The organism is Pseudomonas sp. S5F11 (assembly GCF_019641515.1).
Classification (GTDB): domain Bacteria; phylum Pseudomonadota; class Gammaproteobacteria; order Pseudomonadales; family Pseudomonadaceae; genus Aquipseudomonas; species Aquipseudomonas rhodesiae.
In genome coordinates this window covers 3,889,124-4,350,496 of sequence record NZ_JAIFJZ010000001.1, presented here as the reverse complement: position 1 = coordinate 4,350,496, position 461,373 = coordinate 3,889,124, and the positions used below count along the sequence as shown (strand labels likewise).

Sequence of the window (461,373 nt, the reverse complement as noted above, 5' to 3'; positions counted from 1 at the left end):
GATTTCCGACAGCGACGGCGCCAGGCTGACCACCCGCTCGGCCGCCAGGGCCTGGGCACTCAGCGCCAACACCAGCAGCGCCAGCCAGCGGCGCATCATCCCAACTGACGCGGGATGCGGTAGAGGTAAAACAGCACCATCGTCGACAGCGCCAATAGAAACAACGGCACCGCCTCCAGGCCGACGAACACCGCCAGCGCACCGATCCACGCGGGCAGCGCGGCCACCAGCAGCGCCGTACGGCGACGGGCCGCCAAGGTGATCCAGGCGCCGGGTTCTTCGGCGGTGTCGAGGGCTTTGGAGGTGGCGATCAACGCGTGTTTATAGCCGTTGAAGTAGCGCAGGCTGAGGAACATCGAGGCCACACCCGCGATAAAAAACGGCATGGCCAACACCGGTAGCAAGGATTCAGCCTGGCCAAACACCAGGTTGATCACAAACAAGGGCAACAGCGCCAGGGCCAGATACTGCCACCAGTTGACGGACAGCCGACGCTTGACCTGGCCCCGAGTCACGCGCGGTCTACCTCACCCTGATGCTCGTTGCCCATCATGTGGTCGAGCTTGCTGGCCTTGGTCGCCAGGTAGAGCTTGTTGTGCGGGTTTTGCCCCGTGTGCAGCGGCACGCGCTCGGCCACGGTGATGCCCATGTCGGTCAAGGCCTTGACCTTGCGCGGATTGTTGGTCATCAGGCGCAGGGATTTGACCCCCAGGTGCTCAAGCATCGGCAGGCAGATCGCGTAGTCACGCTGATCGGCCGCGAAACCCAGACGTTCGTTGGCTTCCACAGTATCGGCGCCGCCATCCTGCAATTCGTAGGCGCGGATTTTGTTCAGCAGGCCAATGCCGCGGCCTTCCTGACGCAAATACAGCAACACGCCACGACCTTCCCGGGCGATGGCCTGCAGCGCGGCTTCGAGCTGCGAGCCGCAGTCGCAGCGCTGGCTGAACAACGCATCGCCGGTCAGGCACTCAGAGTGCAGACGGCCAAGCACGGGTTCGCCATCGGCGATGTCGCCCAGGCTGAGCACAACGTGCTCGCGCCCGGTGGCTTCTTCAAGAAAGCCGCTCATGGTGAACGTGGCAAAAGGGGTAGGCAGCTTGGAAGCGGCGACGAAAACGACGGGCACCGTGTGCTCCTGATTTCAGATTTCACAGAGGCGGCATTGTAACAGCAGGTTCTGACAGACGCTTAAGCTGAATGATCGCTGATAAAGATCAATCGGTTCGATTGGCCTTCAACTCGGTTCTATGCAGGTCAGAATGGATAGGGCTGTTTCCAATGCTGGAAAATCGGTTTGAGTTCGCCGCTTTTCACCAGCACATCCATACGCCGATCAAACACGTTCCGCAGGCCCCGCCCCTGCTCGGTATCGGCAAAACCCACGTAAAGCGGTAGTTGGGTCAGATGGGTCAACTGAAAGATCGACGGGTCTTGCGCCTGATTGAGGACTTCCTGTGCCTCGGTAAAGGCATCGATGTAGAAGTCAGCTCGTCCGTGCTGCAGCATCGGCAAAATACCGTCGCGCCGACGTATCTGGTTGAAACGTCGTACGTTCGGCAAGTAGGCCTCGTATTTGTAGCCATGCACCCAGGCCAGGCGATACTCCCCCAGCGTGGCCAGGCTCGGCGCCTTGGACGTGGCCAGGCCGAGGGCGTAAATGGGATCGGAATCGTAGTGCCAGCGGGGATACAGCACATCCTCGACTTCGTCACGGTACGAACCGACCCAGCCGTCCACCTCGCCGCGCTGGGCCAAGCCAACCGCTCGGGTGTAGGGCTCGGTGCGGGTTTGAACAGTGAATCCCGCCGGCTCGAATACCTTGCGCATCACGTCCCAGGCCAGGCCGCTGCCGTCGGCATTGGTGTAGCCGTCCCACGCCTCACTGGCCAGCGTAACCTTGGCAGGTGACACGGGAGTCTCCTGCGCCTGCAACAGCGTCGCGGCGGAGCACAGCAGTGTCAGCAACCAGCGGCGTGCACCCATGGGGGCGACCTCCTACAGAGCCTTGCATCAGGGATTACGCTATTGAGGGTAGCCTAGGCCACCGCTTCAGGGTGCATCGCGAAAATGTTGGTAGCCACGCACGGCGGGTGTGATGTCCTGGCCATTGGCGTCAAGCAGTGTCACGCCCTGGCCTGCCTCGACCCGGCCGATCACATGAATCGGCCAGCCGTCGCCCAGCAACGGCGCCAGCTGCGCGGGCGGCAGGGTAAAGGCCAGCACATAGTCGTCGCCACCGCTCAGGGCGGCCACCCGCGCCTGCTCGTCACCAACGAATGCCAAAAGAGCTTTGGACAATGGCAGCGCCTGCCGCTCAATGACCAGGCTGACAGCCGAGGCTTTGGCGATATGCCCACAATCGGCCAATAGCCCATCGGAAATATCCATCGCCGCTGTGGCCTTGCCGCGCAGCGCCAATCCCAGTGCCAGTTGCGGTTGCGGCGACCAGTAATGGGCCAATAACGGCTCGGCGACGGCCGCCTCGGCGCTGCGCTGGCCTAGCACCAGCGGCAAGGCGCCGGCGGCGTTGCCCAGTTCGCCGCCCACGCATAGCCAATCACCTGGCTGCGCGCCGCTACGGGTCAGGGCCTGCCCCGCCGGGACACGGCCGAACACGGTCATGGTCAGGCTCAGCGGCCCGCGCGTGGTATCGCCCCCCACCAAGCCCACGCCGCAGCGTTGCGCCATGGCGTTCAAACCCTGGGCATAGCGTTGCAGCCAATCGGCGTCGACGCTCGGCGTAGTGAGTGCAAGGGTAAATGCGAGGGGGTGGGCGCCCATGGCGGCCAGATCACTCACCGCCACGGCCAACGAGCGCTGGCCGAGCAGGAACGGATCGCAGGGGTCGGCAAAATGCACGCCGGCCACCAGGGTATCGGTGGAGATTGCCAGTTGCTCCCCTGGGGGCAGCGCCAGCAAGGCGCAGTCGTCGCCGATCCCCAGGGCAATACCTTCACCGCCCTGCGCACAAGGCGCGGCGGCGAAGTATTTGCGGATCAGCTCAAACTCACCCATCGAGAACTCAAGCGCGGATCAGCGCTTGTGTTCCTTCACTTCGGCTTCGCGCAGGCGCGGAGCCAGCTTATCGAGCACGCCGTTGACGAACTTGTGGCCGTCGGTCGAACCGTAGACTTTCGCCAGCTCGATGCCTTCGTTGATCACCACGCGGTACGGTACGTCGACGCGCTTGAGCAGTTCCCAGGTGGACAGGCGCATTACGCACAGTTCTACCGGGTCCAGTTCCTCGATGGTCAGGTCCAGGCAAGGTGCCAGGGCCGTGTCGATCTCGGTCAAGCTGGCGTGAACGCCGTGCAGGATGTCGTGGAAATAGCTTTGATCGGCGAAGGTAAAGTCGTTATCGACGCGAAACTGCGCTTCGATTTCGTTCAGCGAAGCACCTGCCAGATGACGCTGATACAGCGCCTGGGTCGCAAGTTGACGCGCCTTGCGACGCTTCTCGCTCTTGGACGGCTTGCCGGCATCCGCAGGGCGTGGGTCCTGAGGGTTGAACTGATCGCTCTCGTCGGAAATCACTTGGCCTCCAACTGCGACAGCAGGCTGACCATTTCCAGGGCGGACAGGGCAGCTTCGGCACCTTTGTTACCGGCCTTGGTGCCGGAACGCTCGATGGCTTGTTCGATGGAATCCACGGTCAGCACGCCGAACGCAACCGGCACGCCGAACTCCATGGACACCTGGGCCAGGCCCTTGGTGCATTCGCCGGCCACGTATTCGAAGTGCGGCGTGCCGCCCCGAATGACCGCGCCCAGGGCGATGATTGCAGCGTATTCGGCCTGTTGGGCCACTTTTTGCGCAACCAGCGGAATTTCGAAGGCGCCAGGGGCGCGGATGATCGTGATATCGCTCTCGCTCACACCGTGGCGAACCAGGGCGTCCACGGCACCGCTTACCAGGCTTTCAACCACGAAGCTGTTGAAGCGGCCAACCACCAGGGCATAGCGGCCTTTGGGGGCGATGAAGGTACCTTCGATGGTCTTCAGGGTCATTCGACAAATCTCTTAAAGAGCCGGGACGCGAAAAGTGCGTCCCTCAGTGATGATTTAACCGCGAACAAGGGGCAGAAATCGCCGGCCTTTATTCGGAGGGCACGTATTCTACAACTTCCAGATCGAAACCGGATATCGCATTAAATTTCATCGGTGCGCTCATCAGGCGCATTTTGCGCACACCGAGGTCACGCAGGATCTGCGAACCGGCACCGACAATGCTGTAGGTGGTCGGGGTTTTCACCTGGGTCTGCTCGGCGGTTTCACGGATATGCGCGAGCAAAACGTCGCCATCCACCGGGTTGCCCAACAACAGCACCACGCCGCTGCCAGCCTCGGAAACCGCGGCCATGGCGGCGCGCAGGCTCCAGCGGCCGGGTTGCTTGACCATCAGCAGGTCGCGCAGCGGGTCCATGTTATGCACGCGGACCAGCGTCGGTTCATCGGCGCAAATATTGCCCAGTGTCAGGGCCATGTGCACGTCGCCTTCCACCGAATCACGGTAGGTCACCAGGTTGAATTGGCCCAGTTCGCTGTCCAGTGGCTGCTCGGCAATCCGCTGAACGGTACGTTCGTGGATCATCCGATAGTGAATCAGGTCGGCGATGGTGCCGATCTTGATGCCGTGTTCGGCGGCAAACGCTTCGAGTTCGGCGCGACGGGCCATGGTGCCGTCATCGTTCATCACTTCACAGATCACGCCGCTGGGTTCGAAACCGGCCATGCGCGCCAGGTCGCAGGCGGCTTCGGTGTGGCCGGCACGGGCCAGGGTACCGCCGGGTTGGGCCATCAACGGGAAGATATGGCCGGGGCTGACGATGTCTTCAGCCTTGGCGTCCTTGGCGGCGGCGGCCTGCACGGTGCGCGCGCGGTCGGCGGCGGAGATGCCGGTGGTGACGCCGGTGGTGGCTTCAATCGATACGGTGAACTTGGTGCCGAAACCTGAGCCGTTACGCGGCGCCATCAACGGCAGCTTGAGCAGTTCGCAGCGCTCGCGGCTCATGGGCATACAGATCAGGCCGCGGGCGTGCTTGGCCATGAAGTTGATGTGCTCGGCCTTGCAGGCTTCGGCGGCCATGATGATGTCGCCTTCGTTCTCGCGGTCTTCGTCATCCATCAGGATGACCATCTTGCCTTGGCGGATGTCTTCAACCAGTTCTTCGATGCTATTGAGCGCCACGTGGCACCCCCTTGGTCAGGATTTCAGGTAGCCATTAGCGGCCAGAAAACTTTCGGTGATGTTCCCGGCAGTCGGCTCTGCGGCCTTATCGCCCAGCAACAGGCGCTCCAGGTAACGGGCAAGCAAGTCCACTTCCAGATTCACCCGGCGACCCGGCTGGTACGAGGCCATGATGGTTTCGCTCAGGGTGTGCGGGATGATGGTCAATTCGAATTCGGCGCCGTTGACGGCGTTCACGGTCAGGCTGGTGCCGTCGACGGTGATCGAGCCTTTGTGGGCGATGTACTTGGCCAAGTCTTTTGGCGCGCGGATGCGGAATTCCACCGCCCGCGCGTTTTCGCTGCGCGACACCACTTCGCCGACGCCGTCGACGTGGCCGCTGACCAGGTGACCGCCCAGGCGGGTGGTCGGGGTCAGGGCTTTTTCCAGGTTGACCGGGCTGCCGGCCTTGAGATCGTTCATCGCCGTGCAGTCCAGGGTTTCGCGGCTGACGTCGGCGGCAAAGCCATTGCCCGGCAGTTCGATGACTGTCAGGCACACGCCGTTGACGGCGATGCTGTCGCCCAGTTTGACGTCGCCCAGGTCGAGCTTGCCGGTTTCAACCAGCAGGCGAACGTCGCCGCCCTTGGGGGTCATGGCGCGAATGCTGCCGATGGATTCGATAATGCCGGTGAACATGGCCTTCTCCTGGAAAACGGGGCCGCGCGGTGCGCAGGCCGAAAATTATACGCTGGCTGATGGCACAGGGATGGCGGTGACTCGCCAGTCGTCGCCTACAGCGCGCATGTCAGTGATCTTGAGTTGGGGAGCGTCGGCCAGTTTCTCAAGCGGCCAGTCCAGCAAAGGGCGGGCGGCGGAGCCGAGGAACTTGCCGGCGACGAATATCACGTACTCGTCCACCAGGCCCTGCTGCGCAAACGCGCCGGCCAGACTTGGCCCTGCCTCAACCAGCACTTCGTTGACGCCCCTCGCAGCAAGCGCCACCAGCGCCGAACGCAGGTCGACCTGGCCGTCGACGCCCGGTACTACCAGGCATTCAGGGCCACGGGGAAACTGGTTTTCCGGGGTCACGCAGGTGATGACCAGTGCCGGGCCGGCCTTGAAGAACGGCGCATTGAGCGGCACCCGCAGGCGGCCGTCGATCAACACGCGCAACGGCGGGCGCGACATGGCCAAGGCGGTTGTGGCTTCATCGAGGCCCAGTTCGGCGGCACGCACGGTCAGCCGCGCGCCGTCGGCCAGCACCGTGTCGGCACCGGTCAAGACCACACTGGCCTCGGCACGCAGGCGCTGCACTGCGGCACGGGCGGCGGGGCCGGTGATCCACTGGCTTTCGCCGCTGGCCATCGCGGTGCGACCGTCCAGGCTCATCGCCAACTTGACCCGCACAAAAGGCAGACCGTGTTCCATACGTTTGAGAAAGCCCGGGTTCAGCGCTCGCGCCTGGCTTTCCAGCACGCCGCTGCGCACTTCGATCCCGGCCTGGGCCAGACGCTGCATGCCGCGCCCGGCGACTTCCGGATTGGGGTCCTGCATCCCGGCCACCACCCTTGCCACGCCAGCACTCACCAGCGCGTCGGCGCACGGCGGCGTGCGGCCATGGTGGCTGCAAGGTTCGAGGGTCACGTATACCGTGGCGCCGCGCGCTTTATCGCCGGCGGCGCGCAGGGCATTGGGCTCTGCGTGGGGCTCGCCGGTGCGCTCATGCCAGCCTTCGCCGACAATCTGCCCATCGCGCACGATCACGCAGCCGACCCGTGGGTTGGGATGGGTGGTGTACACGCCCTTGCGCGCAAGCTCCAGGGCACGGGCCATGTAGTGGGCGTCGAGCACGGCCTGTTCGGCGGAAGGCGGGTTCATTGTTTGGCCGGCTCGCGGGCCAGGCGATCAATCTCTTCGCGGAACTCGTTGAGGTCCTGGAAGCGTCGGTACACCGAGGCGAAACGGATATAGGCGACTTCGTCGAGCTTTTGCAGCTCGCTCATCACCAGCTCGCCCACGACCAGGCTCTTAACCTCGCGCTCGCCGGTGGCACGCAACTTGTGCTTGATATGCGCCAGGGCCGCTTCCAGCCGCTCGACGCTCACCGGGCGTTTTTCCAGGGCACGCTGCATACCGGCGCGCAGTTTTTCTTCGTCGAAGGGTTGGCGGCTGCCGTCGGACTTGATCAGCCGTGGCAACACCAGTTCGGCGGTTTCGAAGGTGGTGAAACGTTCACCGCAGCCAGAGGCCAGGCATTCGCGCCGGCGACGTACTTGATCGCCCTCGGCGACCAGTCGCGAGTCGATGACCTTGGTGTCGTTGGCACCGCAGAAGGGACAGTGCATGGTGGCAGGCAACAAAAAATGGGAGGGCCATGGTAGCGCATCCCCGTGGCAAGACAAGCCATAGCCTTTACGGTATATAGGCTGACAATTATGTTTCTTCTCTTTTAAGCCACGGATTTTGTCCCTTCTGGAGCCGTACATGCAGTTACGACCTGTTGTTTTACTCGCGTTGTTCAGTGTTCTGGTCGCCTGCAGCAGCGAAGCCCCCAAGCCGAGCGCGCCCCAACCGACGCCCGCGCAGGAGAAAAAAGTCCCAGGGGTCGAAGACCTCGGCCCGCTGCCGGCCTACCAACGTGAAATCAACGGCAGCCTGACCAACGTGCCCGCCGGCGCCGAGGTCGAGATGGCATTGCTGGTGATCGACGATCGCTCGCGCCCGCAACAATTACTGGCCAGCAGTGTGCTGACCGGCAACGGCAAACCCCTGGCCTTCCGCCTGCGATTCAACCCTGAAGCGTTCCCGGCCGGCGCGCGGGTTGAGTTGCGCGGTCGCGCCAGCCAATCCGGCCAGTTGATCCTGCACCTGCCCGCCGTGCGCATTACCCAGGCGATCACCCAGACCACCGGCCCCCTGCAACTCGTCAAAGCACCATGACGCCACCGCTGCACCTGCAGCGCGCCCTGAGTGCGCTGATCGGCGATGCGCATCTGGTGCCCTGCGCGCTGCCGGGCGCCGACTTGTCGTTATGGCTGCTGGACGCGGACAACATGGACCGCGCCTTCAGCCAGGAAGAAACCCGGCGCATCCTGCATGAACCGCCCTACTGGAGTTTTTGCTGGGCCAGCGGCCTGGCGTTGGCCCGCTATCTGGCGGCGCACCCTGATTGGGTTGCGGGCAAGCGCGTGCTGGACTTCGGCGCTGGCTCCGGGGTGGCTGGCATCGCCGCCGTCAAAGCTGGCGCCCTGGAAGTGGTGGCCTGCGACCTTGACCCGCTGGCACTCGCGTCTTGTCGGGCGAATGCCGAACTCAACGGCGTCGAACTGGCTTATTCCGCCGATTTTTTCGCCGAAGCCGACCGCTTCGACCTGATCCTGGTGGCCGACGTGCTCTACGACCGCGCCAACCTGCCACTGCTGGATCACTTCCTCAGCCGTGGACGCGAAGCGTTGGTGGCCGATTCGCGCGTGCGGGACTTCCAACACCCCGCCTATCGACGCTTGGAAATACTGGATGCCCTGACCCTGCCGGACCTGGCCGAGCCTTGGGAGTTTCGCAAGGTGAGCCTGTACCATTCGAAGCGTTAAACCCGCACGTTACAGATTTTCAGTAATAGATTGGTTAAGACAGCAAAAGCGGGTGCATGGAAAATGCCCTCCTTCGCAAGCTGCCTGGACCATCGATCTGCATGCTTTTCCAAACAGTTTCAATCATTGCTGAGCGCTCAACGCCCTTGCAAAAAATCGGGCGGCTACCTAACCTTTGCAGCAATACACCCGCCATGCCTCTGGTTGCCTTAGCAACCAAGCACAAATTGTGCGGGTTTTTTTTGCCCGGTATTTTTTGAGCATGAGGACATTCAGCAAACCCGCCATTGACGTTCGCGCCCAGCTTGAGCTGCTCAAGCACCGCGGGTTGAATGTTCAGGATGAGGTTCACGCAGAGTCTTTTTTGCAATCGGTCAGCTTCTTTAGGCTCAGCCCCTATATGCGACCGTTTCAGCAACCGGAGGATATCGATCATCGCTTTCGTGATGGCAGCCAGTTTCGTCAGTTAACGCGTCTCTACGACTTTGATCGACGGCTTCGCTTACTGACCATGGATGCCATCGAGAGAGTCGAAATCGCATCTCGTGCAGTCATCAGCAACCATATGGGGCCCGCCCATGGCAGTCATTGGTATATAGACCCACGAATGTTCCATCAGATGTTCGATCATCAGCGGCTGCTTACGACGCTGTCCTTCAAACAATCCACAGCCATGCGTGATTTTCAGCGCGAATGCGAGCGCATCGATAGATCCCGTGCGGACGACAGGAGAAAAGGCCTACTTAAACGCCAAAGAGCTAAAGAAAGCTACGCCCGCCACTACCCCGCCACCTACGCCCACCCACCTCTTATGCCTGGCTGGGCGATGTTGGAGGAACTGACACTGGGCGATTTATCCCATTTATATAAAGGCTTGGCGAAAGACGCGGACAAAAAGGCGATTGCCAGGCGTCTGGGAATTGCGGCTCCCCTGATGCAGTCTTGGCTGCACACCCTGACCACCATTCGAAACATATGCGCCCATCATTCACGGCTGTGGAACCGAGAATTAGGCATTCGTCCCGAACTGCCAAAGAAAGCCAACTTTTTATGGCCCAAACATCTCTTTCAGCCCGGGCCGCACACCCGCATTTTTGCAGCGCTATGCATTTTGAATCATCTGACACATCGAGTGAGCCCCGACAGCCACTGGGATCAACGCTTGCATCAACTGATTTGCGAATTTCCCGACGTTAGCCTTAATGCGATGGGCTTCCCTCTCAATTGGTATCAGGACCCTTTTTGGCATGCGCTTGAAAACTGAGCACCCTGCTGCTTCCGGTAGCTTTCGCCAGCCCTTATAGTTGCCCCCATTCCCGCTTTCTTCGAGACGCCCCATGAGTGAGCCCACCCCGTATATCTTCGACGCCACCACTGCCACCTTCGACCAGGCGGTAATCGAAAACTCATTCCACAAACCTGTACTCGTGGATTTCTGGGCCGAGTGGTGCGCGCCGTGCAAGGCGTTGATGCCGATGCTGGCGCAGATTGCCGAGAGTTATCAGGGCGAGTTGTTGTTGGCCAAGGTCGATTGCGATGCCGAGCAGGATATCGTCGCGCGCTTTGGTATCCGCAGCCTGCCGACCGTTGTGCTGTTCAAGGACGGTCAACCGGTGGACGGGTTTGCCGGGGCGCAGCCGGAATCGGCGGTGCGTGCGATGCTGGAGCCCCATGTGCAGATGCCGCCGCCGGCCGCGGCGGACCCGCTGGAGCAGGCCCAGGCGTTGTTTGCCGAAGGGCGTATCAGCGATGCCGAAGCCGTATTGGTGGCGCTGCTGGGCGAGGACAACACCAACGCCGGTGCGCTGATCCTCTACGCGCGCTGCCTGGCCGAACGCGGTGAGTTGGGCGAAGCCCAGAGCGTGCTGGATGCGGTGAAAAGCGACGATCACAAAGCCGCCCTCGCCGGCGCCAAGGCGCAAATCACCTTTCTGCGCCAGGCCGCCGACCTGCCGGACGCCGCCGAGCTGAAAAGCCGTCTGGCCCAGAACCCGCAGGATGATGAAGCGGCGTATCAACTGACGATCCAGCAATTGGCCCGCCAGCAATACGAGGCGGCGCTGGAAGGTCTACTCAAATTGCTCATCCGCAACCGCAGCTACAACGAAGGCTTGCCGCACAAGACCTTGCTGCAAGTGTTCGAACTGCTGGGCAACGATCACCCGCTGGTGACGGCGTACCGCCGCAAGCTGTTTGCCGCGCTGTACTAATCGCCGACCCAACGGTACAGCGGCGTATCCCCGCCGCTGGCCACTTTGACCTTGGCGCTGTGGCGCAGGCGCACCAGCAGACGCTTGCCCGCCGCCGCGTCGCCGGCCAGCCCTTCCAACTGATCGAGCAGTTCCAGGCCGCTGAGTTGGCCCGCATTGCGCAATAGGTCCTGGGCGCCCTGCCATAGGTCATCGTTGGGCTTCGCCGCGGCTGCCGGTGCAGCGCTGGCTGGCGCCACTGGCGCGGTCTGAAATTGCGCGCCCAGGCGGGCCCAATCGCCGTCGTCCATCTCTACCGTCAAGTCCACCGGCAGGTCGCCGATGGTTCCACGAATTCGCAACATCGTCCCTACTCCCGCAGTTTTTCCGACCGGCATGCTCCCATGTGGCTTGCACAACGCCAAGCGGGCGGTCAAACTCTTGCCACTATTGTTATAAGATCACATAACAAAACTTTCATCTCCGGGAGCTTTTCCATGCGCCGTCTGTTGCTTGCCCTGCCGTTTGCCCTGCTGCCACTGGCCGTTGCTCAGGCTCATGAGGACCATGACCACGAACACGGTAGCCTCGGCGCCCACGAACACGGCGTCGCTCGTCTCAACGCGGTGCTCGACGGCCAAGCCTTGGAGCTTGAGCTGGACAGCCCGGCGATGAACCTGGTGGGGTTCGAGCACATGGCCAGCAGCGCCGCCGATAAAGCCAAAGTCGCCGCCGCGCGCAAGCAACTGGAAAACCCTGTTGCCCTCTTCAACCTGCCCACGGCCGCCGGTTGCAAAGTCAGCTCCCAGGAACTCAACAGCCCGTTGTTCGGTGACAAGCCCGAAGCCGATCACGACGACGATGATGACGCCACCGACGGCAAAGGCGCAGCCGCCCATGAGCATCATCACGACCACAGCGAAATCCACGCTCACTATCAATTCACCTGCGCCACACCGAGCGCCCTGAGCAATCTGGACCTGACCCAAGTGTTCAAGACCTTTCCCGCCACCCAGAAAATTCAGGTACAACTGATCGGCCCGAGCGGCCAGCAAGGCGTTGATGCGACGGCCACCGCAGCCACTTTGAAGTTCTGAGTGCCCATGACCCACCCATTGATCGAACTGTCCGACCTGGGCTTTAGCTGGCCCGGTCATCCTCAGTTGCTGGATATCCCCGCCTTTCGTCTGGAGCGCGGGGAAACCCTGTTTCTCAAAGGCCCCAGCGGCAGCGGTAAAACCACGTTGCTGGGCTTACTGGGTGGCGTGCAGAAGCCCGGCCGAGGCAGCATCCGCCTGCTCGGCCAGGAACTCACCGCGCTGTCGGCGGGTGCCCGGGATCGCTTCCGTGTTGACCACACCGGCTATATCTTCCAGCAGTTCAACCTGTTGCCGTTCCTGTCGGTGCGCGAGAACGTCGAGCTGCCTTGCCACTTTTCCAAGCTGCGCGCGCAACGCGCGGTCCAGCGTCACGGCAGCGTCGACCAGGCAGCCGCTACTCTGCTCGCGCACTTGGGGTTGAAAGACAAGGATCTGCTGGAGCGCCGCGCCGACTCGCTGTCCATCGGCCAGCAACAACGGGTGGCCGCCGCCCGTGCGCTGATCGGTCAACCGGAACTGGTGATCGCCGACGAACCCACCTCGGCCCTGGACTACGACGCCCGCGAAGCCTTTATCCAACTGCTGTTCGCCGAGTGCCGCGACGCCGGTGCCAGCCTGTTGTTCGTCAGCCATGACCAGAGCCTGGCGCCGCTGTTCGACCGTCATTTGTCGCTGGCCGAACTCAATCGCGCCGCCACGCCCGCAGAGGTTTGAGATGTATCTGTTCCGTCTAGCCATGGCCAGCCTGGCGAACCGCCGCTTCACCGCGATCCTCACCGCCTTCGCCATCGCTTTGTCGGTGTGCCTGTTGTTGGCCGTGGAGCGGGTGCGCGTCGAGGCCCGCAATAGTTTTGCCAGCACCATCAGCGGCACCGACCTGATCGTCGGCGCGCGCTCGGGCTCGGTGAACCTGCTGCTGTACTCGGTGTTCCGCATTGGCAACGCCACCAACAACATCCGCTGGGACAGCTTCGAGCATTTCGCCGCCAGCCCTCAGGTGAAATGGGCGATTCCGATTTCCCTCGGCGACTCCCACCGCGGCTACCGCGTGATGGGCACCAACGCTTCTTACTTCGAGCACTACCAGTACGGCCGCAAGCAGAACCTCGAACTGGCCAGCGGCCGCGCCTTTGCCAGCGACCCGTTCGAAGTGGTGCTCGGCGCCGAAGTGGCCGATGCGCTGCACTATAAACTCGGCGACAAACTGGTGCTGGCCCACGGCGTAGCGGTGGTCAGCCTGGTGAAGCACGATGACAAGCCGTTCACCGTGGTCGGTATTCTCAAACGCACCGGCACGCCGGTGGACCGCACGCTGCATATCAGCCTCGGCGGCATGGAAGCGATCCACATCGACTGGCACAACGGCGTCCCCGCCCAAGGCAAAGGCCGGATCAGCGCGGACCAGGCGCGCAACATGGACCTTACGCCGCAGGCCATCACCGCTTTTATGCTGGGCCTGAACAACAAGATTTCCACCTTCGCCCTGCAACGGGAGATCAACGAATTTCGCGGCGAGCCGATGCTGGCGATCCTGCCGGGCGTGGCGTTGCAAGAGCTGTGGAGCATGATGGGCACCGCCGAAAAAGCGCTGTTTGTAATCTCGCTGTTCGTGGTGCTGACCGGCCTGATCGGCATGCTCACGGCGATCCTCACCAGCCTCAACGAGCGCCGCCGCGAGATGGCGATTTTGCGCTCGGTGGGTGCGCGACCGTGGCACATCGCGACGCTGCTGATCTTCGAAGCCTTCGCCCTGGCGCTGTCAGGAGTAACCGCGGGCGTTGGTTTGCTCTATGTGTGCATCGCCGCATCGCGCGGTTACTTGCAGGCCAATTACGGCCTGGACCTGCCGATGTCATGGCCGAGCGAATATGAATGGACCCTGCTCGCCGGTATCCTGGCCGCCGCGCTGTTGATGGGCAGCGTGCCCGCGTGGCGCGCCTATCGACAATCCCTGGCCGACGGCCTGTCCATTCGTTTATGAGGAAGGTTTCGATGCGCCGTGCCCTGTTTGCCCTGTTGCTCGTGCTGGCCGTGCCGACCTGGGCCGATGAGCCGCCCAGGGATCTGTCCTGGCAGGAAATGATTCCGCCGGACGCGCCGCCGGAAGTGCCCAATATGAAGCCGCTGCACGACCTGTCGAAAATGGCCGATGCCTTGTCCGTGGAAGCGGCGCCAGCGGCCAAGCAGGACTTGCCCAATGCGCCGGTGGTCAAGAGCCTAGACGGCCAGCATATTCGTCTGCCGGGTTATATCGTGCCGTTGGAAGTCAGCGAGGAAGGCCGCACCACCGAGTTTCTGCTGGTGCCGTACTTTGGCGCGTGCATCCATGTGCCGCCGCCGCCGTCGAACCAGATCGTGCATGTCAAAAGCGAAATCGGTGTGAAGCTCGATGAGCTGTACCAGCCGTACTGGATCGAGGGCGCGATGCAGGTCAAGCCGTCCACCAGTGAGCTGGCCGACGCCGGTTACCAGATGGACGCCGAGAAAATTTATATGTACGAACTACCCGAATAGCGCTTATTGCCCTTTCATTGAGCTGAGTCAAAAGACCGAACGGAACGATCTTTACCATTGGACCTACAACTTTTTTAACGTCCTTTGGAGCTCCCATGAACAAGTCTCTGCTCGGCGCGTCCCTCTTCGCGCTCGCCCTCGTCGCCCCTGCCGCCCACGCTCACGAAGCTGGTGACATTCTGGTTCGCGCCGGTGCAATCACCGTGAACCCGAAAGCCGACAGCGGCAGCGTCAAGGTTGACCAGGGCCCTCTGGCCGGCGCCAACCTCGGCGGCAAGGCGACCATGAGCAGCGACACTCAACTGGGCTTGAACTTCGCCTACATGGTCACCGACCACGTCGGTATCGAACTGCTGGCTGCTACCCCGTTCGAGCACGATGTGAAGATCAAGAACACCGCCCTCGGCGCCGCCAACGGCAAGCTCGGTACCCTTAAGCACCTGCCGCCGACCCTGAGCGTCGTGTACTACCCGCTGGATAAAAAATCCGCGTTCCAACCGTACGTCGGTGCCGGTATCAACTACACCTGGATCTACGACGAACACGTCGGCAGCCGTGCCGAGAGCGCAGGCTTCAGCAACTTCAAAGCAGAAAACTCCTGGGGCTGGGCCGCGCAGATCGGTGCGGATTACATGATCAACGACAAGTGGATGATCAACGCCCAGGCGCGCTACATCGACATCAGCACCAAAGCCACCGTGGACAACAACGCTGTGGCCGCCGGCACTCGCGCCAAGGTCAATGTGGACGTGGACCCAATGGTCTACATGGTGGGTATCGGCTACAAGTTCTAAGCCTGCTCTAACCAGCGCTGCATAACCCATGTGGAAGGGGGCTTGCCCCCGATAGCAAAGTGTCAGTCAACAGGTTCATTGACTGGCCCAGCGCTATCGGGGGCAAGCCCCCTCTCACATTCAGCTGCGGCGGTAGAAACGGTCCAGCAAGGCCGGCAACGCCGCCCGCCATGCCCGTGGCTTGATGCCGAAGGTGTGCAGGATTTTCTTGCAGGCGAGCACGCCGTGCTGCGGTTCTTCGTTGGCGTCCGGCCGGGCGGCGTGGGCCTGGGCGGTGGGTGATTCGATGGCCAGCGGATGATAGCCGCGGGCTTCGGTGAGGATCGCCTGGCCCAGCGCCAACGGCGTGGTCGCCTCCTGGCCGGCATAGTGATAGGTGCCCCACAGCGGCGCGGCGCAATCGAGTTGCTTGAGCACCGAAATGATCACCCGTGCGGCGTCGTCCACCGGCGTCGGGTTGCCGCGCCGGTCATCGGCCATCAACAATGGCTCCGCTCGTTCGGCCCGTTCCAGAAAACGCCCGAGGGTGCCGTCGACGCTGTCATCCAGCAACCAGCCAAACCGCAGCAACACATGTTGCGGGCACGCCGCACGCACACTCTGTTCGATACGCCACAACGCCTGGCCACGTAGGCCCAGAGGCACCGGCTCATCTTTTTCGCTGTAGGCGGTGGCGCGGGAGCCATCGAACACACGGTAGCTGGACGGTTGCAGCAAGGTGATCGAATGGTGCTGGCACAGTTCGGCCAGGCGTTCGATGGCGAACTCCTGGGCGGCCAGGCGCGTTTCGCTGACCGCTTCGGCCTGGAACCAGTCGAAATAGTAGGCGAGGTTGATCAACGCATCGGGACGGGTGTCGTCGAGCAGTTGGGTGAGGCTCGCGGCATCCCAGCCGTCTTGGGGCGGTTTGGGGGCGAGGAAACCGATATCTTCCTCCGCACCGAGGCGAATCAGCGCCTGCCCGAGGGCATTCCCGCCGCCCAGTAACATAAGGCGCATTCGCATAGATTGAGCAGGCCCGGTCTGTTTGGAACGATGGTGGTTGTCGACAAGGCTGTGGGCCGTGCCGTGGATAGTTGCCAGAATCGTTGCATTTTGCGGGTTTGTAGCGCAACCGTCACGGATAAAGTACGGGTTTGCAACTTGTTGGAACTGCCAGTATCAATCACTCCATGAACGTATCTGATTCAACCGACACGGTCCTGAACGGTTTCCACCCCGCCGTCAGCGCTTGGTTCCGCAGCAGCTTCCCCTCGGTGACCGCTGCCCAGGCCCAGGCGTGGCCGCTGATCGGCCAGCGCCGCTCGACGTTGATCGCCGCGCCCACCGGTTCGGGCAAGACCCTGACGGCGTTTCTGGCGGTGCTCGATGACTTGGTCCACCAGGGGCTGGCCAACGGCGGCGAACTGCCGGATGAAACCCTGGTGGTGTATGTGTCGCCCCTCAAGGCGCTGTCCAACGACATCCAGATCAACCTGCAAACCCCGCTGGCGGGCATCACCCACCATTTGCAGCAACAGGGCTTGCCACCGCTGGCGATCCGCACCGCCGTGCGCACCGGCGACACGCCGCAAAAAGACCGCGCGCAGATGCGCAAACGCCCGCCGCATATCCTGGTGACCACCCCGGAATCACTCTACGTGCTGCTGGGCTCGGACTCCGGCCGGCAGATGCTCGCCACCACGCGCACGGTGATCGTCGATGAAATCCACGCCATCGCCGCCGGCAAGCGCGGCAGCCACCTGGCCTTGAGCCTGGAGCGTCTGCAAGGCTTGTGCGGCGAACCGCTGATGCGCATCGGCTTGTCGGCCACGCAAAAGCCCATCGAAGCGGTGTCACGCTTTTTGGTGGGCACGGGCCGGCCCTGCGCCATTGTCGACATCGGCCACGCGCGCCCTCGCGACCTGGACATCGAAGTGCCGCCGGTGCCGTTGTCAGCGGTGATGGCCAACGATGTCTGGGAGCTGGTCTACAACCGCCTCGCCGATCTAGCGCGCGAGCACCGCACCACGCTGATCTTCGTCAACACCCGGCGTCTGGCCGAGCGCCTGGCCCGGCATCTGAGCGAGCGCCTGGGCAAAACCGCAGTGGCCGCCCACCACGGCAGCCTGGCCAAGGAGATGCGCCTGGACGCCGAGCAACGCCTCAAGGCGGGCGAGCTGCAGGTGCTGATCGCCACCGCCTCCCTGGAGCTGGGAATCGATATCGGCGACGTCGACCTGGTGTGCCAGATCGGCTCGCCCGGGTCCATCAACGGGTTTCTGCAACGGGTCGGGCGCTCCGGCCACCATGTGGGCGGCACACCCAAGGGCCGTCTGTTCGCCCTCACCCGAGATGATTTGATTGAGTGCGCCGCCCTGCTCGACTGCGTGCGCCGAGGTGAGCTGGACACGCTGCACATCCCCGTCGCACCGCTGGATGTGCTGGCGCAACAGATCATCGCCGAGGTCAGCGCCCAGGAGTGGTCGGAACACGCCCTGCTGGCGCTGATCCACCGCGCCGCGCCTTATGCCGAGCTGGATGAGCGTCACTACCAGGCGCTGCTGCACATGCTCGCCGACGGCTATAACGGGCGCCAGGGCATCCGCAGCGCCTACCTGCACCGCGATGCAGTGACCCACACCCTGCGCGGCCGACGTGGCGCACGGCTGACCGCTGTGACCAGCGGCGGCACGATCCCGGATAACGCCGACTACAGCGTCTTGCTCGAACCCCAGGGCTTGAACATTGGCAGCGTCAACGAGGATTTCGCGGTGGAAAGCATCGCCGGGGATATCTTCCAACTGGGCAATACCTCCTACCGAATTCTGCGGGTCGACGCCGGCAAGGTGCGGGTGGAAGACGCCCACGGCCAACCGCCGACCATTCCGTTCTGGCTGGGCGAAGCGCCAGGGCGCAGCCATGAGTTGTCGGCCGCTGTGGCGCGTTTGCAGGGGCATTTGGATAGCCTGCTCGGCGCCACTCCCGGCGACTTGAGCACGGCCTCGACCTGGCTCACCCAGACCTTGGGCCTGAACCGCGCCAGCGCCGAGCAGATCCTCGACTACCTGGCCCGCGCGCGCCAGGCCCTGAGCGCGCTGCCGTCCCAGGACACGCTGATCATGGAGCGGTTTTTCGACGCCTCCGGCGGCACCCAATTGATCATCCACACGCCCTTCGGCAGCCGCATCAACCGCGCCTGGGGCTTGGCCCTGCGCAAACGCTTTTGCCGCACCTTCAACTTCGAACTGCAGGCGGCGGCCAGTGAAAATGCGATCGTGCTGTCGCTGTCCACCAGCCACAGTTTCCCGCTAGACGAAGTATGGCGTTACCTCAACAGCCAGACTGCCGAACACCTGCTGATCCAGGCCGTGCTCGACGCGCCGCTGTTCGGCGTGCGCTGGCGCTGGAACGCCGGCGTGGCCCTGGCGTTGCCGCGCTACACCGGCGGGCGCAAGGTGGCGCCGCAGATCCAGCGCATGAAAAGCGAAGACCTGATCGCCAGCGTGTTCCCCGACCAGATCGCCTGCCTGGAAAACCTCGCCGGCGAGCGTGAAGTGCCGGAACACCCGCTGGTGGAACAAACCCTCGATGATTGCCTGCACGACGCCATGGACAGCGACGGTTGGCTTGCCCTGTTGCGGCGTATGGAAAGCGGCCAAGTGCGCTTGATCAGCCGCGATCTGCCGGCGCCTTCGCCCATGGCCGCAGAAATTCTCAGTGCACGCCCCTACACCTTTCTGGATGACGCGCCGCTGGAGGAGCGACGTACCCAAGCCGTGCTGAACCGCCGCTGGAGCGATCCGCAGAGCACCGACGACCTGGGTGCTCTGGATGCAGAAGCCATCGCTGGCGTACGCGAAGAAGCCTGGCCGGCGCCTCAAGGCGTGGATGAGATGCACGAAGCGCTGATGAGCCTGGGCGGCATCGCCCCCAGCGAAATCACGCCAACCTGGGCCACGTGGCTGCAAGCGCTGGCCAAAACCGGGCGCGCCCATTGTTTACCCAACGGTCTGTGGGTGGCGGTGGAGCGCCTGAATATCTGGCAGGCGATCATTCCCCACCACTTGGCGCTGCTGCCCGGTTTCGATGAGCCCTGGATTCCTGAGGACGCCCTCGCGGAAATACTGCGCGCACGGCTCAGTGGGTTCGGCCCGCAGACCCTGGCCGAGATCGCCGCGCCCCTGGCCTTGCCGGCCACCGACATCGCTCAGGCCCTGGCTCGGCTGGAACAGGAAGGCTACGTGCTGCGCGGCCACTTCAGCCCCGGGGCCGACGGCGAACAATGGTGCGAACGGCACCTGCTGGCGCGCATCCATCGCTACACCGTCAAGCGTCTGCGCCGGGAAATCGAACCGGTGGCGCTGCAAGACTTCATGCGGTTTCTGTTCGATTGGCAGCACTTGTCCGATGAAACCCGTGGCCAAGGCAGCGCCATGCTGGCGCAGATCGTCGGGCAATTCGAAGGCTATGCCGCCGCCGCGTCAGCGTGGGACAGCGATCTACTCAGCGTTCGACTCAAGGATTACTCGCCGACTTGGCTCGATGAGCTATGCCGCAGCGGCAAATGGGTCTGGATGCGCCTGACCGACAAACACAGCGCCAGCGCCCAACGCAGCACGCCGGTGGTGGTACTGCCGCGCAGCCAGGTGGGCATGTGGAGCGGCCTGACCGATGCGGCCGACAGCAGCACGCTGTCGCCCAAGGCGCAGAAAGTCCACGGAGTGTTGCGTGAACACGGCGCGCTGTTTTTCGACGAGCTCGTCCACGAAGCCCATCTATTGCGCAGCGAGCTGGAAACCGCGCTGCTGGAGCTGGTCGGTGCCGGTTTGGTGAATGCCGACAGTTTTGCCGGCCTGCGCGCACTGACCACCCCCGCCAGCAAACGCCAGGCGCGCAGCAGCCGACGCGGACGCGGGGCGTTTATCGGCGGCATGGACGATGCGGGGCGCTGGGCGCTGATCCGTCGCCCTCCGAGCGCCGCCGGCCCGCACTCGGCCGAAACCCTGGAGCATGTGGCAATGACCCTGCTGCGTCGCTACGGCGTGGTGTTCTGGCGCTTGCTGGAACGCGAGGCCGATTGGCTGCCAAGCTGGCGCGAACTGCTGCGCACCTTCCACCGCCTGGAGGCCCGAGGGGAGATTCGCGGCGGACGATTTGTCAGCGGTCTGGCAGGTGAACAATTTGCCTTGCCGGAAGCCATCCCATTACTGCGCGAAGTGCGGCGTCGGCCCCATGACGGGCGCCTGGTGGCCGTGTGCGGTGCGGACCCGTTGAACCTGGTGGGGACGTTATTGCCGGGCAATAAAGTGCCGGCGGTGAGTGGCAATCGCATCGTGTATCGCGACGGGCTGCCGGCAGCGGTGAGGGTCGGCAGCAAGCAGCAATTGCTGGTGGAGGAAGATCAGCTGGCGGTGCAGGAGAAGTTGATCAGGCTGTGAGTGTTAGGGCCCTATCGGGGGCAAGCCCCCTCCCACAGTGGCGGCCAAAATGTGGGAGGGGGCTTGCCCCCGATGAGGCCCTAACAAACACCATCAAACAACCGGCGCCTCAGCATCCGGCGCATCCAGTTGCACCCTACGATTGGGCAGCAACACCTGCTGTGGATAAGTCTGCGCAAAGTGCACCTCATCACAGTTATCCACAAGCTTTTTCAAGCGCTGGTTGAACGCGCGGCTTACCGCATACTGCCCGCCCGAGACGGTGCGAAATTGCGCGGTCAGCACCACGCCGTTGAGGTCCATTTTGTCGACGCCAAACACTTCCAGCGGGCCTTGCAGGTTGTATTTGAGGAATACGTCGTCGCGGATCGACTGCCCCGCCTCGCGGATCAGCTCCACGGCCTTGTCCACATCGGTGTCGTAGGTGAACTGCACCGAGAAAAACGCATAGGCGAATTGCCGCGATTGGTTGGTCACCGCCTTGATCTGCCCGAACGGCACCGAATGCACAAAGCCCTTGCCGTCGCGCAGGCGCAGGGTGCGGATGGTCAGGCCCTCGACGGTGCCGGCATGGCCGGAGTCGAGCACCACCCAATCGCCGATCGACAGCGTGTCTTCGATGATGATGAACAGGCCGGTGATCACATCCTGCACCAACTGCTGGGAACCAAAACCAATCGCCAGACCGACCACACCGGCACCCGCCAGCAGCGGCGCGACGTTGATGCCAAGGTTGGCCATAGTGGTGATCGCGCAGATCACCACCAGAATGATCTTCACCGCATTGCGCAGCAGCGGCAGGATGGTTTTGACCCGTGTGCTGGGTTGGCGGCTGGAGCGTTTGTTTACCGGCGGCTTGAGCGCTTCCTGGATCGCCGTGTCGAGCACCACCCAAAACAGCCATGTCACCAGCAGGATCAGGCCGATGCTGCTTAGGGAGTCACTGATCGCCCGGCCCACCGAATTGCGTTGGGCGAATTCAAACAGCGACACGCCCCAGATGCGCCCAAGAATCTCGATAAAGGCAATCGCCATAACGATACGCAGGACCGCATGCAGCAGGCTGAGGAAACGTTCCTTGTAGGCGCTGCTGCGCTGGATTGCCACCTGGCTGCGGGACTTGAACAGGTGTTGCAGCACCGTGCTGAGAAACACCGTGCCGATCAACAAAATGGTGGTGAACAGCGCGCAACGCAGGGCTTTCTGGTTATCGTCGCCGGCACCGATCAGGTTGATCGCCGAGACCAACACCATCAACAGGATTGGCCAGTACCACAATCCGGAAAACACCCGCAGCGACTGCTGCAACGCCGGATGCTTGAGGCGCTGGGCCAGCGGCCGATTCCGGATCAGATGCGCCACCGGCCGGCGCAGGCGCACCACCAGCACGCCAAAAATCACCGCCGCGAACAGGCCGGTGAACACCGCGATACTGCTGGTGATATTGCCGCCGAACTGCCGTGCGATCTGTGGGCTGGTCAGTGCATCGCTGAGCGCGGCGAGAAAACCGATCAGGAACAGCGGCTTTGGGCAGTACTCGCGAATGATCTGCACCGCGCGCCGCTTATGCCCGAGGTTGAACATGACGATCACGCACAGCAGTACCGAGGTAGAGAAGATGCCGCTGCTGGTCGCGTAGGCAAAACACAGCGCCAGCGCGCGACCAATAGACGGGGAAAGAAAATGGCTGACGTAGAGGGTCAGCGGCAGACAGATCAGCGCCGGAATCGTATAGGGCACGACATAACTGAGCACACCCAACAGGCGCTCCCGCCGCTCGAAGAAAGAACGCTGGCCAAGACGCCGCACGATCAGCCGACCGAGTAAGGTCAACAGGGTAAAGGCGCCGATCCACACACCGGACAGCAGCAGAAAGTCCCCGGCGACGCTCCACGGCGAACGTTGCGCGGTCTGGTTGACCAGGCGCCCGACTTCATCGGCAGCGCGGTCCGCGCGCAAGCGCCAGGCATCGATAAGGTTCTGATTGAGATCGAGCTTGTCCTGCACCTCATCGAGGCTGGAGCTGATCGCGCCGAGAAGGCCGCCCTCCACCAGCAATTCCGGCTTGGCCGGGGCTTCGGTTTCAGGCGCGGTAGCCGCGGCGTGCAATGCGCCGCTGCCACACAACAGCAGCGCACCAAGCAGTAATGCAGTCTTTGAATTCAGCAAAACACCGGGCTCCTTCGCGTAGGTCTGTAAGGAACTGACGGGTTTGCTTCCTGATCGTTCCCGAGAATGTGCCGTCTGTAGGAATCGCGAAACTTTCCGCCAAATCCGGCAGTCATCCAACAACGCAGGCAAACCGGCCTGGCATTGACAGGAGCAACCATGGCGGCGATTCACATCGGCATATCCGGCTGGCGCTATACGCCCTGGCGCGGGGACTTCTACCCCGAAGGGCTGCCCCAGAAACGCGAATTGCAATTTGCGTCACGCGCCGTCAACAGCATCGAGATCAACGGCTCGTTCTATGCGCTGCAAACGCCCAAGCGCTATGCCGAGTGGTACGCCGATACGCCTGAAGGTTTTATGTTCAGCGTCAAGGCCCCGCGCTATATCACCCACATCCTGCGCTTGCGGGATGTGCATAAGCCAATGGCGAATTTTTTTGCCTCCGGGGTGCTGGAGCTGAAAGAAAAACTCGGCCCGGTGCTCTGGCAGTTTCCACCCAGTTTCAAGTTCGATGCGCCGCTGTTCGAGGCGTTTCTAAAGGAGCTGCCCACCGACACCCAGCAAGCCGCCACCCTCGCCCGCCAGCATGAGGCGCGCCTGAACGGCAAGGCGAGCATGCAGGCCCACGGCAAGCGTGCGCTGCGCCATGCGGTGGAGATCCGGCATAAAAGCTTTGTCACCCCCGAGTTTGTAAAGCTGCTGGCACAGCACAACGTAGCGCTGGTGGTGGCCGACACCGCCGGCAAGTGGCCGTATGCCGAGGACGTGACTGCCGACTTTGTGTACCTGCGCCTGCACGGCGACAAGCAGTTGTACGCCAGCGGTTATACCGATGCAGCACTCAAACGCTGGGGCGAGCGCATCGACTGCTGGCGCCACGGCAAACAGCCTGCCGATGCTCACCTGATCGACCCGCACCACACGCCACCGGCACGTAAGCAACGCGACGTGTTCTGTTTTTTCGACAATGACATCAAGGTGCGCGCGCCTTTCGATGCCCGCCAGTTGCTACAGCGTTTCGCGCTGGACAAGCACTTGGCCAGCGCACCCGGACAACTGCCGGAACCGGGAGTGTTGCCATGACCCACCCTGAATTGATCCCCATCACCCCCACGGCGCCGATCACGCGCTTTACCGTGCTGACGGTGAATATCCACAAGGGCTTCACCGCACTCAACCGCCGCTTCATCCTGCCCGAGCTGCGCGAAGCGGTGCGCAGCATCGGCGCCGACATGGTGTTTTTGCAGGAGATCCACGGTACCCACGAGCAACACCCGCAGCGCTACAGCAACTGGCCGAACATGCCGCAGTACGAGTTCCTCGCCGACAGCATCTGGCCGCAGTTCGCCTATGGGCGTAACGCGGTCTACCCCCACGGCGACCACGGCAATGCGCTGCTGTCGAAATTCCAGATCGTGCGCTACGACAACCTCGACATCTCCCAGAGCGGCCACGAAAACCGTGGCCTGCTGCATTGCGTGCTGCGCTTGCCGGGCACGGGTCAGGAGGTGCACGCGATCTGCATCCACCTGGGCCTGCGTGAGGTGCATCGTCAGCAGCAATTGCGCCTGCTGGAGCAACGCATCGCGGAAATTCCGGCGGATGCACCGTTGCTGGTGGCGGGGGATTTCAACGATTGGCGGCAAAAAGCCGACTTGAGCCGCAGCGGTCTGACCGAAGTGTTCGTCGGCGCCCACGGCAAACCGGCGCGGACCTTCCCGGCGCGCCTGCCGTTGTTGGCGCTGGACCGCATCTACGTGCGCAACCTCACCGCCCATAACCCCCGGGTGCTGACTACACGGCCCTGGTCCCATCTGTCAGACCATGTGCCGTTGTCGGTGGAGATCGAACTATGAACATTGCGGTAGAACACATTTCCACCGATCAGCCGCCGGACGAAGCCAAGGCCCGCGACCTCGATTACGGCTGGCAGAGCGGCAATCAAATCGAGCTGCTGGAGAATGGCGAAACGTACTTCCCCAGGGTGTTCGAGGCCATGCGCCAAGCCCAGCGCGAGATCCTGCTGGAGACCTTCATTCTGTTCGAAGACAAGGTGGGCAATGAGCTGCAGAGTATTTTGATCGAGGCGGCGCAACGGGGCGTCAAGGTGGTCGCCAGCCTCGACGGTTTTGGCAGCGGCGAGTTGAGCCCGGCGTTCCTCGGTGCGTTGGCGGATGCGGGCGTGGCGGTGCAGATGTTCGACCCGGCGTCCAAGACGTTGGGCATTCGCACCAACTGGTTTCGCCGTCTGCACCGCAAGATCGTGGTGGTGGACGCTACCGTGGGGTTTATCGGCGGGATCAATTTTTCCGCCGACCACCTCGGCGATTTCGGCCCGGAAGCCAAACAGGATTACGCGGTGCAAATCACCGGCCCGGCGGTTGCCGACCTGCATCATTTCGCATTAGCGCAAAGCGGCCGCCAAGTGCGCACCCGACGTGGCTGGCGGCGGCGCCAGCAACGGCCCTCGGTATGGCCGGCCGAGCAAGGTGACGGTCAGGTGCGCCTGATTTACCGCGACAACCTGCAACACCGAGACGACATCGAAGAGGCGTATATCCATGCGTTGAGCAAGGCGCAAAAACGCGCGGTGATCGCCAACGCTTATTTCTTCCCCGGTTACCGGCTGCTGCGTGAGATCCGCAACGCCGCGCGGCGCGGGGTGCATGTGCAATTGATCATGCAGGGCCAACCCGATGTACTGCTGGCCAAGCTGGCGGCGCGCATGCTCTACGACTACTTGCTCAAGGACGGCGTGGTGATCCACGAATACTGCCAGCGCCCGCTGCACGGCAAAGTGGCGCTGGTGGATGACGAATGGAGCACCGTCGGTTCGAGCAACTTGGACCCGCTGAGTCTGGCGCTCAACCTGGAAGCCAACGTGCTGATCCGTGATCGTGCGTTCAACCAGCAGTTGTACGAACGCTTGGAGGCACTGGCGAACAACCACTGCAAGACCATGCCGGAGAACCGCAAGCCACGCCTGTGGCTGTGGCGGCTAACCGTGGGTTTCCTGGTGTTCCATGTGATGCGCCATTTCCCCGTGCTGACGGGTTGGCTGCCGGCCCATAAACCGCGTTTGAAACCTTTCGAGAGCCAGGCCCATGACCACTGAAACCGGCGGTTCACGCTTCAAGCGCTGGAAAAAACCGCTGACCATCGCGTTCTTCCTGCTGCTGATCGTGCTGTTCACGATGCTCGCGCGCCGCATCGACTGGAGCGAAGTGGTGCAGACCCTGGGCGACTTCAAGCTACGCACCCTGCTGATCGCCAGCGCATTGACCCTATGCAGTTTCATCGTCTACGCCTGCTTCGACCTGATCGGCCGCACCTACATCCGCCAGCCGTTGCGCTGGAAACAGATTTTGCCGGTGGGCATTATCAGCTACGCGTTCAACCTCAACCTCAGTGCGTGGGTGGGCGGTATCGCCATGCGCTATAGGCTGTATTCGCGGCTGGGGGTGAGCACCAGCAATATCGCCAAGATCCTTGGTCTGAGCCTGGCCACTAACTGGTTCGGTTACATGGCCCTGGCCGGCGTGGTGTTCAGTAGCGGTCTGGTGACTCTGCCGCCGGGCTGGAAGTTGAGCAGCGGCGCCTTGCAGGGTGTGGGGGTGTTGCTGGTATTGGCGAGCCTGGGCTACCTGGCGGCCTGCCGGTTCTCGAAGAAGCGCGCGTGGTCGATCCGCGGTATCGAAATCAACCTGCCGTCGCTGCGCATGGCGTGCCTGCAATTGGCATTGGGTGCACTGAACTGGTCGTTGATGGCGGCGGTGATTTTCACCCTGTTGCCGGGCAAGCTGGACTACCCGCTGGTGCTCGGCGTGCTGCTGATCAGCGCGATTGCCGGGGTGGTTACGCATATCCCGGCCGGGCTCGGGGTGCTGGAGGCGGTGTTTATCGCGCTGCTGCAACACGAGGCATCGCGCGGCAGCCTGCTGGCCGGGCTGATTGCGTACCGGGCGATCTATTTTATCTGCCCGTTGCTGATTGCCTTGGTCATGTACTTGGGCGTTGAAGCCAAGGCCAAGGCGCTGCGGGTGAAGAAAACACCCGCATAGGCTTAGCGCGACTGGATGATGCTTAAGCGCTCGCCCACCACCATCTCGGTGATCCAGTCCACCAGGATCGAGGTATAAGCCTGCTGGGACACCGGATCGCTGAGGGAATGGTCGGCACCGTCGATGATGCGGTGGGTCAGCGAGTGAGTATGCCGGCATGCCGCGCGGTAACTCATGATGGTGGCGTGGGGCACGTGGTCGTCGGTTTCCGATTCGACGATCAATACATCCCCGGTAAACACCGAACACGCGTGCAGGGCACGATTGGTCTCAGCCTGCACCAGGGTGCTGCGGTAATCCATCAAATCAGCCTTATCCAGGTCGCGCTTGGGCTTGAGCCACTCCTGATCGCGGTACAGCGCCGGTACCCGCAACGCCAGCCAACGCACCGGGCGTAACGAGGTGAGGATTGCCGCCAAGTAACCGCCGTAGCTGGTGCCCACCACCGCCACCGCCGAGGTGTCGATGGCCGGGTGCGCGATCAGCCGGTCGTAGGCGGCCAGCAGGTCGCGCAGGTTGTCTTCGCGCGTCACCCGCGACAGCGGAATACCGGTGCCGGCGTGACCTCGCAGGTCGAAGGTCAGGCATACACAACCCAGGCCCGCAATACCTTTGGCCCGCTCCAGGTCACGCTCCTGGCTACCGCCCCAGCCGTGCACAAACAACACGCCGGGCACCTTGGATTTGGGGCTGAGGAACGTGCCGCTCATTTGTTCGTCGTCGATATCGATCGCAATGCTTTCGCTTCTAGCCGTCATAAGAATTGACCGTTACGTACTTGAGAAGAAATTCGCTGTGTTCCGCCGGGCCTCGGTACACCTCGATGGCATCCGCCGGCAGCGCTTGGTGCTCGTAAGTCTCCACCGAGGACACATAAATGGCCTTCAGGCCCGGATGGTTGATAAAGCTCTGTAGCGCAGCGACTTCCGCGCTGCTGGCACCGCCCATGCGCCAGGACTGTTCGAGTACGCCGCTGCGGCGCTGGCCCTGGTTGTCCAGGCCTTGGGCGATATCGTAATTGCGCCGCGAGGCGTAGAACCCTGGGTAACATTGGTCGGCGGCGGCGTCGAATACCCTGGCCTGCTCGACCGCCAGGCGCACGTCGTCGGGCAGCGCCAGTGCAAGCAGATCGGCATAATCGCCAGGCACCACGAGCAGGTTGGAGCCACCGTAGACCTCTTCGCCCTGCCCGTCCCGCGTCAGGTATTGCTGGCCGCAGTAACTGAGCACGTAATCGCCGATAAAGCTCTGGCCCACGCTGTGGGTGACGACGTCGTGCAGGTCCTGCTCCAGCACTACGCCGTCGTTGAACATTGCCGCTGCTTCCGGGCGCGCCAGCACGGTATCCAGTTCGTCGAGGCTACGGATCACTTGTTGACCGCGCCCTGCGCAGGCATGCACGGGTTTCAGCCGTATCGCCCCGCTGTACAGCAGGCGCGTGGCAGCCTCCCGCGCATCGCCCAGGGCAAATACGCTGAGGCCATCAAGCACCACATCGCGCACTTGCTCGCAGAACTGCGCCGACCAGCCCTCCGGTGCTTTGGCATTCGGGCCGAGCAAGCCATGGCTGATGGCTTTGGTGCAGATGAAAGCGTGATCCACATATCCGCCCCACAGATCGTCCGGACCTTGGATATTCAAAGCGCGGGCCTGTTCTTGGCCGACAATGGTTTGCGTGGGCAATAAGTAAAGATCGCGCCCCGCATGCTGCTGCGGGTCATAACTGCCAGCGAACTTGAGCCCGAGGATTTGCGCCAGCCAACGGGCCAGGGCGCGATTGGTGTCGACTTCATGCTGGGGCGCTCCATCGCGCGTGGAATGCGCCGCCACAGATTTTTTGCGTTGAATCGGGGTCATGCGTCCCCCTTGGCCATCCTGCCATGTGTGTAGAAGGACAGTTGCAGGGATCAGGCCAACCCCAAGTAGAGGGACAGCGCTGGCAAATCAGTCAGTTACGCTCAGAGCGATAGCCATTGGCCTGTTTGATTCTGCACGACCTCTTCTAGCGCCTCCGGCGTTCTGCACGATTCAAACGCCAAAACGACTACGGTAGTCGCTCGGCGCCAGGCCGGTGATCTTCTTGAAGGTGGCGCGAAAGGCACTGGGGTCTTGATAACCCACGGTCCAGGCGATGTGGTCGATGGTGCCATTGGTGAATTCCAGCATTTGCCGCGCCTTGCCAACCCGCAGGTGCTGGCAGTATTCAGTGGGCTTGAGCCCGGTGGCATGGCGAAAACGGCGAAGGAACGTGCGTTCTTCCAGTCCCGCCTGCTGCGCCATGGCTGCAACGGACACATCCACCGCGCCGCTGGCCTGCAACCAATGCTGGACCTTGAGAATCGCCCCATCGCCATGGCTGAGGATCGGCGCAAAGTTGCTGCCGCACTGGCTGGCGCTGTCGCTGTGCTCGATCACCAGGAAACGCGCGGTGTCGGCGGCGATACTCGGCCCCATCAGGCGGTCGACCAGGCGCAAGCCCAATTCGGACCAGGCCATCAGCCCGGCGGTGGTGATGAGGTCGCCGTCGTCCACAATCGGCTTATCCGCCTCCAACCGCACCGACGGGTACAGCGCGGCAAACGACTCGGCGGATGACCAATGGGTGGTGGCGCTGCGCCCGTCCAGCAGGCCGCTGCGCGCCAGCATGATCGAACCGATGCACACGCCACCGAGCACCGTACCGTCGGCATGCCTTTTACGCAGCCACGCCAGCAGAGACGGCGGCGCCTGGTCGTCAGTGAAGCCACAAATCGAGGGCGGCACCAACACAGCTATCAGCGGCAGTTCCGGGCCGGGCTGGCTGTCGAATACCCGCACAGGTTCACCCTCGGCCTGCACTTGCCAATGGCTGATGCGCAGCAACGGTAGCTGGGTGGACGCATGCTCGGCAGCAATGCGATTGGCCACGCCGAACAGATCGGTCAAACCATGCACCGCGGCCAATTGCGCGCCCTGGTAGATCAGCACACCCAGCTCAACGGTGGAGCGTTCCACGGCCATTGTCAGTTTTCCCCCTGTTATTGTCGGTGCTGCCAATCCTCGGGCGCGGCGCCAGCTAAGATACTGGGCCCATCAACCCATCACGAGGCAACCTCCATGGCCAAGCAGGCGCTCATCCTAATCGATATCCAGAACGACTACTTCCCCCAGGGCAAGTGGCCGCTCGACGGCGTGCAAGCCGCTGCCGACAAGGCGGCGCAGGTGCTGCAAGCCTTTCGCCAGGCCGGCGATGCGGTGATTCATGTGCGTCATGAGTTTACGTCCGAGGATGCACCGTTCTTCACTCCCGGCTCCGAAGGCGCACACCTGCACAGCCAGGTGCTCAATCAAGGCGATGAGCCAGTGGTGCTCAAGCATTTCGTGAACGCGTTTCGCGAAACCAACCTGCGCGCGTTGCTCGAACAACGCAGCATCACCGAACTGGTAGTGGTTGGCAGCATGAGCCATATGTGCATCGACGGCGTGGTGCGGGCTGCGGCAGACATGGGCTACACCGTCACCGTGATCCATGACGCGTGCGCCACCCGCGATCTGGAGTTCAACGGCCAAGTGATTCCCGCAGCGCAGGTGCATGGCGCCTATATGGCGTCACTGGCATTCGGTTATGCGGGTGTGGTGTCGGCGGATGAGTTTCTGACAGCGCAAACGGCGACGGCCTGACCGCCACCGTTAAGGGACGCTTTAGCGCGTGGCGATGATGAACAGGCGCGGGAACGGCAACAGCACGGTGCCGTCAGCCAGAGCCGGATAACCTTGGGTGATCCGCGCCTGGTATTCCTGTAGGAAAGCGACTCTTTCTTCGTCGGTCAACGGCGCAAGAAAAGGTCGCAGCCCTGTGCCCTTGAACCACTCCACCACGGCCCCATGATCGGCCAACGGATGTTGGTAGGTGGTGCGCCATACGTCGACCGTGCTGCAGTGCTTGCTCAGCAGTTCGTAGTAGTAGCCAGGCGCATGCCGCTCGTTGTGTTTGAAGCCACCAATCTTCGCCGCCCACGGGCCATCGGCAGCGACTTCGCGGGCGAGCCGGTGCGCAGGTTCATCAAGGTTGTCCGGCGTCTGCACGGCCAAGGTGCCGCCGGGCGTCAGTTGCTGGATCAGGTGCGGGTACAACGTAGCGTGGTCGGGCAGCCATTGCAGCGAGGCGTTGGCCAGAATCACATCGAAAGACTGGGACGGCTGCCACGCGCCAATATCCGCCAGTTCGAAATTCAAGGCAGGCAAACGCTTACGGGCGTCGATCAACATATCGCCGGAGCTGTCGATACCAGTGATGTGCGCCTGCGGGAAACGCGCCGCCAATACTTCAGTGGAGTTGCCCGGGCCGCACCCCAGGTCAACGGCCGTGCGCACCTCGACGGTGGGGATGGCGGCAACCAGATCACGCACCGGGCGGGTACGTTGCTGTTCGAACATCGTGTATTGCTTGGCTGACCAGGTCATCGCGGCTTTCCTTCGTTTGAGAGGATGGCCACAGCCTAAATCGTGTTAGCTATGAGAACAAACCTAGGATTATTGGCCCTCCCTGCGTGGTAAGGGGGTTGGTACATCAGAAACCCAACGGGGGTTTTCCATCGTGTCGCCCGAGAAACCGATCTAAACTCAGTTCTGCCCCGTGCAGAATCGGCATCAGGGAGGCATTAGTAAAAACTGCCAGCGCAGTGTCCACGGACGATTTTTCTGGCCATCACCGCCAAATTAATCCGCATATCCATGGAGCTATGCCATGTCCTATCTAAAAACTCGCGAAGGCAATGATCTTTATTACAAAGACTGGGGCAGCGGTCAGCCCGTTGTGTTCTGTCATGGGTGGCCACTGAACAGCGACAGTTGGGAATCGCAGATGCTGCATTTCGCTAACAATGGTTTTCGCGCCATTGCACATGACCGCCGGGGGCATGGTCGTTCAAGCCAGCCCTGGGATGGCAATGACATGGACCATTACGCCGATGATTTGGCGGAGCTGATAGAACATCTGGATCTGAAAGAGGTAATTCTTTTCGGGTTTTCTACAGGCGGCGGCGAAGTCGCACGCTACATCGCTCGCCACGGCGTTGCGCGCGTAGCGAAGGCGGGTTTGATTTGCGCGGTCACGCCATTGATGCTTAAAACCGCCAGCAACCCACAAGGAACACCAATCGAAGTTTTCGACGGATTACGTGCCGACTCCATCGCCAATCGCTCGCAGCTTTATCTTGATCTGGCCAGCGGCCCATTTTTTGGATTCAACCGGGCGGGCGTCACACCCTCTCAAGGTTTAATTAATTCATTCTGGGCGCAGGGTGTGATGGGGGGGCATAAAAATACTTTTGATAGCATCAAAGCATTTTCGGAAACCGACTTCCGAGAGGACTTGAAACACTTCAGCATACCCACACTCATCATCCACGGCAGTGACGATCAAATAGTGCCGATACAGGCCTCTGCGTTGCAGACTAACTTCTTGATCCCGCACTCCGAGTTGCTGATCTACTCACGCGCGCCTCATGGTTTGACGGACACTCATAAGCAGCGGGTCAACACAGACATGCTGGCATTCGCCCTGCGTTAGGCGCAGTCCATACAAAAAAACCGCGCGGCTTTGTCAGCGGCGCGGTTTTTTTCAGCTTGCAGTGTTTGCCTTCAAGACGTCCTAGAACGGAATGTCATCATCAAAGCTGTCGAAATCCGCCGCCGGCTGAGGTGCCGCCTGCTGTGGCGCTGGACGCGACTCACGCTGTGGCTGCTGGCTTGGCTGTGGGCGCGACTGCTGTGGACGCGGTGCCGAGTTGGACATGCCGCCCTGGCCCTGTTGGTCGCCCTGTGGACGGCCGCCCAGCAGTTGCATGGTGCCTTGCATGTCGACCACGATTTCAGTGGTGTAACGCTTGATGCCGTCTTTTTCCCACTCGCGGGTCTGCAATTTGCCTTCGATGTAGACCTGCGAACCTTTGCGCAGGTATTCGCCGGCGATTTCCGCGACCTTGCCGAACATCGACACGCGGTGCCATTCGGTCTTCTCGACCTTCTGGCCGGTCTGCTTGTCGGTCCACTGTTCGCTGGTCGCCAGACTCAGGTTGGTCACGGCATTACCGTTAGGCAAGTAGCGAACTTCGGGATCCTGGCCGCATGTACCGACCAATATGACTTTGTTAACCCCACGGGCCATAACGTTCTCCTAAGCTGGGCGCGCTGTCGGCACTGGGTTGACCAGTTGCTCGAGCGTCGCGCGATCCAATAATTCGGTGTCCAATTTGATGTAGATCGCGGCTTCTTCCGCAACCACTACTGCGTCCGTTACTCCAACGACGGCCTTGAGGCGCTCGACCAAGCCAGCCTCGCGCATCGCTTCAGGCGATAACGGCAGGCGCAGGCTCGTCACATACGGAGGTTCGCGCATGGTAACAGCAAAGGCCAGCCAGAGGGCAGCCAGACCTGCGCACCCAAGGAACACAACCGACAAACCGCCATGCTGGAACATCCAGCCACCCATGATGCCGCCCAATGCGGAGCCCAGGAACTGGCTGGTGGAATACACCCCCATCGCCGTGCCCTTGCCGCCGGCCGGTGAAACTTTACTGATCAGCGAAGGCAGCGAAGCCTCCAACAGGTTGAACGCGGTGAAGAACACCACCGTGCCGATTACCAGCGCCCTCAGGCTATCGCCGAACTGCCAGAAGAATAGTTCAGTGAGCATCAATGTCGCGACGGCGCCCAGCAAAACACGTTTCATTTTGCGTCGCTTCTCGCCATAGATGATGAACGGGATCATGGCGAAGAATGAAATCAGCAACGCGGTCAGGTACACCCACCAGTGCTGCTCCTTGGGCAGACCGGCTTTTTGTACCAGGGCCAGGGGCAAGGCGACGAAGCTGCACATCAGCATGGCGTGTAATACGAAGATACCTAAATCCAGGCGCAGTAAGTCCGGGTGCTTGAGCGTCGGCAACAGCGCCTTGCGCGCAACGCCCGACTCGCGATGCTGCAGCGTGCCGGTGGAGCGCGGCACCATGAACGCCACGATCACGATACCGAACAATGCCATACCACCAGTGGCCAGAAACAAACCATGCAGACCAAAAGCGCGCGTCAGCAGCGGACCCACCACCATGGCCACGGCAAACGACAGGCCGATGGTCATGCCGATCATGGCCATGGCCTTGGTTCGATGCTGTTCGCGGGTCAGGTCCGATAGCAACGCCATCACCGCCGCGGAAATCGCCCCGGCGCCCTGTAGGATGCGGCCAGCGATCACGCCCCATATCGAATCGGATTGCGCTGCGAGTACGCTGCCAAGGGCAAATACGACCAGCCCGAGATAAATCACCGGACGACGACCAATGCGGTCGGAAATAATCCCGAACGGAATCTGAAAAATCGCCTGGGTCAGGCCGTAGGCACCAATGGCCAGACCAATCAAAGCGGGGGTCGCGCCTGCGAGATCCATCCCGTAAGTCGCCAGTACCGGCAACACCATGAACATGCCAAGCATACGGAAGGCGAACACCAGGGCCAGACCGCTTGCCGCGCGGGTCTCGCCGCTACTCATGCGTTCGCTGTGGGGATCGTGCATGGAAAAACCTCGTGTGAACCGGCGGCGATTCTACCAGTCCCATCGATTGAGAGGGTATATGCGGCGGTTTGCCGCGCAGCTTTCATGTAAGGCTGCAAGCGGCCTTTTGACAGTGTATATTCATCCAGTCTTTAGCCGTATACTCCGGCATTATTTACGCCCGCCGTGCGAGGCCATCTTGGACAAGATCCTGATTCGTGGGGCTAGAACCCACAACCTGAAGAACATCGACCTGACCCTGCCACGGGACAAACTGATCGTGATCACCGGCCTGTCCGGGTCCGGCAAATCGTCTCTGGCCTTCGATACGCTGTATGCCGAAGGTCAGCGTCGTTATGTGGAGTCGCTGTCGGCCTACGCCCGCCAGTTCCTGTCGATGATGGAAAAGCCCGACGTCGATACCATCGAAGGCCTGTCGCCAGCCATTTCCATCGAGCAGAAGTCGACTTCCCATAACCCCCGTTCCACCGTGGGCACCATTACCGAAATCTATGACTATCTGCGCCTGCTGTATGCGCGGGTAGGTATCCCCCGCTGCCCGGACCACGACATTCCTCTGGAAGCCCAGACCGTCAGCCAGATGGTCGACCTGGTGTTGGCGCAGCCCGAAGGGGCTAAGCTGATGCTGCTGGCGCCGGTGATCCGCGAGCGCAAGGGCGAACATCTGTCCGTATTCGAAGAGCTGCGCGCCCAGGGTTTCGTGCGAGCTCGCATCAACGGCAAGCTCTATGAACTCGATGAAGCACCGAAGCTCGACAAGCAGAAGAAGCATTCTATCGATGTTGTAGTCGATCGCTTCAAAGTGCGGGCGGACCTGCAGCAACGCCTGGCTGAATCGTTTGAAACAGCGCTGAAACTGGCGGACGGTATTGCCCTGGTCGCACCAATGGATGACGAACCGGGCGAAGAAATCATCTTCTCCGCACGCTTTGCCTGCCCGATTTGTGGCCACGCCATCAGCGAGCTGGAACCCAAGCTGTTCTCTTTCAACAACCCGGCCGGCGCCTGCCCGACCTGCGATGGTCTGGGGGTCAAGCAATTCTTCGACATCAAGCGCCTGGTCAATGGTGAGTTGACCCTTGCCGAAGGCGCGATACGCGGCTGGGATAGGCGTAACGTCTATTACTTCCAGATGCTCGGTTCGCTGGCCTCCCACTATAAGTTCAGCCTGGAAGTGCCGTTCAACCAACTGCCAGCGGACCAGCAAAAGGTCATCCTAAATGGCAGCGGCTCGCAGAATGTCGACTTCAAGTACTTGAACGACCGAGGCGATATCGTCAAGCGTTCTCACCCGTTTGAAGGCATCGTGCCGAATCTGGAGCGCCGCTATCGCGAGACCGAATCGGCGAGCGTGCGCGAAGAATTGGCGAAGTTCCTCAGCACCCAGCCGTGCCCGGATTGCCGGGGTACGCGCCTGCGACGCGAGGCGCGTCATGTGTGGGTTGGTGAAAAAACCCTGCCGGCGGTGACCAATCTGCCGATTGGCGATGCCTGTGAGTACTTTGGTGAGCTCAAGCTCACCGGGCGTCGCGGGGAAATTGCCGACAAGATTCTCAAAGAGATTCGTGAACGTTTGCAGTTCCTGGTCAACGTCGGCCTGGACTACCTTTCGCTCGATCGCAGCGCGGACACGCTGTCCGGCGGTGAAGCCCAACGGATTCGCCTGGCCAGTCAGATCGGCGCAGGCCTCGTGGGTGTCCTTTATATCCTCGATGAACCTTCGATTGGTTTGCACCAGCGCGACAACGACAGGTTGCTGGGCACCTTGAAACACCTGCGCGATATCGGTAACACGGTGATTGTGGTCGAGCACGATGAAGATGCGATTCGCTTGGCGGATTATGTGGTCGACATCGGGCCGGGTGCAGGTGTGCATGGCGGGCATATTGTCGCCGAGGGCACGCCGGCCGAAGTCATGGCTCACCCGGATTCGCTGACCGGTAAGTACCTCTCGGGTCGAGTGAAGATCGAAGTCCCGGCCAAACGCACACCGCGCAACAAGAAGATGGCCCTGCACCTCAAGGGCGCGCGTGGCAATAACTTGCGCAATGTAGACCTGGAGATTCCACTGGGCCTGCTTACCTGCGTGACGGGTGTTTCCGGGTCAGGCAAGTCGACGCTGATCAACAACACGCTATTCCCTTTGAGTGCCACCGCCTTGAACGGCGCGACCACTCTGGAAGCGGCGGCACACGACAGCATCAAAGGCCTGGAACATCTGGATAAAGTGGTCGATATCGACCAGAGCCCTATTGGTCGCACGCCGCGCTCTAACCCTGCGACTTACACCGGGCTGTTTACCCCGATTCGCGAACTGTTCGCTGGGGTTCCGGAGTCGCGCTCCCGCGGCTACGGGCCGGGCCGGTTCTCGTTCAACGTCAAGGGTGGCCACTGCGAAGCCTGCCAGGGCGATGGCTTGATCAAGGTAGAAATGCACTTCCTGCCGGACATCTACGTGCCCTGCGATGTATGCAAGAGCAAGCGCTATAACCGCGAGACCCTGGAGATCAAATACAAGGGCAAGAGCATCCACGAAACCCTCGAAATGACGATCGAGGAAGCGCGGGAGTTCTTCGATGCAGTTCCGGCACTGGCGCGCAAGCTGCAGACTTTGATGGATGTAGGCTTGTCGTATATCAAGCTCGGACAGTCGGCTACTACCCTGTCCGGCGGTGAGGCGCAACGGGTGAAGTTGTCTCGCGAACTATCCAAGCGCGATACCGGCAAGACTTTGTACATCCTGGACGAGCCGACCACCGGCCTGCACTTCGCCGATATCCAGCAACTGCTGGATGTGCTGCACCGACTCCGTGACCATGGCAATACCGTGGTAGTGATCGAGCATAACTTGGATGTGATCAAAACGGCCGACTGGCTGGTGGACCTCGGGCCGGAAGGTGGCTCCAAGGGTGGCCAGATCATCGCAGTGGGCACGCCGGAGCAGGTCTCCGAGATGCCCCAATCCCACACGGGTTACTACTTGAAACCTTTGCTGGCACGCGATCGGGCCTGATTTATCCGGCGCAATAAAAAGCCCCTGTCACCTTATTGGGTGACAGGGGCTTTTTCGTACCGGAAATCAGAACTGCGATTGCAGGTAGTTTTCCAGACCAATCAGCTTGATCAGACCCAGCTGTTTTTCCAACCAGTAGGTGTGATCTTCTTCAGTGTCGTTCAACTGCACACGCAGAATTTCGCGGGTGACGTAGTCGTTATGCTGTTCGCATAACTCAATGCCCTTGCAGAGCGCAGCACGAACTTTGTACTCAAGGCGAAGGTCGGCGGCGAGCATGTCAGGTACCGTCGTGCCCACATCCAGATCATCAGGGCGCATACGTGGCGTCCCCTCGAGCATCAAGATGCGTCGCATCAGCGCATCGGCGTGCTGTGCCTCTTCTTCCATTTCATGGTTGATACGCTCGTAGAGCTCGGTAAAGCCCCAGTCTTCGTACATGCGCGAATGGATGAAATATTGGTCACGAGCTGCCAGTTCGCCCGTCAGCAACGTGTTGAGGTAATCGATTACGTCGGGGTGACCTTGCATCGCCCTACATCTCCTGCTTGAAAGTCTGTAGTTTGAACCATGATGACCCGGAGGTCACGAGACCAACGGCAGAAAAGTGAAGATCTATCGCGAAAAGTGGCTAAAATAACGCAAAAACCGCCCAAATGAGGGCGGTTCTGCTTCTCGTTTAGAGTCAGTTAAGCGATACACCCAGCGCCTTTGCGATTGCTTCTCCGTAAGCTGGGTCTGCTTTGTAGAAGTGTCGCAACTGACGCTCAACAACATCACTCGAAACCCCAGACATCGCACCGGCAATGTTGTTGGTGAGCAGAGCTTTCTGCTCATCGCTCATCAGCCGGAAAAGCGCACCTGCGTGGCTGTAGTAGTCGGTGTCTTCGCGATGATCGTAGCGGTCCGCCGCACCGCTCAATGCCAACGCGGGTTCAGCATATTGAGGCGCTTGTTTCGGCGCGTCGGAATAGCTATTCGGTTCGTAGTTGGGAGCCGCCCCGCCATTACTACCGAATGCCATGGAGCCGTCACGCTGGTAGCTATTCACCGGGCTGCGTGGCGCATTCACTGGCAGCTGCTGGTGGTTGGTACCGACACGGTAGCGGTGCGCATCTGCATAAGCGAATACGCGACCTTGCAGCATACGGTCGGGAGACAACCCTACACCCGGAACCATGTTGCTTGGGCCGAACGCAGCCTGCTCTACTTCAGCGAAGTAGTTTTGCGGGTTACGGTTAAGCTCCAGCTCGCCAACTTCGATCAGCGGGAATTCCTTTTGCGACCATGTTTTGGTCACGTCGAAAGGATTTTCGTAATGAGCATTGGCCTGCGCCTCAGTCATGATCTGGATGCACACCCGCCATTTAGGGAATTCACCGCGCTCAATTGCGCTGAACAGGTCGCGCTGCGCGTAATCGGGATCTGTTCCCGCGAGGCGCGCGGCTTCTTCCGGCGCGAGGTTCTTGATGCCTTGCTTGGTCTTGTAGTGCCACTTGACCCAACGCCGCTCGCCTTGCGCGTTGATCAGGCTGTAGGTGTGGCTACCGAAGCCGTGCATATGACGGTAGCCATCAGGGATACCGCGGTCAGAGAACAAAATCGTGACCTGATGCAGCGCTTCGGGAGAATGCGACCAAAAATCCCACATCATTTGCGCGCTTTTCAGGTTGCTTTGCGGCAGGCGCTTTTGAGTGTGGATAAAGTCAGGGAATTTCAACGGATCGCGAATGAAGAATACCGGCGTGTTGTTACCCACGATGTCCCAGTTACCCTCTTCGGTATAGAACTTCAAAGCGAAACCGCGGGGATCGCGCTCAGTGTCAGCCGAACCACGCTCGCCACCGACCGTAGAAAATCGCAAAAAGGTAGGCGTCTGCTTGCCAACCGCTTCGAAAAGCTTAGCACTGGTGTATTGGGTGATGTCGCGGGTCACGGTAAACGTGCCGTATGCGCCCGAGCCTTTGGCGTGTACGCGGCGCTCAGGAATGTTTTCACGGTTGAAGTGAGCAAGCTTCTCGATCAGATGAAAATCATCAAGAAGCAGAGGACCACGCGGGCCGGCCGAACGAGAGTTCTGGTTATCCGCAACGGGAGCACCGCTCGCGGTGGTAAGGATTTTATCCTGGCTCATGTTCAATTTTCCTCAGGTCAGATGTGGCACTGCCGGCTAATCGGCTTGAAGGAAGTATTGATCATCAACATGAAACTGACAAATTCATTAAATCGTCAGCATCAATAGAAAATATCTACCAACAATTCCTATTCCCATGGTGCCAACTGCAATTTGAGGAAGCTTGTACCCATCGCGCTTTTCTTATGCGCACAAAAAACCGGGCACTAGGCCCGGTTTTTCGTTACAGACTGTCGTCTTACTCGGCGCTTACAGCTTCGCCAGCAGTAGCACGATCAACCAACTCGACGTACGCCATTGGCGCGTTGTCGCCAGCGCGGAAACCGCACTTGAGGATGCGCAGGTAGCCACCCTCACGGGTAGCGTAGCGCTTACCCAGGTCGTTGAAGAGCTTACCAACGATAGCTTTCGAACGAGTACGGTCGAAAGCCAGACGGCGGTTAGCCAGGCTGTCTGTCTTAGCCAAAGTAATCAGCGGCTCAGCAACGCGACGCAGTTCTTTAGCTTTCGGCAGTGTAGTTTTGATCAGCTCGTGCTCGAACAGCGACACCGCCATGTTTTGGAACATGGCCTTGCGGTGCGAGCTGGTACGGCTCAGGTGACGACCACTTTTACGATGACGCATGGTTCATTCCTTACCAAACTCACGTTCGGTGATTACGACGATCAGGCAGTCGCCTTGTCGTCCTTCTTAAGACTTGCAGGCGGCCAGTTGTCGAGGCGCATGCCGAGGGACAGACCGCGGGAGGCCAGAACGTCCTTGATTTCGGTCAAGGATTTCTTGCCCAGGTTCGGAGTCTTCAACAGTTCTACTTCGGTACGCTGAATCAGGTCGCCGATGTAGTAAATGTTTTCCGCCTTAAGGCAGTTAGCCGAACGTACAGTCAGTTCCAGATCGTCAACCGGGCGAAGCAGGATCGGATCGATCTCGTCTTCCTGCTCGATTACCACTGGTTCGCTGTCACCTTTGAGGTCCACAAACGCAGCCAACTGCTGTTGCAGAATGGTTGCAGCGCGGCGGATAGCCTCTTCAGGATCCAGGGTACCGTTGGTTTCCAGATCAATAACCAGCTTGTCCAGGTTAGTACGCTGTTCGACACGGGCGTTTTCCACCACGTATGCGATACGGCGAACCGGGCTGAACGAAGAGTCAAGCTGCAAGCGACCAATGCTGCGGCTTTCGTCTTCATCGCTCTGACGCGAGTCGGCCGGTTCATAACCACGACCACGAGCTACGGTGAGCTTCATGTTCAGGGCGCCGTTAGACGCCAGGTTAGCGATTACGTGATCGGGGTTAACGATCTCGACATCATGATCCAGCTGAATATCGGCAGCGGTAACCACCCCCGAACCCTTCTTCGACAAGGTCAGCGTAACTTCGTCACGGCCGTGCAGCTTGATAGCCAGACCTTTAAGGTTCAACAGGATTTCAATTACGTCTTCCTGTACACCTTCGATGGCGCTGTACTCGTGGAGCACACCGTCAATCTCGGCCTCGACTACTGCACAGCCGGGCATTGAGGACAACAGGATGCGGCGCAGCGCGTTGCCCAGGGTGTGGCCAAAACCACGCTCGAGAGGCTCGAGAGTGATCTTAGCGCGGGTTGGACTGACAACCTGCACATCAATGTGGCGGGGTGTCAGGAACTCATTTACCGAAATCTGCATGGATGCACCTATTTTCTAGCCCTTACTTGGAGTAGAGCTCGACAATCAGGCTTTCGTTGATGTCGGCGGACAGATCACTGCGAGCTGGAACGTTCTTGAAAACGCCCGACTTCTTCTCAGTGTCTACTTCTACCCATTCTACGCGGCCACGTTGGGCACACAGATCGAGAGCTTGGACAATGCGAAGTTGGTTTTTAGCTTTCTCGCGAACTGCGACCACGTCACCAGCACGAACCTGGTAAGACGGAACGTTTACGGTCTGACCGTTAACGCTGATCGACTTGTGCGATACCAGCTGACGGGATTCGGCACGAGTCGAACCAAAGCCCATACGGTATACAACGTTGTCCAGACGGCATTCGAGCAGTTGCAGCAGGTTTTCACCGGTTGCACCTTTCTTGCCAGCAGCTTCTTTGTAGTAGCCGCTGAACTGACGCTCGAGAACGCCGTAGATACGACGGACCTTCTGCTTTTCACGCAGTTGGGTGCCGTAATCGGACTGGCGACCGCGGCGTTGGCCGTGGATACCAGGTGCTGCTTCGATGTTGCACTTCGATTCGATCGCGCGCACGCCGCTCTTCAGGAAGAGATCGGTGCCTTCGCGACGAGCGAGTTTGCATTTTGGACCAATGTAACGAGCCATTCTTTACAATCTCCTGGATTACACGCGGCGCTTCTTCGGCGGACGGCACCCGTTGTGCGGGATTGGCGTCACGTCGGTGATGCTGGCGATCTTATAGCCACAGCCGTTCAAAGCACGGACAGCAGACTCACGACCTGGACCTGGACCCTTGACGTTAACGTCGAGGTTTTTCAGGCCGTATTCCAGCGCAGCTTGACCAGCACGCTCAGCAGCTACTTGAGCAGCGAACGGGGTGGACTTGCGGGAACCGCGGAAACCCGAACCACCGGAGGTAGCCCAAGAAAGCGCGTTACCTTGACGGTCGGTGATGGTCACGATGGTGTTGTTAAAAGATGCATGGATGTGGGCGATGCCATCAACCACTGTCTTTTTAACTTTTTTACGAGGACGAGCAGCAGGTTTTGCCATGATAATTTTCCTGTCGATTCGCGGGGGCGATTACTTGCGGATCGGCTTACGCGGACCTTTACGGGTACGCGCGTTAGTCTTGGTACGCTGACCGCGTACTGGAAGACCACGACGATGACGCAGACCGCGATAGCAACCGAGGTCCATCAAGCGCTTGATTTTCATGTTGATTTCGCGACGCAGGTCACCTTCAGTGGTGAACTTCGCCACTTCGCCACGCAGCTGTTCAATCTGCTCGTCGCTCAGATCCTTGATCTTAGCGGCTGGGTTTACCCCAGCAACTGCGCAAATTTTCTGCGCAGTAGTGCGACCAACACCATAGATGTAGGTCAGCGAGATAACAGTGTGCTTGTTATCTGGAATGTTAACGCCTGCAATACGGGCCATTCAGTGGGACTCCAATTGACAGCTACCTACGCCCCGGAAGCCAAGAAATAGGGCGCGAGATAATATCGCTGTAATAACAAATAATCAACCCGGCAGCGCACTAGCTGCCGGGCTTCAAGCGGATCACACTCAGCCTTGGCGCTGTTTGTGACGCGGTTCCGCGCTGCAAATTACTCGAACAACACCTTCGCGGCGAATAATCTTGCAGTTACGGCACAGCTTTTTCACCGATGCACGAACTTTCATCACCAACTCCTCGAACCTTATGGGTACTCAGCGCAACATGCCGCTGCCGTAACCCTTCAGGTTGGCTTTCTTCATCAGGGATTCGTACTGGTGCGAAACGAGGTGCGATTGTACTTGGGACATGAAGTCCATCACAACCACGACCACGATCAGCAACGAGGTCCCGCCAAGGTAGAACGGAACGTTTGCCGCAACCACCAGGAACTGGGGCAACAGGCACACGGCCGTCATATATAGAGCACCGAACAGGGTTAAACGAGTCAAAACGCCATCAATGTAGCGTGCAGACTGCTCACCTGGACGGATACCCGGAATAAAGGCACCGGACTTCTTCAGGTTTTCCGCTACGTCTTTCGGATTGAACATCAACGCCGTATAGAAGAAGCAGAAGAAAATAATCCCTGCACTAAACAGCAGAATATTCAACGGCTGACCAGGAGCGATCGACTGAGAGAGGTCCTGCAGCCAGCCCATATTTTCAGACTGACCAAACCAGGTACCCAACGAAGCCGGAAACAGCAAAATGCTGCTCGCGAAAATTGCCGGAATAACACCGGCCATATTCACTTTCAGCGGCAAGTGGCTAGTCTGCGCGGCAAAAACCTTACGGCCCTGCTGACGCTTGGCGTAGTGAACAGCAATACGACGCTGGCCACGCTCAATGAACACCACAAAACCGATAATCGCTACTGCCAGCAAACCGATGGCAACCAAGGCGAAGATATTGATATCACCCTGCCGTGCAGACTCAAAAGACTGCCCAATCGCTCTCGGAAGACCGGCGACGATACCTGCGAAAATCAACATCGAGATACCGTTACCAACACCACGCTCAGTAATCTGCTCACCCAGCCACATCATGAACATTGCACCAGCCACAAAAGTGGAAACTGCAACGAAATGGAAGCCAAAGTCACCAGTGAACGCAACACCCTGCCCGGCCAGGCCAACGGACATGCCGATAGCTTGAACCAGAGCGAGGATGACAGTGCCGTAGCGGGTGTACTGGCTAATCTTGCGACGGCCAGCTTCACCTTCCTTCTTCAACTGCTCCAGCTGCGGGCTGACGGCGGTCATCAGTTGCATGATGATCGATGCCGAAATATACGGCATGATCCCCAGCGCAAAGATGCTCATCCGCTCCAGCGCGCCGCCGGAAAACATGTTGAACAAGCTAAGAATGGTCCCCTCATTCTGTCGAAACAGGTCTGCGAGTCGGTCCGGGTTGATACCTGGAACCGGGATGTGTGCGCCTATTCGGTAGACGATAATCGCCAGGAACAGAAAACGCAGACGAGCCCAGAGTTCAGACATACCGCCTTTGCCGAGCGCAGAGAGAGCACCTTGCTTAGCCATTTATTCCTCGAACTTGCCGCCAGCTGCTTCGATAGCCGAACGCGCACCTTTGGTGGCGCCGATTCCCTTGCCGATAGTGACAGCGCGAGTCACTTCACCGGACAGCATGATTTTCACACGCTGTACGTTGACGTTGATCACGTTGGCATCTTTCAGGGTCTGCAGAGTAACGATGTCGCCTTCCACTTTAGCCAGCTCGGACAGACGCACTTCTGCGCGATCCATGGCTTTCAGGGATACGAAACCGAACTTAGGCAGGCGACGATGCAACGGCTGTTGACCGCCTTCAAAGCCTGGAGCGATGGTACCACCGGAGCGGGAGGTCTGACCTTTGTGGCCACGGCCACCAGTCTTACCCAAACCGCTACCGATACCACGGCCCGGACGATGCTTTTCGCGACGGGAACCCGGCGCTGGACTCAGATCATTGAGTTTCATCGATTAACCCTCGACACGCAGCATGTAGTAAGCCTTGTTGATCATCCCGCGATTCTCGGGAGTATCCTGGACTTCTACAGTGTGACCGATGCGACGCAGACCCAGACCCTTAACACACAGTTTGTGGTTAGGGATGCGGCCGGTCATGCTTTTGATCAGCGTTACTTTAACGGTAGCCATGATCAGAAAATCTCCTGGACGCTTTTGCCACGCTTGGCGGCAATGGATTCAGGGGACTGCATAGCTTTCAAACCTTTGAAAGTGGCGTGAACCACGTTTACCGGGTTAGTCGAGCCGTAGCACTTGGCCAGAACGTTCTGAACACCAGCAACTTCGAGGACAGCACGCATAGCGCCACCAGCGATGATACCGGTACCTTCAGAAGCAGGCTGCATGTACACCTTCGAAGCGCCATGGGCGGACTTCATTGCGTACTGCAGGGTGGTTCCGTTCAGATCAACTTGGATCATGTTGCGACGAGCAGCTTCCATTGCCTTCTGGATCGCAGCAGGCACTTCACGCGACTTGCCACGGCCGAAGCCAACACGCCCTTTACCATCACCAACCACGGTCAACGCGGTGAAAGTGAAGATACGGCCGCCTTTAACGGTTTTGGCTACGCGGTTAACTTGAACCAGCTTCTCAATGTAGCCTTCGTCGCGCTTTTGGTCGTTATTTGACATAACTTAGAACTCCAGCCCAGCTTCACGAGCAGCATCAGCCAACGCTTTAACGCGGCCGTGGTACTTGAAGCCAGAGCGGTCGAAAGCCACTTGCGAGACGCCAGCGGCCTTAGCACGCGTAGCGACCAGCTGGCCAACCTTTGTGGCCGCGTCGATGTTGCCAGTGGCACCATCACGCAGTTCTTTATCCAAAGTCGAGGCGCTTGCCAGGACTTTGTTGCCGTCGGCCGAGATGACCTGGGCGTAGATGTGCTGCGACGAGCGGAACACGCAGAGACGCACGACTTCGAGTTCGTGCATTTTCAGGCGTGCTTTGCGAGCGCGACGCAGTCGAGTAACTTTTTTGTCGGTCATTTGCTATGCCCTACTTCTTCTTGGCTTCTTTACGACGGACGACTTCGTCCGCGTAGCGCACACCTTTGCCTTTGTACGGCTCTGGTGGACGGAAGTCGCGGATCTCAGCAGCCACTTGACCTACCAGCTGCTTATCGATGCCCTTGATCAGGATATCGGTCTGGCTAGGAGTCTCAGCGGTGATGCCTTCCGGCAGTTCGTAATCCACTGGGTGCGAAAAGCCAAGGGCCAGGTTCAAAACCGTGCCTTTTGCTTGCGCTTTGTAACCAACACCGACCAGCTGGAGCTTACGCTCGAAGCCTTGGCTTACGCCTTGGACCATGTTGTTCACCAACGCACGCGTGGTACCGGCCATTGCGCGAGTCTGTTGATCGCCATTGCGAGCAGCGAAACGCAGCTCACCAGCTTCTTCAACGATCTCAACGGACGAATGGATGTTCAGTTCAAGAGTACCCTTGGCACCCTTCACCGAAAGCTGTTGGCCTGCGAATTTGACTTCGACACCGGCTGGCAGCTTAACGGGGTTCTTAGCGACGCGAGACATGCTTATCCCCCCTTAGAACACAGTGCAAAGAACTTCGCCGCCGACACCGGCAGCGCGCGCAGCACGATCCGTCATCACACCTTTGTTGGTGGAGACGATAGACACGCCCAGACCGCCACGAACTTTCGGCAGATCTTCAGCGGACTTGTACTGACGCAGGCCTGGACGGCTAACGCGCTTCACTTCCTCGATGACCGAACGGCCTTCGAAGTACTTCAGCTCGATGGACAGCAGTGGCTTGGTTTCGCTGCTGATCTGATAACCCGCAATGTAGCCTTCGTCTTTCAGGACTTTGGCAACAGCTACCTTCAACTTGGAAGATGGCATGCTTACGACGGACTTTTCAGCCATCTGGGCATTACGGATACGAGTTAGCATGTCCGCTAACGGGTCCTGCATACTCATGGGCTAGACGCTCCTAATACAAAAAAATTAGCCTTGCGGCTACATATGTCGCCGAGAATCTCCGGGCATAGAAAACACGGGCTCAGGCGAGCCGGGTATTCTAGACACACTCCGGAAATGAAACAAGCCCCAAAAGGGGCTTGTTCCAGATTCAAGGTCACCGGCGGTCAGTATCTTGCGATACCAACCGCCTGGACTCTGAAAGTACTTACCAGCTGGCTTTAACCAGACCTGGGACGTCACCACGCATTGCCGCTTCACGCAATTTGTTACGGCCGAGGCCGAACTTGCGGTAAACGCCGTGTGGACGACCGGTCAGGCGGCAGCGGTTACGCATGCGCGAAGCGCTTGCGTCACGTGGCTGCTTCTGCAGAGCTACTGTAGCTTCCCAACGCGCTTCTGGACTTGCGTTCAGATCAACGATGATTGCTTTCAGTGCTGCACGCTTCTTGGCGTACTTGGCAACCGTGAGCTGACGCTTCAGCTCGCGGTTTTTCATGCTCATCTTGGCCATGGTCCTACTCCAATCAGTTGCGGAACGGGAATTTGAAAGCACGCAACAGGGCGCGACCTTCATCATCGTTCTTGGCAGTGGTGGTCAGGGTGATGTCCAGACCGCGGAGAGCATCGATCTTGTCGTAGTCGATTTCCGGGAAAATGATCTGCTCTTTCACGCCCATGCTGTAGTTGCCACGACCATCGAAGGACTTGGCATTCAGGCCGCGGAAGTCGCGAACCCGAGGCAGGGAGATCGACAGCAGACGATCCAGGAATTCGTACATACGCTCACGGCGCAGAGTTACCTTGACGCCGATCGGCCAACCTTCACGGACTTTAAAGCCAGCGATGGATTTCCGAGCGTAGGTCACAACGACTTTTTGGCCGGTGATCTTTTCCAGGTCAGCAACAGCATGCTCGATGACTTTTTTGTCGCCGATCGCTTCGCCCAGACCCATGTTCAGGGTGATTTTGGTAACGCGCGGAACTTCCATCACGTTCCCGAGCTTAAGTTCTTCCTTAAGCTTGGGGGCGATTTCCTTCCGGTAAATCTCTTGTAGTCGTGCCATGGTCTTATCTACCTAGCAGTGTTCAAGCATCAACCGCTTTTTGGGTCGACTTGAAGACACGAATTTTCTTACCGTCTTCTACTTTGAAACCAACACGATCAGCCTTGTTGGTTTCGCCGTTGAAGATGGCGACGTTAGAAGCGTGCAGAGGCGCTTCTTTCTCGACGATACCGCCCTGTACGCCCGACATCGGGTTAGGCTTGGTATGACGCTTGACCAGGTTCAGACCACCTACAACCAGACGGTCGTCAGCGAGAACCTTCAGCACCTTACCGCGCTTACCTTTGTCTTTGCCGGCGATCACGATGATCTCGTCGTCACGACGAATCTTTTGCATGTCGGATCTCCTTACAGCACTTCTGGGGCGAGCGAGACGATCTTCATGAACTTCTCAGTACGAAGTTCACGGGTCACTGGCCCAAAGATACGGGTGCCGATCGGCTCTTGCTTGTTGTTCAGAAGAACAGCAGCGTTGCCATCAAAGCGGATAATGGAGCCATCAGCACGGCGTACGCCGTGACGAGTGCGGACTACAACAGCAGTCATCACTTGGCCTTTTTTCACCTTACCGCGAGGAATTGCTTCCTTCACGGTAACTTTGATGATGTCACCGATACCAGCGTAACGACGATGGGAGCCACCCAGCACCTTGATGCACATAACACGGCGAGCGCCGCTGTTATCGGCCACATCGAGCATGGATTGAGTCTGAATCATATAATTTCTCCGACCCCTAGTCCTTAGACTTCCACAGCGCGTTCGAGAACATCAACCAATGCCCAAGACTTGGTCTTGGCAAGCGGACGAGTTTCACGAATAGTGACTTTGTCGCCGATGTGGCACTGATTGGTTTCGTCGTGCGCGTGCAGCTTAGTCGAACGCTTAACATATTTACCGTAGATCGGGTGCTTAACGCGACGCTCGATCAGAACGGTGATGGTTTTGTCCATCTTGTCGCTGACAACACGGCCAGTCAGCGTACGGACAGTCTTTTCGGCTTCAGCCATGATCACTTACCTGCCTGCTGGTTGAGCACAGTCTTCACGCGAGCGATGTCACGCTTAACTTGCGAGAGCAGATGAGACTGCCCCAACTGGCCAGTTGCTTTCTGCATGCGCAGATTGAACTGGTCGCGCAGCAAGCCGAGCAGTTGCTCGTTCAGCTGCTGTGCGGATTTTTCACGAAGTTCATTCGCTTTCATCACATCACCGTCCGTTTAACAAAGGAGGTGGCGAGTGGCAGCTTTGCAGCAGCCAGGGCGAAAGCCTCACGCGCCAGCTCTTCAGAAACACCCTCGATTTCATACAGGACTTTGCCTGGCTGAATCTGGGCTACCCAGTACTCCACGTTACCCTTACCTTTACCCATCCGCACTTCGAGAGGCTTCTTGGAGATCGGCTTGTCCGGGAATACACGGATCCAGATCTTGCCGCCACGTTTTACGTGACGGGTCAGAGCACGACGTGCTGACTCGATCTGACGAGCGGTGAGACGACCACGAGCTACAGACTTCAGCGCGAACTCGCCGAAGCTGACTTTGCTACCGCGCTGAGCCAGACCACGGTTGTGGCCTGTCATCTGCTTGCGGAACTTCGTACGCTTAGGTTGCAACATTTGGCGTACCCCTTACTTAGCAGCTTTTTTACGAGGCGCTGGTGCTTGTGGTTTCAGTTCTTCTTGGCGACCACCAATTACTTCGCCTTTGAAGATCCAAACCTTTACACCGATCACACCGTAAGTGGTGTGAGCTTCGTAGTTGGCATAGTCGATGTCGGCACGCAGGGTGTGCAATGGCACACGACCTTCGCGATACCATTCAGTACGTGCGATTTCAGCACCGCCGAGACGACCGCTCACTTGGATTTTGATGCCTTTGGCACCAATGCGCATGGCGTTCTGTACGGCGCGTTTCATAGCGCGACGGAACATTACGCGACGCTCCAGCTGCTGAGCTACGCTCTGCGCAACCAGCATACCGTCGAGCTCCGGCTTGCGGATCTCTTCGATATTGATGTGCACAGGCACACCCATTTGCTTGGTCAGGTCCTGACGCAGTTTCTCAACATCTTCACCTTTCTTCCCGATAACGATACCTGGACGAGCGGTGTGAATGGTGATACGTGCAGTTTGCGCCGGACGATGGATATCGATACGGCTTACGGACGCGCTTTTTAGTTTGTCTTGGAGATACTCACGCACCTTCAGATCAGCGAACAAATAGTCCGCATAAGTCCGACCGTCTGCGTACCAGACGGAGGTGTGCTCCTTGACGATTCCCAGGCGAATGCCAATGGGATGTACTTTCTGACCCATCTCTTCGACTCCGTTACTTGTCAGCAACCTTGACAGTGATATGGCAAGACCGCTTGACGATGCGATCAGCACGGCCTTTGGCACGTGGCATGATGCGCTTCAGCGAACGCCCTTCGTTGACGAAAACGGTGCTGACTTTAAGGTCATCAACGTCTGCGCCTTCGTTATGCTCGGCGTTGGCTACGGCCGACTCCAGCACTTTCTTCATGATCTCGGCGGCTTTCTTACTGCTGAAAGCCAACAGGTTGAGCGCTTCGCCCACCTTCTTCCCGCGGATCTGGTCGGCGACCAAGCGGGCTTTCTGGGCGGAGATTCGAGCGCCCGACAACTTAGCGGCTACTTCCATTTCCTTACCCCTTAACGCTTGGCTTTCTTGTCTGCCACGTGCCCACGATAAGTGCGGGTACCGGCAAACTCGCCCAGTTTGTGGCCGACCATGTCTTCGTTAACGAGAACGGGGACGTGTTGACGACCGTTGTGTACTGCGATGGTCAAACCGACCATTTGTGGCAGGATCATCGAGCGACGCGACCAGGTCTTAACTGGTTTGCGATCGTTCTTTTCCGCCGCCACTTCGATCTTCTTCAGTAGGTGAAGATCAATAAAAGGACCTTTTTTCAGAGAACGTGGCACTGTCGTATCCCTCTATTTACTTGCGACGACGGACGATCATTTTGTCGGTACGCTTATTACCACGAGTCTTCGCGCCCTTAGTCGGGAAGCCCCATGGCGATACCGGATGACGACCACCAGAGGTACGACCTTCACCACCACCGTGTGGGTGGTCAACCGGGTTCATGGCAACACCACGAACGGTTGGGCGAACGCCACGCCAGCGTTTGGCACCAGCTTTACCCAGCGAACGCAGGCTGTGCTCGGAGTTCGAGACTTCGCCCAGGGTCGCACGGCATTCAGCCAGTACTTTACGCATCTCACCAGAACGCAGACGCAGGGTCACGTAGACACCTTCACGAGCGATCAGCTGTGCAGAAGCACCAGCGGAACGAGCGATTTGCGCGCCTTTACCTGGCTTCAATTCGATGCCGTGTACGGTGCTACCAACTGGAATGTTACGCAGCTGCAGAGCGTTGCCCGGCTTGATCGGTGCCAAAGCACCTGCGATCAGCTGGTCGCCAGCGCTCACGCCTTTAGGGGCGATGATGTAGCGACGCTCGCCATCTGCGTACAGCAGCAGAGCGATGTGAGCAGTACGGTTTGGATCGTATTCGATACGCTCGACAGTGGCAGCGATGCCATCTTTGTCGTTACGACGGAAGTCGACCAGACGATAATGCTGCTTATGGCCACCACCGATGTGACGAGTGGTAATACGACCATTGTTGTTACGACCACCAGACTTCGATTTCTTCTCGAGCAGCGGTGCGTGAGGAGCGCCTTTATGCAGCTCCTGGTTGACCACCTTGACCACAAAACGGCGGCCAGGGGAAGTCGGTTTGCATTTAACGATTGCCATGATGCACCCCTTCCTTACTCAGCACTGCTGCTGAAATCGAGATCTTGGCCTGGCTGAAGGGAGATAACTGCCTTCTTCCAGTCATTACGCTTGCCCAGACCGCGAGCAGTGCGCTTGCTCTTACCCAGAACGTTCAGGGTAGTAACACGCTCTACTTTCACGCTGAACAGGCTTTCGACGGCCTTCTTGATTTCCAGCTTGGTTGCGTCAGTTGCAACCTTGAAAACGAACTGGCCTTTCTTGTCAGCCAGAACCGTAGCCTTTTCGGAAACGTGCGGGCCAAGCAGAACTTTAAATACGCGTTCCTGGTTCATCCCAGCAGCTCCTCGAATTTCTTCACGGCCGACACGGTGATCAACACCTTGTCGTATGCGATCAGACTAACTGGATCGGAACCTTGCACGTCACGTACATCAACGTGTGGCAGGTTACGAGCAGCCAGGTACAGGTTCTGATCAACAGCTTCAGACACGATCAATACGTCGGTCAGGCTCATGTTGTTCAGTTTGCCCAGCAGATCTTTGGTTTTTGGACTTTCAACAGCGAAGTCCTGAACCACGACCAGGCGATCAGTACGCACGAGTTCAGCAAGGATGGAGCGCAGAGCTGCGCGATACATCTTCTTGTTGAGCTTCTGAGAATGATCCTGCGGACGAGCTGCAAAAGTAGTACCGCCGCCGCGCCAGATTGGGCTACGGATAGTACCGGCACGAGCACGGCCAGTACCTTTCTGACGCCAAGGGCGCTTACCGCCACCACGAACGTCGGAACGGGTCTTTTGCTGCTTGCTACCTTGACGGCCGCCGGCCATGTAGGCCACGACTGCTTGGTGAACCAGCGTCTCGTTGAATTCGCCGCCAAATGTCAGTTCGGAAACTTCGATCGCTTGAGCGTCATTTACATTTAATTGCATGTCAGCTTCCCCTTAACCGCGAGCCTTGGCCGCTGGACGTACAACCAGGTTGCCGCCAGTAGCGCCAGGAACAGCACCCTTGACCAACAACAGATTGCGTTCAGCGTCGACGCGCACTACTTCGAGGGACTGCACGGTCACGCGCTCAGCGCCCATATGACCGGACATTTTCTTGCCCTTGAATACACGACCAGGAGTCTGGCACTGGCCAATAGAGCCCGGGACGCGGTGGGAGACGGAGTTACCGTGAGTGTTATCTTGGCCACGGAAATTCCAACGCTTGATCGTACCCTGGAAGCCTTTACCTTTGGACTGACCGGTTACATCAACCAGTTGACCAGCAGCGAAGATTTCAGCGTTGATCAGATCGCCAGCCTGGTAGTCGCCATCTTCAAGACGGAACTCCATAACAGTACGACCAGCTGCAACGTTCGCTTTAGCGAAGTGACCTGCTTGAGCAGCAGTCACGCGCGAAGCACGACGCTCGCCTACAGTGACTTGCACTGCACGATAGCCATCGGTTTCTTCAGTTTTGAACTGGGTGACGCGATTCGGCTCGATCTCAATGACCGTGACCGGAATGGAGACACCTTCTTCGGTGAAAATACGGGTCATACCGCATTTACGACCGACTACACCAATAGTCATGTTGTAAACCTCATGAGTGTACGGGGCTTTCACCCGCTATGGCCGCCCATTTCAGAGCGTTACACGACTAAGACCCAAGTCTTAGCCGAGGCTGATCTGTACTTCCACACCGGCCGCCAGATCGAGCTTCATAAGAGCATCAACGGTTTTATCCGTTGGCTGGACGATGTCCAGTACGCGCTTATGAGTACGGATCTCGTACTGGTCACGCGCGTCTTTGTTGACGTGCGGAGAGACCAGAACGGTGAACCGCTCTTTACGGGTAGGCAGTGGAATTGGACCACGCACTTGAGCACCAGTACGTTTCGCGGTTTCCACGATTTCCTGGGTGGATTGGTCGATCAGGCGATGGTCAAAAGCCTTCAACCTGATACGGATTTGCTGATTTTGCATTGGATTTCAGACTCCGGCTGCTATTCCCACCGAGCGCAATACGCCCGTTAAAAGGAGGCGCAATTCTATAGACGGCCCCGATAGGTGTCAACCCAATAAAAAAGCCCCCGCTGAGCGGGGGCTTTTTCAAAGCATCAAAGCAAACTCTAAAAGAGCTTACTCGATGATTTTAGCTACAACGCCAGCACCAACGGTACGGCCGCCTTCACGGATAGCGAAGCGCAGACCGTCTTCCATTGCGATGGTTTTGATCAGGGTAACAGTCATCTGAATGTTATCGCCTGGCATTACCATTTCAACGCCTTCTGGCAATTCGCAGTTACCGGTCACGTCAGTAGTACGGAAGTAGAACTGTGGACGGTAGCCTTTGAAGAACGGAGTGTGACGACCGCCTTCTTCCTTGCTCAGAACGTAAACTTCTGCAGTGAACTTGGTGTGCGGCTTAACCGAACCCGGCTTAACCAGAACCTGACCACGCTCAACGTCGTCACGCTTGGTACCACGCAGCAGAACACCGCAGTTCTCGCCAGCACGACCTTCGTCGAGCAGCTTACGGAACATTTCAACACCGGTGCAGGTGGTGACGGTGGTGTCACGCAGACCAACGATTTCCAGTGGATCCTGAACGCGAACGATACCGCGCTCGATACGACCAGTCACAACGGTACCACGACCGGAGATCGAGAATACGTCTTCGATTGGCATCAGGAACGGCTTGTCGGTCAGACGAACTGGCTCTGGGATGTAGGTATCCAGAGTTTCAACCAGCTTACGAACGGCAGTGGTGCCCATTTCGTTGTCGTCTTTGCCTTCCAGAGCCATACGAGCAGAACCGATGATGATCGGAGTGTCGTCGCCTGGGAAGTCGTAAGTGCTCAGCAGATCGCGCACTTCCATCTCAACCAGTTCCAGCAGCTCAGCGTCGTCTACCAGGTCAGCCTTGTTCAGGAAAACCACGATGTACGGAACGCCTACCTGACGGGACAGCAGGATGTGCTCACGGGTTTGTGGCATCGGACCATCAGCGGCCGAGCAAACCAGGATCGCGCCGTCCATCTGGGCAGCACCGGTGATCATGTTCTTCACATAGTCAGCGTGACCTGGGCAGTCAACGTGAGCGTAGTGACGAATAGTCGAGTTGTACTCAACGTGCGCGGTGTTGATGGTAATACCACGAGCCTTTTCTTCTGGAGCGCTGTCGATCTTGTCGAATTCAACTACGGCCGAACCGAAAACTTCGGAGCAGACGCGAGTCAGAGCAGCGGTCAGAGTGGTTTTACCGTGGTCAACGTGGCCGATGGTGCCAACGTTTACGTGCGGTAGGGAACGATCAAATTTTTCTTTAGCCACGACAATTAACTCCTTGCCTAAAGGACTGAATCAGCCTTGTTTTTTGGATACAGTTTCAGCGATGTGCGCCGGAGCTGTGTTGTATTTTTTGAATTCCATAGAGTAGCTTGCGCGACCCTGAGACATGGAACGAACGTCGGTCGCATAACCGAACATCTCACCCAACGGAACCTCGGCGCGAATCACTTTGCCGGAAACCGTATCTTCCATACCCAAGATCATGCCGCGACGACGGTTAAGGTCGCCCATGACATCACCCATATAGTCTTCAGGTGTAACAACTTCTACCGCCATGATTGGCTCAAGCAACTCACCACCGCCCTTCTGGGCCAGTTGCTTGGTTGCCATGGAAGCAGCCACCTTAAACGCCATCTCGTTGGAGTCGACGTCGTGGTAAGAACCGTCAAAAACGGTTGCTTTCAGGCCGATCAGCGGATAGCCGGCAACAACACCGTTCTTCATCTGCTCCTCGATACCCTTCTGGATAGCAGGGATGTATTCCTTAGGAACAACACCACCTACTACTTCGTTCACGAATTGCAGACCTTCCTGACCTTCGTCAGCAGGTGCAAAACGGATCCAGCAGTGACCGAATTGACCACGACCGCCGGACTGCCGAACGAATTTGCCTTCGATTTCACAGTTCTTCGTGATGCGCTCACGATAGGAAACCTGAGGCTTACCGATGTTGGCTTCGACGTTGAACTCACGGCGCATCCGGTCTACCAGGATGTCCAGGTGCAGCTCGCCCATGCCGGAGATGATCGTTTGACCAGTCTCTTCATCAGTCTTGACGCGGAAAGATGGATCTTCCTGAGCAAGCTTGCCCAGAGCGATACCCATTTTTTCCTGGTCATCCTTGGTCTTAGGCTCTACCGCAACCGAGATAACCGGCTCCGGGAAGTCCATGCGAACCAGGATGATTGGCTTAGCAGCGTCGCACAAAGTTTCACCAGTGGTGACATCCTTCATGCCGATCAGGGCCGCGATGTCGCCAGCGCGAACTTCCTTGATCTCTTCACGGGCGTTTGCGTGCATCTGCACCATACGGCCCACACGCTCTTTCTTGCCTTTAACCGAGTTGATCACGCCGTCGCCGGACGCCAACACGCCCGAGTAAACGCGGACAAAGGTCAAAGTACCCACGAATGGGTCGGTAGCGATCTTGAACGCCAGAGCCGAGAACGGCTCGCTGTCGTCAGCGTGACGCTCCATCTCTTCTTCCTCGTTATCAGGGTTAGTACCCTTGATAGCAGGAATGTCAGTAGGGGCAGGCAAGAAGTCGATAACGGCGTCGAGAACCAGGGGAACACCCTTATTCTTGAAGGAAGAACCACAAACAGCCAAGACGATCTCACCAGCGATAGTACGCTGACGAAGAGCGGCCTTGATTTCCACGTTGGTGAGTTCTTCACCTTCGAGGTACTTGTTCATCAGTTCTTCGCTGGCTTCGGCAGCAGCCTCGACCATGTTGTTGCGCCACTCATCAGCCAGTTCCTGCAATTCAGCAGGGATAGGCTTACGAACAGGAACCATACCCTTGTCGGCATCGTTCCAGTAGACAGCTTCCATGTTGATCAGATCAATCTGACCCTGGAAGTTATCTTCGGAACCGATAGCCAACTGGATCGGCACCGGAGTGTGACCCAAACGCTGCTTGATCTGACCGATCACGCGCAGGAAGTTGGCACCAGCACGGTCCATCTTGTTTACGTAAACAAGACGCGGCACGCCGTATTTGTTGGCTTGACGCCATACAGTTTCCGACTGAGGCTCAACACCCGAAGTACCGCAGAACACAACGACAGCGCCGTCGAGCACACGCAGGGAACGCTCAACTTCAATGGTGAAGTCCACGTGGCCCGGGGTATCGATTACGTTGAAGCGATGCTCGTCTTTGTACTGCTTCTCAGAACCTTTCCAGAAGGCGGTAATAGCAGCAGAAGTAATGGTAATACCACGCTCCTGCTCCTGAACCATCCAGTCTGTGGTCGCGGCGCCGTCATGCACCTCGCCCATTTTGTGACTTTTGCCGGTGTAAAACAGTACGCGCTCAGTGGTGGTGGTTTTACCAGCATCCACGTGTGCGACGATACCGATGTTACGGTAGCGGCTAATCGGAGTAGTACGAGCCATAAAGCCCTCGCAAAATTAGTGAAGCTAAAATTAGAAGCGGTAGTGCGAGAAAGCTTTGTTGGCTTCAGCCATACGGTGCACGTCTTCACGCTTCTTAACAGCAGCACCTTTACCTTCAGCAGCGTCCAACAGTTCGCCGGCCAAACGCAGAGCCATAGACTTCTCGCCACGCTTACGGGCGAAGTCTACCAACCAGCGCATTGCCAGAGCGTTACGACGGGACGGACGAACTTCAACCGGAACCTGGTAAGTAGCACCGCCTACACGGCGCGACTTCACTTCGACCAGCGGAGCGATGGCGTCGAGAGCTTTCTCGAAGATTTCCAGGGGGTCGCTGTTCTTGCGTTCTTTAACCTTTTCCAGCGCGCCATAAACGATACGCTCGGCAACGGCTTTCTTGCCGCTTTCCATTACGTGGTTCATGAACTTGGCCAGAATTTGGCTTCCGTATTTTGGATCGTCAAGCACTTCGCGCTTGGCTGCTACGCGTCTTCTTGGCATGGATAAGCCCTCAAACGGTCTTCAGGTTCGCTCGGAATCGGTGCCCTTTCGGGACGCCTCCGACCTTACTCTTATCGACTCAGAAAATAAGATGATTCAGGTTTGCAAAAAGCCGCTACTACTTAGGCTTCTTGGTACCGTACTTCGAACGACCCTGGTTACGACCCTTAACGCCGGAAGTATCCAAGGAACCGCGTACGGTGTGGTAACGAACACCTGGCAAGTCTTTTACACGACCGCCGCGGATCAGTACCACGCTGTGCTCTTGAAGGTTGTGGCCTTCACCGCCGATGTACGAGGAAACCTCGAAACCGTTGGTCAGACGCACACGGCATACTTTACGCAGTGCCGAGTTAGGTTTTTTCGGCGTAGTGGTATACACACGAGTGCATACGCCACGACGTTGCGGGCAGTTCTGCAGCGCAGGCACGTCGGATTTCTCGACGATACGCTTACGCGGCTGACGTACCAGCTGGTTGATAGTTGCCATCTACTAGCTCCACTGTTGTCTTGCGACGCTATTGTCTTGCAAGAAAAGCAAAATGGCAGGAACGAATTCCCGCCAAATTTAGGGGTACAAGAGTCTAAAGAGGATCTTGCCCCCAGTCAAGGCAAGGCCCCGACCTCCCCACCCATCGAACTGAAGCAAAATTGCCTCAATCCGACGAACGGAGCTGTCAGGGCCTAGACTCATCTATCGCAGAACTCAGTTACCGCTTGAGTTCAGCGCTTCGGTCAGTGCAGCTTCCACTTCACTGGCGCTTACGCGCAACGGCTTGTCGGCATCACGACGACGCTTGCGCTCGCTGTGATAAGCCAAACCGGTACCGGCTGGGATCAAACGACCCACAACCACGTTTTCTTTCAGACCGCGCAGGTAGTCGCGCTTGCCGGTTACCGCTGCTTCGGTCAGTACGCGGGTGGTCTCCTGGAAGGAGGCCGCCGAGATAAACGACTCAGTGGACAACGAGGCCTTGGTGATACCCAGCAGTACGCGAGTGAACTTGGAAACGAACTTATCTTCGTTCGCCAGACGCTCGTTTTCCACCAGCACATGAGTCAGTTCCATCTGGTCGCCCTTGATGAAACTGGAATCGCCGGATTCAGCGATTTCAACTTTACGCAGCATCTGACGCAGGATGGTCTCGATGTGCTTATCGTTGATCTTCACGCCCTGCAGACGGTAAACGTCCTGGATCTCGTTCACGATGTACTTGGCCAGCGCACTTACACCCAGCAGACGCAAGATGTCATGTGGATCGCTTGGACCGTCGGAGATAACTTCGCCGCGGTTTACCTGCTCGCCTTCGAACACGTTCAGGTGACGCCACTTCGGAATCAGCTCCTCATATGGATCACTACCGTCGTTCGGGGTAATGACCAGACGGCGCTTGCCTTTGGTCTCTTTACCGAACGCGATGGTGCCGCTGACTTCAGCCAGAATCGACGCCTCTTTCGGACGACGAGCTTCGAACAAGTCGGCAACACGCGGCAGACCACCGGTGATGTCGCGAGTCTTCGAAGTTTCTTGCGGGATACGCGCGATAACATCACCGATCGCGATCTTAGCGCCGTCAGCCACACCGACGAGGGCGTTTGCTGGCAGGAAATACTGAGCGATTACGTCAGTGCCTGGCAGCAACAGATCCTTGCCGTTGTCATCGACCATCTTCACGGCTGGACGGATATCTTTACCGGCAGCTGGACGGTCTTTCGCGTCAAGTACTTCAATGTTGGTCATACCGGTCAATTCGTCAGTCTGACGCTTGATCGTGATGCCTTCTTCCATACCCACGTAGGTCACGGTACCTTTCATTTCGGTAACGATTGGGTGAGTGTGCGGATCCCACTTGGCCACGATTGCGCCAGCGTCGACCTTGTCACCTTCTTTAACCGAAATCACAGCACCGTACGGCAGCTTGTAACGCTCACGTTCACGACCGTAGTCATCAGCGATTGCCAGCTCGCCGGAACGGGACACCGCAACCAGGTGACCATCCACTCGCTCAACGTGCTTGAGGTTGTGCAGGCGGACAGTACCGCCATTCTTCACCTGAACACTGTCAGCCGCGGAGGTCCGGCTTGCCGCACCACCAATGTGGAACGTACGCATGGTCAACTGAGTACCCGGCTCACCGATGGACTGGGCAGCGATAACGCCGACCGCTTCACCGATGTTCACCTGGTGACCACGAGCCAAGTCACGGCCATAGCACTTGGCGCAAATGCCGTAGCGGGTTTCGCAGCTGATCGGCGACCGAACAATCACTTCGTCGATGCTGTTGAGCTCGATGAACTCAACCCACTTCTCATCTACCAGAGTGCCGGCAGGAACGATAACTTCCTCGGTACCTGGCTTGAATACGTCACGGGCAATAACACGACCCAATACGCGCTCACCCAACGGTTCTACAACGTCACCGCCTTCAATGTGCGGAGTCATCAGCAGGCCGTGCTCGGTGCCGCAATCGATCTCGGTTACAACAAGATCTTGTGCAACGTCTACCAGACGACGAGTCAGGTAACCGGAGTTAGCGGTTTTCAACGCGGTATCCGCCAGACCTTTACGAGCACCGTGAGTGGAGATGAAGTACTGAAGTACACTCAACCCTTCACGGAAGTTCGCGGTAATCGGCGTTTCGATGATGGAACCGTCCGGCTTGGCCATCAGACCACGCATACCGGCGAGCTGACGGATCTGCGCAGCAGAACCCCGTGCGCCCGAGTCGGCCATCATGTACATCGAGTTGAAGGACTCCTGGTCAACTTCGTCGCCGTGACGGTCGATGACTTTCTCTTTCGAGAGGTTGGCCATCATCGCCTTGGAAACTTCATCGTTGGCCTTGGACCAAAGGTCGATCACCTTGTTGTACTTCTCGCCCTGGGTTACCAGGCCGGACGCGTACTGGCTTTCGATCTCTTTCACTTCGTCGGTGGCTGCACCGATGATGCGGGCTTTTTCATCCGGGATAACGAAGTCGTTAACACCGATGGAAACGCCGGAAATGGTCGAATAAGCAAAACCGGTGTACATCAACTGGTCAGCGAAGATAACGGTCTCTTTCAAGCCAACCACGCGGTAGCACTGGTTGATCAGCTTGGAGATCGCCTTTTTCTTCATTGGCAGGTTGACGACATCGTACGACAGACCTTTTGGCACAACCTGATACAACAGCGCACGGCCGACAGTGGTGTCGACGATACGGGTATTGGTCACGCTGCCGCCATCACGGTCGTTGACGGTTTCGTTGATCCGCACTTTAACCTTGGCGTGCAGTGCGGCTTCGCCGGCACGGAACACACGGTCAACTTCCTGCAGGTCAGCGAACACACGACCTTCGCCTTTGGCGTTGATCGCTTCACGCGTCATGTAGTACAGACCCAATACAACGTCCTGCGACGGAACGATGATTGGCTCACCGTTGGCTGGCGACAGAATGTTGTTGGTCGACATCATCAACGCACGCGCTTCCAACTGGGCTTCCAGGGTCAGCGGTACGTGAACGGCCATTTGGTCGCCGTCGAAGTCGGCGTTGTACGCAGCACAGACCAGGGGGTGCAGCTGGATAGCCTTACCTTCGATCAGTACCGGTTCAAACGCCTGGATACCCAGACGGTGAAGGGTCGGTGCACGGTTGAGGAGAACCGGGTGTTCGCGAATCACTTCAGCGAGAACGTCCCAAACCTCTGGCAGTTCGCGCTCGACCATTTTCTTGGCCGCTTTGATGGTGGTTGCGAGACCGCGCATTTCCAGCTTGCCGAAGATGAACGGCTTGAATAGTTCAAGCGCCATTTTCTTAGGCAGACCGCACTGGTGCAGACGCAGGGTCGGGCCTACGGTAATTACCGAACGACCGGAGTAGTCAACACGCTTACCGAGCAAGTTCTGACGGAAACGACCTTGCTTACCCTTGATCATGTCAGCCAGGGATTTCAAAGGACGCTTGTTCGAACCGGTGATAGCGCGACCACGACGACCGTTGTCGAGCAATGCATCGACAGCTTCCTGCAACATACGCTTTTCGTTGCGCACGATGATGTCCGGAGCGGACAAATCGAGCAAGCGTTTCAAGCGGTTGTTACGGTTGATCACGCGACGGTACAGGTCGTTGAGGTCGGACGTTGCGAAACGACCACCATCCAACGGTACCAGCGGACGCAGGTCTGGCGGCAGAACCGGCAGAACGGTCAACACCATCCATTCTGGCAAGTTGCCTGAACCTTGGAAGGCCTCCATCAACTTCAGACGCTTGGACAGCTTCTTGATCTTGGTTTCGGAGTTGGTTTGCGGAATTTCTTCGCGCAGACGGCCAATCTCGTGCTCCAGGTCGATAGCGTGCAGCAGTTCGCGTACAGCTTCGGCACCCATGCGAGCATCGAAATCATCGCCGAACTCTTCCAGCGCTTCGAAGTACTGCTCATCGTTCAGCAACTGACCTTTTTCAAGGGTGGTCATGCCTGGATCGATAACGACATAGCTCTCGAAGTAGAGAACGCGCTCGATATCACGCAGGGTCATGTCCATCAGCAAGCCGATACGGGACGGCAGCGATTTCAGGAACCAGATGTGGGCAACCGGCGAAGCCAGTTCGATGTGCGCCATGCGCTCACGACGAACCTTGGCCAGCGCAACCTCAACGCCGCACTTCTCGCAGATCACACCGCGGTGCTTCAAGCGCTTGTACTTACCGCACAGGCACTCGTAATCTTTTACCGGGCCAAAGATCTTGGCGCAGAACAGACCGTCACGCTCTGGTTTGAACGTACGGTAGTTGATGGTTTCCGGCTTTTTAACTTCACCGAACGACCACGAACGGATCATCTCAGGCGATGCCAATCCAATACGGATGGCGTCGAACTCTTCGACTTGACCCTGGTTTTTCAGCAAATTCAGTAGGTCTTTCAAGGCCTTTCCTCCTGGCGGAGCAGAGAGCGGGCATCACTGCCACGCTCTCGATTCGCGTCACGTGTTATTCGGTTTCCAGATCGATATCGATGCCGAGGGAACGAATTTCTTTGATCAACACGTTGAAAGACTCGGGCATGCCCGGCTCCATACGGTGATCGCCGTCCACGATGTTTTTGTACATCTTGGTCCGACCGTTCACATCGTCCGACTTCACTGTGAGCATTTCTTGCAGAGTGTAAGCAGCACCGTATGCTTCCAGTGCCCAGACCTCCATCTCCCCGAAACGCTGACCACCGAACTGAGCCTTACCACCCAGCGGCTGCTGGGTAACGAGGCTGTACGATCCGGTAGAACGGGCGTGCATCTTGTCGTCTACCAAGTGGTTCAGCTTCAGCATGTACATGTAGCCAACAGTAACCGGGCGCTCGAACTTGTTACCGGTACGGCCGTCGAACAGCTGCATCTGGCCACTTTCCGGCAGGTCAGCCAGTTTCAGCATGGCCTTGATTTCGCTTTCCTTGGCACCGTCGAACACCGGGGTAGCCATTGGAACGCCGCCGCGCAGGTTCTTCGCCAGATCCAGGATTTCCTGATCGGAGAAGGTGTCCAGCTCTTCGTTGCGACCGCCGATCTCGTTGTAGATCTCGTGCAAGAACTTACGCAGGTCAGCAACCTTGCGCTGCTCTTCGATCATACGGTTGATCTTCTCGCCCAGACCTTTAGCCGCGAGGCCCAGGTGAGTTTCGAGGATCTGACCAACGTTCATACGCGAAGGTACGCCCAGCGGGTTGAGGACCACATCGACCGGGGTGCCATTGGCATCGTGCGGCATGTCTTCAACCGGCATGATCACGGAGACCACACCTTTGTTACCGTGACGACCGGCCATCTTGTCGCCCGGCTGGATGCGACGGCGGATTGCCAGGTAAACCTTGACGATTTTCAGCACACCTGGAGCCAGGTCATCGCCCTGCTGCAGTTTGCGCTTCTTATCTTCGAACTTGTCATCCAGCAGACGGCGACGATCAACGATGTAGGCCTGGGCCTTCTCGAGCTGCTCGTTCAAAGCATCTTCAGCCATACGCAGTTTGAACCACTGGCCGTGCTCAAGACCGTCGAGGACTTCATCAGTGATGTCTTGACCTTTCTTCAGACCGGCGCCGCCTTCAGCTTTGTGACCTACCAAAGCGGAGCGCAGACGTTCGAAGGTCGCGCCTTCAACGATACGGAACTCTTCGTTCAGATCCTTACGGATCTCGTCGAGTTGGGTCTTCTCAATGGACAGAGCACGAGCATCACGCTCAACGCCGTCACGGGTGAAGACCTGTACGTCGATGACAGTACCCTTGGTACCGGTAGGCACGCGCAAGGAAGTGTCTTTAACGTCGCTGGCTTTTTCACCGAAGATGGCACGCAGCAGCTTCTCTTCTGGCGTCAGTTGGGTCTCGCCTTTCGGAGTAACCTTACCAACCAGAATGTCGCCTGCACCAACTTCAGCGCCTACGTAAACGATACCGGCTTCGTCCAGCTTGTTCAGTGCAGCCTCACCCACGTTCGGGATGTCTGCAGTGATTTCCTCAGGCCCAAGCTTGGTGTCACGCGCCACACAGGTCAGTTCCTGAATGTGGATCGTGGTGAAGCGATCTTCTTGAACAACACGCTCGGACAGGCAGATGGAGTCTTCGAAGTTGAAGCCGTTCCACGCCATGAAGGCGATGCGCATGTTCTGACCCAGCGCCAGTTCACCCATATCGGTGGACGGGCCGTCGGCCATGATGTCGCTGCGCTGAACACGATCACCCTTGCTCACCAGCGGACGCTGGTTGATGCAGGTGTTCTGGTTCGAGCGGGTGTATTTGGTCAGGTTGTAGATGTCGACACCGGCTTCGCCAGTTTCAACTTCGTCATCGGCAACACGAACCACAATACGGCTAGCATCAACGGAATCGATTACACCGCCACGACGCGCCACGACGCAAACGCCGGAGTCACGCGCTACGTTGCGCTCCATGCCGGTACCTACCAGCGGCTTGTCAGCGCGCAGGGTTGGTACAGCCTGACGCTGCATGTTGGAACCCATCAATGCGCGGTTGGCGTCATCGTGCTCCAGGAACGGAATCAGGGACGCTGCAACCGAAACTACCTGCTTCGGCGAAACGTCCATCAAGGTGACGTCTTCCGGCGCCTTGACGGTGAACTCGTTCAAGTGACGAACAGCTACCAGCTCATCGATCAGGACTTTCTTGTCGTTCATCGTGGCCGAAGCCTGAGCGATCACGTGATCAGCTTCTTCGATGGCGGACAGGAACACGATCTCGTCGGTGACCAGAGCGTCTTTCACCACACGGTACGGGCTCTCGAGGAAACCATATTGGTTGGTGCGCGCATAGGCGGCCAAGGAGTTGATCAGACCGATGTTCGGACCTTCCGGCGTTTCGATCGGACAAACACGACCGTAGTGCGTCGGGTGTACGTCACGAACTTCGAAGCCAGCACGCTCACGAGTCAGACCGCCCGGGCCCAGTGCCGAAACACGGCGCTTGTGGGTGATCTCGGAGAGCGGGTTGTTCTGGTCCATGAACTGGGAAAGCTGGCTGGAGCCGAAGAACTCTTTCACCGCTGCGGCCACTGGCTTAGCGTTGATTAGGTCTTGCGGCATCAGGCCTTCGCTTTCAGCCATCGACAGACGCTCTTTGACCGCACGCTCAACACGTACAAGGCCAACGCGGAACTGGTTCTCGGCCATTTCGCCTACGCAGCGAACACGACGGTTACCCAGGTGGTCGATGTCATCGACGATGCCTTTGCCGTTACGGATGTCGACCAGAGTCTTCAGTACCGCGACGATATCTTCCTTGCACAGCACGCCCGAACCTTCGATCTCGGTACGACCGATACGACGGTTGAACTTCATCCGACCGACCGCAGACAGGTCGTAACGCTCAGGGCTGAAGAACAGGTTGTTGAACAGGGTTTCGGCAGCGTCTTTGGTTGGTGGCTCACCAGGACGCATCATGCGATAGATCTCGACCAGCGCTTCCAATTGGTTGCTGGTGGAGTCGATCTTCAGAGTGTCGGAGATGAACGGACCACAGTCGATATCGTTGGTATACAAGGTCTCGATGCGAACGACCTGAGCCTTGGCGATTTTGGCCAGGATCTCGGTGTTCAGCTCGGTGTTGCACTCGGCCAGGATTTCGCCTGTGGCTGGGTGAACGATAACCTTGGCGGTCGTGCGACCCAGGACGTAGTCCAGAGGCACTTCCAGCTCTGTAATACCGGCTTTTTCGATTTGATTGATATGGCGCGCAGTGATACGACGGCCAGCTTCAACAATAACCTTGCCTTTTTCATCCTGGATATCCAGAACGGCAATTTCACCACGCAGACGCGACGCGATCAGTTCCAGCTTGAGGGTTTCATCCTTCAGACTGAATACGTTGGTGGTGTAGAAGGCATCAAGCACTTGCTCAGTGGTGTAGCCGAGCGCACGCAGCAGTACCGAAGCCGGCAATTTACGACGACGGTCGATACGCACGAACACGCAGTCTTTAGGGTCGAATTCGAAGTCCAACCACGAACCACGGTACGGAATGATCCGCGCGGAGTACAAGAGCTTACCGGAGCTGTGCGTCTTGCCGCGGTCGTGGTCGAAGAACACGCCCGGGGAACGGTGCAGCTGGGAAACGATAACACGCTCGGTACCGTTGATAACGAAGGTACCGTTTTCAGTCATCAATGGGATTTCGCCCATGTAGACTTCTTGCTCTTTGATGTCCTTGATCGCTTTGTTCGACGATTCTTTGTCGAAAATGATCAGACGGACTTTTACCCGCAAAGGTACGGCGTACGTAACGCCACGCAACACACATTCTTTGACATCAAATGCCGGTTCGCCCAGGCGATAACCCACGTACTCCAGCGCAGCATTGCCGGAGTAGCTGATGATCGGGAAAACGGATTTGAAGGCCGCATGCAGGCCCACGTCGCGGAACTGATCTTTGGTCGCTCCCGCCTGCAAGAATTCACGATACGAATCCAGCTGGATAGCCAGAAGGTACGGGACATCCATGACGTCCGGCAACTTGCTAAAGTCCTTGCGGATACGTTTTTTCTCAGTATATGAGTAAGCCATCAGCGTTCCCCAGCTTGGTCACCTGCTTGTTTGGCCCCTCCGACGGGAGCAGCCAGAAAATCTTGCAAACCCCATGGTTTGCACCACCGCATCGGGTGGCTACAGCGCGTTAATGGCGGCGACCGAGTCGACAGCCAAGAACGGAAAAAGGCCGGTGGCAAGAGCCACCAGCCATCAGCCTTCAGCTTAACGCTTGGGCTGGAGATGCAAGGTCGATGCTTACTTCAGCTCGACTTTAGCGCCTGCTTCTTCCAGAGTTGCTTTGGCTTTGTCAGCTGCGTCTTTGGCAACAGCTTCCAGAACCATGGCAGGAGCGCCGTCAACTACAGCCTTGGCTTCTTTCAGGCCCAGACCGGTCAGTTCACGTACTGCCTTGATCACGTTAACTTTCTTCTCGCCAGCTTCGGTCAGCATGACGTTGAATTCGGTTTGCTCTTCAACAACGGCAGCAGCAGCAGCTGGGCCAGCGGAAGCAGCAGCAGCAGTAACACCGAATTTTTCTTCGAAAGCTTTGATCAGCTCAACAACTTCCATTACGGACATGCTGCCAACTGCTTCAAGGATATCGTTCTGAGAGATAGACATGAATCTAATTCCTGATATTGGGGACGGCCTACGCGACCATCGAAAAAAACAAAAAACGCGAGAAGTTGAAGAGCCTTAGGCTGCAGCAGCTTCTTTTTGGTCGCGAATTGCCGCCAGAGTACGAGCCAATTTGCTGGTAGCGCCTTGAATCACGCTCATCAGCTGGGAGATTGCTTCGTCACGGGTCGGCAGAGTTGCCAGCACGTCGATTTGGTTAGCTGCGAGGTACTTGCCCTCGAACGCAGCTGCCTTGATCTCGAACTTATCCTGACCTTTAGCAAACTCTTTGAACAAACGGGCAGCAGCGCCTGGATGTTGGGTGGAGAATGCAATCAAGGTCGGGCCGGTGAACACGTCGTTGAGAACACTGTATTCAGTGTCAGCAACAGCGCGCTTGAGCAGAGTGTTACGTACAACACGTACGTATACGCCAGCTTCACGAGCCTCTTTACGGAGTCCGGTCATAGCGCCTACTGTCACACCACGGGCATCAGCCACGACAGCGGACAGAGCAGCTTTGGCAGCCTCGTTGACTTCAGCGACGATGGCCTTCTTGTCTTCGAGATTAATTGCCACGGGTTTAACTCCTGCTTGTTACCGTTTCATCTGGCCGGAGCCGGATGTCGTTTTGGTGTCTGATTCGGTAAGGAACCGGGAGCACCATCTGCGTAGGCTTGTGGTTTAAGACTTACGTCGCCTACGGTCTTGGATAGCCCCCGCCAGGCAGGGACCCCAATTTTTTAATTGGCGCAATTGCGTGCGCCAATTTGTGTCTTATACGTCCAGCGAACCTTGGTCGATGACCAGACCTGGGCCCATAGTGGTGCTCAGGGTAACGCGCTTGACATAGATGCCTTTCGAAGAAGCTGGCTTGATACGCTTCAGATCCGCGATCAGGGCTTCAACGTTTTCCTTCAGCTTGACGGCGTCGAAACCAACCTTGCCTACGGATGTGTGAATGATGCCGTTTTTGTCGGTGCGATAACGAACCTGACCAGCTTTGGCGTTCTTAACCGCGGTAGCTACATCCGGAGTTACGGTGCCGACTTTTGGGTTAGGCATCAGGCCACGTGGACCCAGAATCTGACCCAACTGACCTACAACACGCATTGCATCAGGAGAAGCGATGACTACGTCGTAGTTCAGGTCGCCGCCTTTCATTTCGGCAGCCAGGTCGTCCATGCCAACGCGATCAGCGCCGGCGGCCAGAGCAGCTTCAGCAGCAGGACCCTGAGTGAAGACAGCTACACGTACAGTCTTGCCAGTGCCGTGTGGCAGCACAGTAGCGCTACGAACGACCTGGTCGGATTTACGTGGGTCAACGCCGAGATTCACAGCAACGTCAACGGACTCGCTGAACTTGACAGTCGACAGCTCGGTCAACAGAGCGGCGGCGTCTACAAAGTTGTAGGACTTGCCTGCTTCGATTTTGCCGGCGATAGCCTTTTGGCGCTTGGTCAGCTTAGCCATTACACACCCTCCACTTTAAGGCCCATGCTACGAGCAGAACCGGCGATGGTACGCACGGCTGCATCCATATCAGCTGCGGTCAGATCAGCGTTTTTGGTTTTCGCGATCTCTTCCAGCTGAGCACGAGTGACGGTGCCAACCTTAACAGTGTTAGGACGAGCGGAGCCGCTGGTCAGGCCAGCAGCTTTCTTCAGCAGAACCGAAGCCGGAGTCGACTTGGTTTCAAAAGTGAAGCTACGGTCGCTGTACACAGTAATGATCACTGGAGTCGGCAGACCTGGTTCAAGACCCTGAGTACGGGCGTTGAAAGCCTTGCAGAATTCCATGATGTTCACGCCGTGCTGACCCAGAGCAGGGCCGACAGGTGGACTAGGATTGGCCTGAGCGGCCTTTACTTGTAGCTTGATGTAAGCGGTAATCTTCTTGGCCATGAGGCACTCCAATTACGGGTTCAGACGCCTCGAAAGGCTCCCCGGTTACTTGCGCGTTTATCCCAGTGACGACAAAACCCCACAGCCTAAGACTGCGGGGTTGGGATTCTTGCTCAGCTAGACCTTCTCGACCTGACTGAACTCCAGCTCTACCGGGGTAGAGCGACCGAAAATGAGCACCGCCACCTGGATCCGGCTCTTTTCGTAGTTAACCTCTTCGACAGTACCGTTAAAATCAGCGAACGGACCATCAGTGACACGAACAACCTCACCCGGCTCGAACAACGTCTTTGGCTTAGGCTTGTCGCTACCATCAGCAACACGACGCAGAATCGCTTCTGCCTCTTTATCAGTAATAGGCGCAGGCTTATCAGCAGTACCGCCGATAAAACCCATGACACGAGGAGTATCCTTGACCAAATGCCAAGTACCCTCATTCATGTCCATCTGAACCAGCACATAGCCAGGGAAGAACTTGCGTTCGCTTTTACGCTTCTGACCATTCCGCATTTCAACCACTTCTTCAGTGGGAACCAGAATTTCGCCGAAGCCATCTTCCATGCCTGCAAGCTTTACGCGCTCCAGCAAAGAGCGCATAACATGCTTCTCGTAACCCGAGTAAGCATGCACAACGTACCAACGCTTAGCCACGGGACACCCTTAGCCAACAATCAAGGAAACAAGCCAACCGAGCAGGGAATCAAGACCCCACAACAGCAACGCCATAACGAGAACGACAGCCACAACAATCAGCGTGGTCTGCGTGGTTTCTTGGCGAGTCGGCCAAACGACTTTACGAATTTCGGTGCGAGCTTCCTTCACCAGGACTGCAAACGACTTACCCTTTGCAGTCTGCAAACCCACAAAGGCAGCAACAGCAGCAAGAGCGAGCAATGCAAGAACTCGATACAGGATCGGCGAAGCAGAATAGTACTGATTGCCAACAACGCCTACGACCACCAAAGCAACTACAGCGAGCCACTTGACTAGATCGAAACGAGAGCTTTGAGCTTCAGCCTTAGGAGTCATCTATGAAGATCCTGTGAAAAGAAAGCCAGACACACCACGTGAATCTGGCAGGTCAGGAGGGAATCGAACCCCCAACCTACGGTTTTGGAGACCGTCGCTCTGCCAATTGAGCTACTGACCTAAAACAAAATCAGGCCGACCATTATGCAGGCCTGAAAAAGACTTTACAACAACCAACCCTACCAAACCTGGAAACACCCGGCAAAACAGCCAAGCAAACACCAGCAAATCAGGGCAGCCGTTAAAACAAAGGCAGATATTTTCATATCTGCCTTGTTATATGGAGCTCTTGAGCGGATTTGAACCGCTGACCTCACCCTTACCAAGGGTGTGCTCTACCAACTGAGCTACAAGAGCAAAACACTTTGCACGACCTACAAACATGGAGCGGGTAGCGGGAATCGAACCCGCATCATCAGCTTGGAAGGCTGAGGTTCTACCACTAAACTATACCCGCGGAGCCTGCAGCTCACGCTAAAAATGGTGGAGGGGGAAGGATTCGAACCTTCGAAGTCGTAGACGTCAGATTTACAGTCTGATCCCTTTGGCCGCTCGGGAACCCCTCCTAAGCGAGCCGGCATTCTACATCATGCCAGCCTTCTGTCAACAACTTTCTCATTTAAAAATATGAGGTTAGCAGCGTCGACCTCCGCTTCACACCGCAAACCTTAAAAGTCTTCACTGCGAAGCGGGCGCCATTCTATTCAAACTATTGGGCAGTTGCAACGCCTTCGCACAACATTATTTTATGTTTTAACTCATTGAATTCCCTAGCAAGGTTTTCAAATGGCAGATCATCAGCCAGGCGCCGGCTTTCAGGGGCAATTCTTAGCCAGTAGCGGGAGGCATCCGCCCCCTTCAACGACTGTACCCGGACCTTTATATCTAAACTAGTGAGGCGCTGCTCCAACGCCAGTGCTTGGCGCTGATCAGCAAATCCACCGATATACAAACAGGCATCCTGCGCCTCAGGCTCCCTGGCCGGATTCCGGCGAACGGCCGCGTCAGAGGACTCGCTGAGCAATCGAATATCCTGGGCTGAGCCACGATATAGATTAAGAGGCGTAACATCCTTGGCGCGCAACGGCGCCTCTTGCTGATGCCAGATGTAATAGAAGACATTCAGAACAAGCAGAAGCAGAAAAAGCCAACGCATAGACAGGACACCTTAAGGCAAGGGACACGCCATCGCCAAACCAACGAAAACCAAGTCTGGGACAAGCCGAGCGCCAGGGACAGCGTCAGCAACTAACTCTGCATCGCCCCCCGTGAGAAACACAGTGAATTCGTCTCCCCAGTAGCTGCGAGCTAGCTCCAGCTGCGTCGACACGAATCCTCTCAACATCAATGTACAACCACGCTCCACAGCCTCCGCGGTTGTACGCCCTGGCGAGAGGCTTTCGTGAGCTCGCTCAGCAGCAATATCGTCATAACGTATCTTGCGCGTATGGGTGCGTAATTGATTCCGCATCAGCGGCATCCCGGGACAGATAAAGCCTCCTATGTGCTCGCCCCCCTTGGAAATGTAATCTGCTGTCGCCGCCGTGCCGAAGTCGAGCACAAGGCAAGCTCGAGATGCTAACTTGAATGCCCCCAGCATTGCCAACCAACGGTCGAGGCCAAGACGCTCGAACTCCTCATAACCATTTTGCACTCCAGCCATTTCTCGCGCAGACGCCGCCACCGAGACAGTAATGCCAAAGACATGCTTGAGAGAATCGATGAGCTTATCGGTCTCCTCTACGGCACGGACACTTACTAGTCGGCAACGCGTCAGAATCAAACCAGGAACCGCAGCCAGACCTTCAATTAAAGCCGCGTCCGATCCGACCACCCCCTCAGCGTAGGTTGATATACTTATAGGCTCGAGAACACGCCATTTGATGAAGCTATTCCCACAGTCCAGCTCAAGAATCATCACGCAACCTCAGGCTTAGCTCACCACCACTGTAGGTTTTTTCGACGCCAGCCACGCTCAAGCGCAAGGCCCCTTGACTATCGATACCCAGCACATGCCCGTGAATTTGGTTGACACCCGCAACGAGAGTGACCGAGCGCCCCTGCCAAAGATGATTCAGCTCCCATTCCTCCTGCAAAGCCACAAAACCAAATTCTTGGTGGGATTTAAGGTAGCGCTGTAGCTGCATCCCAAGCTGAGCAATAAAAATATTACGATTGACAGCCCCCCCTACCTCGAACTGCACGGACGTCCATTGCTGGTCGACACCTGTCACGTCTTGCATATTGACATTGATGCCAATACCCAAGACTACATGACAGATATCCGCGGGATCTCCCACCAGCTCCAGTAAAATGCCGGCAATCTTCTTTCCGTCCACCAGAACGTCGTTCGGCCACTTTAAACCAGCCCTATCCACGCCAAAATCACGCAAAGCCTGCATGACAGCCAAGCCAACCGCGAGGCTAAGCCCCTCTAACTGACGCAGTCCACCATCGATACGCAGCACTAGGCTGTAATAGATATTTTGTGCGAACGGACTCACCCATTTGCGCCCCCGCCGACCTCTCCCCGCCGATTGCCGCTCTGCGAGCACCAAAAAAGGCGCTGAATGGCCAGCCGCAATCAAGCGAAGAGCTTCAGCGTTAGTTGAGTCAATAGATTCTGATATATGGATAGGCCAGGCCAAGAGCGGTGCACGCTTAGCAATGTCTTCAGCATCAAGCAGGTACAGCGGCACCGCCAACTTATACCCTCGCCCTCGAACCTTGTGTATAGGTAGATTCAACTCCGCCTCTAGATTCTGAAGCTGTTTCCACACCGCACTTCGACTCACCCCCAGGGCCGTGCCGAGATCCTCGCCCGAATGAAATCGACCATCTTTAAGAAGCTTCAACAACGTCAACATGCAAGTATCGCCTCACAATGAGGCACGCATGATAGCCATGCGCAAGGTGATTGCATAGAAAGGGAAAAATTTAGCACTGCGATCTGCAAGGGAAATGCTCATGGCTTTTCGACCGCGTAAAACAAAACCCCAACTGCTTTCGCAATTGGGGTTTCGGAATTTAATCTTGACGATGACCTACTCTCACATGGGGAAACCCCACACTACCATCGGCGATGCATCGTTTCACTTCTGAGTTCGGGATGGGATCAGGTGGTTCCAATGCTCTATGGTCGTCAAGAAATTCGGGTACTGACTCGTGACCTTTTGGCCTCGCTTCAGCAAATTGGGTATGTGACAGCTGTCGGTGTTTTGTGAGCATCGAACTTTCGGTTCATTGCGTCTTCACACACCGCAATCTGGCCTTTCGACTCAAATTGCTTGGGTGTTATATGGTCAAGCCTCACGGGCAATTAGTATTGGTTAGCTCAACGCCTCACAGCGCTTACACACCCAACCTATCAACGTCGTAGTCTTCGACGGCCCTTCAGGGAACTCAAGGTTCCAGTGAGATCTCATCTTGAGGCTAGTTTCCCGCTTAGATGCTTTCAGCGGTTATCTATTCCGAACATAGCTACCCGGCAATGCCACTGGCGTGACAACCGGAACACCAGAGGTTCGTCCACTCCGGTCCTCTCGTACTAGGAGCAGCCCCTCTCAAATCTCAAACGTCCACGGCAGATAGGGACCGAACTGTCTCACGACGTTCTAAACCCAGCTCGCGTACCACTTTAAATGGCGAACAGCCATACCCTTGGGACCGGCTTCAGCCCCAGGATGTGATGAGCCGACATCGAGGTGCCAAACACCGCCGTCGATATGAACTCTTGGGCGGTATCAGCCTGTTATCCCCGGAGTACCTTTTATCCGTTGAGCGATGGCCCTTCCATACAGAACCACCGGATCACTAAGACCTACTTTCGTACCTGCTCGACGTGTCTGTCTCGCAGTCAAGCGCGCTTTTGCCTTTATACTCTACGACCGATTTCCGACCGGTCTGAGCGCACCTTCGTACTCCTCCGTTACTCTTTAGGAGGAGACCGCCCCAGTCAAACTACCCACCATACACTGTCCTCGATCCGGATAACGGACCTGAGTTAGAACCTCAAAGTTGCCAGGGTGGTATTTCAAGGATGGCTCCACGCAGACTGGCGTCCACGCTTCAAAGCCTCCCACCTATCCTACACAAGCAAATTCAAAGTCCAGTGCAAAGCTATAGTAAAGGTTCACGGGGTCTTTCCGTCTAGCCGCGGATACACTGCATCTTCACAGCGATTTCAATTTCACTGAGTCTCGGGTGGAGACAGCGCCGCCATCGTTACGCCATTCGTGCAGGTCGGAACTTACCCGACAAGGAATTTCGCTACCTTAGGACCGTTATAGTTACGGCCGCCGTTTACCGGGGCTTCGATCAAGAGCTTCGCGTTAGCTAACCCCATCAATTAACCTTCCGGCACCGGGCAGGCGTCACACCCTATACGTCCACTTTCGTGTTTGCAGAGTGCTGTGTTTTTAATAAACAGTCGCAGCGGCCTGGTATCTTCGACCGGCATGAGCTTACGGAGCAAGTCCTTCACCCTCACCGGCGCACCTTCTCCCGAAGTTACGGTGCCATTTTGCCTAGTTCCTTCACCCGAGTTCTCTCAAGCGCCTTGGTATTCTCTACCCAACCACCTGTGTCGGTTTGGGGTACGGTTCCTGGTTACCTGAAGCTTAGAAGCTTTTCTTGGAAGCATGGCATCAACCACTTCGTGTTCTAAAAGAACACTCGTCATCAGCTCTCGGCCTTAAGATCCCGGATTTACCTAAGATCTCAGCCTACCACCTTAAACTTGGACAACCAACGCCAAGCTGGCCTAGCCTTCTCCGTCCCTCCATCGCAATAACCAGAAGTACAGGAATATTAACCTGTTTTCCATCGACTACGCTTTTCAGCCTCGCCTTAGGGACCGACTAACCCTGCGTCGATTAACGTTGCGCAGGAAACCTTGGTCTTTCGGCGTGGGTGTTTTTCACACCCATTGTCGTTACTCATGTCAGCATTCGCACTTCTGATACCTCCAGCAAGCTTCTCAACTCACCTTCACAGGCTTACAGAACGCTCCTCTACCGCATCACTTACGTGATACCCGTAGCTTCGGTGTATGGTTTGAGCCCCGTTACATCTTCCGCGCAGGCCGACTCGACTAGTGAGCTATTACGCTTTCTTTAAAGGGTGGCTGCTTCTAAGCCAACCTCCTAGCTGTCTAAGCCTTCCCACATCGTTTCCCACTTAACCATAACTTTGGGACCTTAGCTGACGGTCTGGGTTGTTTCCCTTTTCACGACGGACGTTAGCACCCGCCGTGTGTCTCCCATGCTCGGCACTTGTAGGTATTCGGAGTTTGCATCGGTTTGGTAAGTCGGGATGACCCCCTAGCCGAAACAGTGCTCTACCCCCTACAGTGATACATGAGGCGCTACCTAAATAGCTTTCGAGGAGAACCAGCTATCTCCGAGCTTGATTAGCCTTTCACTCCGATCCACAGGTCATCCGCTAACTTTTCAACGGTAGTCGGTTCGGTCCTCCAGTTAGTGTTACCCAACCTTCAACCTGCCCATGGATAGATCGCCCGGTTTCGGGTCTATTCCCAGCGACTAGACGCCCTATTAAGACTCGCTTTCGCTACGCCTCCCCTATTCGGTTAAGCTCGCCACTGAAAATAAGTCGCTGACCCATTATACAAAAGGTACGCAGTCACAGAACAAAGTCTGCTCCCACTGCTTGTACGCATACGGTTTCAGGATCTATTTCACTCCCCTCTCCGGGGTTCTTTTCGCCTTTCCCTCACGGTACTAGTTCACTATCGGTCAGTCAGTAGTATTTAGCCTTGGAGGATGGTCCCCCCATATTCAGACAAAGTTTCTCGTGCTCCGTCCTACTCGATTTCATGACTAAGAGATTTTCGCGTACAGGGCTATCACCCACTATGGCCGCACTTTCCAGAGCGTTCCGCTAATCTCAAAGCCACTTAAGGGCTAGTCCCCGTTCGCTCGCCACTACTAAGGGAATCTCGGTTGATTTCTTTTCCTCAGGGTACTTAGATGTTTCAGTTCCCCTGGTTCGCCTCTTGCACCTATGTATTCAGTACAAGATAACCATCTTATGATGGCTGGGTTCCCCCATTCAGACATCTCCGGATCAAAGTCTGTTTGCCGACTCCCCGAAGCTTTTCGCAGGCTACCACGTCTTTCATCGCCTCTGACTGCCAAGGCATCCACCGTATGCGCTTCTTCACTTGACCATATAACCCCAAGCAATCTGGTTATACTGTGAAGACGACATTCGCCGAAAATTCGAATTTCTCAACTAAGAGAACTCACAAATTTTACCTTAGCCTGATCCGTTACCAGTGAAAGTAACGTTCAGTCTATCTTTCTATCACATACCCAAATTTTTAAAGAACGAACTAGTCAAAGACTAGAAATCAACATTCACCATCGACACGATGGAATGCTCATTTCTAAGCTTTATACAAACAGAAGCAGTAGTGGTGGAGCCAAGCGGGATCGAACCGCTGACCTCCTGCGTGCAAGGCAGGCGCTCTCCCAGCTGAGCTATGGCCCCGTATTTCTACAGGCGTTTCCCACACAAAATTGGTGGGTCTGGGCAGATTCGAACTGCCGACCTCACCCTTATCAGGGGTGCGCTCTAACCAACTGAGCTACAGACCCAATTTCGGGCTGCTTCTTTCGTCTTCTTCAATGAATCAAGCAATTCGTGTGGGAACTTATGGAGCAGCTGATGTCGTCGATTAAGGAGGTGATCCAGCCGCAGGTTCCCCTACGGCTACCTTGTTACGACTTCACCCCAGTCATGAATCACACCGTGGTAACCGTCCCCCGAAGGTTAGACTAGCTACTTCTGGTGCAACCCACTCCCATGGTGTGACGGGCGGTGTGTACAAGGCCCGGGAACGTATTCACCGCGACATTCTGATTCGCGATTACTAGCGATTCCGACTTCACGCAGTCGAGTTGCAGACTGCGATCCGGACTACGATCGGTTTTATGGGATTAGCTCCACCTCGCGGCTTGGCAACCCTCTGTACCGACCATTGTAGCACGTGTGTAGCCCAGGCCGTAAGGGCCATGATGACTTGACGTCATCCCCACCTTCCTCCGGTTTGTCACCGGCAGTCTCCTTAGAGTGCCCACCATTACGTGCTGGTAACTAAGGACAAGGGTTGCGCTCGTTACGGGACTTAACCCAACATCTCACGACACGAGCTGACGACAGCCATGCAGCACCTGTCTCAATGTTCCCGAAGGCACCAATCTATCTCTAGAAAGTTCATTGGATGTCAAGGCCTGGTAAGGTTCTTCGCGTTGCTTCGAATTAAACCACATGCTCCACCGCTTGTGCGGGCCCCCGTCAATTCATTTGAGTTTTAACCTTGCGGCCGTACTCCCCAGGCGGTCAACTTAATGCGTTAGCTGCGCCACTAAGAGCTCAAGGCTCCCAACGGCTAGTTGACATCGTTTACGGCGTGGACTACCAGGGTATCTAATCCTGTTTGCTCCCCACGCTTTCGCACCTCAGTGTCAGTATCAGTCCAGGTGGTCGCCTTCGCCACTGGTGTTCCTTCCTATATCTACGCATTTCACCGCTACACAGGAAATTCCACCACCCTCTACCATACTCTAGTCAGTCAGTTTTGAATGCAGTTCCCAGGTTGAGCCCGGGGATTTCACATCCAACTTAACAAACCACCTACGCGCGCTTTACGCCCAGTAATTCCGATTAACGCTTGCACCCTCTGTATTACCGCGGCTGCTGGCACAGAGTTAGCCGGTGCTTATTCTGTCGGTAACGTCAAAACCATCACGTATTAGGTAACGGCCCTTCCTCCCAACTTAAAGTGCTTTACAATCCGAAGACCTTCTTCACACACGCGGCATGGCTGGATCAGGCTTTCGCCCATTGTCCAATATTCCCCACTGCTGCCTCCCGTAGGAGTCTGGACCGTGTCTCAGTTCCAGTGTGACTGATCATCCTCTCAGACCAGTTACGGATCGTCGCCTTGGTGAGCCATTACCCCACCAACTAGCTAATCCGACCTAGGCTCATCTGATAGCGCAAGGCCCGAAGGTCCCCTGCTTTCTCCCGTAGGACGTATGCGGTATTAGCGTCCGTTTCCGAACGTTATCCCCCACTACCAGGCAGATTCCTAGGCATTACTCACCCGTCCGCCGCTCTCAAGAGAAGCAAGCTTCTCTCTACCGCTCGACTTGCATGTGTTAGGCCTGCCGCCAGCGTTCAATCTGAGCCATGATCAAACTCTTCAGTTCAAACATCTTTGGGTTTTTAATAAACCCTAAACTTGGCTCAGCAATCGTTGGTTACATCTTTGATTTCTCGCGGAGTAACTTGTGATGCTGATAATCTTGTTGACTATCAGTCTGACTCCACAAGCACCCACACGAATTGCTTGATTCAGTTGTTAAAGAGCGGTTGGTTAAGATCTTTCGTCTCAACCGAGGCGCGCATTCTACAGCAGCCTCATTTGCTGTCAAGTGATTATTTTCAGAAGCTTTCGAAGATTTCTTCAACAACTTCAACCACTTGCGCTTCCGATCTCTCGTTAGCGGGAGGCGAATTCTACAGCGTTACACGCTGCTGTCAACACCTCTTTTTCTCCGCTTTCGACCGAGAAGATCGAAACGTTAATAGAGCCAAACAACACCGCTCTACCAACTCCTTCTGGGCTTCGATGAACTGAAGCGATCCGCTGTCGAATCTTGCGTAACTCTTTGTTTACCAAGGAGTTTTCCGTTTCGACTGCGCCGGAAGTGGGGCGAATTATAGACAGATATAATTCGCCGTCAACACTTAATTTCAGGATTAGTCCGATTTGAGCGTAATACGCGCAAATGCCTTCTTGCCAGCCTGGCAAACATGGGTCGCACCCAGCTGATATATAAAGGAGCGATCCACAACCTCACCATCAACTCGCACACCACCCGACCCCAAAAGATCACGCGCAACCGCCGAGTTCTTCACCAAGCCTGCCTTATTAAGGACAGCCGCGATTGGCATTGCCTCAGTCGCAGCCAGCTCGACCTCCGGCAGGTCGTCAGGCAACTCGCCCTCCTTCATACGATTGCCCGCAGCACGATGAGCACTGGCAGCAGCCTCCTCACCATGAAAGCGCGCAACGATCTCTTCGGCCAGCTTGATTTTCACGTCACGAGGGTTGGCCCCTGCTTCAACCTCAGCACGCAGTGCATTAATCTCATCCATCGAGCGGAAGCTCAACAGTTCGAAGTAGCGCCACATCAACGCATCAGGAATCGACACAAGCTTTCCGTACATCACACCCGGTGCTTCCTGGATGCCCACGTAATTGCCCAAGGACTTGGACATCTTCTTAACACCATCCAATCCCTCCAATAGAGGCATGGTCAGAATGCACTGAGCCTCCTGCCCATAAGCGCGCTGCAGCTCGCGCCCCATCAGGAGATTGAACTTCTGATCCGTACCACCCAGCTCAACGTCCGCGCGCAACGCTACCGAGTCGTACCCCTGAACCAGCGGATAGAGGAACTCGTGGATCGCGATCGGCTGATTGGTGGAGTAGCGCTTGTCGAAATCATCGCGCTCCAGCATGCGTGCCACGGTGTACTGGGAGGTCAGACGGATAAAGTCTGCCGGCCCCATCTGATCCATCCAAGTGGAGTTGAAGGCCACTTCGGTCTTGGCTGGGTCGAGAATCTTGAACACTTGGGTTTTGTAGGTCTCGGCATTGTCGAGAACCTGCTCGCGCGTCAACGGAGGGCGCGTCGCGCTCTTGCCACTGGGATCACCAATCATCCCGGTAAAATCACCTATAAGGAAGATCACCTGGTGCCCCAGCTCTTGGAACTGACGTAGCTTATTAATAAGCACGGTGTGCCCTAGGTGCAGATCAGGCGCCGTCGGATCAAAGCCGGCCTTGATACGCAGGGGCTGGCCGCGCTTGAGCTTTTCAATCAGCTCAGCTTCGACCAACAGTTCTTCCGCACCACGTTTTATCAGCGCTAGCTGCTCTTCAACCGACTTCATAACAGACCCGCAAGGCTCAGATTCAAAAGGGAACCAACCATACAAGATCAGGGACTAATTACAAGTTTTGCCCTGCGAACGGACACCGTTCAGCAAGCCCAGCGTTCGCGAGCTTGCGCCACAGATGATTTGGTTATATTTTATACAGTTATTTCATCTTCATCATGTCATTCATCTTTTCCATTTCATCTTTTCAAAGTCAAAATTACTTATGACCACTGAACCGTCTAAAGCGCCGCCGCTTTACCCGAAGACCCACCTGCTCGCCGCAAGTGGTATCGCCGCTCTTCTCAGCCTGGCACTCCTGGTATTCCCTTCCAGTGACGTGGAAGCCAAACGGACGTCTCTGAGCCTTGACTTGGAGACTCCGGCTGAACAACTGACACAAGATCAAGACGCTTCTGACGTTCAACAAGCCACAAATGCTCCCGTCGAATCACCCTTCGCTCAGATAGAAAGCTCTCCCGAGGACACTCAGCAAGCCGCTCAGAGCCAGCCCACGCCGGCTGCAACCCCTGCGAAAAACCCGCAACACCGCGAAGTGATCGTGTCTAAAGGTGACACGCTGTCTACCTTGTTCGAAAAGGTTGGCCTCCCGGCCGCATCCGTAACCGAAGTGCTTGCCAGCGATAAGCAAGCCAAGCAATTCACCCAGCTCAAACGTGGCCAGAAGCTTGAATTCGAACTGACCCCAGATGGCCAACTGAGCAACCTGCACACCAATCTCAGCGACCTGGAAAGCATTACGCTGACCAAGGGCGCCAAAGGCTATGCCTTCAATCGCATCACCACCAAGCCAGTGATGCGCTCCGCCTATGTTCACGGGGTGATCAACAGCTCGCTTTCGCAATCCGCCGCCCGCGCCGGCTTGTCACACAACATGACCATGGATATGGCCAACGTGTTTGGCTACGACATCGACTTTGCCCAGGACATCCGCCAGGGTGATGAATTCGACGTGATCTACGAGCAGAAAGTCGCCAACGGCAAAGTGGTCGGCACCGGCAACATTCTTTCCGCGCGCTTCACCAATCGCGGCAAAACCTACACCGCTGTGCGCTACACCAACAAACAAGGCAACACCAGCTACTACACCGCTGACGGCAACAGCATGCGCAAGGCCTTCATCCGTACCCCGGTAGACTTCGCGCGCATCAGCTCGCGCTTCTCCATGGGTCGTAAACATCCGATCCTGAACAAGATCCGCGCCCACAAAGGTGTCGACTATGCTGCCCCGCGCGGCACGCCGATCAAGGCTGCCGGCGATGGCAAGGTCTTGCTGGCCGGCCGTCGAGGCGGTTATGGCAACACCGTGATCATCCAGCACGGCAACACTTACCGCACGCTATATGGCCACATGCAAGGGTTCGCCAAAGGCGTGACGACTGGCGGCACCGTGAAGCAAGGCCAGGTGATCGGCTATATCGGCACCACCGGCCTATCCACTGGTCCGCACTTGCATTATGAATTCCAGGTCAACGGCGTACACGTCGACCCACTGGGCCAGAAGCTGCCGATGGCCGACCCCATCGCCAAGGCCGAGCGCGCACGCTTCATGCAACAGAGCCAACCGCTGATGGCGCGTATGGATCAGGAGCGCTCTACCTTGCTGGCATCGGCGAAGCGCTAAGCGATGCCGCGCTATATTGGAGTGATGTCCGGAACCAGCCTGGATGGCCTGGACATCGCGCTGATCGAACAAGACTCGGCGATCAAGTTGATCGCCACTCACTACATCCCCATGCCAGATACGCTGCGCACTGAATTATTGAGTCTGTGCGCCAGCGGGCCGGACGAAATTGCCCGCTCGGCCATCGCCCAACAACACTGGGTAGCGCTCGCTGCCCAAGGCATTCATGCCTTGCTGGAGCAGCAGGCGCTCAAACCGACGGACATTCGCGCGATCGGCAGCCACGGCCAGACAATTCGCCACGAGCCTTCCCGCGGCTTTACGGTCCAGATCGGCAACCCAGCACTGCTCACTGAATTGACCGGAATCACCGTCGTCAGCGACTTCCGCAGCCGCGATGTGGCAGCGGGTGGCCAAGGCGCGCCGCTGGTACCGGCCTTCCATGAGGCACTGTTTGGCGAGCGCACTGGCAATCGCGCGGTGTTGAATGTGGGCGGGTTCAGCAACCTCAGCCTGATCGAGACCGACAAGCCCGTCGCGGGCTTCGACTGCGGACCAGGCAACGTACTGCTGGATGCGTGGATTCATTGGCAACGGGGCGAACACTTTGACCGTGATGGTCAGTGGGCCGCCAGCGGGAACGTTCAGCAGCAGTTGCTCAGCACACTGCTCAGCGATCCATTCTTCTTGACCAAGGGTCCGAAAAGCACCGGCCGTGAAGTATTCAATCTGGATTGGCTGCAACAACACCTTGCCCGCCTACCGACGTTCGCTCCCCAAGATGTCCAGGCAACCTTGCTGGAATTGACGTCGCTGACCATCGTCGAGTCTCTGCGAGCAGCACAAAGCCACACTGAAACCCTACTGGTCTGTGGCGGTGGCGCCCATAACACCACACTGATGAACCGCCTGGCCGATCTACTGCCCTCCACTCACGTCAGCACAACCGCTCCATACGGCGTTGACCCGGATTGGGTAGAAGCCATGGCATTTGCGTGGCTGGCACACTGCTGCCTGGAAGATATCCCCGCTAACCGCCCAAGCGTCACCGGCGCGCGCGGGCTGAGAATACTCGGCGCGATCTATCCCGCCTGAACCCCAGACAGCAAAACGCCGCTTGGCCGATCAAAGCCAAGCGGCGTTTTTGTATGCGCTATCGATTAGATCGAGAACGAAGACCCGCAACCACAGGTGGTGGTGGCATTAGGGTTTTTGATCACAAAACGCGACCCTTCCAGACCTTCCTGATAGTCCACCTCAGCGCCAGCCAGGTACTGGAAGCTCATCGGATCGACGACCAGGCTTACACCCTCGCGCTCAACGATGGTGTCGTCATCGGCCACTTCTTCATCGAAGGTAAAACCATATTGAAACCCTGAACAACCGCCGCCCGTAACGAATACGCGCAGCTTCAAGCGATCATTACCCTCTTCATCGACCAGGCTCTTCACCTTGTGCGCAGCACCGTGGGTGAATTGCAAAGCCGTGGGGGTGAAGGATTCAACGCTCATGCTGATAATCTCCCGGCGTCGCGCCGCCATATGCGTAATGGCGGGCATTATCCGCTTCTCCTAGAAAAGCGGTCAACTATTGTTACGGTATATCAATCTGCCCGGCAGGGCTTTAAAACACAAAAGGCCCGATCAACGGGCCTTTTGCAAAGCAACAGACGTCCTTACGGCAACATGCCCGCATGGGACAAGCCCAGCTTCTCATCTAGGCCAAACAAGATGTTCATGTTCTGTACTGCCTGGCCTGACGCGCCTTTGACCAAGTTATCAATCACCGACAGCACCACGACCAAGTCACCGTACTGCGGACGATGCACGGCGATCCGACACACATTGGCACCACGTACGCTGCGGGTTTCCGGATGGCTGCCGGCTGGCATTACGTCGACGAACGGCTCATTGGCATAGCGTTTTTCAAACAGTGCCTGCAGGTCTACCGAACGATCGGTCACGGTCGCGTAGAGCGTGGAGTGGATACCACGGATCATGGGGGTCAAGTGCGGCACGAAGGTCAGCCCCACGTCCTTACCGGCGGCACGACGCAGACCCTGACGGATTTCCGGCAAGTGACGATGCCCTTTTACCGCGTAGGCCTTCATGCTTTCCGACGTTTCGGAGTACAAAGAACCCACCGCGGCGCCGCGCCCCGCGCCACTGACACCTGATTTGCAATCAGCGATCAGGCGCGACGCATCCGCTAGGCCGGCTTCGAGCAACGGCAGGAACCCCAACTGAGTTGCGGTTGGATAGCAACCCGGCACGGCGATCAGACGCGCCTGCTTGATCTGCTCACGATTGACTTCCGGCAGACCGTATACCGCCTCTTCCAACAACTGCGGTGCGCCGTGAGGCTGACCGTACCACTTGGCCCATTCGTCGGCGTCCTGCAGACGGAAGTCCGCCGACAGATCGATGACCTTGGTTCCGGCAGCCAGCAACTCGCCGGCCAGTGCATGGGCGACGCCGTGGGGGGTGGCGAAAAAAACCACATCGCAGGCGCCCAAGGTTTGGGTGTCCGGGACGCTGAACGCCAGGCCGTCGTAATGGCCGCGCAGGTTCGGGTACATATCCGCCACAGCCAGGCCCGCCTCGGATCGGGAGGTGATGACCACCACCTCAGCTTGCGGATGCTGAGCCAACAGACGCAGCAATTCGACACCGGTGTAACCCGTGCCGCCGACGATACCGACCTTGACCATAAACCTGCCCTCAACGAACCCACTGGAAAGCCGTCGATAATAGGGGCCGCATCGATCTGCGACAACCGCCAACGTGACGTATGGACGCATCTGCCACTACTATCCTCGCTACCGTGAACCTGGGAATAACTAAAAATGCTCTATCTATGGGTCAAAGCCTTCCACATCGTCAGCATCGTCTGCTGGTTTGCAGCGCTGTTCTACCTGCCACGCCTGTTCGTCTACCACGCTCAAAGCGAGGACACCATCAGCAAGGAACGCTTCAGCATCATGGAGCGCAAGCTGTACCGCGGTATCATGAATCCGGCGATGCTTGCCAGCCTTGTCTTCGGCATCTGGCTGATTGCGCTGAACCCCGGCATCTTCAGCACGGGCGGCTGGATTCACGCCAAGCTGACCCTGGTCGTGCTGCTGATCGGTTACCACCATATGTGCGGCGCTCAGGTAAAACGTTTTGCCCGTGGCGAAAACACCCGCAGCCATGTCTTTTATCGCTGGTTCAATGAAGTTCCAGTTCTGATATTGCTGGCTGTCGTAATTTTGGTGGTGGTCAAACCGTTCTAACGTCAATCAATCGGGGTACATCCAATGTCGCTGCCCGCTCTGCTCGAACAACGTCTGCGCCTACCCGTGGTGGCTGCGCCGATGTTTCTGATTTCCAACCCACAGCTGGTCCTGGCGTGTTGCCGCAACGGGATCGTCGGCAGCTTTCCGGCGCTCAACCAGCGTGAAAGCAGCGGTTTCAAAGCCTGGCTGGAAGAAATCGAAGCGGGTCTGGCGCAGTTGGATAGCCCCGCGCCCTATGCCGTCAACCTGATCGTGCATGGCAGCAACCCACGCCTTGAGGCCGACTTGGCGATCTGCGTCGCGCACAAAGTGCCGATCGTCATCACCAGCCTCGGCGCGGTCAAAGAGGTGGTGGACGCGGTGCACAGCTACGGCGGCCTGGTGTTTCATGACGTCACTACCCGGCGGCACGCCGAAAAAGCCGCCGAAGCCGGCGTGGATGGCCTGATCGCCGTGGCCGCCGGCGCCGGTGGTCATGCCGGGACCTGGAGCCCGTTCGCGCTGATCGCCGAGATCCGTCAATTCTTCGATAAAACCGTACTGCTGGCAGGCTGCCTCAACCACGGGCATGAGATTCTCGCTGCTCAAATCATGGGCGCAGACCTGGCCTATCTGGGCACCCGTTTTATCGGCACCACCGAAAGCCACGCTCCGGATGCGTATAAAGAGATGCTGCTCACATCGCGCGCCGCTGACATCGTGCACACTCCCGCTGTCTCCGGCGTGCCTGCAAGCTTTATGCGCCAGAGCCTGGAAAACGCCGGTTTCGACTTAAATGCGTTGCAAGGCAAAGGTGAAGTCAACTTTGGCTCCAAGCTCAAACCGTTGAACGACGAAGCCAAGGCCTGGAAGACTGTTTGGTCCGCCGGCCAAGGTGTCGGTGAGATTGATGATTTACCCAGCGTCGATGAACTCGTTGCCCGCCTGAATGCCGAATACCGCGAGGCGCAAACACAGGCGACACAGTTACACTGGCCACGCTGAACAACCCTGCAAGGCCCGCGAATTGGCACGGGCCTGCACTCCCCTAATGTTTGAATGACAAGGATGCCCGCATGAGCGACAACCGTTTCAAGATTGTGTTTGATGGAGCCTTGCTCCCGGGTGTCGAAAGCACCACGGCCAAGCTGAACCTGGCCGAATTGTTCAAAAGTGACGTAGAGGCCATCGAAAAACTCTTCACCGGCCGCACCGTCGCGCTCAAACGCGACCTGTCCCGGCCAGACGCCGAAACCTACCTGACCGCGCTGAAAAACGCCGGGGTCGATGCACGCATCGAAGCCGAGCAGCCGGTGGCTTTCAGTCTCGCCGAAACCCACGAAACGGATTCCGGCTCCACCGATTTCTCCAGCCCCGCCGCATCACCGTACGCGCCGCCACGGGCTGCCGTGGGTGACAACCTGCCGGAATATGCCACCCTCAAAGTGTTCACCATCAATGGGCGCATCGGTCGCCTACGGTACCTGGCATGGACGCTGGTACTTACCGTCGCAATGCTTGTGGCAGCCGGCATCCTGAGCACCGTGGGTTTTGCTGTGGCGACTGCCTCGCCGACCATCGCCATCATCCTCGGCTCGCTGCTGGGTTTCGCACTGTTCGTGGCGCTGGTCGTCGTGAGCGTGCAGATCGGCGTGCAGCGCTTGCACGACCTGGGCTGGTCCGGCTGGTTGTATTTGCTTAACCTCGTTCCGCTGGTCAACAGCATTTTCCCGTTGCTACTGCTGGTATTGCCGGGTAACACAGGCGCCAACCAGTACGGCGCGCCTCCGCCGCGCAACTCCACCGCGGTCAAAGTCCTGGCTTCGCTGTGGCTGGCCTTTATCCCTTTGATGTTGATCATCGTGGTCGGCCTTGGGATGAACGGCTATCTCGATCAACTCGAAAGCAACGTGGACAGCAGCTACGAAAGCAGCTCCATGACATACGACGAGGACGCCGACCAGAGCGGTACCGTCGAGGAAGAAGACACGCAAAGTGCTGACGAAGCGGCCGACCCTGTAGACTCTCCAGATCAGTAAAGAAACGCCCCGTGTCGGTGATGCCCCAATCACCGGCACGGGACGTTGCGATGGAGAAACGCATGACCCGTTACGCTCTGATCACCGGTGCCTCCAGTGGCATTGGCCTGGCTTTGGCCGAAGCATTGGCCCGTCGCGGTCGCAGCTTGATTCTGGTGGCCCGCCAGCGTGATCAGTTGGAAAGCATTGCAATCGAATTGACTCAACGCTTTGGCGTAGAGGTGCTGTTTCGCGCCTGTGACCTGGGCGAGCCGCTACGTTTATCCGGGTTTCTGCTGGAGCTTGAAGAAGGCGAGCGGCAGATCGATCTGCTGGTGAACTGCGCCGGCATCGGTACCAGCGGGCCGTTTCTGGCTCAGGACTGGATGACCGAGCAGGATCTGATCGAAGTCAACATCCTAGCCCTGACCCGCATGTGTCATGCCTTGGGGAATGCCATGGCGTTACAGGGCGGCGGGCAGATTCTCAACGTCGCCTCGATTGCGGCTTTTCAGCCAGGCCCGTGGATGAGCAGTTATTACGCCAGCAAGGCGTATGTGCTGCATTTTTCCGAGGGCCTGCGCGAAGAGCTGAAAAGCTGCGGCATCAAGGTCTCGGTGCTGTGCCCGGGGCCGACGCGCACCGCGTTTTTCGGCACGGCAAACATGGACGCCGCCAAGCTCGAACGCAGTGACCAGTTGATGAGCCCGGAGGAAGTGGCGCTCTACACCGTACGCGCGCTGGAAAAGAACAAAGCCATCATTATTCCCGGGCGACGCAACCGCTGGCTGGCATTCAGCCCTCGATTCAGCCCGCGCTGGCTGACCCGCAAGATCGCCGGCGCAATCAATAAGGCCTATTGCCCCCGCTGAGCGCCTGAGTACACTCAACCTGCCTTTTCATCATGGAGAAACCGCTGTGGATACTCTGTTCACCAAGATCATCAACAGAGAAATACCCGCGAAGATCATCTACGAAGATGATCAAGTCCTCGCTTTCCACGACATCGCCCCGCAGGCACCGGTGCATTTTCTGGTGATTCCGAAAAAGCCTATCCGTACGTTGAACGACCTCACCGAGGCCGATAAAGGTCTGGCCGGCCATATCCTGTTCACTGCCCAGCGCCTGGCCCTGGAGCTGGGTTGCGAAGAAGGTTTCCGCGTGGTCATGAATTGCAATGAGATGGGCGGACAAACCGTTTATCACATCCATATGCACGTCCTGGGTCAGCGCCAGATGAACTGGCCGCCGGGCTGATCGCCCGATAAGCCGGGGTCAGGTCTCAAGGCTGCGACCCCATGCCCTTGACGCAGCGCAAACGCGCCCCTCTCTCTTGCGGTAAACTGGCCGCCGAGATTCTTCCCGGAGGTCAGCATGACTACCCAACGTCACTACTCGCCGATTGACCGTCTGTTGCTGCAAGCCGATACGGCCATGCGCACGCTGCTGCCCTTCAGCGGCCAACCTTACCGCCCATCGCCCGCCCTGCTGCAGCCCGATGTGCAGATGAACGAGGCCGACACCCGTCACGTCGCCGGTTTGATGCGCATCAACCATACCGGCGAAGTGTGTGCCCAGGCGCTGTATCAGGGCCAGGCCCTGACCGCCAAGCTGCCGCAAGTGCGCGCGGCCATGGAGCATGCGGCAGAGGAAGAAATCGACCACCTGGCGTGGTGCGAACAGCGCATCCGTCAATTGGGCAGCCACCCGAGCGTGCTGAACCCGCTGTTCTACGGGTTATCGTTTGGCATTGGCGCCGTGGCGGGCCTGGTCAGCGACAAGGTCAGCCTCGGTTTCGTCGCGGCCACGGAACATCAGGTGTGCAAGCACCTGGACGAGCATCTGGAACAACTGCCCAGTGAAGACGACAAGTCCCGCGCCATTCTTGAACAGATGCGCGTCGACGAAGAACACCACGCCGAAAGCGCACTGGACGCGGGCGGCTTCCGCTTCCCGGCACCGGTACGCTTCGGCATGAGCCTGCTGGCCAAGGTCATGACCAAAAGCACGTACCGCATCTGACCCAAACGGCAGACGCAAAAAAGGGCGCTTTCAAAGCGCCCTTTTCTTTGGTCGACGGGTTATCAACCCAACTCGACGATCTCGTAATCATGGGTAATGGCCACACCGGCCGCGCCCAACATGATCGACGCCGAGCAGTATTTTTCGGCCGACAATTCGATGGCACGTTTGACCTGAGCCTCTTTCAACCCCCGGCCTTTGACCACGAAGTGCATATGGATCTTGGTGAAGACCTTCGGATCTTCGCTGGCGCGCTCGGCGTCCAGGAAGGCTTCGCAGCTTTCTACGGCCTGACGGGATTTTTTCAGGATGCTGACCACATCGAAATTGCTGCAACCACCTACACCCAGCAGGAGCATTTCCATCGGGCGTACACCCAGGTTACGGCCACCGGCTTCCGGCGGGCCATCCATGACCACCACATGGCCACTGCCCGACTCACCGAGGAACATGGCTTCGCCCGCCCATTGGATGCGTGCCTTCATCGCCCAGACTCCACTGCTTAAAAAGGGCCGCCAGCTTAGCACAGGGGCCGATCACGGCAGTGCATCCCATGAAAGTGAATCGATAACAGGGTTTGCTCGGTAAATTCCCTAATCGAGTCAGAATGTGTCTGTTAAGCTGGCGTCAAATCGATGGCTCATTGCCACACTTTATCCAGCTTGTCTCTGTGCCGATACGCTGCATACAACAACGCCAACCCCTTTGCGACGCCTTTTCGGGATACAACCATGGTTGCCCTTACTCCCATACCCAAGATCAAGAACATCGACAAGTTGCTGATGCACTGCCAACGCCGACGTTATCCGGCCAAGCACAACATCATCTGTGCCGGCGAGCGTTCCGAAACGCTGTTCTTTATCGTCAAGGGTTCCGTCACCATCCTGATCGAGGATGAAGATGGCCGGGAAATGATCATTGCCTACCTCAACACCGGGGACTTTTTCGGCGAACTGGGCCTGTTCGAACAAGCCGGCAAGGAACAGGAACGCAGCGCCTGGGTGCGCGCGAAGGTGGAATGCGACGTGGCGGAGATCAGTTACGCTAAATTCCGCGAACTGGCGCAACACGATCCCGATATTCTTTACGCCCTCAGCGGCCAGATTGCCCAACGCCTGCGCGACACCACGCGCAAGGTCGGCGACTTGGCGTTCTTCGACGTCACCGGGCGCGTGGCCCGTTGCCTGCTGGAGTTGTGCAAGCAGCCGGATGCCATGACCCACCCCGATGGCATGCAGATTAAAGTCACGCGCCAGGAAATCGGGCGCATTGTCGGTTGTTCAAGGGAAATGGTCGGTCGCGTACTCAAGGACTTGGAAGAACGCAACCTGGTGCACGTTAAAGGCAAGACGATGGTGGTGTTCGGCACTCGCTAGACAGGCATAAAGCTGGCCAGCATCTGACGGTACAGCGTATCCAATCGACTAATGGCATCCGGCGCAGGGAACGCCTCATGCAAGGCGATGTGACGGTCGGCACGAACTCGCTGCTCCAGACCACAGGCTTGGTTGAAGCGATTGACCGCCGCGATCAGTTCTTCGCGATCGTTTTCCAGTAACAACGCCCCATGCACCAACCCTACCGGGCGGCCGCCGCTCTGACGCCACCGTTGGGCGGTGCCGACCATTTTGCGGCCATTGAGGTTGACGTTGTAACGACCGTCGCAGAAGGCACCTTCGATTTCCCCGACGGAGGCGTCGCCGCCCAACTCCATCAACAGATCGCAGATCGGCTGGCACAAACGCTGGTAACCGGTCTCGATGCGATTCTGATCGCCTTCGCTACGTGGCGGTGCATAGACCAGCGCAATGTTGACCGTAGCGCTGGACTGCGGCACCGGTTCGCCGCCAGTTTCGCGCAAGAGCACCGGCCAACCGGCATCCGCAGACACGCGACTGGCGACATCGAAAGCAGGCAATCTGCTCAAGCGGCGTGGCATCACCAATGCCTGATCGCTGGGCTGCCAGAACAACAACCCAAACGGCTGCTCACCCGCGCAAACGGCGGCCAATAAGGCTTGCTCCGCGGCAAGACCTGATTCAACACGCATCGACACTGGCTGGATCAACGAGCACCTACCTATCTGAACAAACACAAACCCAAATGTGAGAGGGGGCTTGCCCCCGATAGCGGGATGTCAGTCAAGGATGCTCCCACTGAATCGCCGCCATCGGGGGCAAGCCCCCTCTCCCCACTTTGATCGCGTTTCAAATCAATCGAGAGTGGAACCGCTGACCGGTACACCGCGCTCCGGGAAGAACAAGCGCTGCAACTCCGCCCCTGGATTCTCAGCGCGCATGAACGCCTCGCCGACCAGGAACGAGTACACATTGCTGATTTCCATCAGTTCCACATCAGCGCGGTTGAGGATGCCGCTTTCGGTCACCACCAAACGGTCGCGCGGAATACGCGGCAGCAGGTCGAGGGTGGTTTCCAGGCTGACGTCAAAGGTATGCAGGTTACGGTTGTTGACCCCCACCAGCGGTGTGTCGAGGGTTTTCAACGCACGTTCCAGCTCATCGCCATCGTGCACTTCCACCAGCACATCCAGGCCGACGCTTTTGGCCACGGCAGCCAGTTCGGCCATCTTCACGTCATCCAGCGCGGAAACGATCAACAGCACACAGTCGGCGCCCAAGGCACGGGCCTCGACGATCTGGTACGGGTCGACCATGAAATCCTTGCGGATCACTGGCAACTTGCATGCGGCACGAGCCTGTTGCAGGAACAGGTCGGCGCCTTGGAAGTAGTCGATATCGGTGAGCACGGACAGGCATGTCGCCCCTCCCTTTTCGTAGCTGACGGCGATGTCGGCAGGCACGAAGTGCTCACGGATCACGCCTTTGCTCGGCGAGGCTTTTTTGATCTCGGCGATCACCGCCGGCTGCTTCTTTTTGGCCTGATCGATCAAAGCCTTGGCGAACCCGCGCGGCGCATCCGCAGCTTTCGCTTGGGTCTCCAGTTCAGCCAGGCTGACACGGGCGCGGCGCTCGGCGACTTCTTCTGCCTTGCGGGCCAGGATCTTTTCCAGAACGGTCGGCACGCTCATCCTTCATTCTCCATCTTGAATACGGCAGTGAATGCTCCCAGCTCTTCGAGCTTCTCGCGAGCCAGACCGGTGTGCAGTGCATCGTGGGCCAATTCGACACCTTCCTTAAGACTATAGGCATGGTCTGCTGCGTAAAGTGCCGCGCCAGCATTCAGAACAATCATCTCCGCAGCCTTTTGGCCGTTTTCGGTCTTACGACGCCCCAAAGCATCACGAATCAGTTCCAACGATGCCGCCGGGCTTTCCACCGCCAGGCCGTGCAGGCTCTGGCTCTTCATGCCCAAGTCTTCAGGCTCGACCCAATATTCGGTGACTTGATCATTCTTGAGCTCGGCGACAAAGGTCGGCGCCGCCAGGCTGAACTCGTCCAGGCCATCCTTGGAATGCACCACCAGCACATGCTTGCTGCCCAAGCGCTGCAGCACTTCGGCCAATGGCCGGCACAACGCTTGGCTGAACACCCCAACCACCTGATGCTTTACACCGGCCGGATTCGTAAGCGGGCCGAGCATGTTGAAGAGTGTGCGCAGGCCCAGGTCTTTACGTGGGCCGGCTGCGTGCTTCATCGCACCGTGGTGGGACTGAGCAAACATAAAGCCGATGCCGACATTGTCGATGCAGCGCGCCACTTGTACCGGGGTCAGGTTCAGGTAGATCCCGGCCGCTTCGAGCAAGTCGGCGCTGCCGCTCTTGCCGGACACCGCACGGTTGCCATGCTTGGCCACAGTGCAACCCGCCGCCGCCACGACAAAAGACGAAGCCGTCGATACGTTGAAAATATTCGCGCCGTCACCACCGGTGCCGACCACATCCACCACGCCGTCGAGGGTCTTGAGTTCGACCTTGTCCGCCAGTTCGCGCATCACTGACACGGCACCGACGATCTCGTCGATGCTCTCGCTCTTCATGCGCATGGCCATCATAAAGGCGCCGATCTGCGCGTCGGTGCATTGACCGGTCATGATCTCGCGCATCACATCGCTCATTTCAGCGGTGCTCAGGTCCAGATGGCCGACGATACGGCTCAGGGCAGTCTTGATATCCATGGAAAGTCCTTAGCGCGTGCCGCCGCTTTGCTTGAGAAAGTTAGCGAACAGCTCGTAGCCCTGCTCGGTGAGGATCGACTCGGGATGGAATTGCACCCCTTCGACATTCAGTGTTTTGTGGCGCAGCCCCATGATCTCGTCGACGGAGCCGTCTTCCAGCTGGGTCCAGGCGGTCAGTTCCAGGCACTCCGGCAAAGTCTCGCGTTTGACTACCAGTGAATGGTAGCGGGTGACCGTCACCGGCAGGTTCAGGCCCTGAAAAACCCCCACATTGTTATGAAACACCGGGCTGGTCTTGCCGTGCATTACCTGGCGCGCGCGCACCACATCACCGCCAAAGGCCTGGCCGATGGACTGGTGCCCCAGGCACACGCCCAGGATCGGCAGCTTGCCGGCGAAATACTTAATCGCTTCGAGGGAAATACCCGCCTCGGTCGGCGTGCAAGGGCCTGGCGAAACCACGATGCGTTCGGGGTTCAGCGCGGCGACTTCAGCCACGGTCAGTTCGTCGTTGCGCACCACCTTGACCTCGGCACCCAGCTCGCCCAGGTACTGCACCACGTTGTAGGTAAAGGAGTCGTAGTTATCAATCATCAGCAACATGGGGAAACCTCAGGAATTGGGGGTCTGTTCGGCCAGCGCCACAGCGCGGAACATTGCGCGGCGCTTGTTCAGGGTTTCTTCCCATTCGAGGGCCGGCACCGAGTCGGCGACGATTCCGCCACCGGCCTGTACATGCAGCTCCCCGTCCTTGATCACTGCGGTGCGGATCGCAATCGCGGTGTCCATGTTGCCGTTCCAGGCGAAATAGCCGACCGCGCCGCCGTACACGCCGCGTTTGACCGGTTCCAACTCGTCGATGATTTCCATCGCACGGATCTTCGGCGCCCCCGATAACGTACCTGCCGGCAGAATCGCCCGCAGTGCGTCCATCGCGGTCAGCCCGGCTTTCAACTCGCCGGTAACGTTGGACACGATGTGCATCACGTTGGAATAGCGCTCGATCACCATCTTCTCGGTGAGTTTGACCGAACCGATTTCCGAGACGCGCCCGGTGTCGTTGCGGCCCAGGTCGATCAGCATCAGGTGCTCGGCGATTTCCTTGTCGTCGCTCAGCAGGTCTTCTTCCAGGGCCAGATCCGCTTCTTCGGTCGCGCCGCGCGGGCGCGTGCCGGCAATCGGGCGCACGGTGATCAGGTTGTCTTCGACGCGCACCAGCACCTCCGGCGAACTGCCAACCACGTGGAAGTCACCGAAGTTGAAGAAGTACATGTACGGCGTCGGGTTGAAGCAGCGCAGCGCACGATACAGGTCAATCGGCGCCGCCTTGAAGTCGATGGACATGCGCTGCGACGGCACCACCTGCATGCAGTCACCGGCGAGGATGTATTCCTTGATGGTATCGACCGCACGCTCGTAGTCATCCTGAGTGAAACTGGAGCGGAACACCGGGTCGGCCGCCGGTGGACGGCTGAGGTCCAGGCCGCGACGCGGGGTGATCGGCTGCCGCAGCTTTTCCAGCAGGGCTTCGAGGCTGGCCAGGCCTTGCTCGAACGCGTCCGCCTGGGCCGGGTCGGCGAGGACAATGGCGTGCATCTTGCCGGCGAGGTTATCGAACACCACCACCGCGTCGGAGACCATCAGCAGAATGTCCGGCACGCCCAAAGGATCGGGGTTCGGGCACTTGCCCAGGCGTTGCTCCACATAGCGCACGCAGTCGTAGCCGAAATACCCCACCAGGCCACCGTTGAAACGCGGCAGGCCGGCGATGGTCGGCACGTTATAGCGCGCCTTGAACGCTTCGACGAAGGCCAACGGGTCTTCTACGTCGTGACTTTCGACCTCGACGCCATCGTGGGTAATGCTGATGTGATGGTCGTAAACCCGCAGCACAGTGCGGCACGGCAGGCCGATGATCGAGTAACGGCCCCATTTCTCGCCGCCCTGCACCGACTCCAACAGATAGGAGTTGGGGGCGTCGGCCAGTTTCAGGTAGATCGACAGCGGCGTATCGAAGTCGGCCAGGGTTTCGCAGGCCAGGGGGATGCGGTTATAGCCGGCAGCGGCCAAACGCAGGAATTCTTCACGGATCATGAGGTGCCTCGTGGTGTGAGGGTCTAACAGTCAGGTAGGCAAACGTGCCGCACAGGTGCGGCCAGGATCAGTCAGGCGCGCCAACGCCAGCGGGCCAGGGCCTTGATGACTTTCATCCAGAGTTTGCGAGTGACCACCACGATGGAATTTCCAGAAGGGGACGGATCGATGTCGGGCAACGTTATCTCAGCGCCCGCTCCCAAGCAACCGGGGATTAGCAGTCGCAGGTCATCGATCACCAATGTCGGCGATTCTTCGGCAATCGGCCGACCATGGTTATAGCCGTAACTGAGTGCCACACACTGCACGCCGGCCGCCTTGGCCGCCAGCACGTCATTGCGCGAATCGCCGACGAACAATGACTGGGAGGCTGGGATATTGGCCATTTTCATCACGAAAAACAGCGCCGCTGGGTCGGGTTTTTTCTGTGGCAAGGTATCGCCGCCGATGATCCAGCGGAAATAACGACCGATTTTCATCTGGTCCAACAATGGCGCAACAAAGCGCTCCGGCTTGTTGGTGATCAGGGCCATTTCCACGCCCTGTTTGCTCAACCATTTGAGGGTGTCTCGCACGCCGGGGTAGACCACCGTAAGTTCGTGGCTGCCTTCATAGGCCTCGTTGAACAATTCCAGTGCCCGCTCGGCCTCGACCTCATCGACACCTTCGGCATCGATGTGATTGGCCAGGGCGCGGCGCACGAGCATCTGCGCGCCGTTGCCGACCCATTCGCGCACAGCCTCAATGCCCACCGGCTTGCGCCCCAGTTTGAGCAGCATGTGGTCCACCGCCGCTGCCAGGTCGGGCACCGAATCGATCAACGTACCGTCCAGATCGAACATCACCAGCCGTGGCAATTTGCCGGGAAACAACTGCTCAAAGCCGCTCATGGACGCGCCAGCGCCAGTTCAGCGCGCATCTTGGCGATAACTTCCTGATAGTCCGGGGCATTGAAGATCGCCGAGCCGGCCACAAAGGTGTCAGCGCCGGCAGCGGCGATTTCGCGAATGTTATTGACGTTCACCCCACCGTCGATTTCCAGGCGGATATCACGGCCGGAGGCGTCGATCAGTGCACGGGCTTCGCGCAGCTTGTCGAGGGTGCCAGGGATGAACTTCTGCCCGCCGAAGCCTGGGTTGACGCTCATCAGCAACACCATATCGACCTTGTCCATCACGTACTTGAGCACGTCCAGCGGCGTCGCCGGGTTGAACACCAGGCCAGCCTTGCAGCCGCCTTCGCGGATCAGTTGCAAGGTGCGGTCGACGTGCAGCGAGGCTTCCGGGTGGAAGGTGATGTAAGTGGCGCCGGCTTCAACGAAGTCACCGATGATGCGATCTACCGGGCTGACCATCAGGTGCGCGTCGATAGGCGCAGTGATGCCGTACTTGCGCAGCGCCGCGCAGACCATCGGGCCGATGGTCAGGTTGGGCACATAATGGTTGTCCATAACATCGAAATGGACGAAGTCGGCGCCGGCGGCCAGTACCTTGTCCACTTCTTCGCCCAGGCGGGCGAAGTCGGCGGAGAGAATCGATGGAGCAATGACGAAGGGCTGCATGACGCACCTTTTCTGAGCTAAATCACGATGGCGCGCATTGTATACCTCATGCTTTGTCCCGCGCACCGTGACCTGGCTCAATGGCTAGTAGGCGGCCCGGTAGATTTTCTCGATGTCAGCCGCGCTGAGCTTGCGCGGGTTGTTGCGCATCAAGCGCTCAATACCTGCCGCCTCCGCAGCCATGGCAGGGATGGCATCTTCGGTTACCCCGAAACTGCGCAGCCCGGAGGGGATCTCCACATCGGCGCACAGGCGCGTCATCGCCTCGACGGCCTGATCGGCGGCAGCGTTGACACTCAAGCCGGCCACATTCACGCCCATGGCCTCGGCGATGTCGCGCATGCGTTCGACACACGCCAATTTATTCCACTGCATCACGTAGGGCAGCAGCAACGAATTACTCACGCCGTGACCGACGTTGTAGCGCCCACCCAGCGGGTACGCCAAGGCATGCACCGCGCCCACGCCGGCGTTACCAAAGGCCATGCCGGCCATCAGGCTGGCGGTGGCCATGTCGTCACGAGCCTTCAGGTCAACCGGATTGGCGTAGGCCTTGGGCAACGCATTGACGATCAGCTTGATCGCGCCAATGGCCAGGGCATCGGTGATCGGCGAGGCATTGAGCGACAAGTAGGATTCGATCGCGTGCACCAGCGCGTCCACGCCACTGGCGGCGGTGACGCTGCGCGGGCAGGTCAGGGTCATTTGCGGGCTGATCAGTGCGACATCCGGCAATAGGTAATCGCTGACGATGCCTTTTTTCAACTGGGCAGCCTTGTCGGAGAGGATCGCCACATTGGTCACCTCCGAGCCGGTGCCGGCGGTGGTGGGAATCGCGATCAGCGGCGGGCCTTTGCGCGGCACTTGGTCAACACCGAACAAATCCTCCAGCGCGCCGTGGTAACCGGCATAAGCGGCCACGCTCTTGGCAATGTCGATGGCGCTGCCACCGCCCACGCCGATCAAACCGTCGTGCCCGCCGTCGCGGTACGCCTGCATGCAGTCTTCGACAATGGCGATTTCCGGGTCGGGTTTTACGCGGTCGAAAATCTCATAGCTGCGCCCGCCCAAATGCTCCAGAGCCAGGGCCACCGTGCCGGACTGAACCAGTGCGGCATCGGTGACAATCAGTGGGTTATCCACATCCAGGCGCGTCAGCTCGGCGGCCAGTTGCTCGATGGCACCGGCGCCGGTCAGCAGTTTGTGGGCGATCTTGAATGAGGAAGTACTCATGTGCGCGGCCTCTTTTTGATGGATGGGCTGGCACAAGAGTAGCTGACTGAAACAGGTTGTCTTTCATTCAGCGGCTGAATGGTCACAGAACCTATGTGGGAGGAGGCGTGTCCCTTCCCACATAGGTTCTGCGCTGGACTTTACACCTGAGCAGTACGCAGTTTTTCACTGCGCCCGCGCAGCCATTCCAGGGTCAGCAACAGCAGCACCGAGAACGCAATCAGCAACGTCGCCGCCGCGGCAATGGTGGGGCTGAGGTTTTCGCGGATGCCGCTGAACATCTGGCGCGGCAAGGTCGCTTGCTCGGGGCCGGCGAGGAACAGCGTCACCACCACCTCATCGAACGAAGTGGCGAACGCGAACAGCGCTCCGGAAATTACCCCCGGCGCAATCAGCGGCAACGTCACCCGACGGAATGCGGTCAACGGCGACGCCCCCAGGCTGGCCGCCGCCCGCACCAGGTTATGGTTGAAGCCCTGCAAAGTGGCCGACACGGTGATGATCACGAACGGCACACCCAACACCGCATGCACCACGATCAGCGAGAAGAAGCTATTGCCCAGGCCCAGCGGCGCGAAGAACAGGTAGCTGGCCACGCCGATGATCACCACCGGCACGACCATCGGCGAAATCACCAAAGCCATCACCAGCGCCTTACCGGGGAAGTCGCCGCGGGTCAGGCCGATGGCCGCCAAGGTGCCGAAGACCATGGCCAGCACCGTGGCCGCCGGGGCGACGATGATGCTGTTTTTCAGGGCGCGCATCCACTCCGCCGAGGCGAAGAAATCTTGGTACCAGTGCAGAGAGAAGCCTTGCAGCGGGTACACCAGAAAGCTGCCGCTGTTGAACGACAGGGGGATGATCACCAGCACTGGCAGTATCAGAAACAGCAGGATCAGGCCGCAGAGAATCCGCAAGCTGTAAAACCACACCCGTTCCACCGGTGACATATAAGGGCTCAGCATCGCAAGGTCTCCTTAGCTCAGGCGCAGGCGGCTGGCGCCGACCAGCCGGTTGTAGATCAGGTACAGCAATACGGTCGCCAGCAGCAGCAAGCCGCCCAGTGCCGTGGCCATGCCCCAGTTGATGCTGGTGTTGGTGTAGAAGGCCACGAAGTAGCTGACCATCTGGTCGTTCGGGCTGCCCAGCAGCGCCGGGGTGATGTAGTAACCAATCGCCAGAATGAACACCAGCAGGCAACCGGCGCCGACGCCGGCGTAGGTCTGCGGGAAGTACACGCGCCAGAAACTGGTGAACGGGTGGCAGCCCAGGGAAATCGCCGCGCGCATGTAGGTTGGCGAGATCCCCTTCATCACGCTGTAGATCGGCAGGATCATGAACGGCAGCAGAATGTGCACCATGGAGATGTAGACCCCAGTGCGGTTGAACACCAACTCCAGGGGTTTATCGATCAGCCCCATGCTCAGCAGGGCGCTGTTGATCAGCCCGCCGGATTGCAGCAGCACGATCCACGCCGCCACCCGCACCAGGATCGAGGCCCAGAACGGCAACAGCACCAGAATCATCAACAAGTTACTTTTGCGTGCCGGCAGATTGGCCAGCAGGTACGCCAGCGGGTACGCCAGCAGTAAGCAGATGGCGGTGATCACCAGGCCCATCCAGAACGTACGGGCGAAGATATCCAGGTAGATCGCCTGATCCGGGGTGGCCGGAGCCACTTCGCCGAGGTCATCGATGCGGTGATCCACCGCCGCCAGCAGATAGAACGGCGTAAAGCTGTTGGTGTTGCGCCGGATCGCCTGCCAGTACGCCGGGTCGCCCCAGCGCTCGTCGAGGTTTTCCAACGCCTCTTTATAAGACCCGGGCACTTCGGTAAACGGCAGCGCCCGTGCGGTTTTGGTCAGCAGGCTGCGATAGCCGGCCAGTTCCATGTTCAAGCGTTTGGACAGATCGCCCAGGGTCTGATTTTTGCGCGCTTCGCCCAAATCTTCGCTGAGTGCCTGATACACCGGTTCGCCCGGCAGACCACGCCCATCCCAGGTTTTCACCGCCACCACGGTCCGCGGCAAACCGCCTACCACTTCTGGGTTACCGACGCTTTTGTAGAGCAATGCGACGATTGGCACCAGAAACACCAACAGCAGGAACAGCACCAGCGGCGCAATCAACGCTTGGGCTTTCCAGCGATTGAGCCGCTCGGCACGCGCCAGGCGCTGCTTGAGGGTGGGGCTGTTGACCTCGTTCGAGGGAACGGCGATGGCCATGGCTGACTCCGAATCTTGAAAATGAATGCAATCTTTCACACACAAGAAATCCCTTGCGGGAGGGGGCTTGCCCCCGATGGCAGAGGTTCAGTCAACACATGTATCGACTGGGTCGCCATCATCGGGGGCAAGCCCCCTCCCACAGGGTTATGCGGTGTTACTTCGCAGCCCAGGAGTTGAAGCGCTGTTCGAGCTGCTCACCGTTATCAGCCCAGAAGCTCACGTCGATCTGCACCTGATTGGCGATGTTCTCCGGGGTGGTCGGCATGTCCTTGAGGATGTCCTTGGCCAGCAGCGGTACGGCTTGGGTGTTGGCTGGGCCGTAGGCAATGTTTTCCGAGTAGGTCTTCTGCTGCTGCGGCGCAACCGAGAAGGCGATGAATTTTTTCGCCGCTTCGGCGCGGTCCTTGGCCAGGCCTTTTGGAATGGCCCAGGCGTCGAAGTCGTAGATACCGCCGTTCCACACCACTTTCAGGTTGCTTTCTTTCTGCACGGCGGCGATACGACCGTTGTAGGCCGAGCTCATCACTACGTCACCAGAGGCCAGGTACTGCGGCGGTTGCGCGCCGGCTTCCCACCACTGGATCGACGGTTTGAGTTCATCGAGCTTTTTGAACGCACGATCCTGGCCATCTTTGCCGGCCAGCACTTTGTAGACGTCTTTGGGTGCGACGCCGTCGGCCATCAATGCAAATTCCAAGGTGTACTTGGCGCCTTTGCGCAGGCCGCGCTTGCCCGGGAATTTCTTGGTGTCCCAGAAATCCGCCCAGCTGGTTGGCGCAGAGGCCAGTTTGTCAGCGTTGTAGGCCAACACCGTCGACCAAACGAAGAAGCCCACGCCGCACGGCTGGATCGCGCCCTTCACGTAGTTCGCGCTGTCGCCGAACAGTTTCGGGTCCAGTGGCTCGAACATGTCTTCGTCGCAACCGCGGGACAGTTCCGGCGACTCCACTTCCACCAGGTCCCAGGACACGCTCTTGGTGTCGACCATGGCTTTGACCTTGGCCATCTCACCGTTGTACTCACCGGCGACGATCTTGCCGTTGCCCGCGCTTTCCCACGGTGCATAGAAGGCCTTGACCTGTGCCGCCTTGTTCGCGCCGCCAAATGACACGACGGTCAGGTCCGGGCCGGCCATGGCGTGCGTTGCGCCCATCAAGCCAATTGCCAGGGCCGAATACTTCAGGGATCTCAACATTGTTGTTCTCTCCACGTGCAGGGTTGGTGAAGCCATGGGGGCGATCAATTCGCCTCTAGAAGTGGGTCGAGTGCGCGAACGTGCTCGACTTGCCAGCCAATCGGTACCACGTCGCCGACTGCCAGGGCTGGGTCCAGCTCGGCGATCGGTTGTTTCACAAAAAAATCGGTCTTGCCGCAGACTTCCAGGCGCACCCGCACGTGGTCGCCCAGGTAGATAAATTCCGCCACACGCCCCGAGAAGCGGTTGACGCAGCTTTCGCTGGAGCCATTGAGGCTGACGCGCTCCGGGCGCACCGACAACGTCACCGGGCCGCCGACCTGGCCGACGTTCACCGCCAGCGCCTCAACCTTCTCGCCCCGCGCCAGCTCCACCACGCAGCGTTCGCCGCTGCGGCTGTGCAGGCGACCGTTGAGACGGTTGTTTTCGCCAATGAAGTTAGCCACGAAGGTGTTCTTCGGCTCTTCATACAGGGTGCGCGGCGCGGCTATCTGCTGGATCTCGCCCTGGTGGAACACCGCAACGCGGTCGGACATGGTCAAGGCTTCGCCCTGGTCGTGCGTCACGTACACCACGGTCACACCGAGGCGCTGGTGTAGGTGCTTGATCTCCATCTGCATGTGTTCGCGCAGTTGTTTGTCGAGGGCGCCGAGGGGTTCGTCCATCAGCACTAGTTGCGGTTCGAACACCAGCGCTCGGGCCAAGGCCACGCGCTGTTGCTGACCGCCGGAGAGCTGCGCCGGGTAGCGCTGGGCGAAGGCGTCGAGCTGGACCATGCTCAGCACGCGTTTGACGCGCTCGCTGATGTCGGTCTTGCTCAAACCGCGCACCGACAGCGGGAACCCCAGGTTCTCGGCGACGGTCATGTGCGGGAACAACGCGTAGTTCTGGAACACCATGCCGATATCGCGCTTATGCGGCGGCACGTTGTTGATAGAGCGCCCGGCCAGCTGGATCTCACCGGCGGTCGGGGTTTCGAAGCCGGCGAGCATCATCAGGCTGGTGGTCTTGCCCGACCCTGAAGGCCCGAGCAAGGTGAGGAACTCGCCCTTGCGGATCTCCAGGTTGAGGTCTTTGACGATCAGGTTCTCGCCGTCGTAGCTCTTCTGCACGCCACGAAAGCTGACCAGCACATCATTTGAATCCACCTCGCTCATACCCGCACCTTTTATTTTGGACTGCTGTGGCACAAGCGTAGTCCAGGGGCGAGGCCCCGGAAATCGGGGGCCAGGAGAGAATCTCATCAGCCGGTTGGAAGGCTGGGGGTAGGGATCGCCCTACACCGATGGCGGGCACTGGACAGTGCGGCGGCAAGAACCCCGCTGCAAGCGACAAGAATGGGTGCGGCGCGGTTTTGCGGGGTGTCGCAAATAGATATGCCGCTACAGAAGCTTGTGTTCCATGGCGTACCGCACCAGCTCGGCCAGGGAGGTGATATTAAGCTTCTGCATCAGGCGCGCCTTGTGGGTGCTGATGGTCTTGCTGCTGAGGGCCAGTTGCTGGGCGATGTCATTGACATTGGCGCCCTGCGCCAGGCGTTCGAACACCGAGAACTCGCGCTCCGAAAGCAATGAATGCAGTGGGCGGGCATCGGTGAGGCCGACTTCGAAGACCATCCGGTCCGCCAGGTCCGGGTCGATATAGCGCCCACCGGCCGCTACCTTGCGAATCGCCGTCAGCAGCAACGCCGGATCACTGTCCTTGGTGGCGTAGCCGGCGGCGCCGACCTTCAAGGCCCGCGCGGCCATCTGCGCTTCGTCATGCATCGACAGCACCAGGATCGCCGGCGGGTTGTTCAATGCCCGAATCCGCGCAATCGCTTCCAGGCCATTGACGCCCGGCATGGAGATGTCCAGCAGCACCACCTCACAGGCGACGTGGCGCAACGTCTCCAATAACTGCTCGCCATTGCTCGCCTCTCCCACCACCTGCAGGTCTTTGGCCAGGCCGATCAATTGCTTGATGCCTTCACGGACGATGGTGTGGTCTTCGGCTACCAGTACACGGATCACAAGGCTTTCCTCTTATTGTCAGGCATCCAATGGCACCGTCACGCTCAGGGTGGTGCCCTCCCCCAACTCGCTGTGCAGGCTCAGTTGCCCGCCCATGATCAACACCCGCTCGCGCATGCCCACCAGGCCGAACGAGGTCGCACGGCCTTGTGCCTGAACGAAGCCGACGCCGTCGTCGCTGATGGTCAGGCGCAGGTCGGTGCCTTCAATCGCCAGGCTAAGTTCCACAGTATGCGCCTGGGCATGGCGCATCACATTGGTCAGCGCCTCTTGCAAGATACGAAACAGGCCGACGGCCTTCGCGTCGCTCAGGGCCGGTAGGTTATCCGGCACCTGCACCAGGCAAGGAATGTGCGTGCGCGCTTCAAAGCGCCGGGCCTGCCACTCGATGGCCGAGGCAATGCCCGCGTCGAGAATCGGCGGGCGCAGCGCAGTGGCCACGTCGCGCACCAATTGGAAAAGCTGGGCGATCAGGCGCTTCATGCTGTTCAGGCGCTCGTGCAAGCCGGGGTCCAACTGCGCGTAGGCCAGCTCGCACATGGAGGTTTCCAGCTTGAGCACGGTGAGCATCTGCCCGAGTTCATCGTGCACTTCACGGGCAATGCGGGCCTTTTCTTCTTCGCGCACGGTTTCCAGGTGGGCCGACAGCTCGCGCAATTGCGCCTCGCTTTGCAGCAAGGCGGCCAGGGTGCGGCGCAGTTCGGTGACGTCGTTGAGGTACACCACCAGGTACTCGGCATCGGCAAAGCGCACAAAACTCAAGGAAACGTTGGCCGGCAGGATGCTGCCATCGGCGCGCAAACAATCGGTGGCGAAATTCTGCGGTCCTTCTTCGCTGGCCCGTGCGCGTTTCCACAGATTGAGCCAGCGATCCATGTCCAGCGTGGGGTCGAGGTCGACCAGCGGCCGCTCGATCAAAGTGCCGGGGCCATAACCGAGCATGTTTTCGGCCGCACGGTTGGCGTAGCGCACATGACTGTCCCAGTTCACCCAGAGAATGCCAACGGTGCTTTGATCGATGGAAAACTGCGTCAACCGCAGCGCCTGGGCACCGGCCGCACGGGCGGCGCTTTCTTCGCGGGCGGCCAGCAGGTCGTGTTCCAGTTGGCGTTGGTGGCGACGCTGCCAGAACACCACCGCCAGGCTGGCGAGCAGTAGCAGGCACAGCAACAGGCTCAGGTTCTGCCACAGCCCCGGGGACTGCGTTAGCCGGGGATATTGGGGTTGCAGCCAGCGGTTGTGCAGTTGGTCCAGGTCACGGGCGGGAATGGCACGCAGCGCGCTTTCCATGATGCCGGCCAGTTCCGGCCATTCGCGGCGGGTGGCTACACGCAAGAGTTGCGGTAGGCCGATATCCCCCACCACCGCCAGCCCGGCGAATTCCGCTTCGGCGGACAGACGACTCAGTTGCGCTTCATCCACCACCGCATAGCGGGCCTGTTGGCTGACCAGCAATTGCAGGGCCTGGCGCTCCATGGGCACGCCTTGCAGATTGAGATTGGGGTATGTGCTGCTCAGGTAATCGGCCACGGCACTGGGCATGCGCACCGCAACGCGGGATTGATCATCGAGTTTTTCCAGCTCCACGGCAGCGCCGCCCTCACGGATGCCCACCACACGCTGAGGCACGCGCATATAGGGGTCGGTGAACAACCACAGGCGCAGACCGGCCGGGGTTTGCTGCAGCCCGGGAGCCATGTCTACCTCGCCCTCGCGTACGGCCTCTTCCAACTGCTCCTGAGTGGGAAAGTTGCGCCACGTCAGTTCGATATTCAGCGCCTTGGCCAGCCACTGCATCAATTCGACATTGGCCCCCGACAAACGCTGTAGGCGCCGATCGTACTGCGCGTAAGGCGCTTGCAACACTACGCCGACCCGCAGCTCCGGATGCTCGGTCAGCCATTGGCGCTGCTGCGCAGTGAGTTGCGCCTGCGGTATGCCAGGCGCGGGGGCGGCGTTTCCCATCAAGGCAACGCACAAACAGCCGATAAGCAGCAGACAGCGAAAACCCATGATCCACGTCTCACATCACTGACAAATACTGACCAACCCATTAGGCTGCTGGAATCACTTCTGGCCGGGAATTAACGATGCCCTTTCACCACCGTTCGGCACTGCCAGCATTGTGCCTGTCGCTGCTCTTTACCAGTGCCTTTTCTGTACAGGCCGCTGACGCTCCCGCGCCAGAAGCCGAAAAACCCGTAGCGCGCCAGCCCTTGCCGGAACGCAGCCAGGCTGAAGCCAGCGCCCTGGAACGCACAATCCCACAGCAGGAGCAGCAGCAATTGCAGGCTGGTAGCGATTCCTTCCTGGCCCTGTGGAAACCCGCCAACAGCGCCGAGCCCGAGGGCGTGGTGATTATCGTACCGGGCGCCGGGGAAAATGCTGACTGGCCGCAAGCAATCGGCCCTTTACGCCGCAAATTGCCGGATGCCGACTGGGGCAGCCTGAGCCTGTCGTTGCCGGATGTGAGCGTAGACACCCTGCCGCCGCGCGTTATGGAAGCGCCCAAAGCCACGGTCGACACCAGCAGCAAAGAAGCCAGCACCGCGGATAAACCCATCGAACAAGCCGCCAGCGCCGAAGCCGAGGGCACCGACCCGTCGGTGGTTCCGGGCGCCGACGAGCAGGATAAGACCGATGCCTCGCGCATTTTTGATCGCATCGACGCCGCCGTGGCCTTCGCCCAAACCCAGAGTGCGCGCAGTGTAGTGCTGCTCGGCCATGGCACCGGAGCTTGGTGGGCGGCGCGCTACTTGACCGAGAAGCAACCGTCCCAGGTGCAGAAATTCGTCATGGTCGACGCCAAGACACCCAATGGCCGTCAGCCGGACGTGCAGCAACTGGCCCCTGGCCTGAAAATGCCGACTGCCGACGTTTTCTATCAAGACAACACGCAGTCCAGCAAAAACGCCATGGCTCGCCTGCAGGCGGCCAAGCGGTTGAAGAATGACGGCTATAAACAGGTGTCGCTCAAGACCCTGCCCGGCAACAGCGCCGCCGAGCAGGAACAGCTTTATCGCAGGATCAGAGGCTGGTTGAGCCCCCAAACAACACAAAACTGAAGTGGGAGGGGGCAAGCCCCCTCCCATATTTTGATTGGAGTTCTATCTTCAACGGTGGCGACTAACGAAAATCCCGGCGTTCGCGAATCAACGCATAGGCGTTGTGCAACTCGCGGGTGCGCTCGGTGGCCTCGCGTACCTGCGCTGGGCTGGCGCCGGTGCCGGCGATTTTGTCCGGATGGTGACGGCTGAGCAGGCGACGGTAGGCACGCTTGATTGTTGACGGGTCCGCGGTGGCCGTCACCCCCAGCAACCGCAGGGCGTCCTGATACGTTGCGCTGCGATTGACCAACGGCTTGCGCTCGGGCGCGTAGTCAGCGGCCAGCGCCTTGAGCTGTTGCGGCGTCCAGCCGAGCCAGCGCCCCCACTGCTCGATCAGGTCGCGCTCGGCGTCATCCGCACGGCCGTCCGCCCAGACCATCCGCCAGCAGGCGCGCAGCACGCCTTCGGCCGCATGGGGCTGAGCCTTGAGCACGCGCAGGTATCTACGCACCCGGTCGGCCCCGGATTTGCCCCGATTGAATGCCGCAATCGCACGCCGCTGAGCTGATTCGGTCATGTCCAGGGCGCGCATTTCCTGCCGCGCCTGCTGAATATGCCCATCCACCACGCGGCCATTGCTCTTGGCCAGCCGCCCCAGCAACACAAACAGCAATTCGTCATTGCGTAACGCCGGGCGACCGCCCAGGCGCTCGCGCAACTGCGCCCAACTGTGCAGTTGCAGGCGACGATCCAGCGCCTGCCCCAGCAGTGCCCCCAACAAAGCCCCCGGAATACTGGCAATGGCATAGCCAGCCCCGGCGCCGATCAGCGTCCCTGGCCACAACATGTTACTGCCCCGCTATGAGCAGGGATTCGACTTGCGCCAGGCGCTCCAGCGTACCGACATCAATCCAGCGTCCTGCCATGTGCTCCCCCGTTACCTGACCTTTCGCCATGGCCGCGCGCAACAGCGGCGCCAACTTGAAGGCACCCGCGCTGCAACCTTCAAACAACTTGGGGTCGAGCACGGAAATGCCACTGAAGGTCAGGTTATCGGCACCGGGCGCCGCATCATGAAGCAGACCGTGATCCAGGTAAAAATCACCGCCCGAAGGGTGATGCGCCGGGTTATCGACCATCACCAGATGCGCCAGCCCCTTGAGCGGTTGCTTGAGCTGGGAGAAATCGTAGTCAGTCCAGATATCGCCATTGACCACCAGAAAAGGTTGATCCCCCAGCAATGGTAGTGCCTGGAAAATCCCGCCGCCGGTCTCCAGCGGCTCACCCTCCGGGGAGTACCGGATGCGCAGCCCGAATTGCGCACCGTCGCCCAGATAGCTTTCGATCTGCTGACCGAGCCAGGCGTGGTTGATCACGATGTCGGTGAAGCCGGCCTTGGCCAGCGCCTCCAGGTGATACTCGATCAGGCGCTTGCCACCGGCCTGCACCAGCGGCTTAGGGGTGTGCAAAGTGAGCGGACGCATCCGCTCGCCTTTGCCCGCAGCCAGGATCATGGCCTTCATACAACGGCCTCGGCCGGCTGGCGCAGGCTGACCAACAGCTCGGACAATTCACTCAACTGCGGACGCTCAGCCACTACCGCTTCTATATAAGCGAAGAAGCGCGGCACGTCGGCCAGGTAGCGAGGCTTGCCGTCGCGGTGGCAGATACGCGCAAAAATGCCGATGACCTTGAGATGGCGCTGCACGCCCATCAAGTCGCTGGCACGCAGGAATTCATCGAAGTCCGCCTGCACCGGGATGCCAAGTTTCATGGCCTGCGCCCAATAACCACGCTGCCATTCCCGCACACGGGCCTGGGGCCAACTAAGAAAGGCGTCTTTGAACAGACAAGTGATGTCGTAGGTGACCGGACCATAAACCGCATCCTGGAAATCCAGCACGCCCGGGTTCGGCTCGCTGATCATCAAGTTGCGTGGCATATAGTCGCGGTGCACCAGCACTTTGGGCTGCGCCAGGGCGCTGTCGATCAACCGATCGCTGACGCACTGCCAGAGGGCTTGTTGGTGGGTATCCAATTCGATGCCCAGGTGTCGGCGCACGTACCACTCGGGAAACAGTTCCAGCTCGCGCCGCAGCAAGGCGACGTCATAACTGGGCAGCGGCGCATCCATCGGCAATTGCTGGAAAGCCAGCAAGGCATCGATGGCCTCGGCGAATAATTGATCGGCGTTGTGCTCGTCGATCACGTCCAGGTAGGTTTTTGTGCCCAGGTCATTGAGCAAAAGAAAGCCTCGCGGCAGATCTTCTGCATAAATTTTCGGAACATTTATCCCAGACCTCGCAAGTAAATGCGCGATATCGACGAAAGGTTTGCAGTTTTCCTGGGGGGGTGGCGCATCCATGACCACGAAAGTTCGGCCACCTCCCTCCCAACGGAAATAGCGCCTGAAACTCGCGTCGCTGCTGGCCGCGGTCAATGTGGCCGGGGGTACGGCACCCCAGCCGTGAGCGTTGAAAAGGATCGGCAACTGCTCATCCAGCCAGACTTCCAGCTGTTGTAAACGTAGATCTTGCTCGGGCATTACAAGGGTCTCCGACGGCGCTAGCCGTCAAGCGGGTCATGCTTTATTATCACGCATCTTTTTCAGACCATCGAGAGGCGTGCGGCCCACACCGCGGGCAGATGGCACGCAGGAAGCCCGGACTAATAAGATGGCATTGAAATCCCCCGCGTTTCGTAGAAAATTTCCGTTGCTGGTAACCGGCAGTCTGCTGGCCATGCAACCTTTCGCCACCTCATTCGTGGTCGCCGCGGAACAGTATGACTGCTCAGTCTCTGCTTCGGGTGCCTGGGATTGCGCGCCGAAAACCGCCGCTGCCCCGCTACCACCGCGCCCGGTGCATGACGGTGCAGCCGTCAGCTCGGCCAACAGCACGGCGCAAGCCGATGCCGGTGGCAGCGCTGAGGCCGAGCCCAAGACCGCACTGGTCACCGAAGCCAAGGGCCGCGGCCTGCGCTCGCGCAGCGCCGACTATAGCCACTTGGACTGGGTGCCTCGCGAAAAGTTGACCGCGGCCCAACTGGCCGAAACCGGTCCTTACTGCGCCGGTGCGTACGTCGAACCGACACGTCCTGGCATGAACGACAAGACCAACAAGAGCGACGCGCCGACCTTCATCGGCGCCAAGGCCTCTCGTTACGAGCAGGAATCGCAAGTTGCGACCCTGGCCGGTGATGTCGTCATGCGCCAGGGCAGCATGCAGCTCGAATCCCAGGAAGCCAGCCTGTACCAGGCCGAGAACCGTGGCGAGCTGAACGGCAACGTGCGTCTGCGTGACAACGGTGCGCTGATCGTCGGCGACCACGCCCAGGTTCAGTTGGACACCGGCGCCGCCCAGATCGACAACGCCGAATACGTGATGCACAAGTCGCGCATCCGCGGCAGCGCGCTGTACGCCAAGCGTGCCGAAAACGCGATCATCCGCCTCAAGGACGGTACGTACACCACCTGCGAGCCGGACAGCAACGCCTGGCAGCTCAAAGGCAACAACATCACGTTGAACCCGGCCACCGGTTTCGGTACGGCGACCAACGCGACGTTGCGGGTCAAGAACATCCCGATCCTGTATACGCCTTATATCTATTTCCCAATCGACGATCGTCGTCAGTCCGGCTTCCTGCCGCCGAGCTTCGCCACTGGTGGCGAAACGGGCTTTGCGCTGACCACGCCGTACTACTTCAACCTGGCGCCTAACTACGACGCCACGTTGTACCCGCAATACATGACCAAACGCGGCCTGTTGATGGAAGGCGAGTTCCGCTACCTCACCAAGTCCAGCGAAGGCCAGTTCGGCGGCGCGTATCTGAACGACGACAACGACGAGCGCAGCAAACAGACCGATTACGAAAAAACCCGCTATATGCTCAATTGGCAGCATAAGGGTGGGTTGGATTCGCGGTTGTCGACTCAGGTCGATTACACCCGAATCAGCGATCCTTATTACTTCCAGGATCTGAAAAGCAACCAGATCGGTGTGGAATCCCAGGACGCACTCAACCAACAGGGTTCGGTGACCTACCGCGGCGATTCCTACCAGGCTCGGTTGAATCTTCAGGCTTACCAGCTAGCGACGATTTCCCAGATCACTCCGTATGATCGGTTGCCGCAGATCACCTTTAATGGTCAATTGCCGTATCACCCTGGCGGGTTGAACTTCAGTTATGAGACCGAAGCTGTGCGCTTTGAGCGCAGCCTTGAAAAAGGCATGTTTACCGATGAGAACGGCCTCGAGTCTGCTCGCTTGGATACATTCGTCACGGGCCTTACTCGTGCCAACGGTACCCGTTTGAACGTAGCACCAGCCGTCGACTATCCGATGAATTGGACTTACGGTTTCATTACGCCGAAGCTGAAGTATGTCTACACCAAGTACGATCTTGACCTAGACAGCACAGGCAAAAACCAGATTATTGCCGCGCAAAATGCGGCAACGGCAACTAATCCTTATGCTGGCGGCAGCTTCAAAAGCTCGCAAGACCGTGCGATTCCAGTCGCGAGTATTGATAGCGGCCTGTATTTCGACCGCAACACCAATTGGTTTGGCAAAGACTATCGTCAGACCCTTGAACCGCGTGCGTTCTACTTGTATGTCCCGAACAAGGACCAGAGCGATATTCCGGTCTTCGACACCAGCGAGTACTCGTTCAGCTACGGCTCGCTGTTCCGCGACAACCGCTTCAGCGGTGCTGACCGGATCGGTGATGAGAACAAGCTGTCTTTGGGCGTCACCAGCCGTTGGATCGAAGAAAACGGTTTCGAGCGTCAGCGCGTCAGCGTCGGCCAGGCTATCTACTTCAAAGATCGCGAGGTCCAACTGCCAGGCATCCTGGCAGCCGACCGTGCCGATGCACAATCCGACGTATCCCCTGTCGCCCTGGAATACGAATTTCGCTTCAACCGCGACTGGCGTGCCACTGCCGATTACAACTGGGACACCGAGGAACACAGCGCTCGCTCCGGCAGCGCAATGTTCCACTACCAGCCGGAAGACAACCCCAACAAGGTGGTCAACCTCGGTTATCGCTATCGTAACGACCAGGTGGTCTACAACCAGCTGACCGGCAAATGGCAGTTCGGTGGGGACTACGGCACCGAAGGTCAGCCGAACTTCGTGAAGGATTACTACAAAATCCAACAACACGACTTCTCCATGATGTGGCCGATCATTCCGCAGTGGAACCTGATCACCCGCTGGCAGTATGACTATGCCCGCAACCGCACCCTGGAAGCGTTTGGTGGTTTCGAGTACGACAACTGCTGCTGGAAACTGCGCGTCATCAACCGTTACTGGGTATCCAACGACGAATACACCCAGATCGCCCCCCTTAACGAAAAGGGTGACCACGGGCTCTTCTTCCAGATCGTCCTCAAAGGACTCGGCGGCCTGACCGGCGCCAAGGTAGAGAGCTTCCTCGACAAAGGCATTCAAGGTTATCGTGAACGTGAAGATCAAGCTTTCTGATTGTCTGCGCCCGCTCCTGCTGGGCGCGCTATTCCTTGGGACCGCATCGGCGCATGCCGCGGTCCAGCAGTTGGACAAGGTTGTGGCCATCGTCGACAACGACGTGATCATGCAGAGCCAACTGGACCAGCGGGTCAAGGAAGTTCAGCAAACCATCGCCAAGCGTGGCGGTGGCGTGCCACCTACCAGCGTCCTGGATCAACAGGTACTGGAACGCTTGATCGTCGAGAACCTGCAATTGCAGATCGGCGAACGTTCCGGCATTCGCATCTCGGATGAAGAGTTGAACCAGGCGGTAGGCACGATTGCTCAGCGCAACAACATGAGCATCGACCAGTTCCGCGCCGCCCTGGCGCGTGACGGCCTGTCCTATGAAGATGCCCGTGATCAGATCCGCCGTGAAATGATCATCAGCCGTGTACGTCAGCGCCGTGTGGCCGAGCGGGTTCAGGTGTCCGAGCAGGAAGTGAAGAACTTCCTCGCCTCGGACCTGGGCAAAATGCAGCTTTCCGAAGAACTGCACCTGGCCAATATCCTGATTCCGACACCGGACAGCGCCAACTCCGAACAGCTCAACGCAGCCGCCGCCAAAACCAAAGCGATCTACGATCGCCTCAAGGCCGGTGCCGATTTCGCGCAAATGGCCATCGCCCAGTCCGGCAGTGACAACGCCCTTGAAGGCGGTGATATGGGCTGGCGTAAAGCCGCTCAATTGCCACCGCCGTTCGACCGTGAACTGAGTTCGATGGAGGTCGGTGGCATTACCCAACCAGCACGCACGCCGGGTGGTTTCATCATCCTGAAGCTGCTGGAACGCCGTGGTGGCCAGACCTCGCTGAAAGACGAAGTACATGTTCGTCACATCCTGGTCAAACCGAGCGAAATCCGTAGCGAAGCGCAAACCAAGGAGCTGGCCGAGAAGATCTACGACCGCATCCAGAACGGTGAAGACTTCGCCACCCTGGCCAAGAGCTTCTCGGAAGACCCGGGTTCGGCCCTTAACGGCGGCGACCTGAACTGGATCGACCCGAAAGCACTGGTGCCAGAGTTCCAACAAGTCATGGCCGATACCCCGCAAGGTGTGTTGTCCAAGCCGTTCAAGACTCAATACGGCTGGCATGTGCTGGAAGTCCTTGGCCGTCGCGCCACCGACAACACCAGTCAGGCCCGCGAACAGCAAGCGCTGAACGTACTGCGCAACCGCAAGTACGATGAGGAGCTGCAAACCTGGCTGCGTCAGATCCGTGACGAGGCCTATGTGGAAATCAAGCTGCCAGGCGCCGAGCAAACAGGCACCGACCAGGCAGTTCAGTGAAACCTCAGCGTTTCGCGGTGACACCCGGCGAGCCCGCCGGCATCGGTCCAGACCTGTGCCTGCTGCTCGCCTCGCAACCTCAGCCACACCCCCTGATTGCCATTACCAGCCGCGACCTGCTCCTTGAGCGGGCCGCGCAGCTGGGTGTGGCTGTGGATTTGCTGGACGTGGCACCGGGCAACTGGCCCAACGTGCCGGCACCGGCAGATAGCTTGTATGTGTGGGACACCCCACTGCACGCCAAGGTCGTGGCCGGGCAGCTGGATACGGCCAATGCGGCGTTTGTGTTGCAAACCCTGACTCGCGCCGGGCAAGGCTGCCTCGATGGCGACTTCGCGGGCATGATTACCGCGCCGGTGCACAAGGGCGTGATCAATGAGTCCGGCATCGCGTTTTCCGGTCACACCGAGTTCCTTGCCGAGCTGACCCACACCACACAAGTCGTGATGATGCTTGCCACCCGTGGCTTGCGTGTGGCCCTGGTGACCACGCACCTGCCGCTGCGTGAAGTTGCCGACGCCATTACCTCCGAGCGTTTGGAGCGCGTGACGCGCATCTTGCATGCCGACTTGCGCCAAAAATTCGGCATCGCCCAACCGCGTATCCTGGTCTGCGGGCTTAACCCCCACGCCGGTGAAGGCGGTCACCTGGGGCATGAAGAAATCGACATCATCGAACCCACCCTGGAGCGTCTGCGCCAAGAAGGCATGGACCTGCGCGGCCCACTGCCCGCGGACACTCTGTTTACCCCCAAATATCTGGAGCATTGCGACGCAGTGCTGGCGATGTACCATGACCAAGGGCTGCCGGTGCTGAAATACAAAGGCTTCGGCGCCGCCGTAAACGTGACTCTGGGCCTGCCGATCATCCGCACCTCCGTCGACCATGGCACTGCCCTGGACTTGGCGGGCAGCGGCAAGATCGATACCGGCAGCCTGCACGTGGCCCTGGAAACCGCCTATCAGATGGCCGAGACCCGCATATGACCGAGCATTACCAACACCGGGCGCGCAAGCGCTTCGGGCAGAATTTCCTGCACGACGCAGGCGTGATCGACCGCATCCTGCGCTCCATTCACGCCAAGCCCGAAGACCGCCTGCTGGAAATCGGCCCAGGCCAGGGCGCACTGACCCAAGGCTTGCTGGCCAGTGGCGGACAGTTGGACGTGGTGGAGTTGGACAAGGACCTGATCCCGATCCTCAATCAGCAATTCGCCGGAAAGTCCAACTTCAACCTGCATCAGGGCGATGCGCTGAAGTTCGACTTCAATAGCCTCAACGCCGCGCCTAATAGCCTGCGCGTGGTCGGCAACCTGCCTTACAACATCTCCACACCGCTGATCTTCCACCTGCTGAACAACGCAGGGATCATCCGCGATATGCACTTCATGCTGCAAAAAGAAGTGGTGGAGCGCCTGGCCGCGGGCCCTGGAGGCGGCGATTGGGGTCGACTGTCGATCATGGTTCAGTACCACTGCCGCGTCGAACACCTGTTCAACGTTGGGCCGGGCGCCTTCAACCCGCCGCCGAAAGTTGATTCGGCCATCGTACGCCTGGTCCCCCATGCCGTGCTGCCACACCCGGCCAAGGATCATCGCTTACTGGAGCGCGTGGTACGCGAGGCGTTCAACCAGCGTCGCAAAACCTTGCGCAACACGCTCAAGGCGCTGCTGAGCAACGCCGAAATCGAAGCCGCTGGCGTGGACGGCAGCCTACGTCCCGAACAACTGGACCTGGCCGCGTTCGTGCGCCTGGCTGACCAGTTGGCCATCCAGCCTGCGCCAGCCGCAGACTGAAGCCTGCCGTGCATGGGCCAGACGGCATGTCTGGCCTAGTGCCCTCCTCTTGGCCTAGACTGATCCGCATCTGCTGTCTTCCGCTTTTGCTTTTAAGGCCTCTTGCATGTCCGATCCTCGCTACCAGATCGACGTCAGCGTCGTCACCCGCTTCCTCGCGGAACAATCGCAACCTGAACAAAACCGCTACGCCTTTGCCTACACCATCACGGTGAAAAACAACGGGCTGGTGCCGGCTAAACTCCTGTCTCGCCACTGGGTGATTACCGACGGTGACGGCCAGGTCGAAGAAGTCCGCGGTGCCGGCGTTGTCGGCCAGCAGCCATTGATCGACAGCGGCGCCAGCCACACTTACAGCAGCGGCACGGTGATGACCTCCAAGGTCGGAACCATGCAGGGCTCCTATCAAATGAAAGCCACCGACGGTCATTTATTCGACGCCATGATCAAACCATTCCGTCTCGCCGTGCCCGGAGCCCTGCACTGATGGCGACGTATGCGGTCGGTGACCTGCAAGGTTGCCTGGAGCCCCTCAAATGCCTGCTGGAACGGGTCGCCTTCGACCCGGCGCAGGATCGCCTGTGGCTGGTGGGTGATTTGGTCAACCGTGGCCCCGAGTCGCTGGAAACCCTGCGCTACCTGTATAACCTGCGACATTCGTTGGTTTGCGTGTTGGGCAATCACGACCTGCACCTGCTGGCAGCGGCGAATAACATCGAACGTCTGAAAAAAGGCGATACGCTGCGGGAAATTCTCGAAGCACCTGACCGCGACGAACTGCTCGACTGGCTGCGTCGGCAAAAGATCATGCATTACGACGAAGGCCGCCGCATGGCGCTGGTGCATGCCGGCATCGCGCCACAATGGACGCTGAAAAAAGCCCTCAAATGTGCGGCCGAAGTCGAACACGCTCTGGCCGACGATAGCCTGTACACCGCCTACCTCGACGGCATGTACGGCAACGAGCCGGTTAAATGGGATAACGACCTCACCGGCGTCGCTCGCTTGCGGGTCATCACCAACTACTTCACGCGCATGCGCTTCTGCACCGCCGAGGGAAAACTAGACCTCAAAAGCAAGGAAGGCGCGGACACCGCGTTGCCCGGCTATAAGCCCTGGTTTGCCCATAAAGAACGCAAAACCCGTGACACCAAGATCATCTTCGGCCACTGGGCGGCCCTGGAAGGCCAGTGCGATGAGCCCGGCGTGTTTGCCCTCGACACCGGTTGCGTGTGGGGCGGCGCCATGACCTTGATGAACATCGACACCGGCGAGCGTCATCGCTGCCAATGCCAACCCCCTCTTCCCGTTACACAGCCGGCCGCCGCCAAGCGCTAGACGCCGCTTGCCGCCCGCCCAAGGAGCCCGCCATGAGCGAATTCAAACGTATCCCTCCCGAACAAGCCCAGGCCCTGCGCGAGCAAGGCGCGGTAGTAGTCGATATCCGTGACCAGCCGACCTACGCCGCTGCGCACATTGCTGGCGCCAAGCACTTGGACAACGTCAACATCGCTGACTTTATCCGCGACGCCGACCTCGACGCACCGGTGATCGTGGCGTGCTACCACGGTAACTCCAGCCAGAGCGCAGCCGCGTATCTGGTCAATCAAGGCTTCTCCGACGTCTATAGCCTGGATGGCGGGTTTGAGCTGTGGCGTGCGACGTTTCCTGCAGACATCGCATCAGTCGATTCGCAATAATTTTTTTCACACCCCGCTACCCCGCGTGACGCTTGGGCTCGCGCCGTTTCTGACGAACGGCGCGGTCAAACTAATTACGTATCGCGCCTTGACCTCTCCGATTCCGAACTATCCTTAAGCGCAGGCCATCCGAATCAGGGGAGAGCCGGTACACCGGCGTGCGGGTCATCGGTAACGTTTCAGGGTGTTCTGGGGGGAAAACAACCATTGGCGATCGTCGATGGTTGCCAGCATCGACTGATTGATCCGGCGTCGGCTCCACGTATCGAGCGAGGTGACGACGTCATGAGTATTTTTAGCCACTTCCAACAACGCTTCGCATCCACACAGCAGGAGGAACTCACGCTTCAAGAGTATCTCGAGCTGTGCAAGCAGGACCGCAGTGCCTACGCATCCGCCGCCGAGCGCCTGCTGTTGGCCATCGGTGAGCCGGAGCTGGTAGACACCTCGAACAATTCGCGTCTGTCGCGAATATTTTCCAACAAGGTGATCCGCCGTTACCCGGCCTTTGAAGACTTCCATGGCATGGAAGAATGCATCGATCAGATCGTCTCCTACTTCCGCCACGCCGCCCAAGGCCTGGAAGAGAAGAAACAGATCCTCTACCTGCTCGGCCCCGTCGGCGGCGGCAAGTCGTCCCTGGCAGAAAAGCTAAAACAACTGATCGAGAAAGTGCCCTTCTACGCCATCAAGGGTTCGCCGGTGTTCGAATCGCCTCTTGGCTTGTTCAACGCTACGGAAGATGGCGCAATCCTCGAAGAAGACTTCGGCATACCACGGCGCTATCTCAATACCATCATGTCGCCCTGGGCCACCAAACGCCTGGCCGAGTTCGGCGGCGATATCAGCCAGTTCCGCGTGGTGAAGCTTTATCCATCAATCCTCAATCAGATCGGCGTGGCCAAGACTGAACCGGGGGACGAGAACAACCAGGATATTTCCGCGTTGGTGGGCAAGGTCGATATCCGCAAGCTGGAGGAATTCCCGCAGAACGACGCCGACGCCTACAGCTACTCAGGCGCCTTGTGCCGGGCCAACCAGGGCCTGATGGAGTTCGTGGAAATGTTCAAGGCACCGATCAAGGTGCTGCACCCACTGCTTACCGCGACCCAGGAAGGCAACTACAACAGTACCGAAGGCCTGGGCGCCATTCCATTTACAGGCATCCTGCTGGCCCACTCCAACGAATCGGAATGGCACACCTTCCGCAATAACAAGAACAACGAGGCGTTCATCGATCGGATCTACATCGTCAAGGTGCCGTACTGCCTGCGGGTCAGTGATGAGATCAAGATCTACGACAAGCTGCTGTTCAACAGCTCCTTGTCCAAGGCTCATTGCGCGCCCGACACCCTGAAGATGCTGGCCCAGTTCACCGTGCTGTCACGGCTAAAAGAGCCGGAAAACTCCAACATCTACTCAAAAATGCGGGTGTACGACGGCGAAAACCTCAAGGACACCGACCCCAAGGCCAAGTCTATTCAGGAATATCGCGACTCCGCTGGAGTAGACGAGGGCATGAATGGCCTGTCGACCCGCTTCGCGTTCAAGATCCTGTCCAAAGTGTTCAACTTCGATCCCCACGAGATTGCCGCCAACCCGGTACATCTGCTGTATGTGCTGGAACAGCAGATCGAACAGGAGCAGTTCCAGGCCGAAACCCGCGAACGTTACCTGCGATTCCTCAAGGAATACCTGGCACCGCGCTATATCGAGTTTATCGGCAAGGAAATCCAGACTGCGTACTTGGAGTCCTACAGCGAATACGGCCAGAATATCTTCGACCGCTACGTGTTGTATGCGGACTTCTGGATCCAGGATCAGGAGTACCGCGACCCCGAAACCGGCGAAATTCTCAACCGCGTAGCGCTCAACGAGGAATTGGAAAAAATCGAAAAACCGGCCGGCATCAGCAATCCGAAGGATTTCCGCAACGAAATCGTCAATTTCGTACTGCGCGCCCGTGCCAACAACAACGGCAAGAACCCTACCTGGCTCAGCTACGAGAAGCTGCGGGTGGTTATCGAGAAGAAAATGTTCTCCAACACCGAGGATCTGCTGCCGGTCATCAGTTTCAATGCCAAGGCCAGCAAGGAGGATCAGCAAAAACACAACGACTTCGTTACTCGAATGGTCGAGCGTGGCTATACCGACAAACAGGTACGCCTTCTTTCGGAATGGTACCTGCGGGTCCGGAAATCGCAGTGAGAGAAGCAGCTGTAAGCTTCTAGCGACAAGCGGCAAGGGAAAAGCGACAGAGCCCGTCAGTGGGCTCTGCCTTGCGGCTTGAAGCTCACGACTTGAAGCTCCCCGGAGGGGCCCCATGAGCTATGTGATCGACCGACGCCTCAATGGCAAGAACAAGAGCACGGTTAACCGCCAGCGTTTCCTGCGGCGTTACCGTGACCACATTAAAAAAGCGGTTGAAGAAGCCGTCAGCCGCCGTTCCATCACGGACATGGAGCACGGCGAACAAATCAGCATCCCAGGACGTGACATCGACGAACCCGTCCTGCACCACGGCAGAGGCGGCAAACAGACCGTCGTGCATCCTGGCAATAAGGAGTTCACCACGGGTGAGCATATCCAGCGTCCCCCAGGCGGTGGCGGCGGCAAGGGCCCGGGCAAAGCCGGCAACTCCGGTGAGGGCATGGATGAGTTCGTGTTCCAGATCACTCAGGAGGAGTTTCTCGAATTCATGTTCGAGGATTTGGAACTGCCTAACCTGGTAAAACGCAACCTGACCGGCACCGACACCTTCAAGACCGTACGCGCCGGCATCAGCAACGAAGGCAACCCCTCACGGATCAATATCATCCGCACCCTGCGCTCAGCTCACGCGCGGCGGATCGCCTTGTCAGGCAGTAGCCGCGCCAAGCTGAAGCAGGCCAAAGAGGAACTGGCGCGCTTGAAGCGGGATGAGCCGGACAACTTCGGTGATATCCAGGAGATAGAGGCAGAAATCGAAAAACTCAGTGCACGCATTCACCGCGTGCCGTTTCTCGATACGTTCGATTTGAAATACAACTTGCTGGTCAAACAACCCAATCCCAGCTCCAAGGCCGTGATGTTCTGCCTGATGGACGTGTCCGGCTCCATGACCCAGGCCACCAAGGACATCGCCAAACGTTTCTTTATCCTGCTGTACCTGTTTCTCAAGCGGAACTACGACAAGATCGACGTTGTGTTTATCCGCCATCACACCAGCGCGCGGGAAGTCGACGAAGAGGAGTTTTTCTACTCGCGTGAAACCGGCGGCACCATTGTTTCCAGTGCCTTGAAGCTGATGCAGGAGATCATGGCCGAGCGCTACCCGGCCAACGAATGGAATATCTACGCCGCCCAGGCCTCGGACGGCGATAACTGGAACGACGACTCGCCAATCTGCCGCGACATTCTGATCAACCAGATCATGCCGTTCGTGCAGTACTACACTTACGTCGAAATTACCCCCCGTGAGCACCAGGCCCTGTGGTTCGAATACGAGCGTATCGGCGAAGCGTTTGCCGACACGTTCGCCCAGCAGCAATTGGTCTCGGCCGGCGATATCTACCCGGTCTTCCGTGAACTCTTCCAGCGCAGGTTAGTGACATGACCGCCAAAAAAGAGACTAAGCGCCAACCCCTCTCCACCGGGTCCGAATGGACCTTTGAACTGATCCAGGCCTATGACCGGGAAATCAGCCGTATTGCGGCGGGTTATGCCCTGGACACTTACCCCAACCAGATCGAGGTGATCACCGCCGAACAAATGATGGACGCCTATGCCTCGGTCGGCATGCCCCTGGGCTACCACCATTGGTCATACGGCAAACACTTCCTCAGCACCGAAAAGTCCTACAGTCGTGGCCAGATGGGCCTGGCGTACGAAATCGTCATCAACTCCGACCCCTGCATCGCTTATCTGATGGAAGAAAACACCATCTGCATGCAGGCGCTGGTCGTGGCCCACGCCTGCTATGGGCATAACAGTTTTTTCAAGGGCAATTACCTGTTCCGCACCTGGACCGATGCCAGTTCAATCATTGATTACCTGGTGTTCGCCAAGCAGTACATCATGCAATGCGAGGAGCGCCACGGCATCGATGCGGTGGAGGATCTGCTCGACTCCTGCCATGCCCTGATGAACTACGGGGTCGACCGCTACAAACGGCCTTATCCGATTTCCGCCGAGGAAGAGCGCCTGCGCCAGAAAGAGCGCGAAGAGCATTTGCAGAAACAGATCAATGATCTATGGCGCACGATTCCAAAACGCGCCGGCAAAAATAACGATAAGGATAATGCGCGCTTCCCCGCCGAACCCCAGGAAAACATCCTGTATTTCCTCGAAAAACACGCGCCGCTGCTAGAGCCCTGGCAAAGAGAAATCGTGCGTATCGTGCGCAAGATCGCCCAGTACTTCTACCCTCAACGCCAGACCCAGGTAATGAACGAGGGCTGGGCAACCTTCTGGCACTACACGCTGATGAACGACCTTTATGATGAAGGCCTGGTTACCGACGGCTTTATGATGGAGTTCCTCACTTCCCACACCAGCGTGGTGTTCCAGCCGGGTTTCGACAGTCCCTATTACAGCGGCATCAACCCCTATGCGCTGGGCTTTGCCATGTACCGTGATATCCGGCGCATGTGCGAAAACCCCACCGAGGAGGACCGTCGTTGGTTCCCGGAAATCGCGGGCAGTGACTGGCTGTCCACGATCAAGTTCGCCATGAGCAGCTTTAAGGATGAGAGTTTTATCCTGCAGTACCTGTCACCCAAGGTGATCCGCGACCTCAAGCTGTTCAGCATTCTGGATGACGATCTCAAGGACGATCTGGTGGTACCGGCCATCCATGACGAGCCGGGCTACCGCATCATCCGCGAAACCCTGGCCGCGCAATACAACCTGGGCAATCGCGAACCCAATGTGCAGATCTACAGCATCGATGTACGCGGCGACCGTTCGCTGACGTTGCGTCATCAACAGCACGATCGCAAGCCGTTGGGCGACTCCACCGATGAAGTCCTCAAGCACCTGCATCGGCTATGGGGTTTCGACATTCATCTGGAAACCTTACAAGGCGATCAGGTCATGAAGACCCACCATGTCCCGCCGCGCAGCGATCACAATGACAACGACTATGGCCGCCTGGACATGGCCGTCGTGCATCTCTGAAGCAGCAAAGCCTCCATCGGTCAGGCACAGACGGTATCCTGTGCAGCTAATGGAGGCTTTTTCATGAAGATCTACAAAGTTGGCGGCGCAGTGCGCGACCGCTTGCTGGGCATCGACGTCACTGACATTGACCGCGTCGTTGTCGGCGCGACCACCGAAGAGATGCTGGCCAAGGGGTTCAAGCCTGTCGGCGCTGATTTTCCGGTATTTCTGGACCCGAAGAACGGCGACGAATACGCCCTCGCCCGCACCGAACGCAAGAGTGGCCGGGGTTATGGCGGCTTTGTGTTCCATGCAAGCCCAGAAGTTACGCTGGAAGAAGACCTGATTCGCCGCGACCTGACCATCAATGCCATGGCGGAGGACGATGACGGCAACCTGATCGACCCTTACAACGGCCAGCAAGACCTGAAAGCCCGCGTCCTGCGCCATGTTTCCCCGGCGTTCGCCGAAGATCCCCTGCGAGTGCTCCGCGTAGCAAGGTTCGCCGCGCGTTATGCACATTTGGGTTTCAAAGTCGCACCGCAAACCCTCGCGCTAATGCGCCAACTCAGCGAGTCCGGAGAACTGGAAGCTCTGACCCCTGAACGCAGTTGGAAGGAAATCTCCCGCGCATTAATGGAAGATCAGCCTCAGGTGTTTATTCAGGTACTGCGCGACTGCAACGCGCTGAAAACCCTGATGCCTGAAGTCGACGCCCTGTTCGGCGTACCGCAGCCCGAGGCACACCATCCTGAAATCGACACCGGCGTGCATACCCTCAGCGTGCTGGAACAGGCCGCTCTGCATCGGCAACCGTTGACCGTTCGCTGGGCCTGCTTGCTCCACGATCTGGGTAAAGGCCTGACACCTGTGGATAAGTTGCCGCAGCACATTGCCCACGAACATAGGGGGCTGAAGCTGATCAAGGCGGTCAATGAACGCTTCAAAGTGCCGCGGGACTGCCAGGAGCTGGCGCTGCTGGTCGGCCAATATCACACCCACGGCCATCGCGCCCTGGAGCTGAAAGCCTCGACACTGCTGGAGTTGTTGCAAAGTTTTGACGTGTATCGCCGGCCGCAGCGTTTCGAAGAATTCGTGGTCGCCTGCGAAATGGACGCCCGTGGTCGCAAAGGCCTTGAGCAACGCAGTTATCCACAGGCGGATTATCTGCGCGGTGCGGCGCAAGCGGCACGTAGCGTTGCGGTGGCGCCGCTGCTGGAGAAAGGTTTCAAGGGCCCTGAACTGGGTGAAGCGCTCAAGCGGGAAAGACTCAAGACACTCAAGGCTTACAAGGAACAGCGCGCTTTATAACAGCGCGCTCGGCGTCAATGGCTGGCCCCGCCATTCAAATGCAACCGGCGCCAGCACCTGATCGATGTGCGAATCGCGCCATAAGTGCGCCATCGTCTTGCCCGCTTCGGGGTGTAGGCGATCCGGTGCCATCAACGACAGCGGCCATAAAACAAAGGCGTTTTTCAGGATTTCCGCTCGCGGCAGCACCAAACCGTCAAAGTTGCCGACCAGTTCGCCGTACAACAGCACATCGATATCCAGGGGCAACCCTTTGCGATCCGGCGCATAGCGACCGTTATCCGCTTCAATCGACTTCAACCGGCGATCCAGCTCCATCAACGGCAGGTCGGTATACGCCGACACCACCAGGTTGAAGAACGGCCCGCTCTTGATACCGACCGGCTGGCTCTCGAACACTGCCGAACAGCGTACATCCACCAGAAAGCCCGCCAGCGCATCCAGCCCCGCGCGCAAGTGGCGTTCGCGCTCGATATTGCTGCCAAGGCCAAGGTAAATCTGAGTTAGCGACATCCGCGCTCGATCTCCACGCCGACACCCTTGGCGGCCGGGACGGCTCCGGGCTTGGTCAATTTGAGGTGCAGCCAGGGAATCTGGAATTCGCCCATCAAGACTTCGGCCAGACGCTCGGCAAAGGTTTCCACCAACTGGAACTGGGATTGCTCGGCGAACGCCTGGATCCGTGCGGATACGCTCGCGTAGTCCAGCGCCAGGGTCAGGTCGTCACCGGCCGCGGCCGGGCGATTGTCCCAGGCGAAGCTCAGGTCCAGACGCAGGCATTGCCGGATGCCGCGCTCCCAGTCGTAGGCCCCGATCACGGTGTCGACTTCCAGGCCTTCGATAAACACTCTGTCCAAGCACTCTTCTCCGCAGCACGACAAGGGCGCGATGCCCCGTTAGAATCAGGGCGTCCTCGCCCGGAATAGTTAGCATGTTTTGGTCACTGGCGATTCTCGCCTACCTGCTCGGCTCGCTGTCCTTCGCCATTTTGCTCAGCCGCCTGACGGGAAATCCCGATCCGCGAATGGGTGGCTCCGGCAATGCCGGCGCTACCAATATGCTGCGTCTGGCCGGCAAAAAACTTGCGGTCCTGACATTACTAGGCGATGTGTGCAAAGGCCTGTTGCCCGTGCTGATCGCCAGCCTTGCCGGCCTGACCCTGCAACAACAGGCCTGGGTGGGCGTATGTGCCGTACTCGGCCATCTGTTTCCCTTGTACTTTCGCTTTCGCGGCGGCAAAGGTGTCGCTACGGCGGCCGGCATGCTGCTGGGGATCTACCCGCCGGCGGCGCTACTGGCCGTACTGGCCTGGCTGCTGACGTTCTACCTGACCCGCACCAGCTCGCTGGCAGCGCTGATCGCCACGCCCCTGACCTTGCCGTTGCTGGCCTGGCAGGAACCGGCGGCGCTATTACCGATGAGCGTGTTGACGCTGCTGATCGTCTGGCGCCATCGCGGCAATTTACGCGACCTGTTTGCTGGGCGCGAACGGCATTTTTAAATACCGGTTCACACCCCCGTTACAAAGGCGACAACTGCTCCATCGGCCAGCGCGCCTGCACGCTGATCGCCAGGCTTTCATGCTGCCCCGCCTGCAAACGCTGGCAACCGGCATAGGCAATCATCGCGCCATTATCGGTGCAGAATTCAGGGCGGGCGTAGAACACATCGCCCTTCATATCGCCGAGCATTTTTTCCAGAGAACTGCGCAACGCCTTGTTGGCGCTGACGCCGCCGGCGATCACCAGACGTTTCATGCCCGCTTGCTTGAGGGCGCGCTTGCACTTGATGGTCAAAGTCTCCACCACGGCCTGCTGGAACGCCAGCGCGATGTCGCAACGGACTTGTTCGCTGTCGTCCCCGGCGCTGATGCTTTGCTGCCAGGTATTGAGCGCGGAGGTTTTCAAGCCGCTGAAGCTGAACATCAGGCCCGGGCGATCGCACATGGGCCGCGGGAACGTGTAGCGACCGGCGACGCCCTTTTCGGCGAGGCGGGCGATTTCCGGTCCACCGGGATAATTGAGGCCCATCATCTTGGCGGTCTTGTCGAAAGCTTCGCCGGCCGCATCATCCAAGGACTCGCCGAGGAGGGTGTATTGGCCGATGCCGTCCACCTGAACCAGCTGCGTATGACCGCCGGATACCAACAAAGCGACGAACGGGAACTGTGGCGGTGTTTTTTCCAGCATCGGGGCCAATAAATGGCCTTCCATATGGTGCACTCCGAGGGCCGGAATGCCCCAGGCGAAAGCCAATGCCTGGGCGCAAGAGGCCCCAACCAGCAGGGCTCCGACCAATCCAGGGCCGGCGGTGTAGGCAATCGCGTCAATCTCGGTCGGCACACAACCGGCCTCGGCCAACACCTGGCGAATCAGCGGCAGCATGCGCTTGACGTGATCACGACTGGCAAGTTCCGGCACCACGCCGCCATAGGCGCGATGCAAGTCGATCTGACTGAACAGTGCGTCGGCCAAAAGCCCGCGTTCACTGTCGTAAAGTGCGACACCGGTTTCGTCGCAGGAGGTTTCAAGTCCCAGTACTAGCATGGGTTTGCGCCTTGTAGAGGCTGAATTCGAAGGCGCGCATAATAGTCGCCGCTCCACTTCCCGACTAGCGGTTTTCGATCAGAGGCTTTGCATTCCGGGCAATGAGGGGTTAACATCCGCAACCCTTAAAAACCGACGACCTCAGCCGTGAATTGTTTGCGACGAGAACGTTGATCCCGGTAATGAAAGAAGGTAGCTCTGGATGCCAGCCGTCAAAGTTAAAGAGAACGAACCCTTCGACGTAGCTCTGCGTCGTTTCAAGCGCTCCTGCGAAAAAGCCGGTGTACTGGCTGAAGTTCGTAGCCGCGAATTTTACGAGAAGCCAACTTCTGAGCGTAAGCGTAAAGCAGCAGCCGCTGTTAAGCGTCACGCCAAGAAAGTTCAGCGCGAACAGCGCCGCGCCGTTCGTCTGTACTAATACACAGACGATCGTAGCAAGCTTCTGCCAAGCCCGGCCCTCAGCCGGGCTAATGGCATTTGCGGATAACGCTTGATGCTTCATCGTCGACGCCGCACATGCGACCGAGACACTGCTTCACACGTCAGGACTGGCTCTTCTGCCAGCGGTGCACGTCTCTTCTGACGAGCCTAACAAGGCTACTGACGAGCACACTTATTTTTATAAACAGGCGATCGACCGTGTCGGCTGTGCCCATCACCGAGCTTCCGAGGCCACCATTGGCCAAGACCGGATGCCTGGGCGACATTTCCAAGCCGAAGACTGATAGACACTAACGTCAGCGAATGTTCGGCAGATACACTTCCTGACAGTCCAAGCAGAGAATTGATGATCAAGCCACCTGACGTGCGCTTGAATACTTCATGGGCCCTCATTTACACGCAGTGATGACGAGAACGCCATGGCCGGGCTAATTCCCCAGAGCTTTATTGACGACCTTCTGAACCGCACCGACATCGTCGATGTTGTCAGCTCGCGCCTGCAAATGAAGAAAGCCGGCAAGAACTACACCGCCTGCTGCCCATTTCACAAAGAAAAGACCCCATCCTTCAGCGTCAGCCCCGACAAGCAGTTCTACTACTGCTTCGGCTGCGGCGCAGGCGGCAATGCCCTCGGCTTTATCATGGACCACGACAACCTGGACTTCCCCCAGGCCGTCGAGGAACTGGCCAAAGCCGCCGGCATGGAAATCCCCCGCGAAGAAAGTGGCCGCACGCACAAACCGCGACAGCCCACCGATTCGCCGCTGTACCCGCTGCTGACGGCCGCTGCCGACTTTTATCGTCAGGCGCTTAAAAGCCACCCACAGCGTAAAGCGGCCGTTGACTACCTCAAGGGGCGCGGCCTCACCGGTGAAATCGCCCGCGACTTCGGGCTTGGCTTCGCCCCACCGGGGTGGGACAACCTGTACAAACACCTGAGCAGCGACACCCTGCAGCAGAAAGCCATGATTGACGCCGGCCTACTGGTGGAAAACGCCGAGACCGGCAAGCGCTATGACCGTTTTCGCGATCGAGTGATGTTCCCGATCCGCGACAGCCGCGGACGGATCATCGCTTTCGGTGGCCGCGTACTCGGCGACGATAAACCCAAGTACCTGAACTCCCCGGAAACGCCGGTCTTCCACAAAGGCCAGGAGTTGTACGGGCTGTTCGAGGCGCGCAAAAACAACCGCAACCTTGACGAAATCATCGTGGTTGAAGGTTACATGGACGTAATCGCCCTCGCCCAACAAGGCCTGCGCAACGCCGTCGCCACCTTGGGTACCGCCACCAGCGAAGAGCACATGAAACGCCTGTTTCGCGTGGTGCCCAGCGTATTGTTCTGCTTCGATGGCGATCAGGCTGGCCGCAATGCCGCTTGGCGCGCACTCGAAGCCACGCTGTCGAGCCTGCAAGATGGCCGACGCGCGCGCTTCCTGTTCTTGCCCGAAGGCGAAGACCCGGACACCCTGGTGCGCTCCGAAGGCACCGACGCCTTCCGCGCACGCATCAATCAACATGCGCAGCCGCTGGCGGACTATTTCTTCCAGCAACTGACCGAAGAAGCTGACCCGCGCTCCCTCGAAGGCAAGGCCCACATGGCCACCCTCGCAGCGCCGCTGATCGACAAAGTGCCCGGCGCTAACCTGCGCACCTTGATGCGCCAGCGCCTTTTGGAAATCACCGGACTCAGCGGCGAAGCCGTGAGCCAACTGGTCCATAACGCACCGCAGGATACCCCGCCCGCCTACGACCCCGGCATGGACTATGACGCCATGCCTGACTATGCCGACTTCCATCCACAGCAGGAGGCATATGCCCCGCAGCAGGAATGGATACCAAAAAAACCCGGCGCCGGCGGCAAGAAGTGGGACAACAAGAAACCCTGGAACAAGAACGGTAAACGCGGTGATCGCGATGAGGCATATGCCCCGCGCACCCCGGTCGCTGTAGAAGCGCCAACGCTGATTGCCCTGCGCACACTAATTCACCACCCGCAATTGGCGGGCAAGGTTGAAAGTGCGGATCATTTTGCCAACGAGAGCAACACTTACGCCCAGGTACTGATCGCATTGATCGAGGCGATGCAGAAAAATCCTAAGCTAAACTCTATTCAGCTGATGGCTCGTTGGCATGGCACCGAACAAGGCCGACTGTTGAAAGCGCTCGCGGAAAAGGAGTGGCTAATTGACGGCGATAACCTTGAACAACAGTTTTTAGACACCATTACTAGGTTATCCGCGGGTCAGCATACGCAGACCCTCGATGAACTTATCAAGAGAGCAAGGCAGCCTGGATTATCGGCTGAAGAGCAAATTCAGATAGCAAAACAGATGCGCGACCTCTTAAAACAGAATGTTTCCGCATCAAACCCGACCTCAGCTGGCGTGTGAGGTCATAGCTCGGGTATAATCCTCGGCTTGTTTTTTGCCCGCCAAGACCTTCAGTGGATAGGGTGTTATGTCCGGAAAAGCGCAACAGCAGTCTCGTATCAAAGAGTTGATCACACTGGGTCGTGAGCAGGGTTACCTGACTTACGCGGAGGTCAACGACCACCTGCCTGAGGATATTTCAGATCCAGAGCAGGTGGAAGACATCATCCGCATGATTAACGACATGGGGATCAACGTATTCGAAACTGCGCCAGATAAGGATTCCCTTATGCTGGCCGACGCCGATACCGACGAAGCCGCCGCTGAAGAAGCTGCCGCCGCGTTGGCTGCGGTGGAGACCGATATCGGTCGCACGACGGACCCTGTGCGCATGTATATGCGTGAAATGGGTACGGTCGAGCTGCTGACACGTGAAGGCGAAATTGAAATCGCCAAACGTATCGAAGAGGGCATCCGTGAAGTGATGGGCGCAATCGCGCACTTCCCAGGCACGGTTGACCACATTCTCTCCGAGTACACCCGTGTGACCACCGAAGGTGGCCGCCTCTCCGACGTCCTGAGCGGTTACATCGACCCGGATGACGGCATTGCGCCGCCTGCCGCCGAAGTGCCACCGCCTGTCGATGCGAAAGCCGCGAAAGCCGACGACGATTCCGATGACGACGATGCTGAAGCCAGCAGCGACGATGAAGAAGAAGTCGAAAGCGGTCCGGACCCGATCATCGCTGCCCAACGCTTCGGTGCGGTTTCCGATCAAATGGAAATCACCCGCAAGGCCCTGAAAAAGCACGGTCGCGCCAACAAGCAGGCCATTGCCGAGCTGCTGGCACTGGCTGAGCTGTTCATGCCGATCAAGCTGGTACCGAAGCAATTCGAAGGCTTGGTTGAACGCGTTCGCAGCGCTCTTGAGCGCCTGCGTGCACAAGAGCGTGCAATTATGCAGCTCTGTGTTCGTGATGCACGCATGCCGCGTACAGACTTCCTGCGCCAGTTCCCGGGCAACGAAGTGGACGAAAGCTGGACCGACGCACTGGCCAAAGGCAAAGCGAAGTACGCTGAAGCCATCGGTCGCCTGCAACCGGACATCATTCGTTGCCAGCAGAAGCTGAGCGCGCTTGAGGCCGAAACCGGTCTGACGATTGCCGAGATCAAGGACATCAACCGTCGCATGTCGATCGGTGAGGCCAAGGCCCGCCGCGCGAAGAAAGAGATGGTTGAAGCCAACTTGCGTCTGGTGATCTCCATCGCCAAGAAGTACACCAACCGTGGCCTGCAATTCCTCGACCTGATCCAGGAAGGCAACATCGGCTTGATGAAGGCTGTGGACAAGTTCGAATACCGTCGCGGCTACAAGTTCTCGACTTATGCCACCTGGTGGATCCGTCAGGCGATCACTCGCTCGATCGCCGACCAGGCCCGCACCATCCGTATTCCGGTGCACATGATCGAGACCATCAACAAGCTCAACCGTATTTCCCGGCAGATGCTGCAGGAAATGGGTCGCGAACCGACCCCGGAAGAGCTGGGCGAACGCATGGAAATGCCTGAGGATAAAATCCGCAAGGTATTGAAGATCGCTAAAGAGCCGATCTCCATGGAAACCCCGATTGGTGATGACGAAGACTCCCACCTGGGTGACTTCATCGAAGACTCGACCATGCAGTCGCCAATCGATGTCGCCACCGTTGAGAGCCTTAAAGAAGCGACTCGCGATGTACTGTCCGGCCTCACTGCCCGTGAAGCCAAGGTACTGCGCATGCGTTTCGGCATCGACATGAATACCGACCACACCCTTGAGGAAGTCGGTAAGCAGTTTGACGTGACCCGCGAGCGGATCCGTCAAATCGAAGCCAAGGCGTTGCGCAAGTTGCGCCACCCGACGCGAAGCGAGCATCTACGCTCCTTCCTCGACGAGTGATACCAGAACCCCCGGCCCAGGCCGGGGGTTTTGTTTTGCCCAGATAAAAATCCCCGCTTCACCCCTCCTGAGAAATGCCCGTCTACACTCGAAACATTCCCCGTGCCATAACGAGACCGTTATGCCCAGTTTGCCGACCGTGATACTGCTGTCGCTGCTGACCTGGACCGCAACGGCTGGCGCGTTGACTCTCACTGAAGATGAGCGTGGCTGGTTGGCGGACCATCAGGAGCTGCGCTTGGGGGTGGACACTTCGTGGCCTCCCTTCGAATATCGTGACGAGAATGGCCACTACCAGGGCCTGGCTGCGGACTATGTGCGCCTGATTCAGGATCGCCTGGGCATCAAGATTAAACTGATCGAGCCGGCGAGCTGGGGCCAGGTGTTGGAGCAGGCTCGAAACAGTCAACTCGATCTCATACCGGGCGTCATGTCCACACCGGAGCGCCAGAACTTCCTGGCCTTCACTCGACCTTACATCGACTTTCCAATGGTCATCCTTGCTCACGAAGGTGGGACGCGCCCGCGCACGCTCAAGGAGCTCTATGGGTTAAAAATTGCCGTAGTGGAAAACTACGCCCCCCATGAATTACTGCGTACCCATCATCCCGATCTCAATCTGGTCGCCTTGCCCAATGTCAGCTCCACACTCCAGGCGCTGGCCACCGGAAAGGTGGACGCCGTAGTCAGCGACCTGGCCTCAAGTGTCTGGAGCCTGCGCGAACTTAAACTCGAAGGCTTATACGTCAGCGGCGAAACGCCCTACCGCTATCAACTGGCGATGGGAGTGCCACGGAACGACAAGATACTGGTGAGCATCCTCGACAAAGTACTGGCGGACCTCAGCCCTGACGAAACCAGCGCGATCCAGCAACACTGGGTGGGTAATTTCTCGGATAACCGCACTTTCTGGAACGATCTGCTGCTATACGGCCTGCCCGCACTGCTGTTGATGAGCGCCGTATTGATCATCGCGATTCGGATCAATCGCCGGCTCAGCTCGGAGATTTCCCGCCGCGTCGCGCTTGAACAAGAACTGCGCAGTAGCGAATACCACTACCGCAGCCTGGTGGAGAGTTTGTCGGCCATTGCCTGGGAAGCCAGCATCGCTGATTTTACCTACAGCTATGTGTCCCCCCACGCCGAGGAACTGCTGGGCTATCCCCGCGCGCATTGGCTGATTCCAGGGTTCTGGCGCAACATCATCCACCCCGCCGATCTGACCCGCACCGAAGCCTATTGCCACCGTGAAACCCGCGCCAAGCGCGATCACAGCGTTGACTACCGCGTAATCACTGCCGACGGCCGCTGCCTGTGGGTACGCGACATCGTTAGCCTGATCGAACACGGCCATGAGCCCGTCCTGCGCGGCTTGATGATTGATATCAGCGAAGCCAAGCGCACCGAAGAGGCGCTGCAGCTGTCCGAGCAGAAGTTCGCTTCGGTGTTCCAACAATGCCCGGACATATTAGTAATCGCCCGTTTCAGCGATGGTTGCCTGCTAGAGGTCAATAAAGCGTTTGAAGACCAGATCGGCTTAAGCGCTGCTCAAGTACTGGGTAAAACCGCCACTGAATTGAACATTTGGGGCATCGACGACGCAGGGCCCGACTTGCTGCATCGGGTGCAGACCACCAGCATTCGCAATCTGGAAATGTCCTTTCGACGCAGCAACGGCCAAGCCTTCACCGGGCTGATTTCCGCGGAGCCATTCCAGCTCGACATGGTGGAAGCCATCGTCGTGGTGGTGCGCGACATCACCCAGCTCAAGGAAACCCAGCAACAGCTGCAAACCTCCGAGGAGAAATTCGCCAAGGCCTTTCATGCCTCGCCCGATGGCTTGCTGCTCAGCCGCCAGCGCGACGGGCTGCTGATTGAGTTCAACGAAGGTTTCAGTCGCCTCACCGGTTTCACCGCCGCCACGTCCATCGATCAGACCGCCTTGGAGCTGGGCATCTGGGTCGACCTCAATGAACGCAAACACCTGTTGGAACTGATGCGCCGCGACGGGTTTGTGCGCGATTTCATCTGTCATATCCGCCGTGCCGACGGCCTGATACGTCTGTGCGAATTGTCCAGCCGCCCGCTACCCATTGGCGACGAGGACTGCATGCTCACCATTGCCCGGGACATCACTGAACGCCAGCTGATGCAAGAAAAGCTGCAGCAGGCCGCCACTGTGTTCGAGAGCACCGCTGAAGGCGTACTGATTACCGACACTCGGCAGAACATCATCGCCGTCAACCGCGCCTTCAGCGAGATCACCGGCTACAGCGAGGCCGAAGCACTTGGCCAAACACCACGCTTGCTGGCCTCCGGTCTGCATGACAGTGCCTTCTATGCGGCGATGTGGCATCAGTTGACCTCTCACGGCCATTGGCAGGGCGAGATTTCCAACCGGCGCAAGAGCAGCGAGCTGTACCCCAGTTGGTTGACCATCAGCGCCGTGCGTAACCGCGAGAATGTCGTCACTCACTTCGTGGCGGTGTTCGCCGATATCTCCAGCCTCAAACTGGCCCAGGCCCGACTCGACTACCAAGCTCATCATGACCCCCTTACCGGCCTGCCGAATCGCACGCTGTTTGAAAACCGGCTACAAGCCGCGCTCAACGGCCATCAGCAAACCGGCAAACAAGGCGCTGTGCTGTTCCTCGACCTCGACCGCTTCAAGCACATCAATGACAGTCTCGGCCACCCTGTCGGCGACCTGCTGCTTAAAGGCATCGCGCTGCGCCTCAAGGAGCAACTGCGCGACATCGACACCGTCGCGCGTCTGGGCGGCGACGAATTCATCATCCTGTTACCCGGCCTGCAACATGAAGGCGATGCCGAGCACTTGGCCAATAAACTGCTGGCATGCTTCACGCCGCCGTTTCAGGCCGGCGAGCATGAGTTCTTTATCAGCGCGAGCATCGGCACCAGCCTCTATCCCCAGGACGGCACCGACGTCGCCACTCTGGTCAAGAACGCCGATGCCGCGATGTACCGCTCCAAGGCCAAGGGGCGTAATCGTGTCGAATGCTATACCCGCGACCTCACGGTTCAAGCCAAGGAGCGCGTAGCCTTGGAACATGAGCTGCGCCGCGCCATCGAACGCAATGAGTGCAGCCTCTATTACCAACCCAAACTCTGCCTGAAGACCCACGCCCTGATCGGCGCCGAAGCCTTGATCCGCTGGCACCACCCAACCTTTGGCGACGTGCCGCCCGAACACTTCATCCCGCTCGCTGAAGAGAACGGCATGATCCTGCAAATCGGCGACTGGGTGCTGGAACAAGCCTGCCGCCAACTTCACGCCTGGCAAGGCACGTTCGATGATTTCGGCCCGCTGTCGGTCAACCTCGCCGGCGCACAGTTGCGTCATCCCAACCTGCTGCCGCGCATCGAACAACTGCTGCACGACTACCGCCTGGAGCCCGGCTGCCTGCAACTGGAGATCACCGAAAACTTCATCATGAGCCAGGCCGAAGAAGCCCTCGATGTGCTGCACGAACTCAAACGTTTGGGCGTCCAACTGGCGATCGACGACTTCGGCACTGGGTATTCCTCCCTCAGCTACCTCAAACGCTTGCCGCTGGACTTCCTTAAGATCGACCAATCCTTCGTCCGCGGCCTGCCCGATGACCCCCACGACGTTGCCATCGTGCGCGCCATCATCGCCCTGGGCCACAGCATGCAATTCACCATCATTGCCGAAGGCGTGGAAAACCCCGCACAACAAGCCTTCCTTGCCGACGAAGGCTGCGAACAGATGCAAGGCTACATCGTCAGCCTGCCTTTGCCGCCGGAGCTTTTTGCCGCCACGTTCCTTCGTATGACAGTTGAGGACTTTTCGGATAGCACAGCGAGGAAACCATCGCTATAATCCGCGACCTGTTAAGGGCCTATAGCTCAGTTGGTCAGAGCAGAGGACTCATAATCCTTTGGTCCACGGTTCAAGTCCGTGTGGGCCCACCAACTCCAAAGCCGCGCATTGCGCGGCTTTCGCGTATCTGGCGTTTGATAAATAGCAGCCAATAATCTCAAAAAGCCTGACACCGTCCACAAAACGTCCATAGCTCACTTGGCAAACAACTGCCCAATATCTTTGAACGCCTTGAATTCCAGTGCATTCCCGCACGGATCAAACAGGAACAACGTGGCCTGCTCCCCCACCTGCCCCTTGAAGCGAATATGCGGTTCCAGCACGAACTTCGTCTGCCTGGCTTGCAGGCGCTCGGCCAGGGCATGCCAGTCTTCCCACCCCAACACCACACCAAAATGCGGCACGGGCACGTTGTGGCCATCGACTGCGTTAGTGTGCGCCGCTTGCTGGGACGCGGTCTGCGGGTGTTCGTGGATCACCAGTTGATGGCCGAAGAAGTTGAAGTCGACCCAGTGTTCGCTGGAACGCCCTTCCTCCAGGCCGAAGACCTCACGGTAGAAGTACCGCGCGGCCGCCAGATCGAATACAGGAATTGCCAGGTGAAAAGGAGCGAGTGCCATCAGGTCAACCCTCTTTTGGATTTTTGAATGCCTGGGAGTTTAGCCTTGCTCCCGCCGATGAAAAGACGATAGTTTTCGCGCCGAGCTCAAATAATTTCGATGATTTAAGGGGCCGAAGCTGCGCGAGTCGCAGCCCTCGTCTCGGTCTCTCGCCATGGCACCTTTGCGGCCACCAGGCTACTTGCTGGCCGGCGCAAGCCTGTAACATGCCCGCCCATCGCCGCCTTCACTGGAGTTCTGCCCTTGTCTGTCCTGGATGAAATCGATCGCCAACTGATCGCCGCGCTGCAGATCAATGCCCGCGAAAGCGTGGCCATGCTGGCCCGCCAACTGGGCATCGCGCGCACCACGGTCACCTCGCGCCTGGCGCGCCTGGAGAAAACCCAAGTGATCACCGGTTATGGCGTGCGCCTGGGCCAGCGCGTGGTGGATGGCGGCCTGCAGGCCTATGTTGGCATCACCGTACAGCCGCGCTCCGGTAAAGAAGTACTGCGCAGGCTCAGCGCCATGGCTCAGGTGCAACAGCTGTGCGCGGTGAGCGGCGAGTTCGATTATGTGGCGTGGTTGCGCACCGATTCGCCGGAACAGTTGGACCAACTGCTGGACCAGATCGGCAGCGTCGACGGTGTGGAGAAAACCACCACGTCGATCATCCTCAGTAACAAATTGGATCGCGGCCAGCCAATTTGACTAATCATCTCGTCATATTGACTAAAATCAATCCAATCCGACGACACATTGCGTCTTATTAACGATCACAACCGTCCCTAAACTGGCTGCCATCTTTTCCTATACTCAGCGGGTCGCGTCCCGCCAAGCCGTCAGTAAGGTCAGCCATGAGCATTCCGTCCAGCACCATCAGCAAGACCAATCGCCACCCTGCCGACGGCAAAAAACCCATCACCATCTTTGGCCCGGACTTTCCGTTTGCATTCGATGACTGGATTGAACATCCGGCCGGCCTGGGCAGCATTCCCGCCGAACACCATGGCGCCGAAGTGGCGATCGTCGGCGCCGGCATCGCCGGGCTGGTTGCGGCTTACGAGCTGATGAAGCTGGGCCTCAAACCGGTGATGTATGAAGCCTCGAAAATGGGCGGCCGCTTGCGTTCCCAGGCGTTTGAAGGGGCCGAAGGCATCATTGCCGAACTCGGCGGCATGCGCTTCCCGGTGTCGTCCACCGCGTTCTATCACTATGTAGACAAACTGGGTCTGGACACCAAACCGTTCCCCAACCCACTGACACCCGCCTCCGGCAGTACCGTGATCGACCTTGAAGGTCAGACCCACTACGCACAAAAATTGTCGGATCTGCCGGCCCTGTTCCAGGAAGTGGCTGACGCCTGGGCCGATGCGCTGGAGGCCGGTTCGCAGTTCGGCGATATCCAGCAGGCCATCCGCGACCGCGACGTACCGCGCCTCAAGGCCCTGTGGAACAAGCTGGTGCCGTTGTGGGACGACCGCACGTTTTATGATTTTGTCGCCACTTCCAAAGCCTTCGCCAAACTGTCGTTTCACCACCGCGAAGTGTTCGGCCAGGTCGGTTTCGGCACCGGAGGCTGGGACTCGGACTTCCCCAACTCGATGTTGGAGATATTCCGCGTGGTGATGACCAACTGCGACGACCACCAGCACCTGGTGGTCGGCGGCGTGGCCCAGGTGCCCATGGGCATCTGGCGCCATGTGCCGGAACGTTGCGCCCACTGGCCGGCCGGCACCAGCCTCAGCACACTGCACCGTGGCGCGCCACGGGCTGGGGTCAAGCGTATCGCCCACGCCGCCAATGGCCGCTTTGCCGTCACCGACACCTACGGCGACACCCGCGAATACGCTGCCGTGCTGACCACCTGCCAGAGCTGGCTGCTGACCACCCAGATCGAGTGCGATGAAACCCTGTTCTCGCAAAAGATGTGGATGGCACTGGACCGCACTCGCTACATGCAGTCCTCGAAAACCTTCGTGATGGTCGACCGCCCGTTCTGGAAGGACAAAGATCCAGAAACCGGCCGTGACCTGATGAGCATGACCCTCACCGACCGTCTGACCCGGGGCACTTACCTGTTCGACAATGGCGACGACAAGCCTGGGGTGATCTGCCTGTCCTACTCGTGGATGAGCGATGCGCTGAAGATGCTGCCGCAGCCCATCGATAAACGGGTGAAACTGGCCCTGGACGCGTTGAGCAAGATCTACCCGAAAGTCGACATCAAGGCGCGCATCATCGGCGACCCGATCACCGTGTCCTGGGAGGCCGACCCGCATTTCCTCGGTGCCTTCAAAGGCGCGCTGCCTGGGCACTATCGTTATAACCAGCGCATGTATGCGCATTTTATGCAAAAGGACATGCCTGCCGAACAACGCGGGATCTTCATCGCCGGGGACGACGTGTCCTGGACACCCGCATGGGTGGAAGGCGCGGTGCAAACCTCACTGAATGCCGTATGGGGCATCATGAATCACTTTGGCGGTCGCACTCACCCCGAAAACCCGGGGCCAGGTGATGTGTTCGACGAGATCGGACCAATCGCCCTCGCCGATTAAGGAGCCAGGCCATGCGTGTCGCGATCTACCAATGCCCACCGCTGCCGCTGGATGTGGCCGCGAACCTTAAACGCTTGCACACCGTGGCGCGCGAGGCGTCCGGCAGCGCCGATGTGCTGGTGCTGCCGGAAATGTTTCTGACCGGCTATAACATCGGGGCCAAAGCCGCCGGGGCGCTGGCCGAAGCGCCGGACGGGGACTCGGCGCAAGCGATTGCCAAGCTGGCGAAAAACGCCGGCCTGGCCATCCTGTATGGCTACCCGGAACGGGCCAATGACGGGCAGATCTACAACGCCGTGCAACTGATCGACGCCGACGGTCAGCGCCTGTGCAATTACCGCAAGACTCATTTGTTCGGCGATCTGGACCACTCGATGTTCAGTGCCGGGGACGATGATTTCCCGCTGGTGGAACTCAACGGCTGGAGGCTCGGGATGCTGATCTGTTACGACTTGGAGTTCCCGGAAAACACCCGGCGCCTGGCCCTGGCCGGCGCCGTACTGATTCTGGTGCCCACCGCGAATATGGTGCCGTTCGATTTCGTCGCCGACGTAACCGTGCGAGCGCGGGCCTTCGAGAACCAGTGCTACGTGGCTTACGCCAACTACTGCGGGAACGAAGAGGACATTCACTATTGCGGGCAGAGCAGCCTGGCAGCACCGAATGGCGAGCGCATCGCCCTCGCAGGTCTGGATGAAGCCTTGATTGTCGGCACCCTGGATCACCAGGCAATCCTCAACGCGCGCATGGCCAATGACTATTTGCAGGACCGTCGCCCCGAGCTGTACGGCACGCTGCACAAGCCCTGATCCCGCAGGTTTGCTAGCATGAGCGCTTCCCACGCTTTGGAAGTGCCCATGCCCGCCCCGGCCTACCCTCACCCTGCCACCCTGACTCTGGCCAACGGCCTGCGTGTCACCCTGCACGCTGCACCCCATTTAAAGCGCTGCGCCGCTGTGGTGCGGGTGGCCGCCGGTAGCCATGATGCGCCCTTGGCGTGGCCGGGGTTGGCGCACTTTCTGGAACACCTGTTGTTCCTGGGGACTGAGCGCTTTCCGACAGGCGAAGGGCTGATGACCTACGTGCAGCAGCATGGCGGACAGGTCAACGCCAGCACCCGTGAACGCACCACCGAATTTTTCTTCGAACTGCCGGTGTCGAACGTTGCACAAGGGCTGGAGCGGTTGGCGGATATGCTGGCGCGCCCACGCCTGGCACTGGACGATCAGCTACGGGAGCGCGAAGTGCTGCAAGCGGAGTTCGTGGCCTGGTCCCAAGACGCCAAGGCCCAGCAGCAAGTGGCCTTGCTCGAAGGTGTGGCGAACGGTCATCCGCTGCGCGACTTCCATGCCGGCAACCGGGACAGCCTGCCGGTGGAAACCGAGGCCTTTCAGCAAGGCTTGAGGACATTTCACGCGCAGTTCTATCAGAGCGGGCAGATGACACTGAGCCTGGCCGGTCCCCAACCGCTGGATCAACTCCAAGCCCTGGCGCACCGCTTCGGCGAAATCATCGTCCCCGGTTCCGGACAACCACAGGTGGCACCACCAGCCCTGATGCAAAGCCAGCCCCAGGCTTATCGCCATGTCGCCGGACAGCATCTGCACCACGTCATCGCCTGCAACGCACCACGTGAAGCCCTGGAGTTCCTGTGTACCTGGCTCAACAACCCAGCGCCCGGCGGCCTATTGGCCGAACTGCAAGCCCAAGGCCTGGCCACCGCGTTGCACGCCAGCGTGCTCTATCACTTCGCCGGGCAGGCGCTGTTGGACATCGACGTTACGCTCAGCCAGCCAGGCGAGCCGGCAGCTCAGGTTGAAGCGTTGCTGCACGACTGGCTGGGCTTTTTCGCACACAGTGATTGGACGTCACTGCGCGAAGAGTTCGCCCGATTGACCGCGCGCCAGCGGCAGGTCCAGGGCGCATTGGCCCTGGCCCGCAACGACCGCGAAGCCCTGTCGGATCACGACATCACCGCGCTGCGCACGCTGCTGGATTCACTGCACCTGCCATGCGCTCGGCACTTATGGCAACTGCCCCCCCACAACCCCTTCCTGCGCCCGCCGGTCAAAGACCAACGCGCCGGCTTGATTCGTGGCCAGACCAGCGCCCATCGCGGCTTGCGCACCTTTGCCCAGGACCGCTCGCGGGGCCGTAGGGATGCAGCCGCGCTGACCTTCAGCCAGGCTCTACCCATAGACAGCCAGGAAGGTGCGCTGTACTTGAACTGGCGATTTGACTCGCGCGCGCCGTCCGGGCTGGAAGGTGCGCTGCATGCTTTGAGCGAAAACGCTCGCCAAGCGGGGCTTGAGTTGACCGTTGAAACGATCGGCCATGATTGGCGGGTCAGTCTGGTCGGGCTTCACGCGCTCATGCCGACGGTACTTGAAGCGTTAGCGCAAAATCTGACGCAAGCACAGGAAACACCCGACACCACGCCGCCGCTGCTCGCCATTCGTACGCTGCTTAAAGCGCTGCCCGCCTGCTGCGCAGAGACCACGGCCGCAGATGCACATGACACCGTGTCCTGGAACACCGCGCGTTGGCATGGGCTGGGAGTAGGTTTGCCGCCGGCGTGCGAGGCGCTGATAAAGACAGCGGCCGCGCGACTGCCGGGGCAACCGACGAGCATTGAACGCCACACCCGAGACCTCAAAGGCCAACGCGTATGGCATGAGGTCAACACTGACGCCAGCGAAGCAGCCCTGCTGCTGTTCTGTCCGACACCCAGCCCTTCCCTGGCGGATGAAGCCGCGTGGCGCCTGCTCGCTCATCGGGTCCAGGGGCCGTTTTACCAACGCCTGCGGGTGGAACAGCAGATCGGCTACGCCGTGTTCAGTGGTATCCGACAGATCAGCGGGCAGACCGGCCTGTTGTTTGGCGTGCAATCGCCCCATCTGTCGCTGGATGAAATTGTGCAGCAGCTGCACAGTTTCCTGGAGCAGCTGCCTGGGCTGATCGAAGACGACACCGACTTGGGCAACGCGGCCCTGGCGCAGCAGTTCGCTGTCGATATCCTCCCCACCGCACAGGCGTCGCAACTGATTTGGCACTCGCACCTGGCGGGCCATCCGTCGGATTATCTCGCGCTGCTTCAACGACATATCCGTGACTGCACGCACGCAGACCTGCAGCGCGCCGCTCAGCAGCTGAACCACGCCGCTGGTGGCTGGCACTGCGTGGCCAACGGCCCACACACAGCGAACGCTTGGCCTCTCAATAACTGATCATTGCCGCCCCTGTAACAGCCTTTTTCCACCAAGACAGCGCTAACTTGAAAAGAATTAAGTAACATTCCCACGCACGCATCTGAACATCTCCGACAGGAGGTGGACTATATGTATTACTTGGTAGTAAACGTCCCATCCCTTCGTAGGAGTAAGAATATGACCTGGTCCAAACCTGCTTACACTGATCTGCGCATCGGTTTCGAAGTCACCATGTACTTCGCCAGCCGTTAATCCGCTGGGTATTACAACGCCTCGGTTCGCCCGGGGCGTTTTTGTTTTGAGCTTTGCTTGATGGAGCGACCATGTTTGTCCAGATCCTAGGTTCCGCCGCCGGCGGCGGTTTCCCGCAGTGGAACTGCAATTGCGTGAACTGCGCAGGCTTTCGTGACGGCAGCCTGCGGGCCCAAGCGCGCACCCAGTCGTCCATCGCGATTTCCGATGACGGCGTCAATTGGGTGCTGTGCAATGCCTCGCCGGATATTCGTGCGCAACTGCAAGGCTTCGCGCCCATGCAACCGGGCCGCGCCCTGCGTGACACCGGCATCAGCGCGATCATCCTGATGGACAGCCAGATCGACCACACCACCGGCCTGCTGAGCCTGCGCGAGGGCTGCCCGCACCAAGTGTGGTGCACCGACATGGTCCACGAGGACCTGAGCAGCGGCTTCCCGTTGTTCACCATGCTGACCCATTGGAACGGCGGCCTGGCCTGGAACCGTATCGAGCTGGATGCAAGCTTCACCATCCCGGCTTGCCCCAACCTGCGTTTCACTCCGCTGCCGTTGCGCAGCGCGGCGCCGCCCTACTCGCCGCACCGATTCGACCCACACCCGGGCGACAATATCGGTCTGATCGTCGAAGACCTGCGCACCGGCGGCAAACTCTTCTATGCCCCGGGCCTGGGCAAAGTTGACGCGCCGTTGCTGGACATCATGGCCAGCAGCGATTGCCTGCTGGTGGACGGCACGATGTGGGACGATGATGAAATGCAGCGCCGTGGCGTCGGCACCCGTACCGGCCGCGAGATGGGCCACCTGGCACAGAACGGCCCCGGCGGCATGCTGGAAGTGCTTGAGCAGTTGCCACAGCAGCGCAAGGTGCTTATCCACATCAACAACACCAACCCAATCCTCGACGAAGATTCCCCCGAGCGGGCTGAGCTGGTGCGGCGCAATGTGGAAGTGGCTTACGACGGCATGAGCATTGAATTGTAGGAGCAAGCGAAATGACTGATACACCGCTGACGCGCGACGCATTCGAACAGGCCCTGCGGGCCAAGGGCGCCTTCTATCATATTCATCACCCCTACCATGTGGCGATGTACGAAGGCCGCGCCACCCGCGAGCAGATCCAGGGCTGGGTTGCCAACCGCTTCTACTACCAGGTGAACATTCCGCTGAAGGACGCCGCAATCCTGGCCAACTGCCCGGACCGTGAAATCCGTCGCGAGTGGATCCAGCGCCTGCTCGACCACGATGGCGCGCCCGGTGAAGACGGCGGCATCGAAGCCTGGCTGCGCCTGGGCCAGGCCGTAGGTCTGGACCCCGACCAACTGCGTTCCCAGGAACTGGTACTGCCCGGCGTGCGCTTTGCGGTGGACGCTTACGTCAACTTCGCCCGCCGCGCCAGCTGGCAGGAAGCGGCCAGCAGCTCGCTGACCGAACTGTTCGCGCCGCAGATCCACCAGTCGCGCCTCGACAGCTGGCCACAGCATTACCCATGGATAGACCCGGCCGGCTACGAATACTTCCGTACCCGTCTGGGCCAGGCTCGCCGCGATGTGGAACACGGTCTGGCGATTACGCTGCAGCACTACACCACCCGTGAGGGCCAGGAGCGCATGCTGGAAATTCTCCAGTTCAAACTGGACATTCTGTGGAGCATGTTGGACGCCATGAGCATGGCTTATGAACTGAACCGCCCGCCGTATCACAGCGTGACCGACCAGCGGGTGTGGCATAAAGGGATCACCCTATGAGCTTTGATCGCAGCAAGACACCCACCTGGCGTCCGGGTTATCGATTCCAATACGAGCCGGCGCAAAAGGGCCATGTGCTGCTCTATCCCGAGGGCATGATCAAGCTCAACGACAGCGCGGCGTTGATCGGGGGGTTGATCGACGGAGAGCGCGACGTCGCGGCGATCATCGCCGAGCTGGATAAACAGTTCCCCGGCGTGCCAGAGCTGGGTGACGACATCGAGCAATTCATGGAGGTCGCCCGTGCAGAGCACTGGATTACCCTTGCCTGAGAAACCGCCGATTGGTCTGCCGCTTTGGCTGTTGGCTGAGCTGACCTATCGTTGCCCGCTGCAATGTCCGTACTGCTCCAACCCCCTGGACTTCGCCGAGCAGGGCAAGGAGCTGAGCACTGAGCAATGGTTCAAGGTGTTTCGCGAAGCCCGCGAGATGGGCGCCGCGCAACTGGGATTTTCCGGGGGCGAACCGCTGGTGCGCCAAGACCTTGCGGAGCTGATCGGCGAAGCACGCAGGCTGGGGTTCTATACCAACCTGATCACCTCCGGCATCGGCCTGACCGAGCAGAAGATCAGCGACTTCAAGAAAGCCGGCCTGGATCATATCCAGATCAGCTTCCAGGCCAGCGACGAACAGGTGAACAACCTGCTGGCCGGCTCGAAAAAAGCATTTGCGCAAAAGCTGGAAATGGCCCGCGCGGTAAAAGCGCATGGCTATCCGATGGTGCTGAACTTCGTCACCCATCGGCACAACATCGACAAGATCGACCGCATTATCGAGCTGTGCATCGCCTTGGAAGCGGATTTCGTCGAACTCGCCACCTGCCAGTTCTATGGCTGGGCGCAGCTCAATCGTGTGGGTCTGTTGCCGACTCGGGAGCAACTGGTACGCGCCGAACGCATCACCAATGAATACCGCGCCAAGCTCGAAGCCGAAGGCCATCCGTGCAAATTGATCTTCGTAACGCCGGACTACTATGAGGAGCGCCCGAAAGCCTGCATGAACGGCTGGGGTAGTATCTTTCTGACGGTGACACCGGACGGCACTGCGCTGCCTTGTCACGGCGCCCGACAAATGCCGGTGCAATTTCCCAATGTGCGCGACCACAGCATGCAGCACATCTGGTACGACTCTTTCGGTTTCAATCGCTTTCGCGGCTACGACTGGATGCCCGAGCCGTGTCGTTCATGCGATGAGAAGGAAAAAGACTTCGGTGGCTGCCGCTGCCAGGCGTTCATGCTCACGGGCGATGCCAGCAATGCCGATCCGGTGTGCAGCAAGTCCGAGCATCACGGCATCATCCTCGACGCACGGGAAGAAGCCGAACACGCCACCCAGACCATCGAGCAACTGGCCTTCCGCAACGAGCGCAACTCACGGCTCATCGCGAAAGGCTGAAGCCTCAACGCTTGGCGATGATATACACCGCATGGACGATGCCTGGGATGTAACCGCACAGGGTCAGCAGAATATTCAGCCAGAACGCGCCGCCGAAACCTACCTGCAGGAACACACCCAATGGCGGCAACAGAATGGCGATGATGATACGAATGAAATCCATGGGTCAGCTCCAATCAATCGGCTCGTGCGAGCCGTGTAGCTAATCGACCTTGGGTGTTCGTGAGGGTTCAGTGGATCTGGCACGAAGCCATGCGTTAACGATCAGGCAAAAAAAACACCCCCAGCCAAAAGAATCAGGCTGGGGGCGTTGCGTATACCGCGAGACGGTTCAGGAATTGGGGTTAAACGGCAATGCCTTTGCGGCACTGCAATTGCGCGGTGCGCACGCGGGAGAAGGCGCGGGCCAGGCGCAGGAGCATTTCGTCGATGTTGCCTTTGCTCACGGTCAGCGCGGGGGTGAAGCGCAGGCAGTCGGGCTGTGGCGCGGTGAGGATCAGTCCTTCATGTAATGCCGCGTTGACCACTGCATCCGCGGAGTCTTCCGACAACGTCAGCCCCCATAGCAGGCCGTGGCCGCGCACGGCGCCATGGTTATAGCGGTAAGCCAGGCGAGCCAGGCCTTCGCTCAGATAGAGGCCGGTCTCACGCACCTGCTCAAGAAAACCGTGTTCCAGCACGCTGTTGAGAACGGCGACACCGGCCGCCGCCATCAGCGCATTGCCATGATGGGTGCCTTCCAGCTCGCCGACGTCGAAGCAGCACGCGTTGCCACGCGCCAGCAGCGCCGCCAATGGCACACCGCCGCCCAAGCCCTTGCCCAGGGTGATGATGTCGGCGCGCACGCCATAATGCTGCTCGGCCAGTAGTGTTCCGCAACGGCCGATGCCGGTTTGCACTTCGTCGAGGATCAGCAAAATCCCCAATTCCCGGCACAGCCGTTCGACGCCCTTGAGGTAGTGCTCGCTGGCGGGCACCACGCCGGCGCCCTGGATCGGCTCAAGCATGATCGCCACCGTCTGAGCGTCCACCGCCGCGTGCAATGCCGGCAAGTCGTTGAATGGCACATGACTGAAGCCTGGCAATTGCGGCTCAAAGCGGTTTTCCTGGGCGCCCGACGAGGCGGCGAGTGCCGCGAAGCTGCGGCCATGTCGAGCGTTGCTCGCACTGATAATGCGATAGGCCCCGCCGCGGTGCAGTTGGCCCCACTTACGCGCCAGTTTGATGGCCGCTTCACACGCCTCCGCGCCGCTGTTAAGCAGGTAGGCCTGGTCGCTGCCCGTGCGATGGCACAAGCGTTCGACCAAGTTGAGTTGCGCACGGTTGTGCAGGGCCATGCCGGGATTGATCAATGCCTGGGTCTGGTCGGCCAGGGCGTTGATCAACACCTGCGGGCTGTGACCAAGGCTGTTGGCAGCATTGCCCTGACTGAAATCCAGATAGGCGCGGTCGTCGCTGTCCCACAACCAAGAGCCCTGGCCGCGTACGAACACTTGCGGGGGCTTAGCGACGGTGGACATCAGCGCATCACTGGACGGTTCATCGGGCGTCGAATCCAGTACCAAGTCATCCAGGCTAGGCGCGGGCCGGCGTAAGGTAAACAGATTCACACTTCACCCCCGACAGCAAGCGGACATTGTCCACTCACGACTTGGATGTTTTTTGAGTTGCCTATGTAAACGCTATTAAAAAGAACGCTGCTCATTGCACGATCCGGCCCTGTAAGCCCTGCGAATAGGCGCTAGACTAGGCGCCTCGGCGGCCTTCGGCCATTTCGTTTTTCCAGCTTTTTCGATAAGCAAACCTTATGGATTTTAAGCAACTGCGTTATTTCGTCGCGGTGTATGAAGAAGGCCATGTGGGGCGGGCCGCAGAACGTCTCTCGATCTCCCAGCCGGCGCTGTCGCAGCAGATCCGCCATCTGGAACAGCACTTGGACGTCAGCCTATTCGAACGCAGCAGCAAACGCCTGCTGCCGACGCTGGCGGCGCACACGCTGTATAACCATGCACTGCCGCTGATTGATGGCATGCAACACGCCGTCGAAGCGTTGCGCAACTTCAAAGGCCAGGCATTGCGCACGTTGGCCATCGGCGTGCTGCAGACCGTGCATACCAGCCTGGTGCCACAGATGCTCGAACGGGTGCGCAAGGCCCAACCGCATCTGGTGGTGCAGATCTACGAATTGACCGGGCTGGAGATTGAACGGCGACTGCTCAACGGCTCGCTGGACATCGGCATCAGCTACCTGCCGCCGCGTCAGCCGGGGTTGCAAGGCGTGTTGCTGTACGAAGATGAGCTGAAGGTGGTGATCCCTGAGGATCATCCTTTGCGGGAATTCAAGAAAGTGTCGCTGAAACAGGCGGCTGAGTTGCCGATGTTGCTGCTGGGGGAAGAGTTTCAGATCCGACAAATCTGGCAAGGCCAACTTGCTAACCTCGGGCGGCGCCCGCAGGTACAGGCCGAACTCAATACCATGGTGGGGATTCTCGACAGCTTGCCGCACACCCGGTTGGCCACCGTGCTGCCGGGACGCTCCCAGGACGAACACAACAGTCAGTCACTGCTGTGGAAACCCCTGAGCGAACCACGGGTGCCCTTGAAAGTCGGCCTGGTGTGTCGCGATGTGCAGCGCCAACAGGCAACGATGGCCTTGTTGCGCACCTTGCTTGAAGACGTGATGAATGCCCCGCAGACGCCCGCCTGACTTTTTCGCGGGCAAAAGAAAACCCCGCCGAAGCGGGGCTTTGCAGACTGTTTCCCTGACATCCATTTCACTCCGCCGTCCTGGCAGAATCCTACGTGTCCGTGTTGTTGCTTTGCGCTTCCTGCGCGACGTCCATGTGAAGTAGATTATCGATGGATCCAATGTGGCGATAGAGGACGATTAGCAGCACGTCATGTAAGAGATTGCTTACACGCCCTCCAAGCCTTTAGAACTGGGCTTCATCCAGCAAAAATAGCGATTCGCTACCGGCTTTTACCGACGCACACAACGAGTGGATACGCGGCAGCAGGCGCGCAAAGTAGAAGCGTGCAGTGCCCAGTTTGCTGGCGTAGAAGTCGTCCTCGGTTTCCTTGCCCCATGCGGCCTTGGCCATGCGTGCCCACATATAGGCATAGGCCATGTAACCAAACGCATGCAAATACTCCACCGACGCCGCGCCGATTTCGTTCGGGTTGGTTTTGGCGCGATCAAGCACCCAGGCCGTCAGCTCATCCAGGTTATCCACCGCCGCGTTCAGCGGACGGATGAACTCGCCCAGCTCAGCCCCGGCTGTCGCGGTGAACTGGCGAACCTCGTCGGCGAACAAACGATAGAACGCGCCGCCGCTGCCAACGATCTTGCGCCCCATCAAGTCCAGGGCCTGGATGCCATTGGTGCCTTCGTAGATTTGGGTGATGCGCACATCGCGCACCAATTGTTCCTGGCCCCATTCGCGAATGTAGCCATGGCCGCCAAACACTTGCTGACCCAGCACGGTGGTTTCCAGGCCCAAGTCGCTGAGGAACGCCTTGGCCACCGGCGTGAGCAAGGCCACCAGGTTGTCGGCGCGCTCGCGGGCGACGGCATCGTCGCTGAACTTGGCGATATCCAATTGGGTGGCTACGTAGGTAGAGAACGCACGGCCACCTTCGTTCGACGCTTTCATGGTCAGCAGCATGCGACGCACGTCGGGATGGACGATGATCGGGTCGGCCACTTTGTCCTTGGCCTGGGCGCCGGTCGGCGCACGGCTTTGCAAGCGGTCACGCGCGTACTCGATGGCGTTCTGGTAGGAACGCTCACCGGACGCCAACCCCTGAATGCCTACGCCCAGACGCTCGTAGTTCATCATGGTGAACATCGCCGCCAGACCACGGTTAGGCTCGCCCACCAAATAACCCACGGCTTCGTCGAAGTTCATCACGCAGGTAGCGGACGCCTGGATGCCCATCTTGTGTTCGATGGAGCCGCAGCTCACTGGGTTACGCGCGCCCAGGCTGCCATCGGCATTGACCATAAACTTAGGCACCAGGAACAGCGAGATGCCCTTGGGACCGGCCGGCGCATCGGGCAACTTGGCCAACACCAGGTGGATGATGTTTTCGGTCAGGTCGTGCTCGCCGCCGGTGATAAAGATTTTGGTCCCGCTGACCTTGTATGAACCGTCCGCCTGCGGCTCGGCCTTGGTGCGGATAATCCCCAGGTCGGTACCGGCATGGGCTTCGGTGAGGCACATGGAACCGGCCCACTCGCCGGAATACATCTTCGGCAGGTAGGTGGCTTTCAAGTCTTCGTTGGCGTGGGTCGCGATCGACACGCAGGCGCCGGAGGTCAGCATTGGGTACAGGCCGAACGCCAGGCTCGACGAGTTGATCATCTCTTCAACCTGGGCCGACACCGCCTTGGGCATGCCCATGCCGCCAAACGCGGGGTCGCCACCCACGCCCACCCAGCCGCCTTCGGCGTAGGTTTTATAGGCCTGTGGGAAACCATCCGGCGTCGATACCACCGTGTCCGCCCAGCGGCAACCTTGCTCATCGCCGCCGCGGCTGAGCGGGGCGATGGATTTGGCGGTGACTTTGCCGGCTTCTTCGAGGATCGCCTCAACGGTTTCGGCATCTACGCTGTCTGCCAACGCCGGCAACTGAGCCCAGGTGTTGGCGACGTCGAACACTTCGTTGAGGACGAAGCGCATATCCCGCAGCGGCGCTTTGTAATCAGCCATGGCAAACCTCGTTAGAACGTAAAAAGTGATTCGGTAGGATCGGTTTTACAGGCCCCGAGTGTAACCGAACAACTTTTGAGACACATAGGGTCTGCTTGTGACTGACAAGTATTTTTAAGTCACCCCAACATAAATGCCTCCGCAGGCAGACTCATCAGGCACTCACTCCCCGCCTCCACCGCCGCACGATGAGTGATGGTGCGCGGCAACAGGCGTTTAAAGTAGAACTCGCAGGTGGCCAACTTGGCCTTGGCGAACTCGCCGTCGCTGTGGGACTGCGCGGCAATGGCCATGCGTAGCCACAAGTAGGCGAGGATGACGTACCCGCTGTACATCAAGTAATCCACAGCCGCCGCGCCCACTTCGTCCGGGTTCTTCATCGCGGCCATGCCCACCTTGGTGGTTAACTCGCCCCATTCCTGGTTCAACTGATTGAGCTGCGCCACATACCCCTTGAGCTGCGGGTGTTCGGCATTCGCAGCGCAGAACTTATGCACGATCTTGGTAAACCCACGTAGCAACTTACCTTGGCTGCCCAGCACCTTACGGCCCAGCAGGTCGAGGGCCTGGATGCCGTTGGTGCCTTCGTAGATCGGTGCGATCCGCGCATCCCGCGCCAATTGCTCCATGCCCCATTCGCGGATGTAGCCGTGGCCGCCGAAGATCTGCATGCCGAGGTTGGTCACCTCCAGGCCGGTATCGGTCATGAAGGCTTTGCAGATCGGTGTGAGGAAGGCCAACAGGTCTTCGGCCTCCTGGCGCTGGGCGGCGTCGTCGCCCAGGTGGGCGGTGTCCAGCAGTTGCGCGGTGAAATAGGCCAGCGCCCGATTGCCTTCGTTGAAGGCCTTCATGGTCAACAGCATGCGTCGCACGTCGGCGTGCACGATGATCGGGTCGGCAGGCTTGTCCGGGGCCTTGGGGCCGGTCAGAGAACGCATTTGCAGGCGGTCATTGGCGTACTTGATCGCGCCCTGGAAACTCGCCTCGCCATTGCACAGCCCCTGCATGCCGGTGCCCAGGCGCGCGTGGTTCATCATGGTGAACATGCAGTTGAGGCCTTTATTGGCCTCGCCGATCAGAAAGCCTTTGGCGCCGTCGAAGTTCAGCACGCACGTAGCCGAGGCCTTGATGCCCATCTTGTGTTCGATGGAGCCGCAGTGCACCGCATTACGCTCGCCGGAATCGGCGTGGAACTTGGGCACGATAAACAACGAAATACCTTTGGTACCCGCCGGTGCGTCCGGCAGTTTGGCCAGCACCAGGTGGATGATATTGGCGCTCAGATCGTGCTCGCCGGCCGAAATGAAAATCTTGCTACCGGTGACGGCGTAGCTGCCGTCCGCCTGGGGCACGGCGCGGGTCTTGATCAGGCCCAGGTCGGTGCCGCAGTGGGCTTCGGTCAGGCACATGGTGCCGGTCCATTCGCCGGCGGTGAGTTTGCTCAGGTAGGTGTCTTTCTGTTCGGCGGTGCCATGGGCGTGGATCGCCGACATGGCGCCGTGGGTCAAGCCGGGGTACATGCCCCACGACGTATTGCTGGAGCCGATCATCTCGCTGAGCACCAGGCCCAGTGATTGCGGCAAGCCTTGACCGCCGTAGGCCGGGTCGGCCGCGACGCCGTGCCAGCCACCTTCCACGTACTGGGCGAACGCTTCTTTGAAGCCCTTGGGTGTGGTCACAACGCCATTGTCGAAATGGCAGCCCTCTTCATCACCGCTACGGTTGAGCGGCGAGAGCACGTTCTCGCAGAATTTCGCACCTTCTTCGAGGATGGCACTGACCATGTCCGGGCTGGCGTCCATCGCGCCCAATGCCGCGTAGTGACCGTGGAAATCAAACACGTTGTCGATCAAAAAGCGCATGTCGCGCAGGGGAGCTTTGTACTCAGGCATGGCGATGTCTCCGGCGGCAGATCGCTCCAACCTACCGCCGGCCGGCACGCCGTTCAATCACTGTAGGGCCGCTGAATACACCGCCATTACTCAACCGGCAGCGCTCTGCATGCGTACCGCGCCACGGCGGTTCTGGCCGGCCGCGATTACGCAGTTACGTCCCGCGCCCTTGGCCGCGTACAGCGCCTGGTCGGCGGATTTGAGCACTTCTTCCGGCGTGCGTTGCTCCACCTGGCGCTCGGCCACACCGATGCTGACCGTCACTGAGACACTCGACGCCCCGCTACCCGCCCGACGTTGACGGCCCTGTTGGTCATCCTGAGGACGGTCCGCGTTGCGCAGCTTGATATCGTAGTTGGCGACGATCTCGCGGATCTCCTCCAAGTGCGGCAGGCACTCATCCAGGGTCTTGCCGGCGAATACCACGGCAAACTCTTCCCCGCCGTAACGGTACGCGCGCCCGCCGCCGTTGACCTTGGACAGCTTGCTCGCCACCAGGCGCAACACCTGATCGCCCACATCATGGCCGTGGGTGTCGTTGAAGCGCTTGAAGTGATCGACGTCGGTCATCGCCAGCACATAGTTGCGCCCCAGGCGCTGCATGCGCTCGTTGAGGGCCCGCCGCCCGGGCAGGCCGGTCAACTCGTCACGGAACGCCATTTGATAAGCCTCATGGGCCACGCCGGCGGCGATCATCAACATGACCTGGCTGCACATGATGTTCAGGGTGAACGGCAGGATGAACGTTTGCGGCAGCATCCAGAACAACCCCATCACGCCCACCAATTGCGCCGCATGCAGCGGACGCGGCTGGTACCAGTACTGCGCGGCAAGGGTGACGAAACCAATCAGAAACATCGGGTATGACAGTTGAATCAGGCTCATCCAGCTGCCATGCAGCGCCGGCCAGCGAATTTCCGCCAGCCAGTTCAGCAGCGCCTGGGGATAACTTTGCTCCAAGGCCAGCGCGACACTGCCGACGGCCAGCAGCACGGCGCAGCGTGCGACAAAGTCGCGGAACAGATGGGTTTTTTCCTGCCACAGCGCATAAATGCTGAACAGCAACGGCAACAACAGGCAGCACAGATGAAACACCACCGCTGCGTCTTCACGCACGCGGCCGTTATCGCGGTAGTAATCGGTCTGGGTATCGAGCAGGAAGTAAGCGACGTACACCGTGATCATCAGAAACAGTTCGCGCTGACGGCGGTACACCGCGCAATACGAGCCGCCGAGCAACAGCACCAGGGTCGGCAACACGTTGAACAGCGACGTGAAGAAGACGTTGAGGTCCTTGACGTACGCAGCCGAGAGCCCGGCCAGTAAAAGCAGCAACGAAGGAAGGAAATGGCTGAAACGTAAAGCGGACACGCGTGACAAGGGTAAAGCTCCGACCCGCAAAAAGTAATGGCACTTTGCCTTAGCGCAAACAGTTAAGCACACCTTGCGCGGGATGCGTCACATTGCCATCACTGTAACGGCAGCCAGGCTCAATCCCTGAGCGCTGAGCTGCGTTTTTTAACCGTCGAAAAAAAACCGCCGCAGCCTTTGGGCTGCGGCGGTTTCCAAGAAACCCGGTAAGGCTTAGTAAGCCAGGCCGAAGTTTTCTTCTTTCATGTCCATCAGGTTGCTGGCGCCCGACAGCATGGTCGCCACGTGGGTACGAGTACGCGGCAGGATGCGCTGGAAGTAGAAGCGCGCGGTCTGCAACTTGGCGGTGTAGAACGCCTCGTCGGTAGTCCCGGCGGCCAGCTTTTCAGCGGCAACCCGTGCCATATCGGCCCAGAAGTAAGCCAGGCAGGCGTAGCCGGAGTACATCAGGTAGTCCACCGACGCGGCCCCGACTTCTTCACGGTCTTTCATCGCCGCCATGCCGACCTTCATGGTCAGTTCGCCCCACTCTTTGTTCAATGCCGCCAGCGGTGCGACAAACTCGCTGACCGCTTCGTTGCCTTCGTTGGCCTGGCAGAACTTGTGCACGATCTTGGTAAAGCCCTTGAGCGCTTCGCCTTGAGTCATCAGCACTTTACGGCCCAGCAGGTCCAGGGCCTGGATGCCGGTGGTACCTTCGTACAGCATCGAAATGCGGCTGTCGCGAACGTTCTGCTCCATGCCCCACTCGGCGATGAAGCCGTGGCCGCCGTAGATCTGCACACCGTGGTTGGCGGATTCAAAACCGACTTCGGTCATGAACGCCTTGGCGATCGGGGTCATAAAGGCCAGCAGGCCATCGGCCTGTTTCTTGGCTTCGTCGTCGGTACCGTACTTGACGATGTCCACTTGCTTGGCGGTGAAGTACACCATCGCACGGTTGCCTTCGGCGAAGGCTTTCATGGTCAGCAGCATGCGACGCACGTCAGGGTGCACGATGATCGGGTCGGCGGCCTTGTCCGGCGCTTTCGGGCCAGTCAGGGAACGCATTTGCAGGCGATCGCGAGCGTATTTCAGGCCGCCCTGGAAGCCGATCTCGGCGTGGGCCAGGCCTTGCAGCGCGGTGCCCAGGCGAGCGGTGTTCATAAAGGTGAACATGCAGTTCAGGCCTTTGTTCGCCGGGCCGATCAGGAAACCGGTGGCCGCGTCGAAGTTCATCACGCAAGTGGCGTTACCGTGGATGCCCATCTTGTGTTCCAGGGAACCACAGCTCACCGCGTTGCGCTGGCCGATGGTGCCATCGGCATTCGGCAGGAACTTGGGCACGATAAACAGCGAGATGCCTTTGGTGCCGGCCGGCGCGTCCGGCAGGCGGGCCAGCACGATGTGCACGATGTTATCGGCCATGTCGTGTTCACCGGCCGAGATGAAGATCTTGGTGCCGGAGACTTTGTAGGAGCCGTCGGCCTGTGGCTCGGCCTTGGTGCGCAGCATGCCCAGGTCGGTGCCGCAGTGCGGCTCGGTCAGGCACATGGTGCCGGTCCATTCGCCCGACACCAGCTTGGTCAGGTACGCCTCTTGTTGCTCGGGCGTGCCGTGCTCGGAAATGGTGTTCATGGCGCCATGCGACAGGCCTGGGTACATGCCCCACGACCAGTTGGCTTCGCCGACCATCTCGCTGACTGCCAGGCCCAGGGATTCCGGCAAGCCTTGGCCGCCGTGCTCCACGTCGTGGGCCAGGCTTGGCCAGCCGCCTTCGACGAACTGTTTGTAGGCTTCTTTGAAACCGGTTGGGGTTTTAACGCCCGACTCACTCCAGGTGCACCCTTCAAGGTCGCCCACGCGGTTCAGCGGTGCCAGTACTTGCTCACAAAACTTGGCGCCTTCTTCAAGGATGGCGTCGACCATGTCCGGGGTAGCGTCCTGGCAAGCCGGCAGGCTCTGATAGTGCGCTTCATAGCCAAGCAGTTCGTCACGAACGAAGCGAATATCACGCAAGGGGGCCTTGTAGTCAGGCATAGCGATAAACCTCTGCTGATGTATCTGGAATGAACAACCGCGTGGATGAACTGTGGCGGTCAAACAGGTGTTTGAAACATACGTTTACGACCTGGGGATGTCAAGCACCGCTCGGATGCCGTTTGTCATGACGGGCATCAATGCCACGCACGGCAATGCCTGCGGCGCGACGCCACAGGGAGTGAGTGTAGGAAATCATTACGCAAGACGCGCGGTGAGCGAACTGGTGCGCGTCGAACTGAGGGCAGCCACGATTGTGACCGCCCCACTAGATCGGGAGGGATTAGGTATTCAGATGTCGAGCTGCTACGCAGGCCCGCTCAACAGAAAAAGTGCGGGCTAAGCGTAGGTGTCGATCAACGTACCGAGCATTTCATCCGAAGCCTTGGCGACTTTGACACCCAGCTCCACCTGAAACTTACCCTCGGCCATTTCGACCATATTGCTCGCCGAGTTGGACGGCTGGGCTCGGTCGTTGGCGCGCAGCCGGTCAACCTGTGCATCCGAAGGCTGAGTCGTTGCGGCGCTGGCGATTTTACCGGCGGCCTGGTCGACGCGGTTCTGCCCCGTCTGAATGGTGCTCAGGCCCGAATAAAACGCACTGCTTCCTGAGATTTCCATGGCGTTAACCTGCCTTTAGAGAATCGTGAGCCCCGATTGAACCAGAGATCGTGGCAAAACACCCGTCAATAACACTAATGGCACAATGCCTTGCTGATAGCCAAAATCAGTCAAGCAGGTCCAATTGCAGGTAGTCGGCTACTGCCTCAGCCGTGGGCTGCTTGAGCTTGGGCACGCGCCCCAGGCATGGCGCGGGCAAGCGTTCGGCGAGGGTGGCAAGGTTTTCTTCCAGACGAGAGGTCTTGGGGTCGATGATATTGGCCACCCATCCCGCCAGCGGCAAACCGTCCCGCGCAATGGCTTCGGCGGTCAGCAAGGCATGGCTGATACAGCCCAGGCGCACGCCGACCACCAGGATCACCGGCAGCTTGAGCGCAATGGCCAGATCCGACAGGTTGGCCTGGTCGGTCAATGGCACGCGCCAGCCGCCAGCCCCTTCGATCAAGGTGAAATCGGCCTGCCGCGCCAAAACCTGTTGCATGGGTTTGAGCAGCGATTGCACCGTCAGCGCAACGCCCGCCTCCCGCGCGGCCAGGTGCGGAGCGATGGCCGGTTCGAACGCCAGTGGGTTGACCTCGGCATAATTGAGCGGCACCGAGCACTCGGCCAATAGCGCCAACGCATCGGCATTGCGCAGGCCCTTGCTGGTCACGCTACACCCGGACGCCACCGGCTTGCCCGCCGCCGTGCTCTTGCCGGCCTGCCGGGCCGCGTGTAGCAGGCCGGCGGCGACGGTGGTCTTGCCGACATCGGTATCGGTGCCGGTAATGAAATAAGCGGCGCTCATAGAGGCTTCTCCAGTACGGCATACACCACTTGGTAAGTCGCCGGCAGGCCCTGGGCCTGACGGAACTGCTCATACGCCTGGATCAGTGCAGCAACGCGCGCGCGGCCCGTCAAGCCGCCAGGCCGACCGGGGTTCAGATTGTGCGCACCGAGCGCCTTGAGTTCATGGGTCAGGCTGCGCACGTCCGGGTAGTGCAGCACGTGAGGCTGGCGTTCCAGGCACCGCACACGCAAACCGCTGGCGTCGCACAGTTGCCGATACGCGTCGAAGGTGCGGAATCGATTGACATGCACCAGACCATCGGCGGCGCGCCAGCTCTCGCGCAGTTCCTCCAAGGTCCCCACGCACAGACTGGCGAACGCCAGCACCCCGCCCGGCTGCAACACGCGGTGGGCCTCGCTGAGCACCGCATTGAAATGGGCACACCATTGCACCGCCAGGCTGGAAAAAATCAGCCCGCAGCTTTCATTCTTCAGCGGCAGCCGTTCGGCATCTCCGGCGATGAAATGCGCCGCGCCGCCCAATGGCCGCGCGTGATTGAGCATACCTTCGGCGATATCCAACGCCACGCCGTGGCTGTCGGGCAACCGCTCACCCAACGCTCGACTGAAATAACCGGTGCCGCAGCCCATATCCAGCCAGCGCGCTGGTGCGATACCGGCCGGCAAACGCGCCAGTAATTCGCCGCCCACCGCCCGTTGCAACTCGGCAACGCTGTCGTAGCTGGCCGCCGCGCGAGAGAAAGACGCCGCTACCTGGCGTTTGTCCGGCAAAGCGCCGGGCAGCGGGGGAAGGGATAAATCAGTCATCTACGCACTCATGCAAAAAAGCCTGGATGGCCGCCGCAACACCGTGGGGGTCTTCCAGAAGAAAAGCGTGGCCGGCCTGTTCAATCAGGCCGATTTCAACATCGGGCAGCAGGGCCAGCAGTTCGCTGGCGGCTTCGGCGGGCACCAACTCGTCCAGGCCGCCAAACAGGTGCAATTGCGGCCCGCGATAGGCCAGCAACGCATCGCGGGTGTCCAATTGCGCGAGCACTTCAAGGCCGGTCATCAATACGGTGGAAGGCGTAATCGGCGCACCACTGACCAACAAGCGCGCCAGACCGCGCGGGTCGTCGGCGCCCTTGGCACACAACAGGCCGAAGCGTTTGAGGGTGACCTGGGAGTCGGCGTGGCAACCGGCGAGGAAGGCATCGAACGTTTCGGCGGGCATCGCGCTGGGCCAGTGGTCATGGGCGACAAAACAAGGGTTGCTCGCCAGCGTCAGGAGCCCGCAGCAACGCGTGCCGCGCCGGGCGGCCAGCTCAGCGGCGAGCATTCCACCGAGGGACCAACCGCCCAGCCAGGCGTTGTCCGGCAGCGTGGCGTCGAGTTCGTCGAGCCACTCATTCGGGTCGCTGGAGTCCAGCGCAGGCAGCGGTTCGATATGCACCTGCAAGTGCTCATCCAAGCCACGCAATGCAGCGGCCAACGGCTCCAGCGGTGAAACGCCTAGGCCCCAGCCAGGCAGCAAAATCAATCGATCACGCATGCTCGGGCTCCCGCAAACACGCTTCCAACGCCTCTAGCAATTGCTGCACCTGCGCCGCGGTGTGGGCGGCGGTTAGCGTCACACGCAAACGCGCGCTGCCGGCGGGCACGGTGGGCGGGCGGATCGCGGTGACCATCAGGCCGCGCTCGCGCAGCATCCGGGACAAGCGCATCGCCCTGGCGCTGTCGCCGATCAGGATCGGCTGGATCGGCGTAAAGCTGGGCATTAAGTCCAAACCTAGCTGCTCGGCCCCCGCACGGAATTGACGGATCAGCGCGTCAAGGTGCTCGCGGCGCCAGTGTTCGGTGCGCAGCAGCTCCAGGCTTTTCAGCGTGGCGCAGGCCAGCGCGGGCGGTTGGCTGGTGGTGTAGATGTACGGCCGGGCGAACTGGATCAGGCTCTCGATCAGGTCATCACTGCCCGCCACAAACGCACCGGCGGTGCCGAACGCTTTGCCCAGGGTGCCAACCAGTACCGGCACATCGTCCTGGCTCAGGCCGAAATGCTCGACTATCCCGCCGCCGTTGACGCCCAGTGGGCCGAAGCCGTGGGCGTCATCCACCATCAGCCAGGCGCCTTTGGCTTTGGCGGCGCGGGCCAGTGCGGGCAGGTCCGCGAGATCGCCGTCCATGCTGAACACGCCGTCGGTCACCACCAGGGTGTTGCCGGTGGCTTTTTCCAGGCGCGTGGCCAGGCTGGAGGCGTCGTTATGCAGGTAACGATTGAACCGCGCCCCGGACAACAGCCCCGCATCCAGCAACGACGCATGGTTGAGGCGGTCTTCAAGCACGGTATCGCCCTGCCCCACCAGCGCCGTAACCGCGCCGAGGTTGGCCATGTAGCCGGTGGTAAACAGCAGCGCCCGTGGGCGACCGGTCAGGTCGGCCAGGGCCTCTTCCAGTTCATGGTGCGGCGTGGCATGGCCGACCACCAAGTGCGAAGCGCCACCGCCTACGCCCCAGCGTGCTGCACCAGCGCGCCAGGCTTCGATCACCTGCGGGTGATTGGCCAGGCCCAGGTAATCGTTGTTACAGAACGCAAGCAAGGGTTGGCCGTCGACCACCACCTGCGGGCCCTGAGGGCTGTCGAGCAGAGGCCGGTGGCGATAAAGGTGTTGGGCACGGCGGGCAGCGAGGCGCGCGGCGAGATCGAAAGACATGCTGGCCTCGGTTTGGCAGGTTTAACTCGGTCAAAATGTGGGAGGGCGCTTGCTCCCGATGAGGGTGTGTCAGCCAGTGCATGTAATGACTGATCCACCGCTATCGGGGGCAAGCCCCCTTCCACATTTGGATCGCACTTCAATTAAACAACGGCGTTGTAGAACTGCTCGCTGCTTTTCTGCTCCACCAATGCCTGTTCGATCGCCGCCTGATGCACCTCATCGGCATGCTCTTCGCGGGCTTCCGGCTGGATGCCCAGGCGCGCGAACAGTTGCATGTCCTTGTCCGCCTGCGGGTTGGCGGTGGTCAGCAGTTTGTCGCCGTAGAAGATCGAGTTGGCGCCGGCGAAAAACGCCAGGGCCTGCATCTGCTCGTTCATGGCTTCGCGGCCGGCCGACAAGCGCACATGGGATGTAGGCATCAGGATGCGCGCCACTGCCAGCATGCGAATAAAGTCGAACGGGTCGATGTCATCGGCGTTTTCCAGCGGCGTACCGGCCACCTTCACCAGCATGTTGATCGGCACCGACTCGGGATGCTCCGGCAGGTTGGCCAGTTGGATCAGCAGGTTGGCGCGGTCGTCGAGGGACTCGCCCATGCCGAGGATGCCGCCGGAACAGATCTTCATCCCCGACTCGCGCACGTAGGCCAGGGTCTGCAGACGCTCGCTGTAGGTGCGGGTGGTGATGATCGAGCCGTAGAACTCTGGCGAGGTGTCGAGGTTGTGGTTGTAATAGTCGAGGCCCGCCTCGGCCAACGCGGCGGTCTGGTCCTGATCGAGACGACCGAGGGTCATGCAGGTCTCCAGGCCCATGGCCTTGACGCCTTTGACCATCTGCAGCACGTAGGGCATGTCTTTGGCCGACGGGTGCTTCCACGCGGCGCCCATGCAGAACCGGGTCGAGCCGATGGCCTTGGCGCGCGCGGCCTCTTCGAGGACCTTCTGCACTTCCATCAGCTTTTCTTTTTCCAGGCCGGTGTTGTAGTGGCCCGACTGCGGACAATATTTGCAATCTTCCGGGCAGGCGCCGGTTTTGATCGACAGCAGGGTCGACACTTGCACGCGGTTGGCGTCGAAATGCGCGCGGTGCACGGTCTGCGCCTGGAACAACAGGTCATTGAAGGGCTGCACGAACAGCGCTTTGACTTCGGCTAACGACCAGTCGTGACGCAAGTGGGCGGTGGTGCTGGCGCTCATGGGCGGTTCCTTGATTATGCTTTGGCAAACGCTGTGGGCAGGCAATACCCACAGGCACGACACGGATGCTCGGCATATTTAAGGAAGATTCATGTACTGTCAACTTGGATACAAACACCAGGTTTACAACTGGTTAAAAAACGAACATGGCTGTTTAATCTGCGATGAAACCACCGAATCAGCGCTTTGTGTGTGCAACGTCTGCGAAACCGAATTGCCGTGGCTGCTGGACAAGTGCGATGTCTGCGCCCTGCCCTTGCCGATGGAAGGGCTGACCTGCGGTCAATGCCAGAAAAAGCCGCCTGCGTTTAAACAGGTGATCGCGCCCTGGTCCTACAGCTTTCCGGTCGACAGCCTGATCAGCCGCTTCAAGCACCAGGCACGCTGGCCGTTGGGGCACATGCTCGCACGACTGCTCGCGCAGCATGTGCAGCACCGCTTCGACAACACTGACCTGGCGCGCCCCGACTGCCTGCTGCCGGTGCCCCTGGCCCGCAAGCGCCTGCGCGAACGGGGCTACAACCAGGCATTGATGCTTGCGCGCTGGCTCAGCCAAGACCTGGGCATCGCCCACGATGAACAGCTGTTGCTACGCCCCCATGAAACCCTTGCGCAACAGGCCCTCGACGCCAAAACCCGCCGGCGCAATCTGCGCGGCGCCTTCGCCCTTTGCGCCAATGCCCAGGTGCAGGGCCGCCATTTTGCCCTGGTGGACGACGTGCTCACCACCGGCGCGACGGCCCATAGCCTGAGCCGCCTGTTGATCAGTGCCGGCGCCCGCCAGGTCGATGTGTATTGCCTGGCCCGCACGCCCAAGCCCGGCGGCTGACTTGACGGCGCTCGGTCTTGCCCGCAACGTTCGGTCGATCCCACTCAAGCGTATTGCCATGCCTTTGCCGACGCCCCTCAGCCAGCACATCATCCGCCGCCCCCAACGCATCGCGTTGCTGGCCCATATTGCCGAACAAGGCTCGATCACCCGCGCCGCCAAAAGCGCCGGCCTGAGCTACAAGGCCGCGTGGGACGCCATCGATGAACTGAACAACCTCGCGCAAAAGCCCTTGGTTGAACGCAATGTCGGCGGCAAAGGCGGTGGCGGCGCCAAGCTGACCATGGAGGGCGAGCGGGTGTTGCGCCTATATCAGCGCCTGCAAGCGCTACAGGCCCAAGTGCTGGCCTCGGACGAAGCCGCCAGTGACTTCAACCTGCTCGGCCGCCTGATGCTGCGCACCAGCGCGCGCAACCAGTTGCATGGCCGCGTGGACGCCATTGAGGCCCAGGGGCGCAATGACCTGATCCACCTGCGTCTGGCCGGCGGTGTGACAGTGAAAGCGCAAATCACCCACGAAAGCACGCAACGGCTGGAACTGGAACCGGGCGTGGAAACCGTCGCCTTGATCAAGGCCGGCTGGCTGGAACTGCTTGCGGTCGATCAACCCGCAACACCTGGAAACAATTGCCTGAGTGGCTTGATCGACACCGTTCTCGACGCCGACGACGGCCCCAGCGAAGTGCGCATCAGCCTGCCCAATGGCCTGGTGCTCTGCGCTTTAGCGCAGACCAACGCACTTGCCGCATTGGGCGCGACGGTCGGCCAACCGATCCAGGTGCAATTCGCGCCGAGCCAGGTGTTGCTGGGGACGCCGGTGTAAGCGGCAGCTTTCTTCAAACTGCAACAATTTCGTCACGGCGGCTGCTTAAGGTGTTGGCAAAAAGCACTCAAGGAGCCCGAGATGAGCCTGTTAGAAGAGAACCAAGCCACCGACCTCGAACAGATGGTCGGCCTGACCCGCCGCCGCTTTATCGGGGCCGGCGCCCTGTGCGGCGCCGCGATGTTCCTAGGCGGCAACCTGCTCAGCCGTAGCGCCCTGGCGGTCAATGCCGCCAACGCCAGCCCACTGCTGGGGTTCGACAGCATCGCCGCCGCCACCAGCGACACCATCAGCCTGCCGCCAGGCTACAGCGCCTCGGTGCTGATCAGTTGGGGCCAGCCGCTGCACAAGAATGCACCGGCCTTCGACCCGTCCGGCAACGGCACAGCGGTGGCGCAGGAGCAGCAGTTCGGCGACCACAACGACGGCATGAGCCTGTTCCCGTTCCCCGGCGACAACAACCGCGCGCTGATGGCGATCAATAACGAATACACCAACTATCGCTATCTCTACGCCCACGGCGGCGCGCCGCAATCGGCCGAAGAGGTGCGCAAGGCCCAGGCCAGCGAAGGCGTGTCGGTGATCGAAATTCGGCGCAAGGGCGACACCTGGCAGTTCGTTCAGGACTCACGCTACAACCGCCGCATCCACGGCAACACGCCGATCCGCCTGAGCGGCCCCGCCGCCGGCCATGACTGGTTGAAGACCAGCGCCGACAAGTCCGGCAAGAAAGCCCTCGGCACCTTCCAGAACTGCGCCAACGGCATGACCCCCTGGGGTACCTACCTGACCTGTGAAGAAAACTTCACCGATTGCTTCGGTAGCAGCAACCCGCAGCAAGCCTTCGACGCCGGGCAGAAGCGCTACGGCGTGGTGGCGGCCAGCAAGGACATCAACTGGCACCTGCACGACCCGCGCTTCGACATGGCCAAGAACCCCAACGAACTCAATCGCCATGGGTGGGTGGTGGAAATCGACCCTTTCGACCCGCAATCCACCCCGGCCAAACGCACCGCCCTGGGCCGCTTCAAGCACGAGAACGCGGCGCTGGCACAAACCCGCGACGGTCGCGCTGTGGTGTACATGGGCGACGACGAGCGCGGTGAATTCATCTACAAGTTCATCAGCCGCGACAAGATCAATCACAAGAACCCCAAGGCCAACAAGGACTTGCTCGACCACGGCACGCTGTACGTGGCGATCTTCGACGCGGGCGACGGCAACGCCGATCATCCTCGCGGCAAGGGCCAGTGGGTCGAGTTGACCCACGGCAAAAACGGCATCGACGCCAGCAGCGGTTTTGCCAGCCAGGCTGAAGTGCTGATCCACGCGCGCCTGGCCGCCAGCGCGGTCAAGGCTACGCGTATGGACCGTCCGGAATGGATCGTGGTCAGCCCCACCGACGGCCAGGTCTATTGCACCCTGACCAACAACGCCAAACGCGGTGAGGACGGCCAGCCGGTGGGCGGGCCTAACCCGCGCGAGAAAAACGTCTACGGCCAGATCCTGCGCTGGAAGGCCAACGCCGACGACCACGGCGCCGACGACTTCAGTTGGGACCTGTTCGTGGTGGCCGGCAACCCAACGGTACACGCCGGCGCGCCCAAGGGCGGCTCGTCGAATATCAACCCGCAGAACATGTTCAACAGCCCCGACGGCCTGGGCTTCGACAAGGCTGGGCGTCTGTGGATTCTCACCGACGGCGACTACAGCAACAGCGGCGACTTCGCCGGCATGGGCAACAACCAGATGCTCTGTGCCGATCCAAACACTGGGGAAATCCGTCGTTTCATGGTGGGGCCGGTGGCGTGTGAAGTGACCGGCATCAGCTTCGCGCCGGACCAGAAAACCCTGTTCGTGGGCATTCAGCATCCGGGCGAAACCGGTGGCTCGACCTGGCCGGAGCACTTGCCCAACGGTAAGCCGCGTTCGTCGGTGCTGGCCATTCGGCGCGATGACGGCGGCATCGTCGGCGCCTGACACGGCCTTATCGGGGGCAAGCCCCCTCCCACATTTTGACAGGTGACTGCCTTCAAAGATGGGAGGGGCGTGCGCCCGATGACAATGGCACAGTCGCCCCCTATCTCCAGCCGCGTGCGTTACCATACCCGGCCGGACGCGGCGCCCTGCTGCGCGCAGGAGTTCGCATGGCCCACCCGTTTGAAACACTCACCCCCGATCTGGTGCTCGACGCCGTCGAAAGCATCGGTTTCCTCAGCGACGCCCGCGTGCTGGCGCTCAACAGCTACGAAAACCGCGTCTATCAAGTGGGCATCGAAGACTCCGAGCCACTGATCGCCAAGTTCTACCGGCCCCAGCGCTGGACCAACGAAGCGATTCTTGAAGAACACCGTTTCACCTTTGAATTGGCCGAGTGCGACGTGCCGGTGGTGGCGCCGCTGATCCATAACGGCGAGAGCCTGTTCGAACACGCGGGGTTCCGCTTTACCTTGTTCCCCCGTCGTGGCGGCCGTGCGCCGGAGCCGGGCAATCTGGATCAACTCTATCGGCTGGGGCAGTTGCTGGGGCGTTTGCATGCCGTGGGCTCCACGCGACCGTTCGAACACCGCGAAGCGCTGGGAGTGAAGAACTTCGGGCACGATTCGCTGACCACGCTGCTTGAGGGCAACTTCATTCCCAAGAGCCTGTTGCCGGCCTACGAGTCAGTAGCGCGCGACCTGCTCAAACGGGTGGAAGAGGTATACAAGGCCACCCCGCACAAGAACATCCGCATGCACGGCGATTGCCACCCCGGCAACATGATGTGCCGCGACGAGATGTTCCACATCGTCGACCTGGACGATTGCCGCATGGGCCCAGCGGTGCAGGACCTATGGATGATGCTCGCTGGCGATCGTCAGGAATGCCTGGGGCAACTGTCGCAATTGATGGACGGCTATCAGGAATTCCACGACTTCGACCCGCGCGAACTGGCTCTGATCGAACCCCTGCGCGCCTTGCGCCTGATGCACTACAGCGCCTGGCTGGCACGGCGCTGGGACGACCCGGCGTTCCCCCACAGTTTTCCGTGGTTCGGCACCGAGCGGTATTGGGGCGATCAGGTCCTGGCCCTGCGTGAACAACTCTCGGCCCTCAACGAAGAGCCGCTGAAACTCTTCTGAGTGCTTTTAATGTGGGAGAGGGCCTGCCCCCTCCCACACAAAGCAAACCTCATGACCAAGCCAGTCCCATTGGTTGACAAATATCCTTACAATCGCGCTTTGTTAGCTGCCTAAGCAAGGATTTCGCATGCACGCCGCCAACCCCCGCAAAGGGTACATTCTGGGCCTGAGCGCCTATGTCATCTGGGGCCTGTTCCCGCTCTACTTCAAAGCCATCGCCAGCGTGCCCGCCGCCGAGATCATCGTGCACCGGGTGCTGTGGTCGGCGCTGTTCGGGGGCTTGCTATTGATGGTGTGGAAGCACCCCGGCTGGTTCCGCGAGCTGCGCGACAACCCCAAGCGCCTGGCGATTCTGGCACTGAGCGGTTCGCTGATTGCGGCCAATTGGCTGACCTATGTGTGGTCGGTCAACAGCGGGCGCATGCTCGAAGCGAGCTTGGGTTACTACATCAACCCGCTGGTGAACGTGCTGCTGGGTATGCTGTTGCTGGGCGAACGTCTGCGCCGCTTACAGTGGGTCGCCGTGATATTGGCCGCCGTGGGCGTGGCGCAACAGGTGTGGCAGGTGGGCAGCTTGCCGTGGGTGTCGTTGGCGCTGGCGTTGACCTTCGGTTTCTACGGGCTGATCCGCAAACAGGCGCCGGTCAAAGCATTGCCGGGGCTGGTGGTGGAAACCTGGATGCTGGTACCGATTGCAGTGGCGTGGCTGCTGTTCAACCCCAGCGCACATAGCGCGCAACTGGCATTCTGGAGCACGTCCGAAGCCTGGTGGCTGGTGGCCGCAGGCCCGGTGACGCTGATCCCGCTGGTGTGTTTCAACGCCGCCGCGCGGCATTTGCCTTACACCGCATTGGGCTTTTTGCAGTACGTCGCGCCCACATTAGTGTTGCTGGAAGCGGTGCTGCTGTTCGGCGAACACTTGGCGCCGAGCACGCTGCTGGCATTCGCTTTTATCTGGGCCGGCCTGGTGGTGTACAGCGTGGATGCCTGGCTGAGCGTGCGCAAACGCTGATCAAATAACGTACAAAACTCTGCAAGCCACAGCCTGTGTGGCTTGCAGCCATTCACCCCAAGGTTATCCACAACCTGGTCCCCGCCATTTGTGCACAAGCCATTGAAACTGCTCGTTTTTTGCTCAGCTGAGCAAGAGCCACGGCGGGCGTGGCCTGGCGAGGGGTCTCTACAGGTTATCCACAGGCCCATGCAAGATTTCCATGGATAACCCTGTGGCGATTACTCCTCGTGATGCAGCTCGACCATCAGGTCGTCGGCCAAGGTTTCCAGGGAGGCTTGCAACGTCTCAAGGGGCAAGCTCGAAGGCACCTGCAACAACGCTTCGGCGTTGAATAACAGGTCTCCGCTCATCGGTGCTGGAGTTACGCCGGTACTCAGGCTTTCCAGGTTGACCCCCTGGCGGCTCAACAACGCCGTGATCTCACGCACGATCCCTGCGCGATCATTGCCCACCAACGTCATCACGATGGGTTTGGACGCCGGCGCTGGCGCGGTGCTGCCCTCGCCCACCAGCACGCGGATGCCGTGTGTGGATAAGTCCTCCAACGCCCCCACCAACGCCTGACGATTGTCTGCCGGCACACTTACCCGCAGGATCCCGGCGAACTGCCCGGCCATATGGGCCATGCGGCTGTCCAGCCAGTTGCCGCCCTGGGCGGCGATGGTCTGCGCGATACGTTCAACCAGGCCGGGTTTGTCGGCGGCGATAATTGTGAGTACAAGATGGTCCATGGCGAAGCCCTCTGGAAGTCAGCCTACAAGGTGGACCCAGGGTGCCGCGAAAACAAATCGTGTACCATTTTTATATTTATCTGGAACAATCCTGTAACTTTTTGAGAACATACCGTTCTCCGCTGTGACCGTACGACCAAAGTGGGTCGCTAAACGACGTATTTAGTCTAATTTTCACAACCGCAAGTCATCATGTAGTATGCCCAACCGAGCACTACATAATGAAAATCCGAAACAGCGCATAAGCTCCGCAGAGTGAGGCAAGCAATGACTGAACACGTTCAAGTCGGTGGCCTGCAGGTCGCCAAAGTCCTGTTCGACTTCGTGAACAACGAAGCCATTCCCGGCACCGGCATCACTGCCGATCAGTTCTGGGCCGGTGCCGATAAGGTCATCCACGACCTGGCGCCGAAGAACAAAGCCCTACTCGCCAAACGCGATGATTTCCAAGCACGGATCGATACCTGGCACCAGACCCATGCCGGCCAGGCCCACGACCCGGTGGCCTACAAAGCCTTCCTGCAAGACATCGGATACCTGCTGCCAGAAGCCGCAGACTTCCAAGCCTCGACCCAAAACGTCGATGACGAAATCGCGCGCATGGCCGGCCCACAGTTGGTGGTGCCGGTAATGAATGCCCGCTTCGCCCTCAACGCATCCAACGCCCGTTGGGGTTCGCTGTACGACGCGCTGTACGGCACCGACGCCATCAGCGAAGCCGACGGCGCCGAGAAGGGCAAAGGCTACAACAAGGTGCGCGGCGACAAGGTCATCGCCTTCGCCCGCGCCTTCCTCGACGAAGCCGCGCCGCTCAGCGCCGGCAGCCATGTCGAGTCCACCGGCTACAAGATTGTCGACGGCAAGCTGATCGTCAGCCTTAAAGGTGGCAGCAACAGCGGCCTGCGCGACGACAGCCAATTGATCGGCTTCCAGGGCGACAGCGCCCAACCGATTGCGATCCTGCTCAAGCACAACGGCCTGCACTTCGAAATTCAGATCGACGCCAGCACCCCGGTCGGCCAGACCGATGCCGCCGGTGTCAAAGACGTGCTGATGGAAGCCGCGCTGACCACCATCATGGACTGCGAAGACTCCGTCGCTGCCGTGGATGCCGACGACAAAGTGGTGATCTACCGCAACTGGCTCGGCCTGATGAAGGGCGACCTGGCCGAAGAAGTGGCCAAGGGCGGCAAGACCTTCACCCGCACCATGAACCCCGATCGCGTTTACACCGGCGTGAATGGCCAGGACGTGACCCTGCACGGTCGTTCGCTGCTGTTCGTGCGTAATGTTGGCCACTTGATGACCATCGACGCGATCCTGGATAAAGACGGCAACGAAGTACCGGAAGGTATTCTCGACGGCCTGATCACCAGCCTGGCGGCAATCCACAGCCTCAACGGCAATACAAGCCGCAAGAACAGCCGCACCGGTTCGGTGTACATCGTTAAACCGAAAATGCACGGTCCGGAAGAAGCGGCATTCACCAACGAGCTGTTCGGCCGCGTCGAAGACGTGCTGAACCTGCCGCGCAATACCCTCAAAGTCGGGATCATGGACGAGGAGCGCCGCACCACGGTCAACCTCAAAGCCTGCATCAAGGCCGCCAGTGAGCGCGTGGTGTTTATCAACACCGGTTTCCTCGACCGCACTGGCGACGAAATCCACACCTCCATGGAAGCCGGCGCGATGGTGCGCAAGGCGGCGATGAAGTCGGAAAAGTGGATTGCAGCGTATGAAAACTGGAACGTCGATATCGGCTTGAGCACCGGCCTGCAAGGTCGTGCGCAGATCGGTAAAGGCATGTGGGCGATGCCCGACCTGATGGCGGCGATGTTGGAACAGAAAATCGCTCACCCGCTGGCCGGCGCCAACACCGCGTGGGTACCTTCGCCAACGGCCGCCGCGTTGCACGCACTGCACTACCACAAGGTCGACGTGTTCGCGCGTCAGGCCGAACTGGCCAAGCGCGAACGCGCCTCGGTGGACGATATCCTGACCATTCCCCTGGCCAGCAATACCGACTGGTCCGAAGAGGAAATCCGCAACGAGCTGGACAACAACGCCCAGGGCATCCTCGGCTATGTAGTGCGCTGGATCGACCAGGGCGTCGGCTGCTCGAAGGTGCCGGACATCAACGACGTCGGCCTGATGGAAGACCGCGCGACCCTGCGCATCTCCAGCCAGCACATCGCCAACTGGCTGCGCCACGGCATCGTTAATCAAGCGCAAGTGATGGAAAGCCTCAAGCGCATGGCGCCGGTGGTGGACCGTCAAAATGCCGGGGATGCGTTGTATCGCCCGCTGGCACCGGACTTCGACAGCAACATCGCCTTCCAGGCGGCGGTGGAACTGGTGATTGAAGGGACCAAACAGCCTAACGGGTATACCGAGCCGGTGTTGCATCGCCGGCGTCGGGAATTCAAGGCTAAGAACGGCCTGTAAATAGAAAAGCCCTGATCGAGAGATCAGGGCTTTTTGTTTGAGGCTTGGGCTGACCGCAATGGCGCCATCGGAAGCAAGCGCCCTCCCAGCGTGGGCGGATGTAAGGAGGAATCAGGAAGCCATCCCCAACTCCCGCTTCACCAACCTCGCCAGTTTCACGCTATCAATCGGCTTGAGCAAAAAATCCACCACGCTCAAATGCATCGCATCAATGACATCCGGCGCTTCGGCGTCCCCGGACATGATGATGATCGGCAGCGCCGCGCGTGTGGATTCGCGCACTTGCTTGATCAGTTCCAGCCCGTTGCTGGGTTGCATGCGCAGGTCGGTAATCAACAAGCCGATGGAACTGCTGGAGTTCAATAAATCCCACGCCCGCTCACCACTGTCGGCGGTCATGCAGCGAATACCGTCCAGGCCCAGGATTTCCGCCAGCAACTCGCGCGCGTCCTTGTCGTCGTCGACAATCAACACGCGTTGTGGCGGCAGATCGGGCTCCAGCATCACGGCGCTGAGCGCCTCGCGCTCGGCATCACTCAAAATATCGTGGTCGGACATACGGTTCTCAGCGGTTCTAATCAATCTCCCAGCACTCGTCAGACATCTGCGGAAGGGCGAACAATGTGCACTTCGTCGGAAAGTTTGCCTAGTGGGCGTTCTACGGGGTTCGGACGATAAACATGTAGGGTTTTTCCCTAGCTCAGCGTCTTTTACACCGACCTAGACTTACGTCCAATGGGCACCCGCCGCGCAGGAGTCGACCATGCAGCTCGATAACGACAAAAAAACTGCGGTCACTGTTATGAGTAAAGCTGATGCCTTCGCCCAGGCGGGGAAAACTGCCGTGCTGCAAAATATCCAAGGCACGCTGCAGTTTCTACAACGCTTCCCGCCCTTCAACCAGATGGAAAACGCGCACCTGGCGTTTCTGGTGGAACAATGCCAATTACGTTTTTATGCCCCCGGTGACAGCATCCTCAAACCGTCGGGCGGGCCGGTCGAGCATTTCTACATCGTCAAACAAGGCCGCGTGATCGGCGAACGACCGGACACCACCGAGACCACCTTCGAAATCACCACCGGCGAATGCTTCCCCCTGGCCGCGCTACTGGGCGAACGCGCCACGCGCACCGAGCACAAGGCCGCCGAAGACACGTTCTGCCTGCAACTGAACAAACCGGCCTTTATCAAGTTGTTCGCCCTTTCCAGCCCGTTCCGCGACTTCGCCCTGCGCGGCGTCAGCAGCCTCTTGGATCAGGTCAACCAGCAGGTGCAGCAAAAGGCCGTGGAAACCCTCGGCACCCAATACTCCCTCAACACGCGCCTGGGTGAATTGGCCATGCGCCATCCGGTCACCTGCAGCCCGCATACGCCCTTGCGCGAAGCAGTCACGCTGATGCACGAGCAGCAAGTGGGCAGCATTGTCATCGTCGACGACAACAAGGCGCCCCTGGGGATTTTTACCCTGCGCGACTTACGCCATGTGGTGGCCGGCGGCGTCAGCGATTTCAGCCAGGCCATCGACGTGCACATGACCCAGGCACCGTTCTTTTTGACGCCGGACCACAGCGCCTTCGACGCCGCCATCGCCATGACCGAGCGGCATATCGCCCATGTGTGCCTGGTCAAGGACCAGCGCCTGTGCGGCGTGGTGTCCGAGCGCGATCTGTTTTCCCTGCAACGGGTGGACCTGGTGCACCTGGCCCGGACCATTCGCAACGCCCCGCGCATCGACAACCTGGTGGCGATTCGCGGCGAGATCGGTCAGTTGGTCGAGCGCATGCTGGCCCACGGCGCGTCGTCCACCCAGATCACCCACATCATCACCCTGCTCAACGATCACACTGTGTGCCGGGTGATCGAGCTGAGCCTCGCCGAAAAAGGTGACCCTGGCGTGCCATTCAGTTGGCTGTGCTTCGGTAGCGAAGGCCGTCGCGAGCAGACGCTGTACACCGATCAGGACAACGGCATTCTGTTCGAGGCCAAGGACGCCGCCGAGGCCGCCGCGATCCGCGGCCGTCTGCTGCCCCTGGCCCAGCACATTAACCAAAGCCTGGCACTGTGCGGTTTCAGCCTGTGCAAAGGCAATATCATGGCCGGCAACCCGGAGCTGTGCCTGTCGCGAGCCGAATGGGCGCGGCGTTTTGCGGCGTTCATCCGCGAGGCGACGCCGGAGAACCTGTTGGGTTCGAGTATTTATTTTGACTTGCGCGTGGTGTGGGGCGACGAGCAAGGCTGCGAGGTATTGCGCCAAGGCATCCTCGATCAGGTCGCGGATAACCGTCTGTTCCAACGCATGCTGGCCGAGAATGCGCTGCGCCAGCGCCCCCCGGTTGGGCGTTTCCGTGACTTTGTGCTGACCCGCAAAGGTGGCGAAAAAGCCACCCTGGATCTCAAGGTGCAGGGTCTCACGCCTTTTGTCGACGGCGCGCGCCTGCTGGCCCTGGCCAATGGCATTCACACTAACAACACCCTGGAGCGCCTGCGCCAACTGGTGGTCAAGGAGGTTATCGAACCGCTGGACGGCGCGGCGTATGAGGAGGCCTATCACTTTATCCAGCAGACCCGCATGCAGCAGCACCAACTGCAAAGTCGCGAAAACCAGCCGTATTCCAACCGCGTCGATCCCGACAGCCTTAACCACCTGGACCGGCGCATCCTGCGCGAATCCCTGCGCCAGGCCCAACGCCTGCAAAGCAGCCTGACCCTGCGGTATCAACTGTGAGCCTGTTCGCCTGGCTGCGCGCGGCCAAACCCCAGCTGGATGCAACCCAACAACGGCGCTTGGCGCAACTGCCCAAACCCGCGCCGCTGAGTGAAGACGCCTTGCGCAGTCAACGCTGGGTGGTGGTGGACCTGGAAACCAGCGGCCTGAACCTCAACCGCGACCAGGTGCTGTCCATCGGCGCGGTAGTGATCGAGGATGGCGCGGTGGACTTCTCACAGTTGTTCGAGCGCACCCTGCAACGCCCCGAAACCAAACTCAGCCCCAGTGTGCTGATCCACGGCCTGGGGCCCAGCGCCATTGCCGCCGGCAGCGATCCGGTGGAAGCCTTGTTGGACTTTATGGAGTACGTCGGCGACAGCCCACTGCTCGCGTTCCACGCGCCGTTCGATCAACACATGCTGAGCCGCGCGCTAAAGGACAGCCTGGGTTATCGCCTGACCCACCCGTTTCTGGATGTGGCCGACATCGCCCCCCTGCTGTGCCCCGAGGCGCCAATCCGTGAGGCAGGGCTGGACGATTGGGTCAAACACTTTCACCTGGAAGTCGGCGAACGCCATCACGCCAGCGCCGACGCCTTGGCCACGGCGGAGCTGATGCTGATTTTGTTCAGCCGCGCGCGCCAGCAGTCAATCGATACACCGCTCGCGCTGCACACGCGGTTGAGCCAATGGAAACGCCGGCAACAGGCGCCATCGTTTTAATCTCATCTCCCGACAGACGCCAATTGCGCCTACCCCACGCCTCTGACACAATCGCGAATAATTCTCGTTAGTTTAAACCTCTTGTTTATTCGGTGATGCCTTGTCGTCGGTCCAGAACCCACACAGTGAGCGGGTTGGTGCGTTGTATCGCGACCATCGCGGCTGGCTGCTGGCCTGGCTGCGACGCAACGTGGCGTGCCCGAGCCGGGCCGAAGACCTGAGCCAGGACACGTTCATGCGCCTGTTGGGGCGCGACACGTTGCCGGAACCGCGCGAGCCAAGGGCATTTCTGGTGGCCATCGCCAAGGGCCTGTTGTTCGACTATTTCCGGCGCGCGGCACTGGAGCAGGCTTACCTGGCCGAATTGATGCTGATCCCGGAAAGCGAACACCCCTCCCCCGAAGCCCAGCAACTGATCCTCGAAGACCTCAAAGCCATCGACCGATTGCTCGGCACGTTGTCGAGCAAGGCCCGCGCGGCGTTTCTCTACAGTCGTCTCGACGGCCTGGGCCACGCGCAGATCGCCCAACGCCTCGGCGTATCGGTGCCCCGCGTGCGCCAGTACCTGGCCCAGGGCATTCGCCAGTGCTATATCGCACTGTATGGCGAGCCGACATGAGTGCAGTCGGCGCCAACCCGGTCTCGGCCCGCGTGCTGGATGCGGCGATTGCCTGGCAGTTGTCCCTGGATTCGGGCGACGGCAGTGCGGTCGAGCGTGAAGAGTTCAGCAAATGGCTGGCCAGCGATGAGGAACACGCCCGCGCCTGGCGCCAGTTGGGCATGCTCGACCAACGTTTCAGCATCGCCTCGGGCCCGGCGCGCGCCGCGTTGTTGCAGTCGCGTCAGGCCATCCGTCAACGGGTACGCAAGCTCGGCAGCGGCCTGGCGAGCATTGCGCTTATCTGCGGCCTGGGGTTATTTGCAGGCGAACGCTATGTGCCGATCCACTATTGGCTGGCCGACCAACGCACCGCCACCGGCGAGCAGCGCACGCTGAAACTGGCGGACGGTACCCAGATCAACCTCAACACCCACAGCGCCATCGACGTGCGCTTCGATGAAAAGCGCCGGCTGATCGTGCTGCAGGACGGTGAAATCCTCGTCGAAACCGGCCATAACGATGCGCGCCCGTTCTACGTGCAGACCCGCGACGGCCGCCTGCGGGCGCTAGGTACGCGGTTTATCGTCAAGCGCGAAGACGACGCCACGCGCCTGAGCGTGCTGCAGTCCGCCGTTGCGGCGCAGCCGGAGGCGCTGCCTCAGGAACAGGTGTTCAAAGCAGGCCAGCAAGTGCTGATGCGCAGCGACGGCCTCGGCCCGTCCCTGGCCGTCACCCCCGCCACGGATGCCTGGACGCGCGGCATGCTGGTGGTGGACAACGCGCGCCTGGGCGACGTGGTCGAGGAATTGAGTCGCTACCGCCCTGGCTATCTAGGCGTGGATAAAAACGTGGCCGACTTGCGCATCACCGGCAGCTTCCCGCTGCACGACACCACGCTGGCGCTCAATGCGCTGCTGCCGACGTTGCCGGTGCAAATCACGCAGCACACGCCGTGGTGGGTGACGGTGGGTGCCAAGCGTTAGGCATCAGTGAGGCCTGGGTTGAGGCTATCGGGGGCAAGCCCCCTCCCACATTGACCTGAACAATATCCGATCAACTGTGGGAGGGGGCTTGCCCCCGATAGGCCTGCAAACACACCGAAAAATCCCCGGCAAAAAATATTTTCATCCAGCCCTATCACTTTTCGAATCTCGCTCGGCACATAGGCAATTGCGAATTACTTCCATTCAGGAGCCGCCCTATGTCCCGCACACTAGACACCCTGCTGCGCCCCAGTCTGTTGGCCGTGGCCATTGCCCTCAGCACACCGCTGATCACGCCTCAGCTGTTGGCGGCCGAACAGGCCTCCAGCGTGCGTGCCTACAATCTGCCGGCGGCGCCTCTGGCCAGCACGCTCAACCAGATCGCCAGCCAGGCCGGCCTGGCGCTGACCCTCGATCCGGCCCTGGCCGCCGGTAAAACCTCCGCTCCTGTAAACGGCCAGTTCGATGCCCAGAGCGCGCTGCGCCAAGCACTGCGCGGCACGGGGTTGCAGCTGGAACAGAGCAGCGCCGGAACCTTCACCTTGGTGGCGATTCCGGACGGCGTAGTGGCGTTGCCGGAAACCAACATCACCGGGCAAGGCAGTTATGAAAGCGCATGGGGCCCGGCCCAAGGCTACCTGGCGACACGCACCGCCGCCGGCACCAAGACCGACACCGCCCTGGTGGAAGCGCCGCGCTCGATCTCCGTCGCCACCCGCCAGCAGATGCAGGATCGCAGCGTTCATACCCTCGACGACGCGGTGAAATACATGCCCGGGATCGTGTCCGCCAGCTACGGCAGCGACACGCGCTACGACTGGATGCGCGTACGCGGCTTTGAGCCGACGCAATTTCTCGACGGCCTGCCGTTGCCGCGTGGCGTGTATGCCAACCCGAAAGCCGAGACCTGGAACCTCGATCGCCTGGCCCTGCTGCGCGGACCGGCCTCGTCGGTGTATGGCCAGACTCCACCGGGTGGCCTGCTGGACATGGTCAGCAGCCGTCCCAGCGAGCAGGCCAGCCACGCGGTGCAAGTGCAGTACGGCAGCGACAATCACCGCCAGATCAACTTCGCCAGCACTGGCAAGATCGACGACGACGGCCAGTTTCTCTATGGCCTGAGCGGCGTGGTGCGCGACTCCGGCACCCAGGTCGATCACATCGACAACAAGCGCTACAACATCGCCCCCAGCCTGACCTGGAACATCGACCCCGACACCCGGCTGACCTTGCTGTCGCAGTTCACCCGCGACGATACCGGCACCACCAGCCAGTTCCTGCCGATCCAGGGCACCAAGATCAAATCGCCGCTGGGGGAGGTGTCCCACCACAAGAACCTCGGCGATCCGGACTATGAGTTCTACGACCGCACCTACTACGCGCTGGGCTATGCCTTCGAGCATCGCCTCAACGATACCTGGCAATTCAAGCAGAACCTGCGTTACACCAAGTCCGAGCTGTCGTTCCAGCAACTGACCGTGGGCTCCTACGCCTTCTCGCCGGCCGACGCGGCGGGCAATATCAGCCGGTCCACCACCAATGTGGACGAGAACATCGGCCAGTTCGCCGTGGACAACAACTTCCAGGCCGACTTTGCCACGGGGGACATCACCCACACCCTGCTGCTGGGCCTGGATCATCAGCGTACCGACACGTCCTATCTGTCGATCTTCGGTCTGGCCTCGGGCACCAATATTTTCAACCCGAGCTACGGGGGCCCGACCGTCCGTCCTGCGCGCTCCACAGCGTTCTATGACTACAACCAGAAAACCGTGCAAACCGGGCTCTACGTCCAGGACCAGATAGCGTTGGACAACTGGCGCCTGACCTTGGGCGGCCGTGAAGACTGGGTGCACCAGGGCACCACCTACTTCAACAAGAACGACGCGACCAACACTGACCGCAGCAAGAACTTCAGCGGCAACGCGGCCTTGAGCTACGTGTTCGACTCCGGTTTCGTGCCGTACTTGTCCTACGCCGAGTCGTTCCAACCGGCGAGCAACGCCAGCGTTGACCCCGTGAAGTCGTATAAACCCACCGAAGGCAAGCAATGGGAACTGGGGGTCAAATACCAGCCGCCCGGCTCCAACACCCTGCTGAGCGCGGCGGTCTATGACCTGACCCAAAAGAACGTGCTGGTGACCAGCTTCCAGGCCGGCGGCGTTTCCGTCACCGACCAGACCGGCGAAGTGAAGGTCAAGGGCCTGGAATTGGAAGCGGTGTCTGACGTAACCGATAACCTCAAGGTGATCGCCGCCTACACCCTGGCCAAATCCGAGGTGCAAAAAGGCCAATACAAAGGCAACCGCCTGCAACTGATGCCCAACCAGCAAGCGTCTCTGTGGACCGACTACACCTGGCACACCGGCGTGCTCGATGGCTTCGGCATCGGCTTTGGCGCGCGTTACACCGGCAACACCTACGGCGACCAGGCCAACACCTGGCTGGGTAAGGCCAACGCCTACACCGTGTTCGATGGCGCGGTGCATTACGACCTCGGTCGCCTGGGCAACAGCCTCAAAGGCGCGTCGCTGAAGGTGAACGCCACCAACCTGTTCAACAAGGACTACCTGTCCACCTGCGATGGCAACTACTGCTACTTCGGCGACCAACGCAGCGTCGTCGCCAGCGCCACGTACCAATGGTGATCGGCGCAGAGGCTGCAGGCTGAAACATGAAAAGCACAACCATCCGCCGCTGGTCCTTCGTCCACACCTGGACCAGCCTGATCTGCACGGTGTTCCTGCTGCTGCTCGCCCTCACCGGCCTGCCGCTGGTGTTTCACCACGAGATCGACCATCTGCTGGGCAACGAACCCCAGCTCCAGCAGATGCCGGCCGATACGCCGCGATTGAACCTGGAACAACTGGTGAACAAGGCCCTGGCCCATCGCCCCGGAGAGGCCCTGCAATACCTGGCCTGGGATGAAGACGACCCGAACGGTGTGATCGCGATCATGGCCGCCACCGCCGGCACGGAGCCGAACGCGTCCCACACCTTCATGCTCGATGCGCGCAGCGGCGACGCGCTGGAGATGCCCTCGGCCAATGGCGGTTTCACCTTGTTTTTGCTGCGCCTGCATGTGGATATGTTCGCCGGTCTGCCGGGCAAGCTGCTGCTGGCGTTTATGGGTGTGCTGTTTGTGTTGGCGATCATTTCCGGCACGGTGCTGTACCTGCCGTTCATGCGCCGTCTGAAATTCGCCAGCGTGCGCCGGGACAAAACCACCCGCCTGCGCTGGCTCGACCTGCACAACCTGATCGGCGTGGTTACGCTGACCTGGGCCCTGGTGGTGGGCGTGACCGGCGTGATCAGCGCCTGCGCCGACCTGCTCATCGCCGCCTGGCGCCAGGACAGCCTTACGGCCCTGATCGAACCGTACAAGGATGCGCCGCCGCTGACCTTACGCGCCCCGGCCAGCGAGTTGCTGAGCATCGCCGCACGCGCCGCACCCGGTATGCAGCCGGACTTTATCGCCTTCCCCGGCACGCGGTTCTCCAGCGAGCACCACTATGCGGTGTTTATGAAGGGCAGCACGCACCTGACTTCGCACCTGCTCACCCCGGTGCTGATCGACGCCAGCACCCTGCAGGTCACGGCGATTGCCGAACGGCCGTGGTACATGGACGCCATGGGCATGTCCCAGCCGCTGCACTTTGGCGACTATGGCGGCATGCCGATGAAGATCCTGTGGGCGCTGCTGGATGGGCTGACCATCGTCGTGCTGATCAGCGGGATTTACCTGTGGATCGCCAAGCGCAGGGCGGGCAAGGCATGAGGCCGCGCCAGTCGAGTTTCTGGAAGGTGTTCGGCATTCCGTTGGGAATCGGCCTGCTCAGCGCCGCCGGGCTGTTTGCGGCGTTACTGGGGGATGGCGGGTGGGATGCGTTGAGTTGGGTGGGGTTGGGTATACCAGCGGCCATTGGTAGTTGGGGGTTGTTCAAGGGGCGTGGCTGAGGGCCTCATCGGGGGCAAGCCCCCTCCCACACTTTGAATGTGTTCACAAATCAAAAATGGGGCTTGCCCCCGATGAGCCCTCAACCTGCCCCTCGCCAGCCACCGCGCGACCCTCTAGGCTAGCCACAGTCAATCCAGAGGAATGCCCATGTCCACGCCCAGCATGACCTTGTTCCACAACCCTGCATCGCCGTTCGTACGCAAAGTCCGCGTGCTGCTGCTCGAAACCGGCCAGCAGGACCGCGTGGCCCTGCACGCCTGCATGCCGACCCCGGTCAACCCCGATGCGCAGTTGGTCGACGGCAACCCGGTGGGCAAGATCCCGGCGTTGCGTCTGGCTGACGGCTCGGTGCTGCACGACAGCCGGGTGATCCTCGATTACTTCGACCACCAGCACGTCGGCAACCCGCTGATCCCCCGCGACGGCTCGGCACGCTGGCGCCGCCTCACATTGGCCTCGATGGCCGACGGCATCATGGATGCCGCCGTGCTGGTGCGCTACGAAACCGCCCTGCGCCCGGTGGAGAAGCACTGGGATCAGTGGCTCGACGAGCAGCGCAACAAAATCCGCCGCACCCTCGCCGAGCTGGAACAGAATGCCATCGCCGAACTGGCCAGCCACTTCGACGTTGCCGCGATCAGCGTGGCCTGTGCCCTGGGTTATCTGGATTTTCGCCATCCGGATATGCAATGGCGCGTGGACAACCCACAGCTTGCCGCCTGGTACGCCGACGTCAGCCAGCGGCCTTCGATGCAGCAGACCCAGCCACCGGCCTGACCTGCACACCGACCCAATGTGGGAGCGGGCTTGCCCGCGACTGCGGTATGTCATCCAGCACATCGGTTTCTGACCCCCCGCTATCGCGGGCAAGCCCACTGCCACAGTGGGCAGTGGTGACAGCAAGGAATGTGGCGATCCTTGTGGCTAACTGCGCCCCTACTTGTCGATCTTCGCGCAAGCCGATCATTGCACCGCCTCCAGATCAAACTGCAGCGGCTCGCTCGCCTTGCGCTTGCCCACCCCGTACCAGTCCAATTTGCGCGTGAGCACCATCACCGTGCCCAGCAGGCCGAACAACAACAGCGAACCCATCAGCAGCGCGTAATCCTCCGCACTCAACAACCCGTACAACAAGCCATACAACGCCGCGAGCCCCGCTGAGAACCCCAGGCCGTGGGCGACGCTGCGCAGCACATGGCACACATAGAAACCGATCAACACCACGCACGCACTCGCCGAGATCAGATACGCCAGGGCAAACCCCAGGTGCTCGGACAGCGACAACAACAGCAGATAAAAGAACGCCAGCGCCACGCCCACCAGGGCGTATTGAATCGGGTGCACCGCCAGGCTCTTGAGCACTTCGAACAGAAAGAAACCGGCAAAGGTCAGGGCGATAAACAGCAGCGCGTATTTGATCGCGCGATCGCTTTTGAGGTACTGGTCCACCGGATCGATGAAGTTCACGCCGAAGCTGCGGTTGTTGAAGTCGTCACAGCCTTCGCGGTCCAGGCAGGTTTGCAGGGCCTGTTCGAGGTTGGTGGAGAAGAATGAGGTCTGCCAGTTGGCGGTGAAGCCTTTGTCGGTGATGTCACGCTGGGCCGGCAGGAAGTTGCCGATAAAGCTGGGGTGCGGCCAGTTGGACGCCAGCGATACCTGACTGGTCTTGCCCACCGGCACCACTTGCAGTTGTTCGGTGCCTTGCAGACGCAGGTCGAAGGCGAAGTCCACCACCGCCGGTTTTTTACTGTCCTGCTCCGGCAGCGTGACATGGACGCCCTCCCCCAGCCAATCCACTTGGGTGCCTGGCGAGAACTCCAGGCGTTGGCTGCCCAGCTCCAGCTTCAGGGCATTTTCGATGCCACGGATATCGCTGATGCCCACCGCCAGAAACGCCGGTTCGAAGCGGTAGTCCGCGAAATTTTCGTTGATGCCCAACTGCGCGGGCAGCTCGAAGCGCCCACTGATGCGGCTATCGGCATGGAACAGCCGTGCCTGGTAAATCCCCCGGGCGCGCAGCTCGGTCTGCACCTGGCCGTCGAGTTCAAAACGGTCCGGCAGGAAATACAGGCGCCCGCGTTCTTCACGGGTTTCCTCGTAGCGCTTGTTGAGTTTTTCGTTGAGTTTCCATTCACGCACGGTCTTGCGATACGGCACCACCATTACCGGGCCGGTCAGGCGCTGGGCGAAGCTGGAACTGCGGGCGATGTCCATCACGACACCGTCGCGCAGTTGCTGGCGGTCACTGATGATGCCGTTGATCATCAACAACGGAATCAGTAACAGCAGGATCAGTAGCGCAATGGCGCCAAGTTTGAAAAGCAGGCTGCGGTTCATGGGGCTCTCCCTGTTTTGATGGGCAGAGCGTGAGCCGCGCGCGTGGGGGTTTTATGTGGGTACTGTGGAGACTGTGTGGAGATGCAGCACCACCTGCACTCCACCCGGCACATTGCCGATCTGCAACGCACCGCCGTGCAGCTTCATCACTTCTTCAACGAAGTTCAAACCCAGGCCCGTGCTCTTGCGCCCACTGGCCGGACGCGGCAATGAATAGAACCGCTCACTCAAACGCGGCAAGGCATAGTCGGGAATCGGCGCGGCCTGGTTGAACAGGCTCACCTGCACATCGTTGTGCTGGCGGCTCGCACTGAAGCGCAACGTGCCACCCGGCGGGGTGAAATCCAACGCGTTATCCAGCAAGTTGCCCAGCGCCTGTCGCAACAGGAACGGCTCGCCAAACACGTTCACATCCGCCGCAATCCCTTGCTCGACGTGTAACCCAGCGCCTTCGATGCGCGCACATTGGGCATTGAGCACATCGCTCACCAGGGCCGCCAGCGGGATGCTCACCTGCTCTTCCAGGCCCTGGCGTTGTTCGACCTGCGCCAGGTTCAACAGGCGTTCGATCAACTGCTGCAAGCGTGCGCTTTCGCTGTCGATATTGCCGACAAAACGCTGCTGTTGTTCGCGAGTCATGTCGCCCTGCAACAGCTCCGCAGCGCCGCGAATGGCCGCCAGCGGGCTTTTCAGTTCGTGGGTCAGGGTGTGTACGTAATGTTCGACGTAGGCTTTGCCTTCCAGCTGTGTGCGCATGTGCTCCACAGCAGTGGAGAGTTGCTTGAGTTCGCCGCCCCGGTAGTGCGGCAGCTCGGCGCGGCGGCCCTCGCTGACGGCTTCGGCATAGGCGGTCAGACGGCGCAGGGCGGCGCTCACCCACCACGACAACAGCGCGCCGAGCAGCAACCCGAGGATGACCAGCCCGGCGCCGTACCAAAGCAGGCGCCGCTCGGTACGGTCGACATAGGGCTGCAACGAGCTGTTGGGCTTGGCCACGGTGACCACGCCGATGATCTGGCCGTTATCGCGGATCGGCGCGCCCACGTGCATCACCGACGAGGTGGCGTCCTCCGGGTTACTGCGGGTGGAACGCGCGCCGTATTCGCCGCGCAGGGTCAGGTAAACGTCGTTCCACTTCGAATAGTCCTGGCCCACCGCCACGCCGCTGGAGTCGAGCAACACGGTGCCGTTGGCGTCGGTGACGTAAATTCGATGGTTAACCTGGTTTTTCGGTAGCCCCCAGATGGTCGCGCCCGGCTGACGATTGCCGTAAGCCTTGAGCAGCGCGGGCCAGTGGCTCTGGCCGAGGGTGCCGTTTTTGACGTCATCGCGCAGGATCTCGGCCAGCAGGTTGGCGGTGTCCACCAGGGTTTCTTCGGTGGACTGGCGCACGCCGGGGCGGATTTCCTTCATCACGGTGCTGAGCACGAAATAGCCGGTCAGGCCGATAAACAGCGCGTACACCAGGAACATCCGCAGCCCCAGGCGCATCAGCTGTGGCTCGGGCTGTAGCTGTAGCCGAGGCCGCGGTGGGTCTGGATCGGTTCGGCTTGGGCGGCAATGCCGCGCAATTTGCTGCGCAGGCTTTTGATATGGCTGTCGATGTTGCGCTCGTAGCCGGCATCGGCAGGCACGCCCACGGCGTCGAGCAACTGTTCGCGGCTGAACACCCGCTCCGGTTGTTCCAACAGGCTTTGCAGCAGACGAAACTCATGGCGCGTCAGGCTCAAGGGCTGGCCGCGATAGGCGATCTGCATGCGCTCCAGATCCACCTGAAACAGCGCCGGCGCCACACCGGGGCCGACGCGTTTGAGGATCGCCTTGACCCGCGCCGCCACTTCCCTTGGGCTGAACGGCTTGACCACGTAATCGTCGGCGCCGATCTCCAGCCCCACGACCCGGTCGATCTCACCGTCGCGGGCACTGAGGAACATCACCGGCACTTCGCTGAAGCGGCGCAATTGCTTGCAGGTTTCAAAACCACTGATGTCCGGCAGGCCGATGTCGAGGATGATCAGGTCGGCCGGGGTCTTGCGCTGATGCTCCAGCGCCGCCTGGCCCAGGCTCAGCCAAGTGGTGCCGAAGCCCTCGCCTTGCAGGGCGAATATCAGCGTGTCGGCAATCGCCGCTTCGTCTTCGACAATCAGGATGTGGGGCATGGCAGTCCGTCAGCAGTCCGGTTTGTCGGCAGTGTACCGACGGGCCGGGTTCACCGCAGCGCCGAATTCACGCAGGGCCTTGGCACCGATCAGCAACGGGTAATTGAAGCTGCTGCGGTCGGTGAGGTTGACCTCGACGGTACGCTTGACGTTGCCCAGGCACATCTCCAGATCGATCACTGGGCGCTTGGCCACGCTGGCTTCATCTTTTTCGTCGTCTTCGTCGGCGCGGCTCTTGATCTTGCTGATGCGCGAGACTTTGTGTTCGAAGACCTTATCGGACGCGTCCTTGCCGCCCAGGCGGAAACGTACCCAGTCGTCGCCATCGCGGGTGAAGGTTTCGATGTCGCGGGCCGACAGCGAGGCAGTCAGCGCGCCGGTGTCCATCTTGGCCTTGAAGGTTTCGCCGATCTCCGGCAACTGGATGTATTCGTAGCGACCGTAGAGGGTCGGTTCGGCGGCCATGACCGGCAGGGCAACCAGGGCGAGGGAGGCAAGGAGCAGTTTCACGAAGTGATTCCTCGGAAAAGAAGTAGGCGGATTCTAGACCGCATAAGCGCGACTTAGTTAGATCACCCGGCGTTTTGTGATTTGGCCTCTAGACTCAAGCTGCTTATCATGGCCCGCCCACACAATTCCAAGAGTTGCTTATGCGCCGCCTGCTCACCGGCTGTTTGGTTACATTGCTGCTGTTACTCAATACGCTGGTCCTGATCGGACCGCTGATGGTGTTCGCCCTGCTCAAGCTGGTGGCGCCTGGCCGCTCTCGGGACTACATGTCCTGGGCGGTGATGTGGATCGCCGAGACCTGGGCCGAGATCGACAAACTGATCTTCGCCCTGTGCATTCCGACCCAGTGGGATATCCGCGGCGGCGATGAGCTGCGCCGTGACACGTCGTACCTGGTCATCAGCAACCATCAATCGTGGGTGGATATTCCCGCGCTGATCCAGGCCCTCAACCGTCGCACGCCGTTCTTCAAGTTCTTCCTGAAAAAAGAGCTGATCTGGGTGCCCTTCCTTGGCCTGGCCTGGTGGGCGCTGGATTACCCGTTCATGAAGCGCTACACCAAAGCCTTCCTGGCCAAACACCCGGAATTGGCGGGCCAGGATTTGAAGATCACCAAACAGGCGTGCGAGCTGTTCAAGCGCCAGCCGGTGACGGTGGTCAATTACCTGGAAGGCACGCGCTTCAGCCAGGCCAAACATGCGCAGCAGGCTTCACCGTTCAAGCGGCTGCTCAAGCCCAAGGCGGGCGGTGTGGCGTTTGTGCTGGCGGCAATGGGCGAACAGCTGGACGCGATTCTCGACGTGACCGTGGTGTACCCGTCGCAGAAGATCCCGGGGTTCTGGGACTTGATCAGCGGCGCGGTGCCGAAGGTGATCATCGATATCCAGACCCGCGAGCTGGACCCGGCGTTGTGGCAGGGGGATTACGAGAACGATCCGGCCTTTCGCCAGACCGTCCAGAGCTGGGTGAACCAGCTCTGGGAGGAAAAAGACGCGCGCATCGAGCACCTGCGCGCGCAGGGATAATCAGCTGCCGGTGCCCCAGGCTTGAGCCAGCTTGCCCAGCACCGAACTGTTGGCGCCCTGGCTGCCCAGAAATTGCAGAATCACCGGGGCAAACTGGCCGACCATGCCACTGTCCATGCCCAAGGCGCTGAAGGCGGTGTTGAGGTCGTTGGTGTTTTTTACATTGCCGAGCAGGCCGTCCAGGCCGCTGGTCTTGCTGCCGCCGGTCTGGCCAAGCATGCCGCTCAAGGCTCCAAGGCTGCCGAGGGCATTGTTGCCCGACAACTGGTCAAGCCCTGGCACGCTCTGGCCCAACTGCGAATAATCTTTGCCGCTCAACTGATTGCGCGCCAGGCCGAGCATGGCGCCGGTGCCGCCGATGGCTTGCTCCGGGGTAACGTTCAACTGCGAGGTCAGGGTGCTCAGCAGGTCGGCCGTCTGGGACGACGGTGCGGCAGCAGCGGCTTTGTTGTTACCACCCTGCATACCCGCAATGGCATTGGCCGCGTCGCCCAGGCTGAAGCCTGCGGCCAGTGCGGGCCCGGCGGCCAGCGTCATCAGGCAGGACAGGGCGAAACCGCGTGAAATCTTCATGGATACAACCTCAGGATGTAGGGGCGAAAGCAGGGTTTTGACTGGGTAACCGGTCGGTTGTTCCGAGCCAGGGAGGAACCGATCCGGCCTAAACGAGTCCATGAACTGACTACAAAATTTGTCAGGAAGAGACTTATGACTGCGATCCAACCCCAAGTGATTGAGCACAAGCCTCCATTCTGGAGCCGCCCTCGCCTGTTCCTCGGTGCCTGTGTCGTGGTGGTTGCCGGTATCGGCGGCGCGATCTACACCCAGGACAGCGTCAAATCCGCCGCCACCCTGGTGACCACCACCCAGCAGCCGGCCGCGCAGATCATGGCGCACAAAGACTACCTGGAAGTGCAACCCATCGCCGCCGCCGCCGCAGAGCCGGACAAGAGCCTGGAACTGTGGGCGATTCCCAAAGACGGCACGCCGATCTCCCTGGGCCTGTTGCCGGAGGACGGCAAAGGCATTATCGGCCTGAACCCACGCCAGCAAGCGTCCATCAGCAAACCGGTGGAGTTGATGGTGAGTTCGGAAACCAAAGGCGGCTCGGTGAGCAAACAGCCGACCGGGCCCACTGTCTATCAGGGCGCACTGGCCAACCGCTGATATCCCAATACCACAACCCAATGTGGGAAGGGGCTCGCCCCCGATGGCGTCGATTCAGTCACCTATTTACTGACTGAATCAATACCACCGGGGGCAAGCCCCCTCCCACATTTGGCCCTTCGTGTGCCTGGGTTTACGCCGCGCTGAACAACTTGTGCGGATCAATCACAAACTTCTTCGGCACGCCCGCATCGAACTCGCCGTAGCCCCGTGGTGCGTCGTCCAGGCTGATCACCTGCACGCCGACGATCTCGGCGATGTTGATGCGGTCCCACATGATCGCCTGCATCAGCTGGCGGTTGTACTTCATCACCGGGGTCTGGCCGGTGTGGAAGCTGTGGGATTTGGCCCAACCCAGGCCGAAACGGATGCTCAGGCTGCCCATTTTCGCGGCGGCGTCGACGGCACCCGGATCTTCGGTGACGTACAGTCCTGGGATACCGATCTTGCCCGCTACGCGCACTACACCCATCAACGAGTTGAGTACGGTGGCCGGGGCCTCTGCCTTGACGCCATCGTGGCCATGGCCGCGCGCTTCAAAGCCCACGCAGTCGACCGCGCAGTCCACTTCCGGCTCGCCCAGCAACGCGGCGATCTGTTCGTGCAGCGGCGTATCGGTGGACAGGTCTACTACTTCAAAACCCTGGGCCTTGGCGTGAGCCAGGCGGATGGAGTTGACGTCACCGACGATCACCACTGCCGCACCCAGCAGACGCGCCGACGCAGCAGCGGCCAGGCCGACCGGGCCGGCACCAGCGATGTACACGGTGCTGCCTGGGCCAACGCCCGCCGTCACCGCACCGTGGTAGCCCGTCGGCAGAATGTCGGAGAGGCAGGTCAGGTCGCGGATTTTCTCCATGGCCTTGTCGCGGTCCGGCAGTTTGAGCAGGTTGAAGTCGGCGTACGGCACCAGCACGTACTCGGCCTGGCCGCCGGTCCAGTCGCCCATGTCGACGTAGCCATAGGCACCACCGGCACGGGCCGGGTTGACGGTCAGGCACACGCCGGTGTGTTGCTCTTTGCAGGAACGGCAGCGTCCGCAAGCCACGTTGAAGGGGACGGAAACCAAGTCGCCGATTTTCAGGTTTTCGACGTCGCTGCCCTTCTCGATCACTTCACCGGTGATTTCGTGACCGAGCACCAGGCCGGTCTGGGCAGTGGTACGGCCGCGCACCATGTGTTGGTCGGAGCCGCAGATATTGGTGGAGACCACGCGCAGGATGACGCCGTGCTCGATCTTCCTGCCACGGGGGTCCTGCATTTTGGGATAGTCGATTTTCTGTACTTCGACCTTGCCGTTGCCGAGATACACGACACCACGATTACCAGACATGCTTTCACCTCGCTGTTGTTTTTATGGAACTGCGTTGCCGTCAAATGGGCAGCGCGTTAAGTGCTCGGGTACAGATGCTGTTGCTTGTGTTGTTTGTCAGGGCCTCATCGGGGGCAAGCCCCCTCCCACATTTTGATTTGTGCACGCATTCAACTGTGGGAGGGGGCTTGCCCCCGATAGCGGCAGTCATAGCACCACTGTCCTATTGGCATTCAAGAACACCCGCCGCTCAATGTGATACCCAACCGCCCGGGCCAATGTCAGCCCTTCGATATCGCGCCCCTTGGCAATCAAATCCTCGGGATAGTGGCTGTGATCCACCACCTCCACGCCCTGGGCGATGATCGGGCCTTCGTCCAGGTCGTTGTTGATGTAATGCGCAGTGGCGCCCACCAGTTTCACGCCCTTGTTGTACGCCTGGTGATACGGCTTGGCGCCCTTGAACCCCGGCAGCAATGAGTGGTGAATGTTGATGGCCTTGCCATCGAGCTTGCGGCACAGCTCCGGCGACAGCACTTGCATATAGCGCGCAAGAATCACCAATTCGGCACCAGTGTCTTCCACCACTTGCCACACCTGACGCTCCTGGGACGGTTTGTCGTTGGGGTCGAGGGGGAAATGGTAGTAGGGAATCTGATGCCAGTCGGCCAATGGCTTGAGATCGGGGTGGTTTGACACCACCGCCACCACGTCCATCGACAATTGGCCGATACGCTGGCGGTACAGCAGATCGTTCAGGCAGTGATCGGCCTTGGACACCATGATCACCACTTTTGGCCGGTAGTTCGGTGCCGTCAGCTCGAAGATCATGCCAAACGCCTCGCCCCGCGCAGCCAGCCCATCGCGAAAGGCTTGCTCGTCGAACCCGTCAGGCTGGCGGAATTCCACGCGAATGAAAAACCGGCCCGAGAGGCGGTCATCGAACGAATGGTGCTCGGTGACGTAGCAGCCCTGCTCGAACAGGTAGCGGGTGACCGCGTCCACCGTGCCGAGCACGCTGGGGCAGTCGGCGGTCAAAATCCATGTATCGGGTGCGCGGCTCATGGGGCATTCCTCAGGCTTGGACACTCAGGCCGAATTCCGCCGAGGCATCCTGCAACCACAACCACCAGTAATCCGAGAAGCTGCGACGGATCACCAGCTCCCAGGTGTCTTCGGCGGTATGGCGGATCACCAGTTGCGACTTGGCGAACACCGTGCCTACCGCTTTGCCCACTGGGAAATTATTGGGGTGCACGTCGTAGCTGGTGGATTTCATCAGCACATCGCGCACTTTCGGGCCGCTGAGTTCGAGGATCTGCTGGCCGCCGCTGACGTTGACCACTTGAATATGCAGGTCGCCCAGCGCGGCACGCAGGTTCTGCTCTGCGGCGAACTCCTCACCGCTCGGCACCACCAACAGCCACTCATCCGGGCCGAGCCATTGCAGGCTGGTTTCGCCTTTGACGATAACTTGCAGGGCGCCGGGCAATTCGATGCCCAGGGCCTTGTGCACACCGGCGGCGAACGCGGCATCATGACCATCGCCACGAATGGTCAGGTGGCCGAGCAGTTTCTTTTCGCGCACGGTCACACCGGCGTTCTTGCGGCCCTTACCGACCAGGCTGGCGAGGTCGGCATGGTGCAGCGACGACTCGGCCTTGGCGCCGGTAGTGGGGCGTTGTTGGTACACATTGGCTGCTGTCATAAAGCACCTGTTCTGAATTCTGTTGTGTGGCTACTGGCGTCATCGGGAGCAAGCCCCCTCCCACAGGGGAATGCATTCCAAATGTGGGAGGGGGCTTGCTCCCGATGGCCGCGACTCGGTCTATCAAATGTTCTGGCGATCCCCTTTCGGGTCGAAGAACACCGAAGACACAATCTCAGCCTCGATCACGCTGCCATCGGCCTGGGGCGAGAACACCCGTTCGCCGATGCGCTTCAAGCCGCCTTTCACCACGCCCATGGCAAACGAATAGCCCAGGGAGTTGTGCGCGTAGCTGGAGGTGACGTGACCAACCATCTTCATCGGGATCGACTGCTTCGGATCGAGCACCAGTTGCGCGCCCTCCGGCAGCCACACCTTAGGATCAATCGGCTTGAGGCCCACCAGTTGCTTGCGCTCTTCGCGCACGCAGTCTTCACGGTTCATGCCGCGCCAGCCGATCCACGAGAACGGTTTGGTACGACCGACGCACCAGCCCATGTTGAGGTCGTCCGGGGTCATCGAGCCGTCGGTATCCTGGCCGACGATGATGAAGCCCTTCTCGGCCCGCAGTACGTGCATGGTTTCGGTGCCGTACGGAGTCAGGTTGTACTTCTTGCCGGCGGCGACAATCTGTTCCAGCACGCCCATGGCGTAGTCGGCCTGCACGTTGACTTCGTACGACAGCTCACCGGTAAACGAAATGCGGAACACCCGCGCCGGCACACCGCCCACCAAACCTTCTTTCCAGGTCATGAACGGGAAACCGTCCTTGTCCAGGTCGATGTCGGTGACTTCCGCCAGCAGCTTGCGGCTGTTGGGGCCGGACAGGGTCATGGTCGCCCAATGGTCGGTGACCGAGGTGAAGTACACCTTGAGGTCCGGCCATTCGGTTTGCTGATAGATTTCCAGCCACTGCAGCACGCGGGCGGCGCCGCCGGTGGTGGTGGTCATCAGGAAGTGGTTGTCGGCCAGGCACGCGGTCACGCCGTCGTCGAAGACCATGCCGTCTTCCTTACACATCAGGCCGTAGCGCGCCTTGCCCACGTCGAGCTTGGTCCAGGCGTTGGTGTAGATGCGGTTGAGGAACTCACGGGCGTCCGGGCCCTGGATGTCGATCTTGCCGAGGGTGGACGCATCCAACAGGCCGACGCTGTCGCGCACGGCCAGGCATTCGCGTTTCACCGCGGCGTGCAGGTCTTCACCGTTGCGCGGGAAGTACCAAGGACGTTTCCACTGGCCGACGTCTTCGAACTCGGCGCCATTCTTGACGTGCCACGCGTACAGCGCGGTGTAGCGCACGGGTTCGAAAATATGCCCACAGTGCCGGCCCGCTACGGCGCCGAAGGTGACCGGCGTGTAGTTGGGACGGAACATGGTGGTGCCCATCTGCGGGATGGTCACGTTCAGCGAGCGCGCAGCGATAGCCAGGCCGTTAACGTTGCCCAACTTGCCCTGGTCGGTGCCGAAGCCCAGCGCGGTGTAGCGCTTGACGTGCTCGACCGACTCGAAGCCTTCGCGGGTGGCCAGTTCGATGGCGGCAGCGGTAACGTCGTTCTGCAGGTCGACGAATTGCTTCGGCGCCCGTGCGGTCGCTTTGTCGTGCGGCACCTGGTAGATCGCCAGGGTGGGTTCTTCCAGACGGCTCAGGGCCTTTGGCAGAGTGCCTTCAACCGGCGCGAAACCGGCTTCGCTGGCGGCGCGCACGCCCCCTTCAAAACCATCGGCCAGGGAATCGCCGAGGCCGTAGACGCCGTTGATACCACCGACGCACACACGTTTCTGCGGCGCTTCGCCGGGGACGAAACCGAGAATGTCTTCACGCCAGATCGGCTTGCCGCCCAGGTGCGAAGCCAGGTGAACCACCGGGCTGTAGCCGCCGGAGCTGGCCACCAGGTCGCAGTCCAGCCACTCGCCGGGGCTGGTGACTTTATGCGCCTTGACGTCAATCGCGGCGACACGTGCAGCGGTCACGCGCTTGGTGCCACGGGCTTCGACCACAGCGCTGCCGGTGAGGATGCGGATACCTTTGGCGCGAGCTTCTTCCACCAGTGCACCGCGTGGGTTGTGGCGCACATCGGCGACAGCCACCACGGCCAGGCCGGCGTCGAACCAGTCCAAGGCCACGCGATAGGCGTGATCGTTGTTGGTCGACAGCACCAATTTTTTACCCGGTGCCACGCCGTAACGGCGCACGTATGTGGAGACCGCACCGGCCAGCATGTTGCCCGGCACGTCGTTGTTGCCGTACACCAACGGACGCTCGCAGGCGCCGGTGGCCAACACCACGCGTTTGGCACGCACACGGTGAATGCGCTGGCGCACCACGCCGATCGGCGCACGGTCGCCGAGGTGATCGGTGAGGCGCTCGTGAATGGTCAGGAAGTTATGGTCGTGGTAGCCGTTGACCGTGGCGCGGGGCAGCAGCACCACGTCCGGCAGGCTTTTCAATTCGGCGATCACACTGGCGACCCACTCGCTGGCGGGCTTGCCGTCCAGGCTTTCGCGGGAGTCGAGCAACGAACCACCGAACTCTTCCTGCTCATCGGCGAGGATCACGCGGGCGCCGCTACGCGCAGCCGCCAGCGCCGCCGCCAGCCCGGCAGGGCCTGCGCCCACCACCAGCACGTCACAGTGACGGTTGAAGTTGTCGTAGGTGTCCGGATCGTTCTCGGTCGGCGAGCGGCCCAGGCCGGCGGCCTTGCGGATGTACTTCTCGTAGGTCATCCAGAACGATTGCGGGTACATGAAGGTTTTGTAGTAGAAACCCGGCGGCATCAGCTTGCCGCCGACCTTGCCGAGAATGCCCATCATGTCGTTGTTGACGCTCGGCCAGCCGTTGGTGCTGGTGGCGACCAAACCTTGATACAGCGCCTGTTGTGTGGCGCGTACGTTAGGAATCTGGGTGGCTTCGGTGGCGCCGATCTGCAGCACTGCGTTCGGCTCTTCGGCACCGGCGGCAAAGATGCCGCGAGGGCGCGAGTACTTGAAGCTGCGGCCAATGATATCGACGCCGTTGGCCAGCAACGCGGCGGCCAGGGTGTCGCCTTCAAAGCCCTTGTAGGTCTGGCCGTTGAAGCTGAAGGTCAGGACCTTGTTACGGTCGATCCGGCCACCGTTGGACAGGCGATTGATCTGGCTCATACCTTCTCTCCAGAAGCCTTGGCGGTGAATTGCGGCTTCTCGCCAATCTTGTAGGTTTCAAGAATTTCGTAGGTCACGGTGTCGCGGGTCGCGTTGAAATACTGGCGGCACCCGGCGGCGTGAATCCACAACTCGTGGTGCAGGCCACGGGGGTTGTCGCGGAAGAACATGTAGTCGCCCCACTGCTCGTCGGTGCAGGCGTTCGGGTCCAGCGGGCGCGGGATGTGCGCTTGGCCGGACGCGTGGAATTCCTCTTCGGAGCGCAGTTCGCCACAGTGAGGACAGAAGATATGCAACATAGGGAATTTCTCCTGTTAGTGGGCGACGGCGGCAGCGCCGTGTTCGTCGATCAACGCACCGTTGTGGAAACGGTCGATGGAAAAAGGTGCCGCCAATGGGTGCATTTCACCCTTGGCGAGGCTGGCGGCAAACACGTTGCCTGAGCCCGGCGTGGCCTTGAAGCCACCGGTGCCCCAACCGCAGTTGAAGAACATGTTCGGCACCGGGGTCTTGGAGATGATCGGGCACGCATCCGGGGTGGTGTCGACGATGCCGCCCCACTGGCGGTTCATGCGTACGCGCGACAGCACCGGGAACATCTCGACGATGGCCTGGATGGTGTGCTCGATCACCGGGTACGAACCGCGCTGGCCGTAGCCGTTGTAACCGTCGATACCGGCACCGATCACCAAGTCGCCCTTGTCGGATTGGCTGATGTAACCGTGTACGGCGTTGGACATGATCACGCTGTCGATAATTGGCTTGACCGGCTCCGACACCAGCGCTTGCAGCGGGTGGGATTCGATTGGCAGGCGGAAACCGGCGAGCGAAGCCATGTGACCGGAGTTACCGGCAGTGACCACACCAACGCGCTTGGCGCCGATAAAGCCCTTGGTGGTTTCCACACCGATGCACACGCCGTTTTCCTTGCGGAAGCCGATCACTTCGGTTTGCTGGATCAAGTCCACACCGAGGGCGTCGGCGGCGCGGGCGAAGCCCCAGGCCACGGCATCGTGACGGGCCACGCCGCCACGCCGTTGCACGGTGGCGCCGAGCACCGGGTAGCGGGTGTTTTTCGAGCAGTCCAGGTACGGAATCTCGTCGGCTACTTGCTTGGCATTCAGCAGCTCGCCATCCACGCCATTGAGGCGGTTGGCGCTGACGCGGCGCTCGGAGTCACGGATGTCCTGCAGGGTGTGGCACAGGTTGTAGACGCCACGCTGGGAGAACATCACGTTGTAGTTCAGGTCCTGGGACAGGCCTTCCCACAGTTTCATCGCGTGTTCGTACAGGTGCGCCGACTCGTCCCACAGGTAGTTGGAACGCACGATGGTGGTGTTGCGCGCGGTGTTACCGCCGCCCAGCCAGCCTTTCTCGACCACGGCCACGTTGGTGATGCCGTGTTCCTTGGCCAAGTAGTAAGCGGTCGCCAGACCATGCCCGCCGCCGCCGACGATGACCACGTCGTACACCTTTTTAGGGGTCGGCGTGCGCCACATCTTCTGCCAGTTTTCGTGATGGCTGAGTGAGTGCTTGAAGAGGCCGAAGCCCGAGTAGCGTTGCATAGTCATTACTCCAATACCGCGCTCAGCGATAAACCGGGAAATCAGCGCACAGGGCAGACACGTGCTTGGCCACGTTGGCCTCGACATCGGCGTCGCCGAGGTTGTCGAGGATGTCGCAGATCCAGCCAGCCAACTCGATGCACTGCGGCACTTTGAAACCACGCGTGGTCACCGCCGGGGTGCCAATGCGCAGGCCCGAGGTCACGAACGGCGACTGCGGGTCATTCGGCACGGCGTTCTTGTTGACGGTGATATGGGCGCGACCGAGGGCGGCATCCGCCTCTTTGCCGGTCAGGCCCTGACGGATCAGGCTGACCAGGAACAGGTGGTTATCGGTACCGCCGGACACTACATCGTAGCCGCGTTTGATAAACACGCTGGCCATGGCCTGGGCGTTATCGATCACTTGTTGCTGGTAAGCCTTGAAACCCGGCTCCAGCGCTTCCTTGAAGCACACCGCCTTGCCGGCGATCACATGCATCAGCGGGCCGCCCTGGGCGCCAGGGAACACGGCGGCGTTGAGCTTCTTCTCGATCTCTTCGTTGGCCTTGGCCAGGATCAAGCCGCCACGCGGACCGCGCAGGGTTTTGTGAGTCGTGGTGGTGACCACATCGGCGTAAGGCAGCGGGTTCGGGTACAGACCGGCGGCAACCAGGCCGGCGACGTGGGCCATATCGACGAACAGCAGCGCGCCCACCTTGTCGGCGATCTGACGGAAACGGGGGAAATCCAGAGTCTTGGAGTAGGCGGAGAAACCGGCCACCACCATCTTCGGCTTGTGCTCCACCGCCAGGCGCTCGACTTCGTCGTAGTCGATCAGGCCGGTGTCGGTGTTGATGCCGTATTGCACCGCGTTGTACAGCTTGCCCGAGGACGACACTTTAGCGCCGTGGGTCAGGTGACCGCCGTGGGCCAGGCTCATGCCGAGGATGGTGTCGCCGGCATTGATCAGCGCCAAGTACACCGCGCTGTTGGCGGACGAACCGGAGTGCGGCTGCACGTTGGCGTAATCGGCACCGAACAGTTGCTTGGCGCGCTCGATGGCCAGGGCCTCGACTTTATCCACATGCTCGCAGCCACCGTAGTAGCGCTTGCCTGGGTAGCCTTCGGCGTATTTGTTGGTGAGGCCGCTGCCTTGGGCTTCCATCACCCGCTTGCTGGTGTAGTTCTCTGACGCGATCAGCTCGATATGATCTTCCTGGCGCTGCTCCTCGGCATTCATCGCCGCCAGCAGTGCGTCGTCATATCCCTGAATCTGGTCTTGTTTGCTGAACATCGCGTCTCTCCCAGCCTTTCGTATTGTTAAGGCCCTCGCAGGGCCCTTTGATGCGATGGTAGGGCTGGCGTAGACAGGTCAAATGCCTGCGCACGCCACGCAAAGGTGCGTTTACGACATTACCGAATCAACACCAAATAAATGTGGGAGGGGTTAAGCAATGATGTGGCGCAGGAGTAACAGCAGGAGGAAGTGCATGGGATACAGGGCGTAGGCCCAGCGGCGCATTGCTGGCGGCGAGGTGCTGTGGGCATGTCGCAATAAGACCAACCCCGCCCATGGCGCAATCAGGCACGCGACCAGCCCCAACAGCGCCACCGGCGTGCCGCTATTGAGCAGGATCTGCCATTGATTGGCGGCCACGCAGACCAACCCTGGCAACACACTGAAATACCAAGGCCGGCGAAATACCAGCAACATCGCCAGGGGCAGCAATACACCAAACAATCCGAACATTAAGTGCGCTGAAAATACCGCCGCTATCGTGACCGCGATTAACGCCAATCCTCGATCAATAAACGTCTTCTGCTGCCATCCTCGGGCAACCAGCAGGCCCAGTGCGAGGGTCGGCAACACGTTCAACGTATCGGCATCCTCGATAAACAAGCGATACGGCACTTCGCTGATTACGCTGAACAGCAGCAACCAGCCCAGGTAGCGCCATTGACCCGTTACCGGGGCGTTGCGAACCCGGTGCAGGTTCGCCGCAATCGCCAGGCAAAACCACGGGAACGCCAGCCGCCCCGGCACGTACAGGCCGTCCAGGCTCAAACCGACATAACGCAGGTGATCCAGCACCATACTGAGCAGCGCCAGCCACTTGAGCAGGTCCAGAGCGCCGTCTCGGACGGGTCCGACAGGCAAGGTGTTAGCGCTGTGCATAATTCCCCAGTGACTTTGCATTTACAGTGCGTGCGCACGCCCAACAATCTTGGTTACAGTGCGCACCAATATCGACCACAGGAACGGGCCATGACCGACAAGAGCCAACAATTCGCCAGTGACAACTATTCGGGCATCTGCCCGGAAGCCTGGGCCGCCATGGAACAAGCCAACCACGGCCATCAGCGCGCCTACGGCGACGATGAATGGACCCACCGCGCCGCCGACGGTTTCCGCAACCTGTTCGAAACCGACTGCGAAGTGTTTTTCGCCTTCAACGGCACCGCGGCCAACTCCCTGGCGCTGTCGTCTCTGTGCCAGAGCTACCATAGCGTGATTTGCTCGGAAACCGCCCACGTCGAAACCGACGAATGCGGCGCGCCGGAGTTTTTCTCCAACGGCTCCAAGCTGCTCATCGCCCGCACCGAAAACGGCAAGCTGACCCCAGAGTCGATCCGCGAGATCGCCCTCAAGCGCCAGGACATCCACTACCCCAAACCCCGCGTAGTCACCCTGACCCAAGCCACCGAAGTCGGTAGCGTGTACACCCCCGAGGAAATCCGCGCCATCAGCGCCACCTGCAAAGAGCTGGGCCTGAACCTGCACATGGACGGCGCGCGCTTCTCCAACGCCTGTGCGTTCCTTGGCTGCTCGCCGGCCGACCTGACCTGGAAAGCCGGGGTGGACGTGCTGTGCTTTGGCGGCACCAAAAACGGCATGGCCGTGGGCGAGGCGATCCTGTTCTTCAACCACAAGCTGGCCGAAGACTTCGACTATCGCTGCAAACAGGCCGGCCAACTGGCCTCGAAGATGCGCTTCCTCTCCGCACCTTGGGTGGGCCTGCTGGAAAACGACGCCTGGCTCAAGCACGCCCGCCACGCCAACCACTGCGCGCAGTTGCTGAGCAGCCTGGTGGCGGATATTCCCGGCGTGGAGCTGATGTTCCCGGTGCAGGCCAACGGCGTGTTCCTGCAACTGTCGGAACCGGCCATCGCCGCGCTGACAGCCAAGGGCTGGCGCTTCTACACCTTCATCGGCAAAGGTGGGGCGCGCTTCATGTGCGCGTGGGATACAGAAGAAGAACGCGTAAGGGAACTGGCTGCGGATATCCGCGAAGTGATGAACGCCTGAGACGAGCGAATAGTGGCGCTGTGCCGAGACTGTTATTTGTTATTTCCGACAGCAACGCAGCGAGCTTTCATTGACTAGCCTCTTGGAACCCGCAAGGAAATCGCCGCTGCAGCGGCTGCCCTCGCGGGTATTACCACCCGCCGAACAATCGGCTGGAAACGGAAATCCAGAAGAGGTTTTAATCATGGAATATCAAAGCTTCGGTAACACTCTGACTAACGAAGGCACTGTCACCACCACCGTTATCGACTGGGACGAGTTCAGAAAAACCGCCCAAATCGGCGACACTATCCGCGAGCCGTCGAGGACGCTGCGGATCTATGACAAAGTCTATGAATTGACAGCTTCAGGCCAGCACTTCGTCGTACACATCTACGCTCAATAACCGTTAACCTTCGCGCATTCCCACGCACTGCGTGGGGATGCCGGGGCTGCGAGCTGGCTGGCAGGCACGTTCATTCGAGCGATCAGTACTCGATACGCACATCGCCCTTCGGCACACTGCAGCACGACAGGATGTAGCCTTCGGCTTCATCATCCTCGGTGATCCCACCGTTGTGCTCCATCTCCACTTCCCCACCCAGCTTCAGCACCTTGCACGTGCCGCAGATGCCCATGCCGCAGGCTTTGGGGATCATCAGGCCAAGCTTGGCGGCGGCGGCATGGACGGTTTCGCCCGGCGCCACGCGGATGCTCTTGCCCGAGGTAATGAACTCCACCTGGTGCAGGTCCGCCAGGTCGACTTCCGGCGCGTCGGCGGCTTGTTCGGCTTGCTCCACCGCATCGGCGCGGGCTTCGGGCGGCGTGGCGCCGAAGGATTCCTCGTGGTAGCGCGTCATGTCGAAACCGGCGGCTTCCAGCAGGCGCTTCACGGCGGTCATGTAGGGCGTTGGGCCGCAGCAGAACACTTCGCGCTCCAGGAAGTCGGGCACCATCAGTTCGAGCATCTTGTGGTTCAGGTAACCGCGGTAACCGGCCCATGGTTCGCCCAGGCCATGTTTTTCGCAGATCAGGTGCAGGCTGAAGTTATCGATCCGCGACGCCATGTGCTCCAGCTCGCGGTGGTAGATGATGTCTTTAGGCGAGCGGGCACTGTGGACAAAGGTCATGTCGACATTGGCATTGGTGTCGTAGAACCAGCGCGCCATCGACATCACTGGCGTAATCCCCACGCCGCCGCTGAGGTACAGCACTTTCGGACTGGGGAAGTCGATGGCGTTGAACAGCCCCACCGGTCCGTGCACCGCCAGCTCCTGGCCTTCATGCAAAGTGTCGTGCAGCCAGTTGGACACCTTGCCGCCAGGCACGCGCTTGATGGTCACCGAGAAGCTGTATGGCACCGATGGCGAGCTGGAAATGGTGTAGGAGCGCATGATCGGCTGCCCGTCGATTTCCAGCTCCAGAGTCACGAATTGCCCTGGTTTGAAAAAGAACAGGATCGGCTGGTCGGCCATAAAGCAAAAGGTGCGCACATCCCAGGTTTCCTGGATGACTTTGACGCAACGGACGATGTGCCGACCATTGGCCCAGGTCTGGGTGGTTACCGGATTCAGGAAATTATTGGACATGTTGTTCTCCACCGCCGAGGTCGGCCTTATGGTGGCGATTCTGCGTAACGCGAGAACCGCCCACTTACCTATCTGCGACATTCACATACTTATCGCGACCAGCCCCCATACCACGGGGCTTGCGCGTCGGGATCAGAGTGGGCCATGTCGCTCATGGATAAGGTTCGCCGCATCAGCAGCCCCACACTCGCTCCCAACAACGACGCTTTCTTTACGCCTTGCTGCACACCTGATCAGCCACTATTCGCCGGCCACACAGAATGGCCATGAGGACCTACACGATGGACGTCACCGCAACCTTAAGCTTGGGCGATCCGCTGGAACCCGCACGCAAGGCCACCGCGCAAATGCTGCAAGAGCGCGAGCGCACCTTTTCGCTGCCGCAGCCGTTCTACTGCGATGAGCGTTTGTTCGATATCGACATGCAGGAGATCTTCCAGAAAGAGTGGTTGATCGCCGGCATGACCTGCGAGATTCCGACCAAGGGCAACTACCTGACCCTGCAAGTGGGCAAGAACCCGATCATCGTGATCCGTGGCGCCGAGGGCGTGGTACATGCGTTCCACAACGTGTGCCGTCACCGTGGCTCGCGCCTGTGCACCAGCGACAAGGGCAAAGTGGCCAAACTGGTCTGCCATTATCACCAGTGGACCTACGAACTGGACGGCCGCCTGCTGTTCGCCGGCACCGAGATGGGCGCCGACTTCGACATGAATCAATACGGCCTCAAGCCGGTCAACGTGAAGACCGCCGGCGGCTATATCTTCATCAGCCTGGCCGAAAACCCGCCGGCCATCGATGACTTCCTGTCGACCCTGAACCACTACATGGAACCCTACGACATGGAGAACACCAAGGTGGCGGTGCAAACCACCTTGATGGAAAAGGCCAACTGGAAACTGGTGCTGGAGAACAACCGCGAGTGCTACCACTGCGGCGGTTCGCACCCGGAGCTGCTCAAAACCCTGCTGGAATGGGACGACGTCACCGACCCACGCGCCGACCAGGCATTCAAGGACCACGTCGCCGCCTCGGCCGCTGCCTGGGACGCCGAGAAGATCCCGTACGCCCACGCCAGCTTCGGCCTGCGTAACCGCATCGTGCGGATGCCGCTGCTCAAGGGCACCGTGTCGATGACCCTCGACGGCAAACAGGGTTGCGCCAAGCTGATGGGCCGCATCAAGAACCCGGACCTGGGCTCGATGCGCATCCTGCACCTGCCGCACTCGTGGAACCACTGCATGGGCGACCACATCATTGTGTTCACGGTGTGGCCGATCAGCGCGCAGGAAACCATGGTCACTACCAAGTGGCTGGTACACAAGGATGCGGTCGAAGGCGTGGACTATGACGTGGAGCGCATGCGCCAGGTCTGGGACGCCACCAACGACCAGGACCGTCGCCTGGCAGAAGAAAACCAGCGCGGCATCAACTCCACGGCCTATCAACCGGGCCCGTACTCCAAGACTTATGAGTTCGGCGTGGTGAATTTCGTGGACTGGTACAGCGAGCGCATGCTGAGCAACCTGGGCGCGGCACCGGCGCCTTACCTCAAAGGCGTTGCGGCACACGAATAAACGCTCCTAATCGTTGGAAATGTGGGAAGGGGCCCGGCCCCCTCCCACAATCGAACCTCGCACTGCTTACTATTTGATCAGATCTCTCCCAGCCCCCTACCCGCCTGCCTTCCAGCCTTTGCCCAACAACTTATCCACAGAGCCACCCACAGCAATTGTGGGCAACTGCGCCAATTACCCAGAAATAAGTGAAGAAAATCCGTGACTTATTCAAGTTACGGGTTTGGGTGTGCATTTGATCATTTTTCGATCAATACGCTACAAGCCAATAAAATCGTGGCTCGCAGCACTACGTGAACACCTTATCCACAGAAGCGCCAACAGACTTTGGGGGCAACTTGCACGGCACTGTGGAAAACCGCGGCAACCCTGCATAAATCCAGGCTTTAGCACTATTTCAACGCTTCAATCAGCGAATTGATCACTTTTTAATCATTTCGATCAAAGCCTTTATCTTTAAGGCTTGTAGCCGATAGCAAACATCTTATCCACAGAAGCGCCAACAGGCTTTGGGGGCAAGTACAAATACCCCACCACGCTTATCCACACGCAAAACGCTTAAAAAACCGGGGCTTAGCCTGGTTGTTTTTCATACAGCAGGCTGCAGCCCTTAATTTACCTGAGCTACAGGCACCCACGAACACCTTATCCACAGCCAGACACACAGCGATTGTGGGTAACGTCCTAGGTGGTATTCGTCTGTACAAAAAACACTCCGCATCTACACTCACCTTTGCAGTTAATTTCACCAGCCTGGGTTAGTGCGGAAGTCCTTGGCGGGATAACCGGGAGGACCAACAGTGATGTGGCAGGGTATACCCAGCCATCACTGCGCCAAAGGTTTTACGCTGATTGAATTACTACTGACGCTGGCCTTGCTGGCCACGCTGGCGACAGTGGCTTATCCGCTGACAGCATTGATGGGCAAACGCGACCGAGAACTCGACTTGCAACGTTCGTTGCGAGAGATACGCCGCGCTATTGATTCCTACAAAGAAGCCAGCGACGACGGGCGCATCGAAAAGAGCGTCACTGCCAGTGGTTACCCGCCCTCTTTGCAGACATTGGTCGATGGCGTCACCGACCAGACCAACTTGCAAGGTCAAAAACTCTATTTTCTGCGACGCATTCCTCGCGATCCTCTCTGCGAATGTCCCGAACTGGCAGCGGAAAAAACCTGGCAATTGCGCAGTTACAAGAGCAGCGCCGATAACCCACAAGAGGGAGAAGATGTATTTGACGTTTCATCCCGCAGCACTCGGGAGAGTTTGAATGGAACGTTGTACAGCCAGTGGTGAGCGCGGTTTTACCCTGATCGAATTGCTGGTGGTGATGGCCATCATCGCCACACTCATGACGCTGGTCACCCCCCAGTATTTTCGCCAGCACGCCAAGGCCCAGGAAACCGTGCTGCGCCACAACCTCTCCACCATTCGCCAGGCGCTGGATCAATACCGCGAAGACCACGGCGAGAACCCCGACTCCTTGCAAGCCCTGGTGGACCGCCGCTACCTGCGCGAAATCCCTCTGGACCCGCTGACCGGCAAGCGCGACACCTGGCAACTGCAACCCTCCGACGAACAAGGCCTGGGCGACGTACGCAGCGGCGCACCGGGCACCGCTAACGATGGGACGGCCTATGCAGACTGGTAAGCAGCGCCAGCACGGCTCGGTGTTCATGGGCATGCTGGTGACGGTGGCCGTCGTGGCCGTGATGCTGATGGAGACGGGCACGCTGTGGTCCAGCGTGTTGCAGCGCGAACGCGAACTGGAACTGCTGGCGCGCGGCAACGAAATTCGCCGGGCCATCGGCCTGTACTACAAGGCCGGCAATGCCTTTCCCAAGTCCCTCGAAGACCTGGTGCTTGACCGGCGCCAACCGACCGTCAAGCGCTACCTGCGCCGGGTCTACGCCGACCCGCTGACCGGCACCACCGAGTGGGGCGTCGTGCCAGGGCCGGGCGACACCATCATGGGCGTGTTCAGCCAAGCCAAGGGCACGCCGTTCAAGCAAGGCAACTTTGCGGTCATCAATCAAAGTTTTACAGGGCAAGGCAGTTATCAAGGGTGGGTGTTTCTGTATGGCTCTGTACAGAGTAACCCTGCAACCCGCGTCACTCCTCTGGGAGATCAGCTGACTCGATGATTTCAACGATATGAACACACTGATCGTTCCAGCAGTTCGGAACTTGTTTATCTGGATTGAAGGTGGACTAGAGCATGAATAAGTACATGAAGAGTTTTATCAAATGGACAGTGCCTGCTTTGTGTTTGGTACCGACCTTGAGTTGGGCACATGGTGCTCTGGATATCCCGGCATCACGTGCGGTGAATTGCCAGGCTACCGGAGGCTACTGGCAATCAGAGGATGGGTCCTCCATTGTGGATAAAGGTTGCCGAGAATCAGCCACGCTATTTGGTACCCCTGCCCAAAAAGTATTCGCCGCGCAACAATGGCATGAGGTTTCACACATCCCAGGGATTAATAATCCATCGATGGATCAGATTAAAGCCATTATCAAAGACGGCCAGATCTGTGCTGCAAATGACCCCAGAAAAGCCAGCCTGGATTACCCAACGCCCTACTGGACCAAGACTGACGTGACGTCCGGACAGCCGCTGACCCTCCGACTTATTGGCACCGCCCCCCACGTACCCAGCAAGTTCTATACATTTGCCAGCAAACCAGGCTTCAATTCGGCCACGGACAAATTGAAGTGGAGCGATCTGGTGCAGTTGGGCCAGGAAGAGATATTTGAAGTTGCGAAAACAAACTGGCAAACGCCGCCCAGACTACCCGGTGCATCGGGCTACTTCGAAACAGTAAGAACTATCCCGAATGGGCTTTCGGGCAATGGGTTGATTGTCGGCATCTGGGTACGGGACGATCCGAATGGAGAGTTTTTCATTTCGTGCTCGGACGTGAACTTCACAGGTGGAGGTGTGCCTGAGAAACTTCACAATATCGGCACGTTTATCAATGGCGACATGAGTACGCTCAAACCTGGCGACTCCGTGCACTATCGGATTTTTGGTAACGATGGGGCAAAAAAAGAACTGGTCGATATCATTCATAAAATCAGCGCAGCAAATCTGCCGCCTGTTCAATGGGGCAAAGAAATAGCCGACCAAGTCAATCCCTCCATCGCCAAAATCGGCGAGCTAGAGGGCTCGATCGTTACTTACAACGTGCAAAACCCTTTAAGCAACTCGACTTATGCCACTCAACAAGGTTACAGCCAGGCGATGTCGATCATTGCAGGTGAAGGCCCAGGCCCTGTTAATCCGGCGCCACCTATAGCACGGATCACAGGTCCCACTGCATTGAAGTCGGGCGAGACCTTCACATTCAGTGGCACTACGTCAACGGGGAGCAATGGCCCGTTGTTGTATCAATGGGCCGTCCCCGGGATGACGGGCGCACAGAATGGCGCGACCATCAGCGGCAAGGCCTACCAAGTCCCAGAAGTAACCACGTTTGAAGCACGATTGATCGTTCGGGACCAGCAAAACGGTAAAACCGATCCGGCGAAGCTCTCCTTTACCGTAGAACCTGCAAGCGGAGACACGGATTACCCTCAGTGGAAACCGAATGGCGGCTATAACAGCGGCTCACAAGTATCCAATTATGGAGTGAAGTACCGGTGCAAACAGGGATCGGCAGGCGCATGGTGCGGGCAGAATGAAAATGAACCCGGCAAACCCGGTTCCACTTTCTGGCAGCGCGCATGGGATGTTGTTCCTTGAGCCACTGGCATATGCACTGACTTGATAACAGCAAGTGCCAAACGTTATAGGGCGCCTTACGGCGCCTTATATCGCGCAACGCTACAATTGGAAGCAGTACTGGTTATAACGCAGTCCTACCGGCGGTGCCCGCTTCCCCAGCGGGCCGGAAGAGTTGATCACAACCGCCGAGTATCGCCATGCGCACACGCATACTTATCACCCCCTTCCAACGCGCCTTTACGCTGCTGGAACTGCTGGTCGTCCTGCTGATCATCGCCCTGCTCGCCGGCTATGTCGGACCCAAGATGTTCGACCGCCTGGAGCTGGCCAAGGTGCAAACCGCCCAAGGCCAGATGAAGTCCATCGCCGATGCGTTGAACCAGTACCGCCTGGACAACGGCAACTACCCCGACGAAGCCCTCGGACTGAATGCGCTGACTACGCGGCCCGCCAATGCGGGCAATTGGCAGGGGCCTTACTTGAAGACGTTGCCACCTGACCCCTGGGGCAACCCATATCTCTACAAAAACCCGGGCACCCCGCCCAACGACGCCGAGATCATCTCCCTGGGCCGCGACGGCAAGGCCGGCGGCGTCAACACCTACGCCGACATTGTCTACGGGCTGTAACGGCTCATGTGCACGCTGCGGATTGTTCTGACGCTGCTGTGCCTTACGGGCACCGCCCAGGCCAATTGCTGGCAACTGGCGGCCAGTCGTTATCACGTTGATCCGCTCTTGCTGTACGCCATCGCCAGGGTCGAGTCCGGCCTCAACCCCCGTGCGCGCAATATCAATGCCGACGGCAGCCAGGACATCGGCCTGATGCAGATCAACAGCCGCCACTTACCGGCATTGGCGCGGTTCGGCATCACCGAACAGCACCTGATCACTCAGCCTTGCACCAGCGTGATGGTCGGCGCGTGGATCCTGGCCGGTTTTATCCGCGAAAACGGCTACGGCTGGCAGGCCGTAGGCGCCTACAACGCCGGGCCCAAGCCGGACCGCGAGGCGCGCCGTACGCGTTACGCCCTGGCGGTGTGGCGTTACTACGGCGAGTTGCTGCAACAGCGCCGGCAACTGGCGAGGCAAACGCCATGATCGAAATAGACGCCCGCATCATCCGCGACGGTCATTTGCAGTCCCTGCACCTGCAAGCCGTTGACCTGGCCCAGGCGCGCCAGCTATTGCAGGCCGACGGCGCCCAGGTCATCTCGCTCAAAGCCCGTCGCCAACTCAAATTGCCGAGCCGGCGCTCCAAGTTCGCCCTCGGCTTGTTCATCCAGGAATTGGTGGTGCTGCTGGACGCCGGCCTGGTGCTGGTAGAAGCGGTGGAAACCCTGCGCGACAAAGCACCGCCGGGGATAAATCGGCAGGTCATGAGCGAGCTACTGGCCTCGATGTATGAGGGTAACTCGCTGTCCAGGGCAATGCAGCTCAAGCCGCAGACGTTTCCTTCATTGCTGATCGCCACCGTGGCGTCCTCCGAACACAGCGGCCAATTGGCCGTAGCCCTGCGCCGCTACCATCACTTTGAAGCGCATTTGGAAACCGTGAAAAAACGCGTCAGCGGTGCCCTGATGTACCCCCTGGTAGTGCTTAGCGTGGGTGCGTTGATCCTGTTGTTTTTGCTGTTCTTCGTGATCCCGCGTTTCGCCTCGGTGTTCGACGCCGTCGCCGACTTACCCGCCACCGCGCGCTTCATGGTGTGGTGGGGCGCGCTGGTAGACGCACGCGGCATGGAGTTGCTGATCGGCCTGGCGCTGGCGGTAGGTGCGCTGGTGCTGCTGTTTCGCAGCGCCGGGTTCAAGCGTCGCGTGGCCGAGCTGTTCTGGAAGATTCCGAGCCTGGGCGCCCAGCGCACGCTGTTCATCCTGGCGCGTTTCTACCGCACCGCGGGCATGTTGCTGATGGGCGGGATGCCGGTGGTTACGGCGGTAGAGCTCTCCGGTGCCTTGCTGCCGGTGGAACGCCAAGCGGCCCTGCGCCAGGCCATGACCGATATCCAGGCCGGTCAGCCATTGTCCACCTCCCTGGCCCGCCACCAACTGACCACCGCCGTCGCCGAACGCCTGTTGCGGGTAGGCGAGCAAAGCGGCGAATTGGCAGCGATGTGCGAGCGCATCGCGCAGTTTCACGATGAAGCCTTGGAGCGCGCCATCGAGCTGTTCAGCAAGGTCTTCGAGCCCTTGTTGATGCTGGTGGTGGGCGGGCTGATCGGCCTGATTGTGTTCATGTTGTACATGCCGATTTTTGAACTGGCAGGCTCCATCCAGGGGTGACGCAATGAACGAGAACACGCACAAGTGGCAGGCCTTGGCGAGCCAACGGGGCATCACATTGGCGGCATACCTGACCGAATTGCTGACCACCGCCCCTGACCAACTGCACACAGTCGCCGAGCCGTTGGGGCTGCTCGCCATCGGGCCTGAGCAGCTGGGCGAAGACTGGCGTTTCGACCTGTTGCCCCTGCCCCAGGCCCTGCTGCATAACGTGCTGCCCCTGGATCACCTGGGCCAACCCTGCCTGGTGCTGGGCGACCCCTTTACCCTGGCCAGCCGACACTGGTTGCAGTCTTCCAGTACCCTGCGCCAACTGCCTCTGGCCATGAGCCTGCCCGGTGCGGTCAACGCCCAGTTGACCAAAGCCGAAGCCAGCCAGCGGGTGATGCAACCCTTCGGCGAAGATGACCCTGACGCACCGATCGGCCAGGCCGCCCAGGAAATCTCCTTGAGCAGCATCGCCCGCGACGACAATCTGGTGGTGCGCCTGGTCAACTCCATGCTGTTCGATGCGCTACAAAGCCGCGCCAGTGACATCCATGTGGAAACCACTCCCGGTGGATTGGTGATCAAGTACCGCATCGACGGCGTGTTGCAGCAGATGGGCCAGGCCAGCGGCATGGACATGGCCGAGCAGGCGCTGTCGCGGATCAAGGTGTTGTCGGAGCTGGATATCGGTGAGCGACGCGTGCCCCAGGACGGGCGTTTCAAGATGAAGATCCAGGGGCGCGAAGTGGATTTTCGCGTGTCGATCATGCCCAGCATCCACGGCGAAGACGCGGTGCTGCGCATCCTCGACAAATCCCAGCGCGGCGAATCCCTGAGCCTGGAGGCCCTGGGCCTGGCCGCCGACACCATCGCCCGCATCCGCGCCCTGGCCAGCGAGCCCTACGGCATGCTGCTGGTCACCGGCCCCACCGGCAGCGGCAAATCCACAACCCTGTATGCCGCGTTGTCGGAGACCAACACCGGCGAGAAAAAAATCATCACCATCGAGGACCCGGTGGAATACGAACTGCCCGGCGTGCTGCAAATTCCGGTCAACGACAAGAAGGGCCTGACCTTTGCCCGTGGCCTGCGCTCGATCCTGCGCCACGACCCGGACACGATCCTGGTGGGCGAAATCCGCGACGGTGAAACCGCGGGCATCGCAGTGCAGGCGGCGCTGACCGGGCACTTGGTGATGTCGTCGGTACACGCCAATAGCGCATTCAGCGTACTCGAACGTTTCACCTATATGGATGTGGACCCGGCGAGTTTCGTCGAAGCCCTCAACGGCGTGGTCGCCCAACGCCTGGTGCGGCGCATCTGCGCAGATTGCGCGGTGGAGGCCGAACCCGACCCGGACATTGCCCGCCTCGCCCAGTTGCCCGAGGCCCAGTTGAAACAAGGTCACTACCGCGTGGGCAAGGGCTGCGACGCTTGCCGCCACACGGGTTATCGCGGCCGGCTGGCCCTGGCGGAGGTTCTGAGCATGAACGACACCATCAAGGAGGGTCTGCTGGCGCGCAGCTCAGCGTCCACTCTGCGGGAGCTGGCCCGTGGAGCCGGCCATGTGTTTATTCGCGACATTGCCCTGGCCCACGCCGCCCAGGGCGACACCACGCTCAAGGAGATCCACCGTGTCATTTCCCTTTATTGAGCACGTGGTCTGGCTGCATCGCGACGCTGCCGAGTGGGCCGCACGCGCGCGCTGGCGTGGCGCACCTGTCTGGCACGCGCAATGCAAAGGTACCCCGCTGGCCGCCTGCGCCGAACTGTTGGAGCAGGCGCCGCGCGGACGCGTGAAGTTCCTTGACCGGGCCACGGTGCTGCTGGGTTATCCCCATGTGCATTACCTGCTACTGCCGTGGCAACCCGAGGTGTACAGCGCCCAGGACTGGCGAGGTTTCGCCGAGGGGATGTTCAGCCAGCAGGCCAATATCGATGCCGAGCACTGGCAAGTGCAGGTCGCCGATAGCCCGTTCGGTCAACCGCGCCTGGCGGTCGCCACACCACGAGAATTACTGCTGGACCTGCGCGAACTGTTCAAGCTCAACCGCTTGCCGCTGGTGACCTGCACCCCCGTGCTGACGGCGGTCGCCCAACAGTACTGGCGGCACCTGCCTGACGATTGCGTGGTGGCCGTGCCCGAGGCCGGCAGCCTCAGTTGCCTGTATCGACACTTGGGCATCATCGATCAGGTATGCGTGATCCCCACCCAACCCGGCAGCACCTTGAGCGACAACTTGTTTACCGCCGACCTGCTGGTCGAGCGGCATGCCCCGGCCACGCTCGTGGTCAGCAACGCGCCGGCGGAGCATCGCTTGGGGCCCGTGCACCCGTGGCTGGAGGAGGCGCCATCATGAAAGCCAGGCTCGCCGGTGTCTGGCAACAGTTGCGCGCGCCCAGCGCACCGCGTGTCGATTTCCAGCGCCCCGCCCCCACCCACCGCGCCCTGGTGGCCGCGCTGTGGTTGATGACGAGCCTGTTACTGGTGAGCACTTGGCATCACTGGCAACGCATGGTGCACCAGCAGCAACAGACCGATGTGCTGGAGCAGCAATTTATCCAACTGACCCGCCGTCAGGAGCAGTTGATTCAGGCGGCCATCCGCTTGTCGCCCCAGCAAAGACAACAACTGGCGAGCTTCGCCCAGCAAAAGGCCACACCGTTTGCCTTGATGGATGGCGTGGCCCAGGCCTGGTCCAAGGAGATCGCCCTGACCCGCGTAGAGGTCAACACCCAGGCTCAAGTGCTGCACCTGGATCTGGAGGTGAAACAACTGGGCGATGCCTTTCGCTTCGTGGACCGGCTCCAGGCCCAGCCTGGGGTGCAAGTGAACCTGCAACAAAGCGCACTGAAGAGCAACGACCCGCAGCATCCAGTGCAGGTCAAACTCACCGTTGGCGCAGGGTAGCCGGCCATGGACACCCTCGTTCGCCACCTGCCGCGCCTGCGCTGGCACCTGATGCAGTGGCGCCAGCGCCTGGGCTTCTGGGGCCTGTTGGCCGTGGGCGTAATGGCGGCGGTGCTGTTGATCGAAGTCGTGCTGATTCAACCGGCCAGCAGCGCCGACAGCCAGCGACGCCAGGCGCTGCAAGCGGGTATCGACGAGCAGCCCCAGGACGTTCAAGTGACGGAACCGGCAGTGGTCGAAGCGCTGCCCACCGCACGCGACTTTGCCCCGCGCCTGGAAAAACTGCTGGGCCTGCTGAGCCAACGCGGTTTCATCATTGAGCAAACCACTCTGGCCTACTCCACGCCGGGGGAGACCGGGCTGCAACGTCTGGATGCGCAGATTCCCCTATCCGGCCCTTACTTCCTACTGCGTGAGGCCTTGACCGACATCGCCAAAGAGCCGGCGGTACGCATCGAAAACCTCACCCTGGAGCGCAAGGAAATCACCAGCGGCCTGCTCACCATCGACCTCAAAATCAGCGTGCTGGGGGTGGTGGAATGAAACTTCCGTTGTACCTGCGCATCCTGCTGGTGCTGACGTTGATCGGTTGCGGCTGGCTGTTCTGGCAAGACCAGCCCGAGCCCCTCGACAGCGCACCGGCCCCCGTCACCACCAAGCCAGCGCCGAGCGAACCGGCGGTGCCCACACCCACCGCCGAACCCGCGGAGACGATCGTCGACCTGTTTCCCATACAGACCTGGACCCCACCGCCGCCGCCCCCGCCGGTGGACAACGCACCGCGCAGGCCGCCAACGCTGCCCTTCAAGGTCAGCGCGCAATGGCGCTACGAGAACCAGGCGAAAATCGTCGTGCTCAGCGGCAACGGCGCTCAATACACCTTATGCAACCGCTGCTCGGTGCCGGGGCGCATCGTGCCCGGCAAGATGCTGGACGCCCATTACCGCTTGGACAAACTCACCGACACCGCCGTGGTGCTGACTTACATGCCGTTGAAGCATGTCAGCACCCTGCGCCTGGACAAGCACTGACCCGGGAGGGGCACGATCATGCGGCTTAGATGGATTCCCTTGGGCCTGGCGCTGTGCGCAGTGAGTGCGTGTGAAACCCAGCGGGCGATCAAGCAAAGCGATGAGTTGCGCCAACAGGGCGATATCGTGCGTTCGGTCGAGGTGCTGCAAGCCGAGGCCAAGGAAGACCCCGACGATATACAGCTGCGCACCGCGCAGTTCAGCAAGCTGGAGTTGCTGGTGGCCCAGTACAGCCGTGAAGCCAACGCCGCCATGGTGCGTGGCGATGACACCGCCGCTATCCGCGCCCTGGAGACCATCCTCAAGTACGACCCCAGCAACCTGGGCGCACGCCAGCAAATCCAGAGCATCCAGGCGATGAAACAACTGCGCCCGCAACTGGCGCGGGCCTATGAGATGAAACGCTCCAACCCGGTGGAAGCGCTTAACCTGGTGCGCCAGATCATCGCGCAAAAGCCCAACTACCGAGAGGCCCTGGACCTGCGCAACGCCTTGACCCGCGAACTGGTGAGTGCCGACCACCTCAGCGCCGACCTCTCCGAGGCCATGCGCAAACCTTTGAGCCTGGAGTTCAGTTCCCAGAGCCTGACCACGATTTTCGAGACCATCGCACGGTTATCGGGGGTCAATTTCGTCATCGACAAAGACGTCAACCCCAGCGCGTCGGCCAGCATGACCGCCAGCCGCACCACCGCCGAAGACGCGCTGAACCTGTTGCTAACCACCCAGGGCCTGGACAAGAAAATCCTCAACAACAACACCGTGCTGATTTACCCAAAGCGCCCGGACAAAGAACGTGAATACCGCGAGCTGGCGGTGCGCACCTTCTACCTCAGCCATGGCGATGCCAAGGTCGTGGCCGCTGAGATCAAGCAAGTGCTCAAGCCCAAGGAAGTGCTGGTGGACGAGCGCCTCAACGCCGTGCTGGTGCGCGATGGTCTGGACACCCTGAGTGCCGTGGAAAAACTGGTGGAGGCCATCGATATCGCGCAGTCGGAAGTGACCATCGATATCCAGGTGCTGGAAGTCAGCCTCAGCGACGAACTGAACCTGGGTATCCAGTACCCCGGCAGCATCGGCGTGTCCGTTGGCAACCTGAGCAACGTGCCGGCCGGGCTGGCGGGCATCCCGATCAGCGCCCTGCGCGGCATCAACGGCGACAATATTCTGCTGGATGCCAACAGCACCGAGGCGCGGATCAATATGCTGCAACGCAGCGGCAATACGGTGACCCTGGCCAACCCCAGGGTACGGGTGCGCAACCGTGAAGAAGCGCAGGTGAACATCGGCGATAAAATCCCGGTGGTGACCACTACCACGGCCAACCAGATCACCACCTCGTCGGTGTCTTACCAGGATGTGGGGTTGCAGATCACCGTCAAGCCGATCATCAGCCTGAGCGATGAAGTGAACCTGGAACTGAACGTGGAGATGAGCCATATCACCAAGCGCATCCCCAGCTCGGACAACGTACCGGCCACCTTTGAACTGGGCTCGCGCGCCACCAAAACCCTGCTCACCGCCCGCAACAATGAGACCCAGGTGGTTTCAGGCCTGATCCGCACTGCCGACGTCGACGAGGGTTCTGGCCTGCCCTGGTTGAGCAAAATCCCGTGGATCGGCAAAAAACTGTTCGGCACCAATGTGAATACCCAACAGAAAACCGAAATCATCCTGCTGCTGACGCCCCGGATCGAACGCAACCTGGACTTGCCGATTTCCCAGATCAGCACCTTTCACAGCGGCACCGAAGCGCGCAGTTCGACGCAGGGCATGATCCTGCGCGACACCACGGAAAAGATGATCCTCAAACCCACCGGAGGCGACCCGACGCCCGCGCTGCCGCCACCGATGCAGCAACCGGACGCCAACTGGCAGCCCTTGCCGCCGCCGTTACCGGATCTGGTGCCGAAGCCCGAGCCAGCCGCCCCTTAATCTCACAACTTGAAGAAGATCAAACTGTGGGCTGGAGCTTGCCCCCGATAGCGGTGGTTCAGTTAAAAATACTCAGGCTGACACACAGCAATCGGGGGCAAGCCCCCTCCCACATTGATCACCTTGAGCCGCTTGGGCCGGGGTTACCGGATCTGGCGCCGAATCCCGAGCCAGCCGCCCTTTAATCTCAGACCTTGAAGAAGAACAAACTGTGGGAGGGGGCTTGAACTGGCCTAATGATTTTGGACACTTCAATCGGGCGCTATGATGGCGCCCAAATCTGAGGTGTTTGGATATGCGTAAATCTTATTCGAGTGAGTTCAAGCTCAAGGCTGCCAGCATGGTGCTGGACGAAGGCCAGCCGGTTACCGAGGTGTGTGCCAGTTTGGATATAGGCCCTACCGCCTTGCGTCGTTGGGTCGATCAGGTACGCAAAGAGCGTTTGGGCTCGACGCCGGTAGGCGCCAAGGCGATTACCGCCGACCAGCGAGAAATTCAGAGGCTCAAAGCCCTGCTCAGGGAGAAAGACCTGGACATCGAAATCCTAAAAAAGGCCAGTGCTCTCCTGCTTTTGGACGCCAAAGATCATTCACGCTGATCGATGAGTTGGACGAGCAGTACGGCGTTAATCGGTGTTGCCGGGCGTTCGGCGTCAACCGCAGCAGCTTTTACGCTTGGCGTCAGCGCCAAGGTAAGGCTAACCCTCAGCGAGAGCAGCTTAAAGCCGCGCTGGTCAAGCATCACAAGGCATCGCGAGCTTCTGCGGGAGCGAGGACTTTGGCGAAGGAGCTGCAAGAGAAAGGGCATCGCATCGGCCGGTACTTGGCTCGCAGTTTGATGCGCGAAGCGGGGATCGCCAGCCGCCAGCGCCGACGCCATAAGTACAAATCGTCCGGCGTAGAAGCTTTGGTGGCACCGCACGTGCTCAAGCGTGAGTTTGATGTCACGGCGGTCAATCAGGTGTGGTGTGGCGACGTGACGTACATCAAGGTCGGCAAGCGGTGGCTGTATTTCGCTGCGATTCTGGATTTGTTCGCCCGTCGGATCGTGGGCTGGTCGTTTTCGATGATTTCCGATGCCACGCTGACCTGCGAGGCTTTGCGGATGGCGGTTGAGCTCAGAGGTCGTCCTAAAGAGGTGCTGTTTCATTCAGACCAAGGCTGTCAGTACACCAGTCATAAGTTCAGGAATGAGCTGCTGGCGCATGGCCTGCGGCAAAGCATGAGCCGTAAAGGTGAATGCTGGGATAACGCTCCGATGGAGCGTTTCTTTGGAAGTTTGAAATCAGAGTGGGTGCCCGAGACGGGTTACGCATCAGAACATGAGGCCCGAGCAGACGTGCAGCGTTATGTCTCGCGCTACAACATCACCAGGCCCCACAGTTACAACGATTACCGGTCGCCGGTCGTCAGGGAGAGACTGGCGGCATGAACCTTAAATGGTGTCCAAGAATACTTGACCAGTTCAGCTTGCCCCCGATAGCGGTGGTTCAGTTAAAAATACTCAGGCTGACACACGGCAATCGGGGGCAAGCCCCCTCCCACACTGATCACCTTGAGCCGCTTGGGCCGGGGTTACCGGACCTGGCGCCGAATCCCGAGCCCGCCGCCCCTTAATCTCAGGACTTGAAGAAAATCAAACTGTGGGAGGGGGCTTGCCCCCGATAGCGGTGATTCAGTTAAAAATACTGAGCCTGACACACGGCAATCGGGGGCAAGCCCCCTCCCACATTGATCACCTTGAGCCGCTTGGGCCGGGTTACCGGATCTGGTGCCGAAGCCCGAGCCAGCCGCCCTTTAATCTCAGACCTTGAAGAAGATCAAACTGTGGGAGGGGGCTTGCTCCCGATAGCGGTGGTTCAGTTAAAAATACTCAGGCTGACACACGGCAATCGGGGGCAAGCCCCCCTTCCACATTGGTTTTGCAGTACGGGTGGGTCAGCGTACGACGCCTTCCTCGATCAGCAACTTGAGGATGGCTTGGGCGCCTTCTTCAGCGCTGACGCCTTTGAGTACCTGCCCACCGCCGCCACTGGCCTTGGCCGTGGCCGCTTTCATGCGGTCGGCGCCGCTCTTGGCCTTGATCACCTTGAGCCGCTTGGGTCGGGGCTTGGCCGGTTGCAGGGTGGCACCCATCAACAGCGCATCGTCTTCGACCTCGACCTCATGGGCCGCCAGTTCCCCGCGCTGGCCCGGGCCATAGGCGCTCTGTCGTGGTTTGGGCGCGGCATTGTCCACCGTGGCCAGAAACGGCAGGCGCACCTTCAAGCGCCGCCGCTGGCCCCGTGGCAAAGCTTGCAGCACATGGGCCACGCCGCCGTCGATGGACTCCACCTGTGCCAGCCCCACAATCAGCGGCCAGCCCAATTGCTCGGCGAGCAAAAACGGCAGCATTCCCGAGCCTTCGCCGGTTTCCGCCTGGCTGCCGGTAAGCACCACCTGGGCTCCGGCATCACGCAGGTACTCGCTGAGTACCGGCAGTGCGTCGGCGGTGGCCGGTTGCTCCAGCACATGCAGTTGCGGCAAACCCATGCCCAGATAGCTGCGCAGGGTCGGCTCGGCGATGTTGCCGGCATGCAGCACCTGCAACTTATCCCCAGCCAGCTGCAAACCCAGCTCGACCGCGCGGGCGTCCTGCTCGGCGCGGCGCGGGCGACCGGAAGTCGGGTGGGCGCCGATGGACACCAGGCTGATTACATTCGTGCTCATGCTCATATCCTCAAGCCGCGTCGCGCTTGGCGCCGTTGCGGTAGGCCTCGACCGCATCGATCAAGGCGTGCAGTATCGCGGCGCTTTCGCCGATCACCGACAGGTCGGCCCGCTTGATCATGTCGCAACCCGGGTCGAGGTTGATCGCCACCACCTTGTCGCAGGCACCGATGCCTTGCAGGTGTTGGATCGCCCCGGAAATCCCCACGGCCACATATACCCGCGCGGTGACCCAGGTGCCGCTGGCGCCGACCTGGCGATCACGCGCCATAAAGCCATCGTCCACCGCCACCCGCGAGGCGCCTTCGGTGGCGCCCAGTGCGGCGGCTGTCTGGTGAAACAGGGCCCAGTCCTTCACGCCGTTGCCGCCGGAGAAAATAAATTCCGCTTCGGCCATGGGAATGGCCGCCGGGTCCACCGCCACCGCGCCGAGATCCTCGATACGCGGCAAGCTGCGCGCCAGGGTTGTGGATAACTCCACGGGCAACACTTCATGGCGGGTTTCGCTGACCGGGTCGGCACATTCGGCGGCGGCCAGAATCAGGCGTGGCAGCGGCCGCGCCAAATCCTCTTGGCCCGCACCGGCGCGGCCGGTGCAGGTGTTGTCTTTGATCTGCCACACCCGCGTGGCCGGGCGCTCCTTGAGGCTGGCGGCAAAACGCCGGCCCAGCTCGCCGCCACCGCTGCGGCTGTCAGGCAGCAGCCAGTGGCGTGGATTGAATTGGTTATCCACAGCCCGCAGACCTTGCACCCGTTGTTCCGGCGAATAGCCGTCGAACTCGGCGCCGTCGAGCACCAGCAGGCGATCAACGCCGGCCGTGGCAAACGCACTTTCCTTGTGTTCGCCAAACACCACCGCCAACACCGCGCCGTCGTCGCCGGCCAGCTGCCGAGCCAGGCCAAGCAGGTCGCGGTCATGGCTACTCAGGCGGCCACCGACCATGTCCGGCACCACGTTGATGTAGAACGCCGGCGCAGCGACTTGATGCAGCGGCAATTGCACTTCGGCGGCTGCGGTACGTTTACTGGCGCCACCTTGCTGGGCGCCGCTGCGGTCAATGCGTTTGATGCCGTTGGGGCCGATAAAACCGATGCCATGCACGTTCTTGCGGATGACGCCATTGGGCCCCATCCAGCTGTGCTGCACCGGCTGCATCGCCGCATGCAGCGGGTGCAGGCGGTTACGGGCGATCCATTCGGCCCGTGGGTCGCGGCGGATTATGTCGCTCATCAGTGCACCTCCGCAGGTTCACGCTTGGTCGGTGACTTGGCCGGTTGAGCCTCCTCAAGCAAGGCGTCGGCCACCAGTTCGGCGATGTCCTTGATCAATGGCCGCGGTTCGACCACCCCTTCGAGCATCGCGGTGCATTGCGGGCAGCCAACGGCCACCAACTCGGCGCCGGTTTCGCGGATGTCTTCCATGCGCATATCCGGGATCCGTTGCTTGCCGGGAATGTCAGTGATCGGCGCACCGCCACCGCCGCCGCAGCACCGTGAGCGGAAACCGGACCGCTGCATCTCCTTGACCTCGATACCCAACGCCCGCAGCACTTGGCGCGGCGCTTCGTACTCACCGTTGTAACGGCCCAGGTAGCACGGGTCGTGGTAGGTCACGCTGTCGCCTTTGTGCTGGCCCAGGTTCAGAGCTCCTTCGCCAATCAGCTCGGCCATGAAGGTGCTGTGGTGTTGCACGCGGTAGTTGCCGTTGAAGGCGCCGTACTCGTTTTTCAGCACATGGAAGCTGTGGGGGTCACAGGTGACGATGCGTTTGAAACTGTACTTGGCCAGGGTCTGGATATTGCGCGAGGCCAGCAGTTGGAAGGTCGCTTCATCGCCCAGGCGCCGCGCCACGTCGCCGCTGTCGCGTTCTTCGAGGCCCAGCACGGCGAAGTCGACCTTGGCCGCTTTCAGCACTTTGACGAATGCACGCAGGGTACGTTGGTTGCGCATGTCGAAAGCGCCGTCGCCGACCCAGAACAGCACGTCGGTGCTGCCTTTTTCGCTGAGCAATGGCAGGTTCAGGTCCGCCGCCCAGTTCAGGCGACCGCCCGGAGCGAAGCCGCCGGGGTTGTCAGTGGCGATCAAATTTTCCAGGACTTCGGCGCCTTTGTTCGGCGTCGCGCCTTTTTCCAGGGTGAGGTGGCGGCGCATGTCGACGATGGCGTCCACATGCTCGATCATCATCGGGCACTCTTCCACGCAGGCGCGGCAGGTGGTGCAGGACCATAGGGTCTCGGCGTCCACCAGGCCGTTGACGATCGGCTGATGCGGATTGCCGCCGTGCTCGCCAATGGCTTTGCCCGGATACGGGCTGCCGGCGAACTTGGCATCGGTGCCGCCCGCCAGGCCGACCACCATGTCCTGGATCAGCTTTTTCGGGTTCAGCGGCTGGCCGGCGGCGAACGCTGGGCACGCGGCCTCACACTTACCGCACTGCACGCAGGCGTCGAAACCGAGCAGTTGGTTCCAGGTGAAGTCCTTGGGCTTTTCCACGCCCAGGGGCGCGGCTTTGTCGCTCAAATCCAACGGTTTCAACCCGGTGGAACGGCCGCCGCCGAAGCGCTCGGCGCGGCGGTGCCAGGCCAGGTGCAGGGCACCGGCGAAGGCGTGTTTCATCGGGCCGCCCCAGGTCATGCCGAAGAACATCTCGCTCACGCCCCACAGCACGCCCACGCTGAGCAGCGCAGCCAGCAGCCAACCGCCGAAGTCCGCGGGCAGGATGCCCGCCACCGGCAGGGTCACCAGGAAGAAACTCACCGAGAACGCCATCAGGCTTTTCGGCAGGCGCATCCACGGGCCTTTGGACAGGCGCGACGGCGGGTTGCGCCGACGCAGGTACACGAAGGTGGCGCCGACAAACATCAGCACCGACGCTAGCAGCAAGGCGTAGCCGAGGATCCGGTTCTGCAGGCCGAAGCCGTGCACCAGGATCGCCAGCAGCGCCGACAACACAAAGCCCAGCGCCGTGGCGACGTGGGTGTTGGCGATGTATTTGTCGCGGGCGACCACATGGTGCAGATCGACCATGTAGCGCTTGGGCATGGCCAGCAGGCCGCCCAGCAGGTCGACCTTGGACGCGCGGCCACGGCGCCACATGTTTACCCGGCGCAGGGCGCCGAGGACGGCGAGGCCGAGGGCGGCAAACAAGAGAATAGGCAGCAAGGTGTTCAACATGGTGAAGCTCCCACAGACCGCACAGGTCTACTGTGAAACTGGCCCGAATGTGGGAGGGGGCTTGCTCCCGATGGCGGACTGTCAGTTGGTACAGTTGTCGCTGAACCACCGCTATCGGGGGCAAGCCCCCTCCCACATTTGACCGCGTTCACCTCATCAAAAGTCTTTGCACAAGCGCAGGGCGTCGTAGATGGCAGCGTGGGTATTACGCTGCGCCACACAGTCACCGATGCGGAACAGCAAGTAGCCCTCGCCCGGTTCGCTCAGGCACGGTTGCGGTTTGATCGCGAACAAGGCTTCCACGTCGATCTGGCCTTTGTTGCGCGAACCTTCCTTGAGCCCGTAGTAAATGGCTTCGTCCGGACGCACGCCGTTCTCCACCACCACTTGATCGACCACCCGCTCCTCTTTGGCGCCGGTGTATTCGTTCTCCAGCACCGCCACCAACTTGTCGCCCTCGCGGTAGACCTTTTCCAGCATCATGTCGCCGGTCATGATCACTTCCTTGGGGTACATGCTGCGGTAGTAAGTCGGGAACGACGTACCGCCGATGGCCACGCCAGGCTTGATGTCGTCGGTGACGATCTCCACCTGGCTGCCTTTGTCCGCGAGGAAATCCGCCACCGACATACCGGTGAATTCGCAGATGGTGTCGTACACCAGCACGTTCTTACCCGGCGCGACTTTGCCGTCGAGCACATCCCAACTGCTGACCACCAAGCCTTCGGCGGCGCCCCAGTGTTCGTTCTGCTCGATGTACGGATGACCGCCGACGGCCAGCACTACCACGTCTGGACGCAGGTCCAGGATGGTGTCGGCATCGGCGGCCACGCCCAGGCGCAGGTCGACTTTCAGGCGCGCCAACTCCAGTTGGTACCAGCGGGTGATACCGGCGATCTGATCGCGCTGCGGGGCTTTGGACGCCGTGGTGATCTGCCCGCCGATAAACTCTTTTTTCTCCAACAGGGTTACGTCGTGGCCACGTTCGGCGGCTACACGCGCCGCTTCCATCCCGGCCGGGCCGGCACCGACCACCACCACCTTGCGTTTCGACCCGGTGGATTTCTCGATGATGTGCGGCACGCCCATGTATTCACGGGAGGTCGCGGCGTTCTGGATGCACAGCACATCCAGGCCCTGGTACTGGCGGTCGATGCAGTAGTTGGCGCCGACGCACTGTTTGATCTGGTCGACCTGCCCCATCTTGATCTTGGCGATCAGGTGCGGATCGGCGATGTGCGCACGGGTCATGCCGACCATGTCCACATAGCCGCCTTCGAGGATGCGCGTGGCCTGGTTGGGGTCCTTGATGTTCTGCGCGTGCAGCACCGGCACCTTGACCACTTCCTTGATCCCGGCGGCCAAATGCAAAAACGGCTCCGGCGGGTAGCTCATGTTGGGGATCACGTTGGCCAGGGTGTTGTGGGTGTCGCAACCCGAACCCACCACGCCGATGAAATCCAGCATGCCAGTGTCGTCGTAGTACTTGGCGATCTGCTTCATGTCTTCGTGGGACAAGCCGTCCGGGTGGAACTCGTCGCCACACAGGCGCATGCCCACACAGAAGTCGTCACCCACTTCGGCGCGCACAGCTTTCAACACTTCCAGGCCGAACTTCATGCGGCCTTCAAAGCTGCCGCCCCATTCGTCGGTACGTTTGTTGACCCGAGGGCTCCAGAACTGGTCGATCATGTGCTGGTGCACGGCGGACAGTTCCACACCGTCCAGGCCACCGGCCTTGGCGCGGCGCGCGGCCTGGGCGTAGTTGCCGATCACGCGCCAGATTTCTTCCGGCTCGATGGTCTTGCACGTCGCACGGTGCACCGGCTCGCGCACACCGGACGGCGACATCAGGGTCGGCCAGTTAAAGCCGTCCCAACGCGAGCGACGGCCCATGTGGGTAATCTGGATCATGATCTTGGCGCCATGCTTGTGCATGGCGTCGGCCAGGTTCTGGAAGTGCGGGATGATGCGGTCGGTGGACAGGTTCACCGAACTCCACCATTCCTGGGGACTATCGATGGCCACCACCGAGGAGCCACCGCAGATCGCCAGGCCGATGCCGCCCTTGGCTTTCTCTTCGTAGTACTTCACATAGCGGTCGGTGGTCATACCGCCGTCGGTGGCGTACACCTCGGCGTGGGCGGTGCTGAGCACGCGGTTGCGGATGGTCAGTTTGCCGATCTGGATCGGCGCGAACATTGCTTCGAAAGCCATGGCAGGGTTCCTCGACTTACAACGGCTTGACGATGAACAGGCCGTCGTCGTGGCCTTCTTCGGAGCCGCCGTAGACTTGCTCGGCGACGGTGCGCAGGCTGCTGCCGCGCGCTTGCAGAATCTGATCCATGGCCCCGGCGAACCAGCCGGTGAACATGTAATCGACCTTGCGCCCGACCTTGCCGTACACGTAGACGAACGCCGAATGTTCCAGCTTGACGCTGGCGGTGCCCTTGTCGAGGTCGATGTCTTGGATCTTGAACAGGCCCCAGCCGCGTTGCGACAGGCGCTTCATGTAGTGCTCGAACACCGCGACGCCTTCCAGGCCATGGCATTCGGCTTCTTTTTCGCACCAATGCCAGGCGGATTTGTAGCCGGCTTTGTAGAGGATCTCGGCATAGGCTTCGGCGCCCAGCACTTCTTCGATGCCCATGTGGTTGTTGACGAAGAAATGGCGCGGCACATACAGCATCGGCAAGGCGTCGGAGGTCCAGACACCGGTTTCGCTGTCGACTTCGATAGGCAATTGCGGGGCGATCTTGGCCATGGAAACTTAACTCCAGAAAATTCGTGTTGATGCCCGTCGCGCGGAGGGCGACGGGTTAAGGATGAGGAGAGCGGCGGCTTATTCGCCCCACACGTCTTTAAGGACGTTGACCCAGTTTTCGCCCATGATCTTGCGCACCACGCGCTCGCTGTGGCCGCGCTTGAGCAGGGTCTCGGTGAGGTTGGGGAACTCGCCCACGGTGCGGATGCCCAGCGGGTTAATGATCTTGCCGAAGCTGGTCAGGCGGCGGGCGTAGCCTTTGTCGTGGGTCAGCATTTCAAAGAAATCCTGGCCATGGCCCTGGGTGAAATCGGTGCCGATGCCGATGGCGTCTTCGCCGACGATGTTCATGGTGTATTCGATGGCTTCGGCGTAGTCGTCGATGGTCGAGTCGATGCCCTTGGCCAGGAACGGCGCGAACATGGTCACGCCGACGAAACCGCCATGGTCGGCGATGAACTTCAATTCTTCATCGGACTTGTTGCGCGGGTGCTCTTTCAGGCCAGACGGCAGGCAGTGGGAGTAGCACACCGGCTTTTTCGATTCGAGGATGACTTCTTCGCTGGTCTTGGAGCCGACGTGGGACAGGTCGCACATGATGCCGACGCGGTTCATCTCGCCGACGATCTCACGGCCGAAGCCCGACAGCCCGCCATCGCGCTCGTAGCACCCGGTGCCCACCAGGTTCTGGGTGTTGTAGCACATCTGCACCACGCCCACGCCGAGCTGCTTGAAGATCTCCACGTAGCCGAGCTGGTCTTCGAACGCATGGGCGTTCTGAAAGCCAAAGATGATGCCGGTCTTGCCTTGTTCTTTGGCTTTGCGGATATCGGCGGTGGTTTTTACCGGGATCACCAGGTCGCTGTTCTCACGGATCAGGGTCTGGCTGGCCACGATGTTATTGATCGTGGCCTGGAAGCCTTCCCACACCGACACGGTGCAGTTGGCGGCAGTGAGGCCACCTTTGCGCATGTCCTCGAACAGGTCGCGGTTCCACTTGGCAATAATCAGCCCGTCGATAACGATGCTGTCGGCGTGCAATTCGGCTGGGCTCATCAGGCGTCCCCTTATTGGCGATTCATGCGCCGAATCGTCTGCCGGCGCTTTGGGGCCAGCATATGCCCAGGGGCTGAACGGACCCGGTGCAAAAACGACAGGGGAATTGCCGAAAGCGTCAATCCGCGACAAAGGCTATGCAGACGCGTCAGACGGGTGGCTGTTCTTTGTCTTACGCTTGAGCCAGAATTCGGCCATCCACTGATATGAGACGGCGCAATGAAATCGATTTTCCTGGCTTTGGCACTCATCGCAACCGGCGTCCACGCAGCCGAAGACACCGACAGCACGCCCTGCGACGGTATCGAGAACGACAAACAAACCCTGGAATGCGCCACCTATAACAAGACCACCGCCGAGCAATTGCTCAAGGACAACTACCAAAGCCTGCTCGAACGCATGGGTTCGACCTACGGCAGCAACAAGACCCAACTGGCCGACATTACCGCTCGTCTGAAGGACGCCCAGCAGAAGTGGGAAAAACTGCGGGATGCCGACTGCGCCGTGGACACTTTCCCCGCCAAGCCCGGCACCAAGGACTACGCGATTGCGCAGAACGACTGCCTGGCGCGGATGAGTGATGAACGGTCGGAGTTTTTGGAGTCGATCGAGCAGGAATAAGCGACAATCGCCGCCACTTTTTAATCTGACCAAGGCCATTCATGACCCTCTGCGGCATCGAAATCAAAGGCAGCGAAGCCATCATCGCAGTCGCTTCCCTCGACAACCAGGCGCTGACCCATGTCGCCCTGGCCACCAAAAAAATCGCTCTGGAAGATGACGACGAGGCGGCGAATGTCAAAGCCTTCGCCGCGCAGGTGAAGGCGTTTGTGCAGGACAATGCCATCACCCGCATCGCCATCAAGAAACGCAGCAAAAAAGGTGAATTCGCCGGTGGGCCGACGACGTTCAAGATCGAGGGAGTGTTTCAGTTGCTCGACGGTGTGGAGGTGACGCTGCTGTCGCCCCAGACCATCAATGCGCAGAACAAGAAACACAACTTTGAACTGCCGGCGACGCTGAACAAGTATCAGCATGAGGCGTTCAAGGCGGCGTGCTCGGCACTGCTGAAGAAATAAGCCCCGCCGAAAAATCCAATGTGGGAGGGGGCTTGCCCCCGATAGCGGTGGGTCAGCCAAAGCGGTATCAACTGACAGTCCGTCATCGGGGGCAAGCCCCCTCCCACATTGGATGTGTGCTGTTTTTAGTGGGGGGTATGGCGCTTGTACAGCAGCCAATCCCCGAACGACTTGTCCTCCAGGGCATACCCGCCCCGACCCGATTTCCACACCAGTTCCTTGTCGCGCAGGGCATCGATGCAGGCCTGGATGGTCTGGGTGCCCGGCACTACGTCACTGCCCATGTCCTCCAACGCCTTGCTGACTGCGGTGAGGGTGCTGTCGGTAAACGGCGCGAAAGGTTCGTTGTTCAGCGAGCGTTCCACCATCACCTGCAAGACGGCGCGTTGCGGGATGGTCAGGGCGTTCCAGGCGCTTTCGAATTCGGTCCACACACCTGCGCGCAGCAGTTCGGCGCGACTGTGCAGCAACTGGCCCAAGTTGCTGGCCTCACCCAACTCCAGCGCTACTTCACCGATGATCGTACGCAGCATCTCGGGTCGGCGGCCGACCAACTCGAAGGCTTCATCGATATCGGCCGGGTTGAATTGGTTGGTCGGGGCCAGGTTCGCGTTGAGGTGTGCGGTGTAGGCCTGGGTGAAGGCTTTGCCCAGCAGTGGAAACGGCGTGATGCTGGAGCCAAAAAACGGCTGGCTTTTCCCCAACACCAGATAGGCCAGCTTGTCGCGGTTGGAACCGGTAAAGACTAAATGCAGGCCGCTGCCCTCCTCGTCACGCCCTTGGTTGAGCTGATCCCGGGCGGCCTTGAGCGCGAACATGGCGTTGATCCCTGAATCGCTGGTCAAGGCATGCTGGGCTTCATCGATCACCAGCACGACGGGTTTTTCCGCCGCGTGGTGGAGCAACTCCAATGCCTGGGTCAAAGTCGCGCCCACCGGCAATTGCGGCTTGCTGAAGTCCCAGGACAGGGTCCGCAGAAAACTCAACCTTTCGATGCCAAGGTTCTTGGCCAGCTTGCGAATGCCCTTTTCGTAGGGCGCAAGCGCGGCGGCAATGGCGCTGGCGATCAACTCCGCGGGATCTTTTTCTTTGTCGGCCCACAGATCCACATACACGGTGAGCCAACCGCGCAGTTGGCACTCTGGGATCAGGTCTTCGCGCAAGAACGTACTTTTACCAGTGCGACGTGGCGCGGCGAGGAACAGGCCAGAGGTGAAATCCTGAAGGCCGGCGCCAACCAGGCCATCGGCAATGCTGCTGGCCAGCGCGGGACGGCGGAACACAAAACCGCTGAGCTTGGACATGGCTTATACCAAATTATTGAAACGGCTATAAATTATAGCCGTGAGTATAATCAACTATAATTGCCCGTCAAGCCGGCTCCCGTCGCCGATCCTCCCTGGGGCATTTGGCAAACCGCGCGCGGTAACTACGCGTGAAATACGACGGCGATTCGAACCCGCAGGCAATGCTCACTTCCAGCACGCTCAAACCGCTTTGGCGCAGGAGTTTCCGGGCTTTTTCCAGGCGCAGGCCCAGGTAGAAATTGCTCGGTGTGTCGTTCAGATGCAGGCGGAACAGGCGCTCCAACTGGCGCCGGGTGACTTTGATCGCCTCAGCCAAGGCGAGGGTGCTCAGGGGCGGTTCGGTGTGCTGTTCCATCTCGCCGATCACTTGCACCAGTTTCTGATTGTTGATGCCGTAGCGCGTGGCGATCTGCATGCGCTGGTGGTCTTTGCGTGGGCGAATGCGGCCGAGCACGAACTGTTCGGACACCTGAATCGCCAGGTCGGCGCCGTGGGCCTGGGCGATCAGGTCGAGCATCAGGTCGATGGAGGCGGTGCCACCGGCGCAGGTGATGCGGCGGCGGTCGATTTCGAACAGTTCCTGGGTCACCGCCAGGTGCGGATAGGACTCCTTGAAGGCGTCGATGGCTTCCCAGTGCAGGGTCACGCGATGGCCGTCGAGCAGACCGGCTTGGGCCAACACACAAGCGCCGGTGTCGATACCGCCCAGCGTCACGCCATCGTGATCGAGACGGCGCAGCCACTGTTCCAGTGCGGGTGTGGCGAACTGCAGAGGCTCGAAACCGGCGACCACCAGCAGGGTGGTGCCCTTTTTCAGCGGTTCCAACGCGGCGTCGGCGTTGACTGACATGCCGTTGCTCGCCAGTACCGCACCGCCGTCGGCGCTCAGTACATGCCAGCGGTACAGCTCGCCGCGAAAACGGTTGGCCACCCGTAGCGGCTCAAGGGCCGAGATAAAGCCCATCGCCGAGAAACCCGGCATCAGCAAAAAGTAGACATCCTGGGACATGGTGGCGCTCTCATCGGACGGCCAGCGTGGCACTGTGATACTCCCGTTCAGAGGTGGATTCAAGGGGTCAGGTCGCTGCAGTGCAAGAGTCGGTCGCCGCCGTGCGTTTTGTCGCCCTACAAGCTGCGTAACGTGGCGTCACGGTGCACAAAGACACCGGCAACCACAACAACGACCTGCCGAGGGCTCCACCATGAACCGACTGATCCGCCGCTGCGTGTTCGCACTCAGCGCCAGCGCCATCTTGAGCACCAGCGTTCTCGCGGCCGATGCCGCCTCTTGCAAGAACGTGCGTATGGGCGTGGTGAACTGGACCGATGTGATCGCCACCAGCGCCATGACCCAAGTGCTGCTCGATGGCCTCGGCTACACCACCAAGCAAACCAGCGCTTCCCAGCAAATCATCTTCGCCGGCATCCGCGACCAGCGCCTGGACCTGTTCCTCGGCTACTGGAACCCGTTGATGACCCAGACCATCACCCCGTTCGTTGACGCCAAGCAGGTCAAAGTCCTCGACAAGCCCAGCCTGGAAGACGCCCGTGCCACCCTCGCGGTGCCGAGCTACCTGGCCGAGAAAGGCCTGAAAACCTTTGCCGACATCGCCAAGTTCGAGAAGGAACTGGGCGGAAAGATCTACGGCATCGAACCCGGCTCCGGCGCCAACACCCAGATCAAGGCGATGATCGCCAAGAACCAGTTCGGCCTCGGCAAGTTCCAGTTGGTGGAGTCCAGCGAGGCCGGCATGCTCGCCGCCGTCGACCGCGCGGTGCGCCGCAAAGAAGCCGTGGTGTTCTTCGGCTGGGCGCCGCATCCGATGAACGTCAACATTGCCATGACCTACCTCACCGGCAGTGACGACGCCCTGGGCCCGAACGAAGGCATGGCCACGGTATGGACAGTGACGTCGCCAAACTACGCCGAACAGTGCCCCAACGTGCACAAACTGCTGACCAACCTGACCTTCACCGCTGCCGATGAGAGCCGCATGATGCAGCCGTTGCTTGACCACAAAGACGCCCTGGAATCGGCCCGGCAGTGGCTCAAGGACCACCCGCAGGACCAGGCGCGCTGGCTGGAAGGTGTGACCACCTTCGACGGCAAACCGGCAGCGGCCAACCTGCAACTCACCAGCAAATAAGCTTTTTCGAACCACCGTTTCGCGGTCATTACCGACCGCGAACGGCATCACCACGCCTGTAAGGAACCTGCCCCATGAACCACGACGTCATCATCACCTGCGCACTCACCGGTGCTGGCGACACGACCGCCAAGAGCCCACACGTGCCGGTCACCCCCAAACAGATCGCGGCCGCCGCCGTAGAAGCCGCCAAGGCCGGCGCTACCGTCGTGCACTGCCATGTGCGCGACCCCGACACCGGCAAATTCAGCCGCGACGTGGCCCTGTACCGCGAAGTGATGGAGCGCATCCGCGAGGCTGACATCGACATCATCGTCAACCTTACCGCCGGCATGGGCGGCGACCTGGAGATCGGCAGCGGCGAAAACCCGATGGAATTCGGCCCCAATACCGACCTGGTCGGGCCGCTGACGCGCCTGGCCCATGTCGAAGAGTTATTGCCGGAAATCTGCACCCTGGACTGCGGCACCCTGAACTTCGGCGATGGCGACACCATTTACGTGTCCACCCCGGCACAACTGCGTGCCGGCGCCAAACGTATCCAGGAACTGGGCGTAAAGGCCGAGCTGGAAATTTTCGACACCGGCCACCTGTGGTTCGCCAAGCAGATGATCAAAGAAGGCCTGCTTGACGACCCGCTGTTCCAACTGTGCCTGGGCATCCCTTGGGGCGCGCCGGCCGACACCACCACCATGAAGGCCATGGTCGACAACCTGCCGGCCAATGCAGTGTGGGCCGGCTTCGGCATCGGCCGCATGCAAATGCCGATGGCCGCACAGGCGGTGTTGCTGGGCGGCAACGTGCGAGTCGGTTTGGAAGACAACCTGTGGCTGGACAAAGGCGTGCTCGCCACCAATGGCCAACTGGTCGAACGCGCCGGCGAAATCCTCAGCCGCCTGGGTGCGCGGGTCATGACCCCGGCGGAGGGTCGCATCAAGATGGGCCTCACCAAGCGCGGCTGACCCACCGCCCCTGCCACACGCGATCATCAAACTCTTTAGGAATTTGCCATGCGCTTTATCACTGAAATCAAAACCTTCGCCGCCCTCGGCAGCGGCGTTATCGGCAGCGGCTGGGTGGCCCGTGCCCTGGCCCATGGGCTGGATGTGGTGGCCTGGGACCCAGCGCCCGGCGCCGAAGCTGCGTTGCGCAAACGCGTGGCCAATGCCTGGGGAGCCCTGGAAAAAAATGGCCTGGCTCCCGGCGCGTCCCAGGACCGCTTGCGCTTTGTGACCACCATCGAAGACTGCGTAAAAGACGCTGATTTTATCCAGGAAAGCGCCCCGGAACGCCTGGAGCTGAAACTGCAACTGCATAGCCAGATCAGTGCGGCGGCCAAGCCCGATGCGCTGATTGGTTCGAGCACCTCAGGGCTGTTGCCGAGTGAGTTCTACGAGAGCTCGACCCACCCGGAACGCTGCGTGGTCGGCCACCCTTTCAACCCGGTCTACCTGCTGCCGCTGGTGGAAGTGGTCGGCGGCAAGCACACCGCGCCTGAAGCGGTGCAGGCGGCGATCACAGTGTATGAATCCCTCGGCATGCGCCCCTTGCATGTGCGCAAGGAAGTCCCCGGTTTTATCGCCGACCGCTTGCTGGAAGCCTTATGGCGCGAGGCGCTGCATCTGGTGAACGACGGCGTGGCAACCACTGGCGAAATCGACGACGCAATTCGTTTTGGCGCTGGTTTGCGCTGGTCGTTCATGGGCACTTTCCTCACCTACACCCTGGCCGGCGGCGATGCTGGCATGCGCCACTTCATGGCCCAGTTCGGCCCGGCGTTGCAGTTGCCGTGGACCTACCTGCCGGCGCCGGAGCTGACGGATAAGTTGATCGACGACGTGGTCGATGGCACCAGCGCTCAACTGGGCACCCACAGCATTTCGGCGCTGGAGCGCTATCGTGATGATTGCCTGCTGGCGGTGCTCGAAGCGGTGAAAACCACCAAAGCCAAGCACGGCATGACCTTCGCCGAATAATGGAATGCAGACAATGCCCGCACTGACCACCTACACCACACAGATCCAGCCCGATTGGGTGGACTACAACGGCCACCTGCGCGACGCGTTCTACCTGCTGATCTTCAGCTACGCCACCGACGCGTTGATGGACACCCTCGGCCTGGACAGTGAAAACCGCGCAGCCAGCGGCCATTCGCTGTTCACTTTGGAGTTGCACCTGAACTACCTGCATGAAGTGAAACTCGGCGCCGAGGTACAAGTGCAGACCCAACTGATCGCCCATGACGCCAAGCGCCTGCACCTGTATCACAGCCTGCATCGGGTTGGGGATGAGCAGGCACTGGCCGGCAACGAACAGATGCTGCTGCACGTCGACCTGGCCGGGCCGCACGCGGCGCCGTTTACCCAGGCGACGCTGGAGAAAATCGCGGCGATCCGCACCGAGCAAGCCGACCTGCCGCCCCCGGCGCTGCTGGGACGCGTGATCGGTTTACCACCGAAGAAATAGCGCAAAAAAAGCCCCGATCCAGCCGTGACAGGATCGGGGCAGAGGAGGCCTTGTGAGAGCGATGCATTTCGAGGGTGACCAAACCTTCAAGCTGCTTGCTGAGGCCAGTGTGCCGATTAGTGCAGCCGGCAAGTGGCCCGAAAACGACCTGTTCATAGCCATCTAAGCCATCCGGGCCACACGCCCTTGCCGATGGCGCCGGGGGCTACCAGAATCCAGGCAGATCCCCGCTCCCCTAACCAGGATAAACGTCATGATGCACGCGGATTTGATTGACCAGGATGACCTGCTGAGCCAGTTGCGCTCGCTGGGTTTCGAAGTATCCAGCGGCGCCAGCGCCGAGCAGGCGTGTGAGTGCGCGGTACGCGGTTTGAGCGAAGCACGGGCCAAGGCGCTCAAGGGCATGGTCGAGCGGATGTACGGCGGCAGCGCGACGATTTTGCCGGCGGTGCGTCAAGCTATCGACAAGCAGTTGTTGCCGGCGTTGATGCAGTTCAAGCAGAACTCCGGGGCCTGACAGATGGCTATCGGGGGCAAGCCCCCTCCCACCTTTGACTGTGTTCACAAATCAAAATGTGGGAGGGGGCATGCCCCCGATACAGACGCCTCGGTCTAGAGCCTAACACTGGCAAACGTCGACTCACTGCGCGCCTGGCTCAATGCCGACATCGGCCCCGACAACGGTGACAACACCAGCGCCTGCGGAATCGGCATCATCGCCACCTGCTGGGTGGTGTTGGAGCCGACGCGCTCATCCCGTGGCGGGATGCCGAAGTATTCGCGGTAGCACTTGGAGAAGTGCGGCGTGGAAACGAACCCGCACACCGAGGCTACTTCGATGATCGACATCGGTGTTTGCTTAAGCAACTGCCGCGCACGGATCAGACGCAACTTGAGGTAGTAACGCGACGGCGAACAGTGCAGGTACTTCTGGAACAGCCGCTCCAGTTGACGCCGGGATACGGCGACGTAGACCGCCAGTTCGTCCAGGTCGATGGGTTCTTCCAGGTTGGCTTCCATCAGCGCGACGATTTCCTGCAGCTTCGGCTGGTTGGTGCCGAGCATGTGCTTGAGCGGAACGCGCTGGTGGTCTTGTTCGTTGCGGATGCGTTCGTACACGAACATCTCGGAGATCGCCGCCGACAGTTCACGGCCGTGATCGCGGCTGATCAGGTGCAGCATCATGTCCAACGGCGCGGTGCCGCCGGAACTGGTGAAGCGGTTGCGGTCGAGGGTAAACAGGCGCGTGCTCATGGACACGCGGGGGAAGGCTTCCTGCATCGACGCCAGGCATTCCCAGTGTACGCTGCAATCGAAACCGTCCAGCAGGCCGGCACACGCCAGCGCCCAACTGCCGGTGCACACCGCGCCGAGGCGACGGGACTGGCGCGCTTGGCTTTGCAGCCATGAAACATGTTCACGGGTAACGGTGCGCTGGATGCCCACGCCGCCGCACACGATCACGGTGTCCAGCACCGGGGCTTTGTGCATGGCCGCGTCAGGGGTGATTTGCAAGCCGTCGCTGGCCCAGACCTGATTGCCGTCGACGCTCAGTGTGGTCCAGCGGTACAGCTCACGGCCGGACAGCTGGTTGGCCATGCGCAGCGGTTCCACTGCGGACGCCAGGGAAATCAGCGTGAAATTGTCCAGCAGCAAAAAGCCGATGGATTGAGGCGCACGGTTCTGGGGTTGGGCCCCTGAGTTGAACGACGTCATCGCGGTATCTCCTCACACAAAGCGGGTGATGGCCTCAGGCGAGGCTCTTGTTATGGCGCTCTTCATCCGGACAAGGTGAGAGGCTTTGAATGGATAGAGCAATTGCCGTGCCTAAACTTGAATACCTATTCAATAAATCCTGAAAACGACCTGCTGACGCGTCTATATAGCCCTTGCGTGGAGTACGGAATATGCCCAGGAAAGGGCTTAGAAGGGGCGCCCCTCAAGGGGTGTGAGCAGTTCGGTAGCACTTGTGGGAAGGCGCTTTCAGCGCGTAGGAAAAGTCTGTCACCACACGCACGTGGGACGGGTGGTCGGAGGGGAAATCGTTCGTGAGCTACTTATCTGTTTGCGACGCGCTAAAAGGTGGCGCGTTGGGATGCTGGTGTTCACTTTATGAGCAGTTTTGTTTGAACTGCCGCTATCGGGGGCAAGCCCCCTCCCACATTTAAATTGGTGAACACAGTCAAGAGTGGGAAGGAGCCCATCCTCCCACATTCTAATTTGTGAACACGGTCAAGAGTGGGAGGGGGCTTGCCCCCGATGCAGGCGGCTGGGTCTTAACACTCGACCGCGCTTACCGCCAACCCACCCCGCGACGTTTCTTTGTACTTGTCATGCATATCTGCCCCGGTATCGCGCATGGTGCGGATCACCCGGTCCAGGGAAATAAAGTGCTGGCCGTCGCCGCGCAGGGCCATTTGCGCCGCGTTGATCGCCTTGACCGCTGCAATCGCGTTGCGCTCGATGCACGGCACCTGCACCAACCCGCCCACTGGGTCGCAGGTCAGGCCGAGGTTGTGTTCCAGGCCGATTTCGGCGGCGTTGCACAATTGCTCTGGCGTGGCGCCGAGGATTTCCGCCAGGCCGGCCGCCGCCATTGCGCAGGCAGAACCCACCTCGCCCTGACAGCCCACTTCGGCACCGGAGATGGAGGCGTTCTTCTTACACAGAATCCCCACCGCCGCCGCACCGAGCAGGTAGTCGACCACGTTGGCTTCGGTGACCTCTTCGCTGAACTTCATAAAGTAGTGCAGCACCGCCGGGATGATCCCTGCCGCACCGTTGGTGGGGGCAGTGACCATGCGCCCACCGGCGGCGTTTTCTTCATTGACGGCCAGGGCAAACAGGTTGACCCATTCCATGGCGCTCAAGGTTGAGCCGATCACATTGGGCTTATTCAATTCCTGCAGGCTACGGTGCAACTTGGCGGCGCGGCGGCGTACGTTGAGGCCGCCGGGCAAGATGCCTTCATGTTTGAGGCCCTGCTCCACGCAATCTTGCATGGCGTGCCAAAGCTTCATCAGGCCGCTGCGGATTTCTTCTTCGGAACGCCACACCTTTTCATTAGCCATCATCAACTCAGCGACGCGCAACTGGTGAGTGTTGCACAGCTGCAACAGCTCAACGGCGCTGGAAAAATCGTAAGGCAACTCAGTGCGGTCCATGTCCGCCACACCGCTTTGCGCCTGAGCTTCATCCACCACAAAACCGCCGCCTACCGAGTAGTAAGTGTCGCGGTGCAACTCACCGTCATCGCCGTACGCCACCAGTGTCATAGCGTTGGGATGGAACGGCAGGTTTTCGTCCAGCAGGCGCATGTCCCGGGCCCATACGAAGGGCACCGGCAAGCGCCCGTCGAGCAGCAGGGTGTCGGTTTCGCGCAGGGTGCTGATGCGACCGGCGATCTGCGAGGGGTCGATCGCGTCGGGCCATTCGCCCATCAAGCCCATGATGGTGGCCGTGTCGCTGCCATGGCCGATGCCGGTGGCCGACAACGAACCGTACAGCTGAACTTCAACACGCCGCACCCGTTCCAACCACTCACGTTCACGCAGTGCTTGAACGAACAACGCTGCGGCGCGCATGGGGCCGACGGTGTGCGAACTCGAAGGCCCGATGCCGATCTTGAACAGGTCGAAAACGCTGATAGCCATTGACGTGAAACTCCTCGATAAGCACGGGCCGGGCTTGAACGAGGTGCTACGCTCAGATCGCCCAGATGGCGGCATCATCAAGGTTTTATTCGCTGCCACGGCGTCTCACACCGACGTAACCATGCTCACCAGCGTCGCTTGCGCGTGATCGCCTGTTTTGGCCGTTTTTAACGGTGCAGACGGGCAAAAACAGCAGTTTTGCCCTGGGAAAAACCTGTAAACGACGTCACCAACACTGGATACGACCCTGCCTGTACTGGATACGACGCCCCCTGTAGGCGTCAGATTTTCACTGGTACATGATCAGTTCCGACTCGTTTGCAAGGCACCGTGCCAGAGCTGTCATCGCACGCTCCAACCGCAACACTGAATAAAGCGCGGCAGATGCCGTCAGAAAAAACACAGGAGTCTAGCCCCATGAAAGCTTCACCCTCGTTGTTGTTGGCCGCCATGCTGAGTCTGCCAGTCCTGGCGCACGCGGCAGAACCGGAACAGTGCAAGACCGTCAACTTCTCCGATGTCGGCTGGACCGACATCACCGTCACCACCGCGACCACCAGCGAAATCCTCAAGGCCCTGGGCTACAAGACCAAAACCACGATGATTTCGGTACCCGTGACCTACAAGTCCCTGGCCGACGGCAAGAACATGGACGTGTTCCTCGGCAACTGGATGCCGACCATGGAAAACGACATCAAGCCATACCGTGATGCCGGCACCGTGGAAACCGTGCGCGCCAACCTGGAAAACGCCAAGTACACCCTGGCGGTGCCCGAGGCGCTGTACAACAAGGGCCTGAAAGACTTCGCCGATATCGCCAAATTCAAGGAAGAGCTGGGTGGCAAGATCTACGGGATCGAACCGGGTAACGACGGCAACCGCACCATCCAGACCCTGATCGACAAAAACGCGTTCGGCCTGAAAGACGCAGGCTTCAAAGTGGTCGAGTCCAGCGAAGCCGGCATGCTGTCCCAAGTGGACCGTGCCGCCAAGCGCGACCAGGCCATCGTGTTCCTCGGCTGGGAACCGCACCCGATGAACACCCGCTTCAAGATGAAGTACCTGACCGGCGGTGACGATTCGTTCGGCCCCAACTACGGCCAAGCCACCATTTACACCAACGTGCGCAAGGGTTACACCCAGGAATGCAGCAACGTGGGCCAGTTGCTGAAAAACCTGGTGTTCACCCTGAACATGGAAAGCACGCTGATGGGCAATGTCCTGGACGACAAGATGAAGCCCGACGCCGCCGCCAAAGCCTGGCTGCAGAAAAACCCGCAAGTGCTCGACACCTGGCTCGCCGGCGTTACCACCGTCGACGGCAAACCCGGCCTTGAGGCCGTCAAAGCCTACCTCGCCAAATAACACCCGCTGACCCCGGGGCGGTGCGCTGCCCCGGGATGTTTTCCCCTTCGCATGTGGACATTCACTACCATGCTGACTGAACAGAAAATCCCACTAGGCCAGTACATCGCTGCCTTCGTCGAATGGTTGACCCAACACGGCGCCAACTACTTCGACGCAATCGCATCGACACTGGAAACGATGATCCACGGCGTGACGTTTGCGCTGACCTGGTTCAATCCGCTGGCATTGATCGGTCTGATTGCGCTGCTGGCTCACTTTATTCAACGTAAATGGGGCCTGACGGTTTTTGTCATCGCCTCCTTCCTGCTGATCCTCAACCTGGGGTACTGGCAGGAAACCATGGAAACCCTCGCGCAGGTGCTGTTCGCCACCCTGGTCTGCGTGGTCATCGGTGTGCCGCTGGGCATTGTTGCCGCGCACAAACCGTTGTTCTACACCATGATGCGGCCGGTGCTCGATCTGATGCAGACCGTACCGACCTTCGTCTACCTCATCCCTACCCTGACCCTCTTCGGGCTGGGTGTGGTGCCTGGGCTGATTTCCACGGTGGTGTTCGCGATTGCCGCGCCGATCCGTCTGACTTACCTGGGCATCCGTGATGTACCGCAAGAGTTGATGGACGCCGGCAAAGCCTTCGGCTGCTCGCGCCGTCAATTGCTCTCGCGCATTGAACTGCCACACGCCATGCCGAGCATTGCCGCCGGCATTACCCAATGCATCATGCTGTCGTTGTCGATGGTGGTGATCGCGGCCCTGGTGGGTGCCGACGGCCTCGGTAAGCCGGTGGTCAACGCACTCAACACCGCCGACATCGCCCTGGGCTTTGAAGCGGGCCTGGCGATCGTATTGCTGGCCATCATGCTCGACCGCATCTGCAAACAACCCGATGCCAAAGTAGGGGGTGATGCATGAGCATTATCCGATTCGACAAAGTCGACGTGATCTTCTCCAAAGACCCACGCGAAGCGCTCAAGCTGCTGGACCAGGGCATGAGCCGTAACGAGATTCTGAAAAAGACCGGGCAGATTGTCGGCGTTGAAAAGGCCAGCCTGGATATCGAAAAAGGCGAGATCTGCGTGCTGATGGGCCTGTCGGGCTCCGGCAAATCCAGCCTGCTGCGCTGCATCAACGGCCTCAATACCGTCAGCCGCGGGCAGCTGTTCGTGGAGCATGAAGGTCGGCAGATCGACATTGCTTCCTGCACCGACGCAGAGCTGAAAATGATGCGTACCAAACGCATCGCCATGGTGTTCCAGAAGTTCGCCCTGATGCCCTGGCTGACGGTGCGCGAGAACATCAGCTTCGGCCTGGAAATGCAGGGCCGTCCGGAAAAAGAGCGGCGCAAGCTGGTGGACGAAAAGCTCGAACTGGTGGGCCTGGCCCAGTGGCGTAACAAGAAGCCCGACGAGTTGTCCGGCGGCATGCAGCAGCGCGTCGGCCTGGCCCGCGCCCTGGCGATGGACGCCGACATCCTGCTGATGGACGAACCTTTCTCTGCCCTCGACCCGCTGATCCGCCAAGGCCTGCAGGACGAGTTGCTGGAACTGCAACGCAAACTGAGCAAGACCATCGTATTCGTCAGCCATGACCTGGACGAGGCGCTCAAACTGGGCAGCCGCATCGCGATCATGAAGGACGGCAAGATCATCCAGTACAGCGTGCCGGAAGAGATCGTGCTGAACCCGGCGGACGACTATGTGCGCACCTTCGTCGCTCACACCAACCCGCTGAACGTGCTGTGCGGCCGCAGCCTGATGCGCACCCTGGACAACTGCAAGCGCGTCAACGGTTCGGTGTGTCTGGACCCGAGCGGCGACTCGTGGCTGGACCTGGCCGAAGGCAACACTATCCAGGGCGCCCGCCAGAACGGTGCGGTGATGAACCTGCAGAACTGGGCACCGGGGCAACCGGTGGAAGGCCTGGGCCGCGTACCGACCTTGGTGGATTCGAATATCGGCATGCGTGATGCGCTGCAGATTCGTTATCAGACGGGTAACAAGCTGGTGTTGCATGACAACAACCAGGTGGTGGGGATCCTCGGTGATAGTGAGCTCTACCATGCCCTGCTGGGCAAAAACCTGGGCTAGCACACACTGCAAAACAACGGTGGGAGGGGGCTTGCCCCCGATAGCGGTGGATCAGTAACAGATGGACTGACTGACACACTGCAATCGGGGGCAAGCCCCCTCCCACATTTTTTGCCCCAGTGGGGTCAGTGACACCACCGGGCTTTCAACGCATCAGCTATAGACACGGCCAAGGAGCTGCCGATGGCTTTCAAACTGATCGAGCACATCCCGGGTGATTTGCTCCGGGGTGAAGCCCATCAGGTCGTATTCCTGAGGCCCGTTGTGCAGGTAGACCTCGGCACGGTAATAGCGCGTGCGCTCTTCTTCGGGCACATCGTTGGGCGCCGACGAGTAAGCATCCAGGCTCACTTCATAAACGAACGGATTGCCCTCTTCCATCTCGATGCGCACACCGATGCAGCGCTTGGACTTGCCCAACAGTGTCTGCACTTGCAAACCTTGTTCACGCAACGCAGTCGCCGCTTCTTCCAACGCCGGCGTGACGTGCTTGTCCATAAAGCGCTGCACCGTGGCCTGGCTCGGTTGCAAATCCAGTGCGGTCAAACGCTCGCTGAAGCCACGACGCCCGCGTTCGGCCAGTTGCGCCTGCTCCTGTTCGATCGCCACGTCCTGACGCATGGCCTTGTGCAAGCCGAACATAAAGAAAATCAACACCACCGAGAACGGCAGCCCCGCCAGCACCACCATGGTTTGCATGGCTTCGAAGTTACCGGCGAACAGCAGGCCGATGGTCACCAGGGTGATCACCGCCGACCAGAAGATCCGCAGCCAGTGCGGCGCATCTTCATCCACATTGCCGCCTTTGCACGACAGGTTGGCCATCATCACCGCGCCGGAATCCGCCGGGGTCAGGAACAGCACAAAGCCGACGAAGATCGACACACCAATCACGACTTTCGACGCTGGGTAATGCTCCAGCAATTGGTAGATCGCCATGGACGGCTGTTCCAACGCCGTCTTGCCCAACTCCACCGCGCCATGGTTCAGCACCAGGTCCAGGGCCGAGTTGCCGAAGATCGACAGCCACGCCAGGGTAAAGCCCAGCGGAATCAGCAGCACGCCCGCCACCAATTCACGCACCGTACGGCCACGGGAAATCCGCGCGATGAACATGCCTACGAATGGCGCCCAGGAAATCCACCAGGCCCAGTAGAACAGAGTCCACAGGCCCATCCAGCGTTCGGTCTTGGCACCGTCGCCTTCGTAGACGTACAGGTCGAAGGTTTTCAACACCAGGCCGTTCATGTAATCGCCGATGTTCTGCACGAAGCCGTTGAGCAGGTGCAGGGTCGGGCCGAACAACAACACAAAGATCAGCAAACCGCTAAACAGCACGATGTTGAGGTTGGACAAACGACGGATACCGTTCTCCACCCCCGACACGGCGGCGATGGTCGCCACGGTGCTCATCACGATGATCACGATCAGCAGGTTGGTGTTGCTGTGCTGCATGCCGAACAGGTTTTCCAGGCCGGACGACACCTGCATCGCGCCGATCCCCAGGTTGGTCACCAGGCCCAGCAGGGTCACGAACATGCCGAAACCGTCCACCGCATGGCCGGCCGCGCCCTTCACCCAGCGCTCGCCCACCAGCGGGTACAACGCCGAGCGCAAGGCCAGCGGCTGGTTATGCCGGTAGGCGAAGTACGCCACGGCCAGGCCGACGAGGGCGTAGATCGCCCAGCCGTGCAGGCCCCAGTGCAGAAAGGTCAGTTGCAGCGCCTGGCGCGCGGCCAGGTTGCTGCCGGCCACGCCTTCGGGCGGGTTGAAGTAATGGTCCAGCGGCTCCGAGGCGCCGAAGTACAGCAGCGAAATGCCGATCCCCGAGGAGAACAACATGCCGGCCCAGGCGCCGTAGCTGAAGTCCGGGGTGTCGTCCTTGCTGCCCAGTTTCAATTTGCCGTAGGACGAAAACGCCAGCCCCACCACAAACACCAGGTAAGCAGCGATGACTACCATGTAGTACCAGCCAAAGCTTTTGGACAGCCACGCCTGGGCGACCCCAAGCATGCGCCCGGCCTCCTGCGGGGCGGCGATCAGGACAGCGGTCAACAACAGAATCAGCGCGGTGGAGGTGTAAAACACCCAACCGTTGACCCGGACCTTTTCCGGCGGGGTCTTTATAAGAGAGGCAGAACTCATGGCGCAGATGCTCCGGGCAGTGCGAGAGAGAAACACAAGGCAACGGTTATCCCGGGACATCGATTTTTCGGCAGTCGACGGACGGGTGTTATAAAGACACCCCGAAAATCCCCGCCCCCGCGAAAGCGGCGGCAGGCCCTTGAGCGGGCCCTTCCAGGGATGTTCCAGGTGTCAGATGTCGCTGTCAGAACGGGCTGAAAACCTGCCAGCAGCGACGATTTGTCGCAGAGCTTATTCTTTGTTGATTGAACGTTCAATCAAAACAAAATAGACTGGCCTTCAAGCCGATGGACGTGATCGCCCGCCGGCAGGCCTAAGGAGACGTGCTACATGCCCAAGGTCGGTATGCAACCCATACGCCGCCAACAGTTGATCGAAGCCACGTTGACGGCCATCGATCAAGTGGGGATGGCAGACGCCAGCATTGCGCTGATCGCCCGTCTGGCCGGTGTATCGAACGGCATCATCAGTCACTACTTTCAGGACAAGAACGGCCTGATCGCCGCAACGATGCGGTACTTGATGAATGTGCTGATCGAGAACGTCTACGAGCGCAGGCTTGCGCTGAAGGATGACAGCCCACGGGCGCACATTCAGGTGATCATCGGAGGCAACTTCGACGCCAGCCAGGTCAATGGCCCGGCAATGAAAACCTGGCTGGCCTTCTGGGCCGCCAGCATGCATCACCCGTCATTGCACAGGTTGCAGCGGATCAACGATCAACGTCTGTATTCCAACCTGTGCTGCCAGTTCCGCCGAGCGCTGCCGCTGCCCGAAGCCCGCAGCGCGGCTCGCGGCCTGGCGGCGTTGATCGACGGATTGTGGTTGCGCGGCGCCCTGTCGGGAGACGCTTTCGACACGGAGCAGGCGCAACGCATCGCTTACGAATACATGGATTTCCAATTGGCCAAGCAGGTGAGTTAGAGCCCTTATAAATGCTCAACCCCTGAACGTCCGCCGCGCAGTGATGCCACACCCTCATGGCCCACTGTCGGCGGGTAACGCCAACCACTTATGCACTTGCGAGGACTTTATGGCCCGTTTCGACCTGCAAAAACTCTACATTGACGGCGGCTACAGCGACGCTGGCAGCGATGCCACTTTCGAAGCCATCAACCCGGCTAACGGTGAAGTTCTCGCCCAAGTGCAACGTGCAACGAAAGAAGACGTTGAACGTGCCGTGGTCAGCGCTGAAAAAGGCCAGAAAATCTGGGCCGCCATGACTGCCATGGAGCGTTCGCGCATCCTGCGTCGTGCCGTCGACATCCTGCGCGAGCGCAACGATGAGCTGGCCGCCCTGGAAACCCTGGACACCGGTAAAGCCTTCTCCGAAACCAAGTACGTCGACATCGTTACCGGCGCCGACGTGCTGGAATACTACGCAGGCCTGGTGCCGGCCATCGAAGGCGAGCAGATCCCGCTGCGCGACACTTCATTCGTCTACACCCGCCGCGAACCGCTGGGCGTAGTCGCCGGTATCGGTGCGTGGAACTACCCGATCCAGATCGCCCTGTGGAAATCCGCCCCGGCCCTGGCCGCCGGCAACGCGATGATCTTCAAGCCGAGCGAAGTCACCTCGCTGACCACCCTGAAACTGGCCGAAATCTACACCGAAGCCGGTGTTCCCGCCGGTGTGTTCAACGTCCTGACCGGCAGTGGCCGCGAAGTCGGCACCTGGTTGACCGAGCACCCGCGCATCGAGAAAGTCTCGTTCACCGGCGGCACCGACACCGGCAAGAAAGTCATGGCCAGCGCGTCGAGCTCCTCGCTCAAAGACGTCACCATGGAACTGGGCGGCAAGTCCCCGCTGATCATCTTCGACGACGCCGACCTGGATCGCGCCGCCGACACCGCCATGATGGCCAACTTCTACAGCTCTGGTCAGGTCTGCACCAACGGCACGCGCGTGTTCGTGCCCAAGCACCTGCAAGCGGCGTTCGAAGCCAAGATCGTCGAGCGCGTGGCGCGCATCCGCATCGGCAACCCGGAAGACGAGAACACCAACTTCGGCCCGCTGGTCAGCTTCGCCCATATGGAAAGCGTGTTGGGCTACATCGCCAAGGGCAAAGAGCAAGGCGCACGCCTGCTGTGCGGCGGCGATCGCCTGACCGATGGCGACTTCGCCAAAGGCGCATTCGTGGCACCGACCGTGTTCACCGACTGCACCGACGACATGACCATCGTGCGTGAAGAAATCTTCGGCCCAGTGATGAGCATCCTCACCTACGAGACCGAAGAAGAAGTGATCCGCCGCGCCAACGATACCGACTTCGGCCTGGCCGCGGGTCTGGTGACCAAGGACCTGAACCGCGCCCACCGCGTGATTCATCAACTGGAAGCGGGCATCTGCTGGATCAACGCCTGGGGCGAGTCCGACGCGAAGATGCCGGTGGGCGGCTACAAGCAATCGGGTGTGGGCCGTGAGAACGGCATCAGCTCGCTGAACAACTTCACCCGCATCAAATCGGTACAGGTTGAGCTGGGCGATTACGCCTCGGTGTTCTAACACCCGACCCTTGCGTTGCCTTTGAGGCCGCCATCGGAGGCAAGCCCCCTCCCACCTTTGGAATGCATTCCCCTGTGGGAGGGGGTTTGCCCCCGATGAGGCCCGACCTGCTGACCACACTTCAAAGAGGGTGCATTCAATGTCCCAAGAATACGACTACATCATTGTGGGTGCCGGCTCCGCCGGTAACACCCTGGCGACCCGCCTGACCGAAGACGAAGGCGTCACCGTCCTGCTGCTGGAAGCCGGCGGCCCCGACTATCGTCTGGATTTCCGTACCCAGATGCCAGCCGCCCTGGCGTTCCCGCTGCAAGGCCGTCGCTACAACTGGGCCTACGAGACCGATCCAGAGCCGCACATGGACGGCCGCCGCATGGAATGCGGTCGCGGCAAGGGCCTGGGTGGTTCGTCGCTGATCAACGGCATGTGCTACATCCGTGGCAACGCCATGGACTACGACAACTGGGCGAAGCTGCCGGGTCTGGAAAACTGGACCTACCTCGATTGCCTGCCGTACTTCCGCAAGGCCGAAACCCGCGACATCGGCCCCAACGACTACCACGGTGGCGACGGTCCGGTCAGCGTAACCACGCCCAAGGCCGGCAATAACCCGCTGTTCCACGCCATGGTCGAAGCCGGCGTGCAGGCCGGTTACCCGCGCACCGAAGACCTCAACGGCTATCAGCAGGAAGGTTTCGGCCCGATGGACCGCACTGTCACGCCGAACGGCCGGCGCGCCAGCACCGCGCGCGGTTACCTGGACACCGCCAAGAAGCGCTCCACGCTGACCATCGTCACCCACGCGCTGACCGACAAAGTCTTGTTCGAAGGCAAGCGCGCCGTGGGCGTGCGTTACCTGATCGGCGCCGCCGAAGAACGCGTTGAAGCCCGCGCGCGCAAAGAAGTGCTGGTGTGCAGTGGCGCAATCGCTTCGCCGCAACTGCTGCAACGCTCCGGTGTTGGCCCGGCCAAATTGCTGGAAAGCCTGGATATCCCGGTGGTCCACGACCTGCCCGGCGTCGGCGAAAACCTGCAGGACCACCTTGAGCTGTACCTGCAATACGCCTGCACTCAGCCGGTGTCGCTGTACCCGTCGCTGCTCTGGTACAACCAGCCGGCCATCGGTGCCGAGTGGCTGTTCAACGGCACCGGCATCGGCGCCAGCAACCAGTTCGAAGCGGGCGGTTTTATCCGTACCCGTGAAGAGTTCGAATGGCCGAACATCCAGTATCACTTCCTGCCGGTGGCGATTAACTACAACGGCAGCAACGGTGTGAAAGAGCACGGTTTCCAGGCGCACATGGGTTCCATGCGTTCGCCGAGCCGTGGCCGTGTGCAGCTGAAATCGAAGAACCCACGGGACTACCCGAGCATCCTCTTCAACTACATGGCCACCGAACAGGACTGGCAGGAATTCCGCGACGGCATCCGCCTGACCCGGGAAATCATGCAACAGCCGGCGCTGGACCCTTTCCGTGGCCGCGAAATCAGCCCGGGCATCGACGTGCAAACCGACGAGCAGCTCGACAAGTTCATCCGCGAACACGCCGAGACCGCGTTCCACCCGTCCTGCTCGTGCAAGATGGGCACCGACGAGATGGCGGTGGTGGACGGCGAAGGCCGCGTGCATGGCATGCAGGGTCTGCGCGTAGTCGATGCGTCGATCATGCCGATCATCACCACCGGCAACCTGAATGCGCCGACGATCATGATCGCCGAGAAAATCGCCGACAAGATCCGTGGCCGCCAGCCGCTGCCACGCAGCACCGCCGACTACTACGTAGCGGGCGACGCGCCGGTACGTGGTAAGCCGTTGCGTGAAGTGGGGCCGACTGCGCAGTAACTGATACACCGCGGTGCCTTCATCGGGGGCAAGCCCCCTCCCACATTTTGACCTTGTGTGGGAGGGGGCTTGCCCCCGATAGCGCCCGACCCGCCAATGCAAAACGCCTCCTTGATAAGCTACTCTGTTGCCTGCCCGCACCGAGCCGCCCACAAGGAAGGCCCCATGTTCGACCACCACGCCACACTCAAAAAACATTTCAGTGCCCTGCGCACCACCGCCGACTTCTTCTCCCTGCGCTACGTACGCGAGTCCGGCCAATACCTGTCGGTGCGCAAGAATGTCGCCGAACCGCCGCACCTGAACCATGACGAGGGCGTCATGCTCACCGTGCGTCTCAACGGTGTGGAGGCTTACGCCGCGACCCATGATATTTCCCTGGCCGGCATGCAAGCCGCCCTCGAACGCGCCGAACAGCAGGCGCTGCGGATCAAGCCCCATGCGCTGCTCGACCTGCGCGATCAGCAGGTGTCCAGCGACGTGGCCGACTATCTGTCGCCCGAACTCAACCAGCCCTTTCCTGCCTTGAGCGACTGCTATCAATTGCTGGGCGACGAGTCTGCCGCCGTGCCGAAAGACGAGCGCCTGGTCAGCTGGGACGTCAGCCTTGGCCTGACCCAGGTCGAGCAAATCTACCTCAACAGCGCTGGCGCCGAGTTGCGTCAGGCCCAACGTTTTGTGTTCCCCGGCGTGAGTGTCACCGCCTACGACAGCACCGACAGCCAGACCCGCACCCTGGGCGGTACCAACTTCGGCCAGCAAGGCGGCTATGAAGTGATCCGCCGCTTCGGCCTGGTAGGCGCCGCACCACGGGTGGCCGACGAAGCCCTGCAACTGTTGCTGGCGCCCAACACGCCCCAGGGTCCGCGCGACCTGCTGCTGATGCCCGACCAGATGATCCTGCAGATCCACGAATCCATCGGCCATCCGCTAGAGCTGGACCGCATCCTCGGCGATGAACGCAATTACGCCGGCACCAGTTTCGTCAAGGCCAGCGACTTCGGCCACCTGCAATACGGCTCCCGCCTGCTCAACGTAACGTTCGACCCGAACATCCCCGAACAGCTCGCCAGCTACAGCCATGACGACGATGGCAGCGCCGCCAGCAAGCAGTTCCTGATCCGCGAAGGCTTGCTGCTCAAGCCGTTGGGCGGTGCGTTGTCGCAATTTCGCGCCGGCATGGGCGGTGTGGCCAACAGCCGGGCCAGCAGTTGGAACCGCCCGCCGATCGACCGCATGGCCAACCTGAATATCGAGGCCGGCGACCAGAGCCTGGCGCAAATGATCGGCGGTATCGAAAGCGGCATCCTGATGTCGACCAACCGCTCGTGGTCTATTGATGACGCGCGCAACAAGTTCCAGTTCGGCTGCGAATGGGGCCAGTTGATCGAAAACGGCGAACTCAAAGGCGTGGTGAAGAACCCCAACTACCGCGCGATTTCCGCGCAGTTCTGGCGCAACCTCAGCGCGGTGGGCGACGCCAGTACCTTCCAGGTGCTGGGCACGCCCAACTGCGGCAAGGGCGAGCCCAACCAGGTGATCCGTGTCGGCCATGCCTCGCCGGCCTGCGTGTTCAGCAACGTCGACGTTTTCGGAGGAGATGCCTGATGAATGATTTCAAGGCATTGGTGCAGTGGCTCACCCAAGCCATCACCGACAAGGAACAGTTTCACCTGGGCTATGCCGCCGAAGCGTCGGAGTTCGTGCGTTTCAACCACGCCAAAGTGCGCCAGGCCGGGCAGGTGCAGCAGGCCAGCGTGAACCTCAAGTTGATCAGTGACGGGCGTCACGCCGACCTGAGCATCACCCTGGCCGGCGATTCGGAACTGGATCGCCAGCGTTTGGCCGAAGGCCTGCAGCAGTTGCGCGAAACCTTGCCGCTGCTGCCACCGGATCCCTACCTGTTGCTCAACCACGATGCCTGGCACAGCCACAACGAACAGGCCCAACCCTTGCCGGAACTGGCCCAGGTGTTGGCCGAAGTCAGCCAGGCCGCAGACGCGCTGGACCTGGTGGGCTTCTATGCCGCCGGCCCAATCAGCCGTGGCTTTGCCAGTTCCGACGGCGCATTCGGCTGGCACCAGGCCAATAGCTTCAATTTCGATTTCAGCCTGTTCCATGCCAATGGCGAAGCGGTCAAAGCCAGCTACGCCGGGCACACCTGGGACAGCGCCGAGTTCGCACGGCGCTTGCAGCAGGCTCGCGACCAGCTCGACTTCCTCGGCCGGCCGCTGCACACCCTGGCACCGGGTCAATACCGCGCTTACCTGGCACCGGCAGCGCTTGAAGAAATCATCGGCATCATCACCTGGGGCGGTTTTTCCGCCCAGGCCATCGCCAGCAAAGGCAGTTCGCTGCAACGTCTGTATGCCGGCGAGCAACACCTCAATAAGCAGGTGACGGTGCAGGAACGGATCAGCGGCTCCCTGAGCCAGGCGTTCTCCAGCGAAGGCTACCCGCGCAGCGATGTAACGCTGATCGACGCCGGCCAGGCGAGCGGTCAACTGGTCAATTCGCGCAGCGCCGCAGAATACGGCCTGAGCGCCAATGGCGCCAGTGGCGACGAATCCCCCAGCGCCCTGCAAATGGCGGCCGGCGACCTGGCCCAAGCCGACATCCTCAAGCAGTTGGGCACCGGGCTGTATATCAGCAACCTGTGGTACCTGAACTACTCCGACCTGCCGGCCGCGCGCCTGACCGGCATGACGCGCTTCGCCACGTTCTGGGTGGAGGACGGCGAGATCAAGGCGCCGGTCAGCACCATGCGTTTTGATGACAGTGTGTACAGCTTGCTCGGTTCGCAGCTGGAAGCACTGACCGCCGAGCGGGAGTTACTGCTGTCACCCAGTACCTACGGTCAGCGCAACACAGCCTCCAATTTGTTACCGGGGGCGCTGATAAAACGCCTGACCCTGACGTTGTAAATACTCTCCCTGTGGGAAGGAGCTTGCTCCCGATAGCGGTGTTCAACCAAGTGCTCATTGACTGACACATCGCTATCGGGGGCAAGCACCCTCGCACATTGTCTTGTGCTGGTTTCAGACAGCTCGGCTTTACCCGTTCCTACGGTCATTTCTCTTGCGCACCGTGCGCGCGGGCAGCCTGTTGTCGCCTGCAAAAAACCTCGTTATAAGGGTTAGTGGCATCCCGCCACCCTACCCGCGTGCCCGCACGCAAAGCATGACCTTGTCCGGGGAAGGACAAGCTGGAGCGTTGACATGAACCATGGAAGTTTTGTCATTGAACGGCTGTACAAGCACTACAACGTCCACGTAGAGCGACTGGGAAACGATCCACACAAGAACACCGTCCTGCTGGTCAATGGGGCGCTCTCCACCACGCGGTCTTTCGCGCGTACCAGCAAATGCCTGGCCGAACACTTCAATGTGCTGCTGTTCGACCTGCCGTTCTCCGGCTATTCACGCGAACACAACGGCGACCTTGACCTGGTCACCAAGGACGACGAGGTGCAGATCCTGCGGGCGCTGGTGGAGCGTTTCGAGGTCAACCATCTGGTGTCGGCTTCCTGGGGCGGCATTTCCACCCTGCTCACCCTGGCGCACAACCCGCCCTCCATCAAAAGCTCGGTGGTGATGGCCCTGGCACCCAACCTCAACCGAGCCATGCTCGACTACGTGGACCGCGTACGCGTGCTGATTGAGGCCGATGACAAATCCGCCGTCGGCCATTTGCTCAACGAAACCGTAGGCAAATACCTGTCGCCGCGCCTCAAGCGCAATAACCACCGGCACCTGTCGAACATGGCCACCACCGAATACCGGCAAGCGCGCTTTCATATCCACCAGGTGCTGGCATTGGGCGACGGCAATTACCTGCCGGCGCTGCGGCAAATCGAAACGCCGGTGCATTTCCTCAACGGCGCGCTGGACAAATACACCCCCGCCGCCGACGCTCAATTGTTCAAGCAATACGTGGGGCGCAGCAGTTTTGCGGTGGCGCAACACACCGGTCACCTGTTGGATCTGGAATCCCGCGAGGCCGCCCTGGCGGTGCATCGCGCGCTGTTGGATTTCCTGGTGGGCGAGCACGCGGTGTTGTCGGATTTAGACCAACCGCCAGTGGGAAAAGGCGCGATGGATGGCGCATAATCGCCGACACATAGCCGGCTAACAAAAAGGTCCCCCATGCCCGATCGCGCCCCTCTCGATGCCAAGACCGCCCGCTGGCTCCCCTGGGTGGTGGCGATTGCCTTCTTTATGCAGTCGCTCGATGGGACGATTCTCAACACCGCTCTGCCGGCCATGGCCAGGGACCTGGCGGAAAACCCGTTGCGCATGCAGGGGGTGGTGATCGCCTACATGCTTACGGTCGCCTTGCTGATCCCAGCATCGGGCTGGATCGCCGACCGTTTCGGCACCAAGAAGATCTTCTTTGGCGCAATCATGCTGTTCAGCATCGGCTCGCTGCTGTGCGCGCTGTCCAGCAGCCTGACCATGCTGGTGGGGGCTCGGGTCGTGCAGGGTCTGGGCGGAGCGCTGATGCTGCCGGTGGGACGCCTGGTGGTATTGCGCGCCTACCCGCGCTCCGAGCTGGTGCGGATCATGGGCTTCATCACCATCCCTGGCCTGCTCGGCCCGCTGCTTGGCCCGACCATGGGCGGCTGGATGGTGCAATACCTGACCTGGCACTGGATCTTTCTGATCAACCTGCCGGTGGGCATGATCGGGTGCTACGCCGTGTGGAAGTTCATCCCGGACCTGCGCGGCAGTGAACGCACGCGCTTTGACGGAATGGGCTTTGTGCTGTTCGGCGCGGCGATGGTGCTGATCACCATCGCTATGGAGGGCCTGGGCGAACTGCACCTGCCGCACCTGCGGGTGATGTTGCTGCTGTTCGGCGGGCTGGCGTGCCTGGCGGCGTACTGGCTGCGCGCCGGGCATATCGATAACCCGCTGTTTTCGCCGGTGCTGTTCAAGACCCGCACCTTTGCCGTGGGCATCCTGGGTAACCTGTTCGCCCGCCTGGGCAGCGGCGCGTTGCCGTTTCTGGTGCCGCTGCTGTTGCAGGTGGCGCTGGGGTATTCGCCGTCGGAGGCGGGCATGAGCATGCTGCCGTTGGCGGCGGCGGCGATGTTCGCCAAGTCCGTGGCGCGGCCGCTGATCGAACGCCTGGGCTACCGCGTGGTGCTGACCGGCAACACCCTGGCGCTGGGCATCATGCTGGCGAGCATGGGCCTGGTCAGCGAGCAGACGCCCTACCCGCTGCTGCTGGGCATGCTGGCGGTGCTGGGGGCGATCAACTCCCTGCAATTTACCGCGATGAACACCGTGACCTTGATCGACCTCGACGACGCCCAGGCCAGCAGCGGCAACAGCCTGCTGTCGGTGGTGGCGCAATTGTCCCTGAGCCTCGGCGTGGCCTGCGCCGGCGCATTGCTGGGCGGGTTCACCGCCGAAGCCGGCAATGACGGGGTCAATACCGTGCTCGGCGCGTTCCAGTTGACCTTCCTCACCGTGGGCGTCATGGCGATGTTGGCGGCGGCGATTTTCCTGCAACTGTCGCCAAAAGACGGCAAACGGCTGGGCAGCCGCGAGCACGACATCGAGCACTGACGGGCGGCTCGTCTAGAACTTGCGGGGAAAATCCCACGAGACTGGTACACTGCGCGACATTTTGTTTTTGCAGAGCCCGCCCCGTGACCACCATCGCCACCGCTTTTAATACCTTGCCGCTGTCCGCCGCCATGCTGGCTAACCTCGACTCGCTGGGTTACGTCGAGATGACGCAGATCCAGGCACAAAGCTTGCCGGTGATCCTCAAGGGGCTGGACCTGATTGCCCAGGCCAAGACCGGCAGCGGCAAGACCGCCGCCTTCGGCATCGGCCTGCTGAACCCGATCAACCCGCGCTACTTCGGTTGCCAGGCCCTGGTGATGTGCCCGACCCGCGAGCTGGCCGACCAGGTGGCCAAGGAAATCCGCCGCCTGGCCCGCGCCGAAGACAACATCAAGGTGCTGACCCTGTGCGGCGGTGTGTCCCTCGGCCCGCAGATCGCTTCGCTGGAACATGGCGCCCACGTGATCGTCGGCACCCCGGGCCGTATCCAGCAACACCTGCGCAAGGGTTCGCTGGTGCTGGACGGCTTGAACACGCTGATCCTCGATGAAGCCGACCGCATGCTCGACATGGGTTTCTATGACGCCATCGAAGACATCATCAGCAAGACCCCGCCACGCCGTCAGACCCTGCTGTTCTCGGCCACCTACCCGGTGAGCATCAAGCAGTTGGCCTCCAAGTTCATGCGCGCGCCACAGCAGGTGAAGGCCGAAGCGTTCCATTCCGACGAGCAGATCGAGCAGCGTTTCTATGAGATCTCCCCGGAAGAACGCATGGACGCGGTGACCAAGGTGCTGGCGCATTTCCGTCCGGCCTCGTGCGTGGCGTTCTGCTTTACCAAGCAGCAAGTGCAGGAAACCGTCGACCACCTGACGGCCAAGGGCATCTCCGCCGTCGGCCTGCACGGCGACCTGGAACAGCGCGACCGCGATCAGGTACTGGCGATGTTCGCCAACCGCAGCACCTCGGTGCTGGTGGCCACCGACGTGGCCGCCCGTGGCCTGGACATCGACTCGCTGGACATGGTGATCAACGTCGAACTGGCCCGCGACTCGGAAATCCACATCCACCGCGTCGGCCGCACCGGCCGCGCCGGTGAGACCGGCATCGCCATCAGCCTGGTGGCGCCGTCCGAGGCCCACCGTGCCCAGGCCATCGAGCAGCTGCAAAAGTCGCCGCTGAACTGGGACCAACTGGACAACCTCAAGCCGCAAAGCGGCGGTCCGTTGTTGCCGCAGATGAGCACCCTGTGCATTGCCGCTGGCCGTAAAGACAAAGTGCGCCCAGGTGACATCCTCGGTGCATTGACCGGCGAAGCCGGCATCCCCGGCGCCCAGGTTGGCAAGATCGCGATCTTCGACTTCCAGGCGTTCGTGGCCGTGGAACGGGGCATCGCTAAGCAAGCACTGCAGCGCTTGAACGACGGCAAGATCAAGGGCCGCTCGTTGCGCGTGCGCATCCTGTAACCCGATCTGCGACCTATATGAAGATCCAATGTGGGAAGGGTTTTGCCCCCTCCCACAGTTTTGATTGCATTCAGACCCGTATTTTTATGAGGACATTGCTGTGCGCTCGACCGAAGTTGTGATCATTGGCGCCGGCGCCGCAGGCTTGATGTGCGCACTGACCGCCGCTGGTCGTGGGCGCAAGGTGATGTTGATCGACCATGCAAACAAAGCCGGCAAAAAGATCCTGATGTCCGGCGGTGGCCGCTGCAACTTCACCAATATGTACACCGAGCCGGCCAACTTCCTGTCCCACAACGCGCACTTCTGCAAGTCGGCCTTGGCCCGTTACACCCAATGGGACTTCATCGGGCTGGTGGCCAAGCACGGCGTGCCGTACCACGAGAAGAAACTCGGCCAACTGTTCTGTGATAACAAATCCAGCGACATCCTCGGCATGTTGCTCGATGAGTGCATCCAGACCGGTGTAAGCCTGCACCTGGACACCTCCATCCAGGAAATCGCTAAGCTCGACAGCGGCTATCAGCTGCAAACCACCCTCGGTGAGCTGCGCTGTGAATCCCTGGTGATCGCCACCGGCGGCCTGTCGATCCCGACCCTGGGTGCCACAGGTTTTGGCTATCAGGTGGCTAAGCAGTTCGGCCATGAACTGCTGCCAACCCGCGCAGGATTGGTTCCTTTCACCATCACCGATCAGCTCAAGGCGCTGTGCACCGAGTTGTCCGGCACCTCCGTGGATTGCGTGGCCAGCTGCAACGGCCAGAGTTTTCGCGAGAATCTGCTGTTTACCCATCGCGGCCTGAGCGGGCCGGCGATCCTGCAGATTTCCTCGTACTGGGAGCCGGGCGACACGGTCGAAATCAACCTGCTGCCCGAGCACGACGCCCACACCTGGCTGCAACAGCAACAGGTCGAGCGACCGAACAGCGAGTTGAAGACCCTGCTCGGTGAGATCTTCACCAAAAAGATGGCCAACCTGCTGGCAGACACTTGGTTCGCGTCCAAGCCGATGAAGCAATACACCCATGCCGAAGTCGCCGACATCGCGCAGAAGTTGTCGAGCTGGCAGTTCGTGCCCGCCGGCACCGAGGGCTATCGCACCGCCGAAGTGACGCTGGGCGGCGTGGACACGCGGGAAGTCTCGTCCAAGACCATGGAATCACTGAAAAGCCCAGGGCTGTACTTTATTGGCGAAGTGCTGGACGTGACCGGCCACTTGGGCGGGTTTAACTTCCAATGGGCCTGGGCATCGGGCTACGCCGCCGCGCAATACGTCTGACGAAGCCCCCTCCCACGTTCCGATTTGCAGTGTGCCTGTGAAATAATTTGCGGTGAGATGTGATCACCACGCTTGCCGTGGCGTCCTTACTGCCTCAATTTAGCGGCATCGTCCCGGAAGACTCCAGCCTTCATGTCATCGACCTCGTTCAAGCAGTCCATGCGGCGCCTATGGGCGCTGGATAAATTCAGCTACAGCGTTCGGGTGTTCATCGCCCTCACCGGCAGCATGGCGCTGTGCTGGTATCAGGATGAAATGACCCTGCTGATCCCGCTGTTCCTGGGGATTATCGCCAGCGCTCTGGCCGAGACCGATGACAGCTGGCAAGGCCGCCTCAATGCCCTTGCGGTGACGCTGGTGTGTTTCAGCATCGCCGCGCTGTCGGTGGAACTGTTGTTCCCCTACCCCTGGCTGTTTGCGATTGCCCTGGCGCTGGCGAGTTTCTGCCTGACCATGCTCGGCGCCCTTGGCGAGCGCTACGGTGCGATTGCCTCGGCGACGCTGATTCTGTCGGTCTACACCATGATCGGTGTGGATCAGCGCGGAGGGGCGGTGTCGGACTTCTGGCACGAACCGCTGCTGTTGGTGGCCGGCGCTGCCTGGTATGGCGCGTTGTCAGTGTTGTGGCAGGTGCTGTTTTCCAACCAGCCGGTGCAACAGAGCCTGGCGCGTTTGTTTCGCGAGTTGGGGCGTTACCTCAAGCTCAAGTCGTCGCTGTTTGAACCGATCCGCCAACTGGATGTAGAAGCCCGTCGTCTGGAACTGGCTCAGCAGAACGGTCGCGTAGTCGCAGCGCTGAATGCGGCGAAGGAAATCATCCTGCACCGCGTGGGTAACGGTCGCCCGGGTTCGAAGGTCAGCCGCTACCTGAAGCTGTACTTTCTGGCCCAGGACATCCACGAACGCGCCAGTTCTTCGCACTATCCCTACAACGCCCTGGCCGAGGCGTTTTTCCACAGCGACGTGCTGTTCCGCTGCCAGCGCCTGTTGCGCCAGCAAGGCAAGGCCTGCCAGGCCCTCGCTGAGTCGATCCAGTTGCGCCAGCCGTTTGTCTACGACGACAGTTTTGCCGAAGCCCTCGGTGACCTGAACGCCTCCCTGGAACACCTGCGCATCCAGAGCAACCCGGCCTGGCGCGGCTTGCTGCGCTCGTTGCGCGCCCTGGCGGCCAACCTGTCGACCCTCGACCGCCTGCTCGGCGACGCCAGCAACCCCGACGCCCTGGCCGACGCCACCGACAGCAATCTGCTCGATCGCGCGCCACGTAACCTCAAGGAAATGTGGACACGGCTGCGCACGCAGCTGACGCCGACGTCATTGCTGTTCCGCCATGCGTTGCGCCTGTCGTTGGCGCTGACCATCGGCTACGGCACCTTGCATGCGATTCACGCATCCCAGGGTTACTGGATCATCCTCACGACGCTGTTCGTGTGCCAACCCAACTACGGCGCCACCCGGCGCAAACTGGGCCAACGGATCGTCGGCACCGCCATTGGCCTGACCGTGGCCTGGGCGCTGTTCGATCTGTTCCCCAGCCCGCTGGTGCAATCGATGTTCGCCATCGCTGCCGGCCTGGTGTTCTTTATCAATCGCACCACCCGCTACACCCTGGCCACGGCGGCGATCACGCTGATGGTGCTGTTCTGCTTCAACCAAGTGGGCGATGGCTACGGGCTGTTCCTGCCTCGGCTGTTCGATACGTTGATCGGCAGCCTGATCGCGGGGCTGGCGGTGTTCCTGTTTCTGCCGGACTGGCAGGGCCGGCGCCTGAACAAAGTGCTGGCCAACACCCTGACCTGCAACAGCATCTACCTGCGGCAAATCATGCAGCAGTACGCCGCCGGCAAGAGCGACGACCTGGCCTATCGCCTGGCCAGGCGCAATGCGCACAACGCCGATGCGGCGCTGTCCACCACCTTGGCCAACATGCTGATGGAGCCGGGGCACTTTCGCAAAGAAGCCGACGTGGGCTTTCGCTTCCTGGTGCTATCACACACTTTGCTCAGCTATTTGTCGGGGTTGGGCGCACACCGCGACACCGCACTGCCGGCCGACGTGCGCGAACACCTGATCAACGGCGCCGGCCATAGCCTGGCAGCCAGCATTGACGAAATCGCCACGGGGCTAGCCAACAAACAACCGATTGCGATCCAGAGCGATGCCGAAGAAGCCCTGGCCGCCGAGCTGGAGCAGATGCCGGATGAGATCGACGAGGGGCAGCGCTTGGTGCAAACGCAGCTGGCGCTGATCTGCCGACAGCTGGGGCCGTTGCGCACACTGGCGGCGCATTTGATCAAGGACACCGAAGCGGCTTAGGTCGCTATCGGGGGGCAAGCCCCCTCCACCCCTGATCGGATTAACACGGTCCACCTGTGGAAAGGGCTTGCCCCCGATAAGGCCCGCACAGGCACTACATACCATGGGCCTTCATCAACCGCGCATAACTGCCATCCACCTTCATACTGGCAATCTCCCGGTCAAAGCTCGCCACAATCTGCGCATGCTGAGGATTTTTCAGGCTGACCAGGATGTGCAGGCTGTTTTCGCTCAGCGGTTTGGGCAGAAACTCTATGGCGTTACGCACCCGGGGCGATTCGCGGGACAGGTAATAGCGCGCCACATACTCATCCTCCACCGTCAGCCGCACCCGCTGCGCCGCCAGCATGCGTACGGCCATGGCGAAGTTATGCACCGGCACTTTCTGCAGTTGGGTGTCCCCGTCGAAGGCCGCCGAATAGGCATAACCGCGCACCACGGCAATCGGGTAGTCGTGCAGTTGTTCCAGGGTTTGATAGTCGATAGGGTCGTCGCGGCGCTTGATAAAACGCACGCGGTTGAGCAGGTATTCGTTGGAGAATTCGCCCAGTTGCGTGCGGGCGTCGTCGTACCAGGCGTTGATCAGCACGTCATAGCGCCCATCGCCCACGCCCATCAACGCCCGGGCCCAGGGCACTTGTTCAAAGTCACTGGCATAACCTGCGCGCGCTAAGGCCGTGGTGACAATGTCAGTGGCCAGCCCACCATTGATCAAAGTCGCATCGGTAAACGGTGGCCAGGCATCCGCGACCAGGCGCAGACGCTGTGCAAACGCCGGCTGAGCCAGCAACAACACTCCAATTAAAGCAAAGGCACGAGAAAATCGCGGCATGCTCAAAATCCTTGGCGAGCTTAGCTCAGGCCATACCTGAGGTGTTAACAGTAGCCCAGATTACACAAAGAAACGGGGCAACAGGGCACTCAGTGATGGCTAATTGATTTCATTCACCACAATAGACCATTTAGACAGAGCTGCCCGTCGCGCTTACTATCAAGAACAGACATTTATGCGAGAACACACCATGACAGTTGATTGGGTCTGCAAACACCACAATGACCTGGGCAAAGATCAGCTCTACGCCATCCTGCGGTTACGCAACGAAGTCTTCGTAGTGGAGCAGAAATGCATCTATCAGGACGTCGACGGGCAGGACTTGATCGGCGACACCCATCAACTGATGGGCTGGCAGAGTGACGAGCTGGTGGCCTACCTTCGGCTGCTGGACCCCGATACCCAAGGCGGTGACGTGGTGGTCGGCCGAGTGATTATTGCCCCAGCGGCACGGGGCACCGGGTTGGCGCACCGGATGATGGAAGAGACTCTCAAGCAGATTGACGATATCTGGCCTGATACGCCGATATTTCTCTCAGCCCAAGCGCATTTGCAGGGCTATTACGGCCGTTATGGCTTCGTGGTAGCGGGAGAGGAATACCTGGAGGACGACATTCCTCATATCGGCATGCGGCGCGCCTGAGAAAGCCATCCAGAGCACTGCGGCCAACTGTGGGAAGGGGCTTGCCCCCGATGATGCCAGGGAATCAACCAAGAACTCAGGGATAACCCAGCACGCGCTTGATCGAGGTCAGATTGGCTTCGATCCAGCGCCGATCGATCGCGCCCCAGTCGCGAATTCGATAACACCCGGCATGGTTGCGGGCGCCGTCTTCTTGTTCGAACTCACACACGATATCCAGGTCGGCCAGCGCGGCAATGGTGTCCTGGGCCGTGCGCCGAGGCATGCCGGTCATCTCCGTCAGCGCCGGTACGTTGCTGGCCTGGCCGCTATCGATCAGGTAGGCCACATAGAGGCGGCGGTAGAAGCTGCTTTTGGTTTTGCTCACATCCATGGTCATTGGCCTTGTGCGGTCAGGGTTTGCCCAGCAGGTCGCGATACGTGAGGTATACCCGCAGGTCGAATTCCACCTGATGGTATTCCGGCATCATGTATTGGCAGAGTTTGTAGAACGCCTTGTTGTGGTCCGATTCCTTGAAGTGCGCCAGCTCATGCACCACGATCATGCGCAGAAATTCCGGCGCGGCCTCTTTGAACAAGGCGGCGATGCGGATCTCTTTCTTGGCTTTGAGGTTGCCGCCCTGCACCCTGGAAATGGTCGTGTGCAGGCCCAGGGCTCGGTGCGTCAGGTCCAAGCGGTTATCGAACAGCACTTTATCGATGGCCGGCGCGTTGCGCAGGTGTTCCTGCTTCAAGGCCAGCGCGTAGGCGTACAAGGCCTTGTCGCTCTGCACTCCATGGCGCTCGGGATAACGCTGCTCCAGATAGGCGCCCAATTGGTCCTTGGCGATCATCTGGCGCACTTGCTCCTGAAGAGTGACAGGGTAGGCCTGGAGGTATTTCAGCGTAGTCATGGCGTGCGCGGCGGGATTCGAAGGGCGTCAGTGTAACCAATTCAACTCACGCGGGTGCGGGACCAGTCGACCATTTCCTCGGCCATCAACGGCAATGCCGCCCATGCCCCTTGAACGAACGGACAGCCGTGTGCCCTGAGCCAGTGGGCCTGCTCTTGGGTTTCCACGCCCTCGGCCACCACCAGCACTTCAAAATGCGCACACAACTCAATGATGCTGCGGGCCATGGCCGCATCGCGCGCCGAGCCCGGCAGGCGCGCCACTAATTTCGGATCGAGCTTGAGGGTGTCGAACTCCAGATCGCGCAGATGGGCCAGGGAACACTGCCCGGAACCAAAGTCATCCAAGGCGATACGCACACCAATGCGACGCAACAACTTGAGTTGCTTGATGGCCTCCTCGCGGTTACTCATCAGGCAATCCTCGCCGATTTCCACCTCCAACTGACGCCCGTTCAAACCGTAGCACTCCAGCATCTGCTGCAGCTGGTTGGCCAGGTTGGGCATATTGAACTGGCTGCTGCTCAGGCTCATGCTCAGCACCAGCTCTTCATCGAAAGTGCTGTGCCAGGCATGACGCTGGGCGGCGACCTGCTGGTAAATCCACGCGCTCAATTGGCTGATCAGCCGCGCTTCCTCCAGCAACGGCAGGAACAACCCCGGCGGCACGTCACCCACACTGGGATGCTGCCAGCGCAACAACGCTTCCACGCCGCGCAGGCGCCCATCCTCCAACGACACTTGCGGCTGGTAGACGAGGGTGAACTCTTTATTTTCGATTGCCGTGCGCACGCTGTCTTCGAGCATCAAGCGTGAGCGGGCACGCCCGTTCATTTCCTGGTCGAAATAGCGATATTGCTGACGCCCTGCGCGTTTGGCTTCGTACATAGCGATATCGGCCGCCCGCAGCAGACCATTCAAATCCGCGCCGCAGTCTGGAAACGTGGCGATGCCGATACTCACGCCGAGCATCACATCCAAACCGTCAACTTGCTGACAGACAGACACCCGTTCGATCAGTTTTTCCGAAATTTTTGCCGCCTGCTCCGGAAACTCCAGCTCCACCAACGCGGTAAATTCATCGCCGCCCATGCGTCCGATGATGTCGTAGGAACGCAGGCAACCTTGCAGTTGTTCCGAGACCCAGCGCAGCACCCGATCCCCTGCATCATGGCCCAGGGAATCGTTGACCCTCTTGAATCCATCGAGGTCCAGATACAGCAGCACCAGCGACTGCTCCCCCCGCTCGCCACGCAACAGGCTGTTTTCCACGGCTTGATAGAACCCACGGCGATTGAGCAAACCGGTGAGTGGGTCGGTGACCGCTTGAAACTCCAGTTGCTGATGCAGGTGGCGCACCTCGGACATGTCCAGCACCGTCACCACCATCGCCTTCTGCTCGGACGGCAGCGGCGCGCAGGATAACGCCACAGGCACCTGCTGACCGCGACCGGTGCGCAGCAGGGCGTCATGCAGGCGCCAGGTCTGGCCCGTTTGGTAACCGGCATACATCTGCGAATCCTGCCAACTAGGCAAATGAGGCTTTTGCAGAAAACTCAGAAACGGCTGGCCCTGCAGCTCATTGTGCGTGGCGTTGAGCAAGCGCGAGATCGCCGGGTTGGCGTACTGAATCACGCCCTCCTCGCTGACCACCAGGATGCCTTCGGCAGCGTTGTCGAGCACCGAGGCATTGAAGGCGCGGGCCGACTCCAGGTCGTGGCTCAAGCGCTGCAAAGCCCGGCGATTGCGCTGGTGCTCCAACAACGCCTGGACCTTGGGTTTGAGAATATGTGGGTCGAAAGGCTTGAACAGGTAATCGATGGCGCCGCTGGCATAGCCTTCCAAGACGGAAGCAGGCGATTGCGCATTGGCACTCAGAAAAATGATCGGGGTCATGCGCGTACGTTGACTGCCGCGCATCAGGCGGGCGACTTCAAAACCGTCCATGCCCGGCATCATCACGTCCAGCAATACCAAATCGACGTCATGCTGCAGCAGCAACTCCAAGGCTTCCACGCCGGACGCAGCGGTCACCACGTGCCAATCCTCACGTTGCAGAAGGGCGCGCATGCTGATCAGGTTTTCGGGGTAGTCGTCGACCACCAGAAGAACCGAACTGCCATCGCCGTGGTGTGGAGCGCATTCCATGCTACGTCTCATCCTTAGATTGCCGCTCCGGTCACTTCTGAGATAAAACCCGGATAAACACTGAGGCTTCACTCTAGCTCTGGTTCTGAAAAATCAGAAGGGAAGTGGATGCCATCATTGCGCCAAAGTTCGGGCAGCCGACTAACGGTCAACCTCTACAGCCCCCGATTCATGGGAAACATGGCATTTTGACATTCCGTTGACGCCAATAAACTGCCATCGATTGTTTAACAATTGGACGGCCACCGCCTATAAAGAACGTTTAAGGCCCCGTGCCAGAGCTTTCACCCCCGTAAAAGGCCAATGCCATGATCGACCTCTCTACTTGGAACCTGAGCATTCCGGTCGGCTCGCCCCCCGCGACCATCGAAACCCCGAAACTGCTCAGCGGCTTCAACGACCAATATTTCCAGGCCGAAGGCAGCAATGTGCAATTCTGGACACCCGTCACCGGTACCCGCACCGAAAACGCCATCTACCCCCGCAGCGAACTGCGCGAAACCTACGCCGATGGCCGCCTGCGCAACTGGACCTACCCCGACGCCGACAACTTCCTACGCGCCACCCTCACCGTCAACCAGGTGCCTTCCACTGGCAAAATCGTGATTGGCCAAATCCACGCGTATGAGAGCCAGAAACCGCTGATCAAACTTGAGTATCAATTCAAGGAAAAAACCCAGACCGGCAACATCGTCGCCAAAGTGCGCATGCGTCCGGACGAAGAGGAGAGCCGCGTGATCACCGTGGCCTCCAACGTACCGCTGGAAAAGAGCTTCACCTACGTGATCAACCTCAACAAAGCCGGACTGCTGAGCGTCTATGCCGCCGATGGCGAATGGAACGAACGCATCGGCGCCGCCTGGGGCGCCAAGCCGCTGTACTTCAAGGCCGGCGCTTATGTGCAGGACAACAGCGGGGATAGCAAGGAAGGAGCGAAGGTGACGTTCGACAAGTTGGATATTGATCACGAGTAAAGGATTCTGTGGGAGCCGGCTTTGCTCGGCCCCCACATTTGCGAGGGGCTTTTCACCTGCTTATTGCACAGGCAATTTAATCGGAGCAGGTCCTTTTGAATTCATTACGTTAAAGGCGCATTTAGAAACACTGCTCTGGATACATTCGTTGTTCTCATTCCAATTAGAGCCCTGTGCCACGGGAGACGAACGAATCTCTGGGACATTCTCAAGTGTTCGTCACTTCCTGCGCCGACGTAATTACAAGCCACATAGTAATAAGCGTGGCTGGTCTCAATATCTGTACCTTGTTTAATGGCTGCACCTTGGAACTTAAATGCGGCTGTAATAGAACTGTCTTCAATGTTTTGCTCACCCTTCCAAACACCGCTCCGATCCGCAAACTGGCGACTGACAGCCTTGATGGTCGAGACCTCAGGGCAATTCAACTCCACTCCGTATACCTGCCCTATAAGCATAAAAGCACCGAGTATTGCACCCATTTTCAAGCACTTGAAAGTGTCATGACCGCGTACTCCTTTACTGGATTGATAGCCCAATAATGAGGACAAAACGCAATCGATGACACTGTAAACTTCGACAGTCTTATAGATAAATTCCAAATAACCACAAACCCATAGATAACCGAATAATAGATCAGCACACCGCCCCCATTAATGAGCCTGATAGGGGCTCGGTTTTTTATGCCTATTGCTTGGGATTTAAGCGCGAGTCTGGATTCTGCTAAGTGCTGCACAGCGTACCCTAAAAAATCGGCTGAATCCCTGAGGATTTATTAGCCCAGTACAAACGCGTTATAACACGTGATACACACCCCATATTACGTTCATGGCCGCTAGGGCGCCCCCCATACTGGTCAATATTAACGTAGATATCCCCTGCGTCGTACTCGGTTTCTCCGATCAAACTCCCGAAATTAAGCCACAAAGAAGAGTATTTGAATCACAACGACAATCAAATCTTTCGCACATATGCAACTAAATATTTCATAACTGTGTATTACTTAATATTTTCAAAAATCAGCGGTAGCGCGAAATGTGGGAAGTATCAATCAGAATAACCCTACAAGCTCATACAAAAATCAAACAAGGACTTAGATAAAAATAATACAGCTCAAAAAAAACACACATTGACAATCAAAATAAACCTTCATACGGTTTGAGTGCATCGCCAATCTGCGAATGCAATAACACTGAGGAACTATATATGAATCGTGTAATTATAGAACCGACGCTTAACAATCAGTCAAACGATGCGTACCAGACACCTCACTTCTCAATTAAGAGGGTGACTGTACCGCGCTATAAATATACCCCCAACGGTGGAGGTAGCGTTATCGAAGCGTCTGACGGCAGAAAGCTAGCAGTTAAATAACGATATGCCGCCTGGGCTTCGGCTCAGGCAGCCACTAAAAATGAACCTCACTCATGGGTGGTCAGGCGGCTATGTGTTCTGCGAAAAAAAAATGGCTTTCGAATGACATATTCTTTCTACTGAAAGATGGTGCGATTTATTTGTGGGACTATAGAAATCACATCCAATTTCAAATAAGCGTAAGTGAATTTGAACGGCTAGTGACTTTTTCCACAGGCGATTTCGTATCGGACACAGCCGATGACGTGTCTATAGATAGCTCAGGGGTACTGTGTGAAGTGAAGCCAACCGATGATTGGGGCTGGGACGTGCTATCAAAAATATTCCATATCGGAACGTCTCATCCAAATCCTCCAACCCCAGACAAGCCTGAAATGTACATTGAGTACGCTAAAAGCTATTTAGATTTTTGTAAGTCAATTCATAAAAATGAACCAAATATTTTTTTAATAAAAGGAGGAAAAAAGACATTACTACCCCCTCCAAATCTTTCGGCCATTAAAGAAGCAAGCCTTTGGGAGACGCTTTTAGCACGTCACACCTGCCGAGATTTTTTTGACACCCCAGTATCAATATCATCACTGGCGACCATACTGTATGGAACTTTAGCGGACAAAAAAGAGACCGATTACGACGCTCCCATTGGCGCTCAAAAATTTGGTTTCAGAAGGACATCACCTTCGGCCGGAGGCTTACAAGCTACGGAGGGTTATGTATGGGTGCAAAATGTCGAGGATCTTGACCCTGGCATTTATCATTATATATGTGAACAGCATACCCTGGAGAGGGTACGCGACCTTCCGCCTGAAGTATTATCTACTTATTTATGCGGTCAGCACTGGGCAAACAATTTAGCATTCGCAATTTTTTTCACATCTCGTTTTGACAAGCTTTGGTGGAAATACCCGCACTCTCGCGCCTATCGTCCCATGCTGCTCGACGTTGGACATTTATCACAAACTGCAAACTTATTAATCACGGCGCTTGGCCTACACCCTTGGCTGACCGGTTACTTTCATGACAAAGAAATAAATGAACTCTTAGAAGTCAACCTTCCTTCGGAGCAAGTCATTTTTTTAGTAGGAGCGGGACATGGAACAGGTAGTTCGTACACTAGAGAAGTTAGAGAACTACTTGACGGATCCTGATACTAATTAAGGGGATTGAGCATGGTCAATGTAGAAAACAATGAAACCGTAATACTTGGCCTTAAAGATGGACATAACGGGGCGGCAGCCCTAATTATTGATGACCACTTGGAGTTTTGTGTAGAAGCAGAAAAAGATAACGGCTTTCGGTTTTCAGGCGTGACACCTGACGTACTGTTGAAAGTCTCCAAAATGATCAAAAAACCCGTGGACGTAGTAGCTCAGAGCGGGTGGAGCAAAGGCAAAGGACTGAACTCAGAAAGCGACATAATTGGTGCGGGCTATTCAGGACTAAACAATATCATTCATCAAGAACGCTCGATGTTTGGTCACAACATTACTTATTTTTCATCATCCCATGAGCGTTCACACCTCTTATGCGGATACGGGCTTTCACCCTTTCCTCAAGGAAAGCCTTGCTATGCATTGCTCTGGGAGGGTTATTTCGGTGCATTCTATCGAATTGATGAAAACGTAAATATCACCAAATTGGGTAGTGCACTTAAAAACCCTGGGGACAGATTTGCTTTTTTATATGCGCTCGCAGATCCCACCTTCAATCTTGGACCAGGAAAAATTCGTTTAAGTGATGCAGGCAAGCTCATGGCACTTGCTGCTTATGGAGAAAATGGCGATCTTGATCAGGACGCCATACATATAATCGCCAACTTATTCGACAATAACATAAATTTCAGAAAACTTCACAAACTTCAATTCAGTAACAGCGCATATTATAACATGGGAATCGAGCACCCTAGATTTGCATCACTTGCACATCACTTCTCAAACGCAATCTTCAATATGTTTCGCGATTATGCACAGAAACTTATTTTTGATGACGCACCTTTATTAATAGTCGGCGGATGCGGATTAAATTGTGATTGGAATTCCAAATGGAAAGAGACGAAACTATTCTCTGATGTTTTTATTCCTCCGTGCACAAACGACAGTGGGTCTGCAATTGGAACTGCGATTGATGCATTATTGCACACCAAAGGAATTGCGAAAATAACTTGGTCACCCTATGCAGGAGAACCATCATACTCTGACATAGATAACACTGGCATCTTCGTTAGCGAGCCCTACGATACTAGACGTGTAGCACGACTGCTTCATACAGGCTGTATATTAGGTTGGGTACAGGGTAGATATGAAATAGGTCCTAGGGCTCTTGGAAATCGCTCAATATTAGCGGCGCCCTATCCTAGAGAAAATCTCGTTAGATTAAACAAAATCAAGAAACGCGAAGGGTTTCGCCCTATAGCACCGATATGTTTAGAAGAATGTATGGCTGAATACTTCTATCCCCCTGACCCCTCACCCTTCATGCTGGAATTTCGCAAAGTTATCTCAGCTAGCATACCGGCGGTGACACACGTCGATAATTCAGCGCGTCCGCAATCAGTCAATAAATTACAGAATATTCGTATGCACCAATTACTCAGCACCTATCATGCCGTATCAGGAGTCGGCGTACTTTGTAACACCTCTTTAAATTTCAACGGATGCGGCTTTATAAATAGACTAAGCGACTTGTATCGATTCGCCAGTGAAAATGAACTGGATGGCTTCGTATTTGAAGATAAGCTTTTTCTGCATCCAGACCGTCATAATGAAAACGTCAAGTAAACTTATTTGCGTGCAAGCGCTATCCAGTTTCTCACTGTGGCTCGATATTTTTTTAATCTTCACGGTTCCCGTTTATCTATGGCATGCCTCTCCTTCTTCGATAGCGTTCCTGGCTTTTTGCCTGGGTGCGCCTATGTTGTTTCTAGGTCCGATTATAGGATCGCTGATAGATCGATATGATGTAAGGAAAACACTAGTATCCGGCGCTTCACTCCGCATACTGTCTACTTTAGGGCTGGCAGTGTCTCCAGACCTTAAAAGCTTTTTGCTTTTCGTCATATTCAAAGGCATGTCAACCTTATTTTACCTTCCGTCAATAACCATTCTTGTTCGGCAATTGATACATGCTGATGAGCACAAATCTTTTTTCAGTCACGTAAGTTTATTTGATCAATCGTCAAAAATTCTTGCACCGTTACTTGCAGGCGTGTTAACGGCAGTATTGTCGCCTAAAGATTTATTCTTTTTCTCAGCTACCGCAGTTTTATTAACCTTTCCACTCCTGAGGTCTATTTGCCTATCACTCCGAACGCAAATTAAGGCAAGCTCCATCAAAGCCTTACCACTTTATCTCGATATAATAAGAGGACTATCTATATTCAACGCCTTACCTTTTCAACTACGCATAGGCTTTTTGTACTCCCTGCTTACATCGCTGGCTTTAGGTATTTATGACCCACATTTGGCGTCTTTTCTGGCCTATGAAGGTTTACATCCAGTCAATTTTTCAATAATCGTATCAGCGACGGCCGGAGGTGCAATAAGTGCCGCATTGATGATGAAATTTAAATTGAGAAACTTCGATGAAATTCTTCTTCGGTCAGGCGCATTACTTATTTTCTCTACAGCATTAACCCTGACCGCAATTTTAGTATTTTTCCAAACACCGGGGAGAGCCTACTTCTATCCAATGGTTTGGTTTTTGAATGGCTTCGGCTATGAGACACTCATAATATCTTCAAATATAATTCTTCAGCAATTATGTCCTACAGAAAATATTGGAAGAATATCCCTATCATTTAGAAGCATTCAAATACTTTGCGTGATAACGGGCCCCTCTTTAGGAACAATGCTAATAATCGCGGGTGGTCGCCCAGCACCTTTTATTGTGGCAGCAGGCATGGCATTTCTAACTGCGTCGGCGTCCGTTATGGTCTATTTATACTTGCAAAAAAAACAAGCGCACACACCTGTCAGCTAGTGCAGAATCAAAAAGTTCATTCCGTGAATCTCCTGTCTTGCGAACCCACCTAGCCAAATCTCAACAAGAAAAAGCCCGCATCGCTGCGGGCTTCTTTTTAAACGCCTGAGGCTTAGTTCACCTTAGCGTTCAACTCACCTTTCAAGTAACGCTGGTACATGGCTTCCAACGAGATCGGCTTGATCTTCGACGCATTGCCCGCAGTACCAAATGCTTCGTAACGAGCGATACACACATCACGCATCGCGGTGACGGTGGCGCCGAAGAATTTGCGCGGGTCGAATTCGCTCGGGTTGGTGGCCATCAGGCGACGCATTGCGCCGGTGGAGGCCAGGCGCAGGTCGGTGTCGATGTTGACTTTGCGCACGCCGTACTTGATGCCTTCGACGATTTCTTCAACCGGTACGCCGTAGGTTTCTTTGATGTCGCCGCCGTACTGGTTGATGATCGCCAGCCACTCCTGCGGTACCGAGGAAGAACCGTGCATCACCAGATGGGTGTTAGGGATGCGCTTGTGGATTTCCTTGATACGGTCGATGGCCAGTACGTCGCCGGTCGGCGGCTTGGTGAACTTGTAGGCGCCGTGGCTGGTGCCGATGGCGATGGCCAGAGCGTCGACCTGAGTCTTTTTCACGAAGTCAGCGGCTTCTTCCGGGTCGGTCAGCATTTGGCTGTGATCCAGCACGCCTTCGGCGCCGATGCCGTCTTCTTCACCAGCCATGCCGGTTTCCAGGGAACCCAGGCAGCCCAGCTCGCCTTCCACCGAAACACCGCAAGCGTGGGCCATGGCCACGGTTTGCTGGGTAACGCGGACGTTGTATTCGTAGTCGGTTGGGGTCTTGCCGTCTTCGCCGAGGGAGCCGTCCATCATGACCGAGCTGAAGCCCAGTTGGATGGAGCGCTGGCACACGTCAGGGCTGGTGCCGTGGTCCTGGTGCATGCACACCGGGATGTGCGGGAATTCTTCGATCGCGGCCAGGATCAGGTGACGCAGGAACGGCGCGCCGGCGTATTTGCGGGCACCGGCCGAAGCCTGGACGATCACTGGGGAGTCGGTCTTGTCAGCGGCTTCCATGATGGCGCGCATCTGCTCAAGGTTGTTGACGTTAAAGGCTGGGACGCCATAGCCGAACTCGGCTGCGTGGTCCAGCATTTGACGCATGCTGATAAGTGCCATTGTGTTGTCTCTCCCGGTCGAGGGTCGTTAATCGTGCAAGCCTGCCGTAGCGGCGGCTGCTATTCAAGTTATTGCAGGCCAGGTGTTATGGGCCTGGCCTGCTGAATCGTTATTGCAAGTGTGGGAGGGGGCTTGCCCCCGATGACAGCCTGTCAGTGATGAATTTGTTGACTGATCCACCGCTATCGGTGGCAAGCCCCCTCCCACATTTTGATTTCATCAAATTTGAAATCTTATTGGGCCTTGCAGCCACGCCCGATCAAATCGTCGGTGGCGACCCAGTAAACCAGGCCTTCCTCACCTTTGGTGTGAAACGCCAGTTGGTCGTTACTGTACAGCACGCCCGAGGCGGCAACCTCCTGTTTAAGGCGGTAGACCTGGTCGGAACCGCCGAGGCGCACATCCACCTCGCTGCGGGCCGCATTGGCAAAGCGCCAGTTGACCTGGGCCTTGCTGTCGCAGGTCCAGGTGGTCCACTTATCGGCAGGGTCTGCCTTATTGAACATGTTGATGCTGCTGCAACCGGCCAACAGAGCCAGTGCCGCCAGGGCGAAAACGCCTTTCATTGCCAATCCTCGAACGGCGGCCCAAAGGCCGCCACTGCTGTCGGTTAGTTGATCAGACCCGTCAAGGGCAACCCTGTTCCTGACCGTTGGGCGCGGAGTCGTATTTCTCCAGCCGTTCATTGCCGATGCGCTTGTTGATCACCGGCATGGTTTCGGCCTGCCAGTCAGCCTGGTAGCAGCTCTGTTTCTGCTGCGCCGCAGGCTGTTCGGGCGTCGACGCCGCAGTGGGCGCGCTGCCGCAGCCGGCCAGCAGGCCCGCCGCGAACACCAGTGCCAATGACTTGATCATAGGAATGCTCCTTTTCCGGATCACGAGCCTTAGCCCTTGGCTCGGGTTTCCAGCACTTCAACGGCCGGCAGCACTTTGCCTTCGACGAATTCGAGGAATGCGCCACCACCGGTAGAAATGTAGGAGATTTGGTCAGCCACGCCATATTTATCGATGGCCGCCAGGGTGTCGCCGCCACCGGCGATGGAGAATGCCGAGCTGTCGGCGATGGCCTTGGCCAGCACCTTGGTGCCGTTGCCGAACTGGTCGAACTCGAACACGCCGACCGGACCGTTCCACAGAATGGTCTTGGAAGCCTTCAACAACTCAGCGAAGTTAGCCGCGGTTTGCGGGCCGATATCCAGAATCATGTCATCGGCGGCTACGTCAGCGATCAGCTTGACGGTAGCTTCGGCGCTTTCGGCGAATTCCTTGGCCACGACCACATCCACCGGCAACGGCACGCTGACTTTGGCGGCGATGGCGCGGGCGGTGTCGAGCAGATCCGGCTCGTACAGGGACTTGCCCACCGGGTGGCCAGCTGCGGCCAGGAAAGTGTTGGCAATGCCGCCGCCGACGATCAACTGATTGCAGATCTGGCTGAGGCTGTTAAGTACGTCCAACTTGGTAGACACCTTGGAGCCCGCCACGATGGCGGCCATCGGCTGTGCCGGCGCGCCCAGAGCCTTGCCCAGGGCTTCCAGCTCAGCGGCCAACAGAGGGCCGGCAGCCGCAACCTTGGCGAACTTGGCCACGCCGTGGGTCGAACCTTCGGCACGGTGAGCGGTGCCGAAGGCGTCCATGACGAACACATCGCACAGCGCAGCATATTGCTGGGCCAGTTCGTCGCTGTTCTTTTTCTCGCCTTTGTTGAAGCGCACGTTTTCGAACAGCACGATATCGCCGGCCTTCACGTCAACGCCGCCCAGGTAGTCAGCCACCAGCGGCACTTCACGGCCCAGGGCCTTGCTCAGGTAATCGGCTACCGGCTTGAGGCTGTTTTCGGCGGAGAACTCACCTTCGGTCGGACGACCCAGGTGGGAGCAGACCATCACGGCCGCACCTTTTTCCAGGGCCAGCTTGATGGTCGGCAGCGAGGCCAGGATTCGCGCATCGCTGGTGACAACACCGTCCTTGACTGGGACGTTGAGGTCTTCGCGAATCAGTACGCGCTTACCTTGCAGATCGAGGTCGGTCATCTTCAACACGGTCATGGGTCGCAGTTCCTGAATTACTGTTGAGGTTGTTTAGAGGCGATGTGCAGATAATGTTCCGCAACATCCAGCATTCGGTTGGCAAAACCCCATTCGTTATCGAACCAGGCCAGGATGTTCACCAGCCTGGGGCCGGAAACGCGGGTCTGGCTGGCATCGACAATCGCCGAATGCGGGTCATGGTTGAAATCGCAACTGGCGTGGGGCAACTCGGTGTAGGCCAGTAAACCTTTGAGCGGACCGCCGGTGGCGGCGTCGCGCAGGATCCGGTTGACCTCCACGGCATCGGTGTCGCTGACGGTTTGCATGGTGATATCCAGGCAGGACACGTTCACCGTCGGCACACGTACGGCTTTGGCCTGGATTCGCCCGGCAAGTTCCGGCAGCAAGCGTTCGATGCCGCGCGCCAGGCCGGTAGACACCGGAATCACTGACTGAAACGCCGACCGCGTGCGGCGCAGGTCTTCGTGGTGGTAAGCGTCGATCACCGGCTGGTCGTTCATGGCCGAGTGGATCGTGGTGATCGACACATAATCCAGGCCGATCGCCTGATCCAGCAGGCGCAACAACGGCACGCTGCAGTTGGTGGTACAGGACGCATTGGACACCAACCGCTCATCGCCAGTCAGGCAATCCTGGTTGATGCCATAGACGATGGTGGCGTCGACATCCGCCTCGCTGGCCATCGGCTGGGAAAACAGCACACGCGGCGCGCCGGCGTCGAGAAACCGCTGGCCATCGGCGCGGGTGTTGTAGGCACCGGAGCATTCCAACACCAGGTCGACGTCCAGCGCCGCCCAGTCGATGCCCTCGGGGGTGGCACTGCGCAGGACTTTCACGCAGTTGCCATTGATATGCAGACAATCGCCGTCGACCCGCACTTCGCCGGGGAATCGGCCATGGGTGGAGTCAAAGCGTGTCAGGTATTCGATGCTGGCCATGTCGGCCAAATCGTTGATGGCAACAATCTCGAACCCGGCTGCCGCCCCTCGCTCGAACAGAGCACGCAAGACGCAACGACCAATGCGGCCGTAGCCGTTGAGTGCAACTTTGTAGGGACGCGGTTGGGGCATAGGGCTCTCGATCAATAGTTCGCTCAGTGTTGAATGTTCCGACGCCATCGCGGGCAAGCCCGCTCCCACCTTCAGATCGCGATCCAATGTAGGAGCGGGCTTGCCCGCGATAGCGCCAGTACAGACAACGCAGACTGACTTAGTCTTCCAGCAGCTCTTCAGCCTGACCCAGGATGTTTTCCAGGGTGAAGCCAAACTCTTCGAACAAGGCTGGCGCCGGCGCCGACTCACCGTAGGTGGTCATGCCGATCACGCGGCCTTCCAGGCCCACGTACTTGTACCAGTAGTCGGCGTGTGCCGCCTCGATGGCGATACGCGCACTGACCTGCAACGGCAGCACCGATTGCTTGTAGCCGGCGTCCTGGGCTTCGAACACGCTGGTGCACGGCATGGATACAACGCGCACGTTACGGCCCTGCTCAGTCAGCTTGTCGTACGCCTGAACCGCTAGGCCCACTTCGGAACCGGTGGAGATCAGGATCAGCTCCGGCTCGCCCACGCAGTCCTTGAGCACGTAACCGCCGCGGCTGATGTCGGCGATCTGCGCGTCGGTGCGCGCCTGATGCTGCAGGTTCTGACGGGAGAAGATCAGCGCTGTAGGGCCGTCCTTACGCTCGATGGCGTGCTTCCAGGCCACGGCGGATTCCACCGCGTCGGCTGGGCGCCAGCAATCCAGGTTCGGCGTGGTACGCAGGCTGGTCAGTTGTTCGACCGGCTGGTGCGTCGGGCCGTCTTCGCCCAGACCGATGGAGTCGTGGGTGTATACATGGATCACGCGCTTCTTCATCAGCGCGGCCATGCGCACGGCGTTGCGGGCGTATTCCATGAACATCAGGAAGGTTGCGCCGTAAGGCACCAGACCACCGTGCAAGGACACGCCGTTCATGATGGCGCTCATGCCGAACTCGCGCACGCCGTAGTACATGTAGTTGCCGCTGGCATCTTCGGCCGTGACACCTTTGCAGCCTTTCCACAGGGTCAGGTTGGAGCCGGCCAGGTCGGCCGAGCCGCCGAGGAACTCAGGCAGCAACGGGCCAAAGGCGTTCAGGGTGTTCTGGCTGGCTTTACGGCTGGCGATGGTCTCGCCCTTGGCAGCGACTTCGGCGATGTAGGCAGATGCCTTTTCCGAGAAGTCAGCAGGCAGATCACCGGCCAGGCGGCGGACCAGCTCGTTGGCCAGCTCCGGGAATTCGGCGGAGTAGGCAGCGAAGCGCTGGTCCCACTCGGCTTCGGTGGCCAGGCCTTTTTCCTTGGCATCCCATTCGGCGTAGATGTCAGCCGGGATTTCGAACGGGCCGTGGTTCCACTTCAGCGCTTCGCGGGTCAGGGCGATTTCCGCGTCACCCAGTGGAGCGCCGTGGCAGTCTTCCTTGCCTTGCTTGTTCGGCGAGCCGAAACCGATGGTGGTCTTGCAGCAGATCAGGGTCGGCTGCGCGCTCTTGCGGGCGGTGTCGATCGCGGTTTTGATCTCTTCCGGGTCGTGACCGTCGACGTTGCGGATCACCTGCCAGTTGTAGGCTTCGAAACGCTTCGGGGTGTCATCGGTGAACCAGCCTTCGACTTCGCCGTCGATGGAGATGCCGTTGTCATCGTAGAAGGCGATCAGCTTGCCCAGGCCCAGGGTGCCGGCCAGGGACGCGACTTCGTGGGAAATGCCTTCCATCATGCAGCCATCACCCAGGAACACATAGGTGTGGTGATCGACGATGTCGTGGCCAGGGCGGTTGAACTGCGCGCCCAGCACTTTTTCAGCCAGGGCGAAACCCACGGCGTTGGCCAGGCCTTGGCCCAGCGGCCCGGTGGTGGTCTCGACGCCTGGGGTGTAGCCGAATTCCGGGTGGCCCGGCGTGCGGCTGTGCAGCTGGCGGAAGCTCTTGAGGTCGTCGATGGTGACGTCGTAGCCGGTCAGGTGCAGCAGCGAATAGATCAGCATCGAGCCATGGCCGTTGGACAGCACGAAGCGGTCACGGTCGGCGAACGATGGGTTACTCGGGTTGTGTTTCAGGTAGTCACGCCAAAGCACTTCGGCGATATCCGCCATGCCCATCGGGGCACCGGGATGGCCGCTGTTGGCTTTTTGCACGGCATCCATGCTGAGGGCACGAATGGCGTTGGCACGCTCACGACGGCTGGGCATCGCTGTTCTCCTGCGGATATAGAAAGAAACGGAAAAAAGGACCGGCATTTTCCCTCAGCCACCGCCTGCGGGCAATGACAGATAGTCACTTGAGGCGGTTTTTCCTGTGGTTTGCGCGGCAATCGTCTGCGGAAACCTTTCACGTGTTCGTCTAAAGGTTATAGCGACTGCTTATAACCGCCACTTATCGATCAATATCAAAACTTTTTGATATTGACCTTGCGAGCGCCCTGCCCCACCACTAGACTGCTGGCCTTATGAACCTATCTGTGCCCTCCCTGCGTCCCGACGATGGTGAAGAGCTGGCCGCTTTGTGCAAAGCCGCCGGTGACCCCTTGCGCCTGAACGTTTTACGGGCCCTGACCAACGATTCTTTCGGGGTGCTGGAGCTGGCGCAGATTTTCGCCATCGGCCAATCGGGCATGAGCCATCACTTAAAGGTGCTGTCCCAGGCCGAATTGGTCGCCACCCGCCGCGAAGGCAATGCGATTTTTTACCGCCGCGCCCTGCCCCACACCGAACTGCTCGGCGGCAAACTGCACGCCGCCCTACTGGAGGAAGTGGACAACCTGAGCCTGCCGAACGATGTCCAGGCACGTATCGGTCAGGTCCACGGGCAACGTGCCGCGGCCAGTCAGGACTTTTTCGCACGGGTCGCCGAGAAGTTTCGCGCCCAGCAGGATTTGATCGCCGGTTTACCGCAGTACCGCGACAGCGTACTGGCGTTGTTGGACAAGCTGAGCTTCAGTGAAGAGGCCACGGCGCTGGAAGTCGGCCCCGGCGACGGCGGTTTTCTGCCGGAGCTGGCACGCCGCTTTCAGCAAGTCACGGCGCTGGACAACAGCCCGGCAATGCTGGAGCTGGCGCGCCAGCTCTGCGAGCGAGAAGCCTTGGGCAACGTCAACCTGCAGTTGGCCGACGCCTTGAAAGACAGCAGCCTGCGGGCCGACTGCGTGGTGCTGAACATGGTCTTGCACCATTTCGCCGCCCCCGCCGACGCCCTCAAGCAAATGGCCGGATTACTGCACCCCGGCGGCAGCCTGCTGGTGACGGATTTATGCAGCCACAACCAGAGTTGGGCCAGGGAGGCCTGCGGTGATCTCTGGTTGGGTTTTGAACAGGACGATCTGGCCCGTTGGGCCACCGCTGCGGGACTCGTTCCCGGGGAAAGCCTCTATGTAGGTTTACGTAATGGTTTCCAGATCCAGGTCCGCCACTTTCAGCGACCGGCTGGCGACACTCACCATCGGTAAATATCAGGAAAACATCGAGATGAGCGAATACTCCCTTTTCACCTCCGAGTCCGTGTCTGAAGGGCATCCGGACAAAATCGCCGACCAGATTTCTGATGCGGTGCTGGACGCCATCATCGCTGAAGACAAGTTCGCCCGCGTGGCGTGCGAGACCCTGGTGAAAACCGGTGTAGCGATCATCGCCGGCGAAGTGACCACCTCCGCCTGGGTCGACCTGGAGCAACTGGTCCGCGACGTGATCACCGACATCGGCTACAACAGCTCCGACGTCGGCTTCGACGGCGCCACCTGCGGCGTGATGAACATCATTGGCAAGCAGTCGCCCGACATCAACCAGGGTGTCGACCGCGCCAAACCGGAAGACCAGGGCGCAGGCGACCAGGGCCTGATGTTCGGCTACGCCAGCAACGAAACCGACGTGCTGATGCCGGCCCCGATCACCTTCTCCCACCAGTTGGTCAAGCGCCAGGCCGAAGCCCGTAAATCCGGCCTGCTGCCGTGGCTGCGTCCGGACGCCAAGTCCCAGGTAACCTGCCGTTACGAAGGCGGCAAAGTCGTCGGCATCGACGCGGTGGTGCTGTCGACTCAGCACAACCCGGACGTGTCCTACGCCGACCTGCGCGAAGGCGTGATGGAACTGATCGTCAAGCATGTACTGCCGGCAGAACTGCTGAGCAAGGACACCCAGTTCCACATCAATCCGACTGGCCAGTTCATCATCGGCGGCCCAGTGGGCGACTGCGGCCTGACCGGTCGCAAGATCATCGTCGACAGCTACGGCGGCATGGCCCGCCACGGCGGTGGTGCGTTCTCCGGCAAAGACCCGTCCAAGGTGGACCGTTCGGCCGCCTACGCCGGTCGTTACGTGGCCAAGAATATCGTGGCCGCCGGCCTCGCCGAACGTTGCGAAATTCAGGTTTCCTACGCTATCGGCGTGGCTCAGCCTACGTCGATCTCGCTGAACACCTTCGGCACCGGCAAGATCAGCGATGACAAGATCGTCAAACTGGTGCGTGAAGTCTTCGACCTGCGCCCCTACGCAATCACCACCATGCTCGACCTGCTGCACCCGATGTACCAGGAGACCGCAGCCTACGGCCACTTCGGTCGTACGCCTGAGCAGAAGACTGTCGGCGACGACACCTTCACCACCTTCACCTGGGAAAAAACCGACCGCGCCAACGACCTGCGTACCGCCGCCGGCCTGTAACAGTCGCGCTACTCAAACAGCCCTGCCCGGTCCACCCGGCAGGGCTTTTTATTGCCCGATGAATCGGGCGGGCGTTCACATTTTTTGGCTCCCAACCTTGCAGGCAAAATAATGGCTCTCTAGAATCCGCGCCCTCTCGGGCACCCACCCTATTTGGATATTGCCTTGCGCCAGTCCGGGATTACCCGGCGCGGCAATCGAACATTGAGGTTTTTCATGCGCATCTCCACGCTCGCCCCCGCCGCCCTTCTGCTCAGCTTGTTCGCCTTGCCGGCCCACACCGCCGATCTGAGCGCACTGAGCAGCGTCCTGGGCGCACATACAGGTGGCGGCAATGCCGGCGACTGCCAGAAGCAAGCCAACGACCTGCAGGCCAAGATCGATGCGGCCAACGCCCAGAACGACGTGTTGAAAGTGCGTGCGTTTGAAGCCGCGCTGGAACAGGTCAACAAAGGTTGCAACAAATTGGCTGAGTCCCAGGCCAAGGCCGACGCCAAGCAGCAAAACCAGGCGGCCAAAGCGGATAAGAACGACGCGGTGAAAGCGCTGGGCGGTCTGTTCAAGTAAACAGAAACACCCGGTAAAAAGCCCCGCACTGTCGGGGCTTTTTTGTGGGCAAACGGATCATTTAGGCTGGGCGCCCCTTCCGAGCAAGGATGCTCACGATGCGTTTTTTGATTGCTCTTTTACTCAGCGCGTTAACCTTCGGGGCCTTGGCCGAGAGCTGCCCCGACGAAGCCCGTCATCAGGTCGATGCCCTGGCCGAACAGGTACGCGTGTGGGACGACCGTTACCACCGCCTCGGCCAATCTCCCGTCAGCGACGAGCTCTACGATCAAGCCCGCCAACGTCTGGCTCATTGGCGCCAATGCTTTCCTTCCCCCACTGCTCCACCTGACCGGCCGCTGGCCAGTTCACGAGGCACCTTGCGCCACCCGGTCGCCCACACCGGCCTGGAAAAACTCTTGGACGAACAAGCAGTCGTGGCCTGGCTGGCGACGCGGCAGGACGTGTGGGTTCAACCCAAGGTAGATGGCGTCGCGGTGACCCTGGTTTATCGCAAAGGTCGGCTGGCGCAGGTGATCAGCCGTGGCGATGGAGTGCTTGGCCAGGACTGGTCGGCGTCTGCGCGCAAGATTCCCGGAATTGTCCAACAGTTGCCAGACCCCATCGACCTGGTGTTGCAAGGCGAACTCTATTGGCGACTGGACGCCCATGTGCAATCGCTACAGGGCGGGCTCAATGCTCGCAGCAAAGTGGCCGGGCTGATGAACCGCCGCCAGTTGAGCGACGCCGACGCCGCAGGTATTGGCCTGTTCGTCTGGGCCTGGCCCGATACCCCTTCTGGGTTCAGCGAGCGTCTGGCGACCCTGGCGCGCTGGGGCTTCACGGACAGCCAGCGCTACAGTCACCCCGTTCAAAGCCTCGACGAAGCCGCGCACTGGCGCACCTATTGGTACAACCATGCGCTGCCCTTTGCCAGTGATGGGGTCGTGTTGCACCAGGCGTCGCGCGCACCCGCCGAACGCTGGCAGGTCAGCACGCCATACTGGGCCGTAGCCTGGAAATATCCGGCCACCAAGGCGCTGGCCCTGGTGCGCCAGGTGCGGTTCAAGATCGGTCGCACCGGGCGGATCACTCCCCTCCTGGAGCTGGAACCGGTGCGGCTGGACGACCGGCAGATCAAACGGGTCAGCGCTGGCTCCTTGAAGCGCTGGCAAACCTTGGATATTCGCCCCGGCGACCAAGTGTCCATCACCCTCGCGGGCCAGATCATTCCACGGTTGGACCAGGTCATCCTGCGCAACCCCAACCGAGTCGCCTTGGCCGTCCCCGATCCAAAGGACTTTCACGCTTTGAGTTGCTGGCAACTGGACCCCGGCTGCGAAGAGCAATTGCTCGCGCGCCTGACCTGGCTCAGCGGCAACCAGGGCCTGGCGCTACCTCATATGGGCCGCGAGACCTGGAACGTATTGATCCAGGCCGGTCTAATCGCAGGCTTTCTCGATTGGTTAACCCTGGATGCGGCGCAGCTTGCTAACATTGAGGGCTTTGGTGAGCAAAGCCGCACGCGGGTGCTCGACAGCCTCCACCGCGCTCGACAACGGCCCTTTGCGCAATGGCTCAAAGCCTTGGGCGTCCCGCCTGTGGCACGCAACAACCTCAAGGGTGACTGGCACACGCTGGTCGCCCGCGACACCCAAGCCTGGATGGCCGAAGATGGCATCGGGCCGGGTCGAGCGGCGCAATTGAGCGCTTTTTTTCACGACCCGCAGGTGCGGGTCTTGGCGGAAACACTACATGCGGCCGGGATAGACGGGTTCTGAACCGGCCAGACACCGCTTTAACAGTCGGCAGAATTCACCCTGCCATTTGCGATCCAGGAGTTCCCTATGAAATGTTTAGCCCCGCTTGCCTTATCGATTGTCGCAAGCCTGATGACCACTCCGTTGCTGGCGGCCGATGATGCAGAACCCCTCACCGGCTGCGCCGCCAAGCGCCAGGCCATCAGCACCCAAATCGAGCAAGCCAAGGCCCACGGCAACAGCGAACAGCAAGCCGGCCTGGAAAAAGCCCTGAGCGAAGTCACCGCCCATTGCAACGACGCCACCCTGAAAAAAGAGCGGGAGAACAAGGTGCTCGACGCCAAGCATGAAGTCAGCCGTCGTCAGGCCGACCTCGACAAGGCCATGAAAAAGGGTGACCCAGATAAGATCAACAAGCGCAAAGACAAGCTGGCCGAGTCACGCAAAGAGTTGCAGAACGCAGTGGAAGAACTCGACCAGTAACACCGATCAATGGTCCCGGAACTGTTTATGGCAGGCACTGCAGGCATCTTCGACTTTCTGCACCGCAGGCCCGAGGTTATTGGCCTTGTAAGGCTGAACCTGGCTGGCGATCACCAATTCACCGGTGGCCGCTTCCAGGTCGCGCGCCAGTTGCTGGAACTGCGCCTGCTTTTGCCACACGTCGTCTTTGGCGCTGGTGTGATCTTCTTCACGCACGCTCGGAAAGTGCTGCCACGGCTCGTGGGCCAACGTATCGAGTTTGGCCGCGCCTTCGGCGAACTTCGCGCCGTCGAACGGAATACGCCCACGCAACATGCCGCCCAGGTCTTCGCTGGTCTTGAGCATCTGTTTGAAGATCGCCTTGCGCTGACCCAGAGGCGAATTCGGATCCACTCCGCCGCAGGCGGACAAAGTCAGGCAGGCCAGCAATACAACAGTCAGTCTTTTAAAAGTCATGATGGCTTCAAGGTCACGGAAACGGCGGCCAGTATCCTCGCCCCGTCCGCAAAGACCAATAGCCCTATTAATAATAAGGGTTGCCCAGCGCCGCTTCGGCGTGGGTGATCGCGTCAGGAATTGCTTGGATGACTATCACATTGAAACCCTGGAGCCGCCGTCTGGCGTGGCCTCTACCCCTCATCGCGCTGCTGGCCGGCTGCGACGCTGGCAAGGACACAGGCAAAGAAGTCGGCAAAGATGAAACCGTCAAACCTCACGCCGTCGCCACCTACGTGAATACTCCGTGGGAAGCCTTGCCGGTGGTGTCCGACAACGACTTAATGGCCGGTTTCGAAGCCTGGCGTAGCGCCTGCCAACGCCTCAAGGCCGACCCGGTCTGGGGCGCGACCTGCGCCGCAGCGGCTACGGTCCCGGCCGATGCGCCAGCAGTGCGCGGTTTTCTCAAGGAGCGCCTGGACGTTTTCGGCCTGCGCTCGGCGGACAACACTCCCAACGGCTTGATCACCGGCTATTACGAGCCGGTCTACCCCGGCAGCCTGACCAAGACCGCCACTGCTCACGTGCCGGTCTACGGGGTGCCGGATGATCTGATCATCGTCAATCTGGAGAGCATTTACCCCGAACTCAAAGGCAAGCGCCTGCGTGGTCGCCTGGAAGGCCGCGTGCTCAAACCGTATGACGATGCCAGTGTGATCAACGGCCAGGGCTCCAGCGCCAAGCCGATCGCCTGGCTCACCGACCCGATGGACCTGCAATTCCTGCAGATCCAGGGTTCGGGGCGCATCCAACTCAAAGGCGGGCGCCAATTGCGCGTGGGTTACGGCGACCAGAACGGCTACCCCTACCGCCCTATCGGCCGCTGGCTGGTGGAACAGGGTGAACTGAAGAAGGAAGAGGTCAGCATGGGTGCCATCAGCGCCTGGGCCAAGGCTCACCCGCAACGCATTCCGGAACTGTTGGCAAGCAACCCCAGCTATGTGTTCTTCAGCGCCCGCCCCGACAGCAACGAAGGCCCACGGGGCTCGCTGAATGTGCCGCTGACCGCCGGCTACAGCGTGGCGGTGGATCGTAAGGTGATTCCGTTGGGCAGCCTGTTGTGGCTGTCGACCACCAAGCCAGACGGTTCGCCGATTGCCCGCCCGGTCGCCGCCCAGGATACCGGTGGCGCCATCACTGGCGAAGTGCGTGCGGACCTGTTTTGGGGCACCGGCGATGCTGCGGGTGAGTTAGCGGGGAATATGAAACAGCAGGGCCAGATCTGGATGCTATGGCCCAAGGGCGCAACGTTGCCGCAAGTGCCGGACGCGCCCACCGGCACCTGACCAACGCTGAAAGCCCAATGAGGGAGGGAACACACCTCTCCCACATTGGGCAGCGGCGCCGCGCCTCAGATCGAGACGAAGAAGAAACTCGCGATCAACGCCATCCCCACCGCCCACACCAGCGAACGCAGGATCGCCCAGTCCGCCAGGTAGCAAATGATGTACAGCAGACGGCTGGTGATAAACAGCACCGCCAGCACGTTGATGGTCACCAATTCGGCCGTACCCGCCAGATGGGCGATAATCACCGCCGCCGCGAATGCCGGGGTGACCTCAAAACCGTTGAGCTGCGCGCTGTGGGCACGCTTGGCCACACCGTCCAGGCCCTCCAGAAAAGCCCGCGGGTCGTGGTTGTGGCGCAACCCGAATTTGCCCCCACTGAACTTGGCCACCCCCGTGCACAAGTACGGCAGAAAAATGGCGATCAATACACACCAGAAAGCGACTGTCATGACTTATTCCTTTTGTCGTTTTATGCAGCGATTAGAGTTCTAGCACTACATACGCAAAACCGCACGTATCCGCTATGAGCCGCGCGACACCGAAAGGTTCTACCGCACTTTCGCCCAAGACCTTGCAACCTCACACCGCCACTGCGCCCCCCCCCCATTCCCCCCAGCGTCCAAGCACCCCGGATGCTTGAACTTGTCGCCGCCTTTATTTACCTCACAACCCTGCTCACCTATATGGGCTTCCGCTTTATCGGCCTGCCGCCCACCATCGGCGTGATGCCGAACCTCAGTGAAGTGACGGGGATTTACGTCGCTACACAACACGTTTGCCTGAGGGCGCGCTGCAATTGCGCAGGTATTCAAGCAAGTGCCGCATCGCCAGTGGGCGGCGCGGCGTCGAGCTATGCATGATGACCAGATCCCGCGCATAGCGTGGCGCGTCGTCGACCGGCAAGACACACAGGCCATTGCCAGACATCCCTGCCCACTGCGGTACCAGTGATACCCCCATGCCTTGGGCAACCAACATGACGATGGTTTCCAAGGCATCCAGCTCACACAACACCTGCGGGTCAAAGGACTGTTCATCGAGGAAGCGCTGTGCAATCTGCCCACCCCACGAACGAGCGTCGTACCGAATGAATGAACGCTCGCGCAGCAATGCTTCTAACGTTTGCGTGCCCCACTCAGCCGGAGCAATCAGGATCAAAGGCTCAGCCCGCAATAAGGTCGTCGCCAAAGCCTTGGGTGGCTGAAAGGGAGGCCTGACAAGAATCGCAGCGTCCAGCTCCTGAGCCAGCAATCTCTCATAGAGACTTCTGGAGTCTCCTGGTGTGATCTTCAGTCTCAGCCCAGGTGCCGAAAGGGCCAGGCGCTCGATCACCGCCGGTAAAACGCCGGTCAATGCCGTCGAAATGGCACCGATCTTGATCTCTCCCGATAAGCCATCCTGGCTCAGATCCTCCTGCAATTCACGCGCCTGCTTAATGACTGCTTGAATTTTTGGTAACAACAATAGGCACTGGTCCGAGGGCCACGCGGCATGCGCAGTGCGCATAAGCAGCGTGCACCCCAACGTCCGCTCAAGCGCTTTGACTCGTTGGCTGATCGCCGCTGCACTACGATTTTCGCGGCGCGCGGCCGCAGCAATGGAGCCGGCTTCAATGACTGCGACCAGACTTCTCAGGAATCGAACATCCATAAGTTTTCCTTTCGCTCAGACCAAGGCGAACCCGTTTTACCCGGATACGCGGCCTGTTTAATTTGAGAGCTCCCCCACACGGAGCACCCCCCATGAACAGACCTTTCCACGCTGCATATCATGTCTATGACCTAAACCAGGCGCGGATTTTTTATCGAGATGTTTTGGGCTGTACGGAAGGCCGTAGCAGCGAGACCTGGATCGACTTCGATTTTTTCGGGAACCAACTTTCACTGCACCTGGGCACGCCGTTTCCCACCACGCGTTCCGGGCTGGTGGGTGAGCATCATGTGCTGATGCCGCATCTGGGCGTGGTGTTACCACTTGAGGAGTGGTTGACGCTTGCCGACCGTCTTACCCGCCTGGGTACATGTTTCGAGATTCCGCCAGTGACCCGATTCGCTGGCGAGCCAGGCGAGCAACGCACGATGTTTTTTCTTGACCCCAGCGGCAACCCCATCGAGGTGAAAGGGTTCAAAAACTTCGCCGGGCTGTTCGCTCAATAAATCCCTGATATCTACAACAATAAGGGCAACCCCCATGACCACCAAAAAACCAACCAGCCTTGTGACTCGCATCATGATCGGCCTGGCTGCCGGGATAATCGTCGGCATCCTTCTCAACCAGTTTCCCGAACACAAGCTGTGGTTCATTGACAATTTGCTGCAACCGGCAGGCGACTTGTTTATCAAGCTGATGAAGATGATCGTCGTGCCTCTGGTCTTCGCTTGCATGACAGTCGGCATTGCTGGCATGGGAAATCCCGCCGCGTTGGGACGCGTCGGCGTGAAGACCTTCGTTTACTTCTTCACGATCACCAGTGTTGCAATCGTCTTTGGCCTGATCGTTGGAAACGTCGTCGAGCCTGGCTCGGGGGCCGAATTTGGCAGTGCTTTGCAGACGCCAGTCACAGAGCTGGCCGCCAACGGCAAAACCCAGAACCTGGGGCAAACGCTATTGGCGATCGTACCGGATAACATCGTCTTGGCCATGTCACAGGGCAAGCTGCTCTGCGTGCTGTTTTTCGCCATCCTGTTCGGTTGCGCCTTGTCTATGCTGCCCGAGCAGCGCAAGGCCCCCTTGATCAGTGTGATGCAGGCCATCTCCGACACCATGTTCAAAGTCACCCATCTGGTCATGCATTACTCGCCAATCGGCATTTTCGGGCTGATCGCAGTCACCATCGCCAGCTTTGGCCTCAGTGCCTTGCTGCCACTGGCCAAACTGATCGGCACGACTTATATCGCAGTGCTGTTATTTGCATTGTGTGTATTGGGCGCAGTTGCACGCCTGGCGGGGATCGGCTTCTTCCACTTGGTGCGGGAGATACACAGTGAATTGTTGCTGGCCTATAGCAGCGCCGCTTCAGCGACAGTGATGCCTCAACTGATCGAGAAAATGGAGCGCTATGGTGCACCACGCCCGATTACCAGCATGGTTATCCCACTGGGCTACTCGTTCAACCTGGATGGCGCATCTCTTTTTGCTGCGTTGGGTACATTATTCATTGCCCAGGCGTATGGCATCGACCTGAGCCTGGCGGATCAGGGGATGCTGGTATTGATCATGGTGTTGACGTCAAAAGGCGCGGCGGGCGTGCCGGGTTTCATGTTTATCATCCTTACCGCGACCTTGACTGCGGCGGGTCTCCCCGTGGAAGGAGTGGCGATTATCGCTGGTGTCTATCGCCTGATGGACATGCCGGTCACGGCGCTGAATGTGCTTGGCAACGCGCTGGCGCCATTGGTGATTGCCCGGTGGGAGGGGCAACTGAGGGCACCTGACCGCACAGTTGCCGCCGAACCTGCCAGCACATCGCTGAACGCCTGAAAACTTTAGCCCTAGTGTCCCGCAAAGAGTCTGCATCAGTCTTCGCGGGACGGTATCACCTCCTTTCCTCGCCCTGACGTGCGCCGCAGCGATCAGGGGAACTCAACTTACTCTCGCTGCGAATCTGCGCATGGCTGATCAATGCAAAGATAAAGCTGCCACCGATGATATTGCCGGCCAGGGTTGGGCCGGCAAACACCAGCCAGAAGTCATGCCACGACAGTTCGCCGGCAAACACTAGGTACGAAACCTCTGCAGAGCCCACCACGATGTGCGTGAAATCCCCCAGGGCCATCAGGTAGGTGATCACAATGATGATCCACATCTTGGCGCTTTCCATCGACGGGATCATCCACACCATGGTGGCAATCATCCAGCCCGAGATGATGCCCTTGGCGAACATCTGGCCGGCGTCGTTTTCCATGACCTTTCGGCCGATCTCCAGGAAGGCCTGATCGGTCTTGGTGTCAAAAATAGGCAAGTGCAGCATCACGTAGGCCACCAGCAAGGTGCCGCACAGGTTGCCCACCAACACCACCGACCACAGCCGCAACAAGCGCCCGGCATTGGCCAAAGTCGGCTTGCTCATCACCGGCAGCACGGCGGTCAGGGTGTTTTCCGTAAACAATTGCTGGCGCGCCAGGATCACCGCGAGGAAACCTGCGCAATAGCCGAAGCTGGCGATGACCTTGAAAGCTTCACCGTCGGGCAGGCGCGAATTGAGCAATCCCATGGCCATCAACGACAGCCCCATGGTCAGGCCGGCGGCCAGCGCCGACCACCATAGGGCGGCGACGCTGCGCTCCAGTTCCTGATCGCCTTGGGTGCGGATAATTTCGTGCAGCACCGCCGCGCGGGGTGGTTGGTTCTCGTCGACATCCTGCTGCTCTTCCTGCGACAGGTTCGGAGTTTTACCGTCTTCGTGTGTGGCCATGATTTACCAAAGTCCAAGGGATGCCTGTAGCTACGACACGCCGTGACAGTGGCTGTTCAGTGGCCAGGCAACTAAACCGGTAGACGCCAGGCTTTGGCCGCTTCCACAGTGGTAGAGCGAAACGGGACACTCCAGGGTTTATTGCGCGCCTTGTAATGTTTGACGATGCCGTCGAGCACGTTATTGAACGCCTGTGGCGTCTGCGCATCTGCCAAGTCACGGGCTGCACGTCGCAGCAGCTCGATGTTGGATGCCGGCTGGCCCGGACGATAGAGCGACGGATAAATGACTTCCCGCGTAAAGTTTTCGGCTTTTACCGCCAGATCATTCCTTTTCATCTGTGCAACCGCGCTTTTCATCACCTTGGACATCGCGGTGTTATCGCCAACTGACGCTTTGCTCATCATTTGCAGGAGCTGCTGAAAATTAGGCTTGTCGGCTGCGTTGAGGCGCCGCCCCAACCATTCGACATACTCAGGGCCTCGCGCCAGCGCATCCAAGTTACGCAACGCCCTCGCGATCTTGGGTGTCACCGTCAGCTTGTCACCGGCCTGATTGGCTTCGGCAATGGCGACATTCAGCGCTTGCAGCGCTTGCGTTGCACCATTACGAAACATCAGCACATCCTTGGCGGCGGGATCCTTCTTCAGATCATGCTCAACGCTCGCCAGCATGTCATCGTCCATGGCCAATACAGCTTGGTCCAATGACTCAAATTGATAGCGCTCACGTAACTGCGCACGCCTTTCCAGGTGCGCGCCTACCGCTGCACGCGCCGACGCCTGCAGGTGCATTTTCTGATCGTCGGTCATGGTGAAATTAACCGTGCCACCCAGCAGGCCGCGAAAATCGCCCTTTTCGGACTTCAGCGGTAACACGACAGTCTGATCCGCTTGGGCCTTGAGCTTATCTTCCTGATACCCCTCGGCAGCCGCATGGGGAATTCCCAGGATCCTATCGACCACGTCACTCCAAAAACCGCCGCTCGTTGCAGGCTTCGGATTATCGGGTTCGAACTTGACAACCAACGACTCGGTCTTGCTCAGAGAGGGCTCTGAAGAAGGCGGATCAATCACCGCAGAAGACGGTGTATTGACCAGCAGCCCACCATCCTGGAATGCCGTTTGTTCAGCATGTTCCTGAAACAGATGGCCTTGCTCCTTCGGGCTTTTGAATAGGCCAGGCAGTGAGCCGGATATATGAGCCGCACGGGCAATGTCCATGTCAGGGGTGGTGCTGGCATTGAAGACCACCAACTGCGGTCGGCCATCGAACATGCCGACACCCGTAATATTGAGCTGCTTGACCGCCGGAATGTGGCGGCTCAACACCGCAAGATCATTAAAAGTCGGCCCTTCCCCTGCGCTGAGCCGGTCGGAAATCTTCATGACTTCATCTGGCCGGTTTTCCCGAGATGCCCCTGCGATCTGCGCCAACAGCGACTTACGCGCTTGATCGCCAATCAAATCCTCCAGAGGCTGCGCTTCGGTCTGCAGGCGCGGAATCAGAGTGAACAGTAATTGCGCGATGTTTCCGGCCGGCCCGGGTAAGCGCTCCGCCAACTTGCCAAGTTGAGCACTGGCCTTCTGTAACTTTGCGGTAAGAGAATTTTTGCTGCTCAGCAATTCAGGCAAGTTGAGGCTGTTCGATAGTTTTTCGAATGTCTTGGCATCCATGCCACTGGCGAGCAGCGCAGCGGAGATAGCGCCAGCCGAAGAGCCGGAGATGACTTTGACCCCGCCCATTGCCTTGTGGTCTTCAAGCGCCTGGACCATGCCCGGAAATGCAATACCCTTTGCCCCACCACCACTCAACACCAGATGTGCAGGCGGTGGCGGCGACAAGGTCACTTCCACCTGCCCATCGCTGGCGCGAGCAAGACTCATCTTGCGCTCGCCTACGTGCTTGACTAGAAATGCCTTTGCATCCTTATCGACGTTTTCAGACCGTTGAGGCTGAAAAATGGCATTAGAACTGGATACTTTCATACACGACTCTCTCTACAGGGTGAACCCTGAGTGAAGCGAGAGCCTGGGATAGGTCCATCCGGAATAATTTGGCAATGCAAATCAACCCGGGCTGAGGTTATTCAGGCGGGCTGTCTTCCTTGAACTGATCCTTCACGTACTTGATCTCGGTCCGCCCATGGGGCGCCGGCAGCCCGGCTTCGCCCAGATTGACGAATACCATTTTCTCCACGGTGAGGATGCTTTTGCGGGTGATCTTGTTGCGCACTTCGCAGGTCAGGGTAATCGAGGTGCGACCGAATTCAGTGGCGGTGATACCCAACTCAATGATGTCGCCCTGGCGCGAGGCGCTGACAAAGTTGATTTCGGAGATGTACTTGGTGACGACCCGCTGGTTGCCCAACTGGACAATCGCATAGATCGCGGCTTCTTCGTCAATCCAGCGCAGCAGGCTGCCACCGAACAGTGTGCCGTTGGGGTTGAGGTCTTCAGGTTTTACCCATTTGCGGGTGTGGAAGTTCATGGTCACTCCAAAGCGTCTTGCCGAATGATGGGCAACATCATGGCAGAGGCCGGGCCCAAGCTCTATGAACCATTGCCTATAGCGGCCATGAGCGATCTTCATGCCGGTGACGGAAAGGCTTGGGAAGTCTGGAATGCGCAGCTATAATCCCACCCGTTTCAAAACGGTCATCTTCAATTGTTACCGTTTTCCCGCCACCTGTCCGAGGGGCGCTGCAGCAGGTTCAACCTGTCAGGCTCGGATGGGGCGTTGTCCGGCCTGGTTGCCCTGGCCTGATACTAAACGCACAACGGCGCCCATTCGCACACTACGAATGGAGGCTCTTCATGAGCGCTGTCAACACGCCTGCAGATTTCACCGACTACAAAGTCGCCGATATGTCCCTCGCTGCCTGGGGCCGTCGCGAAACCTTTATCGCCGAATCCGAAATGCCTGCCCTGATGGGCCTGCGTCGCAAGTACGCCGCCGAGCAACCGCTCAAAGGCGCGAAGATCCTCGGCTGCATCCACATGACCATTCAGACCGCCGTGCTGATCGAAACCCTGGTTGCCCTGGGTGCCGAAGTGCGTTGGTCGTCCTGCAACATCTTCTCGACTCAAGACCAGGCCGCCGCCGCTATCGCTGCTGCCGGTATTCCGGTGTTCGCCTGGAAAGGCGAGACCGAAGAGGAATACGAGTGGTGCCTGGAGCAAACCATCCTCAAGGATGGCGCGCCATGGGATGCCAACATGATCCTCGACGACGGCGGCGACCTGACCGAGTTGCTGCACAAGAAATACCCGCAGATCCTCGATCGCGTCCATGGCGTGACCGAAGAAACCACCACCGGCGTACACCGCCTGCTGGACATGCTGGCCAAGGGCGAGCTGAAAATCCCGGCCATCAACGTCAACGACTCGGTGACCAAGAGCAAGAACGACAACAAGTACGGCTGCCGTCACAGCCTCAACGACGCCATCAAGCGCGGCACCGACCACCTGCTGTCGGGCAAGCAAGCCCTGGTGATCGGCTACGGTGACGTGGGCAAGGGTTCGTCCCAGTCCCTGCGTCAGGAAGGCATGATCGTTAAAGTGTCCGAAGTCGATCCGATCTGCGCCATGCAGGCCTGCATGGACGGTTTCGAAGTGGTTTCGCCATTCATCGACGGAGTCAACGACGGCAGCGAAGCCAGCATCGACAAAGCCCTGCTGGGCAAGATCGACCTGATCGTCACCACCACCGGTAACGTGAATGTCTGCGATGCCAACATGCTCAAGGCCCTGAAAAAGCGCGCCGTGGTGTGCAACATCGGTCACTTCGACAATGAGATCGACACCGCTTTCATGCGCAAGAACTGGGCATGGGAAGAAGTAAAACCTCAAGTGCACAAGGTTCACCGTACCGGCGCTGGGGATTTCGATCCACAGAATGACGATTACCTGATCCTGCTGGCCGAAGGCCGCCTGGTTAACCTGGGCAACGCCACCGGCCACCCAAGCCGCATCATGGACGGCTCCTTCGCCAACCAGGTGCTGGCGCAGATCTTCCTGTTCGAACAAAAGTACGCCGACCTGTCGCCTGCCCAGAAAGCCGAGCGCCTGACCGTGGAAGTACTGCCTAAGAAACTCGACGAAGAAGTGGCCCTGGAAATGGTTCGCGGCTTCGGCGGCGTGGTGACCAAGCTGACCAAGACCCAAGCCGATTACATCGGCGTGACTGTCGAAGGTCCGTTCAAGCCGCACGCTTATCGCTACTAAGTAACCGGCTGGTCCGTCTGTAGGACGGGCTTGCTGTGGTCGCAGAGCAATCTCCTGCGCCATAACAAGCTCGTTCTTGCAGCGTTCACCTTCGGCTTTATGAGTTTCAAAGGGTATGACCATGTCCCAAGACCGTCGCTACAGCTTCGAGTTCTTCCCGACCAAGACCGATGCTGGGCATGAAAAACTGATGGCCACTGCCGCGCAATTGGCCAGCTACCAACCCGACTTTTTCTCCTGCACCTACGGTGCCGGCGGCTCGACCCGCGACCGCACGATCAACACCGTGTTGCAGCTGGAAAGCCAGGTCAATATTCCCGCCGCACCGCACTTGTCGTGCGTGGGCGACAGCAAGGCCGACCTGCGCGGCCTGCTGACCCAGTACAAAGACGCCGGGATCAAGCGCATCGTCGCTCTGCGTGGCGATTTGCCGTCCGGTATGGGCATGGCCAGCGGTGAGCTGCGCCACGCCAATGACCTGGTGAGTTTCATCCGTGAAGAAAGCGGCGATCACTTCCATATTGAAGTAGCTGCTTACCCGGAGATGCATCCCCAGGCGCGCAATTTCGAAGACGATTTGCAGAATTTCGTGCGTAAGGCGAACTCCGGCGCGAACAGTGCGATCACCCAGTACTTCTTCAACGCTGACAGCTACTTCTACTTTGTCGAGCGTGTACGGGCTCTCGGTGTGGATATCCCAATCGTGCCGGGCATCATGCCGATCACTAACTACAGCAAATTGGCGCGTTTCTCCGACGCTTGCGGCGCAGAGATCCCACGCTGGGTTCGCAAGCAACTGGAAGCCTATGGCGACGACGTCAAGAGCATTCAGGCGTTCGGCGAGCAGGTTATCACCGAGATGTGTGAGCGTTTGTTACAAGGTGGCGCACCAGGGTTGCACTTCTATACCCTGAACCAGGCTGAACCCAGCCTTGCCATCTGGAACAACCTCAAGCTGCCACGCTGAAGTCTTTCCGGCTGAACCAAGGCCCTCGTTTCGACGAGGGCCTTTGTCGTTTTACATGTCCACGGAAACCCGCAGTCCATGAATACAGTGCCTACGACTTCCCGCCCGCAGTTGGTCTATCTGGTTTTCGGTGCGCAGACCTACCACCAGGAAGCCGTGTTCAGCATCGCCAGTGCCCTGGCGTTTCTGCAGGAAACCCCCGATGCCGTGGATATTCAGGTATTCAGCGACGACCCCGAGCCCTATCGCCTGCTGCCCGTACGCGTGCGCCCGCTGGACGAGGCCACGCGTAAACGCTGGTGCGAGCCCCACGGTTATCACTTCCGCACCAAACATGTAGCGTTGCGCCAGGTGCTTGAAGAGTCGGCGGTGGCGCTGCTGATCGACACAGACACCTTCTTCCATCGCTCCCCCCTTGAACTGTTCGAGCGCGTGCAGCCGGGCACGCTGCTGTGCAACGCTTTCTACACCCAGTACGGTGAAAACCGCGAGAGCATCCTCTATACCGCCCTGCACCAGCGTCTGCTCGACATGGGCGTGGCCGACGATCAGATGATGACGCTCAACTCCGGGGTCATGGGACTGACACAGCAGGATGTCCCGATTCTGGATCACTCCATCGCCTTGATGGATGAACTGTTCCCCCATGCCCAGGGCGCGTACACCTTGGAAGAGTTCTGCCTGTCGATCGCCGCTTACCGTACGGTCAAGGTGCGCGAGTGTCCGGACCTGATCCATCACTACTGGAGCCGCAAGCAACTGTTTCGCGCCAAGGTCAAAGCCTGGATCGCCAAGCACCAGTCGGCGCCCACCAGCGCTCAAGCCCTGGCCGATACCCGCCAGGTCTCCGCCCACCTGCCACGACCACCACGCATGCAGCGCCTGATGTACAAGATGATCACGCTGGTCCTGCCCAAGCACCAGCAACAGTTCATTCGCGAAATCCTTTACGGCTGCTACGAGCACGAGAATGAATTCGACCAGGCATGTGGCCCGGTCTGGTGGGACAAGGCACGACAGAACCAGGAAGAGCGACAGAAACACCCGATCGACGCTCACCAATTGGAACATTGGTTTGCCAATCCCGTCGTCCGCTTGATTCTCGGTGAGCGGCGTACCGCGATCTACGAACACTTGATGACGTCTCCGGCCAAATAACGCTATCCGCCGGATGCGCATGCCAGAGCTTCTCTTTAACGCAGTGGCATCGTAACCTCAGGGCATGCACGCCCTTCTGAAGCTGTTGACCGCTGCGCTTTTCACTTGCCTGAGTCTGGCCGCTTATGGCGAGAAATTGCGCATTGTCACCGAGCCGTGGGCACCTTATGTGTATGAAGACCAGGGCGCCATGTACGGGCTGGACTATGAAACCACCGTCATTGTGTTCCAGCGTCTCGGGGTCGAGGTACAGTGGCAATTCCTGCCCTGGAAACGCTGCCTGGCGATGTTGGACCAAGGCCACGCCGACGGCGCGCTGGATATTTTCCACAGCCAGGCGCGCGACGCCCAGTTGCTGTACCCCAGCGAACCGCTGTCGGACGTGGACTTCGTGCTGTTCTATGCCAACGAGCGCCCCCACCCGGCGCAGCATCTGGATGACCTGCGCGGGCTGACAGTGGGCACCTCGCCGGGTTACCTGTACGGGGCTGAATTCAGCGATTCGGCGCTGTTCAATCGCGAATCGGCGCCGAGCCACGAGGCGAACTTCGGCAAATTGCTGCTGGGGCGTATCGATCTACTGATCACTGATCGCCGGGTCGGCCAGCATCTGATCAAGACATTGGGCCTGGAGGGCAAGGTCAGCCAGGCGCCGCTGGTGGTCAGCCGCCAACCGCAGTTTCTGGCCGTACGCCGTGGCGCGGGCATGGACCTGCTGGTGCAGCGTTTTGCCGCCGAATTAAAGCGTTTCAAACAAGAGCCTGGCTATGCCGCCTTGAGCGCCCGATACGGCGGAATCCCCGGTATTGCAGCTGCAGAACGCACCGTTGAGCAGCAGGAAAGCAGCGCGCCGTGATTGCTCTGTTATACTCCGGCCTTTCCGCCAGGCTTACGCCCGGCCGCTGAGGTCTTGAAAAAGGCACCCAACCCCGCTACAGCGCAGCTTTGCAGCCCGCGCGAGCCGGTGGAGTGCTCGCCAGACGCAGCAGGACCGGACGGGATTTCGCTCCCCTAAGCGCCATTCACGCCCGGCAAGATTATCCCTTTGGGCCAAGCCCTAACTAAAACAGGATTACTCATGTCCTTTGCTTCCCTCGGTCTCTCCGAGGCTTTAGTCCGCGCCATCGAGGCAGCGGGCTATACCGAGCCTACTCCCGTGCAACAGCGGGCTATTCCCGCCGTGTTGCAAGGTCGCGACCTGATGGTCGCAGCCCAGACAGGTACTGGTAAAACCGGCGGTTTCGCCCTCCCGATCCTGGAGCGGTTGTTCCCCAACGGTCACCCGGACAAATCCCAGCGTCACGGCCCGCGCCAACCGCGCGTACTGGTCCTGACCCCTACCCGCGAACTCGCCGCCCAGGTCCATGACAGCTTCAAGCTGTATGCCCGCGACCTGAAGTTCGTCAGCGCCTGCATCTTCGGCGGCGTCGGCATGAACCCTCAGGTTCAGGCCATGTCCCGTGGTGTCGACGTGCTGGTGGCGTGCCCCGGTCGTTTGCTCGACTTGTGCGGCCAGGGCAGCGTCGATTTGTCCCACGTAGAAATCCTCGTGCTGGACGAAGCCGACCGTATGCTCGACATGGGCTTCGTCCATGACGTGAAGAAAGTCCTCGCCCGCCTGCCGGCCAAACGTCAGAACCTGCTGTTCTCGGCAACGTTCTCCCAGGACATCACCGCCCTGGCCGGCAAGCTGCTGCACAACCCGGAGCGCATCGAAGTCACGCCGCCGAACACCACGGTCGAGCGTATCGAACAACGCGTGTTCCGCCTGCCCGCCAGCCACAAACGCGCGCTGCTGGCCCACCTGATCACCGCTGGCGCCTGGGAACAGGTGCTGGTGTTCACCCGCACCAAGCATGGCGCCAACCGCCTGGCCGAGTACCTGGACAAGCACGGCCTGACCGCCGTCGCCATCCACGGCAACAAGAGCCAGAACGCGCGCACCAAAGCCCTGGCCGACTTCAAGGCCGGCACCGTGCGTATCCTGGTGGCCACCGATATCGCCGCCCGCGGCCTGGATATCGACCAATTGCCACATGTGGTCAACTTCGAGCTGCCGAACGTCGATGAGGACTACGTGCACCGTATCGGCCGTACCGGCCGCGCCGGTCGTTCGGGCGAAGCCATCTCCCTGGTGGCGCCGGACGAAGAAAAACTGCTGAAAAGCATCGAGCGCATGACCAAGCAGAAAATCGCCGACGGCGACCTGATGGGCTTCGATGCCAGCACCGTAGAAGCCGAGAAGCCTGAAGCGCGCGAGCGTCCCGATGTGCGTAACCCACGCAACCCGCGCGGTCCGAAGGGCGATGGCCCGAACGGCGGTGGCGGTGGCGGCGGTCGTCGCGACAAAGGCAAGGACAAGGGCAAGGAAAAATCCGCCAGCAACGGCCGTGGCGAACGCCCGGCCCGCGAGCAAAAGCCCCGCGAAGGCACCCCGGCCCGCGAACAGCGCCAGCCGAGCCAACCGCCACGCGCCGCGGCTGACCGCGCTCCGGACGAGTTCCTCGACGACGATGTGGATAACTTTGGTAACCGCGTTGACTACGTGCCTCAGGCCAAGCCGGCCCAGGGCCGTGGCCGTCGTCCAGGTGCTCCGGCACAGGGCGCGGGCGCAGGCGCTCCTCGCGGCGGTCAGCCACAGGGCGGCCGTCAGAATGGTCCGCGTAACAGCAGCGGCGGCACCACCGGCACCCCGCCAGCCAAGCGCAACGGCCCGCGTAACGGCGCTCCGCGTGATGGCCAGGCCCGTCGCGAAGACTCGCGTAATCGCCGCCCGGCCCGTGACGACCAGCCACGCTCCTCCGAGCCAGCCGTGCAGAACCCGCGTGGCGGCCCCGCTCCGAAGATTATCCACAAGGAGTCGAAGGTCGATCGTTTCCCGACTCCAGAGCAATTGGATCAATTGCCCGGCCGTCCTCGTGGCGAAAAACCAGCGTTGCTGACCCGCAACCGCTGAGTTTCTACGCAGCATAAAAAATGCCCCGCTCTTTCGAGACGGGGCATTTTTTTGGGCTCAACAAACTAAATATGGGAGGAGGCTCACCCCCGATAGCTGTTTATCAGTATCAACAGGCAGACCGAGCTGCCATCGGGAGCAAGCGCCCTCCCCCACTGAGCACATTCCAGACACAAAAAAACCGGATGCTGAGATCCGGTTTTTTTAACCGCGCAGAATTACTTCTGCTTCACGCCTTCCAGCGAGATATCCAGATCCAGGGTCTGAGAGGACGGGCCTGGGCCTTTGATGCCGAAGTCGTTCAGGTTCAGCGTGGTCTTGGCGTTGAAGCCGGCACGCTCGCCGCCCCATGGGTCTTTGCCTTCACCGTTGAACGTGGCCTTGAAGGTCACCGGCTTAGTCACGCCGTGCAGGGTCAGGTCGCCGGTCACGTCAGCAGTTTTGTCGCCGGTGGATTTAACGGCGGTGGACACGAACTTGGCGTCAGCGAACTTGGCAACGTCGAGGAAGTCTTTGCTGGCGATGTGCTTGTCACGCTCGGCGTGGTTGGACCACAGGCTGGCGGTTTTCACGTCGACTGCGATTTTGCTGGCTTCTGGCTTGGCCGAATCCCAGCTGAACGTGCCATCCCAATCCTTGAAGGTACCGTGGATGAAGCTGTAGCCCAGGTGGCTGATTTTCCAGTCGATGAAGGCGTGCTGGCCTTCTTTGTCGATCTTGTAGTCAGCCGCCATGACCTGGCCTGCGGACAGCAAAGCAGTACCGATTGCCAGTGCAGCGAGTGTCTTTTTCAACATGCTTTCTATTCCTTGTGAGTCGAGGTTGAACATCAGGCTTTGCGCCCCAGCATTCGCGTCAGGGTCGCATCACGATCGATAAAGTGGTGTTTCAACGCAGCCACGCCGTGCAAGCCGGCGAAAACCACCAACACCCAGGCCAGGTACAAGTGCACCAGACCCGCGTTGTCTGCCTGGTCCGGTAGACCGGAAACCACGGCAGGAATTTCAAACAGGCCAAACACCGGAATACCGACACCGTCTGCGGTGGAAATCAGGTAACCGGCGATCATCACCGCAAACAGGCCGACGTACAGGAACATATGGCCAAACGCCGCGCCGATACGGGTCAGGCGGCTGTAACTGGCCAGCGGCGGTGGCGGCGGGCTGATCAAGCGCCAGACGATCCGCACCAGCATCACCGCAAACAGCGTGATGCCGATGCTCTTGTGCAGGTCCGGTGCATCTTTGCGCCAGGCACTGTAGTAATCGAGTCCCACCATCCAAAGGCCCAGGGCGAACAGACCAAACACCACCAGGGCCACGCCCCAGTGCAAAACCATACTGACCCAGCCATATCGGGCCGGTGAGTTACGTAGCTGCATGTACTTAATCCCGTAAGAGCTGCGCCCAAGACTAGCGTGTTAACTATCGAATTAAAGCGGAAAATTTCGCTTTGAAATATCGAGAAATGCGATCTAGAGCCTAGGCACGATAAGTTAACCAAGGATTAAGGACTATTCCTGAGAAACGTGACAGTCCGTCCTGTGTTTACTGCCAATTCACACGCCATGGGTTGTGACACCGCCCTGCTTTGCATAGGCTTGCGCGATTGTTTCACCTGCGCCGGTCGCAGGACCGCTTCGAGGAGAGACACGATGGGCCTGAACAACCAGTGGATGCAACGCGATCTGGCGGTGCTGTGGCATCCCTGCACCCAGATGAAAGACCACCAGCAATTGCCGCTGATCCCCATCAAGCGTGGCGAGGGCGTGTGGCTGGAAGACTTCGAAGGCAAGCGCTACCTCGACGCCGTCAGCTCCTGGTGGGTCAACGTGTTCGGGCATGCCAACCCGCGCATCAACCAGCGCATCAAGGATCAGGTCGATCAACTGGAGCATGTGATCCTCGCCGGTTTCAGCCACCAGCCGGTGATCGAGCTGTCCGAGCGCCTGGTGGCGATGACGCCCGAGGGCCTGACCCGTTGCTTCTATGCCGATAACGGTTCGTCGTGCATCGAAGTTGCGCTGAAAATGAGCTTCCACTATTGGCTCAACCGCGGCCTGCCGAACAAAAAGCGCTTCGTGACCCTCACCAACAGCTACCACGGCGAAACCATCGCCGCTATGTCGGTGGGCGATGTGCCGCTGTTTACCGAGACCTATAAGGCGCTGCTGCTCGACACGATCAAAGTACCCAGCCCCGATTGCTACCTGCGCCCCGAGGGTATGAGCTGGGAAGAACACTCACGCACGATGTTCCTGGCCATGGAACAGACCCTGGCCGAGCACCATGCCACGATCGCTGCGGTGATCGTCGAGCCGCTGATCCAGGGCGCCGGCGGCATGCGCATGTATCACCCGGTGTACCTCAAGCTGCTGCGCGAAGCCTGCGACCGCTACGGCGTGCACCTGATCCATGACGAAATCGCCGTAGGCTTCGGCCGCACCGGCAGCATGTTCGCCTGCGAACAGGCCGGCATCCGTCCGGACTTCCTGTGCCTGTCCAAGGCCCTTACCGGCGGCTATCTGCCCTTGGCCGCCGTGGTGACCACCGAGGACGTGTACAGCGCGTTCTACGACGACTACCCGACCCTGCGCGCCTTCCTGCATTCCCACAGCTACACCGGCAACCCCCTGGCGTGCGCGGCGGCCTTGGCGACCCTGGATATTTTCGAAGAAGACAACGTCATCGAGAACAACAAGGCCCTGGCCCAGCGCATGGCCACCGCCACCGCGCACCTGGTGGACCACCCCCATGTGTCAGAAGTGCGCCAGACCGGCATGGTGCTGGCCATCGAGATGGTCCAGGACAAAGCCACCAAGACCGCCTACCCATGGCAGGAACGCCGTGGCCTGAAGGTATTCGAACACGCACTGGAGCGCGGCGCGTTGCTGCGGCCGTTGGGCAGCGTGGTGTATTTCCTGCCGCCCTATGTGATCACGCCGGAGCAAATTGACTTCCTGGCCGAAGTGGCCAGCGAAGGCATCGACATCGCCACCAACAGCAGCGTCAGCGTCGCGGTGCCACAGGACTTCCACCCAGGCTTTCGCGATCCGGGTTGATTCCCCACCTTTTTAGGCACCCTCGCCACCGTTATCTTGCTCCTGCACAGAATTTCCCAGAGAACAGAAATGAGATTGTCCCGCTTTTTCACCGACACCCCGCTGAGCCTCGGCGACGTAGAACTGCCAGAGGCCCAGGCGCATTACATCAGCCGCGTGTTGCGCATGGTCGAAGGCGACGCCGTGCAATTGTTCGACGGCTCCGGCCAGGAATTCCTCGGCAGCTTGCTGGAAGTCGGCAAGAAGCGCGTCACCGTGCAACTGAGCGAGAGCTTCGCGGGCCAGGCCGAATCCCCGCTGCACATCCACCTCGGCCAGGGCCTGTCCCGGGGCGAGCGGATGGATTGGGCGATCCAGAAAGCTACCGAGCTTGGGGTCAACGCGATCACGCCGATTTTCAGCGAACGCTGCGAAGTGCGCCTCAAGGACGAACGCGCCGACAAGCGCCTGCTGCACTGGCGCCAGGTGGCGATCAGCGCGTGCGAGCAATGCGGGCGTTCGACGGTGCCGGTGATTCACCCGCCGCTGCTGCTGGCCGATTGGTTGAAGCAAACCGCGGCGGACCTGAAGCTGGTGCTGCACCCGGTGGCTGAACCGATGATCAGCCATGCCAAGCCGTCGAGCCTGGCGTTTTTGATCGGGCCAGAAGGTGGGCTGACCGACAATGAAGTCGAAACGGCCCAAGCCGCCGGCTACCACGCCGCCCGCCTTGGGCCGCGGGTGTTGCGTACCGAAACCGCGCCCGTCGTTGCATTGGCCGTGGCCCAACAACTCTGGGGCGACTTCTAACGCCCTTACCTTGTAAACCCAATCAAAACTGTGGGAGCGGGCTTGTGTGGGAGCCGGGCTTGCCCGCGATGCAGTCACCTCGGTCTTTCAGTAACACTTGGGTGATGCTATCGCAGGCAAGCCAGCTCCCACAGTAGATTGGGTTACCACATCAGCACATCACTCCACCGGGTCGCTGACCGGCTTGGCAATGATCGCCTTCAGCTCGCTGGTCATCGGGAACTCAAGGTTCAAGCCCTTGGGCGGAATCGGCTGTTCAAACCAGCGCTGGTAAATCCCGTTGATTTCCCCGCTGCGGTACAGGTCACCGAGGGTCTCGTTGACCACCGCCAGAAACTGCGGGTCATCCTTGCGCACCATGCAGCTGTAGATTTCCCGCGACTGCTCCTCGCCCACCACCACCCAATTGTGCGGGTCCTTGGCCTTGGCGCGTTCGCCGTAGAGCAGCGCGTCGTCCATGTAGAACGCGGCCGCGCGGCCAGTCTCAAGCATCTTGAATGCCTCGCCATGGTCCTTGGCGCTGATCACAAAGATATTGGCCTTGTGCTCAGCACTGTAGCTTTTGAGGAAGCGCTCGTTGGTGGTGCCGGCGGTGGTCACCACGTTCTTGCCCTGCAGATCGGCAAACCCCTTGATGCCGCTGTCTTTGGCAGTCAGCAACTGGCCCTTCACGTAGATAAACCCGTAGGAAAACGCCACCTGTTTCTGCCGCTCGGCGGTCACCCCGGTGGAACCGCATTCCAGGTCGACGGTGCCGTTCTGCACCAGCGGGATGCGGGTCTGGGAGGTCACCAGGTTGTATTTGACGTTGAGGTTGGGCACCCCGGTTTTCTGCTGGATGCGTTCGACGATCTTGTTCGCCAGGTCCACCGAATAGCCCATGGGTTTGCCGCTATGGTCGCCCACGTACGAAAACGGTACCGAGGCGTCGCGATAACCCAAGGTAATCGACTTGGCGTTGGCGATCTTGCTCAGCGTACCGCTCAAGGCCGCTTCGTTCGCCACGGCCTGCGCGCCCCATAACAGCCCCACCGCGCAGCCGGTCAACAGGATTTTTTTCATTGTTATGCTCCGTTGGTTTTTTGGTTATTTACGTACAGCAATCACACTGATTTCCACCAGCACGCTCGGCCGTGCGAGCTGGGCTTGCAGGGTGGTCCGGGTGGGCGCCATCCCCGGTGTCAGCCACGCGGACCACACTTCGTTCATCGGCGCAAAACCGCTGTCGATGTCCTTGAGATAGATGGTCGCATTGAGCAAGTGGTCCTTGTCGCTGCCGGCCTGGGCCAACAGCGCGTCGATCCTGGCCAGGACTTCGCGGGTCTGGGTCGCCACGTCCTGGCCGTCACCCGGCACCTGGCCCGACAGAAACACCAGCTCATTGAAAGTCACAGCGCCGCTGAGGCGTTCGTTGGTGTTGATTCGTTGGAGGGTCATGGATGCGTCCTCACGCGGCGCGGGGCGACAGGCCCTGCATATCGATGGAAGGTTGGTGCTGGCCGATCAGTTCGGCGAGCAGTTGGCCGCTGCCGCAGGCCAGGGTAAACCCGAGGGCGCCGTGGCCCAGGTTGAGCCACAGGTTGCGGTAAACGCTCGCGCCGATCAGTGGCACACCGGTCGGCGTGGCCGGGCGCATGCCGGCCCATTCCAGCGCATGGCTATAGTCACCGGCTGTAGGAAAAGTCTCGACCGCCTGGCGTTTCATCAGCGCCAGGCGCTTAGGCTCAAGGCTGGCATCGAAACCGACGATATCCACCATGGCCGCCACCCGCAATTGTTCGCCGATGCGTGCGTAGACGATCTTGCGGTCGTAGTCGGTGATGCTGATGTTAGGAGCGCGGTGCTGCTCGCCAATCGGCACACTGAGGCTGTAACCCTTGAGCGGATACAACGGCAGCGACACGCCAGGCAACGCCAATTCAGCGCTGCGGTGCCCGGCGGCCAGCACCAGGTGCTCCACCGGCATGACCTCCTCGCCCAGCTCCAGCGCCTGCACCGCACCCTCGGCATGACGAATACCGGTGACCTTGCGCCCCAATATAAATGTGCAACGCCCCGATGCCTCCAGACGCGCCGCCAGACGCTGACAGAACGCATGGCAATCGGCGACTTCCTCGTTTGGCGTGTAGATACCGCCGACAAAACCGCCTGCCGCCAGCGTCGGTTCCAGGCGTGCGCAGTCCAGGGCGGATAGCACCTGTTGTTGCAGGATGTCGGTGACCTTGCTGCGCGCATGCTCAAAGGTATTCGCGTTGCGAAAGGCCACCAGCTTGCCGTTGCGCCGCCAGTCGAAGCCGTCCAGACGATCGTCGACGCGCCATTGCTGCAAGGTGTTTTGACTCAGGGACGCCAGACGCAGCAGGTGCGCGGCGTTGCGTTTATTCACCGAGCCTCGGCAGGCGCCGACAAACGCCGCCATCCAGCGCCATTGTTGGGGGTCCAGGCGCGGGCGCAGTTTCAATGGCGAATCGCCGCGCAGCAGCCAGCCAATCGCTTGCAGCGGCACACCGGCATCGGCCAGCGGCGCGACGTAGCGGTAAGACAATTGCCCACCGTTGGCAAAGCTGGTTTCGCTGCCGAGGCGCTCGCGCGCGTCGATCACCGTGACCTCATGACCGGCACGCACCAGCGCGTACGCACTGGCCAAGCCGATCACCCCACCGCCGATAACGCAAACCTGCCTGGCCATGCTCGCCCCTGCCGTTGATTGAGAGAGCCCAAGCGTAGGGGCAGGTGACACGCTACCGACAATGAATAAAGATAGGTCGCCTATAAACAAAGGTTATGGACGTGCCATGCGCTTGCGTCATATCGAAATCTTCCAGGCTATCCGCCAGACCGGCTCCGTCAGCGCCGCCGCGCAGTTGCTGAATGTGTCGCAGCCGGCGGTGACCAAGGTGCTGCAACATGCCGAAATGCAGCTGGGCTTTCCGCTGTTTCTGCGGGTGCGCGGTAAATTGCAGGCAACTCCGGAAGCCTTGGCGCTGGAGCGTGAAGTCGAGAAAGTCACCGAGAGCCTGCAAGGCGTGCGGCGCCTGGCCAAGAGCCTGCGCAGCGCACCGGGGCACAGCGTGCGCATTGGTGCGATTCCGGCATTGGCCCTGGCCCTGCTGCCGCCGGCGATTCTGGAATGGAAGCGCGACTACCCGGACATTGCCTGCGAACTGTCCAGCGACCATAGCCGCGAGCTGGTGCAAAAACTGTTGATGCGCGAGATCGACCTGGCGTTGACCCTCAACTTCTCCGGCCATCCGGGATTGACCACCCAAGTGCTGGCCAACGGAGCGCTGGTGGCGCTGGCCTCCAAGGGTTATTGGCCCGAGGAGGCGCTGAGCATGCCATTGGCCCTGACGGACCTGGCCGGCGCGCCGCTGATTGGCCTGTCCAGCGCCGACCCACTGTCGGCCAGGCTCGACAACTATCTGGAAAGCGTTACGCCGCCGCCGCGCGTGACCCTCTCGGTGCAGACCTACGCTCTGGCGCGGGCTATGGTCGAGTCCGGCGCCGGCTTAACGGTAATCGACCCCTTCACCGCCCTCGGCGCTTCCCCCGCCACCACCTGCATCCGCACGCTGACCCCACCGCTGCCGATCACCCTCTACGCCCTGACCCGCGCCGATGAACCGCCACCGCACACGCTGGCCAAGCTGCTGGAGATCTTCGGCCAGCGCGCCGACGCGATGCTGCAGCGGCTATAGCACGTAGTGCATGATCGCCACGAAATGCAGCACGCTGCCGCCGATCACGAACAAGTGCCAGATCCCATGGGAGTGCCGCAGGCGGTGCTCCAGGGCAAAAAAGATGATGCCAACGGTGTACAGCACGCCGCCCGCCGCCAGCCAGATAAACCCCGCCGTGCCCAGCGCGGCCATCAGCGGCTTGACCGCCACCAGCACAATCCAGCCCATCACCGCATAAATGACGATGGACAAAATGCGCGCCTCGGAACGCGGTTTGATCTCCTGCAAAATGCCGATCACCGCCAGCCCCCACACAATCCCGAACAGCGTCCAGCCCCATGGCCCGCGCAGGGTCACCAGGCAAAACGGCGTGTAACTGCCGGCAATCAACAGGTAGATGGAAAAGTGATCGACCTTCTGCATGATCTCTTTTCGCCGCCCCTGCACGCTGTGGTACACGGTGGACGCGCTGTACAGCACCATCAGCGTAAAACCATAGATCGCCACGCTGACGATCTTCCAGGGGCTGCCATCCAGACTGGCCACCACCAGCATCCATACGGCGCCAATACACGCCGCGACAGCACCGAGCAAATGGCTCCAGGCGTTGAATCGTTCCCCGTGGTACATGTGTCACTGACCTCCCGTAACCGTTGACGACTGGCCGCAAGCCTCCGGCCTTGGGCATCAGAGTGCAAGTGCCATGTGACGTTCCGAGGACGCCGCGCGCATTTGCGGGCACAATCGAGCCACATTCTCGTCACGCCGCAGCCTCCAGCGCGAGTCGGAGGTTATTTTGGTTGTCATGGTCGCTCCACGGGTTTGCCGTCGTGGGCTGTACCCTAGGCGTGATTCAGGAGGCTATCAATCAAGCTGGGCGGTGGATCATTACAGTTGTAGTAATGGAGCATCAACGAACGCTGAGCCGAGCCGAAAGATGATCTCAATGTAAGAGGGGGCTTGCCCCCGATGGCAGAGTGTCAGTTGATACATCACTTATGACCCACCGCTATCGGGGCACGCCCCTTCTACATTTGCTCAGTAGGTCTGTTTGGGACAAGTTCGTGCACGGCCCAAAATCTTGCAGGAGAAATCCGAAGCCCCCAGGCCTACAGCCTCATATCAATGCTCACCGCCCCCAAGCCTTCAAGCGGATAGCTGCGGTATTCATAAACCTCCCCACGAACAATGAGATGGAGAGCTCCATCCTTCTGGATCACTTGGACATCAGGCTCTTTGGTTTTTAGAAATGGATGTGCCGAGACCAATGACGTGAGTATTTCGTGATCATTATCCAGATCCTTATGCACGTAGTACCTGTAGGAAAAGCCCACCGTCGCACCACCCTGATTATCCCGCACGCCATAAAGGGAGTTGCCGTTACTCAAGGAATGCTTGAGTACGACCTCATCCAACTCCGGCGTACCGGGGCTCATCAACCAACCAACGCCCAAGTACCCGAGACACACCACCAGCAGCCCATTGAGCAAGACCTGGACCGGCCACTTAATACCCTTGAGCTCTGGCATATTCGATGCCCTCCTTGATCCAGTGCTGGTCGCTATGGTCATCGCCATAAGGCGCATCACCCCACCAGTCTCCAAACTCCGGCCGAGATGTCCCCGCCGCTTTTTGCGCAGCACCGGCTGCTCTCAATAACACGCCTTCAGGAATCCCCAACACCGTACCGGTAACCCCATAGTTAAAGTTACCGAACGCCTCGTACTCGCGACTTTTCTGTTTGTAATCCCAAGGGCCACGCCCTCTGACTTGTGAATAAAACCATGAATAGGTGAACGCCGAACCTGGCTTCAAATGCATCCTGCGGTTGTTGGCCAGGGCGATATTGTCTTGCAGCGAAACGCCTGGGGGCATTGGAGGGACAGCCATTTGCGAATCCTTGCTGATGGGGTTGAGCGTCAAAAGCTAGCACTCAAAAATCAGCCAAAACTCGGGAAAAGAACTTACAGAAGCTTCACACTACTTTTCGATCTACGTCTTACATCTGTTAGGGGCAAAGTAAGACTTTATTGGGGCCGGCGTGAGTACCGCATGGCGATGGCCGTCGATGCAAAGTACCTACGACTTGTGGCAGGCCGAGCATCGGGAGCAGCCAATGATTGAGCGGTTTGCGCGGATTGACTAAGGAAAAAGCCTACCGGACGCTCAACGCGCCATGACGTTAACCACTACATGCAAAATGAACGCAGGTCCGTAACAAGGTTTCCCCTGCTCATCCTCGATTCTCCAGACTGAAGCCACCGTGCAGGTCTCCTTGGGTGCTGCAAACTCCACACTGATATGCACCGGCTGGCCCGGCAGCGTATCGGCAATAGGGAGCTCGCTGTACAGGCTACGCAAATGAATATCCATCACAACCTCCAACTGACCCTGTGGATCGGTGCGGCGGGCAATCACATATTCCCTATCAACACGCACCAGTCGTCGCCCGCGCCAGGGTCGTGTCCCCAGGTTCTGAATCTCCCAGGTTTTCTGAAAAACTTCCCCCGGCAACACGACGGCTTGATCAGGCGTCGTGACATCGGCATTGAACACCGCAACGTCATCCGGATCATCAATACCTGCAGCCCGATTGGTGGTAGCCATTGAGTACGCATTAGCGGGCGCGCCTGTCAGGTCAGCGAAGTAGCGAAACAACAGCAAGGGAGAAACCTGCAATGCCTTCGCCAGCTTGATCAGCGTGCGTACCGACGGGTCCCTGGACGCTCCAGCCGCTAGACCGTACAGGTAGGTTCTGGAAATTCCTGCTTCCTTGGCCAGCGCAGTCAGCGGCTTGCCCAATTCGCGGCTGCGCCGTGCAACCAATGACCTGAGGGTATCTCGCGTTCTTATATTCATACGAAGTGTACGGTTCCCGTTTTTAGGTGAACGTCATTTCTTTGTCCGCCAAAAAAGACAACCTGTCCGCCGCCCCGTGTCTTGAACCATGCACACTCGCCACCTGCTGGCGCTGGCGATGTTGTGAAGGACATGGATGGAACCCTTTTAGCCGGTCATATCCAGTGTCGTAGTTTCTCGCATGCTTGCGAACCTAGTGTTTGTTGCATTCCTTTACATCTACCTTTGGATATAGCCATGAACCACATTAAAGCGTGCTGTGAATCCATTGCTCAAACAGGCTTCGGCACCCTGCAAATATCAGAAGCGATGCTGCTGGATTACAAAAAAATCGTTGATGGATACCCCGCAATATCACCAGCCACCAAAGCCTCGTTTTCCTTCGAAAAAGACACCGATGGATTTTTCCCCTTTGGCACTGAGTACTCGAGCCTTGAGGAGCAGCCAGACCTATGTGAGCGATTTTGTTACTGGCCTGCACATTCATTAAAACGAAGAGCCTTTGAATTCACACGAAGTGATTTTTTTGCCGTCGTCACAGCTTTTGAACAACAGGTCAGCGAGCTTGCCCAGGGATTGATGGACGGAATTTGCGCGGAGTTTGGAGCCACTTCGTTGAACTCTTTGCGTGCAGCGTCCTATCTGCAACTGTGTGTCTATGGAGCTAATTCCGGGTCGGGCCAGCGCCAGTTTGCTCAGGATCCTCACGAGGATGGTCATCTGTTGTCCTTTATCAAGCCTACTCGTGATGGCCTCGTTCTGGTTCGAGGCAGCTCGTTGGAGCCGGTGCGCCTCTTGGAGAACGAGGTAGCAATCTTGGCCGGATCGTTACTGACCGAGCTCTCGGATTGTGCGATTCCCGCTATGTACCACGCGGTTCTGACGCCTCGGAGACCAATGCCGCGAAGCTCTCTCATTTACTTCGTCAACCCTGATTCGGAGCAGGAACTGACAAGCTTTTTCCGCCACCAGCCGATCGACTTGAAAAACGCCGCCAACACGCGCCATACCAGCTTCGGTAATCACCCCCTTCAATTGATCTGATACCCAGGCGGCTGAGCGCTTCATGACTCCAGACTTCAACGCTTTTTATCTCGAAGGCCTGCTACTGGGCATCGGACTGTTCGCCGCTCCTGGACCGAAGGACACCCTGGTTATTCGCCAGGGTGTCAGTCGCAGCCCTGTCTGGGGGGTGGTGGCGGTATGCGTGTTCGCCGACATCATCCTCATCGCTCTTGGGGTCATGGGCTTGGGCTCGTTACTTGGCAGAGAGCCAGGTTTCGTGGCGTTTCTGCTGCTGTCGGGAGCGGCCTATCTATTGTGGTTCGGCTGGCAGCGGTTATTGGCTTGTCTGCGTAACCAATCGATGCCGGACACTCGAAGCAACCTCACCTCACAACGGGGATTGCTGCGCACAGCGGTGATACTTGGATTTGCCAATCCGTATGCTTGGCTGGATACCGTGGTGCTAATTGGCTCTATTGGCGCGGCAAAGCCCGTCAGCCAACAAGCGCTCTTTGCCAGCGGAGCAATGACCGCGTCGCTGGTGTGGTTTGTAGTTTTGGCGTTAGGGTGCCAGAGGTTGACGGGGCTATTTCGTTCGGCGAAGGTCTGGCGTTTATTGGACGCAGGCGTGGTGATTTTGATGGTGTATCTGGCGGGTATGCTGATTGCTGATTTTCATCAGCTGCAGCGTCTCTGAACCGGAAAAGGCCCTCATCACAGGACGCCTTTCATTTCTCAGAAAATGCGCAGCTCAGGCCAGGCCTGACTCGACCAGCAAGGCTTCCAGCCCCATTAAATCCGGCACCTTCGCCACATGTTCGCCCACCTGCACCGCTGCCAGCTCCAGCGGGCTGAGCGGCACGTCCACGTAGCTCAACTCGCTGTCGAGCTTGTAGGAGCGTGGGATGCCTTGGATCACCAGGGCGATGAACTTCAAGGTTGGCCACCCGCCCAGGGCATTCAGCACCACGATGCGTGAGCGTTCGCCGACGACAAGGGCTTCGCCGCAAGCAGCTTCAAAGCTGATCAGGGGGATTTGCCGCTCACGCCAGGTGACTTGCCGCAAGTACCAGGGCGGGGCGTCGCTGGCTGGTTCGCCGCGTTGGAAGTCGATCAGTTCGGCGATGGCGACGTTGGGCAGGATCAAATGCCGGTCGGCCAGGGGCAGCAGCAAGCCGGTGACTTGGCTGGCGCGGTGGTCAAGCATGGGACTTGCTCCAGTAGGCGATGCTCTCCAACAGCACCGACTCCTGGTACGGCTTGCCCAGGTAGTCGTTGACGCCGATGGCCATAGCGCGGTCGCGGTGTTTCTGGCCGGTGCGCGAGGTGATCATGATGATCGGCAGGCGCATCAGCCGTGGGTCGTTGCGCACTTGGATCGCCACTTCGAAGCCGTCCATGCGGGGCATTTCGATGTCCAGCAGCATCAGGTCCGGGGTGTGTTCTTCAAGCACGGCCAGGGCGTCGATGCCGTCCTTGGCGGTGAGCACGTTCATGCCGTTGCGTTCCAGCAGGCGGCTGGTGACTTTGCGCACCGTCACCGAATCGTCGACCACCAGCACCAGCAGCGGGCGTTTTTTCAACGGGTCGTTGAGGATCAGCGGCGCATCGCTCGCCTGGGCCGGCAACACCGGTGGCCGGGCGCGGATATGCGCCAGCAAGTCGATGATCAGCACCACGCGACCGTCCCCCAGAATGGTCGCCCCCGACACGCCTTTTACCCCGGCAAATTGCGGGCCCAGGCCCTTAACTACAATCTCGCGCGTTCCGGCCATGGCGTCCACATGCACCGCCACATGCCGCTCGTTGCACTGCACCAGCAACACCGGCACCGGCTGGTACTGGCCCAGCAGTTTCGGCCGCGCGACGGTGTGCAGCAGGTCGCCCAAGTAGAACAGCTCATAGCGCTGGCCGGCATATTCGTAGAACGGCGGGTCCTGCTGATAGTGGCCCGCCAGCTCATGGGGCAGCACACGCACCAGGCCCTCTATGGTGTTGAGCGGGATCGCGTATTGCTCGTCCGCGCACTGCACCATCAAGGCACGATTGACCGACACCGTGAACGGCAGGCGGATGCGGAAATGCACGCCCTGCCCTGGCGTCGAGTCGATCACCATCGAGCCGCCGAGCTGGCGCACTTCTTCATGCACCACGTCCATGCCCACGCCGCGCCCGGAAATCTGGGTGATTTTTTCCGCAGTGGAAAAGCCCGGTTGCAGGATGAACTGCAACACATCGCGGTCGCTGATCTCTTGCTGAGGGCCCAGCAGGCCGCGCTTGATCGCCTTGCGCCGCACCGCGTCCAGCGGCACGCCGGCGCCGTCGTCGCGCATGTCGAAAATGATATCGCCGCCTTCGTGGGTCAGGTCCAGGGTGATGCGGCCTTTCTGCGGTTTACCGGCAGCCAGGCGCACCTCCCGAGATTCCAAGCCGTGGTCGACGGCGTTGCGCAACATGTGCTCCAACGGCGCCACCATGCGCTCCAGCACGTTGCGGTCCATTTCGCCCTCGGCATTGCCGACGATGAACTCGACATCTTTGCCCAACTCACTCGCCACCTGCCGCACGATGCGTTTGAGCCGTGGCAGCATGCGTTCGAACGGCACCATACGGGTGCGCATCAGGCCTTCCTGCAACTCGGTATTGATGCGCGCCTGTTGCTGCAACAGGTTGTGCGCATCCTGGTTGCGCCGCTCCAGGGTTTCCTTGAGGTCGAGCAAGTCCGAGGCCGACTCGAACAACGCGCGGGACAGCTGTTGCAGTTGCGAGTGGCGGTCCATTTCCAGCGGGTCGAAGTCTTCATAGCCCAGGCGCTCGGCCTCGACCTGCTGGCGACTGAGAATGCGGCCCTGGGTTTCGGTGTCCAGGCGGCGCAATTGGTCGCGCATGCGCTCGATGGTGGTTTCCACCTCGTTGAGGGCGACGCCGGCATCGTTGATCTGTTGCTCGATGCGCCCGCGGAAGATCGAGGTTTCGCCGGCCAGGTTGACCAGATCATCGAGCAGATCCGCCGAGATTTTCACCGTATCGGCGGCCGGGTCCACCGCCGCCTCGGCCTTGCCCGCCGGCAATGCCACCGGTGTCGGCGACTCGTTGCTGGGGTGCACCAGGCTCTTGATGCGCTCGATCAGTTTGTCCACCGAACCCACCGGCAAGCCGTCGGCCACCGCGTCGATCATCTGCGCCAGGCGGTCGTGGCAGCCTTGCAGCAGCGCGAACAGCTCCGGGCTCGCAACCAGTTGGCCAGCGGACAACCCTTCGTAGAGAAACTCCAGTTCATGGGCCAGGTCGCCAATCGGGCCGATCTCGACCATGCGCGCGCCGCCCTTGAGGGTGTGCAGGTCGCGCAGCAGGGTTTCGACTTCCTGGCGGCTGCTCGGCTCGGCCTGCCAGCGCAGCAGCGCGGCGCCGGAGCTATCGAGGATGTCGGCAGCCTCTTCGAGGAAAATCTCCAGCAGTTCCGGGTCGGCGCTTGATGCTTCCACCGCCGGCGTCGGGGCCGTGGGGGTGCCGTTATGACGCAACGCCCGGACCTTGGCGACCAGCTCCGTACTGTCGCTCAAGGGCTTGTGCTGGTGCAGCTCTTCCAGTTGCAGCGCGAGCCGTTCATGGCTGGCCATCAATATGTGCGAGAGTTCGTTGGAATAGCTATAGCGCCGGTCGACCAGACCTTCGTAAAGGCATTCCAATTCATGGGCCAGCTCAGCCACCGGCTCTATCTCGGCCATGCGTGCGCCGCCCTTGAGGGTGTGCAGGTCACGCTGCAACGACGACAACGGCGCCATGCTCTCGGGTTCCAGCAACCAGCGCTTGAGGGACTGCCCGGCGCTGTCGAGGATATCCACCGCTTCTTCCAGGAAAATCTCGACTATCTCGTCGTCCACAGTGGTGGCGTGATCCAACTGCCGCGTCGCCGCGCCCAGTTCGGCGATGCTCGGCGCACGGTCGCCCTGGTGGGTAATCAGGCCGGTGGCGGCCGGATCGAGGGCTTCGTCCAGCAGCTCGCGCAAGGCGTGTACCCGGGCCGGTGCGGGGCTGATTTCCTGGCCGGCGGCGAGCTGGTCGAGCATGTTGATCAACGCGTCATGGGCCTGTTCGGCCTCCTGGAAAAACCGTGCGCTGACTGCCAGGCTGCTTTCTTCCACGGCGCCGTACAGGTCGAGCAAGGCTTCGCAGAGTTCGTCGATGGCATGCAGGTCGGCGTGCTGCGCGCCTTCGCCGAGGGTGGTCAACTCATCCAGCAAGGCCGTGAGTTCCTGGCGTTCGCCGGGGTGTTGCTGCCAGCGACGCAGCAGGTTTTCGGCGTCGAGCAGGATATCCATGCCCTGGGCCAGGAAGTCAGCGATCAGTTGCGGATTGCGCTTGATGCGCAGGCCGGCGGTGGGCGCATCGAGCAGCGCCTGGAGCTGGCGTTCGAGCAACTGTTGGGTGCGAGCAATCAGGTCCGCCGCGCCTTTGATCGGCGCCAGGGGGTTGCTGTCCAGCTGACGCAACCCTCGCTGGAACAGGCCCTCGGCTTCCAGCAGCAGTTCCACTTCATCCAGATCCAGCGGTAAGCGGTGAGCCTTGTACTCGCGGGTCAGGTGGTCGAGCGGCCGCGCCAGTTCGGCGATGGGCGACACACCGGCCATGTAGGCACTGCCCTTGAGGGTGTGCAGGGCGCGTTGCAGTTCATCGCTGACTTGCAGCGGCACATGCTCGGCGGCCTGCTCCAGGAAGTGGTTGAGGCTGTCGAGATGGCTCTGGGCTTCGTTGCGGAAAATCTCCAGCAGCATCGGGTCATGGGCATCAGCGGAGGCCACCGCGGCACCGCTGGCCAACCCATGGGCACGAGCGGCCAGGGCGTCGACTTCATCGCGCTGGCGTTGGGCGCCCTGGGCAAAATCGGCAATCAATTCCGGCAACAGTGCCACGGTTTCATCCAACACCTGTTGCACCTCGGGGCCCAGGGCCACGCTGCGCTCCAGTACGCGGTTGAGCAGGTTCTCCACCGCCCAGGCCAGCTCCGCCAGCACCAGGGCGCGCACCATGCGGCCGCTGCCTTTTAAGGTGTGGAACGCGCGGCGCATCTCGCCTTGGGCGGTTTTATCCGCGCTGTTCGGCAAATAGCGGTGCAGCACCTCAAGGACTTCCTCAGTCTCTTCGAGGAAGACCTCACGCAGCTCGTCGTCGATAGGCGCTTCGTCGGCGGGCGGCGGCAACAGGCTGCCGGGGCGCTGCAACGCGGGAGGGTTGAGGCGCGAGGTGGGGCTGGCCAATGCGTCGAGTTGGGATTGGTTGGGGGCCGTGTCGGTGGAGAGTGCGCCGTCCGGTGCGACCAGCGCCTGGCGCCAGGGTTTTTCCTCCGGCAGGTATCCGAGGGCCGCCAAGCCCTGGGTGGCCAGTTCCAGCACCCGTTCGCCGGCTGCATCCGGGTCTTGGAGCATGCGTTCGAGGTAGTACTCCAGGCTGCTGATCACGTCGGCGAAGTGCGCCAACTGCGTCTCGCTCGGCGGCTGTTCGTCGATCATCAACTGCGCATCCACGTAATCGCTGCAACCGCGCATCAGGCTGGCCGCCCGTGGCAGCGGGATCATGGCCAGCGCGCCGCGCACCTGGCTCAGCAGTTCCGGCAGGGATTCCAGGCGCTGGCGGTCCCAGTCGGCTTCGAGGCAATCAATCACCAGTTCTTTGGCCTGGCGCAGACACTGGCAGGATTCGCGGATCACCAACTGGTGGATCTGGGTCAGGTCGGTGGTGGGCAAGCGGCTTTCTTCGCGGCTTTCCGGCTCAACGGTTCCGGCCATACCGGCCAACGTGGCTTCGACATACAGCAACGCGCCGGCCACATCCATCAGCACCGCATCGTCCGGTTCACGATGCCCCTGGGCCAGGCTCAACACCACGGCGAGCTGGTCGATAATCACTTTGCGCGGCTGGCCGAAGCCCAACACCGCCAGGGTATCGGCGATCTGTCGCAACGGCGCCAGCAGCGCGTCAAGGTCACTGGCGTGCTGACGGTCACTGCGCACGAACAGGTCCAGACGCTCCTTGACCCGCACCAATTCCTCGCACAAGGCGCCGAGTACGGACCCCATGGCATTGCGATCGGGCCCGGCCATGCGCGCGCGCTCGGCATCCACCACAGCGCTGTCGGGCAAGGCTTCGTCCAGGCCGTAACGTTCTTTCAGGCTCTGCATGCGCGGCGTCGGCCGGGTGACCTTGGCGACATAGAACAGCAGGCTTTTGAGCAACTCATCCGGTGCCGGTTGGTTGATGCCGTTGATGCCCTGGGCCAGCAGGCGCTTGAGTTGCTTGTCGCTGGCCTTGAGCAGGCTGCGCAGCGCCGGGCTGTTGGCAATCACGCCAGTGAGCATGCCCTCCACCAGCGCCGAGGTCACTTGCCATAACGGCAACAGTGGCGCGCCCTGGCACAGCGCTTCGAGACGCGCGAACACCCGCGCCATGTCTTCCAGATTGCTTGGGCCGTGATCTTCGCGCAGCAGCCCGACCAAGGCCTGTTGCAGCAGGTGGTGCCATTGGCGCAATTGGGTCGGCAGATCGGGCCCGGCGCGCTGGGCCAGGGCGTCTTCGGGTAAAGGTGCGATCGACAGCAGTTGCGGGCTGAACAGGCTGGTTTCCGAGAGCAGGCTTTCTCCGCGCGCACTGCGCAGGTCGTTGAGCAGCGGCAGCACCACCAACGGCAGGTCGCGGCGGGCGCTATGTACGCGTTCGAGGTACAGCGGCAATTGGCCGAGAGCTTGTTGCAGCAGGCCGATGCTCTCATCGCGCTGCCCCACCTGCCCGTCGCGCAGGGCCAGGGCCAGGGCCTCGATCTCCTCGGCCAGCAGCGCCGCGCCGTAGAACTCGACCATTTGCAGCGCGCCATGCACCTGATGGATACCGGCCAGGCATTCGTCGATCACATCGCCGTCGGCGGTTTCGACATAAGCGTCCAGCGCCGAGCGGGCGTGTTGCAGGGTCTCGGCAATGTCGCCCTTGACCCATTCGAGGGCCACGTAGTCGTGCCGGTCAACCATAACTGCTCCGCTTTGAATTCATGAGTTGCTGGTGTTCTTGAAACCTGTACCTATCAACTGTCGACCTGTTTGGGCGGCGGCAGGGTGAAGCCCGACACCGACCGGCGTAACTGGCTGGCCATCTTCGCCAGGTTACCGATGCTCTCGGCAGTGGCGGTGGAGCCCGACGAGGTCTGCGTGGTGATCTGCTGGATCACATTCATGGTCAGGGAGATCTGCCCCGCCGACGAGGTTTGCTGTTGCGCCGCGTTGGAGATGCTCTGGATCAGCGCCGCCAGGGTTTTCGACACGCCTTCGATTTCCTCCAGCGCCACCCCGGCGTCCTGGGCCAACCGCGCGCCGCGCACCACTTCGGTGGTGGTCTGCTCCATGGAGATCACGGCTTCGTTGGTGTCGGCCTGGATCGCCCGCACCAGGGTCTCGATCTGCCGAGTGGCGGCCGACGAACGCTCGGCCAGGCGTTGCACTTCATCGGCCACCACCGCGAAACCACGCCCGGCATCCCCGGCCATGCTGGCCTGGATCGCCGCATTCAGGGCGAGGATGTTGGTCTGGTCGGCAATATCGTCGATCAGGCTGACGATATCGCCGATCTCCTGGGACGATTCGCCCAGGCGCTTGATGCGTTTGGCGGTGTCCTGGATCTGTTCGCGAATGTTGTCCATGCCATGGATGGTGTTGTGCACCACCTCATTGCCCTTGTTGGCGATTTCCACCGAGCGCTCGGCCACGGCCGAGGATTCGGCGGCGTTGGCCGACACCTGATCGATGGACTGGGCCATCTGATTGATCGCGGTGGACGCCTCGGCGATCTGCTGGGCCTGGTGCTCGGACGCCTGGGCCAGGTGCATGGCGGTGGCCTGGGTTTCCTGCACCGCGCCGGCCACTTGGCCGGCGGTGAGGTTGATGGTCGCCACCAGATCGCGCAACTGATCCACGGAATAGTTGATGGAATCGGCGATGGTGCCGGTAAAGTCCTCGGTGACCGACGCCGTCACGGTGAGATCGCCGTCGGCGAGGTCTTCGATTTCATCGAGCAGGCGCATGATCGCGTTCTGATTGCGCTCGTTCTTCTCGGCGGTTTCGTGCAGCTGGCGATTGGTCTCGCGCACCATCACCAGGCCGATCAGGATGATCGAGGTCAGCGCCAGCAAGCCCAGCACATAGCCGCCGATAGTGTCGAAGCTGCGCCCGCTGGCCAGGTTCTCGAAACCGGTGGCCAGGTGCGAGGCTTCATCGAGCAGGGTCTGGGACAGGTTGAAGATATTGCTCGCCGAGGCGCGCACCTGGAACAACTGCGGCGAGGTTTCGAGGATTTCATCCACCGAGCCGGACACGAACTCGAACAACTCGGCGATTTCCGCCAGCCGCGCGCGGGCATCGCGGTCTTCAACCTGGGTGATGCGCAGTCCTGGGTTGCCGTTGAGCATGCCATTGAGCACCTGGCCGAAGCGGTTGGCGTCACGGCCAAAGGCGTCGGCGGCTTGCACGGCGGTTTCGTCGCCGGCCAGCACGGTGTTGACCGCGCCCAGGATACGTTCGGCCAGCAACGATTGGCGCTGGGCCACGGCCACCTGGCTGGCGGGTGCGCCGCGCTGCAACAGGATTTCGACGACTTTTTCCGACTCCATCTGCAATTGCGGCACGGTTTCGGCCAGGGTCGCGGCCACTTGATGCAGGGACAGCACCGTCTGCTCGCTGGCCAGAATCGCGTCGGTGTTCTTCAGCAGGGCTTCCCAATCGGTCTGCACCGCGCGCATTTCGGCGCGCACGGCGCTGGGGGCGGCGGGCAGGCCGGTTTGCGGGTCGCCTTTTTTCAGGTAGCCCCAGCGCTGGGCAAAGTCGTTGCGCGCCTCGCCCAGCAGCTTGAACGCCGCGGCTTTGCCGGCGGCGGCCTCGGTGGCGTTCTTGGCGATACGTTGGGACAGCACGCGCAATTCACCGGCGTGGCCGATGTACTGTTTGTCGTAGGTGGACTGGGTATTGAGGTAGGCGAAGTTGGCGAACAACAGCATGATGAACACGATCAGCGCGATAAACAGCACGATGATCTGCGAGCGGCTACGCGAGCCGGCCTGGGGTTTGACGGTGGTCGCGGTGGTCATGGGGCAACATCCATGAAACCTGGCGTCTGGGCCAGGGCGAACGGGCTGAAGACCTGCCACGACGGGTCGCCGTCGAAATGCCCCTGAATAAACGGCGCGCCCGGCGCGGCGTTGGCCAATAAGGCGTCCTGTGCGAAATGCTGCATGCCCACCACCTCGTCCACCAGCAACCCAACAAACAGGTCATTGAATTCCACCACCAGCACCCGCCGTTGCTTGCGCGCCCTGGACAGCGCCTCGCCAAGGAACCCACCAAGGTCCATCACCGGCAATAAACGCCCGCGCAGGTTAGCCACACCTCGTACCCAGGTCTTGACCCCGGGCATTAAAGTGCAACGTGGCTCATGCAAAACTTCGGCGACTTCTCCCATTGGCGCCACGAACCAATGGGCGCCCACCCGAAAGCCGATCCCGCTCCAGCGCTGCAAGCCGGCCTCCTGGGAGGGCAGGTCGGCGGCCAGCAGGCGGCAGCGGCGGTCGATGTCCAGCAACAGCTCGAAGGCGGTTTGCGACTCGGTCATGATGGCGTGCCGTCAGCCGGCCAGCACCTTGTTCAGGGTGGCGATCAGGGTGTCTTCGTCCACCGGTTTGGTCAGGTAATCCTTGGCACCCTGGCGCGCGCCCCAGATTTTGTCGGTTTCCTGATCTTTGGTGGTGATGATGATGATTGGGATGCCGTTGGTTTCCGGCTCTTTGGACAGCTGACGGGTGGCCTGGAAGCCATTGAGGCCCGGCATCACGATGTCCATCAGCACGGCGTCGGGTTTTTCCTGGCGGGCCAGGGCCACGCCGTCCGCGCCGTTTTCGGCCTTGAGCACTTCGTGGCCGTGCTTTTCCAGCATGCCGGTGAGTTTGTACATTTCGGTCGGCGAATCGTCGACGATCAGAACACGTGCCATGGTTTTTCCCCGCTACATTGGTCGGCGCCGGCCCTTGTGAGGCGGCGTCAGTGTGCTTGTTCCACTGCGGCGAACCCAGGCACATAGGCCTTGATTGCACCCAGCAGTTCTTCCTTGCTGAAAGGCTTGGTCAAAAACTGATCGACCCCCACGATGCGTCCCTTGGCCTTATCGAACAGGCCGTCCTTGGACGACAGCATGATCACCGGGATCGCCTTGAACGCCGGGTTGTTCTTCACCAGCGCGCAGGTCTGATAGCCATCCAGGCGCGGCATCATGATGTCGACAAAGATGATGTGCGGGTGATGATCCACGATCCGCGCCAGGGCATCGAAACCGTCGATGGCCGTAATCACATCGCACCCCACGTTCTTCAACAGCGTCTCGGCGGTGCGGCGGATCGTTTTCGAATCGTCGATCACCATCACTCTCAAGGCGTTGGAATGCTGTTCCATATCTGCTCTACCATCGCCACAGCGAATCGGTTTTCGGTGTGTACTGCCTGACATTGCCCAAGATGAACGTCGCAAGCCTTGGAATTCAAGGGCTGCTGCGCCGTGGCAGCCTTTTTAGCACAGTCTCGGGGAGCAATCTATCGAGGCACTGGCCAGGTGGTTTTTCCTTGACCCACAACAGCGTCAGCGCCACTCTGACGCCACTTTTATGCGCCCCATTTGCTAGAGGAAATCCCCCATGAGCGTTCGCGTCGGCATTGTCATGGACCCTATCGCCAGCATTTCCTATAAAAAGGACAGCTCGCTGGCCATGCTCCTGGCCGCCCAGGCCCGCGGCTGGACCCTGTTCTATATGGAGCAGCGCGACCTGTACCAGGGTGAAGGCCAGGCTCGCGCACGCATGCGCCCGTTGCAGGTGTTCGCTAACCCTGAAAAGTGGTTCGAACTGCAAGACGAAATCGACAGCCCCCTGAGCGACCTGGACGTGATCCTGATGCGCAAGGACCCGCCGTTCGACATGGAATTCGTCTACTCCACGTACCTGCTGGAGCAGGCCGAACGCGACGGCGTGCTGATCGTCAACAAGCCGCAAAGCCTGCGCGACTGCAACGAAAAGCTGTTCGCTACCCTGTTCCCACAATGCACGCCGCCCACTGTGGTGAGCCGCCGCGCCGATGTGCTGCGTGAATTTGCCGCCAAGCACGGCGACGTAATCCTCAAACCCCTGGACGGCATGGGCGGCACTTCGATCTTCCGGCACCGCGCCGGTGACCCCAACCTGTCGGTGATCCTGGAAACCCTGACCGTGCTGGGTAGCCAGCAGATCATGGGCCAGGCATACCTGCCGGCGATCAAGGACGGCGACAAGCGCATCCTGATGATCGACGGCGAGCCGGTGGACTACTGCCTGGCGCGCATTCCTGCCGCCGGCGAGACCCGTGGCAACCTGGCCGCCGGTGGGCGCGGTGAGGCGCGGCCGCTGTCGGACAAGGACCGTTGGATCGCCGCACAGGTCGGCCCGACCCTGCGGGAAAAAGGTCTGCTGTTTGTCGGCCTGGACGTAATCGGCGAGCACCTCACCGAAATCAACGTGACCAGCCCGACGTGCATTCGCGAGATCGACAACGCATTTGGCACGAACATCGGCGAAATGTTGATGGCTGCCATTGAGCGCAAGCTACAAGCCAAGTGACATAGAACAGCCGGATACACACCAACATTGCGTTATCATGCGCGACCTGTGAAACGCGCGATGTTGGTTTTCTTGTTATGACACTCCCGTCCGATCTGCCCCCCGAACTCTCCCACAGTGGCGTGCGCCCGGCTGATCGGCTCGGTTTCACCCTGTTCCTGGCGGCGTTGATTCACCTGGCCGTCCTCCTCGGCGTGGGTTTCACCATGGTCGAGCCCAAGCAGATCACCAAGACCCTGGAAATCACCCTCTCCACCTTCAAAAGCGAAAAAAAACCCGAGAAAGCCGATTTTCTTGCTCAGGACAACCAGCAAGGCAGCGGCACGCTGGACAAGAAAGCCATCCCCAAGACCACTGAAGTGGCGCCTTTCCAGGACAACAAAGTCAATAAAGTCACGCCGCCGCCAGCGCCCAAGCCCGAGGTCAAACAGGCTGCGCCCAAAGCGGCCGTGACCACCGTCGCCCCCAAGCCGCAGAAAGCCCCGACCACGCGCGAAAAGACCAAGACCGAGCCGCAGCCTGAACCGGTGAAACCGGCGCCGACGTTCGACAGCTCACAGTTGTCCGACCAAATCTCCAGCCTGGAAGCCGAACTGGCCAACGAACAACAGCTGTACGCCAAGCGCCCGCGTATCTACCGCCTGAATGCCGCCTCCACCATGCGCGACAAAGGTGCCTGGTATAAGGACGAATGGCGCAAGAAGGTCGAGCGCATCGGCAACTTGAATTACCCGGAAGAGGCCCGCCGCCAGCAGATCTACGGCAATTTGCGCCTATTGGTGTCGATCAACCGCGATGGCACCCTGTATGAGGTGCAGGTGCTGGAATCCTCCGGCCAGCCGCTGCTGGACCAGGCCGCCCAACGCATCGTACGTCTGGCTGCACCGTTTGCGCCCTTTACCGGGGACTTGAACGATGTGGACCGCCTGGAAATCATCCGCACCTGGAAATTCGCCAGGGGCGATCGCCTTTCCAGCAACTGATCGCGCTCACACCCGGCTTGTCAGTTCGCCCCTGCGCCGCCACACTAGCGGGCATGAAAAATGTCAGCCCGACCTACCTCAAGCACCAATTCCTGATCGCCATGCCCCATATGGCCGACCCGAACTTTGCGCATACCTTGACCTACATCGTCGAGCACACCGCCAACGGTGCCATGGGGTTGGTCGTCAATCGCCCGCAAGAGCTGAACCTGGCCGATATCCTTGAGCAATTGCGCCCCGAAGTAGACCCGCCTGCTCGTTGCCAGGGCGTGCCGATCTACATTGGCGGCCCGGTGCAGACCGATCGCGGCTTCGTGCTACACCCCACCGGGCCGACGTTCCAGGCCACGGTGGACCTGGACGGTGTGTCGTTGTCCACTTCCCAGGACGTATTGTTCGCCATCGCCGATGGCGTGGGGCCCGAGCACAGTGTGATCACCCTCGGCTATGCCGGCTGGGAGGCAGGGCAACTGGAAGCCGAGCTGGCCAGCAACGCCTGGCTGACCTGCCCGTTTGACGCCGAGATTCTGTTCGGCACCGCCAGCGAACTGCGCCTGGACGCGGCGGCGGCCAAGCTGGGGGTCAACCTCAACTTATTGACCAGCCAGGCGGGGCACGCCTGATGGCATTGCGCTTGATCCTCGGGTTTGACTACGGCACCAAGCAGATCGGCGTGGCGGTCGGCCAGGTCATCACCGGCCAGGCCCGCGAACTGTGCACGCTCAAAGCCCAGAACGGCATCCCGGACTGGAATCAGGTCGAAGCCCTGATCAAGGAATGGAAACCCGACGCCGTGGTGGTCGGCCTGCCCTTGAACATGGACGGCACGCCCAGCGATATGTGCCTGCGTGCGGAGAAATTCGCCCGCCGCCTTAACGGCCGCTACAACATCCCCTTCTATACCCACGACGAACGCCTGACCACCTTCGAAGCCAAAGGTGAACGCAGAGACCGTGGTGGGCAGAAGGGCAGCTACCGCGACAATCCCGTGGATGCCATCGCCGCCGCCTTGCTGTTGCAGGGTTGGCTGGATGAAAACACTGCTTTATTTGAATCCTGACTGACGCGGCTTGCCGCGTCTTTTTACGTTTGAGCCCGAACCCTGCCGCCACCTCGACGCGCAAGGCCTAGAAGGAGCCACCATGAGCCTGCCCAATCCCGCCGAACTGATCAGCCAGATGGCGATACGCCTCACGGCGCACCTGGAACACCGCGGCATCCGCGAACCGCGTTTTATCGGTATCCGCACCGGTGGCGTATGGGTCGCCCAGGCGTTGCTCGAAGCGCTGGGCAGCGACGCGCCACTCGGCACGCTGGATGTGTCCTTCTACCGCGACGACTTCAGCCAGAACGGCCTGCACCCGCAAGTGCGCCCCTCCGCCCTGCCCTTTGAGATCGAAGGCCAGCACCTGGTGCTGATCGACGACGTGCTGATGAGCGGCCGCACCATTCGCGCGGCCATGAACGAATTGTTCGACTACGGCCGCCCGGCCAGCATCACCTTGGTGTGCCTGCTGGATCTGGATGCCGGCGAGCTGCCGATCAGCCCCGATGTGGTGGGCGCCACCCTGTCTTTGGCGGCCCATCAGCGGGTAAAATTGTCCGGTCCCAAGCCGCTCGAACTCGAACTGCAAGACCTCGCCCCTTAAACCGCCTTGTAAAGAGTCCCCGCGATGACGCCTCTAGATGCCAAGCGCCCGCTGCAGCTCAATGCTCAGGGCCAGTTGCAACACTTCTTGTCCCTCGATGGTTTGCCCCGCGAACTGCTCACCGAAATCCTCGACACCGCCGATTCGTTCCTCGAAGTCGGCGGCCGGGCGGTGAAGAAAGTCCCGTTGCTGCGCGGCAAAACCATCTGCAATGTGTTCTTCGAGAACTCCACGCGCACCCGCACCACCTTTGAACTGGCGGCCCAGCGGCTATCGGCCGACGTGATCACGCTGAACGTGTCTACCTCGTCGGCGAGCAAGGGCGAAACCCTGCTCGACACCCTGCGCAACCTGGAAGCCATGGCCGCCGACATGTTCGTGGTGCGCCACGGCGACTCCGGCGCCGCGCACTTCATCGCCGAACACGTCTGCCCGCAGGTGGCAATCATCAACGGCGGCGACGGCCGTCACGCCCACCCGACTCAGGGCATGCTCGACATGCTCACCATCCGTCGGCACAAGGGCAGCTTTGAAAACCTCTCGGTGGCCATCGTCGGCGACATCCTGCACTCGCGGGTGGCGCGCTCGAACATGCTGGCCCTGAAAGCTCTGGGTTGCCCGGATATCCGCGTGATCGCGCCGAAAACCCTGCTACCCATCGGTATCGAGCAGTACGGCGTGAAGGTCTACACCGACATGACCGCAGGCCTCAAGGATGTGGACGTGGTCATCATGCTGCGCCTGCAACGCGAGCGCATGGCCGGCGGCCTGCTGCCGAGCGAAGGCGAGTTCTACCGCCTGTTCGGCCTGACCACCACGCGCCTGGCCGGCGCTAAGCCGGATGCCATTGTGATGCACCCGGGGCCAATCAACCGCGGGGTGGAAATTGAGTCGGCGGTGGCCGACGGCAACCAGTCGGTGATCCTCAACCAGGTGACCTACGGCATCGCCGTGCGCATGGCGGTACTGTCCATGGCCATGAGCGGGCAAACCGCGCAACGTCAATTCGAGCAGGAGAACGCCCAGTGAAGCTCAGCATTCTCGGCGCCCGAGTCATCGATCCGGCCAGCGGCCTGGATCAAATCACCGATCTTCATGTGGAAGCCGGCAAGATCATCGCCATCGGCGCCGCCCCTGGCGGTTTCAGTGCCGGTCAGGTTATCGACGCCAAAGGCCTGGTGGCCGCACCTGGCCTGGTGGACCTGAACGTCGCCCTGCGCGAGCCGGGTTACAGCCGCAAAGGCAGCATCGCCAGCGAAACCCGCGCCGCCGCCGCCGGTGGCGTGACCAGCCTGTGCTGCCCGCCGCACACCAAGCCGATCCTGGACACTTCGGCGGTGACCGAGCTGATCCTGGACCGCGCCCGCGAAGCCGGCAATTGCAAAGTATTCCCTATCGGCGCCCTGAGCAAAGGCTTGGAAGGCGAGCAACTCGCCGAGCTGATTGCCCTGCGCGATGCCGGTTGCGTGGCGTTCGGCAACGGCCTGGAAAGTTTCCGCAGCACCCGCACCCTGTGCCGCGCTTTGGAATACGCGGCCACCTTCGACCTGACGGTGATCTTCCACTCCCAGGACCGCGACTTGGCCGAAGGCGGCCTGGCCCATGAAGGCGCCGTGGCCAGCTTCCTCGGCCTGCCGGGCATTCCCGAAACCGCCGAGACCGTGGCCCTGGCCCGTGACCTGCTGCTGGTGGAACAAAGCGGCGTGCGCGCGCATTTCAGCCAACTGACCAGCGCCCGGGGCGTGGCCCTGATCGCCCAGGCCCAGGCCCGCGGTTTGCCGGTGACGGCGGATGTGGCGTTGTATCAGTTGATCCTGACGGATGAGGCGCTGATCGACTTCTCCAGCCTGTACCACGTACAACCGCCCCTGCGCACCCTGGCCGACCGTGACGGTTTGCGCGCAGCGGTGAAGTCCGGCGTGGTCTCGGCGATATCCAGCCATCACCAACCCCACGAGCGCGATGCCAAACTGGCACCGTTCGGCGCGACCGAGCCAGGCATCAGCAGCGTCGAACTGTTGTTGCCACTGGCGATGACATTGGTGGAAGAAGGCTTGCTGGACCTGCCGACGCTGCTGGCACGCTTGAGCAGCGGGCCTGCCGAGGCATTGCGCCTGCCGGCGGGCAAGCTGGCGGTGGGGGCGGCGGCGGACCTGGTGCTGTTTGATCCGGCCCGTTCTACCGTGGTGGGCGAGCAGTGGCTGTCCAAGGGCGAAAACTGCCCGTTCATCGGCCATAGCCTGCCTGCGAGCGTGCGCTACACCTTGGTGGATGGGCGCATCAGCTACCAGGCCTAAAAGGTCGTCGCGAAAAAGGGTGGGAGGGAGCTTGGCCCCTCCCACCTTTTCAGCTTGAGAGATCAGCGTCCGTTATTGCGCTCGGCATTGCGGATGGATATCTGGGTATTCAACGTCCAGAAGTCATACAACACCCCCACCAGAAACAAACCACCGGTCAGCAGGTAGATCAAACCGGTGATCCACTTGCCCTGGTACATGCGGTGCACGCCGAATACGCCAAGAAATGCCAACAGTATCCATGCGACGTTGTATTCGATGGGCCCGGCGGTAAATCGCAGGTCAGCTTCGCGGTCCATGGCGGGAATCAGAAACAGGTCGATCAACCAACCGATACCCAGCAAGCCAAACGTGAAAAACCAGATCGTGCCGGTCACGGGCTTGCCGTAATAAAAGCGATGGGCACCGGTAAAACCGAAAATCCAGAGCAGGTAACCAATCACCTTGCTGTGGGTATCTTGCTGCGGACCAATCTGTTGATAGGTGTTCATCGCGTACCTCTTTTGCCTCGATAGATAAATTTTTTCACTTTCTTTGTGACTTTTTTACAGGCGCCCGACGTACGGCAAATGGTATCTTCGCTTCCCTGAAAGCCTTATGCCACCTGACCTGTGTAGGACAATTGCGGCGATTCGTCGCGTTTTTCCTGAATTTGACCCCAAGGTTCAGTCGACAAACGGCCTGAGAACGACACAAAAAGCTGTTATAAAGTTGCGCGCAAACCCATAAGAGCCACGCCTAATGCGACCATTTTTCAAGACATGGCTAACCATTTGCCTATTAATGCCACTGGCCGCCCACGCCACCAATCGTGAGCAACGACTTCCCAACGTCAACGGTTTCACCCCTAAAGTCCACAGCACACCGAGCACCGCCAAAGCGGCCAAGCCGACCGTCAGCCGTCCGACTCAACTGAGCAAGGCCCACGGTAAAACGACGCCAGGCCTGATGGCCGTCAACACCAAGCAGAGCAGCAACGTGCTCAGCCGCGCGGTGAATGTGCTCGGTACTCCTTATCGTTGGGGCGGCAGCAGCCCAAGTAAAGGGTTCGACTGCAGTGGTTTGGTGAAATATGCCTTTAACGATGTAAAAGCGGTGGATTTGCCACGCACCTCCAACGCCATGGCTGCCGGCCACGGTTTGAAGGTCGACCGCAAAGACCTGAAACCGGGCGATCTGCTGTTCTTCAAGTTGAAGAGCCGTCAGGTCAACCACGTTGCCATCTACCTGGGCAATGACCGTTTCATCCACGCGCCACGGCGTGGCAAGTCGGTGAGCATCGACACGCTGAAAAAGCCGTTCTGGGACAAGAACTACGTGATTGCCAAGCGGGTTCTGCCGAAAGAGCAGAACAACAACCTGCGCATCGTGCAACGCTGATCCTGAGCTGAAATGCAGTAGTAAATGTGGAAAGGGGCTTTTGGCCCCTTTCCACATTTGATTTGTGTCACTCACAAACCGTCAGATATCCCCAGGCGCCCTCGCCTTCTCCCGCGCCTCGTCCCGACTGATCACGCCCTGGGCAACAAGCGCCTTCAAACTCATATCCAGTGTCTTCATTCCCAACGCCGCGCCGGTCTGCATCGCGGAGACCATCTGCGCCACCTTGTCCTCGCGGATCAAATTACGAATGGCTGGCGTACCCAGCATGATTTCATGAGCCGCCACACGCCCGCCGCCGAGTTTTTTCACTAACACTTGCGATACCACCGCTTGCAGCGACTCCGACAGCATCGAGCGCACCATGGCCTTTTCCCCTGCGGGAAAGACATCCACCAGCCGATCCACAGTCTTCGCCGCCGACGTGGTGTGCAAGGTGCCGAACACCAGGTGCCCGGTCTCGGCGGCGGTCAATGCCAGGCGGATGGTTTCCAGGTCGCGCAGCTCCCCCACCAGGATGACATCCGGGTCTTCCCGCAAGGCCGAGCGCAACGCGACCGAAAAACTGTGGGTATCACGGTGCACCTGCCGTTGATTGATCAGGGCGGTTTTTGGCGTGTGGATAAATTCGATGGGGTCTTCCAGGGTCAGGATGTGCTGGCGACGGTGCTGGTTGAGGTGGTCGATCATCGCCGCCAGGGTGGTGGACTTGCCTGAACCGGTAGGCCCGGTCACCAGCACCAGACCGCGCGGCAACTGGGCGATACGTTGGAATACATCGCCCAGGCCCAGTCTCTCCAAACTCAGCACCTCGTTGGGAATGGTGCGAAACACGGCCCCCATGCCACGGTCCTGTTGGAACACATTGACGCGGAATCGCGCCACGCCGGGCAATTCGAACGCAAAATCCGTTTCAAGAGATGTTTCGAAATCCTTTTGCTGATAGTTGTTCAGCAAAGGGCTAAGCAGATCGGCCACTTGGGGCGCAGAGAGTGCCGGCCAGTCCATCGGCCAAACCTCTCCATCCACACGTAGCATCGGCGCCAGGCCGGCCGATAAATGCAGGTCGGAGGCGCCACGGCGCACGCTGGCCTCCAGCAATTGAGTGATATCCATAGGGCTTTCCATTTCCAGTAGAATGCCGCGGACTCCATATCCACGGGCGCAACTTGAATGTCGACGATAGCAGACAACATTGGCCTGGTTAGCCAGCGCATCCGCGCCGCGGCCGAGGCCGTGCAACGTGACCCCGACAGCGTCCACTTGCTGGCCGTGAGCAAGACCAAACCCGCTCAAGCCGTGCGCGAAGCTTACGCCGCCGGCCTGCGTGACTTTGGCGAGAATTACCTGCAAGAGGCGTTGAGCAAACAGGTCGAATTGACCGACCTGCCCTTGAGTTGGCACTTCATCGGCCCCATTCAATCGAACAAGACTCGTGCGATCGCCGAGCACTTCGCTTGGGTGCATTCCGTGGACCGTCTGAAAATTGCACAACGCCTGTCCGAACAACGCCCAGCCGAGCTGCCGCCCCTGAACATTTGTATTCAGGTCAACGTCAGCGGCGAGGCCAGCAAGTCCGGCTGTACGCCCGCCGACTTGCCGGCACTGGCCAACGCCATCAGCGCCCTACCGCGCCTGACGTTGCGTGGCCTGATGGCTATTCCGGAGCCGACCGATGATCGCGCCGCGCAAGACGCCGCGTTCGCCACGGTGCGCGACCTGCAAGCCAGCCTGAATCTGCCGCTCGACACACTTTCCATGGGCATGAGCCACGACCTTGAATCGGCCATCGCCCAAGGCGCCACCTGGGTGCGGATCGGTACTGCCCTGTTTGGTGCCCGCGACTACGGCCAGCCATGAAATGGCTGACTTCCCTCTGAGTAAGGACCTGTCATGAGTAACACGCGTATTGCCTTTATCGGCGCCGGTAACATGGCGGCCAGTCTGATCGGCGGTCTACGGGCCAAGGGGCTGGAGCCGGCGCAGATCCGCGCCAGCGATCCGGGCGCCGACACCCGGGCCCGCGTCAGCGCCGAGCACGGCATCGAAACCTTCGCCGATAACGCCGAGGCCATCCGTGGCGTCGACGTGATCGTACTGGCGGTCAAGCCGCAGGCCATGAAAGCGGTGTGCGAAAGCCTGCGCCCCCATCTGCAGCCGCATCAGCTGGTGGTGTCCATCGCCGCCGGCATCACCTGCGCCAGCATGAACGCCTGGCTTGGCGCACAGCCGATCGTACGTTGCATGCCCAACACCCCGGCGCTGGTGCGCCAGGGCGTGAGTGGGCTGTATGCCACCGCCCAAGTGAGCGCCGAACAGCGCGACCAGGCGCAGGAATTGCTGTCCGCCGTGGGCATTGCCCTGTGGCTGGAGCAGGAGCAGCAACTGGACGCAGTCACCGCCGTGTCCGGCAGCGGCCCGGCGTATTTCTTTCTACTCATCGAATCCATGACCGCCGCCGGCGTGAAACTGGGCCTGCCCAAGGACGTCGCCGAGCAACTGGCCGAGCAGACGGCCCTGGGCGCCGCGCATATGGCCGTGTCCAGCGATGTGGACGCCGCAGAGTTGCGCCGCCGCGTGACCTCGCCGGGTGGCACCACCCAGGCCGCCATCGAATCGTTCCAGGCCGGTGGCTTTGAAGCCTTGGTGGAGAAAGCCCTGGGTGCCGCGGCACACCGTTCGGCCGAGCTGGCCGAGCAACTGGGCAAATAATCGTCCCTTACGAAGGAATTAATGATGCTTGGACTCAATGACGCCCTCATCTTCATCATCCAGACCCTGGGCAGCCTGTATCTGCTGATCGTGTTGATGCGCTTTATCCTGCAACTGGTGCGGGCGAACTTCTACAACCCGCTGTGCCAGTTCGTGGTCAAGGCCACCCAGCCGCTGCTCAAGCCGCTGCGTCGGGTGATCCCGAGCCTGTTCGGGCTGGACATGTCGTCGCTGGTGCTGGCGCTGCTGCTGCAAATCCTGTTGTTCGTGGTGGTACTGACGCTGAACGGCTACCAGGCCTTTACGGTGCTGCTGTTGCCTTGGGCGCTGATCGGTATCTTCTCGCTGTTCCTGAAGATTCTGTTCTGGTCGATGATCATCAGCGTGATCCTGTCCTGGGTGGCCCCAGGCAGCCGCAGCCCAGGCGCCGAACTGGTCTACCAGATCACCGAGCCAGTGTTGGCGCCGTTCCGTCGCCTGATCCCTAACCTGGGCGGCCTGGATATTTCGCCGATCTTCGCGTTTATTGCCATTCAACTGATACAGAGTTGGGTGATTCCGCGCCTGGCGTTCTATGCATTCATGCCCAAAGAGCTGTTTGGCCTGATCTGACGCGCCGCAACGGTGGGAGGGAGCTTGCTCCCTCTCACTTTTTGTATCTGCACCATTGGATTGCATCCATGCAGGCCTTTGCTTGCCGCTGGGGTCCCCGCTCTTTAGACTTACGCCTCATTTAAACGAGAGCAGGGTCGATGCCAGCTGCCTTCCCCCCCGATTCTGTTGGACTGGTGGTGCCCCAAGTGGCGCACTTCAGCGAACCGCTGGCCCTGGCCTGCGGCCGGTCGCTGCCAGCCTATGACCTGATCTACGAAACCTACGGCCAACTGAACGCCACGGCGAGCAACGCCGTGCTGATCTGCCACGCCTTGTCCGGCCATCATCATGCGGCGGGCTTCCACAGCGTCGACGAGCGCAAGCCCGGCTGGTGGGACAGTTGCATAGGCCCCGGCAAGCCCATCGACACCAACAAGTTCTTTGTGGTCAGCCTCAACAACCTCGGCGGTTGCAACGGCTCCACCGGCCCCAGCAGCCTCAACCCGGAAACCGGCAAACCATTTGGCGCCGATTTCCCGGTGCTCACCGTGGAAGACTGGGTACACAGCCAGGCCCGCCTGGCCGACCTGCTGGGCATCAGCCAATGGGCCGCGGTGATCGGCGGCAGCCTGGGCGGCATGCAGGCGCTGCAATGGACCATCACCTACCCGGACCGCGTGCGCCATTGCCTGGCTATCGCTTCGGCGCCCAAATTGTCGGCGCAGAACATCGCCTTCAACGAAGTGGCGCGCCAAGCCATCCTCACCGACCCTGAGTTTCACGGCGGCTCGTTCCAGGAAGCCGGCGTGATTCCCAAGCGCGGCCTGATGCTGGCGCGCATGGTCGGCCACATCACTTACCTGTCCGATGACTCCATGGGCGAGAAATTCGGCCGTGGGCTCAAGAGCGAGAAGCTCAACTACGACTTTCACAGCGTCGAGTTCCAGGTGGAAAGCTACCTGCGTTATCAGGGCGAGGAGTTTTCCGGGCGCTTCGACGCCAACACCTACCTGTTGATGACCAAGGCCTTGGACTACTTCGACCCGGCCGCCCAATTTGATGACGACCTGGCGAGAACCTTCGAAGCCGCCAAGGCCAAGTTCTGCGTGATGTCGTTCACCACCGACTGGCGTTTCTCGCCGGCCCGCTCCCGTGAGCTGGTGGACGCCCTGATGGCCGCGCGCAAGGACGTCTGCTACCTGGAGATCGATGCTCCGCAAGGCCACGATGCGTTCCTGATCCCGATCCCGCGCTACCTGCAGGCCTTTAGCAACTACATGAACCGCATAACTGTGTGAGAACGCCATGAGAGCCGACCTGGAAATCATCCAAGACTGGATACCCGCCGGCAGCCGCGTGCTCGACCTGGGCTGCGGTGATGGCGAACTGCTGAGCTGGCTGCGGGACAACAAGCAAGTCACCGGTTACGGCCTGGAAAACGACCCGGACAACATCGCCGAGTGCGTGGCCAAAGGCATCAACGTGATCGAGCAGGACCTGGACAAGGGCCTGGGCAACTTTGCCAGCAACAGCTTCGACATCGTGGTGATGACCCAGGCCCTGCAAGCCGTGCATTACCCGGACCGCATCCTCGACGAAATGCTGCGCGTGGGCCGTCAGTGCATCATCACCTTCCCCAATTTCGGGCACTGGCGCTGCCGCTGGTACCTGGCCACCAAGGGCCGCATGCCAGTTTCGGATTTCCTGCCCTACACCTGGTACAACACGCCGAACATCCACTTCTGCACCTTCGAAGACTTCGAAGCCCTGTGCGGCGAGCGGGAAGCCAAGGTGATCAACCGCCTCGCCGTCGACCAACAGCACCGTCACGGCTGGGCGAGTAAACTATGGCCCAACCTGTTGGGCGAAATTGGCATCTACCGGGTCAGCAGCCCCGGTCTGGCCGACCACAAGATTGCCGTCTAATCATTTTCAAGAGGGACGCTCATGAGCCGCCTGGCTGTATTTCTATTGACCGCGTGCCTGGGCGCCAGCGCCATGGCCGCGGACGCTATCGACGCTAATCGCAAGAAAGACTTCGGTGATATCACCGTCCATTACAACACCTTCACCTCCAGCTTCCTGCAACCGGAAACCGCCCAGAACATCGGCGTGGTCCGCAGCAAAGAGAAAGGTCTGATCAACGTCACGGTGATCAAGGGCGTCACCCCGGTGGCCGCGCAAGTGACGGGCACCATCAAGGATTTGGGCGGCAAGAGCGAAATCCTCACCTTCAAGCAGATCAACGAAAAAGGTGGCATCAACTATCTCGCGCCGTACTCAGTGACCCAGCGGGAATACAAGACCTTCACCATCAACGTTGAAACCGGCGGCAAAGCGCATAGCTTCCAATTCAACCAAGAACTGTTTCCGGCCGAATGATGAACCTTAATCAACTGGTACTGGCCAGCCATAACGCCGGCAAACTCAAAGAACTGCAGGCGATGCTCGGTGAATCCGTGCAACTGCGCTCGATTGGTGAATTCAGCCAGGTGGAGCCGGAAGAAACCGGTCTGTCGTTCGTCGAGAACGCCATCCTCAAGGCCCGCAATGCGGCGCGCATCTCCGGCCTACCGGCGCTGGCGGATGACTCGGGCCTGGCCGTGGACTTCCTCGGCGGTGCCCCGGGCATCTACTCGGCGCGCTATGCCGACGGCAAGGGCGACGCGGCCAACAACGCCAAGCTGCTCGATGCCCTTAAGGACGTACCGGATGCCGAGCGCGGCGCGCAATTCGTCTGCGTTCTGGCGCTGGTACGGCACGCCGATGACCCGTTGCCGATCCTCTGCGAAGGCTTGTGGCACGGGCGCATCCTGCACGCGGCCAGTGGCGAGCATGGGTTTGGCTATGACCCGCTGTTCTGGGTGCCGGAGCGCAATGTTTCCAGCGCCGAACTGAGCCCGCCCGATAAAAACCAGATCAGCCATCGCGCCCGCGCCATGGCGTTGCTGCGCCAGCGCCTGGGCCTGAAATGACCCAGAACACCTCTGCGCAGCCGCTGATCCACGGCGGCGCGCAAACACCTCGGGCGGCCCTGCCGGTGCTGCCGCCCCTGGCGCTATACATCCATATCCCGTGGTGCGTGCGCAAGTGCCCCTATTGCGACTTCAACTCCCACACCGCCGGCCCGGCGTTGCCGGAAGAGGCATATGTGGATGCCCTGTTGGCCGATCTCAACCAGGATCTGCACGCGGTCTATGGCCGGGAATTGAGCTCGATCTTTTTCGGCGGCGGCACCCCAAGCCTGTTCAGCGCGACGGCGCTGGGCCGTCTGCTGGAGGGCGTGCAAGCGCGCATCCCGTTCGCCGACGATATCGAGATCACCCTGGAGGCCAACCCCGGCACCTTCGAGCAAGAGAAGTTCGTGGCCTACCGCAAGCTGGGGATCAACCGCTTGTCCATCGGCATTCAGAGTTTCCAGCAGGACAAACTCGAAGCCCTGGGCCGCATCCACAACGGCGACGAGGCCATCCGCGCTGCCGGCATGGCGCGGCAGGCCGGTTTCGATAACTTCAACCTGGACCTGATGCACGGCTTGCCCGATCAGTCCCTGGATGACGCCCTGAGCGACCTGCGCCAGGCCATCGCGCTCAAACCGACGCACTTGTCGTGGTACCAACTGACCCTGGAACCCAACACGGTGTTCTGGAACCAGCCGCCGGCGCTGCCGGAAGATGACACGTTGTGGGATATCCAGGAAGCCGGCCAGGCCCTGCTGGCTGAACACGGTTACGCGCAATATGAAGTGTCGGCCTATGCCCAACCGGGGCGCCCGGCGCGGCATAACCTCAACTACTGGAGCTTTGGCGACTTTATCGGCATCGGCGCCGGGGCCCACGGTAAGCTCAGCCACCCGGATGGGCGCATCGTGCGCACCTGGAAAACCCGCGCACCGAAGGACTACCTCAACCCGGCCAAAAACTTCCAGGCCGGCGCGAAGGAGCTGACCAACGAAGAACTGCCATTCGAGTTCCTGATGAACGCCCTGCGCCTCACCGATGGTGTCGACGCCAGGCTCTACGCAGAGCGCACAGGCCTGGACCTGGCCAGCCTCGACGAAGGTCGCCGCGACGCAGAACAAAGCGGCTTAATGCAGGTCGAACCGTCACGCCTGGCGGCGACCGACCGCGGGCAACTCTTTCTCAATGACCTGTTGCAGAAGTTTTTGAGCTGACGCTCTAAGGAATTCGAATGGATTTGGTACTCGACCTGCTCGCCACCGTATCCCGCTGGAGCCGCAGCAACCTGTCGGAAATCTCCCTGGCACTGGTCGGCTGCTTGCTGGTGCTGTTCGGCGCCGACATCAAAGGCTGGGTCGAAGCCCGCCTGGGCAGCATCGCCGGCGCCTTGCGCGTGCCCTTGATGGCGCTGGTCTGCATGATCGGCAGCGGCGCCGCGCTGATCTACGCCACCCCGTGGATCGTGCGCGGGTTGAGCCAGTTCAACAACTACAGCCTGGCGCCGGTGCTGGTGGTGGTGCTGGTGTTGATTGGGGTCGTCGCGGATCGCCGCTGATCTCAAATCCAACACAAAAAAATGTGGGAGGGGCTTGCCCCCTCCCACATTGAGTTGCCTTGCAAGTCAGTGGCGAGTTACGCCAACTTCTCGAACTTCAAATCCCAAACTCCATGCCCCAACCGCTCGCCACGGCGTTCGAACTTGGTAATCGGGCGTTCGGCCGGGCGTGGTACGCATTTGCCGTCTTCGGCCAGGTTGCGGTAGCCGGGGGCGACGTTCATCACTTCCTGCATGTACTCCGCGTAGGGCTCCCAGTCGGTGGCCATGTGCAGGATGCCGCCCACTTTCAGCTTGCTGCGTACCAGCTCCGCGAAGGAAGCCTGCACGATGCGGCGTTTGTGGTGACGGGCTTTGTGCCATGGATCGGGGAAGAACAGCATCAAGCGGTCGAGGCTATTGTCGGCGATGCAGCGGTTAAGCACCTCGATCGCGTCGCAGTCGTACACCCGAAGATTGGTCAGGCCCTGGGTTAGCACGCCGTTGAGCAGCGCGCCGACACCCGGACGGTGCACTTCCACGCCGATGAAATCCTGGTCCGGCGCAGCGGCGGCCATTTCCAGCAAGGAATGCCCCATGCCGAAGCCGATCTCCAGGGAACGCGGGGCCGAACGGCCGAACACCTGGTCATAGTCCACCGGCGCGTCGGCAAGCGGCAGCACGAACAGCGGCGCACCTTGCTCCAGGCCCTTTTGCTGGCCTTCGGTCATGCGACCGGCGCGCATCACAAAACTCTTGATGCGGCGGTGCTTGGACGCGTCGTCGGCTTCGGGTGTGTTCGGCGTTTCGTGTGATTCAGTCATCAATGGCTCTTACTTGATCAGACCATCCAGCGGCGAAGAGGCGCTGGCATAGAGTTTTTTCGGCATGCGCCCGGCGAGGTAGGCCAGACGGCCCGCGACGATGGCGTGGTTCATGGCTTCGGCCATCATGATCGGTTGCTGGGCATGGGCGATGGCCGAGTTCATCAGTACCGCGTCGCAGCCCAATTCCATGGCAATGGTCGCGTCGGAGGCGGTGCCAACGCCCGCATCCACCAATACCGGGATCGTGGCTTCTTCGAGGATGATCTGCAGGTTGTAGGGATTGCAGATCCCCAGGCCTGAACCGATCAGGCCGGCCAGCGGCATCACCGCGATACAGCCGATCTCGGCCAATTGGCGCGCGATGATTGGGTCATCGCTGGTGTAGACCATCACGTCGAAACCTTCCTTGACCAGGGTTTCGGCGGCCTTGAGGGTTTCGATCACGTTGGGAAACAGGGTTTTCTGGTCGGCCAGCACTTCCAGCTTGACCAGGTTATGACCGTCGAGCAGCTCACGGGCCAAGCGACAGGTGCGCACGGCTTCGACGGCGTCGTAGCAACCGGCGGTGTTCGGCAAGAAGGTGTAGCGGTCCGGCGACAGCACTTCGAGCAGGTTCGGCTCGCCCTCGATCTGGCCGAGGTTGGTGCGGCGTACGGCGAAGGTCACGATTTCGGCACCGGAGGCTTCGATGGCCAGGCGTGTTTCTTCCATGTCGCGGTACTTGCCGGTGCCGACCAGCAGACGGGACTGGTAGGTACGGCCGGCCAGGACGAAGGGCTTGTCGTTACGAACGATGCTCATGGGAAATCCTCGTAATGGGGTGAGGTTCTGCAGAATCCGGGGCGGCGCCATCGCGCCAAGGGGGCGACTAGCCGCCGCCAATGGCGTGAACCACTTCGACCTGGTCGCCGTCGCTCAACGTGGTGCCCTCGTGCTGGCTACGCGGGACGATGTCCTGGTTGAGTTCCACTGCGACGCGACGTCCGGTCAACTCCAGGCGGGTCAGCAGGGCCGCAACGGTTTCACCGTCGGGCAGTTCAAAGGATTCGCCGTTCAACTGAATGCGCATGCCACGGGCCGCCATCGTTTTAAGGGGCCCGCATTCTAGCTCGATTGGCCACCAAAGGTCAGCTCCAAGCGTCAAGCGGTCAGTTGCATGCGCCAGGCAGCCAGCCCCAGAAAGAACCAGCCAAGCAGGAAAGCCAGGCCACCGAAGGGGGTGATGATGCCGAGCTTGCTGATACCGGTCATGGTCAGCACATACAAGCTGCCGGAGAACAGCAGGATGCCGACGACAAACGATACGCCCGCCCAGGTCACCAGCCGACCGGGAATGTGAGCTGCCAGCAAAGCAACGCCGAACAGCGCCAGGGTATGCACCAGCTGGTAGGTTACGCCAGTGTGGAAGATCGCCAGATAATCGGCGCTCAGGCGGCTTTTCAGGCCATGGGCGGCGAAGGCGCCAAGGGCAACGCCCGTGAAGCCAAAAAAGGCAGCCAACATCAGAAAACTACGCAGCATGGGAACTCCAGTCAGACTCATCGGGCAGGGTCTGTATAATGGCCCGCTCAACGGGTTCGGCCAAGCCATCTCTATGCTGCGTGTCCTCTTCAGTCGCTTACTCAAAGTCGTGAAATGGTTTGCCATTGGCAGTGTGTTGCTGGTGCTGCTGTTCCGTGTCGTCCCACCGCCATTCACTGCGCTGATGGTGGAGCGCAAGATCGAGTCTTGGGTCGATGGCGAACCCATCGACTTGCAGCGCACCTGGGTGCCATGGGACGAGATCTCCGACGAACTCAAGGTAGCGGTGATGGCCGGCGAAGATCAACGTTTCCCACAGCACTGGGGCTTTGATTTCGGCGCGATCCAAGCGGCATTAGCGCACAACGAGCGCGGCGGCTCGATACGCGGCGCCAGCACATTAACCCAGCAGGTGTCGAAGAATCTGTTCCTGTGGGCCGGCCGCAGTTACCTGCGCAAAGGCCTGGAAGCGTGGTTTACCGGACTGATCGAGGTGCTGTGGCCCAAGCAACGGATTCTTGAGGTATACCTCAACAGCGTGGAATGGGACGACGGGGTGTTTGGCGTTGAAGCGGCGGCGCGCCATCACTTTGGAGTGAGTGCCAAGGGGTTATCGCGGCAGCAGGCCAGTTATCTGGCGGCAGTGTTGCCCAACCCTCGGGTGTGGAGTGCCAGTCACCCAACAGCGTACGTGGCGCGGCGCGCGGCGTGGATTCGACAACAGATGAGCCAGTTGGGCGGAGAGGGTTATCTGGTGGAACTGAACAACGCCCGCAAAGCTCCCTGGTCCGACTGACTCAACACAGAACAAATGTGGGAGGGGGCTTGCCCCCGATGGCGGTGGATCAGTCACACAGAAGTTGACTGACACTCCGCCATCGGGGGCAAGCCCCCTCCTACATTGTTAAGCGGCGATGGACAATTTCAGCTTGTTCATCGCGCTTTTTTCAAGCTGGCGAATCCGCTCAGCCGACACGTTGTACTTCTGCGCCAAGTCGTGCAGCGTGGCTTTTTCTTCCGCCAGCCAGCGCTGGTAAAGAATGTCACGGCTGCGCTCGTCCAGCACTTCCAGCGCTTCGTGAAGGTTGTGATTGGAGTTGTCGCTCCAATCCGCATCTTCCAACTGACGCGCCGGGTCGTACCGGTGGTCTTCCAAGTAATTGGCCGGCGATTGGAAAGCGCTGTCGTCGTCCGCTTCGGCGGCCGGGTCGAAAGCCATGTCATGGCCAGTCAGACGGCTTTCCATCTCGCGCACTTCACGGGGCTCCACGCCGAGGCTTTCGGCCACGCGGTGGACTTCCTCGTTGTTCAGCCACGCCAGGCGTTTTTTCTGGCTGCGCAGGTTGAAGAACAGCTTGCGCTGAGCCTTAGTGGTGGCGACTTTCACGATGCGCCAGTTGCGCAGGATGAACTCGTGAATTTCCGCCTTGATCCAATGCACGGCGAACGACACCAGGCGCACGCCCATTTCAGGGTTGAAGCGCTTGACCGCCTTCATCAAGCCGACGTTACCTTCTTGGATCAGGTCAGCCTGGGCCAGACCGTAGCCGCTATAGCTACGGGCGATATGTACGACAAAACGCAGGTGGGCGAGCACCATCTGCCGAGCCGCCCCCAAATCCTGCTCATAGTAGAGACTCTCGGCCAGTTCACGCTCCTGCTCGGGCGTCAGCAATGGAATGCTGTTGACCGTGTGCACATAGGCTTCCAGGTTCGCACCTGGGACCAAGGCATAAGCAGGTTGCAAAGAAGTGGTCATACGAAAAAACCTCCGACTCACATAACTCGTGCAGTTCAGCACTGCGAAAATTGACCGGGAACCGTAGGACAAGTTCCCTAAACCACTGATACGGTCAATACAAACGAAACCACATTAATCTGACATTAACTACTTCGGTGCCAGCTCACGTAAATGCCGTGCGACCGCAATCCACGCACCGATATACCCCAACAATACCGCGCCGAGCAAGAGTGACAGACCATCGGCAACCGGCACGCCCGCCAGGGCGAAATCGCTGCCATACAGCCCGGCAAGCCCGACCACCGCGTCGTTAAGCCAGTTCAGCCCGAACGCCAGCACACCCCAGGACAAAATCCCTGCACCGAAGCCATAAAGCGCGCCCATGTACAGAAAAGGCCGACGCACATAGCTGTCCGTGCCGCCGACCAGTTTAATCACTTCTATCTCGGTGCGACGGTTTTCAATATGAAGACGAATGGTATTACCTATCACCAAAAGTAATGCAGACACCAACAACACCGTCAAACCGAACACAAACCGGTCACCCAGCTTGAGAATCGCGGCCAGGCGCTCTACCCAGACTAGATCAAGTTGCGCTTGTTGCACCTTGGGCAGTTCTGCGAGTTTTTGTCGCAGGGCTTCAAGGGCGGTCTTGTCGACCTCGTTCGGCGTCACCAGCACCACGCCCGGCAGCGGGTTCTGCGGCAGCTCCTTGAGCGCCTCGCCCAGGCCGGACTGTTGCTGGAACTCTTCAAGCGCCTGATCACGGCTGACGTACTCGGCATCCGCCACGCCCGGCATATTCTTGATGTCATCGCGCAGCGCTTCGCCCTCCTTGGCGCTGGCGTCCAGATTCAGATACAGCGAAATCTGCGCCGCGCGCTGCCAGGAACCACCCAGACGCTCCACATTATTGAGCAACAGCGACAAACCCATCGGCAGACTCAGGGCCACGGCCATCACCAGGCAGGTGAAAAAGCTGCCGATCGGTTGCTTGCCCAAGCGACGCAGGCTGTCCAGCAGGCTGGCGCGATGGCTTTCGATCCACGCGCGTAACAGGGTGCCGAAGTCCGGCCCGTCGTCATCGTCGTGTTTTTTCTTCTTCGGTTGCGGGTCGGCGGGCTTGGGGGCCACGCGTTCGGAAACCTTGGGGCTGCGTGTTGCACTCATACGCCAGCCTCCCCGTCACCGATCAGACGACCGCGCTGCAAGGTCAGCATGCGATGGCGCATGCGCGCGATCAGCGCCAGGTCGTGACTGGCGATCAGCACGCTGGTGCCCAGTCGGTTGATATCTTCAAACACCCCCATGATCTCGGCGGCCAGGCGCGGATCGAGGTTACCGGTAGGTTCGTCCGCCAGCAGCAAGGCCGGACGGTGGACGATGGCGCGGGCGATACCGACGCGCTGTTGCTGGCCGGTGGACAGGTCGCCGGGGTAGAGGTCGGTCTTGTCCGACAGCGCTACGCGCTCCAGGGCCGAATCCACGCGCTTGATGATCTCGGCCTTGGACAACCCGAGAATCTGCAACGGCAACGCGACGTTATTGAACACCGTGCGATCGAACAGCAACTGATGATTCTGGAACACCACGCCGATCTGGCGGCGCAGGAAAGGAATCTGCGCATTGCTGATGGTGGCCAGATCCTGGCCCGCCAACAGCAGCTTGCCGGTGGTCGGGCGTTCCATGGCCAGCAGCAGGCGCAGCAGGGTGCTTTTGCCCGCGCCCGAATGGCCGGTCACAAACAAGAATTCGCCGCGACGCACTCGAAAGCTCAGCTCATGCAAGCCGACATGCCCGTTGGCATAGCGTTTACCGACCTGTTCGAATCGAATCATGAACGCTCCCGCTCGGCAAACAGTGCCTGGACAAAGGGTTCGGCTTCAAAGGTGCGCAAGTCGTCGATACCCTCACCGACACCGATATAGCGAATCGGCAACCCGAACTGTTTGGCCAGGGCGAAGATCACGCCGCCCTTGGCCGTGCCGTCGAGCTTGGTCAAGGCCAGGCCGGTCAATTGCACCGTCTGGTTGAACTGCTTGGCCTGACTGATAGCGTTCTGGCCCGTGCCGGCGTCCAGCACCAGCAGCACTTCATGGGGCGCGTCGGCATCGAGTTTGCCGATCACGCGACGCACTTTTTTCAGCTCTTCCATCAAGTTGTCTTTGGTGTGCAGGCGACCGGCGGTATCGGCAATCAGCACATCGATGTTGCGGGCCTTGGCGGCCTGCACAGCATCGAAGATTACCGACGCAGAATCGGCGCCGGTGTGCTGGGCGATGACCGGGATCTTATTGCGCTCACCCCAGACTTGCAGTTGCTCCACGGCAGCGGCGCGGAAAGTGTCGCCGGCGGCGAGCATGACCTTTTTGCCTTCCGACTGCAGCTTCTTGGCCAACTTGCCAATGGTGGTGGTTTTACCGGCGCCGTTGACGCCTACCACCAGAATCACGAACGGCTTGTTCGGCGTGATCACCAGCGGCGCTTCGACCGGTTTGAGCATCGCGGCCAGTTCGGCCTGCAGAGACTTGTAGAGCGCGTCGGCGTCGGTCAACTGTTTGCGCGCGACCTTCTGGGTCAGGCTTTGGATGATCACCGCAGTGGCTTCGACGCCGACGTCGGCGGTCAGCAGACGGGTCTCGATGTCTTCGAGCAGTTCGTCATCGATGGTCTTTCGGCCCAGGAACAGGCTAGCCATGCCTTCGCCGATACTGGCGCTGGTCTTGCTGAGGCCCTGCTTGAGGCGGGCAAAGAAACCGGTCTTGCTGGTTTCGGCGGGCGCCGGGGCAATGACCGCAGGCGCGACCTCCTGCACTGGCACCGCAGCGGGCGTCGGCTCGACGACCACAGGTTGCAGCTCGGGCTCGATCACCGGCGGAATCGGCGGCACCACATGCTCAGCCTGCACATCGTCGACCAGCGCAACAGGCTCCTCGGCCACCGGCAGTTCCGGCCACGGCTTGTGCTCTGGCTCTGGCTCTGGCGCCGCTTCGACCACCGGCTGCAATACCGGCTCGGCCAGAGGCAACACCACGGGCGCCGGTGTCTCGGCAACCGGTGCGGCTTCTATAAGAGGCTCGGGAATAGGCTCAGGTTGAACCTGGGGCTGTTCGACGACGGTTTCCCGCGGCTTTTTGCGCAGCCATCCGAACAGGCCTTTTTTCTCGCCAGCCGCAGCTGGGGTCTTCTTGTCGTCGTTGGAACCAAACATGGAGGACGGCTATCTCAAAGTAGCGACGCGCCAGGGCGCCTCGGTAAATAAAATTCGATGCAGAACAGACTGCTTTAACGCCCGCTTGTTCATGCGCAACATTTTGTAAGGCCAAATAAAGCCTCAGGAAAACGATTCAATACAGGGCTTTAGCGACACATAATCGGCGAAAAATAGAATAACTTCAGGGAAAACCACTGCTTATTCCATGTTTCCTACGGCTACATACGAGGCGTCGTAAACACCCCGAGCCTGATAGCCGTGGCCGTCGTTAAATCGGATCAGTATCCTAGCACCTCCTCGCCCGCCGACGCTAAGACCAAGCGGGCCGCCCAACAGGTTAAAAAACGAATGAATGCTCTCGCCCGCCGCGCCGCAGGCCTGCTGTTCAGCACAGTTTGTCTGCCTCTTTCAGCCTTGGCTGCCGATCCACAACCGACCCATGAATTCACCCTCGATAACGGCCTCAAGGTGGTCGTACGCGAAGACCATCGCGCGCCGGTGGTGGTTTCCCAGGTTTGGTACAAGGTCGGCTCAAGCTATGAAACCCCGGGCCAGACCGGTTTGTCCCACGCTCTGGAGCACATGATGTTCAAGGGCAGCGCCAAGGTCGGCCCGGGCGAAGCCTCGCTGATCCTGCGCGACCTCGGCGCCGAAGAAAATGCGTTTACCAGCGATGACTACACTGCCTACTACCAAGTGCTGGCCCGCGACCGTCTGGGCGTGGCCTTCGAGTTGGAAGCGGACCGCATGGCCAGCCTGCGCTTGCCGGCCGACGAATTCAGCCGCGAGATCGAGGTGATCAAGGAAGAGCGCCGCCTGCGCACCGACGACAACCCGATGTCCAAAGCCTTCGAACGCTTCAAGGCGATGGCTTTCCCGGCCAGCGGTTACCACACGCCGACCATCGGCTGGATGGCAGACCTGGAGCGCATGAAGGTCGAAGAGCTGCGTCACTGGTACCAATCCTGGTATGTGCCCAATAACGCTACCCTGGTGGTGGTCGGCGACGTGACTCCGGACGAGGTGAAGAACCTGGCCCAGCGCTACTTCGGCCCGATCCCCAAACGTGACGTGCCACCGGCCAAGATCCCCATGGAGCTGGCCGAACCCGGCGAGCGCCTACTGACAATGCGTGTGCAGACCCAACTGCCAAGCGTAATCCTCGGCTTTAACGTACCCGGCCTCGCCACTGCCGAGGACAAACGCTCGGTGCAGGCCCTGCGCCTGATCTCGGCTCTGCTGGATGGCGGCTATAGCGCGCGTATTTCCGAGCAATTGGAACGTGGCGAAGAGCTGGTATCCGCCGCCTCTACCAATTACGACGCCTATACCCGTGGCGACACCCTATTCACCCTCTCGGCCACGCCGAACCAGCAGAAGAAAAAGACCATCGCCCAAGCCGAGGCCGGCCTGTGGCGCCTGCTGGACGAATTGAAAGCCAAACCGCCGACTGCTGAAGAACTGGAACGCATCCGTGCCCAGGTCATCGCCGGCCTGGTCTATCAGCGGGACTCCATCACCAGCCAGGCCACGGCCATCGGCTCCCTGGAGACGGTGGGGCTGTCATGGAAACTCATGGACAGCGAACTCGCCGACCTGCAAAGCGTGACCCCGCAAGACATCCAGAAAGCCGCCCGCACCTACTTCACCCGCGAACGTTTGAGCGTCGCCCATGTTCTGCCCGAGGAGACCGCTCATGAGTGATCGCAAAAGCAGCCGTCTGATTCTGCCCGGCTTGATCGCCGTTACCTTGATCGCCGCGAGCGCCGTGTACTTCCTGCGGCCCAGCGAGTCGGTTGCCAGCCAGGCGCTGGATCAAGCGCAATCGGCCAACAAGCTGCAATCCCTGGCAGAACTGGACGGCAAGGCGCCGACCAACCGCAAGCTGGATGTGCAGACCTGGACCACCGCCGAAGGCGCCAAGGTACTGTTCGTCGAAGCCCATGAACTGCCTATGTTCGATATGCGCATCCTGTTCGCCGCCGGCAGCAGCCAGGACGGCGACGTGCCAGGTCTGGCGTTGATGACCAACGCCATGCTTAACGAAGGCTCGCCGGGCAAGGATGTCAGCCAGATCGCCAGTGGTTTTGAAGGCCTGGGTGCCGACTTCGGCAATGGCGCCTACCGCGACATGGCGCTGGTGTCCCTGCGCAGCCTCAGCGACAGTGCCAAGCGCGATGCCGCCCTGGCGCTATTCGACCAGGTGATCGGTCAACCGACTTTCCCGGCCGATTCCCTGGCGCGCATCAAGAACCAGATCCTCGCCGGCTTCGAGTATCAGAAGCAGAACCCCGCCAAACTGGCGAGCCTTGAGTTGTTCAAGCGTCTATATGGCAATCATCCGTATGCCCATGCCAGTGAAGGCACGCCAGAAAGCGTGCCGAACATCACCCTGGCGCAGTTGCAGGCCTTTCACGCCAAAGCTTATGCCGCCGGTAATGCGGTGATTGCGGTAGTGGGCGACTTGTCCCGCACCGAAGCCGAAGCCATGACCGCCAAGGTGTCCGCCTCGCTGCCCAAGGGCCCTGCCCTGCCGAAAATCGCCCAGCCCACCGAGCCCAAGGCCGGCCTGAGCCACATCGAGTTCCCATCTAAACAGACTCATCTGCTGCTCGCCCAACTGGGCATCGACCGCGCCGACCCGGACTACGCAGCCTTGTCCCTGGGCAACCAGATCCTCGGTGGCGGCGGTTTCGGCACACGCTTGATGAGCGAAGTACGCGAGAAGCGCGGCCTGACCTATGGCGTGTACTCCGGTTTCTCGCCGATGCAGGTGCGTGGCCCGTTCATGATCAACCTGCAGACCCGCGCCGAAATGAGCGGCGGCACCCTGCGTCTGGTGGAGCAAGTGCTGGCCGATTACCTCAAGACCGGCCCGACCCAGAAGGAGCTGGATGACGCCAAGCGCGAGCTGGCCGGCAGCTTCCCGCTCTCGACCGCGAGCAACGCCGATATCGTCGGCCAGTTGGGGGCGATGGGTTTCTACAACCTGCCGCTGAGCTATCTGGAAGATTTCATGAAACAATCCCAGGCTTTGACCGTAGAGCAGGTCAAGGCTGCGCTGAACAAACACTTGAGCGCCGACAAGATGATCATCGTGACCGCCGGCCCGACCATTGCGCAGAAGCCACTACCGCCCCCTACTGATAAACCCGCCGAGCAGCCGCTCGGGGTCCCGGAGCATTAATGGCCAGTTCATCTCGCCCGAAAAAACCTGTCCACAACGTACATAACGGTGTGGGCCAACTGCGCATCATTGGCGGTGAGTGGGGCAGCCGCAAGCTGAGCTTCCCCGACGTGGTGGGCCTGCGCCCAACGCCGGATCGCGTGCGCGAAACCTTGTTCAACTGGCTCGCGCCGTACATCGGCGGGGCCAAGGTGCTGGACCCGTTTGCCGGCAGCGGCGCGTTGTTCCTGGAAGCGTTGTCCCGTGGCGCCGCCCAGGCCCAGGCGCTGGACGCCAGCAATGTCGCGGTGTCCAGCCTCAAGGAGCATCTGGGCACCTTGCGCTGCACCAATGGTCAGGTGCAAACCGCCGACGCCCTGCGCTATCTGGAAACCCAGCCCGCCAGTGAATACGACGTGGTATTCCTCGACCCACCGTTCAACCAGAACCTGTTGCCCACGGTGTGTGCGCTGCTGGAAGAACGCCAATGGCTGGCAGCCGATGCGTGGATCTACACTGAAAGCGAAACCGCACCCTCTACCCTGGGCCTGCCTGGCGCATGGCGCCTGCATCGGGAGCAAAAATCCGGGCGGGTGTTTTACGCGTTGTGGCATCGGTTGGTCGAAAGCGGCGCTTAATGCTTTTCAGCACGCGGATTCTTGTGGCGGGCAGGCTCGCCACAGACTGAGAGTTTCATGACACCGACCTCCCACCTGTTCACCCCCGCCTTCGGCCTCGGCAACCCCCACCTGCAAACACTGTGGGGGCCGCTATTGCGCCCCACAACCCACATTGAGCGCCAACGCGAGCGTCTGTGGCTGGACGACGGCGACTTTCTCGACCTTGACTGGCACGGCCCTCACGACGCACACGTGCCGCTGGTGCTGGTGCTGCATGGGTTGACCGGCTCATCCAACTCCCCCTATGTCGCGGGCTTGCAGAAAGTCCTCGCCGGCCAGGGCTGGGCCAGCGTCGCGCTGAACTGGCGGGGCTGCTCCGGCGAGCCGAACCTGTTAGCGCGCAGCTACCACTCCGGCGCCAGCGAAGACCTCGCGGCGACCATTACACACCTGCGCGCGAAGCGACCGTTGGCGCCCTTGTACGCGGTGGGTTACTCGCTAGGTGGCAACGTGTTGCTCAAGCATTTAGGGGAAACAGGGGAAATGTCCGGCCTGCAAGGCGCAGCGGCGGTGTCGGTGCCGTTTCGCCTGGATCAGTGCGCCGATCGCATCGGGCTGGGGTTTTCGCGGGTGTATCAGAAGCACTTCATGCGCGAAATGCTCACGTATATCCGCCTCAAGCAACGCCGCTTCCTACAGGATGGCCAGGTGGAGGGATTGAAAACCCTGGAGGCCCTCGGCTCGCTGGAGAAGATGCGCACGTTTTGGGACTTCGACGGCCGGGTCACCGCGCCGCTGCACGGTTTTCTGAGTGCCGAGGATTATTACCGCCGCGCGTCGAGCCGTTACTATCTGGGCGGCATCCGCACCCCAACCCTGATTATCCAGGCCGCCGATGACCCGTTCGTGTTTGCCCATAGCTTGCCTGAGGCCAGCGAGCTATCGGATTGCACCGAGTTTGAGCTAACGACCAAGGGTGGCCATGTGGGCTTTGTCGATGGCTCACTGAAACGCCCCGGCTACTACCTGGAGCGTCGAATACCTCAATGGCTATTGGCACAACACGGCTAAACGAGTGGGCGGTCAATCGCCCGTAGCAATCGCCCGTTTCGAATCGGTGATCCACTCGCTCCACGACCCCGCATACAACTTACCCAGTGGATAACCCGCCAGGCTCAGGGCGAACAGGTTGTGGCACGCCGTCACCCCCGAACCGCAATAGGCCACCAGTTCTTCCGGCGAGCGCCCCTGCAACTGCGCAGCGAAGCGTTGCTTGAGTTGTTCCGCTGGCAGAAAGCGCCCGTCGCTGCCGAGGTTTTCATTGAATGCCGCGCACTGCGCGCCGGGAATATGCCCGGCAATTGGGTCGATGGGTTCGACTTCGCCGCGAAAACGCGCGGGGGCGCGGGCATCGATCAAGGTCATGCCCGGCTGGCCCAGGCGTTTTTGCAGGTGTTCGGCGTCCAGCAGCAGATGATTGTCCGGCTGGCCGACAAAGCTCCCCGGTTCGGTTACCGGCACGTCAAGGCTCAATGGGAACCCGGCGCTGTGCCAAGCCTTGAGACCGCCATCCAGAATGGACACGCCGTCGCGCTTGCCCAGCCAGGCCAGCAGCCACCATGCCCGCGCGGCATAAGCGCCGGGGCCGTCGTCGTACAGCACGACATCAGTGTCGGCACTGATGCCCCAGGCCCGCAGTTGCTCGGCGAAGGTGTGCGCCGCCGGTAAAGGGTGGCGGCCGGTCACGCCTCTTACCACCTGACCGCTGAGGTGGCGCTCAAGATCGGCATATTGCGCGCCCTCGATATGGCCTTCGGCATAGCTGCAACGCCCGTATTCCGGGTCTTCCAGGGCGAAACGGCAATCCAGGATTACCAAACCTCCGGCCTTGCGGCGCTCGGCCAATTGCTGGGGGCTGATCAGTTGGGCAAGCGGCATGGCGGACTCCTGTAAACAGATTCGAGAAAGGGCCTACTTCACTTCTTCCAGTGCCTGATTCAACGGCACGTAAAATTCTTTGAACAGTGCGTCCACCGCGTCTTTCGCCTGGGGCGTGACGAAGCCGGCCTCCAGCACCAGCACCTGGTACACCCCGCGCTTGATCGCTTCGGCACTCAGATGGGCAGAATTCTCATTGGTGGTGCACAAAAAACGCACCCAGGAAGTGAGGATAATCCAGGCATTCAGGGTCAGGGCTTCGGTTTGCACCGGGTCCATATTGAGAATGCCGGCATCGACAAACCCCTGGTAGATAGCGCCGCCCTGGATCAGGCAACGCTGGGAAAAACGCCGATAGCCAGTGGCCAATTCCGGGTCGCTTTCCAGCAGGTGCTCAAGGTCGCGGTGCAGGAAACGATAGCGCCACATGCCGGCCAATACGGCTTGCAGGTAGAAACGCTTATCCTCCACCTGCATCGCACGCCCTTGGGGCGGACGCAGGAAACTGTCCACCAGCGCTTCGTACTCGCGAAACAGCACGGCGATGATCGCCTGCTTGTTGGGGAAGTGGTAGTACAGGTTGCCCGGCGAAATTTCCATATGGGCGGCGATATGGTTGGTGCTGATACTGCGCTCGCCCTGCTGGTTAAAAAGCTCCAGGCTGGTTTGCACAATGCGCTCGCTGGTCTTTACTCGTGGTGCCATAGGGGATCAGCTTCTATACACGGGATGGAGCATCTTACGGGCTATCCCGGCCTGGATAAATCCATCATGTTGCTGCAATGTTATTTGACAATTTAGAGTAATGACTCTAAAAATCCACGCAGACCAATAACAACCGGTACTGCGCCATGTCTGCCAACGTTGCCTACCTGCAAGATTCTCAGGCACTGGATCAACTCCAGGGTCTGTTCGACGCACAGCAGCGTGCCTACGCTGCCAATCCCATGCCGCCGGCTGCGCAGCGTCAACAATGGCTCAAAGCCCTGCGGGATCTGCTCAGCAATGAACGCCAGGCGTTGATCGATGCGATCAGCCAGGACTTCAGCCACCGCAGTGCCGACGAAACCCTCTTCGCCGAACTGATGCCCAGCCTGCATGGCATTCACTACGCCAGCAAACACCTCAAGCGTTGGATGAAACCATCCCGACGCGCCGTAGGCATTGCCTTCCAACCGGCGTCAGCCAAAGTCATCTATCAGCCGTTGGGAGTGGTGGGCGTCATCGTGCCGTGGAACTACCCGCTGTACCTGGCCATCGGCCCGTTGGTCGGCGCGTTGGCGGCCGGTAACCGGGTCATGCTCAAGCTCAGTGAATCCACGCCTGCCACCGGGCAACTGCTCAAGACGTTGCTGGCGAGAATCTTCCCCGAAGACCTGGTGTGCGTGGTGCTCGGCGAGGCCGATATGGGGATCGCGTTTTCCCGGCTGCGCTTCGATCACTTGCTCTTCACCGGCGCCACCAGTATCGGCAAGCATGTAATGCGCGCGGCGGCGGAACACCTCACGCCGGTGACCCTGGAACTGGGCGGCAAATCGCCCGCCATCGTTTCCACGGATGTACCGCTCAAGGACGCAGCCGAACGCATCGCCTTCGGCAAAGCGCTGAACGCCGGGCAGACCTGCGTGGCGCCGGATTACGTGCTGGTGCCAGAAGACCGCGTCGAGGGGTTTGTCGAGGCTTACAGCAACGCCGTTCGCGGGTTTTATCCCACGCTGGCCGACAACCCGGACTACACCGCGATTATCAATGAGCGACAACTGGCCAGGCTCAACGCCTACGTCAAGGACGCCACAGACAAGGGCGCCACCCTGATTCCGCTGTACGACCAAGGCCAGGCGCGACGAATGCCTCACAGCCTGCTCCTTAACGTCAGCGACGACATGACCGTGATGCAGGACGAAATCTTCGGTCCGGTGCTGCCGATCGTGCCGTATCGCGGCATCGATCAGGCCTTTGCCTACATCAACCAACGGCCTCGCCCGCTGGCGCTGTATTACTTCGGCTACAACAAGGGCGAACAACAGCGCGTGCTGCACGAAACCCATTCCGGTGGCGTGTGCCTGAACGACACCCTGCTGCACGTCGCCCAGGACGATATGCCGTTCGGCGGCATCGGCCCCTCGGGCATGGGCCACTACCACGGTCACGAAGGTTTCCTGACGTTCAGCAAGGCCAAGGGGGTGCTGATCAAGCAACGTCTGAACGCGGCGAAGCTGATCTACCCGCCCTACGGCAAGGCCATACAGAAGTTGATCCAGAAGCTGTTCGTCCGCTGATTCCGCCACCTACGGGATAACAACAATGAACCCTAGCCTCACGGATTCCCCCGCGCTGTCACGGCGCGGCGTCTTGAAAATCGGCCTGTGCGCCAGTGCCTTCCTGGCCACAGCAGGGCTGGGCGCCAGCCTCAGTGGCTGCTCCAGCAGCACTCCGGCCAGCGGCTTTGCCATGCTGCGCAACAGCGATCTGCCGTTTTTGCGCGCGGTAATCCCCGTTTTACTGGAGGGCGTGGCCAGCGCCCAGGCGGTCGCCAGCGGCATCGACGGCACTCTGAAAAAACTCGACTTCAGTCTGCAGCACCTGTCGCCGGAAATGTTCAAGCTCACCCAGCAATTGTTCGACGTGCTGAGCCTGGGCCTCACTCGCGGCCCGCTCACCGGAATCTGGGGCAGTTGGGAAAACGCCAGCGCTGAACACATCCGCCACTTTCTACAGCGCTGGGAAAACAGTTACCTGAACCTGCTCCGCATGGGCCAGGGCTCGCTGCTCAAGCTGGTGATCATGGCCTGGTACTTCCAGCCGGTGTCCTGGGCCCATTGCGGCTACCCCGGGCCGCCGAAGATCTGATCCGCATCCCCCACAATAAAAACAAGAGACGACCCTGATGCCCGTACCCGATCTGTTCCGCGAAGGCCTGGCCCGTGGCTGGAAAACCCACAATGGCAGCGCCCTCGATCAAGACCTGACCCTGGAAGCCGACGTGGCGATCATCGGCAGCGGCGCTGGGGGCGGCACCACTGCTGAAATCCTCAGCGCGGCCGGTTACAAGGTGCTGCTGATCGAAGAAGGCCCGCTCAAGACCAGCAGCGACTTCAAGTTGCTTGAGGACGAGGCCTACACCAGCCTGTATCAGGAAGGCATTGGCCGCATGAGCAAGGACGGGGCGATCACCATCCTTCAGGGCCGCGCGGTGGGCGGTACGACACTGATCAACTGGACCTCAAGTTTTCGTACACCGGACGCGACCCTTTCCCACTGGGCCAGCGAATATGCGGTCAAGGGCCACAGCAGCGCCGAGATGGCGCCGTGGTTCGAAAAAATGGAGCAACGCCTGGGCATCGCCCCGTGGGCCGTCCCGCCCAACCCCAACAACGATGTGATCCGCAAGGGCTGCGAAAAACTCGGCTACAGCTGGCATGTGATCCCGCGCAACGTGCGTGGCTGCTTTAACTTGGGTTATTGCGGCATGGGCTGCCCGGTCAATGCCAAGCAATCGATGCTGGTCACCACCATCCCCTCCACCTTGGAACACGGCGGGGAGCTGCTCTACCTGGCGCGGGCCGAGCATTTCAAATACCGCGGCGACACCGTCAGCAGCCTGGAATGCATGGCGATGGACGCCCGCTGCGTAGCACCCACAGGGCGCAAAATCACGGTCAACGCCAAACACTATGTACTGGCCGGGGGCGGCATCAACAGCCCGGCGTTGCTAATGCGTTCGGACGCGCCGGACCCACATTCGCGGCTGGGCAAGCGGACCTTTCTGCACTTGGTGAATTTCTCCGCGGCGCTGTTCGACGAGGTGATCAACCCGTTCTACGGCGCGCCGCAGTCGATCTACTCCGACCATTTCCAATGGCAGGATGGCACTACCGGTAAAATGTCCTACAAACTCGAAGCGCCACCGCTGCATCCGGCGCTGGCCAGCACTCTGCTGGGCGGCTATGGCACACAGAATGCGCTGGATATGAGCCAGTTGCCCAATACCCACGCGATGCTGGCGTTGCTGCGCGACGGTTTCCACCCTGACAGCCCGGGCGGCAATGTGGAACTGCGCGGCGACGGCACGCCAGTGCTTGACTATCAGGTCTCAGACTACGCCTGGGACGGTCTACGCCGGGCCTTCCAGAGCATGGCCGAGATCCAGTTCGCGGCGGGCGCCAAGTCCGTCAAACCGCTGCATCACGATGCACGCTATGTGAAAACCCTGGCCGAAGCCCGCACGCTGATCGAGGGCCTCAACCTGGAACTGCACCGCACCTGCCTGGGCAGCGCCCACGTGATGGGCGGTTGCGCCATGGGTGAAGACCCCAAAATGGCCGTGGCCGACAGCCTTGGCCGTCATCACCAATTGCGCAATCTGTCCATCCACGATGGCTCATTATTCCCCACCAGCATCGGGGCGAACCCGCAATTGTCGGTGTATGGATTGACCGCGAAACTGGCGACTTCATTGGCCGAACGTCTGAAAACGGCGTGAAAACACCTAGGATTCACGGCATTTATCTACGTAAGTCGACTTGGCCGACCGGGAAGGCTGCGATACCATCCGGTTCCCCAACGGACTCCGCCAGGACGACGCGATGAACCGAGTGTTGTACCCAGGTACCTTCGACCCGATTACCAAAGGCCATGGCGATTTGGTCGAACGCGCCTCTCGCTTGTTCGACCATGTGATCATCGCGGTCGCTGCCAGCCCCAAGAAAAACCCGCTGTTTCCCCTGGAACAGCGCGTGGAGCTGGCGCGAGAGGTCACCAAGCATCTGCCTAACGTGGAAGTCGTCGGCTTCTCCACGTTGTTGGCGCACTTCGCCAAAGAGCAGAATGCCAATGTATTTTTGCGTGGCCTGCGGGCGGTGTCGGACTTCGAATACGAATTCCAACTGGCCAACATGAACCGCCAACTGGCGCCGGATGTCGAGAGCCTGTTCCTCACGCCGTCGGAGCGTTATTCGTTTATTTCCTCGACGTTGGTCCGAGAAATCGCGGCATTGGGCGGGGATATCACCAAGTTCGTGCATCCGGCCGTGGCCGATGCGCTGACGCTGCGCTTCAAGAAGTAAGACCGCTCAATCGGCGCCTGCTCGCACTGCGGGCGCCAATGCGGCACAATTGCGCGCATTCGTTTTCAGATGCCTTGGCTGACGGCCCTGGCAGGAGTTTCCATGTCCCTGATCATCACCGACGATTGCATCAATTGCGACGTCTGCGAACCCGAGTGTCCGAACGCTGCAATCTCTCAAGGCGAAGAGATCTACGTGATTGACCCCAACCTCTGCACCCAGTGCGTCGGCCATTACGACGAACCTCAATGCCAGCAGGTGTGCCCGGTCGATTGCATTCCGCTGGATGAAGCCCATCCGGAGACGCAAGAGCAGTTGATGGATAAGTACCGGAAGATTACCGGTAAGAATTGAGCCTATTTAGTGCCTGTTAGGGCCTTATCGGGGGCAAGCCCCCTCTCACATTTTTTGAATGTATTCACAAACTGTGGGAGTGGGCTTGCCCCCGATAGCGATACCAGCCATCACCCAGCAATCAGCTCTGGCACCTGGGGCAAAACACACTGGCCCGCTGCCCCAGCACCACATTGCGCAGCTCAGTCCCGCAGACCTTGCACGCCTCGCCGCCTCGGCCGTAGACGAACAGTTCCTGCTGGAAGTACCCCGGCTGCCCGTCGCCACCAATGAAATCCCGCAACGTCGTGCCGCCGCGCTCAATGGCCGCCGCCAGCACGCGCTTGATCTCGATCGCGAGTTTTAAATAACGCCCGCGTGAAATGCCGCCGGCCGCGCGACGCGGATCGATCCCCGCCGCAAACAACGCTTCCGTCGCATAGATATTGCCCACACCCACCACCACCGCGTTGTCCATGATGAACGGCTTGACCGCCATGGACTTGCCGCGCGACTGTTGAAACAGGCGCTCGCCGTCGAACAGGTCGGTCAACGGTTCCGGCCCCAGGCGCAGCAGCAGCTCGTGGTTGTGCGGGTCCTGGCTCCAGAGCATCGCGCCGAAACGCCGCGGGTCGGTGTAGCGCAGGGCCAGGCCGGATTCGAGTTCGATGTCCACATGCTCATGCTTGGCCGCCGGCATGCCGGTTTCCACCAGACGCAAATTACCGGACATGCCCAAGTGGCTGATCAGGGTGCCCACTTCGGCATTGATCAACAGGTACTTGGCACGCCGTTCCACCAGCACGATGCGCTGCCCGGAGAGGCGCACATCCAGGTCTTCGGGAATCGGCCAGCGCAGGCGCCGCTCGCGCACCACCACACGGCTGACGCGCTGCCCCTCCAGGTGCGGGGCGATCCCGCGTCGGGTGGTTTCGACTTCAGGTAACTCGGGCATGTACGCCTCTTGGGTAATAAATCAGTTCGCGCCCAATTCGCGGATCGACAACTTCATGCTTTCGAAGTCGTAGTCCGACAGGCCTACGTAATCGAGCACCAGGTGGCCAATGGCGTTCCACTCATGGTCCACCGACTGGTTGCCCAGCACCCGATAGGACGCGCAGATGTGCTCGGCCATTTTCAGGATCGCCAACAAGTTCTTCAGCGGCGCATTGCGCGAGGACTCATCGCTGAAAACCGCCAGGGCGTTGTGGTGGTTGGCAATCGCGTCGGTCACATGTTCCGGCAAACGCCAGGACTTGGCGGTGTAGTAACCCACCACCGCATGGTTGGTATTGAACGCGTTGTTCTCGGTATCGACCACGCGGCAGTCCGGCCCGGCGTTGGCATAGGCCTCTTCGAGCACCGCCATATAGTTGGGGAAACGTTTGAGCATCAGCGGCACGCCGCAATCGTGGAACAGCCCCAGGGCATAGGCTTCGTCCACCGCCTGAGAACCAGTGCGCTTGGCCACGGTCAGGCTGGTCATGGCCACATCCTGAGCGGTGTCCCAGAAGCGGTTGAGGGTGACGATGGTTTCATCGCTCATCTCGCCGCGGATCGACAGAGCGTTGATCAGGTTGATCACCGAACGGCTGCCCAGCAGGTTCACCGCGCGTTGGATCGAGGCGATCTTGTTGCTCAGGCCGTAATGCGCCGAGTTGACGATTTTCAGCAGCGCGCCGGACAGGCCTGGGTCCTGGGAGATCAGCCGCGCGATCACGTCCAGATCCGGATCGGGCATGTACTGCTCCATCTGCAAATCCACCATGATCTGCGGCTGCGGCGGCACGCTGATGCCTTGCAGGGCCTGTTGAATCTGTTCGGCGGTAAGCTCTTGGGACATAAGTACACACTCCGGGCTAGGCCGCGATTCTAACCCCTAAGCAAAGCTGACCGACACCTCAAAAACCCGATCAATGTGGGAGTTGGCTTGCCTGCGATAGCATCGCCGCCGTACGTCAGATACACCGCGCCGTCGGCATCGCAGGCAAGCCAGCTCCCACATGAACCGGCGCGCAAAGGGTATACTCCCGCTCTTTTTTCCGGAGCGACGTCATGTCCCTGCCAAGCCTGCGTCTCAAAGCCAACGCCGATCGTCGTTTGCGCAACGGCCACCTGTGGGTCTACAGCAACGAAATCGACGTGGCCGCCACCCCACTCCACGGCTTCCAGGCAGGCGACCAAGCCATCCTGGAAGCTGCCGGCGGCAAGACCCTGGGCATCGTGGCCATGAGCCCGAACAACCTGATCTGCGCCCGCCTGCTGTCGCGCGACATCAAGTTGCCATTGGACAAGTCGCTGCTGGTGCACCGCCTGAACGTTGCCCTGTCCCTGCGTGATCGCCTGTTCGACAAGCCGTTCTACCGCCTGGTCTACGGCGATTCCGACCTGCTGCCGGGCTTGGTGGTCGACCGTTTCGGCGACATTCTGGTGGTGCAAATCGCCTCGGCGACCATGGAAGCCCATAAAGACGACGTGATCGCCGCGCTGACCCAAGTGCTCAAGCCCAGCGGCATCCTGTTCAAGAACGACTCCGCCGCACGCGACGCCGAAGGTCTGAACCGTTACGTCGAAACCGTGTTCGGCCTGGTGCCGGAGTGGGTGGCGCTGGAAGAAAACGGCGTGAAGTTCGAAGCCCCGGTGATCCAGGGCCAGAAAACCGGTTGGTTCTACGACCACCGCATGAACCGCGCCCGTCTGGCGCCGTATGCCAAAGGCAAACGCGTACTGGACCTGTACAGCTACATCGGCGGCTGGGGCGTGCAAGCCGCGGCGTTCGGCGCCAGTGAAGTGTTCTGCGTCGACGCTTCGGCCTTCGCCCTTGACGGCGTGGAGCGCAACGCCGCGCTGAACGGCTTCGCCGAGAAAATGACCTGCATCGAAGGCGACGTTTTTGAAGCCCTCAAGGAACTCAAAGCCAGCGAAGAGCGCTTCGACGTGATCGTCGCCGACCCACCGGCCTTCATCAAACGCAAAAAAGACATGAAAAACGGCGAAGGCGCTTACCGCCGCCTGAACGAGCAAGCCATGCGCCTGCTCAGCAAGGACGGCATCCTGGTCAGCGCTTCGTGCTCCATGCACCTGCCGGAAGACGATCTGCAAAACATCCTGCTGACCAGCGCCCGCCATCTGGACCGCAATATCCAGATGCTGGAACGCGGCGGCCAGGGTCCGGATCATCCGGTGCATCCGGCGATCGTGGAGACGCGGTATATCAAGAGCATTACGTGCCGGTTGTTGCCCAATAGCTGATGCTGGCCTGACCGTTCACTTGTAAACGGCTCATGTGTGGGGGCAGCCGCCCCCACACTTTTTTGCGAAATTTCAGACAACACTAATCGCCCTATGGGGCATTGACCGGGTTCTCTCTTCAAATCGATTCTCAGCCCTCATTCAAGGACTGAGCCCCCTCGATGACCCACATGACCTCCCCCGCCCGAAAAACCGCCGCCATCGCCTTGCTGATGAACATGACGATCCTTGGCGTATTCCCCCTGGACGTGATTCTGCCCTCCTTTCCCTCAATGGCTCGCTACTTCGATACGGCCGTGGCCGATATCGCGTTATCGGTGAGTCTGTTTTCAATCGGTTTATCGTTGTCGCTGCTGCTGGTCGGACCGCTGTCCGACCGCCTGGGGCGCAAGCGTGTGTTGATAATCGGTATGGGCGTCGCCGTCATGGGCTCGGCGGGTTGTGCCATGGCGCAGGACTTTGCCTGGTTTATGGTCTTCCGAATGATCCAGGCGGTCGGGTGCGGCAGTTTCGTACTGTCCCAGGCACTGGTGCAGGATCTATTCATCGGCAAAGAACAAGAGCGATTGCGCATTGCCATGGTCACGGCCAGCGGCATCTGTATTTCCGTGTCACCGTTGTTCGGCAGTTGGTTGCAGACCTGGCTCGACTGGCGCGGCAGCTTTCAGGTGTTTGTCATCATTGGCCTGTTATTGATCCTCAAGGCTTGGCTCCTACTCGACGATCCAAGCCCGCCCTCCGATACTCGACTCTCGATTGTGAACGCCTACCGACAGGTGCTGCGTGACCGCAGTTTCGTCGGCTACTGGCTGATCTCGGCACTGGCCTTCGGTTGCCATTTCGCCTTTATCGTTGTGTCGCCCATCATCCTGATGGAGCAATTGGGCCTTACGCCTTACCGGTTTGCCCTGGTCTTGCTGCTCTATGGCGCCGCCTACGTGTTGGGTGGCATCGCTGCGGGCTGGATGAACCGATGGATGGACGGCAATACGCAGATCGTCACCGGTCAGCGACTGATCGCATCGGCGGGCGTATTAATGCTGGCGCTCTATCACTTGTGGGGCCTGACGGTCATGACAGTGATGCTGCCGATGATCCTCTGTACCGCCGGAACGACCATCACCCGCCCCATTGCAACCTCCCGCGCCATGGGCCGATTCCCGCTGGCCGCCGGGACCTGCGCGTCGGCGGGAAACGTGATTATTTTTGTCTGTGGCGGTTTGGTCAGCAGCCTGGTCAGCCAGTCGGGCGAACAGGTGATGAACGTGCTGGCGATCACCTTTCTGGTTCTGAGCGGTATCGGCATGGGCCTGAACGCCAGGGAGCAAAGGTCTGCGCACGCGGCCTAAGGGCCCACTTCACGCTTGCGCCCATTCCCTCCAGCCGCCAGCGGTGTAGAATCGGCCCTATTCATCGCCAGTCATCCCCCGGCGGGTTTATGAGCTCAAGGCCACGGCGCGCGGCGATCCCGCAGCGTTAGAGGCAACCTCCGGACACACGGCTATTTCTGAGTGTTCCAGACGTCAATAGAAGCTCACTCCCCTGTTTAGTACCTGATTAGCCGCCCGGAGTGCTCCATGCCAGATTACCGCTCGAAAACATCCACCCACGGTCGCAACATGGCCGGCGCCCGCGCATTGTGGCGCGCCACGGGGATGAAAGATGACGACTTCAAGAAGCCGATCATCGCGATTGCCAACTCCTTTACTCAGTTCGTACCCGGCCACGTCCACCTCAAGGACCTGGGCCAACTGGTCGCCCGCGAGATCGAACGCGCCGGTGGCGTGGCCAAGGAATTCAACACCATCGCCGTGGACGACGGCATCGCCATGGGCCATGACGGCATGCTGTATTCGCTGCCGAGCCGCGAGATCATCGCCGACTCCGTGGAATACATGGTCAACGCCCACTGCGCCGACGCCATCGTATGCATCTCCAACTGCGACAAGATCACCCCCGGCATGCTGATGGCCGCCCTGCGCCTGAACATCCCGGTGATCTTCGTCTCCGGCGGCCCGATGGAAGCCGGCAAGACCAAGCTCGCCTCCCACGGTCTGGACCTGGTGGACGCCATGGTCATCGCCGCCGATTCCAGCGCTTCTGACGAGAAGGTCGCGGAATACGAGCGTAGCGCCTGCCCGACCTGCGGTTCATGCTCCGGCATGTTCACCGCCAACTCGATGAACTGCCTCACCGAGGCTCTCGGCCTGGCGCTGCCGGGCAACGGCTCCACCCTGGCCACCCACAGCGACCGCGAGCAATTGTTCCTGCAAGCCGGCCGTACCATCGTCGAGCTGTGCAAGCGTTACTACGGCGAGAACGATGAGTCGGTATTGCCGCGCAATATCGCCAACTTCAAGGCCTTCGAAAACGCCATGACCCTGGACATCGCCATGGGCGGTTCCACCAACACCATCCTGCACCTGCTGGCCGCGGCCCAGGAAGCCGAGATCGATTTCGACCTGCGCGATATCGACCGCCTGTCCCGCCATGTGCCGCAACTGTGCAAAGTCGCGCCGAACATCCAGAAGTACCACATGGAAGACGTGCACCGCGCCGGCGGGATCTTCTCGATCCTCGGCTCCCTGGCCCGTGGCGGCCTGCTGCACACCGACCTGCCGACAGTGCACAGCAAGACCATGGCCGAAGGCATCGCCAAGTGGGACATCACCCAGACCGACGACGAAGCCGTGCACACCTTCTTCAAGGCCGGCCCGGCGGGCATCCCGACCCAGACCGCATTTAGCCAGTCGACCCGCTGGGACACCCTCGACGACGACCGTGAAAACGGCTGCATCCGCAGTGTCGAGCACGCCTACTCCAAGGAAGGCGGCCTGGCCGTGCTGTACGGCAACATCGCCCTCGACGGCTGCGTGGTCAAAACCGCCGGCGTGGATGAGTCCATCCATGTGTTCGAAGGCAACGCCAAGATCTTCGAAAGCCAGGACAGCGCCGTACGCGGCATCCTCGCCGACGAAGTCAAAGAAGGCGACATCGTGATCATCCGCTACGAAGGCCCCAAAGGCGGCCCGGGTATGCAAGAGATGCTCTACCCAACCTCGTACCTGAAATCCAAGGGCCTGGGCAAAGCCTGTGCGCTGTTGACCGACGGCCGTTTCTCCGGCGGCACCTCGGGCCTGTCCATCGGCCACGCTTCGCCGGAAGCTGCTGCCGGTGGCGCGATTGGCCTGGTGCAGGATGGCGACAAGGTGCTGATCGACATTCCGAACCGCTCGATCAACCTGTTGATCAGCGACGAAGAACTGGCGGCGCGCCGGGTTGAGCAGGACAAAAAAGGCTGGAAGCCGGTTGAAAAACGTCCACGTAAAGTGACCACCGCGCTGAAGGCTTATGCCCTGCTGGCCACCAGCGCCGATAAGGGTGCTGTGCGTAACAAGGCGATGCTCGACGGTCTGTAAGACCTGCGCCCATAAAAATGCCCCGCCAAGTGCGGGGCATTTTTTTTTGCCTGGCCAAATCTCAATGCCAGCGCGCCAGTTAGCACATTTGCAACTGAACTACTGCAATCGGGGGCAAGCCCCCTCCCACATTTTTGAGCAGTTACTGGATTTCATCCGGCTTGACGATCACCCAGTTCTTGTCCGCCGTCACCGGCAAGCCTTCCTTGGCCTGGGCCGCGGCGTGCTTGGCCATCATGCCGTTGAGCTGGGCCATGTATTTGTCCTTGCGGTTGACCCACAGGTGGATACCGCCCTTGGCCACGTCCACATCGTGGAACAGCATGTAGCCGTCGCTGGTCGGGGTATCGCCGCCGACGATCACCGGCTTTTTCCATTCGTCGATGTAGGTGAGGATCGCCGCGTGCTTACCGGCCATCCAGGTCGCCGGGGTCCACAGGTAGGGGGTGAGCTCCAGACCGAGGTTGGCCTTCTCGTCATACTTGCCGGCGCTGATCTGTTTGCGCGCGGTGGTCAGTTCGCCGGTCTTGCGGTCCTTGAGCAAAGTGGTCACGCCAATGACGTTCTCGGGTTTGACGTTGTAGCCGTACTTCGGATCGGCAGCGACCATGCGCACCAGCTCTTCGGAAGCGGCGGTCATCACGTAAACCTCGATGCCGTTTTCCATCAGCTTGTTGTACAGCTCGGCCTGGCCGGTGAAGACTTTCGGCGGCTGCACTTCGGACGTCTTGACCACATCGCCTTCGTAATAACTGACCGGCACGGGCTTGCCGGAGGCCATCAGTTCGTCGACCTGGACCTTGAGTTCCTTGAGGGTGAAGCCGGAGAACACTTGGGCGACCCATGGGTAGCAGACCATGTCGTCCACTTCGCACAGGCGATAGTAGTAACTGAACAGGCTTTCCTTGTGGTCGGCAGTGTCTTTGAACGGCATCAGCTTGAGCGATGGATCCAGGCTTTCGCGGGTGATGAGCCCCTTGTTTTCCATGTAGGGCAACAGCGACTCTTCGAGGTCGTAGCGGTAGCTGGTGTTGTCCATGTCGAACACCGCGAAGTTACCTTTATTGGCATTGGCGGCGATCATCTCGTTCAGTTGCTTGGCGGCCGGGGCGGGCCAGTGTTTCAACTCGGTGGCGGCGAACGCCTGGCTGGCCAGGCCAAGGCAGAATGCGGCGGATACCAATAGTGTCGGCGCGAGCTTCATAGGCGTTGTCTCCCTGAGTGAAAGACACCGACGCTAGCAAATCCCTGTGACAATTCCCGCTTCGAGCGCGACCGCACGCGTCCCGTTTCCGCCAAGGCCATGCGCGTGAGCGTCAAACACTTATTCCAAAAACGACAGTTACCATTCCATATCGGTATTAATTCATTATTTATCAAGCTGTTAGGCTCCCCGGTTCGCAATCGCAGGCTCAGGCGATTGGCGCCCTCACAATGGAGTTCAAATGAATCTGCCGCTGATTCTCAACCTACTGGTGTTCCTGGCCCTATTGCTGGGCCTGGCACAAACCCGCCGCACTCAGTGGAGCCTGGCCAAAAAGGTTCTATTGGCGCTGGTACTGGGCGTGGTGTTCGGCGTGGCGCTGCATACCATCTATGGCGCCGGCAACCCGGTGCTCAAAGCCTCCATCGGATGGTTCGATCTGGTCGGCAATGGCTACGTGCAACTGCTGCAAATGATCGTGATCCCGCTGGTATTTGCCTCGATCCTCAGCGCAGTGGCGCGCCTGCATAACGCGGCGTCCCTGGGCAAGATCAGCTTCCTGACCATCGGCACCCTGCTGTTCACCACCGCAATTGCGGCGATGATCGGTATCGGCCTGACCAACCTGTTCGGCCTCACCGCCGAGGGCCTGGTGGCCGGTACTCAGGAAATGGCGCGCCTGCAAGTGATCCAAAACGATTACGCCGGCAAAGTCGCCGACCTGAATATCCCGCAGCTGCTGCTGTCGTTCGTGCCAGCCAACCCATTCGCCGACCTGGCGCGGGCCAAGCCGACGTCGATCATCAGCGTGGTGATTTTCGCCGCGTTCCTGGGGGTGGCCGCGCTGCAACTGCTCAAGGACGATGTGGAAAAAGGCCAGAAAGTGCTCAATGCCATCGACACCCTGCAAGCCTGGGTGATGCGCCTGGTGCGCCTGGTGATGAAGCTCACGCCCTACGGTGTGTTGGCGCTGATGACCAAGGTCGTGGCCAGTTCCAACCTGCAAGACATTATCAAGCTCGGTAGCTTTGTGCTGGTGTCCTATCTGGCGCTGGGCCTGATGTTCGTGGTGCACGGCCTGCTGTTGTCGGCGGCCGGGATCAATCCGCTGCGCTTCTTGCGCAAAGTGTGGCCGGTGCTGACCTTCGCGTTCACCAGCCGCTCCAGCGCAGCGACCATTCCCTTGAGCATCGAAGCGCAGACCCGTCGACTGGGCATCCCGCAGTCCATCGCCGGTTTCGCCGCCTCGTTTGGCGCCACCATTGGCCAAAACGGCTGCGCAGGCCTCTACCCTGCCATGCTGGCCGTGATGGTGGCGCCGACCGTGGGCATCAACCCGCTGGACCCGCTGTGGATCGCGACCCTGGTGGCGATAGTGACCTTAAGTTCGGCAGGCGTTGCCGGCGTGGGCGGCGGCGCGACCTTTGCCGCGCTGATCGTGCTGCCGGCGATGGGCTTGCCGGTGTCACTGGTGGCGCTGCTGATTTCCGTGGAGCCGCTGATCGACATGGGCCGCACGGCGTTGAACGTGAACGGTTCGATGACAGCCGGTGCGATTACCAGCCAGATCATGGGACAGACGGATAAGGGGTTATTGGAGGCGGATGAGCATGCGCAGTTAGCGCAGGCCTGATAGACCGCAATCGGGGGCAAGCCCCCTCCCACATTTGGCGTGCATATCAATGAGGGAGGGGGCTTGCCCCCGATGCTTTTAGGCTTTTTCCCAGACTTCAAAGTTGTAGGCTGGCTTGTCGCCCTCAGCCGCATTCTCAGCATTCGACACCAGCGTCCACTGGCTGCGGTCAAACTCCGGAAACCACGCATCCCCTTCCGGACTCAACGCCACCCGCGTCAAATACAGGCGGTCGGCCTGCTCCAGGCCCTGCGCATACAACTGCGCGCCGCCGATCAACATCAGCTCGTCCACGCCCTGCTCCAGTGCCCATGCCTCGGCGCGCTCGACGGCGGCCTCCAGTGACGGAAAAACTTCCGCACCTTCAAGCGTCAGGCCGGTCTGACGGCTGACCACCAGGTTCAAGCGCCCCGGCAGCGGTCGGCCCAGGGAGTCCCAGGTTTTGCGCCCCATGATGATCGGCTTGCCGAGGGTGGTGGCCTTGAAATATTTGAAATCCCCCGGCAAATGCCAGGGCATGCGGTTGTCGACGCCGATCACGCGGTTTTCACCGAGGGCTGCGATCAGGCTTAGAGGGAGAGTTTTTTTCATGGCGACGAGAATACCAGAGCCGCGAGTCAGCGGTTATGCTCCAGGCTCACTTGCTCAACAGGACAGCGCGTGACTGCACTGAACTCGCTCCACACACTCTGGCTGACCGAAACCGTGCGCCTGCGTGAAGAACACGCCGGCAACCTCGAAGACTTGGAAGCCAACCGCCTGGCCCGCGCGGCCGGAGGCGACCTGCCAACGCGCATTCAACGCCGCGCCTTGCACCTGGCCGAGCGCGATGGCCTGGTGGTCGCCCTTACCCGCTGGTTACAAGGCGCGCGCCTGGCCCTGGTGCTGCTGGCGATATTCGCGGTGGTCAGCGGCGCCGGCCTGGCGTTTGCCGCGCTGGGCAACGGATCAGCGCCAGTGAACGTGTTCTGGGCCTTGGGCAGCCTGCTCGGCCTGAACCTGATTCTGCTGATCAGTTGGGCCTTGGGCCTGCTATTTGCCGGCGAACATAGCGCCAGCCTCGGGCGCCTGTGGCTGTGGCTCAGCGAAAAATTCGCGCGCGATGCCAAGGCCGCGCAGTTGGCACCGGCCCTGTTACTGCTGTTGCAACGGCAGAAACTCAATCGCTGGGCCGTAGGCGTACTGGTCAACAGCCTGTGGCTGCTGGCATTGCTCAGTGCAATGGTGATCCTGCTGACATTACTCGCCACCCGTCGCTACGGCTTCGTGTGGGAAACCACCATCCTCGGCGCCGATACTTTCGTGGCCGTGACACAAGCACTGGGCACCTTGCCTGCCCTGCTCGGCTTCAATGTGCCGACTGTAGAGATGATCCGCGCCAGCGGGGACTCCGCCCTGAATATCGAGAGCGCCCGCCAAGCCTGGGCCGCCTGGCTGGTCGGTGTGTTGCTGGTCTACGGCCTGCTGCCGCGCCTGGTCCTAGCCCTGCTGTGCCTGTGGCGCTGGAAGCGCGGGCGCGCCGCCCTGCGTCTGGACCTCAACCTGCCCGGCTATAGCCAACTGCGCGAACGCCTGATGCCGAGCAGCGAGCGCCTTGGGGTCAATGATGCTGCGCCCGAACACCTGCACGTCGTCACTGGCGGCGTCAGTGAACAGCACAGCGCCGGCGCCCTGTTGGTAGCCATCGAGTTGGACGACCAATACCCCTGGCCGCCCAAACTGCCCGCCAACGTCAGTAACGCCGGCATCCTCGACAGCCGCGAATCGCGCCACAAACTCCTCGAACAACTCAGCCGCTTCCCGCCCGCGCGCCTGGCCATCGCCTGCGACCCTCGGCGCTCGCCGGATCGCGGCAGCCTAGCGCTGATCGCCGAACTGGCCCGCAGCGCCAGCGCCACCCGCGTCTGGCTGTTGCAAGCGCCGCCCGGCCAGGCGCTGGACGCCGAGCGCCTGGGCGACTGGCACAACGCGCTGCAACAGCTCGATCTTCCCTTCGCCGACTGCGCGCCGCTGAACTGGCTGGAGACCGGTCATGACTAAGCCTCTGAAACTCGCCGTGGTCGGCCACACCAACGTCGGCAAAACCTCGCTGTTGCGCACGCTGACTCGCGACGTGGGCTTCGGCGAAGTGTCCCATCGCCCCAGCACCACGCGTCATGTGGAAGGCGCACGCTTGTCGGTGGACGGTGAAGCCTTGCTGGAGCTGTACGACACGCCCGGCCTGGAAGATGCCATCGCCTTGCTCGATTACCTGGAACGCCTGGACCGCCCCGGCGAACGCCTCGACGGCCCGGCACGCCTGGCGCGCTTCCTGGAAGGCAGCGAAGCGCGCCAACGCTTCGAACAAGAAGCCAAAGTGTTGCGCCAACTGTTGGCCTCGGACGCCGGCCTGTACGTGATCGATGCCCGCGAACCGGTGCTGGCCAAGTACCGCGACGAGCTGCAGGTGCTGGCCAGTTGCGGCAAGCCGTTGTTGCCGGTGCTCAACTTTGTCAGCAGCAGCGACCACCGCGAGCCCGATTGGCGCGAAGCCTTGGCCCGCCTGGGTTTGCATGCGCTGGTGCGCTTCGACAGCGTGGCGCCGCCCGAAGACGGCGAACGGCGTCTGTATGAAAGCCTGGCGCTCCTGCTGGAAAACGCCCGGCCGCAGTTGGAGCGGTTGATGCTCGATCAGCAAGCCCAGCGCCAGGCTCGCCAGCAAAGCGCCGCGCGGTTGATCGCCGAGCTGCTGATCGACTGCGCCGCGTGCCGGCGCAGTGTGGTCAGCGAGGACGAACACAACGCCATCGGCGAACTGCGCAAGGCCGTGCGCCAACGGGAACAAAAGTGTGTGGAAGCCTTGCTCAAACTGTTCGGGTTCCGCCCCCAGGACGCCGCCGCCAGTGATTTACCGTTGCTGGACGGGCGTTGGGGCGACGACCTGTTCAACCCGGAAACCCTCAAGCAACTCGGCGTGCGCGTCGGCGGAGGCATCGCTGCCGGTGCGGCGGCCGGCGCGGGGGTGGACCTGCTGGTCGGCGGCCTGACCCTCGGCGCCGCCGCCCTGGCCGGCGCCATCGCTGGGGGCGCGCTGCAAACCGCGCGCAGCTACGGCAATCGCTTGATGGGCAAGCTCAAGGGCCACCGCGAGTTGACCGTGGACGACAGCGTGCTGCGCCTGCTCGCCCTGCGCCAACGCCAGTTGCTCAAAGCCCTCAACCTGCGCGGCCATGCGGCGATGCACAGCATCAAAGTCGACACACCCCAGGACAAAACCTGGCGCGAAGGCAAATTACCCGACGCCCTGCATAAGGCCCGCGCCCACCCGCAATGGTCGTCCCTCAACCCTCACGCCAAACTGAGCCAGGCCGAGCGCCAGGAACAGATCGACGCCCTCGCCGAGCGCCTCGATCAGGACTGAGCCGTCAGCAACCGCCGAGCCTTGGCTTTGAGCCATGCAAGGTCGAGCAGCGGCACGTTGGCCTGCTTGGCCTGCTCATCCCAATACCGCAGACGCACACTCACCGCGCAGAGCGGGTCCTGTTCGAAGGCCCGGGCCTCGACGGCACTCATCACGCCGCCTTGATACGCCAGGGTGCGGCGGCTGGCCTCGCTCAGTTGTGCGTAGTAGTCGGGCTGGCTGAAGGTCAGGTAACGCTTGGCCTGGACGTGATATTCCACAAGCCTGGCCAAGCGTTCGCTGAAACCGGCCCGGCGCAGGTAATCCGCCCCCAGCCGCTCATGACTGACCACGCCGTAACCGCCCATGCTCTCGGCACGTTGGTCGCAGAGATGGCCGATATCGTGGAAAAACGCCGCCAATACCACTTCGTCATCGAAGCCTTCGGCCACGGCCTGTTGCGCGGCCTGGGACATATGTTCGATCTGCGACACCGCTTCGCCGATGTAGTCCGCCGTGCCGTGCTGTTCGTAAAGCCCGAACACCTCGTCAATCACCTGTTCAGGATGCATCACGCCTCACCCCACAGTGCCGCGACGTTGCGCTCGCCCAGCGCCGGCCCCACGCTCATGCCCACGCCGGTATGCATCAACGCGGCACTGACCCCCGGCGCCGCCCGTACGAAAGAAAACGGTCCCGGCCCGCGCGCGCCATAGACCCCCTGCCAGCGCTCGACCACCTGGATCCCACAGCCCAGGGTCTGCTCGGCCAGTTCGAGCATCCAGTTGTCCACCTGTTCGCCGTTGAAGGGCGACGCATCCAGGCCGTAATCATGGGAATCGCCGATGATCAGCTCGCCATAGGGCGTAGGACTGATCAACAGATGAATTCCGTGCTCGTGCAGGTGCGGCGCTTCGCGCAGGATTTGCGCCTGAACCGCCGCCGCTTCCGGTAAGTCGGCAAATGCGCCGTAATGCACGCAACTGAGACCCGTAAGCAAGGCATGCTGCAGGTTCAGATTCAGCGCCGGTCGCGCCCGCAGCATTTGCAAGCGGCAGATACTCGGATGCAGTTCGGCCAACGCTTCGGCCAATAAGGTTTGGTAGTCATGGCCGCAACAAACGATGATCTGTTCGCCGCGAAAGCTGCCGGCGGTGCTGTGCAACAGGCCCGGCTCGACATCGCGCACCAGGGTGGAAAAGTGAAATTCCACGTTCAGGTGCTCCCTCAGGTAGCGGATCAGCGCCGGGAGCGCCTCGCGTGAATACAGTTGCTGATCGTCGCGGCCATGCAAAGCGGCCCGGTGATGGCGGAACTGGCCGCCGTACAAATCGCGCATCGCCGCACCTTGCAGCAGCTCCACGTTGTACCCGTGTTCCTGCGCGCGCCCGGCGCAGAAGGCTTCCAGCAGGTGTTCTTCCGCTTCGGTGCGGGCGAACAGGTAGGCGCCGTTGCGCTTGAGTTGCAGACCCGCCACCTGAGCCCAATGCCCCCAGATAGCACGGCTTTGCCGCGCCAGATCGAGCATCGCTCCCGGTGGCTGGCCAGTGACCAAAGCCTGGCCGAAGTTGCGTACCGAGGCGCCCAAGGGCGTAGCGCTGCGTTCGAACACCTTGACCTTGAGGCCGCGTCGAGCCGCGGCGTAGGCGTGGGACAGGCCAAGGATGCCGGCGCCGACAATCAGTAGGTCGCTGTGCTGTGTCATGTAGTGATGTCCTGTTTTCAAGACCGCTATCGGGGGCAAGCCCCCTCCCACCTTTTGAATGCCTTTCAATGTGGGAGGTGGCTCGCCCCCGCTAGGACCTTCAGCCAAAACCCGAGTAATTACTGGCCCGCGACCTTCTCCGACTTACCGTCATAGCGCTTGCGCCATTCGGCCAGGATGCTGTCGCGGTTTTTCGAAGCCCAGGCAAAGTCATTCTTGATCAGGCGTTGTTCGTAGTCGGCCGGCAATTCGGTCTGCGGCTTGGCAATGCCCGGCTGGGCGAGGACTGCGAAGTTGTCTTTGTACAGCTCCATGGCTGCGGGGCTGGCTGAGAAGTCGGCGAGTTTTTTCGCCGCATCGGCATGGGCAGTGCCTTTCATCACGGCGGTGGCTTCGATGTCCCAGCCCAGGCCTTCCTTGGGCAGGATGATGTCCAGTGGCGCGCCCTGGCGTTTCAACTGCACGGCTGGGTATTCGAAGGAAATCCCGATCGGAAACTCACCGGAAGCCGCCAACTTGCACGGCTTGGAACCGGAATGAACGTACTGGCCGATGTTCTGGTGCAGGTCGTCCATGTACTGCCAGCCTTGCTTCTCGCCATAGGTCTGCAACCAGGCGCTCACATCCAGAAAGCCGGTGCCGGATGAGGCCGGGTTGGGCATCACGATCTTGCCTTTGTACTCAGGCTTGGTCAGATCTTGCCAGCTCACCGGCTTGGTCAGGCCCTGCTTCTCGGCTTCGACGGTGTTGAAGCAGATTGTCGCGGCCCACACGTCCATGCCGACCCACGCGGGCGGGTTGGCAGGGTCGCGGTAATTCTTGCCGATCTTGTCCAGGTCCTTCGGCGCGTAGTTGTCCAGCATGCCTTGCTGGTCGAGGATCGCCAGGCTCGATGCAGCCAGGCCCCACACGGCATCGGCTTGGGGGCGGTCTTTTTCGGCCAGCAGCTTGGCGGTGATGATCCCGGTGGAGTCGCGCACCCATTTGATTTCGATATCGGGGTTCGCCTGTTCGAAGGCCTTTTTATAGGTCTTCAACTGCTCGGCTTCGAGGGCCGTATACACGGTGAGATCAGTTTTGGCGAAGGCATTCAGGCTGAATGCGGTGAGTACGGCAGCGACCAGCGCCAGGGGCTTGAACATGAGGAACCTCCTTCAGGGTTGTTTATTGGCCGGGCGCGCTCTGGCGCCAGGCTTGGGAGCGACGCAGCGCGCCGCGCGATGCCCACGCCAGCAGCAACGAAACGCTGGCCGAGGTGAACAGGATCAGGGTGGACATGGCCGCCGCACCGCCCACATTGCCGGCGTCGTCCATGTTCAACACGGCGACGGCGGCAAGGATGGTGTCGGGGCTGTAGAGGAAAATCGCGGCGGACACGGTAGTCATCGCCGACACGAACAGGTAGCGCACGATATCCAGCAAGGCCGGCAGGCAGATCGGCACCGTGACTTTCAGGTAATGGCGGTACAGCGGCGCCTTGAGGGACAGCGCGGCGGCTTCGAATTCGGCATCGAGCTGACGCAGCGCGGTGGTGGCGGTCATCTGCGCGGTGGTCAAATAGTGAGCAATGGTGCACACCACCAGCAGAGTCATGGTCCCGTAGAACACATGCAGCGGGTTGCCGTTGAGGTTGAAAAAGAACACGTAGCCCAGGCCCAGCACCAACCCCGGCACCGCCATCGGTACGAAGCTGAGCATGCGCAGCGCTAGGTTGAGGTGCTTCTGGCCCTTGGTCTTTTCCATCAGATAGGCGCCGCTGAAGATCAGGACGCTGCCGATTACGGCCGTACACAGCGCCATGGTCAGGCTGTTGCGGTAGGCCAGCCAACCACCGCCGGCGGTGTCCTCGAACTGGTAATGAGCGAGGGACAGCGACAGGTTGTACGGCCAGAACTTCACCAGGGAGGAATACACCGCCATGCCGAATACCAGCAGCAACACCGCGCAAATCAGCAGCACGATGGCCAGGTAGCAACCGTCCCTCAAGCGCGACGGCGCCGGGCGGAAGACTTGGGTGCGGCCGCTCATGGCATCGCCGTGGCGACGGCGCAACCAGGCGTCCACAGCGAAGCTGAACAGCGCCGGCAACAGCAACACCATGCCGATCAACGCACCGCGACCGAACTGCTGCTGACCGACCACCGCCTTGTAGGCTTCCAGCGCCAGCACCTGATAATCGCCGCCGACCACCACAGGCACGCCGAAATCGGTGATGGTCAGCGTGAACACCAGGCAGAACGCGGCGAACACCGCCTGGCGCGTGGCCGGCCAGGTGATGCTGCGAAACGCCCGCGCCGGGCTGGCCCCCATACTTGAGGCGGCATCGAACAGGCGCGCATCGGCCAGCGAGAGCGCCGACAGCAAAATCATCAGGGCGTGTGGGAAGGTGTAGATCACTTCACCGAGCACGATGCCCCAGAAGCCGTAGATATTTTCCGCGATCAACCCGCGCAACAGGCCTTGGTTGCCGAACAGGTACACCAGCGCAATGCCCGGCAACATCGACGGCGCCATCAGCGGCAACAGCGACAGACCGCGCCAGATCGCTTTGCCGGGGATCAGCGTGCGTTGCAGCGCGTAGGCAAACAGGTAGGCCAGCGGTACGACGATGGCCGCCACGCTGAGAGAGACTTTCAGGCTATTGCCCAGCAACCAGTGGAAGTTGGCGCTGGTGAGCAGTTCCCGCGCCGCGACCAGGCCGCCACCCTGCCCGGCCTCGTTGCTGAAACCACGCCAGAAAATCGCCAGCAACGGCAGCAACACCGCGACACTCAGCAAGCTCAGCCAGAGCCATTTGCCGCCGACCACAAAAATGCGGTCGCCCCACTCGGCACGGGACACCTGACGCGTCGCAGGCAAGTTCATCACTGCGGCCATCTCAGGCAAACACCTGTAGGCTGCGCGGCGGCAAAGCCACCCAGATGTCCTGGGCGCCCAGGCGCGGCATGGCTTCGGGGGCGAGTTCGGCCAGCAGCGGATGACCGGGCAGGTGCTCCAGCTCAAAGCTCATGCGGCAGCGGTTGCCGAGAAAGGTGATCTCACGGACCTTGGCCGGGAAGAGGTTTTCTTCGTGCACGGGAGGGTTGACGCTGATCGCTTCCGGGCGGCAGAACAGCCGACCGGACTCGGCTCTACCGGCGTCATCGGCCAGGCGCATCGTCATCCCGCCGACCTGGGCATGGCTGATGCTGTTGCGGCTGAACGGCAACCAGTTGCCCTGGCCGACAAACTCCGCCACGAACGGCGTGGCCGGGTGGTCGTAGATTTCCTGCGGCGTAGCGTATTGCTCGACCTTACCGTTGTTCATCACGGCAATGCGGTCGGCCATCAACATGGCTTCGTCCTGGTTATGGGTCACCATCAAGGTGGTGATGCCCAGGCGCCGTTGCAGCTGACGCAGTTCGGTGCACAAGTGCTCGCGCACCCGGGCATCGAGGGCCGACATCGGCTCATCCAGCAGCAGCAACGACGGCGCCGGCGCGAGCGCGCGGGCCAGGGCGACCCGCTGCTGCTGGCCGCCGGAGAGTTGACCGGGGTACTTCTTTTCGCTGCCCACCAGGCCCACCAGCTCCAGCATCTGGCCGACACGCTGGCGCACTTCGTCGCGGCCGCTGCCGGTGAGGCCATAGCCGATATTCGCTTCGACGGTCAGGTTGGGAAACAGTGCGTAGGACTGAAACAGAATGCCGTAGTCCCGGGCCTGCGGCGGCAGCAGGGAAACGTCACGGCCGCCCAAGTAAAGTTCGCCATTGTCCTGGCGCTCCAAGCCGGCAATGCAGCGCAACAAGGTGGTCTTGCCGCAGCCCGACGGGCCCAGCAGGCACACCAGTTCGCCGGCGGCGACGTCCAGGGAGACGTTGTCCAGCGCGGTGAACGCACCGAAGCGCTTCTGGATACCGCGCACTTTCATGGGCGCGCCGGGTTGGGTCAGGGCTGTGTTCATGGTGGCACCTCATCAAACGGATGAAGGCCATGCTAGGCAGGCAATGCGTCGCTCTTGTGGCAGGAAGGCAAAACGCGGCGATAGTGGTATTCGCAGATTTGTGTAGGACTCTTCGAACTGAGTTGCTGGGGTATCGCCAATCGGGGGCAAGCCCCCTCCCACACTTAAAGGCATTCACAATTCAACATGTGGGAGGGGGCTTGCCCCCGATTGGCCCTCCAGGCCGCCAAAAAAAGCCTAGATTGGCGACATTTCCTGGGCCAACCCCAAAAACGCCGCTGGCAGACGCGCAGCCTTTCTTTCCTTGAGGCAGTACAGATACTCCGGAATCTGCGGCGCATGCTCAAGGGTCAGCACCTTGAGCTGCGGGTCATGGGGCACTTCCTGGCGGGCGATGATGCTGATGCCGATATTGCGCAACACCGCCTCGCGGATCGATTCACGGCTGCCGATTTCCAGCAGCGGCCCGTAGTTCACGCCAGCGCCGCGCAGCATGTCTTCGGTCAGGCGGCGTGTGGTGGAGCCAACCTCGCGCATCAACAGGGTGTGTCCGGCGAGCGCACTCAACGGCACATGATCGAGTTTGGCCAGGGGATGGTTGCGATGCACCGCCAGCACCAGCGGGTCGGTGCCGAGGACGCGGCGGATCAGCCGTGGGTCGTCGAGCAGCTGTGAGGACGCCGCCACATCGACGCGGTAGTCATCCAGCGCTTCGAGCACCTGCTGCGAGTTGCCGATTTCCACCGACACCTCCACTTGGGGTAGGCGCTCGCGAAAGGCTTTGACCAGATCCAGGATGTAGTACGGCGCCGTTGCGGCAATCCTGAGTGCGCCCTGGACCTGACCGTTGTTGCGCAGGAAAAACTCGATATCGGCTTCCTGCTGCAACAGCGTCTTGACCATCGGCAACAGCCGTGCGCCTTCGTCGCTGACGGTGAGGCGGCGCCCGCCGCGATAGAACAGCTCGACGCCGTATTGGCTTTCCAGGTTGCGGATCTGGGTAGTGACCGTGGGCTGGCTCAGGCCGAGCTTTTTCGCCGCCTGGGTAATGCTGCCCAGGCGGGCGACCATAAAAAACGCCTTCAGCTCGGCACTCAGCACACCACCCTCTCTTGTCTATTTGCGCAGCAGGCGCAGGCCATTGAACACCACCAGCAGGCTCACGCCCATGTCGGCAAACACCGCCATCCACATGGTGGCCATGCCCATGAACGTCACCGCGAGGAAGATCGCCTTGATCACCAACGCCAGGGCGATGTTCTGCTTGAGGATACTCGACGTTTGCCGCGACAACCGAATGAATGCCGGAATCTTGCGCAGATCATCGTCCATCAACGCCACGTCGGCGGTCTCAATGGCGGTGTCGGTGCCGGCAGCGGCCATGGCAAAGCCGATTTCGGCGCGGGCCAGGGCCGGGGCGTCGTTGATGCCGTCGCCGACCATGCCCACCCGACGGCCTTGGGTGTAGAGGGTTTCGATGGCGTGGAGTTTGTCGGTGGGCAGCAAATCGCCCTGGGCTTGATCGATACCTACCTGCGCCGCAATCGCCTGGGCGGTGTGGGTGTTGTCGCCGGTGAGCATCAGGGTCTTGATGCCCAATTCATGCAACTGCTGGATGGCTTCTCGGCTGCTGTCCTTGACGGTGTCGGCCACGGCGAACAGCGCCATCGGGCCGGATTTGTCCAGTAGGAGCACGACCGACTTGCCTTGTTTCTCCAGGGCGAAGAGTTTCTCTTCCAGCGCTGGCGAGCACAGGCCCAGGTCCTCCACCAGGCGGTGATTGCCCAGGTGATAGGTTTCGCCGTTGATATCGCCTCGCACGCCGCGCCCGGCCAGGGCCTCGAAGTTATCCACAGTATGGGTCGGCAGGTTTTTATCCACAGCTGCGTTGGCGATTGCCAGGGACACGGGGTGGTCGGAACGCCCCGCCAGGCTGGCGGCGAGGGCCGGCGCGCTGTCTTCGACAGTGGGGAACAGCGCCAGGTAGTCGGTTTGCACCGGTTTGCCGTGGGTGATTGTGCCGGTCTTGTCGAGGGCCAGGTAATCGAGCTTGTAACCGCCCTCCAGGTACACGCCACCCTTGATCAGGATGCCTTTGCGCGCCGCAGCGGCCAGGCCGCTGACAATGGTCACCGGCGTGGAAATCACCAGCGCACACGGGCACGCGACCACCAACAGCACCAGCGCGCGGTAGATCCAGTCGAACCAGGCGCCGGCCATGAACAGCGGTGGAATCACTGCAACGCCGAGTGCGAACAGGAACACAGCCGGGGTGTAGATCTTGGAAAAACTGTCCACGAAGCGCTGGGTCGGAGCCCGCGCGCCCTGGGCTTGTTCCACCGCGTGGATGATCCGCGCCAGGGTGGAGTTGTTGGCCACCGCCGTCACGCTGTATTCCAGGGAACCGGCCTGGTTGATGGTGCCGGCGAAGACTTTATCGCCCACCGTCTTCTCAATCGGCAGGCTTTCACCGGTAATCGGCGCCTGATCGATAGTGGATTGACCCGCGGTCACCTCACCGTCCAGGCCGATGCGCTCACCGGGCTTTACCCGCACCACAGCGCCCAGTTCGATGCTTTTAACCTCCTGTTCAACCCAACTGCCGTCCGGCTGCCGCACGGTGGCCTGTTCCGGGGTCATCTGCATCAAACCGCTGATGGCATTGCGCGCGCGGTCCAGGGACTTGGCTTCGATCAGCTCGGCCACGGTAAACAGGAACATCACCATCGCCGCTTCCGGCCATTGGCCGATAAGAATCGCGCCGGTGACCGCGATACTCATCAGCGCGTTGATGTTCAGATTGAGGTTTTTCAGGGCGATCCAGCCCTTTTTATAGGTGCCAAGGCCGCCGCTGAGGATCGACACCAGCGCCACCAAGGCAATCACCCAGGTCGGCGCGGCATTGGTGAAGTGCAGCACTTCGGCGCCCAACGCCCCAAGACCCGACACGGCCAGCGGCCACCAATGTTTCTTGGCCGGGGGAGTAGCTGCGGGCGCGCCCTCTTCGATGGGGTCGGCTTGCATGCCGATGGATTTGATCGCATCGATAATCGGCGCAGTACTCGGCAGGTCATGGGTGACGCCGAGAATGCGATTGATCAGGTTGAATTCCAGCTGTTGCACGCCAGCGAGCTTGCCCAGCTTGTTCTGGATCAGCATCTGCTCGGTGGGGCAGTCCATGGCTTCGATACGGAAGGTGCTCAGGCGCGAACCGGCGGTGGGTGCTTCGCTCAGTGTCACCACCGCAGGCGCGGGGCCACCGGAACAGCAGGAGCCGCCGTGGCCGTGATTGTGTACGGGCGTGAGTTTTTCAGTGCCATGATCGTGGGTGTGATCATGTTTATGCGGGGTGTGGTGGGAATCGCTCATGCTGTGGCGTCCGTAAGAGTGCTTGTTGCCAAGTAAAGACCCTGTAGCCACTATAGGGTCAAGCACCCATTTGGAGATTGCTGCGATGAAGATCGGCGAACTGGCCAAACTCACCGACTGCCCGGTGGAGACCATCCGTTACTACGAGAAGGAAGGCCTGCTGCCGCCCCCGGCGCGCACCGATGCCAACTACCGCGTGTACACCCAGGCGCACAGCGAACGGCTGGTGTTTATCCGCAACTGCCGCAGCCTGGACATGACCCTTGAGGAAATCCGCAGCCTGCTCAGCCTGCGCGACAGCCCTCAGGACCAGTGCGAAAGCGTCAATGCGTTGATCGACGAGCATATCCAGCATGTAAAGACGCGCATCGACGGGCTGCTGGCCTTGCAGGAGCAATTGCTGGACCTGCGCCAACGCTGTGGGGGCGGAGATCACTGCGGGATTTTGCAGCGGTTGGAGGTCAACGGCGGAGTGCTGGCGAGCGAGGCCGAGCCCTCACACGTAGGCAGGAGCCACGGGCATTGACTCAAGCGAACACTATTCAAATGTGGGTGGGGGCTTGCCCTGGATGCGGAATTGAAGTGCGCCCCAAAAGTTGGACAGTAATTGTCTAGGCTACAGCGGAACGGGCTCTGTACTCTACAGGGCTCAGTCCGCCAAGCTTCGTTTTGATTCGCTTATGGTTGTAGTAATGGATGTATTGATCCAGTCCAGCCTGCAACTGAGCCTCGTTGTCGAAGCTTTCGCGGTAGTAAAACTCTGACTTCAACGTGCCGAAGAAGCTCTCCATCGTGGCGTTGTCATAGCAGTTTCCTTTGCGTGACATGCTTTGTTCCAGCCCCGCCTGTTCTAGTCGCTCGCGATACTTCGAGTGTCGATAGTGCCAGCCTTGATCCGAGTGCAGCATGGGTTTAGCGCCCTCAGGCAGGCGCTCGAGCGCTCGCTCCAGCATGTCGCCAACCAGGGCATATTGGGGGCGTATGGCGGTCTGATAAGCCACGATTTCTCCGTTGTATAAGTCCAAGATCGGCGACAAATACAGCTTTTTACCTGCCACTTTGAACTCGGTGACATCCGTCACCCATTTCTGATTCGGCTTCTCGGCTTCGAACCGACGAGCCAAGGTATTGGGTGAGATTTCTCCCATCGGCCCTTTATATGCTCTGTATTTCTTGGGTCGCACCGTGCATTTGAGCCCCAACGCTCCCATCAATCGTCGTACCGTTTTACCGTTGATCTGTAGTCTTTCTTTACGCAGTTCCAGCGTCATACGGCGGTAGCCCAGGCGCCCTTTATGCTCTTGCTGAAGGCTCTGGATCGAGGCTTTGACTGAGACGAAACGGTCCGCAACGCCCATGACCTTGAGTTGGTAGTAGTACGTGCTTCGCGCCAGCCCTAGCAGTTTGAGCAGGTCCGCCAGCGGAAAGTCTTGTCTCAGCTCAGTGACTATTCGAGCTTTTTCTTCGCTTCGTTCTCCCGCCTGATCACCGCCTCGCCTAACTCCCCAAGCTTTTTTAGGTAGGCGTTCTCCATGCGCAAATACTGAAGTTCATCCAGCAAGGCTTTGTGCGCAAGCTCCTCTTTTGTAAGGGGGGCGGCAGATTTACGCAGTTTGGCAGGTGGCTTTGGCATAGCGGTATTCAGTCCTTTTTTCCCTGAGGCCAGGGCTTCAATACCGCCACTGTAAATACTGCTGCTGCCATCTGCCCACTTGGGTGGAGTCACCCAGGTTGAAAAGCGCCGCTGCGCGGCGCAAGGAGAGGGAGTCGCGCCACATGCGTTGCAGAACGGAAAACTTGAACAGCGCGCTGTAACGCCCACCGGCACTGCTCAGGCTGGCCTCACCGTGCAGCCGGTAAGCCTCCACCCAACGGCGAAGCAAGGTGGGGTCCATTTGAAATTGAGCGGCGATACGGCGAAAACCCCGGCCTCGTTCAAGAAAAGCAGTAATGGCGGAAAGCTTGAACTGCGTCGTGTACTTGCTCATGAAAAAGCCCCAAGAGTTGGATAGGTGTCCAACTTTTGGGGCGCACTTCAAATTTCAGCTGACCTACCGCAATCGGGGGCAAGCTGAACTGGCCTAATGATTTTGGACACTTCAATCGGGCGCTATGATGGCGCCCAAATCTGAGGTGTTTGGATATGCGTAAATCTTATTCGAGTGAGTTCAAGCTCAAGGCTGCCAGCATGGTGCTGGACGAAGGCCAGCCGGTTACCGAGGTGTGTGCCAGTTTGGATATAGGCCCTACCGCCTTGCGTCGTTGGGTCGATCAGGTACGCAAAGAGCGTTTGGGCTCGACGCCGGTAGGCGCCAAGGCGATTACCGCCGACCAGCGAGAAATTCAGAGGCTCAAAGCCCTGCTCAGGGAGAAAGACCTGGACATCGAAATCCTAAAAAAGGCCAGTGCTCTCCTGCTTTTGGACGCCAAAGATCATTCACGCTGATCGATGAGTTGGACGAGCAGTACGGCGTTAATCGGTGTTGCCGGGCGTTCGGCGTCAACCGCAGCAGCTTTTACGCTTGGCGTCAGCGCCAAGGTAAGGCTAACCCTCAGCGAGAGCAGCTTAAAGCCGCGCTGGTCAAGCATCACAAGGCATCGCGAGCTTCTGCGGGAGCGAGGACTTTGGCGAAGGAGCTGCAAGAGAAAGGGCATCGCATCGGCCGGTACTTGGCTCGCAGTTTGATGCGCGAAGCGGGGATCGCCAGCCGCCAGCGCCGACGCCATAAGTACAAATCGTCCGGCGTAGAAGCTTTGGTGGCACCGCACGTGCTCAAGCGTGAGTTTGATGTCACGGCGGTCAATCAGGTGTGGTGTGGCGACGTGACGTACATCAAGGTCGGCAAGCGGTGGCTGTATTTCGCTGCGATTCTGGATTTGTTCGCCCGTCGGATCGTGGGCTGGTCGTTTTCGATGATTTCCGATGCCACGCTGACCTGCGAGGCTTTGCGGATGGCGGTTGAGCTCAGAGGTCGTCCTAAAGAGGTGCTGTTTCATTCAGACCAAGGCTGTCAGTACACCAGTCATAAGTTCAGGAATGAGCTGCTGGCGCATGGCCTGCGGCAAAGCATGAGCCGTAAAGGTGAATGCTGGGATAACGCTCCGATGGAGCGTTTCTTTGGAAGTTTGAAATCAGAGTGGGTGCCCGAGACGGGTTACGCATCAGAACATGAGGCCCGAGCAGACGTGCAGCGTTATGTCTCGCGCTACAACATCACCAGGCCCCACAGTTACAACGATTACCGGTCGCCGGTCGTCAGGGAGAGACTGGCGGCATGAACCTTAAATGGTGTCCAAGAATACTTGACCAGTTCAAGCCCCCTCCCACATTTGACAGCGTGAGGCTCTAACCCTCTCCCACTTCGGACAGCGTCAGGTTCTAGCCCCCTCCCATATTGGACAGCGTCAGGCTCTAGATAGCGACATCGGCCTTGATGCTCGGATCGGCGTCGTAACCCACGATCTCGAAGTCTTCGAACTTGTAGTCGTAGATCGACGCAGGTTTACGCTTGATCACCAATTCCGGCAGCTTCTTAGGCGTGCGCGCCAGCTGGGTCCGGATCTGTTCCATATGGTTGCTGTAAGCGTGGGTGTCGCCGGTGGTGACGATGATCTCGTGGGGGATCAGGTCGCACTGTTGAGCCAGCATATGGGTCAGCAACGCCAGGGCGGCGGTGTTGTATGGCAGGCCGTCGAACATCAGCCTCCCCACTTACTGCACATTACGTTCTAATCCGATGCTTTCCAAGCAATTCTGTATATGTGCATTATAGCTATTGCACGATATGGTATCAAGCTTTTATTGAAAAAAATCTAGTAGGCAAAGATCAATCTATGCCATTACGACACTACTCCTTAGACCTGATACTGAGTCCCTACCGAGCGCCCCCAAAGCCCGTAAGCCCGCATATGCCAACCCCCCAACCCTAGTCGTCGAAATGGTAGCCTTGGGCACGTCATTCAAGGAGGAAACCATGCGACTCGATCAGATGCCTTACCACTCTGCGCCCACCCTGGCGGTACTACCATTCCGCCGATTCCACATCGGCTGGGTATGGCACCTGCGCGCCTTGAAACTCTTCCCCGAGTCGCAGCTAGCGTGGAAGCGATACTTTTTTGACAACGGGAACGGACATGCCAGAGGAGCGGTGTTCGCAACCTATGCCGAGGCCATGAGCGCTGCCGATGAGTTCAACCAAGGCATTCATGACCGGGTCAGACAGGCTGTGAACGACCCGCAGCTTCAAACTTCCACCATCCTGAAAGTCGAGAAAGCCCTGACAGCTGGGCGTCGAATTCGAGACGAAGAAGAGCTGATGGAGCGCGAGGCCATCAAGCGAAATGCCCAGCTACCTCCCCCGGCCATTCAAGACCTTGAACTTCCCAAAGGCATCGAGCGCCTGCGTGAGCCTTTATCAAAGCAACTCGACGTCGCTCCATACCTTCACCTCGCAGCTTTTCCAGAACTCAAAGTCTGCCTGCACCGTACTGGGGAACTGAAATGGGAATACCTTGGGGCTTTGAACACAAAGCTGTCGCAGGCATGCTTTCGTGAGTCAATTGCCAGGGGCTACGGTTATTCGGGGTTCGATCATTGGGGCCAAACCAAAGCACTGATTCGCGAACAATTGCTTCCTCGGGCAAATAAGCTGCTTCAGTTGGCCAGCGTCAGACAATTACTGGCCGAGGCGAGGAGCCGAGGACAAAGCGTACTTGTGATTGGAAGCTTCGTCTTCTGGTATGAAGAGGATGGCGTGCCTCAATGGGTGGTGAAGAGCACGGGTGGCGAATCCAGTGGCGGCGAAGGCAATACCCTATGGCACGAAGGCACCATTCTGTCGAAAAACCATGGCCGCATCGTAGTGCTTCCGTACGTTAAGGCAAACGGCGAGCACGTCCAGGGCCACACGAAGAACTCAGCACACGACGGAAAGGCGCTGCCACGCCACCCCGACCAATACGTCACCCTTCCTTTCGAGATCCTGGACGGCGATCTCATGATTGGGTTATTTGGTGAGTTGCACTACGAGTAATGCGCTGAGCAAGCACCAGGGCTTTGAACATCGCGCAAAGTCCTTGGAAAATTAAAGCCCCAAAAAAAACACGACCCCAAGTCCCTACTCTCGACCTAAGGACAGCAGATGATCACGAAGATCAAAATCCAAGGCTATCGGATCTACGGCGACTTCACGCTGCTGCCCAACAAGGATCTCAACATCCTTGTGGGTGGTAACGACGCAGGGAAGTCGACCCTGATGGAGGCGATTGGTCTTGCGCTCAACGGGCGTATCGGTGGCCGCTCCGCTCAGGAAGAGCTGAACCCATATTGGTTTAATAAACAGGTGGTCGATCAATTCCTGGAGGATTGCGTCTGGGATGAAAACCCAGCTCTTCCGGAAATCCTGATTGAGCTATTTCTGGAAAATCTGCCTGAATTGCAGTTTCTCTGTGGCGCGATCAACAGCGACAGGAAGACGAATGCCTGCCCCGGTATCTCGTTCAAGGTCATCCCCAATCCTGAGTACCACGAGGAGCTGACCCAATGGCGTATCAACCCAAGCGCACTGATACCCGTCGAGTACTACAAGATTGAATGGCGTACCTTTGGGGATGAGGTACTGACTCGGCGCCCACGGCAGCTCGCCGTTGCGACTATCGATTCCCGTACCGTCCGCTCGACCTCTGGCATCGACTACCACCTGCGCCAAATCCTCAGTGACCATTTGGAGCCGGGCGAGAAAGCCAAGATCTCCCAGCATTACCGCGAGATCAAAGAGTCCATGACCTCTGACTCATTGGGAGAAGTGAACAAACGCCTGAAGAAAATTCGAGCGCCACTGGATAACCAGGAGATGGCTTTGGCCATGGATCAAAGCGCTCAATCTTCCTGGGAGGGGTCGGTCACACCACACGTGGATCATGTGCCTTTCGCGCTGGCAGGCCAAGGGCAGCAAGCTTCGATCAAGATTTCGCTGGCCATGCAGCGTATGTCCGAGCACACCAGCATTGTGATGATTGAGGAGCCTGAGAATCATCTGTCGCATACGAGCTTGACCACGCTGCTATCTCGCATCGAGGAGGCTGCAGGCGAGCGGCAGTTGTTCATCTCGACCCACAGTGCCTATGTGCTGAATCGCCTAGGTCTGAGCTCCTTGCTCCTCCTGCATCGCGGCAAGGCATCTCACATCGAGGCACTTGATCCAGACACGGTCGGCTATTTTCAAAAGCTCCCAGGCTTCGACACGCTGCGGATGGTGTTGGCTCACAAGCTCGTCTTAGTAGAAGGCCCTTCAGACGAGATCCTGTTCGAGCGCTTCTTCAGAGACCTCTATGGTAAACACCCGATGGAGCTGGGGATTGACGTGATGAGCATGCACGGGCTGACGTTGAAGCGCTGCCTGGAACTTTGTACGGCCATTGATCGGCCCGTTGCCGTGCTTCGAGACAACGACGGAGAAGATCCAGAAATCCTTAGGGAAGCTGTCACCGAACTGCTCGAAACAGGAAAACGCGAGCTCTTCATCGGAGCGAAAGAAGCGGGCAAGACGCTGGAGCCGCAATTGATGGCGTGCAACAGCGATGAGTCTCTGCGCAAGATTCTTGAGGTCACTGATCGGGCCATTCTTGGCAAATGGATGTCGAGAGAAAAAACGGAAGCGGCACTTCTCATCGCTAACTCCAAGGAAACTGTCAACGCCCCGTCATACATGACCGCAGCAGCGAAGTTCATCCATGGCTAACAATTACCTGACCTTGGCAGTTGCGGGAGCACGTAAGACTCAAGGCCTAGTTGAGCACTGCAAGGCATTACCAGCCGATCGCAAAATCCTGCTGATCACCTTCGCACAGGCCAATCAAATCGAGTTGCGCGAGCGTGTGAGGCGGTATGTCGGAGACCGCTCCAGCTTGGAGATCTCTGGGTGGTTCAGCTTCCTGCTGCGTCATTTCGTCAAACCCTTTGTGCCATTTGCATTCCCCGGCAAGCGCTGCAGGGGCTTCAATTTCGAAGGTGATCCAGGACGATACGCCGTCGATGAGAATCGATTTTTTGACTCGTCGGACAGCGTGTACGCAAAGGAATTAGCACGCTTGGCCTACCAACTCATTGGCCAAAGCGGCGGGGCTTTGATTCAACGCCTCGAATGCCTCTACGACGAAATACTCATCGACGAGGTGCAGGATCTTTCGGGTTACGACTGGGACATTCTGGAAGCGCTTTTCGGCACGAGCATAGCTATACGGCTCGTTGGGGACGTCCGGCAGGCGGTCTTGTCCACCAACCCCCGTGGCCAAATGAAGAAGGCGTTTGCCTACTCGAAATCAATTGCATGGTTCAAAAAACAGCAGAAAGCTGGCCGGCTTGAAATCAACTTCAGCTCTGTGACTTGGAGGTGCTGCCAGACGATCGCTACTTTTTCGGACACGATCTTCGAGGCGAGCTGGGAGTTTCCGGAAACGACCTCTCAGAATCACACGATCACACCCCACGATGGTGTGTTCCTAGTGAAGAAGACTCATGTCCGTCGGTACGTTGAGACATTCCAACCCCAGTGCCTGCGCAATAGCATCAGCTCGGGCAAGGAATTCGATTTTGACTATATGAATTTCGGAGTATCCAAAGGACAGACTTTCAACCGCGTACTAATCTATCCGACTGTCCCTATCGGCAAGTTCATCAGCAAAGGGGAGTATCTCGTGCCCCTATCCGCAGCCGATTTCTATGTGGCGGTCACACGGGCCGAGCAGAGTGTTGCGATTGTCTTGGATAAACCAGGGGCGTCACAGATCCCCTATTGGCAGCCACCTGTCGATGCTTCACCGGCAGATTGATACCTGGCTGTGTTACAGCTGAACTTATCTGGGGCCGGCGTCCTATAGATTGAGGGTGGCCAAACGCGGCCTCTCGCAGGGGCGCTGCAGGACGTCCTGAGACTTGATTTATCGCGATACGGGTGGCTGAACGTAAAGCGCTGCGCTAGTTGGGAAATTGCATTTGCAGTGCACTTGACCATATGCTCATATTTGGTAGGGATGGGCTTGAGACCTAGGCTCGTAGTTTTGGATTGGACTTAGTTAGATTACCTAGAATAGAGATGGGAGGCATCACCTGCGGCGTGCCATCGATAATACACATCCACTCCAAGTATTGGGCGTCGACATCTTTCCGTCGCCATGCCCATCGTCTTCATCATGCACTGCTCTGCAGGCGCCTGAGCACCCGCCATCCCTGACAGCGGAAGCGCCAAGCTGATGATGAGCGGGAGCAAAGCCGTACGTAGTGTTTCATAGAGGTGAAGTGGAGTTGGTGCGAACTGTCCTTAAAATTGAAGGCCAAACGTCAAACCATCGACTTGATAGATCTGACTCCAGAAACATTCACAGCATTTCACTCACGAGCAGTAGACCAAGCAGGCAAGCTGATCGTAAAAGTCGTCCGACCGTCAACGGAGACACACTCAACGGTTCCGTCATGCGCATCTACCAGCGATTTTACGATTGCCAAACCCAGCCCTGCATTGTTTGTAGAGCTTCCCCTTCGCGCAGGGTCAACCCTATAAAACCGATCAAACAGCCGAGGCAGATGCTCGGCGGCGATCTCCTGACCAGGATTCTGCACTGACAAATTAACCATGCTGCCGGACGGTTCGATGTTTACAGAAATGGTGCCACCGGAAGGCGTGTACCGGATCGCATTCGATAGCAAATTGGAAACCATCCTGTCCAGCATAGTCCTTTCACCACGCACCTCACCGTATCCAATTACCTTTAGCTTCAGACCGGTGTCATCTGCCAGCAGTTGGTAATACTCCAAGAGTTTCTCCACCACCGACCGCAGTTCGACTTTTTCTTTCGCGGGTAGAACCAGACCGTTATCAGACTTCGCTAAAAAGAGCATGCCATCGATGATGCTTGAAAGTCGGTTGAGATCTTCCAGATTGGAGTAAAGATTCTCCTCATATATTTCTGGTGCACGCTTTTTCGTGAGAATCACTTCAGTATGTGTTCGCAAATTACTGATTGGCGTACGTAGCTCATGAGCGATATCGGCTGAGAAATTAGATAACCGAGAAAACGACTCTTCTAGCCGAGCAAGCATGGCATTGAACGAAGTGACGAGTAGTTCAAGTTCACGAGGCACAAAATCCATCGGGATTCGCTCTTTCAGCGATCCAGCTGACATCGAAGCGGCAACTTGCGTCACTCGTGCCACGGGTTTTAACCCGCTACGCGCAACCAGCCAACCCAAGCCGGCGCTGACCAACGCACTGATCGCCAAACCCGTCACCAACCACCAGCGTAAAGTCTCCACAAAATGCATGTGGCTTGTGATATCCATACTCAGCCAGGCCGTCAGTGGCTCTGATTCATTCACCAAATGAACTTGGGCTTTCATCCCTCGATAGAGATGGCCTCCGTCTCTCCACTCCCACATATCATCATCAGGAGCATCAGGAGGAATAGAGGGATGCTGAGCTGCGTTAGAGGTCGCAAAGATCATTTGCCCTCCTTGCATGACAATCGAGGCTGAGAGCTCCTGGTGCGCTCCCAATAACGCCTGTAACTGAAGCAATACATCCGAACGGTCAGCCGAGCCAGCTTCACCGTCCATGATTTGACGAATTGATTCGAGCTTTTCTGTCATAGCTTGCCGGTCGAGTGCCTTGAAGTGATGCCGGCTGAAACCGTCGAAGGTAAAGCCTGCTACCACGAGCACTGCGACCACAGCGCACACAAACATGAGGCTTAGTCGAAGCGTTAGAGACGGGCGCTTCATTCTGCGTCCGGGGCATCAAGCATGTAGCCCATGCCTCGCGAGGTCTGAATGAGCTTTGTATCGAAATCATCATCAATCTTAGCCCTAAGCCTGCGAATGGCGACCTCAATCACGTTGGTATCGCTGTCGAAATTCATATCCCAGACCTGGGATGCGATGAGCGACTTTGAGAGAACCTCCCCTTTGCGGCGCATCAGCAGTTCCAGCAAAGCAAACTCCTTGGCTGTCAGGTCAATGCGTTGACCGGAGCGCGAGGCCCGACGTTTGAGCAAGTCGACTTCAAGATCGCCGATTTTGATAGACGTCAGATTGGGAGCACCGGCCCCCCGACGCAGAAGGCTTCTGACCCGAGCGAGTAGCTCAGAAAACGCGAACGGCTTAACTAAATAATCATCTGCACCAAGCTCTAAGCCTCTAACGCGGTCATCGACTCCGTCCCTGGCTGTAAGGAATAACACGGGAACCAAGCTTCCAGCAGCACGAACACTTTGGATGACCTCCCATCCGTCAATCCCAGGCATCATCACGTCCAGAATCAGAAGGTCGTAGCTCTCGTTCAGCGCCTGATGCAATGCCTCCGTGCCTGTCACCACCCGGTCGACATTAAAACCCGCCTCCAAAAGTCCTTGCTGAAGATACATTCCGGTTTTGGGTTCGTCTTCTGCTACCAGGATTTTCATGGTGTAACTCCAGCTGTGCGTAACTCAAGTGTGCTACGAAAGTGACAACGATGCGCAAGCTGACGCAAATGTAATCGCTCTGACAGCTGGCAGAAAGCGCCTAGGCACCATGGCATGGAAGGGCGTAAGCAGCTAGACGGCAGCTTACGAAAATGTAATCGGCAATGATCAGTTTTTGCGCTTAACCTACCTTGGAACGGTGCGGATGCTAGGCCGTGAGTAACGGCCAAGGCATATATAGCAACCGCGCAACGAAATGTTAAAGAGGGCATCAAGATGATGAAGCGCAAGTTATTCCTCGCTGCGGGGCTGATGCTCATGGGCGTTGCACAAGCTGCGGAGCAGCTCAGTATCGATGTCCACCGTGACGCGAATTGCGGATGCTGTAAGGAGTGGGTCAAGCACTTGGAATCGAATGGATTCAAGGTGACTGACCATGAGGAAAGCGATATGAGCGCTATCAAGAAAGGGCTGGGTGTGCCGCAGGGACTAGCTTCCTGTCACACGGGAGTTATTGGTGGAAAGTTCGTAGAAGGCCATGTCCCGGCGGATGAAATAAAGAAGTTGTATAACCGTCCCGACCTTGCAGGGATTGCAGTGCCAGGCATGCCAGCAGGTTCGCCTGGTATGGACTATGGTCAGGAACATCAACCCTACCAAGTCTTGGGCCTCACCAAGGGCGGTGCGCAAGAGGTGGTCGCTGACTACCCGAAATGATCGTCACGCAGATCTGAGCGACCAGCGTCGCTCAGACCTGCGCGGTCATTACCCTTGGGCCATCTCGATTGAAGGGCTTAGCGTTCCTAGCCAAGCCACCAAGCAAACAATGACAACTGCACAGGTCGATTCGAGCAGCACGCTCTTTTTCAAAGCAGTGACTGCGACAGAATAATTACCCCCGCTCACAGAGCTTTCCAGTGAGGGGCTCAGATAGAAACGATTGAGGGTCGCGAGTCCGAGCATGCCAGCGAACAATATAATTTTCGCTAGGAGGAGAATGCCATAGGTGCTGGTCACTACCTCTGTAATAGTCGGCCCGACAATGAAAAGATAATTAGCGACTCCTGTGAGTATGATCGTACCCACAATGAACGCGCCCGCTGTTTCGAATCCTTTGAGCGACCGTGTCAAAACTCGTACGAGTTGCTCAGGATTACCTCCTCTCATGCTCAGCATCAGAGCAAAAGCTGCCAGGGCTCCGATCCAACCGCCAGCAGCCAGTAAATGGAGAATATCCGCTGAGAAATGCCAGAACCGCCTAGCACCTTCATCCATCGCCCCGTGACCAGTCCATGGGAGCGTAGCTAAGGCAATACTGCCCGCTACGGTCGCTATCCAAAGACAAGCCGATGGCAACCGAGTGCTTTGGCTTGCAGCGATTATCACCACCGCAAGCGAGACCATACGTGCCATCCAGCTGTAACCGATCTCGGTTTCAGAGAGCATCATTTCAAGGTGGGGTAACAGCTCCGCCCAGTTGGATGCACCGCTCATGTTTTTTGTCATGACCAAGAACGTGGCCACAGAAAGAAGAATGCCTATAACGGCAGCCCCACTCAGCAGCGACCCAAAATGTAACACCGTTCCCGAGACGCGCTCTTTCCCGCGAAAGCTGTACAGCCCGAACACTGCGAGCCCGAACAGGAGCATCAAATCCAGATAAAGCGCGAGGCGCAGCGCCACATTCAAAGGGTCGCTCATGCTTATTTCACTTTGAAAGTTACGGCACCGGTAATTGGATGAGTGTCGGACGATACTGCCCGCCATTCTACTTTGTAGGTGCCCGTTGTCAGGGGCGATGAAGGCGTGATTACCATGGTCTTCGGATCATTTCCGCCTGCTACGCTGGCTTTTACGCCCATAGGTGAATTCGGCATGCCTGGCATATCAGTCATGATCAGCTTGGCACCAGAGAACTGGGTAACCAGGTTTTCGGAAAAATGCAGTTCGATTTTGGAAGGGGCCGTACCGGATTCGCCTTCTGACGGAGTCGAAGACAACAGCTTCGGGTGAGCTTGAGCGACCGAGCTCAGCAAAATACCGGATGAAAGAGCGACAGCCACTACGCAGGATTTCAAGAACGACATGCAAGGCTCCTCACAGCGCATAGCTGTTGTAATGAGGTTGAGTAATTATGTTTGGTGCCATTAACTCTGGTTTAGAACCAGACCCGAACGCCTAGCACCAGGCGTGCTTCGTTATTGTCTTCGCCTTCCTCGCTGGCGTAGTCAGCCGTTTTTCCATAACTACGATTCCAGGTTACGCCCACGTAAGGAGCGAATTGTGGACGGATCTCGTACCGGAGCCGCAGACCAATCTCACTTTCTGATAACCCTGAGCCTATGCCACGCTGGGGATCGTTTTTCCCATAAAAATTGAATTCTGCAGTCGGTTGCAAAATGAGCTTATTGGTCAAAAGGATGTCGTAGTCTCCTTCCAGCCGCGCCGCAGTCTGGCCACCTTCGCCCAGATAAGCAGTAGCCTGGGCTTCGAAGTTGTAGAGCGCCAAGCCCTGGATGCCGAAAGCCGCCCACGTTTGGGGATCACCTGGTTTGAAGTCTTGACGAACCCCTCCGACGAGATCCCACCAAGGGCTGATAGCGTGCCCCCACAGAGCTTGAATCTCGGCTTCCTCTGTCTTCCCATTGGTGCGCTCGCCTTCAGAACGCAACCATAGACGATCCACATCACCGCCTATCCAGCCTTGAGCTTCCCAGTTCAGCGCGCTCCCTTCATCAGCATCCTGCCATTCCAATTTTTCGAAAATGAAATACGAGTTAAGAGCGGTGTCATGAACCTCATGGCCGCCAGGAGCTTTATAAACTGCGGCTCTCTCAGCATTAGTAATTGGGGGTATTGGAGTTCGGCTCTCAGTTCGACCCTGCTGCTTGGCGGGCTGCATCCCCTGCATCTGGCTATGATCCATACCCTGCACTTGGGAGTGATCCATACCCTTCATCTGGCTGTGATCCATACCCTGCATTTGGGAATGATCCATCCCCTTCATCTGGCTGTGATCCATGCCCTGCATTTGGGAATGATCCATGCCCTTCATCTGGCTGTGATCCATGCCCTGCATTTGGGAATGATCCATCCCCTTCATCTGACTGTGATCCATGCCCTGCATTTGGGAATGATCCACCGCCTTCATCTGGCTGTGATCCATGTTCTGCATTTGCCCGTCGTCTGCAGGCTGAGTGGTGTCAGCGGCTGCAGGCATAACAAAGCCAAGGCTCAGAGCGACCGTAGCTACAACTGTGTGAATGCGAGTGCCACAAAAATAGTTGCTCATAGTCGACCCCTTATTCCTCTACTCGCACTTCTCGGAACATACCCATTTCCATGTGGTACAGAAGATGGCAGTGATAGGCCCAGCGACCGAGTGCATCGGCGGTGACTCTGTAGCTGCGCTTCGATCCTGGCGGCATGTCGATGGTGTGTTTTCGAACAAGGAACTGACCATTTTCGTCTTCAAGATCGCTCCACATCCCATGCAAATGAATGGGGTGCGTCATCATGGTGTCATTTACGAGTACGATCCGGACTCGCTCGCCATACTTCAGTTTCACCGGCTCGGCGTCAGAAAATTTCACCCCGTTGAACGACCAAGAGAATTTCTCCATATGCCCGGTCAGGTGCAGTTCGATAGTGCGGCTTGGCTCACGGCCATCAGGATCTTCAAACGTGCTCCTGAGATCGGAATATGTCAGCACCTTGCGACCGTTCTCACGAAGGCCCATACCGGGGTCGTCAAGCTTCGGTGAGGTCGACATCGCTTGCATGTCTACGAGAGGGTTGTTGGCTTCTGTCTTGGGGTGCGACTGCATGTCGCCCATCCCACCCATGTCTCCCATAGACATTTTGCTGTGATCCATTTCGGCCATGCCTTCCATGCCGGACAGATCCTGCTTAGCGCCATGGTTCATCGATGTCATGGAGCCGCCGTCCATCGCCGACATGCCATCCATCGAACTGTCACCCATGCTGGCCATTTTGCTGTGATCCATTCCAGCCATATCGCCCATTCCGCCCATCGAGCCATGATCCATACCCGCCATGCCCATGTCCGCCATGGTGACGAGAGGACGAGGATCGAGCTCGGGTACAGGTGCGACTAAGCCTGATCGAACAGCCAAAGTACCTCGGGCATATCCTGACCGATCCATCGACTGTGCGAACAACGTGTAGGCTTCTTGGGTGGGCTCGACTATTACATCGAACGTCTCAGCTGTGGCTATTCGGAACTCATCCACACTCACGGGTTTTACATACTGGCCATCGGCGGCCACAACAGTCATCTTCAGCCCAGGAATACGAACGTCGAAGTAGCTCATCGCCGAGCCATTGATGAATCTCAACCTGAGTTTTTCGCCGGGTTTAAAAGTGCCAGTCCAGTTGGAATTCGGGGCGTGGCCGTTCATCAAATAGGTATAGGTCGCGCCACTGACGTCTGCAATGTCCGTGGGGTTCATCTTCATTTCAGCCCACATCTTGCGATCAGCAACAGTGGCTGACCAACCTTTGTCAGCCACGTCATTTATAAAGTCGCTAACCGTTCGCTTGTGGGTGTTGTAGTAGTCAGCCTGTTTCTTCAGCGTTTTCATCAACGAGGCCGGATCTTCATCCGTCCAATCGGTGAGCATCACCACGTAGTCACGGTCATACACAAACGGCTCGGGGTCTTTCGCTTCAATTACTAACGGGCCATATACACCGACCTGTTCTTGAAAGCCGGAATGACTGTGATACCAGTATGTTCCGTTCTGCTTGACCTTGAACTGATAGACGTAAGTTCCGTCGGGCTCAATCCCGTGAAAGCTAAGACCGGGTACACCATCCATATTGGCGGGAAGAATGATCCCGTGCCAGTGAATGGAAGTCATATCCTTCAGGCGGTTTTTGACGCGCAAAGTTACCGTATCACCCTCGCGCCAGCGCAGGAGGGGCCCCGGAAGCCCTCCATTGATCGTCAACGCTGTACGGCGATTGCCAGTGATGTTTACCGGCGTTTCTCCAATAAACAGGTCGAACTCTGTTCCTGACAGGACATTCGCTTCCCCAAGGCCAGGTGCAGCCCATACAGGGGTACGCCAGAGCCCTAAACCCGCAAGAATTCCGCCTGCGGTGAGTGCTTTTACGAAGGTGCGCCGAGAGGTGTTGGAGTGCATACCGATTCGTGTCCCGTCAGTCGGAGGGAGGCGCGCACTACAGCGCACACTCAAGTGGTTCAATCACATGATCGCCTACGCGACTTCATCCATCGAAAGATGCCACAGGCCAGCAAGCGAGGTAATTACATTTCCGTAAGCTAGGCGACTCAACAGTGACGGTTCGGCTTTTCAGCCACAGGTTTTTCCTGTGCAACGTTCTCCTTCGACTGTGCCTCCGAGCTCGGGGTGAGCGTGGACATCGCCGTCTCACGGGCTCGCTCCATGCGCTCAGCTGCACGGTCGCCACCGCCTTCAGCAAACGCCAACGACGATATAGCCAAACTGAATGTAAGAATCAGAACTTTGGTTGCTTTCATGGCGCATTTCCTCAACAGAATTAGCTCTCAGGTAGTCCAGAGAGATTGAGCATCGGCTCAATGAGGATGATGGGGGCTTGCACCTGTCAGCAGGCTTAGCCTGCGATTACAACTTTGACAGCGACGTTAGCCGGCACTGATCAACATAACGGGAGCGCCAAAGGTGGCTTAGATCGCCGACGGTCTACTCCAGCCGTCCACCTGCTCCACGCAATGCCTGCGCCTGCATGGGAAGCTGAATCTCCAGATCTATGCCAGAGAGTGCCGGCTTGATGAGGCAAACTGAATAGCAAAGGTTCGCCTACCTTACAAAACTGTAATTTTTTTCTCGAAACCCAGCCAATCTGCTTGGGTCGGACGGAGTGTACCTTCAAGAAAAGTACATCAACTGAATCGACCGTCGACCTCGGAGAATTGGTTATGAACAGTAGCTATGAAGATTGCATTTCAGAATGCCTGCGCTGCGCATTGGCCTGTGAAACTTGCGCGTCAGCCTGTCTGGAAGAGCAGGACGTTAAGATGATGGCGAACTGCATAAGGCTCGATAGGGATTGTGCAGATATCTGTAGGCTCGCAGCGACCCTGATGGCGCGGGGAAGCACCTTCGCAAATGAAATTTGTATGCTTTGCGCAAAGATTTGTAGAGCATGCGGTCAGGAGTGCGGCACTCATGAAGCAGAACATTGCCAGAACTGCTCCACAGAGTGTTTAGCTTGCGCACAAGCATGCGAATCAATGACTGCTTGACCTTCCCTTCGGCCAAGAGATTATCAACCTAGTCTCCAACCCCTGAATGATGGGGTGGTCACTAGGTTGAAGAAAACCGACACGGCCTTAGGGCGGCAACGCAACGGATAAATATGGACATTGCGTGCGAAAGGAAAGCAGTCGCTCAATGGAAGCCTTCCCTCAGCCCCAAGCTCTGCTCAACAGTGGCTACAGCATCTCTGTCGCTTTAGCAGACATCATTAAACTGTTTATGAAGATCCTGACACGGCTCAGCAGAGCCATGGACTGGTACAATAAGCACTTGGTGCGCAAACGCTCACCACTCCAGCCGTGGATACTGTAAGCCTCTTTTTTTGCACTGTTAACCACCATGCTTTACAGATCAAAAAGTAGGTTTACAGGTTCAGATTGACCACGACAGTTACAGCGCACCGTCGCTACTGACTGACTTTGTAGACCCCGCTAAAGCCGGAGATCTCTTGAAGAACAAAATCCGTTAAAGCCCGAGATCGGTGCTCAGATAGTCATCACGCATTGCCGGTGTGGCCGAGCCGTCCTTGATCATACGTTGCTGCAAGTGCCGCACAATGTGCCAGCGCAGGCGGCGTCTGAGCTCTTGGTAGTTACAACGATCGCAACCGCTCATCTCCGGCATTCGTTTCGACAGTGCAGCCCTCAGGGCAATCAGACCATCCTGGCCTGCTGTGCTCGCATGCAGACGGGTAAGGTCGTCGAGACCCGGCTGCCGCTTGTACTCGACTAGCGCTTGCTCAATGACTGATTGAAGATTGGAGCGATATGTGCGCCCAGCGGCTGTCCAGATGCTGGCTTCTAACGCCGACCCTAACTCCATCAACCGTCGCCCCACCAAAAATTAAACCCAGACACTACATATTGATGATATGCCCAAGATAAAAACGAAATAACCACAATATGTTGTGTTTTTTAAAAATTAGCTGTGTTGTTTGTAAACAAAGCATAAGCAGCAGCCTGCGGCTGCAAAGAGAAGCAACGACCTCCCCCTAGGCCCCCGGCCTCACCATGCTGGCCTTGAACACCGCCTCAGTCCCCAAACCGTGCCACTGAAGAGCCGTGAAAAACAGAAGTAAAAGCCGGAGGTGTCCACTGAGAAAAGGTGTCCGCGCCACTGCAGCTTTTCTTTTGTTCTCAAATATAAGAACTCCGTCTCGTTTAAAATTTTTAAAGGGGGTAAGTGTCAAAAAAGATCGCTTCGCCGACGAACGGTATCAAAAAAGGCGAAATAGCGACTTTGGCTGGCCTAGCCATGGCCATTACCTACTTGCCCGATCAAACGCGGGAGTCAAGTTTCAACGGCCACCCCGAAGCTCAGACTCGCTGTCATCCCTCCGCCGAAATGAAGCATCGAGGGCCATGTGCTCGGCGCTTCCTTTCTCGGCTCAGTCTGATGCCTAGGCGCAGCGGGTGCAGTGATGTCGGAGCCGCTCGGTGGGACATAAGTAAAAGCAAAAATGACAATCGCCGTCGCAACGATCCCAAGCGTTGCCAGGCCCCACCCGCTGACACGACTGAACAGCGTTTCGACCTCGCTGATGGGATCTCCCACCATCTTGTTGAACTCATCGACAGAAAGGTAGCGGTAGAGCTTGGGCTGCCACTCCTGACGCAGGGTCTGTTGGATCTGGATGAATTTTCGCCCCGACCATACGCTCATGAGCGTGTAGCCAAACGCGACGCCCATGACAACGGCAATCAGGTAGGGGTTGATCTGTACCGTGAGCCGGGCTGCGATCAGGCCAAGACCAACCGTGAGCGCGGTGGCGATTGCTGCTGTCGCCTGACGGGTAGCGTCGGTCGCTTTTGACGTTTCCTCCGTAACGGCTTTGCGAAGATCCCCCAATGACTTCAGGGTGTCCTTGGTGATCTCGGAAACCGCCATTTGATAAGCAATTTTTGCGCAATCAAGAGCGGCAGCGAGATTCTCCCTGAAGTAGTCGCTTGCATCCCCGTCAGCTCTTCCAGATCGAGCGATCTCTGCTGAAAGAAGGATGTGCTTTACTTCGGCCTCTCTTGAGTTATCAAAGACCCAGCCAGCCGCATCCTGGACAACCTCAAACTCAGATACCGACACCCTGCCAACGTCATCGGCCACTTGGCTGATCGTAAGATTCAGCTTCGGCGGCCCCTTGAATATAAGCAGGGTACCGGTGGTATCGATCTCGTTTGCAAAGCACCGGCTCAGATAATTAAGCGCATGCGCCGCCCAGATCATGTGGAATGAGTTGCCAGGTTCGAGGGTATGGCCCTCCGCATAGAGCCAATGTCGGACGTCTTCTGGCACTGTACGAACAGTTGCCGTTTCCTTGACTAGAAGCCTGGGCGCTTTCGTGATTGGTGACTGCGCGAGCGCTGCCGATTCGTCCCATCCGCAGTACACCCTCGCTTTAGTGCTGAATGCCGTGGTTAACCCAAGCAGATGCCACCGGGCTGCGCTGTGTCCCCTACGAAGAAAGCTTCTGAACCCTACCTCGGTGGCGATGAACAGATCGTCGGCAGCACTATGCTCGGACGGCAAATGCTTTTCGAGCGTGACGCGAAATGGCTCAAAATCCGCACCGACTTCATCGATATCGTATCTGCTGCCTTGGCTGTCGACAGTGGTAAACATCCAGCCGGCCTCAGACGCGGCATGTATCACTTCAAGCGTGGGGCCTGCTAACAAATCCGAGACGACAACACTCGTTGACCCCTCCGAAATCAGGGCCTGACGATTTCGAGCCAGCCCGTTAAGTAGGCTGGCCAGTCTTAGGTGTGACAACGCCATCCTCCGTGACCTTATCGGTGTCTACGATGATCTGTCTTTTATCCCCGCCAAGGTCAACCACCCTAACGTTAGGGCTTTCAGACTTGTCCGGAAACAGGATCGTCACACCCTCCGCTGTCATGATCTTTCGCATGTAGGGCTGTCGGAAGATTTTCCGATCAGGTTCGAAGCTGACTTCATGAAGCTTACTCGACCTCACGCGCTTACGGGTCTCGCGCTCCAGCCTGTTGGCCACTTTTTCATCGTCGGGGTGGCCAGCAGCAACCATGATTGCCTCGACAATAGCTTCCTCATCAATCCTTCTCCGAGAAGCCAGAGAGGCTTGGGCCTTCTTAACTGCGCGAGGTACATCTTGATCCGGGAGGTCAGCTTTGCAGGCTTGTAGCGCCCCTTTCAGAAGCTTGCGGGTAATTTCGCTGAGCTCGGTATCTGAGATCGCTCTGGCCACGGATAGGAAATCAGCGAAATAGTCGGCAAGATCCGCACCGTTCTTGGTGCGGTCGGTGGCCGAGATGTTCCGATCTGCGACACCACTGACCACGCGTATAAGTGCCGTCTTCTGAATGGCCTTCTTGTCGTCCACCAGCGCTGTAACAATCCTACGCAAGGCCTGCCCTGGCGAGGTATCGTTTTGCTCAAGGGCAAGCTTGTAGTCATATTTGATCAAGCTGTAGATCTTCACGTCTGGATCAGCGACCCCTAATTCAAACATGCACAGGACGCCATCCGCGCTGCCGCTGACGTGTTGCCTGTTAAAGCTCGCTGCCAGACTCTGGGCTCCATGCTCGAAGGAAACGTCCCCACTCGCCATTGACTCAATTTCCTGGCGGGTTGTAGAGACCGTCTTGAACATAAAAATGGGTGCAGCCGCCATACCCTCGATTTTGCTTATAAAAAATGCCTCCTCTTCCAAGGAGCGCTCCGGCATGGCCAGGAAATCTTTAGGGCCGACTACGTGCAAGATCATTCTCTTGATCGTCAACGACCCGGATTCTTCGTCCGTAAAAAAACTCATGCGATCTCCAAAAAAAGCCCTAGCGATTCCTGCCGGCGCTGCGAGGTACTCAGCAAAGCATTCACGCAAAATAGAAAGGTATCAGCGTCAGCCTGTTAGCAAGCTGCGTTCGGTGCCCCATCACAGGGGAGGCCCGACCATCGTATGGAGCACAGGCTGCCCTTGCACTGGCAGGAAGCCAGCATGGGTACCAGAGCATACGCCAGTTTCTTAGCGTATTGATGAGATCAGATTGTGGGCATCGCACGTCGCCATGAATGAGCCATACCGATTCATCCTGGCGGGGAACGCACTCCTAGCGGGACTGATATGCTTCTGATCTCGAAGGCTCACGTTCAAGGACTGGCGTCATGAGTAGTGTGAAAGAGCATTTGTTCGAGGCTCAACAGGAGAGGTTTCTCGACTGGGCAGGGAACCGCCTGGATCGCGAAGACCTGGAAGGTGAGTCAGAGGCTTACCAAGCGCTTGCTCAACAATACTCGGACATGATGGACGCGTACGACCAGGAAGCTGAATACAAGTGGCTTGAACGACAATCCTTCCACGAGCAGTACATCGAGTTTGGCGCGCAGCTAAGGGCGGCCATCATGCTGCTCACACATAGCGAGCACGGCCCTTATGCCCAGATGACCTGCAAGCTGGTGTACGCACACGCGGTCACCCTCTTGGAAACCATGATCAGTACGTCGGTGCGTGCTCTCGTTATCCGAGACAAGGCGTTTCTGCTCAATATCGCCAAGCACATCGAGACCCTTCACCGGGGAAAGAAATTTACCTTGCTGGAAATTGCTGAGCATCCCAAAGGTGTGGAAGGCGTCATCCTGAAATTTCTTTCCGAACTGACGTTCCACAATCCGGCTACGATCAAAAACGTGCTGTGCGTCTTGATTGGTGATCGCATGAAGGATTTGGACGTTTCGCCTATCGTTCCGATCTGCAACTTGCGGCATGACATCGTGCATCGAAATGGCAAGACGATTGATGATGAGATCATCGTCCTAGAGCCCGGAGAGGTCTTCCAGGCCATGAATACCATCGATGTTTTTGCTTCGCAGATCAGCCGTCGAATTCGCGCAACGCTGGACGAGCTGAGTGAGGACTTATAAGCATTCCGCTAAGTCGGTCATAGGTGAACAGGACAGGCGCCCATACTTCTGCCTACTCATAAGCGAGTACATCTCGTACGAAGTCGGTGAGGCTCGAAAATCCCTCTGCCTGCTCCCTGCGCAAGAGAAAGCCGCTGATACCACACTGGCGAGGGCCGTCTCTGTCGCATCGCGCCGAGTCGCCAATCATCACGACTCGTCCATGACTGCTGAAATCGTCACCGGGCCTGACCCCCAGTAGGTCACAGGTATGTCGATAGATAATCGGGGAAGGCTTCATGGCACCAACTTGGTAGCTGAAACCGTAGCCATCGAGGTTCGGAAAAATCTGTTGAATCAAGGGGCCATATGGCATGGCCAGATTGGAGCATATGGCTGTTCGCATGCCCGCAGCCCGGAGCATCGCCATGGCTTCCAAGGCATCAGGGAACGGCTCAATGCTCGCAAGCTCGGCTTTGAGCGCTTGCTCCAGAAGACCGAGCCGGTCAGACGAAACCTGGATACCAAAACGTGCAGCTGCTTCTGAAATGGACAGCTTGTGGGTCATCAGGGTCTGCATGTCGTCTGGCCTAAAACTGCGGCCTTGCCGCTTGCCTTCGCGTAGTAACTGACCATACGGATGTGTTGGCCGTGTTATCCGGGCAAGGGTGCCAAACGCATCAAAGATAACTGCCGCGATTTTCATTAGATTCCCTGGCAAGGAGGTCGGGTCTGGAGCCTACTCATCTCAGCTATACGGGGCAGGCTCATCCAACCTCCTGTCGGGCAACGTCAACACCCAAGGCCCATTCTCTGCCACGAGGACATAGCGGCTCCCACTCCATGTCACAGCAACCACGTAGCCGCCGCACGTTTCGAACTCCATTACCGCTGAAGTACGTATAAGTCGACCGGACTGGAATCTATCCTTTCTATCCAAATAGATGGTTCCCTCCAAGCAGAAACCAACAAGCTCTGGCTCAAAAAGGTAAGCGGTAATTCCTAGCTCGAAGCTAATCGTCGCAGCCTCAAGCACAGCTCTTGGTAATGGCTCGCGAGCACTCATGCTTCCTCGCTACTCAATCGCGTCACAACGACGTAATGGTCATTGCCGTTCAAGCTTTGGAGCATCTCAAACTTTCCCACCGTAGCTAACTGCCGAACAGGCGGCGTCAAGATGGTCATCCCGTCGGCAGATGCTCCCGACAGGTCGCAATACACGGAGGCAGCGAATCGATTGCCGACCTGCGCAGCGTTCATGAGATATGCATCGATGGGCACTCCCCAGTCGATTCTCTTGGCTTTCTCAACCCCATCGGGGATTTCTGAAGCGTTACCAGAGCCCACGAATGTCTCCACATTTACTGAAATTCTATGACCTTGCTGGGGTTGAAGCCGGTATCTTCGCCTGGATAACCTCTGGGGTTGCTCACGGCGCGGCAACCTCCCAGAACGGTATCTACAGCGCGATGCGTGTGACCGAAAATCCAGCCGTCTGCCTGCAGGAGCAGCGAGTGCCATGCGTTGCAGTAAGCGGCGCTCAGATGTCCTCCATGCTCATCGCCTGCGACCTCCGGAACAGGCGCATGATGGGTGACGACGATCGACCGACCATCAAATGGTCTGTGCAGCTCTGCTGTCAGCCATGCTTTGGCTTGGCGATTGCGCGCAGCAACATCATCAGGCCGCAAACGTCGAAAATTGGTATCCGCTCTGATCGCTCGGAAGTCCGTCATCGTCTCTCGCGCCACTGACATTGCGGCGCTTACATCACCGGTGCTGGAGAAATCCGTCCACGCAGTGCAACCCAGGAAGCGGGTATTCCTCCAGACGAACGTCTCGTTCTCTAACACATGCACATGACTAGCGGCGGCCTTGCGTGCCTTGTCGAGCGTTCGGTCAAAATGGCCCGTGTAGTACTCATGATTCCCCATGACATACGCAACATCACAGCTGAAGGTGTCGTTAGCCCACTCGATCCCTCGCGTTTTCTTGTTGATGTCCCCAGCGAGCACTACCAGGTCGACCTCCAACGACGGCGGCACAAATGGCTCAAACTCGGCGTGCAGGTCGGACAGGACGTAAACCTTCACAGACGCCTCCTTAGTCGGTTTAGGCGTAAATTGATAACTCACCCAGTCACGGTGAGATCCGAGCCATGCATCAACAGTGTGATCAGCTTGCAGCCAAGACAGCGACTCTGGCGTGGCATGATACCCACAACCACCCACTACACACAATATATGCTGTTTATTGGGCCATCCACCCTGTGGCTCTATCCTTGTTTTTTGGACGCTTATGCCCCTAAAAACAGAGATAGCTGCGACGCTGAGGGCTATTCGGCAGCAGCGCGAGCTCAGCTACGACAATTTGGGCGATGCGGCCTTTCGTACTACGCTCAGCTTGCTGGAAAGGGGCAAATCCGGAGTGAGCATCGCCAAGCTCACAGAGCTTGCTGAAGGCCTGAAATTTGATCCGGTTGCGTTCATAACCCTGTGCGTGGCCTTGCAACGCGGCGAGAGTTTCGAAAATACACTTGCGTCAGCTCAGGAAGAGCTTCAGCGATTTGCTGCATCAGGCGGCGTTGAATTACTCCATCAGCAAATGGATGGTGAAAATCTGGCCAAAAGATCTCCTGGTCAGCCATTGCGAATTCAAAACCTGCAGGCCGTTCAGGCTTTAAAGGCTCAAGGTAAAACCCAAGCCGAGGCTAAGCGTGAACTGGGCTTGTCTCACTCTACCGTCCAACGTTATTGGCACTCTGACCCACACGCTCATCTCCCAAGGAGATGAGCGTGTGGCGGCTTGTCGGCGCAGCTACCCTGACTGATCTTCTTCAGCGGGGGGCAAGAGCGTCTGGACGCTGAGGCAATGCAGATGTTGAAGATTCCATGCTCAACGTTGCAAAAGCACTGGCCCACCTGACCTGTGTCCCAAATGTCAGCTAGGGAATCTGAGGTTGCATGAGCATTATTCCGACTAGAATATCTCTGTGATATGTAGACGGAGGCGCGAAATGATCAAAAAAACCAGCTGCACGCAGATGATGGCTCTAGAGATCATTAGCTCTCAAATAGGTGTTTGCTCATCGTCACCAGGCAACATGTTTCATGCGCATACTGCGTGCATTAATGCTGGAAATGCGGTGAATATGCCCTTGAGCCCTGCCCTCAGAGCATCCAGAGTCAACGCGCTGTCGGATCTAAGATCCGCACGAACGACGCTGCGCCATTTGAAGAAAGCCTGGATCGAAATTTACGGTCACGCACAGCTGGAAATCGAATTGCTCCGGCTACAGGCCGCGTGGCAACGTGATAACAAGAGTGCAGCTTTGGGCCATACAAACATCGGGGGATTAAGCGAGCGGAGGCGGCGTAGCTCAAGCGGTTACCAGCGCGCCCTAATCATCGAGAGCGCCCGCATCAAGGCCATCTCAAGGAGCCTGCGCTGGAAACTGATACAAGATGGCTGGGCCGACAGCAAAATGATTGATGTCCAGATTGCGCAGGATCTCGGGCTCTAAGCCAGCAGCTGCTCCTCTCCAGTGGCCGACATAACCCTCCGCTTCTCACCATGCTCTCGGGGAGACAAGATCTAACGTCCTAGATCCACGCCCAAACAGATCTCGCCCAACTCAGGCCCTGCAACGCCCAGCTTATCAACGTACGCGTTAAGGCCTGTGCAAATTCACTCCCCGCGACCGGCTCACCGGAGTGAGCCCGCGCCTAGAATCGTCTGAATCCAGGCCAGCGCGATTTACCTGTCGAGAGCCCTCCTGGAAGCATCCAAGTAGGTGTACATGCATGCGTCACAGGCCATCAGGCTAGACCTGCAAGATAGCTTTGCACTTGCTTCACTACATCTCGGGCGGTGCGGGTGACCCCGATCAATGTGGCCGATGCGAGCCCCGTCCAATCCCCGTAACCCACCAGCCAAAGATTGGATAAATCAACACTTCGGTTTTCGTCTACGGCTACCTTGCCGTCATGACCGACGACACCTAGGTTACGCAGGTGGTCGAGCGCTGGAGAAAATCCGGTGCACCAGATGACGGCATCAACCTTCGTCTCGACTCCAGACGGCCATATCACAGCTGATGAAGTGAAATGCGTAAATGGCCGTACTGCGCTGAGGACACCTCGTCCGCGAGCTTCTAATACCGGTGGCACCATGACGATGTCGCCCAGCCCTCCCACAGGCTTCTGGGGCTCCACGCCCTCTTGCTGCGCCTTCAACCGAGCTGTGGCTCGCTCGAACAAGACACGGCCATCGACGTCATCTGGAAGAAACTTTGGTGCCTCGTTAGTCACCCAGGTGGCCTGACCCACTTTTGAAACCTCGGCGTAAATCTGGGCACCCGAGTTGCCACCACCTACGACAAGAACCGTCTTTCCCTCGAACTCACTGGGCCTCTCATATTGGGCGGAATGGATCTGCTGCCCCTTGAACACTTCTTGTCCTGGGTAGGTTGGAACAAACGGGCAGCCCCACGTGCCCGTTGCGCTGATGACTACCCTGGCATCCCAGCAGCAATCCTCAGAGAGAACGCGCAGTCCGCCCTCGATTTTCTCGATGCGGGTCACCCGCGTGGAGCGGACGATCGGAAAATCATAACGACGCTCGTACTGGGTGAGATAGTCGACGACTTCGTCACGATGAGGCGTTTCTTTCGACACAGCAGGCATCGGCCAGCCTGCAATTGAACTCCACGCGGACGGAGAGAAGAGACGGAGCGAATCCCATCCATGTCGCCATGCCCCTCCAGGTGCAGTCTCGGCATCGAGCAACACGTAGGAAAGACCTGAGCGCCTGAGGAAGTAGGCCGCTGTCAGCGCAGACTGACCACCGCCAATGACCACAACATCAAGTATTGGGTTTTGATTCACCGTCATCCCTCCAGGCCAATCCGCTTCGTATCGGTTCAAACCTTGTGGCCATTCTCATCAATGACGACTTGCCCGTCTTCTTTGACAAAACTGCCGCGCTGCGCTTGAGGGAGAATGTCGAGAACGGCCTCTGACGGACGACATAAGCGTGTGCCCAACGGCGTCACGACGATGGGCCGATTCATCAGGATGGGGTGAGCCATCATGGCATCGATTAGATATTCGTCAGTCAGGGATGCATCGCTCAGCCTCAACTCTTCGTAGGGAGTGCCCTTGATGCGCAGAAGGGCTCGCACCTCAATGCCCATATCTTTGATCAGCCCGATCAGCGTGGTGCGGTCAGGTGGGGTCTGCAGATACTCGATGACTGTCGGTTCCTCCCCGCTGTTGCGGATCAACTCTAAGGTGTTACGAGAGGTGCCACAGTTGGGGTTGTGGTAGATCGTGATCTGGCTCATGCAGGTTTCTCACACTGGTGTTAGATGGAGCGCTGGTTGACGCGCTTGGACAGCTCCTCGGCGGACTCTTTACGTTCAGAGTAGCGATCAACAAGGTAGTCCTGGCGATCGCGCAGCAGCAGCGTGAACTTCATCAGCTCTTCCATAACGTCCACCAGACGGTCGTAGTAGGAGGAAGGCTTCATCCGACCTGCCTCATCGAATTCGGTAAACGCCTTGGCCACGGAAGATTGGTTTGGGATGGCGAACATCCGCATCCACCGACCCAGTACGCGTAGCTGGTTGACGACATTGAAAGATTGCGACCCTCCGCAGACCTGCATCACCGCAAGGGTCTTTCCTTGCGTAGGGCGTACAGCGCCTATCGCCAGCGGAACCCAATCGATCTGGGCTTTGAATACCGCGCTCATAGAGCCGTGTCGTTCAGGGGAACACCACACCTGCCCCTCAGACCATTGCATCAGTTCGCGTAGCTCCGCGACCTTGGGATGCGTATCGGGAGCATCGTCCGGTAGCGGCAGACCCGAGGGGTCGAAGACTTTTGTGTCAGCGCCAAACTCCTCCAGCAGGCGTGCGGCTTCCTGAGTCACCAGCCGGCTGAATGAGCGCTCTCGCGTTGAGCCGTACAGAAGAAGAATTCGTGGCTTATGGAGCGAGGGTTTACGCGGCTCCAGTTGTTCCAGCGAAGGGATGTCGATTAGTTCGGCCTGTACGTTCGGCAATGTGTCTTGCATATAAACTCCTACAGCGGCGCGACATGGAGAGCCGCCTCGGTTGATCTTTAAAGCGAACCGATGCGGTTCAGTTCAGCTTTCAGCTGCTCAGGGCTCATCGTCTTCAGCGGCAGCTCAAGAAAGGCCGCAACCCGTTCACGAATTTTGGCGAGGGTGGTTTCAAATGCGGTGCTGATGTTGCTTTCCGATCCAGTAGCTTCGGACGGGTCGGCCAAGCCCCAATGCGCTTTCAAGGCCGGGCCGAAGAAGATGGGGCATGCTTCACCCGCAGCCCGATCACATACCGTGATAACAATATCTGGAGGCGAGCCTTCAAACTCATCCGAAGCCTTGCTGCTCAAGCCTGCAGTAGGGATCCCCGCTGCCTCAAGCGTCTGCAAGGCCCGCTGATTCACTCGACCGCTGGGAAAGCTTCCTGAGCTGACCGCTTGTATGCCTTCGGGCGCTAAGTGATTGAACAGCGCCTCGGACAGGATGCTGCGGCAACTGTTATGGGTGCAGATGAACAAGACTTTCATCAGAAGACTCCTTGATTCAAAAACTGAGGCGCAGTGCCAAGGCAGATAGGGTGGCGACGAGGATGGGCAGGGTCAGCACGATTCCGGTTTTGAAGTAGTAACCCCAGCTGATCTTGATGTTTTTCTTAGCCAGCACGTGCAACCACAACAGGGTAGCCAGGCTGCCGATTGGAGTGATTTTCGGGCCTAGGTCGCAGCCAATAACGTTGGCGTACACCATGGCTTGCTGGACGACACCATCGACTTCGGCGGCATGAATCGACAAAGCCCCGACCAGGACGGTCGGCATGTTGTTCATGATGGAAGACAAAAGCGCCGTGAGAAGGCCGGTTCCAAGCGAAGCGCTCCAGATACCATATCCCGCGAAGACGTTGAGGATCTGTGCGATGTGATCTGTTAGCCCAGCATTCTTGAGTCCGTAGACAACTAGGTACATGCCCAATGAAAAGACCACCACTTGCCACGGCGCACCTTTGAGTACCTTCCCGGTGTCGATGGCGTGACCACGGGCAGCGACTACGTAGAGGATGAGTGCACAGACTGCAGCTATGACGCTGATCGGAACACCTAGGGGTTCGATCACGAAGAAACCTACCAGCAACATCACCAGGACTAGCCAGCCCGCGATAAATGTTGGCCGGTCGCGAATTGCTTCAGAAGGTTGATGCAGTTGCGCAAGATCGTAGGTCGCAGGTAACTCTCTGCGAAAGAACCACAGCAGCATCGCCAGTGTCGCCAAGACGCTCACAACGTTCACCGGCACCATCACAGAGGCATACTCGGCGAATCCAATGTTGAAGTAATCGGCAGAGACGATGTTGACCAGATTGGAGACCACAAACGGTAAGCTCGCCGTATCGGCAATAAATCCCGCCGCCATCACGAATGCCAAAGTGGCTGCAGGAGAAAACCGGAGGGCCAACAACATAGCGATCACGATGGGCGTCAGAATCAGCGCCGCGCCGTCATTGGCAAAGAGCGCCGATACGGCGGCGCCCAGCAATATGATGAACGCGAAAAGCTTTCTGGTGCTCCCTTTCCCCCACCGAGCGACATGAAGCGCAGCCCACTCGAAAAAACCTGCCTCATCCAACAGCAAGCTGATAATGATCACCGCGATGAAGGTCGCAGTGGCATTCCAGACAATGTGCCAGACCTCTGGGATGTCCCCAAGGCTGACGACGCCAGTCAGCAGCGCCAAAACAGCGCCAAGGGTCGCGCTCCAGCCGACTCCCAAACCTCTAGGTTGCCAGATGACCAACACGATAGTTGCAATGAAAATCAGTATGGCAATCAGCATTTCAGAGACTCTGTAGGCGCAGCATCAGTTACAAATGGCCTGATTGGTAGGTCGGCCATTCATGTCGCACAGACGTTTGGCTTCGGCTTCCAACCATCGCTGGTTTGCGTCCACGACATCCTTCAGGATCGCTGTCACCCACTCGGGCAGCCCAGGATGCAAGCGGTAGTACACCCACTGGCCTTGACGACGATCCATTAGCAAACCTGCTGAGCGAAGCAGCGCCAGATGGCGAGAGATCTTGGGTTGGCTCTGGTCGAGCGCAGCAGTGAGCTCGCAAACGCACAGCTCGCCTTCACTTACGATGAGGAGCGTGATCTTGGTTCGAGTGTCATCGGCCAAACACTTGAACAACGAGGTGGGGGTCATAGGCTCTTTCATTGATCCTCCGGGAGGTGTGGTCTTGATCTGTACGAAGAGCTTGATGGATTACTTCGCAGTCCAGACGCCTCCACCACGACGTTCTTCAAAGCTGCGACCGCTGGAGGCAAGACCTGGCGGTTGAGAGCCGGCTGAACGCTGCAGCGCATGGGTCACCACGGCTCAGCGACGATTCTGCTAGCTGCGAGCGCAATGAGTTAGCTACGCAGACAGCAAGTACGTTGATTCACAATGACATTGGGGTATCGCTCATGAGTCGAACTTCAAATATACGCATTTCCGCATATTCAGTAAGGCAGATACACGAGCGACAAAGCCTGCTGCTTGATGGCCGGCCCTGCGCGCGCTCAGATACCCTGGATCAAGCTCTCGCACCGCTTTTGCCCTTGACCCTATAGCGGCTATAGGGTGTCCACTAAGGTTTTCCAAGCGAGCTAATCGTCCATGTGTGACAGACCAGCCAGACTGGCACGTGCAGTGCCAGTTGCAATGACGCCAATCCGAATGTTGCCGACGACAGGTTACGGAGCAGTACAAAGGAACTGCCCTTAAGAAGGATTGCCGACATGGCCGGGAATCTCTGCTCATATTAAAGAGCTTACACATGCTGCATGTTCCAACCGATAAATCATGAGTTAGCCTGTAACGGCTTTTAAAACAAGGCGTGGATAATATGCTCGTAGCTTTTTTAATAGTTTTACGCGAAGGTATAGAAGCAGCTCTTGTGGTAGGCATTATAGCCAGCTACCTGAAGCAAACGGGACGACAACAATGGTTGCCAGCCATCTGGGTAGGGATTTTTCTTGCGCTGGCAATGGTCTTACTAATTGGTGGTGCGCTGGAGTATGCCACAGCAGAATTTCCGCAAAAGCAAGTTGAGTTGTTTGAAGCCGTGGTGGGCATAGTGGCAGTCTGCATATTAAGCTCAATGGTGCTTTGGATGAAAAAAGTATCAAAGTCAATTGGAGGCCACTTACGATCCGCCGTCGATAACGCCCTCGACAACAAGCGTAACCATGCACTCGCATTGATTTTCATGGTGTTTCTTGCCGTAGCTCGGGAAGGGCTCGAAACCCTATTTTTTCTTCTGGCGCTGATTCAGCAAAGCGATAGCTTCAGTGCGCCTGCTGGCGCACTGCTTGGAATTGCAGCTTCATTCGTAATCGGCATTTGCCTATACCGGGGCAGCCTACGTCTCAACTTGAGTCGATTTTTCCAGGCTACGTCGCTCCTTATCATCTTCGTTTCAGCAGGCATCTTGGCCAATGCCTTGAAGGCCCTGCATGAAGCGGGCCTGTGGAACGCTGGTCAACAAATTGTGTTTGACTTGAGTGAAACGTTGCCTGCGGATGGCCCCGCTGGCGCGGTTCTGGCGGGCGTACTAGGGTATCAAGATACTCCCACGACCAGCTCACTTATCGCGTGGGCCGTTTACCTGATAGCAGCATTACTTCTTTACTTCCAGCCATATAAGGGCATTACGAAGCTTCCGCAAAACAGGCAAGCATCATGATCCCTCTCACCTGCTAGTCGTCCGCATCCAGGACAGGAGCACCTTTGCTCCTGTTCTCGCTGGACACTTTACGTCCCAGTTGACTGATAATTTTACAAGCCATTCCTTCGCTACCACTGGGGCAGCTTAATCCCAAATCAGCCAGCTGCACTTTGAGCTTTGATAGTTCCTGAATCCTATCGTCAATCGCTCTGACTTGGCTAATCACCAGCTCAGTAACCTCAACGCAGTCCTCCGAAGGTCTGTCCTTGTGCGCCAGGATGATACGTATATCGTTGAGCGACATATCAAATGCCCGACAATTCCGGATCACCGCCAAGCGCTCAGCATCAGAGTTTGAATAAATTCTGGAACCGCTTGTGGAGCGCTCAGGGACGGGCAAGAGTCCTATGCTTTCATAATATCGAATGGTAACCACTGGACAATTTACCATTTTTGCAAGTTGCCCTATTTTCATTTTTAACCTCGCAGGTCAACTAACTTAACCGCTTACGCTATGGCGACTCAAAGTCGCGGTCGTGGCCTGGATTGTTATACGCAACCCCAAAGGCATGAACCCACGCGCTCACCGCGTGGAGCAGCAAGCAGTCTGTTCAAGCCGTCCTGACCTCGACCCTATCGGGACACCACGCCAACCGCATGGCGACAGCTTATCAGCGCATGCCTCGAAGCGTTCGGCAAAACCTCTTCGCATGGACGCGAAGGAGCATCCTCGTACTGTTCATCATTGCGAAAACACGCAATATACGGGCACAACACTGTTTGGCCTTTTCCTATCCGTCACTGAGACGCTTGCTAGGACTATCGATTTTTCTGAAACCCCGCATGGCTAGCCTCCATGCGGCGTGATTCGATTCACCGCCCTAGCGCTTTGCTAGTTCGTGACGTTCATCCCCGAAGGCCTTGGGATTGCTGCCATAAGGTAATTGGCAGCAACCGAACGCAGGGGCTACTTCATTTTTTTATTGAAACGATGGTGGCTTTGCCCCCAGGTTGCGCGAAGGAGAAGGCCACCTTGTCTCCCACTTGAAGCCCCTTCATCTGATCGTCCGAAGCCGAAAATGCCATCGTCATCGGCGGCCACTGCACTTCAGGAACGGCGCCGTGTGCGATGGTCACGGAGTGCTTTTCACGGTCAATGGCCTTAATCGCTCCCTCGGCGTTTGCAACTTGAGCGGAGTTTGCAGGTGAGGCATTCGTTCCGTCCATTTTCATGCCCGCCATATCGTCGGCCCAGACAGAAAGGGATAGCGCGAGCATGGCAGCTGCGAGTGCAGATTGAGATCTTTTCATAGGGTTTCTCCATGTGGGTTTTTGCAGTGGTCAGATGTGTACTTTCGGCGCATCAGGCGATAGGCCGCAGGCAGCACGAACAGCGAGAGCAGTGGCGCGGTGACCATGCCGCCTACCATCGGGGCTGCAATACGGCTCATGACTTCGCCACCGGTGCCACCTCCCATCAGAATCGGGAGCAACCCCGCAAGGATGACTGCGACGGTCATTGCCTTGGGTCGCACGCGCTGGACGGCGCCATGCCGTATCGCTTCCCCCAACCCCATCTCCGAGCAGTCACCCGCATCCTGGCGTTCTGTCCAGGCATTCTTAAGATAGAGCAGCATAATGACGCCGAACTCGGCGGAAACCCCCGCCAGTGCGATGAAACCGACGCCCGTCGCAACCGACAGGTTGAAACCGAGGACGTATAGAAGCCAAGCTCCACCGGTGAGTGCGAACGGGAGTGTGGCCATGATCAGCAACGCCTCATCGACTCGGGAGAAGGTTAGATACAGCAGCACGAAAATGATCAGCAGTGTGGCCGGCACGACTAGTTTCAATCGAGCATTGGCCCGTTCAAGGAATTCAAACTGACCCGAGTAGCTCAGGCTCATACCGGGCTGCAACTTGACCTGCTGGCTTATGGCCTGATGCAGATCGCCCACCACTGAGGCTAGATCTCTGCCGCGCACATCGATGTACACCCACCCTGAGGGTCGTGCGTTTTCGCTTTTGAGCATTGGAGGGCCGTCGGTAATTTTGATCTTCGCCACTGTCCCCAGCGTAATCTGAGTGCCTAGCGGGGTGTAGATCGGTAGTTGTTCCAGGGCGCTGACAGAGTCTCGCCATTCGCGCGGGTAACGTACATTGATCGGGAAGCGTGCCAGCCCTTCAATCGTTTCTCCGATGTTTTCACCGCCTATCGCGCCCGCCACCACGGATTGCACATCGGTGATGTTCAGTCCGTACCGAGCAGCCGCGCTACGATCGATATCAACGTCAATGTAACGCCCGCCAGTCAAGCGTTCTGCAAGGGCGGAGCTGACGCCAGCTACCGTCTTGGCCACCCGTTCTACGGCTTGAGTGGCGGTATCGATCTCGGCCAAGTTGGAACCCGCCACCTTGATTCCAATTGGGCTCTTGATCCCGGTGGCTAGCATATCGATCCGGTTGCGGATGGGCGGTATCCAGATGTTGGTCAGCCCCGGAACTCTCACCACCTGATCCAGTTCTGCCACCAACTTCTCTTGGGTCATGCCCGCACGCCATTGCTCATGCGGCTTGAACTGGATGGTCGTTTCGAACATCTCCAGCGGCGCGGGATCCGTGGCTGTTTCGGCGCGACCGGCTTTGCCAAACACGTGCTCGACTTCGGGGATGGTTTTGATCAGTCGGTCGGTCTGTTGCAGCAGCAGAGCCGCTTTCTGAACAGACAAGCCTGGAAGTGCAGACGGCATGTAGAGCAGGTCGCCTTCGTCCAGCGGTGGCAGAAACTCGCCGCCCAGTCGGGAAAGCGGCCAAAGCGCACTGACAAACAAGAGCGCTGCGATCAGCAATGTCGTTTTGGGCCGACGCAGGACAGCGTCCAACGCAGGCTGATAAACACGGACGAGGAAGCGGTTCAGTGGATTTTGTTGCTCTTCAGGAAGCCCACCGCGAATCCAGTAGCCCATCAATACCGGGACGAGTGTGACTGATAAACCCGCCGCTGCCGCCATGGCATAGGTCTTGGTGAAGGCCAGCGGCCCGAACAGGCGGCCTTCCTGAGCTTCCAGCGTGAACACAGGAATGAACGACAGGGTGATAATCAACAGGCAGAAAAACAGGGCTGGGCCGACTTCCGTTGCTGCGTCGATCATCACCTGCCAGCGGCGCTCTCCTTGCAAAACCTCACCGGGATGGGTGACATGCCACGCTTCAACTTTCTTGTGGGCGTTTTCGATCATGACCACGGCGGCATCGACCATCGCGCCAATGGCGATGGCGATGCCGCCCAACGACATGATGTTGGCGTTGATGCCCTGATGACGCATGACAATAAAAGCGATCAGCACCCCGACAGGCAGCGAAATGATCGCCACCAGCGCCGAGCGCAAGTGCCACAGAAATATTCCGCACACCAGGGCAACGACGATAAATTCCTCGATCAACTTGTGACTGAGGTTATCTACTGCACGATCGATCAGCTTGCTGCGATCATAGGTAGTAACGATTTCTACCCCTACCGGTAAGCTGGGCTTGAGTTCCTCCAGCTTCGCCTTGACCGCTGCGATGGTTTCGCGGGCGTTCTTGCCGCTGCGCAGTACTACAACACCGCCTACGGTCTCACCTTCTCCGTCGAGTTCGGTAATGCCACGGCGCATCTCCGGGCCCAGTTGGATCGTGGCGACGTCACCCAGCGTGATCGGCACACCGCCAGCTCCCAATTTCAAAGGGATTGCGCGGAAGTCATTAAGCGTCTTCAGATAGCCGGAAGCTCTCACCATGAACTCCGTTTCCGCCATTTCCAGCACCGCCCCCCCCGTCTCCTGGTTGGCTTTGCCGATAGCGGCAGTGACCTCTGCTTGAGTGACCCGCAGGTTGACGAGCTTCAGGGGATCCAGCACTACCTGATACTGCTTGACCATGCCGCCAATAGTGGCCACTTCTGCAATATTGGGAATAGTCTTGAGTTCGAACTTGAGAAACCAGTCCTGCAAAGCCCTTAACTGCGCAAGGTCGTGCGCGCCAGTGCGATCCACCAATGCATATTGGTAAATCCAGCCGACCCCTGTCGCATCGGGCCCCAACGCCGGCTTTGCGTTCGCGGGCAAGCGGCTTTGTACCTGACTTAAATATTCCAATACCCGCGACCGAGCCCAGTACTGATCCGTGCCATCCTCGAACAACACATAGACGAAGCTGTCACCGAAAAAAGAGTAACCGCGCACTGTCTTCGCGCCGGGCACGGAAAGCATGGTGGTCGCTAAAGGGTAGGTCACCTGGTTTTCGACTATTTGCGGCGCCTGACCCGCGTAAGGGGTGCGGATGATCACTTGGACATCGGACAGATCGGGCAGCGCGTCGATGGGGGTACCCTGCAATGACCAGATGCCCCACGCGGTGACGAACATCGTCGCCAGAAGCACCAGCAGACGGTTTACAACCGACCACCTGATAAGGGCAGCAATCATGGCTGACTCCCCATCTTGTTCAGTCGCTCGACCACTAACCCATCATCGGTCTGGCTAACGGCTATCCGAACCTTGTCGCCCGCCTTCAGGCCTCTCACCAGAAGTGGGTTGGCGACCGGAAACGTCATCGTCATGCCTGGCATGCCGAGGGTGTTGAAGGGCCCATGAGCGAGCGTGACTGTGGTGTCGTCTATATCGACGATCTGCCCATCTGCCTCATATAAACGAGGCGACGCCCCAAGGGCTGAGTCATCGCGAGCCGATGCGATGATGCCCTTCAGGCTGGCCTCCGAGTCCAGCAGAAACTGGCCCGATGCGACGACCTTCTGTCCTTCTTCCAGACCTTTGACAATTGCTGTTTTGCCATCGGTCTCCTGTCCTAGCTGTACCTCCACCGGACGGTAGTGACCCGAATCCTCGGCACGCATGACTAGCGCTCGCCGTCCGGTTCGAATGACAGCCTCGCTGGGCACCCACAGTACGCTGTGCTCGCCCGTGCTGCGCAGACGTACCTGTGCCGTCAGGCCTGGTCTGAGTTGTCCGTCGGGATTGGGAAGCTCGACCCTCACTTGAATCGTGCGGCTGTCAGGGTTTGTCTCGGGCAGAATCGCGCTGACCTTACCTGCCAAGGTTTTGCCTGGAAAAGCCGGGAACTGAGCCTCGACGATTTGCCCTGTCTGGAGCCATCCGGCTTGAGATTCTGGAACGGCGACGGCCAGCCAGACGCTGCTCAAACCATTGATACGGGCCAGCGTTGCACCGGCAGTTAAGGTCATGCCCGTGCGAAGGTTCAGCTCCTCAAGGGCGCCCCCAATGGGGCTACTGATCGTCACGTAGGGCTGAACCTTATTCCTGCGCTCCACTTGAGCAATCAGGCCCGGTGGCATGCCCGTCAGCCGCAGCCGCTGCCGCGCTGCTGCGAGAAGCGTTGCGTCACCTTGGGCCTTGAGCGCCAGGAACTCTGTTTGAGCAGCTACCCAGTCCGGTACAAGAACTTCGGCCAGTGGCGCGTTGGCTGGAAGGACATCACCCGGCGCGAGCCCATATACGCGCTCGACAAACCCATTGGTACGCGCTTGAACCACCGCGACGTCCCGCTCGTTGAAGTTCACGACGCCCGTGACGACGAGCGTCACGTCCAGCGCACCCCGATTGACGGTGGCAAGTCGAAGACCAAGATTTTGCGTCACGCCAGGATCGATATTGAGGGCCGCTGGATCACCGGCGCCGCTGGCATACTGAGGAACCAGCTGCATATCCATAAAGGGCGACTTCCCCGGCTTGTCGAACTTCTGCTGCGGGTACATGGGATCGTACCAATACAGCGCCTGACGCTCCTGCGAACCACGGCTATCAGGTACAACGGTTGACGGAGAAGCATTGACGTGAGGCCGCTCTGCGAACCAGTATCCGCCCGCCGCACCTAAGCCCATGAAAACCGCCGCAATACAAATCGAACTCCACTGTCGGCTCATGGACGTGCCTCTCCATACGCGAAATACAGACGGGCACTCGTCAGAGCCCGTTGCTCCTCCACGTCCACCTGCTTGAGCCGCGCTTCAATGACTTCACGACGGGCCGTGACGACAGCGCTTAAATCGGTTTTGCCTGCTCGATAACTGGCCAGACTGAGTTCAACTTTCTGCTGGGCTAGGGGCACCAAGCTTTCCCGACCGCGTTGCACGGCGCGATTCAGCCGGGCGTCGTCGGCCAAATCGCGCTCCAGTTGCTCTACGTGCTCTCGGGCCAGGGCGTCGCGTTGTGCCTCAACTTGGCTGAGTTCGGCCTGTCTAGCAGCGATCTTCGGATTCTGCCGGGTGTCGGTGAACAGGGGCAGATCCCATGAAAACTGCACGCTGACCATGTCCCCGAATTCACGATTTCGGTGCTGATAATCCAGCTCCCAGCTCCAGTCTGGGCGTTTTTCCGAGACGGCCTCTCGCACCTTTGCCTGTGCCTCTCGGGTCATTGGAACAAAGGCTGCCAGTTCAGGATGGTGTTGGAGCTTGTGCGAGTAGCCAGACGTGTCGGTGGGCCACTCCGGCAGGCTGCCTACCGGTTCGTCATTACCTGCCGGGCCTATCCACCGTTTGAGGGCCGCCCGCGCCCGAGTCCGCTGAACATCCAGATCATCTTGTCGCTCTGCGAGCAGTGCTGCCTCCTGCATGGGCGAGACTGCTTCGGCGGGTTGTGCTCGACCACCGGCTATCTGCGCCTTAACAGTTTCGGCGAACAGTCCGTTTTCCCGGTAGAACTCCTGAAACAGCGCATTCTTGCGTTCGACCGAATAGCTGCTTATCCAGGCCAGCGCCGTCGACAGGCGAACGTTGAGACGTTCAACCTGGCGCTCGGCTGCGGCGCGCTCGATGGCCGCATCGGCCACCTCAATACGCGCTCGGCGCTTGTCGCTGTTGGGCATCTCCTGTCTGATTCCGACCATCTGCATAGTCATGAAATCATCATTGACGCTCCAGCGATCCGGGCCTCCGATTGGGTAGTTTTGCAGGCCTGCTATCAGTTTCGGATCGGGTAATTCGCCGGCGGGTATGGCTGCGCTGCTGGCGGCCCGGATGTTGGCATCTTGTGCGGCGAGCGAGGGCGCGTGCGTATCTGCCAAGCGTAACGCTTCATCAAGCGTCAGGGTGCCAGCAAAGCCGTGCGCTGCCATTACGCTTGCCATCAAACCGACCACAGCGGGCCAGCCAATGCGATAGCACTTGGCATTCATCAGTTTTATTCCTGTGATCATTCACCGCATGCGAAATATAAACGCGCACGGCCTGTCCATTTCGCGAGGGCAAAATGGGCCTTAATGTCAAAAAGGAATTAAGCGCGTGGCGGTCGCCACACACCGGATGAAGTGCCTACAGGCGCGGAGTCGCTAACAACAAACCCCATAACGGCATTGAGGGGAGACGCAGGCGGCCTGAAGGCCAGCACTTCGACGATGCTGCCATTCTTGCACTCTTGACCTGATTTACAGGGTTTGCTGTGGTCAGCAGAGCTTTTCATGTCGTTACAACAGTCCATCCCCATGTCGCCCATCATCACCGTGCCCGTGGTCTTCATAGGGCAAGGTTCTGTCGGTGCCTGAACACCCGCCATCCCGGTTAAAGGAAGCGTGAGGCTGATCAGAAAAATGAGGCACAACCGCAGATAACGTTTCATACCACTGCACTGTAGGGGATGAGCACCACAAGGACAATAAGGGCAGCCTAGCCAGCCCAGACAGATCGCTTAGATGCAATCACAGCAAGTGTGGATTAAGCCAATGTTACGCCCCAGGAAGCAAGCGTGAGCATGCTTCGCCCTCATGCAGTCGGATGGCTGCCTGCTGGTAGGCGAAAACTGATTACCACGCAAATTATCAGCAAGCAGCAAAGCACACTTAACATTGGTGCTGGGCCTAACGTATCCAGCACCAAGGCGGCCAGGATAGGGCCGCATGCCTGAGCAATCAGAATTGGGCGGGCCAGCAATCCCATTCGTGACCCGTACCCCTGAGCACCAAACAATGCCAGCGGCAGTGTTCCGCGAGCAATTGTGAGAATGCCGTTACCTGCTCCATACAGGGCAATTGCGACGAATGAGAGCCACGTTTTTCCCGCGATCAGCAAGCTAACCCCGAACAGGCAAAGGAGCACGCCCACACGTGCCGACCATGTCGGATGCAGGTGTCTGCCGATTGAAAACTCTGCGACCCGCGCTGCGACTTGGGCGGGGCCGATCACCATGCCAATTGCCAAGGCAACGGCGGTCGCAATCCCTAACTGCTTGAGAGCGTCCAGAAGATGTACTGAGACGCTCGATACGACCAGCGCTAAGACAGTCAGCATCATCCCGATGAGCAGAAACAGTCCGCTAGTCTGCCTTGGGGTACGCGTCGTGTGGTCATTTCCGGTAATCACAGGCCTAACGGGTTGCCTTACGCTACTGGGGATCATCATGGCATGAACAGGTAACCCGACAAGCAAATGGACGGCGGCAATGCAAAGGCAGGTTCCCCGCCAGCCAAGCCACTCCTCCATGGCTGCCATTGCGGGCCAGCCCAGCGTACTGGCGAATCCACCCAGGAGCGTTAAGCCTGTGATCGATGTTCGAGCCCCTTCGCCGAGAAGACGGCCCAGGGTTGAAAAGGCCGCATCGTAAAGCCCTGCCGCCATAGCGATGCCAATCAAACTCCATGCGAAATAATACGTCGGTAGGTTTTCAGCCACCCCCATCGTGGCAAGGCCTATGGCAAGAAGAAATGAGCTGAGCGCCATCGCCACTCGGCCCCCGTGTCGGTCGATGTGCCGCCCTACGGTGGGGGACGTTGCTCCCGCGAGCAACATCCCCCACGACAGACCTCCAACGACACTGGTGATCGACCAGCCCGTCTCCCTCGCAATCGGAGCGGCGAGAACTGCAGGCAGATAGTAGGTAGAGCCCCACGCAAGAATCTGATTGATACCCATTGCCCAAACGAGCTTGGTTCGGTTGACCGCAGGGTGTAACACCTCGGAAAGACTCACTGGCTGAACTCGTTCTGGTTGGCTAGCCGTACTGGCGTGACGGGGCTGGTGTCCGCCAAGATAGCTTCGTTGACGGTTCACCACTCACGCGATTATTGTTGCAGCTAACAACAAATGTGTGACGATTATGCCTAAGCGGAAAAAAGATCAGTTGTCGCAAGATGCCGAGGATCTGTATGAAGCGTTAAACCAGCTTGTCCGCGTTTACCAGTTTCGAGACCGAGACCGAATCTGTTGTTACGACGTCTCGGTCACACAATGTTACGCGGTCGAAACGCTGGTCAAGAAAGGGCCCCTGCGCCTCCACGTCTTGGCTGAAGAGATGTTTTTGGACAAGAGCACGGCGAGCCGGGTAATCGATGCGCTCGAACGCAAAGGGTACGTCTCACGCGTTGAGGATGGTGAAGACCGCCGCGCTGTGAAGCTTCAGGCCACGGGCGCTGGCAGGGAGCTTTACGAGAAAATTAGGAACGGCCTCGTCGCTGAAGAGAAAGCAATGATTGAGAACCTTTCAGCCGAAGCCAGGCAGGGAGCGCTGACCGTGCTCAGACAACTCACCCGAGCTACCGAAAAACGATGTGGCGTCTCAAGTGGGACTTGCTCAGACCCCAAGCAACCGAGTTAGAGCTGGTTTTTTTTGCCTTAAATGTTGTTACTACCAACCAACGGAGATACCTATGCGCATCCGTCCCGCCGAGCCCAGTGACGCACCTACGATAGCTGCCATCTACAACCAAGGGATTGAGGAACGAAGTTCGACGTTCGAGACGACACTTCGAAACCCAAAAGACATGCTTGAACGACTCCAGGCAAGTGATCGCTACCCTGCCCTGGTATTACTTAACGTGGACGACCAGGTTATAGGGTGGGCGAGTCTGAGCGTGTACCGCGCCCGCGCTTGCTACGACGGCATCGCTGACTTTTCAATTTACTTGAGCGGTGAGGTTCGAGGTCAGGGGCTGGGCAAGCATCTGCTTCAAGCACTGCTTAAAGAGGCTCAAGCGCGGGGTTTCTGGAAAGTCCTTTCCCGCGTATTTAGCTTCAACCGTGCCAGCCTTGCATTGTGCAAAGCATGCGGTTTCCGCCAAGTGGGGGTGTATGAGAAACATGCCTGCCTTAAAGGTCAGTGGATCGACTGCGTGATTGTCGAGCGACTTTTTCCTGAGAACCAGGCCAACGGCAATGCCCCTGTCGTTGGATCAAGCACCGAAACAGGTGGGCTAAGCACCTGTTGACCGTTCCTCCATTTCACAACTACAGCCAGACCTCGCTCTTGAACTCAGGGTCAGGTCTGCAAAGAAATGGCCACGTCTCGGCAGCTTCGTATCTCCATCTTGGTCAATTCCCGCACCCTCGACATTCGCCGAGGCTCCTTCAGCGGGTTGCTTGTGCAACGTGGCGAGCGGGCATTTCACAGCACACCGTGCAACAACCTGCGCTGGAGGCCTGTGGATTACTTCTTGAGCAAGCGCAGTCCGTTCAGCACTACTAGAACGCTCACCCCAACGTCGGCGAACACTGCCATCCACATCGTGGCCACCCCTACCAAGGTAAAGACCAAAAACACTGCTTTGATGCCAATCGCGAACACGATGTTCTGCTTAAGAATGCTCGCGGTCTGACGGGAGAGACGAATGAAGGCCGGAATCTTTCTGAGGTCATCATCCATCAGCGCCACGTCGGCGGTTTCGATGGCCGTATCGGTGCCTGCTGCAGCCATTGCAAAACCGATCTGGGACTTGGCTAGGGCAGGTGCGTCATTGATGCCGTCCCCTACCATTCCTACGACATGGCCGTCCGACTGTAGGCTTGCAATGGCCGTGAGCTTGTCAGCTGGCAACAGGCTTCCTTTCGCTTGGTCAATACCCACCGCTTGAGCGATGGCTGCTGCCGTGTGGTTGTTGTCACCCGTGAGCATGACGGTCTTGATACCAAGTTGATGCAGTTCTTCAATCGCTTTCTGGCTCGACTGCTTGACGGTATCAGCAACTGAAAATATGGCCAGCGCGCTAGATGAATCGCTCAGCACGACAACGGTCTTTCCCTGCATTTCCAGAGCAGTCACACGCGATTCCAGCGAGGCGTTGCACAGCCCAAGCTCTTCCAGCAACCGGCGGTTACCCAGGTGGTACTGCTTACCCTCAATGGTTCCCCTGATCCCTCTCCCTGGCAATGCGGAGAAGTCATCGACTTGCTTGGCCTGCGTCGCATCCTGATCGCGCGCAACCGCCAGCGAAACCGGGTGATCAGACCTGCCGCCCAAGCTTGCCGCGATCGTGCGCAATTCAGCTTCAGGTCGGTCGATCAAACTATAAAAGTCAGTCAGCACTGGCTTGCCATGAGTGACGGTGCCGGTCTTGTCCAACGCGACGTAATCCATCTTGGCACCGATTTCAAGATAGATACCGCCCTTGACCAGGATCCCTTTACGCGCCGCAGCAGCCAGTCCGCTGACAATCGACACCGGGGTCGAAATGACCAGGGCGCACGGGCAAGCCACTACCAGCAAGACCAAGGCTCGGTAAACCCAGTCGAACCAGGCCCCGCCCATGAAAATGGGTGGGATAACTGCAACCGCCAACGCGAAGAAGAATACTGACGGGGTGTAGTACTTCGCGAACTGATCGACAAAACGCTGGGTGGGAGCACGCGAGCCCTGTGCTTCTTCTACAGCATGGATGATGCGAGCCAGCGTCGTGTTATTGGCTTTTGCCGTAACACGGTACTCAAACGCCCCAGCTTCATTGATCGAACCCGCATACACCTTATCGCCCTGAATTTTCTCGACGGGCATGCTTTCACCGGTAATGGGGGCCTGGTTCACCGTGGAGTGGCCGCTCTCGATTTCGCCATCTAAGCCAATTCGTTCACCGGGACGCGTGCGAACGAGGTCGCCAATGTCCACGGTTTTCGCATCTACTTCCTCCCATTGCCCCTCGGCTCGCCTTACAGTTACGCGATCCGGCGACAGGCTCATCAAGCCCTGGATCGCATTTCGAGCACGATCCAGTGATTTGGCTTCTATCAGCTCGGCTATAGTGAAGAGGAACATCACCATAGCCGCTTCCGGCCATTGGCCAATGAGCACCGCGCCTGTGACCGCAATGGACATCAGCGCATTGATGTTCAGATTCAAATGCCGGATCGAAATCCAACCTTTTTTATAGGTGGCCGGCCCGCAGATGGCGATGGAAAGTAGGGCAATCATGGCCACCACCCATTCCGGTGCAGCAGATGTCAAATGCAACATCTCGGCACCTAATGCCGCGACACCTGCCAAACCTAGAGGCCACCACCGGGTTTTCGGGGCTGCAGGGGCCGGCTGGCTGCTGTCTTCTTCTGCAACCACAGCCGACATCCCCAGGCTGCGAATAGCGTCAAGCACCCCGTCAAGAGCATCTGGCTGATGTACAAGGCTGACCGTACGTTGAGGGATGTTGAATTCCAACCCCTCAACTCCCGCAAGCGTTTTGAGCTTGGCACGAATAAGACTTTCCTCTGCCGAGCAGTCGAGCTCAGCGACCTGTATTTTCGTAGTCCTAGGCGCGTCCAAACGCTCCGCAGTCATTCCGAGTGTAGAGATTGCCTTGGCAATTACAGTCGTATCCGCAAGGGTATGCCATACGCCGAGCGTTCTTTTCATCATGTTGAATTCGAGTTTCTCGACACCCGCCATCTTGCCTAGCTTGCCTTCGATCATGGCCTGCTCGGTTGGACAGCACATCTGACCGATATGGAAAGTATTGAACGACGCACCTGGGGAGGATCGGCTTTGGGCTGTATCACTCAGGTCGGTTACCTTAGGTGCTGCACAGCATTGTGATTCATTACTTTCAGAGGGCGCGCAGCAGCTTCCAGCGGCGCGGTCGAGGCTGGACGTAGCGCTGTGTGTCTCCTTAGGTGAATTTGCTGGTTCGCTGAGACTGTAAAGCTCGCTCGAATTGGCAGGGGGCGACTGGGTTCGCGAGTCAGAAGAGCAGCACGTCGCTGTCACGGCATCGGACGCCAAGCCACCGCCAGTCCCGCAGCAGGAAGCAACAGAGTCGCCCTGTTCACTGCCACTGGTCTCATGGTCGGGTGTCCAGGACTCGACCGCTCGTTCAGCCGTTTCAGTGACGGCAGGAGAGCCGGTTGATTCGCCACAGCACTTCTTCATCTTGTTACCCTCAGCAAGTCATGCTGTCGAGTAAACACCCTGAAGCGGCTATAGGGTCAAGCGCAAAGTGGCTTTACCTTAAAGGCTTCACTGCCCCGGATAGTCAGCCACGATGAGCTCGTCACCCTGCGTGGTCAAACCAATGACCTGATAGGCGCTTTTGCGATTGCCTGATTCCATACCCGGAGAACCCATGGGCATACCTGGCGCCGCGACGCCCTTGAGATCTGAGCGCTTGGCCAACTCGGCAATCTGCTGCACGGTCACATGACCTTCTACGAATTTGCCGTTCACTACGCCTGTGTGGCATGAGCCCAATTTATCGGGCACGCCGAGCTTGGCCTTGACTGCGCTCATGTTGTCTTCAAGGTGATCGTTCACCGTGAAGCCATTGTCACGCAGGTAGGCTATCCATTTGGAGCAGCACCCGCAGTTCGGGTCTCGGTATACGTCAATGTTCTGGACTGGAGCAGCTTGAACCAGTGACGCAGTACCGACCGCGATGAGCATGGCAATGCGAAGCCCTGCGATTTTCATACTTGGCAATTTCATGTGTGTGCTCACGTTGATATAGAAAATACAGCCTGGGCTCGTCGCACTTGGCTAACTGCAGCCTTATCGAGAAAGCAGTGCTCTACAAGCCGTGAATATGTAACACGTTGTATCCATCAATCCGGTTTGTCGCTCACGGTTTTGAGCGTTTGCGCTTAGGCTTTTCTGGGGAATATCAGCCTGAACGTCGTCGGGCCGTTAAGCTCGCTTTCTGCGGCCACAGAGCCTTCATGCAGGCTCATGATGCTTCGAACGATGGCCAGACCTAGCCCGGTTCCGCCCTGCTGCCTGGAGCGGCTGGGGTGAACACGGTAAAACCTGTCAAAAATCCTGGGCAGGTGCTCAGCGGCGATCCCTTCTCCAGTATTGCGTACTGCCAGCACCGCCTCGGTTCGGCTTTCTAAAAGCTCCAGAGCAACAGTGCTCCCAACAGGGCCATGCCTGATGGCGTTCGAGAGGAGATTGGAGATCGCTCTCTGTATCATCAGCCTCTCACCCTGGGCATGTGCGTACCCTTCAATGACTAAATACATACCCTTGTCTTCAGCAGAGTGGGAGAACAGCTCCATCACTTTCTCCGCTTCACTGCGCAGATCAATCGATTCGGTTGCTAGCGGCACAGATGGTTGACTGACACTCGCCAGGAAAAGCATTTGTGAAACCATGCGCGAGAGTCGTTCCAGCTCTTCAGTGCACGATTCCAATACCTGCTTGTATTCCGAAGGGGGGCGCTCTTTTGAAAGCGTCACCTGAGCCTTGCCCATCAGGTTGTTCATGGGGGAGCGAAGCTCATGGGCAAGGTCGTCAGAGAACTGCGCGAGCTGCTGTACGTCACCATCGAGCCGATGGAGCATGAAATTGATAGCGTGCGCCAGATCCCGAAGCTCATCAGGAAGGCCATCCACTTTCATCCGATGAGAGAGATCGCGTGCAGAGACCATCGCAGCCACTTTTCGAAACGCACGCAGAGGTCTTAGCTCTCGATGAACAAACCACCAGGCGCCGCCGCCCACCAAAAGGAGGATCAGAGGAACTGCAAACAATGACGATTTCACATAAGCCGTCAGGAGCGTGATATCGCTTTGCCTATCCAGAGAAAGAAGCACAAGCACGTGCTGCCCATTGAGCAGTCGTATCACTCTGTAGGCCATCAAGATCTCATGGCCTTCGGGGGTGGTCAGGTGAAGAAAGTCCTTAGTCCGACCATCTGTTTCAGGAACGGGCAGATCGGTTCCTTCATCGCCACCCAAGCTCAACAGCCGTTTTCTTGGCGAACTGGAATCCAGGATTGTCAGCGTGTAGTCATCATGGCCAATGATCTGATCACGAAGGTTATGCGGGTGCAGAACAACTTCGGCCACCGAGCTTGAGCCCTCTGCCAGGCTATGCTCGATTTGACTGAGCTTTTCATTGAGAGCATCCACAGCCCGCGCATCAAGCTGGCGTGAAAGGGCCGCGTATGCCAACGTGGCCATGATGAGCACCAGGAGCGCGCAGAAGGCACTCACCGTCAGCCCTAAGCGCATCGACAGTCTGGTAGGCCTCACTCCCGAGCTTCCAGTACATACCCAACACCGCGCAAAGTGTGAATCAGCTTGCGGTCGAACGGGTCATCTATCTTCGCCCGGAGTCGACGTATCGAAACCTCTACAACATTGGTGTCGCAGTCGAAATTCATGTCCCATACCAGGGAAATGATCTGTGTCCGGGACATGACTTCACCGCTATGGCGCATCAGCAGATGAAGAAGTGCAAATTCTTTGGTGGTCAGGTCGATGCGCTGCGTGCCGCGAAAGGCTCGATGCCTACCTTGGTCAAGCTCAAGATCCGCAACGCGGAGCACCTCGGGTAGACCGGACTGCTCGCTTCGACGCATCAGTGTCCGAATCCTGGCTAATAGCTCGGGAAACTCAAAGGGTTTGACGAGATAGTCGTCGGCACCCATTTCCAGACCTTTTACCTTTTCTTCCAGACGTCCACGTGCTGTCACCATAATGACTCGGGTATTACAGGTTTTTCTAAGCTCTCTCAAAACCTCCCAGCCTTCCATTACCGGCAAGTTAACGTCCAGAATTACAATATCGTAAACTTGGCTTTGGGCGAGGTGTAGTCCATCAACGCCTGTTTTGGCTAAATCAACGACATAGCCACTTTCAGATAAACCTTGATGCATATACTCGGCAGTTTTTAACTCATCCTCTACCACAAGGATTCGCATATCATTGATTCCCGCTTTCATGTTGATTACTTAGATGCGCCGTTTGTTTTGGGTATTGATACGCTGTCTAAACGAAACATTCACAACCCACCCTGCCAGACATATTTTCAACGCTGAAGTGGCTACAGGGTCAAGCCTTTATTCGTGAAAACAGCTCAGTAGCCCATGTAGCGACGTTATGTCGCAGCTGAATTCGTGTTTGGCGCCCCGACAAAAAAAAGCAACTATTAAGTTATTGCATTTCATGTCGGGCCAGTTTCGCGCAGCTAGAGATCGCAGTGTAAGACAAAATATTATTCGATGCCCCGGATAACGGAATTGTAATTTTCCAGTCATCCCTCTGATAACTCGGCTTGCATAAAGTCTTGTTATCTAATTCCGGCTATATGGCTGGAGTTGTGTATGTTCATAACATTTTGGTGACTTATGCGACTGGAGATGTGCAATCGTGCTCGCATCTAAAATCTTTTCCATTGTGCCATCTACAAGAATTGGGGCGCTGGTAGTCCTCCTGCTGCCACTTGCCATTCCTTCGATTGCGATGGCCCAGAGTTTAAGCTTGCCTCAGGCAATCGAAGCTGCGTTTGCCGAGAATCCTGATCTGGCCTCAGCTCGATGGGAAATTGGCGTTGCCGAGGGCGCCAGGCAGCAGGCCGGTCTCATACCCAATCCAGTGTTGTCTTGGGAGGCGGAAGATACGCGCCGCAGCACCAGTACTACGACCGTCATGCTGAGTCAGGCGCTGGAGCTAGGCGGGAAGCGAGGCGCCCGCATTGATGTCGCTCGTCGAGGCCAGGATGCTGCTCAAATTGAGCTTGAACGTCGTGGTAATGAATTGCGCGCCGAAGTTATTCAAGCCTTCTTTGCAGCAGTGCGCGCGCAAACCGCACTGGATCTTGCACGGCAATCTCAAGCCTTGGCCGAGCGCGGACTCCAGGTAGCGAATGGTCGTATCGAGGCTGGCAAGTCATCTCCAGTTGAGGCCACTCGTGCCCAGGTACAACTAGCAGAAACAAATCTGCAGGTGCGCCGAGCAGAGACCCTGAAGTCCAACAGTTACCGCGAGTTGGCTCGGGCAACCGGATCTTCGATTACCCAGTTTGATCGCCTTGAGTACACCGATCTCTCGCCTGGGAAATCACCCTCATCAACCAAAATGCTGGACGCCATAAATCAGTCAGCAGAGTTGCGTTTGGCACAGGCGCAGATTGAGGAACGTGATGCCCTATTGGGATCGGAAAGGGCGCAGCGCATTCCTGATCTGACCGTCAGCATCGGCAGTCAGTACAGCCGGGAAGACCGTGAGCGCGTCAACGTTGTTGGCCTGTCGATGCCTCTGCCGTTGTTTAACCGCAATCAAGGCAACGTGCTTTCCGCCTCGCGCCGCGCAGATCAAGCCCGTGATCTGCGTAACGCCGTGGAACTTCGATTGCGTACTCAAACCCAGACAGCCCTCGATCAGTGGGCCACTGCTTCGCGAGACGTCGAGTCATTCAATACGGTGATTTTGCCTTCGGCCCAAAAAGCGGTTGATACCGCCACACGTGGGTTCGAGATGGGCAAGTTCGGCTTTCTTGAAGTGCTGGATGCACAGCGCACCTTGATTGCAGCCCGTGGCCAATACCTCGAATCGCTGGCAACCGCCACTGACGCAAGGGTAGCCATCGAGCGCATCTACGGTGATCTGAACCAGTTCAGCACCAATCCATAAAAATCGTTTTCCCACGCTTATTGGCGTATCGCGATGTGCAGCAAGCACATGATCGACTGGAGTTTCCATGACTAACAAACGGAGCGTCGCCATTACCCTGGCGTTGGCAGCCTTGATCGGCCTGGGCGGCTTGGCCGTAGGTAATCAAAGCGTGTCCACTGCTGCCGAGGCTGACCCCTCTGAAGCTGATCACGGAAAAGAATCAGAGCATGACCATGCCAAGGAAGGCGCAGGTAAGGAAGAAGCGCATGCCGAGGGGGAGCAATCCCATGTGGAGGAAGAGGGGCAACTGGAGCTTACCGCTGAACAGATCAAAGCAGCGGGCATTGAGCTGGTGGCCTCAGCCCCGCGTCAGATGAGCACCTCCGTAACGTTCCCAGGAGAAATCAAGTTTGACGAAGACCGCACCACGCACGTCGTACCTCGGGTAAGCGGGATTGTGGATGAGGTCAAAGTTGAATTAGGCCAGGCGGTTAAAAAGGGTCAGGTACTGGCGGTGATCGCAAGCCAGCAAATTTCTGATCAACGCGCAGAGTTGAACTCAGCTCAGAGACGCCTGGAGCTCGCACGCCTGACATTGCAGCGCGAAAAAAAGTTGTGGGAGGACAAGATCTCCGCCGAGCAGGATTATCTGCTGGCACGCCAAGCCTTCCAGGAAGCTGACATCAGCTTGGGTAACACTCGCCAGAAGCTGAGTGCTATCGGCGCAAGCCTTGCCCCGTCTGCTGGCAACCGTTATGAGCTTATGGCGCCATTCGACTCGATCATTGTCGAGAAGCATCTGGGCATCGGTGAGGTTGTCACAGAGGCGAGCTCTGCTTTCACTCTTTCGGACTTGTCTCGGGTCTGGGCCACCTTTGGCGTCACTCCAAAAGACTTGAACAAGGTTGTAGTAGGTCGCCCAGTGACCATCAGCGCACCTGATATGAATGCTCAAGTCGAAGGACGTGTTGGCTATGTTGGTAGCCTTCTCGGCGAGCAAACCAGGGCTGCGATCGCCCGCGTCACCCTGGCCAACCCGGAAGGCTCCTGGCGTCCTGGGCTGTTTGTTTCCATAGAGGTTAAGGCTGATAAAGCCAATGCCGCCGTTAGCGTTCCCGAAGCCTCCATCCAGTCTGTTGAAGACAAGCCCTCGGTTTTTGTTCGCAACGAAGAAGGTTTCAAGTTGCAGCCAGTGAAAGTGGGTCGCCGCGACGGTGGCTTTGTAGAGATTACCGAAGGCTTGGCTGCCGGCACGCAAGTGGCTGCTGCTGGCAGCTTCATTCTCAAGTCGGAGCTGGGTAAAGGCTCTGCTGAGCATGCCCATTGACCTGCGTCGTACGAGTAAACCTCTATGTTTGAACGGTTGATTAAATTTGCGATAGAACAGCGCATCGTTGTGATGCTTGCTGTTCTACTCATGGCTGGGCTTGGCATTGCCAGCTACCAGAAACTCCCTATTGATGCTGTGCCTGACATCACCAACGTCCAGGTGCAAATCAACACCTCGGCTCCGGGCTTCTCGCCGCTGGAGACAGAGCAACGCATCACTTTCTCGATTGAAACAAGCATGGCGGGCCTTCCAGGGCTTCAGCAGACGCGCTCGCTCTCACGCTCTGGACTGTCTCAGGTGACGGTCATCTTTGAAGATGGCACCGACCTATTTTTCGCCCGTCAGTTGGTAAGTGAGCGCCTGCAAATTGCTAAGGATCAACTGCCAGAAGGCGTAGATGCGGTTATGGGGCCCATCTCCACCGGGCTCGGCGAGATCTTTCTGTGGACGGTTGAGGCCAAGGAAGGGGCGCTGAAGGACGACGGAACACCCTATACGCCAACCGACCTTCGGGTGATCCAGGACTGGATCATAAAACCCCAGCTGCGTAACGTAAAAGGCGTTGCCGAGATCAACACCATTGGCGGGTTTGCCAAGCAGTATCAAATCGCGCCAGATCCTAAAAAGCTGGCGGCGTACAAGCTGACCCTGAATGACCTGATTGCTGCACTGGAGCGAAATAATGCGAACGTCGGCGCCGGTTACATAGAGCGCGGTGGCGAGCAACTCTTGATCCGCGCACCGGGCCAGCTGGGAACGGTGCAGGACATTGCCAACATCGTTATTGCCAATGTGCAGGGCACGCCCATCAGAGTCAGCAGCGTCGCGGACGTCGGCATCGGCAAAGAGCTTCGTTCGGGAGCAGCAACTGAAAATGGGCGTGAGGTGGTGCTGGGCACTGTCTTTATGCTGATTGGTGAAAACAGTCGCACGGTCTCTCAGGCTGTCGCTGCAAAGCTCGCTGACATCAATCGCTCGCTACCACAAGGCGTCAAGGCGGTCACGGTTTACGACCGTACCAACTTGGTTGAAAAAGCGATTGCGACGGTGAAGAAGAACCTGGTTGAGGGGGCGATTCTGGTTATCGCTATCCTCTTCCTGTTCCTGGGTAACATTCGGGCCGCGCTGATCACCGCCATGGTGATTCCTTTGGCCATGCTGTTTACCTTTACCGGTATGTTCACCAACAAGGTCAGTGCCAACCTGATGAGCCTGGGGGCATTGGACTTCGGCATCATCGTTGACGGCGCAGTCGTTATCGTTGAGAACGCGATTCGTCGACTGGCCCACGCCCAGCAGAAGCATGGCCGAATGTTGACACGCTCTGAACGCTTTCACGAAGTGTTTGCTGCTGCGAAAGAGGCCCGTCGGCCTCTCATCTTTGGCCAGTTAATCATCATGGTCGTGTACCTGCCAATCTTCGCCCTGACCGGTGTCGAAGGCAAAATGTTCCATCCCATGGCGTTTACAGTGGTCATCGCGCTTCTTGGTGCCATGATCCTTTCCGTGACCTTTGTGCCTGCCGCCATCGCCATGTTTGTGACGGGCAAGGTCAAGGAAGAGGAAGGCTTCGTGATGCGCACGGCTCGCCTGCGCTATGCACCGGTCTTGAAATGGGTATTGGGTCATAGGGCAATTGCGTTCGCGCTAGCATTTGCGCTGATCGTCTTGTCTGGATTCACTGCAAGTCGCATGGGCAGTGAATTTGTCCCAAGCTTGAGTGAGGGGGACTTTGCTCTGCAGGCCCTTCGAGTCCCAGGCACCAGCCTGACTCAGTCGGTGGAGATGCAGCAGCACCTTGAGAAGGCGATCATCGAAAAAGTGCCTGAAGTTGAACGTATGTTTGCCAGGACTGGGACGGCGGAAATTGCGGCTGACCCTATGCCGCCAAACATATCCGACAGCTACGTGATGCTCAAACCCCAAAGCCAGTGGCCCGATCCGGGTAAGTCTCGTGAGGCGCTTATCGCCGAATTGCAGCAGGCCGCTGCGAGCGTGCCGGGCAGTAACTACGAGCTGTCTCAACCAATCCAACTGCGCTTCAACGAGCTGGTGTCAGGAGTTCGCAGCGACGTCGCGGTAAAGGTCTTTGGCGATGACATGGACGTGCTCAATCAGACTGCCGCCAAAATTGCTGCCACCTTGCAGAAGGTGCCGGGATCCTCTGAGGTCAAAGTCGAGCAAACCACGGGTTTGCCTGTTTTGACGATCAACATTGATCGTGACAAAGCTGCGCGTTACGGCCTTAACGTGGGAGACGTTCAGGACGCACTTGCCACGGCAGTAGGCGGTCGGCAGGCCGGTACTCTCTACGAGGGTGATCGTCGCTTCGACATGGTGGTGCGTTTGTCAGACAAGCTACGCACAGACGTTGCAGGACTTTCCAACCTGCTCATTCCGATACCGGCAACAGCCGGTAGCAGTAACCAGCAAATAGGCTTTATTGCGCTGTCCCAGGTTGCAACGCTGGATCTGGTGCTCGGGCCAAACCAGATCAGTCGTGAAAACGGCAAGCGGCTGGTGATCGTCAGCGCCAACGTACGGGGGCGTGATCTGGGTTCGTTCGTACAAGAAGCCGGTGAGAGCATCGCCAGCGGTGTAGAGATTCCTGTGGGTTACTGGACAAGTTGGGGCGGTCAGTTTGAGCAGCTGCAGTCTGCTGCCAAGCGATTGCAAATTGTGGTGCCAGTAGCGTTGCTGATGGTGCTCGCCTTATTGTTCATGATGTTCAACAATCTGAAGGACGGCCTGCTGGTATTCACGGGCATACCGTTCGCCCTGACCGGTGGCGTCATGGCGCTCTGGTTGAGAGATATCCCATTATCCATCTCTGCAGGCGTCGGGTTTATCGCATTGTCGGGAGTGGCCGTACTGAATGGTCTGGTGATGATTGCCTTCATCCGAAACCTGCGCGAGGAAGGCCGCTCACTCGGCGATGCAATCAACGAGGGTGCCCTGACACGTCTGCGTCCTGTTTTGATGACGGCGTTAGTAGCTTCTCTGGGGTTCATCCCGATGGCGCTGGCGACAGGCACTGGCGCAGAGGTGCAGCGCCCGTTGGCTACGGTTGTCATCGGCGGAATACTGTCCTCTACCGCACTGACGCTGCTTGTTCTACCGGCTTTGTATCAATGGGCCCATCGCCGGGACGAAGAGGACTAAGTCCCTGATGGGAAAAGCTCGCGGCAGCCACCTGCCGCGAGCTTATTTATGCGTGATGTTCGTGACCTTCTTGCGCATGCTCACCATCGTGGAAGCCGTCATGCTCAAGTTGAATGGTAGAGTGGCCAATCTCATGATTTTGACTGACTGAGTTTGTCACCCGACTCAAAATATCCTGTCCATTGAGCGCTGACTGAGCGATCACCACATGAACACTCATGACGTTCTTACCGCTGGTGACCGACCAGACATGCAGGTCATGGATGGCAATGACGCCATCGACTTTCAAAATCGTTTGCTCCACTTTTTCCAGGTCTACGTTGTTAGGGACTCCTTCCAAAAGCACGTTCATGCTTTCACGCAACAGAGTCCAGGTTCTTGGAAGTACCCATAACCCTATGCCGGCAGCAACGAGAGAATCTACCCATGCCCAACCGGTGAAGCGGATGACCAATGCGGCAATGATCACGCCGAGCGAGCCAAGCATATCGCTCCAAACCTCAAGATATGCACCTTTGACATTCAGGCTCTCGCCACTTGCAGATCCTAAAAGGCGCATGGAGAGAAGGTTGACCACAAGCCCCAGGACAGCGATCACCAGCATCCCGGTAGACTGAATGGGAGCTGGGGTCATCAACCTTTGATAGGCTTCATAAAGGATGTACATGGCCACCAGAAACAGCAGAATGGCGTTGAAGGTTGATGCCAGAATCTCAAATCTGGCATAGCCGAAGGTGCGGTTGCGGTCTGCAGGACGCTTGGCGATCTGGAAGGCTAGAAGCGAAATGGCCAAAGCCGCCGAATCGGTAAACATGTGTGCCGCATCGGACAGTAGAGCCAAGCTGCCAGTGATCCAGGCACCGATTACTTCAGCGATCATGAACGCGGTGGTGAGCCCCAGGGCGAGCAAAAGCTTTTTCTCATGTCCGGCGCGTACTTCGCCGTGGCTGTGGCCTGAGCTCATAATGAAATCCTTGAATGAGAGGGTGCAATGGGAGTCTGCGTTTGTGACCTAAGAAACGGAGTGTGCGTTCAGGTCATCCAAAAAAAACGCAAAAAAAAAAGCGCCCAGTGGGCGCTCAAAGTATTCACCTTAACCAAAGGAGCTGTTGAGCTACCAAAAGGCGAATTATGTTGAAGGCAATGTTTTAGCCCTCGGATTTCTTCAGCTGTTCAGTGCGAGATTTCTCATCAGCGTTAACGTACCGTGAGGTATCGGTGCCGTTTTGACTGTCGAATCGCGCTTCTTGAGCGATACGCATTTTTTGAGCAGCTTGATTTGCTCTTTCACTACCGTCCTCTGCGAATGCTGCAGAGCAAGACAGGGCAACAGCTGCAAAAGCCATCGATTTGATTAGATTCATAATGATAACCGTGTAGGAGAATGGCAGTACCTGCGGGGCGTTCATTCGTCCCTTAGGAATTAAGGTTGATAATACATTTTGCTAGCTAACAAGAAGGTGAGCAAATGATTACAATACTGTTATCAAGCTGCAGGAGAAATTCTCCGACCGGGCAGTACATTTCTAAAACGTAATTTTGACGCAACCTTCCAGTTAGTGAGGGCCTGTTAACTTGAGGCATCACTCGATTGGAGACATCTTATGCGTATCGCCAAATCATTGGTCTTTGCTCTTGCTATTCTTTCGCCCATTGCATCGTTTGCATTTGCTGAAGATGCATCAGTCACAGAAATATTGAAGGAGCATCAGGTCATTGTCGAAAAGTATGCTGATAAATCAAAAAAAGTCGTCCCACATGTCGTAGATTACAAATATGGCATGAAGCTCGACATCGCCAAAGTCATTCGCACGTCCCCTGATACTCGGGCCTGCAAAGTAATTCCGCAACTCATGACCTATGAAGACTCCAGCGGAAACCTCAATACCGTCAAGTATCAGATCATGAGCACCTGCAGAGGTAAAAATTGAAACTGACATCTGTGGATATGATACCTCCACACTCTCCCAATGAAAAAGCGGCCTCTAGGGCCGCTTTTTTATGGGGAAAGAGTCGACCCTCGGTGCCTGCCGAAATGGTGAGGATGGAGTTATTTGTGTAATGCGTTGTGGGCCCAGCCACTAGCGTCCGCACCTGGCTCAATACTCCCTGCAGAATAATTTGCAGATGAGCGTAGATGCCACATCTTTATAGGAGAAGATGGCCACGATGCCTGATGGCGAGCTCAATCAGCACAATGCGCTGACTCAACTGCTGCGTGGATCCGTTCTAGATTGATCGATCCGCCTGAACGCACCGTAGCGTTCTCTCAGCGCACACTCGACGAGCTCTGGAGGATTCGTCATCTGTTGCTGCGTAAGGTCAGCGACGTGGCGACTGGGCACTCCCAGCCTCCCCCTTGGCCCGGACAGCTTCTGAAGACAGCTCACGAGTGAGTAATTGCATGGACTTGACCATCCATTTGCATTCGACTTGACCAGTCTGCTGGACGACCCTGACCGTCGGAACTCGGCCAATAGCGACATTCCTATAACGACGGCAACCGGCCTCAAACAGCGAGGCTTCCTTGAAAAAAAGGGGGATTCGGTTATGCCGCTTCATCACCTGATTTTGATAACGATCCCAGCAATTCCCTTAGGCGTGTTTCCGAAAGAGGCTCACTGAACAGAAACCCTTGCGCCATGTCACAGCCTGCTTCACTCAGCCACTGCGCTTGAGCACGCGTCTCAACACCCTCCGCGAGCGCTGTCAGGCTAAGTCCTTTGCTTAGGGAAAGGACTGCCTGAACAATGCGGGCATTCTTGTCGTTTTGTAGAACCGTGCTGATGAAAGTGCGGTCAATTTTGAGCTTGTCAAAATTGAACTGAGCGAGTTGAGCCAAGCTGGAGTAGCCTGTTCCGAAGTCGTCCATTGCGATACGGATGCCCATGTCATGCAGCGCTTCTATGTGCTTGCTTGCCATTACAAAATCGCTCACTACAGCTGTTTCGGTCACTTCCAATTCAAGCCTATTCGGCGGGAGACCACTTCGCTGTAATACGCTTCGCACCCGGTTGACGAGACACTCATCACGAAGATCTAAAGCGCTCAGGTTAAATGCCAGCAACAGGTGCTCGGGCCAAACTGTTGCCTCCCGGCAGGCTCGTTCCAACAACAATGTGGTGAGCTCGCGCATTAGACCGGATCGCTCCGCAGCAGGGATGAAATGCAAGGGCGAAATGGAACCATGCACGGGATGATTCAGTCGGGCCAAGGCCTCGAACCCAACAATGCGCTCATCCTCCAGAGCAACAATTGGCTGATATGCCAAGCTCAGATACCCATTATCCAGAGCTTCGCGCAGCAACTGCACTACTTGGGATTGCTCTTCCAACTGCACATCCCGACTCGGATCAAAAAACCGAACAGTATTCTTGCCGTCATGCTTACCCTGGTACAGCGCAAGATCAGCCCGTCGGAGCAAGCTACTAAGGTCTATCCCGTCTTTTGGAAACTGCGCAACACCATAGGTGCCCGCTGTGCAGAGACGTACGGAGTCAAACACCATCGGGCTTGAAATCAAAGAGGCGAGCTGATCCAGGAAAAGACATGCGGATTCAGCTGTTTTTGTAGACCGAAGGATGAGTGCAAACTCATCCCCACCCAAGCGGCAGGCGAAATCACCGTCTGGCAAGCTCGTACTGATACGGTTTGCCAATTCCCGCAACAGCCGATCGCCATAGCTATGGCCATAGACATCGTTTACGGATTTAAAGCCATCTAGGTCAAACAGCACGAGAAAGAAAGGATCATTAGGACAGAGTCGGCGTGAATGGAACTCCAATTCCAGCCCTCTGCGGTTGGGCAACCTCGTCAAGGTGTCATGGATGGCCATATCGACGGCAGCTTTTTCAGCAAGACGTCGATTGAGAATCTCCTTGCGAAGCTCGTAGACCCTCCGGATACCAAAGGCAAAGCCACACCAGCCCATGACGACGAGGCCTAAAAAGAACTCGTCTGCCTGCCAGCTCTCGTGCTGGATATTGAAGCGGGCAAGTTTTTCATATAGGTCGAGGTGTATTCCAGCCCAGAGCACACAAACACCCAAACAGGCGACGGCGAGGAAGTCTAACCACGCTTGGTGTAGGCTCAAGAAGCGACGTAGTACGCGGTCGGCCATAGGAATGCCATCATTGGAGGGTTTGGATCCTTAGCTATCGACGCATTCACCATTTCCTTGAGTCCATCGATGACTCAGGCCGGATTCCCTCTAGTCAATGCTAATCATGCTCCCCCTTGGCCAAGTACTGTCATGGGCAATGGCCGCTTGGGGTCGACTCCAGCCGGTCGAGGGCATGCAATGCGCCGGTTAAGTCTCGTGCAAAGGCCTAGTCACATCGAATGCAAATGATTGGTCAGTTGCAATGCAGACGGGTGGTCAAGTGGAATGCAATTCTCCACACGAGCCTGCGAGGTCTCCTAAAAACTCCAAAAAAAAGGCGCCCTTTGAGCGCCTAAAACCACCTTAATCGGAGCGGGAGCTTCCAAAGGTGACTGTTGCTTTGGAGGTATGCCGTGATGCCCAATGCGAGCCAAGCAGCAGTGACTTCTGATGTGACCATCAGCAGATACTACGCGGCTACAAGACGCTGAGCGGGTACTCCACAATCAGCCTGACCTCGTCCAGATCAGACTCGAACGTAGTGGCTCGGGTGGTGGCCTGGCGAAGGCGCAGAGACAGATCCTTCATGCTTCCGGTCTGAACGACATATTTGGCTTCGATGTCTCGCTCCCAGCGCTTTTGATCCTTCAGCGGGTTGCCATCGGAATCGCGGCGCATGTAGGTGCTGTTTGCGTTGGAGTAGTCGCCATCCGTACCTTTGCCATAGCGGGTCATGAATGCTAGGCCCGGTACGCCGAAATTAGTCATGTCCAGGCTATAAGTAGCCATCCATGAGCGTTCCTTTGGGGAGTTGAAGTCGCTGTATTGGATGGAGTTGGCCAGGTAGATTGAGTCTGACTGTCTCAGGTAGTCAAAGTCATCATCACCTTGGTTACGTTGATGCGAAAGAGACACCGTGTGCGAGCCATATTTAAGGCCGATTTTCGCACTCCAGATATCATTGTCAAACTTCCCGAGAAGCCGTTTACCTTCATCGGTAGCGTTGTAGTAGTTCAGGCTGCCCGTAAGTGCCATCTGGTCAGAGAGGGGAAGAACGTAAGACGCTGAGGCGTATTTTTGATCCCATGCGTCTTTCAGTCGACTCCCGTATAAGCCCAAGGTCAAACGATCGGTAGCCTCGTAGTCGCCGCCGAAATATCCCACCCAAGGCGAATTCACCGGCCCGGCATAAAATGTGGCGAAGTTGTCGCGCATCGAGGAGGACTGAGGTTGGCTCATTGCGTGCAGGCGGCCACCTTGCATCGTCAAGCCGCTGATGCTTTTGTTGGTGGCTGTTACCCCCCTGAAGCTTTCTGGAAGTACCCGAGAGTCACCAAATGAAACCACAGGCGTCGATGGGAATACATCACCTATATTCACGACGGTGTCGAAAGCCCGAGCCTTTACGGAGCCACCCACCTTCGTCCATTCATCTTTTGCCTGCCCATCGTTATCGACAGGCAGAACGTTGAATGAGCTCTGCAGGCCATTGCGGCCACCACCGGTATCAAGCTTCAACCCAACCATCGCAAACGCGTCGACACCTACGCCAAAGGTGCCTTGGGTAAAGCCTGATTCGAACTTGCCAATAAACCCTTGCGCGGTACCTTCGGAGTAGCCATTCCCGTTTGCGTTAGATTGACCCTTGCGACTGTCCCGGTTCATATAGAAGGTACGGCTGAAGACATTCAGCGTGCTGCCCTCGATAAACCCTTCTTTTTGCTCTTCGGCGAAACCAGAAATCGGGGTCATCCCGGCAATGGTAGAAAATACTGCCAGGGAAATCTTATTAAGGTGAGTCATGTGCGCTCCGTTCGAATCGGCAGATTGCTTTTAGACATGTTTGGCCTGGCTTTATTTTTATAACCCTAGAGCTGCCAGTGAGTGATGATCTTGACAACTTGAATATAACGGCGAGGTGACTGGGAAATTACAAATCTGAAATGTGGTATCCGTAGTTGCAACTCTTGAAAAGAGCTACAACGACAGGCTGGTGCGTTTCGTACCTCAGCCAGGACTCGGACGTCGCGCTCTAGTGGGTGTCTCTGTGAAAGAAAAAAGCCTAGACGCAGATCTTTGCTCCGCTGCCTATCCGGCCTGTGCATTGGCAGGTGGATGTAGTAAATGACTAACTTAGTGGACGCTCGCGATACCGGCAGATATTTTATCAGCCAGAATCCCGCCCCTTTTCCACACCCCAAATTCCAGAGTGTGGCCAGCCCGGCGCATTAATTGCTAGCGTCGTGCTGAGGCGCATCCTTTACATGAACTTCAACCCTGGGTGGTTGCACCAAGTCGCAGCGAAACGCCGCCCAGCATTGCTCAAGGTGCACGACCAGGTTTTAGGCTGGTGCGTGGAGCTTCCATCAAACGGGGGCGTATGAGAACAGGCCGGTCTTGACGGCTGGATCGGCTAAGTCATTGTGGAACGACTTTTGGCTGAGAACCAAGCCGCATTGCCCGATCGTTTTGACCAAGACTGAGTTGGTTGCTGAGTGCCTGTGGAGGATCTGAGACACGCGATCCCAGTCATTCAGGTAATGGCCAAGGAATGCTGTGCAGGTTGAGCATGCTCTTCACAGGCCTGTCACCTGCACAACCTGCATTCATCGGTGGATAGCCGAGGTGAGCACCTCGACTTCACAGCCGAGACGACTCAGATTGAGACTGGAGCTGAGATATGGGGATGCGGGTCGTAGCCCTCGATCTCGAAATCCTCAAACTTGTAGTCGTAAATACTGGCTGGCTTACGCTTTAGCACCAGTTTTGGTAGAGGACGCGGCTCACGAGTTAACTGCAACTTAACTTGATCAATGTGATTTAAGTAAATATGCGCATCACCCATAGTAACGACAATTTCTCCAACACCCATATCACACTGCTGAGCGAGCATATGAGTTAGAAAACTCGCCCCGGCCAAGTTGTACGGATTCCCAAGCAGCAGATCACTCGACCGGATATAGAGGTGTGTCGACAATTTATTGTTGGCCACATAAAACTGGTAGAGCAGATGGCACGGCGGCAATGCCATCTTTCCGTTGCGCGCATTTTCTTGAGGGCTGACAGACTCATCTGGCAGGTACTCAACATTCCATCCATGGAACAGAATGCGGCGGCTGTTGGGGTTCGTTTTGAGTGTGTTAACAACGTAATCGATCTGGTTGATGGTTTTACCATCCTTAGTCGGCCACGCAGTCCACTGCTTGCCATAAACCGGCCCAAGATCGCCATCCTCGGTTGCCCATTCATCCCAGATTTTGACACCATTCTCCTTGAGCCATTTGGTGTTGGTATCACCATTCAAGAACCAGATCATCTCATTGATAATGCTCTTGAAATGCAGCTTCTTCGTGGTCAGCAGCGGAAAGCCATCTTCCAGGTTATGGCGGAATTGACGACCGAACACGCTAATCGTGCCTGTCCCTGTGCGATCACCCTTTTCAACACCATTGCTGAGCACGTCAGCTAACAAGTCTTGATATGCTTTCAATTCGCTTTCTCCGCGTTTTCGGCCTCAAGGACAGCTATGATGTCCCTAAGCCGCTCAATTTCGGTTTCGAGAGATCCAATTTTGGACAGGTGATCCTGGCAATCCTGATTGGCCAGGTCTCGTGCATCACGAACCTTCACCAACCGAGTATTTAAGACACCAGCTGTTTCTTGAGAATCCCTATACATGTTGAACCAGTATACTACTTCTAGGCGACTTTTTTCTAGGCGATCCTCTAAGATACTGACTGGATCCTGGCGCTTAACCTTTTTACGCGCGAGTGCTACTTTCTTTAGAGCGCGCTGCTCTTTGATTAGCGCAAGTTTATCCAGAGGAAACTGACGCAAGTATATAGTATTACGATGGACTCCAGAAATTCTACTCAACTCAGAAACAGTCGCTTTGATTGAGCCATCTCTGGAAATAAGGGCCAGAGCTTCCGTCAGAGCAGCAGTGATCCTGTCGTAGTCTGCAGCATTGCGTACATCAAATGGCTGACTGCTCATACTTCAAGCTCCGTTGCCTCGCCAAGCCATTCCAATACCCCTTTGGCCTCATTGATGACTTCGTTGATCTGATCCAAGCGATCTTGATAGAACGGATCAGTGAGCAACGCACGATTTTGGGTGTAAATCTCTCTCCACTTTGGAGCATGAGCTTTAGTAATCACTGAGTTGGCACATCGGTTAGGATTGCAACGAAGCCCACCGATACAAGGCAAACTATCATCAAATTCCTCAATGCGACCTCCGTAGCACATGCCCATGCCTATGTTCACTACTGCGATGCCTTGTGCCACAAGAGCGTCAATGATTTCATCGTACGTATAGCCCGCTTCTTCATACATCTTAAAGATGGCTTTATTCTTAGCTTTATGCGCAGCAGCGTTGGCCCCAGCATACGTGCCATCCGGGTCGTAATGCAGACGCACAACTTCCCGCTCAGCCATGTACCGATATCGGTTGCTTTTGCCAGCTTGGCGACCTCCCATCTCAATCATGTCGCCCATGTGTCCATAAACTAAGGTAACAGCGCTATATCCACGATTATAATAGCCGCCGACGATATCACCAAAGTGCTTTAGCTGATGACTGATGAAAGGCAGCCCAACCTCAGCTCGGTAGAGCTGATAAGCCAGTGTGTGTCGCAACATATACGGATAAAACCCAAGCACCCTGAACTCATCCGCAGGAAGAACATATTCAAAAAATGACATAAGGTGATACTTCATGCCTACACTACTGACCTCTAACGGCTTGGCGCCTGGGGCTACTGTATCTGTAGGAGCAAACAAAAAAGGCGTCTGCTTATATTTAGCCAGAATGCTAGCTGCAGCGATTGCATCTCGGACAATTGGGATCGCCACCCAAGTGTCATCAAACAACTTCCCGTAGGCGTTTCGATGTTTTACAACATGGCTATTGAGTAGCCAGTACTTGCCATTTTCAGACAGCGCATTTTCAAAGGTGATTTGAGACAGCTCGGAGGGCCTCATCCCGGTGTACTGAGCCACAATGTAGCAGCAGCTGTAGTAGACTTGGTCAAGATATTTACGAAACGCCTTGTTGATCAGGCCTCCCGCGATAAGTTTCACTTTCGAAACGGAGACCGTCGACGCACCTTCCTTTGGGCGAGGCGACATCAACTCATCCGGCATCTCGCCCATGACCGACAAGATAGTCCCCTCGGGATAACCGGCCTGCTTGAGACGCATAAACGTGTACATGTCGAGCAAACGGGGGGTAACGTCATGCTCCTCTGCGCGATAGAACTCCCTGGCGTTCCGACGTCGGAGGCTATCAACGTCTGCTACTGACTCACCGAGTGTTGCCAAGAAATCCACGATCAACATGGAGGCAGACAGCGAAGAATGTTCGAAGATTTTGTTCGACAGTACCTCGCTCACCACCTTGTCTTCCGTTACAGATGCCTTTTCTGCAGCGATCTTCGCCCACTGAAGCTTTTCCAGGTCGACGTGTGGCAGGAAACCACCGAATACATTCTCAGCTAAATACGGGGAGCGGATCACGTTGAAGAACACTTTCAGGGCAGAGTTAAAGGCGAAATCGTATTTCTTAGCCGCTTCACGATAGGAGAGGGTGTCAAACCCCCGTACGCCGGCCTCGCTGCGCTGGACGTAGTCTCGTCCAAACTCTGCTTGATCGCAGCGAGACATTTGATCCAAAAACCTCATACCCGCTGAGAAATTCATGATGATCGAGGTGACATTTTTGCTCTTCGATTTCCGGCCACCATAAACATGGGCCGGGGCCATGTAATAAAGATAGAAGGCGACCTTCATCTCAAGCAGTACCAACGGGCTTACAGCAGTATACTTAGACCAATCAATTCGTAGCGACGCCCCTCTCATGCTACGGACAGAGTTGGGGTAATCGCCATTGAAATCCCAGACCATATCCTTAATTAACGAACGGACTCCGGTCTCAGGGTTCGGCCTCGCGACCGGCAGCACCAACAACGCCTCATAGTATGCGACAGCATCCATTCCATTTGTGGCCGCTAACGTCTCGTCAGCAGCTCGCTGCCTCACAATCACTCCTGTCGAGTCAGGCTGAGGCGTAAGCCAAGAACGCAATGAACTAAACTTTGACAGCAAATCAAAATGCGCTTCGTTCATTGGAATGTCCCCTCAACCATCACACTCGTTTCGATGTATTCCGACAGCTGCTCTGCCTCTGCCAACTCTTCAGGCGTAAAATCTGAGAACTTTGGATCAAGGATCTCTTCAAGCAATGCCAAGTTCTCCAAGATCACTGTGCCGTAGGGAGTGTCCAGGACTCGCGATGACTCAATGGCATGGAGATAATCTCGACGCATCGCGAAAAGATCGGGCAGATTTGCTTTCGTGATTAGCCGGTTATCGCAAGCTAGGCACTTGTTATAAAGCGAACAAGGTCTGCCGGGGATATAGCTTTTAAGCTTCTTGATGAAGTCAGGAGGATTGAGAATGTTGCGACACCCACCCAAAGGAGTTTTGAAGATAATGACTTCCGACGAAGTTTCACGCGGCGCGGCCATTGGCTCGCTATGCATGGTTCGCTTGTGGATATCCCGCATGGCCTCATCAAGCACCTTACGCGCCATGCGGTTGAGATCGAGCCTGTCCAGATATACCACAGTGGTACGCATGCTTTTATGACCAAGTAGCACTTGAATCTCGCGCAGACTGACACCCCTTTCGATTAACTCACTCACAAAGCTTGGCCGAAGCCGTGAGGCGGTTAGTTGGAGGGGCTCTCCCTTATCGGTGAGCAAGCCGTGACTTTTCGTAAAATGGTTGAACATCTTATTCAGAATGGTAGTGCCAGATCCGTCCAGCGCTTTGATCTGCCCCCGAGCCCTCGTTGATCCATCTCTGTAGATGAATAGGCGGGTCGCCACCTCAGGGCTGGCTTCAGCACGCAACTGGACTGTGAGCGCCATCACGTCCTCAAAGATTTTCCGGACTTCTCGCCCCTGAGAGGACGTAAGCCAGGAGATTTCCGCTTGAAAGATGTCGAGCGGATACTCTTTTGCGCCAGTAGAACGCTCCTTCCAGTATCTGAGGCACGGTCGGTTAGAAAGACGATGGCGCTCTTCGAAGTCTTCACAGTCCAAACCAAGCAGCGAATCGGCGTTAAGGCCTGTCACCTGTGCCAATCGGGCAACATAAGGCGCCAACGTGTTTGCGTTAAGCGTATAGAGCACTCCCCAGCTTTGGTAAACGTCGTAAATCGACTGATCTGAGTTATTGATAATGCGAACAAAGGCGACCTGGTAAGGGTCATCGCTGTCCTTTGAACTGAAACCGATAGGTTTGCAATCCAGCTTGTTCTCAAAGATCCACCACGCGTTCTCCAGCGTGCCATAACCCCGCTTCACGTGCCCCAAGGCATCGAGAGGATCTTCCCCTCGACCACGCCGCTCATAAGGCTGGGCCAAGGTGTTTGTACGATCAATCGCAAGGCCCAGCGTATCGCTGATGCGCTTCCTCTCGTTCGGGGTGTAAGGGCGGTACCGATCAGTTTCAGAAGCTTTTTCGAACTCCGAAACGGGAATGTATGAAGTGATTCCCAGCCCCTCCGTGTGCTTTGCGGTCTCCATGACATTTCTCACACCGCTCAAAATCGTATTGCACGTGAGCGTTGCCAGCTTCCCCTCGATCAGCTGGGTTTCGAGGTATTTTTTGAACCTGGCCAGCGAGTAAACACCGACCATCTCGGTGAGCGGTTCGTGGCCCTCAAACCCCGACTCCAGGAGGCTGTCACGGTGATGTGAATATGCAAGTCGATAGTTGGTGATCCCGGATTCGTGATGCGATCCCAAAGAGGCAGCCGAAAAAAGGTGCAGCAGGGGTGAGAATGGCTGACCGTCCGCAGGCGCCAAGTCTGTAACACTCTCGACGGGCATTTTGCGGTAGAGCTGCATGCGCTTCAGCGTGGATAGTTCCTCAGCCTCTGCACCTGCCTCATCCGCAAGACGCCTTTCGCTATCGCGCTCAGCGACAGTTTTGTACTCGCTCGCGAGAACGCCGATGGACAAAAGATCAGTTGTGATCTCGTCCATAGTGATCGCGATCAAGGGAAGCTTCCAGTTGCCCTTGAGATTGGCGAACTCTTCAATTTGATCAAGGTAACCCTTCCACTTGATCCTATTCGCAAATGTCGGGATAGCGAGCTTTTGCCGCTGATCCATGCCCTCGTACCAGCGCAGCAACCGCCTGCGCCAATCACACTCAAACGAGCTGTAGCCAGGGAAGACAATCAACTCCTCGGCCATGGCGTCAATGAGACCTTCCAGAAGGTGAAGCTGCCGGGTAACGGCGGTTTGAGATACCCCGACCTGCTGAGCAACAAAATCAATCAACACCCGTGGTTCGCCCGCACGTGAAACTAGCGGAATCTGGAGAAGGAGATCACGACTTGCACTGACGTCAGCTACCCAATCCTTGATCAGCTCAGCGATCGCAGCCGAATTCTTCCTCCGACCAGGGAAGCTTTCTGGGACATCGGCGCCTTGAAGCTTCAAGACCTGAGCAGAAATTTCCTCCCAGGTAGACTGAAACAGCGCGGAGTCACGCCCGCGATACATACCAGGGCCAGCGGTCTCAACCGCACCTGCATACGCGATTTTTCCGTTGGTAAAAGGCAGATTCTGCTTAACGTCATCTGAGAGCGACTCAAACCAATTCAGTAATCGCCGACGCAGCTCGTTGTCTTTGATGGGATACGCCTCAATAACGATGTTTTCGGCAACCATGGCCCTATACACGGAGGCGATCGACGGATCCTGAGTTGTTACGAACAAGGGATCTACCCCTAAAACCTCGAAGAGGTACTTTTTGGAAATACGCCCGTGGCAGCGCGGTTCTAGAACCACGCCCAAGAGCGCTTGGCGGTCACTCACCACTGATGCTGCCCAGTTACGAAGCCTGGCGCTCACTGCCTGTAACGCAGCATCCTTTGCGCTGAGCTCGGGAAAGGCCAGACTGGTATTTGCGGTACTTTCGAAGATGTTCAGTTGTTCACTCATGAATTCGTCATCCACAGCGGCACTACAGCCCTGTAACGGGCGCTGCCAAATGTTCGGGAGGAAGATGCGATCCTGAGCTCAGCGGTCATCAAGCAAGGAGGCGGAATAGTCCCGTCCAAGCTTTCATGATCGTGAGAGCTACATGTGACGCATCAACTCAGTCACTTCCGATCGGACGGTCGTATTCGAAGCCAGGTCTTTACGATCAACGCTTCCATTTCCTGCGCCCGAGTCACCGTTATCGCGTTGTCATCGAGTAATTTTCGATAGAGATCCATCGCGATTTGGTTGTACTTCTCGGTCGTAGATAAATGAGCGTGACCCAGGCTCTTACTGGCGATGGTTAGGCGCTCAAGGTAATCCGTGCCCAGGTCTGGGCTGGAAAGGATTGCGTAAGCGTTACCGTGCCTAAGCTTGTGAGGAGAGACGGGACGGGTGATGCGGTTGGTGGCTACAGCGCGCTCGCTGAGCCGGTCAAGCAGACTGCTGATAGCTCTGGCACTGAAGGCATCGCCGTGGGTATTGAAAAACGCAGGCGTGTCTTCAGGCTTGCGGTATTTGCGGGAGTGGGTGCGATATACCAACGAATCGTGGTAACGCTTGACCCTCTCCAGCGTGGCGCGACTGACGATGCTGTACCGCGCCTTACGTTGGTTGCCCCGCCCCTTACTACCGCTGATCCAGATGGGGCAGTAGTCGACATGCAGCGGAAGCTCTTCATCCTGAGAAAGGAACTTGGCCTTGCTGAATTTCAGGGCATCAAGAACGTTCTTCAGGCTAACAAATTCGACCTCGGAACGTCGCAGCCCCACATCGAAGATGAACTGCATAAGGCAACGCTCCCTTTCGTAGGGAGTGGACTCAATGAGTGCCATCAGCTCTTCGGTGCTGCAGCCCTGAATTAGTTTCGATTTAGGCGAAGGAGTAAACATCCCTCGGTCGTATGGGTTGCTCTTGCGCAATGGAGCTCGCCCATCCACTGAAGCACAGAGATAGTTAGCCATGAATGACATGAGGGTGGCATCACGGTTCCGGGCTGTAGTGCTTTCCAGGTCACTCTCTTCAATAAGAGATCGGAAGTACTCACGGTAGATATGCGTGCCCGCGTCGATAAACGCTTCATCAAGGTGGCAGGTTTTCAGCTCAGGGCGGGACTGTAGAAAGGAATAGATATAGCCAAGGTTATGGCCATAGGTCTTTACGGATTTAATGGAGAGACTATCCGTAGACGCTTGCTCGGATAGGAAACAGGAGACATGAGGTAAGAGACGCTCATCATCATCGAAGACGCCACCGCCGGTCACATGAACCACTCCCTCTGTGGTCGGACTCACCTCGTTAAGCAGTGACTCACCAAGATCCAGCACTTCAGCCCTAGCAGCTACTACCTTCATTTCTATCCCCCTCCGAGCCCTTCACACACCCTATACGGAATGTGCAGATTTGCCTAGTCACTTTAAAAGCGCCTGGAAAGGATTTGGCTCTACGCAATCAGTTGGTAATGTGCAGCTTCAGTGAGGGGGGATAAAAGGAACACGTCGGAGCTGCGGATATACAACTGCATCGACAGGTGACCGTCATGCACGAACGCCTGATACAGCAGATGGCACGGCGGCAGGGCTTGTTTGCCGTTGCGCGCGTTTTCCTGGGGGCTCTTGGTTTCGTCGGGCAGGTACTCGACGTTCCAGCCGTGGAACAGGATGCGACGGCTGTTGGGGTTGGTCTTAAGGGTGTGAACCATATAGTCGATCTGATTGATCGTGCCGCCGTCCTTGGTCGGCCAGGCGGTCCATTGCTCGCCGTAGACCGGGCCCAGGTCGCCGTCTTCGGTGGCCCATTCGTCCCAGATGCGCACGCCGTTTTCATTGAGCCATTTGATGTTGGTGTTGCCGCTCAACATCCAGATCAACTCGTTGGCGATGCTTTTGAAGTGCAGCTTCTTGGTGGTCAGCAGCGGGAAGCCGTCGGCCAGGTTATGCCGATACTGGCGAGCGAACACGGCCTTGGTGCCGGTGCCGGTGCGGTCGCCCTTGGTCAGGCCATTGGTCACGACGTCGTGCAGCAGTTCGAGATATTGCTTCATGTGGATACCCGTTTCGTTGAAGCCTGGGCCCAGCGCGGCTGGGCCCAGGCGTTCGAATTTAAAGCGCGGTGTTCTTCAGCGGCTGCGGGCGATTGTACGCCCACCACAGCAGGCCCAGGCCGACCAGGATCATCGGCAGGCTGAGGATCTGGCCCATGGTCAGCCAGCCCCACGCCAGGTAACCCAGCTGCGCATCCGGCACCCGTACGAATTCGACGATAAACCGGAAGATCCCGTAGAACAGCGCGAACATGCCGGACACGGCCATGGTCGGGCGCGGTTTGCGCGAGAAGATATACAGAATCAGGAACAGTGCCACGCCTTCCAAGGCGAACTGGTACAGCTGCGACGGATGGCGCGGTAACTGGGCCGGGTCGCTGAACGGCGGGAATACCATGGCCCACGGCACGTCGGTCGGCTTGCCCCACAACTCGGCGTTGATAAAGTTACCGATGCGCCCGGCGCCCAGGCCGATCGGCACCAGCGGCGCGACAAAGTCCATCAATTGGAAGAACGATTTGCCGTTGCGCCGACCGAACCACCAGGCCGCGATCATCACGCCGATAAAGCCGCCGTGGAACGCCATGCCGCCCTTCCACACTTCGAAAATCAGCATCGGGTTGGCGATATACGCCGACAAATCGTAAAACAGCACATACCCCAGGCGTCCGCCGACGATCACCCCCATCGACAACCAGAACACCATGTCGGAGAGTTTCTCCTTGGTCCAGGTTGGGTCGAAACGGTTCAGGCGCCGAGACGCCAGCAACCACGCGCCGCCGATGCCGATCAGGTACATCAACCCGTACCAGTGGATTTTCAGCGGACCGATGGCCAGGGCCACCGGGTCGATCTGCGGGTAAGGCAGCATTGCGACTCCTCGTTAAATCATTCGTTATGGCGTCCGGACCATGCCCGGGCGCGATTAAGCCTTCGTTACAGCAAAAAATTCAAACCGACGCACAATAGCAATCCGGCAAACAGCCGCTTGAGCAGGCGGGGCGACAGCCGGTGCGCCAGGCGTGCACCGAAGCGCGCGAACACCATGCTGGTCAGGGCAATGCCCAGCAGGGCCGGCAAATACACGAACCCCAGACTATGAGCGGGCAACAGCGGATCATGCCAGCCAAGAATCATGAAACTTAATGCACTGGCCAGCGCAATCGGCAGGCCGCAGGCCGACGACGTCGCCACTGCCTGCTGCAGCGGCACGCTGCGCCAGGTCAGGAATGGCACGGTCAGCGAGCCGCCGCCAATCCCGAAAATCGCCGAGGCCCAGCCGATCACAGTGCCGGCCAGGGTCAGACCGACCTTGCCCGGCACCGTTCGACTGGCCTTCGGCTTGACGTCCAGGCCCAGTTGCAGCGCCACCAGCAGGGCAAATACGCCGATGATCTTCTGCAAGTGCGGCCCGGAAATCGCTTCGGCGGTCAGCGCGCCAAAACCGGCGCCGATCAAGATGCCGACGGTCATCCACACAAAGATCGGCCAGCGCACCGCGCCACGCCGATGGTGCTCGCGCACGGCATTGACCGAGGTAAAGATGATAGTCGCCAGGGACGTTCCCACCGCCAAGTGCGTCAGTACCTGCGGGTCGAAGCCCTGCAAGGTGAAGCTGAACACCAGCACCGGCACGATGATGATCCCGCCGCCCACACCGAATAGCCCGGCGAGCACGCCCGCACAGGCGCCAAGCACCAGATACAGCAGAAATTCCATGGGAGCCCCCGAAACAAGTCCGGCATGTTAACGGATGGAAGGCATGCGACCCAACTGGAGACGATGGAACGCTTCTGCTTGAGTGAGTAGAGTGGCAAAAAACACAAAAGGGATCGCCTGATGTGCTTGATCGTTTTCGCCTGGCGGCCGGGTCATGCCCAGCCGCTGATCGTCGCGGCCAACCGCGATGAGTTCTATGCCCGCCCTACGCTGCCGCTGGCCCAGTGGCCGGATGCGCCTCACGTGTATGCCGGCCGCGATCAGGAAGCCGGCGGCACCTGGCTGGGGGTGAGTGCCGATGGGCGGTTTGCGGCACTGACCAATATCCGCGATCCGCACCAGCCGCCGGCGCGTAAGTCCCGCGGCGAGCTGGTGGCGCGGTTTCTCAGTGGTTCGCTGCCGATTGACGAGTATTTAGCCGAAGTAAATGGCCGATCCATCGAATATGCCGGCTTCAACCTGCTGGTGGGGACGCGGGAAGAGATGTGGCATTACAACGCCAATCACACCGAGCCTGCCCGGTTGGAGGCGGGAGTGTATGGGTTGTCCAATGCCGGGTTGGATACGCCGTGGCCGAAGCTGCTCAAGGCCAAGGCAGCGTTAAGCCAGGCGCTGGATAATCCGCACCCGCATGTTTTGCTGGAGCTGTTGAGTGACCCGCAGACCGCACCGTTCGCCGAGTTGCCGGATACCGGCGTGGGGCTGGCGACTGAAAGCCTGTTGTCGAGCGTGTTTATCGCCAGCCCTACTTATGGGACCCGAGCCAGCACAGCATTGATCGTGAATGCCGACGGCACACGGTGGATGGTGGAGCGTAGTTTCGGGCCCGAGGGCGGGCGGCTGGGCGAAGTGGAGATCAACCTCTAGCCACACCACAACGCCGATGTGGGAGGGAGCAAGCCCCTCTCACAATTCTGATCGGTGTCAGCGTTATAGGGTTTTCGCCGAAGCCGGATTGATCATCCGCGTCAGCCCCAGGTTTTTCAGGGCCAATTGCAGCGAGCTGTGGATAACTTGCGGGTTGTCGATGGTCATCACCTCCGCCAGCAGATCCTTGGCCATGCTCAGGTTGACCTGGCGCAGCAGCCACTTCACTTTCGGCAGGTTGGTGGCGTTCATCGACAAGCTGTCAAAACCCATCGCCATCAACAGCACTGCCGCTGCCGGGTCGCCGGCCATTTCGCCGCAGATACTCACTGGTTTGCCTTCGGCATGGGCGTCGCGAACCACATGCTGCAAGGCTTGCAGCACGGCCGGGTGCAGGTAGTCGTACAGGTCGGCAACCCGAGGGTTGTTGCGGTCCACGGCCAGCAAGTACTGAGTCAGATCGTTGGAGCCTACCGACAGGAAGTCCACCTGCCGCGCCAGCTCCTTGGCCTGGTACACCGCTGCCGGGATTTCGATCATCACGCCAATCGGCGGCATCGGTACGTCGGCGCCTTCGTCGCGCACTTCACCCCAGGCCCGGTGGATCAGGTGCAACGCTTCTTCCAGCTCGTGGGTGCCGGAGATCATCGGCAACAGAATGCGCAGGTTGTTCAGGCCCTCGCTGGCCTTGAGCATGGCGCGGGTTTGCACCAGGAAAATCTCGGGATGGTCGAGGGTCACGCGAATACCGCGCCAGCCGAGGAACGGGTTGTCTTCCTTGATCGGGAAGTACGACAGCGACTTGTCGCCGCCGATATCCAGACTGCGCATGGTCACCGGCAACGGGTGGAACGCCGCCAACTGCTCACGATAGATCGCCAGCTGTTCCTTCTCGCTCGGGAAACGCTGGTTGATCATGAACGGCACTTCGGTGCGGTACAGCCCCACGCCTTCGGCGCCTCGCTGTTGCGCGCGGGCCACGTCGGCCAGCAAGCCCGTGTTGACCAGCAGCGGCACGCGGTGGCCGTCGAGGGTCACACACGGCAACTCGCGCAGGGAATCGAGGCCCAGCGCCAATTGCTTCTCTTCTTCCACCACCTCGGCATATTGCTTGCGCAGCACTTCGCTGGGGTTGGTAAAGACTTCGCCGCGATGGCCGTCGACGATCATGTCGATGCCGTCGACTTTGGAATACGGCAGGTCCACCAGGCCCATCACCGTCGGAATACCCATGGCCCGGGCCAGGATCGCGACGTGGGAGTTACCCGAACCGAGTACCGACACCAGGCCCACCAGTTTGCCTTCCGGTACTTCGCCAAGCATGGTGGCGGTCAGTTCTTCACTGATCAGGATGGTGTTGTCGGGGTAGACCAGGTTGGTGCTGCGATCTTCCTGCAAGTAGGCCAGCAGACGGCGACCGAGGTCACGCACATCCGAGGCGCGCTCGCGCAGGTAGGCATCGTCCATCATTTCAAAACGGTTGACGTGATCGCTGACCACCTGACGCAACGCGCCCTGGGCCCACTGGCCGGTCTTGATCACGGTCTTGACTTCGTTCCCGAGGGACGCGTCGTCAAGCATCATCTGGTACACCTCGAACAGCGCCCGCTCTTCGGGGCGCAATTGGGTGGCCAGTTTGTTCGAGAGGTTGCGCATGTCGGCGCGCACGCCTTCGAGGGCGGTCTTGAACAGTTTGATTTCGGCGTCGATGTCGGTGATGGTTTTGTCCGGCACCACATCGAGGTCGGCCGGCGGCAGCATGACCACCGCCGTACCCACAGCAGCACCTGGCGAACCCGGCACGCCGACGAACTTGGCTTCCTGAATACCCTTGCCCTGACGGCCCAGGCCACGGATGGAACCGGTGGCCTCGGCGTGGGCGATAACCCCGGCCAATTGCGCGCTCATGGTCACGAGGAAGGCTTCTTCACCTTCGTCGAACTGGCGGCGTTCTTTCTGTTGAATGACCAGCACGCCGACAACGCGGCGGTGGTGAATGATGGGTGCGCCGAGAAATGAGGCGTAGCGCTCTTCGCCGGTTTCGGCAAAGTAGCGATAACGCGGGTGATCGGCCGCATGTTCAAGGTTCAGGGGTTCTTCACGCGTCCCCACCAAGCCAACCAGACCTTCATTGGGCGCCATGCTGACCTTGCCGATGGAGCGCTTGTTCAAGCCCTCGGTGGCCATCAGCACAAAACGGTTGGTCTCGGGGTCCAGCAGGTAAACCGAGCAGACCTGGCTGCCCATGGCTTCCTTGACGCGCAACACAATAATCCCCAACGCCGCCTTGAGATCCTTGGCGGAGTTAACTTCCTGGACGATCTTGCGCAGCGTATTGAGCATGGCTCGGGGTCGAACTCCGTCGTCAGTCGCGCGCTAAAAGGCGCGGGGCAAGCTCTTTGAGAGCGCGACGATAAACTTCGCGCTTGAATGTCACCACCTGGCCCAGCGGGTACCAATAACTGACCCAACGCCAGCCATCGAACTCCGGTTTACCGGTCAAATCCATCCGCACCCGCTGCTCATTGGAGATCAGGCGCAGGAGAAACCATTTCTGCTTCTGGCCGATGCACAGCGGTTGGCTGTGGGTACGCACCAGGCGTTGCGGCAAACGATAGCGCAACCAGCCACGGGTACAGGCCAGAATTTGCACATCTTCGCGCTCAAGGCCGACTTCTTCGTTCAACTCACGGTACAAGGCGTCTTCAGGGGTTTCGTCGGGGTTGATTCCGCCCTGAGGAAACTGCCAGGCATCTTGGTTGATTCGGCGAGCCCATAGCACCTGTCCGGCATCATTCGTAAGAATAATCCCGACATTTGGACGGAAACCATCGGGGTCGATCACGGCAACAACCTCGCAAACGCATGTCGCCGCATTGTTCCACAAAGCTTGCGCAAGCGGCAACGAGGCTTCTTAGCTTATGTGCACTCTTGTGAAAAGACCGTATTCTGGACGCCTTTTTACAGACATTTCAGCGAGTAACTGCAATGCGCCTGGCTTTATTCGACTTGGACAACACCCTTCTCGGCGGTGACAGCGACCACGCCTGGGGCGATTACCTGTGTGAACGCGGGATTCTCGACCCGGTGGCCTACAAGGCTCGCAACGACGAGTTCTACCAGGATTACCTGGCCGGCCAACTGGACAACGCCGCTTACCTGAACTTCTGCCTGGAAATCCTCGGCCGCACCGAGATGGCCCAGCTGGACGCCTGGCATAACGACTACATGCGCGACTGCATAGAACCGATCATGCTGCCACGCGCCTCCGAACTGCTGGCCAAGCACCGCGACGCCGGCGACAAGTTAGTGATCATCACCGCCACCAACCGTTTCGTCACGGCGCCGATTGCCGCACGCCTGGGCGTGGACACCCTGATCGCCACTGAATGCGAGATGGAAAACGGCCGCTATACCGGACGCAGCACGGATGTGCCGTGTTTCCGTGAAGGCAAGGTGACGCGCTTGAATCGTTGGCTGGAAGAGACCGGGCATAGCCTGGAAGACAGTTACTTCTATAGCGACTCGATGAACGACTTGCCGCTGTTGGAGCAGGTGGCGAACCCGGTGGCGGTCGACCCGGACCCGAATTTGCGCGCCGAAGCCGAGAAGCGGGGTTGGCCGGTGATTACCCTGCGTAGCTGATAGCGCTATCGGGGCAAGCCCCCTCCCACAAGGACTCGGTTAAATGTGGGAGGGGGCTTGCCCCCGATACAGGCGACACGATCCAACGGGTTAAACCGGCTTGGCCCCCATCAACCCGGCAATCGCCACAAACCCCACCAGGCTGACCACCGCTAGCACCAAAGTGAAATTCAGGCTACCGCCCTCGCCCTTGCGCAACCGGTTGAGCCGCGCCACCAGCCAGAACCAGGCCAGCGCCGCCACGGTGTAGAGCAGGCTGGAGCCCAGAATCCAGGTCTGCCCCAACGGCCAGCCCACCAGGTGCACCAGCCACCAGCCGGTAAATGGCATGCTGAGCAGGCAAACCCCCATCAGCAACCATACGAACGCCCAAGGGCGCTGCACGACCACCGCCGGACCGGCGCTGCGTTTGCGCCAGGCCAACAGCGCCAGGCCCAGGCCGCAGAGCAACAACACCGCAGTGGCCGCAATGTGGATAACTTTGAGGGTGATCAGGGTTTGCATGTGTCGTATTCCTTAAAGGCCGCCCCAATCAGCGTAGTCGCTCAACCGAGGAACAGTTTGTAGGCCGGGTTATCGCTTTCGTCCCAGTACGGGTAACCGATTTCCGCCAGGGCCGCCGGTACCAGGTGACGTTCGTTCGCCGGCACTTGCAGGCCGGCCACCACACGGCCATCCGCCGCGCCGTGGTTGCGATAGTGAAACATTGAGATGTTCCAGCGCCCGCCCAATTTGTTAAGAAAGTTGAACAAGGCCCCCGGCCGCTCCGGAAACTCGAAGCGCAACACCACTTCATCGCTCACCTTGGCCGCATGCCCACCGACCATATGGCGGATGTGCAACTTGGCCAATTCGTTCTCGGTCAGGTCCAGCACCGGAAAACCCTGCTGGGTGAGGCTGGCGATCAAGGCGCTGCGCGGGTCGCTTTCCGGATGCGTCTGCACACCGACGAAAATGTGCGCTTCGCTGCCGGTGTGATAGCGGTAGTTGAACTCGGTAATCTGGCGTTTGCCCACGGCCTCGCAGAACGCCTTGAAGCTGCCAGGCTTCTCGGGAATGGTCACGGCGATGATCGCTTCGCGGCCTTCACCCAGCTCGGCGCGCTCGGCCACATGGCGCAGGCGGTCGAAGTTGACGTTAGCGCCGGAATCGATAGCCACCAGGGTTTGCCCGCTGACGCCTCGGGTTTCCACGTATTTCTTGATACCCGCCACGCCCAGCGCGCCCGCCGGCTCGGTGATGGAACGGGTGTCGTCGTAGATGTCCTTGATCGCCGCACAGATTTCGTCGGTGCTGACGGTGATCACTTCATCCACGTAGTCCTTGCAGATATCGAACGTGTGCTGACCGATCTGCGCCACCGCCACGCCATCGGCAAACAGGCCCACGGTCGGCAGCACCACTCGCTCGCCCGCTGCCATCGCGGCTTGCAGGCAGTTGGAGTCATCCGGCTCGACGCCGATGATCTTGATTTCCGGGCGCAGGTATTTCACGTATGCCGCAATACCCGCGATCAGGCCACCGCCGCCCACCGGTACGAAGATCGCGTCCAGCGGCCCTGGGTGCTGGCGCAGAATCTCCATCGCCACGGTGCCCTGCCCGGCAATGGTGTGCGGATCGTCGTAGGGGTGAATGTAGACGTAGCCTTTTTCATCGACCAGCTTGAGCGAATAGGCCAGGGCTTCCGGGAACGAATCGCCGTGCAGCACCACTTTGCCGCCACGGGAGCGCACGCCTTCGACCTTGATCTCGGGGGTGGTCTTGGGCATCACGATAGTGGCCTTGACCCCCAGCACCTTGGCCGCAAGGGCCAGACCCTGGGCGTGGTTGCCCGCCGAGGCGGTGACCACACCGCGCGCACGTTCTTCGGCGCTCAGTTGGGTCAGCTTGTTGTAGGCGCCGCGAATCTTGAACGAGAACACCGGCTGCAAGTCTTCCCGCTTGAGCCAGACCTTGTTGCCCAAGCGCTCGGAGAGCTGGCGGGCGGTCTGCAACGGGGTTTCTACGGCAACGTCGTAGACGCGCGAGGTGAGGATCTTTTTGACGTACTGTTCAAGCATCGGAAAGCATCACTGGGCGGGTTGGGCAGGGCCAAGGAGTCTAACCCGGCTTTTAGCCGTACGACCACACGAATCCCGAGGTTTTGTTGGGGTATACTCGCCGCCCTCGATAACTCCCCGCCCGTTCCGGAGCCCGCATGACCCAGGATCAACTCAAACAGGCAGTGGCCCAGGCCGCCGTCGATTTAATCCTTCCCAAACTCGACGACAAGAGCATCGTCGGCGTCGGCACCGGCTCCACCGCCAACTGCTTTATCGATGCGCTGGCCCAGCACAAGGGCGCGTTCGACGGCGCCGTGGCCAGCTCCGAAGCCACCGCCGCGCGCCTCAAAGGCCACGGCATTCCGGTGTATGAGCTCAACACCGTGAGCGACCTGGAGTTCTATGTCGACGGCGCCGATGAAAGCGACGAACACCTGCACCTGATCAAAGGCGGCGGCGCAGCCCTGACCCGCGAGAAGATCGTCGCGGCCGTGGCCAAGACCTTCATCTGCATCGCCGATGCCAGCAAACTGGTGCCGGTGCTCGGTACATTCCCACTGCCGGTGGAAGTCATCCCCATGGCCCGCAGCCACGTAGCCCGGGAATTGGTGAAGCTGGGCGGCGACCCGGTGTACCGCGAAGGCGTGTTGACCGACAACGGCAACATCATCCTCGATGTGTTCAACATGCAGATCACCAACCCGGTCGAGCTGGAAACCCGGATCAACGCCATCGTCGGCGTGGTCACCAATGGCTTGTTCGCCGCGCGGCCGGCGGATGTGTTGCTGCTGGGCACGCCTGAAGGCGTGAAAACCCTCAAGGCTTAAGCACAGGTTGACTGTGGGACGGAGCCAGCCTCCTCCCACAGCCCCTGCCCATGTAACAAAAACGCTACCTTTCGCAGCACCCCTCTCCAAAATCGTGCGCCAAATCACGACATTCAATGCCGTCGCTGGTATCAAATCCGTTACAACTTACAACCACGCGACCCCGCCGTTTAACAATGCGCCAATTCACAATCGCCCAGGGAATGAGGCGCACATTGTGCAAAGGGTCTCGGCTCAACCACTCCGTCACTTCAAGGAAGACCCTGTGATAAAGCCCCTCGCCTTCGCGATCGGCGCGACCTGCGCCCTGGTATCCCTGCAAGCCTCAGCCTACGAATACGGCGAGCACGCCAACACCACCCTGGAAAAGCTGATCAACGATTACCCCGGCCGGTATCGTGACACGGCCAATTTCGCCGGCGCGGCCGACTGGATGCAAAGCCAGATGGGCACGGCCTACACCATCAGCCGTCAGGACTTCACCTGGAACAGCGGCAGCCGCGCCTCGCAGAACGTAGTGGCCTACGCCGCCGGCACTCGGCCGCAGTACGTGGTAATTGGCGCGCATTTCGACACTTACTTTGGCCGCCCTACCCTGCAAGGCCTGGATGACAACGGTTCCGGCGCCAGTGTGCTGACCGAAGTGGCGAAGAACCTGGGCGGTCTGCAGCTGGAAAACGGGCTGCAGGTTGTCGGTTTCGGCGCGGAAGAAGAAGGCTTGCGCGGCTCCCGGGCGTTCGTTGACTCACTAAGCGCCAGCCAGCGCGCGAATATGCTGGCGATGATCAACCTCGACAGTCTGATCACCGGCGACATGATGTACGCCCACGCCGGCCAGAACAGCACCGCCAACCCCGCACTGGCGGCATTGCGCGAGCACACCTTCCAGATCGCCAAGGAATTGAATATTCCTTTGTTCACCAACCCCGGACTCGACCCGCAATACCCCACAGGCACCGGTTGCTGCAGCGACGGCGAAGCATTCGAAGCGCTGAACATACCAATCCTCTATATAGAGGCCACTAACTGGGAACTGGGCGACCTGGACGGCTATACCCAGACCAATAACCCGAAAATCCCCGGCGGCTCGACCTGGCACGACCCCGCTGAAGACAACAAAGCGGTACTCACTGATGCCTTCGGCCAGGCGCGCATTGACCAGCGTCTGCGCGACTATTCGCGCCTGCTCAGCCGCTTGGTGCTGGAGCTGACCAACGCTGACCTGCTGGCCTCGACCGCTTCCGGCGGCGCCGTCGCGCGCAATATGCAGGACAACCTGCAGCGCCAGCACCAGGCGATGGTGCGCCTGCACGATCGCCGCTGGCTGACCTTGCAATCGGCCAGCCGCGAGGTCGGCAGCTTTGACGGCGAGATTGGCGTGGACGGCGAATACAACCCCGACAGTGGCTTCGACACGGCGCCCAACCCAGAGGCCCGGCGCGTGGGCCTGCACGCCCTGGGCGATTACCAACTCAGCGCGAGCCTGAACATCGGCGCCAGCCTCAGTTACCTCAACGGCCGCGACAAACTGGAGCACCGCGGCAAACTCGACAGCGACACCTGGCAAGCTGCCGCCTATGCGCTGCTTAACGATGGCGGGCCGAGCTGGCTGGCCGGCGACCTGAGCATCGGCCACAGCCGCTTCGATAGCCGGCGCAACCTGCTGATCCAGGCCAATGGTGGGCCGATCCTGCTCAATCAACAGCTGACCGGCAGCACTGACGCATTGACGCTCGGCGCGCGGGTGCTGGGCGGCTACGACTTTGACCTCGGCGCAATCAAGAGCGGCCCGTTCGCCGGCCTGGACTACAGCCACTCACGCATCGATAAATTCCACGAGAAACAAAACCTGCGCACCGCCCTTGAATACGAGGAACAATCCTTCGACTCCCTGGAAGCCAGCCTTGGTTGGCGAGTACGCGGTACCGTCGCACTGCCTCATGGCCTAAGCCTGATGCCCTACGGCGACATTGCCTGGGTTGAGGAATTGGCCGACGGTCGCCTGGACGATCTGCAATTGACCGCCCGCGCCGATGGCCAGGCGCGTACCGCGCGGCTCGGCGCTGTGGATAAGCATTTTGGTCGCGCCCAACTGGGCAGCCAGTTGGCGATTACCCCACAGCTGGGGGTGTATGCCGAGGTCAATAGCCGCCTGGGCCATAGCGAAGGCAGCCAGACCGGCTATTCACTGGGTGTGCAATGGATGTTCTGATCAGGGCTTTTTGAACACGTAGAACAGGTTCGGCTCGCTGACCAGGTACAGCGCGCCATCGTCATCCATGGCAATGCCTTCGGCCTGGGGCACGCGTTTTTTCAAACCATGGCGTCCGTTGAGCAGAGACAGACTGCTCAACGGACGACCGTCGATGTCCAACTCCAGCACCAGAAACGACTCATCCGACAACGCCAGTAAATGGCCGCTGCGCTCGTCGTATTGCAGGCTCGACAGGTCGCGCACAAACAACCCGGCGTCACGCTTGGGGTTGTTGATCACATGCACCGAGTAGGTTTTTTCCGGTTTGAAATGAGGAAAGCCGTGCACCTCGTAGATCAGCATCGGATCGCGCTCCTTGGCGACGAACAGACGTTTGCCTACCGAGTCATAGGCCAGGCCCTCAAAGCCCTTGTTGCCGCCGACATGCACGCCCAAGGTCATTTGTTCGGCGTCCGCAGCGTCGAGGAACTCGGTGTCATCGTCCACATGTACTTTGATCAGCCGTTGCTGGCGCTCATCGCTGATGACGTAAATGTTCTCGCTGATGAACTCCACGGCCTCGGCATCGCCAAACCCGATCAGGGGAATACGCCGCAGGATCTTGCCCTCCAGGGACAGCTCGATCAGCTCGGCGTTTTTATTGGTCACGGTAAACAGGCTTTTGCGGATCGGATCATAGGTGAGGGCCGACACGTCATCATCCAACCCCTCAATCACCTGCGCCTCCAGCACCACGCGGTAATCCGCCAGGCCAATGGATTGCTCATTGGTGGGCTGGCGCCACGCCTGCCAGTTGAACCAGGCGCGCTCAAAGAGACGGAAGTACTGCGCAACAGCGACGGCGCTGATCACGATGACCAGCGCAATCATCAAAAGAATAGGTTTAGGGCGGGCAAGTCGACGCATTGGGCGAGCTCAAAGTCAAAAAGTGGCGAATAAATATCACGCCGGTCTGAATTTAAACTTAAACGCGCCCCACTGTCTGACGAATGCCGTTGAAAGAGAAATATCCGACGTATTTCGCCAGCTATTTCTGCTTTTCGAAACGATAGAACAGGTTCGGCTCGCTCACCACGTACAGGTTGCCGTCCTCGTCCATGGTCACCCCTTCGGCTCGCGGAATCGTGTCCTTGAGGCCGTTGAAGCCACCGAGCAAGGTCATGAAGCTCACCTGCTCGCCCTTTTCATCCAGCTCCAGCAATAAGTGAGAATCGGCCGATAACGCCAGCATGTGGCCCGTGCGCGAATCGATGGCCAGAGCCGAGAGATTGCGCATGTCCAACTCTTTGCTAGCCAGCTTTTGTTTATCGCCAGTCAGGGTCTGGCTGCCGTCGCTTTTCCAGGTGAACAATGCCGGTGGACGCTCTTCACCGAGCACCAGTTGCTGAGTGCGTTTGTCCCAGGTTACGGCCTCAAACGCTTTGTTCTGGTCTATGGAGGGGCCCAGGTCGTAACTGGTAAAGTCGGCTTTGTTCAACTGCTGGGTCGTGGCATCGACCTTGACGATGGTCAGCGTGTGTTGACGTTCATCGACCACCGCCATCAGGCCGTTTTCCAGCATCGTGACGCCCTCCGGGTTGCTCCAGCCGTTGAGCAGCATCTTGCGCAGCACGTCGCCTTGCAGGTTCAGCTCCACAAGAAAGGCGTTTTTGCCCATGACAGAAAACAGGGTTTTGGTCAGTGGGTTATAGGTGAGGTCCGACGCTTCGTCTTTTTCCATGCCCGGCAGCACCTTGGCATCGATCACCGCCTGATAGTCCGGCAGCCAGACACTTTCCTTGCGCTCGGCAGGGCTTTCAAATCGCTCCAGCACCCACAGCACACCGCGATCGTCCCAATGCATCGCCCACGCCACGCCATACACCACCGCCCCAACCAGAAACAGCCAGGAATACCAGCGCAGGGCGAAGCGGGAGCGGGGCTTGGATGTTGCAGAGGGCAGAGGCACGGCCATTGAGCGCTTTTCCGAGGAGTGAGTAGGGAATTAGCACAGGATCAATGGGCTCGCGTGCTGGGGTCTGAAGATTATCCGGATCGCGTGTGAAAAAAATGCAAACGTCGCTTAGTGAGACATGCTCAGACCGAACGCAGGAGGGGGTAAGCCCCCCTCCTAGCGCTCTTAGCGGACGACGCTTTCGAAGCGACTTACGCCCGGCAATTCCAGCACCAGTTCATCGCCTGCATTCAACGGGCCTACGCCGGCCGGGGTGCCGGTGAGGATCACATCCCCCGCCTGCAGCGAGAAGCAGCCGGCCATGTACTGGATCATCGGAACGATAGGGTTGAGCATCTGCGCGCTGTTACCGTCCTGGCGCAGTTCGCCATTGATGGTCAGGCGAATGCCGATGTCGGTCAGGTCCGGGAAGGTGCTGCCGACCACGAAGGGCGCAATCACCGCCGCGCCGTCGAACGACTTGGCGATTTCCCACGGCAGGCCCTTGGCTTTCAGTTTGGCCTGCTTGTCGCGCAGGGTCAGATCCAACGCCGGGGCGAAGCCGGAAATGGCATCCAGCACTTCTTCACGGCTAGGCTTGGCCGACAATGGTTTGCCGATCAACACCGCGATTTCCGCCTCGTAGTGCACCGAACCACGTTCTGCGGGAATAGCGAAACCGCCTTCCAACGGCACCACGCAACTGCCCGGCTTGATGAACAGCAAAGGTTCGGTCGGCACCGGGTTATCCAGTTCCTTGGCATGTTCGGCGTAATTGCGCCCAATACACACCACTTTCCCCACAGGAAAGTGGATATTGGTGCCGTCGACATACTTGTGCTGGTAGCTCATGAAACGACTCCTTCAGGGGCGGTTTAAACAGCGAAGATCTTGCCGGGGTTCATGATCCCGTTCGGGTCGAACACCGCTTTGACGGCTTTCATGTATTCGATTTCAACTGGCGAACGGCTGTAGGTCAGGTAGTCGCGTTTGGTCATACCCACGCCGTGCTCGGCGGAGATCGAACCGTTGTATTTCTCGACGGTTTCAAAGACCCACTTGTTGACGGTGGCGCACTTGGCGAAGAACTCATCCTTGCTCAGATTTTCCGGCTTGAGGATGTTCAGGTGCAGGTTGCCGTCACCAATGTGACCGAACCAGACGATCTCGAAGTCCGGGTAGTGTTCACCGACGATCGCGTCGATTTCCTTCAAGAACGCCGGCACTTTGCTGACGGTCACCGAAATATCGTTCTTGTAAGGCGTCCAGTGGGAAATGGTCTCGGAGATGTACTCGCGCAGTTTCCACAGGTTGTGCAATTGGGTTTCGCTTTGGCTCATCACGCCGTCCAGCACCCAGCCCTGCTCGACGCAGTGCTCGAAGGTTTCCAGGGCATGGTTGGCGACTTCTTCGGTGGTGGCTTCGAATTCCAGCAGCGCGTAGAACGGGCACTCGGTTTCGAACGGCGCCGGCACGTCGCCACGGCCGAGGACTTTGGCCAGGGCCTTGTCGGAGAAGAATTCGAAAGCAGTCAGGTCCAACTTGCCCTGGAAGGCATGCAGCACCGGCATGATCGAGTCGAAATCGGTGGTGCCCAGCACCATGGCGGTGAGGTTCTTCGGTGCACGGTCCAGGCGCATGGTGGCTTCGACCACAAAGCCCAGGGTGCCTTCGGCGCCGATAAACAGCTGGCGCATGTCATAGCCGGTGGCGTTCTTGATCAGGTCGCGGTTCAGCTCCAGCACGTCGCCCTTGCCGGTGACGACTTTGATGCCGGCCACCCAGTTACGGGTCATACCATAGCGAATGACCTTGATCCCGCCGGCATTGGTGCCGATATTGCCGCCAATCTGACTGGAACCGGAGGATGCAAAGTCCACGGGGTAGTACAGGCCGTTTTCTTCGGCGACGTTCTGCAACTGCTTGGTGACCACGCCCGGCTGGCACACGGCGGTGCGGTCGGTGAGGTTTACGTCGAGGATCTGGTTCATATAGTCGAAAGACACCACCACTTCGCCATTAGCCGCAACGGCTGCGGCCGACAGCCCCGTACGCCCGCCGGACGGCACCAGCGCCACCTTGCGCTCATTGGCCCAACGCACAACCGCCTGCACCTGCTCGATGGTCTTGGGAAACACGATGGCGGTCGGCGCGGGGGCGAAGTGCTTGGTCCAATCCTTGCCGTAAGCCTCCAGGGAGTCGGCGTCGGTCAGCACTTTGCCGGGCTCAACCAGGGTCTTTAGCTCATCAATCAGGGCAGGATGGGTCATCGACAGAACTCTCGAACAATTCATGGTCATCCTGAGAACGCTTCACGTCGCAGGATAGGTGTTTAGCGGGGCGCATATGCTAGCATACCGCCCCCGCAGGACAGAGCCCAAGGGCGTTTCTGCGGTGACGGCTTTCCTGCCGTCCGGGTCAGCTTAAGTGATCCGACTCCCTGCCATTTTTCTCCGGGATACAGGTTTACGCAGATGAGCAAGACTTCTCTCGATAAGAGCAAGATCAAGTTCCTTCTTCTGGAAGGCGTCCACCCATCGGCTGTCGACGTTCTGAAAGCCGCCGGGTACACCAGCATTGAGTACATCACCAGCTCTCTGCCGGAAGCCCAGCTCAAGGAAAAGATCGCCGACGCGCACTTTATCGGCATTCGCTCACGCACTCAGTTGACCGAAGAGATCTTCGATCACGCCAAGAAACTCGTGGCGGTCGGCTGTTTCTGCATCGGCACCAACCAGGTCGACCTCAACGCCGCACGCGAGCGCGGTATTGCGGTGTTCAACGCACCGTACTCCAACACCCGTTCCGTGGCGGAGCTGGTGTTGGCCGAGGCGATCCTGTTGCTGCGCGGCATCCCGGAGAAGAACGCTTCCTGCCACCGTGGCGGCTGGATCAAAAGCGCGGCCAATTCCTTCGAAATCCGCGGCAAAAAGCTGGGCATCGTCGGTTACGGTTCGATCGGCACGCAGTTGTCGGTGCTGGCTGAAGGCCTGGGCATGCAGGTGTTCTTCTATGACACCCTGACCAAGCTGCCGCTGGGCAACGCCACTCAAGTGTCAAGCCTGACCGAGTTGCTGGGCATGTCCGACATCGTGACCTTGCACGTTCCGGAAACCGCTGAAACCCAGTGGATGATCGGCGAGAAGGAAATCCGCGCCATCAAGAAAGGCGGCATCCTGATCAACGCCGCGCGCGGCACCGTGGTCGAGCTGGACGCCCTGGCCGACGCGATCAAGGACAAGCACCTGATCGGCGCCGCCATCGACGTATTCCCGGTAGAACCTCGCTCCAACGACGACATCTTCGAAAGCCCGCTGCGTGGCCTGGACAACGTGATCCTCACCCCGCACATCGGCGGTTCCACCGCTGAAGCCCAGGCCAACATCGGCCTGGAAGTGGCCGAGAAGCTGGTCAAGTACAGCGACAACGGTACGTCGGTCTCGTCCGTCAACTTCCCGGAAGTGGCCCTGCCGGCTCACCCTGGCAAGCACCGCCTGTTGCACATCCACCAGAACATTCCGGGTGTGATGAGCGAGATCAACAAGGTTTTCGCGGAAAACGGCATCAACATCTCCGGTCAGTTCCTGCAGACCAACGAGAAAGTCGGCTACGTGGTAATCGATGTCGACGCCGAGTACTCGGACCTGGCGCAAGAGAAGCTGCAGCACATCAACGGCACTATCCGTAGCCGCGTGTTGTTCTAAGGCTTTAACCGCTGCACAAAAAATGGGAGACCCGCAGGGGTCTCCCATTTTTTTGTCCGTAGAACGCTTACTTAACGTTAACGGTGATGACTTTCGAGGCGACCGTTGGCTCGAACTGGCGATGCACGTTGTCGCCCGCCACCAGTTGCAAGGTGTGCTTGCCTGGGGTCAGGGTGAGTTCGGTTTCGGTTTGCGCCTTGCCGAAGTGGATCGAGGTGGCGGTGGCCGGGATCGCCTCGTCGGCTTTAAGCGCCGTCACGTCCTGATCGACCAGCAGGTGATGGTGGCCGGCGTTAGGCACTTGCTTATCGATAGGTTCCAGGTCCAGGTGCTTGACGCCGAATTTGACCTTGAAGGTTTTGTCGACGGTCGCGCCATCCTTCGGCGAGACGATAAACACTTCGGCACCTTCAGGCGCCGGCGTACGTGGAAGGTCGGCGGCGCTGGCCAACATCGAGGCACCCAGCAACAGGCTGGCAATCGTTGCACGGGACAAAAGGGCTTTCATTCGCTTCTCCAGTTTTTCTGTGAAATCTGTAGGTTTATGACAACTTCGCGGCAAATTGCTGTCCAAGGCACTCAACACCATAGCAAAGCGATGCTGAACGGCGCCTCGCACATTCGAATTCTCTAGGAGTGACCATGCGCTTTTCGCCTGGCCTGTTACTGCTGCTTCCTCTTCTGAGCCCTTTGGCCCATGCCGAACTGATCGACGATGTGAACGATCGAGGCGAACTGCGCATCGCCCTTGAAGCCACTCACCCGCCGTTCAACTTCAAGGAGGGCGACAAGCTCACCGGCTTTGAAGTGGAGCTGGGCGAGCAACTGGCCAAGGAAATGGATGTGCGCCCGTCCTTCATCACCACCGATGACACTGACTTGCTGCAAGGGGTGGAAAGCGGCAAATACGACGTGGCCATCAACCATATCGCTATGACTGCCGAGCTGCGTGATCGGTTCGATTTCAGCGAGAGCTATAACCAGGCGCCTGACCTGGCGATCCCGTTCCAGAAGGGCAATCCGGCGTTCAAGGCCAGCCTGGACAAAGCCTTGGAGCGGGTGAAGGCGGATGGGCGGTTGAAGGCGCTGTCCCACAAGTGGCTTGAAAGCGACGCCCAGTAACGCCAACGCGCTGGCAGCCCTCTCCCGCCTTTTTGATTAGGTCGGGATTGAAAGCTGAGCCAGCGCGGCGGCAGCCTCGGGCAACTCCAGCTCGCTGAACACCTGCACGCCATGGCGCTTGAGTAGCGCCGCCGTGACCCCTTCGCCGCTGACTTTGACGCCTGTGAACGTACCGTCATAGGTGAGCAGATTGCCGCAGGAGGGGCTATTGGCCTTGAGCACAGCGATACGGATGCCGTGGCGCTGCACCAGCGCCAATGCCTGGCGCGCGCCGTCGAGGAACGCGGCGCTGAAGTCTTCGCCCGCGGCGGTGAGCACCTGGGCCCGGCCTTCCCACACATCGATGCCCTGCCCGCCCGGAATCTCCGCAGACGGGCGCGGCGTCGGCAAGCCGCCCGCGACTTCCGGGCAAACCGCCACTACCCGCCCTTCTGCCTGCCAAGCCGCCAATTGGTCGAACGGCCCACTGGCCCCACCGTCGTAGCGCACCTTATGCCCGAGCAGGCAGCGGCTGATCAGTATCTTGTGCATGCTCAGAACGGCTCGTTGCCCCGCCGACGGAACCAGCCGGTCAGGGACAGCCGTTCGCGCGTGGCGGGCATGACTTCGTGGGGGATGACGCCGGACAGGAACACCACCAGACAACCGCCGACAGGGGTCACGTCGTATTCGACGTCGTCCTTGAGGTACATGCGCAACTGGCCGCCGTGTTCGGGCAGCCAGGCGTCATTCAGGTAGATCACCGCCGAGACCATGCGCCGGTCATCATCGCGAAAGCGATCCAGATGTTTGAGGTAAAACGCCCCTGGCGGGTACATGGCGAAATGGCTTTCGAAATCTTCCAGGCCGAGGAACAGCCCCCGGTTCATCGCCAGGCGCAGGCTATCCATCACCGCCATGTAGGTGTCGCAGACGGCGGCGTCACCCTCCTCCAGCCATTGGATACGGTCGCCGCGAATACCCTCGCGGATCTCCTGGGCCGGGCCGCGCCCAACCGCCGCGGGCGCCAATTCACCCTCGGCGGCACGTTTACGGCACTCAGCCGCCAGTTCCAGGGTCAGAGCCTGGGGCAGGAAGCCGTTCTGCTGCGACCAACCTTTCTCGGCCAGGTCGTCGACAATACGTTGCAGCAGGGGATGATCGAAGGGTATTTGCATGGCGCGCATAGTATCCATACGCCTGTGAATCCGACAGAGCCGCCGAGCGTCTGAACACAGATTAGTTCATGTGACTGACAGGATTTCTCGACAAATCCTACGCCCCACACGGACAATAGTGGCCGACTGACAGGAGTCCATATGCGTCGTTTGTTTTTTTCCTTGCTGATGTTCTGCGTTTTGCCCGCCTGGGCAGACGGCCATGACCAGTTGTACAAGGTTGCCGGCTGGGCCGAACAACGTGCGCATTTCACCGATGCCCTCGCGGCGGCCCAACAGCGCTACCGCAATAGCCTGCCGCCGGCGGTGTATCAGGCACTGGTGGACAACAGCAACCAACGCTTCGCCGCCCAGGCCATGGATCAGCGCGCCGAAGCGCAGTTGCGCAAGCACTTGGCGGACCCGGCACCAGCGCTGGCGTTCTTTCAGTCACCCTTGGGGCGCAAGATCGTCGCCGCCGAATTACTCGCTACCCGCCGCGATCAATTGGCCAAAAACGCCCAGGGCCTGCCGAAGATCCAGGCCGACGCCACCCGCAGCCTGATCATCGGCCACCTGGCCCAAGCCCTGCCCGCCCGTGAGGCCGGCGCAGAGGTCAGCCTGGCGATTGCCGGCGTGGCGGCCGACAGCCTCAGCCAAATGATCCCTGGCCTGCTGGGCGGCGGTCAGGCCCAGGGCATGTTGAATGGCCAACGTGAGCGCTTGATGCAGCAGATCGGTAATGACCTGAACAACACGTTGCTGTACGTCTATCGCGATTTGTCCGACCCGGAGCTGGAAGAATTCGCCACGTTCGCCGAGTCGCCGGAGGGTAAGGCGTATTACCAGGCGGCGCTGGCGGCGATTCGCGCAGGCCTGGCAGTCGGCCAGAGCACCTCAAGCCTGACGCAGTAGAAATGTGGGAGGGGCTTGCCCCCTCCCCCACTTGCACCGCGTTATTTCAGATGGTCCGTCAAATACCGGAAGTACTCTTCGCGAATCTCTGGAATCTCATTGGCCAGGTGATGCCGTCCACGGGGCAGCATCAGCACCTCGGGCCGGTCGAACTTGCCGCGCAGCACGTGCAGGTTGTGCTGCCAGTCCACCGTCATGTCTTCCTCCCCCTGCACGATCACCGGCCGCCGCGTGCTGCGCGGGGCGGCCTCGATGCGTTTGATCCAGCGCGCCAGGGCGCCCACCCAGGCGGTGGGTAGTTGCCGCGGCTGCAGCGGATCGGCTTCCAGGAACGGCCGAAAGGCCGGGTCGTTGGAGTTGTCGCTGAACCGCCGCGCAATACCTTTGACGAATGGCCTCAGCAGGTAATAGCTGACCTGGGACCAGCCCCACGCGCGCGGACGCACCAGCGGTGACAGCAGCAGCACTTTGCCTTGCGCCGGGCTCTCGGCGCCGTGGTGCAGCAGATGATCCACCACGATCGCGCCGCCGGTGCTTTGCCCGAACAGGTGCCAAGGCTTGGGCAGCTGCAGTGTCTCGGCCTGGGCGAACAGGGCTTGAACCACATCTTGGTATACCGCGAAATCATCGATGCTGGCGCGCGCGCCACTGGACAAGCCATGCCCCGGCAAATCGCAGGCGATCACGACGAAGCCCTGGTCCAGTGCCCAGTCCACTACGTTGCGGTACAGCCCCATGTGGTCGTAGAAGCCGTGAAACAAAAACATCGTCGCCACCGGCACCGGCGGCCACCACACCTGCGCCACCACGTCGAAACCGTCCACCTCAAAGCGCCCCAGGCGACTCACCGCCGGCACTTTGCGCGCGGGCAGGTCCAGCCCGTAAAAACGCTGGTAGACCCGCGCCTCGGCGCTGAGCGGTTGCGCATCCGACAAGGGGCGCAAGCTGTCGCGCAGATGATCCGGGTCAAAGGTGACGGGCATAAAGGGTTTCCAGGCTCACAATATCGAGCTGCGATATTCATCTGTCAGGGCAGGCATGGCAAGCTACGCGACCTGCGAGGATAGATCCGAATGCGACAGACCCACCGTACCGCCCTGTTCGCCAGCCTGATCCTGATTATCTGCACCGGCGTGCTGTGGACGGCGTATGACTGGTTTCAGGGCCGCTATCTGCGCGCTTTCAGCGAGCACACGGCGGTTTTTTCCGGCGATGCGCTGCAACTGCCCGCCGAACTCAGCGGCCCAGGCCCGATCCGCCTGGTGCATTTCTGGGACCCGGCGTGCCCGTGCAATGTGATCAACCAGCAACATCTGGGCGAGCTGATCGAGCAGTACGCGTCCAAAGGCGTTGAGTTCTACGCCCTGCAAAAAGCCGGCAGCCATGGCCAATTACCGGACAACCTGCGCCAGATGAAAATCCTCACTGCCCTGCCCGGTGCCGACCAGGTGCCGGCCAGCCCCGCCGTGGGCATCTGGGACCGCAGCGGCAAGCTCGCGTATTTCGGGCCCTACAGCGAGGGCCTGACGTGCAACGCCAACAACAGTTTTATCGAGCCGATCCTGCAAGCGCTCGACGCCGGGCGCGAGGTGAATGCCACGCACACCCTGGCGGTGGGCTGCTATTGTTCGTGGTCAACCGGGCCGTAGGCCGCCACCCCATTCTTGGTAAGGACTCTTCATGAAGCGCGTCTTGCAGGCTCTCGCGGCTGTAGTGGTGCTGCTCGCTCTCGGCGCCGGTTGGTATGTGTACAGCAAACAACCCACGCGCCAGGGCACGGTGACACTGGCCCATCTGCAAGGCTCGGTCACCGTGCGCTATGACGACCGTGGCGTGCCGCATATCCGTGCCGAGAACGAAACCGATCTGTATCGCGCCCTGGGCTATGTGCACGCCCAGGACCGGCTGTTTCAGATGGAGATCATGCGCCGCCTGGCCCGTGGCGAACTCGCCGAAGTGCTGGGCCCCAAGGTGGTCGACACCGACAAACTGTTCCGCAGCCTGCGCATCCGCGACCGCGCCGCGACCTATGTGGCGCAGCTGGATCATGCATCGGCGCACTGGAAGGCGCTGCAAGCCTATCTGGATGGAATCAACCAGTATCAGGACAGCCACGCCAGCCCGATGGAGTTCGACGTGCTGGGCATCCCCAAGCGGCCCTTCACGGCTGAAGACACCATCAGCGTGGCCGGGTATATGGCCTACAGCTTTGCTGCCGCGTTTCGTACCGAACCATTGCTGACTTACATCCGCGATCAATTGGGCAGCGACTACCTGAAGGTTTTCGACCTCGACTGGCAACCCAAGGGCGCCCTTAACCTGGCCGCCAGCGACTGGCAATCCCTCGGCGCCCTCGCCGCTCTGAGCGACCAGGCCCTGGCCGGCAACGGCCTGCCGCAGTTCGAGGGCAGCAACGCCTGGGCCATCAGCGGCAGCCGTACCCGCAGCGGCAAACCGTTGCTGGCGGGCGACCCGCATATCCGTTTTTCCGTGCCGTCGGTGTGGTACGAGGCGCAACTGTCGGCGCCGGGTTTTGAGTTGTACGGCTATCACAATGCATTGGTGCCGATGGCATTCTTGGGGCATAACCTGGATTTCGGGTGGAGCCTGACCATGTTCCAGAACGACGATCTCGACTTGATCGCCGAGAAGGTCAACCCGGACAATCCCAATCAGGTCTGGTATCAGGGCCAGTGGGTCGACCTGACCCGCAGCGAACAACAGATCGCGGTCAAGGGCCAGGCACCGGTCACCCTCACCCTGCGCCAGTCGCCCCATGGGCCGATCATCAATGACGTGCTTGGCGAGACGGCAGGCAACACCCCCATCGCGATGTGGTGGGCCTTTCTCGACACTCAGAACCCGATCCTTGAAGGCTTTTACCAGCTCAACCGCGCCGATACGCTGGCCAAAGCCCGCGCCGCTGCGGCCAAGGTCTCGGCACCCGGCTTGAATATCGTGTGGGCCAATGCCAAGGGCGATATCGGCTGGTGGGCGGCGGCGCAGTTACCGATTCGTCCGGCAGGCGTGAACCCAGGGTTTATCCTCGACGGCAGTACCACCCAGGCCGACAAACTTGGCTTCTACCCCTTCAGCGCCAACCCTCAGGAAGAAAACCCGGCGCGCGGCTATGTGGTCTCTGCCAACGCCCAGCCAGCGTCGCCTACGGGCATGGAAATCCCCGGTTATTACAACCTGGCCGACCGTGGCCAGCAGTTGAACGCCCAGTTGAGCGACGCCCGAGTGAAGTGGGACGTGACCAACAGCCAAGCCTTGCAACTGGGCACCACCACCGCGTTCGGCCCACGCCTGCTGGCACCGCTGCTGCCAGTGCTGCGTGAGGTGGTCAAGGACCCGGCGCAACTTAAGCTGGTGGATCAACTGGCCAACTGGAAAGGCGACTACCCGCTGGATTCCATCAGCGCCACGCTGTTCAACCAGTTCCTGTTCAACCTCGCCGATGCGGCCTTCCACCCCAAACTCGGCGACGCGATGTTCAAGACCCTGATCAGCACCCGCGTGATCGACGCTGCCTTGCCACGCCTGGCAGCCGCTGCGGACTCGCCCTGGTGGGGCGGCAAACGCACCGACACCGTCAAGCTCGCCTGGGACAGCAGCCTCGCCCACCTCAAGGCCACCCTCGGCGACGACCCGAACCAGTGGCAATGGGGCAAGGCGCATACGTTGACCCACGGTCATCCGCTGGGCATGCAGAAGCCACTGGATAGGGTATTCAACGTCGGCCCGTTCCCCGCACCGGGCACCCATGAAGTGCCGAATAACCAATCCGCTGCCATCGGCCCGGCGCCCTGGCCAGTGACGTACGGCCCATCCACCCGCCGCCTGATCGACTTCGCCGATGTAGCCCACGCCCTGACCATCAATCCCGTGGGGCAAAGCGGCGTGCCGTTCGACAAGCATTACGGCGACCAGGCCGAGACCTATATCGAAGGGGGCTATGAGCAGGCGCATTTGAGCGATGAAGAAGTCACGGCCAATACCCGCGGCACGCTGAAGCTATTGCCCGCTCGATAACGGCCTGTAGCGCGGGCAAAAAAGTGGGAGGGTGCTTGCCCCCGATAGCAGTGGGTCAGTCACTGCATCTGTTGACTGATTCACCGCTATCGGGGGCAAGCCCCCTCCCACATTTGGATCGCGTAGATCTTTAGACCGGTGCTGGCGCGCGGCGCTTGTCCGGTTGCTGCCAGCCGTCGGCGGCGGCCTCTTCGATGGCTTGCTGGATGGCTTTCTTGCGCATCTCTTCGGCACGCCGGCTGAAGAACCACACCAGGAAGGTCACCAGCGACACCGCCAGCAGAATCAGGCTGGCCACGGCGTTGATCTCGGGCTTAACCCCCAGACGTACGGCCGAGAACACTTCCATCGGCAGGGTCGTGGAGCCTGGGCCCGACACGAAGCTGGCGAGTACCAGGTCATCCAGGGACAACGCGAACGACATCATGCCGCCCGCCGCCAATGACGGCGCGATCATCGGGATGGTGATCAGGAAGAACACCTTCCACGGCCGCGCGCCCAGGTCCATCGCCGCTTCTTCGATCGACAGGTCCAGCTCACGCAAGCGCGCCGACACCACCACCGCCACATACGCGGCACAGAACGTGGTGTGGGCGATCCAGATGGTGACGATGCCACGCTCCTGGGGCCAGCCGATCATCTGCGCCATGGCCACGAACAGCAGCAACAGCGACAGACCGGTGATCACTTCCGGCATCACCAGTGGCGCGGTCACGAGGCCGCCGAACAGCGTGCGGCCCTTGAAGTGACTGATGCGCGTAAGCACAAAGGCCGCCAGGGTGCCCAGCGCCACCGCAGCGATTGCGGTGTAGCAGGCGATTTCCAGGGAGCGGGCCACCGAGCCCATCAATTGGGTGTTATCCAACAGGCCCACGTACCACTTGATCGACCAACCGCCCCACACCGTCACCAGTTTGGATTCGTTGAACGAGTAGATCACCAGAATCAGCATCGGCAGGTAGATGAACAGCAACCCCGCCACCAGCATGAAGCTTGAGAAACTGAAGCGCTTCATATCTTGCCCTCCATCTCTTTGGCTTGGCTGCGGTTGAACAGGATGATCGGCACGATCAGGATCGCCAGCATCACCACCGCCAGTGCAGAGGCCACCGGCCAGTCACGGTTATTGAAGAATTCCTGCCACAACACTTTACCGATCATCAGGGTTTCCGGGCCGCCCAGCAGTTCAGGGATCACGAACTCGCCCACCACCGGAATGAAGACCAGCATGCAGCCAGCGATGATGCCGTTCTTGGACAGCGGCACGGTGATCTTCCAGAAGCTGTTGAAGGTGCTCGAACCCAGATCAGACGCGGCTTCCAGCAGGCTCTGATCGTGCTT

430 protein-coding genes, 7 tRNA genes, 3 rRNA genes, 5 pseudogenes and 1 riboswitch (2 of these 446 only partly in view) are annotated in these 461,373 nt (G+C 59.2%); of the genes and pseudogenes, 194 read left to right on the top strand and 251 right to left on the bottom strand.

Going from position 1 to position 461,373, the window contains the following annotated elements:
• The 11 genes from K1567_RS19690 to nrdR all read right to left on the bottom strand — a co-directional run.
• Positions 1-99: the beginning of a cobalamin-binding protein gene (locus tag K1567_RS19690; RefSeq protein WP_047882872.1), read on the bottom strand. The gene continues 690 nt to the left of window position 1, outside the view; 99 of the gene's 789 nt are visible here — the first part of the coding sequence; the start codon lies at positions 97-99; its stop codon lies beyond the left edge, outside the window.
• Positions 96-515 (bottom strand): hypothetical protein, encoded by a 420-nt coding sequence (locus K1567_RS19685; RefSeq protein ID WP_034100960.1) that lies wholly within the window; start codon positions 513-515, stop codon positions 96-98. The genes K1567_RS19690 and K1567_RS19685 overlap by 4 nt, the downstream gene beginning before the upstream one ends.
• Positions 512-1,129 (bottom strand): GTP cyclohydrolase II, encoded by a 618-nt coding sequence (gene ribA, locus K1567_RS19680; RefSeq protein ID WP_034100961.1) that lies wholly within the window; start codon positions 1,127-1,129, stop codon positions 512-514. Before ribA ends, K1567_RS19685 begins: the two co-directional genes overlap by 4 nt.
• Before the next feature lie 128 nt (positions 1,130-1,257).
• Positions 1,258-1,986: an ABC transporter substrate-binding protein gene (locus K1567_RS19675; RefSeq protein WP_213548101.1), complete on the bottom strand. Its 729-nt coding sequence runs from the start codon at positions 1,984-1,986 to the stop codon at positions 1,258-1,260.
• A gap of 66 nt (positions 1,987-2,052) precedes the next feature.
• Positions 2,053-3,018, bottom strand: a complete 966-nt coding sequence (thiL, locus tag K1567_RS19670; RefSeq protein ID WP_047882871.1) for a thiamine-phosphate kinase — start codon at positions 3,016-3,018, stop codon at positions 2,053-2,055.
• 18 nt (positions 3,019-3,036) lie between these two features.
• The gene (gene nusB / locus K1567_RS19665; protein ID WP_034100964.1) at positions 3,037-3,537 is read right to left on the bottom strand and encodes a transcription antitermination factor NusB; all 501 of its coding nucleotides are present in this window, start codon (positions 3,535-3,537) and stop codon (positions 3,037-3,039) included.
• Positions 3,534-4,010, bottom strand: a complete 477-nt coding sequence (ribE, locus tag K1567_RS19660; protein ID WP_034100965.1) for a 6,7-dimethyl-8-ribityllumazine synthase — start codon at positions 4,008-4,010, stop codon at positions 3,534-3,536. Before ribE ends, nusB begins: the two co-directional genes overlap by 4 nt.
• Before the next feature lie 88 nt (positions 4,011-4,098).
• Positions 4,099-5,190: a bifunctional 3,4-dihydroxy-2-butanone-4-phosphate synthase/GTP cyclohydrolase II gene (ribBA, locus tag K1567_RS19655; RefSeq protein ID WP_034100966.1), complete on the bottom strand. Its 1,092-nt coding sequence runs from the start codon at positions 5,188-5,190 to the stop codon at positions 4,099-4,101.
• 15 nt (positions 5,191-5,205) lie between these two features.
• On the bottom strand, positions 5,206-5,868 hold the full coding sequence (locus K1567_RS19650; RefSeq protein ID WP_034100967.1) for a riboflavin synthase: 663 nt from the start codon (positions 5,866-5,868) through the stop codon (positions 5,206-5,208).
• Positions 5,869-5,913: 45 nt separating this feature from the next.
• Positions 5,914-7,050, bottom strand: coding sequence for a bifunctional diaminohydroxyphosphoribosylaminopyrimidine deaminase/5-amino-6-(5-phosphoribosylamino)uracil reductase RibD (gene ribD, locus K1567_RS19645; protein ID WP_034115244.1), 1,137 nt, complete (start codon positions 7,048-7,050; stop codon positions 5,914-5,916).
• The gene (gene nrdR, locus K1567_RS19640) at positions 7,047-7,517 is read right to left on the bottom strand and encodes a transcriptional regulator NrdR (protein ID WP_026067112.1); all 471 of its coding nucleotides are present in this window, start codon (positions 7,515-7,517) and stop codon (positions 7,047-7,049) included. Before nrdR ends, ribD begins: the two co-directional genes overlap by 4 nt.
• A gap of 139 nt (positions 7,518-7,656) precedes the next feature.
• Here nrdR and K1567_RS19635 point away from each other — a divergent pair, with 139 nt between their 5' ends.
• Positions 7,657-8,112, top strand: a complete 456-nt coding sequence (locus tag K1567_RS19635) for a YbaY family lipoprotein (RefSeq protein WP_034100970.1) — start codon at positions 7,657-7,659, stop codon at positions 8,110-8,112.
• Positions 8,109-8,762, top strand: a complete 654-nt coding sequence (locus K1567_RS19630) for a methyltransferase (RefSeq protein ID WP_169868943.1) — start codon at positions 8,109-8,111, stop codon at positions 8,760-8,762. Before K1567_RS19635 ends, K1567_RS19630 begins: the two co-directional genes overlap by 4 nt.
• 34 nt (positions 8,763-8,796) lie before the next feature.
• Here K1567_RS19630 and K1567_RS19625 read toward each other — a convergent pair whose 3' ends face one another.
• Complete coding sequence (locus K1567_RS19625; protein ID WP_169868935.1) at positions 8,797-9,114, bottom strand: hypothetical protein; 318 nt, start codon at positions 9,112-9,114, stop codon at positions 8,797-8,799.
• Between the two features lie 12 nt (positions 9,115-9,126).
• Here K1567_RS19625 and K1567_RS19620 point away from each other — a divergent pair, with 12 nt between their 5' ends.
• Positions 9,127-10,026 carry an Abi family protein gene (locus tag K1567_RS19620; RefSeq protein WP_309295759.1) on the top strand — a complete coding sequence of 300 codons (900 nt, stop codon included), beginning with the start codon at positions 9,127-9,129 and terminating at the stop codon, positions 10,024-10,026.
• A 73-nt stretch (positions 10,027-10,099) separates the two neighbouring features.
• Positions 10,100-10,972 (top strand): thioredoxin, encoded by an 873-nt coding sequence (gene trxA, locus K1567_RS19615; protein ID WP_034100972.1) that lies wholly within the window; start codon positions 10,100-10,102, stop codon positions 10,970-10,972.
• Here the strand turns inward: trxA and K1567_RS19610 are convergent.
• A complete protein-coding gene (locus K1567_RS19610) occupies positions 10,969-11,316 on the bottom strand; it encodes a hypothetical protein (protein WP_034100973.1) in 348 nt (115 codons plus the stop codon). The two genes, trxA and K1567_RS19610, sit on opposite strands and share 4 nt — an antisense overlap.
• Positions 11,317-11,448: 132 nt before the next feature.
• Between K1567_RS19610 and K1567_RS19605 the strand changes: the two genes are divergently transcribed.
• From K1567_RS19605 to K1567_RS19585, 5 genes are all read left to right on the top strand, one after another.
• Positions 11,449-12,048, top strand: a complete 600-nt coding sequence (locus K1567_RS19605; protein WP_034115247.1) for a DUF2796 domain-containing protein — start codon at positions 11,449-11,451, stop codon at positions 12,046-12,048.
• Positions 12,049-12,054: 6 nt separating this feature from the next.
• Positions 12,055-12,765, top strand: a complete 711-nt coding sequence (locus K1567_RS19600) for an ABC transporter ATP-binding protein (RefSeq protein WP_034100975.1) — start codon at positions 12,055-12,057, stop codon at positions 12,763-12,765.
• A 1-nt stretch (position 12,766) separates the two neighbouring features.
• The gene (locus K1567_RS19595) at positions 12,767-14,032 is read left to right on the top strand and encodes an ABC transporter permease (protein ID WP_034100976.1); all 1,266 of its coding nucleotides are present in this window, start codon (positions 12,767-12,769) and stop codon (positions 14,030-14,032) included.
• An 11-nt stretch (positions 14,033-14,043) separates the two neighbouring features.
• The gene (locus K1567_RS19590) at positions 14,044-14,565 is read left to right on the top strand and encodes a DUF3299 domain-containing protein (protein ID WP_034100977.1); all 522 of its coding nucleotides are present in this window, start codon (positions 14,044-14,046) and stop codon (positions 14,563-14,565) included.
• A 95-nt stretch (positions 14,566-14,660) separates the two neighbouring features.
• Positions 14,661-15,359 (top strand): OmpW family protein, encoded by a 699-nt coding sequence (locus K1567_RS19585; protein ID WP_034100978.1) that lies wholly within the window; start codon positions 14,661-14,663, stop codon positions 15,357-15,359.
• 120 nt (positions 15,360-15,479) lie between these two features.
• On the opposite strand, the gene K1567_RS19580 is transcribed toward K1567_RS19585, so the two are convergent.
• On the bottom strand, positions 15,480-16,364 hold the full coding sequence (locus tag K1567_RS19580) for a sugar nucleotide-binding protein (protein WP_040265596.1): 885 nt from the start codon (positions 16,362-16,364) through the stop codon (positions 15,480-15,482).
• Positions 16,365-16,531: 167 nt separating this feature from the next.
• On the opposite strand from K1567_RS19580, the gene K1567_RS19575 reads away from it, so the two are divergent.
• On the top strand, positions 16,532-20,779 hold the full coding sequence (locus tag K1567_RS19575) for a DEAD/DEAH box helicase (protein ID WP_220698785.1): 4,248 nt from the start codon (positions 16,532-16,534) through the stop codon (positions 20,777-20,779).
• 93 nt (positions 20,780-20,872) lie between these two features.
• Here K1567_RS19575 and K1567_RS19570 read toward each other — a convergent pair whose 3' ends face one another.
• Positions 20,873-22,948: a mechanosensitive ion channel family protein gene (locus tag K1567_RS19570; protein ID WP_220698784.1), complete on the bottom strand. Its 2,076-nt coding sequence runs from the start codon at positions 22,946-22,948 to the stop codon at positions 20,873-20,875.
• A 159-nt stretch (positions 22,949-23,107) separates the two neighbouring features.
• Between K1567_RS19570 and K1567_RS19565 the strand changes: the two genes are divergently transcribed.
• Genes K1567_RS19565 through K1567_RS19550 form a run of 4 tightly spaced genes read left to right on the top strand, consistent with a single transcriptional unit; the run spans position 23,108 to position 27,012 of the window.
• Positions 23,108-24,034, top strand: coding sequence for a DUF72 domain-containing protein (locus K1567_RS19565; protein ID WP_220698783.1), 927 nt, complete (start codon positions 23,108-23,110; stop codon positions 24,032-24,034).
• The gene (locus tag K1567_RS19560) at positions 24,031-24,807 is read left to right on the top strand and encodes an endonuclease/exonuclease/phosphatase family protein (protein ID WP_034100983.1); all 777 of its coding nucleotides are present in this window, start codon (positions 24,031-24,033) and stop codon (positions 24,805-24,807) included. The genes K1567_RS19565 and K1567_RS19560 overlap by 4 nt, the downstream gene beginning before the upstream one ends.
• Positions 24,804-26,066 carry a cardiolipin synthase ClsB gene (clsB, locus tag K1567_RS19555; protein WP_220698782.1) on the top strand — a complete coding sequence of 421 codons (1,263 nt, stop codon included), beginning with the start codon at positions 24,804-24,806 and terminating at the stop codon, positions 26,064-26,066. The genes K1567_RS19560 and clsB overlap by 4 nt, the downstream gene beginning before the upstream one ends.
• A complete protein-coding gene (locus K1567_RS19550; protein WP_034100985.1) occupies positions 26,056-27,012 on the top strand; it encodes a lysylphosphatidylglycerol synthase domain-containing protein in 957 nt (318 codons plus the stop codon). Before clsB ends, K1567_RS19550 begins: the two co-directional genes overlap by 11 nt.
• Before the next feature lie 2 nt (positions 27,013-27,014).
• Here the strand turns inward: K1567_RS19550 and K1567_RS19545 are convergent, their stop codons facing one another.
• The 3 genes from K1567_RS19545 to K1567_RS19535 all read right to left on the bottom strand — a co-directional run bounded on the left by K1567_RS19545 (position 27,015) and on the right by K1567_RS19535 (position 30,012).
• Positions 27,015-27,770 carry a S9 family peptidase gene (locus K1567_RS19545; protein ID WP_034100986.1) on the bottom strand — a complete coding sequence of 252 codons (756 nt, stop codon included), beginning with the start codon at positions 27,768-27,770 and terminating at the stop codon, positions 27,015-27,017.
• A complete protein-coding gene (locus K1567_RS19540) occupies positions 27,760-28,869 on the bottom strand; it encodes a DUF3182 family protein (RefSeq protein ID WP_220698781.1) in 1,110 nt (369 codons plus the stop codon). Before K1567_RS19540 ends, K1567_RS19545 begins: the two co-directional genes overlap by 11 nt.
• Positions 28,870-29,040: 171 nt before the next feature.
• Positions 29,041-30,012 carry a GlxA family transcriptional regulator gene (locus K1567_RS19535; protein WP_220698780.1) on the bottom strand — a complete coding sequence of 324 codons (972 nt, stop codon included), beginning with the start codon at positions 30,010-30,012 and terminating at the stop codon, positions 29,041-29,043.
• 96 nt (positions 30,013-30,108) lie between these two features.
• Here K1567_RS19535 and K1567_RS19530 point away from each other — a divergent pair, with 96 nt between their 5' ends.
• Positions 30,109-30,672: a cysteine hydrolase family protein gene (locus K1567_RS19530; protein ID WP_034100989.1), complete on the top strand. Its 564-nt coding sequence runs from the start codon at positions 30,109-30,111 to the stop codon at positions 30,670-30,672.
• 21 nt (positions 30,673-30,693) lie between these two features.
• On the opposite strand, the gene tam is transcribed toward K1567_RS19530, so the two are convergent.
• On the bottom strand, positions 30,694-31,455 hold the full coding sequence (gene tam, locus K1567_RS19525; protein WP_099312849.1) for a trans-aconitate 2-methyltransferase: 762 nt from the start codon (positions 31,453-31,455) through the stop codon (positions 30,694-30,696).
• Between the two features lie 283 nt (positions 31,456-31,738).
• On the opposite strand from tam, the gene K1567_RS19520 reads away from it, so the two are divergent.
• Positions 31,739-32,563, top strand: a complete 825-nt coding sequence (locus K1567_RS19520; protein WP_034100991.1) for an alpha/beta fold hydrolase — start codon at positions 31,739-31,741, stop codon at positions 32,561-32,563.
• A gap of 81 nt (positions 32,564-32,644) precedes the next feature.
• Here K1567_RS19520 and K1567_RS19515 read toward each other — a convergent pair whose 3' ends face one another.
• Positions 32,645-33,160, bottom strand: a complete 516-nt coding sequence (locus tag K1567_RS19515) for a single-stranded DNA-binding protein (RefSeq protein ID WP_017849542.1) — start codon at positions 33,158-33,160, stop codon at positions 32,645-32,647.
• Positions 33,161-33,169: 9 nt separating this feature from the next.
• Complete coding sequence (locus K1567_RS19510) at positions 33,170-34,564, bottom strand: MFS transporter (protein WP_034100992.1); 1,395 nt, start codon at positions 34,562-34,564, stop codon at positions 33,170-33,172.
• Between the two features lie 178 nt (positions 34,565-34,742).
• Here K1567_RS19510 and uvrA point away from each other — a divergent pair, with 178 nt between their 5' ends.
• A complete protein-coding gene (gene uvrA, locus K1567_RS19505; protein ID WP_220698779.1) occupies positions 34,743-37,577 on the top strand; it encodes an excinuclease ABC subunit UvrA in 2,835 nt (944 codons plus the stop codon).
• 66 nt (positions 37,578-37,643) lie between these two features.
• Here the strand turns inward: uvrA and bfr are convergent, their stop codons facing one another.
• The 55 genes from bfr to tyrS form a co-directional block, all read right to left on the bottom strand.
• On the bottom strand, positions 37,644-38,108 hold the full coding sequence (bfr, locus tag K1567_RS19500; RefSeq protein WP_003176400.1) for a bacterioferritin: 465 nt from the start codon (positions 38,106-38,108) through the stop codon (positions 37,644-37,646).
• A gap of 154 nt (positions 38,109-38,262) precedes the next feature.
• Positions 38,263-39,711: a catalase gene (locus K1567_RS19495; RefSeq protein WP_169868948.1), complete on the bottom strand. Its 1,449-nt coding sequence runs from the start codon at positions 39,709-39,711 to the stop codon at positions 38,263-38,265.
• A 238-nt stretch (positions 39,712-39,949) separates the two neighbouring features.
• Positions 39,950-40,336 (bottom strand): 50S ribosomal protein L17, encoded by a 387-nt coding sequence (gene rplQ / locus K1567_RS19490; protein ID WP_003176402.1) that lies wholly within the window; start codon positions 40,334-40,336, stop codon positions 39,950-39,952.
• Positions 40,337-40,377: 41 nt separating this feature from the next.
• The gene (locus K1567_RS19485; protein ID WP_003176403.1) at positions 40,378-41,379 is read right to left on the bottom strand and encodes a DNA-directed RNA polymerase subunit alpha; all 1,002 of its coding nucleotides are present in this window, start codon (positions 41,377-41,379) and stop codon (positions 40,378-40,380) included.
• Between the two features lie 22 nt (positions 41,380-41,401).
• On the bottom strand, positions 41,402-42,022 hold the full coding sequence (gene rpsD / locus K1567_RS19480) for a 30S ribosomal protein S4 (RefSeq protein WP_003176404.1): 621 nt from the start codon (positions 42,020-42,022) through the stop codon (positions 41,402-41,404).
• A gap of 18 nt (positions 42,023-42,040) precedes the next feature.
• The gene (gene rpsK, locus K1567_RS19475) at positions 42,041-42,430 is read right to left on the bottom strand and encodes a 30S ribosomal protein S11 (RefSeq protein ID WP_002555466.1); all 390 of its coding nucleotides are present in this window, start codon (positions 42,428-42,430) and stop codon (positions 42,041-42,043) included.
• Positions 42,431-42,460: 30 nt separating this feature from the next.
• Positions 42,461-42,817 carry a 30S ribosomal protein S13 gene (gene rpsM, locus K1567_RS19470; RefSeq protein WP_003194635.1) on the bottom strand — a complete coding sequence of 119 codons (357 nt, stop codon included), beginning with the start codon at positions 42,815-42,817 and terminating at the stop codon, positions 42,461-42,463.
• A 129-nt stretch (positions 42,818-42,946) separates the two neighbouring features.
• Positions 42,947-43,063, bottom strand: coding sequence for a 50S ribosomal protein L36 (gene rpmJ, locus K1567_RS19465; RefSeq protein ID WP_002555468.1), 117 nt, complete (start codon positions 43,061-43,063; stop codon positions 42,947-42,949).
• Between the two features lie 27 nt (positions 43,064-43,090).
• Positions 43,091-44,419, bottom strand: a complete 1,329-nt coding sequence (gene secY, locus K1567_RS19460) for a preprotein translocase subunit SecY (protein WP_003176406.1) — start codon at positions 44,417-44,419, stop codon at positions 43,091-43,093.
• Entirely contained in the window at positions 44,420-44,857 is a 438-nt protein-coding gene (gene rplO / locus K1567_RS19455) for a 50S ribosomal protein L15 (protein WP_016969471.1), read from the bottom strand.
• 3 nt (positions 44,858-44,860) lie between these two features.
• Positions 44,861-45,037 carry a 50S ribosomal protein L30 gene (gene rpmD / locus K1567_RS19450; protein WP_003176408.1) on the bottom strand — a complete coding sequence of 59 codons (177 nt, stop codon included), beginning with the start codon at positions 45,035-45,037 and terminating at the stop codon, positions 44,861-44,863.
• Between the two features lie 2 nt (positions 45,038-45,039).
• Complete coding sequence (gene rpsE / locus K1567_RS19445) at positions 45,040-45,540, bottom strand: 30S ribosomal protein S5 (RefSeq protein ID WP_010566852.1); 501 nt, start codon at positions 45,538-45,540, stop codon at positions 45,040-45,042.
• A 3-nt stretch (positions 45,541-45,543) separates the two neighbouring features.
• Positions 45,544-45,894, bottom strand: a complete 351-nt coding sequence (rplR, locus tag K1567_RS19440; RefSeq protein WP_003186037.1) for a 50S ribosomal protein L18 — start codon at positions 45,892-45,894, stop codon at positions 45,544-45,546.
• 10 nt (positions 45,895-45,904) lie between these two features.
• Entirely contained in the window at positions 45,905-46,438 is a 534-nt protein-coding gene (rplF, locus tag K1567_RS19435) for a 50S ribosomal protein L6 (protein WP_003176412.1), read from the bottom strand.
• Positions 46,439-46,450: 12 nt separating this feature from the next.
• Positions 46,451-46,843 (bottom strand): 30S ribosomal protein S8, encoded by a 393-nt coding sequence (gene rpsH / locus K1567_RS19430; protein ID WP_010566853.1) that lies wholly within the window; start codon positions 46,841-46,843, stop codon positions 46,451-46,453.
• 208 nt (positions 46,844-47,051) lie between these two features.
• Entirely contained in the window at positions 47,052-47,357 is a 306-nt protein-coding gene (gene rpsN / locus K1567_RS19425; RefSeq protein ID WP_003176414.1) for a 30S ribosomal protein S14, read from the bottom strand.
• Between the two features lie 13 nt (positions 47,358-47,370).
• Positions 47,371-47,910: a 50S ribosomal protein L5 gene (gene rplE, locus K1567_RS19420; protein WP_003194642.1), complete on the bottom strand. Its 540-nt coding sequence runs from the start codon at positions 47,908-47,910 to the stop codon at positions 47,371-47,373.
• A 22-nt stretch (positions 47,911-47,932) separates the two neighbouring features.
• Positions 47,933-48,247, bottom strand: coding sequence for a 50S ribosomal protein L24 (rplX, locus tag K1567_RS19415; RefSeq protein WP_007896770.1), 315 nt, complete (start codon positions 48,245-48,247; stop codon positions 47,933-47,935).
• 11 nt (positions 48,248-48,258) lie between these two features.
• On the bottom strand, positions 48,259-48,627 hold the full coding sequence (rplN, locus tag K1567_RS19410; protein WP_002555479.1) for a 50S ribosomal protein L14: 369 nt from the start codon (positions 48,625-48,627) through the stop codon (positions 48,259-48,261).
• Between the two features lie 23 nt (positions 48,628-48,650).
• The gene (gene rpsQ / locus K1567_RS19405) at positions 48,651-48,917 is read right to left on the bottom strand and encodes a 30S ribosomal protein S17 (RefSeq protein ID WP_003176419.1); all 267 of its coding nucleotides are present in this window, start codon (positions 48,915-48,917) and stop codon (positions 48,651-48,653) included.
• 2 nt (positions 48,918-48,919) lie between these two features.
• Positions 48,920-49,111, bottom strand: coding sequence for a 50S ribosomal protein L29 (rpmC, locus tag K1567_RS19400; RefSeq protein ID WP_002555481.1), 192 nt, complete (start codon positions 49,109-49,111; stop codon positions 48,920-48,922).
• Complete coding sequence (gene rplP / locus K1567_RS19395; RefSeq protein ID WP_003176421.1) at positions 49,111-49,524, bottom strand: 50S ribosomal protein L16; 414 nt, start codon at positions 49,522-49,524, stop codon at positions 49,111-49,113. Before rplP ends, rpmC begins: the two co-directional genes overlap by 1 nt.
• Positions 49,525-49,536: 12 nt before the next feature.
• Complete coding sequence (rpsC, locus tag K1567_RS19390; protein WP_003176422.1) at positions 49,537-50,223, bottom strand: 30S ribosomal protein S3; 687 nt, start codon at positions 50,221-50,223, stop codon at positions 49,537-49,539.
• A 13-nt stretch (positions 50,224-50,236) separates the two neighbouring features.
• On the bottom strand, positions 50,237-50,569 hold the full coding sequence (gene rplV, locus K1567_RS19385; RefSeq protein ID WP_003103908.1) for a 50S ribosomal protein L22: 333 nt from the start codon (positions 50,567-50,569) through the stop codon (positions 50,237-50,239).
• Positions 50,570-50,580: 11 nt separating this feature from the next.
• The gene (gene rpsS / locus K1567_RS19380) at positions 50,581-50,856 is read right to left on the bottom strand and encodes a 30S ribosomal protein S19 (protein ID WP_002555486.1); all 276 of its coding nucleotides are present in this window, start codon (positions 50,854-50,856) and stop codon (positions 50,581-50,583) included.
• 16 nt (positions 50,857-50,872) lie between these two features.
• Positions 50,873-51,697: a 50S ribosomal protein L2 gene (gene rplB / locus K1567_RS19375; RefSeq protein ID WP_003186055.1), complete on the bottom strand. Its 825-nt coding sequence runs from the start codon at positions 51,695-51,697 to the stop codon at positions 50,873-50,875.
• A 14-nt stretch (positions 51,698-51,711) separates the two neighbouring features.
• Positions 51,712-52,011, bottom strand: coding sequence for a 50S ribosomal protein L23 (rplW, locus tag K1567_RS19370; RefSeq protein WP_002555488.1), 300 nt, complete (start codon positions 52,009-52,011; stop codon positions 51,712-51,714).
• A complete protein-coding gene (gene rplD / locus K1567_RS19365) occupies positions 52,008-52,610 on the bottom strand; it encodes a 50S ribosomal protein L4 (protein WP_003176424.1) in 603 nt (200 codons plus the stop codon). Before rplD ends, rplW begins: the two co-directional genes overlap by 4 nt.
• 12 nt (positions 52,611-52,622) lie before the next feature.
• Positions 52,623-53,258, bottom strand: a complete 636-nt coding sequence (rplC, locus tag K1567_RS19360) for a 50S ribosomal protein L3 (RefSeq protein WP_003194649.1) — start codon at positions 53,256-53,258, stop codon at positions 52,623-52,625.
• Positions 53,259-53,339: 81 nt separating this feature from the next.
• Positions 53,340-53,651: a 30S ribosomal protein S10 gene (rpsJ, locus tag K1567_RS19355; protein WP_003186070.1), complete on the bottom strand. Its 312-nt coding sequence runs from the start codon at positions 53,649-53,651 to the stop codon at positions 53,340-53,342.
• Positions 53,652-53,807: 156 nt separating this feature from the next.
• Positions 53,808-55,001: an elongation factor Tu gene (gene tuf / locus K1567_RS19350; RefSeq protein WP_008374172.1), complete on the bottom strand. Its 1,194-nt coding sequence runs from the start codon at positions 54,999-55,001 to the stop codon at positions 53,808-53,810.
• A 30-nt stretch (positions 55,002-55,031) separates the two neighbouring features.
• On the bottom strand, positions 55,032-57,137 hold the full coding sequence (fusA, locus tag K1567_RS19345; RefSeq protein WP_034100998.1) for an elongation factor G: 2,106 nt from the start codon (positions 57,135-57,137) through the stop codon (positions 55,032-55,034).
• A gap of 30 nt (positions 57,138-57,167) precedes the next feature.
• The gene (rpsG, locus tag K1567_RS19340; protein ID WP_002555493.1) at positions 57,168-57,638 is read right to left on the bottom strand and encodes a 30S ribosomal protein S7; all 471 of its coding nucleotides are present in this window, start codon (positions 57,636-57,638) and stop codon (positions 57,168-57,170) included.
• A gap of 118 nt (positions 57,639-57,756) precedes the next feature.
• Complete coding sequence (gene rpsL, locus K1567_RS19335; protein WP_002555494.1) at positions 57,757-58,128, bottom strand: 30S ribosomal protein S12; 372 nt, start codon at positions 58,126-58,128, stop codon at positions 57,757-57,759.
• A gap of 216 nt (positions 58,129-58,344) precedes the next feature.
• Entirely contained in the window at positions 58,345-62,544 is a 4,200-nt protein-coding gene (gene rpoC / locus K1567_RS19330) for a DNA-directed RNA polymerase subunit beta' (RefSeq protein ID WP_034100999.1), read from the bottom strand.
• Positions 62,545-62,608: 64 nt separating this feature from the next.
• Positions 62,609-66,682 (bottom strand): DNA-directed RNA polymerase subunit beta, encoded by a 4,074-nt coding sequence (gene rpoB, locus K1567_RS19325; protein ID WP_034101000.1) that lies wholly within the window; start codon positions 66,680-66,682, stop codon positions 62,609-62,611.
• Between the two features lie 219 nt (positions 66,683-66,901).
• On the bottom strand, positions 66,902-67,267 hold the full coding sequence (rplL, locus tag K1567_RS19320; RefSeq protein WP_034101001.1) for a 50S ribosomal protein L7/L12: 366 nt from the start codon (positions 67,265-67,267) through the stop codon (positions 66,902-66,904).
• Positions 67,268-67,342: 75 nt separating this feature from the next.
• Positions 67,343-67,843, bottom strand: coding sequence for a 50S ribosomal protein L10 (rplJ, locus tag K1567_RS19315; RefSeq protein WP_034101003.1), 501 nt, complete (start codon positions 67,841-67,843; stop codon positions 67,343-67,345).
• 198 nt (positions 67,844-68,041) lie between these two features.
• The gene (rplA, locus tag K1567_RS19310) at positions 68,042-68,737 is read right to left on the bottom strand and encodes a 50S ribosomal protein L1 (RefSeq protein WP_003176434.1); all 696 of its coding nucleotides are present in this window, start codon (positions 68,735-68,737) and stop codon (positions 68,042-68,044) included.
• Positions 68,737-69,168, bottom strand: a complete 432-nt coding sequence (gene rplK / locus K1567_RS19305) for a 50S ribosomal protein L11 (protein WP_220698778.1) — start codon at positions 69,166-69,168, stop codon at positions 68,737-68,739. The genes rplA and rplK overlap by 1 nt, the downstream gene beginning before the upstream one ends.
• A gap of 117 nt (positions 69,169-69,285) precedes the next feature.
• Positions 69,286-69,819 carry a transcription termination/antitermination protein NusG gene (gene nusG / locus K1567_RS19300; RefSeq protein WP_003176436.1) on the bottom strand — a complete coding sequence of 178 codons (534 nt, stop codon included), beginning with the start codon at positions 69,817-69,819 and terminating at the stop codon, positions 69,286-69,288.
• Between the two features lie 9 nt (positions 69,820-69,828).
• Complete coding sequence (gene secE, locus K1567_RS19295; RefSeq protein ID WP_003194658.1) at positions 69,829-70,197, bottom strand: preprotein translocase subunit SecE; 369 nt, start codon at positions 70,195-70,197, stop codon at positions 69,829-69,831.
• Positions 70,198-70,242: 45 nt separating this feature from the next.
• Positions 70,243-70,318, bottom strand: a tRNA-Trp gene (locus K1567_RS19290).
• A gap of 160 nt (positions 70,319-70,478) precedes the next feature.
• A tRNA-Thr gene (locus K1567_RS19285) sits at positions 70,479-70,554 on the bottom strand.
• 26 nt (positions 70,555-70,580) lie between these two features.
• A tRNA-Gly gene (locus K1567_RS19280) sits at positions 70,581-70,654 on the bottom strand.
• A 24-nt stretch (positions 70,655-70,678) separates the two neighbouring features.
• A tRNA-Tyr gene (locus K1567_RS19275) sits at positions 70,679-70,763 on the bottom strand.
• A 143-nt stretch (positions 70,764-70,906) separates the two neighbouring features.
• Entirely contained in the window at positions 70,907-71,353 is a 447-nt protein-coding gene (locus K1567_RS19270; RefSeq protein WP_034101004.1) for a hypothetical protein, read from the bottom strand.
• A gap of 12 nt (positions 71,354-71,365) precedes the next feature.
• Positions 71,366-72,115: a pantothenate kinase gene (locus tag K1567_RS19265; RefSeq protein WP_169868950.1), complete on the bottom strand. Its 750-nt coding sequence runs from the start codon at positions 72,113-72,115 to the stop codon at positions 71,366-71,368.
• On the bottom strand, positions 72,105-73,064 hold the full coding sequence (gene birA / locus K1567_RS19260) for a bifunctional biotin--[acetyl-CoA-carboxylase] ligase/biotin operon repressor BirA (RefSeq protein ID WP_169868951.1): 960 nt from the start codon (positions 73,062-73,064) through the stop codon (positions 72,105-72,107). The genes K1567_RS19265 and birA overlap by 11 nt, the downstream gene beginning before the upstream one ends.
• Positions 73,065-73,228: 164 nt before the next feature.
• A 5S ribosomal RNA gene (gene rrf / locus K1567_RS19255) occupies positions 73,229-73,344 on the bottom strand.
• A 151-nt stretch (positions 73,345-73,495) separates the two neighbouring features.
• Positions 73,496-76,387 (bottom strand): 23S ribosomal RNA (locus K1567_RS19250).
• Positions 76,388-76,634: 247 nt separating this feature from the next.
• Positions 76,635-76,710: transfer RNA gene (locus K1567_RS19245), tRNA-Ala, on the bottom strand.
• Between the two features lie 30 nt (positions 76,711-76,740).
• Positions 76,741-76,817: transfer RNA gene (locus K1567_RS19240), tRNA-Ile, on the bottom strand.
• Between the two features lie 81 nt (positions 76,818-76,898).
• Positions 76,899-78,434, bottom strand: a 16S ribosomal RNA gene (locus K1567_RS19235).
• The 16S, 23S and 5S rRNA genes sit together here with 2 tRNA genes alongside, the layout of an rRNA operon.
• 553 nt (positions 78,435-78,987) lie before the next feature.
• Entirely contained in the window at positions 78,988-80,187 is a 1,200-nt protein-coding gene (gene tyrS / locus K1567_RS19230) for a tyrosine--tRNA ligase (protein WP_169868644.1), read from the bottom strand.
• A gap of 211 nt (positions 80,188-80,398) precedes the next feature.
• Between tyrS and K1567_RS19225 the strand changes: the two genes are divergently transcribed.
• Both K1567_RS19225 and K1567_RS19220 read left to right on the top strand, forming a co-directional pair.
• Positions 80,399-81,817: a peptidoglycan DD-metalloendopeptidase family protein gene (locus K1567_RS19225; protein ID WP_034101027.1), complete on the top strand. Its 1,419-nt coding sequence runs from the start codon at positions 80,399-80,401 to the stop codon at positions 81,815-81,817.
• A gap of 3 nt (positions 81,818-81,820) precedes the next feature.
• Positions 81,821-82,912 (top strand): anhydro-N-acetylmuramic acid kinase, encoded by a 1,092-nt coding sequence (locus K1567_RS19220; RefSeq protein WP_169868645.1) that lies wholly within the window; start codon positions 81,821-81,823, stop codon positions 82,910-82,912.
• A gap of 65 nt (positions 82,913-82,977) precedes the next feature.
• Here the strand turns inward: K1567_RS19220 and erpA are convergent, their stop codons facing one another.
• Both erpA and argC read right to left on the bottom strand, forming a co-directional pair.
• Entirely contained in the window at positions 82,978-83,328 is a 351-nt protein-coding gene (erpA, locus tag K1567_RS19215) for an iron-sulfur cluster insertion protein ErpA (protein WP_007906865.1), read from the bottom strand.
• 164 nt (positions 83,329-83,492) lie between these two features.
• Positions 83,493-84,527, bottom strand: coding sequence for an N-acetyl-gamma-glutamyl-phosphate reductase (argC, locus tag K1567_RS19210; protein ID WP_169868646.1), 1,035 nt, complete (start codon positions 84,525-84,527; stop codon positions 83,493-83,495).
• A 135-nt stretch (positions 84,528-84,662) separates the two neighbouring features.
• On the opposite strand from argC, the gene hemJ reads away from it, so the two are divergent.
• The 6 genes from hemJ to coq7 all read left to right on the top strand — a co-directional run bounded on the left by hemJ (position 84,663) and on the right by coq7 (position 89,113).
• Positions 84,663-85,091: a protoporphyrinogen oxidase HemJ gene (gene hemJ / locus K1567_RS19205; protein WP_034101032.1), complete on the top strand. Its 429-nt coding sequence runs from the start codon at positions 84,663-84,665 to the stop codon at positions 85,089-85,091.
• Between the two features lie 24 nt (positions 85,092-85,115).
• Positions 85,116-86,078, top strand: coding sequence for a nitronate monooxygenase family protein (locus K1567_RS19200; protein ID WP_034101034.1), 963 nt, complete (start codon positions 85,116-85,118; stop codon positions 86,076-86,078).
• Positions 86,079-86,149: 71 nt separating this feature from the next.
• Positions 86,150-87,112 carry a DUF805 domain-containing protein gene (locus K1567_RS19195; RefSeq protein ID WP_034101035.1) on the top strand — a complete coding sequence of 321 codons (963 nt, stop codon included), beginning with the start codon at positions 86,150-86,152 and terminating at the stop codon, positions 87,110-87,112.
• 62 nt (positions 87,113-87,174) lie between these two features.
• Positions 87,175-87,963, top strand: coding sequence for an SDR family oxidoreductase (locus tag K1567_RS19190; protein WP_034101036.1), 789 nt, complete (start codon positions 87,175-87,177; stop codon positions 87,961-87,963).
• A gap of 46 nt (positions 87,964-88,009) precedes the next feature.
• Entirely contained in the window at positions 88,010-88,348 is a 339-nt protein-coding gene (locus tag K1567_RS19185) for a histidine triad nucleotide-binding protein (protein WP_034101037.1), read from the top strand.
• Between the two features lie 117 nt (positions 88,349-88,465).
• Complete coding sequence (coq7, locus tag K1567_RS19180) at positions 88,466-89,113, top strand: 2-polyprenyl-3-methyl-6-methoxy-1,4-benzoquinone monooxygenase (RefSeq protein WP_083377941.1); 648 nt, start codon at positions 88,466-88,468, stop codon at positions 89,111-89,113.
• Positions 89,114-89,175: 62 nt separating this feature from the next.
• On the opposite strand, the gene K1567_RS19175 is transcribed toward coq7, so the two are convergent.
• A complete protein-coding gene (locus K1567_RS19175; protein ID WP_034101039.1) occupies positions 89,176-89,598 on the bottom strand; it encodes an OsmC family protein in 423 nt (140 codons plus the stop codon).
• Between the two features lie 246 nt (positions 89,599-89,844).
• On the opposite strand from K1567_RS19175, the gene crp reads away from it, so the two are divergent.
• The gene (gene crp / locus K1567_RS19170) at positions 89,845-90,489 is read left to right on the top strand and encodes a cAMP-activated global transcriptional regulator CRP (protein WP_034101041.1); all 645 of its coding nucleotides are present in this window, start codon (positions 89,845-89,847) and stop codon (positions 90,487-90,489) included.
• Here the strand turns inward: crp and K1567_RS19165 are convergent.
• The 14 genes from K1567_RS19165 to K1567_RS19100 form a co-directional block, all read right to left on the bottom strand.
• Positions 90,486-91,181 (bottom strand): lipoyl protein ligase domain-containing protein, encoded by a 696-nt coding sequence (locus K1567_RS19165; protein ID WP_034101042.1) that lies wholly within the window; start codon positions 91,179-91,181, stop codon positions 90,486-90,488. The two genes, crp and K1567_RS19165, sit on opposite strands and share 4 nt — an antisense overlap.
• 144 nt (positions 91,182-91,325) lie before the next feature.
• Positions 91,326-92,162, bottom strand: a complete 837-nt coding sequence (gene trpC / locus K1567_RS19160) for an indole-3-glycerol phosphate synthase TrpC (RefSeq protein ID WP_034101044.1) — start codon at positions 92,160-92,162, stop codon at positions 91,326-91,328.
• Entirely contained in the window at positions 92,159-93,208 is a 1,050-nt protein-coding gene (gene trpD / locus K1567_RS19155; protein ID WP_034101045.1) for an anthranilate phosphoribosyltransferase, read from the bottom strand. The genes trpC and trpD overlap by 4 nt, the downstream gene beginning before the upstream one ends.
• Positions 93,209-93,217: 9 nt before the next feature.
• On the bottom strand, positions 93,218-93,811 hold the full coding sequence (locus K1567_RS19150; protein WP_220698777.1) for an aminodeoxychorismate/anthranilate synthase component II: 594 nt from the start codon (positions 93,809-93,811) through the stop codon (positions 93,218-93,220).
• A gap of 9 nt (positions 93,812-93,820) precedes the next feature.
• Positions 93,821-95,302, bottom strand: coding sequence for an anthranilate synthase component I (gene trpE, locus K1567_RS19145; RefSeq protein WP_034101048.1), 1,482 nt, complete (start codon positions 95,300-95,302; stop codon positions 93,821-93,823).
• A 71-nt stretch (positions 95,303-95,373) separates the two neighbouring features.
• Positions 95,374-96,192 (bottom strand): phosphoglycolate phosphatase, encoded by an 819-nt coding sequence (locus tag K1567_RS19140; protein WP_034115269.1) that lies wholly within the window; start codon positions 96,190-96,192, stop codon positions 95,374-95,376.
• Complete coding sequence (gene rpe, locus K1567_RS19135; protein WP_034101050.1) at positions 96,189-96,863, bottom strand: ribulose-phosphate 3-epimerase; 675 nt, start codon at positions 96,861-96,863, stop codon at positions 96,189-96,191. Before rpe ends, K1567_RS19140 begins: the two co-directional genes overlap by 4 nt.
• An 84-nt stretch (positions 96,864-96,947) precedes the next feature.
• The gene (locus K1567_RS19130; protein ID WP_034101051.1) at positions 96,948-98,096 is read right to left on the bottom strand and encodes an iron-containing alcohol dehydrogenase; all 1,149 of its coding nucleotides are present in this window, start codon (positions 98,094-98,096) and stop codon (positions 96,948-96,950) included.
• 140 nt (positions 98,097-98,236) lie between these two features.
• Positions 98,237-99,061 (bottom strand): ABC transporter permease, encoded by an 825-nt coding sequence (locus K1567_RS19125; RefSeq protein ID WP_034115270.1) that lies wholly within the window; start codon positions 99,059-99,061, stop codon positions 98,237-98,239.
• A gap of 12 nt (positions 99,062-99,073) precedes the next feature.
• Positions 99,074-100,321: an ABC transporter permease gene (locus K1567_RS19120; RefSeq protein ID WP_220698776.1), complete on the bottom strand. Its 1,248-nt coding sequence runs from the start codon at positions 100,319-100,321 to the stop codon at positions 99,074-99,076.
• Between the two features lie 157 nt (positions 100,322-100,478).
• Positions 100,479-101,519 carry an ABC transporter substrate-binding protein gene (locus tag K1567_RS19115; RefSeq protein WP_034101055.1) on the bottom strand — a complete coding sequence of 347 codons (1,041 nt, stop codon included), beginning with the start codon at positions 101,517-101,519 and terminating at the stop codon, positions 100,479-100,481.
• A gap of 44 nt (positions 101,520-101,563) precedes the next feature.
• Positions 101,564-102,676: an ABC transporter ATP-binding protein gene (locus K1567_RS19110; protein ID WP_034101057.1), complete on the bottom strand. Its 1,113-nt coding sequence runs from the start codon at positions 102,674-102,676 to the stop codon at positions 101,564-101,566.
• A gap of 225 nt (positions 102,677-102,901) precedes the next feature.
• The gene (locus tag K1567_RS19105; protein ID WP_034101058.1) at positions 102,902-103,531 is read right to left on the bottom strand and encodes a response regulator transcription factor; all 630 of its coding nucleotides are present in this window, start codon (positions 103,529-103,531) and stop codon (positions 102,902-102,904) included.
• A gap of 18 nt (positions 103,532-103,549) precedes the next feature.
• Entirely contained in the window at positions 103,550-105,544 is a 1,995-nt protein-coding gene (locus K1567_RS19100; RefSeq protein ID WP_034101059.1) for a histidine kinase, read from the bottom strand.
• 77 nt (positions 105,545-105,621) lie between these two features.
• Between K1567_RS19100 and K1567_RS19095 the strand changes: the two genes are divergently transcribed.
• The gene (locus K1567_RS19095; protein ID WP_034101060.1) at positions 105,622-106,596 is read left to right on the top strand and encodes an alpha/beta hydrolase family protein; all 975 of its coding nucleotides are present in this window, start codon (positions 105,622-105,624) and stop codon (positions 106,594-106,596) included.
• A 61-nt stretch (positions 106,597-106,657) separates the two neighbouring features.
• Here the strand turns inward: K1567_RS19095 and K1567_RS19090 are convergent, their stop codons facing one another.
• Genes K1567_RS19090 through K1567_RS19080 form a run of 3 tightly spaced genes read right to left on the bottom strand, consistent with a single transcriptional unit; the run spans position 106,658 to position 109,123 of the window.
• Entirely contained in the window at positions 106,658-107,425 is a 768-nt protein-coding gene (locus tag K1567_RS19090) for a TerB family tellurite resistance protein (protein ID WP_040267154.1), read from the bottom strand.
• Between the two features lies 1 nt (position 107,426).
• Positions 107,427-108,101 carry an N-acetylmuramate alpha-1-phosphate uridylyltransferase MurU gene (murU, locus tag K1567_RS19085; protein WP_034115273.1) on the bottom strand — a complete coding sequence of 225 codons (675 nt, stop codon included), beginning with the start codon at positions 108,099-108,101 and terminating at the stop codon, positions 107,427-107,429.
• Positions 108,098-109,123, bottom strand: coding sequence for an aminoglycoside phosphotransferase family protein (locus tag K1567_RS19080; RefSeq protein WP_034101064.1), 1,026 nt, complete (start codon positions 109,121-109,123; stop codon positions 108,098-108,100). The genes murU and K1567_RS19080 overlap by 4 nt, the downstream gene beginning before the upstream one ends.
• A 130-nt stretch (positions 109,124-109,253) precedes the next feature.
• On the opposite strand from K1567_RS19080, the gene K1567_RS19075 reads away from it, so the two are divergent.
• From K1567_RS19075 to K1567_RS19025, 11 genes are all read left to right on the top strand, one after another.
• A complete protein-coding gene (locus K1567_RS19075; RefSeq protein ID WP_220698775.1) occupies positions 109,254-112,064 on the top strand; it encodes an LPS-assembly protein LptD in 2,811 nt (936 codons plus the stop codon).
• Positions 112,039-113,379 (top strand): peptidylprolyl isomerase, encoded by a 1,341-nt coding sequence (locus K1567_RS19070; RefSeq protein ID WP_034115275.1) that lies wholly within the window; start codon positions 112,039-112,041, stop codon positions 113,377-113,379. The genes K1567_RS19075 and K1567_RS19070 overlap by 26 nt, the downstream gene beginning before the upstream one ends.
• Positions 113,376-114,365: a 4-hydroxythreonine-4-phosphate dehydrogenase PdxA gene (gene pdxA, locus K1567_RS19065; protein WP_047882509.1), complete on the top strand. Its 990-nt coding sequence runs from the start codon at positions 113,376-113,378 to the stop codon at positions 114,363-114,365. Before K1567_RS19070 ends, pdxA begins: the two co-directional genes overlap by 4 nt.
• Complete coding sequence (gene rsmA, locus K1567_RS19060; protein ID WP_034101068.1) at positions 114,362-115,174, top strand: 16S rRNA (adenine(1518)-N(6)/adenine(1519)-N(6))-dimethyltransferase RsmA; 813 nt, start codon at positions 114,362-114,364, stop codon at positions 115,172-115,174. Before pdxA ends, rsmA begins: the two co-directional genes overlap by 4 nt.
• Positions 115,175-115,280: 106 nt before the next feature.
• Positions 115,281-115,661, top strand: a complete 381-nt coding sequence (apaG, locus tag K1567_RS19055) for a Co2+/Mg2+ efflux protein ApaG (protein ID WP_034101069.1) — start codon at positions 115,281-115,283, stop codon at positions 115,659-115,661.
• A complete protein-coding gene (locus tag K1567_RS19050) occupies positions 115,661-116,512 on the top strand; it encodes a symmetrical bis(5'-nucleosyl)-tetraphosphatase (RefSeq protein ID WP_034101071.1) in 852 nt (283 codons plus the stop codon). The genes apaG and K1567_RS19050 overlap by 1 nt, the downstream gene beginning before the upstream one ends.
• Positions 116,513-116,544: 32 nt before the next feature.
• Positions 116,545-116,874 carry a thiosulfate sulfurtransferase GlpE gene (gene glpE / locus K1567_RS19045; RefSeq protein WP_034101073.1) on the top strand — a complete coding sequence of 110 codons (330 nt, stop codon included), beginning with the start codon at positions 116,545-116,547 and terminating at the stop codon, positions 116,872-116,874.
• 285 nt (positions 116,875-117,159) lie between these two features.
• On the top strand, positions 117,160-119,082 hold the full coding sequence (locus K1567_RS19040; RefSeq protein ID WP_034101074.1) for a PrkA family serine protein kinase: 1,923 nt from the start codon (positions 117,160-117,162) through the stop codon (positions 119,080-119,082).
• A gap of 115 nt (positions 119,083-119,197) precedes the next feature.
• Positions 119,198-120,469, top strand: a complete 1,272-nt coding sequence (locus tag K1567_RS19035) for a YeaH/YhbH family protein (protein ID WP_034101075.1) — start codon at positions 119,198-119,200, stop codon at positions 120,467-120,469.
• On the top strand, positions 120,466-122,031 hold the full coding sequence (locus tag K1567_RS19030; protein ID WP_034101076.1) for a SpoVR family protein: 1,566 nt from the start codon (positions 120,466-120,468) through the stop codon (positions 122,029-122,031). Before K1567_RS19035 ends, K1567_RS19030 begins: the two co-directional genes overlap by 4 nt.
• A 63-nt stretch (positions 122,032-122,094) precedes the next feature.
• The gene (locus K1567_RS19025) at positions 122,095-123,324 is read left to right on the top strand and encodes a multifunctional CCA addition/repair protein (protein ID WP_034115278.1); all 1,230 of its coding nucleotides are present in this window, start codon (positions 122,095-122,097) and stop codon (positions 123,322-123,324) included.
• On the opposite strand, the gene folK is transcribed toward K1567_RS19025, so the two are convergent.
• Together folK and folB are read right to left on the bottom strand one after the other, a co-directional pair.
• A complete protein-coding gene (folK, locus tag K1567_RS19020) occupies positions 123,319-123,837 on the bottom strand; it encodes a 2-amino-4-hydroxy-6-hydroxymethyldihydropteridine diphosphokinase (RefSeq protein WP_034101079.1) in 519 nt (172 codons plus the stop codon). The genes K1567_RS19025 and folK overlap by 6 nt on opposite strands.
• Positions 123,828-124,181 carry a dihydroneopterin aldolase gene (gene folB, locus K1567_RS19015; protein ID WP_034101080.1) on the bottom strand — a complete coding sequence of 118 codons (354 nt, stop codon included), beginning with the start codon at positions 124,179-124,181 and terminating at the stop codon, positions 123,828-123,830. The genes folK and folB overlap by 10 nt, the downstream gene beginning before the upstream one ends.
• 74 nt (positions 124,182-124,255) lie before the next feature.
• Between folB and plsY the strand changes: the two genes are divergently transcribed.
• The gene (plsY, locus tag K1567_RS19010; protein WP_034101082.1) at positions 124,256-124,825 is read left to right on the top strand and encodes a glycerol-3-phosphate 1-O-acyltransferase PlsY; all 570 of its coding nucleotides are present in this window, start codon (positions 124,256-124,258) and stop codon (positions 124,823-124,825) included.
• Positions 124,826-124,844: 19 nt separating this feature from the next.
• Here plsY and tsaD read toward each other — a convergent pair whose 3' ends face one another.
• A complete protein-coding gene (gene tsaD, locus K1567_RS19005) occupies positions 124,845-125,870 on the bottom strand; it encodes a tRNA (adenosine(37)-N6)-threonylcarbamoyltransferase complex transferase subunit TsaD (RefSeq protein WP_040267147.1) in 1,026 nt (341 codons plus the stop codon).
• 202 nt (positions 125,871-126,072) lie between these two features.
• Between tsaD and rpsU the strand changes: the two genes are divergently transcribed.
• The 5 genes from rpsU (at position 126,073) to K1567_RS18980 (ending at position 134,579) form a co-directional block, all read left to right on the top strand.
• Entirely contained in the window at positions 126,073-126,288 is a 216-nt protein-coding gene (rpsU, locus tag K1567_RS19000; RefSeq protein WP_002551877.1) for a 30S ribosomal protein S21, read from the top strand.
• A gap of 442 nt (positions 126,289-126,730) precedes the next feature.
• Entirely contained in the window at positions 126,731-128,704 is a 1,974-nt protein-coding gene (gene dnaG / locus K1567_RS18995; RefSeq protein WP_040267146.1) for a DNA primase, read from the top strand.
• 67 nt (positions 128,705-128,771) lie between these two features.
• Entirely contained in the window at positions 128,772-130,622 is a 1,851-nt protein-coding gene (gene rpoD, locus K1567_RS18990) for an RNA polymerase sigma factor RpoD (RefSeq protein ID WP_034101087.1), read from the top strand.
• Positions 130,623-130,743: 121 nt separating this feature from the next.
• A complete protein-coding gene (locus K1567_RS18985) occupies positions 130,744-134,487 on the top strand; it encodes a bifunctional diguanylate cyclase/phosphodiesterase (RefSeq protein ID WP_213548138.1) in 3,744 nt (1,247 codons plus the stop codon).
• Between the two features lie 15 nt (positions 134,488-134,502).
• Positions 134,503-134,579, top strand: a tRNA-Ile gene (locus tag K1567_RS18980).
• A gap of 102 nt (positions 134,580-134,681) precedes the next feature.
• On the opposite strand, the gene K1567_RS18975 is transcribed toward K1567_RS18980, so the two are convergent.
• Complete coding sequence (locus K1567_RS18975) at positions 134,682-135,107, bottom strand: VOC family protein (RefSeq protein ID WP_047882506.1); 426 nt, start codon at positions 135,105-135,107, stop codon at positions 134,682-134,684.
• A gap of 243 nt (positions 135,108-135,350) precedes the next feature.
• Between K1567_RS18975 and K1567_RS18970 the strand changes: the two genes are divergently transcribed.
• The 9 genes from K1567_RS18970 (at position 135,351) to pqqE (ending at position 144,250) form a co-directional block, all read left to right on the top strand.
• Positions 135,351-135,797, top strand: a complete 447-nt coding sequence (locus tag K1567_RS18970) for an Lrp/AsnC family transcriptional regulator (RefSeq protein WP_034115283.1) — start codon at positions 135,351-135,353, stop codon at positions 135,795-135,797.
• A gap of 167 nt (positions 135,798-135,964) precedes the next feature.
• A complete protein-coding gene (locus K1567_RS18965) occupies positions 135,965-137,647 on the top strand; it encodes an NAD(P)/FAD-dependent oxidoreductase (RefSeq protein ID WP_169868669.1) in 1,683 nt (560 codons plus the stop codon).
• Between the two features lie 11 nt (positions 137,648-137,658).
• Positions 137,659-138,456, top strand: a complete 798-nt coding sequence (locus K1567_RS18960; RefSeq protein ID WP_220698774.1) for a carbon-nitrogen hydrolase family protein — start codon at positions 137,659-137,661, stop codon at positions 138,454-138,456.
• A 48-nt stretch (positions 138,457-138,504) separates the two neighbouring features.
• Positions 138,505-140,874 (top strand): pyrroloquinoline quinone biosynthesis protein PqqF, encoded by a 2,370-nt coding sequence (gene pqqF, locus K1567_RS18955; RefSeq protein WP_220699052.1) that lies wholly within the window; start codon positions 138,505-138,507, stop codon positions 140,872-140,874.
• A 159-nt stretch (positions 140,875-141,033) separates the two neighbouring features.
• Positions 141,034-141,108: a pyrroloquinoline quinone precursor peptide PqqA gene (pqqA, locus tag K1567_RS18950; protein WP_003194766.1), complete on the top strand. Its 75-nt coding sequence runs from the start codon at positions 141,034-141,036 to the stop codon at positions 141,106-141,108.
• Between the two features lie 71 nt (positions 141,109-141,179).
• Positions 141,180-142,091, top strand: coding sequence for a pyrroloquinoline quinone biosynthesis protein PqqB (gene pqqB, locus K1567_RS18945; protein ID WP_094064218.1), 912 nt, complete (start codon positions 141,180-141,182; stop codon positions 142,089-142,091).
• An 11-nt stretch (positions 142,092-142,102) separates the two neighbouring features.
• Positions 142,103-142,855 carry a pyrroloquinoline-quinone synthase PqqC gene (gene pqqC / locus K1567_RS18940; protein WP_034115287.1) on the top strand — a complete coding sequence of 251 codons (753 nt, stop codon included), beginning with the start codon at positions 142,103-142,105 and terminating at the stop codon, positions 142,853-142,855.
• Positions 142,852-143,127 carry a pyrroloquinoline quinone biosynthesis peptide chaperone PqqD gene (pqqD, locus tag K1567_RS18935; protein WP_034101097.1) on the top strand — a complete coding sequence of 92 codons (276 nt, stop codon included), beginning with the start codon at positions 142,852-142,854 and terminating at the stop codon, positions 143,125-143,127. Before pqqC ends, pqqD begins: the two co-directional genes overlap by 4 nt.
• Positions 143,120-144,250 (top strand): pyrroloquinoline quinone biosynthesis protein PqqE, encoded by a 1,131-nt coding sequence (pqqE, locus tag K1567_RS18930; RefSeq protein ID WP_094064219.1) that lies wholly within the window; start codon positions 143,120-143,122, stop codon positions 144,248-144,250. The genes pqqD and pqqE overlap by 8 nt, the downstream gene beginning before the upstream one ends.
• Before the next feature lie 4 nt (positions 144,251-144,254).
• On the opposite strand, the gene K1567_RS18925 is transcribed toward pqqE, so the two are convergent.
• On the bottom strand, positions 144,255-144,413 hold the full coding sequence (locus tag K1567_RS18925) for a YqaE/Pmp3 family membrane protein (protein ID WP_003228885.1): 159 nt from the start codon (positions 144,411-144,413) through the stop codon (positions 144,255-144,257).
• Positions 144,414-144,594: 181 nt separating this feature from the next.
• Positions 144,595-145,860, bottom strand: a complete 1,266-nt coding sequence (locus K1567_RS18920) for an aminotransferase class III-fold pyridoxal phosphate-dependent enzyme (RefSeq protein ID WP_220698773.1) — start codon at positions 145,858-145,860, stop codon at positions 144,595-144,597.
• Positions 145,861-146,057: 197 nt separating this feature from the next.
• Between K1567_RS18920 and K1567_RS18915 the strand changes: the two genes are divergently transcribed.
• The gene (locus K1567_RS18915) at positions 146,058-146,957 is read left to right on the top strand and encodes a LysR family transcriptional regulator (protein ID WP_034101101.1); all 900 of its coding nucleotides are present in this window, start codon (positions 146,058-146,060) and stop codon (positions 146,955-146,957) included.
• Positions 146,958-147,183: 226 nt separating this feature from the next.
• Here K1567_RS18915 and K1567_RS18910 read toward each other — a convergent pair whose 3' ends face one another.
• From K1567_RS18910 to K1567_RS18895, 4 genes are all read right to left on the bottom strand, one after another.
• On the bottom strand, positions 147,184-148,962 hold the full coding sequence (locus K1567_RS18910; protein WP_220698772.1) for an acyl-CoA dehydrogenase C-terminal domain-containing protein: 1,779 nt from the start codon (positions 148,960-148,962) through the stop codon (positions 147,184-147,186).
• 119 nt (positions 148,963-149,081) lie between these two features.
• Complete coding sequence (locus tag K1567_RS18905; protein WP_220698771.1) at positions 149,082-150,854, bottom strand: acyl-CoA dehydrogenase C-terminal domain-containing protein; 1,773 nt, start codon at positions 150,852-150,854, stop codon at positions 149,082-149,084.
• 90 nt (positions 150,855-150,944) lie between these two features.
• Positions 150,945-152,234, bottom strand: coding sequence for a diguanylate cyclase (locus tag K1567_RS18900; RefSeq protein ID WP_034101104.1), 1,290 nt, complete (start codon positions 152,232-152,234; stop codon positions 150,945-150,947).
• A gap of 204 nt (positions 152,235-152,438) precedes the next feature.
• On the bottom strand, positions 152,439-154,244 hold the full coding sequence (locus K1567_RS18895; protein ID WP_034101105.1) for a phenylacyl-CoA dehydrogenase: 1,806 nt from the start codon (positions 154,242-154,244) through the stop codon (positions 152,439-152,441).
• A gap of 52 nt (positions 154,245-154,296) precedes the next feature.
• On the opposite strand from K1567_RS18895, the gene K1567_RS18890 reads away from it, so the two are divergent.
• On the top strand, positions 154,297-154,587 hold the full coding sequence (locus K1567_RS18890) for a hypothetical protein (protein WP_213548146.1): 291 nt from the start codon (positions 154,297-154,299) through the stop codon (positions 154,585-154,587).
• Here K1567_RS18890 and K1567_RS18885 read toward each other — a convergent pair.
• From K1567_RS18885 to bioB, 6 genes are all read right to left on the bottom strand, one after another.
• A complete protein-coding gene (locus K1567_RS18885) occupies positions 154,584-154,865 on the bottom strand; it encodes a hypothetical protein (protein WP_034101107.1) in 282 nt (93 codons plus the stop codon). The two genes, K1567_RS18890 and K1567_RS18885, sit on opposite strands and share 4 nt — an antisense overlap.
• Positions 154,866-154,971: 106 nt before the next feature.
• Positions 154,972-155,652 carry a dethiobiotin synthase gene (bioD, locus tag K1567_RS18880; protein WP_034101108.1) on the bottom strand — a complete coding sequence of 227 codons (681 nt, stop codon included), beginning with the start codon at positions 155,650-155,652 and terminating at the stop codon, positions 154,972-154,974.
• Positions 155,649-156,461 (bottom strand): malonyl-ACP O-methyltransferase BioC, encoded by an 813-nt coding sequence (gene bioC, locus K1567_RS18875; RefSeq protein WP_169903053.1) that lies wholly within the window; start codon positions 156,459-156,461, stop codon positions 155,649-155,651. Before bioC ends, bioD begins: the two co-directional genes overlap by 4 nt.
• Positions 156,454-157,185: an alpha/beta fold hydrolase gene (locus K1567_RS18870; protein ID WP_220698770.1), complete on the bottom strand. Its 732-nt coding sequence runs from the start codon at positions 157,183-157,185 to the stop codon at positions 156,454-156,456. Before K1567_RS18870 ends, bioC begins: the two co-directional genes overlap by 8 nt.
• Positions 157,178-158,344: an 8-amino-7-oxononanoate synthase gene (gene bioF / locus K1567_RS18865; protein WP_220698769.1), complete on the bottom strand. Its 1,167-nt coding sequence runs from the start codon at positions 158,342-158,344 to the stop codon at positions 157,178-157,180. Before bioF ends, K1567_RS18870 begins: the two co-directional genes overlap by 8 nt.
• Before the next feature lie 143 nt (positions 158,345-158,487).
• The gene (gene bioB / locus K1567_RS18860; protein WP_034101112.1) at positions 158,488-159,543 is read right to left on the bottom strand and encodes a biotin synthase BioB; all 1,056 of its coding nucleotides are present in this window, start codon (positions 159,541-159,543) and stop codon (positions 158,488-158,490) included.
• A gap of 91 nt (positions 159,544-159,634) precedes the next feature.
• On the opposite strand from bioB, the gene K1567_RS18855 reads away from it, so the two are divergent.
• From K1567_RS18855 to rarD, 5 genes are all read left to right on the top strand, one after another.
• Positions 159,635-160,372, top strand: coding sequence for a ComF family protein (locus K1567_RS18855; protein WP_220698768.1), 738 nt, complete (start codon positions 159,635-159,637; stop codon positions 160,370-160,372).
• Between the two features lie 58 nt (positions 160,373-160,430).
• Positions 160,431-161,195, top strand: coding sequence for a TOBE domain-containing protein (locus K1567_RS18850; RefSeq protein WP_047882498.1), 765 nt, complete (start codon positions 160,431-160,433; stop codon positions 161,193-161,195).
• Positions 161,196-161,276: 81 nt separating this feature from the next.
• Positions 161,277-163,175 carry a PhoX family phosphatase gene (locus K1567_RS18845; RefSeq protein WP_220698767.1) on the top strand — a complete coding sequence of 633 codons (1,899 nt, stop codon included), beginning with the start codon at positions 161,277-161,279 and terminating at the stop codon, positions 163,173-163,175.
• Positions 163,176-163,342: 167 nt separating this feature from the next.
• Positions 163,343-164,317, top strand: coding sequence for a serine/threonine protein kinase (locus tag K1567_RS18840; RefSeq protein WP_220698766.1), 975 nt, complete (start codon positions 163,343-163,345; stop codon positions 164,315-164,317).
• 127 nt (positions 164,318-164,444) lie between these two features.
• Positions 164,445-165,329, top strand: coding sequence for an EamA family transporter RarD (gene rarD / locus K1567_RS18835; RefSeq protein ID WP_034101117.1), 885 nt, complete (start codon positions 164,445-164,447; stop codon positions 165,327-165,329).
• Between the two features lie 221 nt (positions 165,330-165,550).
• Here the strand turns inward: rarD and K1567_RS18830 are convergent, their stop codons facing one another.
• Positions 165,551-166,063 (bottom strand): glycine cleavage system protein R, encoded by a 513-nt coding sequence (locus tag K1567_RS18830; RefSeq protein ID WP_034101118.1) that lies wholly within the window; start codon positions 166,061-166,063, stop codon positions 165,551-165,553.
• 267 nt (positions 166,064-166,330) lie between these two features.
• Between K1567_RS18830 and K1567_RS18825 the strand changes: the two genes are divergently transcribed.
• Positions 166,331-168,508 (top strand): malate synthase G, encoded by a 2,178-nt coding sequence (locus K1567_RS18825; protein WP_034115297.1) that lies wholly within the window; start codon positions 166,331-166,333, stop codon positions 168,506-168,508.
• Positions 168,509-168,619: 111 nt separating this feature from the next.
• Here K1567_RS18825 and K1567_RS18820 read toward each other — a convergent pair whose 3' ends face one another.
• Entirely contained in the window at positions 168,620-169,066 is a 447-nt protein-coding gene (locus K1567_RS18820) for a response regulator (RefSeq protein WP_047882496.1), read from the bottom strand.
• 244 nt (positions 169,067-169,310) lie between these two features.
• Here K1567_RS18820 and K1567_RS18815 point away from each other — a divergent pair, with 244 nt between their 5' ends.
• From K1567_RS18815 to K1567_RS18780, 8 genes are all read left to right on the top strand, one after another.
• Positions 169,311-171,233 carry a putative nucleotidyltransferase substrate binding domain-containing protein gene (locus K1567_RS18815; protein WP_177329699.1) on the top strand — a complete coding sequence of 641 codons (1,923 nt, stop codon included), beginning with the start codon at positions 169,311-169,313 and terminating at the stop codon, positions 171,231-171,233.
• Positions 171,230-171,937: a PolC-type DNA polymerase III gene (locus K1567_RS18810; RefSeq protein ID WP_220698765.1), complete on the top strand. Its 708-nt coding sequence runs from the start codon at positions 171,230-171,232 to the stop codon at positions 171,935-171,937. Before K1567_RS18815 ends, K1567_RS18810 begins: the two co-directional genes overlap by 4 nt.
• A gap of 100 nt (positions 171,938-172,037) precedes the next feature.
• Positions 172,038-172,556, top strand: coding sequence for an RNA polymerase sigma factor (locus K1567_RS18805; RefSeq protein ID WP_034101123.1), 519 nt, complete (start codon positions 172,038-172,040; stop codon positions 172,554-172,556).
• A complete protein-coding gene (locus tag K1567_RS18800) occupies positions 172,553-173,521 on the top strand; it encodes a FecR domain-containing protein (protein WP_220698764.1) in 969 nt (322 codons plus the stop codon). The genes K1567_RS18805 and K1567_RS18800 overlap by 4 nt, the downstream gene beginning before the upstream one ends.
• 218 nt (positions 173,522-173,739) lie before the next feature.
• On the top strand, positions 173,740-176,169 hold the full coding sequence (locus K1567_RS18795; protein ID WP_220698763.1) for a TonB-dependent siderophore receptor: 2,430 nt from the start codon (positions 173,740-173,742) through the stop codon (positions 176,167-176,169).
• A 26-nt stretch (positions 176,170-176,195) separates the two neighbouring features.
• The gene (locus tag K1567_RS18790; protein WP_220698762.1) at positions 176,196-177,299 is read left to right on the top strand and encodes a PepSY domain-containing protein; all 1,104 of its coding nucleotides are present in this window, start codon (positions 176,196-176,198) and stop codon (positions 177,297-177,299) included.
• The gene (locus K1567_RS18785; RefSeq protein ID WP_034101129.1) at positions 177,296-177,478 is read left to right on the top strand and encodes a hypothetical protein; all 183 of its coding nucleotides are present in this window, start codon (positions 177,296-177,298) and stop codon (positions 177,476-177,478) included. The genes K1567_RS18790 and K1567_RS18785 overlap by 4 nt, the downstream gene beginning before the upstream one ends.
• Before the next feature lie 148 nt (positions 177,479-177,626).
• The gene (locus tag K1567_RS18780; RefSeq protein WP_034101130.1) at positions 177,627-178,256 is read left to right on the top strand and encodes a glutathione S-transferase N-terminal domain-containing protein; all 630 of its coding nucleotides are present in this window, start codon (positions 177,627-177,629) and stop codon (positions 178,254-178,256) included.
• A gap of 186 nt (positions 178,257-178,442) precedes the next feature.
• Here K1567_RS18780 and creD read toward each other — a convergent pair whose 3' ends face one another.
• Genes creD through K1567_RS18760 form a run of 4 tightly spaced genes read right to left on the bottom strand, consistent with a single transcriptional unit; the run spans position 178,443 to position 182,485 of the window.
• Entirely contained in the window at positions 178,443-179,816 is a 1,374-nt protein-coding gene (gene creD, locus K1567_RS18775; RefSeq protein ID WP_034101132.1) for a cell envelope integrity protein CreD, read from the bottom strand.
• A 51-nt stretch (positions 179,817-179,867) separates the two neighbouring features.
• A complete protein-coding gene (gene creC, locus K1567_RS18770) occupies positions 179,868-181,307 on the bottom strand; it encodes a two-component system sensor histidine kinase CreC (protein WP_220698761.1) in 1,440 nt (479 codons plus the stop codon).
• Entirely contained in the window at positions 181,307-181,975 is a 669-nt protein-coding gene (gene creB, locus K1567_RS18765; protein WP_034101136.1) for a two-component system response regulator CreB, read from the bottom strand. The genes creC and creB overlap by 1 nt, the downstream gene beginning before the upstream one ends.
• Before the next feature lie 9 nt (positions 181,976-181,984).
• Positions 181,985-182,485, bottom strand: coding sequence for an ATP-dependent zinc protease (locus K1567_RS18760; protein ID WP_034101138.1), 501 nt, complete (start codon positions 182,483-182,485; stop codon positions 181,985-181,987).
• 140 nt (positions 182,486-182,625) lie between these two features.
• Here K1567_RS18760 and K1567_RS18755 point away from each other — a divergent pair, with 140 nt between their 5' ends.
• Positions 182,626-183,510, top strand: coding sequence for an acyltransferase (locus K1567_RS18755; protein ID WP_034101141.1), 885 nt, complete (start codon positions 182,626-182,628; stop codon positions 183,508-183,510).
• Here K1567_RS18755 and K1567_RS18750 read toward each other — a convergent pair whose 3' ends face one another.
• Entirely contained in the window at positions 183,511-184,083 is a 573-nt protein-coding gene (locus K1567_RS18750; protein WP_034101142.1) for a DUF2780 domain-containing protein, read from the bottom strand.
• Positions 184,084-184,218: 135 nt separating this feature from the next.
• Here K1567_RS18750 and K1567_RS18745 point away from each other — a divergent pair, with 135 nt between their 5' ends.
• Positions 184,219-184,677 carry an anti-sigma factor domain-containing protein gene (locus K1567_RS18745; RefSeq protein WP_034115305.1) on the top strand — a complete coding sequence of 153 codons (459 nt, stop codon included), beginning with the start codon at positions 184,219-184,221 and terminating at the stop codon, positions 184,675-184,677.
• Between the two features lie 133 nt (positions 184,678-184,810).
• Here K1567_RS18745 and fdhA read toward each other — a convergent pair whose 3' ends face one another.
• From fdhA to K1567_RS18705, 8 genes are all read right to left on the bottom strand, one after another.
• Positions 184,811-186,010: a formaldehyde dehydrogenase, glutathione-independent gene (gene fdhA, locus K1567_RS18740; protein WP_017530750.1), complete on the bottom strand. Its 1,200-nt coding sequence runs from the start codon at positions 186,008-186,010 to the stop codon at positions 184,811-184,813.
• A gap of 186 nt (positions 186,011-186,196) precedes the next feature.
• A complete protein-coding gene (gene purU, locus K1567_RS18735) occupies positions 186,197-187,054 on the bottom strand; it encodes a formyltetrahydrofolate deformylase (protein WP_034101145.1) in 858 nt (285 codons plus the stop codon).
• 10 nt (positions 187,055-187,064) lie between these two features.
• Complete coding sequence (locus K1567_RS18730; protein WP_220698760.1) at positions 187,065-187,697, bottom strand: sarcosine oxidase subunit gamma; 633 nt, start codon at positions 187,695-187,697, stop codon at positions 187,065-187,067.
• Between the two features lie 123 nt (positions 187,698-187,820).
• Entirely contained in the window at positions 187,821-190,838 is a 3,018-nt protein-coding gene (locus tag K1567_RS18725; RefSeq protein ID WP_220698759.1) for a sarcosine oxidase subunit alpha, read from the bottom strand.
• Positions 190,835-191,137 carry a sarcosine oxidase subunit delta gene (locus tag K1567_RS18720; RefSeq protein ID WP_003194855.1) on the bottom strand — a complete coding sequence of 101 codons (303 nt, stop codon included), beginning with the start codon at positions 191,135-191,137 and terminating at the stop codon, positions 190,835-190,837. The genes K1567_RS18725 and K1567_RS18720 overlap by 4 nt, the downstream gene beginning before the upstream one ends.
• A 15-nt stretch (positions 191,138-191,152) precedes the next feature.
• Positions 191,153-192,403 carry a sarcosine oxidase subunit beta gene (locus K1567_RS18715; protein ID WP_220698758.1) on the bottom strand — a complete coding sequence of 417 codons (1,251 nt, stop codon included), beginning with the start codon at positions 192,401-192,403 and terminating at the stop codon, positions 191,153-191,155.
• Between the two features lie 22 nt (positions 192,404-192,425).
• Positions 192,426-193,679, bottom strand: coding sequence for a serine hydroxymethyltransferase (glyA, locus tag K1567_RS18710; RefSeq protein ID WP_034101149.1), 1,254 nt, complete (start codon positions 193,677-193,679; stop codon positions 192,426-192,428).
• A 153-nt stretch (positions 193,680-193,832) separates the two neighbouring features.
• On the bottom strand, positions 193,833-194,561 hold the full coding sequence (locus tag K1567_RS18705; RefSeq protein WP_220698757.1) for a TraX family protein: 729 nt from the start codon (positions 194,559-194,561) through the stop codon (positions 193,833-193,835).
• Between the two features lie 90 nt (positions 194,562-194,651).
• Between K1567_RS18705 and K1567_RS18700 the strand changes: the two genes are divergently transcribed.
• The gene (locus tag K1567_RS18700; RefSeq protein WP_034101152.1) at positions 194,652-195,692 is read left to right on the top strand and encodes a low specificity L-threonine aldolase; all 1,041 of its coding nucleotides are present in this window, start codon (positions 194,652-194,654) and stop codon (positions 195,690-195,692) included.
• 184 nt (positions 195,693-195,876) lie between these two features.
• The gene (locus K1567_RS27785) at positions 195,877-196,077 is read left to right on the top strand and encodes a hypothetical protein (protein ID WP_220699051.1); all 201 of its coding nucleotides are present in this window, start codon (positions 195,877-195,879) and stop codon (positions 196,075-196,077) included.
• Between the two features lie 82 nt (positions 196,078-196,159).
• Here K1567_RS27785 and gbcB read toward each other — a convergent pair whose 3' ends face one another.
• Positions 196,160-197,260, bottom strand: a complete 1,101-nt coding sequence (gene gbcB / locus K1567_RS18690; RefSeq protein ID WP_034115310.1) for a glycine-betaine demethylase subunit GbcB — start codon at positions 197,258-197,260, stop codon at positions 196,160-196,162.
• A 281-nt stretch (positions 197,261-197,541) separates the two neighbouring features.
• Between gbcB and gbcA the strand changes: the two genes are divergently transcribed.
• From gbcA to K1567_RS18615, 16 genes are all read left to right on the top strand, one after another.
• Positions 197,542-198,837, top strand: a complete 1,296-nt coding sequence (gbcA, locus tag K1567_RS18685; RefSeq protein WP_034101156.1) for a glycine-betaine demethylase subunit GbcA — start codon at positions 197,542-197,544, stop codon at positions 198,835-198,837.
• 803 nt (positions 198,838-199,640) lie between these two features.
• Entirely contained in the window at positions 199,641-200,135 is a 495-nt protein-coding gene (locus K1567_RS18680; RefSeq protein WP_034101157.1) for a type II secretion system protein, read from the top strand.
• Complete coding sequence (locus K1567_RS18675; RefSeq protein ID WP_034101158.1) at positions 200,110-200,490, top strand: type II secretion system protein; 381 nt, start codon at positions 200,110-200,112, stop codon at positions 200,488-200,490. Before K1567_RS18680 ends, K1567_RS18675 begins: the two co-directional genes overlap by 26 nt.
• Positions 200,477-200,983, top strand: a complete 507-nt coding sequence (locus tag K1567_RS18670; protein ID WP_047882489.1) for a hypothetical protein — start codon at positions 200,477-200,479, stop codon at positions 200,981-200,983. Before K1567_RS18675 ends, K1567_RS18670 begins: the two co-directional genes overlap by 14 nt.
• 74 nt (positions 200,984-201,057) lie before the next feature.
• On the top strand, positions 201,058-202,584 hold the full coding sequence (locus tag K1567_RS18665; protein ID WP_080758798.1) for a lytic polysaccharide monooxygenase: 1,527 nt from the start codon (positions 201,058-201,060) through the stop codon (positions 202,582-202,584).
• 179 nt (positions 202,585-202,763) lie between these two features.
• On the top strand, positions 202,764-203,195 hold the full coding sequence (gspG, locus tag K1567_RS18660; RefSeq protein ID WP_220698756.1) for a type II secretion system major pseudopilin GspG: 432 nt from the start codon (positions 202,764-202,766) through the stop codon (positions 203,193-203,195).
• A 6-nt stretch (positions 203,196-203,201) separates the two neighbouring features.
• Positions 203,202-203,666 (top strand): transglycosylase SLT domain-containing protein, encoded by a 465-nt coding sequence (locus K1567_RS18655; protein WP_220698755.1) that lies wholly within the window; start codon positions 203,202-203,204, stop codon positions 203,664-203,666.
• Positions 203,663-204,847, top strand: a complete 1,185-nt coding sequence (locus K1567_RS18650) for a type II secretion system F family protein (RefSeq protein ID WP_220698754.1) — start codon at positions 203,663-203,665, stop codon at positions 204,845-204,847. The genes K1567_RS18655 and K1567_RS18650 overlap by 4 nt, the downstream gene beginning before the upstream one ends.
• A gap of 4 nt (positions 204,848-204,851) precedes the next feature.
• A complete protein-coding gene (locus K1567_RS18645; RefSeq protein ID WP_220698753.1) occupies positions 204,852-206,489 on the top strand; it encodes a GspE/PulE family protein in 1,638 nt (545 codons plus the stop codon).
• Complete coding sequence (locus tag K1567_RS18640; RefSeq protein WP_310794502.1) at positions 206,470-207,195, top strand: hypothetical protein; 726 nt, start codon at positions 206,470-206,472, stop codon at positions 207,193-207,195. The genes K1567_RS18645 and K1567_RS18640 overlap by 20 nt, the downstream gene beginning before the upstream one ends.
• Positions 207,192-207,746 (top strand): hypothetical protein, encoded by a 555-nt coding sequence (locus tag K1567_RS18635; RefSeq protein WP_034115314.1) that lies wholly within the window; start codon positions 207,192-207,194, stop codon positions 207,744-207,746. The genes K1567_RS18640 and K1567_RS18635 overlap by 4 nt, the downstream gene beginning before the upstream one ends.
• Before the next feature lie 6 nt (positions 207,747-207,752).
• Entirely contained in the window at positions 207,753-208,289 is a 537-nt protein-coding gene (locus K1567_RS18630; protein WP_034101169.1) for a hypothetical protein, read from the top strand.
• A complete protein-coding gene (locus K1567_RS18625; protein ID WP_220698752.1) occupies positions 208,286-208,777 on the top strand; it encodes a hypothetical protein in 492 nt (163 codons plus the stop codon). Before K1567_RS18630 ends, K1567_RS18625 begins: the two co-directional genes overlap by 4 nt.
• Positions 208,778-208,795: 18 nt before the next feature.
• Positions 208,796-210,712 carry a secretin N-terminal domain-containing protein gene (locus tag K1567_RS18620; RefSeq protein WP_034139611.1) on the top strand — a complete coding sequence of 639 codons (1,917 nt, stop codon included), beginning with the start codon at positions 208,796-208,798 and terminating at the stop codon, positions 210,710-210,712.
• A gap of 295 nt (positions 210,713-211,007) precedes the next feature.
• Positions 211,008-211,310 carry a transposase gene (locus tag K1567_RS28050; protein ID WP_040267329.1) on the top strand — a complete coding sequence of 101 codons (303 nt, stop codon included), beginning with the start codon at positions 211,008-211,010 and terminating at the stop codon, positions 211,308-211,310.
• A gap of 8 nt (positions 211,311-211,318) precedes the next feature.
• Entirely contained in the window at positions 211,319-212,143 is an 825-nt protein-coding gene (locus tag K1567_RS18615; protein WP_405045956.1) for an IS3 family transposase, read from the top strand.
• A 506-nt stretch (positions 212,144-212,649) separates the two neighbouring features.
• On the opposite strand, the gene K1567_RS18610 is transcribed toward K1567_RS18615, so the two are convergent.
• The 6 genes from K1567_RS18610 to K1567_RS18585 form a co-directional block, all read right to left on the bottom strand.
• On the bottom strand, positions 212,650-213,420 hold the full coding sequence (locus K1567_RS18610) for an electron transfer flavoprotein subunit beta (protein WP_034139613.1): 771 nt from the start codon (positions 213,418-213,420) through the stop codon (positions 212,650-212,652).
• A gap of 10 nt (positions 213,421-213,430) precedes the next feature.
• The gene (locus K1567_RS18605) at positions 213,431-214,651 is read right to left on the bottom strand and encodes an electron transfer flavoprotein subunit alpha/FixB family protein (RefSeq protein WP_034101174.1); all 1,221 of its coding nucleotides are present in this window, start codon (positions 214,649-214,651) and stop codon (positions 213,431-213,433) included.
• On the bottom strand, positions 214,651-216,594 hold the full coding sequence (gene dgcB / locus K1567_RS18600; RefSeq protein ID WP_034115319.1) for a dimethylglycine demethylation protein DgcB: 1,944 nt from the start codon (positions 216,592-216,594) through the stop codon (positions 214,651-214,653). The genes K1567_RS18605 and dgcB overlap by 1 nt, the downstream gene beginning before the upstream one ends.
• Before the next feature lie 156 nt (positions 216,595-216,750).
• A complete protein-coding gene (gene dgcA / locus K1567_RS18595; RefSeq protein ID WP_220698751.1) occupies positions 216,751-218,811 on the bottom strand; it encodes a dimethylglycine demethylation protein DgcA in 2,061 nt (686 codons plus the stop codon).
• A gap of 16 nt (positions 218,812-218,827) precedes the next feature.
• Positions 218,828-219,358: a 4-vinyl reductase gene (locus K1567_RS18590; RefSeq protein WP_034101179.1), complete on the bottom strand. Its 531-nt coding sequence runs from the start codon at positions 219,356-219,358 to the stop codon at positions 218,828-218,830.
• Positions 219,359-219,436: 78 nt separating this feature from the next.
• A complete protein-coding gene (locus K1567_RS18585) occupies positions 219,437-220,414 on the bottom strand; it encodes a dipeptidase (RefSeq protein ID WP_015373138.1) in 978 nt (325 codons plus the stop codon).
• A gap of 219 nt (positions 220,415-220,633) precedes the next feature.
• On the opposite strand from K1567_RS18585, the gene K1567_RS18580 reads away from it, so the two are divergent.
• Positions 220,634-221,035 carry a lysozyme inhibitor LprI family protein gene (locus K1567_RS18580; RefSeq protein ID WP_034115321.1) on the top strand — a complete coding sequence of 134 codons (402 nt, stop codon included), beginning with the start codon at positions 220,634-220,636 and terminating at the stop codon, positions 221,033-221,035.
• A 41-nt stretch (positions 221,036-221,076) separates the two neighbouring features.
• Entirely contained in the window at positions 221,077-221,493 is a 417-nt protein-coding gene (locus K1567_RS18575) for a DUF3010 family protein (protein ID WP_034101182.1), read from the top strand.
• A 125-nt stretch (positions 221,494-221,618) separates the two neighbouring features.
• Here K1567_RS18575 and K1567_RS18570 read toward each other — a convergent pair whose 3' ends face one another.
• Positions 221,619-222,797 carry an AAA family ATPase gene (locus K1567_RS18570; protein ID WP_034101183.1) on the bottom strand — a complete coding sequence of 393 codons (1,179 nt, stop codon included), beginning with the start codon at positions 222,795-222,797 and terminating at the stop codon, positions 221,619-221,621.
• A 67-nt stretch (positions 222,798-222,864) separates the two neighbouring features.
• Positions 222,865-223,809: a GlxA family transcriptional regulator gene (locus K1567_RS18565; RefSeq protein WP_220698750.1), complete on the bottom strand. Its 945-nt coding sequence runs from the start codon at positions 223,807-223,809 to the stop codon at positions 222,865-222,867.
• A 193-nt stretch (positions 223,810-224,002) separates the two neighbouring features.
• Between K1567_RS18565 and K1567_RS18560 the strand changes: the two genes are divergently transcribed.
• The 5 genes from K1567_RS18560 (at position 224,003) to K1567_RS18540 (ending at position 227,930) form a co-directional block, all read left to right on the top strand.
• Complete coding sequence (locus K1567_RS18560) at positions 224,003-224,947, top strand: choline ABC transporter substrate-binding protein (protein ID WP_034101185.1); 945 nt, start codon at positions 224,003-224,005, stop codon at positions 224,945-224,947.
• A gap of 74 nt (positions 224,948-225,021) precedes the next feature.
• Entirely contained in the window at positions 225,022-225,909 is an 888-nt protein-coding gene (locus tag K1567_RS18555) for a 3-keto-5-aminohexanoate cleavage protein (protein WP_034101187.1), read from the top strand.
• A 48-nt stretch (positions 225,910-225,957) separates the two neighbouring features.
• Positions 225,958-226,923: an L-carnitine dehydrogenase gene (locus K1567_RS18550; protein ID WP_034101188.1), complete on the top strand. Its 966-nt coding sequence runs from the start codon at positions 225,958-225,960 to the stop codon at positions 226,921-226,923.
• A gap of 13 nt (positions 226,924-226,936) precedes the next feature.
• Positions 226,937-227,413 (top strand): thioesterase family protein, encoded by a 477-nt coding sequence (locus tag K1567_RS18545; RefSeq protein ID WP_034101189.1) that lies wholly within the window; start codon positions 226,937-226,939, stop codon positions 227,411-227,413.
• A gap of 253 nt (positions 227,414-227,666) precedes the next feature.
• Entirely contained in the window at positions 227,667-227,930 is a 264-nt protein-coding gene (locus K1567_RS18540) for a hypothetical protein (protein ID WP_034101191.1), read from the top strand.
• Positions 227,931-228,025: 95 nt separating this feature from the next.
• On the opposite strand, the gene K1567_RS18535 is transcribed toward K1567_RS18540, so the two are convergent.
• Positions 228,026-229,129, bottom strand: coding sequence for a GlxA family transcriptional regulator (locus K1567_RS18535; protein WP_034101193.1), 1,104 nt, complete (start codon positions 229,127-229,129; stop codon positions 228,026-228,028).
• Between the two features lie 560 nt (positions 229,130-229,689).
• Complete coding sequence (locus K1567_RS18530; protein ID WP_034101194.1) at positions 229,690-231,066, bottom strand: L-serine ammonia-lyase; 1,377 nt, start codon at positions 231,064-231,066, stop codon at positions 229,690-229,692.
• A 417-nt stretch (positions 231,067-231,483) separates the two neighbouring features.
• Here K1567_RS18530 and K1567_RS18525 point away from each other — a divergent pair, with 417 nt between their 5' ends.
• The 3 genes from K1567_RS18525 (at position 231,484) to choV (ending at position 234,521) form a co-directional block, all read left to right on the top strand.
• A complete protein-coding gene (locus K1567_RS18525) occupies positions 231,484-232,431 on the top strand; it encodes a choline ABC transporter substrate-binding protein (protein WP_034101195.1) in 948 nt (315 codons plus the stop codon).
• Positions 232,432-232,500: 69 nt separating this feature from the next.
• Positions 232,501-233,346, top strand: a complete 846-nt coding sequence (gene choW, locus K1567_RS18520; protein ID WP_016972877.1) for a choline ABC transporter permease subunit — start codon at positions 232,501-232,503, stop codon at positions 233,344-233,346.
• Positions 233,343-234,521: a choline ABC transporter ATP-binding protein gene (gene choV / locus K1567_RS18515; protein ID WP_034101196.1), complete on the top strand. Its 1,179-nt coding sequence runs from the start codon at positions 233,343-233,345 to the stop codon at positions 234,519-234,521. Before choW ends, choV begins: the two co-directional genes overlap by 4 nt.
• 153 nt (positions 234,522-234,674) lie before the next feature.
• On the opposite strand, the gene K1567_RS18510 is transcribed toward choV, so the two are convergent.
• Positions 234,675-236,609 carry a BCCT family transporter gene (locus tag K1567_RS18510; RefSeq protein WP_236238682.1) on the bottom strand — a complete coding sequence of 645 codons (1,935 nt, stop codon included), beginning with the start codon at positions 236,607-236,609 and terminating at the stop codon, positions 234,675-234,677.
• Positions 236,610-236,996: 387 nt separating this feature from the next.
• Here K1567_RS18510 and betI point away from each other — a divergent pair, with 387 nt between their 5' ends.
• The 10 genes from betI (at position 236,997) to yccS (ending at position 251,652) form a co-directional block, all read left to right on the top strand.
• Positions 236,997-237,590: a transcriptional regulator BetI gene (betI, locus tag K1567_RS18505; RefSeq protein ID WP_034101198.1), complete on the top strand. Its 594-nt coding sequence runs from the start codon at positions 236,997-236,999 to the stop codon at positions 237,588-237,590.
• Positions 237,591-237,699: 109 nt separating this feature from the next.
• Positions 237,700-239,172: a betaine-aldehyde dehydrogenase gene (gene betB / locus K1567_RS18500; RefSeq protein ID WP_034115325.1), complete on the top strand. Its 1,473-nt coding sequence runs from the start codon at positions 237,700-237,702 to the stop codon at positions 239,170-239,172.
• A 139-nt stretch (positions 239,173-239,311) separates the two neighbouring features.
• Entirely contained in the window at positions 239,312-241,015 is a 1,704-nt protein-coding gene (gene betA / locus K1567_RS18495; protein ID WP_034101201.1) for a choline dehydrogenase, read from the top strand.
• Positions 241,016-241,180: 165 nt separating this feature from the next.
• On the top strand, positions 241,181-242,623 hold the full coding sequence (locus K1567_RS18490) for a TldD/PmbA family protein (RefSeq protein WP_220698749.1): 1,443 nt from the start codon (positions 241,181-241,183) through the stop codon (positions 242,621-242,623).
• Positions 242,623-243,939 carry a TldD/PmbA family protein gene (locus K1567_RS18485; RefSeq protein ID WP_034115327.1) on the top strand — a complete coding sequence of 439 codons (1,317 nt, stop codon included), beginning with the start codon at positions 242,623-242,625 and terminating at the stop codon, positions 243,937-243,939. The genes K1567_RS18490 and K1567_RS18485 overlap by 1 nt, the downstream gene beginning before the upstream one ends.
• Positions 243,940-244,233: 294 nt before the next feature.
• The gene (locus K1567_RS18480; RefSeq protein ID WP_220698748.1) at positions 244,234-245,124 is read left to right on the top strand and encodes an alpha/beta fold hydrolase; all 891 of its coding nucleotides are present in this window, start codon (positions 244,234-244,236) and stop codon (positions 245,122-245,124) included.
• Positions 245,125-245,160: 36 nt separating this feature from the next.
• Positions 245,161-246,588 (top strand): multidrug transporter subunit MdtD, encoded by a 1,428-nt coding sequence (gene mdtD, locus K1567_RS18475; protein ID WP_034101205.1) that lies wholly within the window; start codon positions 245,161-245,163, stop codon positions 246,586-246,588.
• 131 nt (positions 246,589-246,719) lie between these two features.
• On the top strand, positions 246,720-248,057 hold the full coding sequence (dbpA, locus tag K1567_RS18470) for an ATP-dependent RNA helicase DbpA (RefSeq protein ID WP_231980942.1): 1,338 nt from the start codon (positions 246,720-246,722) through the stop codon (positions 248,055-248,057).
• A 100-nt stretch (positions 248,058-248,157) separates the two neighbouring features.
• Positions 248,158-249,336 (top strand): NAD(P)/FAD-dependent oxidoreductase, encoded by a 1,179-nt coding sequence (locus K1567_RS18465; RefSeq protein WP_034101207.1) that lies wholly within the window; start codon positions 248,158-248,160, stop codon positions 249,334-249,336.
• A gap of 132 nt (positions 249,337-249,468) precedes the next feature.
• Positions 249,469-251,652: a YccS family putative transporter gene (gene yccS, locus K1567_RS18460; protein ID WP_034115330.1), complete on the top strand. Its 2,184-nt coding sequence runs from the start codon at positions 249,469-249,471 to the stop codon at positions 251,650-251,652.
• 94 nt (positions 251,653-251,746) lie between these two features.
• Here yccS and K1567_RS18455 read toward each other — a convergent pair whose 3' ends face one another.
• On the bottom strand, positions 251,747-252,484 hold the full coding sequence (locus K1567_RS18455) for an ABC transporter substrate-binding protein (protein ID WP_034101210.1): 738 nt from the start codon (positions 252,482-252,484) through the stop codon (positions 251,747-251,749).
• Between the two features lie 190 nt (positions 252,485-252,674).
• Between K1567_RS18455 and K1567_RS18450 the strand changes: the two genes are divergently transcribed.
• Positions 252,675-253,127 (top strand): GNAT family N-acetyltransferase, encoded by a 453-nt coding sequence (locus tag K1567_RS18450; RefSeq protein ID WP_220698747.1) that lies wholly within the window; start codon positions 252,675-252,677, stop codon positions 253,125-253,127.
• 76 nt (positions 253,128-253,203) lie between these two features.
• On the opposite strand, the gene K1567_RS18445 is transcribed toward K1567_RS18450, so the two are convergent.
• The 3 genes from K1567_RS18445 to K1567_RS18435 are packed head-to-tail and all read right to left on the bottom strand — an operon-like array spanning position 253,204 to position 256,167.
• Positions 253,204-253,500: a helix-turn-helix domain-containing protein gene (locus K1567_RS18445; protein WP_034101211.1), complete on the bottom strand. Its 297-nt coding sequence runs from the start codon at positions 253,498-253,500 to the stop codon at positions 253,204-253,206.
• 19 nt (positions 253,501-253,519) lie between these two features.
• Positions 253,520-254,020: a M48 family metallopeptidase gene (locus K1567_RS18440; protein WP_034115331.1), complete on the bottom strand. Its 501-nt coding sequence runs from the start codon at positions 254,018-254,020 to the stop codon at positions 253,520-253,522.
• A gap of 41 nt (positions 254,021-254,061) precedes the next feature.
• Positions 254,062-256,167 (bottom strand): bifunctional diguanylate cyclase/phosphodiesterase, encoded by a 2,106-nt coding sequence (locus K1567_RS18435; protein ID WP_034101213.1) that lies wholly within the window; start codon positions 256,165-256,167, stop codon positions 254,062-254,064.
• Positions 256,168-256,475: 308 nt separating this feature from the next.
• On the opposite strand from K1567_RS18435, the gene K1567_RS18430 reads away from it, so the two are divergent.
• From K1567_RS18430 to K1567_RS18415, 4 genes are all read left to right on the top strand, one after another.
• On the top strand, positions 256,476-257,141 hold the full coding sequence (locus tag K1567_RS18430; RefSeq protein ID WP_034101214.1) for a polysaccharide lyase family 7 protein: 666 nt from the start codon (positions 256,476-256,478) through the stop codon (positions 257,139-257,141).
• Positions 257,142-258,568: 1,427 nt separating this feature from the next.
• Positions 258,569-259,663: a SagB family peptide dehydrogenase gene (locus tag K1567_RS18425; RefSeq protein ID WP_220698746.1), complete on the top strand. Its 1,095-nt coding sequence runs from the start codon at positions 258,569-258,571 to the stop codon at positions 259,661-259,663.
• Between the two features lie 21 nt (positions 259,664-259,684).
• Entirely contained in the window at positions 259,685-261,292 is a 1,608-nt protein-coding gene (locus K1567_RS18420; protein WP_220698745.1) for a carbamoyltransferase C-terminal domain-containing protein, read from the top strand.
• A complete protein-coding gene (locus K1567_RS18415; protein WP_259445008.1) occupies positions 261,276-262,493 on the top strand; it encodes an MFS transporter in 1,218 nt (405 codons plus the stop codon). Before K1567_RS18420 ends, K1567_RS18415 begins: the two co-directional genes overlap by 17 nt.
• A 112-nt stretch (positions 262,494-262,605) precedes the next feature.
• Here K1567_RS18415 and fba read toward each other — a convergent pair whose 3' ends face one another.
• From fba to tkt, 6 genes are all read right to left on the bottom strand, one after another.
• On the bottom strand, positions 262,606-263,670 hold the full coding sequence (fba, locus tag K1567_RS18410) for a class II fructose-bisphosphate aldolase (protein WP_003177554.1): 1,065 nt from the start codon (positions 263,668-263,670) through the stop codon (positions 262,606-262,608).
• Positions 263,671-263,903: 233 nt separating this feature from the next.
• On the bottom strand, positions 263,904-264,236 hold the full coding sequence (locus K1567_RS18405) for an MliC family protein (RefSeq protein WP_169867572.1): 333 nt from the start codon (positions 264,234-264,236) through the stop codon (positions 263,904-263,906).
• Between the two features lie 61 nt (positions 264,237-264,297).
• Positions 264,298-264,525, bottom strand: coding sequence for a lipoprotein (locus tag K1567_RS18400; RefSeq protein WP_034101218.1), 228 nt, complete (start codon positions 264,523-264,525; stop codon positions 264,298-264,300).
• A gap of 29 nt (positions 264,526-264,554) precedes the next feature.
• Positions 264,555-265,718, bottom strand: coding sequence for a phosphoglycerate kinase (locus tag K1567_RS18395; protein WP_034101219.1), 1,164 nt, complete (start codon positions 265,716-265,718; stop codon positions 264,555-264,557).
• A 17-nt stretch (positions 265,719-265,735) separates the two neighbouring features.
• On the bottom strand, positions 265,736-266,791 hold the full coding sequence (epd, locus tag K1567_RS18390; protein WP_034101220.1) for an erythrose-4-phosphate dehydrogenase: 1,056 nt from the start codon (positions 266,789-266,791) through the stop codon (positions 265,736-265,738).
• A gap of 139 nt (positions 266,792-266,930) precedes the next feature.
• Positions 266,931-268,928 carry a transketolase gene (gene tkt, locus K1567_RS18385; protein WP_034139639.1) on the bottom strand — a complete coding sequence of 666 codons (1,998 nt, stop codon included), beginning with the start codon at positions 268,926-268,928 and terminating at the stop codon, positions 266,931-266,933.
• A 257-nt stretch (positions 268,929-269,185) separates the two neighbouring features.
• Between tkt and K1567_RS18380 the strand changes: the two genes are divergently transcribed.
• The 5 genes from K1567_RS18380 (at position 269,186) to K1567_RS18360 (ending at position 274,180) form a co-directional block, all read left to right on the top strand.
• The gene (locus tag K1567_RS18380; RefSeq protein ID WP_034115337.1) at positions 269,186-270,181 is read left to right on the top strand and encodes a metalloregulator ArsR/SmtB family transcription factor; all 996 of its coding nucleotides are present in this window, start codon (positions 269,186-269,188) and stop codon (positions 270,179-270,181) included.
• A gap of 19 nt (positions 270,182-270,200) precedes the next feature.
• Positions 270,201-271,391 carry a methionine adenosyltransferase gene (metK, locus tag K1567_RS18375; protein ID WP_034115338.1) on the top strand — a complete coding sequence of 397 codons (1,191 nt, stop codon included), beginning with the start codon at positions 270,201-270,203 and terminating at the stop codon, positions 271,389-271,391.
• A 216-nt stretch (positions 271,392-271,607) separates the two neighbouring features.
• Positions 271,608-271,958 (top strand): DUF1090 family protein, encoded by a 351-nt coding sequence (locus K1567_RS18370; RefSeq protein ID WP_034101224.1) that lies wholly within the window; start codon positions 271,608-271,610, stop codon positions 271,956-271,958.
• A 98-nt stretch (positions 271,959-272,056) separates the two neighbouring features.
• Positions 272,057-273,718, top strand: coding sequence for an NAD-dependent DNA ligase LigB (gene ligB / locus K1567_RS18365; protein ID WP_034115339.1), 1,662 nt, complete (start codon positions 272,057-272,059; stop codon positions 273,716-273,718).
• A gap of 66 nt (positions 273,719-273,784) precedes the next feature.
• The gene (locus K1567_RS18360; protein WP_034101226.1) at positions 273,785-274,180 is read left to right on the top strand and encodes a DUF1090 domain-containing protein; all 396 of its coding nucleotides are present in this window, start codon (positions 273,785-273,787) and stop codon (positions 274,178-274,180) included.
• A 6-nt stretch (positions 274,181-274,186) separates the two neighbouring features.
• Here K1567_RS18360 and K1567_RS18355 read toward each other — a convergent pair whose 3' ends face one another.
• Positions 274,187-274,636: a cytochrome c gene (locus K1567_RS18355; protein WP_034101227.1), complete on the bottom strand. Its 450-nt coding sequence runs from the start codon at positions 274,634-274,636 to the stop codon at positions 274,187-274,189.
• Between the two features lie 128 nt (positions 274,637-274,764).
• Between K1567_RS18355 and K1567_RS18350 the strand changes: the two genes are divergently transcribed.
• Positions 274,765-275,961, top strand: a complete 1,197-nt coding sequence (locus K1567_RS18350; RefSeq protein ID WP_220698744.1) for a murein transglycosylase A — start codon at positions 274,765-274,767, stop codon at positions 275,959-275,961.
• A 65-nt stretch (positions 275,962-276,026) separates the two neighbouring features.
• Here K1567_RS18350 and K1567_RS18345 read toward each other — a convergent pair whose 3' ends face one another.
• Positions 276,027-276,413 (bottom strand): MAPEG family protein, encoded by a 387-nt coding sequence (locus tag K1567_RS18345; RefSeq protein ID WP_034101230.1) that lies wholly within the window; start codon positions 276,411-276,413, stop codon positions 276,027-276,029.
• A gap of 183 nt (positions 276,414-276,596) precedes the next feature.
• Between K1567_RS18345 and K1567_RS27580 the strand changes: the two are divergent.
• A pseudogene (locus K1567_RS27580) lies at positions 276,597-276,692 on the top strand (hypothetical protein); the annotation flags it as partial.
• 34 nt (positions 276,693-276,726) lie between these two features.
• Here K1567_RS27580 and K1567_RS18340 read toward each other — a convergent pair.
• Positions 276,727-277,614, bottom strand: a complete 888-nt coding sequence (locus tag K1567_RS18340; protein ID WP_047881704.1) for a LysR family transcriptional regulator — start codon at positions 277,612-277,614, stop codon at positions 276,727-276,729.
• A gap of 92 nt (positions 277,615-277,706) precedes the next feature.
• On the opposite strand from K1567_RS18340, the gene K1567_RS18335 reads away from it, so the two are divergent.
• Complete coding sequence (locus tag K1567_RS18335) at positions 277,707-278,120, top strand: VOC family protein (RefSeq protein ID WP_047881705.1); 414 nt, start codon at positions 277,707-277,709, stop codon at positions 278,118-278,120.
• A 34-nt stretch (positions 278,121-278,154) separates the two neighbouring features.
• A complete protein-coding gene (locus tag K1567_RS18330) occupies positions 278,155-279,444 on the top strand; it encodes a cation:dicarboxylate symporter family transporter (RefSeq protein WP_259445007.1) in 1,290 nt (429 codons plus the stop codon).
• Between the two features lie 55 nt (positions 279,445-279,499).
• On the opposite strand, the gene K1567_RS18325 is transcribed toward K1567_RS18330, so the two are convergent.
• From K1567_RS18325 to K1567_RS18315, 3 genes are all read right to left on the bottom strand, one after another.
• Positions 279,500-280,378 carry a formate/nitrite transporter family protein gene (locus tag K1567_RS18325; protein WP_047881706.1) on the bottom strand — a complete coding sequence of 293 codons (879 nt, stop codon included), beginning with the start codon at positions 280,376-280,378 and terminating at the stop codon, positions 279,500-279,502.
• Positions 280,379-280,449: 71 nt separating this feature from the next.
• The gene (locus K1567_RS18320) at positions 280,450-282,366 is read right to left on the bottom strand and encodes a patatin-like phospholipase family protein (protein ID WP_169867575.1); all 1,917 of its coding nucleotides are present in this window, start codon (positions 282,364-282,366) and stop codon (positions 280,450-280,452) included.
• A gap of 97 nt (positions 282,367-282,463) precedes the next feature.
• Positions 282,464-282,868, bottom strand: a complete 405-nt coding sequence (locus tag K1567_RS18315; RefSeq protein WP_220698743.1) for a hotdog domain-containing protein — start codon at positions 282,866-282,868, stop codon at positions 282,464-282,466.
• A 198-nt stretch (positions 282,869-283,066) separates the two neighbouring features.
• A riboswitch (S-adenosyl-L-homocysteine riboswitch) is annotated at positions 283,067-283,173 on the top strand.
• 21 nt (positions 283,174-283,194) lie between these two features.
• Here K1567_RS18315 and ahcY point away from each other — a divergent pair.
• The 5 genes from ahcY (at position 283,195) to K1567_RS18290 (ending at position 289,685) form a co-directional block, all read left to right on the top strand.
• Positions 283,195-284,604: an adenosylhomocysteinase gene (ahcY, locus tag K1567_RS18310; RefSeq protein WP_034139646.1), complete on the top strand. Its 1,410-nt coding sequence runs from the start codon at positions 283,195-283,197 to the stop codon at positions 284,602-284,604.
• Between the two features lie 121 nt (positions 284,605-284,725).
• Positions 284,726-285,571: a methylenetetrahydrofolate reductase [NAD(P)H] gene (metF, locus tag K1567_RS18305; RefSeq protein ID WP_034101762.1), complete on the top strand. Its 846-nt coding sequence runs from the start codon at positions 284,726-284,728 to the stop codon at positions 285,569-285,571.
• Between the two features lie 78 nt (positions 285,572-285,649).
• Positions 285,650-286,729 (top strand): hypothetical protein, encoded by a 1,080-nt coding sequence (locus K1567_RS18300; RefSeq protein ID WP_169867576.1) that lies wholly within the window; start codon positions 285,650-285,652, stop codon positions 286,727-286,729.
• A 64-nt stretch (positions 286,730-286,793) separates the two neighbouring features.
• Complete coding sequence (locus K1567_RS18295) at positions 286,794-287,585, top strand: ABC transporter substrate-binding protein (RefSeq protein WP_034115343.1); 792 nt, start codon at positions 286,794-286,796, stop codon at positions 287,583-287,585.
• A gap of 222 nt (positions 287,586-287,807) precedes the next feature.
• Positions 287,808-289,685 (top strand): DEAD/DEAH box helicase, encoded by a 1,878-nt coding sequence (locus K1567_RS18290; protein ID WP_034101237.1) that lies wholly within the window; start codon positions 287,808-287,810, stop codon positions 289,683-289,685.
• A gap of 218 nt (positions 289,686-289,903) precedes the next feature.
• Here the strand turns inward: K1567_RS18290 and K1567_RS18285 are convergent, their stop codons facing one another.
• Together K1567_RS18285 and K1567_RS18280 are read right to left on the bottom strand one after the other, a co-directional pair.
• A complete protein-coding gene (locus K1567_RS18285; protein WP_034101238.1) occupies positions 289,904-290,482 on the bottom strand; it encodes a YceI family protein in 579 nt (192 codons plus the stop codon).
• Between the two features lie 32 nt (positions 290,483-290,514).
• Complete coding sequence (locus K1567_RS18280; RefSeq protein ID WP_169867577.1) at positions 290,515-291,066, bottom strand: cytochrome b; 552 nt, start codon at positions 291,064-291,066, stop codon at positions 290,515-290,517.
• A 273-nt stretch (positions 291,067-291,339) separates the two neighbouring features.
• On the opposite strand from K1567_RS18280, the gene K1567_RS18275 reads away from it, so the two are divergent.
• Positions 291,340-292,746, top strand: coding sequence for an adenosylmethionine--8-amino-7-oxononanoate transaminase (locus K1567_RS18275; RefSeq protein ID WP_034101240.1), 1,407 nt, complete (start codon positions 291,340-291,342; stop codon positions 292,744-292,746).
• Between the two features lie 69 nt (positions 292,747-292,815).
• Complete coding sequence (locus tag K1567_RS18270) at positions 292,816-293,535, top strand: 16S rRNA (uracil(1498)-N(3))-methyltransferase (protein WP_034101241.1); 720 nt, start codon at positions 292,816-292,818, stop codon at positions 293,533-293,535.
• Positions 293,536-293,694: 159 nt separating this feature from the next.
• On the opposite strand, the gene K1567_RS18265 is transcribed toward K1567_RS18270, so the two are convergent.
• The 3 genes from K1567_RS18265 to K1567_RS18255 are packed head-to-tail and all read right to left on the bottom strand — an operon-like array spanning position 293,695 to position 296,224.
• On the bottom strand, positions 293,695-294,597 hold the full coding sequence (locus K1567_RS18265) for a transporter substrate-binding domain-containing protein (RefSeq protein WP_034115344.1): 903 nt from the start codon (positions 294,595-294,597) through the stop codon (positions 293,695-293,697).
• 24 nt (positions 294,598-294,621) lie between these two features.
• Entirely contained in the window at positions 294,622-294,972 is a 351-nt protein-coding gene (locus K1567_RS18260) for a RidA family protein (protein ID WP_034101243.1), read from the bottom strand.
• Between the two features lie 10 nt (positions 294,973-294,982).
• Positions 294,983-296,224 (bottom strand): D-amino acid dehydrogenase, encoded by a 1,242-nt coding sequence (locus K1567_RS18255; RefSeq protein ID WP_034115345.1) that lies wholly within the window; start codon positions 296,222-296,224, stop codon positions 294,983-294,985.
• Between the two features lie 106 nt (positions 296,225-296,330).
• Between K1567_RS18255 and K1567_RS18250 the strand changes: the two genes are divergently transcribed.
• Positions 296,331-297,233, top strand: a complete 903-nt coding sequence (locus tag K1567_RS18250) for a LysR family transcriptional regulator (RefSeq protein WP_034115346.1) — start codon at positions 296,331-296,333, stop codon at positions 297,231-297,233.
• Here K1567_RS18250 and K1567_RS18245 read toward each other — a convergent pair.
• From K1567_RS18245 to K1567_RS18235, 3 genes are all read right to left on the bottom strand, one after another.
• A complete protein-coding gene (locus K1567_RS18245; protein WP_034101246.1) occupies positions 297,228-297,845 on the bottom strand; it encodes a hemolysin III family protein in 618 nt (205 codons plus the stop codon). The genes K1567_RS18250 and K1567_RS18245 overlap by 6 nt on opposite strands.
• A 479-nt stretch (positions 297,846-298,324) precedes the next feature.
• Positions 298,325-298,744 carry a hypothetical protein gene (locus tag K1567_RS18240; RefSeq protein WP_169867580.1) on the bottom strand — a complete coding sequence of 140 codons (420 nt, stop codon included), beginning with the start codon at positions 298,742-298,744 and terminating at the stop codon, positions 298,325-298,327.
• Positions 298,722-299,105: a polymorphic toxin type 44 domain-containing protein gene (locus K1567_RS18235; protein WP_052202244.1), complete on the bottom strand. Its 384-nt coding sequence runs from the start codon at positions 299,103-299,105 to the stop codon at positions 298,722-298,724. The genes K1567_RS18240 and K1567_RS18235 overlap by 23 nt, the downstream gene beginning before the upstream one ends.
• Positions 299,106-299,250: 145 nt before the next feature.
• Here K1567_RS18235 and K1567_RS27575 point away from each other — a divergent pair.
• Positions 299,251-299,361: pseudogene (locus K1567_RS27575) on the top strand (addiction module antidote protein, HigA family); the annotation flags it as partial.
• Between the two features lie 20 nt (positions 299,362-299,381).
• Here the strand turns inward: K1567_RS27575 and K1567_RS18230 are convergent.
• Positions 299,382-300,017 carry an NBR1-Ig-like domain-containing protein gene (locus K1567_RS18230; RefSeq protein ID WP_232925197.1) on the bottom strand — a complete coding sequence of 212 codons (636 nt, stop codon included), beginning with the start codon at positions 300,015-300,017 and terminating at the stop codon, positions 299,382-299,384.
• A gap of 294 nt (positions 300,018-300,311) precedes the next feature.
• Here K1567_RS18230 and K1567_RS18225 point away from each other — a divergent pair, with 294 nt between their 5' ends.
• Together K1567_RS18225 and K1567_RS18220 are read left to right on the top strand one after the other, a co-directional pair.
• On the top strand, positions 300,312-301,118 hold the full coding sequence (locus K1567_RS18225) for a 2OG-Fe(II) oxygenase family protein (protein WP_047881714.1): 807 nt from the start codon (positions 300,312-300,314) through the stop codon (positions 301,116-301,118).
• Positions 301,119-301,140: 22 nt separating this feature from the next.
• On the top strand, positions 301,141-301,776 hold the full coding sequence (locus K1567_RS18220; protein ID WP_034101252.1) for a LysE/ArgO family amino acid transporter: 636 nt from the start codon (positions 301,141-301,143) through the stop codon (positions 301,774-301,776).
• A 54-nt stretch (positions 301,777-301,830) separates the two neighbouring features.
• On the opposite strand, the gene K1567_RS18215 is transcribed toward K1567_RS18220, so the two are convergent.
• The 6 genes from K1567_RS18215 to pilG are packed head-to-tail and all read right to left on the bottom strand — an operon-like array spanning position 301,831 to position 311,557.
• Positions 301,831-302,286, bottom strand: a complete 456-nt coding sequence (locus K1567_RS18215) for a chemotaxis protein CheW (RefSeq protein ID WP_034101253.1) — start codon at positions 302,284-302,286, stop codon at positions 301,831-301,833.
• Positions 302,279-308,098, bottom strand: coding sequence for an Hpt domain-containing protein (locus K1567_RS18210; protein ID WP_220698742.1), 5,820 nt, complete (start codon positions 308,096-308,098; stop codon positions 302,279-302,281). The genes K1567_RS18215 and K1567_RS18210 overlap by 8 nt, the downstream gene beginning before the upstream one ends.
• Positions 308,099-308,151: 53 nt before the next feature.
• Positions 308,152-310,203, bottom strand: a complete 2,052-nt coding sequence (locus K1567_RS18205) for a methyl-accepting chemotaxis protein (protein WP_034101256.1) — start codon at positions 310,201-310,203, stop codon at positions 308,152-308,154.
• Complete coding sequence (locus tag K1567_RS18200) at positions 310,200-310,724, bottom strand: chemotaxis protein CheW (RefSeq protein ID WP_034101257.1); 525 nt, start codon at positions 310,722-310,724, stop codon at positions 310,200-310,202. Before K1567_RS18200 ends, K1567_RS18205 begins: the two co-directional genes overlap by 4 nt.
• A 12-nt stretch (positions 310,725-310,736) precedes the next feature.
• Entirely contained in the window at positions 310,737-311,102 is a 366-nt protein-coding gene (gene pilH / locus K1567_RS18195) for a twitching motility response regulator PilH (RefSeq protein ID WP_034101258.1), read from the bottom strand.
• Between the two features lie 47 nt (positions 311,103-311,149).
• The gene (pilG, locus tag K1567_RS18190) at positions 311,150-311,557 is read right to left on the bottom strand and encodes a twitching motility response regulator PilG (protein WP_034101259.1); all 408 of its coding nucleotides are present in this window, start codon (positions 311,555-311,557) and stop codon (positions 311,150-311,152) included.
• A gap of 238 nt (positions 311,558-311,795) precedes the next feature.
• On the opposite strand from pilG, the gene gshB reads away from it, so the two are divergent.
• From gshB to K1567_RS18155, 7 genes are all read left to right on the top strand, one after another.
• A complete protein-coding gene (gene gshB / locus K1567_RS18185; RefSeq protein ID WP_040267003.1) occupies positions 311,796-312,749 on the top strand; it encodes a glutathione synthase in 954 nt (317 codons plus the stop codon).
• Positions 312,750-312,826: 77 nt separating this feature from the next.
• Positions 312,827-313,732: an energy transducer TonB gene (locus K1567_RS18180; protein ID WP_034115353.1), complete on the top strand. Its 906-nt coding sequence runs from the start codon at positions 312,827-312,829 to the stop codon at positions 313,730-313,732.
• Positions 313,733-313,785: 53 nt separating this feature from the next.
• Positions 313,786-314,355, top strand: coding sequence for a YqgE/AlgH family protein (locus K1567_RS18175; protein WP_034115354.1), 570 nt, complete (start codon positions 313,786-313,788; stop codon positions 314,353-314,355).
• Positions 314,355-314,792 carry a Holliday junction resolvase RuvX gene (ruvX, locus tag K1567_RS18170; RefSeq protein WP_003176676.1) on the top strand — a complete coding sequence of 146 codons (438 nt, stop codon included), beginning with the start codon at positions 314,355-314,357 and terminating at the stop codon, positions 314,790-314,792. Before K1567_RS18175 ends, ruvX begins: the two co-directional genes overlap by 1 nt.
• 82 nt (positions 314,793-314,874) lie before the next feature.
• Positions 314,875-315,381 carry a bifunctional pyr operon transcriptional regulator/uracil phosphoribosyltransferase PyrR gene (gene pyrR / locus K1567_RS18165; protein ID WP_169867583.1) on the top strand — a complete coding sequence of 169 codons (507 nt, stop codon included), beginning with the start codon at positions 314,875-314,877 and terminating at the stop codon, positions 315,379-315,381.
• Between the two features lie 24 nt (positions 315,382-315,405).
• The gene (locus tag K1567_RS18160) at positions 315,406-316,410 is read left to right on the top strand and encodes an aspartate carbamoyltransferase catalytic subunit (RefSeq protein WP_034101265.1); all 1,005 of its coding nucleotides are present in this window, start codon (positions 315,406-315,408) and stop codon (positions 316,408-316,410) included.
• Positions 316,407-317,678 (top strand): dihydroorotase, encoded by a 1,272-nt coding sequence (locus K1567_RS18155; protein ID WP_034101266.1) that lies wholly within the window; start codon positions 316,407-316,409, stop codon positions 317,676-317,678. The genes K1567_RS18160 and K1567_RS18155 overlap by 4 nt, the downstream gene beginning before the upstream one ends.
• Before the next feature lie 62 nt (positions 317,679-317,740).
• On the opposite strand, the gene K1567_RS18150 is transcribed toward K1567_RS18155, so the two are convergent.
• Complete coding sequence (locus K1567_RS18150) at positions 317,741-318,169, bottom strand: TM2 domain-containing protein (RefSeq protein ID WP_034101268.1); 429 nt, start codon at positions 318,167-318,169, stop codon at positions 317,741-317,743.
• 250 nt (positions 318,170-318,419) lie between these two features.
• Here K1567_RS18150 and K1567_RS18145 point away from each other — a divergent pair, with 250 nt between their 5' ends.
• Positions 318,420-319,058 carry a C40 family peptidase gene (locus tag K1567_RS18145; RefSeq protein ID WP_034101269.1) on the top strand — a complete coding sequence of 213 codons (639 nt, stop codon included), beginning with the start codon at positions 318,420-318,422 and terminating at the stop codon, positions 319,056-319,058.
• A gap of 81 nt (positions 319,059-319,139) precedes the next feature.
• On the opposite strand, the gene K1567_RS18140 is transcribed toward K1567_RS18145, so the two are convergent.
• A complete protein-coding gene (locus tag K1567_RS18140; RefSeq protein ID WP_034101270.1) occupies positions 319,140-320,174 on the bottom strand; it encodes a type IV pilus twitching motility protein PilT in 1,035 nt (344 codons plus the stop codon).
• A 57-nt stretch (positions 320,175-320,231) separates the two neighbouring features.
• Between K1567_RS18140 and K1567_RS18135 the strand changes: the two genes are divergently transcribed.
• The 9 genes from K1567_RS18135 to K1567_RS18095 all read left to right on the top strand — a co-directional run bounded on the left by K1567_RS18135 (position 320,232) and on the right by K1567_RS18095 (position 326,879).
• Complete coding sequence (locus K1567_RS18135; protein WP_034101271.1) at positions 320,232-320,918, top strand: YggS family pyridoxal phosphate-dependent enzyme; 687 nt, start codon at positions 320,232-320,234, stop codon at positions 320,916-320,918.
• Positions 320,919-320,951: 33 nt separating this feature from the next.
• A complete protein-coding gene (gene proC, locus K1567_RS18130; protein ID WP_034101272.1) occupies positions 320,952-321,770 on the top strand; it encodes a pyrroline-5-carboxylate reductase in 819 nt (272 codons plus the stop codon).
• A 24-nt stretch (positions 321,771-321,794) separates the two neighbouring features.
• The gene (locus K1567_RS18125) at positions 321,795-322,382 is read left to right on the top strand and encodes a YggT family protein (RefSeq protein WP_034101273.1); all 588 of its coding nucleotides are present in this window, start codon (positions 321,795-321,797) and stop codon (positions 322,380-322,382) included.
• A gap of 140 nt (positions 322,383-322,522) precedes the next feature.
• Positions 322,523-323,662, top strand: a complete 1,140-nt coding sequence (locus K1567_RS18120; protein WP_034139676.1) for a homoserine O-acetyltransferase — start codon at positions 322,523-322,525, stop codon at positions 323,660-323,662.
• A gap of 7 nt (positions 323,663-323,669) precedes the next feature.
• The gene (metW, locus tag K1567_RS18115) at positions 323,670-324,290 is read left to right on the top strand and encodes a methionine biosynthesis protein MetW (protein WP_034101277.1); all 621 of its coding nucleotides are present in this window, start codon (positions 323,670-323,672) and stop codon (positions 324,288-324,290) included.
• A gap of 21 nt (positions 324,291-324,311) precedes the next feature.
• The gene (locus K1567_RS18110) at positions 324,312-324,746 is read left to right on the top strand and encodes a DUF4426 domain-containing protein (protein ID WP_034101278.1); all 435 of its coding nucleotides are present in this window, start codon (positions 324,312-324,314) and stop codon (positions 324,744-324,746) included.
• Positions 324,743-325,339 carry an RdgB/HAM1 family non-canonical purine NTP pyrophosphatase gene (gene rdgB, locus K1567_RS18105; protein WP_220698741.1) on the top strand — a complete coding sequence of 199 codons (597 nt, stop codon included), beginning with the start codon at positions 324,743-324,745 and terminating at the stop codon, positions 325,337-325,339. Before K1567_RS18110 ends, rdgB begins: the two co-directional genes overlap by 4 nt.
• Positions 325,336-326,538: a radical SAM family heme chaperone HemW gene (gene hemW, locus K1567_RS18100; RefSeq protein WP_259445006.1), complete on the top strand. Its 1,203-nt coding sequence runs from the start codon at positions 325,336-325,338 to the stop codon at positions 326,536-326,538. The genes rdgB and hemW overlap by 4 nt, the downstream gene beginning before the upstream one ends.
• 17 nt (positions 326,539-326,555) lie before the next feature.
• Entirely contained in the window at positions 326,556-326,879 is a 324-nt protein-coding gene (locus K1567_RS18095; RefSeq protein ID WP_016972961.1) for a DUF3392 domain-containing protein, read from the top strand.
• 77 nt (positions 326,880-326,956) lie between these two features.
• Here the strand turns inward: K1567_RS18095 and trmB are convergent, their stop codons facing one another.
• The 4 genes from trmB to K1567_RS18075 form a co-directional block, all read right to left on the bottom strand.
• The gene (gene trmB, locus K1567_RS18090) at positions 326,957-327,682 is read right to left on the bottom strand and encodes a tRNA (guanosine(46)-N7)-methyltransferase TrmB (RefSeq protein WP_169867586.1); all 726 of its coding nucleotides are present in this window, start codon (positions 327,680-327,682) and stop codon (positions 326,957-326,959) included.
• 9 nt (positions 327,683-327,691) lie between these two features.
• Positions 327,692-328,486 carry a thiazole synthase gene (locus tag K1567_RS18085; protein ID WP_034101284.1) on the bottom strand — a complete coding sequence of 265 codons (795 nt, stop codon included), beginning with the start codon at positions 328,484-328,486 and terminating at the stop codon, positions 327,692-327,694.
• A 67-nt stretch (positions 328,487-328,553) separates the two neighbouring features.
• Positions 328,554-328,754 carry a sulfur carrier protein ThiS gene (gene thiS, locus K1567_RS18080; RefSeq protein ID WP_034101286.1) on the bottom strand — a complete coding sequence of 67 codons (201 nt, stop codon included), beginning with the start codon at positions 328,752-328,754 and terminating at the stop codon, positions 328,554-328,556.
• Positions 328,755-328,825: 71 nt separating this feature from the next.
• Positions 328,826-329,206, bottom strand: a complete 381-nt coding sequence (locus K1567_RS18075; RefSeq protein ID WP_169867587.1) for a DUF423 domain-containing protein — start codon at positions 329,204-329,206, stop codon at positions 328,826-328,828.
• A gap of 73 nt (positions 329,207-329,279) precedes the next feature.
• Here K1567_RS18075 and mtgA point away from each other — a divergent pair, with 73 nt between their 5' ends.
• The gene (mtgA, locus tag K1567_RS18070) at positions 329,280-330,002 is read left to right on the top strand and encodes a monofunctional biosynthetic peptidoglycan transglycosylase (RefSeq protein ID WP_169867588.1); all 723 of its coding nucleotides are present in this window, start codon (positions 329,280-329,282) and stop codon (positions 330,000-330,002) included.
• 108 nt (positions 330,003-330,110) lie between these two features.
• On the opposite strand, the gene rpoH is transcribed toward mtgA, so the two are convergent.
• The 4 genes from rpoH to ftsY all read right to left on the bottom strand — a co-directional run bounded on the left by rpoH (position 330,111) and on the right by ftsY (position 334,158).
• The gene (rpoH, locus tag K1567_RS18065; protein WP_005792286.1) at positions 330,111-330,965 is read right to left on the bottom strand and encodes an RNA polymerase sigma factor RpoH; all 855 of its coding nucleotides are present in this window, start codon (positions 330,963-330,965) and stop codon (positions 330,111-330,113) included.
• 129 nt (positions 330,966-331,094) lie between these two features.
• A complete protein-coding gene (gene ftsX / locus K1567_RS18060; RefSeq protein ID WP_034101290.1) occupies positions 331,095-332,117 on the bottom strand; it encodes a permease-like cell division protein FtsX in 1,023 nt (340 codons plus the stop codon).
• Positions 332,114-332,785: a cell division ATP-binding protein FtsE gene (gene ftsE, locus K1567_RS18055; RefSeq protein WP_003176700.1), complete on the bottom strand. Its 672-nt coding sequence runs from the start codon at positions 332,783-332,785 to the stop codon at positions 332,114-332,116. The genes ftsX and ftsE overlap by 4 nt, the downstream gene beginning before the upstream one ends.
• Positions 332,782-334,158: a signal recognition particle-docking protein FtsY gene (gene ftsY / locus K1567_RS18050; RefSeq protein WP_034115364.1), complete on the bottom strand. Its 1,377-nt coding sequence runs from the start codon at positions 334,156-334,158 to the stop codon at positions 332,782-332,784. Before ftsY ends, ftsE begins: the two co-directional genes overlap by 4 nt.
• A gap of 351 nt (positions 334,159-334,509) precedes the next feature.
• On the opposite strand from ftsY, the gene K1567_RS18045 reads away from it, so the two are divergent.
• The 4 genes from K1567_RS18045 to K1567_RS18030 are packed head-to-tail and all read left to right on the top strand — an operon-like array spanning position 334,510 to position 339,018.
• The gene (locus tag K1567_RS18045) at positions 334,510-335,865 is read left to right on the top strand and encodes a pitrilysin family protein (RefSeq protein WP_034101292.1); all 1,356 of its coding nucleotides are present in this window, start codon (positions 334,510-334,512) and stop codon (positions 335,863-335,865) included.
• On the top strand, positions 335,858-337,348 hold the full coding sequence (locus tag K1567_RS18040; RefSeq protein WP_220698740.1) for a pitrilysin family protein: 1,491 nt from the start codon (positions 335,858-335,860) through the stop codon (positions 337,346-337,348). The genes K1567_RS18045 and K1567_RS18040 overlap by 8 nt, the downstream gene beginning before the upstream one ends.
• Positions 337,348-337,965, top strand: coding sequence for a 16S rRNA (guanine(966)-N(2))-methyltransferase RsmD (gene rsmD, locus K1567_RS18035; RefSeq protein ID WP_034101294.1), 618 nt, complete (start codon positions 337,348-337,350; stop codon positions 337,963-337,965). The genes K1567_RS18040 and rsmD overlap by 1 nt, the downstream gene beginning before the upstream one ends.
• A gap of 57 nt (positions 337,966-338,022) precedes the next feature.
• On the top strand, positions 338,023-339,018 hold the full coding sequence (locus tag K1567_RS18030) for a hydrolase (protein WP_123479266.1): 996 nt from the start codon (positions 338,023-338,025) through the stop codon (positions 339,016-339,018).
• A 12-nt stretch (positions 339,019-339,030) separates the two neighbouring features.
• Here the strand turns inward: K1567_RS18030 and K1567_RS18025 are convergent, their stop codons facing one another.
• Both K1567_RS18025 and K1567_RS18020 read right to left on the bottom strand, forming a co-directional pair.
• The gene (locus K1567_RS18025) at positions 339,031-339,885 is read right to left on the bottom strand and encodes a sulfurtransferase (RefSeq protein WP_220698739.1); all 855 of its coding nucleotides are present in this window, start codon (positions 339,883-339,885) and stop codon (positions 339,031-339,033) included.
• A gap of 33 nt (positions 339,886-339,918) precedes the next feature.
• Positions 339,919-340,590: a TetR/AcrR family transcriptional regulator gene (locus tag K1567_RS18020; RefSeq protein WP_034101297.1), complete on the bottom strand. Its 672-nt coding sequence runs from the start codon at positions 340,588-340,590 to the stop codon at positions 339,919-339,921.
• Between the two features lie 146 nt (positions 340,591-340,736).
• On the opposite strand from K1567_RS18020, the gene K1567_RS18015 reads away from it, so the two are divergent.
• The 5 genes from K1567_RS18015 to K1567_RS17995 all read left to right on the top strand — a co-directional run bounded on the left by K1567_RS18015 (position 340,737) and on the right by K1567_RS17995 (position 345,305).
• Positions 340,737-342,164 (top strand): coniferyl aldehyde dehydrogenase, encoded by a 1,428-nt coding sequence (locus K1567_RS18015; RefSeq protein ID WP_034115367.1) that lies wholly within the window; start codon positions 340,737-340,739, stop codon positions 342,162-342,164.
• A gap of 25 nt (positions 342,165-342,189) precedes the next feature.
• Positions 342,190-342,735, top strand: a complete 546-nt coding sequence (locus tag K1567_RS18010) for a twin-arginine translocation pathway signal protein (protein ID WP_220698738.1) — start codon at positions 342,190-342,192, stop codon at positions 342,733-342,735.
• Between the two features lie 37 nt (positions 342,736-342,772).
• Positions 342,773-344,368 carry a GMC family oxidoreductase gene (locus tag K1567_RS18005; protein WP_040266975.1) on the top strand — a complete coding sequence of 532 codons (1,596 nt, stop codon included), beginning with the start codon at positions 342,773-342,775 and terminating at the stop codon, positions 344,366-344,368.
• 103 nt (positions 344,369-344,471) lie between these two features.
• Positions 344,472-344,951 carry a pantetheine-phosphate adenylyltransferase gene (coaD, locus tag K1567_RS18000; protein ID WP_003176711.1) on the top strand — a complete coding sequence of 160 codons (480 nt, stop codon included), beginning with the start codon at positions 344,472-344,474 and terminating at the stop codon, positions 344,949-344,951.
• 102 nt (positions 344,952-345,053) lie between these two features.
• Positions 345,054-345,305 carry a YfhL family 4Fe-4S dicluster ferredoxin gene (locus K1567_RS17995; RefSeq protein WP_047881726.1) on the top strand — a complete coding sequence of 84 codons (252 nt, stop codon included), beginning with the start codon at positions 345,054-345,056 and terminating at the stop codon, positions 345,303-345,305.
• 121 nt (positions 345,306-345,426) lie between these two features.
• On the opposite strand, the gene mutM is transcribed toward K1567_RS17995, so the two are convergent.
• Positions 345,427-346,239 carry a bifunctional DNA-formamidopyrimidine glycosylase/DNA-(apurinic or apyrimidinic site) lyase gene (gene mutM / locus K1567_RS17990; protein ID WP_034101302.1) on the bottom strand — a complete coding sequence of 271 codons (813 nt, stop codon included), beginning with the start codon at positions 346,237-346,239 and terminating at the stop codon, positions 345,427-345,429.
• A gap of 21 nt (positions 346,240-346,260) precedes the next feature.
• On the bottom strand, positions 346,261-347,073 hold the full coding sequence (locus tag K1567_RS17985) for an HDOD domain-containing protein (protein ID WP_169867689.1): 813 nt from the start codon (positions 347,071-347,073) through the stop codon (positions 346,261-346,263).
• 266 nt (positions 347,074-347,339) lie between these two features.
• Here K1567_RS17985 and K1567_RS17980 point away from each other — a divergent pair, with 266 nt between their 5' ends.
• The 3 genes from K1567_RS17980 to ilvD all read left to right on the top strand — a co-directional run bounded on the left by K1567_RS17980 (position 347,340) and on the right by ilvD (position 351,955).
• Entirely contained in the window at positions 347,340-348,536 is a 1,197-nt protein-coding gene (locus K1567_RS17980) for a class I SAM-dependent rRNA methyltransferase (RefSeq protein WP_034115369.1), read from the top strand.
• 170 nt (positions 348,537-348,706) lie between these two features.
• Positions 348,707-349,885: a Bcr/CflA family efflux MFS transporter gene (locus K1567_RS17975; protein WP_259445005.1), complete on the top strand. Its 1,179-nt coding sequence runs from the start codon at positions 348,707-348,709 to the stop codon at positions 349,883-349,885.
• Positions 349,886-350,113: 228 nt separating this feature from the next.
• Entirely contained in the window at positions 350,114-351,955 is a 1,842-nt protein-coding gene (gene ilvD / locus K1567_RS17970) for a dihydroxy-acid dehydratase (protein WP_034101306.1), read from the top strand.
• Positions 351,956-352,097: 142 nt separating this feature from the next.
• Here ilvD and K1567_RS17965 read toward each other — a convergent pair whose 3' ends face one another.
• A complete protein-coding gene (locus tag K1567_RS17965; RefSeq protein ID WP_034115371.1) occupies positions 352,098-353,159 on the bottom strand; it encodes a hypothetical protein in 1,062 nt (353 codons plus the stop codon).
• Positions 353,160-353,400: 241 nt separating this feature from the next.
• Here K1567_RS17965 and K1567_RS17960 point away from each other — a divergent pair, with 241 nt between their 5' ends.
• The gene (locus tag K1567_RS17960) at positions 353,401-354,792 is read left to right on the top strand and encodes an L-cystine transporter (RefSeq protein WP_220698736.1); all 1,392 of its coding nucleotides are present in this window, start codon (positions 353,401-353,403) and stop codon (positions 354,790-354,792) included.
• Positions 354,793-354,870: 78 nt separating this feature from the next.
• Here the strand turns inward: K1567_RS17960 and K1567_RS17955 are convergent, their stop codons facing one another.
• Complete coding sequence (locus tag K1567_RS17955) at positions 354,871-355,383, bottom strand: dihydrofolate reductase (RefSeq protein WP_220698735.1); 513 nt, start codon at positions 355,381-355,383, stop codon at positions 354,871-354,873.
• 69 nt (positions 355,384-355,452) lie between these two features.
• Here K1567_RS17955 and K1567_RS17950 point away from each other — a divergent pair, with 69 nt between their 5' ends.
• Together K1567_RS17950 and K1567_RS17945 are read left to right on the top strand one after the other, a co-directional pair.
• On the top strand, positions 355,453-356,832 hold the full coding sequence (locus tag K1567_RS17950) for a DUF2868 domain-containing protein (RefSeq protein ID WP_220698734.1): 1,380 nt from the start codon (positions 355,453-355,455) through the stop codon (positions 356,830-356,832).
• A complete protein-coding gene (locus K1567_RS17945; protein ID WP_034101312.1) occupies positions 356,825-358,192 on the top strand; it encodes a DUF3482 domain-containing protein in 1,368 nt (455 codons plus the stop codon). The genes K1567_RS17950 and K1567_RS17945 overlap by 8 nt, the downstream gene beginning before the upstream one ends.
• Here the strand turns inward: K1567_RS17945 and K1567_RS17940 are convergent.
• The 7 genes from K1567_RS17940 to K1567_RS17910 all read right to left on the bottom strand — a co-directional run bounded on the left by K1567_RS17940 (position 358,183) and on the right by K1567_RS17910 (position 367,188).
• Positions 358,183-358,743, bottom strand: coding sequence for a phosphonate degradation HD-domain oxygenase (locus K1567_RS17940; RefSeq protein WP_169867596.1), 561 nt, complete (start codon positions 358,741-358,743; stop codon positions 358,183-358,185). The two genes, K1567_RS17945 and K1567_RS17940, sit on opposite strands and share 10 nt — an antisense overlap.
• Positions 358,743-359,876: a TIGR03364 family FAD-dependent oxidoreductase gene (locus tag K1567_RS17935; RefSeq protein WP_034115375.1), complete on the bottom strand. Its 1,134-nt coding sequence runs from the start codon at positions 359,874-359,876 to the stop codon at positions 358,743-358,745. Before K1567_RS17935 ends, K1567_RS17940 begins: the two co-directional genes overlap by 1 nt.
• 119 nt (positions 359,877-359,995) lie before the next feature.
• Positions 359,996-361,018 (bottom strand): putative 2-aminoethylphosphonate ABC transporter substrate-binding protein, encoded by a 1,023-nt coding sequence (locus K1567_RS17930; protein ID WP_034101316.1) that lies wholly within the window; start codon positions 361,016-361,018, stop codon positions 359,996-359,998.
• 22 nt (positions 361,019-361,040) lie between these two features.
• Complete coding sequence (locus K1567_RS17925; protein ID WP_169867599.1) at positions 361,041-362,753, bottom strand: putative 2-aminoethylphosphonate ABC transporter permease subunit; 1,713 nt, start codon at positions 362,751-362,753, stop codon at positions 361,041-361,043.
• A gap of 1 nt (position 362,754) precedes the next feature.
• Positions 362,755-363,819 carry a putative 2-aminoethylphosphonate ABC transporter ATP-binding protein gene (locus K1567_RS17920; protein WP_034101318.1) on the bottom strand — a complete coding sequence of 355 codons (1,065 nt, stop codon included), beginning with the start codon at positions 363,817-363,819 and terminating at the stop codon, positions 362,755-362,757.
• A gap of 237 nt (positions 363,820-364,056) precedes the next feature.
• Positions 364,057-364,920: a LysR family transcriptional regulator gene (locus K1567_RS17915; protein WP_040266943.1), complete on the bottom strand. Its 864-nt coding sequence runs from the start codon at positions 364,918-364,920 to the stop codon at positions 364,057-364,059.
• A gap of 15 nt (positions 364,921-364,935) precedes the next feature.
• On the bottom strand, positions 364,936-367,188 hold the full coding sequence (locus tag K1567_RS17910) for a heavy metal translocating P-type ATPase (protein WP_220698733.1): 2,253 nt from the start codon (positions 367,186-367,188) through the stop codon (positions 364,936-364,938).
• Between the two features lie 85 nt (positions 367,189-367,273).
• Between K1567_RS17910 and cadR the strand changes: the two genes are divergently transcribed.
• On the top strand, positions 367,274-367,714 hold the full coding sequence (gene cadR, locus K1567_RS17905) for a Cd(II)/Pb(II)-responsive transcriptional regulator (RefSeq protein ID WP_034101321.1): 441 nt from the start codon (positions 367,274-367,276) through the stop codon (positions 367,712-367,714).
• Between the two features lie 85 nt (positions 367,715-367,799).
• Here the strand turns inward: cadR and K1567_RS17900 are convergent.
• A pseudogene (locus K1567_RS17900) lies at positions 367,800-369,176 on the bottom strand (IS3 family transposase).
• Positions 369,177-369,331: 155 nt separating this feature from the next.
• Here K1567_RS17900 and K1567_RS28045 point away from each other — a divergent pair.
• Positions 369,332-369,634 (top strand): transposase, encoded by a 303-nt coding sequence (locus K1567_RS28045; protein WP_040267329.1) that lies wholly within the window; start codon positions 369,332-369,334, stop codon positions 369,632-369,634.
• An 8-nt stretch (positions 369,635-369,642) separates the two neighbouring features.
• The gene (locus K1567_RS17895; RefSeq protein ID WP_405045956.1) at positions 369,643-370,467 is read left to right on the top strand and encodes an IS3 family transposase; all 825 of its coding nucleotides are present in this window, start codon (positions 369,643-369,645) and stop codon (positions 370,465-370,467) included.
• A gap of 133 nt (positions 370,468-370,600) precedes the next feature.
• Here the strand turns inward: K1567_RS17895 and thyA (K1567_RS17890) are convergent.
• Positions 370,601-370,888: pseudogene (gene thyA / locus K1567_RS17890) on the bottom strand (thymidylate synthase); the annotation flags it as partial.
• A gap of 274 nt (positions 370,889-371,162) precedes the next feature.
• On the opposite strand from thyA (K1567_RS17890), the gene K1567_RS17885 reads away from it, so the two are divergent.
• From K1567_RS17885 to K1567_RS17875, 3 genes are all read left to right on the top strand, one after another.
• Positions 371,163-372,221, top strand: a complete 1,059-nt coding sequence (locus tag K1567_RS17885) for a hypothetical protein (protein WP_220698732.1) — start codon at positions 371,163-371,165, stop codon at positions 372,219-372,221.
• Between the two features lie 108 nt (positions 372,222-372,329).
• Positions 372,330-373,928, top strand: a complete 1,599-nt coding sequence (locus tag K1567_RS17880) for an ATP-dependent endonuclease (RefSeq protein WP_220698731.1) — start codon at positions 372,330-372,332, stop codon at positions 373,926-373,928.
• A complete protein-coding gene (locus K1567_RS17875; protein ID WP_220698730.1) occupies positions 373,921-375,018 on the top strand; it encodes a UvrD-helicase domain-containing protein in 1,098 nt (365 codons plus the stop codon). Before K1567_RS17880 ends, K1567_RS17875 begins: the two co-directional genes overlap by 8 nt.
• 556 nt (positions 375,019-375,574) lie before the next feature.
• Here the strand turns inward: K1567_RS17875 and K1567_RS17870 are convergent.
• Both K1567_RS17870 and K1567_RS17865 read right to left on the bottom strand, forming a co-directional pair.
• Entirely contained in the window at positions 375,575-376,963 is a 1,389-nt protein-coding gene (locus tag K1567_RS17870) for a heavy metal sensor histidine kinase (protein WP_220698729.1), read from the bottom strand.
• Positions 376,960-377,643, bottom strand: coding sequence for a heavy metal response regulator transcription factor (locus K1567_RS17865; protein WP_220698728.1), 684 nt, complete (start codon positions 377,641-377,643; stop codon positions 376,960-376,962). Before K1567_RS17865 ends, K1567_RS17870 begins: the two co-directional genes overlap by 4 nt.
• 279 nt (positions 377,644-377,922) lie before the next feature.
• Between K1567_RS17865 and K1567_RS17860 the strand changes: the two genes are divergently transcribed.
• On the top strand, positions 377,923-378,360 hold the full coding sequence (locus K1567_RS17860) for a DUF411 domain-containing protein (RefSeq protein WP_220699047.1): 438 nt from the start codon (positions 377,923-377,925) through the stop codon (positions 378,358-378,360).
• A gap of 48 nt (positions 378,361-378,408) precedes the next feature.
• On the opposite strand, the gene copD is transcribed toward K1567_RS17860, so the two are convergent.
• From copD to K1567_RS17835, 5 genes are all read right to left on the bottom strand, one after another.
• Positions 378,409-379,344 (bottom strand): copper homeostasis membrane protein CopD, encoded by a 936-nt coding sequence (gene copD, locus K1567_RS17855; RefSeq protein ID WP_220698727.1) that lies wholly within the window; start codon positions 379,342-379,344, stop codon positions 378,409-378,411.
• Positions 379,345-379,346: 2 nt separating this feature from the next.
• The gene (copC, locus tag K1567_RS17850; RefSeq protein ID WP_220698726.1) at positions 379,347-379,730 is read right to left on the bottom strand and encodes a copper homeostasis periplasmic binding protein CopC; all 384 of its coding nucleotides are present in this window, start codon (positions 379,728-379,730) and stop codon (positions 379,347-379,349) included.
• Between the two features lie 71 nt (positions 379,731-379,801).
• Positions 379,802-380,935 carry a copper resistance protein B gene (locus K1567_RS17845; protein WP_220698725.1) on the bottom strand — a complete coding sequence of 378 codons (1,134 nt, stop codon included), beginning with the start codon at positions 380,933-380,935 and terminating at the stop codon, positions 379,802-379,804.
• A gap of 10 nt (positions 380,936-380,945) precedes the next feature.
• Positions 380,946-382,811: a copper resistance system multicopper oxidase gene (locus K1567_RS17840; protein ID WP_220698724.1), complete on the bottom strand. Its 1,866-nt coding sequence runs from the start codon at positions 382,809-382,811 to the stop codon at positions 380,946-380,948.
• A gap of 149 nt (positions 382,812-382,960) precedes the next feature.
• Complete coding sequence (locus tag K1567_RS17835; RefSeq protein WP_220698723.1) at positions 382,961-383,170, bottom strand: co-regulatory protein PtrA N-terminal domain-containing protein; 210 nt, start codon at positions 383,168-383,170, stop codon at positions 382,961-382,963.
• Positions 383,171-383,590: 420 nt separating this feature from the next.
• On the opposite strand from K1567_RS17835, the gene K1567_RS17830 reads away from it, so the two are divergent.
• Complete coding sequence (locus K1567_RS17830) at positions 383,591-383,917, top strand: four-helix bundle copper-binding protein (RefSeq protein WP_220698722.1); 327 nt, start codon at positions 383,591-383,593, stop codon at positions 383,915-383,917.
• A 478-nt stretch (positions 383,918-384,395) separates the two neighbouring features.
• Here the strand turns inward: K1567_RS17830 and K1567_RS17825 are convergent, their stop codons facing one another.
• The 3 genes from K1567_RS17825 to K1567_RS17815 form a co-directional block, all read right to left on the bottom strand.
• Positions 384,396-384,752 (bottom strand): hypothetical protein, encoded by a 357-nt coding sequence (locus K1567_RS17825; RefSeq protein WP_220698721.1) that lies wholly within the window; start codon positions 384,750-384,752, stop codon positions 384,396-384,398.
• A gap of 468 nt (positions 384,753-385,220) precedes the next feature.
• Positions 385,221-386,702: a hypothetical protein gene (locus K1567_RS17820; protein WP_220698720.1), complete on the bottom strand. Its 1,482-nt coding sequence runs from the start codon at positions 386,700-386,702 to the stop codon at positions 385,221-385,223.
• On the bottom strand, positions 386,665-387,717 hold the full coding sequence (locus K1567_RS17815; protein WP_220698719.1) for a nucleoid-associated protein: 1,053 nt from the start codon (positions 387,715-387,717) through the stop codon (positions 386,665-386,667). The genes K1567_RS17820 and K1567_RS17815 overlap by 38 nt, the downstream gene beginning before the upstream one ends.
• A 350-nt stretch (positions 387,718-388,067) precedes the next feature.
• Here K1567_RS17815 and K1567_RS17810 point away from each other — a divergent pair, with 350 nt between their 5' ends.
• Complete coding sequence (locus K1567_RS17810) at positions 388,068-388,823, top strand: hypothetical protein (RefSeq protein WP_259445004.1); 756 nt, start codon at positions 388,068-388,070, stop codon at positions 388,821-388,823.
• A gap of 52 nt (positions 388,824-388,875) precedes the next feature.
• On the opposite strand, the gene K1567_RS17805 is transcribed toward K1567_RS17810, so the two are convergent.
• The 3 genes from K1567_RS17805 to K1567_RS17795 all read right to left on the bottom strand — a co-directional run bounded on the left by K1567_RS17805 (position 388,876) and on the right by K1567_RS17795 (position 390,895).
• The gene (locus tag K1567_RS17805) at positions 388,876-389,508 is read right to left on the bottom strand and encodes an HAD family hydrolase (RefSeq protein WP_220698718.1); all 633 of its coding nucleotides are present in this window, start codon (positions 389,506-389,508) and stop codon (positions 388,876-388,878) included.
• A 356-nt stretch (positions 389,509-389,864) separates the two neighbouring features.
• A complete protein-coding gene (locus K1567_RS17800) occupies positions 389,865-390,149 on the bottom strand; it encodes a hypothetical protein (protein ID WP_220698717.1) in 285 nt (94 codons plus the stop codon).
• Between the two features lie 14 nt (positions 390,150-390,163).
• Positions 390,164-390,895, bottom strand: coding sequence for a metallophosphoesterase (locus K1567_RS17795; RefSeq protein WP_220698716.1), 732 nt, complete (start codon positions 390,893-390,895; stop codon positions 390,164-390,166).
• Between the two features lie 205 nt (positions 390,896-391,100).
• Between K1567_RS17795 and K1567_RS17790 the strand changes: the two genes are divergently transcribed.
• Together K1567_RS17790 and K1567_RS17785 are read left to right on the top strand one after the other, a co-directional pair.
• Positions 391,101-391,595, top strand: a complete 495-nt coding sequence (locus K1567_RS17790) for a helix-turn-helix domain-containing protein (protein ID WP_220698715.1) — start codon at positions 391,101-391,103, stop codon at positions 391,593-391,595.
• A gap of 223 nt (positions 391,596-391,818) precedes the next feature.
• On the top strand, positions 391,819-392,325 hold the full coding sequence (locus tag K1567_RS17785) for a hypothetical protein (RefSeq protein ID WP_220698714.1): 507 nt from the start codon (positions 391,819-391,821) through the stop codon (positions 392,323-392,325).
• A 295-nt stretch (positions 392,326-392,620) separates the two neighbouring features.
• On the opposite strand, the gene K1567_RS17780 is transcribed toward K1567_RS17785, so the two are convergent.
• The 6 genes from K1567_RS17780 to K1567_RS17755 are packed head-to-tail and all read right to left on the bottom strand — an operon-like array spanning position 392,621 to position 397,079.
• Complete coding sequence (locus tag K1567_RS17780) at positions 392,621-393,694, bottom strand: ArsO family NAD(P)H-dependent flavin-containing monooxygenase (RefSeq protein ID WP_220698713.1); 1,074 nt, start codon at positions 393,692-393,694, stop codon at positions 392,621-392,623.
• 29 nt (positions 393,695-393,723) lie between these two features.
• A complete protein-coding gene (arsC, locus tag K1567_RS17775) occupies positions 393,724-394,146 on the bottom strand; it encodes an arsenate reductase (glutaredoxin) (RefSeq protein WP_090355500.1) in 423 nt (140 codons plus the stop codon).
• Positions 394,147-394,166: 20 nt separating this feature from the next.
• Positions 394,167-394,880 (bottom strand): arsenical resistance protein ArsH, encoded by a 714-nt coding sequence (gene arsH, locus K1567_RS17770; protein WP_220698712.1) that lies wholly within the window; start codon positions 394,878-394,880, stop codon positions 394,167-394,169.
• A 47-nt stretch (positions 394,881-394,927) separates the two neighbouring features.
• Positions 394,928-395,398, bottom strand: coding sequence for an arsenate reductase ArsC (locus K1567_RS17765; RefSeq protein ID WP_220698711.1), 471 nt, complete (start codon positions 395,396-395,398; stop codon positions 394,928-394,930).
• Positions 395,399-395,414: 16 nt separating this feature from the next.
• Positions 395,415-396,698, bottom strand: coding sequence for an arsenic transporter (locus K1567_RS17760; RefSeq protein WP_220698710.1), 1,284 nt, complete (start codon positions 396,696-396,698; stop codon positions 395,415-395,417).
• A gap of 24 nt (positions 396,699-396,722) precedes the next feature.
• Entirely contained in the window at positions 396,723-397,079 is a 357-nt protein-coding gene (locus tag K1567_RS17755; protein WP_090355491.1) for a metalloregulator ArsR/SmtB family transcription factor, read from the bottom strand.
• Between the two features lie 673 nt (positions 397,080-397,752).
• On the opposite strand from K1567_RS17755, the gene efeU reads away from it, so the two are divergent.
• A complete protein-coding gene (gene efeU / locus K1567_RS17750) occupies positions 397,753-398,592 on the top strand; it encodes an iron uptake transporter permease EfeU (protein ID WP_220698709.1) in 840 nt (279 codons plus the stop codon).
• Positions 398,593-398,605: 13 nt separating this feature from the next.
• On the opposite strand, the gene K1567_RS17745 is transcribed toward efeU, so the two are convergent.
• From K1567_RS17745 to K1567_RS17715, 7 genes are all read right to left on the bottom strand, one after another.
• Positions 398,606-399,049 (bottom strand): MerR family transcriptional regulator, encoded by a 444-nt coding sequence (locus tag K1567_RS17745; protein ID WP_220698708.1) that lies wholly within the window; start codon positions 399,047-399,049, stop codon positions 398,606-398,608.
• Between the two features lie 497 nt (positions 399,050-399,546).
• Positions 399,547-399,885: a copper-binding protein gene (locus tag K1567_RS17740; RefSeq protein WP_220698707.1), complete on the bottom strand. Its 339-nt coding sequence runs from the start codon at positions 399,883-399,885 to the stop codon at positions 399,547-399,549.
• On the bottom strand, positions 399,882-403,040 hold the full coding sequence (locus K1567_RS17735) for an efflux RND transporter permease subunit (RefSeq protein ID WP_220698706.1): 3,159 nt from the start codon (positions 403,038-403,040) through the stop codon (positions 399,882-399,884). Before K1567_RS17735 ends, K1567_RS17740 begins: the two co-directional genes overlap by 4 nt.
• On the bottom strand, positions 403,037-404,515 hold the full coding sequence (locus K1567_RS17730) for an efflux RND transporter periplasmic adaptor subunit (RefSeq protein ID WP_220698705.1): 1,479 nt from the start codon (positions 404,513-404,515) through the stop codon (positions 403,037-403,039). The genes K1567_RS17735 and K1567_RS17730 overlap by 4 nt, the downstream gene beginning before the upstream one ends.
• Complete coding sequence (locus K1567_RS17725) at positions 404,512-405,768, bottom strand: TolC family protein (RefSeq protein ID WP_220698704.1); 1,257 nt, start codon at positions 405,766-405,768, stop codon at positions 404,512-404,514. Before K1567_RS17725 ends, K1567_RS17730 begins: the two co-directional genes overlap by 4 nt.
• 98 nt (positions 405,769-405,866) lie before the next feature.
• Positions 405,867-406,208 (bottom strand): hypothetical protein, encoded by a 342-nt coding sequence (locus tag K1567_RS17720; RefSeq protein ID WP_220698703.1) that lies wholly within the window; start codon positions 406,206-406,208, stop codon positions 405,867-405,869.
• Positions 406,209-406,351: 143 nt separating this feature from the next.
• The gene (locus K1567_RS17715) at positions 406,352-407,497 is read right to left on the bottom strand and encodes an MFS transporter (RefSeq protein WP_405046003.1); all 1,146 of its coding nucleotides are present in this window, start codon (positions 407,495-407,497) and stop codon (positions 406,352-406,354) included.
• Between the two features lie 184 nt (positions 407,498-407,681).
• Between K1567_RS17715 and K1567_RS17710 the strand changes: the two genes are divergently transcribed.
• The gene (locus K1567_RS17710) at positions 407,682-408,179 is read left to right on the top strand and encodes a MarR family winged helix-turn-helix transcriptional regulator (protein ID WP_220698701.1); all 498 of its coding nucleotides are present in this window, start codon (positions 407,682-407,684) and stop codon (positions 408,177-408,179) included.
• 52 nt (positions 408,180-408,231) lie between these two features.
• Positions 408,232-408,789 carry an arsinothricin resistance N-acetyltransferase ArsN1 family A gene (locus tag K1567_RS17705; protein ID WP_220698700.1) on the top strand — a complete coding sequence of 186 codons (558 nt, stop codon included), beginning with the start codon at positions 408,232-408,234 and terminating at the stop codon, positions 408,787-408,789.
• Between the two features lie 218 nt (positions 408,790-409,007).
• Here the strand turns inward: K1567_RS17705 and K1567_RS17700 are convergent, their stop codons facing one another.
• The 4 genes from K1567_RS17700 to K1567_RS17685 all read right to left on the bottom strand — a co-directional run bounded on the left by K1567_RS17700 (position 409,008) and on the right by K1567_RS17685 (position 414,480).
• Positions 409,008-411,254 (bottom strand): heavy metal translocating P-type ATPase, encoded by a 2,247-nt coding sequence (locus K1567_RS17700; RefSeq protein WP_405045981.1) that lies wholly within the window; start codon positions 411,252-411,254, stop codon positions 409,008-409,010.
• 543 nt (positions 411,255-411,797) lie between these two features.
• Entirely contained in the window at positions 411,798-412,262 is a 465-nt protein-coding gene (locus K1567_RS17695) for a DUF411 domain-containing protein (protein ID WP_220698699.1), read from the bottom strand.
• A gap of 155 nt (positions 412,263-412,417) precedes the next feature.
• Positions 412,418-413,809: a heavy metal sensor histidine kinase gene (locus K1567_RS17690; protein ID WP_220698698.1), complete on the bottom strand. Its 1,392-nt coding sequence runs from the start codon at positions 413,807-413,809 to the stop codon at positions 412,418-412,420.
• Positions 413,806-414,480 (bottom strand): heavy metal response regulator transcription factor, encoded by a 675-nt coding sequence (locus K1567_RS17685; RefSeq protein ID WP_220699044.1) that lies wholly within the window; start codon positions 414,478-414,480, stop codon positions 413,806-413,808. Before K1567_RS17685 ends, K1567_RS17690 begins: the two co-directional genes overlap by 4 nt.
• A gap of 541 nt (positions 414,481-415,021) precedes the next feature.
• On the opposite strand from K1567_RS17685, the gene K1567_RS17680 reads away from it, so the two are divergent.
• The 3 genes from K1567_RS17680 to K1567_RS17670 all read left to right on the top strand — a co-directional run bounded on the left by K1567_RS17680 (position 415,022) and on the right by K1567_RS17670 (position 420,665).
• Positions 415,022-416,191, top strand: coding sequence for a TolC family protein (locus K1567_RS17680; protein WP_220699043.1), 1,170 nt, complete (start codon positions 415,022-415,024; stop codon positions 416,189-416,191).
• A gap of 67 nt (positions 416,192-416,258) precedes the next feature.
• Positions 416,259-417,500, top strand: a complete 1,242-nt coding sequence (locus K1567_RS17675) for an efflux RND transporter periplasmic adaptor subunit (protein WP_220698697.1) — start codon at positions 416,259-416,261, stop codon at positions 417,498-417,500.
• Between the two features lie 24 nt (positions 417,501-417,524).
• On the top strand, positions 417,525-420,665 hold the full coding sequence (locus K1567_RS17670) for a CusA/CzcA family heavy metal efflux RND transporter (RefSeq protein WP_220698696.1): 3,141 nt from the start codon (positions 417,525-417,527) through the stop codon (positions 420,663-420,665).
• 46 nt (positions 420,666-420,711) lie between these two features.
• On the opposite strand, the gene K1567_RS17665 is transcribed toward K1567_RS17670, so the two are convergent.
• The gene (locus K1567_RS17665; RefSeq protein ID WP_220698695.1) at positions 420,712-421,629 is read right to left on the bottom strand and encodes a cation diffusion facilitator family transporter; all 918 of its coding nucleotides are present in this window, start codon (positions 421,627-421,629) and stop codon (positions 420,712-420,714) included.
• A 184-nt stretch (positions 421,630-421,813) separates the two neighbouring features.
• Positions 421,814-422,029, bottom strand: a complete 216-nt coding sequence (locus tag K1567_RS17660; RefSeq protein WP_220698694.1) for a hypothetical protein — start codon at positions 422,027-422,029, stop codon at positions 421,814-421,816.
• 240 nt (positions 422,030-422,269) lie between these two features.
• Between K1567_RS17660 and K1567_RS17655 the strand changes: the two genes are divergently transcribed.
• Positions 422,270-422,596, top strand: coding sequence for a DUF2790 domain-containing protein (locus K1567_RS17655; RefSeq protein ID WP_220698693.1), 327 nt, complete (start codon positions 422,270-422,272; stop codon positions 422,594-422,596).
• A 617-nt stretch (positions 422,597-423,213) separates the two neighbouring features.
• Here the strand turns inward: K1567_RS17655 and K1567_RS17650 are convergent.
• The 10 genes and pseudogenes from K1567_RS17650 to K1567_RS17605 all read right to left on the bottom strand — a co-directional run bounded on the left by K1567_RS17650 (position 423,214) and on the right by K1567_RS17605 (position 437,591).
• Complete coding sequence (locus K1567_RS17650; RefSeq protein WP_220698692.1) at positions 423,214-424,785, bottom strand: bifunctional diguanylate cyclase/phosphodiesterase; 1,572 nt, start codon at positions 424,783-424,785, stop codon at positions 423,214-423,216.
• A 459-nt stretch (positions 424,786-425,244) separates the two neighbouring features.
• Positions 425,245-426,570, bottom strand: coding sequence for an OprD family porin (locus K1567_RS17645; protein ID WP_220698691.1), 1,326 nt, complete (start codon positions 426,568-426,570; stop codon positions 425,245-425,247).
• A gap of 853 nt (positions 426,571-427,423) precedes the next feature.
• Positions 427,424-428,257 (bottom strand): thymidylate synthase, encoded by an 834-nt coding sequence (locus tag K1567_RS17640; protein WP_220698690.1) that lies wholly within the window; start codon positions 428,255-428,257, stop codon positions 427,424-427,426.
• Positions 428,254-428,763 (bottom strand): hypothetical protein, encoded by a 510-nt coding sequence (locus tag K1567_RS17635; RefSeq protein ID WP_220698689.1) that lies wholly within the window; start codon positions 428,761-428,763, stop codon positions 428,254-428,256. Before K1567_RS17635 ends, K1567_RS17640 begins: the two co-directional genes overlap by 4 nt.
• Complete coding sequence (locus K1567_RS17630) at positions 428,760-430,895, bottom strand: site-specific integrase (RefSeq protein WP_220698688.1); 2,136 nt, start codon at positions 430,893-430,895, stop codon at positions 428,760-428,762. Before K1567_RS17630 ends, K1567_RS17635 begins: the two co-directional genes overlap by 4 nt.
• On the bottom strand, positions 430,892-433,789 hold the full coding sequence (locus K1567_RS17625) for a site-specific integrase (RefSeq protein WP_220698687.1): 2,898 nt from the start codon (positions 433,787-433,789) through the stop codon (positions 430,892-430,894). The genes K1567_RS17630 and K1567_RS17625 overlap by 4 nt, the downstream gene beginning before the upstream one ends.
• Positions 433,790-433,950: 161 nt before the next feature.
• Positions 433,951-435,183: a tyrosine-type recombinase/integrase gene (locus tag K1567_RS17620; protein WP_220698686.1), complete on the bottom strand. Its 1,233-nt coding sequence runs from the start codon at positions 435,181-435,183 to the stop codon at positions 433,951-433,953.
• Positions 435,184-435,293: 110 nt separating this feature from the next.
• Positions 435,294-435,872 (bottom strand): annotated as a pseudogene (gene thyA, locus K1567_RS17615) (thymidylate synthase); the annotation flags it as partial.
• A 58-nt stretch (positions 435,873-435,930) separates the two neighbouring features.
• Entirely contained in the window at positions 435,931-436,743 is an 813-nt protein-coding gene (lgt, locus tag K1567_RS17610) for a prolipoprotein diacylglyceryl transferase (RefSeq protein WP_034101323.1), read from the bottom strand.
• Between the two features lie 65 nt (positions 436,744-436,808).
• Positions 436,809-437,591: a sulfite exporter TauE/SafE family protein gene (locus K1567_RS17605; protein ID WP_220698685.1), complete on the bottom strand. Its 783-nt coding sequence runs from the start codon at positions 437,589-437,591 to the stop codon at positions 436,809-436,811.
• 120 nt (positions 437,592-437,711) lie between these two features.
• On the opposite strand from K1567_RS17605, the gene K1567_RS17600 reads away from it, so the two are divergent.
• Complete coding sequence (locus K1567_RS17600; RefSeq protein ID WP_220698684.1) at positions 437,712-438,458, top strand: NRDE family protein; 747 nt, start codon at positions 437,712-437,714, stop codon at positions 438,456-438,458.
• A 63-nt stretch (positions 438,459-438,521) separates the two neighbouring features.
• On the opposite strand, the gene ptsP is transcribed toward K1567_RS17600, so the two are convergent.
• Both ptsP and K1567_RS17590 read right to left on the bottom strand, forming a co-directional pair.
• The gene (ptsP, locus tag K1567_RS17595) at positions 438,522-440,801 is read right to left on the bottom strand and encodes a phosphoenolpyruvate--protein phosphotransferase (RefSeq protein WP_034101326.1); all 2,280 of its coding nucleotides are present in this window, start codon (positions 440,799-440,801) and stop codon (positions 438,522-438,524) included.
• Positions 440,802-440,823: 22 nt separating this feature from the next.
• Entirely contained in the window at positions 440,824-441,303 is a 480-nt protein-coding gene (locus K1567_RS17590; RefSeq protein WP_003176750.1) for an RNA pyrophosphohydrolase, read from the bottom strand.
• Positions 441,304-441,446: 143 nt separating this feature from the next.
• On the opposite strand from K1567_RS17590, the gene K1567_RS17585 reads away from it, so the two are divergent.
• On the top strand, positions 441,447-442,103 hold the full coding sequence (locus K1567_RS17585; RefSeq protein WP_034101327.1) for an HAD family phosphatase: 657 nt from the start codon (positions 441,447-441,449) through the stop codon (positions 442,101-442,103).
• A 90-nt stretch (positions 442,104-442,193) separates the two neighbouring features.
• Here the strand turns inward: K1567_RS17585 and K1567_RS17580 are convergent, their stop codons facing one another.
• On the bottom strand, positions 442,194-442,607 hold the full coding sequence (locus tag K1567_RS17580) for a DUF2269 family protein (protein ID WP_034101329.1): 414 nt from the start codon (positions 442,605-442,607) through the stop codon (positions 442,194-442,196).
• A 41-nt stretch (positions 442,608-442,648) separates the two neighbouring features.
• Positions 442,649-444,163 (bottom strand): threonine ammonia-lyase, biosynthetic, encoded by a 1,515-nt coding sequence (gene ilvA, locus K1567_RS17575; RefSeq protein ID WP_034101330.1) that lies wholly within the window; start codon positions 444,161-444,163, stop codon positions 442,649-442,651.
• Between the two features lie 137 nt (positions 444,164-444,300).
• Here ilvA and rpiA point away from each other — a divergent pair, with 137 nt between their 5' ends.
• Entirely contained in the window at positions 444,301-444,972 is a 672-nt protein-coding gene (rpiA, locus tag K1567_RS17570) for a ribose-5-phosphate isomerase RpiA (RefSeq protein ID WP_034101332.1), read from the top strand.
• Between the two features lie 265 nt (positions 444,973-445,237).
• Positions 445,238-447,184 carry an autotransporter domain-containing protein gene (locus K1567_RS17565; protein WP_220698683.1) on the top strand — a complete coding sequence of 649 codons (1,947 nt, stop codon included), beginning with the start codon at positions 445,238-445,240 and terminating at the stop codon, positions 447,182-447,184.
• Here the strand turns inward: K1567_RS17565 and K1567_RS17560 are convergent, their stop codons facing one another.
• The 4 genes from K1567_RS17560 to K1567_RS17545 all read right to left on the bottom strand — a co-directional run bounded on the left by K1567_RS17560 (position 447,185) and on the right by K1567_RS17545 (position 451,390).
• Entirely contained in the window at positions 447,185-448,093 is a 909-nt protein-coding gene (locus tag K1567_RS17560) for an SdiA-regulated domain-containing protein (protein WP_034101335.1), read from the bottom strand. It abuts the gene before it with no gap.
• Positions 448,094-448,214: 121 nt separating this feature from the next.
• Positions 448,215-449,141: an SdiA-regulated domain-containing protein gene (locus K1567_RS17555; protein ID WP_220698682.1), complete on the bottom strand. Its 927-nt coding sequence runs from the start codon at positions 449,139-449,141 to the stop codon at positions 448,215-448,217.
• Positions 449,142-449,306: 165 nt separating this feature from the next.
• The gene (locus K1567_RS17550; protein WP_220698681.1) at positions 449,307-449,972 is read right to left on the bottom strand and encodes a fumarylacetoacetate hydrolase family protein; all 666 of its coding nucleotides are present in this window, start codon (positions 449,970-449,972) and stop codon (positions 449,307-449,309) included.
• 23 nt (positions 449,973-449,995) lie between these two features.
• On the bottom strand, positions 449,996-451,390 hold the full coding sequence (locus K1567_RS17545; protein WP_034101339.1) for an FAD-binding oxidoreductase: 1,395 nt from the start codon (positions 451,388-451,390) through the stop codon (positions 449,996-449,998).
• 204 nt (positions 451,391-451,594) lie between these two features.
• Here K1567_RS17545 and serA point away from each other — a divergent pair, with 204 nt between their 5' ends.
• The gene (gene serA, locus K1567_RS17540) at positions 451,595-452,824 is read left to right on the top strand and encodes a phosphoglycerate dehydrogenase (protein WP_034101340.1); all 1,230 of its coding nucleotides are present in this window, start codon (positions 451,595-451,597) and stop codon (positions 452,822-452,824) included.
• 67 nt (positions 452,825-452,891) lie between these two features.
• Here serA and K1567_RS17535 read toward each other — a convergent pair whose 3' ends face one another.
• Entirely contained in the window at positions 452,892-453,332 is a 441-nt protein-coding gene (locus tag K1567_RS17535; RefSeq protein ID WP_034101341.1) for a DUF4399 domain-containing protein, read from the bottom strand.
• A gap of 134 nt (positions 453,333-453,466) precedes the next feature.
• Between K1567_RS17535 and K1567_RS17530 the strand changes: the two genes are divergently transcribed.
• Positions 453,467-453,946, top strand: a complete 480-nt coding sequence (locus tag K1567_RS17530; protein ID WP_034101343.1) for a transporter substrate-binding domain-containing protein — start codon at positions 453,467-453,469, stop codon at positions 453,944-453,946.
• Between the two features lie 36 nt (positions 453,947-453,982).
• Here K1567_RS17530 and K1567_RS17525 read toward each other — a convergent pair whose 3' ends face one another.
• A complete protein-coding gene (locus K1567_RS17525; protein ID WP_034101344.1) occupies positions 453,983-454,477 on the bottom strand; it encodes a DUF523 domain-containing protein in 495 nt (164 codons plus the stop codon).
• Positions 454,478-454,479: 2 nt separating this feature from the next.
• Positions 454,480-455,112 (bottom strand): 2OG-Fe(II) oxygenase, encoded by a 633-nt coding sequence (locus K1567_RS17520; RefSeq protein ID WP_047881737.1) that lies wholly within the window; start codon positions 455,110-455,112, stop codon positions 454,480-454,482.
• A 132-nt stretch (positions 455,113-455,244) separates the two neighbouring features.
• On the opposite strand from K1567_RS17520, the gene K1567_RS17515 reads away from it, so the two are divergent.
• On the top strand, positions 455,245-455,997 hold the full coding sequence (locus K1567_RS17515; RefSeq protein WP_034101347.1) for a DUF2059 domain-containing protein: 753 nt from the start codon (positions 455,245-455,247) through the stop codon (positions 455,995-455,997).
• A 41-nt stretch (positions 455,998-456,038) separates the two neighbouring features.
• On the opposite strand, the gene K1567_RS17510 is transcribed toward K1567_RS17515, so the two are convergent.
• A complete protein-coding gene (locus K1567_RS17510) occupies positions 456,039-456,980 on the bottom strand; it encodes an alpha/beta hydrolase (protein ID WP_047881738.1) in 942 nt (313 codons plus the stop codon).
• Between the two features lie 90 nt (positions 456,981-457,070).
• Between K1567_RS17510 and K1567_RS17505 the strand changes: the two genes are divergently transcribed.
• Complete coding sequence (locus K1567_RS17505) at positions 457,071-457,646, top strand: DUF6436 domain-containing protein (RefSeq protein ID WP_034101350.1); 576 nt, start codon at positions 457,071-457,073, stop codon at positions 457,644-457,646.
• A 31-nt stretch (positions 457,647-457,677) separates the two neighbouring features.
• Positions 457,678-460,032: a penicillin acylase family protein gene (locus tag K1567_RS17500; RefSeq protein WP_184336340.1), complete on the top strand. Its 2,355-nt coding sequence runs from the start codon at positions 457,678-457,680 to the stop codon at positions 460,030-460,032.
• Between the two features lie 130 nt (positions 460,033-460,162).
• Here the strand turns inward: K1567_RS17500 and K1567_RS17495 are convergent, their stop codons facing one another.
• Both K1567_RS17495 and K1567_RS17490 read right to left on the bottom strand, forming a co-directional pair.
• The gene (locus K1567_RS17495) at positions 460,163-461,047 is read right to left on the bottom strand and encodes an ABC transporter permease subunit (RefSeq protein WP_034101352.1); all 885 of its coding nucleotides are present in this window, start codon (positions 461,045-461,047) and stop codon (positions 460,163-460,165) included.
• Positions 461,044-461,373 carry the end of an ABC transporter permease subunit gene (locus tag K1567_RS17490; protein ID WP_034101353.1) on the bottom strand. The gene runs 591 nt beyond the window's last position, so only the last 330 of its 921 coding nucleotides appear in the window; the start codon falls outside the window, past its right edge; it ends in the stop codon at positions 461,044-461,046. The genes K1567_RS17495 and K1567_RS17490 overlap by 4 nt, the downstream gene beginning before the upstream one ends.

Coding starts and splice junctions, on each gene's coding strand:
- K1567_RS19675 (WP_213548101.1), bottom strand. CDS start 1,986: ATGGGTGCACGCCGCTGGTTGCTGACACTGCTGTGCTCCGCCGCGACG.
- thiL (WP_047882871.1), bottom strand. CDS start 3,018: ATGGGTGAGTTTGAGCTGATCCGCAAATACTTCGCCGCCGCGCCTTGT.
- ribE (WP_034100965.1), bottom strand. CDS start 4,010: ATGACCCTGAAGACCATCGAAGGTACCTTCATCGCCCCCAAAGGCCGC.
- K1567_RS19650 (WP_034100967.1), bottom strand. CDS start 5,868: ATGTTCACCGGCATTATCGAATCCATCGGCAGCATTCGCGCCATGACC.
- ribD (WP_034115244.1), bottom strand. CDS start 7,050: ATGAACCCGCCTTCCGCCGAACAGGCCGTGCTCGACGCCCACTACATG.
- nrdR (WP_026067112.1), bottom strand. CDS start 7,517: ATGCACTGTCCCTTCTGCGGTGCCAACGACACCAAGGTCATCGACTCG.
- K1567_RS19635 (WP_034100970.1), top strand. CDS start 7,657: ATGCAGTTACGACCTGTTGTTTTACTCGCGTTGTTCAGTGTTCTGGTC.
- K1567_RS19630 (WP_169868943.1), top strand. CDS start 8,109: ATGACGCCACCGCTGCACCTGCAGCGCGCCCTGAGTGCGCTGATCGGC.
- trxA (WP_034100972.1), top strand. CDS start 10,100: ATGAGTGAGCCCACCCCGTATATCTTCGACGCCACCACTGCCACCTTC.
- K1567_RS19610 (WP_034100973.1), bottom strand. CDS start 11,316: ATGTTGCGAATTCGTGGAACCATCGGCGACCTGCCGGTGGACTTGACG.
- K1567_RS19605 (WP_034115247.1), top strand. CDS start 11,449: ATGCGCCGTCTGTTGCTTGCCCTGCCGTTTGCCCTGCTGCCACTGGCC.
- K1567_RS19600 (WP_034100975.1), top strand. CDS start 12,055: ATGACCCACCCATTGATCGAACTGTCCGACCTGGGCTTTAGCTGGCCC.
- K1567_RS19595 (WP_034100976.1), top strand. CDS start 12,767: ATGTATCTGTTCCGTCTAGCCATGGCCAGCCTGGCGAACCGCCGCTTC.
- K1567_RS19590 (WP_034100977.1), top strand. CDS start 14,044: ATGCGCCGTGCCCTGTTTGCCCTGTTGCTCGTGCTGGCCGTGCCGACC.
- K1567_RS19585 (WP_034100978.1), top strand. CDS start 14,661: ATGAACAAGTCTCTGCTCGGCGCGTCCCTCTTCGCGCTCGCCCTCGTC.
- K1567_RS19580 (WP_040265596.1), bottom strand. CDS start 16,364: ATGCGAATGCGCCTTATGTTACTGGGCGGCGGGAATGCCCTCGGGCAG.
- K1567_RS19575 (WP_220698785.1), top strand. CDS start 16,532: ATGAACGTATCTGATTCAACCGACACGGTCCTGAACGGTTTCCACCCC.
- K1567_RS19565 (WP_220698783.1), top strand. CDS start 23,108: ATGGCGGCGATTCACATCGGCATATCCGGCTGGCGCTATACGCCCTGG.
- K1567_RS19560 (WP_034100983.1), top strand. CDS start 24,031: ATGACCCACCCTGAATTGATCCCCATCACCCCCACGGCGCCGATCACG.
- clsB (WP_220698782.1), top strand. CDS start 24,804: ATGAACATTGCGGTAGAACACATTTCCACCGATCAGCCGCCGGACGAA.
- K1567_RS19550 (WP_034100985.1), top strand. CDS start 26,056: ATGACCACTGAAACCGGCGGTTCACGCTTCAAGCGCTGGAAAAAACCG.
- K1567_RS19545 (WP_034100986.1), bottom strand. CDS start 27,770: ATGACGGCTAGAAGCGAAAGCATTGCGATCGATATCGACGACGAACAA.
- K1567_RS19540 (WP_220698781.1), bottom strand. CDS start 28,869: ATGACCCCGATTCAACGCAAAAAATCTGTGGCGGCGCATTCCACGCGC.
- K1567_RS19535 (WP_220698780.1), bottom strand. CDS start 30,012: ATGGCCGTGGAACGCTCCACCGTTGAGCTGGGTGTGCTGATCTACCAG.
- K1567_RS19530 (WP_034100989.1), top strand. CDS start 30,109: ATGGCCAAGCAGGCGCTCATCCTAATCGATATCCAGAACGACTACTTC.
- tam (WP_099312849.1), bottom strand. CDS start 31,455: ATGACCTGGTCAGCCAAGCAATACACGATGTTCGAACAGCAACGTACC.
- K1567_RS19520 (WP_034100991.1), top strand. CDS start 31,739: ATGTCCTATCTAAAAACTCGCGAAGGCAATGATCTTTATTACAAAGAC.
- K1567_RS19515 (WP_017849542.1), bottom strand. CDS start 33,160: ATGGCCCGTGGGGTTAACAAAGTCATATTGGTCGGTACATGCGGCCAG.
- K1567_RS19510 (WP_034100992.1), bottom strand. CDS start 34,564: ATGCACGATCCCCACAGCGAACGCATGAGTAGCGGCGAGACCCGCGCG.
- bfr (WP_003176400.1), bottom strand. CDS start 38,108: ATGCAAGGTCACCCCGACGTAATCGATTACCTCAACACGTTGCTGACG.
- K1567_RS19495 (WP_169868948.1), bottom strand. CDS start 39,711: ATGAGCCAGGATAAAATCCTTACCACCGCGAGCGGTGCTCCCGTTGCG.
- rplQ (WP_003176402.1), bottom strand. CDS start 40,336: ATGCGTCATCGTAAAAGTGGTCGTCACCTGAGCCGTACCAGCTCGCAC.
- K1567_RS19485 (WP_003176403.1), bottom strand. CDS start 41,379: ATGCAGATTTCGGTAAATGAGTTCCTGACACCCCGCCACATTGATGTG.
- rpsD (WP_003176404.1), bottom strand. CDS start 42,022: ATGGCTCGTTACATTGGTCCAAAATGCAAACTCGCTCGTCGCGAAGGC.
- rpsK (WP_002555466.1), bottom strand. CDS start 42,430: ATGGCAAAACCTGCTGCTCGTCCTCGTAAAAAAGTTAAAAAGACAGTG.
- rpsM (WP_003194635.1), bottom strand. CDS start 42,817: ATGGCCCGTATTGCAGGCGTTAACATTCCAGATAACAAGCACACTGTT.
- rpmJ (WP_002555468.1), bottom strand. CDS start 43,063: ATGAAAGTTCGTGCATCGGTGAAAAAGCTGTGCCGTAACTGCAAGATT.
- secY (WP_003176406.1), bottom strand. CDS start 44,419: ATGGCTAAGCAAGGTGCTCTCTCTGCGCTCGGCAAAGGCGGTATGTCT.
- rplO (WP_016969471.1), bottom strand. CDS start 44,857: ATGAAACTCAATGATCTGAGTCCAGCGCCGGGTTCCCGTCGCGAAAAG.
- rpmD (WP_003176408.1), bottom strand. CDS start 45,037: ATGGCTACCGTTAAAGTAACGCTGATCAAAAGCATGACCGGCCGCATC.
- rpsE (WP_010566852.1), bottom strand. CDS start 45,540: ATGTCAAATAACGACCAAAAGCGCGACGAAGGCTACATTGAGAAGCTG.
- rplR (WP_003186037.1), bottom strand. CDS start 45,894: ATGACCGACAAAAAAGTTACTCGACTGCGTCGCGCTCGCAAAGCACGC.
- rplF (WP_003176412.1), bottom strand. CDS start 46,438: ATGTCTCGCGTCGCTAAGAACCCCGTTAAGCTGCCAGCCGGTGTCGAA.
- rpsH (WP_010566853.1), bottom strand. CDS start 46,843: ATGAGTATGCAGGACCCGTTAGCGGACATGCTAACTCGTATCCGTAAT.
- rpsN (WP_003176414.1), bottom strand. CDS start 47,357: ATGGCCAAGATGAGCATGAAAAACCGCGAGCTGAAGCGTCAGCTCACG.
- rplE (WP_003194642.1), bottom strand. CDS start 47,910: ATGGCACGACTACAAGAGATTTACCGGAAGGAAATCGCCCCCAAGCTT.
- rplX (WP_007896770.1), bottom strand. CDS start 48,247: ATGCAAAAGATTCGTCGTGACGACGAGATCATCGTGATCGCCGGCAAA.
- rplN (WP_002555479.1), bottom strand. CDS start 48,627: ATGATTCAGACTCAATCCATGCTCGATGTGGCCGATAACAGCGGCGCT.
- rpsQ (WP_003176419.1), bottom strand. CDS start 48,917: ATGGCTGAAGCCGAAAAGACTGTCCGTACGCTGACTGGCCGTGTTGTC.
- rpmC (WP_002555481.1), bottom strand. CDS start 49,111: ATGAAAGCGAATGAACTTCGTGAAAAATCCGCACAGCAGCTGAACGAG.
- rplP (WP_003176421.1), bottom strand. CDS start 49,524: ATGTTGCAACCTAAGCGTACGAAGTTCCGCAAGCAGATGACAGGCCAC.
- rpsC (WP_003176422.1), bottom strand. CDS start 50,223: ATGGGTCAGAAAGTACATCCCATTGGCATTCGCCTGGGAATCGTCAAG.
- rplV (WP_003103908.1), bottom strand. CDS start 50,569: ATGGAAGTAGCCGCTAAGTTGTCGGGCGCTCGAATCTCCGCCCAGAAA.
- rplB (WP_003186055.1), bottom strand. CDS start 51,697: ATGGCAATCGTTAAATGCAAACCGACTTCCCCTGGCCGCCGTTTTGTG.
- rplW (WP_002555488.1), bottom strand. CDS start 52,011: ATGAACCAGGAACGCGTATTTAAAGTTCTGCTTGGCCCGCACGTTTCC.
- rplD (WP_003176424.1), bottom strand. CDS start 52,610: ATGCAATTAAATGTAAATGACGCTCAAGCGATCGAAGTTTCCGAACTG.
- rplC (WP_003194649.1), bottom strand. CDS start 53,258: ATGACTATTGGTGTAGTCGGTCGTAAATGCGGTATGACCCGTATTTTC.
- rpsJ (WP_003186070.1), bottom strand. CDS start 53,651: ATGCAAAATCAGCAAATCCGTATCAGGTTGAAGGCTTTTGACCATCGC.
- fusA (WP_034100998.1), bottom strand. CDS start 57,137: ATGGCTCGTACTACTCCGATTAGCCGCTACCGTAACATCGGTATCGTC.
- rpsG (WP_002555493.1), bottom strand. CDS start 57,638: ATGCCAAGAAGACGCGTAGCAGCCAAGCGCGAAGTGCTTGACGATCCA.
- rpsL (WP_002555494.1), bottom strand. CDS start 58,128: ATGGCAACTATCAACCAGCTGGTACGTCAGCCGCGTAAGCGTATCGTC.
- rpoB (WP_034101000.1), bottom strand. CDS start 66,682: ATGGCTTACTCATATACTGAGAAAAAACGTATCCGCAAGGACTTTAGC.
- rplL (WP_034101001.1), bottom strand. CDS start 67,267: ATGTCTATCTCTCAGAACGATATCCTTGAAGCAGTTGGCAGCATGTCC.
- rplA (WP_003176434.1), bottom strand. CDS start 68,737: ATGGCTAAGCTGACCAAGCGCCAAAAGGCTATCGCCGGCAAAATCGAA.
- rplK (WP_220698778.1), bottom strand. CDS start 69,168: ATGGCCAAGAAGATTACCGCTTACATCAAGCTACAAGTAAAGGCCGCT.
- secE (WP_003194658.1), bottom strand. CDS start 70,197: ATGACTCCTAAGGCTGAAGCTCAAAGCTCTCGTTTCGATCTAGTCAAG.
- K1567_RS19270 (WP_034101004.1), bottom strand. CDS start 71,353: ATGCGTTGGCTTTTTCTGCTTCTGCTTGTTCTGAATGTCTTCTATTAC.
- K1567_RS19265 (WP_169868950.1), bottom strand. CDS start 72,115: ATGATTCTTGAGCTGGACTGTGGGAATAGCTTCATCAAATGGCGTGTT.
- birA (WP_169868951.1), bottom strand. CDS start 73,064: ATGTTGACGTTGTTGAAGCTTCTTAAAGATGGTCGATTTCATTCGGGC.
- tyrS (WP_169868644.1), bottom strand. CDS start 80,187: ATGAAGTCGGTTGAAGAGCAGCTAGCGCTGATAAAACGTGGTGCGGAA.
- K1567_RS19225 (WP_034101027.1), top strand. CDS start 80,399: ATGACCACTGAACCGTCTAAAGCGCCGCCGCTTTACCCGAAGACCCAC.
- K1567_RS19220 (WP_169868645.1), top strand. CDS start 81,821: ATGCCGCGCTATATTGGAGTGATGTCCGGAACCAGCCTGGATGGCCTG.
- erpA (WP_007906865.1), bottom strand. CDS start 83,328: ATGAGCGTTGAATCCTTCACCCCCACGGCTTTGCAATTCACCCACGGT.
- argC (WP_169868646.1), bottom strand. CDS start 84,527: ATGGTCAAGGTCGGTATCGTCGGCGGCACGGGTTACACCGGTGTCGAA.
- hemJ (WP_034101032.1), top strand. CDS start 84,663: ATGCTCTATCTATGGGTCAAAGCCTTCCACATCGTCAGCATCGTCTGC.
- K1567_RS19200 (WP_034101034.1), top strand. CDS start 85,116: ATGTCGCTGCCCGCTCTGCTCGAACAACGTCTGCGCCTACCCGTGGTG.
- K1567_RS19195 (WP_034101035.1), top strand. CDS start 86,150: ATGAGCGACAACCGTTTCAAGATTGTGTTTGATGGAGCCTTGCTCCCG.
- K1567_RS19190 (WP_034101036.1), top strand. CDS start 87,175: ATGACCCGTTACGCTCTGATCACCGGTGCCTCCAGTGGCATTGGCCTG.
- coq7 (WP_083377941.1), top strand. CDS start 88,466: ATGACTACCCAACGTCACTACTCGCCGATTGACCGTCTGTTGCTGCAA.
- K1567_RS19175 (WP_034101039.1), bottom strand. CDS start 89,598: ATGAAGGCACGCATCCAATGGGCGGGCGAAGCCATGTTCCTCGGTGAG.
- crp (WP_034101041.1), top strand. CDS start 89,845: ATGGTTGCCCTTACTCCCATACCCAAGATCAAGAACATCGACAAGTTG.
- trpC (WP_034101044.1), bottom strand. CDS start 92,162: ATGAGCGTGCCGACCGTTCTGGAAAAGATCCTGGCCCGCAAGGCAGAA.
- trpD (WP_034101045.1), bottom strand. CDS start 93,208: ATGGATATCAAGACTGCCCTGAGCCGTATCGTCGGCCATCTGGACCTG.
- K1567_RS19150 (WP_220698777.1), bottom strand. CDS start 93,811: ATGTTGCTGATGATTGATAACTACGACTCCTTTACCTACAACGTGGTG.
- trpE (WP_034101048.1), bottom strand. CDS start 95,302: ATGATCCGTGAAGAATTCCTGCGTTTGGCCGCTGCCGGCTATAACCGC.
- K1567_RS19140 (WP_034115269.1), bottom strand. CDS start 96,192: ATGAGCGGCTTTGAGCAGTTGTTTCCCGGCAAATTGCCACGGCTGGTG.
- rpe (WP_034101050.1), bottom strand. CDS start 96,863: ATGCAGCCCTTCGTCATTGCTCCATCGATTCTCTCCGCCGACTTCGCC.
- K1567_RS19130 (WP_034101051.1), bottom strand. CDS start 98,096: ATGAGTACTTCCTCATTCAAGATCGCCCACAAACTGCTGACCGGCGCC.
- K1567_RS19125 (WP_034115270.1), bottom strand. CDS start 99,061: ATGCTGAGCCCTTATATGTCACCGGTGGAACGGGTGTGGTTTTACAGC.
- K1567_RS19120 (WP_220698776.1), bottom strand. CDS start 100,321: ATGGCCATCGCCGTTCCCTCGAACGAGGTCAACAGCCCCACCCTCAAG.
- K1567_RS19115 (WP_034101055.1), bottom strand. CDS start 101,519: ATGTTGAGATCCCTGAAGTATTCGGCCCTGGCAATTGGCTTGATGGGC.
- K1567_RS19110 (WP_034101057.1), bottom strand. CDS start 102,676: ATGAGCGAGGTGGATTCAAATGATGTGCTGGTCAGCTTTCGTGGCGTG.
- K1567_RS19100 (WP_034101059.1), bottom strand. CDS start 105,544: ATGGGTTTTCGCTGTCTGCTGCTTATCGGCTGTTTGTGCGTTGCCTTG.
- K1567_RS19095 (WP_034101060.1), top strand. CDS start 105,622: ATGCCCTTTCACCACCGTTCGGCACTGCCAGCATTGTGCCTGTCGCTG.
- K1567_RS19090 (WP_040267154.1), bottom strand. CDS start 107,425: ATGTTGTGGCCAGGGACGCTGATCGGCGCCGGGGCTGGCTATGCCATT.
- murU (WP_034115273.1), bottom strand. CDS start 108,101: ATGAAGGCCATGATCCTGGCTGCGGGCAAAGGCGAGCGGATGCGTCCG.
- K1567_RS19080 (WP_034101064.1), bottom strand. CDS start 109,123: ATGCCCGAGCAAGATCTACGTTTACAACAGCTGGAAGTCTGGCTGGAT.
- K1567_RS19075 (WP_220698775.1), top strand. CDS start 109,254: ATGGCATTGAAATCCCCCGCGTTTCGTAGAAAATTTCCGTTGCTGGTA.
- rsmA (WP_034101068.1), top strand. CDS start 114,362: ATGACCGAGCATTACCAACACCGGGCGCGCAAGCGCTTCGGGCAGAAT.
- apaG (WP_034101069.1), top strand. CDS start 115,281: ATGTCCGATCCTCGCTACCAGATCGACGTCAGCGTCGTCACCCGCTTC.
- K1567_RS19050 (WP_034101071.1), top strand. CDS start 115,661: ATGGCGACGTATGCGGTCGGTGACCTGCAAGGTTGCCTGGAGCCCCTC.
- glpE (WP_034101073.1), top strand. CDS start 116,545: ATGAGCGAATTCAAACGTATCCCTCCCGAACAAGCCCAGGCCCTGCGC.
- K1567_RS19040 (WP_034101074.1), top strand. CDS start 117,160: ATGAGTATTTTTAGCCACTTCCAACAACGCTTCGCATCCACACAGCAG.
- K1567_RS19035 (WP_034101075.1), top strand. CDS start 119,198: ATGAGCTATGTGATCGACCGACGCCTCAATGGCAAGAACAAGAGCACG.
- K1567_RS19030 (WP_034101076.1), top strand. CDS start 120,466: ATGACCGCCAAAAAAGAGACTAAGCGCCAACCCCTCTCCACCGGGTCC.
- K1567_RS19025 (WP_034115278.1), top strand. CDS start 122,095: ATGAAGATCTACAAAGTTGGCGGCGCAGTGCGCGACCGCTTGCTGGGC.
- folK (WP_034101079.1), bottom strand. CDS start 123,837: ATGTCGCTAACTCAGATTTACCTTGGCCTTGGCAGCAATATCGAGCGC.
- plsY (WP_034101082.1), top strand. CDS start 124,256: ATGTTTTGGTCACTGGCGATTCTCGCCTACCTGCTCGGCTCGCTGTCC.
- tsaD (WP_040267147.1), bottom strand. CDS start 125,870: ATGCTAGTACTGGGACTTGAAACCTCCTGCGACGAAACCGGTGTCGCA.
- rpsU (WP_002551877.1), top strand. CDS start 126,073: ATGCCAGCCGTCAAAGTTAAAGAGAACGAACCCTTCGACGTAGCTCTG.
- dnaG (WP_040267146.1), top strand. CDS start 126,731: ATGGCCGGGCTAATTCCCCAGAGCTTTATTGACGACCTTCTGAACCGC.
- rpoD (WP_034101087.1), top strand. CDS start 128,772: ATGTCCGGAAAAGCGCAACAGCAGTCTCGTATCAAAGAGTTGATCACA.
- K1567_RS18985 (WP_213548138.1), top strand. CDS start 130,744: ATGCCCAGTTTGCCGACCGTGATACTGCTGTCGCTGCTGACCTGGACC.
- K1567_RS18975 (WP_047882506.1), bottom strand. CDS start 135,107: ATGGCACTCGCTCCTTTTCACCTGGCAATTCCTGTATTCGATCTGGCG.
- K1567_RS18960 (WP_220698774.1), top strand. CDS start 137,659: ATGCGTGTCGCGATCTACCAATGCCCACCGCTGCCGCTGGATGTGGCC.
- pqqF (WP_220699052.1), top strand. CDS start 138,505: ATGCCCGCCCCGGCCTACCCTCACCCTGCCACCCTGACTCTGGCCAAC.
- pqqB (WP_094064218.1), top strand. CDS start 141,180: ATGTTTGTCCAGATCCTAGGTTCCGCCGCCGGCGGCGGTTTCCCGCAG.
- pqqC (WP_034115287.1), top strand. CDS start 142,103: ATGACTGATACACCGCTGACGCGCGACGCATTCGAACAGGCCCTGCGG.
- pqqD (WP_034101097.1), top strand. CDS start 142,852: ATGAGCTTTGATCGCAGCAAGACACCCACCTGGCGTCCGGGTTATCGA.
- K1567_RS18925 (WP_003228885.1), bottom strand. CDS start 144,413: ATGGATTTCATTCGTATCATCATCGCCATTCTGTTGCCGCCATTGGGT.
- K1567_RS18915 (WP_034101101.1), top strand. CDS start 146,058: ATGGATTTTAAGCAACTGCGTTATTTCGTCGCGGTGTATGAAGAAGGC.
- K1567_RS18910 (WP_220698772.1), bottom strand. CDS start 148,962: ATGGCTGATTACAAAGCGCCGCTGCGGGATATGCGCTTCGTCCTCAAC.
- K1567_RS18905 (WP_220698771.1), bottom strand. CDS start 150,854: ATGCCTGAGTACAAAGCTCCCCTGCGCGACATGCGCTTTTTGATCGAC.
- K1567_RS18895 (WP_034101105.1), bottom strand. CDS start 154,244: ATGCCTGACTACAAGGCCCCCTTGCGTGATATTCGCTTCGTTCGTGAC.
- K1567_RS18885 (WP_034101107.1), bottom strand. CDS start 154,865: ATGGAAATCTCAGGAAGCAGTGCGTTTTATTCGGGCCTGAGCACCATT.
- bioD (WP_034101108.1), bottom strand. CDS start 155,652: ATGAGCGCCGCTTATTTCATTACCGGCACCGATACCGATGTCGGCAAG.
- bioC (WP_169903053.1), bottom strand. CDS start 156,461: ATGACTGATTTATCCCTTCCCCCGCTGCCCGGCGCTTTGCCGGACAAA.
- K1567_RS18870 (WP_220698770.1), bottom strand. CDS start 157,185: ATGCGTGATCGATTGATTTTGCTGCCTGGCTGGGGCCTAGGCGTTTCA.
- bioF (WP_220698769.1), bottom strand. CDS start 158,344: ATGTCTTTCGATCTCGCCGCGCGCCTCGCTGCCCGCCGTGCCCAACAC.
- bioB (WP_034101112.1), bottom strand. CDS start 159,543: ATGAGCGCCAGCACCACCGCCCACTTGCGTCACGACTGGTCGTTAGCC.
- K1567_RS18855 (WP_220698768.1), top strand. CDS start 159,635: ATGTACTGTCAACTTGGATACAAACACCAGGTTTACAACTGGTTAAAA.
- K1567_RS18850 (WP_047882498.1), top strand. CDS start 160,431: ATGCCTTTGCCGACGCCCCTCAGCCAGCACATCATCCGCCGCCCCCAA.
- K1567_RS18845 (WP_220698767.1), top strand. CDS start 161,277: ATGAGCCTGTTAGAAGAGAACCAAGCCACCGACCTCGAACAGATGGTC.
- K1567_RS18840 (WP_220698766.1), top strand. CDS start 163,343: ATGGCCCACCCGTTTGAAACACTCACCCCCGATCTGGTGCTCGACGCC.
- rarD (WP_034101117.1), top strand. CDS start 164,445: ATGCACGCCGCCAACCCCCGCAAAGGGTACATTCTGGGCCTGAGCGCC.
- K1567_RS18830 (WP_034101118.1), bottom strand. CDS start 166,063: ATGGACCATCTTGTACTCACAATTATCGCCGCCGACAAACCCGGCCTG.
- K1567_RS18825 (WP_034115297.1), top strand. CDS start 166,331: ATGACTGAACACGTTCAAGTCGGTGGCCTGCAGGTCGCCAAAGTCCTG.
- K1567_RS18820 (WP_047882496.1), bottom strand. CDS start 169,066: ATGTCCGACCACGATATTTTGAGTGATGCCGAGCGCGAGGCGCTCAGC.
- K1567_RS18815 (WP_177329699.1), top strand. CDS start 169,311: ATGAGTAAAGCTGATGCCTTCGCCCAGGCGGGGAAAACTGCCGTGCTG.
- K1567_RS18800 (WP_220698764.1), top strand. CDS start 172,553: ATGAGTGCAGTCGGCGCCAACCCGGTCTCGGCCCGCGTGCTGGATGCG.
- K1567_RS18795 (WP_220698763.1), top strand. CDS start 173,740: ATGTCCCGCACACTAGACACCCTGCTGCGCCCCAGTCTGTTGGCCGTG.
- K1567_RS18790 (WP_220698762.1), top strand. CDS start 176,196: ATGAAAAGCACAACCATCCGCCGCTGGTCCTTCGTCCACACCTGGACC.
- K1567_RS18785 (WP_034101129.1), top strand. CDS start 177,296: ATGAGGCCGCGCCAGTCGAGTTTCTGGAAGGTGTTCGGCATTCCGTTG.
- K1567_RS18780 (WP_034101130.1), top strand. CDS start 177,627: ATGTCCACGCCCAGCATGACCTTGTTCCACAACCCTGCATCGCCGTTC.
- creD (WP_034101132.1), bottom strand. CDS start 179,816: ATGAACCGCAGCCTGCTTTTCAAACTTGGCGCCATTGCGCTACTGATC.
- creC (WP_220698761.1), bottom strand. CDS start 181,307: ATGCGCCTGGGGCTGCGGATGTTCCTGGTGTACGCGCTGTTTATCGGC.
- creB (WP_034101136.1), bottom strand. CDS start 181,975: ATGCCCCACATCCTGATTGTCGAAGACGAAGCGGCGATTGCCGACACG.
- K1567_RS18755 (WP_034101141.1), top strand. CDS start 182,626: ATGCGCCGCCTGCTCACCGGCTGTTTGGTTACATTGCTGCTGTTACTC.
- K1567_RS18750 (WP_034101142.1), bottom strand. CDS start 184,083: ATGAAGATTTCACGCGGTTTCGCCCTGTCCTGCCTGATGACGCTGGCC.
- K1567_RS18745 (WP_034115305.1), top strand. CDS start 184,219: ATGACTGCGATCCAACCCCAAGTGATTGAGCACAAGCCTCCATTCTGG.
- fdhA (WP_017530750.1), bottom strand. CDS start 186,010: ATGTCTGGTAATCGTGGTGTCGTGTATCTCGGCAACGGCAAGGTCGAA.
- purU (WP_034101145.1), bottom strand. CDS start 187,054: ATGAGCCGCGCACCCGATACATGGATTTTGACCGCCGACTGCCCCAGC.
- K1567_RS18730 (WP_220698760.1), bottom strand. CDS start 187,697: ATGACAGCAGCCAATGTGTACCAACAACGCCCCACTACCGGCGCCAAG.
- K1567_RS18725 (WP_220698759.1), bottom strand. CDS start 190,838: ATGAGCCAGATCAATCGCCTGTCCAACGGTGGCCGGATCGACCGTAAC.
- K1567_RS18720 (WP_003194855.1), bottom strand. CDS start 191,137: ATGTTGCATATCTTCTGTCCTCACTGTGGCGAACTGCGCTCCGAAGAG.
- K1567_RS18715 (WP_220698758.1), bottom strand. CDS start 192,403: ATGCAACGCTACTCGGGCTTCGGCCTCTTCAAGCACTCACTCAGCCAT.
- glyA (WP_034101149.1), bottom strand. CDS start 193,679: ATGTTCAGCAAACAAGACCAGATTCAGGGATATGACGACGCACTGCTG.
- K1567_RS18705 (WP_220698757.1), bottom strand. CDS start 194,561: ATGCACAGCGCTAACACCTTGCCTGTCGGACCCGTCCGAGACGGCGCT.
- K1567_RS18700 (WP_034101152.1), top strand. CDS start 194,652: ATGACCGACAAGAGCCAACAATTCGCCAGTGACAACTATTCGGGCATC.
- K1567_RS27785 (WP_220699051.1), top strand. CDS start 195,877: ATGGAATATCAAAGCTTCGGTAACACTCTGACTAACGAAGGCACTGTC.
- gbcB (WP_034115310.1), bottom strand. CDS start 197,260: ATGTCCAATAATTTCCTGAATCCGGTAACCACCCAGACCTGGGCCAAT.
- gbcA (WP_034101156.1), top strand. CDS start 197,542: ATGGACGTCACCGCAACCTTAAGCTTGGGCGATCCGCTGGAACCCGCA.
- K1567_RS18680 (WP_034101157.1), top strand. CDS start 199,641: ATGTGGCAGGGTATACCCAGCCATCACTGCGCCAAAGGTTTTACGCTG.
- K1567_RS18675 (WP_034101158.1), top strand. CDS start 200,110: ATGGAACGTTGTACAGCCAGTGGTGAGCGCGGTTTTACCCTGATCGAA.
- K1567_RS18670 (WP_047882489.1), top strand. CDS start 200,477: ATGCAGACTGGTAAGCAGCGCCAGCACGGCTCGGTGTTCATGGGCATG.
- K1567_RS18665 (WP_080758798.1), top strand. CDS start 201,058: ATGAATAAGTACATGAAGAGTTTTATCAAATGGACAGTGCCTGCTTTG.
- gspG (WP_220698756.1), top strand. CDS start 202,764: ATGCGCACACGCATACTTATCACCCCCTTCCAACGCGCCTTTACGCTG.
- K1567_RS18655 (WP_220698755.1), top strand. CDS start 203,202: ATGTGCACGCTGCGGATTGTTCTGACGCTGCTGTGCCTTACGGGCACC.
- K1567_RS18650 (WP_220698754.1), top strand. CDS start 203,663: ATGATCGAAATAGACGCCCGCATCATCCGCGACGGTCATTTGCAGTCC.
- K1567_RS18645 (WP_220698753.1), top strand. CDS start 204,852: ATGAACGAGAACACGCACAAGTGGCAGGCCTTGGCGAGCCAACGGGGC.
- K1567_RS18635 (WP_034115314.1), top strand. CDS start 207,192: ATGAAAGCCAGGCTCGCCGGTGTCTGGCAACAGTTGCGCGCGCCCAGC.
- K1567_RS18630 (WP_034101169.1), top strand. CDS start 207,753: ATGGACACCCTCGTTCGCCACCTGCCGCGCCTGCGCTGGCACCTGATG.
- K1567_RS18625 (WP_220698752.1), top strand. CDS start 208,286: ATGAAACTTCCGTTGTACCTGCGCATCCTGCTGGTGCTGACGTTGATC.
- K1567_RS18620 (WP_034139611.1), top strand. CDS start 208,796: ATGCGGCTTAGATGGATTCCCTTGGGCCTGGCGCTGTGCGCAGTGAGT.
- K1567_RS28050 (WP_040267329.1), top strand. CDS start 211,008: ATGCGTAAATCTTATTCGAGTGAGTTCAAGCTCAAGGCTGCCAGCATG.
- K1567_RS18610 (WP_034139613.1), bottom strand. CDS start 213,420: ATGAGCACGAATGTAATCAGCCTGGTGTCCATCGGCGCCCACCCGACT.
- K1567_RS18605 (WP_034101174.1), bottom strand. CDS start 214,651: ATGAGCGACATAATCCGCCGCGACCCACGGGCCGAATGGATCGCCCGT.
- dgcB (WP_034115319.1), bottom strand. CDS start 216,594: ATGTTGAACACCTTGCTGCCTATTCTCTTGTTTGCCGCCCTCGGCCTC.
- dgcA (WP_220698751.1), bottom strand. CDS start 218,811: ATGGCTTTCGAAGCAATGTTCGCGCCGATCCAGATCGGCAAACTGACC.
- K1567_RS18590 (WP_034101179.1), bottom strand. CDS start 219,358: ATGGCCAAGATCGCCCCGCAATTGCCTATCGAAGTCGACAGCGAAACC.
- K1567_RS18585 (WP_015373138.1), bottom strand. CDS start 220,414: ATGAGCCCAGCCGAATTGCACGCCGACAGCATCGTTATCGACGGGCTG.
- K1567_RS18580 (WP_034115321.1), top strand. CDS start 220,634: ATGAAATCGATTTTCCTGGCTTTGGCACTCATCGCAACCGGCGTCCAC.
- K1567_RS18575 (WP_034101182.1), top strand. CDS start 221,077: ATGACCCTCTGCGGCATCGAAATCAAAGGCAGCGAAGCCATCATCGCA.
- K1567_RS18570 (WP_034101183.1), bottom strand. CDS start 222,797: ATGTCCAAGCTCAGCGGTTTTGTGTTCCGCCGTCCCGCGCTGGCCAGC.
- K1567_RS18565 (WP_220698750.1), bottom strand. CDS start 223,809: ATGTCCCAGGATGTCTACTTTTTGCTGATGCCGGGTTTCTCGGCGATG.
- K1567_RS18560 (WP_034101185.1), top strand. CDS start 224,003: ATGAACCGACTGATCCGCCGCTGCGTGTTCGCACTCAGCGCCAGCGCC.
- K1567_RS18555 (WP_034101187.1), top strand. CDS start 225,022: ATGAACCACGACGTCATCATCACCTGCGCACTCACCGGTGCTGGCGAC.
- K1567_RS18550 (WP_034101188.1), top strand. CDS start 225,958: ATGCGCTTTATCACTGAAATCAAAACCTTCGCCGCCCTCGGCAGCGGC.
- K1567_RS18545 (WP_034101189.1), top strand. CDS start 226,937: ATGCCCGCACTGACCACCTACACCACACAGATCCAGCCCGATTGGGTG.
- K1567_RS18540 (WP_034101191.1), top strand. CDS start 227,667: ATGATGCACGCGGATTTGATTGACCAGGATGACCTGCTGAGCCAGTTG.
- K1567_RS18535 (WP_034101193.1), bottom strand. CDS start 229,129: ATGACGTCGTTCAACTCAGGGGCCCAACCCCAGAACCGTGCGCCTCAA.
- K1567_RS18530 (WP_034101194.1), bottom strand. CDS start 231,066: ATGGCTATCAGCGTTTTCGACCTGTTCAAGATCGGCATCGGGCCTTCG.
- K1567_RS18525 (WP_034101195.1), top strand. CDS start 231,484: ATGAAAGCTTCACCCTCGTTGTTGTTGGCCGCCATGCTGAGTCTGCCA.
- choW (WP_016972877.1), top strand. CDS start 232,501: ATGCTGACTGAACAGAAAATCCCACTAGGCCAGTACATCGCTGCCTTC.
- choV (WP_034101196.1), top strand. CDS start 233,343: ATGAGCATTATCCGATTCGACAAAGTCGACGTGATCTTCTCCAAAGAC.
- betI (WP_034101198.1), top strand. CDS start 236,997: ATGCCCAAGGTCGGTATGCAACCCATACGCCGCCAACAGTTGATCGAA.
- betB (WP_034115325.1), top strand. CDS start 237,700: ATGGCCCGTTTCGACCTGCAAAAACTCTACATTGACGGCGGCTACAGC.
- betA (WP_034101201.1), top strand. CDS start 239,312: ATGTCCCAAGAATACGACTACATCATTGTGGGTGCCGGCTCCGCCGGT.
- K1567_RS18490 (WP_220698749.1), top strand. CDS start 241,181: ATGTTCGACCACCACGCCACACTCAAAAAACATTTCAGTGCCCTGCGC.
- K1567_RS18485 (WP_034115327.1), top strand. CDS start 242,623: ATGAATGATTTCAAGGCATTGGTGCAGTGGCTCACCCAAGCCATCACC.
- K1567_RS18480 (WP_220698748.1), top strand. CDS start 244,234: ATGAACCATGGAAGTTTTGTCATTGAACGGCTGTACAAGCACTACAAC.
- mdtD (WP_034101205.1), top strand. CDS start 245,161: ATGCCCGATCGCGCCCCTCTCGATGCCAAGACCGCCCGCTGGCTCCCC.
- dbpA (WP_231980942.1), top strand. CDS start 246,720: ATGCTGGCTAACCTCGACTCGCTGGGTTACGTCGAGATGACGCAGATC.
- yccS (WP_034115330.1), top strand. CDS start 249,469: ATGTCATCGACCTCGTTCAAGCAGTCCATGCGGCGCCTATGGGCGCTG.
- K1567_RS18455 (WP_034101210.1), bottom strand. CDS start 252,484: ATGCCGCGATTTTCTCGTGCCTTTGCTTTAATTGGAGTGTTGTTGCTG.
- K1567_RS18450 (WP_220698747.1), top strand. CDS start 252,675: ATGACAGTTGATTGGGTCTGCAAACACCACAATGACCTGGGCAAAGAT.
- K1567_RS18445 (WP_034101211.1), bottom strand. CDS start 253,500: ATGGATGTGAGCAAAACCAAAAGCAGCTTCTACCGCCGCCTCTATGTG.
- K1567_RS18440 (WP_034115331.1), bottom strand. CDS start 254,020: ATGACTACGCTGAAATACCTCCAGGCCTACCCTGTCACTCTTCAGGAG.
- K1567_RS18435 (WP_034101213.1), bottom strand. CDS start 256,167: ATGGAATGCGCTCCACACCACGGCGATGGCAGTTCGGTTCTTCTGGTG.
- K1567_RS18430 (WP_034101214.1), top strand. CDS start 256,476: ATGATCGACCTCTCTACTTGGAACCTGAGCATTCCGGTCGGCTCGCCC.
- K1567_RS18425 (WP_220698746.1), top strand. CDS start 258,569: ATGGGTGGTCAGGCGGCTATGTGTTCTGCGAAAAAAAAATGGCTTTCG.
- K1567_RS18420 (WP_220698745.1), top strand. CDS start 259,685: ATGGTCAATGTAGAAAACAATGAAACCGTAATACTTGGCCTTAAAGAT.
- K1567_RS18415 (WP_259445008.1), top strand. CDS start 261,276: ATGAAAACGTCAAGTAAACTTATTTGCGTGCAAGCGCTATCCAGTTTC.
- fba (WP_003177554.1), bottom strand. CDS start 263,670: ATGGCACTTATCAGCATGCGTCAAATGCTGGACCACGCAGCCGAGTTC.
- K1567_RS18405 (WP_169867572.1), bottom strand. CDS start 264,236: ATGAAAGGCGTTTTCGCCCTGGCGGCACTGGCTCTGTTGGCCGGTTGC.
- K1567_RS18400 (WP_034101218.1), bottom strand. CDS start 264,525: ATGATCAAGTCATTGGCACTGGTGTTCGCGGCGGGCCTGCTGGCCGGC.
- K1567_RS18395 (WP_034101219.1), bottom strand. CDS start 265,718: ATGACCGTGTTGAAGATGACCGACCTCGATCTGCAAGGTAAGCGCGTA.
- epd (WP_034101220.1), bottom strand. CDS start 266,791: ATGCCCCAACCGCGTCCCTACAAAGTTGCACTCAACGGCTACGGCCGC.
- tkt (WP_034139639.1), bottom strand. CDS start 268,928: ATGCCCAGCCGTCGTGAGCGTGCCAACGCCATTCGTGCCCTCAGCATG.
- K1567_RS18380 (WP_034115337.1), top strand. CDS start 269,186: ATGAACCTATCTGTGCCCTCCCTGCGTCCCGACGATGGTGAAGAGCTG.
- metK (WP_034115338.1), top strand. CDS start 270,201: ATGAGCGAATACTCCCTTTTCACCTCCGAGTCCGTGTCTGAAGGGCAT.
- K1567_RS18370 (WP_034101224.1), top strand. CDS start 271,608: ATGCGCATCTCCACGCTCGCCCCCGCCGCCCTTCTGCTCAGCTTGTTC.
- ligB (WP_034115339.1), top strand. CDS start 272,057: ATGCGTTTTTTGATTGCTCTTTTACTCAGCGCGTTAACCTTCGGGGCC.
- K1567_RS18360 (WP_034101226.1), top strand. CDS start 273,785: ATGAAATGTTTAGCCCCGCTTGCCTTATCGATTGTCGCAAGCCTGATG.
- K1567_RS18355 (WP_034101227.1), bottom strand. CDS start 274,636: ATGACTTTTAAAAGACTGACTGTTGTATTGCTGGCCTGCCTGACTTTG.
- K1567_RS18350 (WP_220698744.1), top strand. CDS start 274,765: ATGACTATCACATTGAAACCCTGGAGCCGCCGTCTGGCGTGGCCTCTA.
- K1567_RS18345 (WP_034101230.1), bottom strand. CDS start 276,413: ATGACAGTCGCTTTCTGGTGTGTATTGATCGCCATTTTTCTGCCGTAC.
- K1567_RS18340 (WP_047881704.1), bottom strand. CDS start 277,614: ATGGATGTTCGATTCCTGAGAAGTCTGGTCGCAGTCATTGAAGCCGGC.
- K1567_RS18335 (WP_047881705.1), top strand. CDS start 277,707: ATGAACAGACCTTTCCACGCTGCATATCATGTCTATGACCTAAACCAG.
- K1567_RS18330 (WP_259445007.1), top strand. CDS start 278,155: ATGACCACCAAAAAACCAACCAGCCTTGTGACTCGCATCATGATCGGC.
- K1567_RS18325 (WP_047881706.1), bottom strand. CDS start 280,378: ATGGCCACACACGAAGACGGTAAAACTCCGAACCTGTCGCAGGAAGAG.
- K1567_RS18320 (WP_169867575.1), bottom strand. CDS start 282,366: ATGAAAGTATCCAGTTCTAATGCCATTTTTCAGCCTCAACGGTCTGAA.
- K1567_RS18315 (WP_220698743.1), bottom strand. CDS start 282,868: ATGAACTTCCACACCCGCAAATGGGTAAAACCTGAAGACCTCAACCCC.
- ahcY (WP_034139646.1), top strand. CDS start 283,195: ATGAGCGCTGTCAACACGCCTGCAGATTTCACCGACTACAAAGTCGCC.
- metF (WP_034101762.1), top strand. CDS start 284,726: ATGTCCCAAGACCGTCGCTACAGCTTCGAGTTCTTCCCGACCAAGACC.
- K1567_RS18300 (WP_169867576.1), top strand. CDS start 285,650: ATGAATACAGTGCCTACGACTTCCCGCCCGCAGTTGGTCTATCTGGTT.
- K1567_RS18295 (WP_034115343.1), top strand. CDS start 286,794: ATGCACGCCCTTCTGAAGCTGTTGACCGCTGCGCTTTTCACTTGCCTG.
- K1567_RS18290 (WP_034101237.1), top strand. CDS start 287,808: ATGTCCTTTGCTTCCCTCGGTCTCTCCGAGGCTTTAGTCCGCGCCATC.
- K1567_RS18285 (WP_034101238.1), bottom strand. CDS start 290,482: ATGTTGAAAAAGACACTCGCTGCACTGGCAATCGGTACTGCTTTGCTG.
- K1567_RS18280 (WP_169867577.1), bottom strand. CDS start 291,066: ATGCAGCTACGTAACTCACCGGCCCGATATGGCTGGGTCAGTATGGTT.
- K1567_RS18275 (WP_034101240.1), top strand. CDS start 291,340: ATGGGCCTGAACAACCAGTGGATGCAACGCGATCTGGCGGTGCTGTGG.
- K1567_RS18270 (WP_034101241.1), top strand. CDS start 292,816: ATGAGATTGTCCCGCTTTTTCACCGACACCCCGCTGAGCCTCGGCGAC.
- K1567_RS18265 (WP_034115344.1), bottom strand. CDS start 294,597: ATGAAAAAAATCCTGTTGACCGGCTGCGCGGTGGGGCTGTTATGGGGC.
- K1567_RS18260 (WP_034101243.1), bottom strand. CDS start 294,972: ATGACCCTCCAACGAATCAACACCAACGAACGCCTCAGCGGCGCTGTG.
- K1567_RS18255 (WP_034115345.1), bottom strand. CDS start 296,224: ATGGCCAGGCAGGTTTGCGTTATCGGCGGTGGGGTGATCGGCTTGGCC.
- K1567_RS18250 (WP_034115346.1), top strand. CDS start 296,331: ATGCGCTTGCGTCATATCGAAATCTTCCAGGCTATCCGCCAGACCGGC.
- K1567_RS18245 (WP_034101246.1), bottom strand. CDS start 297,845: ATGTACCACGGGGAACGATTCAACGCCTGGAGCCATTTGCTCGGTGCT.
- K1567_RS18240 (WP_169867580.1), bottom strand. CDS start 298,744: ATGCCAGAGCTCAAGGGTATTAAGTGGCCGGTCCAGGTCTTGCTCAAT.
- K1567_RS18235 (WP_052202244.1), bottom strand. CDS start 299,105: ATGGCTGTCCCTCCAATGCCCCCAGGCGTTTCGCTGCAAGACAATATC.
- K1567_RS18225 (WP_047881714.1), top strand. CDS start 300,312: ATGAACCACATTAAAGCGTGCTGTGAATCCATTGCTCAAACAGGCTTC.
- K1567_RS18220 (WP_034101252.1), top strand. CDS start 301,141: ATGACTCCAGACTTCAACGCTTTTTATCTCGAAGGCCTGCTACTGGGC.
- K1567_RS18215 (WP_034101253.1), bottom strand. CDS start 302,286: ATGCTTGACCACCGCGCCAGCCAAGTCACCGGCTTGCTGCTGCCCCTG.
- K1567_RS18210 (WP_220698742.1), bottom strand. CDS start 308,098: ATGGTTGACCGGCACGACTACGTGGCCCTCGAATGGGTCAAGGGCGAC.
- K1567_RS18205 (WP_034101256.1), bottom strand. CDS start 310,203: ATGACCACCGCGACCACCGTCAAACCCCAGGCCGGCTCGCGTAGCCGC.
- K1567_RS18200 (WP_034101257.1), bottom strand. CDS start 310,724: ATGACCGAGTCGCAAACCGCCTTCGAGCTGTTGCTGGACATCGACCGC.
- pilH (WP_034101258.1), bottom strand. CDS start 311,102: ATGGCACGTGTTCTGATCGTCGACGATTCGCCGACCGAAATGTACAAA.
- pilG (WP_034101259.1), bottom strand. CDS start 311,557: ATGGAACAGCATTCCAACGCCTTGAGAGTGATGGTGATCGACGATTCG.
- gshB (WP_040267003.1), top strand. CDS start 311,796: ATGAGCGTTCGCGTCGGCATTGTCATGGACCCTATCGCCAGCATTTCC.
- K1567_RS18180 (WP_034115353.1), top strand. CDS start 312,827: ATGACACTCCCGTCCGATCTGCCCCCCGAACTCTCCCACAGTGGCGTG.
- K1567_RS18175 (WP_034115354.1), top strand. CDS start 313,786: ATGAAAAATGTCAGCCCGACCTACCTCAAGCACCAATTCCTGATCGCC.
- ruvX (WP_003176676.1), top strand. CDS start 314,355: ATGGCATTGCGCTTGATCCTCGGGTTTGACTACGGCACCAAGCAGATC.
- pyrR (WP_169867583.1), top strand. CDS start 314,875: ATGAGCCTGCCCAATCCCGCCGAACTGATCAGCCAGATGGCGATACGC.
- K1567_RS18160 (WP_034101265.1), top strand. CDS start 315,406: ATGACGCCTCTAGATGCCAAGCGCCCGCTGCAGCTCAATGCTCAGGGC.
- K1567_RS18150 (WP_034101268.1), bottom strand. CDS start 318,169: ATGAACACCTATCAACAGATTGGTCCGCAGCAAGATACCCACAGCAAG.
- K1567_RS18145 (WP_034101269.1), top strand. CDS start 318,420: ATGCGACCATTTTTCAAGACATGGCTAACCATTTGCCTATTAATGCCA.
- K1567_RS18140 (WP_034101270.1), bottom strand. CDS start 320,174: ATGGATATCACTCAATTGCTGGAGGCCAGCGTGCGCCGTGGCGCCTCC.
- K1567_RS18135 (WP_034101271.1), top strand. CDS start 320,232: ATGTCGACGATAGCAGACAACATTGGCCTGGTTAGCCAGCGCATCCGC.
- proC (WP_034101272.1), top strand. CDS start 320,952: ATGAGTAACACGCGTATTGCCTTTATCGGCGCCGGTAACATGGCGGCC.
- K1567_RS18125 (WP_034101273.1), top strand. CDS start 321,795: ATGCTTGGACTCAATGACGCCCTCATCTTCATCATCCAGACCCTGGGC.
- K1567_RS18120 (WP_034139676.1), top strand. CDS start 322,523: ATGCCAGCTGCCTTCCCCCCCGATTCTGTTGGACTGGTGGTGCCCCAA.
- metW (WP_034101277.1), top strand. CDS start 323,670: ATGAGAGCCGACCTGGAAATCATCCAAGACTGGATACCCGCCGGCAGC.
- K1567_RS18110 (WP_034101278.1), top strand. CDS start 324,312: ATGAGCCGCCTGGCTGTATTTCTATTGACCGCGTGCCTGGGCGCCAGC.
- rdgB (WP_220698741.1), top strand. CDS start 324,743: ATGATGAACCTTAATCAACTGGTACTGGCCAGCCATAACGCCGGCAAA.
- hemW (WP_259445006.1), top strand. CDS start 325,336: ATGACCCAGAACACCTCTGCGCAGCCGCTGATCCACGGCGGCGCGCAA.
- K1567_RS18095 (WP_016972961.1), top strand. CDS start 326,556: ATGGATTTGGTACTCGACCTGCTCGCCACCGTATCCCGCTGGAGCCGC.
- trmB (WP_169867586.1), bottom strand. CDS start 327,682: ATGACTGAATCACACGAAACGCCGAACACACCCGAAGCCGACGACGCG.
- K1567_RS18085 (WP_034101284.1), bottom strand. CDS start 328,486: ATGAGCATCGTTCGTAACGACAAGCCCTTCGTCCTGGCCGGCCGTACC.
- thiS (WP_034101286.1), bottom strand. CDS start 328,754: ATGCGCATTCAGTTGAACGGCGAATCCTTTGAACTGCCCGACGGTGAA.
- K1567_RS18075 (WP_169867587.1), bottom strand. CDS start 329,206: ATGCTGCGTAGTTTTCTGATGTTGGCTGCCTTTTTTGGCTTCACGGGC.
- mtgA (WP_169867588.1), top strand. CDS start 329,280: ATGCTGCGTGTCCTCTTCAGTCGCTTACTCAAAGTCGTGAAATGGTTT.
- rpoH (WP_005792286.1), bottom strand. CDS start 330,965: ATGACCACTTCTTTGCAACCTGCTTATGCCTTGGTCCCAGGTGCGAAC.
- ftsX (WP_034101290.1), bottom strand. CDS start 332,117: ATGAGTGCAACACGCAGCCCCAAGGTTTCCGAACGCGTGGCCCCCAAG.
- ftsE (WP_003176700.1), bottom strand. CDS start 332,785: ATGATTCGATTCGAACAGGTCGGTAAACGCTATGCCAACGGGCATGTC.
- ftsY (WP_034115364.1), bottom strand. CDS start 334,158: ATGTTTGGTTCCAACGACGACAAGAAGACCCCAGCTGCGGCTGGCGAG.
- K1567_RS18045 (WP_034101292.1), top strand. CDS start 334,510: ATGAATGCTCTCGCCCGCCGCGCCGCAGGCCTGCTGTTCAGCACAGTT.
- K1567_RS18040 (WP_220698740.1), top strand. CDS start 335,858: ATGAGTGATCGCAAAAGCAGCCGTCTGATTCTGCCCGGCTTGATCGCC.
- rsmD (WP_034101294.1), top strand. CDS start 337,348: ATGGCCAGTTCATCTCGCCCGAAAAAACCTGTCCACAACGTACATAAC.
- K1567_RS18030 (WP_123479266.1), top strand. CDS start 338,023: ATGACACCGACCTCCCACCTGTTCACCCCCGCCTTCGGCCTCGGCAAC.
- K1567_RS18025 (WP_220698739.1), bottom strand. CDS start 339,885: ATGCCGCTTGCCCAACTGATCAGCCCCCAGCAATTGGCCGAGCGCCGC.
- K1567_RS18020 (WP_034101297.1), bottom strand. CDS start 340,590: ATGGCACCACGAGTAAAGACCAGCGAGCGCATTGTGCAAACCAGCCTG.
- K1567_RS18015 (WP_034115367.1), top strand. CDS start 340,737: ATGTCTGCCAACGTTGCCTACCTGCAAGATTCTCAGGCACTGGATCAA.
- K1567_RS18010 (WP_220698738.1), top strand. CDS start 342,190: ATGAACCCTAGCCTCACGGATTCCCCCGCGCTGTCACGGCGCGGCGTC.
- K1567_RS18005 (WP_040266975.1), top strand. CDS start 342,773: ATGCCCGTACCCGATCTGTTCCGCGAAGGCCTGGCCCGTGGCTGGAAA.
- coaD (WP_003176711.1), top strand. CDS start 344,472: ATGAACCGAGTGTTGTACCCAGGTACCTTCGACCCGATTACCAAAGGC.
- K1567_RS17995 (WP_047881726.1), top strand. CDS start 345,054: ATGTCCCTGATCATCACCGACGATTGCATCAATTGCGACGTCTGCGAA.
- mutM (WP_034101302.1), bottom strand. CDS start 346,239: ATGCCCGAGTTACCTGAAGTCGAAACCACCCGACGCGGGATCGCCCCG.
- K1567_RS17980 (WP_034115369.1), top strand. CDS start 347,340: ATGTCCCTGCCAAGCCTGCGTCTCAAAGCCAACGCCGATCGTCGTTTG.
- K1567_RS17975 (WP_259445005.1), top strand. CDS start 348,707: ATGACCTCCCCCGCCCGAAAAACCGCCGCCATCGCCTTGCTGATGAAC.
- ilvD (WP_034101306.1), top strand. CDS start 350,114: ATGCCAGATTACCGCTCGAAAACATCCACCCACGGTCGCAACATGGCC.
- K1567_RS17965 (WP_034115371.1), bottom strand. CDS start 353,159: ATGAAGCTCGCGCCGACACTATTGGTATCCGCCGCATTCTGCCTTGGC.
- K1567_RS17960 (WP_220698736.1), top strand. CDS start 353,401: ATGAATCTGCCGCTGATTCTCAACCTACTGGTGTTCCTGGCCCTATTG.
- K1567_RS17955 (WP_220698735.1), bottom strand. CDS start 355,383: ATGAAAAAAACTCTCCCTCTAAGCCTGATCGCAGCCCTCGGTGAAAAC.
- K1567_RS17945 (WP_034101312.1), top strand. CDS start 356,825: ATGACTAAGCCTCTGAAACTCGCCGTGGTCGGCCACACCAACGTCGGC.
- K1567_RS17940 (WP_169867596.1), bottom strand. CDS start 358,743: ATGCATCCTGAACAGGTGATTGACGAGGTGTTCGGGCTTTACGAACAG.
- K1567_RS17935 (WP_034115375.1), bottom strand. CDS start 359,876: ATGACACAGCACAGCGACCTACTGATTGTCGGCGCCGGCATCCTTGGC.
- K1567_RS17930 (WP_034101316.1), bottom strand. CDS start 361,018: ATGTTCAAGCCCCTGGCGCTGGTCGCTGCCGTACTCACCGCATTCAGC.
- K1567_RS17925 (WP_169867599.1), bottom strand. CDS start 362,753: ATGGCCGCAGTGATGAACTTGCCTGCGACGCGTCAGGTGTCCCGTGCC.
- K1567_RS17920 (WP_034101318.1), bottom strand. CDS start 363,819: ATGAACACAGCCCTGACCCAACCCGGCGCGCCCATGAAAGTGCGCGGT.
- K1567_RS17910 (WP_220698733.1), bottom strand. CDS start 367,188: ATGAGCGATTCCCACCACACCCCGCATAAACATGATCACACCCACGAT.
- cadR (WP_034101321.1), top strand. CDS start 367,274: ATGAAGATCGGCGAACTGGCCAAACTCACCGACTGCCCGGTGGAGACC.
- K1567_RS28045 (WP_040267329.1), top strand. CDS start 369,332: ATGCGTAAATCTTATTCGAGTGAGTTCAAGCTCAAGGCTGCCAGCATG.
- K1567_RS17885 (WP_220698732.1), top strand. CDS start 371,163: ATGCGACTCGATCAGATGCCTTACCACTCTGCGCCCACCCTGGCGGTA.
- K1567_RS17880 (WP_220698731.1), top strand. CDS start 372,330: ATGATCACGAAGATCAAAATCCAAGGCTATCGGATCTACGGCGACTTC.
- K1567_RS17875 (WP_220698730.1), top strand. CDS start 373,921: ATGGCTAACAATTACCTGACCTTGGCAGTTGCGGGAGCACGTAAGACT.
- K1567_RS17870 (WP_220698729.1), bottom strand. CDS start 376,963: ATGAAGCGCCCGTCTCTAACGCTTCGACTAAGCCTCATGTTTGTGTGC.
- K1567_RS17865 (WP_220698728.1), bottom strand. CDS start 377,643: ATGAAAATCCTGGTAGCAGAAGACGAACCCAAAACCGGAATGTATCTT.
- K1567_RS17860 (WP_220699047.1), top strand. CDS start 377,923: ATGAAGCGCAAGTTATTCCTCGCTGCGGGGCTGATGCTCATGGGCGTT.
- copD (WP_220698727.1), bottom strand. CDS start 379,344: ATGAGCGACCCTTTGAATGTGGCGCTGCGCCTCGCGCTTTATCTGGAT.
- copC (WP_220698726.1), bottom strand. CDS start 379,730: ATGTCGTTCTTGAAATCCTGCGTAGTGGCTGTCGCTCTTTCATCCGGT.
- K1567_RS17845 (WP_220698725.1), bottom strand. CDS start 380,935: ATGAGCAACTATTTTTGTGGCACTCGCATTCACACAGTTGTAGCTACG.
- K1567_RS17840 (WP_220698724.1), bottom strand. CDS start 382,811: ATGCACTCCAACACCTCTCGGCGCACCTTCGTAAAAGCACTCACCGCA.
- K1567_RS17835 (WP_220698723.1), bottom strand. CDS start 383,170: ATGAAAGCAACCAAAGTTCTGATTCTTACATTCAGTTTGGCTATATCG.
- K1567_RS17830 (WP_220698722.1), top strand. CDS start 383,591: ATGAACAGTAGCTATGAAGATTGCATTTCAGAATGCCTGCGCTGCGCA.
- K1567_RS17825 (WP_220698721.1), bottom strand. CDS start 384,752: ATGGAGTTAGGGTCGGCGTTAGAAGCCAGCATCTGGACAGCCGCTGGG.
- K1567_RS17820 (WP_220698720.1), bottom strand. CDS start 386,702: ATGGCGTTGTCACACCTAAGACTGGCCAGCCTACTTAACGGGCTGGCT.
- K1567_RS17815 (WP_220698719.1), bottom strand. CDS start 387,717: ATGAGTTTTTTTACGGACGAAGAATCCGGGTCGTTGACGATCAAGAGA.
- K1567_RS17810 (WP_259445004.1), top strand. CDS start 388,068: ATGAGTAGTGTGAAAGAGCATTTGTTCGAGGCTCAACAGGAGAGGTTT.
- K1567_RS17805 (WP_220698718.1), bottom strand. CDS start 389,508: ATGAAAATCGCGGCAGTTATCTTTGATGCGTTTGGCACCCTTGCCCGG.
- K1567_RS17790 (WP_220698715.1), top strand. CDS start 391,101: ATGCCCCTAAAAACAGAGATAGCTGCGACGCTGAGGGCTATTCGGCAG.
- K1567_RS17785 (WP_220698714.1), top strand. CDS start 391,819: ATGATCAAAAAAACCAGCTGCACGCAGATGATGGCTCTAGAGATCATT.
- K1567_RS17780 (WP_220698713.1), bottom strand. CDS start 393,694: ATGACGGTGAATCAAAACCCAATACTTGATGTTGTGGTCATTGGCGGT.
- arsC (WP_090355500.1), bottom strand. CDS start 394,146: ATGAGCCAGATCACGATCTACCACAACCCCAACTGTGGCACCTCTCGT.
- arsH (WP_220698712.1), bottom strand. CDS start 394,880: ATGCAAGACACATTGCCGAACGTACAGGCCGAACTAATCGACATCCCT.
- K1567_RS17765 (WP_220698711.1), bottom strand. CDS start 395,398: ATGAAAGTCTTGTTCATCTGCACCCATAACAGTTGCCGCAGCATCCTG.
- K1567_RS17760 (WP_220698710.1), bottom strand. CDS start 396,698: ATGCTGATTGCCATACTGATTTTCATTGCAACTATCGTGTTGGTCATC.
- K1567_RS17755 (WP_090355491.1), bottom strand. CDS start 397,079: ATGAAAGAGCCTATGACCCCCACCTCGTTGTTCAAGTGTTTGGCCGAT.
- efeU (WP_220698709.1), top strand. CDS start 397,753: ATGCTCGTAGCTTTTTTAATAGTTTTACGCGAAGGTATAGAAGCAGCT.
- K1567_RS17745 (WP_220698708.1), bottom strand. CDS start 399,049: ATGAAAATAGGGCAACTTGCAAAAATGGTAAATTGTCCAGTGGTTACC.
- K1567_RS17740 (WP_220698707.1), bottom strand. CDS start 399,885: ATGAAAAGATCTCAATCTGCACTCGCAGCTGCCATGCTCGCGCTATCC.
- K1567_RS17735 (WP_220698706.1), bottom strand. CDS start 403,040: ATGATTGCTGCCCTTATCAGGTGGTCGGTTGTAAACCGTCTGCTGGTG.
- K1567_RS17730 (WP_220698705.1), bottom strand. CDS start 404,515: ATGAGCCGACAGTGGAGTTCGATTTGTATTGCGGCGGTTTTCATGGGC.
- K1567_RS17725 (WP_220698704.1), bottom strand. CDS start 405,768: ATGAATGCCAAGTGCTATCGCATTGGCTGGCCCGCTGTGGTCGGTTTG.
- K1567_RS17720 (WP_220698703.1), bottom strand. CDS start 406,208: ATGAAACGTTATCTGCGGTTGTGCCTCATTTTTCTGATCAGCCTCACG.
- K1567_RS17715 (WP_405046003.1), bottom strand. CDS start 407,497: ATGGGTATCAATCAGATTCTTGCGTGGGGCTCTACCTACTATCTGCCT.
- K1567_RS17710 (WP_220698701.1), top strand. CDS start 407,682: ATGCCTAAGCGGAAAAAAGATCAGTTGTCGCAAGATGCCGAGGATCTG.
- K1567_RS17705 (WP_220698700.1), top strand. CDS start 408,232: ATGCGCATCCGTCCCGCCGAGCCCAGTGACGCACCTACGATAGCTGCC.
- K1567_RS17700 (WP_405045981.1), bottom strand. CDS start 411,254: ATGATCGAAGGCAAGCTAGGCAAGATGGCGGGTGTCGAGAAACTCGAA.
- K1567_RS17695 (WP_220698699.1), bottom strand. CDS start 412,262: ATGAAATTGCCAAGTATGAAAATCGCAGGGCTTCGCATTGCCATGCTC.
- K1567_RS17685 (WP_220699044.1), bottom strand. CDS start 414,480: ATGCGAATCCTTGTGGTAGAGGATGAGTTAAAAACTGCCGAGTATATG.
- K1567_RS17680 (WP_220699043.1), top strand. CDS start 415,022: ATGGCCCAGAGTTTAAGCTTGCCTCAGGCAATCGAAGCTGCGTTTGCC.
- K1567_RS17675 (WP_220698697.1), top strand. CDS start 416,259: ATGACTAACAAACGGAGCGTCGCCATTACCCTGGCGTTGGCAGCCTTG.
- K1567_RS17670 (WP_220698696.1), top strand. CDS start 417,525: ATGTTTGAACGGTTGATTAAATTTGCGATAGAACAGCGCATCGTTGTG.
- K1567_RS17665 (WP_220698695.1), bottom strand. CDS start 421,629: ATGAGCTCAGGCCACAGCCACGGCGAAGTACGCGCCGGACATGAGAAA.
- K1567_RS17660 (WP_220698694.1), bottom strand. CDS start 422,029: ATGAATCTAATCAAATCGATGGCTTTTGCAGCTGTTGCCCTGTCTTGC.
- K1567_RS17655 (WP_220698693.1), top strand. CDS start 422,270: ATGCGTATCGCCAAATCATTGGTCTTTGCTCTTGCTATTCTTTCGCCC.
- K1567_RS17650 (WP_220698692.1), bottom strand. CDS start 424,785: ATGGCCGACCGCGTACTACGTCGCTTCTTGAGCCTACACCAAGCGTGG.
- K1567_RS17645 (WP_220698691.1), bottom strand. CDS start 426,570: ATGACTCACCTTAATAAGATTTCCCTGGCAGTATTTTCTACCATTGCC.
- K1567_RS17635 (WP_220698689.1), bottom strand. CDS start 428,763: ATGAGCAGTCAGCCATTTGATGTACGCAATGCTGCAGACTACGACAGG.
- K1567_RS17630 (WP_220698688.1), bottom strand. CDS start 430,895: ATGAACGAAGCGCATTTTGATTTGCTGTCAAAGTTTAGTTCATTGCGT.
- K1567_RS17625 (WP_220698687.1), bottom strand. CDS start 433,789: ATGAGTGAACAACTGAACATCTTCGAAAGTACCGCAAATACCAGTCTG.
- K1567_RS17620 (WP_220698686.1), bottom strand. CDS start 435,183: ATGAAGGTAGTAGCTGCTAGGGCTGAAGTGCTGGATCTTGGTGAGTCA.
- lgt (WP_034101323.1), bottom strand. CDS start 436,743: ATGCTGCCTTACCCGCAGATCGACCCGGTGGCCCTGGCCATCGGTCCG.
- K1567_RS17605 (WP_220698685.1), bottom strand. CDS start 437,591: ATGGAATTTCTGCTGTATCTGGTGCTTGGCGCCTGTGCGGGCGTGCTC.
- K1567_RS17600 (WP_220698684.1), top strand. CDS start 437,712: ATGTGCTTGATCGTTTTCGCCTGGCGGCCGGGTCATGCCCAGCCGCTG.
- ptsP (WP_034101326.1), bottom strand. CDS start 440,801: ATGCTCAATACGCTGCGCAAGATCGTCCAGGAAGTTAACTCCGCCAAG.
- K1567_RS17585 (WP_034101327.1), top strand. CDS start 441,447: ATGCGCCTGGCTTTATTCGACTTGGACAACACCCTTCTCGGCGGTGAC.
- K1567_RS17580 (WP_034101329.1), bottom strand. CDS start 442,607: ATGCAAACCCTGATCACCCTCAAAGTTATCCACATTGCGGCCACTGCG.
- ilvA (WP_034101330.1), bottom strand. CDS start 444,163: ATGCTTGAACAGTACGTCAAAAAGATCCTCACCTCGCGCGTCTACGAC.
- rpiA (WP_034101332.1), top strand. CDS start 444,301: ATGACCCAGGATCAACTCAAACAGGCAGTGGCCCAGGCCGCCGTCGAT.
- K1567_RS17560 (WP_034101335.1), bottom strand. CDS start 448,093: ATGCGTCGACTTGCCCGCCCTAAACCTATTCTTTTGATGATTGCGCTG.
- K1567_RS17555 (WP_220698682.1), bottom strand. CDS start 449,141: ATGGCCGTGCCTCTGCCCTCTGCAACATCCAAGCCCCGCTCCCGCTTC.
- K1567_RS17550 (WP_220698681.1), bottom strand. CDS start 449,972: ATGAGCTACCAGCACAAGTATGTCGACGGCACCAATATCCACTTTCCT.
- K1567_RS17545 (WP_034101339.1), bottom strand. CDS start 451,390: ATGACCCATCCTGCCCTGATTGATGAGCTAAAGACCCTGGTTGAGCCC.
- serA (WP_034101340.1), top strand. CDS start 451,595: ATGAGCAAGACTTCTCTCGATAAGAGCAAGATCAAGTTCCTTCTTCTG.
- K1567_RS17535 (WP_034101341.1), bottom strand. CDS start 453,332: ATGAAAGCCCTTTTGTCCCGTGCAACGATTGCCAGCCTGTTGCTGGGT.
- K1567_RS17530 (WP_034101343.1), top strand. CDS start 453,467: ATGCGCTTTTCGCCTGGCCTGTTACTGCTGCTTCCTCTTCTGAGCCCT.
- K1567_RS17525 (WP_034101344.1), bottom strand. CDS start 454,477: ATGCACAAGATACTGATCAGCCGCTGCCTGCTCGGGCATAAGGTGCGC.
- K1567_RS17520 (WP_047881737.1), bottom strand. CDS start 455,112: ATGCGCGCCATGCAAATACCCTTCGATCATCCCCTGCTGCAACGTATT.
- K1567_RS17515 (WP_034101347.1), top strand. CDS start 455,245: ATGCGTCGTTTGTTTTTTTCCTTGCTGATGTTCTGCGTTTTGCCCGCC.
- K1567_RS17510 (WP_047881738.1), bottom strand. CDS start 456,980: ATGCCCGTCACCTTTGACCCGGATCATCTGCGCGACAGCTTGCGCCCC.
- K1567_RS17505 (WP_034101350.1), top strand. CDS start 457,071: ATGCGACAGACCCACCGTACCGCCCTGTTCGCCAGCCTGATCCTGATT.
- K1567_RS17500 (WP_184336340.1), top strand. CDS start 457,678: ATGAAGCGCGTCTTGCAGGCTCTCGCGGCTGTAGTGGTGCTGCTCGCT.
- K1567_RS17495 (WP_034101352.1), bottom strand. CDS start 461,047: ATGAAGCGCTTCAGTTTCTCAAGCTTCATGCTGGTGGCGGGGTTGCTG.